Source organism: Fictibacillus sp. EA-CB0309 (assembly GCF_055814265.1).
Window position 1 is genome coordinate 1,102,780 of the sequence record NZ_CP169271.1, and the last position, 461,373, is coordinate 1,564,152.

Below are 461,373 nucleotides of genomic sequence, written 5' to 3' on the forward strand. Positions count from 1 at the left end.
AAGTGCTTGCATTTATTTCCTGCAAGCTTTATGTTTTCTATTTTTAATAAAGAAAATCATCCTTTCTTTCCCCACAAAAAAAGACTCAGCAGTCGCCGAGTCTTCCTTCAATTTAAACCATCGCTGGCATTTTTTCATTTTCTTTTATCTTAGCTGCCACATTCTGAGCGATCCAAACACCGCATGCGCTCGCTTGTGCAAGACCGCGCGTGATACCAGCACCATCTCCACCAACATATAATCCGTTGATTTCAGATTCGAATTTGTCATCAAGCTTCGGACGCGCTGAATAGAACTTTGCTTCTACGCCATAAAACAATGTATGTTCTGAAGCGATACCAGGAGTAACTTTATCTAGCGCTTCCGTCATTTCGATCAAGCTCTTCATCGTGTTATATGGAAGAACTAATCCTAAGTCACCAGGAACAGCTTCTTTTAGAGTAGGACGCAGAAAACCTTCCTTAATGCGTTTATCAGTAGAACGACGGCCTTTTAAGATATCTCCGTACTTTTGAACAACTAATCCGCCCATTGAAAGCTGGTTCGCTAGTCGAGATACTTCATGAGCGTATTCAGTCGGCTGATCAAACGGTTCAGCGAATTGATGAGAGACAAGAAGCGCAAAGTTTGTATTCTCGCTACCAAGCTTAGGATCTTTATAAGCATGACCGTTTGCAAGCATGATTCCAGAATGATTCTCTACTACAACGTGACCAGAAGGGTTTGAGCAGAATGTTCTTACTTTTGTACCTACTGAAGTATTGAACACAAACTTACCTTCGTACAGATGCTTATTGATTTCTTCCATTACAAGGTTGGATGTCTCTACACGGACACCAATATCAACCTGATTTGCTGTCATTTTAATGCGGCGTTTTTTAAGAATCTTTGTCAGCCATGAAGAACCATCACGACCAGGAACGATTACAACTTTTTCAGCAGAAAGGGAAGTTCCTTCTTTTAAGAGGATTCCTTTTGCAACGTGTCCATCAGCAGTACGTTCTGTAATAAGATCTTCAACTTCTGCTTTATATTTCATCTCAATGCGCGTTTTTAAATATTCATAGATGCTTTTAAGAATTTCAAGGTTTTGTTCTGTTCCAAGATGACGAACTTGAGCGCGCAACAGCTTCAAACCAGCTGCATATCCACGTTTCTCGATATCTTTTACTTCCGGTGTAAGCGGATCAGTAATCGAATCCGTTGCACCGTGCTCTAAGTTAATTTCGTCCACATATTTGATAAGTTCAACCACTTTTTCTTCAGAAAGATAATCAGTCATCCAACCTCCGAATTCACTCGTAATATTGAACTTCCCATCGGAATAAGCTCCTGCTCCTCCAAAGCCATTCGTTATCGAACAAGCGGGTAGGCAACCGGCAAACTCTTTTCTTCCAGCTGCAGGAGGGCATTTCTGAATCTTCTTCTCTAAAATGGGACATGAACGAGCATAGATATCGTGTCCTTTATCTATTAATAATATCTTCGCTTCAGGAAGCTGTCTTGTTAGTTCATAGCTCGTAAAAATACCTGCAGGACCTGCGCCAACAATAATTACATCATAATGGGTATTCATAATATCCCCCTTGAAATTCTTGGTAGTTTTTCTTGAACTGTTTTTTCCCTTGGTAAATATAACAATTATTCAAATGTATTTCAAGTAAAATACGAACAATTAATAAAAATTTTATATTTTTATTCGGTTTTAGAGAAAAAAGAACACCTTAAGATATGACTTTATATATCTTAAGGCGTTTAAAGTTTGATTTTTATGATTTTCCAACCATCTGTCATTGATTTTCTTTCTAATAAAAACGTGTAGGTATCAGATTGCAAACCGCTATCATCGTATTTCTTAATTTTCGCCCTTATTTCCGTTCGTACAATAGGCGGATACCTGCTGCTTGGTGTTCTAATTTCATATTGCATGCTTGTGATTCCCTTGAATAAAGCAGTGATGTTGCTGTCCTGAAGTAATGTGGTTGAAAGTACAGGTTTAGCAATTTTGAAATCTTGCTGTTTCATTCCGACTAAAAACATGGATACCGCTTGCTTAGCACTTGCACCTGAGGCGAATTTAGATAATTGACCGCCAGCTTTCAAAATCATGAATTGGTGGGAGGGATCAATATTACGGGAACGATGTGTTGAACTCCCCAAAAAATGAATGCAAAAATGACCAGGAAATCCGTTTTCTAAAGCGCCAGCTCCGTGTGGCATTCCGTGCATGCTCCCAGCTAACATTCTGCCTTTAACAGGAATGAGTATGGCCCTGCGTTTCCAGCTCCATTTACCGTTGTATAGATGCTTTAAAACAGCAGTATCATCATGAGTCAGCGGTTGTACATCTGCGTGTTTATTACCCGCCCTTCTTTGCACTTGAAAATAAAAACCCGTCTCCAAATCAACGACTTTAAACGTAGCACCTTTAGGAAGGAGTTTGTTGACTTGATCCCACTCCAAAATCTCCCCTTTTTTCGATAGGGAAATAAGTAAGGGGTTCTTTTGCTTCAGATGAGTAGGGATATAGAAAACTGATATACGCAGCAGCCAGAACACCAATTAAAACTTTATTCCGCATAATAAATCCTCAATTCCGTGTTTTCTCTTCCTTAATATGGATTGTTTTTTTCTTTTATCCTTACCAAAAGAAAAAGAGATGAATGATATTTTTTCGCTCAATCGTCTATGTAAGTAAGAGAAGGAGGAGCTAGATGAAGATCATAAAAAAACTATTACTGCAGCTATTATTAACGGTTCTTTCCATTATCCTTATAAGTGGATTACCGGAACTAATCATGAATAAAGATGTAACTGCTTATACAAATAAGATTGTTGTAGTATTTACTGAAGTACTTAAAATGAACGAGATGATCTATTTTAATCAAGGAACAGAGCGTTTATTTTTGGAAGACATATGGGGGCCTTACTTTTACTCGTTGACCATTCTTTTTGGCGCACTGTTCATTGCTTTTTGCGCTGCACAGCTTTTGACATGGGGGACGCTTATGCTTCCGATGTTCCTGAGAAGGATCATAAAAAACGTTCTAACCTTTTTAGAATCTTTACCGGATCTCCTCGTGTTTGCACTTGTACAGATGGGGATCGTTCTGGTCTATAAAAAGACAGGAATCCTTGTTTCAAATGTTGCCTCATTAGGAACGGAAAGCCGAATTTACCTAGTGCCTATTGCGTGTCTCATGATCTTGCCGTTTGTTTATTTTTACAAAATGATGATTCTTATGACTGAAGAAGAGATGGGAAAACAATACGTTGAAACCAGTTTAGCAAAGGGAATGCGCAGGATTTATGTTTTAATCGTCCATGTAACTAGAAACACAAGTGAAGGCATTTTTCATTTTTCAAAATCTGTTCTGTGGTTCATGATATCCAACTTGTTGCTCGTCGAGATCATTTTCAATATCCATGGAATTACACATTATATGTACCACGATTTTAGACCTGAAATGCTTGCGGCTTGCCTCATCTTACTTGTGATCCCATTTTTTCTTATCTTTGCCGTATTCGAATGGTTCATTATGCGTTTTACGAATAGAGGTGAGGTGGTATGATAAGAAGCTATAAATTTTGGATCGGTTTTAGCATTATCGCCGGATTGATTGTTTCAAGCCTTATCTTTTCTGTGTTTTTTGATAGCCAAGTCCGTCAAGTCCAAGTGCTATATGATGAAAATATGAGTCCGATTGAAGCAGCTCCATTTGAACCATCCTTTATGTTTCCTATGGGTACCGATCCCCTTGGTTATGATATCGCATTAAAAGTTCTGCAAGGTGCGAAATTTACGCTATTTAGCGTCATAGCAATTGGGTTATTACGAGTTCTGATCAGTCTCCTAGTCGCAATACCTTTAGCTTTTTACATGCCTGAAAAAATCAGAAAAAGTCTAGATCAATTGCTGAGTTCTTTCTATTTAATACCGCTTACAATCATAGCTGTATTTGTCCTTTCGCCAATTTTAACAGAACAATTGAAAATCCCTGAAATGGAAGGGTATTTTATATATTCGTTTGTTGAGCGAATTGGACTTGAAATCATCATTTTAACTGTACTCGTGGTTCCGCTGCTTGGTTCTATGATCAGTAACTTGATGGCTGCCATTTTAAAAGAGGATTTTATTGAGGGTACGAAGGTTTTAGGAGCTAGCAGATGGAGAATCTTCAATAAACATGTAATGCCTCATTTACTTCCCAAACTCACTATTGTGTGGTGTCAGCAATGTGTTCAAGTGTTAATTATTTTTACACATCTCGGGTATTTTAAGCTCTTTTTGGAGGAACAGATGTTGACTTTACTCCTATGGTGGGAGATCCGCCAAAATCGGTATCAAATGAGTGGTCTGGGTTAGTGGGGGATTATTATTTCATGATTCAGGGAAATCCGTATATCGCATTAGGACCCATCATTATGTTCGGCATCGCCATCTATGCGTTTCAACTTATGGGAGAAGGCTTTCAGCATCACCTTAAAATCAGACATATAAAAAAAGTTAAAAAAGAAAGATTGAAGCTAGAAAAACGCAATACATCAGCTCATTCAACCCCTTTTGAGTTTTTACAAAACAGAGGGGCATAAAAAACACCACTTTTCTCATCCTGCCATACACTATCATATCCTGTGCAGACAGGGGGAGAGAAATGATTTTTGTTAATGGGTATCCGGTAAATACAGCTCAAATCTCTGGTTTCAATTCGCTTACATCGACACAGAAACAAATAGGTGAAAAGCTAAAAAACGCTAGAGAATCGTTCTATTACACAAGTCCTCACCAATTTTTGTTTGAAGTCGTAATGCGTTCAAATATTGTTGCGGCTGCAAACGCTATGCGTGACAGCGGGGCAGGGTTTGCCACATTTGTTAATTCACGATGCAATCCTCAATATTGGAGAAGAACAGCTTATGGCGGTTTCTTGCTTCGATCAGGAGTCCGGCCTTCTGATGCCATTTCAGATATTTTTATCAATGGAAAAAGATACGGATTCGAATGTACAACAGCCATTATGATCATGTTTTATAAAGCAATTCTTGAGACAATTGGAACGAGAATGTTTGATCAATTGTTTAACGGATTGCTTCTCTACAGTACGGAACACGATGAAGACCTTCAGATCATTCAGGTGCCGTCTGGAGATTCCTTACCAGGAGATGTGAGATATGTTAAAAATCCAGAACATCATCCAAACACGCCTCAATGGCAAGGTGAAAATTTGATCGATCTTGGAAACGGGCAATTCTTCGGTCACGGAATTGGTACTGGTACTATTGGAGAGGTTATCGATGTGCTTAATAAAAAGAGAATGCCTGGTGCTACAGTCTCAGCCTTTTTAACAGCTGAAATTATAAGGCCAAACTATCGATTAATGTCCGAATACACCCGTCATCCAATTCGAAGGCTGCTTGCTGGAGTGATATAAAAAGGCTAATTCCGTAAACTTTGTTGCTCTTGAAAGTGGTTGATTTCCGCTCCAGGAGTCTCACACCTTGCACTCCAATCAACCTTGGCTAAGAAGAGAATTGAATAGATGCCTTTAAAGCAACAATCTTTTAGAGAAGAGCCTATAAAAAAGACGCAGAGAATCGTTTTCTCTGCGTCTTTTACTTTCTTATTGAAGATATGGTCTTGGATCAACCGCGTTTGATTTAGATCCGTTCCACGGTCCTTTATGCAATTCGAAATGTAGATGCTGACCTCTTGATGCACCAGTGTTTCCTTGGTAGCCTAAGAACGTCCCTTGAGAGACAGATTGACCTTGACGAACGGCTGGTGTTGTTCTCATGTGTGCATAAAGTGTTGTGTAAAGTTGTCCATTAATGTAGTGCGTAATATAAACAACGTTTCCGTAACTGTCTGAATAATAAGCTTTTGTAACTGTTCCAGATGCTGCTGCAACAATTGGAACTGCGCTTCCACCTTGTGCAATGTCCATTCCATAGTGCATTCCGGCACTTCTATAACCGAAGCCAGATGTAATCATTCCTTGAGAAGGCATGATAAAATCACGGCTTACTGGCGTTGGAGCTGGTGTTGGTGCAGGCGGTGGTGTTGATGGCGCAGTTGCAGAACTCGAATTTGACGAGCTGCTTTTCGCTCTAGCTGCCGCTGCGTCAGCTTTGGCTTTTGCCGCTGCTGCTTCAGCCGCAGCTCTAGCTTCAGCCTCTCTCTTTTTACGTTCTTCTTCCTCGCGTTTTGCACGTGCTATTTCTGCTTTTATTGCCTCTTCTTGTGCTGCAAGCAGTTCGTTCTGCTCATCTAATTGCATAAGATGACTATGAATTTCTCCTTCTTCTGTTTGCAAATGTGCAAGAAGAGAAGCCTTTTGTTTTTTCTGATCCGTTAGTTTTTGATTTAATCCTTCAAGTTCTGCTAAGTCTTTACTAAGAGATGTTAATTGACTTTCAACTTCTCCTTTTTCTTTTCAACAGAAGCTTTATCTTGTCTGTGTTCTTCTAATATCGCTTTGTCTTGTTCAGCAATTACGTTTAAAGCAAATACGCGATCAAGAAAATCACCAAAATCTTTAGCGCCTAATAAAACGTCAAGGTAGTTAACAGCCCCGCCGCTTTCATACATGGAACTTACACGTTCTTTTAAAAGAGCGTCACGTTCCTTTATTCTTTTCTCAAGCACGTCAATTTCTTTTTTTAGTTTTTCAATAGAAGCTTTTGTAGATTGAATGGAATCTTTTTTGTTTCCAATTTCTTTAACTGTCTTTTCAATTGAACTCTGTATTTGTTCGATTTGATCTACTGTGTGATCTTGTTCATTTTGATTCTGTTTTAATTCACTCTGCTTTTTATCCTGTTCAGAGCGATTTTGTTCTTTTTTCTGTTTTATAGAAGACAGAGTTTCTGCCGATACGGTATATGTACTGAATACTAGACTCAGAGACAGTGTTGCCATTACTAGCTTGCGTTTCAAAATGGGTACTCCTCCTTGTAAGTGCAAATGTTGCCAATTTCTTTACTCATGTGATTATACCATTGATTTCTAGCCAGTTATCGCGAAATAATATTACATTTATATTTCAAAATATTACACTATGAAACAGAATTCGACTTATCTCTGTAACAAATTGTCTATTAAAGGAAATAGATTAGTAGATATAGAATATTAAATGACAAATATGTGGTTAATAATACAGACACTTCATTACAAAAAAGTCAGGTAAGAGAGATTATTTAAGTTATATTCAAGGCTAAATTATTAATCTTACTATACAAAAAGAACTATTATCGGGATTCAATTAGTAAACTCTAGTGATTGCCTCATAGTAGTAGGTTTTCTAAGAGTAACAATGACTTTTAAAACAATCTTTTAATGAGTTCCTACTTTAGTAGATTGTTGCTTACAGTACATCAGTGACATGTTGAGTGGAGTGGAAGAAGCGTGCCTGCCACATGAGAAGCTTCTTGCAAGGCATGCGACGAAGAAACATAGTTCGGTAGCATATACTTGTAGACGCAGGAGCAAGAAGACTTCCTTGAATGAATACGAAGACAGCTTTAAAAAAACGAATAAAAAACAAATCCACAATCGTCTAAAGTATAGATGAACGTTAAAGGGGGATGGACTTGAAAACGAAACGAAACGTTATGTCACCAGAGTTGGGTCTACACAACCTGAGTCAGGAAGAGTGGCTGATACAGATCATGGACATGTACCAAGATAAGGTGATAAGGCTCGCTTATACATATGTAAAAGATAGAAAATTAGCGGAGGATCTGGCACAAGAAGTATTTGTGAAATGTTACATCCATAAAGACAACTTCCGAAATGAATCCTCGGTAAAAACGTGGGTTTATTCAATCACCGTTAATTTGTGCAAAGACTATTTAAGAAGCGGATGGAAGAAGTACATTCATGTAATCGATCGTTTTAGCAAGTCCAAACAAACCTCCGCTCTAACACCCGAACTTTCTATCGTGCAAAAAAGTGAACATGAGGCATTGGCTGAACAAGTCTTAAAACTTCCGCTTAAATATAGAGAGGTAATCCTTCTCTACTACTATAAAGAGTTGGCGGTTAATGAGATCAGCCAGATTTTAAATAAAAAAGAAGCGACTATCAGAACGATCCTTCAGCGAGGCAGAGAAATGCTGCGGCGTAAATTAGAGAGGGGAGGATGATATCATGGAAGATCCGTTAAAGCAGCTGCCTGAAATATTGAACAACGGCCGTATGAAAACAATAACGTTTAAAGAGGAACAAAGGCAGAGTGTTCTTCAGAAAGCACGTGATCTGAATCAACCTCCTGCACCAAAAAGCATGTGGTATCATTGGTTTCATCAAAGTTTAAGTCTTGCACTCGGTGTAGCGTTCATTTTTATTTTTATACAGTTTACAGAAAACATGCCGCTTTCCACCGACAAGAATAAAGAGGCTGAATCCATTACTGTAATTCCCTATGCAAACCAAGCAATCTTAACAAAAGCAAAGCACGATATGAGGCATCAACATAAAATATCAGGAGTTATTGCTGACCAAAAAGGTGATAAACTTACCGTTTATATAACATTTCCTAATTATTTGCCTCAAGAAAAGCGGATTTTCGTTACTGAATCTTATTTAAAGGAAGTGTCCCACCTTACGTTAAATGAGCCATATGAAGCGCAAAATTATTTGGGTGAACTATGGAACTATGTTAATGTAAAAGTCTATACAACTGTAGAAAGTAATAATGATAAGTTAGCAGGGGTATTGCAGCAGGAGCGAGATTATGAATGGTTAGGTTCAATTAACAAAAATGAAGGTATATTAAAATGGGAACGAATTACAAATAAATAAACCATATTCAAAACAGGAAAATTATAAGATTAGCTAGAAATTAGACAGGAAACAAGCAAAAGCGGTGAATAGCATGAAAAAAACACACATAAAATTTTTTACAGAAGTTGGCGCACAAAAGCCGAACAGCATCAAAAACAAAGAAACACCATGTCCATTTTGTCGTATTGATGAGCTGGAAGAAGTACTAGATAAGCGTGGATCAATCATATTAGTTAAAAATAAATATACTGTACTTGATGGAGCCTATCAAACAGTGCTAATCGAAACAGATGAATGTGAAGGAGAACTTTCTAATTACAGCAAAGAACACCTTTATGATGTACTTCGTTTCGGAATGGAAAATTGGGAACGCATGTTAAATAGTGGTCAATATCGTTCCGTAATGTTTTTCAAAAACCATGGCCCTTTATCAGGGGGACGATTCGGCACCCGCATATGCAGATTATCGGACTAAACGAAGTAGATTGTTTGCATGATTTTTCGGTTAATCAGTTTGAAGGATTCTCTATCATTGAGGAAGATGGGGTAAGGTTTACCGTTTCAACCGAACCGCGAGTAGGCTTTTATGAGCTGAATGTGATTTGGGAAAAAGACGCAGAGCTATCTCTTTTCGCTGATTTCATACAGACTGGAGCTCATTTTCTGCTGAATCATTTTCATCGAAACTGTACGAGTTACAACCTTTTCTTTTATAAAATTAACGAGACTACGTACTGCAAAATCATGCCTAGGTTTGTGTCTTCTCCTCTTTATATGGGGTACGGTGTACAGCAAGTGGCGAATAATATTGAAGGTATTGCAAAAAAAATCAAAGAACTCTATTTCACACCATAAAGAAAAACCAGATCTGACTTAGATCTGGTTTTTCGCTTTCTCAAACAGTGTTTCCATCGCAAACACGATGAGGGGATGTGTTTCATTCATCACTTTGTTGATTTCCAGACGCTCGGTCCATTGATGAGCATCTTTGCCTAACGGACCGATGTTAATGACAGGAATGTTGACCTCTCTCATATCATCAAAGGGGATGTTATATCTAGATCCCAGTAAAGGAAAGTTGCTTGTGAATGCTGAAAGATCACGAGCGTCTCCGTTGAAACCAATATAGCTTAAGTCAGATAATCCGCTAAAGTAATGAACATTAACCAGGTCACTGTTGAACTCGCTTTTCGCATGTTTCACTACCTCATCTGATGTTGCTTTAATTAATGGATGATCGCTTGAGCAGACAGCGGGATAAAATGGCGGTGTGTAGAAAAGGACGATCATCGGTGAGATGTCTCTGCATAGGCTGGCCAGTTCAAATACATATTGAATCGTTAGCTCTCTTTCATCTGCGTTTGGATTATTAGTTTGCAGCATGTTTTCTCTGCGATCTAGTTCTTCTTGTCCATATTTTGTCACCGCATGCTCATAGAGCTCGTTAAAGGTGAGTACTTTTATTTGTTCCTTTTCAGGTGTGAAAGGAACAATCTTTGAAACAGCTTTACTTCTTTCGTAAAGGCGGTCTTCTAGTTTTCTAGCTGCGTTCTGAGCACTATTCATTAGCATGGATGTAATATCTGATAGCGACCGATTAAACAGCATAAGGTTAAAAAGAGTAACCGCCGCATGCGGAATTTGCACGGAATAATGATCTTTTAAGTCTTTTTGTATCAGGTTTGTTGGCACAGGTGTAGCTTCATCTCGGAACGTTTCAACATAATCAACGTTCCATTCTAGTTCTCTCGTAATCTCTGCTGCCATCGCATTACCATTCAAACCAGCGAGCGGTTCACCAACATGCGTCTCTTTACCGTAACAAAGAAAACCTGGCAGGATCTTCCCCGTCGACCCGGTGTACATATAGGGCGATGTATCACCTGGATACTTTGTAAAACTAGGTTCTCCGTTTAAACAAGTGATGTATTTAATATCATATTCTTCCTTTAGCTGGCGTAAAACGCTGACACCTGCCAGCATTCCCTCAGAGTGAACTTCTTCATCCGGAACTGATATCATCAGGACATTTCCTTTAAAATGTCCGGTTGCCGCTTTTTCGATCATAGACATATGAAGCGCAACGCCTGCTTTCATATCCATCGTTCCTCGACCAAACAGCCAATCACCATTCCTTAAATCTTCTTGAACGAAAGGATGAAGAAGCTCTTTATTTTCAATAATCTTTTCGGTAAGTTCATCAGGCCGGAAAGCAAGGTGTTTCCATTCTCCAAAATCTTCAACAGAGACTACATCAAAGTGACTTAATAGAATAATGGTCTCTTTTACACTAGGATCATTCTGAACAAATGCGGTTATCAGTTTACGGCCATCTGGAATGGGATGATGGCGAACGTGATTTGGGTGCTTTGTGAAATAATCAAGTGAAGAAAGTGTATGGTGAAGGTGCTCTGCCATAAACATTTCTCCATCATGATGGGTGATACTTGGAATCGAAACGAGATCTTTTAGTAGTTTCGTATATCCTTCTTTTGATTGCCACTTTAACATATGTGTACCTCCTTGATGTACGTCTTTGTTACCTATACTACTCTTTCCCTTTAAATCCTTTTTTAAAGAATGTTTTCGTATTCATTGCTGTTTTTGAAAGTAGTTGATTTCCGTTCCAGCCGCTCCCTTTCCGCGGGGCAGGCGGTGAGCCACGTTCGTACGTTTCACATATAAGTGTCTCACCTGCCCGCCTGTCCCGCAGGAGTCTCGCGCCTTGCACTCCAATCAACTTGTCAAAGAAGCACATGAATAAAAACTTGAAAAAATGCTCGCTTCCTGAGGGAGTGAGGAACTTGCCTATGATGTCTAATTTCAGACTTATAGCTGAAGAAACATTCTATAAAAAACTATATTGGGACATATTGACAGATAATTACATAACGTGGTATATGTGTATTATATAAAATAGTACACTTAATACAAAAGAGGTGTAACAATGATTAACGTAACGAATTTATCGTATGCTTTTAAAATTGGAAAAAAAGAAAAAGAAAATATGGTTCCTGTTCTGCATGATGTAAATCTACGTGTAGAAGAGGGAGAAATTGTGGCGATCGTTGGAAGGAGCGGCTCTGGTAAATCAACACTATTAAACTTAATCTCTGGTTTTATTCAAGCTGAAACAGGAACGATCTCCATTAACGGAAAACAAGTTAGCGGATTTTCAGAAACAAAGTGGGCAGAATTCCGCTTAAACCACCTTGGATTTATTTTTCAAAGTTTTCAGCTGATCCCTAGCATGACAGCTTATGAAAACGTAGAGCTACCTTTGGTCTTAAAAGGAACTAACGAGAAAGATAGAAAAGAACGGACGACCGAAATGTTAAAAAGGGTCGGATTGGAACAATATAAAAGTCATTATCCAGGAGAGCTTTCAGGCGGTCAGCAGCAGCGCGTCAGTATAGCAAGAGCATTAATCTTAAACCCTCCTCTCATATTGGCCGATGAACCAACTGGAAGTTTGGATTCCGAAAACGAGAGAGAACTTTTAGCGTTTATAAAAGAATTGAATGATACCTATGGAATTACCTTCTTAATCATTACACATGATCATGAAGTAGCCTCCATCGCTCACCGTAAAGTGGAAATTATAGACGGGTACTTAAGAGAAGGGAGGATGCTTCGTGAAGTTCAAAGATAAGCACCGTTTTGTCAGAAGCAATATGAAAAGAAACAGAACACGTGTCTGGATGACTATCCTCGCTTCAACGATCGGCTGTGCCTTTTTGATCATGCTTGCATCAGTCGGGTTTGCCATCCATAAGACAGCTGTAGATGATGTGATGAGTTACCGGTTGATGAACGAAATCCAAATTCAAAAAGAGCAAGGTATGATAACCGATAAAGAAGTAAAGAAATTAGAGAATATAAAAGATGTTAAGGCGGTTACACGCAAAAAGCATACTCCTGCAAACGAATTTACGATTGGTGATTACATGATTAATACGCCTGTTTTCAGTGCACATATGCCGTCAGAAATTAAAGCAGGTTTTGAACTGGATCGCGGTCGTTTACCGGAAAGCAAGAATGAAATTGTTGTTGGCTATCACTTTGCAGAGCAATTAACAAAGAAAGCGCCTGAAGATTTTTATGAAGGGTTGAGCGATGAAGAATTTCAGGAAAAGCATAAAGAGTTAGCTTACAAAGAGGACCTAATAGGAAAGACACTCTCTTATCGTATGACCACCTCCGATACTGCTGACGATCAGAATGCAGATATCCGTTCAATAGACGTTAAAGTAGTTGGGATTGGAAAGAAACCCACCAAGAAGTGGGATATTGTTACAGATGCATATATAACGGAGGATCTTCGAAACGAGGTTGTTAAATCCCTATTTGGAAAAAACGAGGGAGATCAGATTGAAGGTCCTGTGGAACAAGGGTATGACGTGGTTAAAGTGTATACGTCAACAGCTGATGAGGTACGAGCAGTATCTGAAAAAATTGAGAAGATGAATTTATTAACGTATTCAGTTGCCAGTGAGTTAAAGGAGCTAAACCTTTATTTTACTTTGTTTAAGGCGGGGTTGATTTTTATCGGTGGAATTGCTGTGCTAATTGCATCCATAGGCATTTTTAATACGATGACGATGGCCGTTACAGAACGTTCGCAGGATATCGGCATCATGAAAGCGATTGGTGCAACTCCCAAAACGATCAAACGCATCTTCCTATTAGAAAGCGGTTATATCGGGTTATGGGGAGTGGGATTAGGTACACTTTTGGCATATGTTATCAGCTATGGTGTCAATTTTGCTCTTCCAATTATTATCGGACAGTTTACCGAGGATAAGCCACCCGAAGGTTTCATCCTATCTTACATTCCATGGAGCCTGACTGTGATTGCCGTTACAATCTGTATGGGCGTAACATTATTATCGGGATGGAGACCTGCAGCAAAAGCTACTACGGTAGATGTTTTAAAAGCATTAAGAAGAGATGTGTAAAAGTGAGCACCAGCTGATGTTTAAAGTATGCTGGTGTTTTTTTGATGAGGTGTCTTTCTGCATTGGAAAATAAACCAACAGAAACAGGAAAAAGGATTGTTATTCACGAAAACTTACATACAAGGAGTGGATAAAATCATGAAACAAATTATTGCCATGGGTGGCGGCGGTTTTTCCATGGAACCTGAAAATAAACGACTGGATCATTACATTCTTCAGCAATGTAAGGCTGAAAAACCGCGTATTTGCTTTGTTCCTACAGCAAGTGGAGATGCGGATGGATATATTGAACGTTTTTACAAAGCTTTTGAAGCTGAAAACTGCGTGCCAACACATTTATCGCTCTTTTCTCCTCCTGTAGATCTCAACGATTTCGTGAAGCAACAGGATATTTTTTATGTCGGTGGGGGCAATACAAAAAACCTACTAGCTCTGTGGAAAGAATGGGGTTTAGACGTTCTTTTAAAAAAGGCATATGAAGAAGGAAAAGTATTGGCAGGTCTTAGTGCAGGATCTCTTTGCTGGTTTGAAGAAGGTGTGACCGATTCGTTTGGTCCACTTGCAAAGCTGGACTGCCTCGGTTTTTTGCCTGGAAGTCACTGCCCACATTATGACGGTGAGGCAGAACGAAGGCACGCTTATCATAAGCTCATTGAGAAGGGGTTAAAACCAGGATTTGCAGCAGATGATGGTGCAGCGCTTCACTTTATTGATGGAAAACTGCACAAAGTTGTTAGTTCAAGAGAGAACGCGAAAGCATACTTTGTAGAACTGAAAGCAGGAAAAGTTGCAGAGAGGGAGGTCGAAACACTTTTTTAAAAATAAAGGTTTAAAGTCCTGATGATTGGGCGGAAAATGTACTATTAATCATCAGGAGGTAAATGTTTTGAAAAAATTAGTATCAATAGTTCTGTATATAATGCTTGTGATTGTCCTTGCATCATGTGGAAACAAGGATAAAGATGATGAACATAAAAATCATGACATGGAAGAATCCAAAGCTGCATCTCAGACTGCATCCAGCAAGGTGAAGGGCGGATCTTATATCGTGAATCTTATTGATTCAAAAGGTGATAAAGCGGGAGAAGCAACTTTAACACAGACTGCGGATGGAGTTAAAGTTGAGGTGAACGCAACAGGAGTAAAGCCAGGCGAACATGGCATCCACTTTCATGAAGAAGCCATTTGTACGCCGCCCGATTTCAAATCAGCAGGAGCACATTTTAATCCCACTGAAAAAAAGCATGGGTTCCTTAATCCTAAAGGTCCTCATTTAGGAGATATCCAAAATGTGAAAGCAAATAAAAGCGGGGTGGTTCAAGACGAAGTTTTATCTAATCTTGTGACACTTTCAGAAGGTAAAGATAACTCACTCTTTGCAAACGGCGGTACCGCGCTTGTAATTCATGATAAGGCCGATGATTACAAAACCGATCCTGCCGGCAACTCAGGTGATCGGGTTCTGTGTGGTGTGATTAAGAAATAAAGAAAAAGCTGGAGTTTCGTCACTTACGACGAAAACTGCCAGCTTTTATTCTTTTTACCTTAACCTTTGTTGCTCTTGGAAGTAGTTGATTTCCGCTCGAGGTGCTCGCTTTTCGCGGGGCGTGCGGTGAGCCCCTTGCCGCTTTGCGCCGTTAAGGGTCTCACCTGACCGCTCGTCCAGCAGGAGTCTCCCACCTTGCGCTCCAATCAACTAGTCAATGAAGAGGATCTAATAAAAGACCTGGAAGGCAAACTACTAATTCGCTTTTCTAGAATCATAACTCTTTTGTAAATGGGGCATTAAAAATATTAACTCCCCGTACTCGTAAAAGCTCTTAAACCTCTATTCCAAAACCAGTAAGCAACCACGCATGAAACGATAGCAACAACAGGCGTTAATAATGCAAGTTTTTCGAATCCTGATCCTTCAATAAAATAAGCAGCAGGATAGAACGCGGTAAATCCGTATGGGATGATCCATGTAAGCAAGTGACGAATGCCTTTATGGTAGATCGTTAAAGGATAGCGGGCAAAATCACTTAGATTGAAAATCGTCCACACGATCGGAAGACTGTCGACCATCCAAAAGGATAACGTTGCAAAGAAAAGATTAATCGCTACGAAAATAAAACCAGATGCAATAATCATGACAACAAGAATAAAGAACTCCAAAACTCCCCACGAAATATCCAGATGTGGCATGGCCGTACTGATTACGATAATGCCGATAAAAAGCTGTCCAAATCCGTCCTGCTGCAGTCGATCTGCGATAAAGTGGAACAACGGATTGATTGGTCGGATGAGGAGACGATCAAACTTTCCTGGTCTTATGTACTGCCACCCAAGCGTCCACAGATTATCAAAGAATATATGATGAATGGACCGGCCAGTAGCGGCAATTCCGTATATAAATAGAATTTCGTAAAACGTCCACCCGTTCAACTGATGAATATGATCGAACACAATTTTAACAAAGAAGATTCCCGCAAACTGCTGAAGCATAACCGACAAGACCCCAAGCAGAAAATCCATCCTATATTCCATCATTACTTTTAAATTTTGTTTGCAAAATAAATAATATAATTTCATGTACCTTGTCAACATGCACGTCACCTCCTAACCTCCAAAAATGGTTACCTTTTTCATTGCGATCGACCATAGAACTCTTAACAGAACAAAGAGTAAGACAGCCCAAAATACTTGCGATCCTAGAGCAAGCCATGCTTCTGTTCCCGTTAAGATGCCTGTGTAAATCGCTACCGGAACGTAGACCATTGCTTGAAACGGAAGGAATAGACTTATGGTTTGAAACCATTCAGGAAATAAAATAAGTGGAACAAGTGCTCCAGAAAAAACGAGATTACCGCTTCTTTCATCACTTCAAGCCCCCAAAGGTTAATGGTCCAAAAGCAAGAATGGCAATCAACAAATCAAAAAATGTTCCAATCCAAATGCCCATCAGTGCGCTGATTAAAAATAACAAACCGCCTTGCCACGTACTAGGCAGTGTAATATCCATAAAAAGAAACGCCAAAATGCCAAGAGGCAGTGCTCCACGTATAAAATGGATAATTTTGTCCCCCATATCCATCGCGATCAATCTGGTGATAAGGTGATAAGGACGCATAAGCTCGATGGCTACATTTCCGTCTTTTATGGTATGAGCAAGTTCTCGGCCCACACCTGAAACGAACATCTGTAAAAACATCGCGATAATGATGTACGTAATCATAGCATCAAAAGGCAGACCTTCTATTTCCGTACGGCTGCTATACACGGCTTTCCAAAAGAAATAAATAACAAGCATTCTTAAAAGAATTGAGAAGGTATTTGCCCAAAACCATGCGGAATAAGCAGCATTCACTTGCATCTGAACACGGGCAAACTCAATGTATTTCCTCATGCTGCACCTTACCTTTCATCCCTCTACGGTAGATCTCTTCAACAATTGTTTCGATTTTTGCATCGGTAATCGTCAAGTCTGCGACGGGGTAATGCTTCATCATACTGCTGATGACTTCCGCTCCTGAAATATCTTTGTTGCTGAACGAGACGGATACAACATGATGATCTTCATCTTTTCTTGGAATGATTTCAGCTAGTGATTTAATTTCTTCAGGCAATAATAGATCATTGATTGAATGCTCCAGCTCAAACTGGATAATACGCTTATCACCAAATTGCGTTTTTATGTCTTGAATGGATCCATCGTATATCACACTGCCATCGTCAATAATAATGATTCGCTGACAGATCTCCTCGATGTCTTGCATATCATGTGTGGTTAAAAGAACTGTTGTGCCGTACCTGGCGTTCATCTGTTTGATAAATGCGCGAATTCGAACCTTAACCGCAACGTCTAATCCAATTGTAGGTTCATCCAAGTACACGACTTTTGGACGATGCAAAAAAGCAGCAGCGAGTTCACAGCGCATTTTCTGTCCTAGCGATAGTTGTCTTACCGGAATTCTGAGCAATGGTTCTAAATGAAGGACATCAACGAATTCAGCTAACGTTTCTTCATATTGCTTTTGAGGGATCTCATAGATGTGTTTAAGCAGTTCGTAGCTTTCTCGAACCGGGATATCCCAGAATAATTGTGTCCGCTGACCGAAAACGGCACCTATATGGCTGGCGTTTTGTTTCCTATTTTCATAGGGAATGATTCCGTTTACTTTAACTTCGCCGGAGGTTGGTGTTAAAATGCCGGTTAGCATTTTTATCGTTGTGGATTTACCTGCTCCATTTGCCCCGATGTATCCTACCATTTCGCCTGCTTCAATGTGCATGTTGATTCCTTTTACAGCTTGTTTCGTTTCAAATTTTCTATGAAACAATGATTTTACGGCTCCTCTTAAACCAGGATCCCGTTTTGCGATTTTATAATGCTTTTCGAGTTTTTTTACAACGATCATGTGAAATCTCCTTAAAAATGAACACAAAAAAACCACAGACAAGCTCCTGCGGGTATGTGTGCATATAAAATTTTTAGCTCACGATTTGACGCGTCAGGTTTTAAAGGGATATGAAATTAGTTTGATTGTATGATGTAAATCCACATATTATCCCTCTCCTTTTGAAAACGTTTGCACGCGCATGGAATATACGCATTATACCGAAAATCATCGAATTTGTAAAATATATCCTTGTGTTTAATTTGAAAGCTTTTAGTTTAGTTGATTAAGTGTTTGGGAAAGTAGAGCTTATGTAGAGGTCAATAAATGAACCTAAAAAAGGAGGAAGAATATGTACGATTACAATGGCGTAACGGATTCGTGGATGGCTTACTTAGGAAGATTGCCAGATTTGCTTCTCGCTATTTTAGTTTTATTAATAGGCTGGCTTATCGCTTCTTTAGTGGCCAAAGCTGTCAAAAAAGCTCTTCACAAAACTGATTTTGACAATAAAGTTGCAAGGTGGATGAGACCTGATTCAGATGGGGAACACGTTGAACAAACAAGATCAAGTAAATATTCTTCTGAAGAAGTGATAAGTAAAGTCGTATTTTGGATTCTTATGGCAGTGGCGATTGTTATGTTCCTAAACATGCTTAGCCTTCCGTATGTCGCACAGCCGATCTCAAATGCTTTAGGTGTAATTGCAGCAGCGATTCCTAACCTATTAAAAGCAGCACTAATCGCAGCTGTTGCTTGGCTGATAGCATCTGGTTTATCTATTCTTGTAAAAAAATTAGGACAAAACACTGGTTTTGAAAGACTATTGCACCGCTGGAAGCTTACTCGTGATCCAAGTCAGTCTGATAAAGCCGTTATCTCAGCTTCAAAAGCAGTATTTTATCTTACCTTACTATTATTCCTGCCAGCTGTATTATCTGCTTTAGGAATTGATGCTATTTCTGAACCGTTAGAAGGCATGCTGACAGGATTCTTCGCTTTCTTACCAAAACTTCTTGGAGCAGCCATTATTCTTTTTGTTGGATGGCTTGTAGCTAAGATTGTTAAGGAAATTCTAGTAAACTTCTTACAAAGCATCGGAACCGATCGTTTAGCAGCTAAAATGGGGGCTGATCGCGCATTAGAAAAAACATCTCTTTCTCATCTAATTGGAACAATTGTATATGTATTTATCTTAATACCTGTTGTAATTTCTGCACTTGAAACACTGGACATCAACGGAATTTCTGGACCTGCAATTGGAATGTTAGGTCAAATCATGGACATGATTCCGAACATTATCGTAGCTATCATCTTAGTAGCTGTAGGATTATGGCTAGGTAAATGGGTGAAAAGAGCAGTTACTTCATTATTAGAACGAGTTGGATTCAATGGTATCTTTCACAAGATGGGACTTGGATCTCTTCATAAGTCCAATCAAACGTTCACGATCTCTGTGATCATTGGGTATGCCGCTCAGGTTGTTGTCGTATTGCTCTTTACAATTGAGGCACTGCAACTTGTAAACCTGGAAAGTTTAGTTAGTATTCTATCAGTTGTCCTCGCATATATCCCGATGGTGTTAACCGCAGTGTTGATACTAGGAATCGGATTCTATGCAGGAGACCTTGTAAAACGTGTTGTTCAAAGCATGGTAAAACAACAGGCAGAAGGAAAGCTGCTTGGTAACATTGCAAAGTATACAATTATTACGCTCGCGTTCTTCATGGCTCTGGATCAGCTTGGAGTAGCAAAAACAATCGTAAATGCTGCGTTCATTTTAATCTTAGGTGGATTCACACTTGCTTTTGGTCTTGCTTTTGGACTAGGTGGACGAGATGCCGCTGGTCGTACGCTGAATAAATGGGGACGACGAATGGAACAAACAACGATTGGAAGTCCTGACCCTGCAGAGTGGAAAGATAAGACATCTTTAAAAGATTTCCGTACAGATTCTTCAAAACAGCAAGATGTTTCAACAACTACTACGGATCTCAATAAGCCTCATACCATCGCAAAAGATAGACAGTTTAATCACTTGAACACACCAAGCGATGAGTTTGGCATCAACAAGAATGACCCAAAACGAAATGATTTTTAATCATTAATTAAATGTGAGAGAGAATGCAAATGACTCATAAAGGTGAACCTTAACCTTTGTGAGTCATTTTTCGTCGGTTAATTCATGTGTGCTGCCAAAAAATTATCGATTACAATTAACGTGAATATAATTGGAATAACGTGAAATTAAAAGAATTAACGTGAAAATAAATTGATTAACGTGAAAATAAATGAATTAACGTGAATATAATTTTATTTGTTCTATTGATACGAACAACAGTCCGTTTTTGTCTATTCCAGCAATACAATTAAGCTCTTAACTTTGAAGCTGTGGCTTGTATATTCCTTTTTGGTGCCAACATGTGTGAATAGAACTCTAAATTTACGGACAAGGTGATAAAAAACGAGAGGAGTCAGAAAAAATGCTACAGGCCGCTTTTTGGGGAGGAATAGCAGGTTCTGCTGTACTGCTAGGATGTTTTGCAGCACTCGCTTTTCATATTCCGAAAAAATGGACCGCTTGGGTCATGGCTTTTGGAACGGGCATATTAATAGGAGCTGTTTCCTTCGAACTATTAATAGAAGCAGTTGAACAGAGCAATTTACTGGTTACAGCCATTGGGTTTATTCTAGGTTCAACGATCTTTACAGTGATTAATAGTATTCTTGCAAAAAAGGTGGACACGAAAGAAAAAATCAGGAGATAAGAAAACAAAAGGGGTAGGTATGGCAATCTTCTTTGGTACTTTGCTTGATGCCATTCCTGAATCCGTTCTGATAGGAGCAAGCTTGATCGATCATAGTAAAGTAAGCTGGCTGCTCGTGGTTGCGATCTTCCTAAGCAACTTTCCTGAAGGGTTATCTAGCTCGATCGGATTATTAAAAGAAGGTTTTTCAAAACGAAAAATTATCGGCATGTGGATTTCCGTTTTTTTGATCTCTTCGCTAGCTGCTTTTCTTGGGTTTGTTTTTTAGAACAGGCATCTGTTGCTTCTTTATCGTTGATCGGTGCCTTTGCGGGAGGTGCCATCATGGCAATGGTTTCTTCTACGATGCTTCCGGAAGCACATGAGGATGCTGGTGTAGCTGTTGGTTTTATTACTTCGCTAGGTCTCTTATCCTCATTGGTCTTAACTCATTTTTCGTAAATATAGGCTTCTTGCTTAAAACTTTGTTGCTCTTGGAAGTGGTTGATCTCCGTTACAGGCCACTCGCTTTCCGCGGGGCGACCGGTGAGCCCCTTGCCGCTTTGCGCCTTAAAGGTCTCACCTGACCGTTCGTCCTAGCCTAGAGTCTCGGGCCTTTCACTACTATCAACTTTTCAATGAAGAGAACGGCAAATACTAAAGCAAAGAACGAAAGTAACAATCTATAAAAGAGCAAAATAAAAAACTTCGGCAATGCGAAGTTTTTTTATTTTTAAGGAAGATGCAGTGTTTTAATGTGCTGAATATTGATAAATACGGTCTCATTTCTCCCGATGGTTAACTGGATTTGACTATTATCCATTTTAACTAGCTTGCCGATTTTATTTGGATCGATTCCAAGATCAAAAATGACAAGCTTGTCTTCGTATTTTTTACACTGTTCCGAAAAGGTTCGGGCCAATGACATCTGAAAAGGCACCAAAGGTAATTCTTCATCGGAAAGGGTGTACGGCCTTTCGTTTACATGATAAGGTATAAGCCATTTTAGATGTTGCATAGGGACCAGCATGATTTTATAAACAGGTGAGTAAAAAATGAAGTAATCATTCATGATATTCGTGATATAGCCATGGATCGATTGATTGCTTGTAATAAAAACCTCTGAAAATAAACCTTTTGCGTTCATTAATACTTTTCTAAGAGAGTAGGATTCTTCCTCCGAACCGATAGGTAAACTTTCTGGTTTTTCTATCTCTGTTTCATAATCTGTGTTGTTTAAACGATGAATGTGCATTTTAGATACATATAAATATTGTTTACCGTCATAAATAACGATAATATCTGATCCAATATCGATCAGTATGCCGGTAATATTTTTTTACCGCTGATGGAGAGCTCGACTGTCTCTCCAATAAGTTTGTTGAAAATGCTCAATACAATCCTCCTATGAATGGAATATCCATTGTGTCTCATAAAACTATCTTTTACGATGCAAGCGAGCATCCTTTCTGTCTGTCACAAAGCATATAAAGTCCTGTTTTCCGAAGAAAACAGGACGATGCTTAAATTACAGTTTAAACCAGCCTTGTTGGCGAGGGTTCGCTAATTTTTTTGGTCCTTCACCGCAACATTTTTTTTCTTTTTCTTTTCTTCCATTGTTCACTGCTGGAAGAAGAGGATGATTCGTGTTTTTTATGTGAGGATTCTTTCTTATGAGAAGACTCTTTCTTATGAGAAGACTCTTTTTTATGAGAAGACTCTTTCTTTCCAGAAGACGAAGAAGATGAAGATGAAGAAGATTCTTTTTTGTCATCTTTATGAGAAGACTCTTTCTTATTATTAGAAGATTCCTTTTTGTGGGAACTGCTTTCCTCGTGGCATCCACCAACTTGGCTAAAGCTCTTAATATGCAAGATCGTTACGAAAATGATTTCATCGCCGCGAACTACTTCAATCGTGCTATTGTTTACTGCTACGAGGACACCTTCTACGCTGTCTGGACCTCCGCGGTTAATCTTAACTTTGTGGTTAATATAGTGTTTTAATACGTTGCAGAATGTATCTTTCGTGCATTTTTTTGAGTTATTCCAACAGCACAATTCATCTGCTTCAATAACAATTGCTTTTACATGATATAGCTGATAAAAGATTAATTCTTTATCTTTACGATCCTTGCCTTTGCCTTTACCCTTGCCTTTACCATCTTTATCAAATGATTCAATCGCTAGGAAGTCTTCGCCAACACAGACCAATCTCCCTACTCTTGATTCTGGGCCACCAGTATTAACACGGATTTTTTGACCCAATAATTTGCATAACTCTCTTGATGAAAGTTTGCTTGGACAGTTATTATTCTTCAAAAATATTTCCTCCTGATAATGATTTTGACTACTCTTGTCCATGCATTATATGTATCACCCTAGTGAAAAGGCATAGGCAACTTGTCTAAATTCTTAAAAATAGGTGCAAATTCGACCCATTTTTTCTTCTCTTTTCAAAAGACAAAATATCTTTTGCTTCACTTACCCAAGCTGGTATGTATATAATGTTGGAAGAAAAAGGAGGCGGATTATGATGGGATTCCTACAAAAAGAAATACACCTGTAATTCCACATATTCGCCGTTTACTAGTAAAGAACAGATGACGTATTGATTGTCATTTGTTCTTTTTTTGTGCATGAAGAAATGGAGGAGAAGCAGATGCGTTATAAACGAGTACTTATTAAACTAAGTGGCGGAGCCTCTGGCAGGCCAGCAGGGAACAGGATTTGATCATCTTTCTCTAAATCACATCGCAAAAGAAGTATTGTCAGTAATCGAAAAAGGCATTGAAGTTGCTATCGTGGTTGGGGGAGGGAACATATTCAGAGGTAATCTAGCAGAATATTGGGGAATTGAAAGGGTAGAAGCGGACCAGATCGGGACATTAGGAACTGTAATCAACAGCTTAATGCTTAGAGGTGTCTTGAAAAGTAAGATGGATCAAGATGTGAGAGTGATGAGTTCTGTTCCAATCAGTGCAGTAGCAGAGCCCTATATTCGCTTAAGAGCAGTTCATCACTTGAACAAAGGGTATGTTGTCATCTTTGCGGGAGGTAATGGTCAGCCTTATGTAACGACCGACTATCCAGCAGTTCAACGAGCACTGGAAATGAACTGTGACGCGATTCTTTGTGCGAAGCAAGGGGTAGATGGCGTGTATGACAGCGATCCTAATCGATTTAAGCAGGCGAGGAAGTACGCAACTTTACATTATGACGAAGCAATTCGAAATAATTTAAAAGTGATGGATCAATCTGCTCTCATTTTGGCACGTGATCATGGATTGCCGATTCATCTTTTTGATTTTAACCAAGAAGGTTCCTTCCTTAAGATTTGTACAGGTGAGGATGTTGGTACATTTATTAGTCATAATATTGAAACAGCCCTTGTTTAAAAAACGCTAAATCTGGGACTGAAACAATATCAATAGAGCTGAGTAGTAAGGCATTCCGGCGTACGTACGGAATGCTTTTTTGTATATTTCATGGGTTCTTTTCTCATATTAAGAAGTAGAAAAGAGGTGAAGGACATCATGATGAAATGGCTAAAAAAGAAGACAAAAGAGCAATCACATACGATCGATTTATCTAACAATACATACGGAAATATTCGAGAACTCATTGATAATGCTAAAGAATCTGCAGATTTTATCCATTATCCTCAAAAAACTGTCCATCACAATATTTTCATTTCCTATTATAAAGCGATGATCGATGGAGAACTTCTCCACCGTGATGTATTGCCTTATCTGATACACAACAAAGATTTTAAATCGATAAAAGACTTAAAAGATATCTTGCCGATTGAAAGTGTTACGATTACGAATGATGTAAAAGAGATTCAAAACAAACTACTTCGCGGTTTTATTGTGGTGCAATTCGGCGAATATGACGAAGAATGTGCGGTTATTCGTGCGGAAAACTTTTCAACAAATCGTCCTGTATCTGTTTCGGAAATTGAGTTTTCGGTTATCGGACCTAAAGAAGCATTTATCGAGAACTTAGACAGCAACTTGTATCTAATCAGAAGAAGACTACCCGTTCCAGAGCTGCGTTTTAAAGAGATTGTGATCGGTAAATTTTCTAAAACGCGTGTTATTATCGCTTACCTAGAAGGTGTAGCAGAAGAAGAGAATCTCAATACGGTTATGCAGAGGATTAAAGATATTGAACTAGAGATTATTCCAGACAGTTCTTATCTGGAACAGATCATATCTGATAACACCAAGTCCGTTTTTCCGCAGTTAATCACAACAGAACGACCAGACCGGGTAGTAGCCATGTTGAACTATGGACAGATCGCAATTCTTTCTGAAGGTTCTCCACAAGCTCTGTTAGGACCAACGGGTATTTCTGAATATTTTGCTTCACCAGAAGACTATTATTTATCATGGATACTGGGGTCACTTTTTCGATTCATACGCTTTATATCTGTTATTTTCTCAACGTTTGCTACGCCTCTTTATGTAGCTGTTCTAACGTTTCACTATCAGATGATTCCTAAAGATTTACTCGCTCCATTAATTTCATCTCGTGTGAATATTCCGTTTCCGCCTATATTAGAAGTTTTATTTCTAGAACTAACAATCGAATTACTACGAGAGGCTGGCGCACGGCTTCCGACAAAAGTCGGTCAAACACTCGGAATTGTCGGTGGTATTGTAATCGGTCAGGCATCTGTTGAAGCGGGATTAACGAGTAACATTTTGTTAATCATCGTTTCGTTATCGGCCCTAGCATCGTTTACAACACCAATTTATAAAATGGCAAATACAATTAGGATTCTGCGTTTTCCTTTTATCTTTTTTGCTGCATTATGGGGCGGGGTCGGTATTGTACTGGCTATGTCTTTTATCCTAGTACATCTTTTACGTTTAGAGTCATTTGGAAGACCTTATTTGCAGCCGATCTATCCACTGCGTCTGCTCGATATGACGGACACTGTCTTCAGGCTGCCTTATAATCGATTATTAAAACGCCCTATATCATTAGGAACGCAGCTTCCACCTAAAGATAAAATAAAAGAAATGAGAAAGAAGAAGGACATAGACGAATGATCACAAGGGGCAAAATACTTCTACTGTCGCTATTGTTGCTATTAGCTGGTTGCGTACCTAAACAGATCATTGACGAAGTACAGCTGATTCACTCGTTAGGTTTTGATGAGTTGCCGGATGAAAATATTAAGGGAACCATTACGTACCCCATATTTAATCCAGATGGCAATGTCCGAGTGGAAACTCTGTCAGCCGTTTCTCATACTAGCCGATTTATTCGGTCAAAATTGAATACTCAGTCACCTAAGACACTAACTACTGGCCAGCTGCGTATTGTCCTTTTTAATGACAGATTTGCCGAGAATGGCGTCTTGGAGATCGTTAATTCCCTTTACCGAGATCCTAACGTAGGAAACCGTTTATATTTAGCAGTTGTAAATGGTAGTACGAATAAACTGTTGACCTCAAATTACACGGCAGCACCTCTGCCGTCTATGTACATTACCGATATGCTTGAACAAAATATTAAAACTGAAAATTTACCAAAAACTAACCTGCATGTGTTTCTGTACAGCTATTATGGAGAAGGAATAGATCCTTTTTTACCCATCATCCGAGCCAAAAATAAAGCGATTCAATTAGAAGGTGTCGCCCTCTTTAGAGGTGATAAATATGTAGGTAAACTAAACCATAAAGAGTCATTTGCGTTTAAAGTGCTCTTGGATGGGTCCAAGACGGGACATTATGAGGTAGAGCTCAAAAAAGGAAAAAGAAAAGGGCACGCCGTTGTTCGAAACATAAAAGGAACTACAACATACAAAGTGAAAAAGTGAATGGTGTTCCTCAGTTTGACGTTAAAATGAAGATTCTTGGAGAAGTACATGAGTATCCACATTGGTTGAACCTAGAGGAAATCTCTAATCTTAAATTAATTGAGAAAACATTTAAGAATTCAGTAGATAAAGAAGCGAAGACGATTATTAAAAAATTTCAACGTTTAAAAGTTGATCCACTTGGTTTTGGAGATCAAGTTAGAAGACGTGAAAAAGGTTGGGACTATAAAGAGTTCGAAAAACAATATCCTGATATAAAGATTAATGTAACAACAAAAGTGGAAATTGTTGAATCAGGTGTCATAGAATAACGTATAAGAACAGCTGTCCCCATATGGGGACAGCTGTTTGTTTTTTGTTGGTATTCAGCGGACAAAAAAACAAATGGATGGCGAATAGTTATATGGTTATTCCTTTATTGAATAGCGAGTTTAAAGGGGGCAATTGATTTGAAAACAACAGATGAGAAAATTAAACTTCGCAATCATTGGTTCAAAATTATTTTAATCAGTCTATTTTCACTAGTATTCATGTTTAAAATTGTTGTAACAAAATTCACTTTTGATTTTTCCGATATGCTGGCATTCATTTTAGCCATTTTCGCAATCGGTATTTGCAGCTTGTTTTATGTAAAAGTGAACGAGGCTCTGCAAGCTTTTGGATCAGCAGGGAAATCTGTACTGCCGATTCCTGCTAAAATGCAGCCAGATCTAGTAGAACAAGAAGAGCACGAAGCTGAAGTTCAAGAAGAAACGTTAACTGAGAAAGAAGCAGAAGATCTTGAACGCGTATTACTATCACATGAAGAACAAGTAAAACGAATGAAACAAGTACAAAGGGAAATCACAAATCGCTTAATAACAGAAGATTTACATGAAGAGGACAAGAGAGATTACATAGACTACCTGCTTCAAAAAGAAAAAGAAATCATGTTAGCTAAGCAAGAAATCGTACGGATTACTTCATTATTAGAACATGAAGATCAACATGAGGACACAGACGAAGATTTTTACGAACAAGAGAATCCAACAGATGAATACATAGATGAAGATACGGCTCAAACGGCAAACGCAAAAGACATCGTACAACTATTAGGTAAAGAGTTTGTCTTAAACGCTAGCCTGGAGCAATTTAATCATAAAATGAGAGAGATTCAACATTCGATAACCATTGAAACAGCGAATCAACTAAAAGAGGATGGCTTAATTGATCCATATTTCAACGTTACGCGCAAAGGTTTAAAGGAATTTAGGCGTGCTGCAAGAAAATTCAGCTACGGTGACGGTGTGAAGTTTTTATCTAAAGTCGTTCAAAGGGGCAATCGTTAATTTAACAAAATTCCTTTTGGGAGTAGTTGATTTCCGTTTCAGATGCTCGCTTTACGCGGGGCAGGCGGTGAGCCACATTTGTTCGTTGCACTCTTAAGTGTCTCACCTACCCGCCTGTCCTAGCCGAGAGTCTCGCATCTTCCACTCCAATCAACTTGGCATTGCAGTCTTATAACAAACCGATCCAAAAGCAACAATCTATTGGTAAAGAGCTTTGTAACAAATGCTTATAAGCTAATTCCGTGTCGTTACAAAAAACGTCACAGGAATTAGCTTTTTCTTTTTTTGGGGAATTCGTCATATTGTCAATCTTAATTTTTTCGCCGTTTGCGTTTCCCTGCTACAATAGACATAGATTGTTGTGAAGGAGATTGTTACATGTTTATTGTTGCTAAGGCGATGCTATATTTATGTTTTGCAATTCTAATGGGAGCATTTATTCTGTATGCTGTTCCACATACAAAGCGTCCTGAGATCCGTCTTTCAAAAAAGGCGCTCTTAGTTCTCATCGCGTTAATACCGCTATTTGGTATAGGTGAACTTGTAAGGCTTACCATGTATTTAGGAGAGGATCTAGGCTATTGGGTTACTTTCCAAAACATTGTATTTAGTTTTGAAGTAGGAAAAGGATGGCTGTTTTTAACGGGAATATCCATATTGTTGTTCTTTATGGTGTTATTTAATGACATAGAAGAGGACAGATTTTTTGCAGGTTTATCTCTGTTTTTACTAGCAGGAATGGGTATTTCAGTTGGCTATTCCAGTCATGCTGCAAGTTTAGAGTCTTTAGGATTTTTAGCACACACACTTCATTTTCTTGCTGTGATTACATGGTCTGGTGTATTGCTGGTGACCGGTTTTTTCAGTAGAGGTGAAGGTCCTACATTGTCATTTTACAAATGGTTTACGCCATTGGCGCTTCTCTGTTTGTTCACCGTTATTGGCGCTGGATTATGGTTAATGTCATATATCGTGCCTGAATATGTGAACGGATATTTGCTGGATTATGGTCAAGCTTTATTAATCAAACATATTCTTTTGTTTATTATCGTATTTTATAGCTTAATTAACGGTGTTTGGTTAAAAAAGAAGATAAAAGAAGGAGCAAATGCTTTAACTTTATTAAAGTGGATTAAAGCAGAAGGTATTGTATTGTTTTTGGCTTTTGTGACGACTGCTGTTATGAGTCAGCAGACACCTCCTCACGATGTAGCAGAAACGCTCCAGATGCAGGAACCGTCCAAGTTATTTACTTTTGTTACGGGATTAATTCCTGGTGAGAACCCAGCACTATCATTTGGATTCTCATTGATGAGCATCGTCTGGCTGGCGTTTGCTGCCTTGCTTATTTCGGCTATATTTATCAGCATTAAACGAAACAGAAGTATTGCACTAGTTGTTACAGCCTCTGTTCTTGCCGCAAGCGCGATCTATTTAGCGGTTATGTCTTCTTTATCTCTATAAAAGTTTGTTAACTAAAGGTTTATACTTTTGTATCATTGAGACTGTTCATTCTCTAATCTACTTTGAAAAGTTGATTGGAGTGGTGCTAGACTCCTGCGGGACGAGCGGTCAGGTGAGACCCTTAAGGCGCAAAGCGGCAAGGGGGCTCACCGGTCGCCCCGCGGAAAGCGAGCATCTGAAACGGAAATTAACCACTTCCAAGAGCAACAAATTTTGCGAAAACAGCTTTAATCATGAGCACCGCAAAGTACAAAAATAAATATAATGAAACGAGAGCAGTCTAAAGGGCTGTTTTTTTACAGTCAAAAATATTTTTAATTTTGAAAAATCGACAATATTCGCAAAAAGAATGATATATTTAAAGCGGTTACATCATAGAAAGAATTTAACCAATCTTTTTTAATTTTTAAGGGTACTAGGGGTAATTGGATTGGAACAACTTATGCGCAATTTTTTCTTATTTCTTGCTAAAAATAAATCGTTAACAAACCTTGCGAAAAGATACGGTCTTCGTTTCGGTGCAGGTCGTTTCGTAGCAGGAGCAACACTTGAAAGCTCTATTTCTGCTATTAAGCGACTGAATGAAAAAGGAATGCCAGTAACGATCGACCATCTTGGTGAATTTGTTGACAACGAACGAGAAGCTGCAGAAATGACCGAGCATTGCATTCAAGCAATCAAAGCAATCAGCAAAGAAAAGCTTGATTCACAGCTTTCTCTAAAAATGACTTCCATGGGATTGGATATTAGTGATGAACTTGTTCTAAGCAACATGAGAAAAATTATGGATGCCGCACAAAAACATAATGTTTTCATTACGATTGATATGGAAGACTATTCTCGTTGTGAGAAGACATTAGAAATCTTTAAACTATTAAAGAGTGAATATGATAATATCTCAACGGTTATCCAGGCTTATTTGTACCGTTCTTTAGAAGATGTACAAATCTTGGATGAGTACCATCCGAACTTGCGTCTAGTTAAGGGTGCTTACAAAGAGCCGCAAACTGTCGCATACCCAGAGAAGAGTGATGTGGATAATAACTTTAAAAAGTTGATTGAAACACACCTTCTAAATGGTAACTATACAGCAATCGCAACTCATGATGACGAGATCATCCAATATACAAAAGATTTAGTTGAAAAGCACAACATTCCGTATGATCAATTCGAATTTCAAATGTTATATGGAATCCGTGTAGAGCGACAAGATCAATTGATGCAAGAAGGCTACAAAATGCGAATTTATGTGCCATACGGAAACGACTGGTACGGCTATTTCATGAGACGTCTAGCAGAACGCCCAGCGAATGTAGTGTTTGTGCTTAAAGGTGTGTTCGGTAAATAAGATAGAAACAAAAAAAGGAACCTTGATGGGGTTCTTTTTTTGTTGCCAAAAGCAGAAATAAGCTAGGGTCTGTCCCGGGACAGACCCCTAGCTAAAAATTTTACGAAATTAAAAGAAATAGTTCTCAACTATTGCTAAAATTCTGAATATATTTTATATTGGGTATAGGCTGATTAATTTTTTTATGGATAAAAAATGAATGAGTATTCATTCAATAAAGGAGGAAGACTATTTTGTCTCGTGAAATCCGAAAAGCTGCCGTTCTGGGTTCTGGTGTAATGGGATCAGGCATAGCCGCTCACCTAGCAAACGTCGGAATACCAACATTACTATTGGATATTGTACCGCCTTCTTTAAGTGAAGAGGAAAAAGCGAAGGGGATCACTGAAGATCATCCAGCTTTCCGAAACAAATTTACACTATCTGCTACACAAAAGTTATTGAAACAAAAGCCGGCTCCACTGGCAGTAAAAGAAAACTTAGAATTAATCTCCATTGGGAACTTAACGGATGATCTTGAAAAACTGAAAGATGTTGACTGGATTATCGAAGTTGTAGTGGAACGTTTAGATGTAAAACAGAAGCTTTTTGAAAAAGTAGATCAATACCGCAAGCCGGGGAGCATCATCACTTCAAATACTTCTGGTATCTCCATTCGTGCCATGGCTGAAGGACGATCAGAAGATTTCAAAGCGAATTTCTTAGGCACACATTTTTTCAATCCGCCAAGATATTTAAAGCTTCTTGAGATCATTCCTACAGAAGATACAAAACCAGAAGTTGTTCAATTTATGCGTAACTTCGGTGAGAACGTACTTGGAAAAGGTGTTGTTGAAGCAAAAGATACACCAAACTTTATCGCAAACCGCATCGGAACATACGGACTGATGGTGACGATGCAAGAAATGCTGAAACAAGGATACAGCGTCGGTGAAGTTGATTCGGTTACAGGTCCACTGATCGGCCGTCCAAAATCAGCTACGTTTAGAACGCTTGATGTTGTTGGCCTTGATACGTTCCTTCACGTAGCACGCAATGTTTACGAACAAGTCGACGGTAAAGAAAAGAAGTATTTGAGATTCCTGACTTCCTAAATGAAATGGTTGATAAAGGGTGGACAGGAAGTAAGACAGGTCAAGGGTTTTATTTAAAACAAAGAAGTAAAGCGGGCAGCGAGATTCTAGAATTGGATCCTGCAACATTGGAATACAAGCCGCGCTCTAAGATGAAAACAGCAACACTTGAAGCTGCGAAACAAATGAAAACAACGAACCAAAAAGTGAAAGCGCTTTTATACAGTGATGATCGAGCAGGGAAATTGCTTTGGGACATCATCAAACCGGTTCTCCTCTACTCAGCAGAAAAATGTTATGAGATCGCAGATGATCTTGTTGCGATTGATCAGGCGATGAAATGGGGATTCGGCTGGGAACATGGTCCATTTGAGATCTGGGATGCGATCGGACTTCCAGAATCAGTAGAACGAATGAAAGCAGAAGGGGAAACAATTCCAGTGTGGGTTGAGGAACTTCTTCAATCAGAGAAGACTTCATTTTACACAAAGACAGAAGGCGATAAATCCTATTACCATCACGGAAGATATCTCCCTGTTGAAGAAAACAAAAAAGTAGTCCACTTAAGCCGTTTAAAAGAAAAAGGAAATGTGATTACGAAGAACGGTGGAGCTACTTTAATTGATCTTGGCGATGATGTAGCAGGTCTGGAGTTCACTTCTCCAAACAATGCAATCGGACCTGAAATCATTATGATGCTTCATCAGGCGATCGATGAAGTAGAAAAGAACTACAAAGGGCTAGTGATCGGGAACCAAGGCAAGAACTTCTGTGTTGGCGCAAACTTAATGCTTATTTTAATGGAAGCACAAGATGACAACTTCTTTGAACTGGATATGATGGTCCGTCAATTCCAGCAAGCGATGGCAAGAGTTCGCTATAGTGCTAGACCTGTTGTTGCAGCTAACTTCGGAATGACACTCGGGGGTGGCGTTGAGGTATCACTTCCAGCTGCAAGACTGCAGATGTCATCTGAAACGTATATGGGTCTCGTTGAAACAGGAGTTGGCTTGATTCCAGGCGGAGGAGGAAACAAGGAATTGTACCTTCGTCTTTTAGAACAGCTGCCAGAAGGATCGAAAGGTGATCTGCAAAAAGTAGCAAATCAAGCGTTCGAAACGATTGCGATGGCTAAAGTATCAACTTCTGCTCAAGAAGCTAGAAAGTTAGGCTTTTTACGAAAAGAAGACAGCATCTCAGTGAACGGCGATCATCTTTTACATGATGCCAAAACGCAAGTACTCGCTCTAGCTGAGCTTGGATACACACCACCTGTTAAAAAGAAAATCCCTGTTGTTGGTGAAGCCGGATACGCAACACTTGCACTAGGTGCTCAAACAATGCAATTCAGTCAATACATTTCAGAGCATGATCTGAAAATCGCTAAAAAATTAGCCTTTGTTCTAGCTGGAGGAAGAGTGCCTGAAGGAACATTGGTAGATGAACAATATTTGCTTGATCTTGAAAGAGAAGCGTTCCTAAGTCTAGCTGGAGAACCGAAGAGCCAGGCAAGAATGCAACACATGCTTGTAAAAGGCAAGCCGCTAAGAAACTAAGGGGGAAGAATTCAATGTTAAAAGAGGCAGTAATTGTAGCAGGTGCTAGAACAGCGGTTGGTAAAGCGAAAAAAGGTTCTTTTGCACATATGAGACCAGACGAACTGGCTGCGGTAACGATTAAAGAAACGTTGAAGCGTGCAGGTGATTATAACGGTGAGATCGATGACTTGATCATCGGATGTGCTGTTCCTGAAGCAGAACAAGGCATGAACATGGCTCGTTTGATCGGTGCTAGAGCAGGATTGCCTGAAACGGTGCCGGCTATTACAATCAACCGTTTCTGTTCATCAGGTCTGCAAAGTATTGCATATGGCGCTGAAAAAATCATGTTAGGTGCAGCAGAAGCCATCCTTGCTGGCGGAGCTGAATCCATGAGTCTTGTTCCTGTAGTGGGGCACGTTGTAAAGCCGAACCCGTACTTAGTTGAAACGGTTCCTCAATATTATATGGGTATGGGTCATACAGCTGAAGAAGTTGCGAGACGCTTTGGCATCTCAAGACAAGATCAAGATGAATTTGCGGTACGCAGTCACCAAAAAGCAGCTGCTGCGATAAAAGATGGCAAATTTAACGATGAAATCGTTCCTGTACATGTGATGAAACGCTGGCTCGATGAGCAATCCAAGCTTGTTGAAAAAGAAATTGCTGTTTCAATCGACGAGGGTGTTCGCCCTGGAACAACGCTTGATGTTCTCGGTAAGCTGCGTCCAGCGTTTACTCCTACGGGTTCTGTAACAGCAGGTAACTCCTCACAAACAAGTGATGGAGCGGCAACGGTTCTTGTCATGAACAGAGAAAAAGCGGAGGCAGAAGGACTTACTCCACTATTGAAGTTCCGTTCTTTTGCTGTAGCTGGAGTAGCTCCTGACATTATGGGAGTCGGACCTGTAGCTGCTATCCCTAAGGCTTTGAAGATGGCGGGATTAGAGCTATCGGACATCGGATTATTCGAGTTGAATGAAGCCTTTGCTTCACAAAGCGTTCAAGTGATTCGTGAACTGAACCTTCCAGAAGACAAGGTAAACGTGAATGGTGGAGCGATTGCACTTGGTCATCCTCTTGGATGTTCAGGAACAAAACTAACGCTTACACTGTTACATGAGATGAAGCGCCGCAACGAACAGTTTGGGGTTGTAACGATGTGCATCGGCGGCGGAATGGGTGCGGCTGGCGTATTTGAACTAGTAGGATAATAAGGAGGAGAAAAACATGTCAAACACAGCGGAAAAACAAATCATTGGTGGAAGCTTTTTAATAGAAGACATTACGGCAGCAGATATTTACACACCGGAGGATTTCTCTGAAGAACACCTTATGATTGCAAAAACCACGGAAGATTTTGTTATAAAAGAAGTTGTGCCTCAGCTTGAAAAGATGGAGAATCATGACTTTGAAGTATCCAGAAAGTTATTAACGAAAGCTGGAGAGCTTGGATTATTAGGTGCAGACGTACCAGAAGAATATGGCGGTCTTGGTCTGGATAAGATTTCTTCTTCCTTAATCACGGAAAAATTCGCACGCGGTCGCGGCTTCTCGATCAGTTATGGTGCACACGTAGGAATCGGTTCGCTTCCAATCGTTCTTTTTGGAAACGAAGAGCAAAAGAAAAAGTACTTGCCTGAGCTTGCTACAGGTGAAAAAATCGCAGCTTATGCACTGACTGAGCCTGGATCTGGTTCGGATGCGCTTGGTGCAAGAACAACAGCGAAATTGAACGCTGAAGGCACTCACTATGTGCTAAATGGAGAAAAACAATGGATTACAAACTCTTCTTTTGCTGATGTGTTCGTGGTGTATGCAAAAATTGACGGTGAACAGTTCTCTGCATTTATCGTTGAGCGAGATTTCCAAGGTGTATCCACAGGGCCTGAAGAAAAGAAGATGGGGATCAAGAGCTCTTCTACACGTACACTGATTTTAGAAGATGTAGCTGTTCCAAAAGAAAACCTGTTATGGGAAGCTGGTAAAGGCCACCTTATTGCCTTTAACATTCTAAATATCGGTCGTTACAAACTTGCTTTAGGATGTGTTGGAGCTGCAAAGCGAGCATTCGAAGTATCTGTAAAATACGCGAACGAGCGTCAGCAGTTTAAACGCAAAATCAGCTCGTTCAGCTTAATTCAAGAAAAGCTTGCGAACATGGCAGTTCAAACGTATGCTGCTGAAAGCTCTGTTTACAGAACAGTTGGTTTGTTTGAAAATCGCCTTGGGGCATTGTCTGAAGAAAAGCAAAAAGATGGCCGTGAATTAGCGAAAGCGATCGCAGAGTATGCGATTGAATGTTCACTAAACAAAGTATCAGCTTCTGAAGTACTGGATTATGTGGTAGATGAAGGCGTTCAAATTCACGGTGGATACGGCTTTATGTCTGAGTATGAGATTGAAGGTGCTTACCGTGATTCTCGTATTAACCGTATCTTTGAAGGCACGAACGAAATCAACCGTTTACTAGTGCCTGGAACACTTGTTAAGAAGGCGATGAAAAATGAATTGCCGCTGATCCAAAAAGCAACACAACTTCAGCAAGAGTTAATGATGCTTATGCCTGTAGAAGTAGGTACTGAAAGCTTGGATCAAGAAAAGTACTTAGTTTCTATGGCTAAGAAAATCTTCTTGATGACTGCTGGCTTAGCAGTTCAAAAGTTCGGTCCTAAATTGGAGCAAGAGCAAGAAGTGCTTTCAAACTTAGCTGATATCATCAGTGAAGTTTACAGCATGGAATCTGTTCTTTTGCGTACGGAAAAAGCAATTGGAAGATCTGGTGCTGACAAGGCAAAACAAAAGCTTCTATATACAGAAGTTTATTGTCAGGAAGCCTTTAACCGCATTGAAGCTCATGCAAAAGAATCTATCATTGCAGTAGAAGAAGGCGACATGCTGCGCATGATGCTGTCTGCATTAAAGAAGCTGACGCGTCATACACCTATTAATGTAATTAAGAAGAAGCGCGAGCTGGCTGTGCAGCTTCTTGAGGAAGAACGCTATATCGTTTAATTGATTTTATTTACGCTAACCTTCAAAAAATCTATTCTTTCCCTCTTACTTATGTAGGAGGGCTTTTTTTAAATCTTTGTTGTAGTTAAAAGTGATGGGATATTCCAATTTTAAGAAAGAAAATGAGGTGATTCTACAAATAACTAAGCAAGCAATCCAGAAATTCAGTCAGTTTATACACGAGCCTACACAATTTCTGACCAGCCAATACCAGACATCATAATGGAACCCACCAAAAGCTCTTCACAACATGATTCATTGAAAGGATTTGAAAATCAGCTTTTCCTGCAATGTAGAAAAGATAAGATTGTCACTCTTTTATAAGGATCTATTCTAAAAGATGTTGCTTATAGTGTTTTCTTTCTTCATTGATAAGTTGATTGGAGTGTAAGGTGCGAGACTCCTGCGGGACGAGCGGTCAGGTGAGACCCTTTAGGGCGCAAAGCGGCAAGGGGCTCACCGGTCGCCCCCGGAAAGCGAGCACCTGGAACGGAAATCAACCACTTTCAAAAGCAAGAAAGTTTGCGGAAACAGCCTTTAAAAAAAGACTTAATTTAAAAATGTGCAGAATTTCTTGTTTTATTGGTGACACTAGTTTGTGGTACTATGAAAAGGGGTGATATAATGCTACTGAAAGTATACGAATATCCAAAATGCTCAACATGTCAAAAAGCCAAAAAGTGGCTGAAAGAAAATGAAGTAGCCTTTGAGCCTGTACATATTGTGGACAATCCTCCTTCACAAGAAGAGCTTAAGAATCTGATCCAATTAAGCGGCTTAGAAATCAAAAAGTTCTTTAATACGAGCGGAATGAAATATCGCGAGTTGGGTATGAAAGAGAAAATGAAAACGGCTACAGACGAAGAGCTTCTTGAAATTTTGGCAAGCGATGGCATGCTCATCAAACGACCAATCGCAACAGATGGTAAGCAAGTAACAGTAGGCTTTAAAGAAGAACAGTACGAAAACACTTGGAAAAAATAAAAACGTTGCTGACTATAATAAAACATTTATTGTAGTTACTATAAAAACAAAGAAAAGCTGGAGGGATTACACATGGAATTTCCAAAAGAATTACGCTATTCAGAAGAGCACGAGTGGACAAAAACAGAAGAAGGCAATAAAGTTCGTATCGGTATTACGGCATTTGCACAAGACGAGCTAGGAGATATCGTGTTTGTTGAACTTCCTGAAGTTGGAGATGAACTTACTGCAGACGAGCCATTCGGAAGCGTAGAATCTGTTAAAACAGTTTCTGAACTTTATGCTCCTGTATCTGGAAAAGTGGTAGAAGTGAACGCTGATCTTGATGACAGTCCAGAACTTGTGAACGAATCTCCTTACGAGAAAGCATGGATGGTTGTTGTAGAACTTTCAGATTCCTCTGAGCTTGAAAAGTTAATGACATCAGAACAATACGAAGAATTAATTAAAGAAGACTAATGAAATTATTCTCTTCAGGAAAGAATAGGCTTACTGCTATTCTTTTTTGGAGGGATTTTTTTATGAACGAAGACAGACGCGATGTAACCTCAAGAGTATTTGGGAAAATGAAGGGCGGCTCTATGTCCCTTTACTTGGATAAAGATGAAATTGGTCAAATTCGTTTTACCAATCAGGGAAACATGTATGAGATGTCTGAGGGATTTGAATTTGATGCAGACAAAATTTACAAACGTGAAAAGCCAGTGGAGCTTCCTAATCCATCTAAATATGTAGATGAGTGTGATAAAGGCTGGTGCTAGACAGCTGTCAAAAAAGAGGATGATGTCAAAAGAGTGATTTTGGCATTTATCCTCTTTTTTGAATTTCGTACTAATCAACTATTTTTGTGACGTTCAGAACTGCCGCCTTTTGCTCCGATTTTTTGATAAAAACTTTTGTCTTGATTCCTAGATGTGGTCGTCCCACCCTTTTTCCCGATCTCTTGATAAAATGTTTTGCTGTGTGTGTTGGATGTTGAGCTTCCACCTTTTCTTCCGATTTCTTGATAAAAATCGCTGCTATGTTTCTTAGCCGTCGAAGTACCTCCCTTTTTCCAATCTGTTGATAAAATTCTTTTCCGCGTGATTTGGATGTTTTTTCTCCACCTAGGCGACCTGCGTCAGCGCGACTCATTTTCGGCTCAGTTTTTGCCATGAAATGACTCCTCCAAAATTCGTTTTATGCCTCCTAATTCCCTTAAATACGAAGAAATCAAACACCTAAAACAGTAATTAGTACAAAACGCATACAACATTTACAAATTGGTAGGAAAATAGGAAAAAGGGGTATAGTAATAAAGAACATCTCTTGCAGGATTTTAATAAAATAAAGCAAATATATAACTAAGCGATGCATTCATTTTATAGGTCTTCAATGTATAGGAGAGATGAGTAATGAATGAAAGCAAAAACAAAGTGATCATTGTTGAAGGAAAGTCAGACAAAGATAAACTAGCGGCCATACTAGATGAACCAGTTGAGATTATTTGTACGAACGGAACATTAGGTTTGGATAAATTAGAAGAGCTTGCATTAGCCATAGAAGATCGAGATGTTTACATCTTGGTGGACGCTGATGATGCAGGCCACAAATTAAGAAAACAGCTGCAACGTGAACTGCCGAATGCAGAGCATTTATATATTAATAAAATGTACAGAGAAGTCGCAAAAACACCGCTGATGTATCTTGCGAAAGTATTGGTAGGTGCGCACTTTAATATTCATAAGAATTGTTTAGGCTAGCCATGAAAAAAATATCGTTGACCCTATTAACGGCTTTCTCGATATTCAGTGGCTGCAGTCCTATAAATAAAGATGAAGTAACACCGGCTACACAGAAAATGATCGTAAAAAAATTAGATATTCCGTGGCAAATTAACGGCACCCAGCACGAAATGTGGATCAGTGAACGATCAGGGGGCTTGTTTCAATAGGGCCAAAGCATAAACAAACCTCCTATTCCCCTGTGTTTTCGTCAAACTTATCTGATGAAGGGGAGGGAGGTTTTCTTGGTTTTGTTTTGGATCCGAATTTTGAAACAAACAAAAAAGCCTATGCTTATTACACCTATGAGGAAAAGGGAAAAATGTTAAACCGTGTGGTTGAAATGGAATTTGAGACAGGAAACTGGGTTGAAAATCAAATCCTTCTTGATGAAATTCCAGGTGGTTTTACACACAATGGCGGAAGGTTGGAATGGGGACCAGATAATAAGCTATATATTACAACTGGGGATAGCGGTGATGAGAACCTTTCACAAGAATTGGACAGCCTCGCAGGTAAGATATTAAGAATCAATAGTGACGGTACCATTCCAAAAGATAACCCGTTCTATCCATCTGCTGTTTATACATATGGCCATCGAAACCCTCAAGGTATGACCTGGGATGAGCAAGGTATCATGTATGCCGCTGAGCATGGTTCATCCAACTATGACGAAATAAACAAGATTGAGCCTGGCAAGAACTATGGATGGCCGGACATACGTGGAAATGAAACAAAAGACGGTATGGAAACTCCTTGGGTTCACTCAGGTAATGAAACGTGGGCGCCTTCAGGGATAGAATATAAAGATGGATTTATTTATGTAGCCTCATTACGAGGGGAAAGTGTAATGAAAGTCAGTACATCTTCCAAAAAACAAACCTTAATCGTTACCAATGAAGGACGTATTCGTGATATCCTAATTGAAGGAAATGAAATGTTTCTTGTAACGAATAACACAGATGGAAGAGGGCAGCCATCTAAAGATGACGATCGGTTGCTAAAAGTTCCGTTAAAAAAATAATGGAGTAGTTTATGAAGGAAATCACACGAAATAACTGGGATATCGTTATCGGACAATCGCTAATCCGACCATACTTTTTATATTTAGAAACGCCGCTTTGTGGAACATGTAAAATGGGAAAGAAGATGTTTGAAGTAGCGGTTGAAACCATTCGCGTTCAAAAAGACGAAAATGTTGCAGTGGGAGTAATTAATATTAATGAGATGCCTGAACTAGCTTCAAAATATGGCGTAACAAGCGTCCCTTGTTTGTTAATCTTATCGAGGGGAATAGCTATTGAACGGATTTATGCGTTGCAATCAGCAGGAAATCTTTATCAATCGATGTTAAAAATTGTTGAAAAGGAATAAATAAGGGCGAAAAAATGTGTGAAACACCCCATATTTTTTATGTTTCGTCCTAATTCTACAAAAAAATAATTTTTTCGGGGGTTTAAACCCAAGAAATAAATGGTAATTTAATGTCGCTGACACACTTCTTTGTAACAAATAGGAGTGTGTTTTTTCTTCTTGAAAAGTATGGTTTAACTCGATGAGATAGGGATTTAAGAGTTTATCGTGAAATTGTCAGTCTGTTTTGTTAATTCAGTACTTTAACGATAACGTCACAAATGTTACGAGCGTTGTAATATTGTTATAGAACTGTATCCTACAAATGTCAAAAGTCATGGTATAAATGAATAGGAGAGCTTGTTTGTATGTTTGCTCCCGTCTTAATTGTGGTAAATAAGAATGATTTTATTTTTAAAACAAAAACAAAACGATTTTTAAATAAACCGAACAAATCGCAAAGCAATTTTTCTAACAGAGGTGATTGATAATCATGGCATCTTTAAACTTAAATGCAGTATTTCCGATTGCAAAAAATAAACTAACTAGCATAGAAGATAAGGTTCTAACGATCCAAGAAAGAAACGATGAGAAACTTAGAAATGAACTTATAGGTGATTACCAACCATTTATTAAGAAAGTAACTTCTAAAGTTTGTTCTCAATATATAGATCGTACGATGGACGAGTTTAGTGTAGGTCTTTTTGCCTTCAATGAAGCGATCGACCAATATCAAGAAGGACAAGGAAGCCGCTTTTTATCGTTTGCAGATATGGTAATCAGACGCCGTGTAATTGACTATATCCGTAAAGAAGTTCGTCAAAACAGATTGATTTTTCTTCAGCCAGATGAAGAAGATGAAGAGGGACGTCTAGAAGAAAGCTATGCTGAACAAAAAGCAGCGATGGATCACTTTGAAGATCAGATTCAAGTAGAAAACCGTGTATATGAAATTGAAGAGTACCAAAAGTTGTTAAAAACATTTGGATTGAACTTTAAAGTATTAAGCAAACATTGCCCGAAGCATGTCGATGCACGTGAAAACGCGAAAGAAATCGCACGTCTATTAGCTGAAAACGAAGAACTTGCCGCATTTTTGAAAGAAAAGAAGCAATTACCAATAAAAGATTTATTAAATATGGTATCCTGTAGTCGTAAAACCATAGAGAGAAATCGAAAGTATATAATAGCAGTATCACTTATATATTTAGGCGATTTTCAAGCGCTGAAATCATACATTCAGCCATAAGGTGAGGTAAAGATGATTACTGGTAAGAGAATTTCAGCTTCTCTTACCAGTAATTTATACTGATCCTGCTACATGCGGGAGGGATATCATTGAAAAACGGCAGCGGCATTGTCATTGAAGTTCAGAACAAAAAAGCAACTCTGCTCATGAAGGATGGAACATTTGTAACTGTAAGGGTACCAGCGGGAAAACGGCCTCTTGTAGGCAATGAGTATCAGGCTTCTTATTTTTTGCAAAGAAAAAGAAGTCTTTTTGTGTTGCCATCCATTTCTTTTACTATTGCAGCATTAGTTGCTTTTCTTTTTTCTCAGGATTTATGCCTTTTACCAGTAAGCCAGCAGCTGCAGCATATGTTAGTTTTGATATTAATCCAAGCTTAGAAGTTGGCGTGGATGAAGATATGCATGTCGTGGAGATTGATGCGTTTAATGATGAAGCGAAACATATCATAAAGAAGTATAATTTTTCTACTGATGACTCTACACCGTTTGAAGTATTCGCTGATCAACTGATAAAAGCGTATGAAGCGGAAGGGTATATGGACGATAATCAATCCATGCTGATAACTTCAGTTTCAGACAAGGCAAGCGATAATAAGACAAAAAAGAATTAAATAAAGCATTGGATTCTATTGTGAAAAAGCTGTTGTTCAATATCCTGTAGCAATTACCGTTACAGAATCCAACGAAGATACACGAAAAAAGCAAAACAACTAGGCGTATCATCAGGTAAATATACAGCATTCCAAAAAGCAAATGAAAATGGAAAAATATATAAAGAAGAAAAGATCAAAGAAGTGAAATTTCAGGAACTAAAGGTTAATGCAACTTTTTCTAAGGATATCAAAGTAGTTCCGCATCCTCGTAAGATTAAGTCATCACAGCATGAGATTAAGCTTAAGCCTGAAAAACATGTTGAGAATCAAAATAAACGAGAACATGATCATGGCCAACATAACAAGGAAGCACAAAGAAACATTGTAAAAGTTCAAAAGCCCAACAAGTTAAAGTCAAATGAAAAACAAGTCGAAAAAATCAGCACCCAAATAGAAACAATAATGATGTGCAAAAGCAAAAAGATAAAAGACCTGCTGTTTCTAAGGGCGGCTCCCAATCTAAACATGCTGTAAAACCACACAAGCAAAATCACAAAGGTGATAACAAACAGCAGCAAAAACAACAAAAACAACAAAAACAGCACAAAAATGAACATAAGCACTAATTTTGAGTAAACCTGTCGTAATACCAACTACGATTCCTGGTGGCTGTCGAAGAGTTTATAAAGGTATATGAATATTCCTCTCGAATCGGTGAAGTAACAACTAATTCGGGGGATTTTTATGTTGGATATTTACTACTTTGAAAACCAGATTGCCAAAAGCCCATATCTGCCACTGTATAATATTCCTGTAAAACCCAGCTTCATATTCAAGGATGATACGACTCTCAGAATTGAATATAGAGAAGGAGAAAGGAATCGAACTGTAACATTTACGGGAAATCCGAAATATCTTTCCTTAATGCTAGAGGGTGAGATGAAGCTAAGTACGTTGCTTAGGCAAGAGATGATCGAGTTTCATGGAACACTGAGGCAGCGATTAAAATGGGAAGCCATCTTTTACTTAAGTTCGCATTGGGAGCAGATTTCAGCCGGTGTTTTAGTTAGAACTGCAAAAAATATTTGACACAAATCGACAAGGGTGATAACATTTTTCACAGTGATTCAAAACATGTAACGCTTTAACTTAATAAAGTAACACTTTTTACTTATCACGAGAGGTGGAGGGACTGGCCCTATGAAACCCGGCAACCGCTAGATCTTATGCATGGCATATGAACTAGAAAGGTGCCAATTCCTGCAAGGCTTTAAGAGTCTTGGGAGATGAGGAGAACGTGCATAGAATATTATATGCCTTTCTGCTCATATTGAAGCAGAGGGGCATTTTTTATTGGCTGTAATTAAAAGGCTCTTTTCTAAAAGGATTGTTGCTTTTTAATCTTTATTATTTCTTCTTTGAACAGTTGGTTGTAGTGGAAGGTGCGTGCCTACCACATGGAAATCTTCTCGCAAGGCATGCGACGAGGAAGCATACTACGGTAGCTTTTACTTGTAGACGCAGGAGCAAGGACCTTAATGAGGGCAGGTGAGACACTTAAAAGTGAAACTTACGAATGTAGCTCACCGCCTGCCCCGCGGAAAGCGAGTACCTGGAACGGAAATCAACTACTTTCAAAATCAGCAAGGATTTACAATAACAGCCTTAATTATAGATAAGAAATGAGGTAAGAATCTTGATTAATTTACAGTCAGTCCGTAAAGTCTTTCAAACCAAAGATGGTGAAGTAAAGGCTGTTGATACGGTGGATTTAAACATAAAACAAGGAGAAATATACGGCATTATCGGATACAGTGGTGCGGGGAAAAGTACCCTTATTCGTATCTTGAACATGTTAGAACGTCCCACTAGCGGTACCGTTACAATTGGCGGAAAAAACATGTCAGAGCTTTCTTCTAAAAAGTTAAGAGAAGCAAGACAAGAAATCTCAATGATCTTTCAGCATTTCAATCTTTTATGGTCAAGAACAGTTAGAGAGAACATTGCATTTCCACTCGAAATCGCTGGCTACCCGAAAGATAAGATCAAACAGCGTGTTGATGAACTAATCGACCTAGTTGGATTAGAAGGACGTGGCGGTTCATATCCATCACAACTAAGTGGTGGACAGAAGCAGCGTGTTGGTATCGCTCGTGCACTTGCGAATGAGCCAAAAGTTCTTTTATGTGATGAAGCCACTTCAGCACTTGATCCTAAAACAACAGACAGCATTCTAGACCTTCTCGTTGAAATCAACCAGAAGCTAGGTCTAACGATTGTTCTTATCACACATGAGATGCACGTGATTAGAAAAATCTGTCATCGTGTGGCTGTTATGGAAAAAGGGAAGGTTGTAGAAGAAGGCGATGTCCTGAATGTTTTTAAAAATCCAAAAGAAGCAATCACGAAGGATTTTGTGAAACAAGTAACAGAACCTGAAGAAACGGTTGATACGATCAAGCAATTTGTTCAAGAGTTTCCTGAAGGCCGAATTGTTCAGCTCACATTCATCGGAGGCCGAGCAGGCCAGCCACTAATTACAGAATTGATTCGTAACTACGAAGTCGATGTAAATATTCTGCAAGGTAAAATAACACAAACTCAGAATGGGCCGTATGGAACGTTGTTTATCCAGATCAAAGGTTCAGAATCTGCACTAGCTCGTGCAATGGAGTTTTTAAACAGTGTGCAGGTTGAAGTAGAGGTGATTCATAATGCTTAGTACATGGTTCCCAAATGTACAATGGGACGTTCTTTTAGAAGCGACAAAAGAAACACTATATATGTCTGCAATTTCAGTAGTGGTTACATTCATTCTAGGCCTAGCTCTCGGTCTTGCTTTGTTTTTAACATCTCCTGGAAACTTATGGGGAAATAAATTTTTAAACAGTGTGATCGCAATTATCGTTAACGTCTTTCGTTCGATCCCGTTCATTATCTTAATTATTTTATTGATTCCATTTACACGTTTTATCGTTGGTACGATGCTTGGAGCAGAGGCAGCACTTCCAGCATTGATCGTAGGAGCGGCACCATTTTATGCTCGTATGGTTGAGATCGCTTTGAGAGAGATTAATAAAGGGGTCATTGAAGCTGCAAAGTCGATGGGTGCTACAAACACTCAGATTATCTTCAAAGTACTAATTCCTGAGAGTACACCAGCTCTAGTGTCAGGAATTACGGTTACAGCCATCGCACTAGTAAGTTACACGGCAATGGCTGGAGTAGTTGGTGCGGGAGGCTTAGGTAACTTGGCTTATATGGAAGGGTATCAACGAGATAACGCGGATGTAACATTGATTTCCACAGTACTCATCTTGGTTATCGTATTTGTGATCCAATGGATTGGAGACCGCGTTACAACTGCATTAGACAAGAGATAACGTTTAGACAACAAGGAGGAATTTCACATGAAAAAAGTATTATCAGTCCTTTTATTGGCTGTTCTTGTAGCGGCGCTTGCGGCTTGCGGGAATAAAACAGAAGGCGGAATCAGCGACGAGAAAATCGTTGTTGGCGCATCTAACGTTCCACACGCTGAAATTTTAGAAGAAGCAAAACCTCTTTTAAAAGAAAAAGGCGTTGAACTTGAAATCAAAACATTCCAAGATTACGTATTACCGAATAAGTCTTTAGATGAAAAAGAAATTGGTGCTAACTATTTTCAGCACGTTCCATATCTTGAGTCACAAATGAAAGATCATGGCTATAAGTTCGAAAACGCTGGCGGAATTCACATTGAGCCGATCGGTGTTTATTCGAAAAAATACAAATCATTAGATGAATTGCCTGAAGGCGCAACAATCATTATGTCTAACTCTGTAGCTGATCACGGCCGTATGCTAGCTTTACTTGAAAAAGAAGGCTTGATCAAAGTTAAAGAGGGAGCTGGATACGAAGCGCAAGTAAAAGATATTGCTGAAAATCCAAAGAAACTTAAATTTAAAGCTGACGTTGATGCAGGAATGTTGCCAAAAGCATATAAAAATGGTGAAGGCGATGCAGTACTTATCAACACAAACTATGCAATTGATGCAGGACTAAATCCTCAAAAAGATGCTATTGCACTTGAAGGCACTGATTCTCCATTTGTAAACATCATCACAGTGCGTGAAGGTGATAAAGATAAGAAATCAGTTAAAGCATTAGTTGAAGTATTACGTTCAAAAGAAATCCAAGACTTCATTGAAAAGAAATATGAAGGCGCAGTAGTGCCGGTAACAAAATAAATCGAAAAAGTAGTAGAAGAACTGACTTCGGGCGAAGTCAGTTCTTTTTTTAGGAAAATATGGATGATAATGAGTGCCGCAAAAACTTTATAGGCCATTAACAAAATTTATAGTCCTTTAATATCATTTTATGGTCCTTCAAAATATTTTATAGTCCTTCAAATTGATTTATAGGCCTTCAAAATCAATTATAGGCTTTTCGACAAAGTTGCGATGTTTTATTACATAACACGTCATGGAATGACCCATACTAATCCTGTTTACTATTTTGTGACAGGAGTGAATGAAAATGAAACAAGAAGAGCAGCCGCTACCCGGATCGAACTCAACGCAATATCACCTTATTCGTTATAAAGAAGGCTTAGGAAAATACAATGAGAACATGCCTGAACTTACACATGCTTATAATGAATTTACACGCCATTGTTTTAAAGAAGGCGAGATCTCCGAGAAGTATAAGCAGTTGATCGCTTTAGGAATCAGCATCTATTCACAAGATGAGTATTGCATCATCTATCATACAAAAGGATGTTTAGATCAAGGGTGTTCAGAAAATGAAATCCTTGAAGCTGTTGGAGTTTCTGCTGCATTTGGTGGGGGAGCCGCTATGAGCCAAGGTGTGACCCTCGTTCAAGAGTGCATCAAAGAATTAAATAAACCGCGTCATTAAAAGAAAGTCTAAATACCACACTTACATGTTTTGAAATCATCCTAAAAGGTAATGGAAGTAATGTAGCGCATTTAGCAGGATAACACAGAACGTCACATCTGTTTTCAATAGGAATCATCATGCACGTGTATGCGGGGTGATTTCACTGGGATAACGGATTGAGCAGAATGAGTGTTGCTGATACGCTATTATTATTATTAAAACTTTAACTTTGAAAGGATTGATTCATTATCCACCCCATTAAAGTAAAACATACGTCCGAGATGGAAAAAGCAATGCACCAGTCACATGGCTGTGGTTTTGCAGAGTATGAGAGGGATTTGGAAAAACGGTTAGACGTTGAGAAGGTCCGAGATAAGGAATACAAAAAAGGATTAGAAATAGCGGCAGATGCAAATAAAAATCATACGCCGTAACATATGAACTTAAAATTACAAAAGGCTGATTCATTAGGTGGTTTACCGCCTCATGAGTCAGCCTTTTTTCAAATAGGAAGATTGATGAGCAGATAATATGACAACAATGGAAAAGTAAACAGCTCGTTCCCTTGAACATACATTTCATTTGTTATAAGATTAGAATGAGAATAAATTGAGAATGGCTATTTTGTGCCTTTTATCAAAAATCTTGAGAATGATTTCTTAATGGAGGTTGTATTATGTCAGCACCTAATTTAAAGATTGAAGATCTTCGTGTATCGATTGAAGATAAAGAGATTATTAAAGGTTTAGATCTCGAAATAAATGGTGGAGAAATCCATGCAATCATGGGACCTAACGGAACAGGAAAGTCTACTCTTTCTGCAGCGTTAATGGGACACCCTAAGTATGAAGTAACTTCAGGTAAAGTTACGTTTAATGGTGAAGACCTTCTAGAGATGGAAGTAGATGAGCGTGCACAAGCTGGTCTTTTCCTAGCTATGCAATATCCGTCTGAAGTAAGCGGTATTACGAACGCTGATTTCCTTCGTTCTGCAATCAATGCAAAACGTGAAGAAGGCGACGAAATTTCTCTAATGAAATTTATCCGTGAACTAGACAAGAAGATGGATCACCTTGAGATGGACAATGCGTTCGCTCACCGTTACTTAAACGAAGGATTCTCTGGCGGAGAAAAGAAGCGTAACGAAATCCTTCAAATGATGATGCTTGAGCCAAAATTAGCGATTCTTGACGAGATCGATTCAGGACTTGATATTGATGCTCTTAAAGTAGTAGCTAAAGGTGTTAACGAAATGCGCAGCCCTGATTTCGGTTGCTTAATCATCACTCACTACCAGCGTCTATTGAACTACATCACACCGGATAAAGTACACGTGATGATGCAAGGACGTATTGTAAAATCTGGTGGACCTGAACTAGCTCAACGTCTTGAAGCTGAAGGGTACGACTGGATTAAAGAAGAGTTAGGAATTAAAGACGAAACTGTTGGTCAAGAAGCGTAAGCATTAAGGGGGACTATACATGTCAGTTGATACGAGCCTAAGATTTGATAAGGACTACGTAACCGGTTTTTCAAGCAGCAGACAGGAACCCGCTTGGCTGCAGGAGCTTCGTTTGCAAGCATTGGAATTGGCTCAAGAGCTTCCAATGCCTAAACCGGACAAAACTAAGATCGATAAATGGAACTTTACAGAATTCAAACATGAAGCAACTGGCACACCAGTCGCTTTTAACGAACTTCCTGAAGATGTTAAGGCATTGATCGGTTCTGAAGAAGAAGCGAAAAATGTTCTTGTTATCCATAACGGAACACCTGTTTATTTTGCACTTCAGCAATCTGTTAAGGATCAAGGTGTTATTTACACAGATCTTTTAACAGCTGCAAAAGAGCATGAGGACCTAGTGAAAAAGTATTTTATGAAAGCTGTTGCGGTTGATGAGAACCGTTTACCAGCACTTCATGCCGCACTATTCGTTAATGGAGCATTTTTATATGTTCCAAAAAACGTTGAACTTTCTGCTCCAATTCAAGCGGTTTATTATCAAGATGATGAAGCAGCGATCTTTAACCATGTAATCGTTGCTGCTGAAGATAATAGCTCAGTAACGTATGTAGAAAATTACTTATCAACGAACGATTCTACAGATTCAGTAGCAAACATCGTGTCTGAAGTTTATGCAGGCAGCGGAGCAAAAGTAGTTTACGGTGCTGTAGATAATCTTGCAAAAGGAATGACAACATACGTGAACCGCAGAGGCCGTGCTGAAAAAGATGCTCGCATCGAGTGGGCGCTTGGTCAGTTCAATGATGGAAATACGGTTTCTGATAACACGACACACTTGATCGGTGATGGATCGTTTACAGACACGAAGACTGTGACAATCGGACGTGGTGATCAAAAACAAAACTTCGTTGCTCAAATCTTTAACCATGGAAAACATTCTGAAGGTTATATCTTGACTCATGGGGTAATGAAAGATAGTGCGAGCTCTATTTTTAACGGTATTACGAAAATTGAGCACGGTGCTACTAAGTCTCATGGTGAGCAGACAGAACGTGTTCTTATGCTAAGTGAAAAGGCGCGTGGTGATGCTAACCCGATCCTTTTAATCGACGAAGATGATGTTACAGCAGGTCATGCTGCTTCAGTAGGAAGAATTGATCCGCTTCAAATGTTCTATCTAATGAGTCGTGGTATTTCAAAAGCTGAAGCTGAGCGATTAATCATTCATGGATTCTTGGCACCAGTAGTTAGCCAAATGCCTTTAGAATCGGTTAAAAATCGTTTAGTCGAGGTTATTGAAAGGAAAGTGCGCTAATGAGTGCAAACGAATGGAGAAAGCTGTTTCCTATCCTGGATCAGGAAGTTAACGGCAAACCTCTCGTTTACCTTGACAGTGCAGCCACTTCCCAAAAACCAATTCAAGTTATTGAAGCACTAGATAAGTATTACAAAGAGTACAATTCGAATGTTCACCGTGGTGTTCATACGCTTGGAACTCGTGCTACTGATGGCTATGAGGGAGCACGTGAAAAGGTTCGCCGTTTTATCGGTGCAAAATCTACTCAGGAGATTATCTTTACACGTGGTACGACTACAGCGATCAATACGGTAGCACGAAGCTACGGAATGGCAAACCTTTCAGAAGGCGATGAGATTGTGATCACTCCTATGGAGCATCACAGCAATATCATTCCATGGCAGCAAGTGGCGAAAACCACCGGTGCAACTCTTAAATACATTCCTTTACAGCCAGATGGCACGATTGATCTAGGGGATGTTGAAAAAACGGTAACAGAGCATACTAAGATCGTCTCAGTTATGCAGGTATCAAACGTATTAGGAACCATTAACCCAATTAAAGAGATTGCAACGATTGCTCATAAAAACGGAGCTGTTATGGTCGTGGATGGTGCCCAAAGTGCCCCGCACATGAAAGTCGATGTTCAAGATCTTGATTGTGATTTCTTTGCCTTTTCTGCACATAAAATGTGTGGTCCTACAGGCATTGGTGTCCTTTATGGGAAAAAGCGCTTCTTAACAAAATGGAACCTGTTGAGTTCGGCGGCGAAATGATCGATTTTGTCGGACTGCAGGAATCTACTTGGAAGGAGCTGCCTTGGAAGTTTGAAGGCGGTACACCAATCATCGCTGGTGCGATCGGTTTAGGTGCAGCGATTGATTTCTTAGAGGACATTGGTTTAGATAACGTTTTGAAGCATGAACATGATCTTGCGGAATATGCGATGGAACGTCTCTCAGAACTTGATGGTGTAAAAATTTTCGGACCGAAAAAACGAGCTGGACTTGTTACGTTCAACTTAGATGACGTTCATCCACACGATGTGGCAACCGTACTTGATTCCGAGGGGATTGCCGTTCGTGCTGGCCATCACTGTGCACAGCCGCTCATGAAATGGCTAGATGTAACAGCTACAGCTCGTGCAAGTTTCTATATGTACAACACTGAAGACGACATCGATGCTTTTCTGAAAGGCTTAACAACAGCAAAGGAGTATTTCGGTCATGTCTTCTAATTTAGATCAGCTATATCGGCAAGTAATCATGGACCATTATAAAAACCCGCGCAACAAAGGGGTTATTGAAGATGGTGCATTAACCATTAATATGAACAACCCGACATGCGGCGATCGCATCCAGCTTACGTTAAAAGTGGAAGATGGAAAGATTGATTCTGCTAAGTTCGATGGAGAAGGTTGTTCGATTAGTCTTGCATCAGCTTCTATGATGACACAGGCTGTTAAAGGTCTTCCTGTCGAAGATGCTGTAAAGCTTGCAAAGATTTTTTATGATATGATGTTAGGGAACGACTACGATGATGAATCCTATGATTTAGGTGACATCGAAGCTCTTTCTGGTGTTTCAAAATTTCCGGCTCGCATCAAATGTGCCACTCTTGCGTGGAAGGCGATGGAGCAAGGAGTAGGAAAAGATGAGGAAGAGGAAGAATAAGTTCCTTTTGATAATGAGTAATAGAGTGCCAATCCAGTAAGGAGGGATTCTGTAATGGCTAAGAAAATGCCGGATATCGGCGAATATAAATATGGTTTTAGAGATAAAGACGTTTCCATTTTCAGATCGAAGCGTGGGTTAACAAAAGAGATCGTAGAAGAGATCTCCCGCATGAAGAACGAGCCTGAATGGATGCTTGAATTCCGTTTGAAGTCATTAGAGCAGTTCTATAAGATGCCAATGCCACAATGGGGCGGAGACATGAAGGACTTAAACTTTGATGATATTACGTATTATGTTAAGCCATCTGAGAAATCTGAAAAGTCTTGGGATGAAGTACCTGCTGAAATTAAAGCGACTTTTGACAAGCTTGGAATTCCAGAAGCTGAACAAAAATACCTTGCAGGTGTATCTGCACAGTACGAATCAGAAGTTGTATACCACAACATGAAAGAAGACCTTTCTGACTTAGGTATTCTTTTCACAGATACGGATACGGCTTTAAAAGAGCACGAAGAGATCTTCCGTGAGCATTTTGGAACGATCATTCCGCCATCTGATAATAAGTTCTCAGCTCTAAACTCTGCAGTATGGTCTGGTGGATCTTTCATTTACGTACCAAAAGGCGTTAAATGTGATACTCCGCTTCAAGCATACTTCCGAATCAACTCTGAAAACATGGGTCAGTTTGAGCGTACGCTGATCATTGCAGATGAAGATAGCTCTGTACACTACGTAGAAGGATGTACAGCACCCGTTTATTCTACAAACTCACTTCATAGTGCGGTTGTAGAAATCATCGTTAAGAAGAACGCTTACTGCCGTTATACAACGATTCAAAACTGGGCGAACAATATCTACAACCTTGTTACAAAGCGTGCAGTAGCTGAAGAGAACGCAACGATGGAATGGGTAGATGGAAACATCGGATCTCGTCTTACGATGAAATATCCGGCTGTTATCATGAAAGGCCGCGGAGCGAAAGGTACGATCCTTTCTATCGCGATCGCTGGTAAAGGACAGCATCAGGATGCAGGAGCGAAAGTATTGCACCTTGCACCAGATTGTTCTTCTACAATCGTTTCGAAGTCGATCTCTAAGCATGGCGGTAAAGTAACATACCGTGGTATCGCTCACTTCGGACGTAAATCTGATGGATCTAAATCCAACATCAAGTGTGATACACTGATCATGGATAACCAATCCACTTCAGATACGATTCCGTACAACGAAATCCTTAACAACAATATTACGCTTGAGCACGAAGCAACTGTATCTAAAGTTTCTGAAGATCAGTTGTTCTACCTCATGAGCCGTGGTGTTTCTGAGCAAGAAGCAACGGAAATGATCGTAATGGGCTTCATCGAGCCATTTACGAAAGAACTTCCAATGGAATATGCAGTAGAAATGAACCGTCTGATCAAGTTTGAGATGGAAGGTTCAATCGGCTAATAAAACTAAAACCCTTGGTGTAATTAATTACGCCGAGGGTTTTTTGTTGTGAGTTTAGGAATTCATAAAAACTAGGTCGCCTTTTCGCTTACTTTCTCAAAGAACAATTCTCTGTAAAATTGAATGGACAAACAGGATTATTCGCAGCGATTGTATAATTTAATAAGAATACCAAAATATTAGGGGTGAATGTATGATTAATAAAGTCGGTCAAATTATGTTGTATGTTAATAACCAAGACGAATCAGTGGATTTTTGGACGGGAAAAGTAGGGTTTAGTGTCATTTCTGAGGAAAATAACGGCCAAATGAGATGGATTGAAGTGGCTCCGACAATGGATGCAGAAACAAGCATCATTTTGCACGATAAGGAATTTGTTGAGAAAATGTCACCTGGATTACATCTTGGTACACCTTCGTTAATGTTTTTTACCGAAAATCTTAATCAGTTACATAACGAATTTTCCAGCAAAAATATCACAGTCGGGGAAATTGTAAATATGCCTACTGGCAGAGTATTTAACTTTTCAGATCATGAAGAAAATTATTTTGCTGTAATGGAAAAGAGTGAATAGATTAAACCTCGGTTTGTTAAGAACGAGGCTGTCTAAATGAGCTGCAAATGATGAATAGTTTTAAGTTTTAGATCTCTCTTTTCTAAAGAGTTGTTGCTTGTGGCTTTTCTAATTATCATTGGCTAGTTGATTGGAGTGAAGATACGAGACTCCTACGGGACGAGTGGTCAGTCCGAAAAGGGGCAGGAGGCTCACCGTACGCCCGAACAATCTGGAATGGAAATCAACTACTATCAAAAGCACCAATGTAAATTCAGTAGCATATATAGAAAAAAGACGCCCAATAGGACGTCTTTTTTGCGTATATTGCGGCGAGAGACAACACTCCACATAGTGCATTGCCTAAAAGGCGCGTCAATCTCGTCTTATGCAATTAGCTCATCGCTAGACAAGTATACCATCTTTGAGCTTGAATGAGAAGTGGATATTCTAGGACTCAAATGGTTCGCTTATTTATATCCTAAAAAGATATAATGCAATCAACTAATACTTTTAAAAGGAGCATACAAGATGAACGAAGTCATTGAAACGATACTAGCACACAGATCCATTCGCAAATTCAAGGACACAACTTTAAGTGAAGATATAATCACAACACTCGTAAAATGCGCACAGTCTGCATCTACATCAAGCTATCAACAAGTTTGTACGATTATTGGGATTGAGGACAGGGAAAAGAAAGAAAAACTGGCTGAGCTTGCTGGCAATCAGTCTTATGTAGCAGACAACGGATATTTCTTCGTCTTTTGCATGGATTACAATCGTCATAAGATTGCGGCTGAAATGAAAGAAACAGAGATTAGAGATACCATTGAATCGACAGAAGCTTTTATTGTAGGAACGGTAGATGCTGCACTCGCAGCACAAAATTTATCGGTATCTGCTGAATCACTTGGACTTGGTATAGTTTATATAGGCGGCATCCGTAACTCTCTGAAGGAAGTTTCAGATTTGTTAGGGTGTCCTGAACATGTTCTTCCGCTGTTTGGTGTAGCAGTCGGTTATCCAGACGCAGAGCCCGGGAAAAAGCCTCGTTTACCACTCTCAGCTGTTTTTCATAGAGACAGCTACCAAAGTAAAGAAGAAACAAAAAATCTGTTAACACAGTATGAGAAGGAATCATCCGAGTACTACGCTGAGCGAACAGGTGGAAAACGTACAGAAGGCTGGGTTACACAAATAACAGCATCTATGGCAACACCAAAACGTACGTATATGAAAGACTTTGTCCAATCAAAAGGATTAAATAAATTGTAACCACGTATAGGAAGGTGACTTCAAGAAATGATTAAGATCGGTGTAACAGGTTGGGGAGATCATGACTCTCTATATCCAGATGGTACTCCTACAAGAGAGAAGCTCGCTGTTTACAGTGGTCATTTTCCTGTTGTAGAAGTGGATTCTTCCTTTTATGCGGTTCAGCCTGTAAAGAACTATGAAAAATGGGTTGCGGCCACTCCAAAGGACTTTTCATTCGTTGTGAAAGCATATCAAGGCATGACGGGGCATTCAAGAGGTAAATTACCTTTTGATTCAGTTAAAGAAATGTTTGAAGCGTTCATTCAATCGATTCAGCCTGTCGTCTCGTCAGGAAAACTTGAAATGGTTCTTTTTCAATATCCGCCATGGTTTGATTGTAAGAAGGAAAATGTCCAGATGCTTCGGTATGCAAAAGAAATGATGGGAGATATCCCTGTCGCTATAGAGTTCCGCAATCAGACATGGTTTAGTGAGGAAATGACGGAGAAAACATTAGGTTTTATAAAAGAAGAGGGATGGATTCATACAGTATGTGATGAACCTCAAGCTGGGACAGGTTCGATTCCTATCGTTATGCATGCAACACCAGAAAAAACACTCGTACGTATGCACGGCAGAAACGTATATGGCTGGAATAACCAAGGTCAGCCAAACTGGAGAGAGGTCCGCTATCTTTACCGCTATAATGAGGCTGAACTAAACGAATGGAAAGAGCGGATCAAGAAACTTGCATTAGAGACGAAAGATCTAACCATTCTATTTAACAATAACTCTGGTGGGGACGCTGCTGATAACGCAAAACAGATGATCGATCTATTGGATATTCAGTATGATTTCCTTGCGCCAAGACAATTGGACTTGTTTTAACCTTTTCCTAATATTACAAATTGTTTTCAAAAGATGGTAAACGATTCAATTTTTTAAATGTACTGATATACTAATAGGGTGAATTAAATCAGTTAAGCTGGATGAAGAAAGTGGGGATCACTTTGGATTTCAAAAAATTGATTCAGATGATGTACTGCTTACAGATTGCCTTTGTCGTCAGTGGCGTTTACTTACTTTTCGTCTACATATTTACAAACAATTCGAAACGCATCCAGTTTCTGACCCTCGTGTTATGTATTAATCTAATATCGTTAAAGATCACCAGAGATCGTTTTAAGACATAAAGAAAACTGCGCAGCTTATAGCGCAGTTTTTTATCATTAAAGCATCTTTAAAAGTGCTTTTCTCCCTTGCATACCAACTTCAATACCTTTTTCTCTTGCTTCAAATGTAATAGATTCTAAAGGTGCATCCAGCAACTGTTCGATGGTTCTGACACCAACAGCGCGCCCTGCAATAATTTTACGGTCTGCTAACTTTTCATTCAACAAAGCTACATCTAGTGCTCCACACATGATATATCCATTCTCGTTAAACACAGCCATAAAATTTGTTTTTGGCAAACGAAGGAGTGACAGCGGTAAATGGATGTCCTTCTATTAAGATCGGGTTCATCTCTAACATGCTTCCACTCCTTTCTTCATTATTATTTTTATGTGTATATAAGGGAAAAAGTGTTAGGTGTTGAAGCTATTTTTATGGCTTTTTGATGAACAAAAAGGAGTCGGATATGATACGATAAAAAGAAAATGTGGAGGCGATGAGGGATGAAACAATACTTGGATTTTCTTCAAGATATCTTACATAACGGCACGAAAAAAGAAGATCGGACAGGCACTGGAACGGTTTCTGTATTTGGCCGTCAGATGAGGTTTGATTTAGAGGAAGGTTTTCCGCTTGTTACGACAAAGAAACTTCATCTGAAATCCATCATTCATGAATTGCTTTGGTTCTTAAAAGGTGATACAAATATCGCTTATTTAAAAGAAAATGGCGTACGCATTTGGGATGAGTGGGCAGATGAGGACGGAAATCTGGGACCAGTTTACGGCCACCAGTGGCGTTCTTGGGCTGCTCCAAACGGTGAGACCATTGATCAGATCTCAAATGTGATAGAAGACATTAAGAAGAATCCTGATTCAAGACGTTTGATTGTAACCGCATGGAATCCTTCAGATGTACCGAATATGGCGCTCCCGCCTTGTCACTTGCTGTTTCAGTTTTATGTAGCAAATGGCAAGCTTTCTTGTCAGCTCTATCAGCGCTCAGCTGACAGTTTTCTAGGTGTGCCGTTTAATATCGCGTCTTATGCACTACTCACGATGATGGTAGCCCAAGTAACGGGTCTTAAACCAGGTGAGTTCGTTCACACAGTTGGTGATGCACATATTTACACCAATCATTTAGAACAAGTGGAGCTGCAGTTAACTCGTGAGCCAAAGCCGCTTCCTAAAATGAAGTTGAACCCGAATGTGACCAACATTTTTGATTTTACTTATGATGACTTTGAACTTGTTGACTATGAAGCACATCCTCACATTAAAGGCGTGGTGAGTGTATGATTTCTTTTGTAGTTGCAATGGATGAGAATCGCGCAATTGGTAAAGACAATGATCTTCCGTGGTATTTGCCGAACGACCTTAAGCATTTTAAGAATGTAACGATGGGAAAACCAATCGTCATGGGTCGTAAAACATACGAATCGATCGGCAAACCTTTACCTGGCCGCGAAAATATTGTGGTGACTAGAGATGACAATTATCAAGCTGAAGGAACAACGATTGTTCATTCTGTAGACGAAGTGATGCAGAAAGATGCCGAAGAATTGTGTGTAATCGGCGGAACGGAGATCTTTAAGCTGTTTATGCCTGTAGCAGATCGCCTATATGTGACGGAGATCCACCATACCTTTGAAGCGGATACGTACTTTCCGGAAATTAAAGTAGATGAGTGGCGTGAAGTCTCACGTAAGCCAGGAATTGTTGATGAAAAAAACAAACATGCACATGATTTCGTTGTGTACGAAAAAATTAAACCATAAAGTTTGAATGAGCCCCCTCTTGTCTGCATACATATGTATATGTAGATAAAGGGGGTTACCTTTTGCTTAAACGTCGAAAAATGAAACTCCGAAAAGGGCCGCTTCCATTCCGATTTGTACTGCTGATTTCATTTATTCTTTTTACTTTTATAACCATACAAGGACTTTGGCTTGTGAACAGAGGCATTGAACCTACACTTATGCTCATCGCTCAGAAAAAGACTGAGGAAATAGCAGCACTAGCGATAAGTGAAGCGATTGATAATGAAATATTGGGACCTTCAGAGATGAGTGATATTATTGAATATAAGACCGACACGGAAGGAAATGTCGTGTTTGCGGGCATTAATCAGAGCGTAGTCAACCGGGTAGCCAATCAATCACAGAAAGTGGTTCAAAAATATCTTAAGGAAATTGAAGAAGGCAAAGCACATGAAGTTATAAGCAATGATGAATTAGGGATAACGGCTTATAAACATGAACCAGGTGTCATTATGGAAATTCCACTAGGGCAAGCAACAAGAAACTCCTTACTGGCAAACTTAGGTCCTAAAATTCCAATTAAATTTATGCTCATTGGTGAAGCAAACACAGACATTGAAGAAAAAATTGAGAATTCTGGAATCAATAATACTTGGATCAATATTGATATAGTGGTAACCGTCAAAACAAGGATTGTTATTCCGTTCGCAACGGAAACAACGGTTGTCAAAAGACCGATTAAGATTACGGCTCAGTTTATAAAAGGCGAGGTACCGGTATACTACAATCAGTCCGGAGATCCGATTCAGCCAACTGTCCCTATTACTCCTGATTTAAAGGAAAAGTCTAAAGACGATAAAGAGCTGGATATCCCTGAGGAAAGTTCATCAGAAGAAACGGGTGATGAGGAAGCGGCAGAGTAGGAGATTCCTGAATTTAACAGTATTCAATTGGGTTGACCATTTGTACAACTTTGTTATAATGAGATTTGAATTTAAAATTTTATATGTCTTTAAGCCTATCACCGATGGGGTAGAGGAGCGGATTTTAAAAGTACTTTTTCAGAGAGTGACGTCTGTGAAGAAAAAGGAAAGGAACTTCCGCCGAAGCAAAATGTAAACCGTCTGTTCACTTTTGCTGGGTTTACACTGAAAAAGTGTAAAACTGTCACTGCTTTGGAATTAAAAGCAGTGGAGGACTACTGATCGATGAGGAAAACCATAAATTACTTAAGTGATTGATAGCAGGTTATTTCCTTGTCTATTAATCGCTTTTTATTTTGTCTTTTTTTCCTCAACGTCCTGTAAACACTCCTCAATATCGATGGCTAATGAAAAGAAGGAGGAACATCATGGAATTTGAGAATTCGGTTTATTCATTAATACCACCCGTTTTGGCCATTTTAATGGTTGTTTTAACACGAAGAGTATTGATCTCTTTAGGGGCTGGAATTTTAGCGGGAGCATTATTGCTTCACGATTTTCATATTGGTGCTACATTAAAGGAAATTGGAACGATTGTAAAAGGGCATTTCATTTCTGATGGAGCACTAAATGAATGGAATGTGTATATCCTGCTCTTTCTATTGATCTTAGGAATGATGACGAGCATTATCTCTTTAGCTGGGGAAGCCGCGCTTTCGGTGAGTGGGCGATTTCCAGAGTGAAAACAAGAAGAGGTGCACAGCTTTTAACGGTTGTTTTTGGACTAGTTATTTTTATTGATGATTACTTTAATTCACTTGCGGTAGGAAATGTAAGCAGACCGATTACAGACCGCCACCGTATCTCGCGTGCGAAACTTGCTTATTATTTAGATTCGACTGCTGCTCCTGTATGTGTAATCTCGCCTGTGTCCAGTTGGGGAGCTTACATTATCGGGATTATCGGCACGATTTTTGCTACACATGAGATTACAAACATGTCTGCGTTCAGTGCTTTTATTCAAATGATCCCTATGAATTTTTATGCAGTTTTTGCACTGATTCTTGTGTTTGCCGTTGCTTATTTTCAACTTGATTTTGGACCGATGAGAAAACATGAAGAACGTGCTTTTGCAACAGGTGAAGTTATTGATCCTGAGAAAAAGCAGCTGTTGGTGAAGGAATCAAACTTGAAGAAAGCGATAAAGGAAAAGTTGGAGATCTTGTTTGGCCGATTGTTCTTTTAATTGTTTCAACAGTTGGATTTATGATCTACACGGGCATTCAAAATGTTAAAGGCCTTGAAGAACCAACGGCTGTCACTCTTTTATCTATTTTTGAAAATACAGATGTACCCAAATCGTTATTATATGGTGGTTTGATTGGATTGGCGGCAGCGATTCTGTTCTTCCTGCCTAAAAAAATGGGAGCTGCTTCACTAGGAAAAGGACTTGGACGCGGTGTTCAATCCATGATTGGTGCAGTAACGATCTTACTGTTTGCTTGGACGATTATCTCTATTATTGATAGCTTAGGAACAGGTAAGTACCTCGCTGGACTGGTAGATCAACATATGAACTTAGCCTATCTTCCATTCGTTCTTTTTGTCCTGTCAGGTCTAATGGCTTTTGCGACAGGTACGTCTTGGGGAACGTTCGGTGTGATGCTTCCGATCGCAGCAGAAATTGCAGCTTCTACAAACATCGAGCTGATGTTGCCAGTACTCGCAGCGGTTCTTGCTGGATCTGTTTTTGGAGACCACTGTTCACCAATTTCAGATACAACGATTCTTTCATCAACAGGAGCGGGAAGTCATCATATTGATCACGTCATGACACAGCTTCCTTACAGCTTAGTCGCTGCTGGAGTATCTGCTGTGGGTTATCTTGCTCTTGGATTAACTGAAAGTGTTTGGATAGGATTATTGGTATCAACAGGCGTATTTGCTATCGTTTTATTGTTTATAAAAAAATTATCTAGTAAAAATAGCATTGCTGACAATTCGATAAAAGCTTAATTTGCAAAGTGTCTGGTACTAAACCGGGCACTTTTTCTTATATTTATACGACTTCTTTCCCCTTATTCCGACAAAATAACTAAAAAATTTTGACAGCATTCTGTATTCTGTAATATACTGAACGCAGAATAGTCAGAAAAAAGTAACAATTGTAAACTTTTCGACTTCATAAAAAGGGGGACACAACAATGGAAAATAGGCAACAATGGGGAAGCCGCTACGGATTTATTTTAGCTGCTGTCGGTTCCGCTATCGGCCTAGGCAACATCTGGAGATTTCCGGCAGTTGCTTATGAAAACGGTGGAGGAGCATTTTTATCCCATATCTGGTCGCACTCTTAACGGCAGGGATTCCCTTACTGATCCTAGAGTTCACATTAGGACATAAGTACCGCGGTTCAGCTCCACTTTCTTACTTCCGTCTTCATAAGAACGCAGAGTGGCTAGGCTGGTGGCAAGTATTTGTAGCGTTTGTCATTTCCACTTACTATGCTGTTATCATCGCGTGGGCGATTAAGTACTCGATTTACTCGTTAAACCTTACTTGGGGAGACAAGCCTTCCGATTTCTTTTATGGAGAAGTTCTTCAGTTAAGTAAGACGCCTGGTGACATGGGTGGTATTGTACCAGGGATTTTAATTGCACTTTTAATTGTTTGGGTTGTAACACTTCTTGTACTGTATAAAGGTGTATCGAAAGGAATCGAGCGTTTTAATAAAATTTTTCTTCCAGCTTTAGTCATTATGTTTACATTAATCGTTATTCGTGCTGTAACGCTCGATGGTGCAGCTCAAGGTTTGAACACGTTCTTCACACCTGATTGGAGCATGATTAATAATGGTAAGGTCTGGGTAGCAGCTTATGGTCAGATTTTCTTCTCCTTATCAATTGCATTTGCGATCATGGTAACGTACTCGAGCTATCTGCCTAAGAAATCAGATATCAACAACAATGCATTTATTACAGGTTTTGCAAACTCAGGATTTGAACTACTTGCAGGGATTGGCGTATTTGCAGCTTTAGGGTTCATGGCTATGCAACAAGGTCTGCCAGTGGATGAAGTTGTAAAAGGCGGGATCGGACTAGCATTTGAAGTATTCCCGGCTATCATTAATGAGTTCCCTGGTGGTAATGCGTTCTTTGGAACAATGTTCTTCTTAACACTTGTATTTGCTGGTATGACGTCGTTGATCTCAATCGTAGAAACGTATGTCGCAGCATTACAAGACAAGTTTGGAATTTCCAGAACAAAAGCTGTATTAATGGGTGGAGGAGTTGCTTCTGTTATCTCATTACTTTTCGCAACAAAAGGCGGATTGTACATGCTTGATATCGTGGATTACTTCATCAACAACTTCGGTATCACACTAGCAGGTCTTGTAGAGGTTGTTCTAGTTGCTTGGTTCGTTAAGCAATTAGGCGGACTTCAAAAACATGCGAATGCGATCTCTGACCTAAGAACAGGATTATGGTGGAAAGTTTGTCTTGGTGTCATCACACCAATCCTTCTTGGTTACATGATGTTTGATAACATTAAGCAAAATCTTGCAGAGAATTACGGTGGGTACCCTACAGAACTTGTTGTCACTTATGGAGTTGTCGTTGCTGTTGGTGTCATTGTACTCGGTATTGCATTAGGTCTTGTTAAATGGAAATCTGAAGTGGTAGTAGAGAAAAAGGAGGTCAGCTGATATGACTAGTAGTGCAATTGCAATGATGGTAATCGGCATGGTCATCCTGTGGGGCGGGCTTCTAGCAAGTATTGCAAATGTAGTTCGTGTTTCTAGGAGAAAATAATAAGAAAGCTGATTCTTCGGTTGAAGAATCAGCTTTTTTCATGCTATGGCGTTCGTAAATCAGAGCAGAGCTCGAGATTTACGAGCGCCATACGGAAAATACGAGCGCCATACGGAAAATACGAGCGCCATACGGAAAATACGAGCGCCATACGGAAAATACGAGCGCCATACGGAAAATACGAGCGCCATACGGAAAATACGAGCGCCATACGGAAAATACGAGCGCCATACGGAAAATACGAGCGCCATACGGAAAATACGAGCGCCATACGGAAAATACGAGCGCCATACGGAAAATACGAGCGCCATACGGAAAATACGAGCGCCATACGGAAAATACGAGCGCCATACGGAAAATACGAGCGCCATACGGAAAATACGAGCGCCATACGGAAAATACGAGCGCCATACGGAAAATACGAGCGCTATACGGAAAATACGAGCGCCATTTAAGATTTAAGAGCGACTTATACGGAAAATACGAGCGCCATACGGAAAATACGAGCGCCATACGGAAAATACGAGCGCCATACGGAAAATACGAGCGCCATTTAAGATTTAAGAGCGACTTTATACTCGACTACATGGATTTACGCTCGCCAGCAATTATCCACCCATTCCTCCAAATGAAAAAAGAAGCCCTCAAGCTTCTTTTTCATCAAGACCAAATATTATCTTCGCCTATTGCTTATTCGTTCCTGACGTTCCCATGCTTTTAAATAGGGGTACGGATCAAACGCCCACTCGGTATACCCGTTATCACGGTACATCCCAAAATGAAGATGAGGCGGGAATTTGCCTGACGTTCCAGGTGGTCCATAGCCGGTACTTCCGACATAGCCTAACACCATGCCAGGTTCTACGATAGATCCTTTTTCAATCGTTTTATTAAAGCTGCCTAAATGGGCGTAATAGTGGTACACATTGTTGATATCGCGAACCCCTATTCTCCAGCCGCCGAAACGGTTCCAGCCTTTTACTTCAACAATTCCATAAGAAACAGCTTTAACTGGCACACCGTAATCTGCAAAAATATCTGTCCCTTCATGGATACGCAATCCGCCAAAACCACGGCGATCACCCCATGTGCTTCGATAGCTGTAGTTCGACCTTAAAGGCACGATAAAGCTGTGTTTATCTAAAGAAACCGTACCATATGTCTCATAGATCTTTGCATTCTCCATAATAATATCAACGGCTTTATCCCGTTGATAATAGCTCCACAGTCCGATTCTGAAATTCTCGATATCATGACCATGTTTTTGAATGATTTCCGCGAAGGTAAATAGAATATCTTCATCGTTGTTTCTGTCAGCTATTCCGTCATTGTTTCCATCTTTTCCGATACCCCCAAACATCGAAATCCGCTCAGGGTTTGTATCATCCATAGTCGGATTGATCGGACCAGACCATTGGATGGGAGAAAAGTAAATGCCGACAAGACCTTTTCTTGCAGGCAGATCTCTTCTCGCTTTTCTTACACTTCGTTCATATTGGTCAACCCCAGCAAAATAGTGCCATGGGATAAGTGTAACAGACTCCATTTTTTTATAGAGGCTAAGCCTTTCCACATCTTCTTTCGTAAATCGCTCTGCTGCCTCACTATTTCTTTCCGGGAGAAAGGTTATTAGAAGGGCTGCCAGAGTGAGGAACAGGACTGTAAATTTCCTCATACGTCCCAATCCACTCCTTTCTTTCATTTACCTATAGTTTGTTGAAGTTAGGAAAAAACATGAAGGAAAAATGTTGGAAAAAACTCTTGTTTGGAGTTTTGGCCTGTCGTATGGTAGAGTATTGATGGGACAATAATGTTTAATTAGAAACTAAATAACAAACGTTCATTATAGTTAAGACCAAGAAAATTTGGGGTGATGATGATGGCAAAGAAAGAAGAATATGTACGTAAACCCGAGTGGTTAAAAATAAAGCTAAACACAAATGAAAATTATAAAGAACTTAAGAAAATGATGCGTGAGAAAAAGCTACATACCGTTTGTGAAGAAGCGAAATGCCCGAACATTCACGAATGCTGGGCTGTTCGTAAAACCGCTACATTCATGATACTAGGTGACATCTGTACGCGAGCATGCCGTTTTTGTGCAGTAAAAACAGGATTGCCAACAGAGCTGGATTTGCAAGAACCAGAACGTGTTGCTGAATCGGTTGAACAAATGGGACTAAAACACGTAGTCATTACAGCTGTAGCACGTGATGATCTTAAAGATGGGGAGCTCATGTATTCGCTGAGACAGTACGTGCGGTACGTGCACGTAACCCATTCTGTTCCATTGAAGTTCTTCCTTCTGACATGTTAGGTGACTTTGATGCACTTAAAACGTTAATGGATGCAAAACCTGATATTATGAACCACAACATCGAAACAGTGAGAAGACTTTCTCCAAGAGTTCGTGCACGTGCAACGTACGACAGAACGATGGAGTTCTTAAGACGTGCAAAAGAAATGAACGCAAATATTCCAACCAAATCCAGCCTAATGATAGGGCTTGGCGAAACATGGGAAGAGATCATTGAAACAATGGATGATTTACGTGCTAATAACGTAGATATTATGACCATCGGACAATATTTGCAGCCTACGAAAAAACACTTAAAGGTTATCAAGTACTATACGCCGGAAGAGTTCAAAGAGCTGCGTGATATCGCATTCTCTAAAGGATTCAAGCACTGTGAGTCAGGACCGCTTGTGCGATCTTCTTACCATGCAGATGAGCAAGTTAATGCAGCCGCACAAAACAGCTAAATCAAAAAAGAAACCAGAAGCAACGATCTGCTTCTGGTTTTTATTTTCCTTCCATCTCACCGCGCATATTATTGGTTTCCCCGTTCATCTCACCATTCTCATTTTCCCCATAGTTCCATTTCTTACCTTGAGGGGCTTTTTTCATTTGTTGAATCAAACGGTCCATAATACCTTCTATTTGTTCCGTATCATTATTTAATGATTGATACTGCTCGATCTTATCGATCATACCTTTTTCATCTGATACGTACACGTGGAAGTACCGCGGTACAACCGAGAAAGCAGTCATCTTCACTTGGTCTGCAGCAGCGTTTCGGTCCTTGTTTGTTGTTTTGTAGCCGATTAGAACCTCTTCATCCGTAACTAATGTGCCGACATCTTTAACATCGGGTAATTGAAGAACCATATCTGAAATCATATCTGCAAGCTTTTGACGATTTAAGTATGGTACCCCGTTTCCTGATTTGACTTTATCCCCGGACATATGACGCATATATCCAAAATCCCCATAGTTCATGTTGTTGCCAATCCGATTCTCATCTTTTACGTTCGTTTTTGAAAATTTGTATTCCTGGCCCATTTTCTTTTGATCATCACCGCCACATCCAGAGAGCACAATGCTGATCAATAATAGCATTCCTAATTTTTTCACAGGTGTTCACCTCCTTATTCATTAGAATGACCTTAAACCCAATTACTTTACGAAGAAATTGTTGGCTGTAAAAGGTACAAACATGGTAAAATAAGTATCAGGAAATGAGGTGAAGCATTTTTGATTACAGTTGGTAATTATTCCTATGAAGTGATTGAAGATGTACGTGAAGCCTTTAATGAGGAACAATTTAAAGCGCGCTACAGTGAGATTTTACATAAATACGATTATATTGTTGGTGATCTCGGATACGAACAGCTTCGACTTCGCGGCTTTTTTGAAGATAACCACGAAAAGGCTACGTTCGATACGAAAATCAGCACATTGCCGGAATACATTTATGAATATTGCAATTTCGGTTGTCCGTATTTTGTAGTAAAAAAGTAAACCCCTGAGTTCATTCAGGGGTTTTTCTTTGTCTGAGCGATGATCTGCTACAGCAGTAAATTCAGGACAAGGCTTACTGAAGGCAGCCAAGTTTTCTTTATGACCCACGAGAATCGTCATAAGGCTGTTCTGTATGATATTCTGGGTCATCATGTGTAGGATGGGCACCAGGATCTTGTCTTTCCAGCCCAGCATGAAGGCTTTTGTTTTCATAGTTAAAGGCACTATAGTATCGCTGTTCTTCTCTCCAAGGAGTCGATTTCCCTAAAGCCCTTTTGATGGGCGAGCCATATGGACCTTCAGGTAAATCCTCGGGAAGTACATAGTTACGACCGGTCTCCACATTCGAAAAATCGGTGTATTGCCTTTTTTCTTTTTCGAACAAAAAAACCATCCTCTCATAGGCCAGTTTAGGATAAGAACATATCCTTATCTAAAGTTTGTCCCATAGAGCATGATTCTTTCTTGGTACATTTTGATTACTGCTTAAACGACATCAGCTAAAAAATCACGAAGTTCCATCGCATCTTCTTCTGTTAAATTAAACGCGTGTTCTAAATAACCTTCCTCTTCTAAATCGTCCTGGCCGATAATCGCGTAATGACTGCCAAGCATATTTAAAACGAGGGACTTCCCGTAATGACGTGTTGTTTTTACAATCGCTAGATCAAAACGTGTATTTCTTCCCATAAAGCTGACAAAACGGGTTTCCGTTGTTTCCTTATCATCGTATAAGAAAAAGTTTCTTCATTCATTCTTTGTTCCTCCTCCAATAAATACATCACCAAATTTTCATTTGAGTTAATCATGATTGCTCCTACTTTATGTTACACTTTACTTGAGAAACTTACAAAAGGTGATGACTATGTATTTTGTTGATCGAAAAAAAATCAATGAACATTTAGTGTATATGAACGATTTATTAACTGCCTTTAAGGAAATGTCCCTACCGGAAAAACAGCTGGAAGTGCTGGCATTAGAAAGAATCGGGCACTTGTTGATCGAATCCATGATGGACGTTGGAAACATGATTATCGACGGATTTATTATGCGCGACCCTGGGAGCTTTGAAGACATTCTCGATATCCTAATTGATGAAAAAGTGATTCCGAATGAAGAAGCACTTTCATTGAAGCAAGTTGTAAATCTTCGCAAGTCACTTGTACAGGAATATACTTCAGCAGATGTTAAACAAATATACGATACCATTAATAAACACAAACAAGAACTCGAGGCTTTTCCCTTCACATTAAACGTTATCTAGAAGAGGAACTCGGCCCTGTTTCAGCATTTTTGCCTGAATAAAATAGAAAATAGTTTTTATACATTTTTATATAAAAATGTACGTTTTCTAGTATTTACGGTAAAATGGTAACAAAGGATGGTGATGACCATGAAGAATCACACCTCAACCCGTGATGAAATCATCTATCTTTTAAAGAGAAATAAACGGATGACCGTTACGGAAATGGCGAAATCCCTTGGCATAACAGAAATGGCTGTTCGGCGCCATCTTAATACATTAGAGCGGGATCATGTGATCGAAACCACTCTGGTGCGGCAAGCCATGGGAAGACCAATTCATTTTTATCATCTGACGGCAAGCGGGGACGAACAATTTCCACGAAACTATTCAGGACTTACAGTAGAATTTTTACAAGATATTGAAGAAGTGAGTGGAACAGATACGGTAGATATATTATTTAAAAGACGTGAAAATCGTCTGCAGGATAAATACAAAGATCGAATGAATACACTTTCTGATTTTGAACAAAAGGTTAACGAACTTGCCAACATTCAGAATGAGGCAGGATACATGGTCGATTGGAAGCCGGGAGAAGATCCTGGTACGTATGTATTAACAGAGTACAACTGCCCAATCGCTATGGTGGCCAATGAATATCAGCAAGCCTGTTCATGTGAACTCTCTCTGTTTAAGCGCTTGCTTCAAACAGACGATGTAGAGCGGAAGACGTGTATGGCTAAAGGCGGAGATTATTGCTGTTATATCATAAAAGAAGAAAAGCAAACATCTGAAGTGTAGACCGCTTCAGGTGTGTTTTTTTTGCTGTGGGCAAAATGATAAGTGTACATAAAAGGAGAGAATGTGATGAAAGCATATAAAGGATTTTTAATTGATTTAGACGGAACGATGTATCGCGGAACTGAGAGAATTATGGAAGCCGTAGACTTTGTGAAAAAACTAAACGAACAAAATCTACCGTATTTATTTGTAACGAATAACTCCTCTAAGACGAAGAAACAAGTGGCAGATGTGCTTCAAGGATTTGATATACCAGCATCTGCTGAACATGTTTACACAACAAGCATGGCAACGGCTAACTATATTGCAGAAATAAAAGAAAATGCGACTGTTTATTGTATTGGAGAAGATGGCATTAGAGAAGCGCTGCAGGAAAAAGGGCTTCAGCTTGTTGAAGAGAATCCAGACTTTGTTGTGATCGGAATCGACCGTTCCATTACGTATGAAAAATTAGCTAAAGCTTGTCTTGCGGTTCGAAACGGAGCTACATTTATCTCTACAAATGGCGATATCGCACTTCCAACAGAAAGAGGACTTTTGCCAGGGAACGGATCTTTAACGTCTGTCATTACGGTTTCTACGCAGACAGAACCAACGTTTATTGGTAAGCCTGAGTCCATTATTATGGAGATGGCATTGGAAAAGCTCGGAACGGAAAAAGAAGATACACTTATGATAGGTGACAACTACCAAACGGATATTATGGCCGGTATTCGTGCGGGAATGGATACGCTGCTTGTACACACAGGAGTAACGACAAAAAAGCATTTAGAAGAAGTCGAAGTGCATCCAACTTATACTGTAAACGGATTGGATGAGTGGGAGATTAAATAAGCTTAATACCTATAACTCTGATCCTCTTGAAAGTAGTTGAATTCTGTTTCAGATGCTCGCTTTTCCCGGGCGTGCGGTGAGCCCCTGCCGCTTTGCGCCTTAAGGGGTCTCAACTGACCGCTCGTCCTAGGCGTAGTCTCGCATCTATCACTCCACTCAACTTGTCAATATGACTTTCAAGCAACATTTAGATTAGAACTTAAACTAAAAATGATTGCTTTCAGTTTCAGGATGTTTGCTTTCCCAAGTGTAAGAAATAGCAACATCAATTGATAGAAAATAAAAAAGGCTTAAGTCAAAAGAGAATTCCTCTTGTTCTTAAGCCTTATTTTTATTCTTCATTTGCTGCGCGATGAGCCAATCGACTGGATGCAGCCGCTGCAATAGCTCCCACGATATCATCCAAAAACGTATGAACTTTGCCTGTAGATTTATCATTTAACTTTTCTAAAATACCAGGCTTTTGCTTATCAATAAATCCGTAGTTCGTAAAACCGATTGAACCGTATATATTCACGATAGAAAGTGCAATCACTTCGTCAATTCCATAAAGACTTTCATCTCGAGCCAATATTTCTTGAAGCGGCTGTTCGAGCTTTTCTCTTCTGCTAACACATCAAGTGCAATGCCTGTAAGAATAGCATTTTGTACTTCGCGTTTAGCAATGACTCTTTCAACATTTTCTCGGCACACATCCATTTTCAGATCAGGATGATAGGGGACTTGGAGAAAATAAACGAGTTCAGCTATATCGTTTACCGTAACGCCCCGTTCGTTCAGCTGTTTACGTGCTGTTTCTTCGACTCTTTCCACTTTTTTGTTTGGCATCCCTGTACTCCTTTACTCGATTAGTCTCCTTAGCTTTGTATAGTATATGTTTTCATGATAAAGTTATGAATTTATAAAAAGTGCTAACCACTTCGCCTATATGGGCATATAATGTGGTATCCATTAATGCGGTGTTGCGCTTTTATTATGTATAGCAAATAGCCGCTGGAAAGCTGAAGGGGTGGGGGATCGCCTTTGTTTGAAAGAGATATATTTCATCACTACCAACTGGTTTGTGAAGACAGAAGATCTGAATCAGGTTATCGAACATTCTCGTGCAAGGGAAATCAATACATTGTGATTCCACAGCAGCAAATGTCTTATGAAAAACTGCAAGAAATGTCATATATCAGTGACTACCTACAGCAGCGCGGAGAAAGTCATCTGCCCGTACTGCAGCCGACCATTACGAACATGCCAAGTGCTTATGTTGATGGCGAGTCCGTAATCATTTTTAAAGTAGAGCACCAAAAAGGAGAACAGCGCAATATTGAACTAGGTTCTGAACTCGCAGAATTTCATAAACGCGGTAAAGGGCTTGAGCAATATTATCCTGTTCAGCAAATTGCATACGGCCAGTGGCCAGTGTTATGGATCAATCGTGTCGATGAGATGCATAACAGGTATGCAGAAGTATCAGCAAGAAAACAAAAGAATGACTTTGACGAACTGTTTCTCACTACTTTTCCGTATTATGAGGGAATGGCAGAAAACGCTATTCAATACATTACGGATTATCAGTTAGAAAGAGGACCAAAGGGAATCGGTTCTGCCGCCATCTGTTATGACAGGTTCACTGAACGTTCCTGGCTCAGGACGTCGAACAGTTATGTGAAATTACCTGTGGGCTGGGTGATTGACAGTCCAATGAGAGATGTTGCAGAATGCATCCGAGAAAAAATTTATCAGCCAGAGTTCAGAAGTCACGAAGTTTTACAATTGATCGATGAATATGAAAAAGTAAAGCCATTATCAAAAGGGGCTTGGCGACTTCTGTATGGAAGACTACTTTTCCCTTCACAATACTTTGACACGGTTGAAGAACATTATGCCAACGAAAGAGATATTGGAAAAGAGTTATATGTACGCCGCTTTACTGACTTAATCTCGTGTGAAAAACAAAATGAATACTTCCTAAAAAGTTTCTTTAGGTCCATCGGTTTGCCAGTTCGTGAGTTGAATATTCCGGTAGTCGACTGGCTGGTTCCGATGATTTAAAAAGAAGAGGTGACTCAAAAGTGCAATTTTGAGATCCACCTCTCTTTTTTTGTTGCGTAAGAGATGTGTCGTTCATGCAGGGCGAACAAATAAGAGGAATGTTCGTATCTGAAGAAAACTCGAAATTATTTACGTAGTAATCTCTGATATATCCGTAGATAAGCTTCATAATTACGTGTACAAGCCAAATAATTACGTACATAAAATTTTTTATCCGATTTTCGACAAAATACGATGCAGCCTTTTAGAAAAACAATTCATCGAGCTCCGATTTCTTTATTTTCTTACCACCACATGAGAAAATAACAACAAGGAGTGAAAGCGGATGCAAAAACCATATGTTTTTATTACACGAAAACTACCTGAGGAAACACTTGCTGAATTGAAGCAGATAGCAGAAATCAACATGTGGCCGCATGAAGAAGAAGCGGTTCCTCGTGATGTACTTTTAGCGGAGGCTTCACAAGCAGACGGGCTGCTCACGATGCTTTCCGACAACATCGATGCTGAATTGTTCGAACAAGCTTCATCCCTAAAAGTAGTAGCAAATCTAGCGGTCGGATATGACAACATCGATATAAAATCAGCAGGCAACCTAGACATCACAATTTGCAATACACCAGATGTACTAACGAATTCTACGGCAGATTTGGCATTTTCTCTGATTCTTGCAACAGCTCGCAGAATTGTGGAATCAGCTAATTATGTAAAAGAAGGAAAATGGAACAGCTGGGGACCGTTATTGCTCGCAGGAACAGATGTCCATCACAAGACAATCGGAATCGTTGGGATGGGCAGAATTGGTGAAGCGGTAGCAAGACGAGCGAAAGGGTTCGATATGAAAATTTTGTATCACAATCGAAACCGAAAGCCTGAAGCTGAAGTCTCACTAAATGCAGAATACAAAGATTTTCATGAGCTCTTAAAGCAATCAGATTTTGTTGTCTCTTTAGCACCATTAACCTCAGAAACTAAAGGAATGTTTAACAGAGAAGCTTTTCAGAGTATGAAGGAAAATGCGATCTTGATCAATGCCGGCAGAGGTGCATCGGTTGATGAGGAAGCCCTTGTAGAAGCACTTCAAAACAAAACGATCGCTGGCGCCGGACTGGATGTCTTTGAAAAAGAACCAATCGATCCAAAGCACCCGTTATTGTCGATGAAGCAAGTCGTAGCGCTCCCGCATATCGGCAGTGCCAGTGTAGAAACAAGAATGAAAATGGCTGAACTTGCCTGCAGAAACATAGCAAACATACTGAACGGAAAAGAGCCAGAAACACCTGTCACATAAGGAGGAACTGTATTGAATCGATCTTTAGAAGGAAAAACAGCAATCGTCACAGGGGCAAGCCGATTAAATGGCATCGGAGCATCCGTTTGTTTACAGCTTGCAAAAAAAGGAGCAAATATCTTTTTTACGACATGGGGTACATATGACAAAAATATGCACACAGGCAATCATCAAAGTGATCCCGATCGGCTTGTTGAAGAAATTCAGAGCCATGGCGTGAAGTCTGTTTATGAAGAAGTTGACTTGAGTGTTTCTAATCAAATTCCACTTCTCTTTGAAAAAGTAGAACAAAAATTAGGAGCTCCAAGTATTCTTGTCAACAACGCTTGTTTTTCAAAAAATCACAAGTGGGAAGATACAACGAGTGACGTTCTTGATTCACATTACGAGATCAACGTTCGGGCTACGACCCTTTTAAGCGTAGAATTCGCAAAGCATTTTACTGGCGAAAGAGGCAGCATTACTCATCTAACTTCAGGTCAGTCAAAGGGTCCGATGACAGGTGAGCTTGCCTATGCTGCAACAAAAGGAGCGATTGATGCGCTGACTGTCACGCTGGCAGCTGAAATCGGACATAAAGGAATTACCGTTAATGCGGTTAATCCAGGTCCAACAGATACGGGCTGGATGACTGAAGATGTGCAAAACGTTCTTCTGCCCAAGTTTCCGCTGGGGAGAATCGGGAAACCAGAAGATGCAGCACGATTGATCGCGTTTTTAGCATCGCCTGAAGCAGAATGGATAACAGGACAAATTATCCATTCAGAAGGCGGGTTTTTAAGACAATAATAAATAACATTTGAGACTGGCTTTTGTGGTTTGATTCTTGAACCAAAAGGTCAGTTTTCTTTTTATTAGAGGGCTTTTTTTTGTAAGCTCTACTCTAAAAGATTGTTGCTTTTGGCTCATTTTGTTCATTCTCTTCATTGACAAGTTAATTGGAGTGTAAGATGCGAGACTCCTCGAAAATGAAAAAGCACATTTTCTTCGTGCGATGCGACGCTGCCGAAGCCTTCCTTGCCCCGCGGAAAGCGAAGCACCTGGAACGGAAATCAACTACTCACAAAAACACCGTGTTTGACTAAACAATCAAATAAAATAAAAAATTTATAAATATACTCTTGAATTAATTTTTATACAGTCCTATAATGAACCATAACTTATTTAAGGAGTGATGTGATTTGAGAGCAGGAATTATAGGCGTAACCGGATATGGTGGTATGGAGCTATTCCGGCTATTATCTGCACATCCGGAGATTACGGACGTATTTCTCTATTCATCCTCCAAGGCAGGTCAAAAGCTTTCAGATGAAGTTCAGCATTTATACCAAATCGTTAATCATCCGCTTCGTTCATTAGAACAACTTCACATAGATGAACTAGACATATTATTTTGCTCAGCTCCAAGCGGTGTTTCATCAGAGTTGCTTCCTCCTCTAGTCAACAAGAATTTGAAGATCATTGATTTAGCAGGAGATTTTCGTATCAAGAACAGAGACACATATCGTAAATGGTATCGCAAAGAACCTCCAGCAGCATCACTTGTGAATAAAGCGGTTTACGGATTAACGGAATGGAACAGAGAAGAAGTCCAAAAAGGGGGATTGATCGCGAACCCAGGGTGTTACCCAACCGCAACATTGCTTGGACTTCTCCCGTTATTAAAGTCAGGCATGATTAAGCACACATCTCTTGTGATCGATGCTAAGAGCGGGATATCGGGAGCGGGTGCATCACCTAACAAAGGAACGCTTTTTCTCAAGTCAACGATAGTTTAAGCATTTACAAGATACATCAGCATCAGCATATTCCTGAGATTGAACAGACCATTCAAACAATCACGGGCATCGATACAAAAATTACGTTCAACACACATCTCGTTCCAATGACAAGAGGAATCATGGCTACGATGTATGCGGAATTAGAAGAGGATGTTAACTCTCAATCTGTAAAAGAAATATACGGCGAATACTACAACAAAAAACACTTTGTACGTGTTTATGACGAGAAAACAAACCTGTTTACAAAGCAAGTTTACGGGTCCAATTATTGCGATCTCACTTTTGCTGTTGATGAACGTACGAATCGAATTACGATTGTTTCTGTCATTGACAATCTGTTAAAAGGGGCAGCAGGTCAGGCCGTTCAAAATATGAACGTGATGTTTGATCTCGATGAAACAGAGGGACTAAAACATTCACCGATGTTCCCGTAAATATTAGGAGGCAGGATACATGCAGGCGACAAAGGCGGCTATTCAAAAGATAACAGGAATTAATATTGCGACTCCAAAGGGCTTTTACGCGAGCGGTCTTCATTGTGGTGTGAAACATAAAAAGCTCGACTTAGGCTTGTTATACAGCGTCACTCCAGCAAACGCAGCCGGTGTTTATACGACAAATCAAGTACAGGCAGCTCCGCTGAAAATTACGCAGAACAGCATTTCACAAGAAGGAAAGCTTCAGGCGGTTATCGTTAACTCAGGTAATGCAAATGCATGTACCGGAAAAAAGGATTAGCTGACGCACAGAACATGCAGCTTCAAACCGCTCAAAAGCTTGATATTCCTTCTCATTATGTTGGAGTAGCTTCTACAGGTGTAATCGGTGAACATCTGCCTATGGATAAAATTTCAGCAGGGATCCAAAAGCTAGTCCTAGATTCAGAGTTAAAAGGTTCAATAGATTTCTCACAGGCGATTTTAACAACAGACACCGTTTCAAAAAATACAGCGTACTCCCTGAAAATCAATGATAAAAACATCACGATTGCAGGTACAGGCAAAGGGTCTGGAATGATTCATCCAAACATGGCTACGATGCTTGGCTTTATTACAACAGATGCCGCGATCAACCAAGGTGACCTTCACGAAGCACTCAGTTATGCGGTGGAGCGAACGTTTAACTGCATTACGGTGGACGGTGACACTTCAACAAATGACATGGTGCTCATGCTGGCAAACGGAATGGGTGAGAATGAAGAGCTGAACAAAAACCATCCTGAATGGGAACTGTTCTTAGAAGCACTTGTCCTCGTTTGTGAAGATTTGGGCAAACTTATTGCGAAAGATGGAGAAGGTGCAAGCAAGCTCATTGAAGTTAATGTGTTAGGTGCGAAAACAGAAAAAGAAGCTAGAATCATAGCCAAAACCGTAGTAGGTTCACCTCTTGTTAAAACAGCTGTTTTTGGATGTGATGCGAACTGGGGCAGAATTATCGCCGCAGCAGGATACAGTGGAGTTAAATTTAATCCAGATGCCGTGAAGATTTTAATAGGCGAAAATGAAGTCGTTGTAGACGGAGAACCTGTTCCTTTTTCAGAAGAGAAAGTTCGAAACTACTTAAAAAGCCATGAAATCCACATTACCGTTATTTTATCTGAAGGAAACGGTAACGGCCGGGCGTGGGGATGCGATTTAACGTATGACTATGTTCAGATCAATGCAAGCTATCGAACGTAAAAGGATGTGAGTGTTGTGTTTCATGTTGTGAAAATTGGAGGAAGTACACTAGCTGATCTACAGCCTGCATTTTTTGATGTTCTTAAAAAAAGGCTTGAGCTAGGTGAAAAAATTGTTATCGTTCACGGAGGTGGACCTGAGATCAATAAAAAACTTAAGAAATCAGGACTTCCGTTAGAAATGAAGAACGGAATAAGAATAACAACAAAAGAAGCGCTTTCCTGCGTTAAGGTTGCTTTAAAAGACATCACCAACAAAAACCTTGTACATGTGCTTAATCAACAAGGGATCTCAGCACATGGTTTGTGCGGATCAGAGCAATTCCTCATACAATGCGATTTTTAGATGTGAAGCAATATGGATGGGTTGGAAGTGTTAAAAAGATAAATACAGAAATCATTGAAAACGTGCTGAACTCAGGTAAGGTACCTGTAATCGCATCTCTTGGTGTAACAGACAATGGTGAAACAGTGAACATCAATGCCGATACAGCGGCAGGAGAAACGGCAGCTGTTTTATCAGCTGACTCGATATGCTTTGTTACCGACACGTCAGGCATTCAAATTAACGGAAAATGGACGGCTTCACTAACTGTTTCTGAAATACTTAATGGAATCGATGAAAACCACATCCATGGAGGAATGGTACCGAAAGTGGAGGCAGCTATAAAGTGTCTGGATTTGAATATTAAAGAAGTGTTAATCACGGATCAAACACTCTCAGGTACTAAATTGCTTAAGGAGGTCATGGTTTCATGAGTTCACTCTTTCCTACGTACAAAAGAAAACAAATACAGCTTCAAAAAGGAATCGGAACAATCGTTTATGATCAAAACAACAAGCGTTATTTAGATTTCACAAGCGGAATCGCTGTAACCAGTCTAGGGCATTGTCATCCTGAAGTGGTAAAAGCATTAAGGGAACAGAGTGAGAATATCTGGCATACATCTAATCTTTTTGAAATACAGCAACAAGAGCTTCTTGCTGAAACCTTAATTAATCAAACCAATTTAGACGCTGCTTTTTTCTGTAATAGTGGGGCTGAAGCAAACGAAGCTGCCATCAAGCTTGTGAAAAAATTCACAAAACGAAATAAGATCATTACGTTTAACGATTCGTTTCATGGCCGCACATTCGGTTCTATGTCAGCAACTGGTCAAGAGAAAATAAAAGAAGGCTACGGACCGCTACTTTCAGAATTTATCCATCTTCCTTGGAACGATATTCAGGAGCTCAAAAATACGGCTGACTTTGACACAGCAGCGATTATGTTGGAAGTGATTCAAGGTGAAGGCGGGGTAAAAATAGCTGATCCATCGTTTTATAAAGAAGTGCAAGAAATGTGCAAGAAACATGACATTCTCTTAATCATAGATGAAGTTCAGACGGGGATTGGCAGAACAGGAAAAAGATATGCTTATGAACATTTTGATTTAGATCCTGATATGGTGACTCTCGCAAAAGGGTTAGGCAACGGTTTTCCAATAGGGGCTATGCTTGGTAAAAGCAAGTTAATTGAAGCATTTGGACCAGGCAGTCATGGAACAACGTTTGGAGGAAATCCGTTAGCGTGTGCAGTAAGCCAATCGGTTTTAAACATCGTTTTTAACGACATCTTTTTAAGCGAGGTAGAAAGAAAAGGTATAAATTTTAAAAAGAGATTAGAAGATACCTTAATGAAACTGCCATTTGTAAATGAAATTCGAGGAGAAGGGTTATTGATAGGTATTGAGTGTGATCATGCTAGCGAGTTAATGAAAGCCCTTGAAGAGAACGGCTTACTAACGGTTCCGGCTGGTGAGAAGGTAATTCGATTATTGCCACCTTTAACCGTAACAGATGAAGAGTTAGAAACTGCACTGCAAATCGTCACCGAAGCGTTTAACAACATGTATACAAAAGCCATTTAAGGACGAATAATCCTTATTTTTTATACGTATAAGTGAATAAAAATACAAACAAGTATATGTTTTATACAAGGAGTGGAATGCATCATGAAAGGCTGCATTACTTTATCAAATGACATTTCTTTTGAAGGTGACTGGATTGGAAACCATCATTATGGTTCAGGAGAAATTGTATTTTATACAGGAATGACAGGATATGAACAAGTATTGACAGATCCTTCTTATCAAGGACAGATCGTTGTTTTCTCTTATCCTTTCATTGGGAACTATGGTTTTGACTCTGCAAGTATGGAATCTGCAAAAATTCAAGTAGCCGGTGTTGTGATGGCTGAGTGTTATTCATTTGAGGAAAAAGGGAGCCGCCAATCACTAGCAGATTTACTCAATGAGCACGATATTCCTGCGCTTACAAATGTGGATACAAGGTCTCTTATCCAGCAGATCAGAAAGAAAGGGTCTTTACCTGCTGTTATGCACCTGCCTAATACACAGCCACAATGTTTTTCTTTAGAAGAATATTGGCCAGCAACAACCATTACGAAAGCAGGATCAGGAAATACACATATCGTTTTGATAGATTTTGGATACAAAAAGTCCATTGTTGACGCTCTAGTCAATGAGGGCTGCACCGTTACTGTTGTTCCTTTTGATCACGATTTAGCTGACATTGAGAAACTCAATCCAGATGGTTTCGTTTTTTCAAATGGTTCAGGTGACCCTATGAGGTTTTCAAACTATTTTCATCGTTATAAAAATATTGCCGTCCGCTATCCCGTGCTCGGCATCTGTCTCGGGCATCAAATTCTAGCACTAGCATTTGGCGGTGAAACACGCAAGTTGAAGTTTGGTCATCGCGGGGCGAATCATCCGGTTATGAACCTGAAGACGGGGAAGGTGTCAATGAGTTCTCAAAATCATAGTTATGTCGTAAAAAAAGAGAGTTTAGCAGCTACCGGGTTTAACGTTTGGTTTGAAAATGTGAATGATCAGAGTGTTGAGGGGCTATGGCATAGCACATATAACATTGTGAGTGTCCAATTCCACCCAGAAGCAGCACCTGGTCCAAATGAACACAAAGAAATCTTCCAAAACTTCATCCATACCGTACAACATAAAGAGAAGGTGAGAAGTTATGCCTAAACAACAAGACATTCAAAAAGTGCTCGTTATTGGTTCTGGCCCAATCGTAATCGGGCAGGCAGCTGAATTTGATTATTCCGGCACACAGGCATGCAAAGCGTTAAAAGAAGAAGGTATAGAGGTTGTTCTAATCAACAACAATCCTGCAACAATCATGACGGACAGCACTTTTGCAGACGTTATTTACTTAGAGCCGCTAACGGCAGAATACGCAGAACAGATCATTCAAAAGAGAAGCCTGACGGACTTTTAGCAACCGTTGGCGGTCAGACAGGGCTTAACTTAGCGATGGAACTTCATGATAAAGGAATCTTGAAAAAATATGGCGTTAGACTTTTAGGCACAGACATTCACTCGATTCGAAAAGCAGAAGACCGAGATGAGTTTCGTTCATTGATGAAGCTTCTTGGAGAACCGGTGCCTGAAAGTGAGGTCGTAACATCTCACCATGAGGCCATTGAATTTGCTGAAGTAACGGGCTATCCCGTTATTGTTCGTCCAGCATATACGCTTGGAGGATTTGGCGGAGGTATTGCACCAACCAAAGAGAAGCTTACGTCACTTGTTAAACAAGGTCTGTCAGCCAGTCCGATCAACCAATGCTTAATTGAAAAAAGTATTGCGGGCTACAAAGAGATCGAATATGAAGTGATGCGCGACAAAAACGGAACATGCATTACGGTTTGCAACATGGAAAACGTTGATCCTGTCGGCATACATACCGGCGATTCGGTTGTTGTAGCTCCAAGCCAAACGTTAACAGATGATGAGTATCAGTCTCTCAGAAAAGCGTCGTTAACGATTATCAACGCGCTTGAAATAGTGGGGGATGCAACATTCAGTTCGCTCTTCATCCTCATACATCTGAATATTACTTAATTGAAGTAAACCCGCGTGTGAGCAGGTCTTCCGCTCTTGCATCAAAAGCGACGGGATACCCGATCGCAAAAATAGCAGCTAAACTGGCACTCGGATATAACCTTCATGAACTGAAAAACCCGGTAACAGGAACGACTTTTGCAAGTTTTGAACCTGCATTGGATTATGTTGCTGTAAAAATGCCAAGATGGCCGTTCGATAAGTTTCATCATGCAGACCGAAATCTTGGAACACAGATGAAAGCAACGGGAGAAGTAATGGCGTTAGAGAGAAACATGGCTTCAGCTTTCAAAAAGCGATCCGTTCACTTGAACTTAAAACGAACGGTATGTATTTAAAAGAACTATCTGTTATGCATGAAGATACGTTACTTGATCTTGTTGTTTCTGCAGATGACCGCCGCTTTTTTGTCGTACTGGAACTTTTGCGACGAGGAATTTCGGCAGACAAAATTCATGAATTAACACAGATCACACCTTACTTTTTAGCCATATTTAACGAGATGGTTTCCATGGACCACTCGCTGCAAAAAACGAAACTGCATACCGTCGAGAAAGAGCAGCTGAAGAAAGCCAAAAAGTTAGGTTTTTCCGATTCATATTTGTCTGACATTTGGTCTGTAACAGAATCAGAAGTACGACAAAAGAGAGAAGAGTGGGACATCACGCCAACATACAAAATGGTGGATACGTGTGCAGCGGAGTTCGAGGCAAAAACGACATATTTTTATTCGAGTTGGAGCGGAAAAAGCGATAAAGTCCCGGAGCGAAAGAAAAAGTGGCCGTTATAGGATCAGGTCCAATTCGTATCGGGCAAGGTGTGGAATTTGACTATTGCTGTGTGCATAGTGCTATTGCTCTTAATCGTAATGGATATGAAGCCATCCTGATCAATAACAATCCCGAGACAGTCAGTACTGATTATGAAGTATCCGACTCTCTATACTTTGAGCCATTAACCTTTGAAGACATTTATCATGTATTGCAGTTTGAAGGAATTTCTGACGTGATACTGCAGTTTGGCGGTCAAACGTCCATCAATTTGGCAAAGGAATTAGAAGATGCAGGCTTCTCAGTGCTTGGAAGTCCAGCAGACACGGTTGATCAAATGGAAGACAGAGACCGTTTTTATCAATTCTTGGACTCTATACACATTCCTAAATTAGCTGGATACACCGCTCAAAATGAAGCGGAAACCAAGAGCTCTGCTAAGAGACTAGGGTTTCCGGTTCTTCTTCGCCCATCATATGTTATCGGGGGAAGCGGGATGAAAGTTCTTCATTCTGAGAGTGAACTAACAAGCTTTTTAGGAAGTGAACAGATAAGCTATCCTGTCCTAATTGATACGTTTTTACAAGGAACAGAAGCTGAAGTAGATGTGTTGACTGATGGTACAGACATCTTTGTACCGGGAATCTTTGAACACATTGAAGGGACCGGTGTTCATTCAGGTGACAGCTTAACCGTAACGCCACCACAGACGCTTTCTGAACATGTGACGAAGCAAATCTTAACGCATTCAAAAAAATAGCAGCGAATATGAACTATAAAGGTCTGTTCAACATTCAATTTGCTATTAAAGATGAAACGGTATATGTCATTGAAGTAAATCCTAGAGCATCCCGAACAGCACCGATCATGAGTAAGATTACAGATGTGAATTTGCTTCAAAAGGCAACACAATTACTGCTTGGAGCACCATTAAGCTCACTAAATCTTGAAGCGGAACATAACGGACAGCCTTTTATCACAGTGAAAGCACCTGTTTTTTCAACGATTAAACTACCTGGTGTTTCACCTGTTTTAAGTCCAATGATGATTTCAACAGGAGAAGTAATCGGTACCGATACAAAGTATGATTCAGCTTTACTTAAGGCACTAAAAGGTTCAAGTCTTCAACTCGCTGATCTTTGGAGTGCTAAAGGAAGTATTTTGCAGAAGGAGAGTCAGCTGAACTAGAAGCTAAGAAATGGTCAACATTTGGCTATTCCATCAGTACGTCAAAAGAAATTTCTTTTAATGAGTGGTTAAAAACAGAGGATAAAGCTGTTTATATGAATTTTTTCAATGATTGTGAATGCCAGAATGCCAAAAGTGCCGTTTTAGAAAGAGTTCACGTTCTGACTAGAAAGGAAACGGCAAACGCTTATTATAAAGCACTGCATGTTTTAAACAAACCGAGAAAGGAAGTGCTGATCTGATGTCTATTGTACACCCCTACGCACAACACGAACAAAGAAAGATTTTCTTACGCTTATGGATTATTCTACAACTGAAATTATCGATCTGTTGAATCTAGCTAGAGATTTGAAAAAGCAAGGTCCATCTGCACCACCATTGTTAAAAGGAAAGATTTTAGGAATGATCTTTGAAAAATCATCCACTCGTACTCGTGTTTCTTTTGAAGCTGCAATGCTGCAGCTTGGCGGTCATGCCATCCATCTTTCTACCCGTGACATACAGATGGGAAGAGGAGAATCGATATCAGATACAGCAAAAGTATTATCTGACTATTTAGATGGATTGATGATTCGTACGTTTCATCAATCGACTGTTGAAGAGCTTGCTCATAACGGCTCTATCCCAGTTATTAATGGCCTCACAGATGACTTTCACCCATGCCAAGTGCTTGCGGATCTGTTAACGATTCTCGAATACAAAGGTTCGTTTAAAGGGAAGAAGTTGGCATACATTGGAGATGGGAATAATATGGCACACTCATTGATGATCGGCGCAGCCAAAGTTGGAATGGATTGCACCATAATTGCTCCGAAAAATTATGAGCCAAAGGAAAGTATCGTTTCTTATACGAAAGAGGTCGCAAAACAAAACGGCTCAATCGTAGAAGTAACGAATGATCCGATCACGGGTATTAAAGACAGCGATGTCATCTACACAGATGTATGGGCGAGTATGGGGCAGGAGGATGAGGCACAAGAGCGTATCAATCATTTTAAAGAGTATCAAGTGAATGCTGAGCTTGTTTCACATGCGAAAAAAGATTATATTTTCATGCATTGCTTGCCTGCACATCGTGAGGAAGAGGTAACAGCTGAAATCATTGATGGGCATCATTCGGTCGTCTTCCCAGAAGCGGAGAACCGCCTTCATGCACAAAAAGCATTGCTTGTTCATTTGATGTCATAATAAAAGAAAGTTACTTTTAAGTGATCCTTTGTTGCTTGTGGAAGTGGTTGATTTCCGTTTCAGGAGCTCCCTTTCCGCGGGGCAGGCGGTGAGCCACATCCGTACGTGTCACTCTTAAGTGTCTCACCTGTCTACTTGCAGTGGCTAGCCCCTCGAGGTCAAAAGTTAAATGGTCAATAAGGCAAAGTGCGCCTTATTTGCCCATTCACCTTTTGCTTGTCGGGGCTGAACGAGCCACTTCCACTTTTCGGACTGCCCGCCTGTCCCGCAGGAGTCTCGCACCTTACACTCCAATCAACTTGTCATTGTAGTGTTTTTTTTAAAAATAAAATCAAAAACGAAAATCTTTTAGTAAGACTGTTTCAGAAGCATTGTTGTTCTTGTAATACAGGATTCTAGAGCAGAAATTAACCCCACCCTATTAGCAACTAGCTTGCAAAAACATTCAAAAAAGAAGCCGCTCTGAAAAGAGCGGCTTCTTTGTTAAAATTAGAATACTTGTTCTAATTCAACAACACCAGGTACTTCTTCAAGAAGTGCACGTTCGATACCAGCTTTTAGTGTAATTGTAGAACTTGGGCAGCTTCCGCAAGCACCCATAAGGCGTACTTTTACTACACCTTCTTCAATATCCACTAATTCCACGTCTCCTCCATCACGAAGAAGGAACGGGCGTAATTTATCAAGAACTTCTTCAACTTGTTCACGCATCTCTAAGTTTTGAGTTTCAGCCATAACTATCAAGGCTCCTTTCTTAAAAAGAACTTACTTATAGTATACGGGAAATGGAATAAAAAATCCATGAGCAAGCATCATGATATTTGTGCCTTTTTCTTTTATACAAAATAAGGTATGATGAAAGCAAATAAGCGCATACATTGAGGTGATTCTTCATGAGTAACTCACTTATCATTAAGGTATATGGTGCAGAACAAAAATGTGCCAGCTGTGTTCATCTTCCATCAGCAAAAGAAACGGCTGAATGGCTAGAAGCTGCAATCTCAAGAAAATTTCCGAACTTGTTGTTTCACGTTCTTTATATAGATATGGAGAAACCGGAAAATGAGATTGATCAGGCATTTTCAGAAAGAATTATGGAAGAAGATCTTTTTACCCAGTAGTTGTCATAGACGGCGAGGTCGTTGCGGAAGGCAACCCGAATTTAAAATCCATTTACAATATTATTGAACAAAACGGTTACGGCGCTGTAAGTTAAGCGCCTATTTTTTTATATTGGGTTTGTACACATGCTTTGCCCTTCTTAAGAGAATATGATGTATGGAAAAAAGGAGGCACATTGCATTGTTGAACCCTTTAAAAGGTAAAAGCTCTAAAGATGAGTCGTCATCGTCGTTTGCAGGACATCATCACCATCATTATCATGACCTTTGTCTCAAGTATATGGGGCAGAACGTCACGATTGAACTGAACGATGGGAATGTCTATCATGGTCAATTGCATAGCTATGATCAAGATAACATGTATATGGTCATGCCAGGTGAGACTGCAGAGCGTAATAGCCGTATTATTTTTGTCGGGCCGTTTTTCCCTGGGTTCGGGGTTTTTGGTTTTCCGTTCTACCGAATACGCCGTTTCCGTCCTTATTGGTGGTAAAAACAGCAAAAGACCCATGCAGCTGCATGGGTCTTTTCTATGCTTGATATTTCTTATACTTGATATTTATATAACCAGAGAATTCCTGATTTTAATAATCGAGGCACTCGTCCGATAAGAGCTGTGCTTCCCATCGTACCGAAACCACTCTTCTTACCGAGCGATCCCATAACACCTTTTAATTTAATCTCGTTCATCTCAGGCAGTGGCTGTTCGTTCCATCGTGCTAATAGAACTTGTGAGATTTGCTCCGCTTGTTCCTCTGCGAGCTGTGCACTAGGTGCGTAAGGAAGACTTGCGCAATCTCCTACTACATACACATGTTCATCAGAAGGGAGGTGATGATGCTCACTTAGAACCACTCGTCCTTGACTGTCTTTTTCAACATCTAAATCACGTACGATGCGGCTAGGTTGAATACCCGCAGTCCAAACGATAGCGTCACATTCAACTTTTTCATCGTGATTAAACAATGCGCCTTCTTCTACTTTTGTAACATTAGAGTTGTTAATGACCTCAACCCCATGTTCAACGAACCAGTTTTGTACATAATTACTTAGTCTTTTCTTATATGCAGATAAAATCATGTCACCGCGGTCAAAAAGCTTGATAGTAAGATCCGGACGGCTTTCGCGAAGTTCAGATGCAAGTTCTACACCAGAAAGGCCGGCACCCACAACGGCAACCACGGCGTTTGCATGCAAGTTATTTAAGACTTGATACGTATGACGTGATTTATCAATTGTCTGAATGCTTAATGTATATTGATCTGCGCCTGGAACATTGTGATACTTGTCCTCACAGCCAAGGCCAATTACTAAATCATCATACGAAACAGCATCTTGATCTTTTAGTAGTACTTTCTTTTCTTTTACATCAATTTCTGTAACTTCACCGTATTTAATATTTAAGCGTGGATGATCAGGAAACGTTACGCGAACATGATGATCTGAAATGGTTCCTGCAGCCAGCGCATAGTATTCGGTTTTCAAACAATGATAAGGTACACGGTCAATAAGCGTAAGCTGAATGTTTTCAGGGAGGTCTGAGGAATTAAGAAGTCTCTTCAACACACGCATATTTCCATATCCTCCGCCAAGTAAAACGAGGTGTTTCATTTGTCATTTCCCCTTTTCTTTCAAGACAATTCTTATCTGTTTTTGTAGTGCTTTATATAAGTAAATATCCTTAACTCGAAATAAGTAAACGATTTCACGTTTTTGACATGTTTAAGTATAGCACTTTGCAACAAATTCACAACTCTTTTATGGAAAAAACACAGGAAGAATGAGTGTTTACATTGACTAGCTCTTAAGAAAGAGTTAGGATGAATTCATCAAGAGGTGAAAGAAAAAATGAGACCGATTATAGAGTTTTGTGTAAGTAATTTAGCAAGTGGTGCACAAAAAGCGCTCGAAGAACTCGAGAAAGACTATGATCTTGATGTAATTGAGTATGGATGTCTAGGCTATTGCGGACACTGTGCCAAATCGCTTTTTGCTCTCGTGAACGGAGATATCGTGCACGGAGAAACATCAGATGAACTTGTTAAAAACATCTACAATCATATAGAAGAAAACTTTATGTTTTAAGAAGCAGCTTCTCTAAAAAGATGAGAGGCTGTTTTTTTATTGGTTAAGGCATTTTATTATGGGAAAAATATCTAGTAATGAATTTTATAAAAACGATTGCATTTTTGTCGAAATTTGTTACATTAGAAAAGGGTCAGTCATTCGATGTCTGACAACTGAACGACTAAAATTATTTAATTATGTAAAATAATTGAGTAAAGTAATAAGGGGGAACTTTTATGTCAATCTTAATAGGAATTTTGGGCATTATTGCATTAATTGCAATCGCTTTCATTATGTCCAATGACAAAAAGAACATTAATTTTAAAGCGGTTGGAATTATGTTGGTTGTACAATTATTGATAGCTTGGTTCATGCTAAATACAACAGTAGGTAAGACCGTTTTAAACAAAATTGTAAACGTTTTTAACAAGGTCCTTTCATTTGGTAATGATGGTATCGCGTTTGTATTTGGAGATTTAAGTGGAAAAGAATACTTCTTCATTAACGTATTGATGATGATCGTGTTTGTATCCGCTTTACTTTCAATTTTAACGTACACACGCATTTTACCTCTTGCCATTAAATACATTGGTGGTGCTGTTGCAAAAGTTACTGGACTGCCAAAAATTGAATCTTTCGTTGCTGTCAACTCAATGGTGTTTGGTGATACTACTGCAATTATCTCTGTTAAGTCTCAATTGCACAAACTATCGGCTAACCGATTGTTCGTAGTTGTAACATCTTCATTGGTAGCAGTAAGCTGTTCAATTCTCGGTGCTTACATGCAAATGATTCCTGCAGAATACGTTTTAGTTGCACTACCGATTAACGTATTTTCAGGACTGATCCTTTCATCAATCGTTTGTCCTGTAACTTCTGATGAAGATGAAGAAATTGATGTTAAAGAAATGGTGAAAGAAAAGTCATTGTTTGAAGCGATCGGAAACGGTGCTTTAGATGGTGGTAAAGTTGCTCTTATCGTAGGTGCGATGCTTATTACTTATATCGGATTACTTTCAATGGTCAACTTTGCATTCGATGCAGTGACTGGTTTGACATTCCAACAAATTTTGGGCTATGTGTTTGCTCCAATCGCTTTTATCATGGGTATTCCTGCTAATGAAATCGTTCAAGCAGGTTCAGTAATGGGAACTAAAGTTGCAGCCAATGAATTCGTAGCGATGCTTGACTTCATGAAAATGATTCCGGACATGGATCCTAAGACAGTAGGTATTGTCTCAGCATTCCTAATCTCATTTGCTAACTTCTCATCTATTGGAATTATCTTAGGAACTGTTCAAGCGATCAATGGAGAAAAAGCTTCTATGCTAGCTAAAGTCGGCTTAAAAGTATTGCTTGTAGCTACTATGGGTTCTGTCCTAACTGGAACAATTGTAGGATTATTCTTATAAAAACAAATTAAATTTCAAAGTGCTCGAAGCTCAAGCTTCGAGCATTTTTTGTACTGTATTTAACAGGAGTGTGCCTAACTATTTTGCACTTTACGCTAAGCTTTCCACGATTATTCAAAAAAACGTTGTGGAGCCTTCTCCACAACGTTTTTTATCATTATATTTATGCCTGCTGAGCAATCTGTTTCATCACCCATGGCTGCATTCGATTATATAGTGCTAAAAACAGTAACGTAATAATTGTTCCTTTTATCAAGTTAAACGGTGTAATACCTTTTAGAATCAGGTCCATCATCATTTGGCTAGACATCGGGTCAGCACCTAGGAACCACGTATAGGCTGGTAAGATGATCAGATAGTTAAGTAGTCCCATCATAAATGTCATCAAAACCGTTCCTAGAATTAAGCCTGTTGAAAGACGTTTAACCGTATGCTTTTTGCGGAATAAGTAGGATACTGGCAGAATGAAAAGAATCCCGGCCACAAAGTTTGCTAATTGACCAACGGGTACACCTGTAAAACTTCCTACAATTCCGTAATGAAGTACATTTTTTATTGCCTCAACCATTATTCCTGCTGCAGGTCCGAATATGATGGCAGCTAGCAGTGCAGGCACCTCACTAAAATCAATTTTTAGAAATGGAGGCAGTCCTGGAAACGGAAAGTCGAGCATCATCAGTACATATGCAATCGTACTGAGCATCGATACCGCTACCATTTGTTTGATTTTTCCCTTTTGCATTGAAATCTCTCCTCTTTTGTGTTGCGCCATCTCATGATTTCGAATGCAGCACAGCCTGTTTTACACAAAAAAACCTTAGTCGATAAAGAACGGACTAAGGGAGTTTGTATGATAAACAGCATGTAAAAGAAGCATTTTTTACAAAAATGGTAAAATGCGCACTTAAACAAAGGCTCATGTACACGAACCGCTGTACCAACATCTTCTCCCATCCAGACTATACTGTCGGCTCTGGAATTGCACCAGATCAGCAATGTGGTGACATCGATATGATGTCTAGCCTAAACGGTTGTTTCGGCATTTCCAAATCGCTCACGGGCTGATGAAGAGGGAATCTTCAATTACCGCCGGTCGGGAATTTCACCCTGCCCCGAAGATGGATCGCTATTGTATTTTGTTACATCACCTATTATACTTTAAAAAATGTAAGTTGTGAACGAATAAGCAATAACCATACCTTCCAAATAGAGGATGAACTCACATGAAATTGACCTTTGAATATACATGGCCGTATGAAAGAATGATGAATGATATCTATATTTCGGAGTGTCCGTTCTGTAAACAAGATAATGTTTTAACTTCTTTTAAAGAAGAACAGATGAATCTTGCCAAAGAAGGCATTAAACAGATTTTAATCATGCCGTGCTGTCATGGCAAGATAACGATCTTAAACGCGGATGACGATTATTTCTATACAGATGAAAAATTAAGAGGGCAATCATAAGGAGTAATTAGAAGCATGAACACTTTGAAATTCACAAAAATGCATGGACTCGGCAATAATTACATTTACGTCAATATGTTTGAAGAAAGAATCGCTGAAGCTGATTTGCCTGAACTAGCAGTAGCTGTTTCAAATCCTTATACGGGAATCGGTTCAGACGGTATGATCTTAATCTGCCCAAGTGATGTGGCACCTGTTAAGATGCGGATTTTTAACAACGATGGTTCAGAAGCCAAGAACTGTGGCAACGGTCTTCGATGTGTAGCGAAATATGCGTACGAAAACGCAATTGTGGAAGAAACAGAATTTCAGATTGAAACCCTTGGCGGAATGGTAACCGCGAAACTAACAACAGATAATAACAACACAGTATCCTTAGTGACGGTAAATATGGGGAATCCTATCCTTCAGCCTGAACAGATTCCTGTAAATGGCTTTAAAGAACGTGATCAAGTTATTAACGAGTCTGTTTCATTCGATGGTAAAGATTTAAAAATGACTGCCGTATCGATGGGTAATCCGCACGCCATCTTCTTCGTTGATAACATTAATGAAGTGCCACTGCACTCGCTTGGTCCTGTTATTGAAAAAGATCCAATGTTTCCTGATTGGGTAAATGCAGAGTTTGTTGAGATGGTCTCCGAAAATGAAATGCACTTTAGAGTTTGGGAGAGAGGTTCAGGTGTCACACAAGCATGTGGTACGGGAGCATGTGCAGCGGCTGTAGCTGCAATTCTGAACGAAAAAGCCGCACGAAACACAGATATTACGGTCCATTTAGCGGGCGGAGATCTTATCATCAATTGGCAAGATAACGGTGATGTGTTGATGACCGGCCCAGCAGAAGTAATTTGTACAGGTGAATATCATATAAAATAAACAAAAGTGCAGGCATCGATGCCTGCACTTTGCTTTTAGTATTTTTGAATAATGTTGTAAAACGTATCTCGTTCAACGGGAACTTTGTTTGCTGTTTTAATCAAGTGGACAAGTTCCTTTCGAGTGATACCTGATGAAGTTAGTGCACCAACTGCGTGTGAGATGCGCTCTTCAATTAATGTTCCGTGAATATCACTAGATCCAAACGTTAATGCCATCTGAGTAAGCTGAACACCTATGTTGATCCAATATGCTTTTACATGATCAAAGTTATCAAGCATCAAACGGCTGATCGCGATTGTTCTCATATCGTCAAAAGCAGAAGTTCTTCTCATCAGACCCATTGATTGTGTACGAGGTTGCATCGCCAGTGGAATAAATACCATGAAGCCATTCGTTGCGTCTTGCAGCTGACGAAGGCGATCCATATGAATCAGACGTTCTTCTTTCGTTTCAATCGATCCATATAACATCGTTGCATGAGTTTTTAATCCTAATCCGTGTGCAATTTCGTGAGCCTCTAACCATTGGTCGGTAGAAGCTTTATCAGGACTCATCTTTAAGCGATAACGCTCTGTAAGTATTTCGGCACCACCGCCAGGCATCGTATCTAAGCCTGCTTTAATAAGCTCTTCTAATACTTCTTTCATGGAAAGTCCAGAGATTCTTGAGAAGAACTCGATCTCAGCTCCTGTATAAGCTTTAATCGTTACTTGTGGGTAGTGCTTTTTCAACGTGCGGATCGTATCTAAATAATAATCAAACGGCACTTCATGATTATGGCCACCCACGATATGAAACTCTCGGATGTTATCGTTCCAGCGCTTTTCTACATAGCTCAACAGCTGTTCATCATTCATCGTATAAGCGCCTTCTTCACCAGGCTTGCGCTTAAATCCGCAGAAGCTGCATGTCGCTTCACATACGTTAGTCGGATTGATATACAGATTTTCAATGAAATAAACGTGGTCCCCATTCTTGCGGGTATTCACTTCATTAGCTAAAGATGCAACGCTCAAAAGATCATTCGTTTCATATAAATATAAACCGTCTTCAATTGATAGACGCTCGCCATGAGTTACTTTTTCAGCAATTGCTGCCATGTGCGTATCAAGAGTCAATATATTTGCCATTTTTTATCCCCCTAAATTTTCAAATGAAATGTTCGGATGATGTACACATTTTTTAAAGATAAGAGTACAAATCGACACTCTCTCTTTACCAATTTTATACGAATACATATGTATTATCAGAAATAAATACATGCGCCTTGAGTGCATTATCATTATAATCCTAATCAAACATTACGACAAGGGCAGCCGCTTTTGGTAAATACTTAGTAAATTTTTAATAATATCGTTTTTTTATTAAAGTGATTATTGTCTAATAATTGCAGGAAATGTAAAATAAAAGGAAGGCATATGTTTAAAATGAAGAGTGGAGTGACGAAAATGAAAGCCACATCAGCAGCTGCTAGATTAGAAAAGATTGAACAGTTAGAAACTCTGCGAAATAAAATGATACAGACGGCAAATGCATTAGGATTACATCATCCAATGGTTTTAAATTATAGTAGAAAAATTGACGAAACACATAATAAGATTATGGAAATGCAGCAAAAGGGAATTGACCGAAAGCCGATTTCTTGAGAGCAGCTTTTGAAGCCGTTATACTATACCTATAGATCCTTATTAAAGGAGTGAAAATAATGATCGTTGAAATCACAGAAAGTGCGGCAAGCAGAATTAAAGAAATGCTAGCTGACGAAGAAGACAAAAATCAATTTCTGCGTGTAGCTGTAAAGGGCGGAGGATGTACAGGTCTTTCTTATGGAATGGGCTTTGACAGTGATAAGAGTGACTCCGATCACGAAGAGAACATCGAAGGAATACAAGTGGTTGTTGATGAAGAAAGTGCTAAAGTCTTAAAAGGAACGGTTATAGACTTTAAGCAAAACATGATGGGCGGAGGATTTACGATTACAAATCCGAATGCCATCGCATCATGCGGTTGCGGTTCTTCATTTAAAACAGCAACAAATGCAGGAACACCTGAAGAATGCTAATAGGCAGAAACGTTAAAAGCTCTTACCCGATCTTTCTGGGCAAGAGCTTTTTCTATGTTTAAAATTTATTAAAGATAAATAGTACTCCGATGATATCTGCCAAAATAGAAGCAACGATAAGTATGACTTTCTTTTGCTTGTTTTGTTCTTTTAAACCAAGTGGCATTAAAAAAGTACCAAGTATGAAGAAAATAATGCCCAGAATCAAGTTGAACTTCATTTGACTATCTCCTTATCTAAAAAAGGGTAAAAGAAAACCCGGCGCGCCAACACCGGGTAAAATTGCATATCATGTCAGCGGCACTTGTCCGCCTCACAAACAATGATAACAAAGGCAGTGGTTACTTTCCACAAGCAATTTATTCCACGGTGTATCTTTCCAGTTCACTTAATAGCTCTTTTAAGCGGGGAATTTCTTTTTGGTATCCTCTAGAAATGATTCATCCGTGATATGAAGCTGATTAATGACCTTCTGAATCTCTTGCAGGCAATCAGCAGCATGCATTTCTTCTTCAGTAAATTGTCTGTTCATAATTTATTGCTCCTTTTTTAAAAAATAAAGCTGTTTTCTATAGGACTGTGGCTTTCTAATCTTTTTGTACATTCGCTTCTTTGACAAGTTGATTGGAGTGGAAGGTGTGAGACTCCTGCGAGACAGGCGGGCAGTCCGAAAAGTGGAAGTGGCTCGTTCAGCCCCGACAAGCAAAAGGTAAATGGGCAAGGAAGGCGCACTTTGCCTTTTTGACCGTTTAACTTTTGACCTCGAGGGGCTAGCCACTGTAACTAGACAGGTGAGACACTTATCCGTGAAACGTACGAATGTGGCTCACCGCCTGCCCCGTGGAAAGCGAAGCACCTGAAACGGAAATCAACTACTTTCAATAGCAACAATGAATACGAAAACAAAATGACGCCAGAGAATTACATCCGGCGTCATAATTTTTTAGAACAAGCTCGTGCTGTGCAAAGGCTGTGTTTTCGCGTTTGGATCGATGTATGATTTTGCATTGTTAATCGCGGTAGGAGCTTCGCCGAACCCTGAAGCGATTAATTTTACTTTACCATCATACGTACACACATCACCTGCAGCGTAAATGCCTTTTATATTTGTTTCCATTTTAGAATTTACGACGATTGAATTCTTCTGAATGTCTAATCCCCAAGTTTTAATAGGACCCAAAGAGGAGATGAAGCCATAGTTCACGATAACGGCATCCACCTCAACCGTTTCTTTAACATCTCCGTTCTCCAATACAACTGCAGAAATGCTCTCACCATCACCGATCAATTCAGTAATTTGGTAAGGTGTTTTAACAGCGACTTTTGAATTCATTAATTGTTCCACACTATGTTCATGAGCACGGAACTTATCACGTCTATGCGTTAACGTTACTTGTGGTGAGATTGGCTCTAGCATCAATGACCAGTCAAGAGCTGAATCACCGCCCCCACACACTAAAACGCGTTTTCCAGCGAATGCGTTTAGATCGTTTACAAAATAGTGCAGGTTCTTACCTTCATATTGTTGAGCAGTAGCGAGCTCTAATCGTCGAGGCTGAAAAGCGCCAACACCTGCCGTGATCAGAACAGCTTTACTATAATGAACGGTTTTGTCAGTTGTTAATTCAAAGATTTCTTCATTTTTTTCTACGTTTTGAACCGATTCTTCCAAAACAACAGTAGGATTAAACTGCATCGCTTGCTCTTTTAAGTTATTAACCAAGTCTTGTGCCAAAACCTTTGGAAATCCAGCAACATCATATATGTATTTTTCAGGATAAAGTGCAGATAACTGACCGCCAAGTTGAGGCATACTTTCAATGATCTTCACTTTCATCTGACGCATGCCGCCATAGAAGGCTGCAAATAAACCTGAAGGACCGCCACCAATAATGGTAATATCGTAAATTTCTTTTGCCATCACTTTCACCTCTTCTGTATTTATGACTGACGAACATGTAATATGTTCTGACCAGAACTTGCTATCTCCCATTTAGATTCTTGAGAGAAACCAAAAGTCCTCTTTTTGATTTGTATAATTTGACATTAAACGCAACACTTGCAAACGAAAAATGAAGTATGAAATTGAAACATTATCATAACGAAAAAAAGGTTGAAAAAACAAGAAAAAAGGAATAAGATGAGGGTGTATGATTAAAAAATGTCGATATTCCGAACATTTTTTGCACTCATTTATGTCTTATTACGTGAAATATATCACAATCTATTCCTTTTCTTCATATTTAATGAGTGAAAAGGTCAAACTAAAAAAATAAGAACTGGAAGTGAATTTAATGAGTAAGCCAAAAATTCTAATATTAGGCGGCGGCTATGGCGGAATTATGTCAGCTGTACGTTTACAAAAAGAACTAGGATCAGACGAAGCTGAAATTACATTGGTAAATAAGCACAACTATCATTACCAAACAACGTGGCTTCATGAAAATGCAGCAGGTACATTACACCATGACAAAACGCGTATCATGATCGATAACATCATCGATATGAACAAAGTGAACTTTGTACAAGATACAGTAAAAGAAATTAAAAAAGACGAAAAGCGCGTCATTTTAGACAATCAAGAATTAACATATGACTACTTAATTATTGCACTTGGATCTGACCCGGAAACTTTCGGTATCCAAGGACTTAAAGAGAATGCGTTCAGCATCCGCAGCATTAACTCTGTTCGTAAAATCCGTGAGCACATTGATTATTCATTCGCTCGTTACAACAATGAAGGACAGCCTGATGAACTAATTACAATCGTAGTTGGTGGTGCTGGATTTACAGGAATCGAGTTCGTTGGTGAACTTGCTGACCGCGTTCCAGAACTTTGCCGCGAATACGATATTCCTCGTGAAAAAGTTCGTATCGTAAATATTGAAGCTGCTCCTACAGTACTTCCTGGATTCGATGAAGAATTAGTTGAGTATGCGATCAACAACTTAGAGCGACGCGGAATTGAGTTCCTTGTTAACACACCGATTAAAGAGTGTAATACTGACGGCGTTGTACTCGCGAACGGTGAAGAGATCAAAGCTTCTACAATCGTTTGGACAGGTGGAGTTCGCGGAAACCACTTAGTGGAGGAAGCTGGATTCGAAACAATGCGTGGACGTGTGAAAGTTGACAAAGATCTTCGCATGCCTGGGTTTGACTATATTTTCGTTGCTGGAGACTGCGCACTTATTATTGATGAGGAAGCAAACCGCCCTTACCCTCCAACAGCTCAAATCGCAATTCAACAAGCTTACACAATCGGCCGTAACATTAAAGCATTGATGAACGGCGGCAAGCTTGAAGAATTTAAGCCAGACATCAAAGGTACAGTTGCATCACTTGGTAAAGGTGAAGCAATCGGTAAAGTAGGAAACAAAAAGCTATTTGGTGCAACAGCATCTGCAATGAAAAAGTAATTGATAACCGTTACTTATTCTTACTTGGCGGAGTGCCGATGGTTATTAAAAAAGGTAAATTAAAACTTTTCTAAATCGAATAGTGTAAACTAAGAACAGGAGCGAATGCTTCTGTTCTTTTTTATGGCTGCTTTTTCGCATACAATGTTGCTTTTGAAAGTAGATAATTTCCGCTCCAGGCTGCTCACTTTCCACGGGGCGTACGGTGAGCCTCCTGCCGCTTTGCGCCCTAGGAGTCTCCACCTGTCTAGTTGCAGGGGCTGAACGAGCCACTTCCACTTTTCGGACTGACCGCTCGTCCCGTAGGACAAGGAAGGCTTCGGCAGCGACGCATCGCACGAAGAAAATTTGAGGTTTAATTTTCGAGGAGTCTTGCACCTTACGCTCCAATTAACTTGCTTATGAAGTAAATAAAAAAGCTTCAAAAGCAACAATCCTTTAGAAAAAAGCTTTATTAAAAATTGTTAAAAAGGCGGGCATGCTGATGACAAAAAAAGACAGAGGAAATGTATGGCTAGCGGCAGCTGGTTTATTAATAGATGATGACGGCAGGTGGCTCGTTGTTAAAAAAAGTTATGGTGGCTTAAAAGGCAAATGGTCCATTCCGGCCGGTTTTGTAGACCCAGGAGAAACGGTTGATGAAGCAGCAGTGAGAGAAGTCTTTGAAGAAACAGGCATTTTAGGGGAAGTCTCATCCATTCTTGGAATACGCTCGGGTGTTATTAAAGAAACGATAAGTGATAATATGGTTGTTTTTTTATTAAGAAAAAAGAGCGGGAACCTTTCACAACATTCGAGTGAGATTGAAACGGCTACATTTATGGCACCTGAAGAACTAAGAGATGACCCTTCAACATCATTAATGATTCATTACTTTATGGACAAAAAACAGAGTTTTATAGAAGATAAAATAAATCCTGGCGACGTCTTTGGGTATACCACATATAAAATTATCGATTGCAGATAAAAATGTACGAAATATTCTGATAATTAAAGAATGCGAAAGATGTTTACGCTTACATGGGCTTATTTCACGTTAAAATCGGTTTTTCAATCCCTCAAATCCTTGTTATTATTATCTGAAAATTTAAACAAAAAAGAGGGAGTGTTACAACATGAGAAAACATGCGGTTCAGAAAAAACATGATCAATGTCCATATTGTGAAGGGAAGGGTTATTTCCAGCTCTTGCTTGGAGGTTCTGAAACGTGTGTAGAATGCTGCGGAAGCGGTAAGAAAAGAGCTTAAACACGTAACGCTCTCAAACACGATTGACGTAAATGCCCCCGTTTAGTAAACTAACCTCAGATATATGGGGGTGTCTACATCATGGATTTGCTTTTGCCACAAGTTATTATTTCAATGTTACTGTTCATGGTTCTATTCTTTGGAATCGGTTTCTTGTTTAACATGCTTCTGCGCGCTACATGGTTTATGGTTATTTTATATCCTTTAGTTGTCATTATGATTGTCGATGACATTCGATTCTTTGAGTATTTCACGAAACCATTTGCAAGTTTTCAATTGCTTTGGAGTCATCTTCTCAATTTATCGGCATCAGACATTACTATACTAACATGCGGGTTGATCGGTGCAATACTTGCTGGTTTAGCCATTAAGATGCTGCGAGTTCGCGGATATCAGATGTTCTAACAAAGTCCCTTGTATAAGGGACTTTTTTATTTTCCACTTTTCTCCTTCTTCCTTAAACGGGTATACATCTACTTAAGCCTGGGAAGGAATAGATAGGAGAGGAGTGGACAATTTTTGCTGATTTTAAGAAAAATTGTAAAGAGAACCACCATTACTATTCTTTTTGTTTGCGCGATTTTTACAACATTTCGATCGATTTCTGGTGTGCAGGCAGATGATCTGGCTACTTGGCTGGATCAAAAAAAGTCTGATAACGTGATAGTTGACGCAGCATTAACTGTACTAACGCATTCCTTAAAGACATTGCCCACAATCTACAGACCAAACATGATGCTTTCTTCTGCTGAGGTGAAGCAACCTCGGACAATTGAAGATTCGATTGATTTTTCCAAATACCCGGTTGTTCATGTAACGGCTACAGGATATACCGCTGGACAAGAGAGTACTGGCAAAACAAAAAGTCACCCTGCTTATGGAATCACAAAGTCAGGATTAAAGGTAAAGCGAGATCTTTATTCGACGATCGCAGCGGATACTTCAATTTTTCCAATCGGAACAGTTTTATGGATTCCAGGTTACGGTTATGGAGTTGTTGCAGATACGGGTTCCGCCATCAAAGGACATAAAATCGATCTTTATTACAATACAGTAGAAGAAGTGTATGAAAAATGGGGCAAAAAGAAGATTGGTGTGTATGTTGTAGAGCGTGGAGACGGAAAGATTACAGAAGCAGAATTGAACACCTTAAACGAAGATAAATCTATGCAAGTGTTTAGACAGCAATATTTATATTAATAAAAAAAGCTTCAGGTTACCGTATAACCTGAAGCTTTTTTATGTAGCTTTCTTCTTCTTGTGGTAAGAAAGGTGGGAAATCATTTGGATGTATAAGTGCGGCAAGTCGTTTTAGTCCAATAATCAATCTTGGAGAGGGTCGGCAAAAAAGGTCTTCCTCTAGTTTTACGATCTCTGTCTGATGGGCTTCTAAAACATCCCATCCCTCTCTTTTTGATGTGGGAGGGCTGCATCTTGTCTGTTTTAACACCAACCCAAACCATTCCGATCATATCGGGTTTCCGGTTCACAACATCGTCCCACGTTGTTTGTACACTAGCCAGCTTCACATCTTCAAAGATGTTTTTCCCTCCTGCAAGGTAGGCGATTTCAGTCAGCCAATTCACCTTTCCCGGTGTAAAAACGGGCTTTGGCCACCATTCGAAATATACTTTTTTCTAATTTTTATCTTTCTGCTAATCTTTTCATATGATTTTATTTCTTCTTGCATCCATTTCACCATCTGATGGGCTTCTGACATTTTATTTGTTCGTTTACCTAGATCAAGCAGATCGTTTTGAATATCTGCAAGATTTTGTGGATTATAAACGACATGTGGGATATTTCGCTTCTTTAGTTCCTCAACGTTCTTCTCCATACCGGGTACGCTTAAGCTTGCTAATACTAGGTCTGGTTCTAATGATTGGAGCTTATCCATATCGATGGATAGGTCAGGACCTAATCGCGTAAGTTTCTGGATTTCTATCGGCCAATCTGAAAAATCATCGATCCCAACTAACTCAGACGTTAATCCTAAAAAGTGCAGCAGTTCTGTATTGCTTGGACAAATTGAAATTAATCTCAAAGAGAAGAACCTCCTATGATATAAACAACCACGATAGCAGCAATGTCTGTAGAATACCAAGAAGTCCGCCAAAGAATACTTCACTTGGACGATGTCCGAGAAGTTCTTTTAATTCCTTTCTTTGTTCTTCCACTTTCTTTTGCTGAAATGTTTCTGACTCTCTAACGTGATTTCTGAACTCTTCTACTAAGTCATTCAATACGGCTGCTTGTTCTCCTGCATGCCAGCGGATACCTTTTGCATCATACATGACAATAATGGCAAACATGGCAGCGATGGCAAAAAGGGTTGAACCCAATCCATGGAGAGCTCCAACCGCAGTAGCTAATGAAGTAACAGAAGCAGAATGTGAACTTGGCATTCCGCCTGTACTAATAAATAAATCCCATCTTATTTTTTTAGTATGATAAAAATGAATAGGAATTTTTAAGAATTGTGCAGAAAATACACCTAGTAGTGCTGCGATTAATGGAAAGTTAAAAAGTATATCAGGCATTAGGAGCTTCCTTTCAATATGGTGGTTTATAGTATGGCTGTTTTAGATAGTTGTTACCCGATTTCGACACAGTTCAATCTCTGTTAACATGAAGAAAGAGGGAGGTTTGAAAAGGTGGACTTTTTTCCTCAAGAATATTACGAGTTTTTTGTTGTCTTCAACGATGGTGATTATTATACAGGTCATGATCTATTAGAGGCGATCTGGTTAACAGATCGGAGCAATCTATTTATAAAGGGGCTTCTACAGATGACAGTTGCTCTTTATCACTATGAATACGGGAACGTAAAAGGGGCTCGGGAAATGTTAAGAGTCGCGGACCACTATCTAACTCCTTATAAGCCTATGTATTGGCAATTAAACGTGGAACGCGTTACATCGTTTATTAGTCTTTGCCTTAATAAAATTCCAAAGAATATCGACAGACTGGATTTTGAACAGGTTCATCTATTACCTGTTCTTCCAAAACTCTATTTAAATTTAGAGTAATAAAGTAACGTGAATTCGAAATATTCTAAAAGAAAGAGTATAATAAAATGTAGAGTGTTAAAACGAATAAGGGGGAACTTTAACGTGTTTACGATTAAACAGCTTTGGAGTGCAAAAGAACAAGAAGAAGTCCTACTGGTCGGTTTATTTCAAGAACCGAAACTTACAGGTGTAATGGCTGATATGGATGAATCCTTAAAAGGAAACATTACTGAACTTATAAAAGACGGAGACCTTTCAAACCGTTTAAAAAGTATAAAAAAATTAAACACATTGGGGCAGCTTGGAACAAAGCGTATCTATTTTGCAGGATTAGGTAAGCGTGAGGATTTTACTTATGACAAGGCAAGAAGTACGTTTGGAAGAGCTGTACAAGAAATTACAAAAGAAAAAAGAACTCATTTTTCTATACTGCTCGATACCTTTCACACAGAAAAAGTGGCAATGGAAAAACTTGCACACGCATTTAGTGAAGCGACAGGCACGTCTGTATATCGCTTTGAAGATTATAAAAAGAAAACGAATGAACCTCAAAAACGTATAGAATCGGTTACAGTTTACACAGAAAACAGTGAAGCTGAAGCAGGACTAACGAGCGGATATGCTTATGCAAAAGGAATAAATCTTGCTCGTGACCTTGTGAATACGCCTGCCAATCTTCTTACGCCAACAGATCTAGCAGCAGAAGCGATAGACGTAGCGCTTGAATACGGCATGGAATACGAAATTCTTGAAAAAGAAGACATGGAAAAGCTCGGTATGGGCGCTATACTTGCTGTAAGTAAAGGCTCTGATCAGCTTCCTAAAATGATCACAGTAAAGTATCATGGCGGAAAAAAGAAGATCCTTATGTGGCATTAGTAGGTAAAGGCCTAACATTTGATGCAGGCGGTTATTCGATCAAACCAGCACTTAACATGCATGAAATGAAAAGCGATATGGGTGGAAGTGCAGCTGTATTAGGAGCTATGGAAGCCATTGGACGCTTAAAGCCAGAAATCAACATAATGTTTGTGATTCCTTCTTCTGAAAACTTGATCAATGGAACAGCAATGAAGCCAGGTGATGTAATTACTTCACTGAGCGGGAAGACCATTGAAGTTCGTAATACGGATGCAGAAGGACGTCTCATTCTAGCTGATGCGATTACGTACGCAAAAGAACAAGGAGCTAAATACATTGTTGACGTGGCAACGCTGACAGGAGGCGTGCTAGTGGCACTCGGTGACTGCACGACGGGCGCACTAACAAACAATGAAGATTTTTATGAGCATATTAAGCAATCTGCTGCAGATGAAGCAGAACTATTATGGCTGCTTCCAAGTTTCCAGCCATTTAAAGATATGCTAAAGTCGAGTGATGTTGCGGACCTTAACAATTCAACAGGAAGACTCGGTCACGCGATCACAGGCGGCTTGTTCGTTGGGGAATTCGCTGAAAACACGCCGTGGGTTCACTTGGATATCGCGGGTACTGCGTATTCAGGAAAATCAACAGAGCTCGGCCCTAAAGGTGCAACTGGAGTAATGGTTCGAACCTTAACTAACTTCGTACGAAACTTTAAAGCATAATAAATATGAAAAAAACTGAATCTCAGTGGAGGTTCAGTTTTTTTGTATTTGACACATTCGCACATACATGTTAATTTGTTAAAGGTTTAACAAATTAGTGATTTAGCGAAATAAAGCAATAAAGCTTTTAAGGAGGAAATAAAATGAATGCTGTAGTATTAGCCGTAGCAGTCATGCTAGTACTTAGCCTTTTACGTATACATGTTGTAGTAGCCTTGCTTATTGGCGCATTAACAGGCGGGGTTGTAGCAGGAATGGGCTTAACAGAAACGATAACGGTATTTACTGAAGGGTTAGGATCTAATGCAGTGATTGCATTAAGCTATGCGTTATTAGGAAGTTTTGCAGTAGCATTATCCCGAACGGGGCTTCCGAAATTGATGGTGAACAAAGCCATCGCTCTAGTTGGGAAAGAAGGAGAAACAAGAAAGAAATCATTGTCTAAAGTTCTTATTTTATTTGTAATTTTAATGATTTCTTCTTTTTCACAAAACTTAATTCCCGTTCATATTGCAATCATTCCAATCTTTATACCGCCGCTTTTACATGTTTTAAATGAATTGCAGCTCGACCGCAGACTGGTAGCAACAGTCATTACTTTTGGTCTGATCACACCTTACATGTGGTTCCCTGTAGGATTCGGTGGAATTTTCCACGAGATCCTTCAAACGAACATGAAGGATAGTGGTTTAACGGTAAAAATGGATCAAATCCCAACAGCGATGACGATTCCATCTTTAGGAATGATCGTGGGTCTATTGATTGCCGTATTAATTACGTATCGTAAACCACGTAAATATGAAGAAAAAACGATTGGAACTGCTAATGATGATGGAGTAAGCTATACGACTCGTTCCATCATTGTAGCTGTTCTATCCATTGCAGCAACATTGGCTGTACAGCTTCAAACAGACTCTATGATCTTTGGTGCGTTATCAGGGATAATCGTTCTGTATTTCAGCGGGCAGCTAAAATTAAATGCTTCGGATACAATTTTAACTGAAGGCATGAAAATGATGTCTTACATCGGTTTTGTCATGATCTCAGCAGCTGGTTTTGCAGCGGTAATGCGTGAAACAGGTGAAGTAGAAACATTGGTAAAAGACAGCGCTGCATTAATCGGAAACTCCACAGCACTCGGTGTTCTGCTTATGTTAGTGATTGGATTGCTCGTAACGATGGGAATTGGTTCATCGTTCTCTACGATTCCTATTATTACAACGATTTTCGTTCCCTTAGCTGGAGAATTAGGATTAAGTGTAATGGCGACTATTGCTCTGATCGGTACAGCAGCAGCATTAGGAGATGCGGGTTCTCCTGCTTCAGACAGTACGCTAGGGCCAACATCTGGTCTGAACGTAGACAATCAGCATAACCACATTTGGGATACGTGTGTTCCAACATTCTTGCATTACAACTTGCCATTAATCGCGTTCGGATTCATTGCCGCGATGGTATTATAGCTTGAGAGCATGAGGTTTGATTCAAAAGATACAGCTTTTGAATCGAACCTCTATTTTTATTAACAAATTGCATGAATCTAAGTGGAGAGCCATGATTTTTCATTGGATGTATATATGGAAAATACATCTTCTCTATAATGACCACACGGAAAGAACGCGAAAAAAATATTCACGTTAATTCGGATAATTTCACATTAAGTTAAATAATTTCACATTAATTCCAATAATTTCACGTTAAATATAATAAATTCACGTTAAGTACAATTTAGCAAATATACACATGCTATCTGTAAGGAGGGATTTGCAATGACAAAACGTAAACATTCTTGGGACGCAGCTGCAAAGAACAATTCAACACCGACAGAAAGCATGACTAACGTGGAGTTTTCTGATGAAAAATTCTCAGACGAAATTCCGAAAAGAGATACTCAAAGCCCTAGATCGAAAGGGAAATAAAATAAGCTGGCTCCTCAAACTACAAGAGGAGTCAGCATTTTTGTTTTATTCAAAGGCTGTTTTCTAAAGGGTTGTTGCTTTTTAATCTTTTTGTTTTCGCTTCTTTGACAAGTTGATTGGAGTGGAAGGTGTGAGACTCTCGGCTAGGACAGGCGAGCAGGTGAGACACTTATACGTGAAACGGACGAATGTGGCTCACCGCCTGCCCCGCGGAAAGCGAACAACCTGAAACGGAAATCAACTACTTTCAAAAGCAACAATGAATACGAAAACAGCTATTCAAAAAAGTCAATTCTGGCACCCACTGTTTCATGTGTGCTTTGATCTCATCATACGATTTTTTCATAGCAGGAAGGTCTTTCATTGGATGAATTACAAAAGGACGGTCTACATAAGTTGGCAGAAATTTAGGTTCTGTTAAATCAATGCTCGTTTCAGTCCCCTTTTGATGCTTCGTTACGGTAAGCTGAACCATTCCGCCAATGTCTTTATAATCACGTCGTTGACCAGATAAAAAGTTCCCTAAAGAATAGGCCACAAACGTTTTGCTGCCATCACTTGCTGTCTCCCATTTTACCGGTTGAAGCACGTGTGGATGGTGCCCGATAATAATGTCACCACCGGCTTCAGTTACCACTTTTACGACTTCCTTTTGAAAATCATTGGGCATTCTTTCGTACTCATTTCCAAAGTGTAAAGATACAACATTAACGTCGGATAGCTTTCTAGCCTGAGCAATATCACGTTTAATGCGCTCAACCTCTATCAAGTTTACAAGGTGATCTTTTCCTGTAGGTACGGGTATTCCGTTCGTTCCATATGTATAGCTTAAAAAAGATACCGTAATGTCATTCTTTTTTATCAGTCGAATATTTTGCCTGTCCTGATCATTCAGATAAGCCCCTGTGTAGACCACATCAATTTGGTTCCAATAGTTCAGTGCACTCACGATCACTTTTTCTCCGCGATCAAGCGTATGATTATTAGCTAGCGTAACAAGATCCACACCATTCGCTTTTAACGCGTCACCAACTTCATGTGGAGAATTAAAAGTTGGATAGGAAGAAAGACCAAGCTTTGTCCCGCCTATCATCGTCTCTTGATTAGCCATTGTAATATCAGGCTTTGATAAATAGGGCTTAACGGGCAGGAAATTACGATTAAAATCATAGCCAGAAGCCGTTTTTGCGCTATTATAAACCGTATCATGAATTAAAATGTCGCCTACTGCTCCAAGCGTTAAACTTGTCGTTTTTTCAACAGGCTCTTGCACGATCGGTTCCGTCTTTATCTTTTTTGGTAACGCAGTATTTTCTTGTTTTGGTTCCTTTTGTTCTTCAACCGTCTTTAAATCTGCGTTATGATACATATATATAAGTGCAATTGTCGAAAAGAAAACAATAACGATTCCTGTAAACCACCAAAGACGTTTCAATGGCAGCACCCCCTTTTGTCTATCATAATGGAAAAAGAGGGGATATGTATATGTCGAATTACACAGTGTTGAAAACGGTTCCAATTATGACAATCAGGAGGAAAGTGCAAAATGAGACAAATTACAGCAGAAACAGTAGAACTTTTAGATCAAAATGATGAACTAGCTACTTTTAAAAATGAGTTTTACTTAAAAGATGATTCTATTTATCTAGACGGTAACTCTTTAGGTCTTCTTTCCAAGCGTGCAGAACAATCGTTATTCGATGTTTTAAATGATTGGAAAGAACATGGAATCGACGGATGGATGGGTGGAAAATACCCTTGGTTTACATTGAGTGAGCAGTTGGCTGAAAAACTCGCTGTGCTTGTAGGAGCCGAAGCACAGGAAGTGATCGTTACAGGATCAACGACAGTAAACCTACATCAGTTAGTAGCTACCTTTTTCGAACCGAAAGAAGGGAAAACGAAAATACTCGCAGATGAACTGACATTCCCTTCAGACATCTATGGCTTGCAAAGTCAGTTAAAACTGAAAGGCTTAAATCCTGATACTGAATTGATTCAGGTTAAAAGCAAAAACGGTTTAACACTAGATGAAGAAGACATTATCGAAATGATGACAGATGATATCGCGCTGATTCTTTTACCATCTGTTCTTTATAGAAGTGGTCAATTACTTGATATGGAACGCTTAACAAAAGAGGCTCATAAACGGAATATACCGATTGGATTTGATCTATGTCACTCAATCGGAGCTCTTCCACATGAATTAAGTAAATGGAATGTTGATTTTGCCTTTTGGTGCAACTATAAATACGTAAATGCTGGACCAGGTGGAGTTGGCGGACTATATGTGAACAAAAAGCATTTTTCAAAAACTCCAGGCCTATCCGGCTGGTTCGGCAGCAAGAAAGAAACTCAATTTGATATGGATCACCATTTTGATGCGGAAAATTCTGCAGGAGGTTACCAAATCGGTACGCCTCATATGCTCAGTACAGCACCGCTGATCGGCTCTTTGTCTATTTTTGAAGAAGCGAAGATTGAAAGAATCCGCAGCAAATCTTTAAAGTTGACCACCCTTTTGATGGATTTATTGAATCAAGAACTTGAAAATGAGTTTACGATTGTAAACCCGCTTGATGATAGCAGACGCGGGGGCATGTTGCCCTTATGCACAGTGATGCAGCTCGAATCTGTAAGGCGTTAAAAGATAATGGCATTGTTCCAGACTTTAGAGCTCCGAACATTATTCGTTTAGCACCTGTAGCTCTTTATAATTCTTTTGGCGATGTATTCAAAGCGGTGGGGATTTTAAGTAAGATTATGAAAAATCGCGAATATGAAAAGTATGAAAACAAGAGGGAAGTTATTGCTTAAGGAGAGGTACAAGTGAAACTATTCGATATTTCGATGCCCCTTTATAACGGGGTTCCAGGTTGGCCGGGTGACACGCCTTATTCATTTGATCTTGCTTGGACAAAAGAAGAGTCGGGTTCTGTGAATGTTGGCAGAGTGGAAATGAGTACGCATACAGGAACACATGTAGATGCTCCGTATCATTTTGATAATGGCGGGGAAAAAATAATTGAATTGCCGCTGGAATTATATGTAGGACCGGCATTTGTCATGGATGTTACGAGTGAGAAAGAGATTACAGTTGATCATATTAAAAACAAATTGCCTAACGGTACGAAGCGTGTTCTTTTTAAAACAAAATGCTGGCAAGATCGGACAGTGTTTCCAGAACAAATCGTTCCCATTTCACCTGAAGCAGTACCCTTTTAAAAAATTGCGGTGTGGGACTCATCGGTGTTGATATGCCTTCTGTTGATCCATTAGACAGTAAAGAGTTGAGTGCGCATCACGCCCTTTATGAACATAACATTCATATCTTAGAAGGATTAGTGCTTGATGAAGTACCTGAAGGAGAGTACGAGTTAATCGCTTTGCCGCTCCCTCTTCAAGATGCTGACGGAGGTCCTGTTCGAGCCATTCTTAAGGAATTGTCCAAATAAACATTGTGAAAAACAAACACCACAAGCTGTGTTTGTTTTTTTGCGTCTTATCTAAAAGCTGTTTTCGTATTCATATTCGCGCTTTTTTGAAGGTAGTTGATTTCCGTTTCAGGTGCTTCGCTTTCCGCGGGGCAGGCGGTGAGCCACATTCGTACGTTCCACGTATAAGTGTCTCACCTGTCTAGTTGCAGTGGCTAGCCCCTCGAGGTCAAAAGCTAAATGGTCCACAAGGCAAAGTGCGCCTTGCTAGCCCATTCACCTTTTGCTTGTCGGGGCTAAACGAGCCACTTCCACATTTTGGGCTGCCCGCCTGTCCTAGCCGAGAGTCTCACACCTTCCACTGCAATCAACTGTCATAGAAGAAAATAAAAATAAACATCTGAAAGCAACAATCCTTTATAAAGACTGGTGCTTTCGTAAAATGATAGCAGCATTTTTTGAGATTTCATCTATTGTTCCTTATAATAGGTAAGAGATGTTTATTGGAGGCAAGCCATGTATAAGTATGGATTTACGAATTATTTTGAAGGAAACTTACAATTTACTGGTTATGATGTGGTGCAGGTTGGACCATGGACAAATGTATATATCTCTTTTGAAATAGAGAATGTTGAAATCTTTCCTGAAGGACTAAGCGAACCGAGTGCGTTAGCTGTTTACAACGGAGAGGGTGAACTTCAAGAGATTATTGCCCACGATGAAGGCGTTGATTGTGAATATAAGTTTACGGATAAAGAAAAGGAACAGATAACAGACTATTTGTTAAACGTTGATCTGAAACACGAAAACGAAAAGGAGTGATTGGAAGAATGAAAATTACAGGCATTGAACCAACTCCAAGCCCTAATTCAATGAAGATTAATCTGACGGAAACACTACCTGGAACAGAGCGTTACAATTATACAAAAAATGATGCCGAAAAAGCTCCTGAGTTCATCCAGGAAATCCTAAGGGTGGATGGAGTCAAAAGCATCTATCATGTTGCAGATTTTATTGCGCTTGAACGTAACCCGCGTGCCAAGTGGGAAGATGTCCTTGCAGGAATAAGAAAAGTGTTTGGTCAGGAAGAAGATTCAGAAACATTAGATCAAGAAACGCAAAAGGAAGATGAAATTACTGAAATTACGGTCCTCGTTCAAATGTTCAGAGGTCTTCCCATGCAGATCAAACTTAAAACAGAGAATGAGGAAAGGCGTGTTGGTCTACCTGAACGTTTTGCAAAAGCAGCCCTAGAGGCTCAAGATTCTTCAGATAATCTTGTAATGGAACGTCAATGGGAAGAACAAGGAGTTCGCTATGGCACGTTCGAACAAGTAGGGCATGAGGTAGCTGAAGAGCTGTCAGCCGTCTATCCTCAAGAACGTTTGGATCAATTAGTGAAACAAGCCTACAGTTCCAATGGAAATCCAGGGTGGAGATGGCTTCCGTTTCTACTTCAGAAGTGGCGGAAAAACTTCGCGACACGGACTGGCAGACGCGTTATGCGGCGTTAGAGCGAATGAACCCAACAATAGAAGACGTGATGGTACTTAAACAAGCACTAAAAGATGAAAAGCCTTCAATTCGCCGCCTGGCTGTTGTCTACTTGGGAATGATAGAAGACGAAGCTGTCCTTCCTCTTTTATACCTAGCAATTCAGGATAAAAACGTATCCGTTAGGCGAACAGCTGGGGACGCATTGTCAGACTTAGGTAATCCAAAAGCAATCCCAGTTATGTGTGATGCGTTATCAGATAAAAACAAACTGGTGAGATGGCGTGCCGCTCGTTTCCTTTTTGAAGTGGGTGACGATACTGCACTCCCGGCGTTAAAATCCGCTCAGGATGATCCGGAATTTGAAGTGGCTCTTCAAGTTAAAATCGCGATCGAACGAATTCAAAGCGGTGAAGAGGCAGCCGGTACCGTTTGGCAGCAGATGACCAAAAGCCGTGAAAAGTAAAAATATAAGACTCGCTGGATTTATTCAGCGGGTCTTGTTTTGTATCATGAAGTCTCTTTTTGATTAGCTGCTTTCTGCTCATTTTGTTCAATAAAACGCGTTATCTCGCTGCAAATTTCTTGTGGTTTTTCCTCCATTAATAAATGGCCGCATTTTTCATAGACGATTAGTTCCGCGTTAGGAAGATCGTGCTTTAAGCGGTATCCGGTTTTGACAGGCATAACTTGATCTTCTTTTCCCCATATCATGAGAACAGGCTGTTGAATATCTTTTAACTCTTGAGAACACATATCGCCTTCACGATGTCTTAATAGTCGAATTAAGGAATCGATAAAGGCAGCTTCACTGATCGGCTTTTTATAACTTTCGATCATCTCTTCTGTAACCAACTTTGTATCATGTAAAACAGATAATAAATTCTGCTTCACATCTTTCCTTTGTATCCAGCTCCTCATTCCCCATGTGAAAAGTGGTAAGTAGGAACATGCGATTAGTGACCGGCTTGCTCGCTTAACGTATGAACAGCATCCAAGCAATATCAGTTTCTCGATACGTTTAGGGGCCTTTTTTGCCGCATGCATACAAATTTGTCCACCCATTGAATGACCAATCAAGATAACATTTTGAATATTAAGCTGATCTAAAAAATCAATAATCAACTGTCCATAATTCGTCAGTTTGTAGATAAAACTAGTGGATTTTTCACTTTGCCCAAACCCAGGAAGGTCTAGAGCAATCACTTTGTACTTTTTTGTTAAGTAAGGAAGCAGCTGTCTAAAGCTGATGGTGGAGGATAAAAATCCGTGAACTAGAACAACTACTTTTGCTTCCGGATCTTCGTGATCATAGTATTCATAATAAATTTGAACGTTGTTTACATTTAAACGATATCCTGGAGAATAAATATGCTCTTCATTAACGGCCATGATTGTCCTACCTCCGTACACAGAATTCTATGGATAGTTTCACCAAAGTGGATGAAAGTTACAAGGTGCAATAATTTCCTCTTTAAACGTCTAACCATTGATTATTAGTCATTTACCCATATCTATGGAAGGTGTGATTAATAAAAACACATTTTGTCTAAAAGTGTCTCAGCATGTGTATTGTTCTTGTCCGGTTGCTACTGCTAATTCTTTAATTACTTTCGCTTCTTCTCGTTACACACAAATGATGACTTTGGAAAGAATTACAACGCTTGCATTATCTTATATACATCGTTGAAAAGTTGATTGGAGTGTAAGGTGTGAGACTACGGCTAGGACAGGCGGGCAGGTGAGACACTTAAGAGGGGAACGTACCAATGTGGCTCACCGCCTGCCCCGCGGAAAGCGAAGCACCTGAAACGGAAATCAACCGCTTCTTCGCTTTCTTTTTACGGCAAACTGTATTTCGATATTGTTTCTAAACAGTTGTCCCAGCTTTTCTAATCAAAATTTGTGCGTTTGTCTCTATTCCTCTTTACCCACTTCGTACATATTTTAATAAGGAGTAAGAACGCATAAAGATGAAGGAGGTAGCAGGATGGCATTTCCATATTATCCTTACTATTATCCGTATGCATATGGTGCATATGGTTATGGCGGCTATGGTTACGGTTGGATCTGGGCTGTAATAATAATCTTGTTTATTCTCATATTGATTTTCGGTGGCTGGTGGTGGTGGAACACTAGAGACTAAACAAAAGGGGCTTGGAGGTAGGGTCTTCAGGCCTTTTTTGCTTGAGTATGAATGAATTGTTATGCGGGGATAATGAAAGAAAAAATGGAGAGATGTTATGCATAGTCGGCAAACAGTCCGCTATATTTGTGAAGAATACGTCAGCGGCAACTGTTACTATTACAAAAGTGAAATCATTACACACGATAATTGGAAAAATCTTGACTCCTTTCCTGGTCGAGGCCCCGTCCGATATCTGAGAAGACCTTTCTGAAACAGAAGAAAGCAGGGTACAAAACAGAACATAAGTTCATAAAAAAAGAGCCTGCCGTGGTCGTTTCACTGCACAGAACAAAAACCGTCTAATTCAAAGGGCGGTTTTTGTTTTGCGAGAAACAAAAAAAGGACAGATCATTAATGACCTGTCAATAAAGGGGGAATATCTTAATGCAATTACAGTTAGCAGTATATACAGATCGTACATAAAATAAACGGATTTATTGGAAAAGGATTACATCTATTTTGAGAAGGGGATACATGGTTTATAGGGATTTTTAAAGGAGGGAACGCAAGTGGACAAATTTCGAGTGGCAAAAGATACGCTAGGTGAAATTCGAGTACCTGAAGAAGCTTATTATGGAGCTCAAACGCAAAGAGCGGTCGAAAATTTTCCGATCAGCGGAATTCGATTGCCTTTTTCTTTTATAAAAGCGCAAGCCGTTATTAAAGCAAGTGCAGCACATGCCAACAAAGAGTGCAGCGTATTGGATAACAAAAAAGCAGAGGCGATCATTGCAGCAGCTGATGAAGTAGTCAATGGAATATGGAATGCCCACTTTGTCGTAGATGCTTATCAAGCAGGAGCTGGAACATCTCAAAATATGAACATGAATGAAGTTTTAGCATCACGAGCCGCAGAAATACTTGGAGGCGTAAAAGGAGACTATTCGCTTATTCACCCCAATGATGATGTGAACATGTCTCAATCTACCAACGATACGATTCCGACTGCCATCCAATTATCTGTTGCAGCTGAACTTCAAGAAACTCTATATCCCGCACTTAATCGGTTGCTCCACGTTTTAGAAGAAAAAGAACAAGAGTTTCACAACATCATTAAGGCAGGAAGAACGCATTTGCAGGATGCTGTACCGATCCGCCTAGGCAGTGAGTTTAAAGGATATAGAGGCACTTTGGAATCAGTAAAACATGCCCTGGAACATACGGAGAAATCTTTGTACGTATTAGGTCTTGGCGGAAACGCGGTAGGGACGGGAATCAATGCTCATCCCCAATATGCAGAGCTTGCTATTCAAGAGATCGCTAAACGCACAGGTCTGCCCTTTTCCAAGAGCGAGAACACATACGCCTTTATGCAGAATACGAATGCAGCCATTTCTGTAAGTGGACATTTAAAAGAATTAGCAATCCATTTAATAAAAATCTCCAGTGATCTGAGACTTTTAAGCAGTGGCCCTCGTACAGGTTTGGCTGAAATCACGCTGCCTGCTGTCCAGCCGGGTTCGTCGATTATGCCTGGTAAGATCAATCCTGTTATCTTAGAAAATTTGTACATGATCTGTTCGCAAGTAATCGGAAACGATAGTTGTGTAACGACAGCTGCAATGGGCAGTCAGCTTGAAATAAATCCTATGATGCCGGTTATCGGCTTAAATGTGCTCCAATCGATTACGATCTTAAGCAATGGAATAACCATTTTCACAGAAAGATGCTTGAAAGACATTACAGCTAATCACGAAAATATAAAGAATTGGCTTGATCAAAGTCTTTCTCTTGTAACAGCCCTCAATCCTCATATCGGCTATGAAAAAGCTGCAGCTTTAGCAAAAGAAAGCTTTGAAACCGGCAAAACATTAAAAGAACTATTAATTGAGAAAAAGATACTCACAATAGAAGAAGCAGAACGCATTTTAGACCCGAATTCCATGATATAGCATATCGGATTGTAACATTTATATTGCTTTTCTCGACAATTATAGTACAGATTTCTTGTTTTTCATTTTATTAACAAAAATATAGTGAAGATTGGGAATTGCGGATGTATAATAGAGAAGTTCATTCACATATAAAGGGAATAAATTAATATTCTGGAAAACCAATTAAATAACTTGGTTTAATTAAATGAAAAGTGGACATTTGAACTGTTTTGGGGAGGAACTTGAAAATGTGCGGTTTTATTGGGTATATGCTAAATACACCTGAGACGGTAGAACAGAAAGAAACAGAACAATTAATAAATATGACAAATATCATTACTCATCGCGGTCCGGATGACAGTGGTCATTTTGTTGATCAGTATGTTCGCTTTGGTTTTCGCCGACTTAGCATCATAGATATAGAAAGCGGCAAACAGCCATTATCCTATGAAGATGATCGTTATTGGATTATTTTTAACGGTGAAATATATAATTATGTTGAAATAAGGAAAGAACTTGAGGAAAAAGGATTCGAATTTAAAACACATTCAGATACCGAAGTCATTTTGGCACTTTTCAGCGAAAGAAGAGAGAATGCTTTCACTGAATTGCGAGGTATGTTTGGATTTTTGATTTGGGACAAAGAAACAAAAGAACTTTTTGGAGCTAGAGATCCATTCGGTATCAAACCTTTCTTCTACCTTGAAGATGAAGAGGGTTTATACTGTGCATCTGAAAAGAAGAGTATTACCCTTGTGAAAGAAAAACAAGAAGTAGATGCAGAAGCACTTCATCATTATTTAACCTATCAGTTTGTACCTGAGCCGATGACTATTACAAAGAACATTAAAAAGCTGGAGCCGGGCCATTATTTTGTGAAAAAGCGGGTAGACCATTAGCGATAAAACCTTTTTGGACACCAAATTTCACACCAAAGAACATGCCGCTTGAAGAAGCAAAAGACATGATACGCTCTGTAATGCGTGATTCCGTAAAAGTTCATATGCGTTCTGACGTACCTGTAGGTGCTTTTCTTTCTGGAGGTATTGATTCAAGTACGATCGTAGCACTAGCCAGTGAACTTCATCCTTCTTTAAAGACATTTACAGTGGGATTTGAAAGAGAAGGTTTTAGTGAGATCGATGTCGCGGTTCAGACTGCTGCTGCATTAAACGTAGAGAATATCCATTACCTTGTTAAGCCTGATGAATTTATGAGAGAACTGCCAAAAATCATCTGGCATATGGATGATCCAGTTGCAGATCCTGCTGCTGTACCTTTATATTTTGTTGCGCGAGAAGCGGCTAAACATGTTACTGTCGTTCTTTCTGGTGAAGGAGCAGATGAGCTTTTTGGAGGCTACAATATCTACCATGAGCCCCATTCATTGAGACATCTTTCATCGTTGCCAAAAAGTCTCACAAAAGGTTTGGCAGCCATTGCAAGCATGCTTCCTGAAGGTGTTAAAGGGAAGAGTTTTATGGAACGCGGCAGCATGACCATTGAAGAACGTTATATCGGAAATGCGAAAATGTTTTCTGAAACTGAGAAGAGCAGGCTATTAAAGCAATATCGTTCTGCTTATAACTATAAAAATGTAACAAAACCTTTATACGAGCAAGCAAGTCAGTTTCATGATGTCCACAAAATGCAGTATATTGACCTGCATACGTGGATGAGAGGCGATATCCTTGTGAAAGCAGATAAGATGACGATGGCTCATTCATTGGAACTACGTGTACCATTTCTTGATAAAGAAGTGTTCTCTGTGGCTTCACAATTGCATCCTGATCTTACTGTTACAAATGGCACCACGAAATATGCATTGAGAGAATCGATGAAAGGTATTGTTCCTGATTCTGTGTTACATCGCAGGAAATTAGGATTCCCGGTTCCAATTCGCCATTGGCTTAAAAACGAGATGTATGATTGGGCTAAGCAGTTGATCCATACAAGTGCTACTGATGAATATTTGAATAAGGATATTGTTTTAGATCTTTTAGAAGGACATCGTTCTGGCCGAGGAGATTATAGCAGAAAGATTTGGACCGTGCTTATGTTCATGTTGTGGCATCAAATTAATATTGAGAAAAAGTACAGCTTTGGAGAAGATCTATTAATGAAACCTACTCAAACTCATGAAATGACGGTTACAAACCAATAAAACCCTCCTTTTATTAGTTTTGCTTGTACGATTTAGTTATGTTATACTTAACAGGTTAAAAAATAGTTAGGAGTGTTTTCATGAATTTTGAAGTAGGTAGCATTGTTGAAGGTAAAGTTACAGGCATTAAGCCTTTTGGTGCGTTCGTTGCATTAAATGATAATGTACAAGGTCTTGTACACATTTCTGAAGTTTCTCATGGTTTCGTTAAAGATATTAACGATGCACTAAGTGTTGGGGACGTTGTGTCAGTAAAAATTCTTTCTGTTGACGAAGACAGCAAGAAGATTTCGCTGTCCATCCGACAAACACAGGAAGCTCCAGCTCCTGCACCTAAAAAAGAACGCCGCCCAGGTGGGTTTAACAACAACAACAAAAAGAGCAACACAAACAATCAAGACGCTAACAAAGGTTTCAACACTCTTGAAGCGAAACTTAAAGATTGGTTGAAAGAGTCTACAGATCGTCAGGCTCAACTTAACAAGCGCCTTAAAAAATAATGTAAAAAAACCTCTCAGCTGAGAGGTTTTTTTGCTTTATTTATTAAACACGATTATGTTCGGTATGACCTTCACGGCTTAGTTCTTCAGAAGGTTTAAATAACAACGTTAGACAATACAAACCTGAAAGTCCTACAAGACCATACACGATACGGGCAAGAGCTGCGTCTTGACCGCCAAAAATAGCAGCAACTAAATCAAACTGAAAAAATCCGATAAGACCCCAGTTAATCGCTCCGATTATCACTAATGCTAAGGCAAAGCGTTGTAATCCACTCATTTTACATCCTCCTAATCAATATGAATAGAACGCACCTTTAGGGTGTCAATTTTTTACTTTATTTATACATTCCCTAAATTCATGGCATGAAACAAAGCATAAAAACACATGCTAGTATTCGGTAAGCTGATTACTTTACATTACCTTTCGTGTCCCACATAATACGTTTTAAACCATGCAAGAAGGAGAGATCATGATGAACGAATATATATATTACAACCCAACCCGATTGGTGTTTGGTAAAAATCAAATTCAAACTTTAAAAGATGAACTAGGAAAATATGGCAAGAAAGTGCTTGTTGTTTACGGTGGAGGAAGCATCAAGCGTAATGGTTTATACGATGAAGTCATGAATGAATTAAAAAAATGGATGCCGAAGTCCGTGAGCTTTCAGGGGTCGAGCCGAACCCAAGAGTTTCTACAGTCCGTAAAGGTATAGAAATCTGTAAAGAAGAAGGAATCGACGTATTGTTAGCTGTTGGTGGAGGCAGTGTTATCGACTGTACAAAAGCTATTGCAGCAGGAGCGAAATACGATGGCGACGTTTGGGATCTTATCACGCTAAAAGCTCAGCCGCAGGAAGCTCTGCCGTTTGGAACAGTTCTAACTTTAGCAGCAACAGGATCCGAAATGAATTCTGGCTCTGTAATTACCAATTGGGAAACACAGGAAAAGTATGGATGGGGCAGCCCACTCGTATTTCCTAAGTTCTCGATTTTAGATCCAAAAAATACATTCTCAGTTCCAAAAGATCAAACGATTTATGGGATCGTAGACATGATGTCTCACGTATTCGAACAATACTTCCATAACGCTAAAAATACACCATTGCAAGATCGTTTTGCTGAATCCATTTTATTAACTGTAATGGAAACTGCACCTAAGCTTTTAAATGATCTTGAAAACTATGAGCTGCGTGAAACGATTCTTTATAGTGGAACAATGGCATTAAATGGTACGCTTCAAATGGGTCTCCGCGGTGATTGGGGTAGTCATAATATTGAACATGCTGTTTCAGCTGTCTATGACATTCCGCATGCAGGCGGGTTAGCGATTCTTTTCCCAAATTGGATGAGACACAATGTGGATACTGATGTATCTCGCTTCAAGCAGCTTGCTGTTCGCGTATTTGATGTTAATCCTGAAGGCAAATCCGATAAAGAAGTTGCTCTTGAAGGAATTGACCGTCTATCCGCTTTCTGGACTTCATTAGGGGCACCGAATGCTTTGAAAGACTATGATATTGATGACTCCAAACTGGACCTAATTGCAGATAAAGCAATGGCTAGAGGCGAGTTCGGTAATTTCAACAGCCAGAATAAAGAGGATGTATTAAACATCTTAAGAATGTCATTATAAAAGGAGGGGTAAACCCCTTCTTTTTCATGTCTGCTTTTGAATATTTCGTCTTTTATGAAGAAACCGATTACATTTACATGGTTTCTTGATTTGAATGTTGTACTTGTATAAAGTGAAAGAATAATGATTGTTTTAGGAGGCTTACATATGACAAAAAAGCTAAGTTTTGATTATAGCAAGGCACTGTCTTTTATTGGTCAGCATGAAGTAGATTATCTTACAGGTGCTGTAGAAGCTGCACATAACGCGATTCATGAAAAAACGGGTGCGGGTAGTGACTTTTTAGGTTGGGTTGACCTGCCTGAGAATTACGACCGTGAAGAGTTTAGTCGAATCGTAAAAAGTGCGGAAAAGATTAAAAGTGACTCTGATGTTTTAATCGTGGTTGGAATCGGTGGCTCGTATCTAGGAGCACGCGCTGCTATTGAAATGTTAAACCATTCTTTTTACAACCTTTTGTCAAAAGAAGACCGCAAGACTCCACAAGTATTCTTTGCGGGCCAAAACATCTCATCAACTTATGTTAAAGAGCTTTTTGATGTACTAAAAGACAAAGATGTGTCCGTTAATGTCATCTCTAAATCAGGTACAACAACTGAACCTGCTATTGCGTTCCGTATTTTTAGAAAGTTCTTAGAAGAAAAATATGGCAAAGAAGAAGCTCGTAAACGCATTTATGCGACTACTGACAAAGCTCAAGGTGCACTTAAAACATTAGCGAACGAAGAAGGCTACGAGTCATTCATTATTCCTGACGATGTTGGTGGACGCTATTCTGTTCTAACGGCTGTAGGTCTTCTGCCGATTGCAGTGAGCGGAGTTAATATTGAAGAGATGATGAATGGAGCGAAAGAAGCTGCAGCAGACTTCAATAACCCTAACCTCGCAGAAAACCAAGCATATCAGTATGCTGCTGTTCGAAATGCGCTTTATAACAAAGGGAAGACGATCGAACTAATGGTAAACTACGAGCCAGGTCTGCACTATGTGTCCGAATGGTGGAAACAGCTATACGGTGAGAGTGAAGGAAAAGACTACAAAGGAATTTATCCTGCATCTGTAGACTTCACTACCGATCTTCATTCAATGGGACAATATGTTCAAGAAGGGCGACGTGACCTTTTTGAAACGGTTCTATATGTAGATCAAGCTCGTGAGGAAATCAAGATTGAAGAAGATGATCAAAACCTAGATAAGCTTAATTTCCTAGCTGGTCAAACAATGGATTTTGTAAACAAAAAAGCGTTCCAAGGAACATTGCTTGCACACACTGATGGCGGAGTGCCGAATTTAATCGTAAGTCTCCCTGAAATGACGCCGTACCACTTCGGATATATGGTTTATTTCTTTGAAAAAGCATGTGCAGTGAGCGGATACTTGTTAGGGGTTAACCCATTCAATCAGCCAGGAGTAGAAGCATATAAGAAAAATATGTTTGCTCTGCTTGGTAAGCCTGGGTTTGAAAAAGAAAAAGAAGAACTAGAAAAACGTCTATAAGATTTAAAACCTGACTCTTCATAAAAATAGAGTCAGGTTTTTTCTATGGTTTCCTTTTAAAGAAACGTTCAAATAATCTATATGTGATTTGGATACGCTAAACAATAGAATAAGTAGGAGGGACAATTATGAAACCCATAAAAAGCAGGCTTGAGAATGAATTGTGTGCATTAAACGAAGCTGAAGAAGTAATGAAAGGGATGGGCTTTTCATACGGCGGGAACTGGGATTATGATCATGGATATTTTGATTATAAACTTGATGATGAAGTCGGATATACGTTTTTAAGAATTCCTTTTAAAGCGGTAGATGGGGAATTGGACAAAAAAGATACAGTCATTCAGTTAGGTGAACCTTTTCTATTGGCTCATAAATATCAGATTGGATTGGATGATAACGCTGAAACAGGGAACATATCGGGTAGTTTTAATCAGTTTTCAGAGCCGCAAGATCCAGATGCGTCTATCGATAAAAAATGGATTGGTATTGGTAAAGACTTGGTGAAAAAAATAGAGACAGCTCTATTGAATTAATAAAACAGATAGGTGACTTGCCCTATCTGTTTTTATATGAGTTCTCTTTCAAGACTTAAGACCATCTCATGTGAAGCAAGATTTGATGTTTGAATAATATGATTGGCACCAGCACGTTTCGCATTTGTTGCCTGCTCGGTCGTTAATACTTCTGCATGAATAGGTACAGCTGCATTTAATCCGCGTGCTGTCAGAACGGAAAGAATCGTATTTCTATCCGCTTCAACTTCCTTTAAGTTGGCATCAGCTGTAATGAGAACCGTATGTGCCTTCTGGATATGAGCTTTCATCCATGTATAATCTTCACTCGGTTTGCCATTGATAAAATGGACACCTTCCATATATAAAGGATTTTCTTTTAAAGACTCATCAATTAAAACAATATGATTTGTTTTTATTTTGTCTCTGATCGCTTGAATCGTATGTTTTGAACGTTCATTCCACCCAACTACTATAAAATGATCCTTATTTCTGTACATATTTTTCCCCTCAAAAAAACGATTTTCTTTTTTAACAACAGCACTAGCAAAGTGTACCGTTAAAAAGGCTAAAAATGATCCTCCTAAAAAGACAAGAAATATAGCAAGTAGCCTTACCTCAAATGAATGTGGTGCGTAATCGCCATAACCTACTGTTCCTGCTGTTATAACAGCCCAGTAAAAGCCTTCAAAAATGGTTGGAAACGTGTCTTTTTCAAAGAGGTGAGCGAAAACAGCGCTTGAGAACAGAATAAGAAATAGAATGATACCAAGCCGAACCAGCATCGGCATTCTCAAATATGCATAATACATGGCACGCATATAAACACACTCTCCTCCTATTAACACTATTGCCAAAGAGGATAAGGATTTATACGACAGTGAAAAAACAAAAACCCCTGGCAAAAAAATTACCAGAGGTTTATCTATCATGAAGCTTGTTGAATGGGTAAATTTGTTGGAGCTGGGCTTTCCGAAGGTGCAGCGTCTGGCTGTTCTGTCACGTTTGCGATTTCTTCTTGTTTAACTTCTTGTTGTAAAGTTGAAGAAGTTTGGGAACATTGATGCTGTTTTAAAGAATTTTGATTTATAAGGGCTAAAGCTTGTTTTCTTAACTCTTCTGTTAATTCGTTTGAATCTGTCTTAATTCTTACGGTTATGACGTTTCCATCAACAATAATCTCAATATAAATCCATTGTTCTTTTGGTTCAGGATTGGTTTGAACAGGTTCAGATACAGGATTAGGAGGAGTATCGTTTTCTTTCGGCGGATCAACTTTTGGTTTTTCTTCTTTTGGTTTCTCCTCTTTCGGTTTCTCTTCTTTAGGTTTTTCTTCTTTCGGTTTTTCCGGCTTAGGCTTCTCTTCCTTTGATGTTTCTTCCTTAGGCGGTGCAACAGCAGCAGGAATATCTTTTACTGGTAGCTTTGGTGCGTCCTTTTCATGTCCACTTACAACTGCAGAAGGAGGAGGACTAGTTTTTTCATGCCCTTGTTCTTTTTTAACCGGTTCAGCTGCTGTTTTTTCTTCTTTTTGTGGAGCAGCAGGAATAGTAACATGACTGGTTTGTGCTTCTATTGGTCTTGTCTTACGAGATTCTTCAACCTTTTCCTGTACAGGTAAAGCAGGCTTCTCTTTTTAACTTTTTCCTCTTTTTCTTTTTGATCTAGAATGGGAAGCGGCGGCTCGTATACAAGGTTTTCGCTTTTTTCAGCTGAGGTACTCACAGGTTCAATATCCTCTTTTAAAAGCTCTTTAATCGGACCGACTTTTTCAGAAATCTTTTCTATCGTTTGACCTGAAATTTCACTCTTTGTAATTTTTATGCCTGATTTCTTAGCAGCTGTATAGATAGCATAATGCCCAGGTGACATGTTCATCTTTTTGGATTTTTCACGTTCTTTGGAACTTATAACAATCGTTGTCATTTCAACGGACTGCTTTTTAGCGGTCTTTGTCATGACTTCGTTTACTCGCTGCTTCATTTCTTTTTCCTTTTCAGCAGGAATTTCTTCAGACAAGGTCGTTGTAATCAAAACTTCTTCTTTTGTTTTTAAATAACCCAGTTCTTTACACGTATCAAATATGAGGTCAGTCACATATGCAATATTTCTATTTTCCCAATCATTCATACGCTCAAGCACCATTTTTCCTTGCTGATTAAAGGCAAAGATATCAAGTACTTTCATGTCCTCGTCAATTTTTAATTCCAAACTAGGATCCATGTCCATCCCAACATATGCGTAAGCTCCCGGTCCTGAGACTGGCGAAAGTATTTGAAAGAACAGCAGAAAAATGGCTAAAGCAACCGCAGTACCTGTTTTCCAATTGATTAAACCAGAAAAAATCGAACGTTTTTTCTCTTCTATAACAGGTAGCGTGATTTCCTGACCGACTGCATATGCTGCACTTGTATTTCTGACTTTCTTAAATTCGCCGCCTTCAGCCAGTACGATGAGGTGGCGCTTACTCACTTCTACAATAATCGCTTTGTTCATTAGTGTTTTCCTCCCGTGCCCGGCACATATTGCAACAACACATGATAGTTCTCAATGAAGATGAGTGTAAGTGCGGTTATGTATTCTCGCTGCCTCTTCATGGTGAGTTTCTGATGCTGAGTACTCTCGCTGTGAAGAAGGGGCAATCGTTTCCATGTTAAAAAGTAGCTTCGCATTTCTGGATCTGCCGCAATTTCCTCAGCAACTTGAATGGCTTGCTGCCTATTTTCAAGCTCCTTAGGAGTGCTGGAGACTAAGTGGCTAAAATCTATGCCAAATTCCTTCAACCGCATTTTAAAATGCGAGATTTCTTTAACAGGATCTGCTTCTCTTACGGTGTTCGTACATAAGCTCAAAGTTGAACTTGAAGACCGCGATTCTAAAGCAGGCTGCAAGGGTTTATTCTTTCTAGTAAACCACCGGCGAATCAATGGTTCCCCCTCCTTCCATTTCATATGTAAAATAATATATTTCAAGATAATAATAACCAAATTATTATAGTATACTTTTACTTGAAAAAATAGTGAAAAAAGTCACATGTGTAAATGTTTAAGGAGTTTGATAGTTCAAATAGATGGAAAAGCTGTGAATGGGTGATTAAGTTGAAATACAATAAAGAGGACCGGGAAAAATACAGCGAAGCTATAGATCGAATGCAAGAGGGATTAGACAGCATGATTGACTTGTATAATGATGCAGAAGATGATGAAGATTTAATTCAATTTGATGAAGATGTAATTGCTGCAATCCAAAAAGCCAAGGAAAGCTTTGGAGATGAATTTATCAACCAAAAGATCAACACCATCGTAAAAGAAGTGCTCTCGCTCATGCAGGGGGACAGACCCCACAAAAAGACAAATAGTCCCTTTCTGTCCATTTAGTGAGGACATTTATGTGGAATTTCACAAGAAAAGCGTCTTAGGATAATCCTAAGACGCTTTTCTTGTATAAGAATCCTTTTCTTTAGAAGATATACAATACGATGGGGAACATGTTCCAGCATAACCACAGCGTTAGGACAAAAAGTAATGATACTGGAATGGCCACTGTGTATTGAATCCATTTTGAGGTGTCCGAACTTAGATGCCAGATTTTGCGGATGACAAGAATGAAAATAGGTACGACTAGCAGCAAGAAAAATATACGTACCCAAAAGATATAAGTGGCGGTATCAGGATTTAACGTAAATAAACTGATCAAGCACACTACAGCTATTAACCCATAGACAGGCCAAATCACTTGATTCACTTTCTTTGAATCTTGTACCGTTAAAAGATAGAAAGCAATCAAGCAACTGATTGAAAAAAGTATCATAATCAGACCTCCAACTCGTTATTTTTAACCCTATTCTATGATTTCATATTTTATGAGATATAAATTGTGGTTTTACTTATATGTAATAAGAAAATTTCATAACGATAGCAGTGATATCTCTGTAGATTTCATAGAAATGAAAACATGTGAAAATGGCTCAAGAAAGTATAGTATATATTTCTTTTTACCTCAAAATATAAATAATAAATCCTATTGATGACCTGCGTCCTGCATCAGATGAGTTTATTAGGGTAGAGGATGATTACGAACAACTAATATTTAATATTATACAGAATGATGTTTTGAAGAATAAAAAAACACTGCAGAAATACACAGCATAAAAATCTGTGTGCTTTTTTTATCAGGCTAATAGCCAGCCGGTATTACTCGCCTGATTTTTATTTTTCTAATAGATTTAAATTATAAAATCCATTGAACCAGATTTAAAATTATTTAGAACATAAAATTAACTCTTGTAATTTATTGTATTTAATAGAAAAATAGAGAAAAGACAATTCTTGTAAAAATATATTAAAAAATAATGCACAAGGATGTAGCCTATGCGTGAAACTTCGTTTGAATTACAGAATAAAAAACAATTGATGCATACCTTTTATGAAGCCGTGGATAGCGGAATTATCGTAGTTGAACCATCCAGCACAATCCTTTATGCAAATACCAATGCGTATAGTATGTTAGGGCTGTCAGCTGAGGAAGTAGAAGGTATATCCCTTTATAACCTTCCATTTGTTGTGATGGATCAGCATAAAAGCAATGTCTCTTTTAAAGAAATCTATTTTCAAGTAGCAAGGCAAAAGAAAAAACTCATCAAATGGAACTCGAGGTAATGCGCAAAAATTCGGGTAAGGTCTATTGGTTATCCGTAACAATAGCTCCTATTTGGGATGCTTATAATAGACTCGAAAACCTTGTCATTACCTTAAAAGACAACCAAAAGTTAAAGCTAACAGAAAAAGAATTAAACCGCAGTCAGGAACGTTTTCACTCACTTGTTGATTCAATGGAAGACACAGTTTTTACATTAGATCAAAACTTTGTACATACCGGAATTTATGGAAGATGGATGGAGAAACATGATGTAAAGCCATCCTTTTTTATAGGCAAGACCATCCGAGAAGTATTTGGAGATGCTATCGCAGACGGTCAAGAACAAGCATGCCATCTCGTTTTAAAAGGGAAATCCCAATTTTATGAATGGAGCAATGTTCGAGATGGTGAACGCCTTTATTATCAAGCGATTCTATCTCCAATTAAAAACGATCAAGGTCAAGTTGAGGGTATTGTAGGTGTTTCAAGAGATATAACGGAAAGCAAAAGAATGGAACTCGGACTTCGAGAGAGCGAGGAAAGATTTCGTCAGTTTGCTGAAAACGCGAAAGACGTATTCTGGATGCAAGATTACGGAACACGAGAGCTTCTATACATCTCTAAAGCGTTTGAACAAATATGGGATACGGATTCAACAGCTTTTGAATCTGTGTTTACAGATGTTCACCCTGATGATCAAGAGGTTGTTCAGGGGTTTGTTCATTTAATTGCACAAGGTGAGTCACAGATCGAATATCGTATACAAAATAAGAATAAAAAAGTACGCTGGATTAGAACGAGAGCATTTCCGATAACGAATGATCAAAAAGAGGTTTATCGAATAGCTGGGATATCCGAGGATATTACGGAACTCAAAGAAAAGGAAGAACTGCTCAGAAAATCTGATAAACTAACGGTAGTGGGTGAACTTGCTGCAGGAATTGCGCATGAGATACGCAATCCGCTTACAAGTATTAAGGGGTTCGTCCAATTGATGAAACCTGATATGGAAGAATTGCATAGCGAAATCATATTATCAGAGATGGATAGAATTGAATCAATCATCACAGAATTTTTAGTATTGGCGAAACCACACCAAGAAACGCTCTTTCAGCAAAGAAACGTGAATGATTTTATAAAACAAAGTATTACGCTGCTTGATTCAGAAGCAAACCTGAACAATGTTCAGTTTGATACTCACTTCATGAATGTACCGCATATACTTTGTGAAGGAAATCAAATTAAACAAGTCATTATTAATGTCATCAAAAATGCTATAGAAGCCATGCATGACGGTGGAACGATCTTTGTAGAAACAGGTTCGTATGATGAAGGATATGTCTTTATAAAAGTTACAGACCAAGGTGTAGGCATTAGCGAGGAACGGCTTGCAAGACTTGGTGAACCTTTTTATTCAAACAAAGAAAAAGGAATAGGATTGGGATTAATGGTCTCGTTAAAGATCATTGAAAATCACCATGGCAACATTACGTTTGAAAGCATATTAGATATTGGAACAACCGTTACAATTCTGCTTCCTACTAAACTTTTACCATAATTACTTAAGCGCCTTTCAGTCTGACTGAGGGGCGTTTTTTGCTTGCTAAATAAGTGTTTATGATTTTTTTAATAAGGGTAAAAGTAGAAATGAAGCATGAAAAGTCTGAGCTTTACGACTGATTGGAATCTACATAAAATTGTGAATGTTTAAAATTCATGCTACCCTTGTTTAGTAGGGGAATTTACAAAATGGGATATTCAAGGAGGATAAGAATGAAAGATTTCAAGAAGAAAATTAGTATGTTAGCAGTTGTGTTTTCTATGTTTGTACTAGCTGCATGTGGCAGCAGTGAGTCAAGTGATGGTGGTATTGAGTTAAAAAATGATGGTGAGTTTAATTATATTGTTTCTGGAGAATTTCCTCCGTTTAGTTCAGTTGATAGCAATGGGGAACTAACAGGCTTTGATGTAGCCGTAGGAAAAGCAATAGCTGATGAACTTGGTTTAAAAGCCGTTCCTGAGAAATTCAAGTTTCATGGCGCAGTTTCCGCTATAAAGGCAGATCGTTTTGACGCAGCAGTGGCAAGCCATACAATCACTGAAGACCGAAAGCAAGCAGTGAACTTTAGCGAGCCGTATTATTATTCAGGTCCAGTTATTTTCACAAGACCAGATAGTGATATTAAAACGAAAGAAGATCTAAAAGGAAAAGAAGTTGCTGTCTCAAAAGGTTCTACCTATGAAAAATCTGCTCAAGATTTTACAGAACAAATTAAAAACTACGACAGTGATGCTACAGCACTGCGTGCGTTAAGTGAAGGTAAACATGATGCAGTAATCACAGATGCAATCACAGGAAAACAAGCAATTGAAAAAGGATTTAAGATTGTTGAACAAGAGCAGCTAGGTACGAGTGAACAGGCAATAGCTGTTAAGAAAGAGGACAAAGAATTGCTAAAAGCGATTAACGAAGCCTTGATGAAGATGAAAGAAAACGGAGAGCTCGCGAAGCTTAGTGAAGAATACATCGGTGCTGATATCACGAAAAAGCCTGAATAATGGTGTGAGCCGCCCGCATGTGCTGGATTGCAGGGCGGCTTTCTTTTTATCACACTGTATCAACCTTAAAAAAGAGAATATAAGGGGAGGACTAGGGCATGTTTGATCTCGCACACATTATAGATGTATTGATAGAAAGTTATCCGCTCTTCATAAAGGGTCTTTGGATAACATTAAAACTTACCTTTGTTTCCATTCTAATTGGTACCGGTATTGGTCTTGTGTTTGCCTTATTTAAGATTTCGGGCATTAAGATACTAAATTGGATTGCAAATATTTATATCGCACTTATTCGAGGAACACCTTTAATTGTTCAGATTTTCATCTTCTATTTTGGACTTGCTGAACTCGGTATATCAGCGTTTTGGTCTGCTGCCTTTGGACTTGCTATGCATAATGGTGCTTATATTGCAGAGATCTTTAGAGGATCCATTCAATCGGTTGATAAAGGGCAAATGGAAGCTGGTCGCTCTTTAGGTATGACATATGGATTAACGATGAGAAGAATCATTTTGCCGCAAGCCTTTAAAAGAGCACTCCCACCACTTGGGAATCAATTCATTATTGGACTAAAAGATTCTTCACTGGCATCTTTTATCGCACTAAATGAACTGTTTAGCATTGCAACAACTCAAGGATCCAGAACGTTTGACGAAATGACGTACTTAATTATTGTTGGTCTATATTATCTAATACTCGTCCTTCTTTTCACACTACTAGTAAATCTGTTGGAAAAGAAACTTTCAGCTGGGGAATAGGAGGCGTTTTTTGTGAAAAAAGAAATGATACGCATTGAAAATCTAAAGAAGAGCTTTGGTGATCTAGAAGTATTAAAAGAAGTGAACTTAGAAGTTCATGAAAGTGATGTTGTTGTATTAATCGGAGCCAGTGGTTCAGGAAAGAGTACATTGCTTCGTTGTATTAATTTCCTAGAGATCAAAAACGGCGGCAAGATTGTTATTGAAGGAGAAGAAATTGATCCTAAATCACATAACTTAAATGAAGTGCGCCAAAGAGTAGGGATGGTATTTCAGCACTTTAATTTGTTTCCGCACAAGACCGTATTGGAAAATGTTATGGAAGCTCCGGTTATGGTGAGAAATCAAAATAAAATAGAAGCTGAAAAAGAGGCAAAATCCTTACTTAGTAAAGTTGGATTATCAGATAAAGCAGATGTGTATCCAGCTAAACTATCTGGCGGACAAAAACAACGTGTAGCGATTGCAAGGGCACTTGCCATGAAACCGGATATCATGTTGTTTGATGAGCCCACTTCAGCCCTCGATCCTGAACTCGTTGGGGAAGTATTAGCGACCATGAAAGAACTAGCACAAGAAGGCATGACGATGGTTGTGGTGACACATGAGATGGGGTTTGCAAAAGAAGTAGCAGACGAAGTAGTATACATGCATGACGGCCAGATCTGGGAAAGAGGAAAGCCAGATGTACTGTTTAATGATCCAAAAGAAGATCGGACAAAAGACTTCTTAAGTTCGATTCTGTAAGAAAACAAAAGGTGCAGCTCTTATGCTGCACCTTTTTAATGCGTGTTATAAAGTGACTCTGTACCCATTGTTTTTGATTTTCGCTCTTGAATGAATAGAACCGCACCCAGTACGAGTAATATACCAACCGCTTGAATCAAAGAAACAGATTCATTGAATAGCACCAATCCCATTATGGTTGCTACAACGGGTTCAATCGTAGATACAATGGCTGCTTTACTAGCTTCCAGTTGTTTTAATCCTTGTGTATAAAACCAATAAGCTAGAACAGTAGGAAACAGCCCTAGTCCAATAATGTTTAGAATGACAGTTGTATCGAACATATTCACTTCAGCAGTTGATATATCACTGATTGGAAAAAGCGCAATCATCGCAAATAAAAAAGTGTAAAAACTGATAGTCAATGTTTCATATTTCTTACCAGCGAGCTTGCCAAAAATGCTATAAAGCGAATAGCCAAACCCCGCTCCTAACCCAATCCATAAGCTCTTCATAGAGAGTTCAAGCTCCGCTGAAAATATACCAGATACTAAAATGCATCCGATAAATGTTGCAGAAAGTGCAAAGACTTTTTGGCGTGTTAACCGCTCTTTAAACACAAAAACAGAAATCACGAGAACAAAAGCAGGAGCTGTATATAACAAAATAGCAGCAATGGCTAGTGAAGACGTTTGTATGGTGGTGAAATAGCACCAATTAAAAAAGGAAACACTCAATATCCCTGTACCTAAGAAATACCAAGTATCCCCCAGTTTAATTTTCATAAGAGCAGGTTGTTGGATTAAAACCCAAACAAGAAAAAATAGAAACGCGCTTGCCGCTCTCAAATAAACGATCTGTAAAGGCGTATAACCGTATTCCGCTAATTCTTTTACAAAAAAACCTATGATTCCCCATAGTGAAGCACCTATGGCCACATATAAAAAAGCAATCTTTGCATGGTTAGGCAAACTTGTTCATCCTTTTCTATTGGATTCTTACAACAACATAGTCGTTTAACAAAGCCTTTTTATTAATCATTCCTATTTGAACTCTAACAAAAAACACCTTTACTGTACATGACAATAAAAGTGTTTAGCATTAACTACTTATTCATTTTATCAGTGATCTTCTCTACTTCTTCTTCATCCTCTTTTATAATATCATCATCAATATCTTCTTTAAAAGCAAATGAAAGTAAAAGGGATACTAAAATGCCGCCTCCAATAAGATTTCCGATTGAGGCAGGAATTAAATTTAGAAAAATAAATTCGTACCAGCTATATTCAAATCCTTCGAGAACAGTGATGCTAAAATACCCCATGTTTGCTACTGCGTGCTGGAAATTTCCTGCTTCGAAAATAATGACAGGTAATAAGATTCCGAAAATTTTCCCCATGACATCACGGGCTGCAGTAGCTAGAACAGCTGCAATTCCGATAAGCCAGTTTGCAAGTATTCCAGAGAACAGGACCTGAAACCATCCCCAAGTTCCTCGATCTGTAAACTGCATCTTTTTCTCCATGAATTTTAAAAGTCCGTCGTAAAATTCTTTGTCTAACGATCCGGAAAGATTTAAGAGAAACCCTACAAATAAGGCTCCAAGAAAATTTCCAATGTAACAAATTCCCCAAAATCGAAGAACCTTTTTACTGATCCAAAACTTGCTTTGTAAAATATAACTTGGCAGTAGGATATTAATCTCGGTAAAAAGAATGGATCCTGACAAAAATATCATGGCATAGCCTATAGCAAATCCAACACCTGCTAGAAGGTTATACGGTCCAGGTGTATCTACATTCATCGATAAGAGCACGGAACCTAGTGCCCCAAACGCAATAAATGCTCCGGCCATGAAAGACAAAATAAATTGGGCCAAGTTTGTAATCTGTAACGAGGCTTTGCCTTCTTCAATAAAGTATTCAATAATCTGAGCTGGGAAAAAGTACTGCCGATCAGGTATATCCGCTTTTTTATTACTATTTGTATCATTATGTTTTTTCATCTGCATTCCCTCGTATTATGTCATCCCCGCCCTAATACTCTTCCCATAATTTGAACCAATCAAAACCAATTTCCACTAAAACTCAGGCAATGCACGATCTTTTGTTTTTAAATACCAAATATCTATGAGATTGGACTTATTTCTAGTAAACAAATTGAAATACTAAAGGCTACTATCCTCATGCGAAGCAATATCTTCTCTTATCTATACTATTAATATATTCAAATAATAATAGAATTTGGAAGGAGAGAATTCTTTGAAAAAGGGATTTATGTTGTTCATGGGGATGCTGCTTGTTAGCCTAACATGCTGGAATAATAAAATAGAAGCAGCAAGCTACGTTAATCCAAATCAAACGTATACATATGAAACAATGACTAGTAATATCAAAACACTCGCACAAAAATACCCAGGTCTAGTCCAATACCGCTCACTAGGGAAAACTCCATACGGCAGAGATATTTGGGCAGTAAAGCTCGGCAGAGGGGATGCTACTGTTATGTACAACGCATCACATCACGCCAGGGAATGGATCACGACGAATATCGTAATGGAGATGATCGACCAATATAGTGAAAAATACGTGTTGAATGGCACAATGGACGGCTACAATGTGGCAAATGTACTAAACAATACATCCATTTGGTTCGTACCGATGACTAATCCTGACGGTGTAACGCTTCAACAAAAGGATTATCCGCATTTCCGTCTACAGCACATGCTAACCTTATCAAGATGAATGCTGGTAGCAAAGATTTCAAACGCTGGAAGTCCAATGCACAAGGAATTGATCTGAACAGACAATATCCAGCGCGCTGGGAACAAATCAATAATAATGCGAAAGCACCTTCATACAAAGATTACAAAGGAACAGCACCTCTAGTGACGGCTGAGGCAAAAGCGGTTTCTGCTCTTACCTATTTGGTTGATCCTGAAATAACAAATTCTTATCATACAGCTGGAAGAATTCTTTACTACCACTTTAATTATGGAACAGATACATTTGAAGGAGATAAGACACTCGGGACGACGCTTAGTAATATGACAGGTTATCGACTTATTCCACCTGATACAAATTTATCAAGCGGCGGCGGATATAAAGATTGGTTCATTCAAACATTCAAGCGTCCAGGATTTACATTTGAACTTGCTCCTTATGCTGGTGAAACCAATCCACCAATCACCATTTTTCCTGAAGAATGGGCAAGGAATAAAAAAGCAGGTCTCTATATGGCAATAGAAGGAGACAAGCGCTGGGAAAAGCGTATTACACCTATAACAAAAACTATAACGCTCACACAAAAGGTTCCATTGCATGACAGACCAAATGTAAATCACAAGATGGCAGCAGCGAGTCTCTATCCTGGAACATATAAAGTGAACGCAGCGTATGGAAACTTTTATCGCATACAAACAATCCTTGGACCGAAATGGATTGTAAAATAAGTCAATGGTAAAACAAGCAGTGTAATGGCTGCTTGTTTTTTTTGTTTTTTAGCTATAAAAAAGCACTTAATACCTGTGGATTGATAAAACAGTTACCAATGTGAGGGTATACGGCTAGTTGTTGTTTGTAGAATTATGGAAACTCGCCGATATATGATCAAAACTTGCCGATATAAGTGTAAATTTTCTCGAATTAATCCCATAATTTCTCGAATTAATTGTAATTATACCCCGCTTGGTATAAGTAGACGCGCATTTTTTAAACATTAACTTCACCTTATTTCGATCTCTGAAGGTTCTCAGCGACTTTTTAGCCTGAGTATTGGCAGTTTCCCTTGTAAACAACATTATCCCAATGCCAAAAGCCCCTTTTAAAATTTTTTTACGAATAATCACGGAAGAGGAAGGAAAGATAAAGTGGTAAATATATGAAGGAGGTTCTTGTATGCAACAACAGAATCAAAATCAAACGCAGAATCAGCCCGTATTTCAAACTCCACCACAAGTAATTACAGGCAAAGATTTAAATTATGTAATGGACATGCTTTCATGGAACTTACTAGGCATGAAAAAGCACACTTCATGGCAAATCAATGTCAAGATCCAGAAATAAAAGCTGTACTCGAAAAAGCCTGCCAAATGCATGAAAGCCATTATAAACGCATCATCAACCATATTTCAGGACAACAAGCTATGATGAACCAGTCACAAACTGGATTGCAGAACTAGAAAGGAGAATGCTTATGGATCAGTCAAATAAAATTAAAAACCCAGAATCAACAGTACCAAAAACGCCTCAGATGAATGACAGAGACTATATCAATGATATTCTCTCTTACGAAAAATACATGACAGATTCTTATTCGACTGCGTTGAATGAAGCTAGTCATAACGCACTCTATCAGGACCTGCTTGCCGTTTTTAATGAAACTCAAAATATGCAGAGAGAGCTGTATAACATGATGTTTAAAAAGGGCTGGTATGCACTTGAAGCAGCTGATGCTCAAAAAATGCAGCAGACCTATCAACAGTTTTCGAACTATATGAACCAGTTTCCTCATCAAGGGCCAACCCAATAATCATATTTTTAACGACATAGCGAAAAGCTTTGACTGCATTCCAGTCGAAGCTTTTTTATGTACAACGACCTATCATCTTAATATATTGAAATACTACTTATTGGGTAGAGAAGGTAGTACATAATATGTGTTTTAAGAGATTAACTAGCTTTATATTTGTAATTTGAATATTATGATAATTAACTGAATGGCTACTCATTCATTTTTCAAGTCATACATACATTTGGAGGGAATCTAAATGAATATAGGTAAGCTGCTTTCCGTTGAGTTTGCAAAACTTGTTGCTAATAAGGCTATAATATTCTCGATTATTGCAGCATTGCTCGTTCCGGTCGTTTATGGTGGCATTCTTTTATCCGCAACTTGGGGGCCTTACGATCATCTCTCTAACTTGCCTGTTGCCGTTGTTAATAATGATAAAGGTGCCATAACAGGGAATCAAGCTGTCCATGTCGGTGATGATTTAGTTGCCAATATGAAAAAAGGGAAAGACTTGGGTTGGAAATTCGTAAATTCAACCGAAGCCATGAAAGGCCTTCAGAAAAACGATTATTATATGGCCATTATCATCCCAGAAGATTTTTCTGAAAGGGTAACAACAGTATTAGATCCTAATCCTAAAAAGCTTGAGTTAGAGTATATCCAAAACGAAGGACTTAATTTTTTAGCTTCAAAAGTGACAGAAACAGCTACCCAAAGAATGCGTGAGAAGCTTGCTGATACGATTACCCAAAAATACGTAACGAACATGTTTGCCAGTTTAGGAGAAGTCTCAGAAGGTTTTGGGAAAGCTGCGGACGGATCTTCACAGCTTTCGGACGGAACAAATAAGCTGCATAAAGGAACTAACGAGTTAGCAGCATCTGTCAATTCTAAACAATCTGATATAACAAAACTTGCAAATGGAACAAGGGAACTAAAAAGTGGTACAGGACTCTTACTTCATAATCTGAATGAAAAATCGAGTGATATTCATAAGCTGGCTCAAGGTTCACAGCAGCTTCATGAAGGAACTCTCTCACTAAAAGGTGGATCATCTCAAATTTTGGCAGGACTACAAAAAGCTGAAGCGGGGAGCCAGGAACTGAAGACGGGAGTTGCTGAGCGATTGGTACCAGGAAGCAGAAAAGTTGCAGACGGTACTGGCCGTCTTAAAGATGGATCTGCAAAACTGGCAGCTGGTGCAGAACGCCTAGTTGCAGGGTTAGAAGAATATAAAAAAGCCAATCCAACCGTTAATATTGGACCTTATTATCAGCAAATTCTAGATGGAGCGCAAGAAATTTCAAGTGGTTTGGATAATCTATCAACCAAATCAGTTGCTTTGAATGAAGGGGCTGTGTCAGTTGCAGATGGTATCGCTACAAAGGTAGCCCCTGGTACCGTGGCGTTAAATGACGGGCTAAACCAGCTCGTAGCAGGACAAACCAAACTTGATCAGGGAGCGGGAAAACTTCAAGCAGGGGCCAAACAAATTGCTGATGGAAACGCTGCTGTTGACAAGGGATGGAATGAGCTGATATCAGGCGTTACCAGATTAGATTCTGGAGCAGCAAAGATCTCAGATGGAAACAGCAAAGTAGATGAGGGGTGGCGAAAACTATCACAAGGAGCAACAAAGTTAAATGACGGTGCAGGTAAATTGAATGAGGGAAGTAAAAAACTTACGTCTGGTCTGAAGTCTGGTGCAGAGAAAACGGGGAGTTTGAACACAGAGAACGATAATATTGATATGTTCTCATCACCAGTGAAGCTGAAAAGTAAAAAAGTGAATGAATACGAACACTATCGAGATTCAACGGCTCCGTACGTTATTACACTTGGGTTATTTGTTGGAATCTTAATCATGTCACTTTTTATTAACTTTAAAAAACCACCCGCCGTATCAAGTTTCAACTGGTTCTTCGTCAAATTTATTCATTTAGTAACATTTGCTATTGTACAAGCTATACTACTGCTTATCTTAGTTTTATTTGTTTTAAAGGTGAACGTAAGTAATCCAGGCGGCTTGATTTTATTTTCACTGATCGTCAGCATTACTTTTTCCTCTATTGTATTATTTTTAGCGGCTTTCGGTGGAAACGTAGGACGATTCATCGCATTAGGTTTGGTCATCATGCAGCTCTCTATAACAGGTGCCAACCTTCCGATAGAAATGCTGCCTGAAAACTTAAGAAATATAAGCGAATATATGCCGTTTACTTATTCAATCGCAGGGTTTAAGTCAGTCATTACGTTAAATGATTTTGGTGCTGCTGTATATAATATGACAATTTTACTGACGTTCTTTATGATTTTTACAGGATTCGCTTTTGTTGTATTTAACTTTAAAAAGAATAGAGTTCAAGATACGAACAGGGAAGTGACAGCATAAAAATAAAAGAAAACTGCTCTAAAAGATAAATATTTTAGAGCAGTTTTTTTCTATGCACTGATCGTATGTGAAGAATCTACTTTCGGTTCTGGTACAAACATCAAGATTGTCATGCCAATAATAAATAGAATAACAAGACTGAACACCGCACTAGATGAGTTTCCGGTAACTTGGGCTGTCACTGCAATTAACAATGGACCCATAATGGAGGCAAACTTACCGAAAATGTTATAAAAACCAAAGAATTCATTCGAATTTTCCTTAGGCACTAATTTCGCGAAGTAAGCACGGCTTAAAGCCTGAATGCCACCTTGAGAGGTTGCAACGAGCATGGCTAATATCCAAAAGTCTAACGTTGTTTTTAGGAAATACGCATAAATACATACAATAATGTAAACAGCAATTCCAACATAAAGCATCTTTTGCCCGTGAATTTTTCTGCTAATCTTCCGTATAAAATGGCAAAAGGGGCAGCAACCACTTGGGTAGCAAAAAGGATGATCAATAGGCTGGTAGAACTAATACCTAAATCTGATCCATAAGCTGTAGACATGGTTATAATCGTTCCCACTCCATCGATATAAAAGAAATAAGCGAGTAAAAATAAAAACAAAGCACGGTATTTTCTAATTTCTTTTATTGTTTTCCCTAATCGTTTAAAGCTATTAAGAACTGGTTTTGGTTCACGTTCAATACCGTATTTTTGATAGACGTTTTTCAGCATAGGAATTGTAAAGATACCCCACCATACTGCGGTGATCAAAAATGCAATTTTACTTGCTAATGTTGTTGAGATTGGAAGCACTTCATTTTGTGATAATACAATAATAGCGATGCTGATTAAAAAAGGAATCGTACTTCCGATATATCCTAATCCGAACCCTCTTGACGAAACTCTGTTCATTCTTTCCTCAGTGGTTACATCCGTAATAAAAGCATCATAAAAGACGTTTGATCCACTAGAACCTATTGCAGTTAAGGTGTAACAGACTAATAAGAGCAGCCATTGATCACTTGGAACAAAGGCTAATGAAGCAGTAGATACAAGACCGAGTACAAAAAAGAAGGTAAAGAACTTTTTCTTAAGTCCTCTATAATCAGCAATTGTTCCGAGTACTGGACTCAGCATTGCTAGAATAAAAGTTGCGATGGCAATCGTATAACCTAGATATGCAGTTGAATCAGATGGACTTACACCTGCTTTTGTAGCAGCCGCTTTAAAGAATAATGGAAATACGGCAGTCGAGATAATAATAGAGTAAGCAGAATTTGCCCAATCATAATACATCCAGCTGTTTTCTTCTTTCGTAAACCGTTTCATAGGTTTTTTGTCCTTTCTATTGCAGATTTCAAGTGATCAAAGAGTTAAAAATGTCTTTATAACCTGTCCATCTGTTTGTCCTAAGTTAAGACCTAATAACCTTGCGAATGTAGGTCCTTCATCAATTAAACGCATAGAACGAACAACGACATCTTGCTGAATGCCTTTACCTGCTAACATAAGAATAGTCGTATAGTCTTCTTTTTTGGAGAATAGCCATGGCAGGCATGTGTGTAACGTTTTGCTCTTACATCCCGATCTGTTATTTCATTTAAAAAGGCACCTTCATATTCTTCGTTAAAATAAAAGCCTTGTCTTGCTTCTACCATAAAGGAACAATTTTCATCAGCCCCCATTGCAGCTGCTTCTTTCTGACTGTAAATCTTTTCAATGCCATTTGTTTCATCGTTTACTAAATTCTCTAGCAGCTTCTTAACTACCTCCTTTGTATGTGTATCTGAAGAATTCTTTATGTAAATATATGCTGATCCGTCGCAACTTTTGCAATAGGCTTTCCAATTTTGCACGCGACCCTTTGAATCAATATTAATTAATTGTTTCTCTCTGAATAGGACGTTGAGTTTAATGGCTCTGTACTCATCTAGAGCGCTATGATCGCCCAAGACCGCGATTGTTGTATCATCGTAAATATCAGCATCTTTTAAGGCTTGTATGATTTTTCCAAGACGATTGTCATGTCGCTTAACAGCATCCATCGCTTCCTTTGAAGAAAAGCCATGATAGTGCCTCTGTGAATCCAGATCAACGAAATGCACAAGTAACAAATGAGGTTTTTTATTTTTAATGGTATGTACAGTGGATTCTAGTACAAAATCATCGAGTTCAGGTTGGTTCAATCCGTTTCTTATATGACCAAATCGTCGGTTCATATCCAGTTGATATCGTTTGCTTCCATTTATAAGCGAAACGGGAATTTGATGATGATACTTACGGTTCGCAAATATTTCAGGCATATTGTAATCAATATTTGCTCTAGCGGTAACTGGCCATAATAAAGCGGCTGTTTTCAGCCCCGCTTTTTTAGCTTCGTCATATAAAGTTGTCCCTCGCACATGTTTACGGTGCCAAAACCAATCTGGAGAGACTCTTCCAGGTTGAAGAAACGTATTGTTAACAACACCATGGTTCTTCGGATAATTTCCAGTCACGATTGTTGTATGACATGGGTACGTGACAGAAGGGTAGATCGTCTCAACGTGTTTACAGTGTGATCCCCGCTTAAGGAAAGCATTAAAATGAGGAAGCTGCTCCAGCATAGGAAAATCAAGAGAAGACAGACAATCAAAAGAAATTACAACTAAATGATTGGTAAGACGATACATAACATTCCTCCAGAAATACTAAGATTATCCACTCTATGGTAAATCATAGCACATGCAAAGAAAACGAGTGTAAAGGCTATATGAAAATATAAAAAATGAAGACTTGTCCTTTCCAAAGTTTGTAAATTATGTTATGAATGTAGTATCTCATTATGAATGGGTGATTACGTGATTAAATGGTGGTCAGGCGTTGTTTTGATGTTTTTTATCGTTTTAGGTGTAGCAGGATATTTGTACACAGTGGATTACGCATCTGAAAAAGCAATGATTGAAATATCGAAAGAATTAACCTCAAATGAAGGTGAAATTAACAAACTTCTTGAGGATCCAGAAATTCGAAAGTACATCGAAACAGGTGAGATTCCTAAAAGAAACTTCCTTTTACAACAAAGAATGAAGCAGTAAAATTTATCTCTGATCGGTATTCCGTTCAAGAATTAGCTGCAATTAGAGAGAAAGTAAGTAAAGGTTTAAACGAACAAGAAAAGATGACTGTGTATGAAAAGCTGTTAGAAAAGGTTACTGATGACGAGCTGACAGCACTAAAGGTAGTAGCATTGAATGAGGTTAAGAAAAAAGTAATAACAAAAAAAGCCCTTAATTGGGCTTTTTTCTATACGTTAAAATGATATTTGAATGTTTCCGCCGACTTTTGAAATGTGATAGCTCTCAAATTCTCCAATCTTCACAATCGCTTCTTCTCCCGTTTCTACTACACCCTGAATCTGATCTTTTATATAAGGATGCATGTCGTATAAAATTTCAGCGTTATCCACAGATGCCGATCGGGAACCGGTGCTAAACATCACTATAGCTTCATTACTGATGTTGTCAAACATCGCAAAACAATCGCTGTATTCAATAGCATACAATGTTGCATCGTGTTTTTTAGCAATACTCACTAAATCCATTAAATTTTCATCTGCTCGATTCATTAAGTTAACATACGTGTATCCATCAATGATTTTTGTTTCAGGCATAGTTGTTTGTGCCTGAGTTTCTTCATTTTGAGTTACACTTTTATTTCCGACAGCTTGATTGGTAACAGGTTTCGTTTCAGCTTTGTTGGTCTGTGGTTTTGCGGATGACTGATCTTTTTCAATACTCTTGTTTTCATCTTCTGATTGACGTTGGCTAGAAGTATTTAAAGAAGCTGATGTTTCAGTATCATCATCTTTTTTAACTTCAGTTTGTTTCACTTGGATATATTCAGTTGATTTTTCAGGGGTTAATACTTCGTTTTTAATGGATACGTTTTGGTCAGTTGCTTTTGCCTTACTTTCAAAATCGCTATAATTTAATATTCCAACAGTTAGTAGGGTTGCTGTAGCAAAGATCACCGCATGATTTCTTTTCTTCAATTTCATTTCCCCTCATGAACATCTTGTTACTTATTAGACGAGGTAAGAAACAAAATGGTTTCATGATTATTACAAAAATATTTCATGAATGTTACAAGCTAATTTTAAATAGAAAGAAAATCCAAAAATAATAAAGGGAATTTGTTTTCTTAAAAGAAAACATAAAAATAAGGCAATGATTTCAGTGAAAGGAGGAAGAAAGGAAAAAAGATAAGGAAGTCATACATACAAATGTAAGCGCTAACAAATTATTTCATAGAATAAGCATATTTAATCCACATACTTAAAGGAGGAGATTGTTCTGCTTGGAATGGAAGATGGAGTAATAACCATTGTATGGATTGCTACTGTCATCTCTGCAATTGGCTGTGTTGTTTTCGGTGGGATCATGTGGAATAAAGGGGGCAATGATTCATAATGAATTTTGCCGTCTTAATTCCGATACTTATCGTGTATATGGGAATCATGTCATGGCTTGCGTATTATGGATACAAAAAAACTGTAACAGAATCAGATTATTTGGTAGGTGGACGAAACATCCATCCAGCAATCATGGCGCTATCCTATGGGGCAACCTTTATTAGTACTTCAGCGATTGTTGGATTTGGAGGCGTTTCGGCAGCTCATGGATTTAGTTTATTATGGCTTGCGTTTCTCAATATTGTACTTGGGATTTTCGTAGCATTTGCGATATTTGGAACGAAAATCAGGAAGCTTTCATTAGATTTAAATGCGACCACGTTTCCTACCCTTCTAGGAAAACGTTATGATTCTAAATTCATAACCGTTTTTTCAGGAAGCATGATTTTTATTTTAATGCCTGCTTATACAAGCATTGTTTTGATCGGCGGAGGGCGTTTCCTTCAAGAATCAATGTCTATGAACTTCAACCTGGCACTTATTCTTCTAGCTGCAATTATAGGTATTTACGTAGTTACAGGTGGTATTAAGGCCGTCATGTACACAGATGCTTTCGGTGCAATAGTGATGTTAATCGGTATGGCGATATTCTTATTTGTTACGTACCAAGCAGTTGGCGGTATTACAGAAGGTCACAGTGGATTAAGTGCGATGAAGGACCTCGTGCCACAGGCTCTTGTCGACCAAGGACATCAGGGGTGGACAAGCATGCCTGAATTTGGTTCTCCGCTTTGGTGGACGATTGTAAGTACAATTATTATGGGAGTTGGTGTTGGTGTTCTTACGCAGCCTCAGCTTGCCATGAGATGTATGACCGTAAAAGATGACAGAGCTTTGTATCGCTCTGTTTTGGTCGGTGGAATTTTTATCTTTTTTATGACAGGTGCTGCATTTGTCATCGGACCACTAAGCAACCTGTATTTTTATGAAAATACAGGTGAGATTGCATTAGCTGCGGCTAAAGGAAATGTGGATCTGATCATTCCTATTTTTATTAATCAGCTTATGCCTGACTGGTTTATTTACCTTTTTACTTTAACCTTATTGTCAGCGACCATTTCTACAATCAGTTCATTAATTCACGTTCAAGCAACAGCATTCGGCCAGGATATATTAAAGACTCTTGGCGTTCAAACTCTTTTCGGCTCAAAACTTAGTCCTTCAAGAATTGGAGTTCTTATTGGAGTCATTGCTGCAGTCATCTTAGCCTATTTACTTCCAGCCGGTATTATTGCCCAAGCGACTGCTTTTTGGTTTGGTATTTGTGCTGCTGGCTTTTTGCCAGCGCTCATTGGAGCACTATATTGGAAAAGAGCAACGAAAGCAGCTGCTACAGCAAGTATGATTGTAGGTTTTACAGTGAGTATCATCGGATTCTTGTTCTTACACCTTAAAGAAGCTGCAGCTATCGGTTTATCTCAATCTTTGTTCGGTAAGGCAACAATACTTCCTTTTCCATGGACTCACATCGATCCTTTGTTCTACGCACTGCCTTTATCCGCTGCTGTCTTTATCATTGTTAGTTTGCTCGATAAAAGTACAAGTGTAAAAAAACAAACAGAAAAAGGAACGGTTATTCCGGCTGTTTTCGAGTAATTTAAAAGATCCCTTGCACATTGTAAGGGATCTTCTTACAGGTGAAGTATGAACCTTCTTTTTTGTTGCAAACTAGAACAGACGAAGGAGGTTTTTTTATATGGAACAAGCAAAAGTCATTATCATGAAATTCATCGTGTGCTTAATTGCTTTTTGGATAGGTTTGGATTTGTTTTTCGACGCAACCATAAGTGATATTGTATCGTTCGCTGTAACGACAACCGTGATTACCTATATTATTGCAGATCGTATTCTTTTGCCTCGTATCGGAAAAACAAACACCTTAATGGCTGAGTTTTTATTGGCTTACACAGTGGTTTGGATCTTTGGTTCGATTTTATTAAATGGATATCTGCAAATTGCATGGGGAAGCGTGATATCAGCCGGGATCATTACAGCTACAGAAGTATTTGTTCATCAATACTTACTTAAACATATCTCTGTAAAGGGAACTGAGCGAAAACAAAGACAACATAGAAGATTCAGACCAGGTCTCCGATATGCAACGGAATTTGCAGAGGAACAAGACCCAAGAGGGAAAAAGAATAAAGATGAGTAAAAAAACAAAACCCTTGATTCCTCAAGGGTTTTGGACTGTTATGTATGGTGGAGACTAGCGGGATCGAACCGCTGACCTTTTGGCTGCCAGCCAAACGCTCTCCCAGCTGAGCTAAGCCCCCAATTGTTACTGACATAGAAAATTATAAAGCTTATCCAAAAAGTGAGCAAGCTTTTTTGGATAAATCTGCATAATAAACTTCTTTTACTCAAACAATGACATAAGATTGTTTCTCATTTTAAAAAATGTGTGTAAGCTTTGTCCAAGAATGGATGAAGCTTTTTTATATAAGTCTTTTTTACCTGAATATATACACTTTAAAACTGGTATAGACAACTAGTCCTAGAAGGCTGAAGGACTTAAGTTCTGTTTTGTCTCCTTACGACAGGAACCGCACTTTTTCTACCGAAAAGTGACAAAGAAAGAAAGCGCTACCAAAAAATAAAGGGAGGTACATATGTTGAAGGTTTTTATAAAGTTTCGTCATCTTTTATTAATTACTTTGTTAATCGTCCCAATGTTTGCAGGGTTTGGTAAATCTGATTCTGTATCAGCTGAAGAAAATGATGGAAATAATCTAATTATTGCTCAAAACATGCCTCAGCTTACTGAAGAGATCTTGGAAGATACCATCGATTTGACTGCATTATTGGCTAATGAAGATGGAACATATGTGGAAGTTACAAAAAATCTGAAATGGAGTTCATTAAACAAGACTGTTGCATCCGTTAATAATGAAGGTGTTGTAAGTCTAAGTGGAAAGAATGGCAGAACATTTATTGTCGTAACAGATGGCAAATCTTTCGACAGAATTGGAATTCATGTGAAAGATGGAGAGGCAAAGTTATTAAAACAAGAAGGTACAAAATACGACCTTATTTCAAAAGCTATTGCATCTATGTCTGTGAAAGAAAAGATCGGACAAATGTTAATGCCTGATTTTCGTACGTGGAACGGAAAAAACGTAACAGAGATGAATGATGAAATCAGAGAGCTCGTGAAAAAATATCATCTTGGCGGAGTGATCCTTTTCCGTGAGAATGTAGTGACTACAGAACAAACAACAAGACTTGTTGATGAGTATAAAAAGGCGAATGAAGACTACGGATTATTGATATCAATCGACCAAGAAGGCGGAATTGTGACACGTTTGCAGAGTGGTACCGATTTCCCAGGAAATATGGCGCTTGGTGCAACAAGATCAACAGAACTGGCGGAATCTGTCGGACATGCTATAGGCTCTGAACTTCATTCGCTTGGAATAAACATGAATCTAGCCCCTGTATTAGATGTAAACAATAATCCTGATAATCCGGTTATTGGTGTTAGATCATTTGGTGGAGATCCTCAGCTTGTTGCTGATTTAGGGATAGCTTATATCAAAGGGTTACAAAAATCTGGAATGGCAGCCACTGCAAAGCACTTTCCAGGTCATGGAGATACGTCTGTTGATTCACACTTAGGATTGCCTTCAGTTCCACATGAGAAAGAACGCCTGTTAGAAGTTGAATTATATCCTTTTCAACAAGCGATCAACAACGGAATTGATGCTATATTAACAGCTCATGTTACGTTCCCTAAGATTGATCCTACAACAGTAATTTCGAAAAAGGATGGAACGGAAATTAACTTACCTGCTACATTGTCACATGAAGTTCTAACAAACTTGGTAAGAGAAGAGATGGGTTTCAATGGTGTTATTTCAACCGATGCATTAAATATGAAAGCTATCGCAGATCATTTTGGAGCAGTTGATGCGGTAATACGAGCTGTTAATGCAGGAACAGATATCATTTTAATGCCAGTAGGTTTAGAAGAAGTTGCAAATGGATTATATAATGCTGTAGAAAAAGGTGAAATTACAGAAGAAAGAATAGATCAATCTGTTGAACGCTTGTTAACGTTAAAAGCTAAACGAGGTATTTATAAACAAGTTAGTGAATCACCAATTGATGAGAAAATTAAACACGCTGAAGAAGTAGTTGGAAACAAAGCTCATAAAGATTTAGAGAATGAAGTCGCTAGAAAATCAATAACGCTAGTTAAAAACAATGGTGTGTTGCCAGTTAACAAAGCTGAAAAGAAATCCATTGTTGTAGTAGGAAACACTTATAGCGAAAATCTTCAACAAGCTTTGTCTACTCATCATTCATCAGTTGAATTGATTAAAACGGCTAAGCCTTTAACACAAGAACAATTGCAAAAAGTACAGAATGCTGATTTAGTCATACTCGGAACATATACGTTTAACGTTTCTGGACGCTTGCCATCTTCTCCTCAAATGCAAATGGTCAATCAAGTGATTGCAGCTGTTCCAGAAAAAACAATTGCAGTGGGCATTCGAAATCCATACGATATTATGGCTTTTCCAGAAGTTTCAGCTTATATCACTCAATACAGCTTTAGAGATGTGAGCTTTAGAGCTGCAGCAGAAACGATTTTCGGCATGAATAACCCGTCAGGAAAACTGCCAATTACCATTTATAAAGATGCAGAAAGTGTTCTCTATCCGTTTGGTCATGGATTAAGCTACTAAAAAGGGAGAAGAAGATGAAAAAATGGGGAATCTTTTTAACGTTGTTGCTAATGTTTTCTTTAGTACTACCTGGTGCACAAGCTACCAATCATAATAAAAGCTTCGAGCATAGGCAAAACATTAAAACTGGTTTAGAGAGACTGTTAGAAACTGAGATGAGCGTTTTAAAAGGAAAAAAGTAGGCTTAATTACAAATCCAACAGGAATTGACCGCAACTTAAACAGCATCGTTGATGTTTTATACAATCACCCTGACATTGAGTTGAAAGCATTGTACGGTCCTGAACACGGAGTGAGAGGCAGTGCACAAGCTGGTCAGTATGTTGAGTTTTACACAGATCCAAAAACAGGTCTTCCGGTATATAGTTTATACGGAGCAACAAAAAAACCTACTGCTGAGATGCTTGAAGGAATCGATGTTCTTGTATTTGATATTCAAGACGTTGGAACTCGCTTCTACACATACATTTACACGATGGCTTATGCGATGGAAGCTGCAAAAGAGAACAACATTCCTTTTGTGGTCTTAGATCGACCGAATCCACTTGGCGGAGAGCAAGTTGAAGGTCCAGTGTTAGATCCTGCGTATTCCTCGTTTGTGGGATTATATCCGATTCCGCTAAGGCACGGAATGACTGTAGGAGAATTGGCCAACTTATTTAACGAAGAATTTGAAATTGGAGCTGATTTGAAAGTAGTTGAAATGAAAGGTTGGAAAAGATCTTGGGCATATGAAGATAGCGGACTTGAGTGGGTACTTCCTTCTCCAAATATGCCGACAAAAGACACAGCACTGGTTTATCCAGGAAGTGCGCTTATCGAAGGAACGAATGTTTCAGAGGGAAGAGGAACGACTAAACCATTTGAGTTAATTGGAGCTCCATTTATTAATGGAGATGAACTAGCGAAAAAACTAAACGATGAGGCATTACCTGGAGTGAAGTTCCGTTCAGCATCCTTTATCCCTGCATCTTCAAAACACGTTGGAAAGCTTTCACATGGTGTAGAGATTCATGTGACGGATGATCAGTTATTCCAACCGGTTCTAACTGGAATCACTTTAGTTAAAGCGATTCATGATCTATACCCAAATGATTTTCAATTCCGCGCAGTAGACAGTAGAGGAATCTCTTTCTTTGACCTTTTAGTTGGAAATGGGTGGGTAAGAGACTATATTGAATCAGGGCGCAGTGTTGATGAAATCGTCTCCCGTTACAATGATGAACTGGAGGAATTTAAAAATTTAAGAGCCCAATATTTATTGTATTAATCTTAGAGAGCTAAGGCTGTATTCTTTAGCCTTAGCTTATTTTATTTGAATTTTCTGACTGGTATAGACAACTAGTTATAACAATGATACGCTTGGCATAAAGTAGTAAGGGAGAGTGGACATGAAACACTCCATTTCATTAAGATGCAACTACTCAAAGTAAAAGCAGGTGCAAGGAATCTTTTAGGTAAGGAGAGTTGAACCATTTTTATGATCGATAAAAAATCACCAATGCCTCTTTATTTTCAGATTGAAGAAGCAATTAAACAAAAGATTGATAAGGGAGAATGGATAGCTGGAACGATGATCTCTTCCGAACGAGAGTTTGCTGAAAACTATGAAGTTAGTCGAATGACTGTCCGTCAAGCGATAAATAATCTTGTGAATGATGGATACTTAACACGTCGAAAAGGAAAAGGGACCTTTGTGTCTGCAAAAAAATCGAGCAGAAACTCCTAGGACTTACTAGTTTTACAGAAGATATGAGGTCTCGGGGATATAGGCCAGCATCAAAACTTGTATCCTTTCATACCATACAGGCCAATCAAAGGCTGGCAAACGCTTTAGAAATTGCGGAACACCAAGAAGTTTATGAGATCAAGCGGGTTCGCCTTGCAAATGATATTCCTATGGCGATTGAAACCACTTTTGTTCCTGTTCATCTTCTTTATCTACAAAAATCTCATATAAAAGAAGGCTCACTGTATTCACAGGTAGAAAGTGCGGGCTTCGAAATAGACTATGCGACACAAAGCTTAGAAGCATCGGTCGCACGTGATACGGAAAGTGAAATACTTGAAATAACAAAAGGTGCACCTGTACTTCTAATCGAAAGACAAACCTTTTTAACGAATGGAATGCCTTTGGAATTAGTACATTCAGTATATAGAGGTGACCGATACAAATTTATGATTGATATGAAACGCTAAATAGAGCGTTTTATATAAAAATGAAAGCGTTTACTAAGAGGGGGAAGGATAATGGGGAAAGAGCAGCAAATGGCTCATAGCATCATTGAAAAGCTTGGAGGTGCATCAAATATCCAGTCTTTGATGCATTGTATGACAAGAATTCGGGTGAATTTACATGACCCGACAAAAGCAGATCTAGCAGGTTTGAAAGATGTAGATGGTGTGCTGGGTGTTGTAGAAGATGATACCTTGCAGATTATTGTTGGGCCTGGGATTGTAAACCGTGTCACACTAGCTATGAGTGAAGAAACGGGTATGAACATTGAATCTGTGGATGAAACGAACCCAATGGATCTTGAACAGATGGCACGTATGAACAAAGATTCAATCAATAAGAAAAATGCTACACCTTTTAAACAATTTTTACGCAAGATTGCTAGTATCTTCATTCCGTTAATTCCTGCAATTGTTGCTTCAGGTTTGATTGCTGGGATCACAAACGTTGCGATAAGAATGGATGCGGATCCGGAATCTGCAATTATTAAAATGCTAGGCTTAATCGGTTGGGGTGTTTTTAGTTATCTGGCAGTCTTTGTAGGTATCAATACAGCAAAAGAATTTGGCGGGACTCCGGCACTAGGTGGTGCAGCCGGTATTTTAATCATTAACCCGGGTCTAGCCAACATTACACTTTTTGGTGATCCACTTGTTGTAGGGCGCGGCGGTTTGATCGGGGTAATGCTTGCTGCAGTACTCATTGCATTCTTGGAAAAAGAATTCGAAAGTTTGTTCATCCATCTATTGATATTATCGTAACACCTACACTTGCACTACTGATTACAGGTTTTGCAACGTTGTTCGTTCTTCAGCCTGTTGGCGGTTTCTTATCAGATCTCATTACAAAAGGATTATTAAACTTAATTGATATTGGCGGTATTTTCTCTGGACTTATTTTAGCAGGTACATTCTTACCATTAGTTGTGACAGGACTTCATCAAGGTTTAACACCGGTTCACATGGAGCTTATCAATACAATTGGTGACGATCCATTATTGCCAATTCTAGCAATGGGTGGAGCAGGTCAAGTAGGTGCGGCATTCGCGATCTATTTCAAAACGAAAAATCAAAGACTTCGCAAAGTTATTAAGGGCGGACTTCCTGTAGGTATGCTAGGAATTGGTGAGCCTTTAATCTTTGGTGTTACATTACCGCTCGGTCGTCCTTTCTTAACGGCGTGTTTAGGAGCTGCAGTAGGAGGAGCATTCCAAGCATTTTATGAAGTAGCAACAATCGCGATAGGTGTATCCGGTATTCCACTCGTATTCTTAGTTAATCCAAATGAAATGGTTCTATATTTAGTAGGTTTAGTCATTGCTTATGTCTTTGGATTCTTGTTTACATGGACATTTGGATTTAAAGAGAGCATGGCAAAAGACATTTAAACAGGAGTGAACGCTCTTTGTGTTATGGAATCTCAATTTATTTAAGCGAATCAGATACATTCAATAAACACTGGATGGAAAAGGCCGCTAAAAACGGTTTTCAGTACATCTTTACTTCTCTTCATATTCCAGAAGAAAAAGATGTTGATTTTATTAAACAAGTAAAATGGTTAGGTGAAACAGCTCAAGAAGTTCACATGGAAGTAATGGCTGATGTTTCTCCTGCTTCCCTTGAACGGTTAGGGTTAACGTTTGATGAGCTTCCTTCGTTAAAAGATTGGGGAATCTCAGGAATCAGGATGGATTATGGGTTTACAGCTAAGCAGATTACTTGGCTGTCCCATTCTTTAAAAATTGGACTGAACGCGAGTACTATTGATGAAGAACAGCTTAAGGAACTAGTAGACGCGGGACTTCAAGTGAATCAAACAGAAGCTTGGCACAACTTTTATCCAAAACCATACACAGGCATTTCAAGTCACTCAGTGAAAGAACGCAATGAGTTATTCCACCGTAACGGAATAAAAACAATGGGTTTTATTAAAGGTGATGATTCATTACGCGGGCCGTTGCAAGAAGGACTTCCTACGATTGAGAATCACAGATATACAACACCTGTACATGCAGCACTTGAACTCGGCGAACTGAGTACAGACAAGATTTGTGTAGGAGATTTAAATCTGACTGACCAGACTTTGAGGGCTATCGGATACTTAGTGGATGGCGCAGTTCCGCTTTATGTGGACATTAACAATGGATATGAGCACCTCTTTAACACGATTCATACGAATAGAATGGATGCCGCACAATACGTGATTCGTTCGGTTGAATCTAGAACCGTCCGTTCTCAATTTGATCAAGAGATTCATCATTTAACCTGTTTTAAAAAAGGAACAATCACGATAGATAACAAATTGTATGACAGATATGCTGGTGAGCTTCAGATCTGTTTGGAAGAATTGCCGGCCAATCCAAAAATGAATGTAGTTGGAACGGTACGGAAAGAAAGCTTGCCATTGTTAAAGTACGTGGGCAGCGGGCAGAAGTTTGTGCTTTTAAATCAACAATTTTAAAGGAGATCATGATGGACTTAACCAAATTGGCTACAGAAAAAAGGAATCCAGATACATTAAACATTGATGAACTTTCAACATTAGAAGTGGTCCGAAAAATACACGAAGCCGATCTTGGAGTAGCCAGTTGTATTACTCCTGTTTTAAGTGAAATTAGTAAGGTAGCAGAAAAAGTGGTCACAGCCTTGGAAAATGGAGGGCGGCTAATTTATATCGGGGCAGGAACGAGCGGTAGATTAGGCGTATTAGATGCGTCAGAGTGTCCGCCAACCTATGGAACCGACCCAAGCTTGGTAGTAGGTGTGATTGCAGGTGGTGATTATGCACTTCAGCATGCCATTGAAGGAGCAGAAGATGATCCAGAACTGGGTAAATCCGATCTTCAACAACTGAATCTTACGAATAAAGATGTTGTTGTTGCGATTGCAGCATCTGGTCGAACGCCTTATTGCTTGGGAGCAATAGATTATGCAAAATCACAAGGAGCACTTACGGCTGCACTCGTATGTGCTGTAGATTCACCCATGCAGAAGCTTGCAGATATAAGTATTCCTATTATAACAGGGCCAGAAGTCGTTACAGGCTCTACCCGTATGAAAGCTGGAACGGCTCAAAAGCTTGTTCTTAATATGATTAGTACAGCTAGCATGGTTAGATGGGGAAAAGTTTACAGCAATTTGATGGTGGACGTTCAGCCTACGAATGAAAAGCTGAGACAGCGTGCAAAAAATATAATCGTGGAAGCTGCGGGTGTGTCAGAAAAAGAAGCTGAAGAAGCATTGCGTGATCAGGAAGGCAATACCAAGGCAGCGATCTTTCAGCTCATAACAGGAGTAGCTCCAAATGAAGCAAAACAGTTTCTAGATCAACATAACGGCAAATTAAAAGAAGCAATACAGATGTTCACTCAAAAGTGAGAGGGGTAGATTCAGATGTTAGGATTCTTGCAGCGCATAGGCCGTGCACTTATGCTTCCGATTGCTGTTCTTCCAGCAGCGGGACTCATTCTACGTTTCGGTCAAGATGATTTACTTGGCATTCCGTTTTTGGCTGCAGCAGGTAATGCCATTTTTGGTCACCTGGCATTGATTTTTGCGATTGGGGTAGCCGTTGGTCTAGCAAGAGACGGTAGTGGAGCAGCGGGTCTTGCAGGTGCTATTGGTTATTTTGTATTAACAGAAGGTGCAAAAGCATTTGCAGTTGAGAATTTAGCGTTTGAAGGCAACTTTGATATGTCGGTACTCGGAGGGATTCTAGCCGGGGTGGTAGCAGGGCTCTTATATAATAGATTTTATAATACGAAACTCCCAGAATGGTTATCCTTTTTTGGCGGTAAACGATTTGTACCAATCGTGACTGCAGGTACGATGGTGCTGTTAGCCTTAGTTTTTGGATTCATCTGGCCATACATTCAAATGGGCTTGGAGAATGTTGGTACTTGGATTACGAGCGCAGGGGCTATTGGTGCGGGTATATTCGGTTTCTTTAACCGTTTGTTGATACCACTTGGTTTGCATCACGTACTTAACAGCTTCTTATGGTTTGTATTTGGTGAGTTTACAGGTGAAAATGGGAAGGTTGTAACGGGAGATTTATGGAGATTCTTTGCTGAAGATCCTAAAGCAGGTTTCTATATGGCTGGATTCTTCCCAGTTATGATGTTCGGGTTGCCGGCTGCTTGTTTAGCGATGATTCATACAGCAAAAAAACATCGTAAGAAGGCAGTTGCGGGGATGCTAGGAAGTATGGCACTCACATCGTTTGTAACGGGAATTACAGAACCAATCGAATTTGCATTTATGTTTTTGTCACCGCTTCTTTATGTTATCCATGCGGTATTGACTGCAGCCTCAATGTCTGTGGCGGTATTGTTTGATATTCATCATGGATTTACGTTTTCAGCTGGAGCGATTGATTATTTCTTAAATATTGGTATTGCTCAAAATGGCTGGCTTCTGCTGCCGATAGGTGCGGTGTATTTTGCACTGTACTACGGAGTATTCCGTTATTTGATCGTAAAACTAGATTTGAAGACACCAGGTAGAGAAGATGAAGAAACACTCGTATCTGAGGCAGCTGCGACCTCTACAAGTAATGAAAAGTACGAAGCAGCGGCAACAGCCTATTTAGATGCACTCGGCGGTAAAGAAAATATTGTCCTGCTTGAAAACTGTATTACTAGATTGAGAGTTCAGATTAAAGATCTTTCTAGAGTAGATGAAGATGCTCTTCGAAAAGCTGGATCTAAAGGTCTTATAAAGCTGAATAACAAAAATATACAGGTAGTGGTAGGTTCAGAGGTTGAACCCATTGCAGACAGCATGAGAGAGAAGCTATAAAAAAGAGAACACCATTTTCTTTGCAGGAAATGGTGTTCTTAGTTTTTACGCGTTCCAATAACCATTTATGGGTGCGTTTGCTGAGAATCCGTATCCATATGAGCACGGATAAGAATAAACACAGCAGTTTCCGCTATACGAAACGGCTCCGACAATAATGAGCAGCACGAATAGTACCACATAAAGCGTAAAGCTATCAGAACAGTACTTTCTCGACGACATGGTTTCACTCCTCTTCTTGCACTGTGAGAAGCCGATTTCTCTCCTCACCCCATTTTATGCAAAATGGATAAGCATAGAAACGGTGTTAAACGCCTCATTTCAAAGAGTTGCCGTCTAAAGATTTACTTGTAAGCTTCATCTAAAATGATATATAAGTAATCTACAAATTCACCTTTTGAGAACATGGTTACTTCATATACATTTCCTAGGTCGTTGTATACAAAAGCCGTATCTGTGTCTGTTGTTTCTTCCACATCTATTGGAAGTCCAGCAAGTTCAAGAGCTTTCAATTTTTCTTCATCCGTAAACAAAATTTCCTCATCAATTACGGAATAGACTAGGCGAGCAGCTTTACCTTCAACAAATGTAACCGCGTATTTGTCGTTTTGATAATAACGTACAACTGCAGGTACGAACTCTGTCGTGCCTGAGTAACGATACTGAATTTCTTCTGAACGAGCAGGTTCTCCCCATTTATCGCTTATCTGCTTTTCGGAAAGGTTCGTTAGTTCACTTGCTACAAATTGATGATGGCTGGTGAGATAGTCTTTTTCATTTGGATCTGCATTTTCTTCATCAGCATCTGCAGAGTTCTCATCTTCTGTTGTTGCTGTTTCTGTCGCTTCTTTATCTTCTTCGTCTTGACCAGCAGTGGAAGACTCGGTGGCTTTTTCATTATTGTCAGTTTTGGTTTCTGAAGCACCTTGTTCACTTTGTTTATTATCCTTTGAACAAGCAGTAATAGTAAGCAAACCAATTAAAAGAATGGATAGTAATGCTTTTTTCATTTTAATCCCTCATTATGTAATTCATATAGTTAAATAGACACTAACAATGTTAACAAAAGAATACAGAAATTGAAAATGAAAAGTATGGCAGATTAAGAAACTTATAGCTCTTTAAGAATAGACTGACATCTATGCTGATTTGATTCATAAAATAAAACAAGGCTGTTTGCGTAAAAGAAGCGAATGGCTTCTAAGCAACAATTTTTAGAGATAAGCCTAAAGAAAATCAAAGGCTATAATCGTAACACTCTTTTATGATGACATATTAAATAAAGCGCTTTGTAATATTTCATTTTATTAACAAATCATCTACAATATATGGTAGACACCCATTTGAAGACGTGAATGATGAAGGGCAGGTGTGAAAGGGATGCAATATATTGTTTATGATCTAGAAATGACAAACCGATTATCAGAAATCATTGAGATCGGTGCCATACGAATGACAGAAGTTAATGGAGAGCTTACAATACTTGATACTTTTCAATCGTTCGTCCAACCGAAGATGGATAAGCTGAATTCACGGATCACGAATTTAACAGGTATAACTAAAAAAGATTTAATATCCGCACCTGTTTATACAGAAGCTATAGAAAATTTCAGATCTTGGATTGGGCTTGAAGATTATTATCTTTGTTCTTGGGGACCAGAAGATAAATGGGCGCTTATTACGGATTCAACTTTTCACCAAACAGAAATCGAGTGGATTATTAATCATAATGATTTGCAATTTCATTTTAGTTTGCTTCACGATAGTGAGAAAGGATTTCGATATGGCTTGTCACGTGCGCTTCAAACAATGGAGCTCTCATATGAAGGTTCGAAACATAGAGCCTTGGACGATGCGATTAATACAGCCAAGATTCTTAAGAAGATTTATAAAAATATCGAGATTGTAAAAAATCCAACTTCATACTTAGAGTCGAAGCTTTTTGAACCTGAAAAACTGGTGTATAAAACAAAAGCGGAAGAAAGCATATCCCCATTTGCTTCATTATCAAAGTTATTTAACTAAAGTATTTTTGTTTTTATATGTAAACCTTTTGGGAAAGGAAGATAACGGAAATATTTAAAATAGGACTTTATTCCTGTTAATTCGATGTTTTTCGACAAAAAAGGGTAGGTATTATAGGGTAAAACCCATAAAAAGTAAGATATGTCGTCATTTGACGAATTGTTTTTGTAGGAAAATGACCTTAGTTTCGATAATAATGTTAGTGGGGGTGTTTATTGGTGGATACTACATATTATATAACCAATAAAAACAATCAATTATTGGAATTATTAAATACGATAGATTATTGCCTGACAGATGCAACACTTGAAGAAGTGGACTCTATTATCCAACTTAAAGAAGAACTATTAGCAAACGATGGTATACATATTACTCCTGAACAAATTAACAATATTATTTCTTTATTATTGTCCTTTGTCCCTGTAAAAGTTAGGAAGTGGGTTAATGCAGAATCTCTAATGAAGAGGTTCTTTTTTTATACTTTAAATTTCATTTCGAACAATAGATTCATAATAAGGGGGTAGGAGAAAAAACAGGAGCTAAAAATGGCTCCTGTCGGATTGCTTTTTTCTTTACTCTTTTTCATTTCCTCCATCTCATCTTTAAATTGTTCTTGAAGTGAATGCTGGTGGCCGTAAAGAAAAATCATATCTCCTTCTTGGATCTCTGTCGTGTAACTATCCTTCCTAAGTGTTACATCTCCACGTTTAATAAATAACACGAGTAAGTCTTTATCCTCTTGAATAACATCCTTTAACATTTTTCCAATAATAGAAGACCCTTTGTGTATGGGCAGCTCCACTACAACGTCATCTTCTTCAAAATACATCACGTCACGCAGTGGCAGATCGGATAAGTTGTAATTCTTTTGCATGTGTTTCTCAAACGATTTCTTCATAAAATTCTTAAGTTTAGGGATGCTTAAAATAAGATAAAGCCCAATCAGTACTAAAATAATGATGCCAAGCTCTATTGATTTAAACTCGTCTGATAAGATGTTGCTGATCGACGAGATAATGACGGCAAGTGAAAAGACACCGAACAAGATAAGGAAAGTACTTAATCGTCTTCGAATAGGGTGTTCTAAGATCAACTCCGATTCTCCTGTTGTGAATCCAGTAGCAGTAAACATGGAGATTACCTGAAAGCGAGCAATTTCTTTTTTAAACCGGTAAGGGTAAAGAGCAGTACATTGATTTCAATTACAATAGCGATAATTGCGAAATATAGTAATGTGAATATAAATCCCACAAAGGCACCTCCGTTTAAATTCTTCTTTTACCTTTATACCCTTAATTTCTATAAGTAATTGATAAATTATTAAATATTTCTCTGTTTCATAATCGTAAGCTCCTCCTCATATAGTTTTGTACAGGAGGGGATGAAAATGACTGGTTTCCTTATTACTTTAGTACCGGCAGCCCTATTATGCGGAGGAGTTGCACTGCTCATTCATTCTTTTGTAAAAAAAGACACGTATCAGTATGACCAAGAAAACCTTTGGGAAGACACATCTCTTACATCAGAAGATTATCGCATCAAATAGCACATTCATTACTTGATATTTTCCCTCGTTATGGTAAAAAGTAAGATAACAATAACTAGAATCGAGGATATGTTGTGCGGAAAGTATCAAAGAATTGGCTAATTGGCGGAGCAGCTCTAGCTATACTTCTATTCATCATCTTTCAGAACTTCGGTAAAACAGAAGTCGCGAGTGAGACGAAAACAATTAAGATTGTAGCTCTTGGTGACTCGTTGACTTACGGTGTTGGCGATCCTTCTAAAACAGGTTATATAGGCATCGTTAGAAGAAATATTCAAAAGCAAACAGGCCGAAATGTTATCGTTAATAATTTTGGCATTAGCGGCCAGCGTTCGGATCAACTGTTAAAACAATTAGAGAATGGTGTTGTACTAAAAGCGTTGAAGCAAGCTGATCATGTATTTGTATTCATAGGAACCAATGATTTTAGACATGCTGCAGGCTGGAACTTTCGCAAACTGCCTCAGCAGCCGCTTTTGCTTGGCAAAGAAAAATTAAGAAACAATTTAAACAAAACACTGACGGTTGTGAGAGAAAATAACTCGTTTGCCCCGGTCTACGTGCTCGGCTTATATAATCCTTATTTTGGGCAAGAGTATGATCCAACTGCTTCTGATAGCATTCAGTCTTGGAATGAAGCAATCATTGAAGCAAGTAAAGAGAGTACACTTACCAAGTACATCTCAACATATGAACTCTATGAAAATGTTCAAAAAGACATGTACTTTTCCGATACCTTGCATCCAAACCGCAGGGGATACAATAAGTTAGGGAATTGGGTTTACAACCAATGGAAACCACTAAATCAAAAATAGCCTCCAAAGAAGTGTGTGACTTCTTGGAGGTTTTTTAATTTTATTAAAAAAAGCCATTGACTTGAGAATGATTATCATTATAATTAGAATTGAAGTTGATAATCGTTTTCAATTAATTTATACATAGAGGGAGCAAGAAGAAAATGCAGAAGAAGAATTTATTCACAACATTTATTATTGTTCTACTAGCAGCTGTGATTATGGCAGGCTGCGGGAAGTCAAATGATGGTGCAAGTTCAGGCAATGATAAAGCATCTAATAAAGAAGAAAAAAGAGCGGTGAAGTAAATCTTTACACAAGCCGTCATTATGATGTTGATGATAAAATTTTTGCTGACTTTACAAAAGAGACTGGTATTAAAGTAAATGTTATAAAAGGTGAAGAAGATGAATTGATCGAGCGTCTTTCTAGAGAAGGAAAGGCTACTAAAGGAGATTTATTTTTCACATCTGATGCAGGTCGTTTACATTGGGCAAAAGATAAAGATCTACTGCAAAGCGTTGAAAGTGATACTCTAAGTAAGAACATTCCTGAGAATTTAAGAGATAAAGATAATCAATGGTATGGTTTAACGAAACGTGCACGTGTAATCGTTTATTCTAAGGATAAAGTCGATCCTTCAGAACTATCTACTTATGAAGCTCTAACAGAAGATAAATGGAAAGGGAAAGTACTTATCCGTTCTTCTGAAAATATTTACAACCAATCATTAGTGTCTTCTTTTATCTCACTAAACGGTAAAGAAGAAGCTAAGAAATGGGCAGAAGGTATCGTTAATAACATGGCTCGTGACCCTCAAGGCGGTGACCGCGATCAAGCAAAAGGTATCGTTGCTGGTGAAGGTGATGTCGCGATCATGAACTCTTACTATTTTGGACAAATGTTAAACTCTGAGGATCCTGAAGAAGTGAAAGTTGCAGAACAGCTAAAAGTGTTCTTCCCTAATCAAGAGACTACAGGAACACATATTAATATTAGCGGTATCGGTGTTACGAAACATGCTAAGAACAAAGAAAATGCAATCAAATTAATGGAATACTTATCAAGTCCAGATGTGCAAAAAGTATTTGCTGAAGCGAACTATGAGTACCCAGTGAATAAAGAAGTTGAACCTTCTGAGCTGTTAAAATCTTGGGGTGAGTTTAAGGAACAAGACCTTAACCTCTCTGAGCTTGGAGAAAATAATGCAGATGCAGTTAAGATTATGAATGAAGTAAGTTGGAAATAACCTGTAAAAAATTGCCGTATCGCATTTTGTGATACGGCTAATCGTATGTAGGAACGAACAGCTAGAGCTATGCAGATGAGTGAAGAAGAAGGTGAAAATGTTGTATTTAATTCGAAAAATGAAATCACAGTTCAATAGTTGGGCTTTGCTTAGCTTTATTTTTTCAATTTTAATCATTTTACCGGCTTTGCTCATCATGGTTCAGTTATTCGCGGAGAGCAATGAGAATTGGGAACACATTAAAGAATTTATGCTTAAGAACTATATTGTAAATTCGGTAACACTTGTAATATTCACGGGACTATTCACTGTAATCATTGGTGTAAGTGCAGCGTGGCTCGTGTCTGCCTATACGTTTCCGATGCAGCGTTTCTTTAAATGGGGATTAATTCTCCCGCTCGCAATCCCTCCTTATATAGGAGCTTACACATACCATGGCATTCTAAATTACACGGGTGTGATACAGACTGCTCTAAGAAATCAGTTTGGGATCAAGGTGGATCAAAAGTTTTTTGACATTATGAACATACCAGGTGCTATTTTTATCTTTACTTTGTTCCTCTATCCATATGTTTATATCATTACAAGAAGTTTCTTAGAAAACCAGTCTTCTTCACTAATAGAAAATGCACGTGTTTTAGGTAAAGGTTCCTTTCAAACGTTTATACAAGTGGTACTACCAATATCTCGTACAGCAATAGTAGGCGGTGTCAGCTTAGTTATTCTAGAGGTATTTAATGATTATGGTGTTGTTAAATATTTTGGAATTCAAACGTTTAGTACAGCGATTTTTCAAGCTTGGTTTGGAATGGGAGATATACATTCTGCCATTAAATTAGCCGGAACATTGATGGTAATCGTTGTCTTTATTCTAATAGCAGAAAAGGTGATAAGGGGCCGGAAACAGTTCAGCTATTCGACCTCGAAAGTACGCCCATTGCAGCCAAAGGAATTAAAGGGTTGGAAAAAGTACTCTGTTCTTAGCTTTTTCCTTGCATTGTTTGCATTAGCCTTCTTTATTCCCTTCATCCAGCTTTTACAGTGGGTGTATATGACATATGACTTAATCTTAAGCGAAGTCTTTCTCGATTTAATTTGGAACTCGGTATTTGTGGCTTCCATAGGTTCAGGTCTAATTATTATTACCGCTCTTATTATCGCTAACTTTAGTCGTCTTTCAAAAGGGTGGATCAGCAAGTTTTTTCAAAGATAACTGTTTTGGGTTATTCAATACCTGGTGCTGTTATTGCAATAGGGGTACTCACGTTATTTCTAGCACTAGACCAAAAGGTTATTACCTTGTATGAATGGATGGGGCTGGAGCCTACGCTCGTTTTAAGCTTAAGTATTAGTATGCTGATTTTTGCATATGTTGTCCGTTTTTTGGCAGTCGGGTATAACTCTATTGAATCTGGCTTTGATAAAGTGGGGACAGTTTTCACAGATGCCTCCAGGACATTAGGAATGTCTATTACACAAACCTTTTTTAAAGTGGATATAAAAATGATAAAAGGTGCGATTGCTGGTGGTTTTATTCTTGTCTTTGTTGATATCTTGAAAGAATTACCTTTAACGCTCATACTGCAGCCATTTAACTTCTACACATTGGCTACAAAAACTTTTCAATATGCAAGTGATGAACGAATTCATGAAGCGTCTGTTTCGTCTATGGTGATTATTTGTATCAGTGCACTGTCGATATTCTTTTTACACAAAGTTTTAGAAAAGGAGCCAAAATAATGTTTGTTCAAATCAAGGATTTAGCGTTTAATTATAAAAATTCCCGTAAGCCTCTATTTGAGAACCTTTCTTTAGGGTTTAAACAAGGAGAAGTTACCGTAATCTTAGGTGAAAGCGGAAGCGGGAAAAGCACATTGCTTCGTCTTATTGCGGGTTTAGAGATGCCGGCAAAAGGATCAATCTTAATTGATCGTGCAGTTATGAATGATTCTCTTCGGTTTGTACAGCCTGAAAAACGCGGAGTTGGTTTGGTATTTCAAGATTATGCCCTTTTTCCACATATGACGGTTGAGAAAAATATTAAGTTTGGCCTCCATAAAATGAGTCGTAAACAGAAGCAAAATCGCATGGAAGAACTGCTTGATTTAGTAGGAATGGAAGAGTATGCTGCTCGCTATCCTTATGAATTGAGCGGGGGACAGCAGCAGCGAGTGGCATTAGCGAGAGCCTTAGCACCAAATCCATCGTTAATTATGTTCGATGAACCTTTTAGCAATTTAGATACGAAACTTCAAGCACAAATTCGTGATGATTTAAAAGGAATCATAAAGCGTACCGGTATTACTTCTATATTTGTTACACATGACGAAGAGGATGCGCGTGCGATTGGAGATAGGATTGTTTTCATGCAAGATGGTAAGATAGAGGAAGCAGGCAGACCAGAGGCGGTATTTAAACAGAATAGAGAAAAGCTTTCACTTGCTTATGTATAAACAAAAAACCGGGGATCCCGGTTTTTTGTTTGCAGATTTTTTGCTTTTTAAAGTGGTTCCGTTCTAAGAAAACTCCAAATGCAGCAATCTTATTAATTAAAGCCTATTTTTTAAATTGAGCATCCAATTTCCCGTTCATGTCGATTAAGAATCCGATTTCACGGCCTAATAATTCTCCAAGTTCTTTTGCTTTCTTTTCGCTCTCGTTCTTTATCTGTTCAATCGTTAGCTCACCTTTTAATTTCGAAGCACCAACGATAATGCTTAAGTCGCCTTTTTCATAAAATACAATTTTCATTTACAATACCTCCCTGAAAAATAAAACCTTCTACATATTTCGCTGTTGTCCTCATACTTATGGGGTAGCAGTGAGAATATGGAAAAACATTCATGATGAAACTATTAATTGGAATAAATAAGTATATCGCGTTTTCTTGACAAATTTTTATGTATGTTGATAAAATTAGAGCATATTCATATGATTCGCTGAATTCTTCACTTCTATTCTATGGACTGAAGAGAAGAAGCGGGGAACCACAACATTGGCATTACGCCTCGGGATGAATTTGTTTAAATACAGAAGGGATAACTCTCAATTCCCTAATCCGACAGCTAACCTCGTAAGCGTTTTTGGAGAGAGAGCTTTAATACATGGGCTAAGTCTATGTGTTGCGGTGTACCCCACGGAAAATCCTCTCTATTTTCGTGGGTTTTTATATGCAGCAAACATAAAAATTTAGACATGTATTAGGACACACTCCTCATACTATAGTTACAATAGTAAGAATTTTCTAATAAAGGGGATGCGTTTATGAAATTGTCAACGAAAATTTTGATTGCGCTGGCACTAGGGGTTGTAGCAGGACTTATTCTTAATTTAGCCTTGCCAGATGCGTTCGCAACACTGGACAAATACGTATTAAAGCCAGTGGGAACATTGTTTTTAAATCTTATTAAAATGCTTGTTGTACCAATTGTTTTCTTTTCAATCGTTTTAGGAACTGCAGGATTAGGTGATCCGAAGAAATTAGGACGTGTTGGTGCAAAAACAGTCGGTTACTTCCTTGCAACAACAACAATCGCCATCATTATTGCTATGGCTTTAGCACTTATTTTTAAACCTGGCGTAGGGGATTTTAAAACGGAAGGTGCTAAGTTTGAGCAGCAAGAAGCACCGGCTGTTACAGATACACTTCTAAACATTATTCCGACGAATCCGGTTCAAGCGATGGCAGAAGGAAATATGCTTCAAATCATTGCTTTCTCAGTATTTGTTGGATTTGCATTAACAATGCTTGGAAGCAAAACAAAAGGAATTATGGATTTAATTGAACAAGGTAACGATATCATGATGTACCTTGTAAATGTAGTAATGAAATTTGCTCCATACGGTGCATTTGCTCTAATTGCTTCAGCAGTTGGAAGTCAAGGGATGGATGCAATCAAGGCAATGGGCTTGTATATGAGTGTTGTAATTCTAGCACTTTTCATTCACTCTATTGTGGCATATGGTGGCTCTATTGCTTTATTAGCAAAGAAGAGCCCAATTTGGTTCTTTAAAGGCTTCGCACCAGCAATGTCTGTAGCATTCAGTACATCAAGCTCTAATGCTACATTGCCAATCTCTATGAAAACAGCTCAAGAAAACCTTGGTGTTCGCAAATCAATCAGTGGATTTGTTCAGCCACTAGGCGCAACAATTAACATGGATGGAACAGCAATCATGCAAGGTGTAGCTACAATCTTTATTGCTCAAGTTTACAATGTAAACTTAGGCGTAACTGAAATGCTTACTGTTATCCTTACAGCGGTTCTTGCAAGTATCGGTACAGCAGGAGTTCCTGGTGTAGGACTAATCATGCTAGCGATGGTACTAAACTCAGTTGGATTACCAGTTGAAGGTATCGCTCTAATCCTTGGTGTTGACCGACTTCTTGATATGTTAAGAACGGCTGTTAACATTACAGGAGATGCTGCTTGTGCAGTTATCGTTGATAAAGGTGAAGACAAACATCTTGGTGCTCGTGATCAAGAAGTTAGTGCATAATTGATGGATTAGAAAGCTGCAGAGAAATTCTCTGCAGCTTTTTTTATATGCCGATATCCCTAGTTTAGTAAATATGAGTAAATAAATGTAAGCAAAGATAAAAAAACATGTTAAAATAGAAAGATACATAATGATACTTCGGAGTGATCTTCTTGGAAAAATGGCTAGAGATATTTATGCTTACTGGTAAGGTCATATGGGTACAAATTCAGACTGTTATCAATCCTCTTATTGAATTAATTCAAAGTGGAATGAATAACTTTTGGTTTGTTTTTGTTCTCACTATTGTCGCAGGAGCTGCGCTATTAAGCATTATTATTAATGGAATCACCTTTTATCAGGCACATAATTTTATACATCGAAAAATGGTTGTTGAATCATCTCAAGATATTGAATTTACCTTATTCTTAAAATCGCTTTGGCAGAGTGATCGATCTAAGGGTTTGATACCTAACGCAAAGTCAGCCAAAAGCCGATATCTTCAATTCAATACGCAAGAACGTTTCTATGTTCAAACCTATCTGCAGCAACGTTTGAAATTTTTACGTACAAACCAGCCTTTGTTTATATTGGCGGCCTTATTTTTAGGTTTAATCTCAAGTATTGCTGTTGACGTCCTGCCCATTGAGGCTGTCCAGCTCACTGCTGAAAATGTATTAAAAACAACTTTGTTTGTACTTGTTTGGCTTTTCATCATGCAAACTAAATATGTATCAATAAAGAAACAGACCTACTACCACCTAGCTTGGATGCAAGAAACGAACAGATCGGTAAACGTTGATTACATGCAGGATGAAGATGCTGCAGTATCGATAGAAAAAGAAAATAACCCTGCGTATTAACGGGATACGTAAGGGTTATTTTTTATCCAAAATCGATAGGGATAATGAATCGCTTCTTCTGCATAATGAATACCAATTCGAGGACCTGCGATTATTTGTTCTTCTTTTACTTCAAATCCTTCTTCAATTCTTATGTTGCTTTCATTTAGTTTTTTTCCATTATCAGATAAAGTAAATGCCATACTTTTAGAAAGCTTGCCAGGCCCGTTTGTTAGCTGAAGATCACTTTTAATTTTTGCTCTTCTTTCCCTCATTATCTCCATCCCCTTTACCGGCTGAAGCGCTCTTATTAATATCGCTTCAGGCTTATTAAATGGCCCTGAAACGATATTAAAGCATATGTGCATTCCATAAATAAAATAGGTATAAATCGTACCTGCCTCATGAAACATAACTTCTGTTCTCGGTGTTCTCCGATTTCCATATGAGTGAGCTGCTCGGTCTTCTGGCCCTAAATATGCCTCTGTTTCAACAATATAACCTGATACTAAACCATCTTTACTTTCATGGATAAGTTCCATGCCTAAAAGTTTTTTGAAAGATCAAGTGTAGGTAAACAAAATAAGTCCATTTTATTCTCCTCATATGTATGACTTTTGCTTTATGTAAGTACAATAACAATAGGATTTGTAGTATTATGTTTCCTTTTGTCGAAGTTTTACAAACGTTAAAAAAAGGAAATAAGGCATGTAACAAGAAGTTTTTATAAAGCAAATAAATAGGAGGCGTTTAATGTGGATGGTTGGGTAAATCAAACAGGGATCTATGAGAATCTCTCCAAAAGACGCTGGGAATATTGGGAAGTAAGTCAACAAGGCATTAAAACGATGGTTTCCTGGTTGTGCTGGAATGCGCCTAATTCTGTTTATGAACAATGGAGTAAATCTGTCTTGCATTAAACGCAGTTCTCGTTAAAGTTCCTTTCTTTTGAGGAACTTTTTTATTTGTCTATATGGCTTGAATCTTCTTTTATTTGGTTAAAATGATTAACAGCTAACAAAAAGGAGAAGATTTAAATGAATCATAATAAAGGTCAGCTGCGCAGAGCCGTGGAAGGACGTAAACAGCGATTGATTCAGCATCTAATTCATAAAGGTTTTTATGGATACGAAGATCACAGACATTTAACTGAGTTTACACTAAGTGAACTAGAGTTGGAATGGAAGAATGCTCAATACATTGATCAAGAAAATCATATTAGCTGATTTTTTAAAATAGTAAAAAAATAACCAGCTTTAACAGCTTATTTCTGGTATAATATCCCTATGAGTGGGAAAAACGTCTCGTCTTTACGACAAAATACGAGATGAAATGCCATAAATCGTTTGATAAAGGCAAACTCGCTGAAAAGTGAGGACGCAAAGCTATAGGGGCTTCATTCTAGAAATATGCCAGCCAGCTACCTTACGAAACTTATCCTTCGATTTATGAAATCTGATATTAGGGGGATATCAATGGATAATCACTTGTTATTAGTTTCATGGTCTGCCATTGGTTTTTATTTAGCTATCATTTTTTGTATATGCCTATTATTATTTTTTACTGGAAATATGCTGAAAAAAGATTCTCGAATCCTAGATATATTTACAAATATCCTAATCATATTAGGTGCAATTGCCTGGGTTGTCATTACGAGTTAGCTAGACCATAATAAAATTTCCAAATTTTTAGTAAGGATACGCATGAAAGCCTCACGATATAATGGTTGTATACAGGAGAGGGGCTTATCAATGAATGGAAAAGTAAAATTGAACCTTACCGACGAGGATAAAGAACTATTAGTCGAGGCATTGCTTAGTCAGGGATATGCTTATGAGGTTGTAGATTCAGAATTGAAAGACCTGGAATATGAGTTAAAGCCAGAATACGAATCAAAAGTACGAAAATTAAACAGTTTGTTAAAAAAATTACATAATTAACAATTCAAGTAGATAAAACAGAATCCGAGACAGCGGATGTCGTTCTATCAAATAAATATGCTTAACAGTCCAAAAAATAAAGCAAAAGGCCCTTCTATAAAGGTCTTTTGCTTTTTTATCTTAAGTATCAAGTAAGCCTTTTCTTCTAGCTTCCATACGCCATTCTGCTTCTTTTACAACTCTTCTAGGAAGTTTACCTCTGTTTTTTAAGAACGACCAGTACGTTAAGTATTGTTTTGGTCTAGATACGGGTGAGACATTCCTTGCATACTCCCACCAAGAGATTTCATTTGCTTCCAAGCGTATTAAAAAAAGATCGTCGCCTTTTACCATAAAACTCACTCCTGTCTTGCCTTTCGTTACCAATTAGTATGGACTCATTTCAATAAAATAATCGAAAAATATCATGGCACTTTATTTTATGCATGCTGTTTCATTCTGTTTAGGACAAAAAGTAATTTTTTAGTCAGGCAGGAAATAAGTTATGAAGCTTGAATCTTTAAGATACACAAAAGGAAGGTCGTGCAAGAAAATAGGGGGTGGTCCTGTTGGAGCAAGTACTCATGTTTTCATCACTATTAGCTCCTTTAGTGACAGCGATGATGGAGCTCTTAAAACGTACTTTCCCGATTCCGAAAAAATATATACCGATTTGCAGTTTTTTTGTTGGGTTATTTATCGGTTTACTAGCTTCCCTTTTACTAGTATGAATACAGAACTAAGGTTGTGGTCTGGAGGAATTGCAGGCTTGGCAGCAACTGGATTGTATGAAATCGGTAAGAAAAGCAAAAAATCAAGAAGAACCTGTTAGAAGTATAAAATATAGGTGTGCCTTTAGGATTTCAAAATGCTTTATGCTAAAGGATTGTTTCTTTTGAATTTTTTATTCTCTTCATTTGCAAGTTGATTGGAGCGTAAGGATGCGAGACTCCTACGGGACGAGCGAGCAGGTGGAGACTCCTAATGGCACAAAGCGGCTCACCGTACGCCCCGTGGAAAGCGAGCAGCCTGGAGTGGAAATCAACTACTTTCAGGACTAACAGTGTTGTATGTCCTTTATAAAAAAGGTTTAAAAATACGAATACAGTGAATAGATTATAGTAAGAAAACAATGTCAGGCGGTGAATTATCGTGAAAGCTTTTCTAGCCCTTTGTTTTGCTGTTATGCTATCATTTCTATTTGTCCCTAACATTACAGAGAACGTACAAGAGAAATCCGGTGCTCCGGATGAAATAATCAACCAACCAGTTAAGGCTGAGGCTAACAATAAAAGTAGTAATAGTCAACAGATTCCAGCCTTTACGGAGGATGTTGCGAAGAAAAGAGCAAGTCTTTTTATAGAAGCTCTAAAACAGGAAACAGATGAAAACTATAGAGTTTTAAATTATTCCACAAAAGAAGAATATATGACCTACCTTATGAATTTTGTGTCAAAAGACATAGCTGCTTATTATACGGATGGTTTATTTGAGGAGAGAGAAAGTTCATTGTACATTATTCCCACAGAGCTTCCACCATGGCTTGAGGAAAATGAACCTGTTAACATAAAACAGCTCTCTGATACTTCTTATCGAGTCTATCAGAAGAATACATCAGATCTCTATGGTACATATGAGATAACATTAGGATATGAATATTTGGATGGACATTGGATCATTACATTTGCATCTGTTGATTGAACATGGGGTATCCCTTCCCATGTTTTTTCACGATTAAAACAAATGGACTTTAAATGTTGTGAACTTTACAATAAAGGAAACAGTCGAGATGGAGTAGTGTGATGGATATAATAACGTTCAAAGATTTTTATAACAACACTGTACAATTGTCGTTCTCAGACCACCTCTTTTCGGAAACTCCAAAACACGTGTGGTGTTTGTGTAAGTTTAAAGATCAATGGTTGTTAACAGAGCATCCGAGGCGGGGTATTGAATTTCCGGGTGGAAAAGTAGAGCCTGGTGAGACCGCAGATGAAGCGGCGGTTCGTGAAGTGTTTGAAGAAACCGGTGGAAGAGTTTCAGATCTTAGATATATCGGCCAATATTACGTGGATGGAAAAGGCGGAAAAATTATTAAGAATATATATGTTGCGACAGTAGATAAAATTCTTCTGAAGAACCGATATTTCGAAACGAATGGACCTGTTTTAATGAGCGAGTTGCCTGAAGATGTATCTACGAATAAATCGTTTAGTTTTATGATGAAAGACCAGGTTCTGAGTGAGAGCATGAAATACGCACTCAAACATTCCCTGGCCTGATTTCTTAATTATGTGCGGTGCTTTATAAGTTTTCGTTCTAATAATTCTACTCCTTGATACATAACTGTAGCCATTACAGCAATAATCAGAAGACTCATTAATACAAGGGTAAAATTAAAGACTTGGAAACCATAGATAATCATGTAGCCTAACCCTTGTTTTGAGACTAGAAACTCGCCTACGATTACCCCTACCCATGATAACCCTACATTTACCTTTAAAGAAGATATGATATTCGGAAAACAGGCTGGAAGGATAACCTCCTTAAAGCACTGTTTTTTATTTCCGCCGAAAGATCGAACCACTTTAATATAATTAGCATCGACATTTTGAAATGCCGTGTATACAACAAGTGTTGTGATGATAATCGATATGAGAATTCCCATTGCGATAATTGATCCAAAGTTTGGACCGATTGCAACAATTAATATTGGTCCTAATGCTACTTTCGGCATAGCGTTCAAAACAACCAAATAGGGATCCAGTACTTTTGATAAAAATGGTGACCACCAGAGTAAAGCTGCGAGCATGGTACCTAACAAAGTTCCTAAGATAAATCCTAATACGGTTTCACCGAGGGTGAATATAACGTGAATATAAAGTGAACCATCACCTGCTTTTTCAAGAAAAAGAGCCCATATTTTTGTAGGTGAACTGAACAATAAAGGATTAATCCACCCTTTAATTGAAGAGAATTCCCATATTAGAAAAAAGCTAATAAACATGAGCAGTTGAACAAATCGGATGTTCCGTTTTTCTTTTTTAAAGACTGAAGATATTCTCTGTGTTTCTCATTCTTTATCGTTTTGTTCAATGTGCTCCAACTCCTCCCATATTTGCTGAAAGGTTGCAGAAAAATCTGGATGTTGTCGTGCTTCAAAAGGCAGGAGCGTTCTTAAAGTTTCTGGAATCTTAAATGTCCGGAAGATACGTCCAGGATTGCTTGATAACAAGATTACCGTGTCGCTCATTGCAATCGCTTCACCGATGTCATGCGTTACAAGAATAGCCGTTTTCCCGTGTTCTTTTAGAGTGGATGATACAAGATCCTCGAGCTTTAACTTCGTTTGGTAGTCAAGCGCGGAAAAAGGTTCATCAAGCAAAAGCATCTTAGGCTGGGTGGCTAATGTTCGAACGAGTGCGACCCTCTGCCTCATCCCTCCAGAAAGCTCTGAAGGATATTTGCTTCTTGTATGATCTAATCCAATTTCTTTTAATAATGAGAATGCTGCTTGAATGTGTTCGAATGAATGTTGATTCCTCAGTTTTAAACCAAGCGTAATATTATCCTCGATGGTTTTCCACGGAAACAAGTAATCTTGCTGCAGCATATAGCCTATTTTTGGATGTGGCTGAGTAATCTGCTGGTTGTTTACCAAGACAGAACCCACAGTCGGAAGCAACAGGCCTGCAATAATGGACAGAAGAGTAGATTTACCGCACCCGCTTGGTCCAAGTATGGAAATGAACTCACCCTCATTAACAGAAAGCGTTATATCTTCCAAGGCCGTTGTGGCAGAGGTCTTAGAAAAGTAGGTTTGACCGACTGATTTTAGTTGTAAAAAAGCCACGACGATCCCTCCTGAACTTATTTAATGGCTTCTTTTGCTAATGAAGTGTCTACAAGAACTTTATAATCCACTTTTTTCGGTAGCTCTCCAGCTTCATCCATAATCGTCTGAAGGTTATTCCATTCTTCTTCATCTAAAATAGGATTAAGCGCAAAGCTGTGCTGACTCTTATAGCGATCCACTACTGTTTCGATTAATTCAACAGGGGTATCTTCAAAATAAGGTGCGATCACTTTAGCGATTTCTTCAGCAGAATGGTTTTCAACCCATAGTTGTGCTTTATATAAACCTTTTGTAAATTTCTCTAATGTTTCTTTATTTTCTTTCATGTAGCTTTCTTTAGCCATAAAGGTTGTATAAGGAATCTTACCTGATTCGGCTCCGAAAGAAGCTACGATGTGTCCAATTCCTTCTTGTTCAAAAAGACTTGCTTGAGGCTCGAATAGCTGAACGTAATCACCTGTGCCTGATGCGAAAGCGTTAGCGATATTAGCAAAATCAATATTCTGAATCATCGTTAAGTCATTTTTGGGATCGATGCCATGTTTCTTAAGACCAAATTCACCAGCCATTTGCGGCATGCCGCCTTTACGTTGTCCTAAGAACGTACTGCCTTTTAACTGATCCCATGAAAAGAATTCTGGTTTTTTACGTGCGACTAAAAACGTACCGTCTGTTTGCGTTAGCTGTGCAAAATTGATAACGGGATCTGTAGAATCTTGAGCATGTACGTAGATCGTTGTTTCAGAACCAACAAGTGCAACATCTGCACCATCTGACAATAAAGCAGTCATCGTTTTGTCGCCGCCCCAAGTGGTTGTTAGCTCTACATCCAAACCTTCATCTTTAAAGAATCCCTTTTCAATTGCAACATATTGAGGGGCATAAAAGATGGATCGGGTTACTTCTGCAATTCGTACTTTTTCTTGTTTAGGGCTCGAAGTGTTGCACCCTGCAAGCAGCATGGAGAAGGCTAGTAAACATGTGAACAATATGCTTAATTTTCTTTTAATTAGTTTCATATCGGATCCTCCTGCAAATAGGGATGAAGTCATGACTTTTATGTAATAATGTATGTGATTGCGTTAAATGTGTGTTTGCCTACTAAAATTTCAAGGAGTGTCGGAATGAAAAAAGCAAAAAATATAGAGTGGCAGCGATTTCCTTCCCCACATCCAACAATTCGGTTGTATGTCGTCACTTATTTAAATGATGGATTAAAAATTAAAGGACTTGCAGCATTGCCAGAAGGGAAAGGTCCTTTTCCGGGGTTTCTATACCTTCGAGGCGGAATTAAATCGGTAGGGATGGTAAGGATTGCACGAATCATTCAGTTCGCTTCTCAAGGTTTTGTCGTAATGGCACCTTATTATCGAGGGAACCAAGGCGGAGAGGGGAATGAGGATTTTGCTGGAGAAGACCGAACAGATGCTTTTGCTGCATTTGAAGTATTAAAACAGTTTCCGAAAGTAGATGAAAATAACATTCATGTGTTTGGGTTTTCTAGAGGAGGACCAATGGCTCTTTTTACGGCTATAAAGTTTCCTGAAATTCGATCGGTTGTAACGTGGGGCGGTGTAACGGATATGGCTATTACGTATGAAGAGAGAAGATTTACGGAGAATGATGAAGCGGGTTATTGGAGGAACACCAGAAAAATATCCGGAAGAATTTGAGTGGAGATCACCGCTCTATTATATTGGGGAATTAGAGGCACCATTACTTTGTATTCACGGGATGAAAGATGAAAACGTAAGTGTGGAGCATACACATAAAATTGAAAAAAGGTTAAAAGAGCTGGGGAAGCCTTGTGAAACCTGGATCTATCCGGAATACACGCACTACTTTCCGCCAAAAGAAAACAGAAAAATTACATACGCGCTATGCGAATGGATGAAGGAACACGGAAAAGGAGCTGAATGATCAGCTTCTTTTTACTTTTGTTTTACGCCTAACATGTGTGCTAATTGAGATAAGAAGATGTCGATTTGTTGGTTATAATCAATATCTTGTTTCGTTACGAATACCGTTGAAATATGAATGCCGTCGTTAAACGTAATATAATATCTGGCGATCGCCTCTAGTGGATACTTTGGCTGGAATTCTCCACTTTCTATCCCTTGCTGAAACAACCAAACAAATTGTTCAATCGCAAATTTGTAACGATTCTTAAAATAAGCAGCTTTTTCTGGTACTCTTCGATTGATTAGGAAAAATTCTATTTGCACAGCAGTAAATTGATCTTGTTTGTCTTCAATCTTTTTGTAGCTTTCGAATTCGTTGGAAAGAGATTCCCAGATCGAATGGGTGTCAGCTAATTCTTTAATTCCATTACTAAATGATTCATGCATGGATTGCAATACGGATTCAAACAAATCTTCTTTATTGGAAAAGTATGAGTATACGCCACCTCTGCTTAAATCAACGGCATCTATTACATCTTGCATAACAAAAGCTTCGTATCCTTTTTTAGCAAATATCTCTTTAGCCGCATCAAGAATGCTGCGCCTCCGCTGCTCTTTGTGACTTTCTGTTACTTTCGGTGACATATTCTGCTTTTTCCTTTCCAAATGGTTTTCTTAAGAAAAAGGCTATCACACTTATTAAGCATAATCCACAAGAGGATGCCAGGAACAAAGGAACGACGCCTATATAGTTCCCTAGAATTCCACCGGCAAGAGGTCCTACCAAGCTTGAAAACATCATGATGCTTCCTATTGTTCCTAGTGTTCGTCCGCTCATCTCAGAAGGTGTTTCTTTCATAACGGTTGACTGAAACGGAATAAAGACGAACCCTGCTCCTAATGAGCCGATGCAAGCCAAGATAGACGCCCATACAAAAGGCAAGGGAGCTGGAGATAAGTAAGAAAGGCGATGCTTCCGAACCCTAATCCTAATATGAAACAACCACCTATCATACTGTTCACTGCTTTTTTTACCTCAATCTTGCTTAATAAAAGACCTGAAATAATAAACCCAGCACCTGAAGCTGCCATAACAGTTCCGATTAGGCTGGAAGACACCTCTTTAAGCTCTCGAAATAGAATGACAAACTGAGAATCTGCCATCTGCAATACAAACATCATCACGGCCATCAAAATCGTTCCGTAAAGGATAAAAGGAACAGATTTTATAAACAAAAATCCTTCTGCCAATTCTTTTGTAAAACTCTGAGCGGGCTTGTTTTCTGTCGATGTAGTTAGAGATTTGGAAGGATTAACTGGAATCTTAATTAAAAGAAGAGCAGATAGAAAGAAAGATAATGAATCAATAATAAAAATAATTTTCATATCCCAAAGCACAAGAAGAAATCCACTTAATGCGGGTCCTATAATTTTTGTGCCATTTTCAATCAATGAGCTTATAGAGGCTGCTTGCTGCATGTGGTGATTTGGAACGATCTCCTTAAGCTTTCCGTTTTTCGCTGGATTAAAAATAGAAGAACAAACACCTAGTAAAAATAATAACGTGTAGATGTGCCATAATTGATCGGCAAATATCAAACCCATAATAATGAATCCTCTTGCTATATCAGATGCGATCATGATGTGTTTTCTTTCTAAACGATCAGAGAATACCCCTGAGACAGGTCCTAATAACGTCATGGGAATAGCGAGAGATAACACGATCAAAGAAATTTCAAATGGTGTTGCATTCCACTTTAGCCCTACAAGAGTAAAGACGGCTAACATAGAGAGCCAGTCACCAAGGTTTGAAATTAGCTGAGCAGAGATTAAAAAACGATACGGTTTGTTTTGAAGCAGTTTTTCTGAAGATTGTTCCAATTCATCAGCCCCTATAATTAAATTGACATTCATGTCATTATATTAAGTGACAACGGTGTCAGTTTGCAATACAATTTATTCGACAAATACAAAAAACCTCCCATTACAAGAATGGGAGGTTGATGATTCATGTCGTTATACTAATGGTCCAGCTTGTGAAATCTCAGATGAAACGGAATTGAACTTTTCGAAGTTCGCTTTAAATTTAGCAGCAAGTTCTTTTGCTTTCACATCATATTGATCTTGGTCATCCCATGTTTTCTTTGGTTGAAGAACTTGGTCAGGCACACCAGGGCAATGTGTTGGAATATGAAGCCCAAAGATCGGATCTACAACGGTTTCAACAGAAGTTAGCTCACCTTCTAATGCTGCCTGCACCATTGCACGTGTGTGTCCTAAGTTCATACGGCTTCCAACACCGTACTCTCCGCCTGACCAGCCTGTGTTAACAAGGTATACTTGCACATTGTGCTGATCGATTTTCTTTCCAAGCATTTCAGCGTAAACTGTAGCCGGTAATGGAAGGAAAGGTGCTCCAAAGCAAGTTGAGAACGTTGCTTGTGGTGATGTTACACCTCTTTCAGTTCCAGCAAGTTTACTTGTGTATCCAGACAAGAAATGGTACATCGCTTGTTCCTTAGTTAGTTTGCTGATTGGAGGCAATACTCCGAATGCATCAGCCGTTAAGAAGATGATCGTGTTCGGATGACCTGCAACACTTGGTTGAATGATATTTGGAATAGCATCTACTGGATAGGCTGCTCGTGTATTTTCTGTTAATGTGGAGTCCTTGTAATCAGCTACTCTTGAATCTGGATCGATCATTACGTTTTCTAGTACGCTTCCAAAACGGATCGCGTTCCAGATTTGCGGTTCTTTTTCTTTAGATAGATCGATTGTTTTTGCGTAACATCCGCCTTCTATATTGAAGACTCCAGTGTTAGCCCAGCCGTGCTCATCATCCCCGATCAAACGGCGGTTTGGATCAGCGGAAAGTGTAGTTTTTCCAGTTCCAGAAAGACCGAAGAAAAGTGCAACGTCCCCTTCGTTGCCAACGTTTGCTGAACAATGCATGGAAAGAATCCCTTTTTCAGGAAGCATATAGTTCATAACAGAGAATACGGATTTTTTAATTTCACCAGCATATTCTGTTCCACCGATAAGTACGATGCGTCTTTCAAAGGATATGATGATAAATGTTTCAGAGTTTGTTCCATCTTCTGCTGGATTTGCTTGGAATCCAGGTGCTGAAACAACCGTGAACTGTGATTCGTGAGCAGCTAGCTCATCTTGGTTCGGGCGTACAAACATTTGATGAGCAAACAAGTTATGCCAAGCGTACTCGTTAATAACTTGAATTGGAAGGCGATACTCGCGGTCTGCACCAGCAAATCCTTTAAATAGGAATAATTCTTCTTTGCTGCCTAAGTATTGAAGCACTTTTTTGTATAATTTATCAAAGTTTTCAGGTGAAAAAGGTTTATTTACCTTTCCCCAGTCAATTGATTCTTTAACGGAGGCGTCTTCAACGATAAATTTATCCTCAGGGGAACGGCCTGTGTATTTCCCGTAGTAGCTTGAAGAGCTCCTGTGGATGTCAGGATGCCTTCTTTACGCTTAAGAGATTTTTCTACTAAAACCGGAACAGGTAAGTTCTGGTGAGTTGTTTCACGGGTCACAAGTTCATTTAAGGTTGTCGTAAATTCCAAAGTATTCATATCAGACAGTACCATCCTTTATCCTAGAGTGATATATTCGAAAATTAGTATAACACATTAAATTAAATAATGTATACTATTTTATGAAAGTGCATCAAAAAAGTTCGTACTTCACAAAAAAAGATCATAATTCATGAGTATTATCCGTCATATTAAAAACGCTTTCAATAATAACGTCTCAACGTCATAAACTTATTGATATTCCTAGTGTTTTCTATTGACATAGGTGTACCGTTGCGCTATCATATTCCGAGAACGGCTACTCTTATTCTGAGTAGGTGGAGGGACAGGCCCTATGAAACCCAGCAACCGACATGAAAGTGGTGAATGACGATCCACTCGAAATGAAAAGGTGCTAACCTGCAAGGTGAAAATAACCTTGGACAATAAGAGGTTGAAGGCATTTGGATTTATAAACCTTTTCCCTCGTGAATGTATGTGAAACAGGGAAGGGCTTTTTTATGCCTTTTTCAGGTTAAGAACATAAACTGTGCAAAATAGATAAGAATAAAGTACCGTATCATACTGAAAGCAGTTAAAGGGAGGATATTAACTTGTCCAAAAAAGTTAGTCGTCGTTTATTTACATCTGAATCCGTTACAGAAGGACATCCAGATAAAATCTGTGACCAGATCTCAGATGCGATTCTAGATGAAATTTTAGCTAATGATGCCAATGCTCGTGTAGCATGTGAAACATCTGTAACAACAGGTCTAGTACTTGTTGCAGGTGAGATCACAACTTCTACTTATGTAGACATCCCAAAAGTTGTACGTGAGACAATTAAAGAAATCGGTTATGACCGTGCGAAATATGGTTTCGATTCTGAAACGTGTGCAGTATTAACTTCTATCGATGAGCAATCTGCCGATATCGCAATGGGTGTTGACCAAGCTCTTGAAGCAAGAGAAGGTTCTATGACAGATGCTGAGATCGAAGCAATCGGTGCAGGGGACCAAGGTCTTATGTTCGGATTTGCTTGTAACGAAACAGAAGAGCTTATGCCTCTTCCAATCTCACTCGCTCATAAATTATCTCGTCGCCTTACGGAAGTTCGTAAGACTGAAGAGATTCCTTACTTGCGTCCAGATGGAAAAACTCAAGTTACAGTTGAATATGATGAGAACGACAAACCAGTTCGTATCGATACAATCGTAATCTCTACTCAGCATCACCCGGAAAACACGCTTGAAGAAATTCAAAGAGACGTTAAAGAAAAAGTAATCAAGCCAGTTGTTCCTGCTGAGTTAATCGATGAGAACACAAAATACTTCATCAACCCAACAGGCCGTTTCGTAATCGGTGGACCTCAAGGTGACGCTGGTCTTACGGGACGTAAGATCATCGTTGATACTTACGGTGGATATGCTCGTCACGGTGGCGGTGCATTCTCTGGTAAGGATGCTACAAAAGTTGACCGTTCTGCTGCATACGCTGCTCGTTATGTTGCGAAGAACATCGTTGCATCTGGTCTTGCTGACAAAGTTGAAGTTCAGCTTGCGTATGCAATCGGTGTTGCTCAACCAGTATCAATCGCTGTAAACACATTTGAAACAGGTAAAGTTTCTGAAGAAGTTCTTGTAGAACTAGTTCGCAACAACTTCGATCTTCGTCCGGCTGGAATCATCAAGATGCTTGATCTTCGCCGTCCGATCTACAAGCAAACTGCTGCATATGGTCATTTTGGCCGTACAGATGTTGAGCTTCCTTGGGAGAAAACAGATAAAGCAGAAGAGCTTAAGAAACAAGCTAATATTTAATGGTATGTAAAAACAGACTTCCTCTTGGGAGTCTGTTTCTTTTTAAATTAGGTGAAGCATCACGAATGTGAAATTACTAAAATTATCGTGAATATATTTAATTTAATGTGAAATTAATTGGTCCTTCCTTAATTGAAATCATTAAAAAATGGAATTTGTTCCTTAAAAAACATGGATGTTACAGGTGTTCATTTCAGGATTACAACTATTTTATAACAAACAAAAAAGGATTTACTCCGTGAAAATGAGTCAATCCTCTTCTAAAAAGCCTTCAATTATTTAAAATATCTCTGGATCTCAGTAATAAGACCAAAACTCCCCCAACCACATTCTTTTTCTTCAACATGCCGTTTTTATGCAATAATGGTTTTGCTTTTGTTCTTCTTGTATGCAACTTCCTCATAATGCATCAAAAGGTTTCCAAAAATGGCTGACCAAGATTGAGTTAACGCATAATGCCTTGCTTTTAATTTCATAGATTGTAAGAGCATGGGGTCATCCAACAAGGATACTGCATTTTGAATAAACGATTCTGCACTTCCAGCCTCGCAAATTCTACCTGTAAGGCCATCTTGAACGATTTCTTTTACCCCGCCACGATCGGATACGATTGCAGGCAATCCAGATGCCGCTGCTTCAAGAACTACATTGCCGAATGTTTCTGTTGAAGAAGGAAATACAAAAAGGTCTGCTGCAGAATATACACGTGCAAGCTCTTCTCCAGATAGATAACCTGAACAAGTTACATTAGAATATTTCTTTTCCCATTGATCTACCATGTATCTGCTTGGGCCGTCGCCAACAATGAGCCAGTGAACATTTTCTCTTAATGATTGAGGTAATTTACTTATCATTTCATATAGAATCTCTAAATCTTTTTCAGGTGCCAGCCTGCCGACATACAAAAAGATATATTTCTCTGAGATGTTATATTTTTCTCGAACGAGAGAGTCATGATTATGAGGTGTGAACATGTCACAGTCAACTCCTCTTGACCATATTTCAACATTTGTAAAACTTTTACTGTACAGAATTTGCCTCGTTTCTTTACTTGGAACAAAGATTTTTTCAAAAGGTCTATGAAACCATTGAAGGTAACGCCAAAGTAAGGGTGATAGAAATTCAAGATGATAGCATGCAAGGTAGCGGTCAAAATGTGTGTGATAAGAGGCGGCCATGGGAATGTTTTCTTTCTTGCCGTAACGCATTCCGAATAGACCGATATTAAAAGGAGTAGCAACATGAAGGAGGTCAGGGTTAAATTTATTTAGTTCACTATTCAGCGCACGCAATTGGGGAATGGCAAGCCTGCACTCGGGGTATAGAAAGAGTGGCAGGCTTTTCATTGCATAATAGTGATCACATTCCATTTTGGGGATCTCATCTAATGAGGGCATGATGACTTTATATTCAACATCATTTTTTACCAAGTAATCAGTTAATCTTTTTAAAGTCCGTGCAACACCATTAATTTGAGGATAGAACGTATCTGAAAAGAGAGCGAGCTTCATTTTCTTCATCTCCTTTTATAAGAAGTAAGGTAAGATAAAGCTTTTTACTAAAAACAAAGAAAAGAAGCTGGAACTGATGCCTAAAACCATTCCCGCAAGTACATCAGAAGGATAATGCAGACCTAAGTACATGCGAGAAATGGCTACTAAAAGGGCAGCGATCAATAAAAATATACCTATGAACGGATTTAATAAAATCAAAGGTGTAACGATCGAAAAAATAGCTGTAGTGTGACCAGACGGAAATGAATGATCCTTTAATGGGTTGTTGCCGATGTTCGTATCCGGAAGACTTAAATAGGGTCGCTTTCTAGGATACATTTTTTAGAGATGGCAACCGGAATGTGGCTGATCATCAATGAAAGCATACAAACGATGCCCCAAGATTTTAAATGCATAGGGAGAAATAACGATAACAGAATACTCGTTGATATGGTAGCTGTTGCACCACCAAGATGCGTCCACAAGTGAAAGAAATGGTCCATTGAATTCCTGTGCAGTCTTCCGTTAACGAGGCGGAAAAATGAACACTCTTTTTCATAAAGCCAATCAATTACTTTTGTCATGAATATCCCCCTAACTTTTCTATTTTGTTCGTTAATTTAATCATAAAAGGCAATTGTAAGGGGAACATGAAGACAGTATAAATATATTATTAAAATACATTTATATAGCCACCTTGAGCTTTCTCAATACAATAAAAACTAAAATTGATTTTAGGTTGTGTTAAAATTATGGGCAAATCATCAAAAAAGAAGTTGAGGTGAAAGATATATGTATTCTGGAATACACCATGTCTCTTTGTTAGTAACGGATATAAATAAATCCAAGCATTTTTACGAATCGATATTGGGTTTTGAACAAAACAAAAAACGCCCTTCGTTTGATTTTCCGGGCGTCTGGTATGATATTGGCGACACGCAGCTTCACTTAATTGTTCATTCTAAAGGGAAGGCTAGAAGAGACACTACTGAGATTGATAGCAGAGACGGTCACTTTGCGGTCAGAGTTACAGATATGGACAAGCTGTTAGAAACTTTAGATATACATAAGATTCCTTATGTAAATAAGCCAACTAATAAAACAGATTGGCACCAAGTTTTTGTGAGTGATCCTGACGGTAACTTGATTGAGTTTAACGTTTAGTCTGTAATGACTTATAATATTGGCCCTTCTCGTAATATTCACGGCGGATTCGATCCATATCCGCGATATCTTCTTCTGTTAATTCTCTAATGACCTTAGCAGGTCTTCCGAAAGCAAGTGAGTTCGGTGGGATCTTTTTACCTGGGGGCACGAGGCTTCCTGCGCCGATAAAGGCTCCTTCACCTATATGTGCACCATCTAGAACGAGTGAACCCATACCGATCAGTGCGTTTTCTTCAATCGTACAGCTGTGCAGAATGACACTATGCCCAACGGTTACCCCATCCTTTAAGTGAAGTGTTCGGTTCGGACTTTGATGAAGGACCGAGTTATCTTGAACGTTTACATAGTTTCCGATGATGGTAGGGGATACATCTCCTCGGATTGATGTGTTGAACCATATGGAAGAGTATTCACCGATTTGAACATCACCAGTTATGGTAACATAATCTGCAATAAAAGCCGTTTCAGAAATTTTAGGTTGTTTGTCACCGTATGGATAAATCATTATAAACTCACTCCTGTTTTTTAGCTGTTTCCTTAAATAGTGTATCTTTGGGCTATTGTTGTGAAGATCCTTCTTTGACAAGTTGATTGAAGTGCAAGATGCGAGACTACTGGGGATTAGCGTGACAGGTGAGACACAGCATGTGCAAAGCACTAAAGTGGCTCACCGCACGACCCCTGGAAAGCGAGCATCCTGGAACGGAAATCAACCGCTTCAAGAACCCCAAAGAAAGCGAAAACAGCCTTAATTACTTACAGTTTAACAAATCATGAACTCTTATGAATAGAGAAGAGGGTGGAGAAATTTGTGGACTTGGAAAACGGAAAAGGATGCAATAGGAACGATTGTTGTTGTTCATGGAGCAAATGAACATCATGGCAGGTACGACTGGGTAATTAAACAATTAAATGGTGCCGGTTTTCATTGTGTATCTGGCGATCTTCCTGGTCAAGGAACAACAACGAGGAGAAGAGGCCATATTGATACGTTCAACGAATATATCAACACAATAGAAAGCTGGTTTATCGAAGCAGAACAACTAGGGCTCCCCGTCTATATCTTGGGCCACAGCATGGGCGGATTAGCAGTAATTCGTACGCTGATGGAAAAAGGCTTAACGTAGAAGCTGTTATTTTATCATCTCCTTGTTTAGGTCTAGTTCATTACCCATCCAGAGGTAAAGAAGCCGTTTCTTTGCTTCTTAACAAATTGGCTCCAGGTGTAAGGCTAGCGACCAATTTACCTGAAGGAAGTGCCACACGAAACGAAGAGATCCGAATCCGTGACAAAGAAGATAAATTGATCGTTAAAAAAGTTTCTGTCAGATGGTATCGGGAATTAATTGCTTCAATAAAATATGCGTTTGATCAATACAAGCGTTTTCCAAATGTTCCGTTGTTGCTGCTGCAAGCGGGTGATGATTTAATCGTGGACAAAGAAACGGTAAAACAGTGGTTTAATGGGGTTCAATTGGATGAAAAGTGGTATAAAGAATTCCCATCTTTATATCATGAAGTGTTGAACGAGCCAGAGAGAGAGAAAGTGTTCGATTATGTAAAAAGATTTTTATTGTTGCATAGTGAGATCAATAAAGGAAAAAGGTAAAGAAAGATTAAGTAAAAGGAGCCATCTTATGAACAAAATTCCGGTTCACCCTTGGGGATTGATGTATTCCGTTTATACGCACATTTTTCCGGCTGTTGGTCAGCTGCTTAAAGACTGGCATGAAAAAGCTGAACACATTCCAAATCCTGAATTAAGGAAACAAGCAGTGAGCAGTATCTCAGATAAAATGTTTCATTGCGAAGGAGGAGCGATCCTTACACTTCTTGCTGGAAAACACCAAAGAAAAGCCATTGAATTCGTGGTAGCATATCAAACGATCAGTGATTATTTGGATAACCTTTGTGATCGAAGTACCTCACTCAATGAAAAAGATTTTAGAGCGCTTCATGAAAGCATGTTTCATGCTTTAAGTCCTGGCGCCATACCAACAAACTATTATCGATACAGAGAAGAGCAAGATGATGGCGGTTATTTAAATGAGCTTGTAGCAACTTGCCAAAATGTATTATCAGACATGAAGGCTTACCCGAATATCGCAAGTGAACTGATCGGACTTGCCCAAATTTATTGTGACCTTCAAGTACATAAGCATGTGGTCGTACAGGAAAGGAGCCACGTCTGATCAGTTGGTTTGGTGAATATCAATCTGTCTTGCCTGATATTACATGGTACGAGTTCTCAGCATGTGCAGGGTCTACGCTAGGTATTTTCTGTTTGGTCAGCTATGCTTTTCAAGGAAACTTTACAAAAGAGTCTGCAGCAGAAATTAAAAAAGGATATTTTCCATGGCTTCAAGGACTACATATTCTTTTGGATTATTTTATTGATCAAAATGAGGACAAGCTAGAGGGCGACTTAAACTTTTGTACGTATTATAAAAATGATCAGCACATGCTTGAACGCATGGTCTATTTTGCGAAAAAAGCAGATAAAAGCTGTTCTAAGCTGCCGAATTCAAAATTTCATCGATTAATTCAAAGAGGACTGCTAGGCATCTATCTTGCTGACAAAAAAGTTTCAGAGTGCCCTGGCATAAAAAAATGGCATCTAAGCTGGTGAAAGTAGGCGGAGCCACGAGCTATTTCTTTTACGTGAACCGAAAAGTGTATCAAAAATTGAAGCCTTCCCTTTCATGATGAAATATTGCTCTTGGAAGTGGTTGAGGTCAAAGAGCTTCGCATTGCGCGGGGGTATGTGAGGGTAGCAGCGAATGCGTAATTTGTCGAGGGATGTAAACTCGTGGATAAAAGGCAAAAACTTTTGAATTGAGAGGCAAATCTGGTGGATAAACAGCCAAAATTTCTGGATTGAGTGCCAAAACTTTTGGATTTGATGAGCTGAATACCCTAGCAGGTATATGTAACGACCAGTAAAAAAGGCTGATTCAACTTTGGTTAGTTGAGTCAGCCTCTTTTTTCGATCGCAACTACAAATGGCGGGTCGTTTTTTTGATTAATAAATTCATACTGTAAAACATGTGCCTGTTTTTGATCGAGCTGTTTTACATAATTCATGACAAGTTCTTTTTCTCTCTTGCCCTCTTCATGTCCATGGTAGATCACGAGTATGATTACGCCTTCTGTTTTTAATAATTGCAGGAGCTGTTCAATAGCGCCGATGGTAGATGATCCTGTTGTTGTAATTGATTTGTCACTTCCCGGCAAGTAGCCGAGGTTAAAGATAGCAGCTGATACTTTCGTTTTGAGATCACTGGGAAGCTGATCCATTAACTCATCATGTGATGCGTGATAAAAGGTAACGTTTTGATCGGCATGATGATCCATAAGCCGCTGTTTTGAATTCTCGATCGCTTGATCTTGAATATCAAAAGCAAACACATGTCCGTTCTCACCAACGAGCTTTGATAAAAATAAAGTGTCATTTCCGTTTCCGCATGTTGCATCTATAACCAAGTCCCCTGGTTTGCAGAACGAACGAAGAAGCGTTCTTGCAAACGGCAGTACACCCTCTAGTTTCATTACAAGTTCACCTCAGACGTTTTATAAAATTTACCTTGGAAGCTGTTTCGTTGTTTTAGTTCACTTTCAATTGCGTTTAATACTTTCCATTTGTTCAGGCTCCACATAGGACCTACTAAAAGATCAGATGGGCCATCGCCTGTTAATCGATGAATCATCATGTCAGGAGGAAGAATCTCTAGCTGATCACAGACGAGGTTTACATACGTTTCAAAATCAAGAAATTCCAGCATGCCTTGTTCGTATTGCTTGACCATAGGTGTCTTCTTTAGAAGATGAAGAAGATGAATCTTAAGTCCTTGAACATCGAGTTTAGCTACTTCACGGGCAGTTTCCATCATCATTTCAGGAGTCTCTAGCGGCAATCCGTTAATGATATGAGAACAAACGTTAATGTTATGCTTTCGAAGCTTCTCAACGCCTTCTACATATGTCGGATAGTCATGTGCCCTGTTAATGAGCAGTGCTGTTTTTTCATGTACGGTCTGCAATCCTAATTCAACCCAAAGGTACGTACGTTTATTTAAGTCAGCAAGATATTCTACAACATCATCCGGCAGACAATCTGGTCTTGTCGCAATGGAAAGTCCGACAACACCTTCTTGTTCGAGGACAGTTTCGTAGAGTTCCTTTAACTGTTCCACAGGGGCATAGGTGTTGGTGAACGCTTGAAAATAGCCAATGTATTTTCCTTTTTTCCATTTCGTGTGCATTCTTTCTTTTACGGTGTGGAACTGGGTGATAATATCATCACGTCGATTTCCAGCAAAATCTCCTGAACCACTTTGAGAGCAAAATGTACAGCCACCGAAAGCGGCATTTCCATCACGATTAGGGCAATCGAATCCACCATCTAATGGTACTTTTATAATTTTATCACCAAAGTGTGACTTTAAATGTTGGTTCCATGTGTAGTATCGTTTATCACCAAAATAAGGCGGTTTTTCTGTAAGGTGTGTCATCCTTTTCACTCCTTCATACGGTGATGAGCACCATATGACATTGTAGCATGTTCATGCGATGAGCGGCAAAATGAGTTGTCAGTTCTTACTCATTGTAAAGTAAAGGGAAAAGGACTAAAATACAGAAGGGATTTATGACATCTAAGTAGTAAGCGGGGAATTTATATGCCAGCGAAAGTGTGGCTGCTCATTATTGGTATGGCACTAAATGTTACTGGCTCGAGCTTTTTGTGGCCGATCAATACAATTTTCTTACATGAACATCTAGGGAAATCGTTAACTGTTGCCGGGATTGTGCTTCTTCTGAATTCTGGAGCAGGAATTATAGGTAACTTAACCGGGGGACTTTTGTTCGATAAGTTAGGTGGATATCGAACCATCATGCTCGGTGTTTCCATTTCTTTTACCACTTCATTCTTATTAATCTGGTTTCATGACTTTTGGACGTACAGCGTTCTTCTTGTCTTTATGGGATTTGGCATGGGGATTGTGTTTCCTTCTATGTATGCACTTGCCGGCACCATGTGGAAAGAAGGCGGAAGAAAGGCGTTTAACCGCATTTATATCGCACAAAATGTCGGCGTGGCGCTCGGAGCAGCTCTTGGTGGTTTCGCTGCCTCTTATTCCTTTACATTATCGTTTATCAGTTGTTCAACGCTATCATTCATCTTTTTTCTCATTGTGTTAATAGGCTTTAAAGGGATTGATGAAAAAGAGGTGCATCCGTACAAACGGTTTTTCTCAGCGAAAAAGAATTCATAATAAAGAAGCGTTTTTCGCACTATTGATTCTATGCGGAGGGTATTTGTTAGCGTGGATTGGTTATGTTCAATGGCAGTCTACCATTGCCGCTTATACGCAAACTCTTGGAGTTAGTTTAAAAATGTACAGTTTATTATGGACGGTGAACGGTTTGATTATCGTTTTGGGGCAGCCGCTCGTGAACCTTTTTCTTAAAAGATGGCTGCATTCCACGACATCGCAAATCTTGGTCGGCTATTGTATATTTGTTATTTCTTTTGTGATCGTAGGAAATGCAAAAGATTTTAGCGGGTTCATGATTGCGATGATTGTCCTTACTATTGGAGAAATGCTTGTTTGGCCAGGAGTTCCTTCTATCGCAGCAGAACTTGCTCCACAAGGCAGAGCTGGATTCTATCAAGGTATTGTGAACTCCACAGCGACAGGTGGCAGGATGCTTGGGCCGCTTTTTGGCGGAATGATCGCAGATATCTTCAATATTTCAGTCCTGTTTCAAACAATCATGGGATTGATGGTTCTGTCATTTATACTGACGATTGTTTACAGCAGAAACCGTCATTCAATTAAACAACAAGATGTTCCAAGACAAGCATCATAAATAATTTTACTCTTGTCCAAATAAAAAAAGACAGGTGATAAATGCGTCACACTGTCTTCTTTTTTGCTTTTTCTAAAGAATTGTTGCTTATTAATCTTTTTTTATGTCTTCTTTGAAAAGTTGGTTGTAGTGGAAGGTGGGAGACTCCTGCGGGACAGGCTGGCAGGTGAGACACTTAAGAGTGAAACGTAAGAATGTGGCTCACCGCTTGCCCCGCGGAAAGCGAGCAACCTGTAACGGAAATCAACTACTTTCAAAAGCGATAATGAAAATCAGCATTGTTTATTTATGCTGCTTTTGTTTCATGCTGTGGAAGAAGTTTTGCGGCTAATAGTCGTCTTCGAATCGTAATCCCTAACACAGATGCTAAAACTGCCTTAATCACTCCGACGATAAGAAAAGGATAAACACCGCCTGATAATGCTTGATCCCACGTAAGACCTGCTACAAACTTTAATTGAACAGCACCAAACACAAGGGTGATTACCATTCCGATTATGTTTGCAAAGACTGCAGGAGTTAGGCTGAAGCTCGTTTTTTCTAATATAAGACCCGTGATGTAAGCCGCAATAATAAAGCCAATGATATAACCACCAGTAGGGCCAACAAGGACAGAAAAACCGCCTTTCGCTTCTGAGAACACCGGAAGACCTACAGCGCCCATTGCAATATAAAGAGCAACAGCCATTGTTCCGTACCTTTTTCCTAAAATCGTTGCACATAACCCGATTGCTAATGTCTGTCCAGTGATGGGAACTAGCGGCAATGGGATCGTTAACTGAGCAAGAATGGCTGTTATTCCTGCCATAAGTGCTGCATAAAGCGACATTTTTAACCTTTCATTTGTTGCATGCATTCATTTTGCACCCTTTTAAAATGTAAACGTAAAATAATGAATAGTTAACATTAATGTAAACAGCAGCAGAAAGTTTGTCAAGAAGTGGAATGAGTATGTAAACTTCGTCGTTTAAAAGTGGGAAAAATAGGTTATTATACTTCTAAACAACCTTGACATTTTAGGAAAGTATTCATAAAATACAAATTAACATCTAAAATTCGTAATAACGATGATAGGGAGTAGTAAAAAAGAATGGAATGATAGAGAGTTGACGGCTGGTGCAAGTCAACCCGGACTTTTTGAACTCGCCCTTTAGTTGCAAGTGTGAATGAAGTAGTACTTGCCGTTCGCCGCGTTAAGGTCTGTTTTGAGTGAATGCGATATTTGCATTAATCAGGGTGGTACCGCGGCAGGTTTAATTATGTTAACTAACCTTTCGTCCCTAATGTTTATTAGGGGCGGGAGGTTTTTTTGTTTTTAAGTACAGTTTTCTAAGGAGGATCGGTTATGTATTATAACCACAAAACAATCGAGAAAAAGTGGCAGCAGTTCTGGGATGAGAACAAAACGTTCCAAACGAAAGAAGAATATGATAAAAAGAAATTTTACGCATTAGATATGTTTCCTTACCCATCTGGAGCAGGCCTGCACGTAGGTCATCCGGAAGGTTACACGGCGACTGATATTCTATCTAGAATGAAGCGTATGCAAGGATACAATGTACTTCATCCAATGGGGTGGGATGCATTTGGTCTTCCTGCAGAACAATACGCTCTTGATACAGGTAACGATCCAGCAGAGTTTACAGAAAAGAATATCAATACTTTCCGCAGGCAGATTAAAGAGCTCGGATTCTCATACGACTGGGACCGTGAAGTAAACACGACAGATCCATCTTATTACAAGTGGACACAATGGATCTTTATCCAGCTTTACAATAAAGGGCTTGCTTATGTGGACGAAGTACCGGTGAACTGGTGTGAGGCACTTGGAACAGTTCTTGCTAATGAAGAAGTTATCGACGGTAAGAGTGAACGTGGCGGGCATCCTGTTGTTCGAAAACCTATGAGGCAATGGATGCTAAAAATAACAGCATATGCTGACAGATTATTAGAAGACCTTGATGAGCTGGATTGGCCAGAGAGTTTAAAAGACATGCAGCGTAACTGGATCGGCCGTTCAGAAGGTGCAGAAGTTCACTTTGATGTGGATGGTCATTCTTCTAAAATTACAGTGTTTACTACTCGTCCAGATACACTTTTTGGTGCAACGTATTTAGTGCTGGCTCCAGAAAATAAACTAGTAAAAGAAATTGTTACAGAAGACCAGCTAGAGGCAGTAACGGCTTATCAAAAACAAGTTGAAACAAAGTCTGATCTTGAGAGAACAGAACTTGCCAAAGAAAAATCAGGAGTCTTTACAGGGGCTTACGCAATTCATCCAGTAACAGGTGCGAAACTTCCGATCTGGATTGCAGACTATGTACTAGCAAGCTATGGAACGGGTGCGATTATGGCAGTTCCTGCGCATGATGAACGTGATTACGAGTTCGCAGTTAAGTTTGAACTTCCGATCGCTGAAGTGGTTGCTGGCGGAAATGTGACAGAAGAAGCGTACACAGGCGATGGTGAACACGTAAATTCTGATTTCTTAAATGGTATGCAAAAAGAAGAAGCTATCACAAAGATGAACGAATGGCTTTCAGAAAACGGAAAAGGCGAGAAGAAAATTACGTACCGCCTTCGTGACTGGCTATTCTCTCGTCAGCGTTATTGGGGTGAGCCGATCCCGGTAATACATTGGGAAGATGGCACGATGTCGACGCTTTCCGAAGATCAATTGCCGCTTCTTCTTCCTGTAGTAAAAGAAATTAAACCTTCAGGTACTGGAGAGTCACCTTTGGCAAACGTAGAAGACTGGGTGAACGTGGTTGATCCTGAAACGGGCAAGAAAGGTCGCCGTGAGACAAATACAATGCCTCAATGGGCAGGAAGCTGTTGGTATTACCTTCGTTATATCGATCCGAAAAACGAAGAACAACTAGCATCACCTGAAAAATTAAAGCACTGGCTTCCAGTTGACATCTATATCGGTGGAGCAGAACATGCTGTGTTGCATCTTCTATACGCACGCTTCTGGCATAAAGTGATGTACGACCTTGGAATTGTTCCAACAAAAGAGCCTTTCCAAAAACTTTTCAACCAAGGGATGATTCTTGGTGAAAATAACGAAAAAATGAGTAAGTCAAAAGGAAATGTTGTAAATCCGGATGAGATCGTTCTAAGTCATGGTGCAGATACACTTCGTCTATATGAAATGTTCATGGGACCTCTTGATGCATCGATTGCTTGGAGCACTACAGGCTTAGATGGTTCTCGCCGTTTCCTTGATCGTGTTTGGAGATTGCTTGTTTCAGAAGATGGACAGAACCTGAACCCTGCCATTAAAAATACACAAGCAAGTGAATCCTTTAACCGTCTATATCATCTTACGGTTAAAAAAGTGACAGAGGATTATGAAGGTCTTCGTTTTAACACTGCCATCTCACAATTAATGGTTTTCGTAAACGAGGCCAACAAGCAAGATGAGCTTCCTAAAGACTTAATAGAAGGTTTCGTTAAAATGCTTTCTCCGATCGCTCCGCATATTTGTGAAGAGCTCTGGGAAATGCTAGGTGGGGAAGGCAGCATTGCATACGCTTCTTGGCCGGTTTGGGATGAAGCTCAACTTGTAGAAAATGAAGTTGAAATCGTTGTACAAGTAAATGGTAAATTAAAAGCGAAGATGACGATTGCTGCGAACATCAGCGGTTCAGATATGGAGCAAGCTGCACTTGGAGAAGAATCTGTTCAACAAAGCATTGAAGGTAAGACGATTCGCAAAGTGATTACTGTACCAGGTAAACTTGTGAATATCGTTGCCAATTAAAGGAGGACACTTTTTAATGGAAAACGAATTACGAGAGGTTACACCATCCGAAGTAAAGCAATTGTTGAAGGATGGAAAAAAGATTTCACTAATTGATGTGCGTGAAGATGAAGAAGTGGCTGAAGGGAAAATTCCAGAAGCTGCTCATATCAAAATGGGTGAAATACCTGACCGCTTAAATGAGATCGACAAAAATGAAGAACACATCATCATCTGCCGTTCAGGTCGACGCAGTGAAAATGTGGCTTACTTTTTACAAGACCAAGGCTACAAAGTAAAAAATATGACTGGCGGCATGCTGGAATATAATAAAAACTAAGTAAGACTCTCTGCTCATATTTGAGTAGGGAGTTTTTTCTTTGTTTAGAAATAAAGCGGTTTTGTATTGACTAAAGTCTGTGGGGGAGAGGGTATAAGGTTGCTTAAAGGTTGTCGAGTTATGTCGACTCGCCGCTTTACAAGCAAAACTCGCCGGAATATCTCCGAAACTTGACGGATTAAGTCTGAAATTTCTAGAATTATTCCATGAGTTTCTCGAAATAATGGTTTTAATACCCCGCTTGGTATAGGGGGAGAACTTTTTTAGAGACAAAAACCTCACCTGTTTTTGTTCTTGTTTAACGATATTGCTTATTTCTGCTTCCTTTTCAGAAACGAATTGCCAAAACACCTCGTTCGTGAAGTCAAATATTGTCTCTACAGCTAGTTTTTCTAGTCATAATGGGAATCTATACTTTATCATTGTTAAACAAGCAACATTCAGAATGAAAAGAGTAGTTATGAAACGACCTAAACGTTTTGACGGTCTAATTTTCTATGTACTTGTGAAAAATTTCAGGAACGAGCCGATAGAAAAGGTATACTTATTAGCCTTGGAGGCTCAAATGCCATTAAAACATTCAAAAACCAAAAAGTGGATTAACATAATTGCTGTTTTGTTTACCTTGCACATGGTAAGCAAAATAGGCTTGATCTACAGTCAAAACTATCTTATGTATGGGCTTGATCTTAGCATCGTTGCTCTTTTTGGAGTGTTAGTTTATAAAATGCTGAAGGTTAAAGACTCTTATGCGATTGAATTAGAGCAGGAAATATTAAAACATAAAGAAACTTTTTAGAATTAGAAGCAAACAGAATTAAACTTCAAAACATATTCGACAGCATTGATGTAGCCATTTGGTCACATAATCTTGAAACCGACAAGTTGCTCATCACATCAGGTATTGAAAAATTATATGGTTACCCGATGCAAGCTTTTTATGACGATGCAGAATTGTGGAAAAAAGTGATACATCCTGACGATGATGAGATTATTCAAAAGCGAGCTCAAGATATTCAGAGTGGGATTATTGCGACGAGTGAGTATCGAATAATGAAGCCGAATGGTGAGATACGATGGATTCATGACCGAGGTATTCCGTTCTTGAATGAAAAAAATGAATTGATTGACTTTAACTCTATACTTATTGATATAACCGAGAGAAAACGTGCAGAGATAACCATTCAGCACATGGCCTATTATGATGAGTTAACCGGTCTTCCGAATCGCAATGGATTTATGCAGACCATTGAAGATCAAATGAAAGAAGCTGATAGCAAAAATAACAACCTGGCGCTTTTATATTTAGATCTTGATCGTTTTAATGTTTTGAATGATACACTCGGTCACAGCTTTGGCGATCTATTGCTGCAAAAAGTCGCAGAGCTTCTAAAAGTTACGGTAGCTTCTAAAGGTAAGGTATTTAGAAGAAGCGGAGATGAATTTTTGATTCTTGTTGAATTTAAAGAAGTATACGAGATTAAAACGATTGCTGAAGAAATCATTTCAGCTTTTACAAAACCGTTTATGCTTAGTGGACAAGAAGTATTTACAACACCAAGTATAGGAATCAGCACATATCCTGGCAACGGTTCTGATAGTGACACACTCTTAAAACGAGCGGATTCAGCTCTTTACCAAGCAAAAGAATGCGGCAGAAATACGTATCAATTCTTTACCGAACAGCGAGACGAGAAGATGGAGAGAAGATTAAACCTCGAACATGGCTTAAGAAAAGCATTAAGCAATAATGAATTCTTTCTTGTGTATCAGCCTTTAGTGCAGATCGATACAAAAAAGATACTAGGCGTAGAAGCATTGCTGCGCTGGAACAAAGAAGATGAGGGCATCATTTCCCCTGCAGAATTTATTCCGATCACTGAAGAAACGGGAATGATCATACCAATCGGAGAATGGGTTTTAAAGAATGCTTGCTTGCAAGGGGTGAAGTGGCATCAGAATGGTTATCAGGACCTCTTAATCTCTGTAAACATTTCAGTTAGACAGCTGCTCGAGGAAACGTTTATAGAAAGAGTAGAGAGCATTCTTATTGAAACAAGTTTCCCGCGTCTTCATTAGAATTGGAGATAACAGAAAGTACGACCATGCAAAACATGAACGAAGCGCTTCCTGTTTTGACCCGATTAAGAGCGAAAGGGATTCGTATATCAGTGGATGACTTTGGAACAGGGTATTCATCATTAACGTACTTAAGGCAATTGCCTGTTGATACGTTAAAGATAGATAAGATGTTTATTGATGATATATTGACAGATTTAAAGGCAGGAGCCATTGTAAAAACAATTATTGATATGGGGCATAACCTTGATTTTTGTGTCATTGCTGAAGGGATTGAGAGCTGTAAGCAGATAGAGTTCCTTTTAGAGCAAGGGTGTATGTATGGCCAAGGTTATCATTTGTATAAGCCGCTCCACGCAGATGAATTAGAGATACATTTACAAAAAAATATGGTAATAAACTAAGATCAGGCTTAAAAAAACGTGGAAACAGCGTTTTTTTAAGCTTTTTGATTTTGTAGCTTAAGGTTGCACATACATTTTACACTTTCCTCCACAACTACATGTTTCACAACTCCTATTTCGTGAAACACTACATAAGTAGACAAATAGAAGGAGTGGATAGAAAGTGAATGTTCTCGTAATTGGAGCAAATGGAAATATTGGTAAATTAACATGCAATATACTGGCGGATCAAGGACACTCTGTGAAAGCGATGGTTAGAAAAGAAGAACAGCAAGAGCATTTTCAACATCCTAATATCGAAGCAGTCCTAGGTGACCTAGAACAAGACTTCGAACATGTATTTAAAGACATTGATACGGTCATTTTCACAGCTGGATCTGGCGGCCATACAGGTCCTGAAAAAACGGACGCTGTGGACTATGAGGGTGCTGTAAAGTCCATTAATTCCGCACAAAAACATCATGTGAACCAATTTATCATGGTAAGTTCCATCGGCGCAGATACTCCTGAAAAAGGTCCAGAAGGCTTGCAGCATTATTTAGAAGCGAAAAGAAAAGCGGATAACGTGCTGTTGGAAAGCTCATTAAATTATACGATCCTTCGCCCAGGCGCACTAACAGACGAAGATGGAATGGGCTTGATCCAAGCGAAGAAAAATTAGATGAGCGAGGTTCCATTCCACGTGCTGACGTGGCAAGAACGCTTGCTGCATGTCTCGGTAATGAAAAAGTTAGCCGCCAAGTATTTGAATTGATTGAAGGTGAAGTGCCCATTCAGACAGCTCTCGAAAATTTGTAAGACAAAACTAGTCAAATCCCAACAAAGGAAAAGCATCCGCCAAAGCCGAAAGAAAGAACAAAATCTCTAGGCTAAAGGGGGATGCTTTTTATGATTCAAGTAAAGGTCTTTGACGAAGACCATGAAGATGATTTAGAGGAAGGTGTGAACGAGTTTCTGAGTGTAATTCCTCCTGAAAACATAATAGATATTAAGTATCAAATAGCGGTTTGTGATAATGTTCACTCCGAGGATGAGACCATGTTTTCGTTTTCTGCGATGGTTATTTATAAAAAATAGAAAGTTGTTTTTATATAGCGGTCTTGGTGAGCTCTGCTGTTCTTGCAACTGGTTGATTTCCGTTTCAGATGCTCGCTTTCCGCGGGGCAGGCGGTGAGCCACCTCGGTGCTTCACACTTAGGTGTCTCAACTGTCCCGCTAATCCCCAGGAGTCTCGCAGCTTACACTCCAATCAACTTGCAATGAGGAAAACAAAAAACCTTAAAAACATAAAACCATCAAGCATTCATTCTGGGTCTGCAAATCAACCAAAGGCTCTTCATACAAAAGGACGTGACCCGAAATTGGATCACGTCCCTAGTTTTGAACAAGAATTTAGCTCAATGCATGATAAGCTGCGTTTGTTCCTGCTATATTCCCAGTCACAAAAGCAACCGTGATATTGTAACCGCCTGTGTAGCCATGCAGATCTAGAATTTCCCCACAAAAGAATAGGCCATCTTGTTTCTTGGATGCCATCGTTTGAGGAGCAATTTCTTTAACAGAAACACCGCCTCCTGTAACAAAAGCTTTTTCGATCGATAATGTTCCATTAACAGAAAAAGAAAAACTTTTCATTTGAGCAGTCAACTGCCGTAGTGCTGTTTTAGGAACTTGATCAGCTATAGAGTCACCGTCAATTTCAGCTCGCTCAATTAAAAAGTGAAGAAACTTTTCTGGGAGTAATCCTCTAAGAACGTTTTTAATGGCCTTTTTAGGTTCTGCATCAATCTTTTGCTGTAAAGTTGACAGCAGCGTTTCTTCATTTTCTTCAGGAAAAGAATCAATCCTCATCTCAATAGACGGAACATTAAACTTTTTTAAAGCTTTCACTACGTATTGGCTGCATCGTAATGCGGCAGGTCCTGAAACACCAAAATGGGTAAAAATCATGTCCATTTGATGTGCTTTAATCAGCTTTCCTTTTGGATTCCAAACAGAAAGGGCAACATTGCGTAAAGAGATACCTTGCAGTGTTTTCTGCTTAATAAACGTTTCATTCGAAGTGATAGGAACTTCGGTTGGGTACAGTTCAGTGATCGTATGCCCTGCTTTCTTTGCCCATGCATACCCATCTCCAGTAGAGCCTGTATGTGGAACAGATTTACCGCCAACAGCGATAACGATAGATTTTGTTTGCAGTGTCTCTCCGTTCTGGAGGAGGATTTCATGGTGCTTTTCTCCGTAATGTAACGTTTTTACAGGTGTGTTAGTTCGGATTTTAACACCGAGCTGCTTAATTTTTTCTAAAAGAGCAGCTACTACATCCGTAGCTTTGTTTGAGACAGGGAACATTCGACCGTGATCTTCTTCTTTAAGCTGGATGCCAAGTCCCTCGAAAAAATTGATAATATCTTCATTGTTAAAGACTGAAAATGCACTATATAAAAAACGGCCGTTACCTGGAATGTGCTTAATGATTTCTTCAACAGGAAGACGGTTCGTTACATTGCAGCGTCCACCACCAGAAATAGCAAGCTTGCGTCCCAGTTTTTCTCCCTTATCAATAAGAAGGACAGAAGCACCATTTGAAGCAGCACCAACACTGGCCATAAGACCTGAAGGCCCTCCGCCAATCACAATACAATCATAAATCATACAATCCCAACTTTCTTAAACGTTCAAGACTAAAAATCATTTCATACAATAGCATAGCTTATTTAAAAAGACTATGCTTTTCATAATCCTTACTTTTTTACAAAAAGTTAAATGAGGTTACATCCGCTTTTTATGTGATACAATATCAATAATGTTTTTTTGCATGAATTATAATCTAGGTTTAAAGTATAATTGCAATTATCCCTGACGGAAAAATTTTAAGTCAGGTAATTTTATTTAGGATCATTAGTAGGAGCTGAAAATAGTTGTCTCGATTACTTCGTGGAACATTGATCTTATCCGCTGCAACCTTTTTTCGAAATTTATCGGATTGATCTTTGTCATTCCATTTACAAATCTAGTAGATGAACAAGGCATGGCTCTTTACGGGTATGCTTATATTCCATATACCATATTACTTAGTATTTCCACAATGGGAGTTCCGCTTGCTGTTTCTAAATTTGTGTCTAAATACAATGCTTTAGGTGATTACGCAACAGGCAGAAAATTATTAAAATCCGGTTTTCTCGTTATGACCTTAACAGGAACGCTGGCATTTATCATCCTGTACATGCTAGCACCAGTACTAGCTCAACAGATCATAAGTGAAAAAGGCGGGCAAGGAAATAGCATAGATGACATTACGCTCGTTATCCGGATGGTAAGTACAGCTCTAATTATCGTACCATCGATGAGCTTGATCCGCGGCTACTTTCAAGGTTTTCAATCAATGGGACCTACAGCTGTTTCACAAGTTGTAGAGCAGATTGTAAGAATTGTTTTTATCCTTGTTGGTAGTTATGTTGTGATCAATTTATTAGACGGTGATATAACAACGGCAGTAGCACTTTCTACCTTTGCTGCAACTCTTGGTGCCGTTGCAGGTCTGATCGTTCTGATCTGGTATTGGATAAAACGAAAGCCGCATCTGAAAAAGATGTATGACCAAAGTAAGTCAGTTGCTGATATTTCATTATCAGATATTTATAAAGAAACGATTAAATATGCCATTCCATTTGTAGCGGTCGGTCTGGCGATTCCACTCTATCAGATGATTGACCAGTTCACCATCGTAAACACGTTGAAAGGTATGGATTATTCTCAAAAAGAAGCAGAATCAGTGTTCGCGATTATTACTCAGATCGCACATAAACTCGTTATGATACCTGTTTCACTAGCAACAGCATTAGCGCTAACACTAATTCCTGTTATTACGAAATCATTTACACAAAATGACGATGATGTACTTCATAAACAGATCACGCAGACGTTTCAAATGGTGTTGTTCTTAACTGCACCAGCTGCAATCGGTTTAACTGTTCTTGCTTATCCGGCATACGGTGCGCTTTTTGGGATGTCTTCCATGGAAACCGGCGGCTATTATCTTCAGTGGTACGCGCCAACTGCGTTATGGTTTGCCATGTTCACTGTAACAGCAGCAATCCTGCAAGGGCTGAACCAGCAGCGATATGCATTTATTAGTTTATCTGTCGGTTTTCTTGCAAAACTTCTTCTTAACAAGCCTTTGTTATTGCTATTTGGCGGAACAGGTTCAGTAATTGCAACAGATATTGGTTATACTCTTTCTATCTTGTTTAACCTGTATATTATAAAAAAATACAGCGGCTTTTCATTTAAATGGGTATATCGCAGAACAGTTCTAATTACTTTATTTTGCGCTGCAATGGCCGTAGTCGTAATAGTTGTATCTAATCTTTTAGGTGATTCAGATACAAGGCTTGATACGATAGTAAAGTTGACTGTTGGTATTCTAACAGGAGGAGCGGTCTATGGTTTCCTAAGTTATCGTTCAGGATTGTTAAATATTATTTTAGGAGACCGCATCCCTTTCTTGAAACGCAGAAAATAGGAAAAACAAAAAAGAAGGCTGATAGAAAGCCTTCTTTTTCATGCAGTGAGGGTTATTTCTTAACGTGATTCTGTTGGTCGTACCATTTTAGCTGATTACCAATGCTGTAGCCTTCGAGTGGAACTTCAAATTGAAACCCTGCTTTTTCTAGCTCTGGCTGCAAGAATTCACGATATACCCATCCGCCATGAATGTAGATCTTACATTGAGAAGGCTTATTATATTGCTCTAGATCTTGAATCACTTGGTGAGCCCACTCCCGTTTTTCGGATGTAGAAAAATTTTTGATAGAAACATTATACGGTTCAATGTATTGGTCTTTCGTTACAAGTCCTTCTTTTGCACTAAAAAATAAAAATCATCATAATGATTCTGTGCGTATTGAACGGACTTAACGAATAAAGGACTTATGTATAAATCTATTGCTGCCGAAGGGGTTGAAGCTTTTTTCGTGCAGTTGCTAGAAGACCTATTTTCCTTTTCATGCCAATTCCTCCTATAGTACTAAATTACCCTGTTTCTTCAAAAATCAATCAATTTTTTACAATAATATAGGAAAAATAGATCATTGCTGGAGGTTAATAATGAGAATTGATAAATGGTTATCAAATACAGGTTATGGAAGCAGAAAAGAAGTAAAACAATTATTAAAATCAGGTGCAGTTACATTGAACGGTTCCATAATAAAAGATCCTAAGACACAGGCGGATCCAGATAAAGACCACGTCCTCGTTCACGGCGAACAGGCCGTTTATAAAGAATTCATCTACTTAATGATGAACAAGCCTCAAGGTGTCATTTCTGCTACTGAAGATTCAAGGCATGAAACGGTTATAGACCTGCTTTACATGGAAGATCAAAATTTCGAACCATTTCCTGTCGGCAGGTTAGACATAGATACAGAAGGATTATTAATTCTGACCAATGATGGGCAGTTGGCGCATACTTTGCTTTCACCTAAAAAACATGTGCCTAAAACTTACTTTGCAAAAATAAACGGCTCTATCCCAGAGGATACGTTTGAAATCTTTAAAGATGGTGTCATTTTAGAGGATGGATATAAAACACAGCCTGCCTATTTGAAGGTGCTGCACAATAATGATCATGAATCAGAGATCGAACTTACGATTACAGAAGGTAAGTTTCACCAAGTGAAAAGAATGTTTGAAGCAGTCGGCAGAAAAGTTGTTTACCTGCAAAGAATTCAGATGGGTCAATTGAAACTTGATGATTCACTTGATCTAGGAACGTATCGCGAATTGTCTGAAGAGGAACTTACCTTGCTGTCTTTAAAAGAGGATGTTTTTGAATAATTTATAAGGGGTATCTTCCAATAAAAAGGAGATGTCGCTCAATGAAACTATCTGCGGAAAAATTAATGGGTGCAAAAGCTCAAAACGATACAGCTGATGTAACAGAACAGACTGAGCATAAAATTAACGATATTCTATTTAACATGTATGATCATCGTTTGTGCTATTTTACGTATACAGTCGAAAATTACAGCAATCAGCGCGAAGAACTGCCGGCTGATAAGCATATGGAAACAGTGGTTGCTGCTACGTCAGGTATCGGGACACAGAACACTCCGTTTACAGGGAGTGCTTATCCTGAAACCAATCAGAACTACACAAAAGATACGTACTTTATTCCATGGCATCAGGTAAAAGAATTTAACGAAGACAAATTAGTATTTGCTGGGATCGAACAGCAAAGGGACGAGCCTAAAGAATGCTATTCCTATATGAGGATAAAAGATTGGTCGGTTATTGATCAAGATGGTGAAAAAATTGGAAAGATTAAAGACCTCATTGTCGATACGGACCGTCAGCAAGTGATAGGTTTCTCTCTTTCAGAAGGATTTTGGAAAAACTTATTTGGTAACGACGATAAATATATGTCGGTGTCCGGAAAACCTGATTGGGAAAACCAAGAATGGAAAATCGAAAGAACACCAGATTTACTCTTGAAAAACAGTCCTGAAGAGATTTAACGTTTAATGGAGCGAGTATTCTGGAATGAAAAATTAACGACTTTCATGAACACAGAGCATAAAAAATCCCCGCTATTTTTAAATAGCGGGGTTATTATTTATGCTTATCCATATTTTTTCACATGTTCTTTTAAGAAACTTTAACTTTCTTTCCTGTTGTTTCCCACATTCCACGGGCAGGACTTGTTACTAAATTGTTGTAAGAGAGTACATTCAGATCTCTCTGGATGGTTCGCTGTGTAGTTCCAAATTCTTCAACTAGTTCTCGTGTTGTTACAGTACCTTTCTTGCGAATAAACAAATACAGGGCTTTCACACGATTCAACATTCTGTCAGTTGAAGGACTCAAAAAACCACTCCTTGTTATTTAGATAGTTGTTAACACACTATATGATACCAGTCAAAAGTTAATGAAATATGAATGTAGTATTACAATCTTTTTAATTCATAAGACCCATCCTTTTTGTATACAAAAAAGCGAAGAATCCATATTGGTTCTCCGCTGCGTAAGCCATTAGATGTTCAAAACGTTCAAAAGATGTCTGTGCGGCTATGCAGCAAAAACTCATAACGAACATATGATCCCAAGATAAAGGAAAATTGTCAGTTAAAGCAACACCACACCTCCCATTTACGCACCATTATACACGAAAGTCAACGTTTGTCAACACCTAATATATCCCAACTGTTTGAAACTGTCTAACCATTTCTATAGGGAATAAGGTACAATATAAGGGTTAAAAAAATCGTAAAAAGTTAGGAGCGATAAGGTGTATATTTTGCAAAGGTTGATGAATCGCCTGTTCGGAATAAACAAACTTGGTATATTCTCCTTTACTTTTTTTATCGTCATTTTTTCATCAATTGTTATGCATGAATTAGAACCTAAAACATTTCCGCGATGGTTTGACGCCCTATGGTATGTGATGACAACAGTAACAACAGTAGGTTATGGAGACTTTTATCCAGTTTCAGTTGCAGGCAGGATTTATGCGATGTTTATTTTTTTAGTCGGAATTGGTATTGCGGGTCTAGCTATCGGGAAACTTGTTGAAGCATTGGGAGCTCATCGAAAACGTAAGGAGGAAGGAAGGTTGAATTTTAGAGGGAAAAATCATTTCGTAATTATTGGCTGGTCTGAAAAAGCAAAATATGCTGTAAATGAGATCATTGAAACTCATCCTGAACTTGAAATCGTACTTATTGATCAACTAACGGTAACACCTATGACTCATCCCAATCTTAATTATGTTCAAGGTGATCCTTCAATGGAATCCACTTTAAACCAAGCAAATTTGAAAGAAGCAAAATCAGTACTAGTCTTTTCGGATGACTCTATTCACGACTCAGCATTAGCTGATGGTAAAACGCTTTTAATCGTAACTTCAGTTGAAAGATTGTCGCCTCATATACATAGTACAGTTGAGATAAAAAAAGAAGAGCATATTAAAAACTTTAGGCATGCTAAAGTAGACGAGTTTGTTTTGAGTCACGAAACGGTATCACGTATGGCCGTGCGTTCAGCTTTCTCAAAAGGAATTACAGACATTTACACTCAGCTTCTTTCACATAAAGAAGGCGATAATTTGTTTGAAGTACGAAAAAAGGCAGAATGGAAAACGTACAAAGATGCTTTTGACGGTTTATTAAGTCAAGGAGCAACATTAATCGCAGACGGAAATGATCTTTCGATAAACAAAAGATTAGAGGAAACAATACGGGATGATGCACGGCTATATATCATCTGCAGCAAAGACGTTTACGAAACGTTGAGATAAATCGTTTAGAAAGGATGGCTAACTATGTATCATATAAATTGGAAAGAAGAAGTTGAAAACCGAAAAGACAAATTGATGGAGGATACAAAAGGTCTTTTGCGCATTCCAAGTCTTCTTGATGAGAAAAAGCTAAAGAAGGTGCTCCTTTTGGACCGGAAATTGAACGTGCATTAACCTACTTGCTAAACCTAGGAAAAGAAAACGGTATGACCATTAAGAATGTGGACGGATATGCAGGTCACATTGAAATCGGAAGCGGTGAGGACATTGTAGGTGTTCTTTGTCATGTTGATGTTGTTCCTGCTGGTGAAGGATGGTCAGTAGACCCTTTTGGAGCAGAAGTTAAAGATGGGAAAATCTATGCAAGAGGAGCCATTGATGACAAAGGTCCTACGATGGCCGCCTTTTATGGGATGAAAATTATTCAGGAACTAAAACTACCTTTAAAGAAGAGAGTCCGAATGATCATCGGCTGTGATGAAGAAAGCAACTGGCAATGTGTAAGGCATTATTTTACGAAAGAAGAAATGCCATCAATCGGATTTGCTCCTGATGCTGACTTTCCAATCATCTCCGCTGAAAAAGGAATATTTGATGTAGAATTTCGTATAAACGGCAGTGAATCAGTAGAAAGTGAAGGATTGCAGTTAACATCCTTCAAATCTGGTGAGCGTCTAAACATGGTACCAGATTATGCAGAAGCTAAAATTCAAAGCAATGGAGTAGAAGAGCTGCAACAAGCGTTCGAAAGCTTTGGGAAGACAATGGGAATAGAATGTCAGACTTTAATTGAAAACGATGCACTCACATTGAAGGTAAAAGGGAAATCAGCGCATGGAAGTACTCCCGAAATTGGAAAGAATGCGGGTCTATTGCTTGGAGAATTTTTAAATAGCTATCCTTTTACGGGACAAGCTAAGGCGTTTCTTGCCTTGCTAGAAGATGTGACTGGTGAACATACAGGCAATAAACTAGGCATCTCGGCAGAAGATGAAGCCAGCGGCAAGTTAACGGTAAATGTGGGGATAATTGCTTTTAATGAAGCAGAAGGCGGAAAAGTAGGGATGAATATTCGCTATCCTGTTACACACGATAGTGCTGTTATCGAGAGTTCACTTAAGGAACGAGCAGAATCAGGCGATTGGTCGATGAGAGTTATTGAAAATAATCCGCCTAACTATGTTGCAGAGAACCACCCATTAATTAAAACGCTTCAAAAAGTGTACGAAGAACAAACAGGAAAAAATGGTGAATTAATGGCAATTGGCGGAGGTACTTACGCCCGTTCATTAGAAACGGGTGTAGCTTTCGGAGCATTGTTCCCTGGCAGGGAAGATGTTGCTCATCAAAAGGATGAACATATGTTTGTAGAAGACTTGCTTCTTGCTGCAGCGATCTATGCACAAGCCATTTATGAACTGGCAAAATAGCTTGTAAGAGAGGGTACATCATGAATAAAACGTTTGACCAAACCTCTATCAGTCTAAAAGGCTTTTATCTGCTTAGTTTTTTTGGTCTTGGGAGCTTATTCCCGTTATTAGGTGTTTATTTTAAAGAAGAAGTTGGACTTAGCGGGACTGAAATTGGTACGTTAATGTCGATTAGTCCAGTTGTTATGATCTTTGCTCAGCCTTTATGGGGCATTGCGACGGATTATTCGAGACGTCCGCGTTCAGTACTGGTTCTTTCATTATTGTTAACAGCGGCATTAGGGTATTGTATCTTTCTTTTGGAATCATACGTATGGCTAATCGCACTACTCGTCGTGTTTTCTTTTATGCAAAGCGCGTTAGTGCCTGTTTCAGACAGCATACTTTTAAATTATGTTCAAAAAGAAAATAAACAATATGGAAACTACAGACTGTTCGGTGCGGTTGGATTTGCAATAGCTGTTTATATGGCTGGGAGACTTGCAGAAGCCTTTGGCATACATGTTATTTTCTATATGTTTTCAACTGTTCTTGTCCTTTGTGTTTTATTTGTTGCACGAATGCCGAAAGAAAATCAATCGCTTAAAACAGACCTTAGAAAAGGAATCGATCAACTGTTCAAAATGCCTTCCTTTTTGGTCTTTCTTTCCGCCACTTTTCTAGTGTTTGGTCCAATCTTTGCAAATAACTTTTATTTTGGTTTTTACGTTCAGGAAACGGGTGGAACACTTGCCGGAGTTGGATTAGCCTTCTTGATCGCAGCTGGAAGCGAAGCGCCTTTTATGAAGTTTGCTGGACTTACGATCAAAAAGTGGGGCATGATGAACATCATGATTTTTGCAGCGACTGTTTCTGCAGTTCGCTGGACGTTTTATTTTTTGAACCGACATATCCGCTTGTCCTTATAACCACTGTTGTACAAGGATTTTCTGTTGGATTGTTCATTCCTGCGGCGATGGAATATGTTCGGACCTACACACCAATAGATGTTAGAGCTACAGCTGTATCGTTATATTCTGCTGTTGGCAATGGCTTAGGTTCCTGGTTTTGTACGTTTGTAGGCGGTGTTATTTTTGATAAGTTCAATATCTTCTACACGTATTTATTCTTTGGTGCGCTGTCTTTTGCCGGACTATTTATGGTTTTTATTCTCTCTAGGATGGAAGTGCAAGGACGTATACTTCTTCACAGATCCATATAAAAAAGAGGCATCCCGCATTGATGATTGGGATGCCTTTGTTCTTTATTCAAACTGAAACAAATCACTTGATAGATAGCGTTCTCCAGAGTCACATGTGATGCAGATGACCACATCACCCTTTTTCCGCTTTTCGGCAATTTTTAACGCGGCATAAACGGCAGCTCCTGATGATGGACCAACTAATATTCCTTCTTCTGATGCCAGGCGTCTCGTAATCGTATAAGCATCTTCATCATTGACCTGTACGATTTCGTCATAGACATTTTGATTTAAGATCGGTGGTATAAAACCAGGACTTGTACCAACAAGTTTATGCTTTCCAGGCTTTCCACCTGACAAAACAGGTGATCCTTTAGGTTCCACGACATGAACAGTCAGATCAGGAAAAAATGACTTCAGCGTTTCTCCAGTGCCTGTAATCGTACCGCCAGTTCCGGCAGGTGCAATAAAAGCAGTAAAGTGCTGATTCAGTTCTTCAATTGCTTCTTTAATTTCCACGGCAGTACTGCCTCGGTGAGCATCTGGATTTGAAGGATTCTCAAATTGCATAGGCATGTAACTGTTTGGAATTTCATCAGCAAGCTCCCGTGCTTTTTTATTGCACCTGGCATTTTTTCATCACCTGGTGTGAGAACAACTTTTGCACCATAAGCTTTTAATAGATTAATTCTTTCTTCTGTCATCGTATCTGGCATAACAATAATGGACTTATATCCTCTAGCGGCCGCATTCATGGCGAGTCCAATTCCAGTGTTGCCTGAAGTAGGTTCGATAATCGTAGATCCTTCTTTAAGGTAGCCCTTTTTTCTGCTTCAATGATCATGTTATAAGCAGCTCGGTCTTTAAGACTTCGGCTAGGGTTGTAATATTCTAATTTAACATATACATCGGCTCCGTCTTTATGAGGAAGACGATTTAACTTTACAATAGGTGTATCTCCGATTAAATCAGAGATGTTTGAAACGACTCTCATCATTTGCACTCCTTTTCGTTGCTCTTACAAGTATAACAAATAAGTGATGTGGTAAAAAAGCAGATAGACACATTAATAAATTTGATAAAATAAAACAAGGTGGTGTGATTTTTGAAAAGACATTATTTTATAGCTGTGAAGCTTCCTGCAGAAGTGAAAACAAGGCTTGCGGAATTCTGCAAGCATATTAAGAAAGATCATCATTTTAAAACATGGGTACATATAGAAGATCTTCATATCACATTAGCCTTTTTAGGTTCTGCATCAGCCGAGCAGCTGAAAACACTTCATACTTTACTAAAAGAGGAAGTAACTAAACATGATGAGTTCTCTCTAAACGTGGACCATTTTGGATTCTTCGGAAACAAACAGAGCCCTCGAATTCTTTGGGCAGGTGTAAAAGAGCAACACAGTTTATATCGTCTGCAAAAACAAGTGTCTTATGTATGTGAGAATGCTGGATTTACTTTAGAGAAAAGAGCATATTCTCCTCATATCACACTTGCACGGAAACATATTGACTCAGAAGATCGTTCGATGAACGTCGAGGATTGGTGGGATCAATATGGTGAGAATATACAGTTTGATGTTGGGAATATCGTGATTTACGAAACACATTCAGAAAAACAGCCTAAATATCAAATTACACAATCCTTTTCATTACGAGAGGTTCTTCTCTAAAAGGTTGTTTCTTCTGCGGACAGTTTTAGAACTTGCCTCTATTGGCAGGTTGTTCGGAGTGTAAGGTGCGTGCCTACCACCTGAGAAGCTTCTCACAAGGCATGTGACGAGGAAACTCACTGCGGTAGCATAACTTGTAGACGCAGGAACAAGAATACTTCCTTGAGGGCGGTCAGGTGAGACCCTTTAGGGCGCAAAGCGGCAAGGGGCTCACCGCACGCCCCGCGGAAAGCGAGCATCCTGGAACGGAGAGCAACAACTTTCAAAAACACCAAAGATTACGAAAAAAGCCTTACGAAATTTAAAAGGAGAAGAGAAATGTCACAGCTTGTAAAATTACAAGATTATGTTTCACGTTATGAAAATAACCTGTACCATTATCAGTCATTATTTACGAGGATTAAAGAAAATCGCTGGAAAGCCTTCAAGCAACACAATGTAAATCAGGATCAAAATGCTATGCATAAAGAATTCCGAAATAAATTATTTACTCATCAAATGAACTGGGCTACATCTACGGTAAAAGAAATCTCAAATTGGGACAAGCGATATGTACAGGATAGAACGCTGCAATTTCTGATTCGAGAAATCCCAGATAATTATTTATTGTTTTATGAACCTGTGCTGCAAGTGAAAAATGCTGGTGTTGAATTAGATGTTATTCTAGCAGGACCAGCAGATGTTTGGTTGATTGTGTGGATGAACGGTGAAGGGATATGGCAAGAAGCACAAGATAATAAACGGTTTTGGAAGAATGTTCATTCAGATCAAGAACAAACGATTTTAAGTCCACTCATTCGCCTCGAACGAATGAGTTCGATGGTAAGAGAATATTGGGAGCCATATCAGAATCAGCTATCCATAAAACCGTGCATTGTTGCTCCCCATGGTTTTATTGACTTTTCAAATGACTGGAAAAAGATCACCTATATAGACAAGCGAAACTTTAAAGAGTGGCACACGCAACTTCAACTGAATCCAGCACCTATTAAAAGTCAGCAATTAAAATTCGTATCTGACTTACTACGGAAAGGGGTAACAAACTCTCTTTTCAGAAAAGATCCATTGTCCAATGAGTCTGAGTTTCATTTTGAAGGTATTTAAAGAATTTTGTCGAAATTCTTTAAAAACCATAAATCGAGGACTCGCTGAATGAAAAAGTACTTTTTTATTATTAACGCAAACAATGCAAAAGCTGTAAAAACATTCAACTCTTTAAAAAAGGCGATGGATCAGGAAGAGATTCCCTATAGAACGTTCTATACAGAATATAGCGGTCATGCCATTGAAATTGCGAAAAAGATTACATACATAAACAAAGATTTAATAAAGGCTGTCATTGCTGTAGGCGGTGATGGTACAATCCATGAAGTGTTTAATGGGATTAAAGATCATGAAAGTATTCCGCTGGGGTTCATTTCTGGTGGGTCTGGAAACGACATCGTTCGTGTGCTCACTAAAGAGGTAAAAGGCGTTAAAAGACAAATCTCTTATTTAAAGCGTAATCGGATAATTAAAGCTGACTCAGGGATAATGCAATTAACAGGAAGAAGCAAGAATAGCCAAGCATTTATTAGTGCTATTGGTATTGGTCTAGACGGAGAAGTAGCAAAGTACACAAATGAGGCAATATACAAAAAGTATTTACATAAGCTAAAATTAGGAACGCTTGCTTACGTATTCACATTATTTAAAGTCTTAAGATTTTATAGACCAGGTACAATGGAAATAAAAATAGACGGAAGAGAGCACGTTTTTCATAACGTCTGGCTTGTGGCTGTTGGAAACATGCCCTATTATGGAGGGGGCATGAAAATTTGTCCTGAAGCCAAATACAACGACGGAGTTTTAGATGTTTGTGTTGTACATAATCTATCAATTTTAAAACTATTGCTGCTTTTTATATCTGTCTTTTGGGGTGGACATGTGAAAGTGCAGGGTGTTTCTCAATTTAAAGGAAAAGAAATAGCAGTTGCAACGAAACAGCCAGTGGCTATCCATGCTGATGGTGAATACAAAGGAACAACACCGGTTGAAATTGATATCCAACCAGCCTCTGTTTCTGTGAAAATATAATACTTTCTTCGTGACTATTTTTGCCCTTGAAAGTAGTTGATTTCCGCTCCAGGTTGCTCGCTTTCCGCGGGGCACGCGGTGAGCCACATTTGTACGTTTCACTCTTAAGTGTCTCACCTGCCCGCCTGTCCCGCAGGAGTCTCGCCACCTTGCACTCCAATCAACTGTCACAGAAGAAAATAAAAATGAGATTGGAAAGCAACAATCTTTTAGAAAACAGCCAAAATATAAAAATAGTTGAGTGGGGAATAAGAATGAAATGGACAGATTTTTTTAATATTGCACTTTTTACAGTTCTCTGGGTTGCTTTAATTCAAAAGAAATCCGGAGTTAAGGATTGGCTATTAAATATAACGAATGACCAGCTGATGATCGGGATTATCGTTCCAGTGATCATTTACGCTGCTCTTGTCATCACGGGCAGAATCCTAAAGAACAAATATTTAAATGCTGAGTGATTATGACGAAAAATTGTTAAAATCGTGCTATTTTTTAGAGGTGACCGAATCATAAAACCTTTATATAAAATCGATAATATACGGGATACTATATGTTCTTATTTTTTATTTTTGTAAAAATAAAAAATGCGGGGCTGCCTAAAGGGAGTTTATCTTACTTTTGGGTCAGCCCCTCTTTTTTCATATAAAGGAATAACAAAATGAAATTAAGTTCAATATGATGTAATAGCGATTTAAAGGGGTGTGACTGATGAGTTTAGATAGCATTTCGTTGGCGGCTTATATAGATGATTTTTCAAAGATAACAATTGTAGCGAATAAACCCTTTTCGATCATCCCTTCACTTTCATTGGTAGATGACAAAGGGACTGTTCAGCCATTAACGATTGATGAACAAGAACATTATCATGAACAGATGATATATAAATGCAAAACATCAATACCGTTTGATCTTAATAAGGAATATTGGGTTGCCTATAACGAGAGAAGAATCCCCTTGATGGTAGGAAGTATCGTTAGGACAGAAAAGTTTGATACCCTTTTTTATGATGATAGTGTCCTTGGAGCGAACTTTACACCTGAGTTCACTACGTTCAAGGTGTGGTCACCAGTTGCTTATGAGATTAGACTCAAGTACAAACCGGCTCACTCCAACTCTTATTTTGAGCGGAAGATGAATCGAACTGAAAAAGGATTGTGGCATATTACTTTAGAAGGCAATCATCATTTGACTGAGTATACCTATTTGGCAAAAGTAAATCATGAATGGGTAGAAACGACTGATCCGTATTCACGATCAGTTACAATAAATGGTGGGAAATCCGTTGTTATTCATCTTCCTGAAACAGATCCTGCAGACTGGAATCGGTCAGAAAAAAGATAAACCTCCGCTCAAAAACGAACAGCATTATTTATGAAGTTCATGTGCGTGATTTTACGATACATTCTGACAGCGGTATCAAAAATAAAGGCAAGTATTTAGGATTAACAGAAATACAAACTACAACATCAAAAGGCTATCCTACAGGATTGGATTATTTAAAGAGTTTAGGTGTTAGTCATGTACAGTTAATGCCCGTGGCTGACTTTGGAAGTGTTGATGAAACGAAGCCGGATAAAGAGTATAACTGGGGATATGATCCTGTCCACTTTCTGGCACCTGAAGGATCATACTCCACGAATCCACATGACCCTGTATGCAGAATTAAAGAACTCAAGATGCTCTTTCAAAGCCTTCAAAACAATGGGTTTTCTGTGATATTAGATGTTGTTTTTAACCATGTATATAAACTGGAAGAGTCATCGTTTGAAAAGCTTGTTCCTGGATATTATTTTCGTTATGATGATGGCGGTAACCCTGTAAACGGAACAGGAGTTGGGAACGATACAGCTTCAGAAAGAAAAATGATGCGAAAGTTTATTCTGGATGCTCTCACATTTTGGATGAATGAATACAAAGTTGATGGCTTTCGCTTCGACCTGATGGGAATACATGATGTTGAAACAATGAATCTGGCAGCAAAAAAGTTAAAATCGTTAAATCCCGGAGTATTTTTGTTAGGAGAAGGCTGGGACTTAAATACGTATTTAGAACCTGAGAAAAAGCCTCCCTCTTATCAGCGAAAAAGATGCCTGACTACTCTTTCTTTAATGATGCATTTCGTGATCATGTTAAAGGAAGTATCTTTACAGAAGGTCACAGCGGTTTTATAAATGGAAATCAAGAGGATCGCATTAAACACCAAATGGCACATGTTATGAGAGGGTATGCTGGAAATCACGACAAATTTTTAAACGCTGAACAAAGCATTAACTATACGGAATGTCATGATAATCATACATTGTACGACCTGCTGTCCATTCGGCATCCACACGAAAGTGAAAATATCCGAAGAAAACGTCAGCAGCTTGCTTTAGCTTTCACGATTTTTGCACGCGGTGTACCTTTTATACATGCCGGACAAGAGTTTTTCAGAACGAAAAACGGAGCTGAAAATAGCTATAATCTTCCTGATAAGATTAATGCAATCGATTGGAACAGATGTGAGTATTATCATTATGCTGTTACTTACTTTAGACATCTAATAAGAATTAGAAAAGAACAAGCTATTTTTCGAGATAATACAAGTGAAGTCATTGAATGGAAAGTTCCAGATGGCGCAATAGGATTTAAATTACAACTTCCTTTGTCCGATAAAAGGAGAGAAGACGTATTGGAATAACGTCTTGTTACTTTTTAATCAAACATTAAAGCCAATAAGCATTCCTCTTGACCAAGAAAGTTGGAGCGTAGTGATTGAAGATGAAAGGTGCAATGAAAAAGTAATAAGCTCTGATTGTTACACATTACATCCATTGTCTTTTTCGCTATTATATCGTGTATAGGTTTGTAAAGTATGAAGAATCAAGTGCTTTTCTTGTTTTTTTGTGTTAAAATAATGACTTCGCAGTAATTTATTTAGATACGGAAATGGTATACTTTGTTGAATGAACAATTTAAAAACGGATTTCTTAACTAGACAAGAAGGTGAACAATTTGGAACAGATTTTGGGAGAAGATTGGCAGGTTTCCCTGCTGGTGGAGCAACAGGAGAAGCATATATAGCTGAATATGGGAACCAAAAACTGTTTTTAAAGCGTAATTCCTCTCCGTTTTTAGCTGTTCTTTCAGCTGAAGGAATTGTCCCTAAACTTTTATGGACGAAAAGACTGGGTAATGGGGATGTAATCACAGCTCAACAATGGCTGAACGGCCGGGAATTAAAAGCAGCTGATATGAAAAGTGAAAATGTAGCTGAACTTTTAGCGAAAATTCATCGTTCGCAGGAACTCCTCGGTATGATGAATCGGCTTGAAAAGAAAAGGTTAACACCGGTTGATCTTTTAAATGATATTCAATTACAAATGCGAAAAGAAAAAGACTATCTCGAAATTATTAATGATTCTTTTGCCTATCTCATGGAAACCGCATCTGAAGTTGAGGTTGATGATTTAGTCGTGTGTCATTGTGATGTTAACCATAACAATTGGCTGTTAAGTGATTCTAACGAACTGTTCTTAATTGATTGGGACGGAGCGATGATCGCTGATCCTGCACTTGATTTAGGGATGCTGCTGTACAGCTATATACCTTATGAAAACTGGGAAGAATGGCTTGGAATCTATGGCGAGACACTAGATGATCATTTAGAGAGAAGAATGCATTGGTATGTATTGGCACAAACGATAAGCTCTTTTTTCTGGTATAAAGAAAAAGGACAGTCAAAAGAGACTGCCCAATTTGCAGAAAGTATTAAAAAACTTGCAGGTTCGATTTAAAAGCTGACAATATAGAAGTTAATCTGACACTATTTCCTAGGGAATAGTGTCTTAATATGGGTGATGTGTCTGAATCGTATTGATCCATGACTCTAAGTGTGGGCGATGGCTTGAAATATGGTCTTCCAAATGCTGATGAGTAAAGCCGGTATGACTATACTCGTTGATGTTGGTCAAAATGTTCCTTACTTCTTCATGAACTTCACCATTCTGCATTAAATGTGCAGCAAGGCGTTCTAGCTGTGCACACTCTGATGGTGAACCAGCACAATCGGTGTAATGGTCTTGAAGAAGATCTCTAATGATATGCAATTGATCGTTGTGATTTAATGGCATTTTGCTGCACATCCTTTCATTGCATAGCTTATGGATTTCAGAAAAAATATCCTTAAATGCAAGATGATTTACGGGATAAAATTAATTCACAACAAGATTATTTTAGTTTGTAAAGTGGGGAGAAAATATGCGTCAAAGATTTAAGCCATGGGCTAAAGATAAATTGATGGACTATCCAGAGTTTGTTTCAATTGAACCTGAATCAATGAAAGGGAAATGGCATTCTTTTTTCTTAATGATAACCCGATTCATATTGAAGTCGGAACAGGTAAAGGGCAATTTATAAACGGAATGGGAAAGCAGAATCCATCCATTAACTATTTAGGGATGGAGCTTTACGATAGCATTATTATCACTGCTCTCGATCGTATTCTGGAGGACGAAAAGCCGAATGTTAAACTGATTAGAGCGGATGCTACACACTTACTCGATTATTTCGAGCCAGGAGAAATCGATCGTGTTTACTTAAACTTTTCGGATCCTTGGCCAAAGAAAAAGCACGCTAAAAGGAGACTGACTCATGAAAGTTTCCTTAAACGATACGAGACCATATTAAAAAAACCAGGGGAAGTTCATTTCAAGACAGATAATCAAGGCTTATTCGAATACTCGCTTCATAGTATGTCAACATACGGCATGTTCTTTAATGAGGTGAGCCTGGATCTTCATAAAAGTGAAATGCAAGATAACGTGATGACAGAGTATGAAGAGAAGTTCTCTGAAAAAGGATACCGTATCTACAGAATGGAAGCACAATTTCGTACTTAAAAACTCAAGCCTCTGCTTGAGTTTTTTCTTTTCTTTTGTTCATTGTTACTTATGATACACTTGTAAGGAGTAAAATAGAGAAGGGAGAAAGAGCAATGGATCAGTGGAAAATCGGAACTAAAACGCTTACATGGATAGACGGTGGAGTAACACATATGGACGGCGGTGCAATGTTTGGAGTCGTTCCTAAACCATTGTGGGAAAGAAAATATCCGGTTAACGAAAGAAATCAAATTGAGTTAAGAACAGAACCTATCCTCCTGCAAGGATTTGAAGGAAAAAACATTCTGATTGAATCTGGAATAGGTGCCGGAAAATTAACAGAAAAACAAAGAAGGAACTATGGAGTCACAGAGGAATCTCAAATTGAAAAAAGTCTTGAAAAAGAGGGCTTAACGACTGCTGATATTGATATCGTACTTATGACACATATGCATTTTGATCATGCCTGCGGACTTTCTCGATGGAAAGATGACAAACTAGTGCCTGTTTTTGAAAACGCTATTATTTACACATCAGAAATTGAGTGGAACGAACTAAAGAATCCGAATATAAGGTCACAAAATACATATTGGAAAGAAAATTGGGAGCCTATTCAACATCAAGTAAAAACGTTCAAAGAAGAAATTGAAATCTTAAATGGTATAAGGATGGTTCATACAGGCGGTCATAGTGATGGTCATTCGCTTATCGAACTTACGTTAGAGAATGGGGAAAAGCTTTACCACATAGGTGATATAATGCCAACTCATGCACATCATAATCCGTTATGGGTATTAGCTTATGATGATTATCCGATGACTTCGATCTTTCAAAAACAAAAATGGATTAAGCCAGACACATGGTATTTCTTCTACCATGATTGTATTTATCGTGCTGTTAAGTGGGATGAGAATGGTGAGATGACAGAAAGAATACCGCGTTCTCCCAAAATGTGAAAAAATCGTCACATATTTTCCATTTTCAAGTGAATGTAGGAAGCGACAGGATATGTTAAAATATGAAAGGCATGAAATTATCAATTTTTGTTTATATCTTAAGAGGTAAAATGAGAGGGGATTTAAAATGAAAAAGCAGTTAGTTGCCATTTTTACCGTTCTAGCACTGTTTTTATCAATGGGTACATTAGTGTCTGCCGAAACAGCCACAGATGAAATGAAAAAGACGATTGAAAAAGGTATTGAAAGTAAACATAAGGATCTAAAAAAGGTTCTTTGACTTTATCTGACATTGAGACGTATCCGAATGAAGACTCAGAATTAGAAGCTTCAGAAGTTACTGTAGCAATCGCTAATTATGATACGGTTAGAGATAACATTTTTTATTTTGATCACACAGAAGTTGTTTTTTATGACGCTGACAACAATGAACTACTAGCAGAAGCTGCTGTTGCTAAAGCAAATCCAAAAATTCAAGACTACAAAAAATCACATGAATCAGATCTTGGAACACATATGGATTGGATTGTTGTTACCGTTTTATTGTTCATGTTAATTATCATTCCATTGTTTATCTTAACAGTTTGGGAAAAGCGTCAATACCTTACTACAAAATTTAAAATTGATAACAATCTTTACAACCAGACAAAATTATATCGTTAAATGTAAAGGCCCTTAGGATTTTTCCTAAGGGCCTTTTATCACTTTTGATCCAATTGTAAAAGAGTTCCGGTTTCAGCATCAATTAAAAATTCGAAATGGACAGCTTCACTTCCAGAGGATGAGTGAGAAAAGCCGCCTTTATATACAGAGTACGAAAGACCATGCACGTTTGTATCTTCGGGCTTAACGAGGATCCAGGCTCCTGTAATACTATAATACTCACTTGCTTTTTCTTTCAATCGTTTTAAGGCTCTCTCTGGTGTGATGGATTCTGTTTGCTTTTTTGTAACAACATACCCTATTGCAGCACCTGTCAGGCCTGCTAAAATCAGGTTTCTCCAATTCATACGTTTTCCCACCTTATGTAAGTTCTTTTTCTTTTCTACTTTTTAGTATAACAAAGAAAAGCCTTCTTTTTCTTGTCTGTTTTTGATAAGATACACATGATAAAGATGGAGGGTTCGAAATTCCCACCCCTCTTAAAACAAAACTAGGGAGCGTGAAGAATGATTTTTTACACTCTCTGCGTTAGCAGAGTTTTTTTGTTTTCGTGCTCCACTCGAAAGGATGAACAGGAATGACTTATAAAATTCCAACAGATGTTCAAGTACTGGATCGTGATATAAAACGCGACCAGTTGAAGTACCATAATAAACGCGTAGCCGTGTGCAAAGAATTTACGTTTGATGCAGCTCATCATCTGCATTGTTATGAAGGCAAATGCAAAAACCTTCATGGACATACGTACAAGCTTGTGATCACAATGAGCGGTTTTGTAAATGAAATAGGAATCGCGGTAGATTTTGGAGAGATAAAAGAAATTTTTAAAACGGCTATAGACAGCAAGCTCGATCACAGATATTTAAATGAGGTTCTTCCTCCTATGAATACAACTGCAGAGAATATGGTTGTTTGGATATGGGAACAAATCGATATGGAGCTTCAAAATCGAGGTTTATTGAAACAAGGACACCGATTGGAAGAGTTGAAATTGTTTGAAACACCTACCAGCTTTGCCATTATGAAAAGAGAGTGGATGGTGGAAAATGAAAACATTTAATCTTCCGTCAAAAGATGTGTGGAAACATTGGACAGTTCCAATGGTTGAGATTTTTGAAACCGTTGAAGGTGAAGGGCTGCAGGCAGGATATCCTACGGTTTTTGTTCGCGTGTTTCATTGTAACTTACGATGCACCTGGTGTGATACTACTTACAGCTATGCTCCTGCAAAACCAGAGTTTGAAGCGTCTATAGAAGAGATTGTGAATACGATTAAGACGTTTCGTTCACAGCGTATATGTTTTACTGGCGGTGAGCCACTGATCCACCGCGAAAAATCAGCTGCCTTGCTCATAGCGATGGCGGATTTGGACCACATTGTAGATATTCATATCGAAACAAACGGTGCTATTGATCTCCAACCGTTTGAAAATCTGCGTAACTCTCATCCTGATCTGCAAAAAAAGATGAGATTTGTGATGGATTATAAGCTCCCAGCTTCAGGCGAGATGGATAAAATGAATTTGGATAACTTTAAAGAGCTCCAAAACCAAGATGAAATTAAATTTGTAGTAGGATCCGAGGAAGATTTTGAAATTACGAAACAGGTGGTTTCTGAACACTATCGAAATGGACAGATTTGTGTAAGTCCTGTTTGGGAAAGCATGCCTCCAAGACGGCTTGTCGAACTATTATTGGAAAATCCACTTCCTAATGCGAAGCTAAGTCTACAGCTTCACAAGGTAATTTGGCATCCAGAGGAGAGAGGGGTTTAACGATGAGTAAAAAAGCGGTTATTGTTTTGAGTGGAGGACTTGATAGCACGACATGTATGGGTATTGCTAAAGCAGAAGGTTATGACCTCTACCCGATAACGTTTCATTATGGACAGCGCCATAATCGAGAAGTTGAGCAAGCGATTGAAGTTGGAAAATTTTATAACGTAGAAGATCATAGAATCGTAGATCTTACGTTTTTAAAAGACATTGGCGGAAGTGCTCTTACCGATGAAAAAGTAGATGTTCCAACTGAGGCAGAAGAAGGTATACCTGTTACCTATGTTCCTGCCAGAAATATGATATTCCTTTCACTTGCCAGTGCGTATGCCGAAGTAATTGGAGCAACTGCTGTATACACAGGAGTTTCTGCTGTCGATTATAGCGGTTATCCGGATTGCCGACCTGAATTCATTAAGAGCATGGAAGAAACGATTAATCTAGCTACAAAAGCAGGTGTAACAGGAAAGAATATCTCAGTGGAAACACCACTTATTGATTTGACTAAAAAAGAAACGATTGAAAAAGGTTTGTCTTTACATGTTCCATATGAATTAACGACATCTTGTTACAATGGAAAAGAAACAGCTTGCGGCAAATGTGACAGCTGTGTTCTGCGCTTGAAAGGCTTTAAAGAAGCAGGTTCTGCTGACCCAATTCCATACGAAGACTAGAAACTTCATAAACCTAGAAAACCCCTTCTGATTAGGTGTACAATGAACATGTATACGTGATCACTTAGAAGGGGTTGTTTTTGTATGAATAAAGAAACACTGGATTTGTTTAAAACATTGACAGAACTGCCTGGTGCACCAGGTTTTGAGCGGGACATTCGTAAATTTGTTCGTAAAGAAATAGAGCCAGTATCAGATGAGATCATCCAGGACGGACTAGGCAGTATATTTGGTGTGAAAAAGGAAACGGCCCTAAAATCATGGTGGCAGGACACATGGACGAAGTAGGTTTCATGGTAACGAAGATTACAAGAAACGGGATGCTGAAGTTTCAAGAATTAGGCGGCTGGTGGAGCCAAGTATTATTAGCGCAGCGTGTTAATATCTACACAGATAATGGAGATGTGATAACGGGTATAATTGGATCTACCCCGCCACACCTGCTATCTGAGGATCAGCGCAACAGACCAATGGGTATTAAGAATATGTACATAGATATCGGAGCAGATGATGATAAAGATGCTTTTAACATGGGGGTAAGACCAGGCCAGCAAATCGTACCGATCTGTCCATTTACACCGATGGCCAATCCTAAAAAAATTATGGCCAAAGCATGGGACAACCGTTACGGTGTGGGTCTAGCTATTGAACTGTTAAAAGAATTAAAGAATGAGACATTACCAAATGAACTATACAGTGGAGCTACTGTTCAAGAAGAAGTAGGGCTCAGAGGATCAAAAACTGCTGCTAACCTGATTCAGCCTGACCTGTTTTTCGCACTTGATGCAAGTCCAGCGAACGACATGATGGGGGATAAAAGCGAATTTGGCCAGTTGGGTAAAGGAGCACTCTTACGAATTTTAGACAGAACTATGGTTACACATAGAGGAATGAGAGAATACATCCTAGATACGGCTGAAACACATAACATACCGTATCAATACTTTATCTCTCAAGGCGGAACGGATGCTGGCAGTGTTCATGTCTCAGGTAATGGTGTACCTTCTGCTGTAATCGGCATTTGTTCTCGTTATATTCACACACATGCTTCTATGATTCATGTTGATGACTATGCTGCTGCAAAAGAACTACTCGTAAAGCTTGTGAAAACAGCTGATGAATCCACTTTGAAAACAATACTAGAAAATAGCTAAGGATGTACGTTGTATGAAAATTGGAATCGGATCAGAAAATTCTGCAAAAATAGCAGCAGTCAAGCCGTTTTTAACGTACTTTAAAGATACGGAACTTGTTTCTTATTCTTCGGATTCTTTAGTTTCTGCTCAGCCTTTTTCAGATGAGGAAACAAAGAAAGGTGCCATTAACCGAGCAAAAGATTGTGTAAATCAAGGAGCTGCAATCGGCATTGGACTCGAGGGCGGCGTGATGGAAATGGAAGATGGTATGTACTTATGCAACTGGGGAGCGGTGGTTGATTCAGAAGGAAATGTCTTCTCAGCTGCTGGAGCCAGAATCCTGCTTCCATCTGATGTTGTTCATGGTTTAAAGCAAGGGATAGAACTCGGGAAGTTGATGGGAGAACTTACGAACGACCCTGAAATTAGAAAAAAAGATGGCTCGATTGGTGTCTTCACGAGTGGAATGTTGTCTCGAAGTGAGATGTTTTTGCATATAACCACGATTCTTTTAGGGCAATATGTCTATAATCATAAGAAATAGCTTTTTTCGTGGTCAGTGTCGTTTTTGGAAGTGGTTGATTTACGTTCCAGGTGCTCGCTTTCCGCGGGGCACGCGTTGAGCCACATTTGTACGTTTCACTTTTAAGTGTCTCACCTGCCCGCCTCAAGGAAGTATACTTGCTCCTATGTCTACAAGGTAATGCTTTCGCAGAAGCTTCCTCGTCGCATGCCTTGCGAGAAGTTTTTCATGTGGTAGGCACCCACCTTGCACTCCAATCAACTGTTCAAAGAAGACAATAAAAAGATTTAAAAGCAACAATCCTCTAGAAAAAAGCCAAATAAAAAAGATGTACAAGCTGACAGAAAAGGTACCAAACCTTTTCTGTCAGCTTTTTTGAATGAACAGAACTGATCTGGGCAGATTAGAAACAAAAAGGTAGTAAGGCGGACATTCTTTTGAATACATCTTTAAAAAGCGTTTTAATCATCTTTCTCACCATTCTTATTATTTTTGTCGGATGGATTGTATATGAAGTTATGCCTGCTGAAGGAACAGCTGAAAAACCCTTTATCGTGAAAAAAGCAGTGATTTTTCATCATTATCACAGCAGTTGAAGAATGAAGGTTTCGTAAAAAATCCACTTTTGTTTAGTGCTTATAGCACAATAACTGGGAAAAACAAAAAATTGCAGCTGGAGAACATACCCTGAAGCAGGGAGCTAGTTATAAAGAGATTCTTGCTGATCTCTCAACCTTAAATAAAGAAACAGAGGCAGATGAAGTTGTTGTTCCAGAAGGCTTGACCGTAATTGAAACGGCTGATCGTCTCAGCGAAAAAGGTATTGTAGATCGAGAAGCATTTCTTAATAAAGCAAAAACGTGGAACACGCTTACGAAAGAACAGCGAGAACAATTAAAGTTAAATGATGAAAAAGCCGATCAAAAAATAAAGTATGCTGTGGAAGGACTGCTTTATCCTGACACCTATTTCTTTGAAAAGAAAATGGATGAAGGAGATGTGATTCGTCAAATGACTGACCGATTGATTGAAAAAACAGCAAATCTCACCATCACTACAGATCAAACGCCGTACGAAATGATTACGCTGGCATCTATTATTGAAGAAGAAGCTTTGTTGAATAAAGAGAAACGAACCATTGCGGGTGTTTTTATAAATAGGATACGTGACGGTAAGAAACTTCAATCATGCTCCACTGTTCAGTATTTATTGGATAAACCGAAAGCTGCGCTAAGAAGAAAAGACTTGAAAATCAAAAGTCCTTACAACACATACTTGAATAAAGGGCTTCCCCTAGTCCTATTGCAAGTCCAGATCTTACTTCTTTAAAAGCAGCGGCAGATCCAGAAAAGCATGCCTACTATTACTTTGTAGCAAAACAAGATGGGACCTGGAGTCATTACTTTTCAAAGACTTATAAACAACATAGAAAGTACACACAATTGAGTGGGAATTATTAAAACCTGATGAGAAAACTGCTTTGTAAGCGGGTACTGAAAAAAGTCCCTAAATAAAGGGGGTGGTGGGGTGATTTCCGCTCCAGGGTACATGCTTTCCGCGGAGCGGGCGGTGAGCCCCCTGACGCTATGCGCCTTTAGTGGTCTCACCTGTCCCACTCGTCCCACAGGAGTCAGTACCCTTTCGCTCCAATCACTACATGTTCACATCATAAACCACCAAAAGAAAGATCGAACCATCTCACATTGAAGAGATGGTTCGATCCTTTTTCTGTAAATATAGAAATCTAGTTTTGGTATTGAGTTATTTTTTCGATTCTTCATCCATTAAGCGATAATCATCATCTTCATTTTTTTCATTATCTGCTTCTTGAATTTGATCGTATGTTTCCACTTCTTCCGCTTCTTCAACAATATGATTCTGATCTTCTTCGTTTTCAATATCAAGATAAAATGGATCTGTTTCACTTTCATCAGTTGCTGCTGCAACTTCTTGATAAGTTTCGATAAACGCTACGTTTTCGTCGGGAACTGAAACAGCTTCTTCCCCTAGTGAGAACTGATCAACCTCTTCTTGAAGGGAAAGGGCAATTTCCTGTAACTCAGTTGCTGCCAAATTCACTTGATGAATGGCTTCTTTTTGGTGGATGCTCGATGCACTTACCTGTTCACTTGTTGCAACGGATTCTTCAGAGATCGCACTAACTTCGAATAGTTTTTCAGATAAGTTTTCATTAGCGAATTCAACTTTGTTGATTGCATTCTTCACTTGAGAGATTCTTCCATTAATCTGTGATACATTTTGTATGATGCTGCTGAATGCTTTTTCTGTTTGTTGAACAGACTCTACTTGATCAATTCGATATTGCTCAAAACGCACGGTCTCTTTTGATAACAATTCCATTTGATTAGTCATCGATTTAACGAGCTGCTGAATTCTAAGCGCTTCGTTTTTAGAACGCTCAGCAAGCTTTCTTACTTCGCTCGCAACTACAGAAAAGCCTCTTCCAGCTTCACCGGCTCTTGCAGATTCAATCGCTGCATTCAAAGCAAGAAGGTCAGTGCTTCCAGCTATTTCTTGAATGGTTTCTACAATTGAATTAATCTGTTTGGACTGTTTGCTTGCATCTTGAATTTCTGAAATAAGGCTTTGTGCCAATTCTAAGAAGTTTTCAGAATGTGTGTTTAGCTGATGCACGATATTTGTACCGGCTTTTCCATCATTTTCAGCTTTTTGAGCATCAATTGAGATCTCATCACTAATGATTGCCGTCTCTTTAATGGACTCTGTCACTCCTGATAATAAAAGGGTGCATTCTTGCAGGTGATCTGCCTGACTTTGGGCACCTGTTGCAACTTGAGAGATGGCTTCGGTTACCTCATCACTTTGAGCAGTCGTTTCCTCTGATACGGCTGCTAAGTTTTGAGAAGAACTTGTTAATTTTTCAGCTGCATATTTTACTTCGTTCATAGATTTTTGCATCTTTTCTGCCATTCTATTAAAGGTTTGTGCTAGTTCGCCCATCTCATCCTTAGAGCGAGTGTCTACACGATAGGATAAATCACCCTCACCAATAATAGCTGCTCCTTCTTTAAGGGAGGAGATTGAAGATTGGATGGAGCGCATAAGCCAAACACCGATTACACTTAGAATGGATAGAATTACAATGCTTAAACCGATTAAGCTGATCGTAAGCCAGAACTTAACGGATTTTTGCTTTTTAGTAAGTTCTGCGTTATCTTTTTGCAAACTCTTTTCTGCATCTGCAGTGGACTGATCCACAACACTTGCAATTTGTTCAAAAGTTTTTACATCATCGTCGATCTTTTTAGTAATCGTTTGTACCGTATCTGCTGAAGTTGTATACTTTAACAATTTTGATTTAAAAGTAGATAATTGCTCCGCTGGCAGATTCTTTTCATCTAACATCCGATCAAAGACAACGGCACTTTCTTTGAAATTTTCGACTGATGTGCTGTCATATTTGATGTGAACTTCTTTTTCGTACGTTTGCATTTGCAATAGATTGATTAAAAGGACTTGGTCGTTCATGCCTTTAACTGTTTCATAAAATTCGTTAGAAGTATCAGTCATCATCTGTTTTAATGAATTGAGCTGGGTAGTCAAACCTGTCGCAGAATCAAACGATGTCTGATAAGCAGATAAGTCTTTTTCAATCCCTTTTAAAGACGGATTGTCTGTGTTTTTAACGACTTTGCTAGTTTCTTTTTGCAAGTTGCTAAGTAAAGACAATACATGTTGTTTGGAATCTGGGCTAGGTTTTCTTAAGTATTCTTGTTCATGTTTACGCACTTCATTAAACGAACTTCGGATATCATTGCTAGACAGCAATGAAAGCTGAAGATTTTCTCTTTCCATCTCCATTTGGGTGTTCTGCCATAAAAATAATCCAATAAATGCAAGTAATAGTATCATTCCGGCTAAACTGATAATAAGCATCAGTTGTACTCTTTTACGAATCGACATGTTCATATGTATCCCTCCCTGCCATTTTATCGGCTTTTTTCACATAAGTTTAAGTACAAAGTAAAAAGGAAGAGCAAGTAGTTAATTCGTATTTACAGGTGTCTTTACACATGGGTGAAACAAGATATAATGTTTTAGGGACATGTATTATCAGAAATGTAAAAGGAGTAATTAACATGAGGGATTTTCTGGAGAAAAAAGGAGTAAGTTTATCTCCTAAAATATATTTCATCACAGGTTTTCAGTTTTTTGCACTTGGTCTAATGGCCTCTCTTATCGTAGGCTTAATTTTAAAAACCATTGGTGAAGAGCTTTCCATACCATTTTTTACTGAAATGGGACAGCTAGCGATGACGCTGATGGGTCCAGTCATTGGTACCGCAGTAGCATACGGATTAAAAGCCCCACCGCTTGTTATGTTCTCAAGCGGCATTGCGAGGGCAGCAGGAGCTGAATTAGGTAGTGTTGCAGGCTGTTACGTGGCGGCTGTTATCGCGGTTGAAGTAGGAAAACTAGTATCTGGAGAAACAAAATTTGATATTCTTGTTACACCAGCTATAACCATACTTACAGGGTATACGGTAGCCACTTTCATCGGACCAGGAATTGATCAGTTTATGAAAGGGTTTGGTCAGCTAGTCATGTGGTCTACGGATCAAAGACCCTTAATCATGGGTATTTTAGTAGCAGTTTTACTAGGATTCGCACTTACAGGTCCTATATCCTCAGCAGCGATAGCAATGATGCTAGGTCTGGAAGGCCTTGCAGCAGGGGCAGCGACAATAGGGTGTGCAGCGCAAATGATCGGGTTTGCTACAAGTTCTTTTAGGGAAAATGGATTTGGCGGCTGGTTAACACAAGGAATTGGTACGTCAAAGCTTCAATTTCCGAACGTGGTGAAAAATCCATTTATCTTAATTCCTCCCACCGTTGCTGGAATTCTGTTAGCACCGATCGGAACGCTTTATTTTAAAATGGAAAATATTCCGGCAGGAGCAGGTATGGGTACAAGTGGTCTTGTAGGCCAAATTATGACGCTCAGGACAATGGGCTTTACCTTTGAAACGTTTCTTGCTATATTTATTTTGCATTTTGTAGGACCTGTTATCATAAGTCTTTTGGTTTCAGAGTGGCTAAGAAAAAAGGTTATATAAAATTCGGCGATATGAAGCTGAATCAATAAGGAGTTATTTAATATGGAAAACATAAAATCAATTCAGCGATTTCACGATACTATTAAATCCGGTGTAACAGTAGCTGTCTTTTCTGCAGATTGGTGTCCAGACTGTGTAGTGATCAAGCCCATCCTTCCTGAGATTGAGGAAGAATTTTCGAGTTATCAGTTCGTTTATGTTGATCGTGATGAGTTGATCGAACTTTGTCAAGAGCTCGATATCTTTGGTATTCCAAGTTTCGTTGCTTTTAAAGATGGCGAAGAAATTGGACGTTATGTGAATAAAGAAAGAAAGACAAAAGAGCAGATTGTTGCCTTTTTAGAAGAGCTTAACATTCCTTCAAAATAGATTAAAAGAGTATGTTATAATAACAAAAAATGATTTTTTAATATGGCTGTTCTCTAAAGATTGTTGCTCTTGGTTCTGTTCATTCTCTTCATTGACAAGATGATTGGAGTGTAAGGTGCGAGACTCCTGGGGGATTAGCGGGACAGGTGAGACTTCTAAGCGCTAAGCGACGAGAAGGCTCACCGCACGCCCCCGGAAAGCGAGCATCTGCAACGGAAATCAGCTACTTTCAAGAACAACGTTTGCGAAAACAGCCTTTAATATGAAGGGAAGTTTATTAAAATGGCTAAAGTTGAAGTGAATCACAGCAAATATGAAGGAATACGTTTTGATATTCAAGATGAGAATGTAATCCTTGTTGATATATTAGAAACAATTCCTTACGAATATGTAGGAAAGGATACACTAGTTACTATTCCAACAACCGAATTCACATCCGTATGCCCTTGGTCAGGTCTTCCGGATTTTGCTGATATTATCATCAGCTATATTCCAAACGAAGATTTAGTGGAGATGAAATCATTAAAGTATTATTTAACATCTTACCGTAACGTTGGAATCTATCAAGAACATGCAACGAACCGTATTATGGAAGATCTCGCTAAACTCTTAAAACCAAAATACTTAAAGGTTACTGGAAACTGGAACGCTCGTGGCGGACTAGGAACAGAAGTAGTAGTAGAATTTAAAGAAGATAGCAGCAAGTAATTAAAAAAACCTCCGTTCGGAGGTTTTTCACGTTAGCTCAGCGTTGATTAACGAAGGGAGGATTTACTTATGAGTAGTTCAATCAAACTAAAAAAGACTTTAGAAGAAAGATTATCTAGTACTGACCGTGAGTTTGTATATGATAGAGAAGAAGAAACACTTCGAATTACAGACAAGAAATCAGGAAAAGGGGTATCTCTTTCACTAGGTGGACTTAGCGCACGCTGGTCAAAAGAAAAAGATGAGCTTCTTGATAAGCTTGTTTATTATGTTGAAGAAGGATTGAAAGCGGCACATCACCAGGCAGATGACAATCCGTTGTCAACTATTTTTCCTGTGATACGCTCTACATCTTTTCCTATAGAAACACCTGAAGGAGAAACACTCTTTTATCAAGAACATACAGCTGAGACGAGAATATATTATGCTTTAGACCTAGGCAAAACCTATAAACTTTTAACGAATGATAAAATGAGGGAGTTAAAGGTGGATGAGTCTCAAGTTCTTGATGCAGCAAGATTTAATGTGAAACGCTTATCAACAAACTTCAAAGAGGATCAGGTTGCAGGAAATACGTTTTATTTTCTAAATCATAATGATGGATATGATGCGAGCAGGATTCTAAATACAAATTACTTAGAAGATATGAAGAAGAAAATCATTGGTGAGATGGCAGTAGCCGTTCCTCATCAGGACGTTCTAATCATTGCGGATATAAGAAACAAACAAGGATATGATATTTTAGCTCAGATGGCAATGCAATTCTTTATGAACGGGCGAGTTCCTGTTACAGCATTACCGTTTATGTACGAAAACAAAGAGCTTGAACCGATCTTTATACTAGCAAAGAATAAACCAGTAGAAGATGAAACAACTGATTGATATACAATAAAAGCCGCTAGAGCCTCTAGTGGTTTTTATTTCTTATCTTTTTCACGTGCATGTGCTATAGATAAATATTTAGACTATTGTTTCTCTTCTATTTTCGCTACAATAAAGAAACAACCAACAGAAATAGGTGAGAAAATGAGTTGGATAAAAAGATTAATGAATACGTTTTTTGATGATGAAAATGAGGATGATTCCTTTTATGAGAAAGAGCAGGATCAGCAGCATCCTGTAAAAAAACAGCGTGCGACAGAAGAGGAAATGAATGCCTCTCCGAAGAAGAAGCCTACTCCTTTCGCAAATAATGGAAGAAGACCGGCACAATCGAATACACAGCATCCTGCAAAAATGCTGCACAAATATCCTGAGAACGCACCGTTCCGTTTTCCTGTCATTCCTGATGAAAAAACTGTAAAGCCATCCATTCAGCGCCATACATATCAGCCGAAAGAAACGAACGTTTACAAGGAAGCGGTTCGGGAAGAAAAATCGTATCGAGAAGAACGGCCAGTTCGTGAACAGAGGCAGCAAAAAAATGAACAGAGAAGATACCCTGCCCAATCAGGGGGAATGAGTCAAGAGCCAAAACGACAACCGTTTAAAGCAACTCATGTCCCTTCTCCTGTTTACGGTTTTGAAAGACGCAACAAGAATGCTTCTCAAGATACTCCTGTTACGAAGGATGCACAACCTGAGGTGAAATCAAGATTTACACCAACTGACGTTCCATCTCCTGTGTACGGATACGGTAAGAGAAAGCCTGAAGGTATTTTGTTCATAGGAAGAGATATTCCCGTTAAAGAATCGGTTGCTGAAGAACTATTAAAATCAGTACAAGAAACAATTCCTGCAGAAACAAAAGAAAACTTGATTGTTTCACAAGAGACTGTTCGAGAGATTCCTCCATTGCAGAATGAGTATTTGGGTGAAAACGAGCAAATTGAAGAAGAAACGCAACGTCTAAATCTAAATCAATATGAAGCAGATAAGCATGAACCTTCTGAACCAATAGAAATCCGTACAGAACCTGAAGAAGAGTATGAACTTGAGAAAGAGTCTTATGATGTTTCAGTATCAGATCAAGTCTCAGAACCAGAGCATGTTGAAAAATCTGTTACTATGAGCAATCCGTTCATTGAGATGAATGAGCCTGTAATTTCGCAGGATCAAGATCACGAGAAACATTCATTTGTGAAAGAAGCAACATTATCTGAAGAAGTAATTCCATCTGAAAATAAGGCTAAAATTGAAGAACAAAGGGCAGTATCTCAGCCGAAACGTGAGATGCAAAAGAGTGGCGGGCAATATGTTCCGTTCAATGTACTCATGCTTAAAAAAGATCGGAAAAGCCAAACCACAAAAGGCCAAGGGCAATCATTGCCGCAAAACAGACAGGCTGCAAACACAGAAAGAAGTGTACCAGTCAGAGCTATAAATGCTGAAAAACAGCTTTTCGTTCCGCTTTCGCTCTTAAATAAAGCAAAGATATCACTTGAAGATGATGATTTATGGCTAAACGAACAAAAACAAACCCTGCAGTCTACACTAGATAATTTTAATGTGAACGCAAAAGTAGTACACATGACAAAAGGTCCTGCAGTTACAAGGTTTGAAGTTCAGCCTGCTCCTGGTGTTAAAGTAAATAAGATTACGAACTTAACAGATGATATAAAACTTAGTCTGGCTGCTCGAGACATACGAATTGAGGCGCCGATACCAGGGAAGAATGCAATCGGTATTGAAGTGCCAAACCAGCATAGCAGAGCCGTGTTTCTGCGTGAGATAATAGAACATGATGTGTTCAAGGATTCAGCTTCTTCCTTAACCGTTGCGCTAGGATTAGATATTTCAGGGGCACCTGTTGTAACTGACCTGCAAAAAATGCCGCATGGATTAATCGCAGGAGCTACTGGATCAGGTAAAAGTGTTTGTATCAACTCTATTCTAGTAAGCTTGCTGTACAAATCAAAACCGGAAGATGTAAGGTTATTGCTTGTGGACCCTAAAATGGTTGAACTTGCTCCTTACAATCACATCCCGCATCTTGTAACACCTGTTATTACAGATGCAAAAGAAGCCACTGCTGCTTTAAAATGGGCGGTGGAAGAAATGGAACGCCGTTACGAAGAATTTGCAAAAACCGGTGTTCGTGAAATCAAACGTTATAATCAGAAGATGGAAGAAGAACAGCACTATAAAAACAAGATGCCTTACATTGTAGTGGTTATCGATGAGCTCGCCGATTTGATGATGGTTTCACCTCAAGAAGTCGAAGAAGCGATCTGCCGAATTGCACAAAAAGCTAGAGCTTGCGGCATTCACTTACTATTGGCTACACAGCGTCCATCTGTTGATGTAATCACTGGGCTTATAAAGGCGAACGTGCCAACCCGAACAGCATTTGCTGTATCATCTGCGATCGATTCACGTACCATACTTGATATGAGTGGTGCCGAGCGATTATTAGGACGAGGCGATATGCTATTTATGGAGAATGGATCAAACAAGGCGGTCCGCATTCAAGGAACGTTCGTGTCAGATGAAGAGATTGAAGAAGTGACTCGTTACGTTAAAGAAGAATATCAAACCGATTATCTATTTACTCGTGAAGAGCTGATTCAGCATCAGCAGACAACAGAAGTAGAAGATGAACTTTTTGAGGAAGCTTGTTATTACGTAATTGAAGTCGGTGCAGCTTCGTCTTCCAGCCTGCAGCGCAGATTTAGAATCGGTTACAACCGAGCAGCAAGGTTAGTAGACATGATGGAAGGCTTCGGATTAGTATCCGAGGCGATGGGAAGTAAACCAAGACATGTTCTTTTAACACAAGAAGAACTAGAAAACCGTTTATACAGCGGAGTTGAATAAGAAAATAGCTGGTAGAGAGGCATTAGTCTCTTTGCCAGCTATTTTATTGAGAAGCGGCGAATCCTTTTTAGGATATCGGCGAAACTCCAATTATACCGGCAGATGACAAAATCACTCGACTTATCACCTATCACAGTAGTGTCAGTCCTCCTTAGAACACTACTAAACAAATGATTTTCTTGAGTTATTGCGCCTTGTTCGCTATTATAGTGTGGGGAATAGTTCCTTCTTTTTATACCATGTAAAAAGTCATGAGGAGTAAATAGATGAAAGAAATAGAATTAAAGCTGCAAGGAAAAATCAAGCGGCTCACAAATAAAACTTTTAAATTTGATGAACGAATCAGAGAAGGCTGGTTCTCTGCCGTTTATTTTCTTAAAACATGTGAGATTGTAGAATCTTTTAAACCCGATAATATCGTAACGATGCAGTTTTTTCAAAAAAGCGAAGCGGTCTTATGCGGTTCTGACGAAGCAATTGCCCTTATCAAAACGTTTGCTAAGAACCCAGAATCGTTAGAGATCCACTCACTAAAAGACGGGGATAAAATATCTCCATTCGAAACGGTATTAACGATAAAGGGACCTTATCAGAACTTTGGTTTCTTAGAAGGAATGATTGATGGAATTCTAGCCAGAAGAACGTCAGTTGCAACGAATGTTTATAATGTCGTTAAAGCTGCAAGTAAATCTGGCGTTCAAAAGCCTGTCATCTTCATGGGCGACCGAGACGATCATTTTGCGCAGCAAGCTGGGGATGGTTATGCTTCTTACATCGGAGGATCAACTGCACAGGCTACACATGCGATGAACGAATGGTGGGGCAAAAAAGGAATGGGCACGATGCCTCATGCGTTGATTCAAATTTTCAACGGAGATATTGTGGAAGCAACAAAAGCGTATCACACGAAATACCCTGAAGACGACCTCATCTCACTCGTTGATTATAACAACGATGTAATTACAGACGCTCTAAAAGTTGCTAGAGAGTTTGGAGAAACGCTAAAAGGGGTAAGGGTTGATACTTCAAGAACAATGGTTGATCAGTACTTCTTTAGAAATCCAGATGTATTAGGTTCTTTTGATCCTAGAGGTGTGAATCCTGAACTGATATTTGCACTTCGCAAAGCACTGGATGAAGAAGGATTTCACCATGTGAAAATAGTGGTAAGCGGTGGCTTTAAGAAAGAACGAATTGAACAGTTTGAAGAGCAAAAAGTTCCTGTAGATATTTATGGAGTCGGAAGTAATCTTTTAAAGATCAACATAGGTTTTACAGGTGACAATGTAATGATGAATGAGCAGCATCAAGCTAAAGCAGGAAGAATCTATCGCCATAATCCAAGACTTGAGCTTGTAGAATAGGCGATATCGAAATCATTATTTTGGAGAAGTTGGGTAAAAATAGGTAAGTATAGATTTAAACAGTTTATTAGTTAATTATCATTTGTCTATCATGGTGATGAGACACCAACTTTGCTATAATGGTTCAAGTATTCCGAATCAAGCCTGAATGTGCATAAATAACCAATCCATACATCAGGCATATAATAATACAAATAGGCCTTTTAGAAGGTGTTCTTTTTGTGGAGGGCTATACATGACAAAATACCATTTTATTGGAATTAAAGGGACAGGAATGAGCCCGCTGGCACAAATCCTTCATGACATTGGTCATGACGTACAAGGATCTGATATTGAACAATATATCTTTACACAGGCAGCACTTGAAGAGAAAAATATTCCGGTTCTACCGTTTGACAAAAACAACATTGAAGAAGGTCAAACCATTATCGCGGGTAACGCATTTGGTGAGCAGCATGAAGAGATTCAAGCTGCGAATGAAAAGAATATTCCTATTCACAGATATCACCATTTCCTAGGAGAGTTTCTATCTAACTTCACTTCTATCGCTGTAACAGGTTCGCACGGAAAAACATCTACAACAGGATTATTAGCTCATGTTGTAGGTGCTGCAAAACCTACATCGTATTTAATTGGAGATGGAACTGGAAAAGGGAGCAAAGGCAGTGAATATTTCGTGTTTGAATCATGTGAATATCGCAGACACTTCCTTTCATATCACCCAGATTACGCGATCATAACGAACATTGATTTTGATCACCCTGATTATTTTTCTGATTTAAAAGATGTGATCAGTGCATTCCAAGCGATGGCGATGCAAGTGAAGAAGGCAATTATCGCATGTGGCGATGATGCTAACCTACAGGAAATTCATGCACAGGTTCCAGTCGTGTTCTACGGTTTTGGCGATCATAATGATTTCCAAGCTAAAAATATCAATCGCGGTGATGAAGGTACAACATTTGATGTGTTTGTTCGCAACACGTTTTATGGAACGTTCCAGATTCCAGGGTACGGCACACATAACGTATTGAATGCACTTGCAGTCATTGCAATCTGTCATTACGAAACATTACCTATGGATATCATTAAAGAGCAGCTGAAGACCTTTACTGGCGTTAAAAGACGTTTTTCTGAAAAATCTGTTGGCGATCAAATCTTAATCGATGACTATGCTCACCATCCAACAGAAATTAAAGTAACGATTGAAGCTACGAAATATAAGTACAAAAATCGTGAAGTCGTAGCAATCTTCCAGCCGCATACCTTTACAAGAACTAAAACGTTCTTAGATGAATTTGCTGCAAGCTTAAGAGAAGCAGATCATGTGTATCTGTGCGATATCTTTGGTTCTGCAAGAGAAAATGCAGGAAACCTTTCAATTGAGAACTTAAAAGAAAAGATTCCTAACGCTAAACTAATCTCTGAAGAAAACGTGGATGTGTTAAAAGAATATAATGATGGAGTTTTGTTGTTCATGGGAGCTGGAGATATCCAGAAGTTCCAAAGAGCATACGAAGAAACGCTTACTGCAACTCCATAAAGAAAAGACTTGCCGATTCCGGCAAGTCTTTTTTCACTTGAAGTAGTTGATTTCCGTTCCAGGTGCTCGCTTTCCGCGGGGCAGGCGGTGAGCCACATTTGTACGTTTCACTCTTAAGTGTCTCACCTGCCCACCTGTCCCGCAGGAGTCTCGCACCTTGCACTCCAATCAACTTGTCAAAAAAGCAAATCATCAAAAAGAGTCTATAGTAACATTCTTGTATATTAAGTAAACTCTTGGATTACTTTAAATTCTCTGGATTCAATTGCTCTAGTTCAGGTAGAACGAATACGCCATCTTTACGGATCAATACATCGTCAAAGTAGATTTCTCCGCCGCCGTAATCAGGACGCTGAATCATAACCATATCCCAGTGGATGTTGGATTCATTTCCGTTATACGCTTCTTCGTATGCTTGACCAGGAGTGAAGTGGAAGCTTCCATCGATCTTCTCATCAAATAAAATATCCTTCATTGGATGTTTGATGAACGGGTTAACACCGATTGCGAATTCCCCAACATAACGAGAACCTTCGTCTGTGTCAAAAATCTTGTTAATACGCTCGGAGTCGTTTGCAGTAGCTTTTACAATTTTTCCATTTTCAAACGTTAGCTGTACATTTTCAAAAGTAAAGCCGTTGTATGGAGATGGTGTATTGTAAGAGATCGTTCCGTTGACTGAATCTTTAACAGGAGCGGTAAATACTTCACCATCAGGAATGTTATTTTGACCCGAACATTTGATAGATGGGATATCTTTAATGGAGAATGATAGATCAGTTCCCGGTCCAGTAATACGGACTTTATCTGTTTTATCCATTAGGTCTTTTAAAGCTGTCATCGCATCATCCATTTTCCCGTAATCCAAGTTACAAACTTCAAAATAGAAGTCTTCGAAAGCTTCTGTACTCATGCTAGCTGATTGTGCCATAGATGCGTTTGGATAGCGAAGTACACACCATTTTGTCTTTTTAATACGAATCTTGCGGTGCATCGCAAAGATTGTTTTTTCGTATAGCGCCATTTTTTCGGATGGTACATCAGACATTTCATTGATGTTGTCACCTGAACGAAGACCGATGTATGCGTCCATCTGGCTCATTAAGTCACCTTCGTGCTTAGCGATCATCTCCATTTGTTCTTCAGAAGCTTGTGTATATTGCGCGCGCATCACAGAATGATCTTTTAGTAAAACGAAAGGATATCCGCCAGCTGCATATGCCTCTTGAACAAGTGCGTTTACCAATTCTTTTTGAAGGCCAAAGTTCTCGATTAGAACTTTTTCACCTTTTTGCAGATTTACAGAGTATGTAATCAAGTTTTTCGCGAGTTGTTGAATTCTTGGATCTCTCATTGTTGATGAAGCCCCCTAAATATATTTAATATCTTCTTTATTTTAACTTAATTTAAACAATTTGTAATGTTCTAGAAAAGGAATTTGACGAATGAGCAAGAATACTTAATAAAACACGTTTCCTTTGATAAAAACTCGGGAAAAAGCAATAATATACTTTCAGGAGGTGTCTCGTTTAATGGAAATCATTATTTCTATCAGTGTAGCTCTAATCGCAGTTGCATTTGTCGTACTCGTTTATTTTTTATCAAGGGCTTTGAAATCTTTACAAACCACCCTCGATCATGTCGCGGTAACGCTAGAAAGTCTAGAAAAACAATTAGATGGCGTAACGCGCGAGACAACCGATTTGTTACATAAAACAAACCAGTTAGCCGAGGATGTTCAAAAGAAATCAGATTCTCTTAATCATGTTTTTTCAGCAGTACAAGATTTCGGTCAATCTGTTCAAAAGGTGAACCAATCTGTCCGCAAAGTAACTGACCAAATAACGGTTGAAACAGAGCGACAGTCTAAGCAAATATCGCAAGCGGTTCAATGGGGTAACGCAGCATTGAATTTATGGGAGAAATACAAACTCAAAAAATCCAATGTTGAGACAGCACAAAGTCAATATTCTAGAGGAGGAGTGTAAATGAGCAACAACAACAATCAAAACATCGACAGCAAAGATTTTATTATCGGTGCTCTTGTTGGGGGTATGTTAGGGGCTGCAGCAGCGTTATTATTAGCACCTAAAGCTGGTAAGGAATTGCGTAGCGACCTGAACGAACAGGCGGTATATCTGAAGGATAAAAGTAACGAGATCTCTCATTTGGCTCGTGAAAAATCCTCAAATATTGTTCGTACGGTATCTGAGCAATCGAATCAAGTGGCTACAAAAGTGAAAGATTTAACTTCTAATCTTCGCAAAGACATTGATAAGTGGCGTACAAGGGAAGAAGACAATGCGTCTGAATTGTATGGTGAGATTACAGACGATATTCAGGACGAAGGGCAATTAGATTACGATCCTGCGAATGAACAGGAATTAGTAGAGCAAAAATATTGATAAGTAAAGTGTAAATATGAAAAGATAAGAAAAAGAACTTGTTTCTTTTTCTTTTCTTTTTATTATGGAGGTAGAAAACGATATGTCACTTATTCAATTACACAACGAACAAGACTGGAATTTAGTAAAAGAGCAAAGAAACCGTATCATAATCATGAAAAACAGCACGACATGTCCTGTGAGTCATGAAGCGTTTAAGGAATACCAAAAGTTTGCTTCTGAAAATGATAGTGAAACGTTATATTACTTGAACGTACAAGATTCAAGACCGCTTTCCAATTTGATCGCAGAACAAACAGGTGTTAAGCACGAATCGCCACAAGTGTTAATCTTTGAAGGTGATTCTGTAGTTTGGCATGATTCTCATTGGAACATCACTAATAAAAAGCTTGCTCAAGCAAACGAGAAAACAAAAGCGTAGCAGAAAACCTGCTGCGCTTTTTTCTTTGGTTTTATGAAGCGAAAATCAATTAAACGAGTACTTCAAATTTAAGGATCAAGTGATCACCCGTTTGGATTTCTGTTTGGAAACCAGCTTTTTCGTTATTTACTAAAATGATCAGACTTTCACCAGGTTGTGGCTGGATTGCTAAATCTACCTGAGTAAATACATCTTGAAAAATAAAAGGATGATGCTCTTTCTTTTTCATCATCAGTTCTTCATTTGGCATCAGAACTGAATCGGCATGTAATCTTTCGCCATCTCGATAGAATGTGTAGAGAGGTCGGATTAAGGTTATTTCTTCACCATTAAAAGTAATGGTACATGATTGAATCAAGTTAACGTCTAGAAATTCTGTGATCTTTTGTAACGTTATCTGCTGAGTATCCCCTATGTTTTTATATGTTAGGTGATCTCCGTCGCTCCATTCATGTTGATCAGTTACCGCTTGATCATTCAAAAATACTTTATTTTGCACAGAATTGGATAGCTTTACAGGGCGATCATCGATCTTGATTGAAAAACTAACATCACCCGTTTTTAATTCCCATCCTTTTAAATCAAGAACATCGGAAACCGTTGAAGAAAAATGGCTTAAACAATCATCTCTGTCTTTTAATGTAGCGTCTGGACTAACGAGCTGATGGTTTACATAATAGTGTGTTTCGATTATTTCTAGTTCTCCGTTAATATATAAGTTTTTAACAGTGTGATTTTGAAAAGCGTCTTTTACGGTGATAACAGCATCCTCACCATTTTTTCCTTCTTCAAAAGTGATTACAGCACCTTCAACAATTTCATCTGTAATTGTGCAAGATGTACCATTCATCCTTATAACAGGAGGTGACCTAATTTCCCCTTTGAACATCTTTACTTCTTGGTTTATACATACCAATAATCCCATTCCAGGTTTTCCGTAAAGTTTTGAGAGATTGGCTCCTGCTGCAATCAGTGCATCTCCAATCGTCAGCTTTTTAACTTGAAACAAACGGATTATTTTACCGTTAACCGTGACCGTGACATATTTCACGGGATTATCCTTAGCTGCGATTCCGATACCAACGGGAGTTACTAGTTCAGGACCTTCATCTTTAAGAGTTGGTATTAAGGACTGTATGGCATTAATACCGCGAATGGCTACACGTTCTAAAGGAAGATTTAGTTTTTCCGCTATTTTTTCGCGCAAGGATGGTGTTAAGCTGCCGCCGCCAACAAGCATGACAGCCTGTGGCGCTTTTGCGTTTAGCTGGAGAATCTCACGTGTAATACCATCGGCCAGGTTTTCTATTGCTTTTTCAATTGCCGATATTACTTCATCCTTACTCTTTTTAGATGGAAAACCAAGTATATCTGTATACTCGACATATTCATTTTCGATAAGAGAACGTTTCATTTGTTCAGCAATAGGAAAATCCAACAGAAATGCCGAGCTTACGGCTTCTGTTATCTCATCACCTGCTATCGGTACCATTCCATAGGCGACGACTGTTCCTTGAGCTGTTATGGCAATGTCCGATGTTCCTGCCCCGATATCTACAAGTGCAACATTCAATTTCCTCATCGAAGGAGGAATGAGCACATTGATTGCAGCAATCGGTTCTAACGTTAGTGCTTCCATTTCTAGATCGGCTTCTTGTAATGCCTTCATTAAGGAATCAACAACGACTCTTGGCAAAAAAGTAGCAATGACTTCAACACTGGCTATAGTTCCTTGTTGTCCGATAAAGCTTCCGATCTCATGCTCATCCAAGTAATAGTGCAGCACGGAATATCCTACGCAATCGTAAAGTAGATTCGACTTTTCATCTAATAGACTTGCTAACTGATATTGGGCTTGCTGAACAGCTGCAAGTTCCATATGTATAACTTCATCTTTTGAAGAAACAGCGTTTAGTGAAATATCTTTTTCAGAACGGCCTTTTACAGTTTTCAGTGCTCTTCCTGCTGCAGCCACGCAAACTTTATTTAGTGATCCCACTTCAAGTTCCAATTGATTTTTTATGTTCTTAATCACTTTTGCAACGGCAGGTATATGATGAATTTGACCATCGAGCATGGATCTTTCTTCGTGCTCAATTGTCTTCATATGCAAAACTTCATACTTTCCGTCCGTGTGCTGCCTTAAGATCATACCGACAACAGATCGTGTGCCGATATCTAGTGCAAATAAAAGATTTTTGTCCACGAAGGCACCTCTTTTTGATACGATAGACGTAATGATAGTAGTCGTAAGCAATGTAGAAGCAAACGTCCCAATTATTAGAAATGTATCATATTTCTTACAATATATAAATACTGAGGTGCACATATATGAATCATCTAGAATTGAACACGTTACGAACAGAACTTGATGATGTGAATAAGGAACTATTGGCTTTAATCAACAAACGAGGTGAGCTTGTCCAGAAAATCGGCAAGATTAAATCAGCTCAAGGGATGAAGAAATATGACCCTGTAAGAGAGAGACATATGCTGAATCTCATTTCATCAGATAATGAAGGACCTTTTGAAACGAGCACACTTCAGCATCTATTTAAAGAAATCTTTAAAGCAGGGCTTGGACTTCAAGAGGATGATCATAAAAAGGAACTTCTTGTTTCTAGAAAACAAAGACCGGAAGATACGATTGTAACTGTAAAGGGAACGCACATCGGAAACGGAAATCCTATTTTAATCGCCGGTCCTTGTGCGGTTGAAAGTTATGAGCAAACAGCAGCGGTTGCAGATTCTATTACAAAAAGTGGTCTTAAAATCCTGCGTGGAGGTGCGTTCAAACCACGTACATCGCCATACGATTTTCAAGGGTTAGGAGTGGATGGCCTTCAGATTTTAAAACGAGTTGCTGATGAATACAAATGTGCAGTGATCAGTGAGATCGTTCACCCGCAAGACCTTGAGGAGGCATGTGAATATTTAGACATCATTCAAATCGGTGCTCGAAACATGCAAAACTATGAGCTATTAAAAGCAGCAGGAAAGCTTAATAAGCCGATTCTTTTAAAACGAGGGCTAGCAGCAACGATCGAAGAGTTTATTAACTCAGCAGAGTACATTATGTCTCAAGGAAACGGACAAATCATTCTTTGTGAAAGAGGAATCCGTACGTATGAACGAGCAACCCGAAACACGTTAGATATAACAGCAGTGCCAATTTTAAAACAAGAAACGCACCTTCCTGTCTTCGTTGATGTCACCCATTCAACAGGCAGAAAAGACTTGCTTCTCCCGGCAGCAAAAGCAGCTTTAGCGATTGGAGCAGATGGGGTAATGGCAGAAGTTCATCCAGACCCAGCCGTTGCTCTATCCGATGCCGCTCAGCAAATGAACATCAATGAGTTTGAACAATTTGTAGAGAATCTTGTATCATCAGGTTTTCTGAAAATGAACCAGCTGGTTTGATGTAAATCAAATGCTCTTTTATTAAATTTTTTGCTTAAGGCTTATCTTAGTAAATACTTCATGCGAAGTTGATTGTAGTGGAAGGTGCGAGACTCCTGCGGGACAGGCGGGCGGGTGAGACACTTAAAAGTGAAACGTCCAAATGTGGCTCACAGCCTGCCCCCGGAAAAGCGAGCACCTGGAACGGAAATCAACCACTTTCATTAAACATAAACAGCCCAAAGAAATAATTAAGCCGGTCAGCTTGATAGATTAAAGCTGCCGGTTTTTTGTCTGTAAAGAAGCTATTTAAAAGAGTATGATTCTGCCTATTTTAGCCAAAAATAAGCAAAACAGGAGTATTTTCTTTATTTCCTTTTTAAATGTATGAATATATCGTGAAACATGTCCCTATTCGTTGCCTACTTTACTACTTTATCGTATGATAATAGCATTACATAGCTGTCGGATATGCAGTATATAAGGAGGATTTTTTTGAATACAACAATATATGATGTGGCTCGCGAGGCAGGCGTCTCTATGGCAACGGTTTCACGTGTTGTTAACGGAAACCCTAACGTTAAGCCATCGACTAGAAAGAAAGTACTAGAAGCCATTGAGAGACTAGGCTATCGTCCAAATGCAGTCGCAAGAGGATTAGCGAGCAAGAAAACAACAACTGTAGGTGTTATCATTCCTGATATCTCCAGCATCTTTTTTGCGGAGTTGGCTCGTGGAATTGAAGATATTGCAACCATGTATAAATACAACATTATTCTTTGTAACTCTGATCAGAACAAGGAAAAAGAAATCCATCTTTTAAACACTTTACTTGGTAAGCAAGTAGATGGAATCGTATTTATGGGCGGTAAGATAACGGAAGAACATGTAGAAGAATTCAAACGTGCAGCTGTTCCGATCGTAATGGCCGCGACAGTTGACATGAACGAAGAAGTTCCATCTGTGAACATTGACTATCAAAATGCCGTGTATGAAGCGGTATCGCATTTACTTGAAAAAGGTCATTCTTCTGTAGCGATGGTAACGGGACCACTGGAAGATCCAATCAACGGATATTATAAGTTTAACGGATACCGAAAAGCATTAGAAGAACACGGTAAGAAAGTAGATGAAAGCCAAGTTTTCGTTGGAGAATACACATACGATTCAGGTATTGAAGCTATTGAAAGTTTCTTGGATAGCGGCAATAAGCCATCAGCTGTTTTTGTAGGTACGGATGAAATGGCTTTAGGTGTTATTCATGGTGCGCAAGACCGCGGGTTGAAAGTACCTGAAGATATCGAAGTGATAGGATTTGACAATACAAGACTTGCTACGATGGTTCGTCCGACTCTATCCACAGTTGTACAGCCAATGTACGATATCGGAGCTGTAGCGATGCGTTTGCTGACTAAACTGATGAATAAGGAAACAGTAGAAGAACATACGGTTGTATTGCCTCATCGTATTCAGTTCAGAGACTCTACAAAACAATAATGAAGTGTTGAGGTGGGAGAAGTGAAGATTGGCATCATCGGTGCGATGGACGAGGAAATCGTTTATATGAAAGAAGCACTGGATATATACGGGGAAAGTGTTTTTGCACAAAATAAATTCTATGAAGGCACACATCACAACAAAGAAGTCGTGCTGTGTAAGTCTGGTGTTGGGAAAGTAAATGCAGCGATTACTACTCAAATTCTGATCGATCGATTTCAAGTTACCCATGTACTTTTTACTGGTGTAGCCGGTGCACTTGATCCCCAACTTGAAGTAGGAGACATCGTAATATCATCAAGTGCGATGCAACACGACATTGATGCATCAGCATTAAGTCCTGATTTTCCAAAAGGGACTATTCCAATGTTTGCGTTCGATTCTGAATTTAAAGCAGATGCACAACTTGTTAAATTAGCAGAGAATGCTGCTGAACGATTGCATGGACCTAAAGTTAAGGTCGGAAAAGTGTTAAGCGGTGATCAATTCATAGCCGATCGAGAGCTTGTAGAAACGTATTCTGCTCTTTTAATGGAACGTGTATTGAGATGGAAGGCTCTGCCGTTGCTCAAGCTTCGTTCCTAAACGAAGTACCATTTGTGATTATCCGTTCGATCTCAGATAAAGCAAATGGAGAAGCGCCGGCTAGCTTTGCCGAGTTTACAGCACTTGCAGCAAGACGCTCTTCTGATATGGTAGAGAGCATTATTGAATCTTTATAAAATACGATTCCGAGCTGGCTCATCATCTGATGAGTCAGTTTTTTCATTGTTGAGCTCGTGATTTTGTCGAAAATCGGATAAAATTTTTTATGCGTGAAATTAATTCGAATTACCTTGAAATTAATTCCATTTACCGTGGTTATTATTTGCGATTATCTTAAAATGATGAAAATGCACAACGAAATCAATCTCGAACAACGCATTTTAAGGCAAGAAAAGAGGACTAAACGCTTAGTCCTCTTTTCTTTATGAACTTTTTCGAATCGAATATAAACTTTTTCTAATGTTGCTCTGTTTTTTGATGTGATTTCGTCTTTTCTTGGAATCGGCTTATAGATGCCAGACTCATCTTCCCACGTTCGAGGAAGCGGGTGCTTCGCTTCATTTGTCCAGCGTTCTAGCCAGTTCTCTGCAATTTGTCCTGAAGGAGCTTGCCCATTCATCACACACCATAAATATGACCACGCCCTCGGTACCACCCGCCAAATATCATAACCGCCGCCACCAGTAGCGATCCAGCGGCCGCCGCAATACTTTTCAGCTACTTCTTTTGCGATTCTAGGGATTTCCGTATACGTCTTCATCGTAACAGACAGATGTGTTAATGGATCATAATAGTGAGCATCAACGCCATTTTGCGTAATAATGACATCTGGCTTGAAAAATTCGGCAACTTCCCACAGACTCTTCTCATAGCATTCTAAGAACGATTCATCTTCTGTAAAAGCATCCACAGGTACATTGAAAGAGTAGCCATATCCTTTTCCTGCGCCTTTTTCATGGATTGATCCTGTACCAGGAAACAGATAGCGCCCCGTTTCATGAATGGATAATGTACAAACGTCGGGATCGTCATAGAAAGCCCATTGAACACCATCACCGTGATGGGCGTCCGTATCCACATACAATACACGTGCTTTGTATTTCTGCTTCATATACTCGATCGCGATTGAGCTGTCATTATAGATGCAGAATCCAGATGCTTTTCCTCTGAATCCATGATGAAGTCCGCCACTTAGACTTAAAGCATGTTTCGCTTTTCCTTCCATCACCCAATCAACAGCCGTTAATGTAGCACCTACAATCCAACTGCTTGCTTCATGCATGTTAGGGAATATTGGTGTATCTTCTGTACCAAGCCCATAATTTAAAGCAATTTCCCGGTTAAGCTGTCCTTCTCCCGCTTTTCTTACAGCTTCTACATACCCTTTATCATGAATCAGCATGATCTCTTCATCAGTCGCTTTTCTCGGAATGACGATCTGGTCGTCATACAGGCACTCTGAATCTCTTAACAACTCGTATGCGAGCCGCACTCTAAGCTGATTAAAAGGGTGAGTTTCACTAAATTTATATCCTAAAAGATCTGGTGAATAAACAAAAACGGAATCATTTTTCATGGTGTTCTCCTGGAACAGGTGGCCATTTCACTTCATAGCCGTTATCGATTAAGTGTTCAATGACAGGAAGGGGGTTCATTGTTCCAACCCGAAAGACGATAATCTTTTCTTTTTCATTATGAGAAGGATAGACGAGAACAGAGCTGATGTTTAAGTGGAAATCTTTTAAAACACTCGCCACCCTAGCAAGTTGACCTGCTTCGTTCGGGACGGCCACCTCGAGATGAGAGCCAGGCTGATGAGTGCCGGTCAATTGTATAAACGCATGAAGCATATCACGCTCTGTAACCAGTCCAACAAGCTTCTTCTCTTCAAGTACAGGAATGCAGCTGATGTTATGTTCATAAAAAATAGTCGACAGTTCTTCTGCTATATCAAATGGATGTGCTGTAAAAGCAGCACGTTTCATAATGCTGGACACAGGCTTTTCAAAATCTTCCGGATGCTCGTTTTGGTGAAAGATAGACGGGCTGGCATCTTTCACTTCGCGGTCTGTAACAAGTCCTAATAAGCTGCCATTCGTATCAAGAACAGGCAGGTTTCTAACATCTCTTTCTAACATTAGTTTTAAAGCTGTACCGATCGTTTCGTTTTCATGAATCGTTACAACATTTTTTTGCATCATATTTTGAACGATCATTCTGTACCACTCCCACTTGGTATTCTCTATAATGTTCTAATACATAAAACGATTCTTAAATCGCAGACGGTCAAATTGCTGTACCGTGTCTAAGTCAATTCTCTTTCCGATTCGGACCATCAAGCAATTGGCTGGATGTGAACTAATTTCAGGATCATCTGTAGCCATATATTCTAGACCACCAGCGTTCATCATTTTCTCCATAACTTTTCGATAATCCCAAACGGATAGCTTTGTACCTTTCAAATCCCAGTGCCAATAATACTCTGTCGTGATAATAATATAGTCTTCCATGGCGTCATCCATCATAGAGACTTTTAAAAGTGTTTTTCCAACCTTGAAATTGCGATAATCAGGAATAACTTCAATAGCACCTAACTCTAGTAAACTTTCCATGTTGCCTTCTGACCATCTTTCAAGCGGGTCAGGATAGACGTATGTAACATAACCGATAACGGTATCTTTATTTCTTGCGATAATGATTCTTCCTTCATCAAGTCTTGCTATTTCAGTAACCGCTTTTTTTGTTCATGAGCTGGCCTGAATGCTTTTAAGTCTTCGTGAAAGGTGAGGCCTTCTAGGGTTTCGGCTGAAACCGGACCTTCAACGGTAATTGTTCCGTGACTCGTTTTAAGAGCTACACAGTTATATGTTTTGATATGTTTCATATTTACACCACCTAGGTTTGTTTCCAACTCCTATTATACATTATAAAAGACAGTTGTAAGGGTTTACATTAAGGTTTTTATAGACAGTTCTAATAAGTTAAAAAATTTTGATAATATGATATACTTGAAGAGATATTCAATAGGGAAGGGAGATTTAGCAATGAAACTGGAAGCGCTTCCGATTATAAAAGGTGATTTTAATCTACAAGATTACGAGGCAGCATACGGAGCATTTGATTGGAAAGACATTGAGAAAGAATTCTCCTGGCATAAAACAGGGCGAGTGAATATGGCATATGAAGCCATTGACCGTCATGCAGCATCCCATCGTAAAAACAAAGTAGCTCTTTACTTTTCCGATCAAAAAAGAGATGAGAAGTATACATTCAAGGACATGAAAGAAATGTCTAACAAAGCGGGTAATATGCTCCGTCAAGTAGGTGTTGAAAAAGGGGATCGTGTTTTTATTTTTATGCCGCGTTCACCTGAACTGTATTTTACTTTCCTTGGTGCGGTTAAACTAGGAGCAATCGTTGGCCCTTTATTTGAAGCGTTTATGGAAGGTGCTGTACGAGACAGACTTGAAGACAGTGAAGCTAAAGTACTTGTTACTACTCCTTCACTTCTAGAGCGTGTGCCTGTTGATGAACTGCCAAAGTTGAAGAATGTAATTTTGGTAGATGAAGATGTAAAAGAAGAAGGACCATATGTAAATTATTATGACCGTATGAAAAAAGCGTCCAAAGACCTTGATATTGAATGGGTAGACCGTGAAGACGGACTGATTCTACACTATACTTCTGGATCGACTGGTAAACCAAAAGGTGTTTTGCATGTTCATAACGCGATGCTTCAGCACTACCAAACTTCAAAATGGGTTCTCGACTTGAAGGAAGACGATGTGTATTGGTGTACCGCAGACCCGGGTTGGGTAACTGGAACATCTTATGGTATATTCGGACCTTGGTTAAACGGAGCATCAAGCGTTATCCGAGGAGGCCGTTTTTCTCCTGAAGATTGGTATGGAACAATTGAAAAGTATGGTGTGACGGTCTGGTATAGCGCACCAACTGCTTTCCGTATGCTCATGGGTGCAGGAGACGAAGTAGTTAAGAAGTTTGATATGTCATCCCTGCGTCATATCTTAAGTGTAGGTGAGCCTCTTAACCCTGAAGTTGTTAGATGGGGTATGAAAGTGTTCAATCTCCGTATCCATGACAATTGGTGGATGACAGAAACAGGCGGACAGCTGATCAGCAACTATCCTGCTATGGAAATCAAACCGGGCTCAATGGGTAAACCGTTCCCTGGTGTTGAAGCGGCTATCATTGATGATCAGGACAACATCTTGCCACCTTATCGAATGGGTAACTTAGCTATTAAAAAAGGATGGCCATCTATGATGCGTGCCATATGGAATAATCCTGAAAAATATGATTCATACTTCACTCCTGGAGGATGGTATGTTTCTGGAGATTCTGCTTATATGGATGAAGATGGCTACTTCTGGTTCCAAGGAAGAATTGATGATGTGATTATGACCTCTGGTGAACGAGTTGGTCCATTTGAGGTGGAGAGCAAGCTTGTTGAACATCCTGCTGTAGCTGAAGCAGGTGTAATTGGTAAGCCAGATCCTGTTCGCGGAGAAATCATCAAGGCATTTATAGCGCTTCGTTCTGGTTATGAAGCAAGTGATGAACTGATTGAAGAGATTCGCAGTTTCGTAAAATCAGGTCTAGCAGCACATGCAGCACCTCGTGAGATTGAGTTCCGCGATAAGCTTCCAAAGACAAGAAGCGGTAAGATCATGCGTCGCGTTCTAAAAGCGTGGGAACTGGATCTTCCAACAGGTGATCTATCTACGATGGAAGACTAAAACCAAATCAAAAGTTAAAACCCTCGAAATTAATTCGAGGGTTTTTTGTCTTTCTTTTTATTATCTTGTGTTGTTGCTGGAGGTGGATCACCAGTACCAGGGTCAGTCGGTGGCGGTGGTGGATCTTGTGGTTCTCCAGGTTTATCTCCTCCGGTTGGTGGCGGAGGAGTTGCTGGTTCAGCAGGTGGCTTCTTTTCTCCTACCTGAACTTTTGTTTGAGCAGGAGATTCTTTACCGGCGATATCAACCGCTGTTACATAAACAACGCCATTTGGAACTTTTGCAGACGTTTTATCGGCAGTTACAGAGCCGATCTTTTTAAACGAGCTGCCGTCAGCAGAATGATAGATACGATATCCGATCACATCATTCTCACCATGAGAAGACCATGAAAGGACACCATCAGACATCCTAGTTCCAGCAACAGGCGATGGAACTTTACCATTCTCTCTTAATTCTTTTTCTGGAACGATGTTATCTAAAAGATTGGTTGTCTTTGTCAATTTATTTAATGCTTCTAAGCCTAGTTCTTTTAAGAACTCTTCCTTGATCAGAACACCATCTTTCGTAAATTCTTGTGGTGTAGAAGGAAGTGCTTTATATTTAGCATCTCCTACAAGAACGTAACGACCTTTTGTGAGTGTGTCATCCACTTCTTTTGGCGTGAACTTTGCATTAAATAAGTCAGTCGTTACTAGACCTGCACTTCGGCATAAATCAGAAGGCAGTTTACCAGAGATGCCGCAGATTTCACGACGCACAATTTCTGAAGGCATCGCAAATCTTTGCTCAGGATCCATAAGCTGTGGTGAATGTTTGTAAGCTGCGTTAGCGAGTAGCGCCCATATGCGCTGATTACGTTTTCCAGTTCCACCATCACCTTTAACGAGTGAGTCTGGTGTATCATAGCCAAGCCATACTCCCAAGGATACATTTGGATTTGAACCGACAAACCATGAATCAAAATCATCATTTGTAGTACCCGATTTTCCTGCCCAATCCGAATTAAAAGCAAGATAACGGTTAATGTGGCTTCCTGTACCTCCATTTACAACATCACGCATCATATCAACTAATAAGTAGGATGTTTGTGGAGAATACACTTGAGCAGGCTCTGACTTATGTTGATAGATTAAATCGCCATCATTGGATTCGATCTTTTCAATCATATAAGCATCAACGAAGTTACCACCATTTGCAAAAGTTGCAAATGCATTCGTATTTTCTTCAACCGTGACACCGTTTGTCATTCCTCCGATAGCAAGTACAGGTGCTCCTCTATCATTCGGGCTTAAAGAGGTAACTCCCATCCTTGCTAGCCTATTTAAAGCTTCGTCTGTATTTACACGCATATAGCTTCTAATAGCTGGTGTGTTTCTAGAATACTTTAAGGAATGTCTTACAGAAACAAGACCATCATACTTTCCATCCCAGTTGCCAATCGAATGAGTACCATATTGGACTGGTGAATCAGGTACAATTGAACCGGGTTGAACTTTCCCCGTTTCAAGCGCTAGGGAATAGGCTAATAACGGTTTCATTGTAGATCCATTCTGTCTCTTCATGACTGTAGCGTGATTCGTTTGTTCACGATTAAAATCTCGTCCGGCTACAAAACTGATAATTTTCCCTGTTCTATTATCAATGAGGGTAGCCCCGACTTCCTCAGGCTCCGGTTTTTCTAACTTTTTATTTCCAACAAATTCATTTGCAGGTCCAAACAGATTATCGTTAGCTATAACTGCCTGCATCTCATCATATATCTTTTGGTTGATTGTCGTATGGATCTTAATGCCTTTTTGCCTCACTTGAACTCTGGCATTATCCCCATATTCCTTTAGTTCTTCGGGAGTTAAGTCCTCGAATTTTTTACCATCTTTTTCAGCTTGAAGTTTTGTTAAAATTTCAATCGTACGCTGCTGAACTTCAACTGTTAAAGCTGGATATTTTTCAAAAGAAGATTGTTGTTTAGTCGTTAAATTCTTTTAATATCGTATTTCATCGCTTCATCATATTCTGCTTGTGTGATGGATCCAGCAGATAACATACGGCTGAGTACCGTTTGCATACGTTTAATACCAGCTGACATATCCTCTTTCTGTTCACCGCCCTTACTGAACGGTGTATAAACAAAAGGATTCTTTGGCAAACCTGCAAGATAAGCGGATTGTGCGAGATTCAATTTCGAGGCTGGCACACCAAATATTCCTCCTGCAGCTGCTTGTATTCCAGCAACGTTTCTACCGGATGAATTACGTCCATAAGGGACGATGTTTAAGTAAGCTTCAAGGATATCGTCTTTTTTCAAAACTTTCTCAAGACGCATCGCTAGAAGAATTTCTTTTGCTTTTCGGTCAAAAGATACTTCATTTGTTAATATTTGATTCTTTATGAGCTGCTGTGTTAAAGTACTGCCGCCGGTAACGATTGGAGCACCAGAAAATTCTTCATACATGGCACGAAAAATCGCTTTTGGCACAACACCATCATGCTCATAAAAATATTGATCTTCTGTAGAAATAACAGCTTTAATGACGTTAGGAGAAACATCTTTTAATTTTACTTCCTGTCTGTCTAAATCTGATTGAAGTTTGCCCATGTATTGATTGTTATCAAAATAAACCGTACTCGTTTCTTCATAGTTGTAAATGTCTTCTTTCATAGAAGAGTAGGCGCGGACAGGTTCGTCTTTTACAAGTGAAGCGAAGAAGCCTGCTCCCACTCCTGCTGCGAAAACACCACCAAGAATCAATAGTACAGTGACAATCAAAAACATGTTCCATGTAACGTTATATGTAATTCGTGCTGTTCGAATAATTCTTTTTCTTTCAAAAAGTGGACAAATTTCTCCCATTTTTGCTTAAGTCCATCAAAATGAGACATCATTTGGTAATCCCTCCCCTTGTGTATTATAACATAAGGTCGAATTATGATAGAATACAGTTTTTGAATTGAGGAGATTGACATGAAATTCATCTCTATGGTAAAAATAAATGAAGATTAATATAGCTAAAGCGAAGATAGGAATCAGTAGCAGGTGTCTCCCTGTTTCAGAAAGCTGGTGGTTGATGCGAACCAGTGCAAAGGCATGCTGTGAATTACCTCCTGGAGCTGTCTCTGTGAACATAAGTAGCAGAGAACGGATAAAACCGTTACGGAATGAAGTGAAAAGCTATAATTAGCTTTTAATTAGGTGGTACCGCGAGATTGTCATCACGTCCCTTTCCAACTGGAGAGGGACTTTTTTATTGTTTTTAGGGGCAGAGGATCTTTTCAGGATCTTTTCTAAAAGATGTTGGTTTTAAGAAATTTTGTTCTTTCTCTTCATTGACTGGTTGATTGGAGTGTAAGGTGCGAGACTCCTGCGGGACGAGCGGTCAGGTGAGACCCTTAAGGGCGCAAAGTGGCAAGGGGCTCACCGGTCGCCCCGCGGAAAGCGAAGCATCTGAAACGGAAATCAACTACTTTCAAAAGCAACTTGTTTACGAAAACAGCCTTATTAAAAGAAAGGAAAGAAAACATGAACATTCTACAAGATTTAGAATTTAGAGGTCTGTTAAATCAGATCACAGATCGAGAAGGACTTCAAAAAGAACTTGAAAGCGGGATCGTAAAGCTATACTGCGGTTTTGATCCTACTGCAGACAGTCTTCATATTGGAAACTTATTACCGATTCTTACATTAAGAAGATTTCAGGAAGCTGGCCATCAGCCGTTTGCTCTTGTTGGCGGAGGTACAGGGTTGATTGGTGATCCAAGCGGAAGACAAACAGAACGAACGTTGAACGAAGCTGAGATTGTTGTTCAATGGACAGAGAAAATTAAAAATCAGCTGTCGAGACTTCTTGATTTTGAAAGAGAAGCTAATCCTGCAAAAACAGTAAATAACTATGAGTGGTTAAGCCAGCTTACTATGATTGAATTTTTGCGTGATGTGGGTAAGAACTTTTCAATTAATTACATGCTTGCGAAAGATTCTGTTGACTCTCGTTTAGAAGCGGGGATTTCCTTTACTGAGTTCTCATACATGATTTTACAGTCCTATGATTTTCTTAATCTTTTCCAAAAAGAGAACGTAAAGCTTCAAATTGGTGGAAGTGACCAGTGGGGTAATATTACGGCCGGAATGGAATTGATCAGACGTTCTGGTGAAGAGGAAAAAGCGTTTGGTTTAACGATTCCATTAATCACAAAAGCAGATGGTACAAAGTTTGGGAAAACAGCCTCAGGAACGATTTGGTTAGATGCAGAAAAAACGACTCCATATGAGTTTTACCAGTTCTGGGTAAACGCTGCAGATGCGGATGTAATCAATTGGCTAAAATACTTCACTTTCTTGTCAAAAGAAGAAATTGAAGTACTTGAAAAATCCTAGCGGAAGCACTGGAAAAACGTGAAGCTCAAAAAGCTTTAGGACGGGAAGTAACAACACTTGTTCATGGTGAAGAAGCATACAAGCAAGCAGTAAAGATTACAGAAGCACTCTTTAGCGGGAATCTTTCTGAACTGACTGCTGCTGAAATTGAACAAGGATTTAAGGATGTTCCTTCTTTCACGGTAGAAAACAATGAGGAATTAAACATTGTAGATCTGCTTGTTGATGCGAAAATCTCTCCTTCTAAACGCCAAGCTAGAGAAGATGTAACAAACGGAGCCGTATCTATTAACGGTGAAAAGGTTCAAGATACTGCTTATATGGTTGGAGAGAACGATCGTATTGAGAATAAATTTGTTATTGTACGACGCGGAAAGAAAAAGTACACGCTGATCAGATACTAAATGAAAACTATAGGAACCCTTTCAAAAGTGGGGTTCCTCTCTAATTTTAATAAAGGATGTGTTTGTTTTGAAAAAATTCAATTAGCTGAAGACCTTCAATTCTCACAGATCGTTCACGGACATTGGCGATTAGCAGAATGGAACCTCTCACCTGAAGAGCTTCTTTCTTTAATGGAAAGATGTATTGAAGCAGGTATAACAACGTTTGACCACGCTGATATTTATGGGAACTACATGTGTGAGGAGCTTTTTGGACAAGCATTGGCTCTTAAACCTTCCTTACGTCAAGACATTCAAATCGTGACAAAGTGTGGGATTAAACTAATTTCTGAAAATCGCCCTAACCATACAATTAAATCCTACGATACGAGCAAAGAGCATATAATCGCGTCTGCAGAAAATTCATTGCAAAAAATGAACACGGAATATGTAGATGTGCTATTGATCCACCGTCCTGATCCGTTTATGGACCCAGCTGAAACTGCAGATGCTTTCCATACATTAAGAAAAGAAGGGAAGGTTAGATACTTTGGTGTTTCTAACTTCACTCCTGCACAAATGGAAATGCTGCAGCGTGAATTTGATGGACCTCTTGTGACGAACCAGATCGAGTTGTCCGTTCTCCACGAACAGTCTTTCTTTGACGGTACGATCAATCATCTTCAAAAAGAAAAAGTTAGACCTATGGCCTGGTCTCCACTAGCTGGTGGTAGATTGTTTAAAGGGGAAGATGAAAAAGGTCTGCGAGTGAAAAAGGCTCTTGAAAAAGTTGCGAGTGAAACAGAAGCTTCTTCCATTGATGAAGTAGCATATGCGTGGCTATTAAACCACCCTGCACAAATCATGCCGATTGTTGGAAGCGGAAAAATGGAGCGTATCCAATCCGCAGTAAATGCAGCAAATATTCCTTTAACACGTGAGCAATGGTTCTACATTCTTCAAGAAAGCACAGGTAAAGAAGTAGATTAATTATGAATATATCTTGAAATCACTCACCTGCACAAAAATTAAAATTTGTGCAGGTTTTTTTATTTCCTTATTCAGAACATTAAATTAGTAATTAGTACCTTAGTAGTATAAAATTAGAAAAAACGCATAAGAAATTGGGGCAATTTATATGTCATTAATCATTGAGAAAAGTTCTGCGAAAAGCTCACAAGTTTTAAATGAAAGTGCTGTTCTTGCTGCAATTGATCGTTCTGTAGCCATGATTGAATTTAATCCTCAAGGAAAAGTATTATGGGCAAATGAAAATTTTGCGAAAACAATGGAATATCAAGTGGATGAAATGCCATTGATGCTACATAAACAATTTTGCACAGACGAATTTTTAAGAAGCAGAGAATATGAGCTTTTTTGGAGAAGTCTACGCGAAGGTAAGACGTTTCAGGAAAAAATTCAGCGTGTTACGAAAACAAAACGTTTGATTTGGTTAGAAGCAACTTATACTCCTGTTCGTGATGAAAATAATCAAGTAATAGCAGTAGTTAAAATCGCAACGGACATAACGGAAAGAGAGAACAATACAATTGTGGTAGCTTCCGATCTTCAGCAGATGTCTTCCGTTCTACTTACTCGAGCAGAAGAGGGATTAAAGAAGAGTAATGAAATCTCTTCGTCAACTGAAAAATTAGTTGCAGAATCAAAACAAAATTTAACGATTTTAGAATCTCTAAAAAAACAAGCCTCATCTATAGAGGATATCGTAAAAACAATTCGTGAAATCGCAGCGCAAACAAACTTATTAGCCCTGAACGCAGCAATTGAAGCAGCTCGTGCTGGTGATCATGGAAGAGGATTTAATGTAGTAGCTGTCGAGGTTAGAAAATTGGCTAACCGTGTACAAGACTCCATTCAAGAAGTGAATTCACATATTGCAGGAATAACGGGTGAAATAAACAAGATCAATGATGTGACACACCGCTCTCAAGACGGTATAGCGCATAACCAGCAATTGATCGAACAAGCGATGCAAGAATTTTTGGGTATTGAGACTGCCGCTCGACAACTCGAATCACAAGCAAGCAAGTTTAAGGATCTTTTATAATTCATATATAAAAATAAGAAAAAACCCCTAATTCCTTCAAAAAAGGTGTTAGGGGTTTACTCTTATTAACGAGAGTAGAATTCAACGATAAGTTGTTCTGTGATCTCAGCTGGAAGTTCAGAACGCTCTGGTAAGCGAGTGAAAGTACCTTCCAATTTGTTTTCATCAAACGTTAAGAAGTCAGGTACGAAGTTGTTTACTTCGATTGCTTCTTTAATAGCAGATGAGTTGCGAGACTTTTCACGAACTCCGACTACATCGCCAGCAGATAGACGGTAAGAAGCGATATCAACACGCTTTCCGTTTACTGTGATGTGACCGTGGTTTACTAATTGACGAGCAGCACGACGAGTACGAGCAAGACCAAGACGGTAAACTACGTTGTCTAAACGAGATTCTAAAAGAACCATGAAGTTTTCGCCGTGGATACCAGCCATTTTACCAGCATCATCGAAAATGCGGCGGAATTGACGCTCGTTTACACCGTACATGTAACGAAGCTTTTGCTTCTCTTGTAACTGTAAACCGTATTCAGAGATTTTTTACGTTGAGTAGGACCGTGTTGTCCTGGAGCGTAAGGACGCTTTGATAATTCTTTTCCTGTTCCGCTTAGAGAAATTCCAAGACGACGGGAAACTTTCCATGTTGAACCTGTATATCGAGCCATAATTGACTCCTCCTTCACGTGTTTGTTTTGTGTTAAAACAATAACAGTGACTATGGCCTTTTCATAAGCATATTTTGTATAAAAAACAACTTCACTTCAGCAGCCATGAAGCTACACGATGTTCCCAGATTACAAAAATCAGGGTACAAAATAAAAACAAATGATGGACACAGTGCCGCTTATTTTACACAAAGAACAGTATAAACTTTTTTCTCTAGCTATGTCAACTATATCACAAATACATAGAACATTTTTCGGGACAAATTGTAAATTGTCTTCAAATTATATATGATAGTATTAAGAAAGCGCTTACATTTTAAAACGCCCTAAAAGGAGAAGTAAAAATGGACACAAAACGCTTTGAAACAGAAGTGATTCACAAGGGATACAATGCTGATCAGCATAGCGGAAGCTTGTCACCTCCGATTTTTCAGACATCTACGTTTGTCTTTGATAGTGCTGAAACAGGTGCTGCACGGTTTGCTGGAGAGCAAGAAGGTTATATATATTCTAGACTTAGCAATCCGACAGTCACGATGTTAGAAGAACGGATTGCGGCTATGGAGAATGGAGAAAAAGGACTTGCGTTTGGTTCGGGAATGGCTGCAGTATCTGCCATTTTACTTGGTTTGACCAAAACGGGAGATCATATTCTATGTTCTGAAGGAGTGTATGGATGTACGTTTGGACTTCTTCAGCTTATGGAAGAAAAGTATCACATCACACATAACTTTCATCCGATGAACGATGAGGAGTCTATCCGGTCCGCCATTACAGATCATACAACAGTGATTTATATTGAATCGCCCATTAATCCAACCATGAAGCTTGTTGATTTAAAAATGGTAGCCGATATTGCAAAGGAATATGGAATACCTGTTGTAGTTGATAATACATTTTCATCTCCCTATCTTCAGCGTCCGCTTGAATTAGGATGCGATGTGGTCATACACAGTGCTACTAAATATCTATGTGGCCATGGTGATGTGATAGGGGTCTTGCGGTAGGCAAGAAAGAGTTGATGAGTCATCTCGCTATGACAACACAAAAAGATATTGGTGGTGTCATGTCACCGTTTGATGCATGGCTGCTTCTTCGCGGAATAAAAACACTTCCGGTTCGAATGGACCGTCACTGCGATAATGCAAAAAAACTGGCGAATTTATTAAAAGAACATCATGCGGTTAGCAAAGTATTGTTCCCAGGTGATTCGGATTTCCCGCAATATGAGCTTGCGACCAAGCAGATGTCAAATGCAGGCGGATTGATAAGCTTTGAGGTAAAAGGAGACAAAGCAACGGCTCAAAAGTTTATGAATTCCTTAAAACTAATTAAGATTGCTGTAAGCCTTGGTGACGTTGAGACACTTATTCAGCATCCGGCTACGATGACACATGCTGTTGTGCCTGAGGTAAACAGAGTACAGATGGGGATCAGCGATCAACTGCTGCGCTTGTCTGTAGGTCTTGAAGCATGGGAGGATATTTGGACTGATTTAGAACAGGGATTGAATCAATTGTAATCAAAAAGCACTGTGCTATTGAACTGCACAGTGCTTTTACTATGGCTATAGAATTAAATATACTGAAGTAAAATTCCACAGAATTTCTCTAAGTTTTCACGATCAACTTCATCAAACCGTGCTTTTTCTGGACTGTCTATATCTAGGACCCCTAAAATGTTTCCGTCTTTTACAAGAGGTACAACGATTTCGGATTGAGAAGCAGCATCACATGCAATGTGTCCAGGAATTCGTGAACATCCTTTACAACTAGTGTTTCCTGATTTTGAGCTGACGTTCCGCACACACCTCTGCCAAGAGGAATTCTTACACATGCAGGCAGTCCTTGGAACGGGCCTAATACTAATTGATTAGTTTTTTCTTCAAAGGTATAAAATCCTACCCAGTTTACTCTGTCTAGAAATTGGTTTAATAGTGCTGAAGCATTCGCAAGATTTGCAGTTGCATTTGTTTCACCTTCTAACAATGCAGATAGCTGTTTAAATAAGAGAGAGTAAGCTTCATTTCTGTTTGTACTATATTGTTGAACGGAAAACATCAAGATTCCTCCAAACCTGATAAATTGTTTATTCTATCCTATCAAATAATGTTGAACTATACACCCAAAAGCCCTTATTTGTCGAGCGATTAATAAAGGTTTATGTCTTCCGCCCAAGAATTTTATACATGAGAGGGAAGGACGGTGAAAGAAAATGAAGGCAGATCCAATGGAAACGAAACTGAAAATAGCGGAAGCAGCGATTGCTCTTTTACAAGCCAAGGTTTCAAGGGAACGACCGTTAGGCAAATAGCGAAAAAAGCGGGAGTAAACCTTGCATTGATTTCGTACCATTTTGGAGGAAAAAAGGGCTTCTAGAAGAATTGATCACTTCATTTTTTGAGGGCTATATTAGAAGAATTGAAATCATTTATCATACTTCGAGCTCTCCAACGGTTAAAGGAAGTTTTATCGAAGTGGTAGAAGCTTTGTTGATCTATCAACAAAGAAACCTTCCTCTAGCGCGATTTGTCTATCGTGAAATGACACTTGATTCCACTTTAGTTCGTGAACTCATGTCTACGTATTTAGTAAAGGAAAAATACTTTCTGCAAACGTTGTTTGAGAAAGGCATGAAGAAAAAGGAATTCAGAAGACAGCCTGTGGACTTTTTAACCATTCAGTTTAAAGATATGATGATGCTTCCTTTTCTACATCCTCTATATTTAGCAGAAGTGTATCAGATAAGTGCTGAAACAGAAACGTTCATCCAACCATACAAAAAATGGATGGTGAACTGGTTTGATAAGTGTGTTTGCCAGCCTGAAAGAAAAAATCCCTGCTATCTGCTGTACAGAAGCCTTTATTCGGTTCTATTCAGGAGAAGTGGGGAAGTTAATGTTGCAGATGGAACTAGCTGATCAAATCCTTGACCGAGTCCCTTAGCGCTATGGGCATCTGACCCATAAACGAGAGGGATTTTTCTTTTTTGTGCTTCCTTTACGATCCAGTCGGATGGATAGGGTTCTAGGCAGTATGGTTTAACAGCACCTGCACCGTTATAATCAAGAGACAAGTTGCGTTCAGACACGGCCGTTAAGATCTCATCTATATCCTTTTCATTGCTGAATTTAGCTGGAAAGAGTGTTTGGAATTTCTTTGCAAGTGTTATATGTCCGATTCGAGTAGGCTGAAACTTTTCAAATGAATGATGGATGGATTTTTTACTGTCTCAAAATATAAGGAATAGACACTTGATAGGGAACCCGTTTTATCAATCATTTCTTTAAAGACATTCTCGTCGTAATCCATGCAATAGTAGTTTTCTTCTATCTGCAAAAAATGAACGGAAAGAATAGCATCGTCAAGCTCAGGCCAAACTTCTTTAAGCAACTGGCCGATCTCCTCTTCATACCCATCTATAAAATCCACTTCTAACCCTGTATATATTTCAATTTCTTGTTCATAGTACTTTTTAATTCTTTGATCTGATCAAAGTAATTCCCTAATTGATTGTAAAGCATGGCACTGTCTTTAGTTGGAGCAGGATCTGTAAAAGCTTTGGGTAATGGGGCATGTTCTGTAAACGTAATGCCTTTTAAGCCAAGAGATATAGCTCTTTCGATATACAATTCTAGTGTGTCTTTTGATCCGTGTGGACAAAAGGGGTATGAACATGACCATCATAATACATCCTTTTTACTCCTCCTTTCGACAATATCTTCATTAATTTGGAAAAAAATTATCATATTATGCAATTTTTTTGCGTCAAATGTTTGTTTACATGTTATCATAAAAGCATTAAACTGCAATTTTATAGAAGTATAACCTACATGCGGTTGTTAAAAAGAAATTACATACTTATACATAATACAAGTGATGGAGAAATTTGAACAGATAGAAAGGGTGCCTCTGATGATATACATAGTCATTGCCATAGTTACATTCCTAGCATTGATCCTTTACGGTACCATGTCACGCCGGAGAATTTATAAAGAAATTGACCGACTAGAAGCATGGAAGATGCAAATTATGAATCGCCCATTAACAGAAGAGATATCAAAAGTTAAGGGTATGGCGATGATTGGTGAAACGGAAGAAAAATTCGAAATGTGGCGTCAAGAATGGGACGAGATGGTAACGACACATCTTCCGAATTTAGAAGAAGATTTATTTGATGCCGAAGAGTATACAGATAAATACCGTTTTAAAAAAGCGCGTACTATTCTATTGGGCGTTAATCAATCATTAGAAAAAATGGATACGAGAATTAAAGCCATTACTTCTGAAATTAATGAATTAGTGACGAGTGAAGAATTAAATCGAGAAGAAATTGTTGAAGCGAAAGAAAAACTTCAGGAAACGAAAAAGTATTACTTAACTCACATCCGTGCACTTGGCCAGACGGCACCTATATTTGATAAGGAACTTGATGAAATCAAATCTTTGTTTGAAACATTTGAATCTCTTACAATACAGGGGAGCCACCTTGAAGCTAGACAAAGACTCGTAGAAAGCTTAAACAGAATTTCTGTATGTAAAACAAAGATGCAAGGAGTACCAGAGCTGCTTGTAATCTTGCAATCAGATATCCCGAATTCGCTGAAAGAGCTAAGTGCTGGTTTTACTGAAATGGAGCAGCAAGGCTATGTTCTTCATCATATCGGAATTGAGAAAGAAATCGGTTCGCTAAAAGAACTAAACGAACAAGCACTAATCAAAGTGTATGAGCTTGAATTAGATTCTGCACAGAAAGACTTGGACGAAACCGTACAAAAGATGGATCAATTATATGAAATGCTCGAGAATGAAGTTCATTCTAAACAATATGTTTTGAAAGAAAGAGAAGTCTTTTTCTCCAATATAGAAGACCTTCAAGAGCGGATTGAAAATCTTAAGCATGAAACTCAAATCGTTTCTTCAACCTACTTAATCGAACAAAATGAAGCGGATATGCAAAAGAAAATAGAAAAACTTTTCCATAAGCTGCAAAGCCGATTCATGATCATTCAAGAGTCGATTGATGAAAAAAGAGAATCCTTTTCAGTCATTCGTGAGATGATGGAAGAGATGCAGAAACAGATGGAAGAGCTTCAACGTTCTCAAAAAGTTTATGAAGAGATGCTTCATAATCTTAGAAAAGACGAGTTAGATACGAAACAAAGCTTGAAAGAATTAAGGAAAAAACTTTTAGAAGCAAGAAGAATGGTACAAAAAAGCAACTTGCCTGGTTTGCCGGAACATTATTTGATTACGATTGGAAAAGCGGAAGAGTATATTATCGAGGTTTCGAAAAAACTTGATGAAAAGCCCCTGGAAATGTCTGATGTTTCCTACGTACTAAATAAAGCACATGATGCGGTAAACGAAGGTTATGAAGAAACGTCTCAGATGATTGAAAACGCATTTTTAGCGGAGAAGCTGATTCAATATGGAAACAGGTTCAGAAGCTCTTACCAATCCGTCTCGATTCGATTGATTGAAGCAGAGATTGCTTTCCGAAACTATCAATATGAAGATGCCCTTCAAATCGCGGCATCCGCAATAGAAAGTGTACAGCCGGGAATTTTGAAAGAGATGGAAATCAAATTAAAGTCACACGTATAAAAACTGTCAGGTCCTATACCTGCAGTTTTTTTGCTGTTCAAAAAGATTGAATTGTAAAGGGTTAACAAAAACTATACAAAAAGTGTAGATGCGCACCATATCTAAATTATGGTATGATAATGAAATGTGTGTTTAGAAACGGTATGGAATGGATAAATGGAGGATTCAAAAATGATTTATTTGGATAACAGTGCAACAACAAAGCCATATAAGGAAGTTCTTGATACTTTTGTCACGGTGTCTGAAAAATATTTTGCTAATCCATCTTCTCTGCATTCTAAAGGAGGAGAAGCTGATAAATTGCTTGGACAGGCAAGAAAGTCAATTGCTCAGTTACTGGAAGTCGCTCCATCAGAAGTTATTTTTACTTCTGGAGGAACAGAAGGCAACAATATCGCAATCAAAGGGATTGCTTTTCAACATCAAAATCGAGGTAAACACCTTATTACAACTTCTGTTGAGCATGCATCTTCATATGAGTCCTTTCAATATCTAGAATCAAAGGGTTTTGAAGTAACTTATCTGCCCGTCAATCATGAGGGCTTGCTATCTATAGAAGATCTAGAACGTGCGATACGACCTGATACGATACTTGTATCCGTTATTCATGTTAATAATGAAACAGGAACGATACAACCTATACAAGAGATAGGTAAGATGTTGAAACAACATCGAAAGATCTTTTTTCATGTGGACAATGTACAGGGAGTTGGTAAGGTTGACCTTCCACTAAAAGAGTGTGAAATAGACTTATGCACATTATCTGCACATAAAATTCACGGTCTAAAAGGGAATGGCGTGCTTTTTGTTAAAAATGGCGTATCTCTTTCTTCGTTATTCACAGGCGGGGAACAAGAATTAAAGAAGAGAGCAGGTACTGAAAACGTTGCTGGGATTGTTGCCATGGCTAAAGCACTGAGACTAATCTTACAAGAGATGAAGGAAAAAAAGAGGACTTACTCTCTATAAAGCAATTTATGTTTGAAGAATTAAAGAATATTGAAGGAATTGAAATAAATACTCCAGAGAAACACTCTGCTCCTCATATTATTAATTTTTCAGTAAAAGGCATTAAACCAGAAGTTCTTATTCATTCTCTGGATAAACGAGACGTTTATGTATCAACCCGTTCCGCATGTTCATCCAAACAAGGCGGAGCTAGCCGTATCCTCATAGAGATGGGATTGGGTGAACAACGGGCATCAACTGCTATTCGAATGAGTACTTCATATGAAAACACAATGGCAGAAGCAACACGTGCGCTAGAGATTTTGAAAGAAGAAATATTAAATTTTAAAAAGGTAATGAGGTAATGAAGATGATTTATGATCATTTAGTAGTGCGTTATGGAGAATTATCACTAAAAGGGAAAAACAGAAGACATTTTGAATCACAGCTTTTTGAGACAGTTAAAAGAAAGATGCGTCCATATGGCGATTTGAAAATGGCGAAACTGTTTGATCGTATTGTGATTGAATTAAATGGGCATCCATATGAACCTATTGTAAAATCACTACAGGATATCTTTGGAATCCATTCGATTAGTTTAGCTGTTAGAGCTGAAAACGATATAGAAGAAATACAAAAAGCTGCATTAGTGGCCCTTAATGAAGCAATTGAAGGTAAAAAACGTTTAAAGTAACAGGTAAACGATCTTTAAAGTCGTTTCCTGTAAACTCGATGCAACTTAATCAAGAGGTCGGAGGATATCTTTTAAGAAACACGGAAGGTCTAACTGTTGATGTTCATAATCCGGACGTAAATGTAAAAGTCGAAGTGAAAGATACTGGAACTTACATCAGCTCTAAATCGTTTGAAGGAGCTGGAGGTCTGCCAATCGGTGTTGGCGGTAAAGCGATGCTGATGCTTTCTGGCGGTATTGATAGTCCTGTGGCTGGATATTTAACGATGAAACGCGGTGTACGTATTGAAGGGGTGCATTTCCACAGCCCTCCTTTTACTAGCGAGCGTGCAAAGCAAAAGGTAGTTGATCTAACACAAGAACTTACCCGCTATAGCGGAGGTAAGATCAAGCTTCATGTTGTTCCTTTTACTAAAATTCAACAAACGATCAAAGATAAGATTCCTTCTAGCTACAGCATGACGATCATGCGACGTGTCATGCTTAGAATTACGGAGAGATTAGCAGAAAATAACCATGCGATGGCAATTGCAAACGGTGAGAACCTTGGTCAGGTTGCGAGTCAGACGATGCACAGCATGTATGCGATTAATGAAGTAACAAACTTGCCTATTTTGCGTCCGGTTATAACGATGGATAAGCTTGAGATCATGAATATCTCCCACAAGATCGGAACGTATGAGATCTCTATCCGTCCTTATGAGGATTGCTGTACGATTTTCTTGCCATCAGCTCCAAAAACAAAACCAAAGCGAGAAAAAGCTATTCAATTCGAGAAAAATATTGAAAACCTTGAAGAATTGATAGAGGAAGCAGTTAATGAAGTTGAGACGCTGATTCTTGAAGAAGGAAAATCAACTGACGAAACTTTTGATGATTTGCTTTAGAGGCTTCTTTTTTCTCTTGCCTAACTGTGAGCCCTTGGGAGCTGTTGATTTCCGTTACAGATGCTCGCTTTCCGCGGGGCAGGGCGGTGAGCCACATTTGTACGTTTCACTCTTAAGTGTCTCACCTGCCCGCCTGTCCCGCAGGAGTCTCGCATCTTCCACTGCAATCAACTTGTCAATGAAGAGAAGAAACAAAATGAATCAAAAGCAACAAATCGTTTAGATAATAGGATTTCAAAATTAGGGTTGTTACTGGTCTTCTGAAAGCAAGTCTTGATGAGAAGTTTGGGTTAAAAGCATTAAAATACAGCTATAAGGAAAAAGTCTGCACAATTGTGCAGGCTTTTTTCTTTTTGAGCTATAAACAATCAAAATGGCAATGCACACAACAATTTCCAAGAATTGAATCGGCCATTTAGACACACATTATTAGTACAAAGGAGGTGAAACAACATGGCAAACCAAAACCAATTAGTAGTACCAGGTGCACAACAAGCTGTAGACCAAATGAAGTATGAAATCGCTTCTGAATTCGGTGTAAACCTTGGACCAGACAGCACTTCTCGTGCTAACGGATCTGTAGGTGGAGAAATCACTAAGCGTCTAGTAGCTCAAGCTCTAGGTGGATACTCAAAATAAATAGTAAATGGCTAACGGAGCGGGTTGTCCCCGCTCCTTTTTATTTGCGCAAAAATGACTTAATTTTAAAAATTTTCAAAAATATATTATAATGGGAGTGATCAACACGAATATAACGAAAGAGTGAATGAGATATGAATTTGATTGCTCCAAGTGTTTATAACCTAACAGAAGAAATGGAAAAATACGCTTTAAACCCTGAAAAAAAGCTTTAATCTGGATGGATGAAGAAAATGTAACCGAGGAGATCACGTATAAAAAGCTTTTGGATCGAGCTAATCAAATTGCAAATTCATTAGAAGAGTTAGGGCTCACAAAAGGTGACCGTGTACTTATCATCATGCCTCGATTAATTGAAACGTATGCTGTTTATATTGGTTGTTTAAAAGCAGGAATTTCTGTTATACCCTGTTCTGAAATGTTAAGAGCAAAAGATTTAAGTTATCGCGTTCAGCATAGTGAAGCGAAAGCAATTATTGCAGATTATCGTTTTACAGAGCAGGTTAATGAGATCAAAGATGATCTGCCAACACTTACATATAAAATTAGCGCTAACGGAGAAACGGATAACTGGCTAAGCCTTCAAGCCATAACGAATAATGTAAGCGTTTCCTACAAGGCGCCTGAAACATCCAAAGATGATATGGCTTTCTTATCTTACACGTCAGGTACTACAGGACAGCCAAAAGGTGTCGTACATACACATGGGTGGGCTTATGCTCATATCCGTACAGCAGCTAAAAGCTGGCTAAACGCTTCAGAGAATGACAAAGTTTGGGCAACTGCGGGACCTGGCTGGCAAAAATGGATTTGGAGTCCTTTCTTATCTACGTTAGGTACTGGATCAATAGGGTTTGTATACCAAGGAAAGTTTGATCCGCAAAAATATTTAACGCTTTTGCAAGAGCAGCAAATATCTGTTTTATGCTGTACGCCTACAGAATATCGTTTGATGGCTAAAGTGGATAACTTAGATCAATATCGTCTGCCACATTTGAAAAGTGCAGTTTCTGCAGGTGAACCACTTAATAGAGAAGTGATCGATACATTCGAAAAGTATTTCCATATTAAAGTACGTGATGGATATGGACAAACTGAAAATACATTGTTAGTCGGGACAATGGAAGGCATGGAGATTAAGTCTGGATCTATGGGCAGACCAACACCAGGGAACGATGTAGAAATCATTGATGAGAATGGAAATCCTGTAGGTGCAGGAGAGGTTGGAGATATCGCTGTTCATAAAGACTGTCCTGCTCTTTTTAAAGAGTATTACAAAGATCAGGATCGCACAATGATGGCTTTTCGAGGAGACTATTATGTAACGGGAGATAAAGCGAAAAAAGATGCTGACGGCTATTTTTGGTTTGAAGGCAGAGGTGATGATATCATCATTTCATCTGGATATACAATTGGACCTTTTGAAGTAGAGGATGCCCTTGTAAAGCATCCAGCTGTGAAAGAGTGTGCTGTTGTGGCAAGTCCTGATGAAATACGAGGTCATATTGTAAAGGCATTTGTCGTACTTCGGGATAGTTCAGATAATCATGACGTTTTAACAAAAGAACTGCAAGAACATGTTAAACAACTTACAGCGCCATATAAATATCCAAGGTCCATTGAGTATGTAAGCGATCTTCCAAAAACAACGTCTGGAAAGATCCGACGTATTGAACTTCGACAGTTAGAAGCATCTAAAACAAGTTGATGTTTTATGATTGTCTATTTTATAAAGGCTAATTCTAGGGGGATTTTGCTCACTTCTCTTCTTTGACAAGTTGGTTGAAGTGGAAGATCCGAGACTCCTGCGGGACAGGCGGGCAGGTGAGACACTTAAAAGTGAAACGTACCGAATGTGGCTCACCGCCTGACCCGCGGAAAGCGAGCATCTGGAACGGAAATCAACAACTTTCAAGAACTACAAAGCTTAAAAAAGCAGATCTCCATCTGCTTTTTTGTATGGATTAAAGTTATACTTATTTTAGAAAAAGTGATTAGTAAAAGGTGGTCAAAAAACGTGGGGACTTTGTTTCATAATGGGAAGATTTGCACGATGGTAAGTGAAGGTGATTTCTGTGAAGCTGTTTATGTGGAGAACGGCTTGATCATTAAAACGGGTACAGAAAAAGAATTATCTGAAATGTATGCTGAACGCATCATCAGAAAGGTTGATTTAAAAGAGAGTGTCATGTATCCCGGCTTTGTAGATAGTCATTTGCACTTGATTGGTCATGGTGAGAAATTGATCAGATTAGATCTTTCTGAATTGAATTCTTCTGAAGAGATGGAAAGCGCACTTCGAGAGAAAGCAAACACACTTGATTCAGATGAGTGGCTGATCGGTGAAGGCTGGAATGAGAATAATTTTATCGACCGTAAAATTTTTCACAAAAAAGAGCTAGATGCGATATCAGGAGGTCGCCCAGTTTTATTATCAAGAGTTTGCCGTCATGCTTTTTAGCCAATTCTAAAGCACTTGAATTAGCAGGAATTACGAAAGATACACCTGATCCTGCTGGTGGAATTATCGTAAGAGATAGCAATGGAGAACCAACAGCTTTATTGCATGATGGTGCCGCAGAACTTGTTAAGAAAGTGGTTCCAGAAGTATCACAAGAGTATTTAAATCGTGCCCTGAAAACTTCTATTCAACATTTGCATTCTTTAGGCATCACTGGGGGCATTCGGAAGACTTAAGTTATTATGGTTATGTTGAGCGGCCATTGAGTGCCTACAAGTCTTCAATAGAAGAAGAGGGTTTAAAGTTTCGGGCACATCTTCTCGTCCATCATGAAGCGCTCAACGATTTTAAAGAAATTGAACAAGATTACCAAATTCCTTTTGTGGAATATGGAGCATTAAAAATCTTTGCAGATGGTGCTTTTGGTGGCCGTACAGCCTGGTTGTCACAGCCATACAATGATGCCCCTGAGACATCAGGAGTATCCATACATGAAGACGAGGATTTATTACAACTTGTTCAAATTGCTCGAGAAAACAACATGAATATTGCCGTACATACCATTGGGGATATGGCACTAGTACAAACGATTGATGCGATAAAAAAATGTCCACCCAAAATGGGAAGAGATCGTCTGATACATGTTGGACTCGTAAATGAGAATTTAATTGAAGAGATGAAACAACTATCTGTTATCTTAGATATACAGCCTGGTTTTGTGGCTTCTGATTTTCCATGGCTGATCGAAAGGCTTGGAACAGATCGAATTTCAAATGCTTTCCCGTTTAGAACATTGGTAGATGAAGGTTTAATTTGTGCAGGTGGTTCAGATGCTCCGATTGAACCCGTAAATCCCCTTCTTGGAATCTTTGCTGCTGTAGCACGAAGGAAACCAGGAGAGAATCACGAAGGATACGTACCTGAGCAAAAATTAACAATGTATGAAGCAATAGGTATATACACATCCGGAAGTGCAGCCGCAATCATGCAAGAGCATAACAGGGGTTTGATTAAAGAAGGATACATCGCTGATTTTACCGTTTTAGATCGAGATTTATTTCAAGTGCCAGTCGACGAAGTTTTGGATGTTAACGTTGTATATACGATAGTAGACGGTGACATTGTTTACGAGAAAACAACTTAAATGTAGGCTGTTTTTAAAAGGATTGTTGCTTTTTAATGTAATAATGCAAAAAAGCATGCGGTAAATCTGCATGCTTTTTGGCTTGTTGTTATTAGAGAAAGCTTCTTCTCACCTTATGCCAAAACGAATTATCTTTTAATTTTACCGTCTTAATTCGCTTATCTGTTAGTTCGAAACTTAATTTTTCACAGTGTTTAATACTCATCGCCTCATTATCCATTCCAATGATCGGATAATGGCTATTATCATGTTTAATCATAAGGGTCATTTTGCGGTTATCACTTAACAAGAATGAGGATCCGAGGGTTCGGTAGTGATTATTATTTAAGGAAGCGAGTTCACTGATTTGATAACAAGCGAGCATAGGGTCCACTACCGCACCGTTTACAGATTTATTGTATGCTGTACTGCCTGTTGGCGTTGAAATAATCATTCCATCACCACGGAACGTTTCAAAATACAATTCATCAATATACACGTCAATTTCAAGAGTTCGAATAATAGAAGAACGAAGAGAACATTCATTTAAGCAATAGAATGATCCTTGTCCATCAATGTTTACCGATAAAGCGGGATACTTCCGGACTTCAATCTGCTCATTTTTCATCGCTTCAATCATACCTGTTTGATCGTCAATGTGAAAGTCGCAATAGAACTCTGACTCTAATGTACTGACTCCTACGTATAGACAATCATCTCTGAACCCCGTTTTGCGGACAGCTTGTAAGAAGGAGCCATCGCCTCCGATGCTTGCAATAATATTCGCTTCTTTTTCATTTTCAACAACTTCAAATCCTTCAGATCGTGCCAGTGATTTTAAACTCTCAGTTTTTTTCAGGATCGAATCTTCCTTTTTGTAAAAAAAGAAAATCTTATTGCGAACAGTCATATCGTATTCCTCCCTTAGATCCTTCAGCTTCATTATTGTGTTCTGAGTATTACAATAGAATTCCTGTTTCTATTGTAACAGACAACAAACATAGACATGGTTTAGATTGAATAACCAGTGCCCATAATGAAGGAATAGAAGGGAAGAGCTCGTATGAACTGGATTTTGATTGTGACCGGTATTTTGCTGTTTTTATTTATCATATTTTGTGTCTCAACGATTCATATTTCTGTGTATTTTGTTCATCGAAATGACAATAGCGATATTTTAATAACATTGAGAATGTATCGTATTATCAAATACAAACTGAATGTGCCTCTCATCCACGTAGATGCACAGGATCATTCGATTAAAATTAGAGAAGAAAAACAGGCGACGATGGGACAAAAAAAGAAAAGAAGAAAAGAGTGTCTTTTCAGCAGTTAACAAATCAATATCAAACCTTTAGAAAAATGCTAAGCCATATTCATCATTTTTATAAGATTCTAGCTGCTTTCTTAAAAAAATAAAAGTGGAAAAGATAGAATGGCATAGTGCGATTGGGCTTGGAGAAGCTTCATCTTCTGCCATCGCTGCAGGTACAGTATGGGGATTTAAAGGAATTGCTCTTCAGGTACTGCATACTTTTTTTAAGCTAACAGGAAATCCGAACATATCTGTCGTTCCGGTTTTTCAAGGAATGCATAGTGAAACGCGGTTCTCTTGTATGTTTTCATTTAAAATCGGGCATGCTATTGTCGTTATGTTAAAAATCTTAAAGTCCTGGCGAATGTCAAGTCGTTCAGCTAAGGTGAATTCTGAATATATGACTGGAGGCATGTAAAAATGAGTGAACATCCAATCCAGGGTTTAATGAAAACCGCGATGGAAAATTTAAAAGAAATGATCGATGTAAATACGATTATCGGTGATCCCGTGGAGACTCCTGACGGCAGTGTAATTCTTACTGTTTCAAAGGTAGGATTTGGATTTGCTGCAGGCGGAAGTGAGTTTGGGAATCAAGAAGAATCATCTCGTGCATCATCTCAGCAAGGTACGTCAAGTCAATCGAAAGAGATGCCGTTTGGCGGAGGAAGTGGAGGAGGAGTTTCAATCACCCCAATCGCATTCCTTGTAGTCAGCAACACAGGGATTAAGACCATCCACTTAGATAATAGTACACATTTATATGAGAGAATCTTAGATCTAGCTCCGGGTGTCATTGATAAGCTGCAGCATCTTATGAATAAAAACAAAAACAATCAAGGGCCATCAAGTACACAAAATCATGAGTTTTAAAAAAGCTAACATCTCGTTAGCTTTTTCTTCTGCATTGCTTTAAGATGAAAGGGAAAGTACATATTTTATTTCTTTGAGGAGGAGTATGGATCATGAGCGTAACATTTAAAGAAAAACCAGTTACATTACTAGGAAACGAAGTAAAAGTAGGGGACCAAGCTCCCGATTTTAAAGTGTTGGCAAACGATATGTCAGAAGTTACTCTAGCTGATTCAAAAGGAAGCGTACGTTTAATTGCTGCTGTACCTTCTGTTGATACAGGTGTTTGTGATGCTGAAGTTCGTCGTTTCAATGAAGAGGCTTCTAAGCTCGATAACGTGAAAGTGTTAACCATTTCAGTGGACTTGCCTTTCGCACAAAAAAGATGGTGTGCTGCAGCTGGCATCGAAAATGTTCAAACTCTTTCCGATCACCGTGATCTTTCATTCGGTAAGGCATATGGAGTTGCGATCGAAGAACTTCGCCTTTTAGCGCGTTCTGTTTTTGTTATCGATAGCTCAGACAAGATTACTTATGTTGAATATGTGAATGAAGTAACGAGCCACCCTAACTACGAAGCAGCAATTGAAGCAGCTAAAGCTGCAAAGTAAGCAATCAGTCATCTCCGGTAGAGCTAATGCATACCGGAGATTTTTTATTTGTCCCTATTAATAATTCAGTTGTTACATGAAATTAGTCACTTGATTGCGGCAAAAGTATACGGAAATAGCCTGAAAAAGACGTTTATCATTGTATTTGTTGTGCTTGATTTGCTAAAATGTTTCCTGTGTAAACTTAGGAGGAAGCGGATATGAGTTCTTTTAAAGATGTAGAAAAGCTGTTTGTCACGATGGATAATACAGCTATGGCAATTAAGGATAAACTTGATCTGCCTTATTTAGATGCACTTGTCGAAACGGGAGAGAACCTGTTTTTTCAAGAGATACCAAAAGAATACCCAAAAGAATTAACCACGGTACTAACGGATGAATATAAAAAGATTAACTTAACTGAATTCGGCAAAGAAGAAACACGTAAAGCGTTTCAGCTAGCTGTACTAAAAGGGATGAAAGAAGCTGTTCAGCCTCATCATGCTATGACGCCAGATGCTGTTGCTTTATTTGCAGGATATCTAGTTCAAAAGTTTACGAAGAAGTCCGAAAACCTAACTCTTTTAGATCCTGTCGTAGGCTCGGGAAATTTAATAACAGCTGTCATGAATCAGCTTAAAGATAAAGAAACGGTTGCTTTTGGAGTAGAAGTGGATGAAACACTTTTACGGTTAGCGTGGGTAAATGCTAATATTCAAAAACACAAAGTAGAGCTTTTTCATCAAGACGTGATCAAGCCGCTTTATGCTGATCCGGTTGATATAGTAATTGCGGATCTGCCTGTTGGCTATTATCCGGACGATGAGGGTGCCAAAGTATTTAAGGTTCATGAAAAAGAAGGCCATACATTCGCGCACCACCTAATCATTGAGCAGGCCGTTCATCACTTGAAAGATGCCGGTATTGGAATATTTATTGTACCGAACAACATCTTTGAAAGTGATCAAGCTGAACTGCTTAAAGGGTGGATGAAAGAAACAGTAACGATATTAGGGCTTTTACAGCTTCCTGAATCATTATTTAAATCTGCTGTTCACGCGAAAAGCATCCTGATTTTGCAGAAGAATGGAGAGGGAGCGATCAAACCTAAACAAGCGATGCTTGCTCAGCTGCCGTCCTTCTCGAACAAAAATGGATTAGAAAATGTAATGGAACAGATGAATGATTGGTTTAAAACAGAATGGGAACGTGAAAAATAACAGCGTGGGTTAAATCCTATGCTGTTTTTTTATGGATTTGCAAACGGATTCAAGTCTGAATTGCATGAATATAAGGTGTAAGCGTTTTACAACCTTGATATTAACAATGGGCAGTGTTTAAATAAGGAAGGATTATAGTATCAAGTGAGACAGAAGTATGCTGACTGCATCCTTCTTACTCATTGAATATGAAGGAGATGGCTATTTTGGCTAAAATTATTGCAATTAATGCCGGAAGCTCGTCCTTAAAATTTCAGTTACTTCAAATGCCTGAAGAAGAAGTACTGACAAAAGGACTTGTAGAACGAATCGGATTAAACGACTCAGTATTTACGATCGAGGTAGATGGTGAAAAAGTAAAAGAAATTAAAGATATCCAAGATCATTCAGAAGCAGTTTCTATGCTTTTAGATAAATTAGTAAAACATAACATTATTTCTTCTCTAGATGAAATTGAAGGAATCGGACATCGTGTTGTACACGGTGGAGAAAAGTTTAATGATTCCGTTCTGATTACCGATGAAATCTTAAAAGAAATTGAAGATATTTCTTATCTTGCACCGTTGCATAACCCTGCTAACGTAGTAGGAATTAAAGCATTCAAAAATGTGCTTCCGAACGTACCTGCAGTTGCCGTTTTTGATACAGCTTTCCATCAATCAATGCCTGAAAAATCATTTTTATACAGCTTGCCATACGAGTATTATGAAGAGTATGGTATCCGTAAATATGGTTTCCACGGAACGAGCCATAAATATGTTTCTGAAAGAGCAGCTGAGCTTCTTGGTCGCCCGGTTGAACAGCTTCGTCTTCTTTCTTGTCACCTTGGAAACGGTGCAAGTATTGCAGCGATCGAAGGTGGGAAATCGATTGATACGTCAATGGGATTCACACCTTTAGCGGGTGTTACAATGGGAACGCGTTCTGGTAACATTGACCCGTCATTAATTCCTTATATCATGCAAAAGACAGGTCAAAGTGCTGAAGAAGTAATTAATGTATTGAACAATAAGAGTGGAATGCTTGGTGTATCTGGTTTCTCATCTGACCTTCGTGATATCGAAAGTGAAGCTGAGAAAGGAAATGAACGTGCTGAGCTTGCTTTAGAAGTATTTGCTAGCCGTATACACAAATATATCGGTTCTTATGCAGCGAGAATGGCTGGAATTGATGCGATCATCTTTACAGCTGGTATCGGTGAAAACAGTACTGCTGTCCGTGAGCGTGTACTTCGTGGATTAGAATTCATGGGTGTGTATTGGGACCCTGCTCTAAACCAAGTTCGCGGTAAGGAAGCATTTATCAGCTATCCTCACTCTCCAGTAAAAGTAATAGTAATTCCTACAAACGAAGAAGTTATGATTGCTCGAGATACTATGCGTATTGCGATGTAGTCTTTAAAAACAGCCTTTTCATGCTCATGCATGTCAAAAGGCTGTTTTTTTGTCTGAAAATGTTGAGTAAAGAAGGAAAACGGATTGAAATAGCGTAAACCCTTTTATGTACTTAAAATCGTCTGGACCTAATTTGAGGGAGACTTGTCTAATGTACAAAAAGGAACAATTTCTATACGCTAAAGATAAAAACGTAAAAGCAATCGTGCGTAATTATGAAAAAGAGGATTTTAATGAGCTTATCCAAATCCAGCGGGAAAGCTTTCCGCCTCCTTTTCCTTCTGAACTTTTGTGGAATGAGAAGCAGCTGCAAAATCACATCACACTTTTTCAGGATGGGGCATTATGTGTGGAGATTGATGGAGTACTGGCAGGTTCAATAACAGGACTATTAGTGAATTTTGATCCGAAACATCCCAAACATACTTGGGAAGAGAAAACAGATAGCGGTTATATCTCCAATCATAACAACAGTGGCAATACGCTTTATGTTGTTGATATATGTGTCCGCCCTGCATACAGAAAACTGAACCTTGGCAAACTCCTGATGCAGTCACTGTATGAAACCGTTGTTCATCTAAAATTAGAGCGTTTGTTAGGCGGAGGCAGAATGCCCGGGTATCGAGAGCATTCGCACAATCTGTCGCCACAAGAATACGTGGAGAGAGTAGTAGATGGAAACATGTATGATCCAGTCATTTCGTTCTTGTTGAGAAGTGGCAGAACGCCGTTAGGTTTGGTTCCTGATTATCTGGAGGATGAAGAGTCATGCAATTATGCTCTTCTTATGGAATGGAGAAATCCTTTTTATTGATGGCTCTTTTCTAAAGGATTGTTGCTTTGGAAGCATTTTGTTCAATTCTCTTCTATGATAAGTTGGTTGGAGTGGGTGGTGGGAGGCTCCTGCCCCGCGGAGAGCGAGCACCTGGAACGGAAATCAACCACTTTCAAGAGCAACAAAGTTTTGCGAAAAAAGCCTTATTAAAATAATAAGATGACCCGTTGTTTTTTTACTTCATGAAGAGATTATAATACACTATATAAAAGGTTTTAAAGGAGGAGAAGTATGCCGTTAACAGACCGTGAAGAACAAATTTGGCAGGAAATCAAAGCCTGGGAAGAAGATTTTTTTACATATGAACCAACAGATTTTGGCCGTACTTATGAAAAATGGGCAACGCGACAAATGGATCTTCTATCTGATGAGATGCAGGAGACGATCGGCGAATATGTGGATTCTGCATTGTTCCATATTCATGCTCTTATACAAAACTCTCAATTTCAGCTTGATACAAAACAAAGAATCCTTTCTGAAGCAAGAGTATTTAGAGATGATATTTTTGAGATTGAAGATTTAAAGAAGTGCTCGATCGACCAGCTTTTCTTTATGGCAGATCAACAGATCGCGCGTAACCGTCTTTTATCTTTGTCTCAAGGTGGTCTTGCTGGAACAGGTGGCCTTCTCTTTTAGGAACAGATTTTCCAGCAATGGTTGCATTAGGAATTCGTTCAGTCCAATCAATTGCCATGCATTATGGATATGACATCCAAAGACCTGCTGAAATGATGAGATCGCTAAAAGTCTACCATGCAGCTACGATGCCAAAAAGATTTCAGCAAGAGAAATGGGACGAGCTAATGGCAGAAATCAGAGAAGAAGAAGATCCCATTTTTTATGCCGGGAAAGATGTTATTGCAGATATATCATGGATGTCTCACCCTATTCAGCAAGTTGTTAAGATGATGGCCATTCTGCTCCTTAGAAAAAAGCTGACACAAGGATTGCCGATTTTCGGTATGGCTTTGGGTGCTGTCATGAACTATCAGCAATCTAGAAAAATCACGGAAATCGCACACAAGTTTTATCAAAAGAGATATCTTTTTGAAAAATATTGAGAAACAGGTGTTGTTAAAATGAGTGTCCAAGAACATAAAGCACTAGCACCGAAAGTAGTGAAGTGCATGATTGTAACGGTAAGTGATACACGAGATGAAGAGACGGATAAAAGCGGAAAGTTGATCCGGACATATTTAAAAACCAAAAATCATGTGATCACAGAATATAGAATTGTTAGCGATGTTAAAGAATGGATTCAGGATGCAGCGGAGTTTGGAATTCAAAATGAAGAGATTGATGTTGTTCTATTTAACGGTGGAACTGGAATTGCTTCTAGAGATGTAACCATTGAATCTCTCACCCCCTTATTTGATAAAGAAATCACCGGTTTCGGAGAACTGTTTCGTATGCTAAGCTACACTGAGGATATTGGATCAGGTGCCATGTTAAGCAGGGCGGTTGCTGGTGTTAAAGGTAGAACGGCCATATTTGCTCTGCCAGGTTCGTCAGGTGCTGTGAAACTTGGAATGGAAAAATTAATAATGCCAGAGCTGAATCATGTTGTTCAACAGCTTCAAAAATAAAGAGGGTGCGTATGCATCCTCTTTTTTTACCCGTGTATTTTTGATGTTATGTTTTGATTTAATCTATACCATAACCATAGATCATTGATGACGGATGCTAAACTTGCAATTTTGTAGTTCAGCTCACATGATATTTCAAAGCTTTCTTCAATGGATAACTGATCTTGAAGCTCGTTAATGTTTCTTTCAATCTGCCCGATTCGGTCTGGAATCGACCCTCTTATTTTTTCCCAATGCAACAGAATGGTTGCTTGTAAAGCTTTGTCATACGTATCCCAAGGCTTATTTAAATGCGGCACAGATATCCCGAGCCTGTCATCCCAAATAAAGTAATTTTGCATATGAAATCACCTCTAACCCTATTGTACAAAAGGGGGCAAGTTGATGCGAGATAAATGTTACATGTTATTTTTATTCATTTTTAAGAATAACCTTGCAATTTTCATTGGAAATTTGTTATAGTATGAACTATCTTAAATGGTATTTTTATAAACAATAATGTATAAAAATAAACAACTATTCATTTTAGGAATCACAGGAGGAGAGATTTCATATGGGGAAAAAGTAGTTTTAGCTTATTCTGGGGATTAGATACATCGGTTGCTATACCATGGTTGGCGGATAAAGGATACGAAGTAATTGCATTATGTTTGGATGTAGGTGAAGGGAAGGACCTGCCTTTTATACAATCCAAAGCACTCTCTATCGGAGCGTCGGAATCCATCGTATTGGATGTTCAAAAAGAATACGCTGAAGAATATGCATTAGTCGCACTTCAGTCACATGCACTATACGAAGGGAAGTATCCATTGATCTCTGCTCTAAGCCGCCCGCTAATCGCTAAAAAGTTAGTTGAAACAGCTAAAAAATATGGTGCGACAGCTGTTGCTCACGGCTGTACAGGAAAAGGGAACGACCAAGTACGTTTTGAAGTTTCTGTTGCAGCACTAGCACCAGAACTTGAAGTGCTGGCACCAGTTCGTGAATGGAGCTGGTCGCGTGAAGAGGAAATTCAATATGCAAAAGAGCATGATATTCCGGTACCTATCAAAAAAGAAAATCCGTTTTCTATTGATCAAAATCTATGGGGAAGAAGCAATGAATGCGGCATCTTAGAAGATCCTTGGGCTGCACCGCCAGAAGAAGCATACGAAATGACAGTTTCTCTTGAGAATACGCCAGATCAGCCACAAATCGTTGAGATCGGATTTGAACATGGTGTTCCTGTATCACTTAATGGTGAAAGTGTACCGCTCGATCATCTCATTCACCAGCTCAATGAATGGGGAGGCGCTCACGGAGTTGGACGAATTGATCACGTTGAGAACAGACTCGTTGGGATTAAATCACGAGAAGTTTATGAGTGTCCTGCCGCTACAACACTCATTAAGGCACATAAAGAACTAGAAGACTTAACGTTAGTTAAAGAAGTCGCTCATTTTAAGCCGATCATCGAAAAGAAGATGACAGAGTTAATCTATGAAGGTCTTTGGTTCTCACCACTTAACGCATCGTTAAAAGCCTTTTTGGATGAAACACAAAAACATGTAACCGGTACTGTGCGTGTCAAATTCTTTAAGGGTCATGCAATTGTAGAAGGAAGAAAATCACCATACTCGTTATACGATGAAAAATTAGCGACTTATACATCAGACGACGCCTTTGATCACACAGCTGCAAAAGGATTTATATCATTATGGGGGTTACCTACAAAAGTAAGCAGCATGGTTCAAAAAATGAGGTGAAAGTGTGAAAAAGTTATGGGGAGGACGTTTCTCAAAACAGCCTGAAGAATGGGTAGATGAGTTCGGAGCATCCATTTCGTTCGATCAGCAGCTGGCAAGTCAAGATTTAAAAGGAAGTCTTGCGCATGCTAAGATGCTGTATCAATGCAATATTATCGATAAAAGTGCTTATGAAAATATTAAGAATGGGTTGCTTCTCTTGTACAGGAAGAGAAAGAAGGAGAACTTTCTTACTCTGTGAAGTATGAAGATATCCATTTGAACCTTGAAAAACTGTTAACCGACAAAATCGGACCAGACGGAGGCAAACTTCATACAGCAAGAAGCAGAAATGATCAAGTTGCAACAGACTTCCATCTTTATGTGAAAGAAGAAACTCTTTTGATCATAGACCATATTGAAGAACTGCAAAAATCCCTTTTGAATCTTGCTGAAGAACATGTGGAAACCATTATACCTGGATATACCCATCTTCAGCGTGCCCAGCCGGTTTCCTTAGCGCATCATCTTTTTGCCTATTTTTGGATGCTCGATCGTGATAAGGGTAGGTTGCAAGACAGTTTGAAGCGAACGGATATTATGCCGCTTGGTGCCGGAGCTCTAGCAGGAACAACTTTCGGTATCGACAGAAACATCACAATGAACGAATTAGGGTTCTCAAATAAGTATCTTAACAGCTTGGATGCGGTTAGTGATCGAGATTTTGCGATCGAATGCTGCAGCAACGCTTCTATGATCATGATGCATCTGTCTCGTTTTTGTGAAGAATTGATTCTTTGGTCTTCGGAAGAATTCGGATTCATAGAAATCAGTGATAGCTTCACAACGGGCAGCAGTATGATGCCACAAAAAAAGAATCCAGATATGGCTGAATTAATTCGTGGTAAAAGCGGCAGAGTTTATGGATCGTTAATGTCTCTACTCACATTGATGAAGGGACTTCCACTTGCGTACAACAAAGATATGCAAGAAGACAAAGAACCCGTTTTTGACACGGTAAAAACAGTTAAAGGATGTCTTAGCATCATGACTGGCATGATGAATGAGGTTAAAATCAATGCCGATAAGATGAACAAAGCCGTTCATCAAGATTTTTCGAATGCAACTGAACTTGCTGACTATTTAGCAAAAAAAGGGATTCCGTTTCGTGAAGCCCATGAATTAGTAGGTCAGATGGTACTCCATTGTATTCAAAAAGGCTGCTATCTTCTTGATATTAGCCTTGAGGAATATCAAACATGGTGTCCACTTGTGGAAAACGACTTATTTGTTGCGCTATCTCCAAAAACCGCTGTTGAAAGAAGGAATTCAGAAGGCGGTACAGGTTTTGATGCTGTACACAAACAGATTGATGCAGCGAAATCAAAAATGCTTGTTTCCAAAAATTAATACCGTTTAACTTTCTACTCAAGACAAAAACTATGGGTAAGTTCTTGATTTTGAAGGAGGAAGTACCCATGGAAAAGGAAAAACGTCCAAATCAACAGTTAGAATACGATTCAGAAGGCGAAATGACCGTTCATCAGCAGATAACAGAAGCATACCAAAGCGGGATTATTGATAAAGTAGATCAAGGGCAGCAAAGAACAAAGCTAGACGAAGAAGAAAGTCTTTCATAAATAGGTAATAAGGATGGCTCACATAGTTGAGCTATCCTTTTTATTTTTAAACCTATTTTGTGTGAAGGGTATAAGGCTGATCGGCGATTGTCGAGTTTTGTCAACTCGCGGGTATATGAGGGAATCTCGCGGAATTATAGCCAAATCTCGCGGGAAAAATGCCAAAATTTCAGGAATTATTTCAAAAATTTCTCGAATTAGTGCTCGTGATACCCCTCCCTGTATAAGGGGAAGCTCAATATTAGACGCAAATAAACTCTATTTTGTATTAGGTTACAACGAATTGATGATCCAACAACAAAAAACTGAATTTCCTTATCTTATTTAGGGCACCTTAATGCTGTCTTACAAGTGAATCAACGAAAAAGAATTTCAACTTTTTATTTTGAATCTTTGATGGTATGGTAACTATAGAATAATGAAATAATTTCCAATAATGATCAGGAGGGAATGCAATGAAAATCGGTGTACCGACTGAAATAAAAAATAACGAAAATCGTGTAGCGATGACTCCAGCTGGTGTATTAAATCTCGTGGCGTCTGGTCATGAAGTATTTATTCAAAAAGGCGCTGGGATTGGCTCTGGTTTTACGGATGAAGAATACGAAAGTGCTGGCGGTGTGATCGTTGAGACGCCTGTTCAGGCATGGTCGATGGAAATGGTTATGAAAGTGAAAGAGCCGCTGCCCGAGGAGTATTGTTTCTTTCGGGAAGGATTAATCCTATTCACATATTTACATCTTGCACCTGAGCCTGAATTAACTAAAGCACTGACAGATAACAAGGTTATTGGAATTGCATATGAGACGGTACAGCTGCCAAATGGAACATTACCGCTGCTTACACCGATGAGCGAAGTAGCGGGCAGGATGGCTGCTCAAATCGGTGCACAATTTTTAGAAAAGCCTAAAGGCGGTCTAGGGATTTTGTTAAGTGGAATTCCTGGAGTTCGACGAGGTAAAGTAACAGTAATAGGCGGTGGGGTGGTTGGAACGAACGCTGCAAAAATAGCGATGGGTCTAGGAGCAGATGTTACGATCATTGACTTAAATCCTGAACGACTTCGTCAGCTGGATGACATTTTTGGTGTAGAGATTAATACGCTAATATCCAATCCGCTAAACATTGCGCTTGCTGTTCAAGAGTCAGCATTAGTAATCGGAGCTGTGTTGATCCCTGGAGCAAGAGCGCCTAAGCTTGTAACAGAAGAAATGATTAAAGGGATGCAGCCGGGATCTGTTATTGTAGACGTTGCAATCGATCAAGGTGGAATCTTTGAAACGGTCGACCGCATTACGACACATGATAACCCGACTTATGAAAAGTATGGTGTTCTGCATTATGCGGTAGCGAACATGCCAGGGGCCGTTCCAAGAACATCGACAATCGGGCTCACAAACGTGACTGTCCCTTATGCTCTTCAAATAGCAAATAAAGGGTATGCGAAAGCATGTTTAGATAATGAGGCATTGTTAAAAGGAATAAATACGTTAGATGGTTTTGTAACGTATAAAGCTGTTGCCGAAGCACATCAGCTCGATTATAAAGATGCTGTTTCCATATTGAATAAAAAATAAATAGGTGACACCAAAAAGTCCAACGTTCCTTTTTACTGGAATAGGGCTTTTTTTCTGTTCTATAATAGGGTATGTAAGGAAAGTAGGATGAAATCAAGCGTCCTAATTAGAGGAGGGAGTATGTTATATGAAAGTGACGTATCACGGACATTCTGTACTTGAGATTCAAACAGGGGAACATTCCGTTTGGATAGACCCTTTTATTAACGGAAACGGACAAGCTAAAATTAATGTTAACGATGTAAAAGCAGATGTAATTTTATTAACGCACGGCCATAACGATCACGTTGGGGACACAGTTGAGATTGCAAAAGCAAACAACAGCTTAGTGGTAGCGCCTTTTGAACTTGCTAATTACATGAGTTCTCAAGGAGTAGAAGCACATCCGATGCACATTGGCGGAAGCCGCACGTTTGATTTTGGAAAAGTAAAGTTTACTCAAGCTTTCCACGGATCAAGTTATGAAGAAGAAGATGGCACTGTTGTGTATACCGGGATGCCAGCAGGTATTTTATTTTCACACGGTGGAAAAACCCTCTACCATGCAGGTGATACAGCTCTTTTCTCAGATATGAAATTAATTGGAGAATTCGAGAAGCCTGACGTTGCGTTTTTGCCGATTGGTGATAATTTTACAATGGGTCCTGAAGATGCACTCATTGCTGCAGAATGGATCGGTGCAGACGTAACAGTTCCTATCCACTACAATACATTTCCTGTGATCGAACAAGATCCAGAGACTGCATTTTCATCTAAACTCGGAAAAAAGGAAAAGTGCTTCAAAGCGGTGAAAGCTTAAACGTATAATGATTCTAACCTCTCTTTCTATGCATACGAATGATAGTAAGGGAGGTTGTATTTTTTATGAGCCAAGAAAAAATAGCAAAGGTCTTAATGTTGTCTGTGCTGCTTTATGTAGCGATTCCTGTATTATCATTAGATGGTCCGCTTTTGCAAAGTGTTTTTACGATCGCATGGAGCGGGTTTGCGTGTATGCTGCTCATTGGTTTGCTGTTTAAAAAAGACACTCTAAAGAAACGAGCAGTTAAGAAACAAAGTATTTCTGCAAATCAGAAAATGAGGAAAAGAATGCACATGGAAAGTTGAGTTTCTGTTTGTATGCCTGTATAATCTGTATTAGTCAAATAAATAAAACAGATAGATACAGGTAAAAGGAACGGTGAATGTAATGCTTACTAAGCATGAACAAATATTGCAGCATATTTTGGACCTTGATGTCGGATCAAAAATCTCCGTTCGACAAATTGCAAAAGATTTAACGGTTAGTGAAGGGACAGCTTATCGAGCGATTAAAGAAGCTGAAAACCAGGGAATCGTAAGTACTATTGAACGTGTTGGTACGATACGTATCGAAAGACAAGCGAAGAGCAATATTGAAAAGCTAACGTTCGCCGAAGTCGTAAATATTGTTGAAGGACAAGTACTTGGCGGGCGCGCGGGACTTCACAAAACGCTTCATAAATTTGTTATTGGTGCCATGAAACTAGAAGCGATGATGCGTTATGTTGACGCAGGAAGTCTTTTAATTGTTGGTAACCGAGTGAACGCGCATGAACTGGGACTGAAAGCTGGAAGTGCGATTTTAGTAACAGGGGGATTCGATACGGAAGAAGAAGTGAAGAGGCTTGCAGACGAACTTGAACTTCCTGTGATTTCAACAAGTTACGATACATTTACTGTAGCGACAATGATCAATAAGGCGATACATGATCGCTTAATCAAAAAAGATATCGTATTAGCATCTGATATATTGATACCTATTGATGAAACGCATTACCTCTTTCAACATGATAAAGTTCAAAGATGGCATGAATTAAACCAAGAGACGATGCACAGCCGTTATCCTGTTGTGGATCAAGGAAATCGTGTTACAGGTGTTGTAACTTCTAAGGACATTATCGGTGTTCCTGTATCCATGCAAGTAGAAAAGGTCATGACTCGTGCTCCTTTAACGGTTACAGAAAAAACATCAGTAGCAGCATGTGCCCACATGATGATTTGGGAAGGGATTGAATTGCTGCCTGTAATCGGTTCTTCTCATAAACTCATTGGAATCCTAACAAGGCAAGATGTCTTAAAAGCGATGCAGATGATGCAGAAGCAGCCCCAAGTTGGTGCCACTTTCGATGACCTGATTACCACAGAGTTAAAAGAACAAAAGATGGATCATGAAGTTACGTTTACTTGCAGAATCACACCTCAGATGACCAACCACCTCGGCACAGTCTCATATGGTGTACTGATGACTTTAGTAACAGAGACAGCTCGTAAAGCGTTGAGGAGAATTAAAAAAGGTGACCTTGTTGTTGAGAACGTAACATTCTACTATATAAAGCCCGTTCAGATCGATAGTGATATTGAACTGATACCAAGAGTGTTGGAAGTGAGCCGGAAATTTGGGAAAGTAGATGTCGAGATTCATCATGATGGAAAGATTGTTGGAAAAGCGATGATGATGGCTCAGCTTCTCGATCACCGTTCATAAAAAGGCTGTTTTCTTATCCTTTGTTGTTCTTGTGAGTTGTTGATTTCCGTTTCAGGTCGCTCGCTATCCGCGCGGCATGCGGTGAGCCACATTCGTACGTTTTACTCTTAAGTGTCTCACCTGTCTAGTTGAAGTGGCTAGCCCCTCGAGGTTAAAAAGTTAAATGGTCCAGAAGGCAAAGGACGCCTTCCTAGCCCATTCACCTTTTGCTTGTCGGGGCTGAACGAGCCACTTCCACTTTTCAGACTGCCCGCCTGTCCCGCAGGCGTCTCGCATCTTACACTCCTATCAACAATCATATAAGACAATAATTGAAAGCAACAATCGAAGAGAAATGAGCATTTAAAAATACAAAAAAGTCCCTGTTCTAGGGACTTTTTATCCATATTTATTTAATTTTTCTGTGCTTCTTCTCGAGCAAGCGTAAGAAAGTGCTTGTACATTTTATAGTTCATGATCAACAGAACAATCCCATATGCTAAGAAGATTAGTGCGACCCAAAGCTGTACACGGCCTTCTACAGCAGTCAGCTCATTTAAACCGAATGAGGCTAAAAACGCGCCAAGAGCCATTTTTGCTTTTGTTCCTGTCCAGCGCTTTAAAAAGGGTTCTTTTGCACGTACTTCTGAGACTTTATAAAACACATAGAAAGCAAAAGAAAGTATAATAAGTATAATAAAAATCGGCATTTGAAAAATTCCTCCACATATTTACTCCACTATATTGTAAACGTTTAAAACCATAATTGCCACAACGACATCTAAAAGGAGTCTGCTATGAAAGAAGAAATCTTACAAAAAATTGAACAGTATGAAAAAATCATCATTCATCGTCATGTGAGACCAGACCCGGATGCACTCGGATCGCAAGGTGGACTTGCTGCTATTATTAAAGCGAGTTATCCCCATAAGGAAGTTTATGCAGTTGGAGAAGAAGATGCAGGATTGACTTTTTTGAACAGAATGGACGTTATTGAAGATGATGTATACCAAGGTGCTTTAGTTATTATCTGTGACACTGCAAATTCTCCGAGAATCAGTGATAACCGTTACTCGTTAGGAGATCTTGTTATTAAGATCGATCACCATCCGAACGAAGATCCTTACGGAAATTTAATCTGGGTAAATACAGAAGCAAGTTCTACTTCTGAGATGATCATGGATCTGTACCTTTCTGGGTCTGACCATGGTCTGAAGTTAGACAAAAATGCAGCAAGACTTTTATACGCAGGTATTATTGGAGATACAGGACGGTTTTTGTTTGCAAACACGACTCAGAAAACCCACCGTTATACCGCAGCATTGTTAGAGACAGGATTTTCTCCATCAGAAATACATGAGAATTTATATAAGATATCTGAAAAGCTTGTAAGGTTAAACGGCTATGTTCTGCAGAACTTTTCTATCGTGGATGATTGTGTAGGTTATATCCATTTAACGAAAGATACACTAAAGGAATTCAACACAAATGCCAGTGAGGCATCACTGTTAGTTAACTCTTTTTCTCATGTTGATGGGTTGCTTGCTTGGGTATTTTTTGTGGATGAACCGGATCAGATTAGAGTTAGGTTGCGCTCAAAAGGGCCTGTGGTAAATAAGATAGCAGCTAAATTTAACGGCGGAGGTCATCCAAGGGCTTCGGGGGCAACGGTGTATACGAAGGATGAAACGCTTTCAGTGCTTACTGAACTCAGAAACCTTTGTAAAGAATATAAAGCAAAATAAAAAAGGCCTCATCGGGGGCCTTTTTATGCTTTGAAAATAAAATAAAATAAAAGTCGTTGTTAGTTAGCTTTGTCAGGGATAAACCAAGAGCCAACATCAGTTACATCTTCATGCACTTTCAAGTTTAATTTTGCAAGCTCTCTTTTGATTAGGTCTGCTACTTCTTTCGTTTCAGCAAAAGCAGAAAAGCCATTCTGTAATTCCTTTACCTTTTCACGGGCAAGTTCTTTTCGATTGATAATCATGTAGTTCCCCCCAATATTCACTTCTTTACTCATATTTTATACAAATTAAGGAGGTATTGCTATTTCTTTGCCCAAAGATTCATAAAAACGTAATATTTCGACCATTATTTATACATAATCATTCATCTGGTTTAGCAGATATATAGATTCGAAGGACGCCTGTATATAAATAAAGATGGTCAATCTTAACTCGATAAGCTTGTTCATCATCATCGAGGCGATAAGGTTTATTTTCTATCGCTTGGAAAAGCAGCGTATTGCTTTTTGCGATTGTTTCTGTATCTTCACCCATAAGATGTTCCAAATCATCTTCAACTGCTTTTATTAAATGCATCCTTGTCAGGTTTGATAATTTCTCAGAGTCTGAATCTGAAAACCTTACATTGATCTCATGAAGTTTGAATTTTTTTGCGAGTTCTTCATTTGCTCTTTTATCATCAGAGGTTAGAATTTCATTTTTTTCTTATAATCTTCTATCTTCAATTTTTGTTTTTCTAATTTATGAATAAGCCTTTCATGAGCTAATCCGCCTTGAATTAAGAAAAACGCCCAGCCGATAATAAATCCAATCGCCATTCCAGCAAAAAACGCTGGTAGCCTTTTCGTTGATACAGCGGGGGATCCTCATCAGTTGATGTTCTCCTGGCTGAGCCACTGAATTAACTGCATAGCCGTATTTGCTCCAGCAATCGCAACAAATATATAGGTTAATTGCTTAAAAATCTCTATCGTAGCTCCATTTTCAAAACTGCGCTCAAAGTTCGTGATGGTATCAAACGTTCCTCCAATCGCAGCGACGATGGCCCATATTTTAAGTCTCTTTGCCAGCTCCATCATCTCATATATAGGAGCTTTACCAACTAGAAATGCTGCAAGTCCACCGATTAATGCTCCGCCTAATAAAACGCCAAAAGCAATGGCGAAGTCTAAGATCATGTTTGAAAAAAATCTCTTACCATGAGACATCCTCCTCTCTACTCAATGTATGGACAACTTGAGAAGTGTATGCTCGTTTCATATTTGAAATAGGCTTTTTATTAGGCATTTTTCGAAAAGACTGTTGCTTTCAAACCTCATTTTTATTTTCTTCTGTGACAGTTGATTGGAGTGCAAGGTGGGTGCCTACCACTTGAGAAGCATCTCGCAAGGCATGCGACGAGGAAGCTCGCTCCGGTAACATTAACTTGTAGACGCAGGAGCAAGGATACTTCTTTGAGGTGGGCAGTCCGAAAAGTGGAAGTGGCTCGTTCAGCCCCGACCAGCAAAAGGTGAATGGGCAAGGAAGGCGCACTTTGCCTTTTTGACCGTTTAACTTTTGACCTCGAGGGGCTAGCCACTGGAACTAGACAGGTGAGACACTTAAAAGTGAAACGTTACGAATGTGGCTCACCGCCTGCCCCGCGGAAAGCGAGCACCTGAAACGGAAGTCAACCACTTCCCATTTTTTAGAAAACATCCTAGAAATAATAAACTCCTCCGATGAAAACAGTTTCATTAACACATGCGAACTTCTGTACTATAATGAAGTGCAAAGAGGTGCGAAAGGAAGTGAAGAGGATGGGATTTGTCCCTCTGCATATACATAGTGAATATTCGCTTCTAGAAAGCTCTTGCCGCATTGAAGAGCTTGTTCAACGTGCAAAAGATATGGGCTATACGGCGCTCGCCATAACAGATAAATCAAATATGTATGGTGCCTTAAAGTTCTATACGACATGTGTAAAAGCTGGAATTCAGCCCATTATAGGGTTAGAAGCTGAAATAGGAATAGAGCACCAAAACAACAAGGAAAAAATACGCTCATCACATAAAATTCTGTTATATGCCATGAACAACGAAGGCTATGAAAATTTATTGAAACTTACTACGCTTATGCAAACGAAGCAAGACGGAGAAGTTTCACCGCTTACCCATAAAGAGCTATCGAAACATGCATCTGGGTTGATTGCTATTTCCTCTGGTTCAGAAGGGGAGATTCAGAAATACATTGTTAATGAGAATCGTGAAGACGATAAACTGAACAGATTGCTTGAATTTTATAAGCATTGGTTCCCTGATCGTTTTTATCTAGGACTTGAAGACCATGATACGGGATTTGAAAAAACGTTAAACATGCAATTGCCATCTCTCTCTAGAAAGTTTCACATACCGTTAATTTGTATGCATGAAACGTATTATGTGAAAAAGGAAGATGCTAACGCACATGACATTTTGTTATGCATCAAGCAAGGTGAAAAGATTAATAGCCGTGATCGTATTAAACTTCCAACGAGTGAGTTTTATTTGAAATCACAGCATGAGATGGAAAATTTATTTTCACATGCACCAGAAACCTTGTCCGAAACAGTTAAACTTGCAGAGAGATGCTCTTTGGAGCTTGATCTAGGTAACATTGCCTTGCCTAAATATCCCGTTCCGGCTAATCGGGACAGCTATGAATATTTGACTCAACTGTGTGAAGAGGGCCTTTTAAATAGATATGAAACCATAACGCCTGATATTAAGAATCGCCTTTCGTATGAACTTACTATCATTAAAAATATGAATTTTGAAGACTATTTTCTGATCGTATGGGATTTCATGAAGTTTGCTCATGATGAAAAGATGATTACTGGCCCAGGAAGGGGTTCGGCCGCAGGTTCTTTAGTGGCTTATGTGCTTCAGATTACAAACGTTGACCCTATCCATCATCAATTGATTTTTGAACGCTTCTTAAATCCAGAACGGGTGACGATGCCAGATATTGATATCGATTTTCCTGATAACCGCCGTGACGAAGTCTTAAAATATGTGGCGAACAAATATGGGACAGACTATGTCGCTCAGATTATAACCTTTGGTACATTGGCTGCCAGAGCAGCGATTAGAGACGCTGGTAGGGTAATGGATTTTGCTCCATCGCTTATTGATCTTACGGCTAAAAATATTCCATCAAGACCTGGGATCACTTTAGAAAATGCGCTAAAAGAATCCGCTGGTCTTCAGCAAGCGTACACAACAGACGCAGATGTGAAAAAACTTGTAAAAATAGCCATGACACTAGAGGGATTGCCAAGACATGCCTCTACTCATGCAGCAGGTGTCGTTTTATCTGGTTCTCCGCTTGTACAAAAAGTTCCATTGCAGAGTGGACATGATGGGATTCCGCTCACACAATACAGCATGGATTGGCTTGAAGCTGCAGGTCTATTAAAGATGGATTTTTTGGGGTTGCGCAATTTATCACTCATTGAAAATATTTTGTTCGCGATTGAAAAGAATGAGAACGTAAAGATCAATCTTAATGAAATTCCTTTTACAGACGCCAAAACGTTTGAGCTTCTTGCAAAAGGAGATACGACAGGCGTGTTTCAGCTTGAGTCGGATGGAATGAGAAAAGTACTGCAGCAGCTTAAACCAACAGAGTTTGAAGACATTGTAGCGGTCAACGCACTCTATCGACCAGGTCCGATGCAAAACATCCCTGATTATATAGCAGGTAAACACGGTCAAAAAACGGTTGAATATATGCACCCGGACCTTGAGCCAATACTAAAATCTACTTACGGTGTTATCGTCTACCAAGAACAGATCATGCAGATTGCAACAAAAGCTGCTGGGTTTACACTTGGAGAAGCAGATTTGTTAAGAAGAGCTGTTGGTAAGAAGAAACGAGATATTTTGCTGCGTGAGCGTCAGCATTTTGTGGCAGGGTGTTTAAAACAAGGCTATGATCAAAAGTCTGCTGATGCCTTATATGACTTGATCGTTCGTTTTGCCGATTATGGTTTCCCAAGGAGCCATGCAGTTGCATACAGTGTTATTGCCTATCAGCTGGCTTACTTAAAAGCAAATTACCCAGCATATTTTATGGCTGCACTACTTTCAAGCGTTATTGGCAATCATGATAAAGTGTATCAATATATAAAAGAGTCTGAGCAAAAAGGAGTTCCTATCCTGCCTCCTTCCATAAAAAAGAGCTCAGCTGTTTTTACATCTGAAGGATCAGCCATTGCATTCGGTCTTTTAGCTATAAAAAATGTTGGTCTTCAAGCAGTAAAAAGCCTTATGGAAGAAAACGATAAAGAACCGTTTCAAGATCTGTTTGATATTTGTGCACGCTGTCCTCAAAAAACAGTAAATAAACGAACCCTTGAATCGTTAATTTTTGCAGGCGCACTGGATGATCTTGGAGAAGACAGAGCTGTGCTGTTAGCTTCCTAGAAACAGCCATCGAATATGGAGAAGAGTTTCAGGAAATCTCACGGAAAAATCAAATGTATTTATTTGATGATGACATTAATCTTCCTAAGCCTTCTTACGTATCCGTTCAGCCGTTTCAAGGCAGTGAGAAACTTAAGTTTGAAAAAGAAGCCCTTGGCTTTTTCTTTTCCTCTCACCCATTAGAACGATATCGTTCCATCTTAGGTAGCTGGAAAGCGGCAGATATTAAGGATTTAAACGAAAAAAATCCTCTGTCCGTCTTGGTGTTTTAGTGGACAAAGTACGTGTCATTAAAACAAAAAAGGAGAGCTAATGGCTTTTCTTACAATCAGCGATGAGAGCGGAGAGATCGAAGCTGTTGCCTTTCCGAAAGTGTACGAGGCGAATCACAGTATTCTCCAAAAAGGAGAACAATTATTTTTAGAAGGAAGTGTTGAACAGCGTAACGAAACATTACAGATACTTATTAATAAATGCAAGTTGCTGCAAGAATTAAAACCCAATGACCAACCGACAGTATTTATCAAGATTGATAAAGAACATCAGTCACCTGAACATTTAAATGCAGTGAAGACGATTTTGGAACAATCTAAAGGCAGTGTACCTGTTGTGCTCATATATGAAGAAAACAGACAGAAGGTTCAAATCTCACAAAAAATAAATGCTATGGAGAACGTATTGTTAGAGTTGCAATCTGTTATTGGTGAAGGTAATGTCGTGTTAAGAAGAAATTAAAAAACTTTACAGCTTGTTAACTTTTGTTATAATGAATGAGTCAATAATAGTGGTCTGACCACCTCCTAATTTGACTCATCGACCATAAATTTTAAAATCATTAGGAGATGAAGAGATGTCTACATTACGAGAAGAAGCACTACACATGCACCGCACACATCAAGGGAAATTAGAATCAAAATCAAAGGTACCTGTTCGCAATGCAAAGGATTTGAGCCTTGCCTATTCTCCAGGTGTCGCAGAGCCTTGTAAGGATATTTATGATGATAAATCAAAAGTCTATGACTATACAATGAAAGGTAACACAGTAGCTGTTGTTTCTGACGGAACAGCTGTTTTAGGTCTAGGTAATATCGGGCCTGAAGCTGCTCTGCCAGTTATGGAAGGAAAAGCAGTGCTGTTTAAGAGTTTTGCCGGAGTTGATGCATTTCCGATCTGTTTAAACACCACAGATGTGGACAAGATTGTTGAAACTGTAAAACTGCTTGAGCCGACTTTCGGTGGTGTGAATCTTGAAGATATTGCTGCACCCAATTGTTTCGTAGTCGAAGAACGATTGAAGAAAGAAACGAATATTCCAATTTTTCATGATGATCAGCATGGAACAGCAATTGTTACTTTAGCGGGTCTAGTAAACGCACTTAAATTAACTGGGCGTGAAATGTCAAAAATTAAAGTTGTTGTAAATGGTGCTGGTGCTGCTGGTATCGCAATTATTAAATTGCTAGATCGTTTCGGCGTAAAAGATATCATCATGTGTGATACAAAAGGTGCGATCTACGAAGGCCGTCCATTTGGAATGAATAGTGTCAAAAAAGAAGTGGCAAGCTTTACAAACCGAACAAAACAAGAAGGTACACTAGCTGATGTAATTAGCGGTACTGATGTTTTTGTAGGTGTTTCTGTAGAAGGTGCCCTTACTAAAGCAATGGTAGAATCGATGAACCCTGAACCGATTATTTTTGCTATGGCAAACCCTAATCCTGAAATTATGCCTCATGAAGCTCGTGAAGCAGGTGCGATGGTTATTGGGACAGGACGTTCAGATTTCCCGAACCAAGTCAACAACGTACTCGCATTCCCAGGTATTTTCCGAGGTGCTCTTGATGTAAGAGCGACTCATATCAATGAGGAAATGAAGATCGCGGCTGTACATGCCATTGCAAATCTTGTAAATCCTGTAGAATTAACTGCAGAATACGTTATTCCAGCGCCGTTTGACCCGCGTGTTGCTCCAGCAGTTGCAGCAGCTGTTGCGACTGCTGCTATGGAAACAGGTGTTGCAAGAATTCGTATGAATCCAGAAGACATCGCTGAAAAGACAAAGAGACTTGCAATTATCGGAAAAGATGAATGAAACCGGTAAAGGAGAGAGGAATGTCTGTCCAGCCTACCGAAAAAGTATATATTGAAATTTTAAAGCAAATAAAATCTATTATTGTAGAAGATGGCCTTCAAGCAGGTGACAAGCTTCCATCTGAAAGGGAGCTAAGTGAACGCTTAAAAGCAGGAAGGTCGTCTGTACGTGAAGCGTTAAGGTCTCTCGAACTGCTCGGTTTAATCGAAACCAGAAGAGGAGAAGGGACTTTTATACGTGAAGCAACCGGCCATCGTCTTGTAGAAGTGCTTGCGTCGTTCATTTTAAACGATAAAAAAGCAAGACAAGATCTTCAGGAAACTAGGCATATCGTGATTAAGGATTGTGCAGAGCTTGCTGTTTTAAGATGTGATTCATCCACGATCAGCAAACTGAAGAGATTCATTCAACAGATGGATAAAGACGGCCATGGGAAACTAAATGAAGTCTGTAAACAATTTGAAAAAACAGTGATTCAATCATGCGGCAATCATCTTCTTTATCGTTTATATGTGGAACTTACGGGTTATGGGTCATCATTGCAAAGAGAAAATACCTATTGGCCTCCGTTGCTGTGTGAAGAAGTTCTAGAACTTCTTCAACAGAAAAATGCTGTGAAGCTAACGAATCTGTTATCAAAACAAAACGATGCCCTAAACGCAATCGAATAGGTGGTGTTATTCATTCATGATTAAAGGATTGTTTGTTAAAAAGAAAAAATATGCCACAATACCAACTGGTAAAGTAAAACAAGATGTACCTGAAGGCATTATGAGTAAATGTCCAGAGTGCAAGCACATCATGGTAACAAAAGAGTTAAGGAAAAATCTGCTTGTATGTCAAGGCTGTCAGTATCATTATCCGATGTCATCTCAAGAAAGAATTGCGGCTCTGATTGATGAAGGAACCTTTACGGAATATGATGCGGATATGATTTCAGGAAACCCTCTAGAATTTCCTGATTATGTGGAAAAGCTTGAAGGTGACCGAAAGAAAACAAAAATAAACGAGGCAGTTGTTACGGGTGCAGGTCAGATGAATGGACTGGATGTAACACTTGCTGTAATGGACTCCCGGTTTAGGATGGGCAGCATGGGTTCTGTTGTTGGGGAGAAGATTACACGTGCGATCGAACACGCCGTTGATAATGAAACCCCGTTTATTATTTTTACGGCATCAGGCGGTGCTCGTATGCAAGAAGGCGTTCTAAGTCTGATGCAGATGGCCAAAACGAGTGTTGCTCTTAGAAGACTAAGTGACAGAGGGTTATTATTTATCTCTGTTATGACACACCCAACAACTGGAGGAGTATCTGCTAGTTTTGCCTCTGTTGGAGACTACAACTTTGCAGAACCAAAAGCTCTAATCGGATTTGCCGGAAGACGAATTATTGAACAAACGATTCGTCAAGAATTGCCTGAAGATTTCCAGACGGCTGAGTTTTTATTAAAACACGGACAGCTTGACAGCGTTATTCATCGTAGTGACATGAAAAAAACATTGAGTACACTATTAAAGATGCATACAGAAGGGAGGCGTTAAAGCATGGCGGCAGAACTAGAATTCGAAAGACCCATACACGAACTTGAAAAAAGATAGCAGAGTTAAAATCTTTTATGGACGAAAAGGATATTGACTTAACAGATGAGATCAATAGGCTGGAAGGAAAATTGTCTAATCTTGAAAAAAGTACGTATTCAGAAATGAAACCTTGGGATCGTGTTCAAATTGCCCGACATGCTGAACGCCCGACCACCCTTGACTATATTCGTTATCTTTTTACCGATTTCATTGAATTACATGGAGACCGGCTTTTTGGTGATGATGAAGCGATTGTTGGGGGAGTAGCTTTTTATAAAGACCTTCCTATTACCGTTATCGGCCATCAAAGAGGAAAAGATACGAAAGAAAACCTTCGACGTAACTTTGGTATGCCTCATCCTGAAGGATATCGCAAAGCACTGCGTTTAATGAAGCAGGCAGAGAAGTTTAATAGACCTATTATTTGCTTTATCGATACGAAAGGAGCTTACCCTGGGAAAGCAGCAGAAGAAAGAGGACAGAGTGAAGCCATTGCACGAAATCTCGTTGAGATGGCTGGCTTAACGGTTCCTGTTATTTGTGTTGTTATCGGGGAAGGCGGAAGCGGCGGAGCCCTTGCACTGGGTGTTGGTAATTATGTACACATGCTGGAAAACTCAACCTATTCGGTTATTTCACCAGAAGGTGCTGCTGCCATTCTTTGGAAAGATGCATCGCTTGCGAAAAAGCTGCAGAGTCTATGAGAATTACTGCTCCAGACTTAAAAGAAATGGGAATTATCGATGAAATTATAGAAGAAGTTAAGGGCGGGGCGCATAAAGATGCAAAGCACCAAGCTGAATTAATTGACCACATTTTGGAAGCATCCTTAAATAACTTGCTATCAATGACCGAAGAAGAGCTTATTAATCAGCGTTATGAAAAATATAAAAAAATCGGACAATTTGGGTTTGTAAACGATTCCATTGTTGTTAAATAGGGAATGTGCCTTTCTGCTTAGGGAAAGGCGCATTTTTTTGTCTATTGTTGTCTATTGTGTTCAACATTTGAACATGATATTTTAATAAGACGAGAGAACTAGAGAGGTGAAATGTTTCATGAAACGGATAGGAGTTCTAACTAGTGGTGGAGATTCACCCGGCATGAATGCTGCGATTCGAGCGGTTGTTCGAAAAGGAATCTACCACGATTTAGAAGTTTATGGCATATACAATGGTTATGCAGGACTAATTTCAGGGAATATTAAGAAACTGGAATTAGGTTCTGTTGGAGATATTATACATCGTGGTGGAACAATGCTGCATTCAGCACGTTGTTTAGAGTTTAAAACACCAGAAGGTCAGCAAAAAGGTATTGAGCAGCTTAAGAAATTCGGTATTGAAGGCCTAGTCGTAATCGGTGGCGACGGATCTTTCCAAGGAGCAAAGAAGTTATCTGAACAAGGATATCCTACGATTGGAGTTCCTGGTACGATCGATAACGACATTCCTGGAACTGATTTCACAATTGGTTTTGATACAGCATTAAATACGATTATCGATGCTATTGACAAGATTCGTGATACAGCTACTTCTCATGAACGCACGTACATCATCGAAGTTATGGGACGAGATGCAGGTGACCTTGCATTATGGGCTGGACTAGCTGATGGAGCAGAAACCATTCTTATTCCAGAAGAAGATCACAAGATGGAACAAGTGGTTCAAAAGCTTCAAAGAGGACACGAGCGCGGAAAGAAACACAGTATTATCATTGTTGCTGAAGGCTGTGGAAGCGGTGTTGATGTTGCAAAAGAAATCGAAACACTTACAGGATTTGAAACAAGGGTTACGGTTTTAGGACATATCCAGCGTGGCGGATCCCCTACTGCTTTTGACCGTGTATTAGCAAGCCGACTAGGTGCGCAAGCGGTTGAACTGTTATTAGAGGGTAAAGCTGGACGTACGGTAGGTATTGAAAATAACAAACTTGTTGATTATGACATTACAGAGGTTTTATCAAGAAAACATACCATTGATAAACAAATGTACCGATTATCTCAGGAATTATCCATATAATCCGCAAAATAGCATCGTACGGCTGCAGGAATCTGTATTTAGTCCGTACGATGCCTTCTTGCGAAAAAAGAAAATCAGGAGGCCATTTACATGATGCGCAAAACTAAAATCGTTTGTACGATAGGTCCTGCAAGCGAAAGCATTGATAAATTAAAAGATTTGATGAATGCTGGGATGAACGTTTCCCGTCTAAACTTCTCACACGGTGACTTTGAAGAACACGGTCAACGCATTATAAACATCCGTGAAGCTTCAAAAGAACTTGGTAAAACGGTTGCGATTCTTTTAGACACAAAAGGTCCTGAAATCCGTACTCAAACACTTGAAGGCGGAGTGGCTGAACTTGTAGCTGGAAATGAACTGATCGTTTCTATGGAAGAAGTTATCGGAAATGATAAGAAGATCTCTGTAACATACCCTGGTCTTGTAGAAGATGTTGAAGTGGGTTCAAGAATTTTACTTGATGATGGATTGATTGAGCTTGAAGTAATCGCAATTGGTCAGAATGAACTTACTACAAAAATCTTAAACTCAGGTACATTGAAAAACAAAAAAGGCGTTAACGTACCGAACGTAAGCGTAAAGCTTCCTGGGATTACAGACAAAGATGCAAAAGATATCGAGTTCGGTATTGAACAAGGTGTTGATTTTATTGCTGCATCTTTCGTACGACGTGCAACTGATGTACTTGAAATTCGTGAAATTTTAGACAAACACAATGCAAATCATATTCAAATCATACCTAAGATCGAGAACCAAGAAGGTGTAGATAATATTGATGAGATTCTTGCTGTATCTGACGGATTAATGGTTGCTCGTGGTGACCTAGGTGTTGAGATCCCTGCTGAAGAAGTACCTCTTGTACAAAAGATGCTTATCAAGAAGTGTAACGAGCTCGGAAAACCAGTTATTACGGCAACACAAATGTTAGATTCTATGCAGCGTAACCCGCGTCCTACACGTGCTGAAGCGAGTGACGTAGCTAACGCTATCTTCGATGGTACAGACGCTATCATGTTATCTGGAGAAACAGCTGCTGGTAACTATCCAGTTGAAGCAGTTCTAACGATGCACAAGATCGCTAGCCGTGCAGAAAGCTCATTAAACTACAAGACACTTTTATCTTCAAAAAGCAAAGAAAGCAAAACAACAATCACAGATGCGATTTCTCAATCGGTTTCCTTTACTGCGCTTAACTTAGATGCAGATGCAGTTATTACGGCAACTGAAAAAGGGCAAACAGCTCGAATGATTTCGAAGTATCGTCCTAAAGCGCCAATCATCGCTGTAACAAGCAATGAAGATGTTTGCCGCAAGCTTGCTCTTGTTTGGGGTGTAACACCTGTTAAAGGAGAAAAAGCAGGAACTACGGATGAAATGTTCCAAATCGCTATCGACTCTGCTTTAAAAGCGGATGCAGTTCAACACGGTAACCTTGTAGTGATTACTGCGGGTGTTCCTGTTGGTGAATCAGGGTCTACGAACTTGATGAAAGTACACATTATTGGTGATGTGCTTGCAAAAGCTCAAGGGATTGGACAATCATCTGCTTCAGGTAAAGTAGTTGTAGCCAAAACAGCTCAAGAAGCGATGGAGAAGATGACAGAAGGAGCGATCCTTGTAACGGTTGGCACAGACCGTGATATGATGCCTGCATTCGAAAAAGCTGCAGCTGTTATTACAGAAGAAGGTGGCTTAACTAGCCATGCTGCTGTTTGTGGAGTTTCTCTAAGCATTCCAGTAATTGTTGGACTACAAAATGCAACTGACATCTTCAAAGATGGTCAAGAGATTACAATTGATGCTTCTGTAGGATATATTTACGATGGAAGAAAGAGTGTTATCTAAATTATGAAAAGAGAAGGGTGAAACCTTCTCTTTTTTATTACGTAAAACTCCATATATCCTACAAATGAGCAGCTTATTATTTGTTTAACGAAAGCGGTGGTTTAATTTGTTCCGAGTATTATTACCAATTTTTATCTTAGTTCCAACAATAGAAGTAATTCTGTTTATTTTGGCAGGTCAATACATAGGTATCCCTGCCACGATTGCATGCATACTCTTCACTGGCATATTAGGAGCTTATTTGGCTAAAAAAGAAGGAACAGAAACGCTGCAGCGTGCAAAAAGGCAGCTAGAAAGCGGACAGATGCCGGGTGATGCTGTTTTAGATGGAGCGTGTATTCTAGTTGGAGGAGCACTTCTGTTAACTCCAGGATTTCTAACCGATTTTTTAGGTTTTTCTTTACTCTTTCCTCCATTAAGAAAGCCCGTAAAATTTTGGCTAAAAGCCAAGATCTTTCAAAAGATGAAATCAGGTCAATTTTATTTTATAAAAAGAAGATAGGTAAAAGTTTACGAAAACAGCCTTAAAAAAGAACGCTGCTTATCTTAAGCAGTCGTTCTTTTTATTTGTGTATAGGCTTCATAACGAACTGGTAGATTTCGTGGAAAAACTTCGCTTCATAAAGTGCTCGGATGATAACAAGAATAACGGGACCAATGATCAGGCCTACAAAACCAAATAGCTGGAAGCCTGCAAATAGGGCAACTAATGTTGCAAGAGGGTCCAGTCCGATTGTTGTGGATAAAAGCTTTGGCTCCATGATCTGCCTTTGAACAACTACGATCCCATAAAGTATTGAGAGCCCTATCGTCAGCGTATAGTTTCCAGTTAAGAAACAATAAGCGATCCAGGGTAAAAAGACTGCGCCTGTACCGAGGTATGGAAGCAAATCGATGGCTCCGATTAAGACGGAAATTGTAACTGCATAATCGATTTGCAAAATAAGCAAGCCAACTAATACGATACATGCTGTTATAGAGATTAAAGTTAATTGTGCTTTTAAAAACCAAATAATGCTTTTCGCAATTCTATATATACGGTATGGACGGTCAGCGTTAACTTTTCAGGAAAAGTAGAAGTGAGAAAACCAGTCAGTCTGTACCAGTCTTTACTAATAAAGAATGCTGCTAATAATGAAAAAATGAATACCGTTAAAAAAGTGGGAAGGCTTACAATCATGAGAGAGATGCTGTTAATAATAGCTTGCGTAATACTTGTAGCAGTCGTAGTAATTCCTGTTCCGATCTTCTCTATATTATCCATGACTGTTTCTTGTTGGTCTGTACCTAATTGGCTGTAAATAGAGAGCATATCTTGATATAGTGGCAGGATGTTTGTTTTAAAAGATTTTTCAAAATAAAACACCAGCTCTTGAATATAAGCAGGTAGTTCATGAGCAATATAAGCAAATCCGGTCATCATTTCTTGAATAAGCAGTGTTAAAAATAAGACAAGAACACCAAGAAGGGCTAATATGGAAAGAATGACAGCAAATGCTCTATTCATTTTAAATCTGGCAGTTAAAAATGCAACAAATGGATTGATGATCAGCGCAATAATAGCACCTGCAATAAACGGATACAAAATGCCAGAAACATAATAACTGGTATAAATAAGAACTGCTGCAAAAAATAAAATAGAGATTAAGCGAATTAATCGATGTGTCAGATCTGTATACACTTGTTTCACCCGCCTTCTTCAAATAAATCATTTAATTAGAAAGGATTTTATTCATGGAACCTATTCTTTTTTTGATAGGATTATTAATCATTGGTGTGATCGCCAAGAACCAATCTTTAATGATCGCAGTCGCTTTTTTACTAGTGTTAAAATTTACTGGTTTCGGTGAAAAATGGTTTTCTCTTGTTCAGCAAAAGGGAATTAATTGGGGAGTAACGATTATTACGATTGCCGTTTTAGTACCCATAGCATCTGGTGAAATCGGCTTTAAACAACTGTCAGAATCACTTCGCTCATCTTATGCTTGGATCGCCTTATTATCGGGGATTTTTGTTGCTGTTATTGCGAGCAGAGGACTTCACTTGCTGCAAAATGACCCTCATATAACAGCTGCTTTAGTGTTTGGAACGATTCTTGCAGTCGCTCTATTTAAAGGGGTAGCAGTTGGACCTTTAATTGGTGCAGGGATCGCCTACCTGGCAATGAAATTAGTTGGGATGTTCACGGGTTCATGACGCTTTTGCCACGAAATAAGTGTTATCCGTTCACAAATATCAGATTATTGTTTATAATTGATGTGTATGTCCCATTTCCTTTAAATAGTCTTTCATTTTTCAATTCTCAGTTTTGAGATTAAAAAGCCGGAAACGCGATAGGTAATCCATCTTTTTATCAAAGAAAAATGTAAGCTCTTTCTATTTTTTAAAAAATGAAATAATTAAAGGAGAAGAGAGAATAACAGAAAAAAAGGAGAGATAGCCATGACAGCTACAAGAGGATTAGAAGGAATTGTTGCAACAACATCTTCTGTCAGCTCTATCATTGACGATGTATTAACCTATAGAGGATATAGCATTGATGACTTAGCTGAACATGCAACTTTTGAGGAAGTTGTATACTTGCTATGGAATGGTAAACTGCCTAACCAATCTGAATTAGATCAATTTAAATCAGAACTGGCTGAGGCAAGTGAGCTGCCTGCAGAATTGTTGGAACAAATGAAATCGCTTCCTTTGAAGAATGCACATTCTATGACTGCATTACGTACGATCGTCTCAACACTTGCGATGTATGATGCAGATGCAGAGGATATGTCTACGGAAGGAAATTATAAAAAGGCCATCCGTCTTCAGGCACAGATGTCTTCCCTTGTGACGGCATTTGCGCGCATTAGAGAAGGAAAAGATCCGATCGCTCCTAAAAAAGAACTTAGCTATGCGGCTAACTTCCTATATATGCTAACAGGCAAAGAGCCTGATGAAATTTCTGAAACAGCTTTTAACAAAGCACTAGTATTGCATGCAGACCATGAGTTGAACGCTTCTACATTTACTGCACGTGTATGTGTGGCTACGCTTTCTGATATCTATTCAGGAATCACAGCAGCAATCGGTGCACTCAAAGGGCCTCTTCACGGGGAGCAAATGAACAAGTAATGAAGATGCTTTCTGAGATTGGCGAAGAAGCAAATGTTGAATCTTACTTGGAGAATGCAATCGAGAACAAGCAAAAGATCATGGGCTTTGGTCACCGTGTATACAAGAATGGTGATCCGCGCGCAAAACATTTGCGTGAAATGTCCAAACAGCTTACATCCATTACTGGGGAAGAAAAATGGTATACGATGAGCGTAAAAATTGAAGATACGTTAAAGCAGAAAAAAGGATTGCTTCCTAATGTAGATTTCTATTCTGCTAGTGTTTACCACAGCTTAGGAATCGATCATGATTTATTTACACCAATCTTTGCAATCAGCCGTGTTTCTGGATGGATTGCACACATTTTAGAACAATACGAAAACAACCGCTTAATTCGCCCTCGTGCTGAATATATCGGACCAGACAAGCAGCAGTATGTTGCTTTAGAACAAAGATAATATAAAAAACAATAGTGATATCATTAAAAGAGAAGGGATTCTTCTTCTCTTTCCCTATGTTTTTTAGTAGACTAGTAAAGTACATGCAATTGAAGAATTAGGAGGAATTTAGAAATGTCTAACGGAGAACGTATTACAGTCGACAATGGTGTATTAAACGTACCAAATCAACCGGTTATCCCTTTTATTGAAGGTGACGGTACTGGACCAGATATTTGGGCTGCTGCTTCACGTGTATTAGAAGCTGCTGTTGAAAAAGCATATAATGGTGAGAAAAAGATCGTATGGAAAGAAGTTCTTGCGGGAGAAAAAGCATTTAACCAAACGGGTGAATGGCTGCCTGCAGAAACACTTGATGTGATTCGCGATTACATAATTGCGATTAAAGGACCATTAACCACTCCAGTAGGAGGAGGAATTCGTTCTTTAAACGTAGCATTAAGACAAGAGTTGGACCTATTCACTTGCTTGCGTCCAGTTCAATACTTTAAAGGTGTTCCTTCACCAGTAAAACGCCCTGAAGATACAAACATGGTTATTTTCCGTGAAAACACAGAAGACATCTATGCTGGTATCGAGTATGCGAGCGGTTCTGATGAAGTGAAAAAATTGATTCAATTCCTTCAAGAAGAGATGGGTGCTAACAAAATCCGTTTCCCTGAAACTTCAGGTATCGGAATCAAGCCAGTTTCTTCAGAAGGAACTCAGCGTCTAGTGCGTGCTGCGATTCAATACGCAATCAACGAAGGCCGTAAGAGTGTAACGCTTGTTCACAAAGGAAACATCATGAAATATACAGAAGGTGCTTTCAAGAACTGGGGTTATGAGCTAGCTGAAGCTGAATTTGGCGACAAAGTATTCACATGGGCTCAATACGACCGTATCGCTGAAGAAAGTGGAAAAGATGCTGCAAACAAAGCTCAAGCAGATGCTGAAGCTGCAGGGAAGATTATCGTTAAAGATTCAATCGCTGATATCTTCTTACAGCAAATCTTAACTCGTCCAGCTGAATTTGATGTAGTTGCAACAATGAACTTGAACGGTGACTACATTTCTGATGCACTTGCTGCACAAGTTGGTGGAATTGGTATTGCTCCAGGAGCAAACATCAACTACGAAACAGGACATGCAATCTTTGAAGCAACTCATGGTACTGCTCCAAAATACGCGGGTCTTGATAAAGTAAACCCATCTTCTGTTATCCTCTCAGGAGTATTGATGCTTGAGCATTTAGGATGGGGAGAAGCTGCTAAGCTTGTACTTTCTTCAATGGAAAATACGATTGCAAGTAAAGTTGTAACATATGACTTTGCTCGTCTTATGGACGGTGCAACTGAAGTTAAATGTTCTGAGTTTGCAGACGAACTAATTAAAAATATGTAAGCTTTGTTGACCCCTTTCACGAGGGGTCTTCTCAAAAGACGATGAAATTATAACGTTTTCTATAATGTTTCTGGAGGGAAAGACATGGCTAACAAACGTAAAAAGATTTCAGTCATTGGCGGCGGATTTACCGGAGCAACAACGGCATTCATTCTAGGGCAAAAAGAAGTTGGGGACGTAGTATTAGTTGATATTCCACAAATGGAAAACCCAACGAAGGGAAAAGCACTAGACATGATGGAAGCGAGCCCGATTCAAGGGTTTGATGCTGCGATTACAGGAACGAGTGATTATGCAGATACAGCGGGTTCTGATGTAGTCGTTATTACTGCTGGTATTGCTCGTAAGCCTGGTATGAGCCGTGATGACTTAGTGAATACGAATGCGGGGATCATGAAGAGCGTAACGAAAGAGATCGTGAAACATTCTCCTGAATGTACGATCATCGTTCTAACAAACCCAGTTGATGCTATGACTTATACGGTTTTAAAAGAGTCAGGTTTTCCTAAGAGCCGTGTAATCGGACAATCTGGAATTCTGGATACAGCTCGTTTCCGCACATTTGTTGCAATGGAATTGAATCTTTCTGTAAAAGACGTTACTGGATTTGTTCTTGGCGGACACGGAGACGATATGGTTCCGTTAGTACGCTATTCCTATGCAGGTGGAATCCCGCTAGAGAAATTAATTTCTAAAGATCGTCTTGATGCTATTGTTGAGCGTACACGTAAAGGCGGCGGTGAAATCGTTAACCTATTAGGTAACGGATCCGCTTATTATGCGCCAGCTGTTTCATTAGTTGAGATGGTAGAAGCGATCGTTAAAGACCAACGCAGAGTTCTTCCTTCAATCGCTTATTTAGAAGGTGAATACGGTTATGATGGTATTTGTCTAGGAGTACCGACTATCCTTGGCGGAAATGGTCTGGAAGAAATTATTGAACTTGAACTTACAGCTGAAGAGAAATCAGCTCTTGATCAATCTGCAGAGTCAGTAAAATCAGTGATGAAAGTTTTAGCATAATCATGTAAAAGATTCGGGCATCCCCGGATCTTTTCTCCTATAAAGAATGAAAGCGCTACCATGATAAGGGGGTCTTTAAATGCTGATCGGAAAGAAACGAAAACTGGGGAGAAAAATAGACGAAATCCAAGCAGGAGAGAAGCTGGAGATGCAGGAAACGATTGAAGATAAAGATCTTCTTCTTTATTTAGGATTAACCAATGATAATAACCCATTATTCATACAGCATGACTATGCAACACTTACACCTTTTAAAAAGCCTGTTGTACCTCAAATCATGCTTATGGGAATGGTAACTTCTGCTGTCTCAAAATATTTACCGGGGCCAGGAAGCTCTATCGTAGAATCTCAATTTTCATTTGTTAAACCCGTCTTTCATTACTCGAAACTTACCTTTCTATTTGAGATAACAGAGGTAGATCGTGAAAAGCATCTTGCACATATGAAAGTTTCAGCGAAAAATGAAGATGGCATTGAAGTTCTAAAGAGCAATTTACAAGTATGTCCGCCATATGCTCCAAAATCCATCACATCAAATACAATGGAGAATTTTTAAACCTTTCATCTGAAGGGTTTATTTTTTTGCTCTTGTTTAAAGGGTGTTAGATGATTTTGAATGCTCTTGAAAGCCAATGATTTCCGTTTCAGGTTGCTCGCTTTCCGGGGTGTGCGGTGAGCCTCCCTACCGCTTTGCGCTGGTGGGGTCTCACCTGTCACACTGATCCCCAGGAGTCTCGCACCTTACACTGTAATCAACTAGTCAATGAAGAAACCCTATAGTTATGTTTTGATAGCCGTTGATTTCCATTTCAGGATGCTCGCTTTTTTGTGATGAACATAGTTGTAAATAGTAAGTATACTCAGCACTACAATAACGAAAAAATAGAACAACAATGTAAAGGAAATGTTAAGGGTATGTAAAGTCGGTATGAAAATTTTGCGATTTTTGTACACACTAATAAAAAAATAGTATGATAAATTTGTACAAGTCGTAAAAAGGTGGGAATTTGAATGAGCCAAAAGTTACTCGTTGTAGAAGATGAAGTTTCGATCTCAACATTGTTGCAATTTAACTTAGAACAAGCAGGGTTTCAAGTAGTAACGGCAATGGATGGCAAGAGCGGATTAGAGAAAGCGGAGAGCGAAGGCCCCAATCTGATCATACTAGATCTCATGCTGCCAGAAATGGACGGGCTGGAAGTTTGTAAGGAGCTGCGCCTGAAAAAATTAAATATTCCTATTCTCATGCTAACGGCTAAAGATGATGAGTTCGATAAAGTTTTAGGCCTTGAGCTCGGTGCTGATGATTATATGACTAAACCATTCAGTCCAAGAGAAGTAGTAGCTAGAGTGAAAGCAATTCTCCGCAGGACTGCATCAGTGAATATTGATTCTGAAAAACAAAAAGAAGAAGTTGAACATCTCAGAATTGGTGAAGTTGATATTTACCCTGAGAACTATGAAGCTTACTTTAAAGAAAAAGCACTAGAACTAACACCAAAAGAATTTGAACTGCTCGTTTATTTAGCTCGACACAAGAGCCGTGTTCTTTCGAGAGAGCAGCTTCTATCAGCGGTTTGGAACTATGATTTTGTAGGAGATACGAGAATCGTTGATGTGCATATCAGTCATCTTCGTGAAAAAATTGAAAGCAATACACGTAAGCCTGTTTATATCAAAACGATTAGAGGATTAGGTTATAAGTTAGAGGAGCCTCAATAATGCATGACTTTAAAAACCGGGTGCTCACCTTTTTTTGCTCGGTATTTTACTTGTTTTTATTCTATTAGCACTTATTATGGGAAACATCGTTCATCATAGTGTTAAAGAGAAACGAATGGAATTCTATACGGGAGAATTAAGCCTGATTGAAGAAGTCCTAAAAACAGAGGAACGAAAAATAATCATAACCAATTTATTGAGAACAGCCTCTAAAGACCTAAAAGGTGAGATCTATGTTCTGGATTCAGACTGGAATGTAAAGTATACATCTGACGGTGACAGTCCAAGGAATATGTCATCCTATTATCCCGGTGATACTCAAGAAACGAATGAGAGTCTCGTACAAAAGAACGAGAATGGCAAATTGTATTATACGCTAAAAAAGAAAGATGAATCAGGGTATATACAGTTTGCCATCCCAGAAGGTTCCGCGGAATCTGATGAGAGATCCATATGGATTATGATGTCAATCGGTTTTCTAGTTTGCTTTATTATCATTCTTTACGTATCGATTAAGGTGATTCATAAGATTGTTCGGCCTGTTGAAGAGGCAACCCAAACCGCTAAAGAACTTGCAAAAGGAAACTTTAAAGCAAGAACATATGAGTACTTCGGGGAGGATATTGGGGAGTTAAACTTTTCATTGAACGTATTGGCTCGAAATTTGGAAAAGATGACAAAGTCACAGGAATCACAGCATGATCGCTTAATCACTTTAATAGAAAATATGGGTAGCGGACTGATTCTGATTGATGCAAATGGCTATATTAATTTAGTGAATAAAGCATTTAAAGAACTATTTAAGGAACATGCTGATTTTTGGACAGGCCATCTATTTTACGAAGTATTTCCACACACCGCTATTAAAGAGATCGTTAAAGAAACCTATTTAACAGAAAAGAATGTAAGGAAAAATACAGTCATTCCGATTCATATTGAAAGAAAGCATTTTGATGTATATAGTGCACCCGTTTTAAATGCTAAAGGCAAACTGAAAGGTATCGTACTTGTTTTCCACGATATAACGGAGTTGAAAAAACTAGAGCAGGTAAGAAAAGATTTTGTAGCCAATGTGTCTCATGAACTCAAAACACCTATTACCTCTTTAAAAGGATTTGCTGAAACACTTTTAGATGGTGCTGGAGAAAATGCAGAGTTCCGGAATAAGTTCTTAACCATTATTTTGAATGAAAGTGACAGACTGCAAGCGTTGATACAAGACCTGCTTGATTTATCAAAAAGTGAGCAAAGCTTTCAATTAGATACACAACAGATTAATCTAGAATCATTAGTTAACGAAACGGTAGAAATCTTACTTCCAAAGGCCGATAAGAAAGAGATCTCACTTTCTGTCGACGTTAAAGGCAATACACTGATGGATGGAGATCCTCCACGGCTGAAACAGATTATCATCAACCTTGTATCAAACAGCTTAACGTATACGCCTGTCGGTGGCAGTGTATCTGTTATCGTCGAAGAGCTGAAAGAGCATGTTAAGCTAGTCGTTAAGGATACAGGAATCGGTATTAATGAAAGTGAGATTCCTCGTATTTTCGAGCGTTTTTATCGAGTAGATAAAGCAAGAAGCAGAAATTCAGGTGGAACTGGACTTGGGCTTGCAATTGTTAAACATCTAGTAGAAGCTCATCATGGGACCATCAACGTTCAAAGTAAGCCTGGTGAAGGATCGCTATTTACGATTTTATTTCCGAAAAAGATAGAGATTTAAGATTTACAAATCCTTAACACCCCTGTTTTCTTTAATTAATAGTGAGACCTTATTATAAAAGTATCCTTTTTCAGTACCCCTTAGCGAGAGTCCTTTGGATTCTCGCCTTTTTTTGTGGTGAAAATAGACTGTTTTCTTAAACTTTGATGTTATTGGAAGAGGTTGATTTCCGTTACAGGTGCTCGCTTTCCGCGGGGCAGGCGGTGAGCCACATTCGTACGTTTCACTCTTAAGTGTCTCACCTGTCCGCCTCAAGGAAGTTCTTTTGCTCCTGCGTCTACAAGTTAATGCTTACGCAGTGAGCTTCCTCGTCGCATGCCTTGCGAGAAGATTCTCAGGTGGTAGGCACGCACCTTCCACTCCAATCAACTGTCACAGAAGAAAATAAAAATGAGGTTTGAAAGCAATAATCTATAGAATATAGCCTGAAAAAAGCGGAACTTTTGGCTGCTATTAATAATCAGCACCTTTTGATATCCGCAGTATCTTTTGGTCTGCGGTGCACGCACTTCTGCGCGAACGTTAATAAACAAAAAGAACACGTACCGTAACTACAAAATCAATTTAGGATGAAATCTGTTTTTTACTTATTGGCTGTCCCTTTTGTCCTTCTTTTTTGTTTCTGTTAGCCGTCATGATACAATAGATTATAGAGAATTGTCCTCAGGAGGTTACGGACTTGGGAAAAACAAATAAATTAGTGCTGATTGACGGAAATAGTATTGCTTATCGAGCTTTTTTTGCTCTGCCCCTTTTAAACAACGACAAAGGCGTTTATACAAACGCTGTGTATGGGTTTACGCAAATGCTGCTAAAGATTTTGGAAGATGAAAAGCCGACTCATATTCTTGTTGCTTTTGATGCTGGAAAAACGACTTTCCGCCATAAGACGTTTGGTGAATACAAAGGCGGCCGTCAGAAAACGCCACCGGAATTATCTGAACAGTTTCCATTTATCAGGCAGTTATTAGATGCTTTTCAAATTAAACGTTATGAACTAGAGAATTATGAAGCCGATGACATTATCGGAACACTTGCTTCACATGCGGCAGATGGCGAGTGGGATGTCAAAGTGTTCACTGGCGATAAAGACTTGCTTCAGCTAGTAACGAAGGATGTTGAAGTTGTTTTAACGAGAAAAGGTATAACAGAGGTAGAAGCATATACAGTCGAACAAGTAAATGAACGATACGGTATCACGCCAGATCAGATCATTGATATGAAAGGTCTGATGGGAGACCCGTCAGACAACATTCCAGGCGTGCCTGGAGTTGGAGAAAAGACGGCAATCAAGCTGATCAAGCAATACGGAACGATTGAAAAGGTATTGAATTCGATTGATGAGATCTCAGGAGCTAAGTTGAAAGAGCGTTTAACAGAGAATAAGGAACAAGCTTTAATGAGTAAAGAGCTTGCTACTATAACAAAGGAAGCTCCTGTTGAGATAGGTTTAGAAGATACAAACTACGAAGGCTATGATAATTCTTCTGTTTTCCCTCTTTTCAAAGAACTTGGTTTTAACTCACTGCTTGAACGATTAGGTGGTGACGAAGAAGTCCTTCAAGATGCAGAAAAAGAAGAGCTTAGCTTTCAGACTGTTACGAAAATAGAGCCTGACATGTTAAAAAGTCCTTCAGCCCTTGTTGTGGAGACTCTTACAGAAGATTATCATAAAGCGAAAATTCATGGTTTTGCGCTCAGTAATGAAAGTGGAACGTTTTACATTTCTTCCAACCTTGCAGAAGAATCTGATGAATTTAAGAATTGGCTTCAAGATGACGACCAAAAAAGGTAATGTTTGATGCCAAAAGAGCTCATGTAGCATTACATGGTCAAGGAATAACGTTGAATGGGATTGAATTTGATATCCAGCTTGCTTCATACCTGCTTAATCCTGCTGAATCTTTAGATGAGGTGGCTGATGTTGCTAAGCAGTATGGAAAGTCAAATGTAGACGTGAATGAAGCAGTATACGGAAAAGGTGCTAAGAAAAAGCTGCCGGAAGAAGAAGGAATTTTAGCTGAACACCTTTGCAGAAAAGCACATACCATCTTTCAATTGAGTGAAATACTAGATGAAAAGTTAAAAGAGAACGAACAGAATGATCTATTCTATCATCTAGAGATGCCATTAGCTCTCGTACTAGCAAAAATGGAAGAGTTCGGGGTAAAGGTTAAGGCAGATACACTGCAAAAGATGGGGGCTGAATTAGATCTGCAGTTAACGTCATTAGAAAAAGAAATTCACGAGCTTGCGGGTGTTTCATTTAATATTAACTCACCAAAACAGCTCGGTGAAATTCTGTTTGAGAAATTGAATCTTCCTCCTGTAAAAAAGACCAAGACGGGTTACTCTACTTCAGTTGATGTTTTAGAGAAATTAGAAGGAAAGCATGAGATCATTCATAAAATTCTTATCTATCGTCAGCTTGGTAAGTTAAGATCAACTTACATCGAAGGCCTTTTAAAGGTTGTGAAAGAAGATACAGGGAAAATTCATACTCGCTTTAACCAGGTGCTTGCTCAGACAGGAAGACTTAGTTCGATCGATCCTAACCTGCAAAATATCCCTATTCGATTAGAGGCAGGCAGGAAGATCAGACATGCCTTTGTCGCTTCTCAGCCAGGATGGAAGATTCTTGCAGCTGATTATTCACAAATTGAACTGCGTGTATTGGCACACATCTCTCAAGATGAAAACTTGATGGAAGCTTTCAAAAAGGAGATGGATGTTCATACTAAAACAGCCATGGACGTTTTTCATGTTGGAGAAGACGAAGTAACATCTGAAATGAGACGACATGCAAAGGCCGTTAACTTTGGAATTGTTTATGGAATTAGTGATTATGGGTTATCTCAAAGTCTAGGAATCACAAGAAAAGAAGCAGGAGAATTTATTGCGTCTTACTTAGAAAGTTTTCCAGGTGTACAGCAATACATGAAGGATAGCGTTACAGAAGCAAAGCAAAGTGGATATGTTTCAACTCTGCTTCATAGACGACGTTATTTACCGGAAATCAACAGCAGAAACTTTAACCTTCGTAGTTTTGCAGAGCGTACAGCAATGAACACTCCGATCCAGGGAACAGCAGCTGATATTATTAAAAAAGCGATGGTGGATATGGATCAGCGTTTAAGTGAAGAAAAACTTGAAGCGAAGATGCTCCTAACCGTTCACGATGAGCTTATTTTTGAAGTACCTGAGAATGAATTACAAAAGCTAGAACAAATTGTTTGTGAAGTAATGGAACAGGCTGTTGAGCTTGATGTACCATTAAAGGTAGATGTGAACTGGGGAGATTCCTGGTTTGAAGCAAAATAAATAAAAAAACAGCATCCTCATTAAAGTGGGGTGCTGTTTTTCTTAATAAAGTAGGTGGAAAAGATGCCTGAATTACCTGAAGTAGAAAACGTCAAAAATACGCTAAATCAATTTTTACCTGGAAAAGTGATTAAAGATGTAAAGATTCATTGGGAAAATATTATCAAACATCCAGGTACGGAAGAATTCGCCATGAAGCTTACAGGCCAAACCTTTGAGAAGGTGTACAGAAGAGGGAAATTTTTAATTTTCCATCTGAATGAAGATTCATTAGTTTCTCATCTGCGAATGGAAGGCAAGTATGGTTTGTTTGAATCGGATGAACCTGCTGATAAGCACACACATGTGGTCTTTGCGTTTACGGATGGAACGGAGCTTCGTTATCGTGATGTAAGAAAGTTTGGGACGATGCACTTATATCCAAAAGGGACAGAAGAAAGTAATGCCCCGTTGAAAACGTTAGGAGTAGAACCCCTATCTGACACGTTAACAGCGGCTCTTATGAAAAAGTTATTCTCTAACAGAAAGCGAAATATAAAAGCAGTACTGTTAGATCAGACGCTTCTAGCTGGATTAGGGAATATCTATGTGGATGAAGTATTGTTTCAAGCGGGGATTCATCCGGAGACACCTGCGAATGAATTATCACTCCACCGGTTAAAGAAATTAAAAACGGCAATAACGGATATATTGTCTGAATCCGTTAAAAATGGTGGAAGCTCCATTCGTTCTTATACAAATGCGATGGGTGAAACAGGAGGATTTCAACTGAAATTATTTGTGTATGGCAGGAAAAATGAAGCGTGCCGGGTATGTGGCACCGAGATCGAAAGGTTAGTAATAGCCGGAAGAGGAACTCATATTTGTAAGACTTGTCAAAGATAAACCATTTTAATGCTCCTTTCATATACTACGTTTACCGTTAACTGAAAGGAGTACAGGAACATGGTGGCTTACTCATTTGTTTTACTGGCACTAGCCGTCAGCCTGGACAGTTTTGGAGCCGGATTAACGTATGGAATGAAATCCATTAAAATTCCTTTTCGCTCCATTATGATCATTGCAATTTGTTCAGCTGTTACCTTTTTACTTTCAATGTTGCTCGGTTTTGCGTTAGAACAATTTATTTCGCCAAAAACCGGTGAGATATTGGGAGGCGTGATTCTTTTAGGAATCGGAATCTACTCTCTATGGCAGGTTTTTTACCGGAGAAAGAGAACATTGAGAGCATTGAAAAAGAACCTAAGAACATTGTGCTATTTGAAATCAAGTCTTTAGGCATTGTGATACACATTTTGAAGAAACCAGTTATGGCTGATATTGATAAGTCTGGTTCCATAACAGGCTGGGAAGCTGTTCTGCTAGGAATAGCATTATCGCTTGATGCGTTTGGAGCAGGGATCGGAGCGGCACTTATCGATCTTTCACCTTTTTTAACGACTTTTGCGATTGCTATAATGAGTGCGTTATTTTTGTGGGGTGGAATGGCATTAGGTTTATATTTTTTTAATAAAACAAATTGGATGAAGAGTTTATCCATTCTACCAGGTGTATTATTAATTGTGATGGGTTTACTAAAAATGTAACAGGAGGAAAAAACGATTGATAATCGGATTAACAGGAGGCATTGCAACAGGGAAATCGACAGTCAGTCAGATTTTAAGAAATCAAGGAATTCCTGTAGTCGACGCTGACATCATTTCCAGAGAAGTTGTTATACCAGGAAAAGAAGCTTATAAAAAAATCGTCTCTAGTTTTGGCGCTGATATCTTGCATGACGATAAGACGATAAATCGAGCAAAATTAGGAGAAATTATTTTTAACGATGCTGAAAAAAGAAACGTGCTAAACGACATTGTTCATCCTGCTGTTCGGCAAGAGATGCGGCAACAAGCTGATTCCTACCTCAGATCAGGTCAATCTTTAGTGATAATGGATATTCCTCTATTATTTGAGAGTAAACTTACTCATATGGTGGATCGAACCTGGCTCGTTTATGCCAAACCTGAAATACAGTTAAAGCGTCTTATGTTGAGAGATGATTTTACAGAACAGCAAGCATTATCTAGAATTCAATCACAAATGCCAATCGACGAGAAAAAGAAACTAGCAGATCTAGTGATTGAGAATAACGGATCTCTTACAGAATTAGAGAGTAATGTTCTACAGCTGCTAAATGAAACAAAAAACAGACCTTAAGATTTTATAAGGTCTGTTTTTTTATGTATATAAGCCCCTTTTTAGCCTATTTTAAATAAAAGTATGTTCTTTTTAGGATTCATTATGATATACTAATTACAGATAGATACCATAAAGAGTATAACACATTGGAAGGAGCAGCTTCATGAAAGCAAAAATTGCAATTAATGGCTTGGGGAGAATCGGAAGAATGGTCTTCCGTAAAATGATGGAGAACGATGAATTCGAGGTTGTAGCTGTTAATGCCAGCTATCCAGCAGAAACACTTGCTCACATGGTCAAGTACGATTCTATACATGGAACGTATCCTGGAGACGTTATCGCTGGAGAAGATGCCCTTTTTGTTAACGGAAAAAAGTTCTTTTAGTAAATTCCCGTGATCCTCGCGAACTTCCTTGGGGAACATTAGGTATTGATATTGTTATAGAAGCTACAGGCAAATTTGTTTCTCAAGAATCGGCAGGTCTTCATATTGAAGCGGGTGCTAAAAAAGTAATCATTACTGCACCTGGGAAAAATGAAGATATTACAATTGTTATGGGTGTAAATGATAGCGATTACATTTCGTCTGAGCATCATATTATTTCAAATGCATCTTGTACAACAAATTGTTTAGCACCAGTGATCAAAGTTCTAGATGATCAGTTTGGTGTACAATCTGGTATGATGACAACAGTTCATGCTTATACAAATGACCAAAAGAATATTGATAATCCACATAAAGATTTAAGACGTGCCCGTGCATGCGGAACTTCTATTATTCCGACATCAACAGGAGCAGCAAAAGCGATAGCAAAAGTACTTCCGCATTTAGAAGGAAAGCTAAACGGAATGGCACTTCGCGTTCCAACTCCAAATGTTTCTTTGGTGGATGTTGTTGTGGAACTTAAAACGCCAGTTTCGAAGGACCAAGTAAACCATGCGTTTCAATCTGCAGCTGAAGGATCAATGCAAGGAATCCTTAGTTACAGCGACCTTCCTTTAGTTTCAATTGACTATAACGGAAATGAAAACTCTTCGATCGTAGATGGATTGTCGACTATGGTGATGGATGGAAATAAGGTTAAAGTTCTTGCTTGGTATGATAATGAATGGGGTTATTCTTGCCGAGTGGTAGACCTGGCTAAACTCGTAGGTCTTTCTTTAAGTGCACCGGTTCAAGAAAAAAATGTATCAGTATCGTAAAAATTAGTAATCAAAAAATAAAAAATGATAACACGGAGTCGGGGGGATTTTCCCGGCTCTTTCTTTAGTTTTTGATAAGAAGTTGCTGATCAGAACGTGTGGTGCGAGGCGGAGAGAGGGCTTACCGCTTGCCCTGTGAAAAGCGAACATCATGGAGTGTTTACAGAAAAAGCAGATTAAAGATTCCATTTTAAAATTGATACAAAAAAATTTGCTCTTACTTATTGCAAATCAATTTTAAAAGAAGTATACTATGTTTCGTGAACTTCAAATAAAGCAAACAAAGGCATTGAATGCTACTTAAAGGGTTAGGACCTCTTTGGACTAACTTGCCCCCGTGGTAGATGTTCGATACCGCATGCTTGAAGGCATGATTATTTTTAAAAGGGGGACTATGCTAATGGATACAATGGGAAGACACGTAATTGCTGAGTTATGGGGTTGTGATTCTGAAAAACTAAATGACATGAAATTTATCGAAGAGACATTCGTTGACGCTGCATTGAAAGCAGGTGCAGAAATTCGTGAGGTTGCTTTTCATAAATTTGCTCCACATGGTGTAAGTGGGGTTGTTATTATTTCTGAATCTCATCTAACTATTCACAGTTTTCCTGAGCATGGTTATGCAAGTATTGATGTTTATACGTGTGGAGATCGAATCGATCCTAACGTAGCTGCTGATTACATTTCAGAAGCACTAGGCGCTAAGAAACGCGAAAACTTGGAAGTTCCTCGTGGAATGGGTCCAATTTCCGTTGCCAAATCAAAAGTTACTGCTCAATAATTAAAAACAGAATGTAAGCGAGGTGTGAGATTTCACACCTCTTTTTTATTTCACTCAAAATAGGGAATAATACGATACAAATTATGTTGCTTTGGAGGACTACTATGTTTAGAAAACTTCAAAATTTAATGGAAAGTCATGCGGAAACGAGTGAACAGCATGTGGACGAAAGGCTTAGAACGCATTATTTTAAAGCTAATAAGCTGGAAGTAATGAGAGTGATTAAACAAACCTTAGATGAGGACACCAATTTTCAGGAGCTGGGGTTTTCAGAAGAAAGGGGAGAGGTGACATTTGAGGTTAGACAGCCGAAGAGTGCATTTGTTGTTGTAAGTGTAGTAACAGTAAAGGCAAATCGTACAGCTGTAGATCTTAATGTTTCTACAGAATCTGCTCTTCCCTTCAATTTCGGCAATAACCAGAGACTTATCATGAGCATTTACGAAATCTTAAAACAAAAGCTTACGTTTATTGGCACGTCTATGGCTGAAAAATTGTAGGAATAGCTTGTCACATTCCTCCCTTTTCTTTAAGATAGATATAGAATAGAAAATTTTTTGGGGATGATTACAATGAGGTGTCCTACTTGCCAGCACAACGGAACAAAAGTGCTTGATTCAAGACCTGTACATAGCGGAAGGTCCATTCGCCGCCGAAGGGAATGTGAATCTTGCAGTTATAGATTTACTACATTTGAAACGGTAGAACAAACACCGCTTATCATTGTTAAAAAGGGCGGGGAACGTGAAGAGTTCAGCCGCGAAAAGATTCTTCGAGGGCTTATTAAAGCATGTGAAAAGAGACCTGTCCCCTTGGAAACACTTGAAAATATAGTTGATAGTATTGAAAAAGAATTGCGAAACTCAGGCGCATCTGAGATTTCAAGCACCGCTGTTGGTGAACAGGTTATGGAACACTTGTCTAAAACGGATGAAGTGGCTTATGTAAGATTCGCTTCGGTTTATCGCCAATTTAAAGATATTAACGTTTTTATACAGGAACTTAAGGAACTCATTAAAAAAGAGGAGCGTTAAAGCGTCTGGTTTACTGCTGTAACGCTCTTTTTGTTCCTTTATCATAAACAGTAAGAACAAAGACTATAAAATTCACTGTAATCATGGCTGACGATAAAAACCATCCGTCGGCCAAATTACTTTTAACTTTAATATATAAAGGGTGAAAACGATGACGGTACATTTTCAGGAAGTCGTGCCCGTTGATGCGTATTCCGTCCAGTGCAAGGGTGTATTGCATGAAGTAGACCACAAAGTTCTCACCATGCTTTATCAGCCATTGATTGGCGCTTTTGCACATAGTTTATACATGACATTATGGTGCGAAGCAAATATGGATCGACAGACACAAAAACACCAGCACCTTATGAACGTAACTCAGTTCTCATTAAAAGATATTTTATCCGGCAGAAAGAAATTAGAAGCGATCGGACTGTTAAAAACATATAAGAAAGATGGAGAGAGCTCAAGGGAATATATATATGAGCTTCAACTCCCACTATCTCCAAATGCTTTTTTTACTGATGGTTTTTTAAGTATTTATTTATTCAATCGCCTTGGAAAAGCGAAATTCACGGAAGTAAGAGAATCGTTCTATATTCCTCAATTAAATGTTTCCGGTTTTAAGGATGTGACCGCCTCGTTTAGCGATGTGTTTACTTCGCTGCATCCATCTGAGATGTCTTCAAAGAGTTATGCTGAGATTACAGAAAATGTGCTTCCAGAAGATGCCGCTTTACATGAAAAAGGGATTCATGGGAAAGTTGTACTAGGTGAGTCAACTTTTGATTTTGAGGCGATGGTGAATCAGATTTCGGCTTTTATCGTACCTAAAGAGATTCTTGCTCCTAAATTGAAGGAAGCAATCTATAAACTTGCTTATATCTACCAGCTACAGCCAATGGATATGAGCAAACAAATTCAAAACGTTTATTACTCAACCGGTGAGATTTCTGCAGAAAATTTAAGAAGAGAAATTCAAAAGTGGTACCGTTTTGAACATGAAGAAGGACTTCCTGTTTTGGCTTTAAAAACACAACCAGTTCCTTTAAAGGCGCTTCATGGGATGCAGCCTCAATCTAAAGAAGAAGAGCTTATTAAATATTTTGAAGAAGTGTCACCATACCGTCTTTTAGAAGACTACTCTGGTGCAACACCTTCCGAAGTTGATCTGAAACTAGTTGCGTATTGCATGCTCGATCAAAACTTAACGCCGGGTGTTACAAATGTTCTTTTGGATTACGTGTTATCTGAAAATGACATGAAGCTTGCTAAAGGACTGATTGAACGGATCGCTTCACATTGGGCTCGAAAAAAGCGCAAACCGTAACGGAAGCTATGGCGCTTGCTCGTGATGAAAAACGTAAATATAAAGAATGGCAAGAAAAGAAATCAAATTCTAGATCTTATAGAGATAATAAAAAACCGAACGTTACTGTACCAGATTGGCTGAAGCAAGATAAAGCTCCAACTAGTCAGCCAGACGAGACGAGTTCAAGTTCTACAGAAGATGAAAATCGGAAATGGCTTGAGAGCTTGTTAAATAGTTCGAAATAAAGGGGGAACAACATGGAATCCATAAAGGAATCTGTTAAACATATGCCGGGTTTTGATAAGTTTCAGGAGAGATATGAGCAAATGAAACAACAAGTACTATCTGACCCGGGTGTCATGCGTTTTTTAAGAGAAAACCCTGACATATCAGATGTCCACGCGGAAAAATTATTGTCCAGTTTTTACACCTTTAAGAACGAACAACATGCCTGCCGCAATTGCCCAGGTTTAGAGAAATGTCCTAATCTTATGCAAGGATACCGTTCTGAGCTGACGAAAGTTAGACAAACTGTAGAACTACGATACAAACCGTGCGAGCTGAAAATTCTTGATGAACAAAAGAAGACAATGACTTCTTTAATTAAAAGCTACTTTATACCAAAAGAGATTTTAGAAGCCAAGTTCGATCGTTTGTATAAACATAGTATTGATGAAACAAGACGAAATGCTATTTCAAAAGCGTACGAATTTGTTCAAATGGCTGGTACGGACCAACAGGTAAAGGGCATCTATTTTTATGGAAAGTTCGGTGTGGGTAAAACCTATCTACTCGGTGCTATTGCAAATGGATTAGCTGAGAAAGGGATTCATTCATTGATCATCCATACACCAGAGTTTCTGCGAGAGATGAAATCTTCACTTTCTGACGGCAGTTTTGATTCGAAAATGGAACTATTGAAAACGGTCCCTGTATTAATGCTGGACGATATTGGTGCTGAAAATATGACCAATTGGGTACGAGATGAGATTATCGGAGTTATCCTTCAATATCGAATGATGGAGAGGCTACCCACTTTATATACTTCCAATTGTGACTATGACATGCTGCAGCAGCATCTTTCATATTCGCAAAAAGGCGGTCTCGATGAAGTAAAAGCTCTAAGAATCATGGAGCGTATCAAGCATTTAAGTTCGCCGGTATTCATGGGTGGCAATAAAAATTTCAGAGAAGACTATTAATATCAGCTTCTGCTCTTTCTAGGGCAGAAGCTTTTTTTATGTTGTTTTGATTTACTAAAGTACTGTTTTAGTAAGCTTTGTTGCTTTTGAAGGTAGTTGATTTCCGTTTCAGATGCTCGCTTTCCGGGGGGGCAGGCGGTGAGCCACATTCGTACGTTTTACTCTTAAGTGTCTCACCTGCCCGCCTGTCCCGCAGGAGTCTCGCATCCTTACGCTTCAATCAACATGCTAATGGGAGCAAGTTTCATACTGTTCCAAGAAGCATCACTTTTTTAAGAAGAGCTAACTTTAAAACCCAAAGCTGTCTCTTCTGCTAAAATATGATAGGATAAGAACAGATGAAATCTTAAGAAATTGTATTCGGAGGTTACCGATGAGTATAGAATCTATTTTACAAAAAGCTTTGGATGGCGAACGTTTATCGGTAGAAGACGCCGTTAAACTTTATGAAAGTGATGAAGTAGAACGCATGGGAGAAGTTGCGGACATTATTATGAAAAGGTGGCACCCAGAACCGATCACCACTTTCGTAATAGGACGCAACGTAAATTATACAAACTTTTGTGATACATATTGCAGATTCTGTGCCTTCTATAGAGCACCGGGAAGTGAAGAAGGGTATGTATTGGACGATGAAGTGATCTTCCAAAAAATACAGGAAACCGTTGATGTTGGCGGTACCGAAATCTTAATGCAGGGTGGAACAAACCCAAATCTGCCATTTAGTTATTATACGGACTTATTGCGTGAAATAAAGAAGCGGTTTGATATTACGATGCATTCTTTCTCGCCGGCTGAAGTGTGGAAGATGGTCGAAGTATCCGGGTTATCACTTGAAGAAGTGCTCCGTGAACTGAAAGAAGCTGGTCTTGACTCTTTGCCTGGAGGTGGAGCGGAGATTCTGGATGACCGCACACGTAAGAAGATCAGTAGATTAAAAGGGTCATGGACCGAGTGGATCGAGTGCATGAAGACTGCTAAAAAAGTTGGCCTTCATTCTACGGCTACGATGGTAATTGGATTTGGGGAAACATTTGAAGAGAGAGCTCTTCATTTAAAACGAGTCCGCGATGCACAAGATGAAACGGATTGCTTCCTTGCTTTTATTTCGTGGACGTTCCAACCGGACAATACAAATATGAAGGCTGAGAAGACAACGCCAAGAGAATACTTGAAAAACGTTGCCATCTCTCGTATCTTCTTAGATAACATTCCAAACTTCCAATCATCTTGGGTAACAATGGGTCCTGAAGTTGGGAAAAAATCGCTTCATTATGGCTGCAACGATTTTGGAAGCACGATGATGGAAGAGAACGTTGTTTCAGCAGCTGGAACGACACACAAAGTAAACACGAACTTAACGCTTCGCTTGATTCGTGAAGCAGGTAAGATTCCTGCACAGCGAAATACGAAATATGAAACGCTTCGTGTTTTTGAAGATGAAGAAAAGGCAGAAAAAGATTTTGTTATGCAAAACTAATTGTGAACACCTGACATGAATTCGTGTCGGGTGTTTTTTTGTGGACTGAGACCGGTATGACTTTTGTCACAGCGGCATTCTTGTTAAGGAATTATTCTGTAGATGTAAGACGTGAGGAGGAATGATGATGCCGCAGCTTCAAAGAAATGTAAAGAAAGAAGTAACAGTAAAAAAAGAAAGAGAGTTGTTAGGCACACTTTTATCAGTAATGGGTGTAGGGTTATTTATCGTTTTATCATGGGCGGCAATATATTTGCTGTATCTTTCACGTTAGGGGTTGAAACATGCATATTCATAGATATGAAAAGATTTGGCTCTGGTCGGGGGCAGTATGTTTAACGCTTTTTCTATTAATTGTAGGTGTATCAGCATTTGCTATGGGGAACCAGCCCCTAGTCATATGGAAACAATCGATCCAGAAAAAGCTGTAATGACACCTCCTTTTGATAATCCAGGTTTTACAAAGGTTGGAGAAAAGGAATATGAGGCGGTTATGCTTGCGCAAGCTTTTACGTACACGTCCTCTAAAATGTCTGTACCTAAAGGCTCTACTGTACATTTTAAAGTAACAAGCACAGATGTGGTTCACGGTTTTGAAATTCCAGCAACGAATGTAAACATGATGATTACACCAGGATATGTGAGTGAGATCTCTTATACGTTTACAAAACCCGGCAAGTATCTCATTTTATGCAATGAATATTGTGGAGCAGGTCACCAAGTCATGGCAGTAACCTTGGAGGTGACAGCATGATTGATAAAAGAGATGCTCACTTAAGTTTAGCTTTTTTGACTGTTAGTTTCATTGCTCTTTTTATTGGTGCTTTAGCAGGATTACTGCAGACATTTGTAAGAAGTGGTGCAATTGAACTTCCGCTTTCTATTGGATATTATCAGTTGTTAACGGCTCATGGGGTATTGTTGGCACTTATTTTTACGACTTTTTTTATCTTAGGATTTTTATACGCTGGAATTAGTAAAACGATGGGAACGCTGTACGACGTACCAAGACGAACAGGCTGGCTTGGGTTTGTGATGATGACATTTGGTACAGGTTTAGCAACCGTATTCATTCTTTTAAACAAAGCAACGGTTCTTTACACATTCTATGCTCCACTCCAGGCATCTCCTTGGTTTTACATTGCACTTGTTCACGTTGTTGTGGGCAGTTGGTTATGTGCTTTTTCTATGTGGAACCAATATTACATTTGGAAAAGCAAAACGAAAAATAAACTTTCTCCTCTTTTTAGTTACATGGCAGTAATGACTATGGCTTTATGGTTTGTGGCAACTCTTGGTCTAGCAGCAACGGTTCTTCTTCAATTTATTCCATGGTCGATTGGCTGGGTTGATAAGATTGATATTTTAATTAGCAGGACCCTCTTTTGGTATTTCGGACATCCGCTTGTGTACTTTTGGTTGTTGCCTGCTTATATGTGCTGGTATGTTGTCATTCCAAAGATAATTGGCGGAAAAATATTCAGTGATGCATTAGCGAGACTTTCATTTGTGCTGTTTTTATTATTTAGTATTCCGGTAGGATTTCACCATCAATTACTAGAACCTGGAATCTCGCATGCGTGGAAGTTTTTCCAAGTAGTCTTAACGTTCATGGTTATTGTTCCGTCTTTAATGACTGCCTTTTCTATGTTTGCTGTATTTGAAACAGCAGGTAGAAAGAAGGAGCAAAGGGTTTGTTTGGCTGGATTAAAGTATTGCCATGGAGAGATGTCCGGTTTTTGCCCCTATGATGGGCATGCTGATTTTTATCCCAGCAGGAGCTGGAGGAATCATCAATGCTAGCCATCAGTTAAACCAAGTCATTCATAACACACTGTGGGTAACAGGACATTTTCATTTAACGGTAGCATCAACTGTTGCACTCACTTTCTTTGGCATCTGTTATTGGCTCATTCCTTATCTTACAGGAAGGACGTTAACACCTAGAATGAATAAACTAGGAATCATTCAAACCATCATGTGGACAGTAGGGATGGCGATTATGTCAGGTGCGATGCATATAGTCGGTTTGTTCGGGGCACCGCGAAGAACTTCTTATACGACTTATGCTGGTCATTCACAAGCTGTTGATTGGATACCTTATCAGGTCGCCATGGCAGTTGGAGGAACCATCCTCTTTCTAGCTATCATACTATTGATGTATATTGCTTGGTTTCTCGCTTTCAAAGCTCCTAGAGGTGTGATGGACTTCCCAGTGGGAGAGGTAGAAGAAAGTGCAGTATCCACTCCTGTCATCCTAGAAAACTGGAAGCTTTGGGTGGGCATTTGTGCAGCGTTGATTCTAATCGCGTATACCGTTCCTTTTTGGCACATGATTGAGCATGCACCCCCAGGATCACCGGGTTATAAGTTCTGGTAAAAAACGCTTGTAGACATAATCGTCTACAAGCGTTTCTTTTGTTTCTTGAAAAAGAACATAATTGATTTGGTGCAAAAATTGTTCTGTATCTTTATTGTTCTTGCTTAATTGTTCTTGAAGTACACTCAAAACACTTTTATCAAACAAACTATTAATAAAGCAGGTCTTAATATCCTTTTGAATGAGAACTCCTTGGGTATGAAAGTATTTCTTAGCCTTTTTCATTTCATTGAAAATATGGATACCAGGAAAATCTTTGGATTCGTGAAGCAGCCAAACCTCGTCTGAAACAGCCAAAGATAATGAAGTATGAAGAGATGATAATGGATCTGCCCATTCGAAGTATGGTGTAAGAATGCGTGCTTGATCTTTAACATACGGCAAATATAGTGAAGGTTGATGGGTGATCAAGATTTTCTCCTCAAAAAAAGGTTCAAGTTCTTTCAATATGTTTTGTATAGAATTCCTTTTGTGGGTTGTATGGAATTCCGTTAAAATAACTGCGGCAGTCATTCATATTACCTCCTTCTAACAAAAGGATAATTCAAATACTTATTAGGAGATGTATCAAAAATCACACAATGTTCACAGTCGGTGTGATAAAAATCACACTAGCAATTCGATTGGTGGATTATAATGGAAATAAGTAAAGCGGGGAGGTTTTGATGATGGGTGCCTGCACGCAACAGTCAAATTTTTGTTCGTATCAAAATACCGATGTATTTTCAAAGAACACATTTCAATATTTAGAGAACCTCATGTATTCAAAAAAAGTAGAAAAAGATCATTATCTATTTGTTGATAACGATCCTGCCGATCGTTTGTATTACTTAAAACAAGGTCAGATTAAAATCACTAAAATGAATGAAGAGGGAAAAGAGCTCGTCTTATATATTTTTCAAGAAGGCGATCTTATTGGAGAACTAGGCATTTCCTCTGATTCACGCTACAGATACAGTGCAAAAGCAACTAGAACGTGTGAAGTGGGAATCATTCAGCAGAAGGATCTAGAAACAATCATCTGGCAGCATGGAGAAGTGGCAGTAGAATTTATGAGATGGATGAGTAATATGCATGCGATTACTCGCTCCAAGTTTAGAGATTTAATGCTATACGGAAAAAAAGGGGCGCTATGTTCAACTTTAATAAGACTAGCTAATTCATATGGAGTGATGACACCTGAAGGGATTGTTCTCACGCAGCGTTTTACGAATACTGATCTAGCAGAACTGATCGGCACATCACGGGAAACGGTGAACAGAATGTTAAGCCAGTTAAAAAAAGAGGGTGCTGTTGTTTTTACAGAAGGAACGATTAAAATCACCTCTTTGGAGTATTTGAAAACAGCCTGCAGCTGTGAAGATTGTCCAATCGAGATTTGCAGAATATAGATGATTAATAAAGAGACCCCTAAATGGGGTCTTTTTATCTTTTTATTGGCTCTTTTCTATAGTCTATTTTTCTAAAAAATGTTGCTATAGACTTGTTTAGTTTTTCTTTCATTTTCTTCACTGATAAGTTGATTGGAGTGGAAGGTGGGAGACTCTCGGCTAGGACAGGCGGGCAGGTGAGACACTTATACGTGAAACGTACGAATGTGGCTCACCGCCTGCCCCGCGGAAAGCGAGCATCTGGAACGGAAATCAACTACTTCCAATAACAACAGATTTACGAAAACAGCAGTTTTTTAAAAAAATTATCGTAATTTTCCTTATATTTAAAATTTTGTGTATAATATAAGAATATTTAGAATAAAGGGGAAAACAAATAATGAACATGAAACGAAGATTTAAAATGGGACTCATCGGTTTATCTGCTGCATTCCTGGTAGCCTGCTCGTCTGGTTCGGGAGATAAATTAACGATTGGAACAGATGCGGCATACGCCCTTTTGAATCCTTGGATGGGGAAAAGATCGTCGGGTTTGATGTGGATTTGCTTGATGCTGTTATGAAAGAAGCGGGATTAGAATACGAAATCAAGAACACAGGGTGGGAACCTCTGTTTATTGCTTTAAAAAATGAAGAAGTATCTGCAGGTATTTCTGCCATTACGATTAATGACAAAAGAAAAAAACGTACGATTTTTCTTCACCGTACTTTGAATCAGTAAATATGATCCTAACAAAAGAAGGAACATCTATTAAGAGTGCAAAAGACCTTGAAGGAAAGAAAGTAAGTGTTCAAAATGGGACAACCGGTCAAGATGCTTTGGAAAAAATGTTTGGGAAAAATGAGAACATTAAAAAGTTTGATAACAATACTCTCGCTATTCAAGCTTTATTGAACGGGGAAGTAGAAGCGGTTGTTGCGGATAATGCAGTGGTTCAAGAGTATGAAAAGAATAATCCCGATAAAAATCTAGTGACAATCAGCGATAAAGATAGTTTTGAAAGCGAATTTTACGGAATCATCTTCCCTAAAGACGGTGATCATCAAGATGAGATTAACAAAGCTTTGAAAAAGGTGATTGATAATGGTAAGTACGCTGAAATCTATAAAAAATGGTTTGGTGAAGAGCCGAATGTAGATGTACTGAAACAATAAACTAGCCCAGGAGGTCTACATGGAATTCTCTTTACAGATTATTGGAGAGTATATGCCTTTGTTCTTAAAAGGGACTTGGATTACGATCCAGCTTTCATTGTTAGCCATTCTTTTTGGCACCATTCTAGGATTATTTATTGGACTCGGAAAAATGATGAAACAGTCTTACATAAGTCTTCCTTGTGTCTGGTACATCAGCTTTTTTCGAGGAACTCCATTATTAGTTCAAATCTTATTGATTCATTCAGCACTAATGCCGATTTTTATGAAGCCGCCCAATGTATTTGTATCCAGTGTTCTAGCTCTGTCACTGAATGCGGCGGCATATATAGCGGAGATCTTCAGAGCGGGTATTCAATCGATCGATAAAGGGCAGATGGAAGCTGCTCGTTCTCTAGGAATGAATCATGTACAAGCGATGAAACATGTTATCCTGCCGCAAGCTTCAAGAAGGATGATTCCTCCGCTTGGGAATGAATTTATTGTTCTGATTAAGGATTCATCACTGGTTTCCATTATTGCTACGCCTGAATTAATGTATTATGCGAGGGCAATGATGGGGGAATACTACCGGCCGTGGGAACCCTATATGACTGCAGCGTTGATGTATTTAATCTTGACCCTTGGAATGGCATTTATATTATCAAAAATTGAACGGAAATTTGTTTATGATTAAACAACCCTATGTACAGGGTTGTTTTTTCATGAGTAAGTAACATGTTTTAGGACCTCGTCCCATATAGTGTATTATTGAGGATTTTATATGGGGGGACTTATTTGGTCGCGATTGCTTTTTCACACCCATCAGACGGAATAGCTGTCTTGAAAAATATGATCAGGATGGCAGCAAAACATAAAATAAACCCTTCCTTTGCCAAATTATCTGAAACTTCTTCAAAAATTCTTGAACTGCACATACATGAGAAAAAATCGTTCATATTGGATGTGTTAACAGAATTTACACGGAATAAGGTAGAAGATATTTGTTTAAAGGAAATGATTGAACATGCTTTTTTTACACCGATACCGCTGAACAAAAGGAGATATTCTCTATAACAAAAAGTATCGTATTAGGAGAGATCGAAGGAATTCCTGATGTGAAGCATCTACCAAGCTTAAATGATTTAATTCGAAAGCAGTGGGACTCCATACTAGAGGCAAAGACCGAATTCTTAGAGTTTGAATCATTTATTAAATTTAGATTGAAAGAATACTTAGCTACCTTGCTAAAAATTGTTGAGTGTGCGATCGATGAATACAAATTGGAACTTGAATACCAGATGTTCGTGGAGCAATTACGGACGTGCTTAACAAAACAAAGATCTTTCTCTAAATCTGATATCATCATTATTTTTGAGAAAGAGCATGTATTTCTTTTTGATGAACAACAAAAACAGTTGTCACACACAGAATTAATGATGTTCCATGAAAAAGCTTTGCGGTTAACAAATGTCACGAATTTGGACGAAAGGCTTCTAGGTCCATTAATCGGATTGTCACCATCTTCTGCTAGAATCTATGCTTATGACATCGATCATCCTCTGCTTCAAACAGTGAAAAATATATTTCAAGAAAAGGTGACAATTAGCTCTATTGAGAAGATGCCTTATAAGGAACAGCGGTACTATCGCAAAAAAAATCATAAACATACAGAGCACTCTTGCTTTTTGAAGAGTGACTGCATATAATAAATGTATAATTTTATCACTTAATCTGTATTGAAAAGGACACGAAGCAAATTTTTACGGTTCAAAGAGAGGAAGTCTTGGCTGAAAACTTCCTAACACGGAAAATTGCTTTACCACCTTGGAACTTCAACGGTGAAATGCTTTTAGAGTAATCGTTGACGGCCGCAGTCCGTTACACTGTCCGAGTGCCGCAGCATATTTATTGTTGTGGAACAAGGGTGGAACCACGAGATAATCACTCGTCCCTTCTTTTAGGGACGGGTGTTTTTTGTTTTAGATCTAAAAGATTGTTGCTGTAACGGAAATCAATGACTTTCAAGGGCAACAATGTATGTGCCTAAATTAAAAAAGGAGATGTTTTATATGTCGTCAATTTCAATCAAGTTCCCAGACGGATCAGTCAAGGAATTTCCAAAAGGCGTTACTTCTGAACAAGTGGCAGAAAGTATCAGTCCAAGTTTAAAGAAAAAAGCAGTTGCAGGAAAAGTAAACGGACAATTATATGATTTTTCTCGTCCGATTGAAGAAGATGCTTCCATTGAAATCGTGATGCAGGATTCTAAAGAAGGTCTTGAGATGACAAGACACTCGAATGCCCACTTGCTTGCTCAAGCTCTTAAGCGTCTTTACCCAGACGTGAAGCTAGGAATCGGACCAGTTATCGATAACGGCTTCTACTACGATGTAGATATGTCTCACAATTTAACGCCAGAAGATCTTCCAGCGATTGAAAAAGAAATGAAGAAAATCGTTAACGAAAACCTTCCTATTGTGCGTAAAGAAGTAAGTCGCGAAGAAGCTCTTGAAATTTATGAGAAATTGAATGATCACTTAAAGCTTGAACTGATACGTGACCTTCCTGAAGGTGAAAAGATCACAATCTATGAGCAAGGTGAGTTTTTTGACCTTTGCCGCGGGCCGCACGTTCCTTCGACTGGAAAGATCAAAGCATATAAATTAATGAGCATCTCTGGAGCTTACTGGCGTGGTGACAGTGACAACCAAATGCTTCAGCGTATTTATGGTTCTGCATTCTTAAGCCAAAAAGATCTTGATGAGTATCTCCACTTTATTGAAGAAGCTCAAAAACGTGATCACCGTAAATTAGGAAAAGAATTAGAGCTATTCATGTTCTCTGAAGAGGCGCCAGGTATGCCTTTCTATCTTCCGAACGGCCAGACAATCCGTACTGAACTTGAGAACTTCTCTCGCGAACTTCAGCGTCAAGTGGATTATGATGAAGTGCGTACTCCATTTATGATGAATCAGCGTTTATGGGAGCAATCAGGACACTGGGATCACTACCACGAAAATATGTATTTCTCAGAAGTGGATGATACTAAGTTTGCGATGAAACCGATGAACTGCCCGGGACACATGCTCATCTTTAAAAATAAGCTTCATTCTTACAGAGATCTTCCTGTTCGTATGGCTGAGTTCGGTCAAGTTCACCGTCATGAATATAGCGGTGCTCTAAACGGTATGATTCGTGTTCGTACATTCTGTCAAGATGATGCACATATCTTCGTAACACCTGGGCAGATTGAAAGTGAGATCAAAAATGTATTCAAACTTGTAGACAAAATCTACAGCACTTTTGGTTTTGAATATTCAGTGGAACTTTCTACTCGTCCAGAAGATTCTATGGGTGATGACCGTTTATGGGAACAAGCCGAGGGCGCGTTGAAAAACGTTTTAGAAGATCTTGGAATGAACTACCACCTAAATGAAGGAGATGGAGCGTTCTACGGACCGAAGATTGACTTCCACATTAAAGATGCTTTGAAGAGAAGTCATCAGTGTGCAACAATCCAGCTGGACTTCCAGATGCCAGAAAAGTTCGATCTTACTTATGTAGATGAAAACAATCAAAAGGTACGTCCGGTCGTTATTCACCGTGCGATCTACGGATCAATCGACCGTTTCTTAGGAATCTTGGTTGAACACTTTGCTGGAGCATTCCCAACATGGTTAGCACCAGTTCAAGTGAAACTTATCCCTGTATCCGATGTTCATAACGAGTATGCTCATAAGCTTCAAGAAGATCTGAAGGAACATGCAATTCGTGTGGACATTGATACTAGAAATGAAAAGATGGGCTACAAGATTCGTGAAGCCCAAATGAAGAAGATTCCTTACATGCTTGTTCTAGGTGATAAAGAGATCGAAGACAATGCTGTAAACGTTCGTAAGTATGGCGAGCAAAAATCAGAGACTGTTTCTTATGAAGATTTCAGAGACAAAATTTTAGCTCAAATTAACGAAAAGAGATAAATGTTTTTAAAGAGAGCGGCCAATGCTAAAGTTGGCCGTCTTTTTTTATAAGAAAATGAAAAGTGGACAGTAAAATGCCCAAAGTGGACAGTAAATTACTGAAAGTGAACAGTAAAACAGAAAGAGTGGACAGTAAATACCCTAAAGTGGACAAAAAAACAGGAAAAGCGGACAGTAAATTACCCAAAGTTCAAAGGGAAAAACAAGAATTGTGACCACCGCTCTTAAATCGCTCAAAAAAACTCTTGCATTCTATCTGCAAACGAAGTAAAATTAATTTCGTTGCTTGTTATTACATTCGTTGTTTGACACGTATGTCTCCAATATGTTATAGTATGTAAGGTTAATAAAATAAGCAAAAGCATCAAACAAGCAGAAGCACCCGCTTCTCACCTGATTCGACGTCACTAGTGACTGTTGATGGGTAGATGGATATTCAGGCATGTCAAAGTGTACATAGCCGGTTTACTATGTGTGGGTGATCGTTGCGCCGACGCTTTTTTATTTGCAGAAATAACAAGTCGAGTGTATTTGCACTCACTGAAAAAATTTGGAGGTGACTTACTATTAGTAAGGACATGTCTGTCAATGAAGGTATTCGTGCCCGTGAGGTTCGCTTAATCGGTCCTGATGGAAGCCAGCTTGGCATTAAAACAAGACAGGAAGCTTTAGACCTTGCTGCAAACGCAAATCTTGACCTTGTACTCGTTGCTGCAACTGCTAAACCACCAGTATGTCGTATCATGGACTACGGTAAGTTTAAATACGAGCAACAGCGTAAAGATCGTGAAGCACGAAAAAATCAAAAGGTCATTACGACTAAAGAGATTCGTCTAAGTCCAACAATTGAGGAAAACGACTTTAATACAAAGCTTAGAAATGCCCGTAAGTTCCTTGAAAAAGGCGACAAAGTAAAGGCAAGTATTCGTTTCCGTGGACGTGCAATCACTCATTCTCAAATCGGAAAAACGGTATTGGAGAAGTTAGCGAAAGAATGTGAAGATCTTTCTACGGTTGAAACAAAACCGAAGATGGAAGGTCGTAGCATGTTCCTTATCCTTGCACCTAAAGCCGAAAAATAATTTTTACCAGGGAGGATAACCATTATGCCTAAAATGAAAACTCATAAAGGTGCTGCGAAGCGCTTTAGAAAAACTGGATCAGGTAAATTAAAGCGTGCTCGCGCTTATACTAGTCACTTGTTTGCTAACAAGTCTACAAAAGCTAAGCGTAAGCTTCGTAAAGCAAAACTTGTTCACAGCGGTGATTACAAGCGTATCCGCACATTGTTAACTTACAAAAAACGTTAATCGTTTATCAATCGATTTAAAAATAGGAGGTTTTTAATATGCCAAGAGTAAAAGGTGGCTATGTAACACGTCGTCGTCGTAAAAAAGTTCTTAAGTTAGCTAAAGGCTATTTCGGTTCTAAACATAAATTATTTAAAGTAGCACAACAACAAGTATTCAAATCTTTAATGTACGCTTACCGTGACCGTCGTCAGAAGAAGCGTGACTTCCGTAAGCTTTGGATCACTCGTATTAACGCTGCTGCACGTACAAACGGTCTTTCTTACAGCCGTTTAATGCACGGTCTTAAACTTGCGGGTATCGACATCAACCGTAAGATGCTTTCTGAAATCGCAATCACAGACGAAAAAGCTTTCGCTGAATTGGCTTCAAAAGCTAAAGAAAGCCTAAAAGCTTAATTAGAAAAAAGAAAAGATCATTTCCTCATTTGATGGAGATGATCTTTTTTCATTCTGAAGGGAAAAACAACAAGGTGCTAATCATATATCTAATCATTTTAAACGCTGCCGCCTATTATGTTATGAAAAGAGACAAAGCATCCGCAAAAGAAGGGAAATGGCGTACACCTGAAGCGCGATTATGGCTAATCGCATTTGTAGGTGGGGCACCCGGAATGTGGCTTGCTATGAAAAAGTTCCGTCATAAAACGAAACATTCATCTTTTCGATACGGTATTCCTATTTTAAGTATCATGATAACGGTTTTGGCGGGCTGGTTTTTATAGAAAGCTAATCCTGTTGAAGGTATCGTTTGTCTTTTAAGAATAGCCTCCAGAATATATAAAATCCTGGTGCCAAGATGGCAAGACCTACGATATACATAATCATTAAGGAATAAAAGGTTTCTTTAGCTGTAAATGCTTCATAAATCGTTAAATCAGGGAATACGATATAAGGCAGATGAGCTAAACCATAGCCAACACTAGCTAGACCGTATTGTAATACAGTTGCCAATAATGTAAAACGCGGCCGTCCAATTCCTGGGCGGTTTTGTTTTGGCCACCAAAGGGCCGCGTACGCCATTAGAAACGAAAGTAAAGATAGAATAAACCATATTTTTTGATCCATTAGGTTGTCTACCAGCCAACGGGATTCTGGTGCCATAAACAATAGCGTAAAAAGCGCAGAAAGCAAAGTAAGCGGCCCTAACATGATGGCATTGCTGCGATACAGTCTGTAAGCATCCTCTCTATTCGAAACCCGTGCGTAATCTGCTAAAAATAGCGATGACAGATAAAGTTCAGAAGTTAAACCGAAAAGTACATAAAGGTATAGCGTTGGGCTTGTAAACAATTTTCCTAACAAAAGGCTTTGAGTGTCTCCATCAACTGCGATAAATCCACCTTGAGAAATGGGCAGAACAGCTATGAGTAAGGAAGGAATCAATAATCCAGAAATTCCTGAGATGATAAACATCGTCCTTCTATACCCTTGTACAGAGTAAGAGAACACCATAAAAGCACTTCGAATGGCCAGCAAAAAGAGAATTAATGAAACAGGTACTAGCATAACGGTTCCAAGTGTGTAGGCTCCTTTTGGGAAGAAGCCTACAAACGCTACCACTAGAAGAACGAGAAACGTGTTGGTAATTTCCCATGTTGGGGATAAGAAACGATTGGCGATCCTGCCTGCCATCGTTCTATGATTGTTGTAGATCATCGCCCAAAACCCAGCTCCGAAATCGATGGAACCAAAAATGCTATAAATAAAAATAAAGGTCCACATCATCAGGATCGCTAAAACTTCTTCGCTCATCCTTTATTCCTCCTTCCTAACCTTGAATTTTTTCCATATCTTTTGAAACCGGATTTCGTTTGAAATAGGCCGTTAAAATAAGAACGGTTAATACGCTAAGAAGCGCATATAAAAATAAGAATAAAAGGAAGAGCATGCCAAGATCTTCATTTTTTGTAGCAGCTTCTGCTGTCGTCTGGACTCTATAAATCGTCCAGGGCTGTCTCCCGCTACAGCTGAACACCCATCCGAATTCAATGCCTAGCATGGATAGAGGTCCAGAAAATACAAGCGACCAAAGCAGCCACTTTGGAAATGGCTTTCCTCGCTTTTTAACAAAGAACCACCAATAAAATAAGGCGAATGCGGCCAGTCCCAATAAAAGAGTACCGATTCCTACCATTAAATTAAAGAGAGTGTGGACATAGAAAGGTGGCCACGTTTCACGAGGAAATTCGTATAGTCCCTTAACTTCCGTATCAAACTTTCCGGCAGCCAGCCAGCTGAGTGCCCATGGAATTTCTATGCCGTATTTAACTTCTTCTGTCTTAGGATCTGTATAACCACCTATTGCAAGCGGTGCATATCTTTGTGTTTCAAACAACCCTTCAGCTGCAGCTAGTTTTTCAGGCGAATGCTGATGCAGAATCTGTGCTGAATGATGCCCAGAAGTTGCCGAGACAAAACTCATCACAAGCGCGACAGCAAGAGACATGAATAAGCCTTTTAAGTGATAAGCACGTTCACGTTCTGGACGTTTTTTTAATAGTTTAAATGCCGCAACTGCTGCAACGGCAAAGGCACCTGTCATATATGCGGTAACCGCAACATGAAACGAGGAAGACAAAAAGCTAGGATTAAAAAAGGCATCCCAAGGATTTACATCATAGATCGTTCCATCAGGCTTGATCTTAAAACCAGCAGGTGTATTCATCCACGTGTTAACCGCAGAGATTAAGATCGCAGACGCAACGGCGCCTAGTGCAACAAAGAATACCGAGATCAAGCGAAAGTACCTTGGTAATCTGTCAGCCGCATAAACGTAAATAGACATAAACAGGGCTTCTAAAAAGAAAGCAAAGATCTCAATCTGAAAGGGAAGGGAGATGACCTTTCCTACGATTTCCATAAAACCTGGCCATAACAAAGATAATTGGACGCCGACAATCGTTCCCGATGGAATGGCAACACCTAAAAGAACAGCGAAGGCTTTCGTCCAACGCTTTGCCATAATAGCGTAGTCGTTGTCTCCCTTAACTTGATGAATGATTTCCGCGATGACGATCATTAAAGGAATACCAACGCCAAGCGTCGCAAAAATAATATGAAAACCTAGTGATGTTCCAAAAAAGGCTCTCGCGAGTACAACTGTATCCATGCCCGATTCCTCCTAAAAACTAAGAACTTTGTAAGTAAACAATCTATCTTTAAGGTGTCAAAAAATAGAGAGGATTATGCACACGAACATTTTGTCATACAGAGCTCGTCTTCTGTCATATGCTGACTTAAAGGGGGTGAGTGCGTGTTAGACAATACAAGTGTATACATCGAGGTACTCAAGTTTAGTGGAATCTTTGCCCCTTTGCTGTTTATTCTTTTACAGGCATTCAGACAATTCTTTTTCCTGCCTGTCGGTCTCATCTGTCTTACAGGTGGAATTTTGTTCGGAGCAGTTGCGGGCACTTTTTATTCCATCATCGGTATTACCTTGTCGAGTGTTCTTTTTTACTGGGGCATGAAAAGCATGCCGAAACTGATGAAAAAGTAAAAAAACTGCAAAAAAAGTGGATCGGAAAAAGAATGCCATTTTCGGTAGGTCAGATTGCTATTTTAAAAATGATTCCATTCATGCATTTTCATCTTTTAAGTCTTTGTCTGATTGAAATCTCGGCAAATTTTAGAGAGTATACGAAGGCTAGTATTATTTCAAACATACCGATCGCTATTTTTTATTCCTCGTTTGGATCCGTACTGCTTTCTCTGTCATTAGTAACATCTGCTGCAATCATAATCGTATTATCCGTTTTGTTTTATCTATTAAGAAGAAAAGAATTGGTCATAAAGTGGAGTGAATTTTTTGAGGCAGACCACGTAAAACGTGAAAAACAGCGCATGCCTGCATAGGGTATGCTTTTTTTGTTCAAACATAACAAAACTTCCACGAATAAAGTGCCAGATAAGTTATAATAGCTATTGAAATAGGTAGAGATAGTATGTACAAAATGGAGGACTTATATGGAGTACGAAATTAAAATAAAATTAAACAATGATAACGCGATATTACCTTACCAAGCCCATCAAGGCGATGCAGGATTGGATTTGTTTTCTATAGAGGAAATGATTATTAAACCAGGAGAGACAGGGTTGATTTCAACTGGGATACAAATCGAGTTACCTAAATTTACTGAAGCGCAAATTAGACCGAGAAGTGGATTAGCTCTTAAACATTCAGTTACTGTTTTGAATAGCCCGGGTACAATTGACGAAGGATATAGAGGAGAAATAAAAATAATATTAATAAATCATGGGAAAGTAGATTTTAAAGTTGAGAAGCACATGAAAATTGCACAAATGGTATTAGCACCGGTACTAAAGGTTCGTATTAAAGAAACACAAATATTAACAGAATCCGAAAGAGGCAATCATGGCTTTGGATCTACTGGAACTAAATAAAATAAAACTAGCCCATCATTTAATGTTGGGCTAAAACAACTTTTATTAAAATGTTATGAAATTCTCTTATCAATATCACCAACTCCTGGTATAAGCATACCGTCAGCATTTAATTTATCTGGTTCACCAACTACAAAGATTACCGGCATTGGATAAATGTCCATCATTAATTCTTCTATTCCCCTGTTAGAGTAAAAAACTGAGGCAACGATTATATTCCTTGGTTTATAGGTTTCAATTGCTTTTTGTGCTAAAGATATTGCTGTACATCCAGTAGCAAGAACTGACTTTGCAATTATTACATTTTCGATGTATCTTCCTTTAGGGATTTTAGGTAGCTCAACGGCAGCAATCTCGCTTTGTAAAGTTGAAGGACCTCGTAACCCTGCAAAATCCATATACCCACGTAATCCACCATCAAAATGTGAAGCAATTCCTTTACCGAAATAATTATAATCATCTCTAGTACTTAAGACTACAGTAGTTGGAATTGAAAATCGCATACCTTCAAATGGTAAATCCATAGGGGTCTGAATTTTAGTGGATGTTGTAAACATTTCACCAACTATTTCTTCTCCTATTTTCTCTCCTAGTTTATTCAGAGTAGTTCTTAGTAGCTGATTCTGTGCTGATTGATCTCGTATTTGAGTAGTTAAAGCTAATAAAAAATTTGATTTTAATACATTAACATTTGCCATTACTTATTAACTTCCGTAGAGGATAGTGTCCAAGTAGCAAATTGACCTTGTAATTTTGATAAACAGCCCCAAAAATCACTAAATAAATCCTGTTTATGAAAAATCACAATATGTTTTTTTCGAAGTAATCGTAAGTAATTTCTACCTTGTCCTCTGTTACGTTATAATATACGCGGGCACTTGATTCAGGTTTATTTTCTTTAGCAAGTCTAATAAAATGATCTACATAATCAGTACTACTATTCAAACTTGCTCTGTTTTTTAGCCAGTTAATAAATGACTTTTGAACAATTTCTCCTAATTCATGCGTATAAGTGAAAGAGCTCCTCCAATATCCTGAGTAATAATCACAAACTCTACTAATAAATTCTTGCTGTTTAGGATCAATTTTTTTATTGCTTTCTTTCATAAAAAGTAAAACTTTCGTGGGATCTGCATGGAGAGCCTGATCAAACTCAATCTCAGTAGCTGACTTTGAAAGTCCATTCACTTCCATTCCATATTTTGAACCCAAGATTAATATGTATAAATCACATTCTCTAGCCATTTTTAATGTTTCATGCATAGAACTACCAGAAAACGACTGGTCATTTAAATTACCTGCACCGATTAATTCTACAAAATCTGTAGAGGAAAAGGCTTTTTTAACTGCGTCTCTTTCACCAAGTAAATCTTTAATTGTGGAACTAATCATAATAGTAATAGGAACCATGAACATTCACCCCATTAAATTTTTTTTTTTGGTTGAAAATTGAAAAAATAAACTTATATTAATTATAAGTAATTAATTCCATTTATGTAACTTTTATATAAAACCGTAATAGAAATAAAATTTTTCGATAAAATTCGGTATTGTATAAGTTTAAGGAATAAGTGTATATTATAAAATTAGACATATTAAAATGCTAAAAAATAAAATTATATCTATGTGAAAAATAAAAAAACCCGGAAATCCCGGGTTTTACTTTAAGCCATCAGATAGAGTTGTTAAAATTTCTTCCTTCTTTTGCTGATCTGAATTTTTCCAGATCACTTCAAAAAGTACGCCAAGACCAGGAAGCATTTTTCTTCTCCACTTTCGATTGCATCAACAATCGTATCTTGTAATTGCTCTTTATTGTTTCCAGTAACGTTATGCAATACAGCTTTTCTTAAATCAAGATTCATGGGATAAGCACCTCTATTAATTTTTTCTTTTTTATTGTGTACGTTATGAGTAAGTTTTATGAGGAAAAATATTAAATATTTATGATTTAAAGGAGTACACCTTATAATGAAGCACATCGAATCAGAATCCAACGCTTCTTTAAAGCAATGGAAGAAGCTGCATACAAAAAAAGAGCGAGAAAGATCAGGCACATATTTGATTGAAGGCCCACATCTTATTGAAGAGGCAATAAAATCTGGTGCAAAGCTGCAGCATGTCATTATTGAAGAAAATTTTGAAATAAATGAAGCCTGGCTAAAAGAAAAGTTTACGCTATGGTCGGTTCCGGCTAAATTGATGAAACAGCTTTCTGAAACAGAAAAACCACAAGGGATTGTGGCTGTATGTGAAATGATGGATCAGTCAGCCGAACTTATAATAGAAAATGGCCGTTACTTATTGATAGACGGTGTACAAGACCCAGGTAATCTCGGAACAATCATTCGTACAGCGGATAGTGCTGGACTTGATGGAGTCTTCTTAGGTGAGGGTACCGCAGACCTTTATAATGGCAAAACAGTTAGGTCTACTCAAGGTTCTCTTTTTCATCTGCCGATTGTAAAAGCAGATCTTTTAGAGATTATCGAGCAATGTAAGGAGCGGAATATCACTGTTCTTTCAACTTCTTTGCAAAAAGCTGTTGATATGCGGAAAGCACCAGAAGTTGAAGGTTTCGCCTTAATCGTTGGAAACGAAGGAGCTGGTGTGCAGGAAGTTTTGCAAAAAGAATCGACGATGAATGTGAAGATACCCATTTTCGGTGAAGCTGAATCTTTAAATGTATCGGTCGCAACAGGCATTCTGTTGTATGAATTGCAGCGAAATCGAACGTAATTTGTTATGAGACGTTGCAATTGCTGATTTTTTTCATATATAATGAAAAAGATGAAAGGAATAGTGTGAAAAGCAAAGATGGAGAAAAGTAGATAATGATTCCGCCAAAAAGGGAGGAAATGTCCTGGACTGCGAGCATTTCTTTGGTAGGTATTATTGAATTCACTCCTGAGTTGTCACCTGAACGATTAAGTAGGGCTGACCGGTGAAGAGCCGTTATTTTAAATGAAGTGAACAGTGTATTTTTCATTGTTAAATTGGGTGGTACCGCGAACTCCTCGTCCCTTATTGGATGAGGAGTTTTTATATTTTTTAAGGAGGGGTTGCACGGTGAAAGACCGTTTAGAAGCTCTAAAAGTAGAAGCGATTGGCCAAATCAAAGAAAGCCAAGATTTAAAAGATCTGCAAGCAGTGAAAGTTGCTTATTTAGGAAAGAAAGGACCCATTACTGAAGTATTAAAAGGAATGGGTAAATTATCTGCAGAAGAACGACCTGTTATCGGAGCATATGCCAACGAAGTGCGTGACAGCATTCAGCAGGAGCTTGATAAAAAACAGACTGAGTTGGAAAATGCGGCAATCTCAGAAAAACTGGCGAAAGAAACGATCGATGTTTCATTACCAGGAAGACCTGTTAAACAAGGAAATTCGCATCCGTTAACAGCGGTTGTGACAGAGATTGAAGATTTGTTTCTAAGCATGGGCTTTACTATTGCGGAAGGGCCAGAAGTGGAAACAGACTATTACAACTTTGAAGCATTGAACTTGCCAAAGGGTCATCCGGCACGCGACATGCAGGATTCGTTCTTTATTACTGAAGACATCTTGCTTCGTACTCAAACGTCTCCAGTTCAGGCTCGTACGATGGAAAAGCACGAAGGTCAAGGACCTGTGAAAATCATCTCTCCAGGGAAGGTTTACCGCAGAGATAACGACGATGCAACACATTCCCATCAGTTCATGCAGATCGAAGGACTTGTGGTTGATCAAAACGTTCGATTAAGTGACTTAAAAGGTGTCCTTGAAACGTTTGCTAAGAAAATGTTTGGCGAAGATCGTAAAATTCGTCTGCGTCCAAGCTTTTTCCTTTTACAGAACCATCTGTCGAAATGGATATCTCTTGCTTTAAGTGTAGCGGAAAAGGCTGTTCGATCTGTAAGCAAACAGGTTGGATTGAAATCTTAGGAGCGGGTATGGTTCATCCGAACGTTCTTGAGATGGCTGGGTTTGATTCAAAGAAATACACAGGTTTTGCATTTGGTATGGGACCTGAGCGTATCGCGATGCTTAAATATGGAATTGATGATATTCGTCATTTCTATGCGAACGATATCCGGTTTTTAAAACAATTCAAAAATGCATAACTTGAGGAGGGGAATTACATGCTAATCTCTTATAACTGGCTAAAAGAATATGTAAACATAGAAATTACACCGTCTGAATTAGCAGATAGAATCACAAAAAGCGGTATCGAAGTTGAAATGGTCGAGTCGTTAAATAAAGGAATCAGCGGAGTTGTTGTAGGATATGTTCAAGAATGTATCCAGCATCCTAATGCTGACAAACTTAGAGTATGTAAAGTAGATGTAGGCCAAGGGGAAGTTTCTCAAATCGTTTGCGGTGCACCTAACGTGGCGCAAGGTCAAAAGGTTGCTGTAGCCGTGCCAGGTGCAGTTCTTCCAGGTAACTTTAAAATCAAAAAAGCAAAACTTCGCGGAGAAGAATCACACGGTATGATTTGTTCTCTTCAAGAGTTAGGCGTAGACACAAAACTTGTACCAAAGGAATATTCAACAGGAATCTTTGTGATGCCTTCTGATGCAGAGCCAGGAAGTGATGCATTAGAATACTTAAATCTGCATGACCACGTGCTTGAGCTTGGCCTGACGCCAAACCGTGCTGATTGCTTAAATGTGATTGGTGTTGCTTATGAAGTTGCAGCAATCCTTGAGCAAGAAGTAAAGCTTCCAAATTTAGCGATTGCAACTACAGAAGAAAAAGCGGAAGACTTTATTTCCGTTCATATTGATTCATTAGAAGATAATCCGTATTACGGAGCGATGATGATCCGTGATGTTAAGATTGGTCCTTCACCCCTTTGGATGCAGAATCGATTAATGGCTTCAGGAATTCGTCCGATCAATAACATTGTTGATATTACAAATTATGTATTGCTGGAATACGGTCAGCCGCTTCATGCTTTCGACTATAACCGATTAGGATCTAAAGAGATTGTTGTTCGTCGTGCAGCAGAAGGTGAGAAAATTCTTACTCTCGATGATCAAGAACGTACACTTAAAGACACACACTTAGTGATTACAAACGGTAAAGACCCGATTGCTGTTGCTGGTGTGATGGGCGGAGCAACAAGTGAAGTGCAAAATGATACAACAAACGTTCTTTTAGAAGCAGCTTACTTTGCCTCTGCACGTGTAAGAGCAGCTTCTAAAGATCTAGGTTTACGCAGTGAAGCAAGTTCCAGATATGAAAAAGGCATTGATCGTAACCGTGTATACGCAGCAGCTATGAGAGCAGCTGGATTGATGGCTGAACTTGCTGGAGGGAAAGTAGCTGAAGGAATTGTTGAAGCTGGAAAGCGCGAAGTAAACACATACAGTGTGAAGATGGACGTTTCTAGAATGAATGCTCTACTTGGAACAGAGATTTCGCCTGAACAAACAGCAGCAATCTTTGACAGACTAGGGTTTTCATATAAAGAAACGGATGGGCAGTTCGAAGTGGTTGTTCCTTCAAGAAGACCAGATATTACGATTGAAGCTGATCTGATCGAAGAAGTAGGACGTATTTACGGATATGACCGCATTCCAACGACGTATCTTTTATCAGAAGCACGTCCTGGCGGGTTAACGAAGAACCAAGCACAACGTCGTGACATCCGAACGTATCTTGAAGGTGCGGGACTTTATCAAGCTGTAACGTATGCGTTGACAACTCCAGCTAAGTCCACTCATTTTTCTTTTAGTGGTGAGACAGTTTATCCGATTTCCGTTGCTCATCCGATGAGTGAAGAGCGCAGTACGCTAAGAATGAGCTTGCTGCCACAACTTCTTGAAGTGCTTCAATATAACAGAAACCGTTCAATGGAAGATCTCGCTATTTATGAGATGGGCTCTGTATTCATCAATCGTCAGGAAGAGTTGACAGAACTTCCAGAGGAGTACGTATTTGTTTCTGGAGCAGTAACCGGTGTATTTAACGAACATTTGTGGCAAGGTGAAAGAAAGACAGTCGACTTTTACGTTCTAAAAGGAATTCTAGAAGGGCTAATGGGTGAACTGAATCTTTCAGAGCGCATCACGTACGAAGCAGGAGAAATTGAGAACATGCATCCAGGAAGAACAGCTATTGTGAAACTCGATGGTATTTCCGTAGGGTTTGTTGGTCAGCTTCACCCTGCTCTACAAAAAGAGTTAGATCTTAAAGATACGTATGTGTTCGAGTTGAGTGCAACAAATCTTTTAGAGAAGGAAACAAATGAGATGGTATATCAGACTCTGCCTCGTTATCCTTCTATTACCCGGGATATTGCTTTAGTAGTTGATCAAGAACTTCCAGCAGGTGATCTGACAACTGTGATACAAGCGGCGGGTGGAGAGTTATTAAAAGAAGTAAACCTTTTTGATCTGTATGAAGGAGAAAAGATGGAAGAAGGTAAGAAGTCACTTGCTTTCTCATTAAAATACTTCGATCCAGAACGTACACTTACAGATGAAGAGGTAGTAACAGCGCATGACCGCGTATTAAAGAGTTTAGAAGAACGCTTTGGCGCTCAATTAAGAAAATAAGCAGCAAAAAACCGGCTTATCAGATGATGAGCCGGTTTTTTTATAAAGGAAAATGTATTCCTACAGGAGCGTTACTTCCTCTTTTTACTCAACAGATTTAGTGCTTTTTGGGTGTTTGCAAAATGCTTCTTGGTTGCAGTATCAAAAACAGACTGTCCAAACTTCTCAACGAGCTCTGCCGCTTTAACATCGACATGAGGCCCTGCTCCCTTTGGGATTACCGTATTGAAACGTGCGCCTAGTTTATCCATCTCTTTTAAGAAGCTATATCTTGCCAAAATAGAGGCAGCTGCCACAGCAAGGTGAATAGACTCACCTTTTGTCGCAAAATAGAGCCCTTCTTTTAAAAGGTTTTTCTCTTTCGTTAAGTAGTTAAAATAAACACCAGGTTCGCAAAACTGATCCACTAATATACCTTCTATCTCTTTCCCTTCAATTTTAGCTTTTACATTTTGAAGAGCGCGGTTATGAAGAATTGCCTTGATTTTCCCTTGACTCATTCCTTTTTGCTGCAGCTCATTGTATTTTTCATTATTTAAAACAAGAAGAGAGTAAGGGACGGTGTGAATAAGTTCTTTAGCGATTTGAATGATCTGTTTATCGTTTAAGTGCTTCGAATCTTTAACGCCAAGTTCCCTTACTAGATCTAGCTGATCCCGTGATACATACGCTGCAGCAACAGTCATTGGGCCAAAATAATCACCTGTGCCAACTTCATCGCTTCCGATCATTGATAACTCTGCAGCATTTTGTGGCGGAGCATAGTGATGTGGTGGTTTAACGACTTTGCTTTTATCCTTAGATGGTGCGACTTGACCTGAAAATTTTTGAGACGCTTCTTCAGCGCCTTTTCCTTGAAACAGCACTTTCCCTGAATGATAGGCCGTTACAGTACAATCTGAAAGTTTAGCTGAAAAACGGCACCAGGTGGCGTTTTAGGTGAAAGGACTTGTGAAAGTTCTTTTTTCATTTCGAGTATTTCCGAGTTCGTCATTTTTTTTACAATATGTGCCATGCCTATTTTCCTCCTATGAATGAAGAGATTTCCAAATATATCAAAAAAGCGCTACAATAGAACAGAAATATTTTCAACTATGTACGATATTTGATAAGATAAAGATTAGAGTATTCATTAAATGAATGATCCTTTTTACAATAAGGAGGTTATTTTGTGGCGGAAGACAAAAATAAAAACCGTACTACGGTCGAGATATATGGACAACGTTATGTAATTGCAGGGACCGAAACTTCCAGCCACATTCATTTAGTAGCTGATAAAGTAGATTTGAAAATGAGAGAAATTCAATCTCATAATCGGTTTCTCGATACGAAACAACTTGCTGTACTAACAGCAGTAAATACAATGAGTGAATATTTAAAGATTAAAGAAGAGCTGAAAAAATTGCAACAGCGAATTGGAAAAGAGGAAAGATAGCATGCTGGATTTAATTTTATTTATCGTATTAATAGGCGGTTTTTTAATTGGATTAAAACGCGGTTTCATTATGCAGCTGGTACACTTGATCGGGTTTATAGCCGCTTACATTGTTGCTTACTTGTATTATGATGATTTAGCTCCAAAGCTGGAGTTATGGATTCCGTACCCTTCGTCAAATGAAAGTTCCGTATCATTCCTGTTGAACAGTATATCGCTTGAACAGGCTTACTATAATGCCATAGCTTTTGCTTTTCTGTTCTTTGCGACTAAGATTATTTTGCAGATTCTTGGTTCAATGCTAGATTTTCTTGCCAATCTGCCAATCCTGCATACGTTTAATAGATGGCTTGGCGGCTTATTAGGGTTTGTGGAAGTATACTTGATCGTGTTTATTTTGTTGTATATCGCAACGTTAGTACCGATTGAAGCCTTTCAAGCTCATTACGAAAATTCATGGATCGCACAGGGAATGGTCAAAAACACCCCCGTATTTTCTGAGTCAGTGAAGGAAATGTGGATGAAACATATGGCATAACTTCTCCCAAAGCGGAGAAGTTTTTTTGTCTTTGCTGTTTACGTTTAAACTCTGTTGTTCTTGAAAGTGGTTGATTTCCGCTCCAGGTTGCTCGCTTTCCGCGGGGGAGGCGGTGAGCCACATTCGTACGTTTCCGTATAAGTGTCTCACCTGCCCGCCTGTCCCGCAGGAGTCGGCAACCTTACGCTACAATCAACTTGCAAATGAAGAGGAAAGAATTCGAATGCAAGAATTCTTTAGAATAGAACCATTTAAAAAAACAACAAACAAAAAAAGCCATTGTTTTTCCAGCCATACAATTAATAATAGAGGTGAGCTCATTATGGTTAATAAAAAGAGGTAGTACGCGTACTTGAACAGATTGCTTTGTACCTTGAAATCTTAGGTGAGAATTCTTTTAAAGTTTCCGCTTATCGTAAAGCAGCGAACGCTCTTGAAAGTGATGAGCGAACGATGGATGAGATTGGTGATGTATCGAAACTGAAAGGAATCGGTAAAGGGACAGCTACGGTTATTTTCGAAATGATAGAAAAAGGGAAGTCGGACCTTTTAGTTGAACTTCAGGAAAGAGTACCGTCTGAATTGATTACTTTATTACAAGTTCCTAATCTAGGCGGAAAAAGATTGCTAAACTTTATTCAGAGTTAGGTATAACGAATATTGAATCTCTAAAAGAAGCATGTGAAAATGGTAAAGTAAGAGAACTGGCAGGCTTTGGTGCAAAAACAGAAGAAAAGATCCTATCTTCTTTAAAGGATCTAGGTAAACGCCCTGAAAGATTGCCGATTGCCTATATGCTGCCTATCGCCGAAAAGATAGAATTGCAGCTGGAAAAAATGAGGCACATTGAAAGGTTCTCTAGGGCGGGTAGCCTTAGACGTTACCGTGAAACGATAAAGGATCTGGACTTTATTATCTCTAGTAAAAATCCAGATAAAGTGAAGGAACAGCTTTTAAATTTAGAGGGCGTCATAGATGTTATTGCAAGCGGTGATACAAAAGTTTCTGTTGTATTAGATGAAAAGATGGCAGTATCCGTTGATTTTCGAATCGTTGAACCGCAGCAATTTGCTACGACTCTGCATCATTTTACAGGTTCGATGGAACATAATGTGAAAATGAGACAGCTCGCGAAGGCTAGAGGGAAAAAATCAGTGAGTATGGTGTTGAAAATACAGAGACAGGTGAAGTTCAAACGTTTGAGAGCGAAGAAGAATTTTATTCCCATTTCGATTTGAATTGGATACCACCTGAAGCTAGAGAAACTGGAGATGAAATAGAGCTTTTTAAAGAAAGTCATGATCTTATTCAATTGTCGGATATTAAGGGCGATCTGCATCTTCACTCAACCTGGAGTGATGGAGCCTTCTCTATTGAGGAAATGGCTGAAGAAGCTAGAAGCAGAGGCTATGAGTTCATGGCGATTACAGATCATTCTCAATATTTGCGTGTAGCGAATGGTCTTACTCCTGAGAGAGTTAGGATGCAGCGTCAAGAGATTAAAAAATTGAATGAAAAATACTCGGATTTTAAAATTTTTGCGGGAATTGAAATGGATATACTTCCCGATGGCACTTTGGATTATGATGATGAATTATTAGATGAAATGGATTTTGTTATAGCAAGTATTCATTCTGCTTTTTCACAAGACCAAAGCAAAATCATGAAACGGTTTAAAACAGCTCTAGAGCATAAGAAAGTAGACCTTATCGCTCATCCAACAGGACGCTTAATCGGCCGCAGAGATGGGTATGACGTGGACATAGAGTTGCTACTGAAGCTTGCCTCTGAAACCGGTACAGCTATTGAGTTAAATGCGAATCCTAATCGGCTAGATCTTGCACCTGAATGGTTACAAAAAGCACAAGAGCTCGATGTAAAGATATCAATAAATACAGATGCACATTTTAAAGATACGATGAAACATATGGAGATTGGAGCAGCGGTTGCACGAAAAGGTTTAATTAGAAAAAGCAGCGTGATCAACACGATGACTTTAAAAGAATTTGAAACCTATCTAAACCGTAAAAGATAGCTCTATATCCTCGAATCAGGAGGAAAGAATATGCAAGAAAAAATGCTGCGTGTTTTAGAATTGAGAAAAGTGATAGATCGGCTAAAAAAGCATGCAAGCTGTTCACTTGGACTGAATAAAATTGATTCCCTTATGCCTTTCACAACACTTGAAGAAGTGAACGAAGCACAAGAAGCAACAGATGAAGGTGTGAAAGTCCTGAGATTAAAAGGACAAGTTCCATTTGGCGGAATCTTTGATATTTCTTCAAACGTAAAGCGTTCTAAAATAGGTAGTCTTTTAAACGAAGAAGACCTAATGGATATCGCTTCAACTCTTTATGGGGGAAGACGGTTTAAAAGATTTATCGAGGGATTAACCGAGGATGGAATTGAACTGCGTATTCTAAGTTATGCGGCAGATCAAATCGTCCCTCTTCATGAACTAGAACAATCAATAAAAAATTGTATCGATGACAATGGACACATGATGGATAGTGCCAGTCCGGAACTGCGCGCGATTCGTCAGCAGCTTCGTACGTTTGAAGCAAGAGTAAGAGAAAAGCTTGAATCAATCGTAAGGTCATCGAGCTATCAAAAGATGTTATCAGACTCGATCATCACTATTCGTAATGATCGATTTGTTATCCCAGTTAAACAAGAGTACAGAGGGAATTTTGGCGGAATGGTGCATGATCAATCTGCTAGTGGAGCGACTTTGTTCATTGAACCACAATCTGTTGTAACGGTTAACAATCAGGTGAAAGAAGCTAAAGCGAAAGAAGCACGTGAGATTGAAAAGATTTTAAGAGAGCTCACTTCACAGGTTGCTGAGAATGCAGACGATATTTTAGTAAACGTAGACATACTAGCTGAAATGGATTTCATATTAGCGAAAGCCAGATTTGCTCATGAGTTAAAATGTACCCGTCCAATTATGAATGATAAAGGATTTATTTCCTTAAACAGCGGAAGACATCCTCTTCTTGATCAAGAAACCGTTGTTCCGACAAGCGTTATGTTAGGCGGGGAATATCAATCACTTGTCATTACAGGTCCTAATACTGGTGGTAAAACAGTTACACTCAAAACAATAGGTCTCCTTACATTGATGGCACAATGCGGACTTCAGATTCCTGCTCAGGAAGAATCTGAAATGGCAGTGTTTAAGAGTATTTATGCTGATATAGGTGATGAGCAATCTATTGAACAATCATTGAGTACGTTTTCTTCACATATGGTGAATATTGTAGATATTTTAAACAAGATTGATTTTGAATCACTTGTACTTTTTGATGAATTAGGTGCAGGGACAGATCCACAGGAAGGGGCAGCACTTGCCATTTCTATCCTGGACTTTGTTTTTGCTAGAGGAGCACGGGTTGTAGCAACTACACATTACAGTGAACTAAAAGCATATGCTTATAATCGTCCTGGAGTAATGAATGCATCCGTTGAATTTGATGTGCAAACGCTTAGACCGACATACAGGTTATTGGTCGGAGTACCAGGGCGAAGCAACGCATTTGAAATCTCGAAAAGATTAGGACTCCGCCAAGATATTATTGATTCAGCTCGTTCGCAGATTAGTGAAGATGAAAACAAGATTGATAATATGATTAAGTCTCTTGAAGATAATCGCAAACAAGCAGAAAAAGAAATGGAAGAAGCGGAACAGAGAAGAAAAGAAGCTGAGTCCATCAAAGCAGACTTAGCACGTGAGCTCGAGCTTTTCCAAAATGAAAAAGAACGATTGTATGAAAAAGCGAAGCAAGAAGCTGAGCAAGCTGTTGTAAAAGCGCGTGAGACGGCCGAGGAAATTATTCATGAAATTCGCGAACTCCAAAAAACTGGCGGACAAATTAAAGAACATAAACTGATTGAAGCGAAAAAGAGATTGGAAGAAGCCGTTCCTCAATCGAAAGCCAAAAGCAAGAAGCCAAAAGCTGTATCAACCAAGAAAGAATATGTTCCTGGAGATGAAGTAAGAGTACTCAGCGTTGGGCAAAAAGGACATATTGTTGACAAGGTAAGCAGCACCGAATACCAAGTTCAGATTGGCATCTTAAAAATGAATGTTTCAGAGAAAGATTTGGAATGGGTAAAACAAAGTAAACCGAAACCTGAACCGCGCTCATTCGTAAAAGTAACAGGAAACTCAGATTCTTCTCGTCCTGAGCTGGATCTTAGAGGAAACGGTACGAAGATGCGATGCTCGAAGTGGACCGTTATTTGGATGAAGCACTTTTGGCAGGCTTTAACCAAGTGTATATCATACATGGTAAAGGTACGGGTGCATTAAGAAAGGGCGTTCAGGATCTTTTGAAGACTCATCGAAATGTTAAATCCACTCGAATGGGTGCCGCTGGTGAAGGCGGAGGCGGTGTAACCGTAGCTGTGTTAAAGTAAGAGGAGATTTCTCTAGGGTTCATTCGAGGGGAAATGAGCCTTATCTCCAGCACAAAACCAAGCCATTTACAAAGGGGTATTGCTGAATGGATTTTATGAGTAACGCGTTTGTTAAAACAGCCGCAAACTACAGCGTTGTTGTGCTATGTCTTGTCGTCTTTTTAGCTGTATTTGAACTTGTTACCCGTTATAAAAACTGGGTGGAGATCAAAAACGGCAATTTTTCCGTTGCAATGGCTACAGGCGGTAAAATTTTTGGGATCGCCAATATATTCCGCTACTCTATTGCTCAGAATGATTCCTTGATCATGATGATTACATGGGGGATCTATGGGTTTGTGCTGCTTTTGATCGGTTATTTTATCTTTGAGTTTCTGACTCCGAAATTTCAGATTGATAAAGAAATTGAGAATGATAATCGAGCGGTTGGTTTTATTTCAATGGTCATTTCAATTGGTTTATCGTTTGTAATCGGTGAAGGAATCGAATAGCTGAAGGGAAAAAATATGGAAACATTATTTAAAGTCTTGTTTGTATTAAGTGGAGTATTTATCGCCGCAGGTCTTATATACTTATTTTTCTTTGCATAAGCGAAACCCGGGACTCATTATTGGTCCTGGGTTTTTTATTCCTCATTTAACCGATTATTTTTAATTTTTAAAAAAGTATATAAAATTGTATCCGTTTTCAATATAATAGGAATAAAGATATAGAAATTTTGAAGGAAGGCGTGAATTAAAGGAGGAGATGCAAGTGGAAAGACGGTGGCTTAACAGTTACCCAAGTGAAATTCCGGGACATCTTGATTACGACAGCAAACCTTTATTCGCGTATTTAGAATTAGCAGCAGAAGAAAAAGAGACAATACTGCTGTACATTTTTTAGGTAAAACATTAACGTTTGGTGAGCTTCACGAAAGCAGTTTGCGTTTCGCACATGCTCTATCAACACTTGGAGTGAAAAAAGGAGATCGGGTCGCTATCATGCTGCCTAACTGCCCTCAGGCAGTAATTGCGTACTACGGAAGCCTTTTCTTAGGTGCGATTGTTGTTCAAACCAATCCGCTCTACACGGAAAGAGAACTGCGCCATCAACTCTCTGATAGCGGTGCGAAAGTCATCGTTGGATTAGATTTGTTGTTCGGCAGAATCTCAGCAGTTCGTGGGGATACAAACATTGAGCACATTGTCATGACATCGGTTAAGGATTATCTGCCATTTCCAAAGAATTTACTTTATCCTTTTGTTCAAAAAAGGCAGAATCCAACAGTTGTAGTCGATATTTCTTACAATCACGAAGTTCATTCGTTTCGTGATCTGCTTAAACGCTCACAGGCGATTAAGCCTCAAATAGAAATCGTACCGGATGAAGATCTTGCACTGCTGCAATACACCGGAGGTACTACAGGGCCTGCAAAAGGTGTAATGCTTACTCACAAGAATCTAGTGACAAATGCGCTTCAATGCAATGCATGGATGTACAGAAACAAAGACGGTAAGGAAAAGATCCTAGGTGCTTTGCCTTTTTTCCATGTGTACGGCATGACGTGTGTAATGAATCTGGGCATCATTACAAAAGCAGAGATGATTATACTGCCTCGCTTTGACCCTGCACAAGTTCTTAAAACGATTCACAAGGAGCGACCAACACTTTTTCCAGGTGCTCCAACCATGTATATTGCATTGCTTAATCATCCAGATCTAAAGAAATATGATCTATCTTCAATACAAGCCTGTATCAGTGGTTCAGCAGCACTTCCACTAGAAGTTCAAGAAAAGTTTCAGGCTGTCATATCTGGCTCGCTTGTTGAAGGATATGGACTTACTGAAGCTTCACCTGTTACACATGCCAACCTCATATACGGAAAACAGGTAAGAGGAAGCATTGGCTTACCATGGCCGAATACTGAGGCAGCTATTATCTCTGCGGAAACAGGTGAATGGGCAGAACCTGGCGAGATTGGAGAATTGGCTGTTCGAGGACCTCAAGTTATGAAAGGCTATTGGAATCAGCCCGAGGAAACCGCATCGGTTTTCAGGGAAGATTGGCTGATTACAGGAGATATGGGTTACATGGATGATAATGGATACTTTTATATCGTGGACCGTAAGAAGGATCTGATCATCGCTGGCGGATTTAACATTTATCCACGTGAAGTTGAAGAAGTTCTCTATGAACACGAGAAAGTGCAAGAGGCTGTAGTTGTTGGTGTTCCAGATGAATACCGAGGCGAAACAGTAAAAGCCTTTGTTGTGTTAAAAGAAGGTGCTGAATGTTCAGAAGAAGAATTAAACAAATTCTGCCGAGAACATCTTGCATCCTTTAAAGTTCCAAGACTTTATGAGTTTAGGAATGAACTTCCAAAAACGATGGTAGGAAAAATATTAAGAAGAGTTCTTTTAGAAGAAGAACGAGAAAAAGCTAAGCAACAAACGTAAAAAGCTGCCTATAGGCGGCTTTTTTTATTCGGCTATCCTTCATTTTAAAAGTTCGTTTTAACTTAAACTTGTAAAATGTATTTAAAAAGTGACATAATGAAATTGACAGAAAAAGAAAGATTTGTTTTACAATTATGAATGAACAATCATTCATTTTTCAAAAAGTGATTGTGTTATACAAAAAGAGGCGATGGCAATGAAACGTAAAGGTCCAAAATACGAAAAAATAATCGATGCTGCCGTAAATGTGATTGCAGAAAACGGTTATCATCAATCCCAGGTTTCAAAGATAGCGAAAGAAGCGGGTGTCGCTGATGGCACCATCTATCTATATTTTAAAAATAAAGAAGATCTGCTTGTTTCTGTTTTTAATGAGAAGATGGGGACCTTTATCGAAAAGACAGAAAATGAGCTTAAAAGCAATGATTCAGCAATTGAGAAGCTTAGAATTCTTGTTGAAATGCACTTTAAGCAACTAACTGCTGATTATGAACTATCAATCGTTACACAGTTGGAGCTCCGGCAAACAAACAGACAGCTTCGTGCAAAAATCGGAGAAGTATTAAAGCGTTATTTAAATTTAATCGACTCTATTTTAAAAGACGGCATGAATGAAGGTGTGTTTGTAAAAAACATGGATTACCGGTTGGCTCGCCAAATGATTTTCGGAACGATCGACGAAACAGCTACAAACTGGGTAATGAATGATCATCGATATGATCTTCCTGCTCTTGCAGGGCCAGTGCATCAAATGCTTGTTAACGGTCTGTCAGTCAGGTCTGTTCATTCAGATTGATATGAATAAGGAGGGGTTGCACAATTGGAATTTCTACAAATCGAAAAACAAAATAAAGTGGCAACGATTAAACTTAATCGCGCACCTGCTAATGCGTTGTCCACTGGAGTTATAGAAGAGATCGATCGAGCGCTCGATCAGGTTGAAAACGATAGCTCCATAAAAGCCATTGTCATTCTTGGAGAAGGCCGATTCTTTTCAGCAGGAGCTGACATTAAAGAATTTACAGAAGTACCTGATGAAAAAGGGTTTGCTCAGTTAGGTAAAAAAGGGCAGGATGTTTTTAACCGAATTGAACAATTTTCAAAACCGGTAATAGCTGCTATTCATGGCGCGGCTCTTGGTGGAGGTTTGGAACTTGCGATGAGCTGCCACGTAAGACTTGTGGCGGAAGATGCTAAACTAGGACTTCCAGAACTTACTTTAGGCCTGATACCTGGTTTCGCTGGAACGCAAAGGCTTCCTCAACTTGTTGGAGTACCGAAAGCTTGTGAGATGCTCCTCTCGAGTAAGCCGATCTCAGGAAAAGAAGCTGTCACATATGGTTTAGCGAATGACGCTTTTCCAGCTGAAGAACTTTTTGAAAAGGCTTACAAAATGGCAGGAGACTTTTCAGAAAAGAGTGCCGTGTCCATCAAGTACACGTTAGAGCTATTGAATTATGCAAAACACGGCCTTTATGAAAAAGGGGCAGAGAAAGAGCAGGAACTGTTTGGCAAAGCATTTAAAAGCTTCGACGGACAAGAAGGAATCGCAGCATTTATTGAAAAAAGAAAGCCTGAATTTCAGGACCGATAACTAGGAGGGTAACGATGAACATTTATGTAATTTTAAAACGTACTTTTGATACAGAAGAAAAAATTTCTGTTTCAAACAATAAGATTTCTGAAGACAGCGCAGAATTTATTATTAACCCTTATGACGAGTATGCAATTGAAGAAGCGATCACGTTAAAGGATGCTCATGGCGGTACCGTAACGGTTGTAACGGTTGGAGATGAAGACTCCGAAAAAGAACTCCGTACAGCATTAGCGATGGGCGCTGATCAAGCAGTTCTTATTTCGAACGAAGACTTAGACAGCCAAGATCAATTTACGACTTCATCTGTTTTAGCTGCTTATTTTAAAGACAAAGAATACGACATTATCCTAGGTGGAAACGTTGCAATCGATAACGGAACAGGTCAAGTAGGTCCTAGACTTGCAGAACTCCTAGATATTCCGCACGTAACGACGATTACAAAAATTGAAGTGAATGGAACAACCGTTAACATTGAACGAGACGTTGAAGGAGATCTTGAGAAAATTGAAACGTCTCTTCCATTATTAGTAACGGCGCAACAAGGATTGAATGAACCTCGTTATCCTTCTCTTCCGGGAATCATGAAAGCGAAGAAAAAGCCGCTTGAAACGTTAGAGTTAGATGATCTCGATATTGATGAAGAAGACGTAGAAGCAAAAACAAAAACAGTAGAAGTTTATCTTCCTCCTAAAAAGGAAGCTGGAAAAATCCTATCAGGTGAAACAGCAGACCAAGTAAAAGAGCTTGTATCTCTGTTAAGAAACGAAGCGAAGGTAATATAAGGAGGAGACATCATGGCAAAAAAAGTTTTAGTACTTGCAGAATCCCGTGACGGTGCATTACGTAATGTTTCATTTGAGGCAATTGCAGCAGCAAAAGAAATTTCCGGCGGTGGAGAAGTTTTCGCAGTATTATGCGGTGAATCTGTTCAATCACTTGCAGCAGAATTGATTCACTATGGTGCTGACCGTGTTCTTGTGGCTGAAGATGAGAAACTAGCAAACTATACCCCTGACGGATACTTTCAAACAATAAAGCAGATTATTGATGAGGAAAATCCTGAAGCAATCGTATTTGGACATACGTCTCTAGGGAAAGACTTGTCGCCAAGACTTGCAGCCCGTTTAGAATCAGGACTTATCTCTGACGTTACTGGACTTGAACAAGCTGGAGAAAACACGGTATTCACTCGTCCGGTATATTCAGGAAAAGCTTTTGAGAAAAAATTAATTTCTGATGGTCTTGTGTTCGTGACGATTCGTCCAAACAACATCACGCCTTTAGAAAAGGATGAGTCTAGATCTGGTGATGTTAAGTCCGTTTCTGTTGAAATCAAGGACTTAAGAACAATTGTAAAAGAAGTTGTTCGTAAAGCATCAACAGGTGTTGATCTTTCAGAAGCGAAGATTATCGTAGCTGGCGGCCGCGGTGTGAAATCTGAAGATGGATTTAAACCTCTTCAAGAGCTTGCAGATGTGCTTGGAGCAGCTGTTGGTGCTTCTCGTGGTGCATGTGACGCTGATTATTGTGATTATTCACTTCAAATTGGCCAAACAGGTAAAGTAGTTACTCCAGATTTGTATATTGCTTGTGGAATCTCAGGAGCAATTCAGCATCTAGCTGGTATGTCCAACTCTAAAGTAATTGTAGCAATCAATAAAGATCCAGAGGCAAGCATCTTCTCCGTAGCAGATTATGGAATCGTAGGAGATCTGTTTGAAGTAGTACCTTTGTTAACAGAAGAGTTTAAGAAAGTGTTAGTATAGGAGTAGAAAAACGATTAAAACGTCCGGTACGCTGGACGTTTTTTTCAATCGTAAAAAGGAGGGTGTACAATGACTACTATCGCATTTATCCGTCATGGTGAAACAGATTGGAACACGGAGAGAAGAGCGCAAGGCTGCAAGGATATTCCGCTCAATGAAAACGGAATACATCAGGCTGATCGGCTAGCTGAAAGATTTATTGATCAAAAATGGGATGCTATTTATGCTAGTCCCCTTAAAAGAGCATATAAGACAGCTGAGGCTTTGAGTGGAGTTACAGGGTTACATGTAATGGCCGATGAAAGACTACGTGAAATTTCCTTTGGTGAGACAGAAGGGACAACGGAATCTGAACGGGTTGAACGCTGGGGAGAGGATTGGATGAATCTTGATCTCGGCAGGGAAACGAATGAAGAGGCTGATCTTCGCTGGAAAGCGGCGCTAAAAGAAATTACTGAAAACCATAAAAATCAAAAAGTGTTGATTGTGACCCACGGTGCGCTTCTTGTAAGAATATTTAAGGATCTTCTTCAAGACAAGACTGACCGATGGTATGGACTGAACAACACCTCGTTCTCTGTCTTTCAACTAACACCTGAGAACAGTTGGAGATGTGATTTGTTTAACTGCCAAAAGCACCTTGAAGAGACAGCGACTATTTAACGTTTGTTCAATTGAAAACTTGGGTACCATAAGGTTGAGCAAACTATTAGCAACTGAGTTATTTGTGGGATATACTTTGTTTACACTTTGTTATTTAAAAGGAGGGCCAAATAAATGGCTATTGTTAATGCATCAGATCAAACATTTAATACAGAAACGAATGAAGGTTTAGTACTTGCTGACTTTTGGGCACCATGGTGCGGACCTTGTAAAATGATTGCTCCAGTACTTGAAGAAGTAGATCAAGAAATGGAAGAAGTAAAAGTAGTTAAGCTGGACGTTGATGAAAATCAAGAAACAGCTGGTAAATATGGTGTAATGAGCATTCCTACTTTACTAGTATTTAAAGATGGTCAAGTGGTTGACCAAGTTGTAGGTTTCCAGCCTAAAGAAGCTTTAGTAGAGCTTTTAAACAAACATAAGTAAGCGATCTACAAAAAAGCCCGAACTTCGGGCTTTTTTTTGTGGAATAGATTTTTTTAGAAAGGCTATTCTATGTAGTTTTGAAAGTAGCTGATTTCCGCTCTAGGCTGCTCGCTTTCCGCGAGGCAGGCGGTGAGCCTCCTGCCGCTAGGGGCTAATAGATGTCTCCACCTGACCGGTTCGAGGAAGTATCCTTGCTCCTGCGTCTACTAGTAAATGCTATCGAAGTGAGCTTCCTCGTCGCATGCCTCGCGAGATGCTTCTCAGGTGGTAGGCACGCATCCTTACGCTTCAATTAACATGCAAATGAAGAGTAAATATAGATTCAATAGCAACAATTCTTTTGAAAGCCGCTTTAAGAGTTCCGCCTTACAAACCGCTGCAAGCAAGCATCTTAAATAGGAGCTAATATTTCTAAAAGAGAAAACATCCTTAGCTTTTGTAATATTTTCTAGGAAATATTGTCGATAAATGAATGTATATGGTAATTTAATCACGAAAGTATATTGATTTAGTACATACATGATATGATAAACGAAAAGACTGCAATGAAGTTAAGGGGGATGACATGACCTCTATATCGGTAAAACAAAAATTAATGCTGCTTCCTGATCAGCCTGGATGCTATCTCATGAAAAATGAGTTCGGTAAAGTAATCTATGTAGGTAAAGCAAAGGTCTTAAAAAATCGAGTGAAATCTTACTTTTCAGGAACGCATGATGGCAAAACACAACGGCTCGTCAGTGAGATCAGAGACTTTGAATATATTGTCACCTCTACGGAGATGGAAGCCTTAGTTCTCGAGATGAACCTTATAAAAAAGCATGACCCTCGGTATAATGTCATGCTGAAAGATGATAAAAGCTATCCATATTTAAAAGTTACTTCTGAAAAACAGCCAAGACTATTATACACAAGGAAAATAAAAAAAGATGGCGGCAAATATTTTGGACCGTTTGTGAATGCGTATGCGGCCCAAGAAACGAAAAAACTGTTAGACCGTATTTTTCCACTAAGAAAATGTGACACGATGCCTAAACGAGTGTGTTTGTACTATCACATCGGTCAATGTTTAGGACCGTGTGTTTACGATATTACAGAACAAGAAAACAAGCAGATGGTAGAAGGCATCGTGAAATTTCTGAATGGCGGATATCAAGATGTTAAGAGCCAGTTATCTGAAAAGATGCTTGAAGCGTCTGAGGCCTTAAACTTTGAAAGGGCAAAAGAACTTCGCGATCAGATTCAACATATTGAAGCTGTTATGGAAAAGCAGAAAATGATGACTGCCGATCTAGTGGATCGAGATGTGTTTGGCTATCATTTTGATAAAGGTTGGATGTGTGTCCAAGTTTTCTTTATCCGTCAAGGTAAAGTGATCGCTAGAGATATTTCTGTTTTTCCTTTTTACGGAGAGGCTCATGAAGATCTACTTACATTTATCGGTCAGTTCTATTTGCAAAAGAATCATCTGATGCCTAAAGAAATTCTCCTTCCGCAAGAAGTGGACGCTGAACTCATTTCAGAACTTCTTCAAGTAAAAGTGCTGCAGCCAAAAAAAGGACAGAAGAAAGAGCTGGTTGAATTAGCGACTAAAAATGCGACCCTTGCTCTTAACGAAAAATTTGCATTGATTGAACAGGATGAAGCTAGAACGATAAAAGCAGTAGAGAACCTTGGTGAAAGAATGGGTGTAGCTCCACCATATCGAATTGAAGCGTTTGATAACTCTAATATTCACGGAACAGATCCTGTTTCAGCGATGGTGGTTTTTGTAGATGGCAAACCATATAAGAAGGATTACAGAAAATATAAGATCAAATCGGTTGAAGGTCCTGATGATTATGCTTCCATGAAAGAAGTCGTCAGAAGAAGATACACAAGAGTGCTAAGAGAAGAAGGGGAACTTCCAAGTCTGATCCTTATTGATGGTGGTAAAGGTCAGATATCAGCCGCTCAGGATGTTTTAGAAAATGAGCTCAATCTTTTTATACCTGTCGCAGGGCTATCGAAGGATGAAAAACATAGAACGTCACAACTTTGGCTTGGTGATCCTCCAGAGATGATCCACTTGCCGAGAAACAGCCAAGAATTTTATCTTTTGCAACGGATTCAGGATGAAGTGCATCGTTTTGCGATCTCGTTTCACCGTAAGGTACGTTCTAAAAGTATGTTTGAATCCACGTTAGATAACATAGCAGGGATTGGAGATAAAAGAAAGAAGATGCTACTTCGCCATTTTGGTTCGCTGAAGAAGCTGAAGGAAGCGTCGGTTGAAGAAATACAAGAAGCTGGAGTACCTAAACCTGTTGCTGAACTCATTACGAAAGCATTTTTATCGAATGAGTAGTTGCAGTTGAAAGATAACTTTGTTAAAATGAAGCCAACTTTATAAAAATGCCATGCTTCGAATGAAGTGATGGTAGAGGAGCAGGAACCAATAGTAGACCATCTGAAGAGAAGAAGCTCTTGTGATGATGGAAGAAAGGGGATTCTTGCCGAAGTGTAAAAGGACTTCTAGCCTTTTATGCTGGACCTGTATTGAATAAATACAGAGCTGTCACACAAGTCCCCCAGGATTTGTGTGGAGGACTATCTCACTAAGGGAAACAAACTTGGCTTGCTACGGATAATAGCAACAATAGGGTTTTTTCCTTATTGTTGCTTTTTTATTCGTTTCTACTTTCAGAATAATATAACTTTTCTGGATGATAAAAATCCTGCTTGCGAAAAAGTTATTGTTGAAAGTATAAGTGCAACAAATTAGACGTAAAAATTTGAGCGTCAACAAAGTTTTCTAATAAAAGAGATAGAATATTACAACAAGAAGGGAATTGGAGAATCATGGGGAGAATCGTTCAAAAATTTGGCGGCACAAGTGTTGGTTCTGTTGAGCGGATACAGAATGTTGCAAAACGAATTATCAATGAAGTAGATGCTGGTAATGAAGTCGTTGTTGTCGTATCTGCAATGGGTAAAACAACAGATGAGCTTGTAAGGCTAGCTGGAGAAATCAATCAAAATCCTTCCAAACGTGAAATGGATATGCTCCTCACTACAGGAGAACAAGTTACGATTGCACTGTTGACGATGGCTCTTCATCAAGAAGGGTACAAAGCTCAATCCTTAACAGGCTGGCAAGCTGGAATTCAAACAGAAAATGCGTTTTCGAATGCTAGGATACTAGACATAGATTCCGAAAGAATTAACGGTTTGCTTAAGGAAGGAAACATTGTTGTTGTTGCTGGTTTTCAAGGTCTGATTCCTGAGACAAAAGATATTGCTACCCTTGGTAGAGGCGGGTCGGATACAACAGCCGTGGCATTAGCGGCAGCATTAAAAGCTGACCGATGCGATATCTATACAGACGTTACAGGAGTCTATACGACTGACCCTCGCGTTGTAAAATCGGCAAGAAAAATACCTTCTATCTCTTATGATGAGATGCTGGAAATGGCGAACCTTGGAGCAGGGGTCCTACACCCTAGAGCTGTAGAGTTTGCTAAAAACTATTCTATTACATTAGAAGTAAGATCGAGTATGAGTGAAGAACGCGGAACGTTAGTAGAGGAGGAACCATCAATGGAACAAAACTTAATGGTAAGAGGATTAGCATTTGAAGGGAATATAACAAAAATCACAGTTTCAGCGATTCCCAATGAGATCCATGCATTAGCGGAACTGTTTACAATACTTGCTTCAAATGGAATTAATGTAGATATCATCATTCAAAATGTATTAAATGAAGAAAAAACGAATATTTCATTTTCGATAGAATCAAACTCTTTGTCAGAAACACAAGAAGTACTTGCTGCTCATCAAGAACAATTAGGGTTTGAGTCAATCAGCTATGAAGGGGATCTTGCCAAGGTTTCGATCGTTGGATCAGGAATGATTTCTAATCCTGGTGTAGCTGCTAAAATGTTTAAAGCTTTGTCAGATCAAGATATTATGATTAAGATGGTAAGTACATCAGAAATTAAGGTTTCAACTGTTGTTAAACAACAAGATATGATCAAGTCTATTGAAACGTTGCATGATGCATTTGAACTGGATGCACGTGTTCCAGTACAGAACACGTAATGAACAAACATTCAAAAAGCCGGCATATGCCGGCTTTTGTGTTATTCGATCGTATCTTTTTTATCCCATTGAACGGTGATGGAAACTTTGTTCCGTTTAACGGATTCTAATGCTTCAGTTGTACATTTTTTTGCAGCTGGACTTGTTCGGCTAGAAAACCTGCTTCTAAGCTGAACGTTTGGTGATTGAAATTCTCGATACGCTGCTCAATAAGAACGGAGTGTAAAGAGAACAACATCTCTGTTTTTGATGCTTCGATCATTTCAAGATTACCCCAGCCTGCTTCATTAAAAAATGCATGTACTTCTTCCATCGTATGTAAAGGATATTTTCTGGCTAAGTGTCTACCTGCCCAATAGAGAATATTTCGTTCTTGTTTACCGAGAAGTTCAGGCAACAAATCGCTTCTAAGGATTTCATACCCAAAAGCTGAAACAGAAAGCTGTTCTACAGGGTGTTATCATCCTTTGTTTTTTGTTTAAACATTCTGCATCCCTTCTTTCTATTTTTATTATAACGGGAATGCTGTTCAAACTCTATAGCAACTATCGGTATTTGTCGAAAATCTTAACAGGAAAAAAACGTTGATGTATCAATAAAAATTACCTATTAAGTTGTTAGCGTTTTCTTGACGGTGTCAAACGATGGGAGTAAAATGGACATGTTGCTAGTTAATTAAACTAATTGTTTAACACTCATCCTCTAAATGAGGAAACTTAAAACGCTTACATGTGGAGAGGAACAAAGATTAGCAGCCAGAGAGAGGCTAAATTTGAAGGGGGCAAGAAAATGGCTGGCAGTAGAGATTTTATTAACAGAAGAATTCATTCATTATTAGGAGTAATTCCGATCGGGCTTTTTCTCGTTCAGCATTTAGTTGTAAACCATTTTGCAACAAGGGATGCTGAAGCATTTAACACCGCAGCACATTTTATGGAAAGTTTACCGTTTCGTATTTTCCTAGAAATGTTTGTTATCTATTTACCACTTTTGTTTCATGCGGTGTTTGGTCTATATATTACGTTCCAAGCAAAAAACAACGTTAGTCGTTATGGCTATTTCCGCAATGCGATGTTCCTCGTTCAGCGTGTAACAGGCGTAATTACATTAATTTTTATCGCTTGGCACGTTTGGGAAACACGTGTACAAGCTGCATTAGGACAAGAAGTTAACTTCAATATGATGGCAGATATTTTAAGTTCTCCATTCATGGTTGTCTTCTATCTTGTAGGTGTATTATCTGCAGTATTTCATTTTGCTAACGGATTATGGTCGTTCTTTGTCAGCTGGGGCCTTACAGTTTCGCCTCGTTCACAGAAAATTTCAACATACGTAACAATGGCTGTATTCGTGGCACTTGCTATTGTTAGCGTTAGAACAATCTTTGCATTTATTTAAAAGGGGTGAGACAAATTGAGTAATCAAAAAATTATTGTTGTTGGCGGAGGTCTCGCCGGATTAATGGCTACAATTAAAGCAGCTGAGGCTGGTGTAAATGTTGACCTCTTTTCAGTAGTTCCAGTAAAACGTTCGCATTCTGTTTGTGCTCAAGGTGGTATAAACGGTGCTGTAAATACTAAAGGTGAAGGAGATTCACCATGGGAGCATTTTGATGACTCTGTTTACGGCGGGGACTTTTTAGCGAACCAACCGCCTGTAAAAGCAATGTGTGATGCCGCACCAGGGATCATTCACTTAATGGACCGTATGGGCGTAATGTTCAACAGAACACCTGAAGGATTGCTTGATTTCCGACGTTTCGGTGGAACTCAGCATCACCGTACAGCATTTGCTGGTGCTACGACTGGTCAGCAGTTGTTATATGCACTTGATGAGCAAGTTCGCCGTCATGAAGTTGCAGGTCTTGTAACGAAATATGAGGGCTGGGAATTCTTATCTGCAATTGTTGATAACGAAGGTCAATGCCGAGGGATCACAGCTCAAAACTTAAAGACAATGGAGATCGTAAGCTTTCCAGCTGATGCTGTTATTATGGCAACCGGTGGCCCTGGTATTATCTTTGGTAAGTCAACGAACTCCGTAATTAACACAGGTGGTGCTGCATCTTCTCTCTATCAGCAAGGTGTTTATTACGCAAATGGTGAGTTTATTCAAATCCACCCAACTGCCATTCCTGGTGATGACAAGCTTCGTCTAATGAGTGAGTCAGCACGTGGTGAAGGTGGACGTGTTTGGACATATAAAGATGGGAAACCTTGGTACTTCCTTGAAGAGAAATATCCAGCGTACGGTAACCTTGTTCCACGTGATATTGCAACTCGTGAAATCTTCCACGTATGTGTAGATTTAAAGTTAGGAATTAATGGCGAGAACATGGTATACCTTGATCTTTCTCACAAAGATCCTAAGGAATTAGATATTAAGCTTGGTGGAATCATTGAAATCTACGAGAAATTTATGGGTGATGATCCACGTAAAGTTCCAATGAAAATCTTCCCTGCTGTTCACTATTCAATGGGTGGTATGTGGGTAGATTACGACCAAATGACAAACATTCCGGGTCTGTTTGCTGCAGGTGAATGTGAGTATCAATATCACGGTGCTAATAGATTAGGAGCAAACTCATTGCTTTCTGCTATTTTCGGAGGTATGGTGGCAGGTCCATCTGCTGTTAAGTATATTAAAGGATTGGAAAAAACGGTTGAAGATGTTTCTTCTTCTGTATTCGACAACCAAGTTAAGAAAGATCAAGAAGTATACAACAACATCCTTTCTATGGATGGAACTGAAAATGCATACGTGATCCATAAAGAGCTTGGTGAATGGATGACGGACAATGTAACAGTAGTTCGTTACAACGATAAGTTAAAGCAAACGGATGAAAAAATTCAAGAGTTGATGCAACGTTACAAGAACATCAATATTAACGATACGTCTAAGTGGAGCAACCAAGGTGCGTCGTTTACTCGTCAGCTTTGGCACATGCTGCAGCTTGCTCGTGTTATTACTCTCGGTGCACTTAATCGTGATGAGAGCCGTGGAGCGCATTACAAGCCTGACTTCCTGAACGTAATGACGAGCAATGGTTAAAAACAACAAAAGCGAAATTCAATCCTGCGACAAACGGACCAGAATTTGAATATGAAGAAGTAGACGTTTCGCTTATCCAGCCACGTAAACGTGACTATTCTAAGAAGAAGGCAGGGGTGTAAGTATGAGCACAAAAATGGTGAAATTCATCATCTCAAGACAGGATAACCCAGAAACTGCCCCATATTTAGAAGAGTTTGAGATTCCTCATCGTCCGAATATGAATGTAATATCTGCTCTTATGGAAATTCGTAGAAACCCAGTAAATTCAAAAGGGGAAGCTACGACTCCTGTAACCTGGGAGATGGGATGTTTAGAAGAAGTTTGTGGTGCTTGTTCAATGGTAATCAACGGAAAGCCTAGACAATCATGTACGGCTCTAGTTGATCAATTAGAACAGCCGATTCGTCTTGAGCCAATGAAAACTTTTCCAGTTGTCCGTGACTTGGCAATTGACAGAAGCAGAATGTTCGATGCGCTTAAGCGAGTTAAAGCATGGATTCCAATTGATGGTACGTACGATCTTGGACCTGGTCCTCGTATGCCCGAAACGAAACGTCAATGGGCTTATGAACTATCAAAATGTATGACTTGCGGTGTATGTTTAGAGGCATGTCCGAACGTTAACTCGAAGTCAGACTTTATCGGTCCTGCCCCACTATCACAAGTTCGTCTGTTCAATGCACACCCAACAGGTGAAATGAACAAAGAAGAACGCTTGAATGCAATCATGGATGACGGAGGACTGGCATCTTGCGGTAACTCTCAAAACTGTGTACAGTCTTGTCCAAAAGGAATTCCTTTGACTACTTCTATCGCAGCATTAAACCGTGATACGAGTTTCCAAGCATTTAAGAACTTCTTTGGCAGCGATCGTTAAGCATTTGTTATAAGAATTAAACAAGGCTTCTCTCTTTTAGGGGAAGCTTTTTTACAATCAGTATTTCCTTGAGTTAGGAGTGGCTTCAATCAAGTTTTCTATCTAAGAGAGGCGGTAAGAGATGGCTAGACAAGATTACATATCAAATATGGATGAATGGAGTAATGAATTTTCTTTTTATCATGAACTGCAAGTCAGGTTTGGTGAGATCGATGGATTTGGACATGTGAATAATACGAATATCTTTACCTATATGGAAGAAGCGAGAATAGCGCTGTTTAAGGAATTGGGATTAATGACTGACTGGGGAGCTCCGAATTCGGCAGAGATTCCAGTTGTCGCAGACCTTCAATGTGATTATCTGGCTCAGATCATGTACGACGAAAAAATAAGAGTACATGTGAAAATCAATGATGTAGGATCATCTTCCATCGACATTCATTACTTGGGTATAAACGAAAAACAAGTTCCTGTATTTACAGGAAGAGGTGCGATCGTACAGATTTCAAGAAAAAATGGACGTCCTGTAAAGTGGAAGGAAGAGCTAAAAAAACAACTACATAATTTTTCTAAAGAAGCCCGTGTTTAAAAATGGGCTTCTTTTTATGTTTAATCTGTAATATTATAAATACTTTTTAAATGAACCAAGTCACTCACATCTGTCTTGTTACATACTATATGTTGACTAAATACTTCCAATATTCGTTGGCGGTTCCTAAACCCTAGCAAGGAGGGGTGAATTCATTGAAAGATAAACACTACCGACCGAAGCCTCTACTTACAAAAAGAGAGAGAGAAGTTTTCGAACTATTAGTCCAAGATAAGACCACAAAAGAGATTGCGGAACAGCTATTCATTAGTGAGAAAACAGTTCGAAACCATATTTCGAATACCATGCAAAAGCTTGGGGTTAAAGGACGCTCTCAAGCCGTTGTAGAGTTATTGAGGCTTGGAGAACTCGAGATTTAGTCAGAAAGCGGCTTTCATGTGAAAGCCGTTTTCAGTTTGCACGAATAGAAAGTTTTTATCATGATTATGGATACGTATAGCAAGTTGAAGTCGATATATAGCTGTAACAAGGCTGACGTAAAGAGATTTCGTCAGCCTCGTTTTCTATGCAGGCAAAAAGTGTAATTGATTTTTCTGCACTTTTTCAGCTATGATGAAAGTTATGATGTTAATGGTTTATGGACCTAAATGAAAAAGGTGAAAATTCATGAACAAAAGCCTGCAAGTAAAAAAGTACTTAACAATAATGTAGTTATTGTGACCGATTCTTCCAGCGAAGAACGAATCGTAATTGGAAAAGGGATCGGCTTTGGAAAAAGCAAGGCGAACCGATTCTGCCTAACCAAATAGACAAGCTATTTGTTTTAAAAGATGAAAGCGAGCAAGAGCAATATAAAACTCTTTTGACTCACATAGATGAAAAGATCGTTGAACTGATTAATGATGTAATTGTTCATATAAGAACAAGATTTGAAAACGACTTGAATGAACATATTTATGTAGCATTAACAGATCACATCACATTTGCCATCAAACGATTGGAGCAAGGTCTGGATATTAAAAACCCTTTCCTTACAGAGACTCAAACACTATACCCTAAAGAATATACGGTTGCAGAAGAAGTTATTGAAATAATCAATAAATCATTACGAATCCATCTTCCAGAAGGCGAAATTGGATTTGTTGCTCTTCATATTCATAGTGCGATTACGAATAAAAGCGTAACGGACATCAAAAAACACTCTCAATTGATCAATACACTGATGCAGATGGTTCAGCATTCATTAGAACTGACCATCGATACAAAAAGCATCAATTATTTGCGTCTTGTTCGCCATCTGCGGCATGCGATCGAACGAATATCTATGGGAGATATTATGGAAGAACAAGAAAAGTTAGCAAAAGTGTTGAAAGAAGAATATCCGGTATGCTACAATTTGGCGTGGAAGTTGATAAAGGTGATGCAAAACACCTTAAACAAACCCGTGCCACATGCAGAAGCTGTCTATTTAACGATGCATTTGCAAAGGCTTTCGCGTTATGACAATTAAGACAAACTGTAATAAGTAAATGAATATACAATACATCGTTTTTACGTGTTACTGATTCGATCAGGCATAAGTAAGAAACAAAAGTGTAGCAGACACCTAATTAGGATATATTAATATCTGATTAGGCAATTTGCTCATGTTTCTTATTTATGTCTTTTTTTGTTTTATGCGGAAGTAAATGGAAGGGTTATCATATTAAAAGGAGGACTTCCTATGTGGAAAAAACTTTTGGTGTTCTACAACGCGTAGGTAAAGCACTAATGCTGCCGGTAGCAATCCTGCCAGCTGCAGGTCTGTTGCTTGCCTTTGGTAATGCGTTTAAAAACCCAGCATTGATTGAAAGAATACCTGCATTAGATGCAGCATGGTTCCAGCTTGTAGCTGATGTAATGGAGAAATCTGGTGACATTGTTTTTGCCAATTTATCTTTATTATTTGCAGTTGGTGTTGCCGTTGGTCTTGCTGGCGGTGAAGGTGTAGCAGGATTAGCTGCAATCATCGGATACTTAATTATGAACGTGACGATGAGTGTTATTGAAGGGGTTACACCTGATATGATCGGAAAAGATCCTTCTTTTGCGAACGTACTAGGTATCCCAACACTTCAAACAGGTGTGTTTGGAGGTATCATCGTTGGTATTTTAGCTTCCTATCTATACAAGCGTTTTTACAATATTGAACTTCCTCAATACTTAGGGTTCTTTGCTGGTAAACGTTTCGTTCCAATCATTACTGCTGTATCTGCTTTAGCACTTGGTATTGTAATGACGTTCATCTGGCCTCCGGTTCAGCATGGATTAAATACGTTCTCTGAAAGTATGATCAATTCAAACTTAACGATTGCAGCATTTATTTTTGGTGTGATTGAGAGATCATTGATTCCATTCGGCTTGCATCACATTTTCTACTCGCCGTTCTGGTTTGAATTTGGCTCTTACAAATCCGCTGCTGAAGGACTTGTTCGCGGTGACCAAGCTATTTTCTTTGCGCAGTTAAAAGATAACGTCGAATTAACAGCAGGTACTTTCATGACTGGTAAATTCCCGTTCATGATGTTTGGACTTCCGGCTGCGGCACTTGCTATGTATCACGAAGCACGTCCTGAGCAAAAGAAAGTGGTAGCAGGTATCATGGGTTCAGCTGCTCTTACATCTTTCTTAACAGGGATTACTGAACCGCTTGAGTTTACGTTCCTATTTGTTGCTCCAGTTCTTTTTGGAATTCATGCTATTTTTGCAGGACTTTCCTTTATGGTTATGCACCTGTTAAATGTTAAAATCGGTATGACATTCTCTGGTGGTGTAATTGACTACTTGCTGTTCGGAGTACTACCTAACCGTACGGACTGGTGGCTCGTTATTCCTGTAGGTTTAGTCTTTGCTGTTATTTACTACTTCGGTTTCCGTTTTGCGATTCGCAAATGGAACTTGAAGACACCAGGACGAGAAATCGTTGATGATGAAGTTGAAACGAATGTTGGTGCGTCCAATAAAGATTCATTGGCAGCGAATATTTTAGAAGGTCTAGGCGGAGAATCTAATATCTCTAACCTTGATGCTTGTATAACGCGTTTAAGGGTTTCTGTTAATGACCCTAAGGAAGTTGACAAAGATCGTTTGAAAAAACTTGGAGCTTCTGGTGTCCTTGAAATGGGTAACAACATTCAAGCCATCTTCGGAACGCGTTCTGATACAATTAAGAGTGAAATTCAGGATATCATTAACGGTAAGACAGTAGCTAAGCCGAAGAATATCGAGAAAACGCCCGAACAAGGAAAAGTTGTAGTCACAAAAGAGACAGAAGTTGTTAATCCAACATCTTCAATTTCTACAGATGATCGTTTCGTTTCACCGATTAAAGGGAAAATACTTCCGATCACAGAAGTGCCGGATCAAGTATTCTCAGGAAAAATGATGGGTGACGGATTTGCGATCGAACCAGCAGAAGGCTTGGTGGTTTCACCGGTTAATGGTAAGATAATCAATATCTTCCCGACAAAACACGCTATCGGTATTGAGTCAGATGCAGGCAAAGAAATCTTAATCCACTTTGGTATCGACACAGTTAAACTAAAAGGTGAAGGATTTGAGAGCTTTGTTTCTGAAGGTGACAAAGTAAAAATTGGTCAGAAGATCTTAAAGGTCGATCTAAACTTTGTTAAAGAAAATGCTCCATCTATCATCACGCCGATTGTGTTTACGAACTTATCGGGTGAAACGGTTTCCGTTGAAAAAACAGGAACTGTCGCTATAGAAGAAGAAAATATTATTACATTTAAAAAATAAAGGGGTAATTATCATGGCAGAAAAAACATTCAAAGTAACTAGCGAATCAGGAATTCACGCACGTCCAGCAACAACATTAGTTAACCAAGCAGGTCAATTCAGCTCAGATATTACACTTGATTACAACGGGAAAAGCGTTAACTTAAAATCAATCATGGGTGTTATGAGCCTTGGAATCCAACAAGGATCTTCAATCGTGATTAAAGCAGAAGGTTCAGATGCAGAAGAAGCAATTGCAGCATTAGAAGATGTAATGAAAAAGGAAGGGCTTGGTGAGTAATGTCTGAAAAAATTTCAGGTATTGCAGCATCAGCCGGCATCGCAATCGCAAAAGCGTTCGTCCTTCAAAACCCTGAATTAACAATTGAAAGAAAATCAATTTCAGATTCAGCGAGTGAAATCGAGCGTTTCGATGCGGCGCTTTCTGTGTCAAAAGATGAACTTTCTGTTATTAAAGAAAAAGCGAACAAGGAACTAGGAGAAGATAAGGCAGCTATATTTGCTGCCCATCTTCTTGTATTAAGCGATCCAGAACTAGTTGATGCTGTAAAACAAAAGATTGAAAATGAAAAAGTAAATGCTGAAGCAGCTATGGACGATGTGTCATCGATGTTCATTAATATGTTTGAATCTATGGATAACGAATATATGAAAGAACGTGCAGCAGATATCCGTGACGTTTCAAAGCGTGTTTTAGCACACTTGCTAAATGTAACGTTCACTACACCTGCCAGCATTTCTGAAGAAGTTGTCATCCTTGCTGAAGATCTGACTCCTTCAGATACTGCTCAATTAAATCGTAATTTCGTTAAAGGTTTTGCAACAGACATTGGAGGGAGAACTTCTCACTCTGCCATTATGTCTCGTTCTATGGAAATACCTGCAGTAGTTGGGACTAAAACAATTACTGAAAAAGTTGAGAACGGTGTAATGGTAATCATCGATGGTTTAGATGGACATGTTATTGTAAATCCTTCTGAAGATGAAATTGCAACCTATGAAGAAAAACAAAAACAATATCAAAAGCAAAAAGAAGAATGGGCGAAGCTAGTGAATGAAAAAACATTCTCAAGCGACTCTGTTCAAGTAGAACTTGCTGCAAATATTGGAACACCTGCAGATGTAAAAGGTGTATTGGAAAACGGAGCGGAAGGTGTAGGATTATACCGTACAGAATTCTTGTACATGGGCCGTGACCAGCTTCCTACAGAAGAAGAGCAGTTCAAGGCTTATAGTGAAGTACTAGAGAAAATGGAAGGGAAACCTGTTGTTATCCGTACACTTGATATCGGTGGTGACAAAGAACTTCCTTATCTAAATCTTCCAAAAGAATTGAACCCGTTCTTAGGATTCCGTGCGATTCGTCTTTGCTTAGAAGAACAAGATATCTTCCGTACACAGCTAAGAGCACTTCTTCGCGCTAGCCGTTATGGAAACTTGAAAATTATGTTCCCTATGATCGCGACACTTGGAGAATTCCGAGCAGCAAAAGGAATCTTAATTGAAGAAAAAGAAAAACTTGTTGGAGAAGGAATTGAAGTTTCTGATTCGATCGAAGTTGGTATCATGGTTGAGATTCCATCAACTGCTGTGATGGCTGACACATTTGCTAAAGAAGTAGACTTCTTCAGCATCGGAACGAACGACTTGATTCAATACACGATGGCGGCGGACCGTATGAATGAACAGGTATCTTATCTGTATCAGCCATACAACCCTGCGATTTTGAGACTAGTCAAAATGGTTATCGACGCGGCCCACAAAGAAGGCAAGTGGGCTGGAATGTGCGGTGAGATGGCTGGAGATCCAATCGCGATCCCTATTCTGTTAGGATTAGGACTCGACGAATTCTCAATGAGCGCGACTTCTGTACTCCCAGCACGCAGTCAGATCTTAGGCTTATCTAAAGAAAAGATCAGCTCTCACATCGATCAGATTTTACAAATGGATACGATGGAAGATGTCGTGAAATTTGCAGAAGAGAACTTTTAAATAAGAAGAGACTATGGGGAGATTCCATAGTCTTTTTCTTTAGGTTGCTACTTTTGGAAGTGGTTGATTTCCGTTACAGGTGCTCGCTTTACATGTGAACAAGTGATTGAAAGAATAGAGCGTTGTCGTTGCTTCAGTTTTTTTAAAATGGCCCTTTTTAAATCTTCTAAGACAAAAATAAATTTTTTAACGAATGTTATTGCAATTTCATAAAATTATTAGCAGAATAGAAAACAATGATTAACGCCAGTATGGTATATAGAGATGAGGCGATGTTTTTGAACAAACCGATCGGAGTCATTGATTCTGGAGTGGGAGGCTTAACTGTAGCAAGAGAGATCATGAAGCAGCTCCCGAAAGAAAAGATTATTTATTTAGGGGATACAAAAAGGTGTCCGTACGGTCCAAGACCATTTGAAGAGGTTAGGACATATACATGGGAAATGATTAACTTCCTGCTAAAACAAGAAATTAAAATGCTAGTTATAGCATGTAATACAGCAACGGCTGCAGTCTTGGCAGAAGCGAAAAAAGCTGGATATTCCTGTTCTCGGTGTCATACATCCAGGTGCGCGTTCTGCTTTGAAAGCAACTCGAAATAATCATGTAGGCGTAATAGGGACAATCGGTACAATTAATAGCGGTGCATACAAGCAGGCTCTTAAGCAGATTCGTAACGATGTTATTGTTGAAAGTTTAGCTTGTCCGCTATTTGTACCTCTTGTGGAACAAGGAAAACTATCAGGTGAAGAAACATTAAACGCAGTCTCAGAAACTCTTTATCCTCTAAAAGATGTTTCCATTGATACGTTAATCCTTGGCTGTACACATTACCCGCTACTAAGACCTGTAATACAGCAGGTGATGGGGGAGCACATTAAGCTGATATGTTCTGGTGCAGAAACAGCACGGGAGGTTTCTGTCATTCTGGATCATAGCGGTCTTTTGAATACAGAAGATTCAAGACCTAACCACCGTTTCATAGCTACAGCAGAAAGCAGTCATTTTCTTCAAATCGCGAACCACTGGCTTGACCGTAAAATTGATAAAGTAGAGTGCATATCATTATAAATCCAAAGTTTTATCTAAAGGAGAGCAGAATCCATCATAGGTTCTGTTCTCTTTTATTTTTGTACAAGTGGTCTAATAGATGCATATAGCTCGTATACATAATAGTACAACCACTTGAGGAGGGAAAGTATGCGCAAAATGATGAAATCAGGGGCTCCGCTGCTTTTGTTGTCAGTGTCTTTACTGGTATCGGGTTGCGGAATTGGGGGAGAGAAAGCAAGAAACGAGCTTGATCCCCCAAAAGTGAACTATGTGAAAGAAGGGCAGTCGCTTGATAAGAAAGATAAAGCGGCAAGCGCTGAGCAAACACAAAAAAGACAGTTATTTTTATTCGACAGCAATGGAATGGTTGTACCGCAAGTTCTGGCTCTTCCAAAACATGATGAAACAGCAAAGCAGGTTTTGCAATATCTTGTTAAAGATGGTCCCGTAAGCAATATTCTGCCAAATGGATTTCAAGCAGTGTTACCGGCAGATACAGAGGTTTTATCTGTAAACATTAAAAAGGGGACAGCAACTGCAAACTTCTCTAAAGAATTTACTGAATATAACGCTACAGATGAGATGAAAATTCTCCAAGCTATTACATTTACACTTACTCAGTTTGATAATATTAAAAAGGTAAAAATTCAGATCGACGGAAAGAACCAAAATTCAATGCCTGTAAACAACACCCCTGTTGGCGACGGTGTAAGTAGGGTAGACGGAATTAACCTCGAAAACGGCAGCGTTGCTGATATTACAAGCAGTGAGCTCGTAACTCTATATTTCTTAGCTCAGACTCAAGACCAGACATATTATGTTCCGGTTACACGTCGAGTAGCGAAGGAAGGAACAGATAAAGTTACTGCGACGATTAAACATTTGATTGATGGACCTTCTGCAGAAAGCAGTCTTCTTACTGACTTTAGAACAGATGTGAAGTTATTGAGCACACCTGTAGTTAAAGATGGTGTAGTTACACTTAACTTTAACGGAGCTTTGTTAGATAATAAAGAAGAGAGCATGATCGCTGATGAAGTATTGAATTCTATCGTTCTTTCTTTAACCGAACTATCAGAAGTAAAGAAAGTAGCGATTAAAGTAGATGGTAAATCGAAAATCTTTAATGAAAAAGGCAAGGAACTTACAGCACCGGTTTCAAGACCAAAAGAAGTAAATACAGGTGAATTTTAAAATTAAATAGGTTGTGATACAGTAAAGAGACGAGAGAATCGTCTCTTTTTTTAATGAAAGGTTGTTTTCATTCATTGTAGCTTTTGAAAGCAGTTGATTTCCGTTTCAGGTTGCTCGCTTTCCGCGGGGCAGGCGGTGAGCCACATTCGTACGTTTCACTCTTAAGTGTCTCACCTGCCCGCCTGTCCCGCAGGAGTCTCGCACCTTACACTACAACTAACTGTTCAAAGAAGACAAAAGATTAAATAGCAACAATTCTAGAAAACAGCCTTTAAAAAAGAACTTTTTACAAAACGGAGGCTTACATAATGAAGATCTTAATAGCTACAAAAAACATAGGAAAAGTAAAAGAATTTCAATCCATGTTTGAGAATCTTGGATGTGAAATCCTTTCTTTATCAGATATTGAAGGTAGTCCAGATGTTGAGGAAACGGGAAAGACGTTTGAAGAAAATGCTATCTTAAAAGCGGAGACTATTTCTAACCAGTTGAACATACCTGTTATTGCTGATGACTCAGGCCTAGAGATCGATGCTTTGGAAGGAAGACCTGGTGTTTATTCAGCGAGATATGCAGGTATACAGAAAAGTGATGAAGATAACATGAACAAAGTTTTAGCTGAACTTGAAAATGTACCTGCAACACAAAGAAGTGCTCGATTTGTATGTGCGTTGGCTTTTGCAAGACCGCATAAAGAGACAATTGTTGTAAAAGGTGAATGTGAAGGTGAGATTTTAGGAGAAAAAAGAGGATCTGAAGGGTTCGGGTATGATCCTATATTCTTTGTTCCTCAACTACATCGTTCTATGGCCGAATTAGCAAAAGAAGAAAAAATAAAATCAGCCACAGAGCTGTCGCTTTAAAGAGACTAAAGAATCTGATCAATGAGGAGGATCTGCTATGGGAAAAGCCTTAATCGTAAGTGATAGTCATGGATTAACAGATGAACTAGTAACGTTAAAGAAGCGTTATGAGGGCGAAGTTGACTTAATGATACATTGCGGTGATTCCGAATTATCGACAAGTTCAGAGGAACTGTCTGGATTTGTAACTGTAAAAGGAAATATGGATTATTTAGGCCGTGATTTCCCTAATGAAGCGATCGAGTTGTTAGGACAAACTTGTATATATATAACACACGGTCATCTTTACGATGTGAAGATGTCGTATCTTTCTCTTGCTTACCGAGCAGAGGAAACAGGAGCAACAATAGCTTGTTTTGGACACTCACATGTTGCAGAAGCCTTTGAACGAGAGGGAATGATTTTTATCAATCCTGGGAGTATTAGACTGCCAAGAGGAACAATCGAAAAGACGTATGCTATGCTCGAGGTTGAAGAAGGGGATGTTTCAGTAAGTTTTTATTCATTAGACGGTATACGTATAGATCAGTTAAGTAAGACCTTTGTGAAAAGATAAACAACACGAAATAAAAAAGTTTTAAAAAATGGTTGACTCTTTTTTAGATATCATGTATATTTAGTTATGTCGTCGCGACAAGATCTAAATTGTCTGCGGGTGTAGTTTAGTGGTAAAACAAGAGCCTTCCAAGCTCTGGTCGTGAGTTCGATTCTCATCACCCGCTCCATTTGTTTTTCTCACGTTCAAATGGCACATGAAAAGTACATCTAAAGTTTAACGGATCTTACATTTAAAATGCATGTTATAAAAAACATATTTGTATCCACGGTCGACAGGTGGAACAAATCACTGTGTGCCCGCAGCGCATGGTAATTGCGGAAAGCGCATTGCTATGCGGAAGGGGCTCCAATACATATGTCCCAGTAGCTCAGCCGGATAGAGCATACGCCTTCTAAGCGTACGGTCGGGAGTTCGAATCTCTCCTGGGACGCCATAATACTTACATACAACAATTATCGACACACCTGATGTCCTCCATTAAAGGACGTTAAGGTGTGTTTTTTTTGTTTGATTTTGTCAAAAAGATATTTGATTCTTGGGTATTTTCTAATCTTGCCTCCGTTGGCAAGTTAATCGAAGTGTAAGGTGCAAGACTCCTGCCAGGTGAGACCCCACAGGAGTATATGAGGAATTGTCGAAAATCGGATAAATAGTTTTATCTACGGAATTATGAGTGCTATACACGTATATATCTTGGATTACCTCGTAAAAAAATGAATTACCTCGTAATTAGTGGTAACAACTAAGGCAAAAAGGGCTGACAAGACCCCGAAATTGTGACAGATGTGAGGATTCTTGGCAGGTCGGTCTCGGAAAAGGCGTTAATTCACATAAAAAGGACCTTCACCATGCAAATACATTGGCTCAACTCCCTTCAATCTATTCTTTAATTCTATTTCCTCCTGTAGATTTTTCAGGCTCATTCATTATCTTGATACCGACTCCCGTTTACTGAAGAACTTCCCTACAACAACAAAGCTTATGAAAGCAGATTTTTTTATCAACATAATTGTAAGCGCTTTAAAAATGTTTACAATGCGGATTTAAATTGCTCACAATCCTTATGCCCATGGGAATGTAAGCGTGTGCAAAATAACTGAAAAGTCAGAATTCAATAAAAAAACTCTAAATTCATGGTTGACCCTTACGGAATATGGGCGTAATATTGTCAACAATTATTACCTTATATTTAAAAAATTCTAATAATTCGAAATGTAAAGAAAAGGAGGATCACGATGCAGGAGCAATGGGTTTACGTTAATGGTGAGCACGTATTGAAGGACGACGCCAAAGTCTCAGTTTATGATCATGGATTTTTATATGGAGATGGGGTGTTTGAAGGTATTCGCGTTTACAACGGCAATGTATATCGCTTAGACGAACATCTTCAGCGTTTATACGAATCTGCTCAATCCATTATGCTGCAAATTCCACACACTAAAGAAGAGTTAACAGACATCATTGTCGAAACGCTCCAGAAAAATAAATATCGTGATGCTTATATTCGATTAGTAATTTCACGAGGAAAAGGGAATTTAGGACTGGATCCTTTCACTTGCGGCCATCCGGGTGTCATCGTAATCGCAGAGCAACTTGCTCTATTTCCTAAGAAACTTTATGAGACTGGCTTAGAAATCATCACGGTAGCAAGCAGAAGAAATCGTCCGGATGTATTAAGTCCTAAAGTAAAATCATTAAATTACTTAAACAATATTTTAGTTAAGATCGAAGCGAGTCTTGCTGGTGTAAGTGAAGCGCTTATGCTAAACGATCAAGGCTATGTGGCGGAAGGTTCAGCTGACAATGTATTTATTATAAAAGGCAATACGATTAAGACACCTCCAGGTTACTTAGGAGCTCTTGAAGGGATCACGCGGAACGCGATTGTCGAGATTGCACGCGAACAAGGATACAACATGGTGGAAGAGCCTTTTACGAGACACGATGTTTATGTAGCTGATGAAGTATTCTTAACCGGTACGGCTGCTGAAGTCATCGCAGTTGTAAAAGTAGATGGTAGAGTTATCGGAAACGGTACACCAGGTGAGCATACAAACAAACTTTTAGAATCCTTTAGAAAAAAGTAGTTGAAGAAGGTGTGAAAGTTTATTCAAATCAAGCCGTTCAAGCGGGATAAAAGAAGTATAGGAGTGTTACAGATATGCGCAGTAATATGATCAAGCAAGGAATCGATCGAGCCCCGCACAGAAGTCTTCTCCACGCAGCGGGAGTTGCACCAGAGGATATGGATAAACCATTTATCGGTGTTTGTAATTCCTATGTTGATATTATTCCGGGGCATATGCACCTAAACAAAGTAGGAGAATGGGTAAAAGAAGCGATAAGAGAAGCGGGCGGAATACCTTTTGAATTTAATACGATCGGCGTAGATGACGGTATTGCGATGGGGCATATTGGAATGAGGTATTCGCTTCCGAGCAGAGAAGTCATTGCAGACGCAGCAGAAACCGTGATTAACGCCCACTGGTTTGACGGTGTGTTTTATATACCGAACTGCGATAAGATCACCCCTGGCATGCTGATGGCAGCTGTTCGAACGAATGTACCAGCCGTATTTGTTTCAGGCGGTCCGATGGAAGCAGGGAAATCAATGGCAGGAAAATCGCTTTCTCTTGCCTCGGTCTTTGAAGGGGTAGGATCTCACCTTGCTGGAAAGATGACTCGCGAAGAACTATTGGAACTTGAGACGAGTGCCTGTCCGACTTGCGGATCATGCTCTGGTATGTTTACCGCTAACAGTATGAATTCCATTATGGAGATGCTCGGAATTACATTACCCGGCAACGGTACACTCGTAGCTACATCAGACGAAAGAAAAGCACTGTATAAAGAAGCTGCAGTATCACTTATGGATCTTGTGAAAAAAGACATTAAACCTAGAGATATTATCACTAAAGAGGCGATTGATGACGCTTTTGCATTAGATATGGCGATGGGTGGCTCAACTAACACCGTACTCCATATGCTTGCGATAGCGAATGAAGCAGAGATTGAGTACGATTTATCTCGAATCAATGAAATTGCAGAAAGAATTCCTTATCTTTCAAAGATCAGTCCCGCCTCTGATTATTCCATGCAGGATGTTCATAGGGCTGGTGGTGTCAGCGCTATCATCAATCAACTTTGCAAAATGGAAGGAGCTATTCATAACGATCGATTAACGATAACTGGAAAAACGCTCGAGGAACGAGTGCGTCACGCTGAAATTTTAGATGATGATGTTATCCGAAGAAAAGAAAACGCTTATTCACCAGTCGGCGGCTTATCTATTCTTTACGGAAACATTGCACCAGACGGCTGTGTCATCAAGGTAGGAGCTGTTGATCCTTCCATAAAAACATTCCAGGGTGAGGCGATCGTCTATGAATCTCAGGAAGAGGCGATTCAAGGAATCAATAATGGAGAAGTTAGAGAAGGTCATGTCGTGGTCATTCGATATGAAGGACCAAAGGGCGGCCCGGAATGCCAGAAATGCTTTCTCCTACATCAGCGATAGCTGGAAGAGGATTAAGCACTAAAGTAGCGTTAATAACGGATGGTAGATTTTCCGGAGCTTCCAGAGGAATCTCTATCGGTCATATATCACCTGAAGCCGCTCAAGGCGGACCAATCGCTTTTGTAAACAATGGAGATCCGATCCTGATCAATCTTGTAAATAGAACCATTCAAGTTTTATTAACGGAAGAAGATTGGATCGAACGAAAAGAAAACTGGGTAAAACCTGAGCCGAAGATCAAAAAAGGCTATCTAGCTCGTTATGCAGCACTCGTAACATCTGCAAACACTGGAGGAATCTTAAAAATTTAAAACCATAAAACGATGACGGAGAACAATGGTAGATGTGGAATACACAGAGAGCCGGTGGTTGCTGTGAACCGGTTATTCCTAATACCAGGACATCCCTCCTGAGTGCCCTTTTGAAAGAATCTTAAGTAGGAAGGGCCAAGCGATACTCCATTTTTTATCGCTTGTTATCAAATGACGGCTCGTCCGTCTTAAGGCGGTACTTGTCTGGAACTACGACAAGTACCGTGAAAAAGGGTGGTACCGTGGAAAAAATTAAACTTTTTCACCCCTTTGGATAGGATTAACCTGTCCATTTGGGTGGGGAAGTTTTTTTATTAAATAAAAGGTTCAAAGTTAAAGGAGGAATGAAAATGAAGGCCAGTTGGGTGGCTGAAAAAAATTCAGTTGAAACTTCATTAGTCTCTGGTGCTGAACTATTTATACAAGGATTGCAGAATGAAGAAGTGGACGTCTTGTTTGGTTATCCGGGAGGAGCAGTACTTCCAATCTATGATGCGCTATACAAAGCTGAAATGAAGCATGTACTAACAAGACATGAGCAAGGAGCCATTCATGCAGCTCAAGGATATGCGAGAGTGACAGGAAAACCAGGAGTTGTCCTTGCTACATCAGGGCCAGGTGCTACCAACTTAGTTACAGGTATCGCTGATGCAATGATTGATTCGATTCCTCTTGTTATCTTCACAGGCCAGGTAGCAACGAACGTAATTGGAACTGACGCTTTTCAAGAAGCTGATATTGTCGGAATTACGATGCCGATCACAAAGCATAATTATCAAGTCCAACGAGCGGAAGACTTACCAAGAATCATAAAAGAAGCATTTCATATCGCAAATACAGGAAGGAAAGGTCCTGTATTAATCGACATACCGAAAGATGTTGCGGTAAAAACAGCTGAAGTAAAAGAAACCGCGGGGATTCATCTCCCAGGATACCAGCCGACTTTAAAGCCCAATATCCTTCAAGTAAAAAGGTTAAATGAAGCGCTTCAACAAGCCAAAAAACCTGTTCTTTTAACAGGAGCTGGGGTTTTGGCAGCAAAAGCAGAAAAAGAATTAGTAGCATTCGCTGAATATCATCAGATTCCAGTTGCTCAAACACTTTTAGGGTTGGGAGGCTTTGCGGCAGAACATCCACTGTGTTTAGGTATGGCAGGGATGCATGGCACATATGCCGCAAATATGGCCCTTTACGATTGTGATCTATTAATAGGCGTCGGTGCTAGGTTTGATGATAGGTTAACGGGAAATCTTGATCATTTTGCTAAAAAAGCGCTGATTGCACATATCGATATTGACCCAGCTGAAATCGGAAAGAATGTTCCGACTGAGATTCCGATTGTAGGTTGTGCAAAAGAAACGCTGTCAGCACTAAATCAGATCGCAGACGAAAAAGGAGACTATAACGAGTGGATCTTACAGCTTTCACAATTTAAGAATGAATACCCGCTAACTTATAAAACAAATGAGTCAGAACTGAAACCACAGAAATTAATGCAAATTCTTCACGAAGTTACACAAGGAGGAGCAATCGTTGCAACGGATGTAGGTCAGCACCAAATGTGGGCCGCACAATATTATAGGTTTTCAGACCCGAACAGATGGATTACGTCAGGTGGTTTAGGAACCATGGGCTTCGGTTTTCCGGCAGCAATCGGTGCAAAAGTAGGGAAACCAGAACTGCCTGTCATCGCGGTTGTAGGTGACGGGGATTTCAGATGACACTCCAGGAACTAGGTGTACTACAAGATTGGGAGCTGCCTGTGATTGTCGTGATCGTTAATAATAAATCACTCGGAATGGTTAGACAGTGGCAGGAGATCTTTTATGAAAAACGATTTTCTCATTCTCTTCTTGATATTCAGCCTGACTTTGTAAAGTTAGCTTCTGCTTACGGAATTGATGGAAAACTTGCTGAAACTGAAGATGAAGTAAGAGAAGCTCTGACGGCTGCTCTTGCATCAAAGAAACCATTTGTTCTCGATTGTGTCGTTACCGCAGACGAGAATGTGTATCCGATGATTGCTCCAGGAAAAGGACTTCATGAAATGATTGGAGTGAGAGGATGAGACGCATCATTTCAGCAACGGTACTAAACGAAAGCGGTGTGTTAAACCGTTTAACCGGGTTGCTGACAAAACGCCAATTTAACATTGAAAACATTACGGTAGGGCATACAGAAGACCCAGCTGTCTCAAAAGTGACTCTGACTGTTTGGGTAGAAGATGACCGAAAAGCTGAACAGCTTGTCAAACAGCTTCATAAGCAAATAAATATATTAAAAGTTCGAGACTTAACAAACATGGCTCTTGTTTCAAGGGAGCTGGCACTTATCAAAGTATTAACGACTCCTGATACCAGAAGTGAAATAAAAATGCTGATTGAACCTTTCAGGGCAACAGTTCTCGATGTTTCATTAGAGAACGTAACTTTAGAAGTAACAGGTGATAGTGAAAAAATAGACGCACTGATCGAGCTGCTGCGCCCTTATGGCATCAAAGAAATTTCAAGAACAGGTGTCACTGCTATCCCTCGTGGAACACAAAAGAAAGTACTTGAACTTCACCCTATTCTATTATGTAAAGGAGACTCATTAAAATGGCTAAAGTATATTACGAAAACGAACTTTCAAACGACGTATTAAAGAATAAGAAGGTAGCAGTAGTGGGCTACGGATCACAAGGTCATGCACACGCATTGAACTTAAAAGACAGCGGGTATGATGTGGTTGTCGGTGTACGTGAAGGAAGATCGTTTAATGAAGCAGTTAAAGATGGTTTTGACGTATATTCAGTTCGCGAAGCAGCAAGGCTTGCAGACGTTGTTATGGTTTTGCTTCCTGATGAAAGGCAGCCAGAAGTCTATAAAAATGAAATTCTTCCAGAACTATCAGCAGGTAATGCACTTGTATTTGCTCATGGATTCAATGTTCATTATCACCAAGTGGTACCGCCTGAAGATGTAGATGTTTTCTTAGTTGCTCCAAAGGGCCCAGGACATCTAGTTCGACGTACATTCGAAGCAGGAGAAGGGGTTCCGGCACTTTTTGCGGTATACCAAGATGCTACAGGTACAGCTCGAGAAACAGCTCTTAGCTATGCAAAAGGAATTGGATCGGCTAGAGCAGGTGTACTTGAAACGAGCTTTCAAGAAGAAACAGAAACAGACCTTTTCGGTGAACAGGCTGTACTATGCGGCGGGTTATCTTCTCTTGTAAAAGCTGGATTCGAAACACTTACAGAAGCGGGTTATCAGCCTGAAGTTGCTTACTTTGAATGTTTACATGAACTAAAACTGATCGTTGACCTGATGTACGAAGGCGGATTAGAGGGTATGAGATACTCCATTTCAGATACGGCACAGTGGGGTGACTTCCAATCAGGTCCGCGCGTAATTGATGAGAGAGTAAAAGAGTCTATGAAAGAAGTGTTAAAAGACGTTCAATCCGGTGAGTTTGCTAAAGGCTGGATTTTAGAGAACCAAGCTAACCGACCTGTATTCCATGTTGTGAACAACCAGGAGAAAAACCACCCTATTGAAAAGGTAGGGAGGGAATTAAGAGCAATGATGCCATTCGTGAAAGCCAAACAAAAGAAGGAGGCAGTTGCTAGTGCGAAAAATTGAAATCTTTGACACAACATTGCGGGATGGGGAGCAAACAGCAGGGGTCAATCTGAATACAGCTGAAAAACTTGAGATTGCCAAAAGGCTTGAACGACTAGGTGTTGATGTTATGGAGGCAGGATTTCCTGCTGCATCTAAAGGAGATCTAGAAGCTGTACAAAAAATAGCTTCTACCGTAAAAAACTCAACGGTTACAGCTTTAGCAAGATCGAACACTGCTGATATTGATTATGCATGGGAAGCTCTAAAAAACTCTGCCGAACCAAGGCTCCATGTTTTTCTTGCAACATCACCTATCCATATGACCTATAAATTAAAGAAAACACCTGACCAAGTAGTAGAGACGGCAGTTGGAGCTGTAAAATACGCTAGGCAAAAATTCCCGGTAGTTCAATGGTCAGCTGAAGATGCTTGTCGATCAGATCTCGTGTTTCTAGCTCGTATCGTAGAAAAGGTAATTGATGCAGGTGCAACGGTTATTAATATACCGGATACTGTTGGTTTTACGAATCCTGAAGAATACGGTAAGATCTTCCGTTTTCTCTTAAACAACGTTCCAAATATAGATAACGCCATTTTATCAGCTCATTGTCATGACGATTTAGGAATGGCGGTAGCTAACTCCTTATCAGCTATCGAGAATGGCGCTAACCAGGTTGAATGTACGATTAACGGAATCGGTGAGAGAGCAGGTAATGCTTCGCTAGAGGAGATCGCGGTAGCATTAGCTATTCGTGAAGACTTTTATCAAGCAAAAACGAACCTTAAATTGAATGAGATCAGCCGCACGAGCCAGCTTGTGAGCCGATTGACTGGAATTGCGGTTCCGCCGAATAAAGCAGTTGTTGGAAAGAACGCTTTTGCTCATGAGTCAGGCATTCATCAAGATGGTGTATTAAAGGAAAAATCAACGTATGAGATTATTACGCCAGAGCTTGTGGGAGTTCCATCAAACCAGCTCGTGCTCGGTAAACATTCAGGAAGACATGCTTTTAAGGATTACCTGCACAAACTAGGGTTTCATCCCGATGACAGCAAACTAAAAGTTCTTTTTGAGGATTTTAAACAGTTAGCAGATCGAAAAAAGAAATGACAGAAGAAGATATCTTCGCCTTGTTGATCGACCATAAAATTCAGCCGGAAGTACCGCTGTATCAGTTAAAAGATATTCAAGTGAACTACGGAACGAATCAAATTCCAACAGCTACATTAAGATTGCTGACTCCAGATGGCACATTAATTCAAGACGCCGCTACAGGCTCAGGAAGTGTTGAAGCAATCTACAATACGCTTAGCAAGATGCTGCCTTCATCACTCAAACTAACAGATTATAGAATTCAATCTGTCGGTGCTGGAAGAGATGCGCTTGCACAAGTTTTTGTTCAGATTGTTAGTGACGGTTATGAAATCAATGGCAGCGGTACAGCTCAAGATGTTTTGGAAGCTTCAGCGAAAGCCTATGTGCATGCTTTTAATAAACTGCAGCTTCATTCTGAGAAGAAGAGTTACGAACGGATTAGTATTTAAAATTTAGGAGGGATGTTAGATGAAAAAGAAGATAGCAGTTTTACCTGGTGACGGCATCGGACCAGAAGTGGTCAAGGGTGCCCTGCAAGTGCTGGATGGAGTAGCAACACGGTTCGGTCATCAATTCGAAACAACTGAAAAAGTATTTGGAGGTGCTGCTATTGACCAGGAAGGCACTCCCTTGCCGGATGACACATTAGAATTCTGTAAAGGAAGTGATGCTGTACTGCTTGGAGCAGTCGGCGGTCCGAAATGGGATAAAGGAAACGTCCGGCCAGAACAGGGGTTATTAGCATTAAGAAAAGCATTAAATGTTTTTGCGAACGTAAGACCTGTTCAAGTCTTTCCGGGTCTTGAACATCTATCTCCTCTTAAATCAAGCAGGGTAAAAGGAGCGGATTTTGTTTTTGTTAGGGAACTAACGGGCGGAATCTATTTTTCGGAACCAAAGACAAGGAACGTGGACGGGGCAGTTGATACGTTGTCTTATACGAGAGAAGAGATTACGAGGATCGTAGAAAAAGCGTATGAACTGGCTGCTGCAAGAAGAAGGAAAGTAACATCTGTCGATAAGGCAAACGTGCTTGAAACAAGTAAGTTGTGGAGAGAGATTGTTGAAGAGACGGCTAAAAAATATAGAAATATAGAGACAGAGCACGTGTTGGTAGACTATGCCGCTATGAGAATGATCAGTGATCCTTCAAGTTTTGATGTGATCGTAACGGAAAACATGTTCGGAGATATTTTGTCTGATGAAGCTTCTGTTATTACCGGATCCCTTGGCATGATGCCTTCAGCTTCTCTTAGTGAGAGCGGTCCAGGTCTTTATGAACCAATCCACGGATCAGCACCTGATATTGCAGGAACCGGAAAAGCAAATCCGATCGGTATGATCCTGAGTGTGGGGATGATGCTTCGCCATTCCTTTGGACTTGAAAAAGAAGCTGCTGCTGTTGAATTGGCTGTTTTTGAAACACTTCAAGCAGGCTATCGCACACAGGATATTTATGATGGAACGGGTACTCTTGTAACGACAAAAGAAATGGTTAATCAAATTCATTTTAGAATGCTAGAGGATTCAACAAGCGCAACACTTTTAGAGGTTTATGTGTAAGGAGGAAGCTCTGTGAGTAAAACAATAATAGATAAACTTTGGGACCGTCATGTTGTCGTAAAAGAAGAAAATAAACCAGACCTTCTATACATTGATCTGCACTTAATTCATGAAGTGACATCACCTCAAGCATTTGCGGGATTGAGAGAAAAAACAGAACAGTAAGAAGGCCGGATCTGTGTTTTGCCACGATGGATCATAACATCCCTACGGTAGACCGTTTCAATATAAAAGATGAGACTTCTCGCTTGCAGGTGGAAACGCTTGAAAAAACTGTGAAGAGTTTGGCATTCAGCTGGAAGGATTAAATTCTGAACAGCAAGGAATCGTTCATGTTATCGGACCTGAACTGGGGTTAACTCTGCCAGGTAAAACGATCGTTTGTGGAGATAGCCACACATCCACACACGGGGCATTTGGGGCACTCGCATTTGGAATTGGCACGAGTGAGGTGGAACATGTACTTGCTACTCAAACACTATGGCAGAACAAACCGAAACAGATGAACGTCAAGATTGAAGGTAATTTAGGTTTTGGCGTCACAGCAAAAGATGTGATTTTATGGTTCATTGCGAAATTTGGAACCAATGTTGGCACAGGATATATCATTGAGTTTTCTGGCAGTACAGTCAAAGCTTTCTCGATGGAAGAAAGAATGACACTATGTAATATGTCGATTGAGGCAGGTGCTAAAGCATCGGTTATCTCTCCTGATGAGACTACTTTTGAATATATTGCCGGTAAGCGCTATGCCCCGAAAAATCAAGATTTTAAACAGAAATGTGAGGACTGGAGTAAGCTTGCGAGTGATCCAGAAGCAAAGTTTGATCAAATTATAGAAATCAATGCTTCAGAGATCGAACCGATGGTCACGTGGGGGACGACGCCATCTATGTGTCTCCCAGTCAGTGGACAGATACCAGCAGTGGATTCGTCATCTTCAAGTGAAGAAAAACAATCTTTGCATAATGCTCTTACTTACATGGGCTTTAAAGGCAATGAAAAAATAGAAGAGATCTCTGTCCAGCATGTGTTTATCGGGTCTTGTACAAACTCCAGACTCAGTGATTTAATCGAAGCTTCAAAAGTTGTAGAGGGTTCGAAAGTACATCCTGATGTACGTGCAATCGTTGTACCCGGTTCACAGTCGGTTAAAAGAGAAGCAGAGAAACTCGGGTTGCATAACATCTTTTTGGATGCAGGATTTCAATGGCGAGAATCAGGCTGTTCGATGTGTCTAGGGATGAATGATGATATCGTTCCAGAAGGAGAAAGATGTGCATCCACTTCAAACCGGAATTTTGCCGGCAGGCAGGGGAAAGGGGCCAGAACGCACTTAGTTAGTCCGATTATGGCCGCTGCCGCAGCTTTGAAAGGTAGATTTACAGATGTTCGTTCTGTCCTGCCTGATAAGGAATTGGAGGTGAACCGTTATGCCGGGGTTTAAGTCACATTCTGGTAGTGCGGCAGTCCTTGATCGCAATCATGTAGATACGGATCAAATCATCCCAAAGCAATTTTTGAAAAAATTGATAAAGCAGGATACGGTGAATTTTTGTTTTATGACTGGAGATACCTCTATGACGGGGGTGAGAACGCAGCTTTCGAATTAAATCAAGAAGAAACAAAAGGAGCTTCCATTTTAGTTACAGGTAAAAACTTCGGTTGCGGTTCATCGAGAGAGCATGCGCCATGGGCACTTAAGGACTATGGTTTTCAAGTAATTATCGCAGAAAGTTTTGCTGATATATTTTTTAATAACTGTGTAAAAAATGGAATATTGCCTATTAGGCTTTCGCAGAAAGATATTCAACAGCTTCGTAAAGATTCTTCAAAACAGGTTATTAAAGATCTGAAAGTAGATTTGGAAGAACAGTATGTGGCGGATGCGAACGGAGACGTTTTCCATTTTGATTTTGATCCGTATTGGAAAAAGATGCTTCTGAACGGATGGGATGAAATTTCTGTCACCCTTCAACAGGAAGCGAACATAAAAAAATATGAAGATGAGAGGATTGTGAACTGACAATGGGAATTTAACAATCACAGGGGAACGTTTATTTCACGCAATGGAGGAAGTGTCAAAGATTGCCCACCGTACACCACTCAAACAATCTACAACGTTAAACAAGTGGACGGGTGGAAATGTGTATATGAAGCTTGAGAACATGCAGAAAACTGGCTCTTTCAAACTAAGAGGAGCTTATTATAAGGTTTCAACACTGAATGAATTAGAATGTGCTAGAGGTGTCATTGCTGCTTCAGCAGGCAACCATGCACAAGGTTTGGCGCTTTCCTGTTCATTGCGTGGCATCAAATCAAAAATCTTTATGCCGGAAAATGCACCACTTTCCAAGATCGAAGCAGTAAAATCATATGGCGCAGATATTGTCTTAGAAGGCGACAATTATCAAGCTGCATATGAAGCAGCTAAAAGAGAAGAAATGGCAAACGGCGGTGTTTTTGTTCATCCATTTGACGATTATGACGTGATTGCAGGGCAAAGTACTGTTGCACTTGAAATGCTTCAGCAAAACCCAGAACTAAAAACGATTGTCGTACCTGTCGGAGGAGGAGGGCTATTAGCAGGCATCGCTTTGGCAGTGAAATCAGTCAGACCAGATGTGCGGGTAGTCGGTGTGCAATCTGTTAACGCCAGTGCGGTTTATCAAGCCTTCACAGGTACTTCTAAAAAGACATTATCTCGCTGTACTTCGATTGCGGATGGGATCGCGGTTGTTAAACCCGGAGAGATTACCGTTCCTGTGATTTCAAAATATGTAGATGAAATGGTCACTGTTACAGAAGAACAAATCGCTTACGCTATGATGTTTATGCTCGAACGGGAAAAAGTGGTCGTGGAGGGAGCGGGCGCTGCAAGCCTTGCGGCAGTCCTGTTTCATAGTCACCTTGCACTTGATCAGAAAGTTGGGCTCATCATAAGCGGCGGGAATGTAGATCCGGTAAAATGGTCCTTGTACAAAGGTATGGCCGATAAGCTGAATATGAAGAGAATAAGTTAGTTAATTGCAAAACCCTTAAAGATGAAATAAATCTTCTTTAAGGGTTTTTTTGTGCTAATTTGCCCTTTAGACATTTGGCTTTTTTGTAAAGCTGTTTTCGTATTCATTGTTGTTTTTGAATGTAGTTGATTTCCGTTTCAGGTTGCTCGCTTTCCACGGGGCAGGCGGTGAGCCACATTCGTACGTTTCACTCTTAAGTGTCTCACCTGTCTAGTTGCAGTGGCTAGCCCCTCGAGGTCAAAGTTAAATGGTCAAGAAGGCAAAGTGCGCCTTCCAGCCCATCCACCTTTTGCTTGTCGGGGCTGAACGAGTGACATCCACTTTTCGGACTGCCCGCCTGTCCTAGCCGAGAGTCTCGCACCTTACACTCCAATCAACTGTTCAAAGAAGACAATATAGAAAATTGAAAAGCAACAATCCTTTAGAAAACAGCCTTTCTAAAAGGTTATTAATTTTTTTATTCAGGAAAAATTTTAATATGGAAATAAATAAAGCTAGCTGAGCGAGTGAGGGAGGGAGTAGGTTTTTACTAACGCGAGCGAGCCCGTCATTGCTCGTTGTTGAGGATATGTGCTTGTTCAGCGGCATTTAAGTGCGCTGGACGAGCGATTCCCAAGTTTTTTGAACGCCAGCCGATTCGCTTGAAAGTGCTGATACATACATAGCTGTCTTGAGTTCCCCTCACGAAACTGCTATTCTTTAGTCAAACATTAACGGAAGCGGAGAGTTGTGATGACAAACGATAAGAACAACAATAATAAAATCATTCGGTTTCCTAATTTAAATGGACGGCTATTGGAAAAAGGCATGGACTCATTAAAAAACAAAAAATACGATGAAGCCCTCTCTTGTTTTGAACAATTGCTTCATACTGATCCTATGCATTCACAAGGCAACCTTGGTCTCGTATTGAGTTTAGTGGAGTTAGGAAGATTACATGAAGCAAAAATGAGATGCGACCGAATGCTTAAAGAAGGAATCGGTGAATATTACGATGTTCTTCAGATTTATCTAAGCATTTTAGTGCAGCTATCTGAATACATAACCGTCGTCTCCGTAATCGAAGCAGTCTTAGAAGAGCAGAAGATTCCAGCTGACAAAGCTGAAACGTTTTACCAGCTCCTTCAATTCAGCAGAAAAGTAATCGAACAAGAAGGGGTTCCAGAAGTTAAAAAAGATCCAGAAGCAACTGCAAATCCTAATCCGGATTTTCTTGCGTTAAAAGAAATGCTGTCCAGTGAGAGAGCAGACTCCCAGTGGATTGCCGTTCAGCAATTAAAACGGCTTGGACCTGAAATAACCGTTCCAATGTTTGAATCTTTTTTAGTGGATGAGAAAAAACATCCGGCTGTAAAAAGTTTGATCCTTCAATATTTGAAAGAAAACCAAATTAATAAAATGGTAAAAATCGAAAAATACGGTCAAACCGATGAAATTGACATAGCCAAACTTACAGAATTAAACGAACATCCCTTTTATAAGGAAGTAAAAACATTAATTCAAGATGAACTTGAACAAGAAAACCCATCATTACTAGACATTGCGCTTGCTGTATGGAAGGATTACACGCTGGCTCTTTATCCTTTTTCGCCAAAGCCTGAAAATAAACTTCTATGGTATGAAGCTTCCGTATTAGCGGCTTCCATTCTATGTGGAATTGAAGAAGAAATGGAAAATGAAGAGGAAGAATTGCAAAATGCAGTAAAGCTTCTCGTCGAATTGGAAAGATTTTATATGCAGACTTAATGAGAAAGTGATGTAACTTGTTGAAATACAGAACGTCTATGCTATAATGGAATGGTTGTAATCTATATGATAGTTATGGAAATACCGATGTTGGAGGGAACATTTAATGACTGCTAAATGGGAAAAGTTAGAAGGCAATCAAGGTGTCTTAACGGTTGAAGTTGAGGCTACTGAAGTAGATACAGCGCTTGATCAAGCGTTCAAAAAAGTTGTAAAGCAAGTTAACGTACCAGGATTCCGTAAAGGGAAAATGCCGCGTCGACTTTTTGAACAACGTTTTGGAGTAGAGTCTCTTTATCAAGACGCACTAGATATCCTATTGCCAAAAGCATATGGAGACGCTGTACAAGAAACAGGTATCGAGCCTGTTGATCGTCCAGAAGTTGACATCGAAAAAATGGAGCAAGGAAGCAACCTTGTATTCACAGCGAAAGTAATCGTTAAGCCTGAAGTAAAATTAGGTGATTACAAAGGTCTTGAAGTAGAAAAGACTGAAACTGAAGTTACAGATGAAGATGTTCAAAACGAACTAACTTCTTTACAAGAACAACAAGCAGAACTAGTTGTTAAAGAAGAAGGTACTGTTGAGAACGGTGACACTGTAAACATCGATTTTGAAGGATTCGTAGATGGAGAAGCTTTCGAAGGCGGAAAAGCTGAGAACTATTCACTTGAAATCGGATCTGGTTCATTCATCCCAGGCTTTGAAGAGCAACTAGTTGGTGAAAAAGCTGGAACAGAAAAAGACGTTAACGTTAATTTCCTGAAGAATATCATGCTGAAGAGCTAGCTGGTAAGCCTGCTGTATTCAAAGTGAAAATTCATGATATCAAAGCTAAACAACTTCCAGAACTAAACGATGAGTTCGCTAAAGAAGCTGAAGGCGATGCTGAAACATTAGAAGATCTTAAAAAGAACTTCGCACGAAGCTTGAAGAAAGCAAAAAGCAAGAAGCTGAAAACCAAACACGTGAAACGGTTATCGAAAAAGCTTCTGAAAACGCAGAAATCGAAATTCCTGAAGCAATGGTAAACACAGAGCTTGACCGTATGGTTCAAGAATTTGGCCAACGTCTTCAAATGCAAGGTATGAACCTTGACCTTTACTACCAGTTCTCTGGTACTAGCGAAGAAGCTCTTCGTGAACAAATGAAAGAAGATGCTGGAAAGCGCGTTCGTACAAACCTTGTACTAGAAGCAATCGTTGAAGCTGAGAACATCGAAGTTTCTGAAGAAGAAATTGATGCTGAACTTAGCAAGATGGCTGAAATGTACAAGATGGAAGTAGAACAAATCAAGCAAATGCTTGCTATGCAAGGTGGAAATGATGCAGTTGCTGCTGACTTGAAAGTTCGTAAAGCGATTGATTTCCTTGTTGAAAACAGCAAGACAGCTTAATAATTAAATCAGTTTTCAAATGAAACAAGGCGCGATTCCTTATTTATCGTGCCTTGTTTTGCAATACATAACAAAATTTAGGTAATTACTACCCCTATTTGAAAAAATAGGTTTTAAAACTCGCAGGATTGTTCATACTTATATAGAGCCACACCATACATATTTATTAAGCGTTATTATTTCCGTTTTAATATGGAAGTGTGATACAATCCATTATAATCAACGGAATGCTTAAGCGGTCGAAATAAATAAAACAGACTTTCCTTCAGAAAACGTCTGAACTAGGGTCAAGCGTTTCATCCATATTCTTGTTTTAGGGGTGATATCATTGTTTAAATTTAATGATGAAAAAGGGCAATTGAAGTGTTCTTTCTGTGGTAAAACACAAGATCAAGTAAGAAAACTGGTTGCTGGACCAGGTGTATATATTTGTGATGAGTGTATCGAACTCTGTACGGAAATCGTAGAAGAAGAATTAGGTACAGAAGAGGATGTAGAACTAAAAGAAGTACCGAAACCAGTAGAAATCCGTAAGATTCTTGATGAGTATGTAATCGGACAGGATCAGGCGAAGAAATCCCTTTCTGTAGCCGTTTACAATCATTATAAGCGTATTAATTCCACGCAAAAATCGGATGAAGTTGAACTTGCAAAAAGTAATATTGCGATGATCGGACCAACGGGTAGCGGTAAAACGCTTCTTGCTCAAACATTGGCTCGTATCTTAAATGTACCTTTTGCCATTGCAGATGCTACATCTTTAACAGAAGCTGGATATGTAGGTGAGGACGTAGAAAACATCCTTCTTAAATTGATTCAGTCCGCTGATTACGATGTGGAAAAAGCAGAAAAAGGAATCATTTATATTGATGAGATTGATAAGATTGCACGTAAATCAGAAAATCCTTCCATTACAAGAGATGTTTCTGGTGAAGGTGTTCAACAAGCGCTTCTTAAAATTCTTGAAGGTACGGTAGCGAGTGTACCGCCTCAAGGAGGAAGAAAGCATCCTCATCAAGAATTTATTCAAATCGATACAACGAACATTCTATTCATTTGCGGTGGTGCATTTGATGGAATTGAACAAATTATCAAACGCCGTCTTGGGAAAAAAGTAATCGGTTTTAGTTCTGATTCAAAACAAGCAGACTTAAAAGCAGGAGAATACTTATCAAAAGTTCTTCCTGAAGACTTGCTTCGTTTTGGTCTAATACCTGAATTTATCGGGCGTTTACCAGTTATTTCAAACTTGAACCCTCTAGATGAGGACGCATTGATTGAAATCTTAACAAAGCCTAAGAATGCACTTGTAAAACAATATCAAAAACTATTGGATATTGATGGTGTAGAATTAGAATTTACTGATGAAGCTCTTCGAGAGATCTCTGCACAAGCAATCGAACGTAAAACGGGTGCCCGTGGACTTCGTTCAATTATTGAAGGGGTAATGCTTGACGTTATGTTCGAGCTGCCATCCAGAGAAGACGTTGTCAAATGTATCGTAACGAAAGAAACGATCTCTGACAAAGTACCTCCTACATTAGAGCTTGAAGATGGTACTGTTATTGAACAATCAAAAGAAACTCCAAAAGAGAGTGCTTAATTTGAGGCCAGCAAATGCTGGCCTCTTTCTTTGTTTTGAAAAGCTCTATTTTGGGAAACTCACTTTATGCCAAACCACATATCATATACATTTTGCCACTACTATCGCCGCCGGAAAACTACTAACGTGAAATTATTGAGATTAATGTGAAATTATTTAAATTAATGTGAAAATAAATGAAATAACGTGAAATTATTGAAATTAACGTGAATATAATTTTGGGTGTTTCTTCCAAACACGCAATACTAGATTAATGTCCTTTTGAGGAATACCTTTTACTCCCACGGCATTTGTTCTCTGCAGATATTTTCTCTTTAGAGTCATAAGAGACTTCCTTCAAATCAAATAATGAACAGTTTTGTACTAATTCTGCTCGTTTTATTTAAAACTTCCCTCAGTTCACACTGTTAAAATGCCATTTTTCATCACTCCCTTCTTTTTAACAGGATTACCGTTTAGTTAACCACCTCCTCGGAGATACTATGATTATCACTACATAGGTATCGGGAGGAAAACAATGAACTGGACTGGCATAGCATTACTTATTCAATTATTCTTTGGAATCATAATCGGACTGTATTTTTGGAACCTGCTTAGAAATCAGCGTTCTCAAAAAGTAAGCGTGGATAAAGAATCAAGAAAAGAGATGGAACAGCTTAGAAGAATGCGTTCAATCTCTTTATCAGAACCGTTGTCTGAAAGAGTACGTCCTGGAAAATTTGAAGATATCATTGGGCAAGAAGATGGAATAAAAGCATTGGAGGCGGCTTTATGCGGACCTAATCCACAACATGTTATTGTCTATGGGCCACCAGGAGTAGGGAAAACAGCAGCTGCTCGTTTAGTGTTAGAAGAAGCAAAACGAAATAAGACATCACCTTTTCGTTCAACAGCCGTTTTTGTGGAATTAGATGCCACTACAGCACGTTTTGATGAACGTGGAATTGCAGATCCTTTGATTGGTTCTGTTCATGATCCGATTTACCAAGGTGCGGGGGCAATGGGACAGGCGGGAATACCACAGCCTAAACAAGGTGCGGTTACAAATGCACATGGGGAGTTCTATTTATTGATGAGATCGGTGAACTGCACCCTATTCAAATGAACAAACTCTTAAAAGTATTAGAAGATCGAAAGGTTTTTTAGAAAGTGCTTATTATTCTGAGGAGAACGCAAACATCCCTCAGCACATTCATGACATTTTCCAAAACGGTCTGCCCGCGGATTTTCGTATGATCGGAGCAACAACACGTATGCCGGAAGAAATTCCTCCTGCGATCCGTTCGAGATGTTTGGAAGTGTTTTTAGAGAATTACAGCCAGCTGAAATCGAACAAATCGCAAAGAGGGCTGCAGATAAAATTCAGTTGGGAATTGATGAAGAGTCTTTAAAATACATGGCTCAATATGCAAGAAATGGGCGTGAAGCTGTCAACATGATTCAGATAGCTGCGGGTATAGCTATAACGGAAGAACGTAAAAGTATTACAAAAAGCGATGTAGAATGGGTTACACATTCAAGCAGGATGGCTCCAAGACCAGAAAGAAAGATCGGAGCGAAACCTAAGATTGGTTTAGTGAATGGTCTTGCTGTGTATGGACCTACAAGCGGAGCGTTGTTAGAGATTGAAACTACCGTTCTTCCTGCTAAGAAACAGGGAACGATTACAATAACGGGAATCGCTGAAGAAGAAAGTATCGGCAATCAATCAAAGTCCATAAGAAGAAAAAGTATGGCTAAAGGATCTGTAGAAAACGTAATTACCGTTCTTCGATACATGGGAGTTGATGCATCCATGTATGATATACACGTTAACTTTCCAGGCGGCGGTCCAGTAGATGGTCCTTCAGCAGGAATTGCAATTGCATCTTCCATCTATTCTGCGATTCATAATATAAAAATTGATCATGAGATCGCGATGACAGGCGAAATTAGTATCCACGGAAAAGTAAAGCCGGTCGGAGGGGTAATGGCCAAAATATTGGCTGCCAAAGACGCGGGTGCTAAGCGCGTGCTCATTCCGTTTGAAAATAACCAAAAGATTTTTGACAGCATTGAAGATGTGGAAATTATCCCGGTTAAAAAACTATCAGAAGTCTTTCAACATGCCTTTTTAGATGAGAGTGAAGAGCAATCCGTTCCTGCATCAGCAGCATTAAACTCCCTCCTTCTTCTGTTTAAGGAGAAGAAGGGGTTTCTTTTTATTCCGCTTATAGAGTTGAAGCAGACAAGGTTTCTAGAAAACCATAGCTTACATTAGACAAAGTTAAGCATTATCGGTAGAATTGTACAAAGACTATGCATATAATTAATGATTACATAGCAGTTTTCGGAGGTGTTTTTAATGGGGAAAAACGAGTTCTTCCGCTCCTCCTCTACGCGGATTGTTGGTCTATCCAACGATGGTGCTTCATTTAGATGTAGGAAGAGAAAAATCCATTCAAGCGCTTGAAAAAGTTATGCTTGATGACCAGATGATTTTTCTATCTACACAAAAAGAGGTATCTATTGAAGATCCAGCTGAAGAGGAAATTTATAATGTAGGAACGTTATCAAAAGTAAATCAGATGCTCAAATTGCCAAACGGCACGATAAGAGTACTAGTTGAAGGTATTAAACGCGGGAAAATTACATCTTTTATTGATGAAAAAACCCATACGCAAGTAGAAGTTGAACTAACAGATGATGTTGAAGTGAAAGAAGCCGAAACAGAAGCGCTAATGAGAGCTGTTCTGGCACAATTCGAACAATACATAAATCTATCAAAGAAAGTGACTCCTGAAACTCTTGCATCTGTTCAAGATATTACAGAGCCTGGGCGAATGGCGGACGTCATATCTTCACACCTTTCTCTTAAGATTAAAGAAAAACAAAAAATCCTTGAGATCTTTGATGTGAAAGAAAGACTCGAACACTTACTTGCTTTGTTAAACAATGAAAAAGAAGTGCTTGGTCTTGAAAAGAAGATCGGTCAGCGTGTTAAAAAAGCGATGGAAAAAACGCAAAAGGAATACTATTTGCGTGAACAGATGAAAGCCATCCAAAAAGAGCTTGGTGACAAAGAAGGTAAGGTTGGTGAAGTAAGCACGCTAAAAGAACGTATTGAAGCGTCTGATATGCCTGAACATGTCATAGAGCTAGCCAAGAAAGAACTTGATCGATACGAAAAAATGCCAAACTCTTCTGCAGAAAGTTCAGTTATAAGAACGTATATCGAGTGGCTCGTCAATCTTCCTTGGAAGCAAGAAACAATAGATAACCTTGATATTCCGCATGCAGAAACGGTATTGAACGAAGATCATTACGGACTAGAAAAAGTGAAGGACAGAGTTTTAGAATATCTCGCTGTTCAAAAACTGACGAACTCACTGAAAGGACCTATCCTTTGTTTAGTCGGACCTCCCGGTGTTGGTAAAACGTCATTAGCAAGGTCGATCGCACGTGCCATCGGCAGAAATTTTGTGAGAATTTCCCTTGGTGGTGTTCGGGATGAAGCTGAGATCAGAGGTCACCGAAGAACGTATGTAGGGGCAATGCCTGGAAGATTAATTCAAGGTATGAAAAAAGCAGGAACGATAAATCCTGTGTTTTTACTTGATGAAATCGATAAGATGTCAAGTGACTTTAGAGGCGATCCGTCCTCTGCGATGCTTGAAGTTTTGGATCCTGAACAGAATAGCACGTTTAGCGATCATTATATTGAAGAGCCGTATGATCTATCTAAAGTTATGTTCGTGACGACGGCAAACTCTCTTTCGACAATTCCAGGTCCGCTTTTAGATAGAATGGAAGTTATTTCGATTGCTGGTTATACAGAAGTAGAAAAGCTTCACATTTCTAAGAATCACTTAATTCCAAAACAGCTTAAAGAACATGGTTTAAAGAAGAGCCAGATTCAGTTTAAGGATGATAGTATTTTAAAGCTAGTCCGTAACTATACGCGGGAAGCTGGCGTGCGTAATCTTGAACGTCAGATTGCAGGGTTATGCAGAAAAGCAGCGAAGCAGATCGTATCAGCTGAAAAGAAGAAGGTTGTGCTTTCGGCTAAAAACCTTGAAGATTATTTAGGTAAGCCTCGTTTCCGATATGGGCAGGCGGAACTAGAAGACCAAATTGGTGCAGCGACTGGTTTAGCTTATACGACAGCAGGCGGAGATACTCTTTCTATAGAAGTGGCACTTTCACCGGGTAAAGGAAAGTTAATCCTTACAGGTAAACTAGGCGATGTAATGAAAGAATCAGCACAGGCTGCACTAAGCTATGTTCGAACTAAAGTAGAAGATCTCGGAATTGATGCAGACTTTTACGAAAAAACGGATATCCATATTCATGTACCTGAAGGCGCAACACCAAAAGATGGGCCGTCTGCGGGTATTACTATTGCTACAGCGCTCGTATCTGCTTTAACGAAAAAGCCGGTAAGAAAAGATGTAGGAATGACAGGTGAAATTACATTAAGAGGCCGTGTGCTGCCAATAGGTGGTTTAAAAGAAAAATCGCTGAGTGCACATCGAGCAGGAATTAAGACCATTATTCTTCCGAAAGAGAACGAGAAAGATATAGAAGATATTCCGGATACGGTAAAAGAAGGGTTATCATTTATAACGGTGTCTCATTTGGATGAAGTATTAAAAGTTGCATTAGCAGGTGATGGAAAGTGAAAGTAAATACAGCAGAAATCGTAATTTCGGCAGTCGGACCAAAACAATATCCGGAAGGCAATCTTCCGGAAATTGCACTGGCAGGGCGATCGAATGTAGGAAAATCATCTTTTATTAATAAGATGATTCATCGTAAAAATTTAGCAAGAACGTCTTCTAGACCAGGAAAAACACAAACATTGAACTTTTATATCTTGAATGAGAGCTTTTATTTTGTGGATGTACCTGGCTATGGATTCGCGAAAGTTTCAAAAACAGAAAGAGAAGCGTGGGGAAAAATGATCGAGCAATATCTGGTTGAACGTGATCAGTTAAAAGCGGTCGTTCAGCTTGTTGATCTGAGACATCCTCCATCAAAAGATGATGTGTTAATGTATGATTGGCTCAAATATCACGAATTGCCTGTTATTGTTGTGGCAACAAAAAGTGATAAGATTCCAAAAGGGAAATGGGACAAACATAAAAAAGTAGTAAAAGAAACGTTAAACTTGGACCCGAGCGATAGAATCATCCTCTTCTCATCTGAAACCGGACACGGAAAAGATGAGGCATGGGGAGTCCTTAATTCTTATTTAACTAAATAATCTTACGAAATATACGGTTGTTCAAGTAAGGAAATACACTAATAAGCAGTCAAGCTTCTTTATCTTCATTGGCTTTCTACAAAAAATTATTGCTTTTGATTCTCTGTTTATTTTCTTCATTGACAAGTTTATTGGAGCGCAAGGTGCGAGACTCCTGGGGATTAGCGGGACAGGTGAGACTTCTAACGGTGCAAAGCGCAGAGGAGGCTCACCGCACGCCCCCGGAAAGCGAAGCAACCTGGAGCGGAAATAAACTACTTTCAAGAGCAGCAAAGTAAGCGGAAGCAGCCAATATTAAATAAACCCCCTGTGTTCACTTTATACACAAGGGGTTTTTGCTATTTCTTCTTTTTAAAAAACATAAGGTAAGCACCTAGAACCATTAAGATAATTGGCCAAAAATCTTCTGCTTTTACAAATATATTTTCTACAGAAGGGGTATTACTCTTAAAGAACAGTAACCATAGGGATAAAAGAGTTAAAATCAGCCCAGGTATAAGTCCTTCTTTTGTTTTTCGGTACTGAATTAAAAATGATAATCCTGCTAGCAGAATAATCATCTGTAGCGGTTCAGGCCATGTAGCTACTTTTGCTGCAGCATGAAAATGTAAACCCAGTCCTGTCAAGAAAACACCTGAAAACAGGCTTGACGAGTCTTTGCCCGAACTAGCTTGCAGGATTAGTGCTATGCCAATAATCACGATTAAAGTGGGCCAGGTCATATAAGGCTGAAGAAGTTCGATGTTCATTCTCATAGCGAAATAGAATAATCCGATCCCGAGTAAAATGATACCGCTGAAAGTGTTTCTTTGTTTCATAATGCCTCCATCTTAAACGTAAACCTTTGCTAAATTGGTCGAAATTTGTTATTTTTATTATTGGTGCTAAGTTTTAGTGAATATGGTTATCCTAAAACTGCTGAACACACATTAAAATGTGATAAATACATCATAGCATAAACGTTTAAATTCTGTTCACAATATTGGATATTCCGTATTTTAGGACATGTTATAATAAGGATAGAACATACATAATTAAGGGAGGTGAGCGCATGCATATTCTAGTGGTTGGACTTAATTATAAAACGGCACCCGTAGAAATTCGGGAAAAAGTTTCATTTCAGCCCGCAGAATTATCTGATGCGATCTCTACACTCCGAAAACAAAAAAGTATACTTGAATGTGTAATCGTTTCAACGTGCAACCGTACTGAAATCTATGCCGTTGCCGATCAGCTTCATACCGGAAGATACTACATCAAATCTTTTTTGGCGGACTGGTTTTCAATAGATAAAGAAGAACTCTCACCATTTTTGAACATTAGAGACGGAGAAGCAGCTGTTGAGCACCTTTTCAGAGTTACAGCCGGCTTGGACTCTATGGTTATTGGTGAAACACAAATACTTGGTCAAGTAAAAGACGGTTTCTTAGAATCGCAAAAGCTTGATGCTACAGGCACCATTTTCAATAAGCTTATGAAGCAAGCGATTACGTTTGCAAAAAAGTGCCACTCTGAAACTGATATCGGTGAAAATGCTGTTTCAGTCAGCTATGCGGCTGTTGAACTTGCGAAGAAGATTTTTGGCGGATTGCAAAATAAAACGATCTTAATCGTTGGAGCCGGCAAGATGGGTGAACTTACTGCGAAACATCTGCATGCAAGCGGTGGAAATGAAGTTCTGGTCATAAATCGTACATTTGAAAAAGCGCAAGAAGTAGCTGAGAAGTTTCATGGTACTGCTCATCCGTTCGAGAATCTCGAAAGCTTGCTCGTAAAAGCAGATATTGTAATCTCTTCAACAGGTGCAAGCAAGTTTGTTATCACGAAAGAAACAGCTGCACCGGCTGTTAAGAAACGTAAAGGTCTCCCATTGTTTATGGTGGATATCGCTGTTCCACGGGACTTAGATCCGGCTTTGCATGATTTGGAAAGCGTTTTTCTCTATGATATTGATGACTTAGAGGGTATCGTAGAATCAAATCTGGCGGAGCGTATGAAAGAGGCAGAAAAGATTGAGATTATGATTGAAGCCGAAATTGTTGCTTTTCAGTCTTGGATTTCTATGCTTGGCGTAGTACCATTAATCTCTGCTCTTCGTGAAAAGGCATTAAACATTCAAGCAGAAACGATGCAGAGCATTGAACGCAAGCTGCCAGATCTTACAGATCGCGAAAGAAAGATTTTAAGCAAACATACAAAGAGTATCGTGAATCAATTGCTTCGTGAACCTGTAACAAGAGCTAAAGAAATGGCAGGCGAGCCAGGAGCAGAAGAACAATTACAGTTATTCACTGAAATTTTTGGGTTAGAAGAATATTTGGATAAACAGAAGCAGTTGGAAACTGGACTTGCTGCAAACAGAAAAGAAAAGACTTCTCTTACAGACGAAGTGATTCATTCTTCCGCAGTAAGAACTTAATTTTTCGTTTCCCTCGGGCTCATGGAGTGTGAGCAAAATGAATTGGATATATGATCTGACTATTGTTCTATATGCGCTTAGCATTATAGGCTATTTTATAGATTTTCTTCAAAACAACCGGAAAGCGAACCAGTTTGCTTTCTGGTTGCTTTCTATTGTCTGGATACTTCAAACGGTCTTTTTTGTGTTAAGGATGCTGAAAGATCAGCGGTTCCCCATATTAACACCTTCTGAAGGCCTGTTTTTTTATGCCTGGATCCTTGTGACTTTTTCAGTGGTCATGAGCAGGTTTTTCCGGGTTGATTTTCTAGTGTTCTTTACAAACGTACTAGGGTTCCTGCTCGTGTCGATTCATTTGTTCGCACCTACAGGACAAGCTAGTGCGGTACTTGAGAAACAGCTTATATCAGAACTATTAATTATTCATGTTACAATGGCTTTTATTTCATACGGAGCATTCTCGCTTTCGTTTATCTTTTCATTCATGTACTTGCTGCAGCATGGAATGTTAAAACGCAAAAAATGGAGCAAAAGACTTCAGCGGTTTGGAAGCCTTTCATACTTAGAAAAACTATCTTTTCGATTGAATACAATCGGGGTGCCGCTCCTCCTTCTCAGTTTAATATTGGGAGTCGTATGGGCATTCTGGAAAATAAATGACTTTACACTTCTTGATGCAAAAGTCATCTCATCGTTTATCGTTCTTTTGGTTTATAGTACTTATTTATATCAAAAGGTAGGAAGAGGCGTTCAAGGTAAAACGTTAGCTCTTTGGAATGCTGCCGCTTTCTTGGTAGTGTTGATCAACTACTTTCTAGCGACTACGTTTACAGAATTCCATCTATGGTATAAGTAAAGAGATAGGAGATTCATATAATGAGAAAAATTATAGTAGGTTCAAGAAGAAGTAAATTAGCTCTTACACAAACAAATTGGGTGATCGAGCAATTAAAAAAAGCAGGTCTGCCCTTTGAATTTGAAGTAAAAGAAATCGTGACGAAGGGTGACGTTATTCTAAATGTCACGCTATCTAAAGTAGGCGGAAAAGGCCTTTTTGTTAAAGAGATCGAACAAGCAATGTTAGATAAAGAGATTGACATAGCGGTCCACAGCATGAAAGATATGCCATCTGAATTGCCTGAAGGACTAGAAATAGGATGTACACCTAAGCGGGTCGATCCAAGAGATGCTCTTATTTCAGAAAAGTATGCTTCATTAAGAGAATTGCCTGCAGGCGCAGTTGTAGGAACAAGTTCTTTAAGAAGAGCAGCACAGTTATTGAACAGACGCCCTGACTTATCGATTAAGTCGATTCGAGGTAACATTGATACACGGATTGAGAAGCTGAAATCTGGAGAATTTGATGCGATCATTCTAGCTGCAGCTGGCTTAGAAAGAATGGGATGGTCAAAAGATGTCGTTACTGAATTTTTGGATATTGATCTTTGTTTGCCTGCTGTAGGTCAAGGTTCATTAGCGATTGAATGCAGAAGTGATGATTCTGAAGTAAAAGAACTTTTAGCGACACTCAATGACGCTTATACGTATGAGACGGTTCAGGCAGAACGCTCTTTCCTTAACACGTTAGAAGGCGGCTGCCAGGTGCCAATCGCTGCATTTGCAACGATGGCAGATGATCATGAAGTTACGTTAACTGGATTGGTTGCAGATCCAGAAGGGAAAAAAGTGTTAAAAGAAATGAGAACAGGAAAAGATCCACACCGTGTAGGAGTAGAGCTTGCTGAAGAGTTAAAGACTTTAGGAGCAAAGATAATACTTGATGCTGTGAAAAAGGATTTAAATGCTTAATGAATACGTCAGGTGGACCATTAGCAGGTAAAAAGATACTTGTTACCCGGCCGAAGAGCCAGGCTAAGTCACTGATCAAGCTTATTGAAAAGAATGGGGGAACACCACTTTCTTTTCCCGTCGTGTCTATTAAAGGTATAAAGAATGAGGCAGCAGCGGTCCACGTAAATCAGTTATCCTCTTTTCAATGGATCGTTTGCACGAGCAAGAATGCTGTTGACTATTTTTTTCGGATGGTTAATGAGTTAGGGGTTTCGTTAGGAGACCATAAGTTTGCTGCTGTAGGTGAAAAAACAGCCGATGCATTAAGGGAATATGGTGTGACATCTATACTTGTTCCGGAACGTTTTGATGCGGCAGACTTAGCTGAAACGTTAAAAAAACATGTTTCAGAGGGTGAAAGAATTTTGTTTCCTAAAGGTAACCTAGCCCCTTCTTATCTAAAAGAAGAACTTAAGAGTACAGCTGTTGTGGAAGAACTGGTTGTTTATGAAACAGAGCCCGAAGATAATTTGGACTGGTCGTTAATCAATCAAGCGGATTGTTTCTTTTTTATGAGTCCTTCTGCTGTTTCATTTATGGTAAAAGGTTTATCTGATAGTAATAACAACATGAACTACAATACACCTGTTATTTGTGTAGGCCCTACAACAAAAACAGCTGCTGAAAAATGCGGATATAAGCATGTTTATATGCCTAGTCATTTTACTGCAGAAGATATGGTGAACTGTGCCATCTCTTATTTTCAAGGAGGAAGATAATATGAATTTTCAGCGTCATCGCCGTTTAAGAAAATCTGCATCCATGCGTTCATTAGTACGTGAAACGCATCTTTATGTGTCAGACTTTATTTATCCGTTATTTTTTGTTGAAGGTGAGAATGTAAAAAAAGAAGTGCCTTCAATGCCAGGTGTTTACCACCTATCATTAGATTTGCTGGAAAAGGAAGTAAAGGAGATCGAAAGTTTAGGCATTCAGTCTATTATTGTGTTTGGAGTGCCGAACGAAAAAGATGACTGCGGAAGCTCAGCTTATGACCATAATGGAATTGTACAAAGAGCGATTTCTCAAATTAAAGAGATCGCACCGTCTTTAACTGTCATTGCCGATACTTGTTTATGTCAATTTACTGACCATGGTCATTGCGGTGTGATTGAAAACGGTGAAGTGCTAAACGATGAAACGCTGACACTGCTCGCCAAAACAGCTGTTTCCCAAGCAAAAGCTGGAGCGGATGTTATTGCACCTTCAAACATGATGGATGGTTTTGTTGCAGCCATCAGACAAGGATTGGATGAGGCAGGATACTACGATGTGCCCATCATGTCTTACGCTGTTAAATATGCATCATCTTTTTATGGCCCGTTTCGTGATGCTGCCCATAGCACGCCTCAATTCGGTGACAGAAAAACATATCAAATGGACCCGGCAAACCGTTTAGAAGCACTGCGTGAAGCTGAATCAGATATTGCTGAAGGTGCTGACTTTTTAATGGTGAAACCAGCACTTTCTTACCTAGATATTTTAAGGGAACTAAAAGACAGATATCCTCTTCCACTGGTTGCTTACAACGTCAGCGGAGAATATTCCATGATAAAAGCAGCTGCAATTAATGGATGGGTAGATGAAAAGAGCATCGTGCTTGAGAAATTGATTTCAATGAAAAGAGCAGGAGCAGATTTGATCATTACGTACTTTGCTAAAGATGCTGCAAGATGGCTGAATGAAAAATAAGAGAAAGGGTGTTGGTATGAGAAGCTTTGAACGATCGATAGCAGCTTTTAACGAAGCAAAGGAAGTAATGCCAGGGGGCGTTAACAGTCCTGTTCGAGCATTTAAATCAGTAAAAATGGACCCTGTTTTTATGGAACGCGGAAAAGGATCGAAAATTTATGACATCGATGGAAATGAGTATATCGATTACGTTTTGTCGTGGGGACCATTAATTTTAGGACATGCCGATGACCAGGTAGTAAGAGCACTTAAAGAAACAGCTGAACTTGGAACAAGCTTTGGTGCTCCAAATGAAATGGAAACAAAATTAGCCAAGCTTGTGATTGACCGTGTGCCGTCCATTGAAGTTGTTCGTATGGTGAATTCAGGGACAGAAGCAACGATGAGCGCCCTGCGTTTAGCTCGTGGATACACAGGAAGAAGCAAGATCGTTAAATTTGAAGGATGTTATCATGGGCATGGAGATTCTTTATTGATTAAAGCAGGTTCTGGTGTTGCAACACTGGGTCTCCCAGATTCTCCAGGTGTTCCCGAAGGTATAGCAAAAAATACAATAACTGTTCCATACAATGATCTCGAAAGTCTTCAAGTAGCTTTTGATCAATTTGGAGAAGACATTGCTTGTGTTATTGTTGAGCCTGTTGCAGGAAACATGGGTGTTGTTCCGCCACAAAAAGGGTTCCTTGAAGGCGTTCGCAAAATGACTGAACAACACGGCTCTCTATTAATCTTTGATGAAGTGATGACAGGATTCCGAGTGGATTATGAATGTGCACAAGGTTACTTTGGCGTAACTCCTGATCTAACGTGTTTAGGAAAAGTAATCGGAGGCGGTCTTCCAGTTGGTGCGTATGGCGGGAAACGTGAAATTATGGAACAAATCGCGCCGAGTGGTCCAATTTATCAAGCGGGAACGTTATCAGGTAATCCGCTTGCTATGGCAGCCGGGTATGCTACACTTTCGCAACTTACAAAAGAAAGCTATGTTTATTTTCAAAAGCTGGGTGATCTGTTAGCAACAGGAATCTCTGAAGCTGCAGAACATTATGGTGTGGAACATACAATCAACCGTGCGGGAAGTATGATTGGATTCTTCTTTACTAATAAAGATGTCATCAATTATGAAACAGCTAAGTTATCGAATTTGGAACATTTTAATTCTGTTTTCCGAACGATGCTTCAGGAGGGAATTTCGTTGCCTCCTTCACAATTTGAAGGATTGTTCTTATCTACTGCTCATACGGAAGAAGATATTAACAAGACGGTAGCTGCGTTTAGAAAAGCTTTTTCTCAATTAAAATAATGAGAACCGATAGCGTTCGCTTTTAGAAGCGGGCGCTATTTTTATTATAATCATATTTCGTCCTCTTCTCTCATACACCTATATTGTATAACTATATGCAAACCGAAAGGAGGAGAAGGGCATGAGTCAATCGAAGCTGCGTTTCTCCATTGAGGAGTCTGTTTGGCTTAAGAAAGGACAGGAAGTAGCTGAAGTTTTGTCGATGTCACTTGATCCTGAAATTCGTATTACAGAGGAAGCCGGACAGGTTTATATCAAGGGAGCCCTTATTTTAAACGGCAGATATCGTGCGGAGAATCAAGATCAGAATGCGAGTGATTCAGAATTAAATCCGCTGGCTGAGAGCGTTTCTTACCGTTCTCTTACACAGTTAAGTGTTGCGGAAGATGGAGTAACTGACATCACTCATCGTTTTCCGGTGGACATTACAATACCGTCCTATCGCGTAGAAGATGCAAATGAGGTAAAAGTGGAAGTTGAATCATTCGAATACGAGCTTCCAAATTCTACTTGCTTTGAACTTTCTGCATCTATCTGTATATACGGCATAAAAGATGAGAAGCAGCGACAGGAAAGTCAAACGTATGATTCTCCAAAAGAGGAGGTACGTACGGTAATCGCTGAAGAGCGGTCGGCACAAAAAGAAGAGAAACAAGAAAAAGATATTTTTGCACCTTTCCAATTTGAAGCACGGCAAAGCGGTGGAGTACCGTCACAGCCTCAGCCAAACGAGTTTTTAGCTCGATTTAATGAGATTAATGCTGAAGTTCGTGATGAAAAGAAAACAGCTTTTGAGTTTAAACCGCATTTTGAAGTATCAGATGACAGGACAATGGAGGCTACTTTTGATTCGTTAAAATCCATTGCCTTTTCAAGTGAAGATACTCGCCATGCTGACTCATCTTCTGCATCTTCTAACGATGAACCTGAAGTTCACTATGAAGAAGATAATGAAGTTTACGGTGAAGTAGAAGCTACAGATCAAGCTGATTACTCAGACGCCTACGATCATGAAGAAGAAGAGGCTTATGAAAGCTATCAAGCTCAGCAAACACCAGACTATGAAGCACAAACGTACCAAGATCAAACAAACAGCTATCAAAGTCAGTCACCTTATCAAGATACGAATCGCCCATATTCTTATAATCCTTATCAGCAGCAAGAAGCATATCAGCAGCAGCCTAATCACTATGCAAACTATCAATATCAACAAAATCATTCAGAACGTCCTTCTTATTCCAATCAATATGAGTATGGTGAACAATCTTATGAGACAGAACAAGAATACGAGGGTTCAAGCTATCAACAGATGGAGGAAGATCAGGATTCATCTTATGCATATGAAGATAATAGCTATGCAGAAGCAGAATCTGCATCACAGCCAGTGGCTGAACAGGAAGATCGTGATGAGCCTAGAGATGAAAATGCACTTTATTTAACGAAGATGCTCTCTGCTAAAGAAGACCGTTTTTCTAAGATGAAAATGTACATTCTTCAGCGAGGAGACTCTTTAGAGCACATATGTGAGAGATATGATATCTCATTAAATACGCTGATGCGCATGAATCGATTACAGCAAGGTGAAGTATCTGAGGGGCAGATTATATATATCCCAGTAAGTTCACGTTAAGATGAGGTGCTGTTATGGGGCTTATTAACACCTTGGAAAATGAATATGAACTGTACGGGATAAGATGGAAAGAAAAACCTCATATCATTATGACCGACTTTGGGGAGAAACGTATTCGCTATTGGACGGAGGAAGAACGGTTAAAATGGCATGTTAAGTGGCGCGATGAGTCTTCAAAAGGCTCGGGCGCTGTGCCAGACCGTATGATTCGTACTAAAAGTGGGAAATTTGCAATACAATATGGTGAACAATGGATTTCCATACATGATCATGCAGAAGCTTTATTCGGCTGTGATGAGGTAGAACGATGGGGACAGTTCATCGGTATGTTATTAAATTCTGCCGTTAAATCTGATATGAAGGAGAACCCAGTCCTTCAAACAGAACTTCCGGTATTTGATATGAATCACTGTTTGCGCATGACTCAAAAATACATGGAAGCTAATTTCCACGTTATAACAACGAGTATTCATGAAGCAAAAGAGCGTCTTCTGCTTTCTGAGGCAATCAGGAGTAGGGTGAAGAAAAGTACATTGCCTGTTCTAGAAAGAGAGATAAGTTTAAAAAATGGAAAAAAATCTTTCATTTCTTATTTTACCAGGGTGGTGATGCTTGGCCGGTTAGAGGATACCTGCCTCTTCGAACGTTCTTTTTAGAGTGGTTGGAACATTCTTCAGCTCTTTCGTTAAAATTGCTGTTAACAGAGGTAAATAAGTACTTCTCTTTGGACCAGGAACAAGGATTACTCCTTTTAGCTGAGATTGTTACACCCTGGGAAATCTATGATTGCCTAAACCAATTGGATAACAGCTCATTAGAAAGAATGGTAGAGGGACTTAAGAAGTATGAAGAATGTTGGAGTGCAAACCGAACACTTGTAAAGACTGTAACAGAATGGTTTGATGAAAAAAGAAGGAAGGTGGCCCTATGACAACGGAAAAGGAAACATTAAATTACGGGCCCGTCCTTTTTCATTATGATCTATTTCCTGAAAAATTGGAGCAGCATGGGAAAGTGAAGAAGGTCATAACGAAAAGGGGTACATTTGCATTAAAAGAAGCAGAGATGACTGAGGATGAAAGAAGCTGGTTTACGCATGTGATCCAGCGTCTTTCAGAAATAGGCTTTCACCAGGTTGTACCTCTGTATCCGACAAAGTTTGGTGATTACACTGTACAACTAGGTTCAAGAACGTACTATTTGATGCCTTGGTTTGCTTCAGATGAGAGAAACGAAAGAGCAAAAGATGAAGTGCTTCTCGATCACTTAGGAAAAGTTCATGCATTAACGCTAAAAGAACAAGACTTTTCTAATGAAGTAGTTGAACATTCTTATCAGTACCTCATGAACCGATGGGAAAATAGACAATATGAGATGGAACGGTTTACAGAAGAAGCAGAACAGAAAACGTATATGTCCCCATTTGAATTAACCTATTTAAGCCATTTTCATCAAATCATGAGAATGACTGAAGAAGCAAAAAGAAGATTAAAAGATTGGTACGATACGTGTCAAAGGGAAAAACGTTACCGGAGCGTCCTTTGTCACGGGAAAGTTTCAAGAAATCACTTAATTTTTAACCCGACAGGTGAAGGTCATCTCCTTAACTTTGAAAAAGCAGTACTTGATACGCCAGTTAGGGACTTAGCGGTCTATTTCAGGAGAGCTGCACATCAAAGAGAATGGACAGTGGAAGAAGGAAAGTTTTTATTAGATCTTTACGAGAAACATGTACCATTGTTGAATGAGGAAAGAGGATTATTAATTAGTTATTTATCTTATCCTGAACCCGTTTTTAATGCAGTGGATCTATACTGCAGCAGACGAAACGATTATTCTCAAATTGAAATGGTGCATCGACTGGAGAGCAGAATAAGAGCAATGAAAAAATCCGGGATTTTTGCGATGCGATTATGCTAGCACCTCCTCCTGCGCCTTTAGATAATTCGGATTCTGTTCCGACGAAAATTCACATAAATGACGAAGGAGATCACATATAACACGTATATGTGATCTTTTTTTATTTCCTATTATCGCAATAAAATCAATGATTTTCTCTAAAACAACATTATGGATATTTTTTATAGAATATCGTAAGCGAAACAAAAATGGAGGATTACTAAGGTTAAAAGAATAATAAAATCTACAGCAGATGGAAATAGTATCGTCCTCAAAAGCTGAAAGATAATAAGTGGTGCAGTCAATTGTCCGATCGTTTGTTTAAGTGTTACAAACCAGCCAGCAGGAAAACGTGCTTTTCGAAAATACTTTCTAGCCAAGAAAAGCCCCCATTCGCCCATTTTAAATAATTTATGCAAAAACACGATTAATGTGAAAGACAGGCTTTCACTAAAATGAGTTGTGGTGAATAGAATAACTTTTACAAGTTAAGGTTATGCTATTGACTAAAAACAGATATGTTGTATAAAATATACTCAGATTCTATATTGAAGCGTAGATAGGGAATAGTACAAATGTAACGCCTTTTAGAGAGAGGATTCATCTGCTGAAAGAATCCTTAAGGAAAGTTCGTTGGAAGTCGCCCTTGAGCATCTTCTTTGAAACGTAGTAGGAGAAGACGGTCCATCCGTTATGAATGAAGTGTACAGCAAGTTTATTTAGACTTGCCGTAAAATAAGGTGGTACCGCGGAGTCCTTTCGTCCTTTATGACGAAAGGGCTTTTTTGTTTTTGGAAATAAAGGAGGAGAATAGAATGACGAACGAACAGAAAGAACTGACGATGCCAACAAAGTATGATCCGAAGGCAACCGAAGAAAACCGTTATGATTTTTGGCTGAAAGGTAAGTTTTTTGAGGCGAAAGGCGAGGAAGGGAAACAGCCTTATACGATTGTAATCCCACCTCCAAACGTTACAGGAAACTACATCTTGGGCATGCATGGGACACAACCCTTCAAGATATCTTAACACGTACAAAACGCATGCAAGGGTATGATGTATTATGGCTGCCAGGTATGGACCATGCGGGAATCGCAACACAGGCAAAGGTAGAAGGAAGCTGCGTGAAGAGGGTATTTCACGTTACGATCTAGGACGCGAAAAGTTTTAGAAAAATCGTGGGAATGGAAAGAAGAGTACGCTAAGTTTATCCGTCAGCAATGGGCAAAACTCGGGCTGGGTCTAGACTATTCTCGAGAGCGTTTTACGCTGGATGAAGGACTCTCAGATGCGGTTAAAGATGTATTCGTTACGCTTTATGAAAAAGGATTAATCTACCGTGGTGAATATATTATCAACTGGGATCCGCAAACAAAAACAGCACTTTCCGATATTGAGGTTATTCACCAAGATGTTCAAGGTGCTTTCTATCATATGAAATACCCGCTTGCTGATGGATCAGGTCACATTGAAGTAGCGACAACTCGTCCTGAAACGATGCTCGGTGATACAGCGATTGCCGTACATCCGAAAGATGAGCGCTATCAGCACTTGATTGGTAAAAAAGCAATCCTCCCGATCGTTGGGCGTGAGATCGAAATTGTTGGTGATGATTATGTTGATATGGAATTTGGTTCTGGTGCTGTAAAGATTACACCTGCACATGATCCTAACGATTTTGAGATTGGAAACAGACACAACCTTGAGCGTATCCTTGTTATGGATGAAGGCGGCAAGATGAACGAAAACGCTGGAAAGTATCAAGGCTTGGATCGCTTTGAATGCCGTAAACAGATTGTTAAAGATCTTCAGGAGCAAGGCGTATTATTTAAAATCGAAGAACATATGCACTCAGTTGGACACTCTGAGCGAAGCGGAGCGGTTGTTGAGCCATACTTATCAACACAATGGTTTGTTAAAATGCAGCCATTAGCAGAAGAAGCGATCAAGCTTCAACAAGGTGAAGATAAAGTAAATTTTGTTCCTGATCGCTTCGAGAACACGTATATGAGGTGGATTGAAAATATCCGTGATTGGTGTATCTCTCGTCAGCTTTGGTGGGGTCACCGTATCCCTGCTTGGTTCCATAAAGAAACAGGAGAAATTTACGTTGGTAAAACAGAACCAAAAGATCCGGAAAATTGGGAGCAGGATACGGATGTTCTTGATACGTGGTTCTCGTCTGCATTATGGCCATTCTCCACTATGGGGTGGCCTGATGAAGAAGCTGCTGACTTCAAACGCTACTTCCCTGGAAATGTTCTTGTAACAGGATATGATATCATTTCTTTCTGGGTTTCAAGAATGATCTTTCAATCGTTAGAGTTTACGGATCAAAAGCCGTTTAACGACGTATTAATTCATGGACTCGTTCGTGACTCTGAAGGCAGAAAGATGAGTAAGTCACTTGGCAACGGTGTAGATCCGATGGATGTGATCGAGAAGTATGGTGCCGATGCATTACGTTTCTTCTTATCTACAGGGAGCTCGCCAGGAAACGACCTTCGTTTTTATTGGGAAAAAGTAGAGTCTACTTGGAACTTTGCTAATAAGATCTGGAACGCATCTCGTTTCGCTTTAATGAACATGGATGGCATGCAGTATGATGAGATTGATTTAAGAGGAAAGAAATCACTCGCTGATCAATGGATTCTTACTCGATTGAACGAAACATCAGAAGACATCACTCGTCTGATTGATGCTTACGAATTTGGAGAAGTTGGACGTCTTCTTTATAACTTTATCTGGGATGACTTGTGTGACTGGTACATTGAAATGGCGAAGCTTCCTTTATACGGAGAAGATGAAGAAGCGAAGAAAACAACACGTTCGGTACTCGCCTATGTGTTAGACAATACACTTAGATTGCTTCATCCGTTCATGCCGTTTATTACAGAAGAAATCTGGCAGCATCTTCCTCATGAAGGGGAGTCAATCACGGTTGCATCATGGCCAGAAAAGAAAGAGGACCTTCATTTCCCTGAAGCAGCTAAAGAATTTGCTCTTATTACAGAAGTGATTCGTTCAGTTCGTAACATCCGGTCAGAGATGAACGTTGCACCAAGTAAACCAATCGAGCTTCAAATCAAGCCGAAGAATAAAGAAATTCTTGCTGCTCTAGAAAAGAATCGTCAATATTTAGTTCGTTTCTGTAATCCGAGTGAACTTGTGATCTCAGATGAAATCTCTGCACCTGAAAAAAGCATGAGCACCGTATTAACAGGTTTAGAAATGTACCTTCCTCTTGAAGGACTGCTTAACATTGATGAAGAGATTAAGCGACTAGAAAAAGAAGCAGAAAAGTATGCGAAAGAAGTAGAGCGTGTACAGAAAAAACTAAGCAATGAAGGCTTCATGAAAAAAGCACCTGAAAAGGTTATCGATGAAGAACGTGCAAAACAAGCAGATTATCAGGAAAAATATGATAACGTATTAGCGCGTATTAAAGAACTTCAAAGCTAAAAAATGTATAAATTGAGGCGGATCCTTATTACAGCAGGGATTCGCCTTCTTTTCGGTTAAGAAAGGCGGGAATTACGTGAATTCTTACGATGAAGCACTAGAATGGATTCATAGCTTATTAAAATTTGGAATAAAGCCAGGGCTAAAAAGAGTGGAATGGCTGTTAGAAAGAACAGGAAATCCTGAAAAGAAGTTAACCCTCATACATATTGCAGGAACGAATGGTAAGGGATCAACTTTAGAGTATTTAAGAAGTATTTTCTATGAAGCGAACTATTCTGTAGGTACTTTTACATCTCCATATCTGATTACGTTTAATGAAAGAGTCTCGTTAAATGGTCTGCCAATTGCTGATGAAGAACTTCTTCATTATTCGAGAATGTTAAAGCCACTTGTGGATGAGGTGTCTACCACATCACTTGGAAGTCCTACTGAGTTTGAAGTAATCACCGTTATTTCCCTTTTGTATTTTGCAGACAAGAAACCAGATGTTGTTCTGTATGAAACAGGGCTTGGCGGTCTTTACGATTCTACAAATGTAATTACACCAATCTTAAGTCTTATAACCAACATTGGCTTTGACCACATGGGTATACTCGGTGACACACTTGAGGACATTGCGTTTCAAAAGGCAGGAATTATAAAACCGAACGTCCCAGTTATTTCTACAGTTGAACAAGATAGTGCTATCAGTGTGATAAAACAAAAAGCAAAAGAAACAAAATCAGAATCATACTTTCTAGATCGTGACTTTTCTGTGCTTCATCTTAAAAGTATGGATCAGGGTGAGCGGTTTATTTTTAAAGATTTTGATAAGACGGAACATGAATACCTTATATCGATGAAAGGAACTCATCAAATAAAGAATGCAGGACTCGCTGCTGCAGCTATTATGCACTTAGTGAAGTCAGGTGAATTTAACATCTCCACTTCCGAAATTAAAGTAGGCCTAAATAAAGCAAATTGGGCTGGAAGATTTGAAAAAGTATCACAATCACCCGATATAATAATTGACGGTGCGCACAATCAGCAAGGAGTTCATGCACTTAAACAAACATTGATTAATCACTATCAGTCAAAAAGAATTTTTTACTTTTTGCGGCATTGCAGGATAAAGAGTATGGAAACATGATGAAAGACTTAGAAAGTGTTGTGTACGAGGCGTACTTCACGACATTTAATTTTCCGCGAGCTGCGTCTGCTGAGCAATTACTAGCAGAAAGTCCTTTTAAAAGGTCTATTGCTATTTCATCATGGGAAGAAGCTTTAAACCATGCTAAAGGACAATTAAAAGAAGAAGATGTCCTAATTATCACAGGTTCGCTGTACTTTATTTCTGAAGTAAGAAAAACTTTTCAAAATTTGGAATAACATTTATTGTAATTTTTTGAACTTTTGATAAAATTAAAGATAATGAATTTGTCCTAGTAAAAAAGATGTGTTTTTAAAGATCACATAAAGCAAGAGAGGGGACAAGGTGTTGACTACACGGATGGCAAATAGAAAAAAACGTATGTTTCTTGTAATTGCATGGATATGTTTATTCCCGCTTGCCATTTGGACGGCTACGCAGATGACAAGCAACCAGCCTGAAATCAACTTTATTGATTTAGGCATTATCTCCCTATTAGCAATTGTTGTTTCTAGTTTTCCTATTAAAGTTCTAAATTCAAACATCTCTTTTATGTCAGGAATTAATCTAGCTGTATTTTTGTACTTTGGATTAACTGTAGCACTTTTTATAACGCTTGTAGCCGTAGTCGCAATGTTCTTGTCCCTAAAAATACATATAATCAAAGAATATTATAGATATATGGCAAATACGCTTATGTTTACATGGATTATTATCTGCGAAAGCGCCGTATTCCATCTTTTTGGAGGGAAGTCGGTGCGTTTGAAGTAAACGAATCTATCAACTTAATACCTGTTATTGCATATGTGGGAACAGGCTTAGTTTTAAACCATGTAGCCATATACTTGCTTGTTAAATTTCTCTACGAAGAAGAAGTCGCTTTTTTTGAACGTGATGCAGTGTGGGACCTTGTTTCAGAAGTTTTAGCAATTCCAGTGGGTCTAATGTTATTTGTTCTTTATTCGCAATTAGGACGCCCAGGAATCTTTTACGTAGGACTTCCTTTTCTATCGCTCTCTATCATTATTAATCTGTACCATTCGAGCCAGCAGATTAACGATGCTCTTCAAAAAGCGAGTGAGATCGGCCAACAGCTTTCTGAGCATTTAAAAGTGAACCATATCTTAGATGTTTTTATTGAAAAATTAATCGGTTTTATGAATGTGGATTTTGCATTTATCTATGATGCTGATGCAGGTGAACATTTGAAAATCATACGCCAATATGCAAGTGAAGAAGGAATATTAACAGCTGTTCCTATAAAAAAACATGAAGCGATCAGCGGGAGAGTATGGGCGACGGGTAAGAGTATTCGTTACAGTAAACTGAAAGCTTGGCGGAACATTTCAGAGCTATTCTTTCATGGGAAAGCTCAATCCGTACTATCTGTACCAATGATCCGAAATCAAAGAATTGTTGGAATCATTACTTTTGCTTCCAAAGATAAGCATGCGTTTCATAAACATCATTTGATTATTTTAGAGATCTTAGCCAACTATTTAGCTGTTGCTATCGATAATGCTAGAAACTATGAGTCTACAAAATTAAAAAGTGAACAATGTCCACTAACGGGTTTGTATAATTATCGCTATTTTGAAGATCTTTTGACGGATATGTATCAAAATTATGAGTATTTCAGAAAGCAATTTTCAGTTATCCTTTTGGATATCGATCATTTCAAAAAAGTGAATGATACATATGGACACCAAAGTGGTAATGAAGTGCTGATCTTATTAGCCAGAAGACTGGAGAAATTTATTGGTGATCTGGGCACGGTTGCTCGCTACGGCGGTGAGGAATTTATTATAGTCTTGCCTGAATCTGGTGAAAGAGAATGTTTAGTACTCGCTGAACAGCTTCGTTCTGTCATTTCGGAAAAAGGATTTGAAATCCACAACGATCTCACGGATCAATGCAGACATCACATTTACATAACAGCAAGTATTGGTGTTGCAACTGCACCACACCAGGGAGAAGATGCGCTTACTCTAGTCAGAAATGCAGACCGCGCGATGTATACAGGAGCCAAACAGCAAGGGCGAAATAAAGTAGCAGCATATGTAGGTTAGAGAAAACTTTAGGCTAATTTCCTAAAGTTTTTTTATTTACTCAACTTCTTATTCTCGGATTTCCCTCTCATTTTCAAGTTCTATTAAAACGTAAATAGCATATGTTTTAGTAGATGATAGAGAGGAGCGGATACGGTTGAAACAAGAGATATCAATTTTAATAAACGGGAAAGAAAAGAATTTTAGTGAAGATAAAAAAGCACCAAAACAAGAGGATGCTCAAAGTGAGGTTGCGGCTGCAATTGAGTCAGTGAACAGGGAAGGTTATACGATTCTTGCAGCGCCTGTAAAGAAATCCGATCTTTCCTTTAAGAAAAGGAACTGGCATGTATTTTCACATAAGAAGACAAGCTTTCCTATGCCTCAAAAAAATAAAACACTTTCAAAGCAAATTCTAGCAGCCGTAATGGGCGCGGTAGTGACTGGAACGATCTTAGGGTTATTCGTATTGATGGTATTTTCTTCAGATATAACAGAAGCTGGTGATAAACAGATGGAAGCACCAGTTGTAAAAACAGAACAACCGGCTAACAACGAAAAATCAGTAGCGTTAACCCCTATCAAACTAGAGTTTTCGGCTCTTCAAGCAGGTGTCTTTTCATCAAAAGAACGTGCAGAAGGAGTAGTTAAGTCTATCGAAGAAAATGGGTTCTCGGCAGTTATTATAAAAGCAGATGAAGAGAAGTACTCGGTAATCGTTGGCATGGGCAATGAAAAACATCAATTAGATAAATATAATGAAGCTTATCAAAAGAAAATGGATAAACCGCTTCCGAAGACACTTTCATTTACATTTGAAAATTTAAAAACGCCAAATAATTTGGATGAAACCTACTTTAAGAATGGGCAGATTCTTCTGCAAAATGTGCTTACCCTTTCTCAGATGCCAGAAACGAAAGACTCAGGTCTTGATCGAACGTTAAACGACTTTAATAAGTGGAAAGAGTATGGCAATAACCAAAAAGATAAATGGAAAGAAAGTACAGCAAAAGCATCATCTGATTTTGAAAAACAGCTGGAAGGTGCTTTTTAGCACTAAAGGATTCTAAGAAAGGGATTTAAATTGGGCCTTCCAGCAAAAAGTAATGGATAGTTTCCAAGCTTATACAAATCTTCTTTCAACACTAAAATAAAGTTTGTTTAAAGTGTGGCTCAAATCAGTAACTTATGAGTCATACTTTTTTGTTATTTTACAGAGGAAATGTAGATTTACATTTAGTTTTTTGTAATTTGTACTTTTTAGCATTTTGTAGCAAACCGTATTAGAATTTTGTAATTTGCCCACATAAAATGCTGAATATTATCGAAAAAGTAATAGAAGTATGTTTTTTGGCGTGGTTTGTCTAATTTTTACAAGTTTGTTATTGTAAAACTGTACAAAAATTAACATCAATGAATTAGATGAAAGGTGATTTAAATGAAACGCCTCATATTAGCCTCTGCTTCACCTCGAAGATATGAACTTCTGTCATTAACGCTTCTTCCATTTGAAACGTATCCAAGTACACTTGAAGAAAAAATGGATCTTTCCCTTACTCCAAGTCAATTGGTAGAATCACTCGCTGAGCAAAAAGCTGCAGATGTCTTTACGTATAAACCAGATTGTGTGGTCCTTGGTGCAGATACGATTGTTTCTTTTCGTAACAATCGCCTTGGTAAGCCAAAGAATGCTGACGAAGCGGCTGACATGTTAAGAATGCTTTCTGGACAAACTCACGAAGTGTACACTGGTGTTTGCTTATTAGACCAAGAAAAGAAAGTGGTTTTTTCAGTTAAAACAGATGTGACTTTTTACACATTAGACGAAAAAACAATTTCTTGGTATATAAATACAGGTGAGCCATTTGATAAGGCTGGGAGTTATGGGATTCAAGGACATGGATCTTTACTAGTAGAAAAAATTCAAGGTGATTACTTTAATGTTGTAGGTCTACCGATTTCAAAAGTGGTTCGTTCATTAAAAGATTTCGCATTTTCATTCACCGAGTCAGTCACGCAGACTGAAAAATAAGGGGGAACGTAAGTGGTGACAAAACCGCTTATGATAAAAGATTACCCAGTACAGGAGAGGCCGCGAGAAAGACTGTTGAATGATGGTCCTGATGCGCTCTCCAACTATGAATTGTTAGCTATTCTTTTAAGAACGGGCACGAAAAAAATGTCAGCTATTCAACTTGCTCACCATATCATTCAGCAATTTGAAGGATTAAGGCATCTTAAAGAAGCAACAATAGGTGAATTGAAAGAAATCAACGGTATCGGATCAGCAAAAGCAGTCGAACTAATGGCTGCAATTGAAATTGGGAAACGTATCAGCCGTCTTCAGTTTGAAGAAAAGTATACGATAAGGTCTCCAGAAGATGGAGCGAGGTATTTAATGGATGAATTGCGCTTTTTGCAGCAAGAACACTTTGTTTGTCTATATTTAAACACAAAGAACCAAGTGTTGCATAAAAAGACAATATTCATAGGAAGCTTAAACACTTCTATTGTTCATCCAAGAGAAGTGTTTAAAGAAGGATTCAAACGCTCTAGTGCTTCGATCATCTGTTTTCACAATCATCCAAGCGGTGATCCTGCCCCTAGCAGGGAAGACATCGAAGTTACTAAAAGATTAGTAGAGTGCGGAAAAATGCTGGGAATTGAAGTGTTAGATCACATCATAATAGGTGATCAAAGATACGTTAGTTTAAAAGAAAAAGGATATGTTTAACATTGTCTTTTGTTTCTTTTTTAGCGTATAATCAAACGTATGAGTTTTGCTTGATGAAAGGAGTCTACATAAATGTTTGGTGGATTTTCAAGAGATTTAGGAATTGATTTAGGAACTGCAAACACACTTGTTTACGTGAAGGGCAAGGGTGTTGTTGTGCGTGAACCTTCCGTTGTTGCTTTGCGTACTGACACTGGTTCAATTGAAGCAGTAGGTAATGCTGCTAAAAATATGATTGGACGTACTCCAGGTAATATTGTTGCTGTAAGACCTATGAAAGATGGGGTTATTGCTGATTTTGAAACAACGGCAACTATGATGAAATATTTTATTCAGCAAGCCCAAAAGAATCGTTCTGTTTTTGCACGTAAACCATACGTAATGGTATGTGTACCTTCAGGAATCACAGCTGTAGAAAAACGTGCTGTAGAAGATGCAACAAAACAAGCAGGAGCGCGTGAAGCGTATACGATTGAAGAGCCATTTGCAGCTGCAATCGGTGCAGACCTTCCTGTTTGGGAACCAACGGGAAGTATGGTTGTTGATATCGGTGGAGGAACAACGGAAGTAGCTATCATTTCTCTAGGTGGTATCGTTACTAGCCAGTCCATCCGTATTGCTGGAGATGAAATGGACGATGCAATCATCGCTTACATTAAAAAGACTTATAATCTAATGATCGGTGAAAGAACGGCTGAAACGCTCAAACTTGAGATTGGATCAGCTGGAACGCCTGAAGGTATCGAAGACATGGACATCCGTGGTAGAGATTTGTTGACAGGCCTTCCAAAAACGATTACGATTACGGCGGAAGAAGTTTCCAGCGCGTTGCGTGATACTGTAAACAGCATTATGGACGCTGTAAAAGTAACTCTTGAAAAGACACCTCCAGAACTTGCTGCTGACATTATGGATCGCGGTATTGTACTAACAGGTGGTGGTGCTTTATTAAGAAACTTGGATAAAGTAATCAGCGAAGAGACAAAAATGCCTGTTATCGTGGCGGAAAATGCATTGGATTGTGTAGCAGTTGGAACTGGCCGTGCGCTTGAAAACCTGCACCTTTTTAAATCCAAAGCTGGTATAACTTCTAGATCTAAATCCAAGTAAGTAGGTGTATTTTCATGCCACATTTTTTTCGAATAAACGTCTTATCATCCTGCTAGTCAGTATTATCATTCTAGTAGCATTGATTGGTTTTTCGATGAAAAAAGGGAAAGCCTAACCTTACCTGAACAGTTTTTAAAAGATTCTGCAGGACTAACACAAACGATTTTCTATAAACCCGCTAATACAATAGCGGGTTTCTTTGAGAATTTAGCTGAAATGAAACAGCTTTATAAAGAGAATCAAATGTTAAAAGCTAGGTTAGATGAGTACGCAAAACTTTATGTACAGTATGAGGAAGTTAAAAAAACGAATGAAACACTAAAAGCACAGTTGGACAAGGAAGAAGATCTCACCGATTTTAAAGTGAGAGAAGCAACGGTTATCGGCCGTTCCCCGGATCAATGGAACCAATTTATCTACATTAATAAAGGGGAAAAGGACGGCATCAAACCGAAGATGGCTGTTATATCCCCTCAAGGATTTATCGGGAAAGTAACAAATGTTTCCTTGTTTCAATCAACAGTTCAGTTAATTAGTGACAATGACCGTACGAATCGTTTCTCTGCCATTGTTCAAGGTGAGAAGAACATTTTTGGGACGATTGAAGGTTATGATGCGAAAAAGCAAGCTTTGCTGTTTAAAAAGATTCCTGTAGACGCAAAGATTAAGAAAGGCCAAAAGGTCATTACTTCTGGTCTTGGGGATGTCTTTCCTCCTAACCTTCTAATTGGAGAAGTTGTAGATATCGAGCCGGATGAAGTGGGTTTGACACAGACTGCTTATCTGAAACCTTCTGCAGATTTATATGATTTAGATCATGTAATGGTGCTCGAACGAGAAATGCCTGCAGTGGATGAAAGTTTAAGAGAAAAGGAGGAAGAATGATGAAAAAAATCCTTCTTCCTTTTCTTATCTATTTAGCTTTTATTAGTGAAAGCTCTTTAGTTCAAGCTTTCTTGCCTCACGAAAACAGTATGGACTGGCAACTGATCCCCCGTTTTTCAATGGTTATGATCTTATTTGTTGCTATCTATTTAAATACTACATATGGACTTCTGTACGGACTGGCTTTGGGTCTCTTGACGGACCTTCTCTATACAGACATCATTGGTGTTTATCTATTCTCAATGGCTGCTACTGCCTATATTACGTCTATTTTTTCTAGATACTTATTTGGGAATTTAATTGTGACACTGCTTCTGTCCATTGTAGGAGTATCTATCTTAGAGTTTTTTGTATACGGTTTGAACAGTCTTATAGGAATCAGCAATCAAATGATTGATGTGTTTCTTTATAAAAGATTGTTGCCTACCCTCATCTTAAACGGTTTATTTGCGATACTCATTTATTATCCGTATGTAAAGCAGCTGAACCAAATAAAGGATACCCTAAAAGAAAACTAACTTCTGCAAAGAGGAATTTAGACCTAGCTGTCGAATGTTAGTACGTTGAGGTGAACAATGGCAATGGTACAAAAACTCCAGCACAACGTAACAATAAAAGGTACAAAAGACGGCCTCATTTTATTGTTGGATGATAAGTGTTCCTTCGAGAGATTAATCGAGGAGCTTAATGATAAATTAACCGCGGGAAGCGGCCAGTTGTTAAACGGACCTGTTATTTCTGTAAAAGTAAAAGCGGGTAATCGTTATGTAACAGCTGAGCAAGAGGAAAGATTACGGGAAGCACTAAAGCAAAAAGAAAATCTGATTTTAGAGCATATTGAGTCAAATGTTATAACAAAGGCAGAAGCCGAAGAAATGAGGAAAGATGCCCAAGTTGTAACGGTTTCAAAGATCGTCAGGTCAGGGCAGGTTCTTGATATTCAAGGAGATCTGCTCCTGATTGGCGATGTTAATCCAGGCGGTACTGTTATGGCGACGGGAAATATTTATATTCTTGGTTCGCTTAAGGGAATCGCTCACTGCGGAACGAAGGGCAACGAAGAAGCGATCATTGCAGCATCCGTAATGAAACCTTCTCAACTTAGGATTGCTCACCATATTAATAGAGCACCAGACTCTTATCCGGAACTAGGAAATGAGATGGAGTTTGCTTACATATCCAATGAAGAACAACAGATTCGTATTGATCGAATCAGTGCTGTTCACCGATTAAGACCGATGTTGAACAGTTTGGTATAGAAAGGGGAATGAAGCATGGGAGAAGCGATAGTCATTACGTCTGGGAAAGGTGGAGTCGGTAAAACAACGACTTCTGCCAATATAGGGACTGCTCTAGCTCTTTCTGGAAAAAAGTATGCCTTGTTGATACAGATATCGGTTTGCGTAACCTTGATGTATTAATGGGACTCGAGAATCGGATCATCTATGATCTCGTGGATGTGGCAGAGGAACGCTGTAAGCTAAACCAAGCTTTAATAAAAGATAAGCGCTTTGAGTGTTTGTACCTGCTCCCGGCAGCTCAAACAAAAGATAAAACTTCCATTACACCTGAACAAGTTAAGAAAATCGTTCAGGAGTTAAAACAAGACTATGACTATGTAATTATCGACTGTCCTGCTGGTATTGAACAAGGTTTCAAAAATGCTGTAGCAGGCGCAGATAAGTCAATAGTTGTAACAAACCCTGAAATCTCATCTGTGCGTGATGCTGATCGCATCATTGGACTTTTAGAACAAGAAGATGTAGAAGCTCCTAAGTTAATTGTAAATCGTCTTCGTAATCATCTTGCTAAAAGTGGAGATATGTTAGATGTAGATGAGATCGTTTCTGTTCTCTCGATTGAGCTATTAGGAGTCGTTATTGACGATGAAAATGTGATAAAAGCAGCGAACAAAGGTGAACCGGTTGCGATGCAGCCTGACTCAAAAGCTTCAATCGCGTACAGAAATATTGCGAGAAGAATTTTAGGTGAGTCTGTTCCACTACTTTCTCTTGAAGAAGAAAAAGGGTTCTTTGGAAAGATTAAAACGTTATTAGGGATGAAATAAAGCATCAGCTTTTCGCTGATGCTTTTTTTGAGCTGTTTCTCATTGTTGTTTTTGAAAGTAGCTGATTTCCGTTCCAGGAGCTCTGGAGCGGAAATCAACTACTAACAAAGCGCCAATGTATAAACGAAAACAGTTTTTCTGAAAAGTTGATGCTCCTCTTTCAAAAGCAACATAATCATCCAAACCATTTTACTCATATCTCTTCCGGACAAGTCATAGGATGTACATATATGATAAAAATGGAGGAACGGTTATGAAAAATAGAGCAGATGAAATCCGAAAGAAATACGGAAATATTTCTAAAAATGGCAGTTCAAAAGAGAGTGGCTCGGTTATCTCATCGAGGGAAGAACCAGAGAAATCTCATCCTCTATTTAACCGTCACGCCATGTTGATGCAGATCATGTTTTCCATCATCTTATTTTTAATAGTAGGGATTATCTTTAAAAATGGAGAACACACGGCTAAAGCGCAAAACTTTATTAAACATGTTTATGAAGATGAGTTTCAGTTTGCTGCTGCAAAAGATTGGTATGAAGATAAGTTTGGGAAGCCATTAGCATTACTACCTAAAGATAAGCTGCAAAAAGAACAAAAAAATACTGAAGAAGTAAGTGAAGTATTTGCGGTTCCTGCTGATGGAAAAGTATATGAAACATTTAGTACAAATGGAAAAGGGATCGTAATTGAAACGGGAAAAGAAGAATACGTTGAAACGGCAAAAGAGGGCTATGTGGTTTATGCTGGAAAAAAGGATAATTTAGGGCTAACCGTTATTATACAGCACTCGGACGAGCAAGAATCTTGGTATGGAGATCTTAAGGAAATCGATAAGTCTATAAAGCTTTATAATTATGTAGAAAGCGGTACTCGCCTCGGTAAAGTATCAGAAAATGAGGATGGGAAATCTGGTAAATTTTATTTTGCGATCAAAAAAGACAAGAGTTTTATCGATCCGAGCAAGGTGATTGATATTGATTAACTTAATAATTGAATTTATACGAAAAATAAAGATTAACCCCTTTTTTGGATTGTTATTTTTGGAGCCGTCTATACAGGACACTTCAGGAAATTATCATCTGGTTTTTCGTTGTTCTTATTCACGAGATGGGTCATTTTGCTGGGGCCCGTCTTTTTAAATGGAGAATTTCTAGAATAGATCTTCTTCCCTTTGGAGGTGCAGCTGTCGTTGAAGAGCACGGTACTAGACCCTTTCATGAAGAAGTATGGGTGGCCGTTCTTGGTCCGCTGCAGCATATATGGCTGACAGGAGTTGCATTTCTTTTAAGTCAGTGGGAATTCATTTCTGCTGATGACTTTTATTGGTTTTTTCTTCTAAACGTAACATTGTTCATTTTTAATCTTCTTCCGATATGGCCATTGGATGGAGGGAAAGTGGCATTTGCTCTTTTCACAAAATTCATTCCTTTTAAAGAGGCTCAGCGCATATTTTTACTAGTATCGGGAGGCATATTATTTATAGGGAGTGCTTGGCAGTTATCCATACAGCCGACACATTTGAATCTATGGGTGATTTGCTTATTCTTAGGATTAGCTCATGTCCTCGAATGGAGAAGCAGGCATTATGTTTTTATGCGATTCTTATTAAGCAGGGTGCAGCATAATTCACCAAGACCGACTTCAACAATTATTGTTCCGCCTACATGGTCACTTTCAAAAGTCACTCACCAACTTATGAAAGGGTTACACATTATATCGTCATTAAGAACCTCAAACCCATTAAGATAAAAGAAGCTGAGCTTTTAGATGCCTATTTTCATAAACATCCTCCTGAATGTGCAATTGGGAAAGTTTTTCGTTAGAATAATAAGAAGATGCGAAAACAGGGAGATGTGAGTTGAAAGATGCAGCGAGTGGTAATCAATGCAGCAGGAATGGAAAAACGTACTGCACTTCTAGATAACGACAAGCTTATAGAATGTGCTGTGCATAGACCAACTGAAAAGCCGTTAACGGGAAACATATACAAAGGGAAAGTTCAAAAAGTATTGCCAGGCATGCAGGCAGTGTTTGTAGACATTGGAACAGATAAGAATGGTTTTCTGCACAAAGATGACCTTCCTGCTTATCAACAGCTTTCTAGTGAGGATAAGAAAAAGGTATCTGTCTCGAATCTTATAAGAGAAGGAGAATCCATTCTCGTTCAAATAGCAAAAGAAGAGACTGGAGATAAAGGAGCAAAGTTAACAGCACTTATTTCTTTTACAGGTCACCTTCTCGTATATTTCCCATTCACCCCGCACATTGGGATCTCGAAAAAAATAAATGAATCCGAACGGAATGCACTTCAAACATGGGGCACTTCTGTATTAACTGATGGGGAAGGACTAATTATCCGAACTGGATGTGAGGACTTTCCGGAACAGGAAATGAACCAAGAGCTTGAGAACTTGAGAGGGCAGTTAAAAGAGGTTGTGAATAATTCAGCTGACAAAAAGCTCCAGCTTTAATCGTGCAGCCCCTTTTTTCTATCCTTTATTAGAAAGATGGCTAAACCCAAATGTAGAAGAAATCGTTGTCGATGATTATGACACATATAACCGTATAAAAGAGTATGCGGCTTCCTATCGTAATCCTTATTCAGTAAAGTTGTACAATGAAAAAGAACCCCTTTTTCGCAAGTTTGGAATCGACATAGACATTGAAAAAACACTATCTCCGCTTGTTTGGTTAAAGAATGGTTCCTTTCTGTACTTCAATGTGACAGAGGCATTAACGGTAATCGATGTGAATACCGGAAAATTCACAGGAAAAAAAGACCGTTCTAAGACAGTTGTTGAGACGAACTTAAACGCTGCCAAAGAAGTAATGAAACAGCTTCGCTTACGCAATATAGCAGGAATGATTATTATCGATTTTATTACGATGCAATCGAATGAAGACAAAGAACAAATAATTAAGGCGATGCGGGATGAAATAAAAAAAGATTCTTCCACCATGGTTCTGCATGGCTTCACAAAAATGGGCTTGTTTGAGATGACCAGGAAAAAGAACGTCCATCGCTGCTCGAAACGCTTGCGGAAAAACACGGCCGTCATATGATGGATGGGTATATACTTCGTGCCGAAACACTGTATTACGAGATCGAACGTTTGGCTAGAGAATACACATATGAAGATGTAGAAGCGATATGGATGGAAGTGCCTCATCACTTTTCAGAATGGATGCAAAAAAATCCAGATAAGCTGAAAGTAATTGAGGAACAAACCGGAGTCATTTTGTTTCTATCAGCAGGCTCTTCTACTCGTGAAATTATCGTGAGACAAACAGGTAAAGAAAACGCAGTAAAAAGCAGAATGCTAAAAGATTCAGATTGACACAAGGGTGCCAAACATGGTATCCTTTTTTCGTTAGTGTTTGGAGCACCCGCTCCAACCGCACAGACTAGGTTTTAAGTATTTTTATACGCCTAGGATGGCGAGTCTGAGTATAAGAGGAGGTGCACGTTGATGTACGCAATTATTCAAACTGGTGGTAAGCAAGTTCGAGTTGAAGAAGGTCAAGCAATCTATGTTGAAAAACTAGATGTTGAAGCTGGTGAAACAGTAACATTCGAAGATGTATTGATGGTCGGTGGAGACAGCTTGAAAGTAGGAGCTCCTTTAGTTGAAGGTGCTACAGTTACGGCAAAAGTTGAAAAACATGGCCGTGGCGAAAAAATCGTTGTCTACAAGTTTAAGGCGAAGAAGAACTATCGTCGTAAGCAAGGACACCGTCAACCATACACAAAAGTTGTGATTGACAAGATTAACGGGTAATTCTCATGATTAAAGTTTCTATTTACAGAAACCACGATCAAAACATACTTTCGTTTGCGATGGAAGGACATGCTGATTTTGCTCCACATGGCCAAGATTTGGTTTGTGCAGCCGCAACAGCTGTGTCGTTCGGTACAATTAATGCTATAGAAAAGCTTTGCGGCTATGAGCCGGAAGTGACCACGCATGATGATGGTGGGTTTCTAACGTGTAAAGTACCGAATAATCTTGATGATTCTACTTATCAAAAAACGCAATGGCTTTTGGAAGGCATGATTGTATCTCTTGCTTCAATTGAAGAAGGGTACAGCGAGTATATAAAATTGACTGAACATGAAGGAGGTGCAACGAATGCTTAAATTAAACCTTCAATACTTTGCCTCTAAAAAAGGGGTAGGTAGCACAAAGAATGGTCGTGATTCACAGTCTAAGCGTCTTGGCGCTAAGCGTGCTGACGGACAATTCGTTTCTGGTGGTTCAATTCTTTATCGTCAACGTGGTACTAAGATTTATCCTGGTACAAACGTAGGTAAAGGCGGAGATGACACACTATTTGCTAAGGTAGACGGAATCGTTCGTTTCGAGCGTTATGGTCGTGACCGCAAAAAGGTAAGTGTTTACCCAATCGCGCAAGAAGCGTAAGAGGGAGATGAAAACTCTAACCAGATTGGTTAGAGTTTTTTCTTTGCTTTGTTGAATTAAGTACTGCGCTAAATTTGTTGGTGTAAGGTATAGCCATATTAAAAGGAAAGGCTAGGAGTGCGATAATGTCAAACAAATGGACAACTGTCGATCTTTTGCGCCACGCCAGGCATGACTGGCTAAACCAGCTACAGCTTATTAAAGCAAACCTATCACTTGACCGCACAGAGCGGGCAAAAGAGATTATGAATGAAGTAATTGAACTATCCGGGAAGAATCAAGAATCTCTAACCTGAAAACCCCGAATTTATCGGAGTACTTATTAACATATAATTGGTTGAAACATCCGGTGAAATTGTATGGAAAAGTAAATGGGGAAAGCGGGGATTTCAGCTTATTTGAAGATGAATTGTTACATACAACGAAAGAAATATGCGATGTGTTGAACAATTCGATTTCGGGTTATGATGAATACTCACTTACTGTTACATTTGATCCTGCAGCTCTTCGAGTTTGTTATGCCTTTCAAGGGGCGCTGACAGACGAGGAGAGTACATTCGAAAACATGAAGAATATTTTTTCAACACATAAAAGCATGTTACTCATCGAAAGCTATAACCAGGAAAATAAGTGTTATTTTGATATTCAGTTAACTACTTAAAGGAAGGAGGAGAATTAAATGTTTGTCGATCAGGTCAAAATTTATTTAAAAGCAGGTGACGGTGGAAACGGAATGGTAGCGTTTCGCCGTGAAAAATATGTTCCAGATGGTGGTCCTGCAGGTGGTGACGGAGGAAAAGGAGCAAACGTTATCTTCGAAGTAGAAGAAGGATTGCGAACGCTTATGGATTTTCGCTACAACCGTCATTTTAAAGCACCACGGGGCGAGCATGGTATGTCCAAGGGCATGCATGGAAAAAAGCGAATGATATGATCGTAAAAGTTCCTCCAGGGACTGTGGTGACAGATGCAAATACAGGTGAAACGATTGCTGACCTTGTTCATCACCAGCAGCAAGCAATTGTTGCAAAAGGTGGTCGTGGAGGACGTGGAAACACTCGTTTTGCAACTCCGGCGAATCCGGCTCCTGAAATCGCGGAAAATGGTGAGCCAGGAGAAGAGCGTGAAGTTACACTAGAATTAAAAGTGTTAGCGGATGTAGGGTTAGTTGGTTTCCCTAGTGTAGGAAAGTCAACGTTCTTATCGATTGTGTCTGCAGCTAAGCCGAAAATTGCGGAATATCATTTTACAACAATCACTCCGAATTTAGGGGTAGTTGCAGTAGAAGATGGTCGCAGCTTTGTTATGGCTGACTTGCCAGGATTGATTGAAGGGGCTCATGAGGGTGTTGGACTAGGACATCAGTTCTTAAGACACATCGAAAGAACACGTGTTATTCTTCACGTTATCGATATGTCTGGGATGGAAGGCCGAGATCCTTACGATGATTTTGTAAAAATCAACGAGGAGCTTAATCAGTACAACATGCGATTAATGGAACGTCCTCAAATTGTTCTTGCTAACAAGATGGACATTCCGGGTGCAGAAGAAAACCTTGCAGAGTTCAAAGAAAAAGTCGGAGAAGAAGTTCAAGTCTTTCCGATTTCTGCGATTTCTCGTCAAGGAATTCGCGAAGTATTATTTACGACCGCTGATATTCTAGAAGTGACGCCTGAGTTCCCGCTTATCCATGATGATGGCGTGGAGCAGCAAAGGGTTCTTTATAAGCACGAAAAAGAAGATGCAGGTTTTTATATCACTCGTGATCCTGCAGGAACTTTTGTTATTAATGGTCCGAAGATTGAAAAGCTATTCAAGATGACAGACTTTTCTCGAGAAGAAGCGACGAAACGTTTTGCGCGTCAGATGCGTACACTTGGTGTTGACCAGGCGCTGCGTGATCGTGGGGCAGAGCACGGAGATGTCGTTCGTATCTTGAAATATGAATTCGAGTTTATTGATTAATAGCAGGCAGCCTATCCATTAGGCTGTCTTTTTTGTATACAAATGTCCGTGTGGAATAGACATTTTCCGTTTGATTGATTATAATATAGGTAAGATTGACGCCGGAGGAAAGTAATATGAAAAATGATCAGCAATACTATATGGTTAGAGAAGATGTACTATCAGAATCCATGCAAAAAGCTTTGGAAGCTAAATCTCTCTTAGATAGAGGAAAAGTAAAGACGGTGGCAGAAGCTGCTGAAAAAGTGGGCTTGAGCAGAAGCGCATTTTACAAATACCGTGATGGAATCTTTCCGTTTCATACAATGGTAAAAGAGAAAATTATTACGCTTTCTATTCATCTTGAAGACAGATCCGGTGCCCTGTCGAGCCTTTTAACAGTAGTTGCTTCTCAAGGATGCAACGTATTAACGATTAATCAGACGATTCCCTTACAAGGACGAGCACATATTACATTAACGATTGAAACCAACATGCTTCAAGGTGATCTGAAGGATCTGTTAAGCACACTTAATAGAATGGAAACCGTTGAACGAGTAGAAGTTGTAGGAACAGGTGCATAAGAAAATATATCAAGGTTTATGAATGAAGAATTGAAAAAGCTGGCTCCATTTGATGTTGGAGTCAGCTTTTTATGGTCTTTTGGTCAGTATGAACGCGTCAAATGCTCGTTCATGGGGTTTTATGCTCGTCCACGAAGATTTAATGCTCGCTCATGGAGTTTTGCGCTCGTTCAGCGAGCCTTTAGGCTTGCTGAACGAGCGCCATCCGAGAAATACGAGCGCCATCCGAGAAATACGAGCGCCATCCGAGAAATACGAGCGCCATCCGAGAAATACGAGCGCCATCCGAGAAATACGAGCGCCATCCGAGAAATACGAGCGCCATCCGAGAAATACGAGCGCCATCCGAGAAATACGAGCGCCATCCGAGAAATACGAGCGCCATCCGAGAAATACGAGCGCCATCCGAGAAATACGAGCGCCATCCGAGAAATACGAGCGCCATCCGAGAAATACGAGCGCCATCCGAGAAATACGAGCGCCATCCGAGAAATACGAGCGCCGTCCGAGAAATACGAGCGCCATCCGAGAAATACGAGCGCCATCCGAGAAATACGAGCGCCATCCAAGAAATACGAGCACCATCCTAAAACGGAAAGCAACTACTTTCGAAAACATTCTTGCTACAATAAAAATCCTTTTTCTTGTAACGCATCACAAACCCTATCTAACTTTTCCTGTGAGTCTGATGAGAGTGTATGCATATGAATACCTTCTGTTAACTCACTTAACAGAGTAGCGTTCGTTTCTTTAAGCCGCTTAATCAAATTTTCTACATCTTTTCGCGTGGAAAGCTTGAGTGAAGCTTTAATATCTCCATAAACAGGGTGTTCAACAGTTACATCTTCAATGGTTACACCGTAATCCACGATAGTATTAAGTTCGTCGATTGTTTCTTCAGGATGATGGTTTGCAGCAATAACGCACGTGAAAGAGTTTTTAGTATCAGGCTTTAAATAAACATAGCCTTGTGCAGTTGCCATAATGGGCTCGCCGCTCGCTTTAAGAAGCGACATGTCCCCAACGATAACTTGTCTGCTGACGTTTGTTTTGGCGGCGAGTATTGAACCGCTAAGGGGCTCTTCAGCTTCTATGAGCCACGATATAAGCTGAGACCTTCTATCATCACCTTTTAATTTATCAGGTTTGTTCATCTGGATAATACCTCGCTAACAGATCTGAATTTATTTGAAATCTCATTAAGAGCTTTTCCTAACATAGCCATATCTTCTATCGTTGTTTGATGACTAAGTGAGATCCGCACTAAACCGTGGGCTTCACTGTCAGTTCTTCCTACTGCAAGTAATGCTTTAGATGGTTCTTGCTGACCATTTTTACAGGCAGAGCCAGTGGAAACAGCTATCTTCCTTCTATTAAGTTCCTGCATGACAATTTGCCCTTCCATTCCCATTATTCTTATTGGAATAATGAAAGGAGAGCTATCCGCTTTTCCTTCAAAGATAATATCTTTATTTTTTAGTATAAGCGATAAGAACTGTTTTCGCATTTCTTCAGCATGTTGAAAATTAGCAGGTTGCTTTCTCATATACTCATCTGCCGCAGTAACAAAAGCTACAATGGATGGCATATCAACCGTACCAGGCCGGAATCCCCGCTCATGTGTTACATCAGAAAGAAGTGGTTTTATATGAACTGCCGGTGAGATGTAAACGGCTCCTGTTCCCTTTGGTCCATGAATCTTATGTGCAGAGACTGTAAAAGAATCTATGGAAACTGTGCTGAAATGGTCAGCGCTATATTTTCCGAATGATTGAACACAGTCACTGTGAAACAATACACCTTTATCCGCTAAAAAAGTTCCAATTTGCTTGATGTCTTGAACCATTCCTGTCTCACTGTTTACATGCTGAATAGTAACCAGTATGGTATCTTCTCGGATGGTAGATCGCAATTGATCTAATGAAATTTTCCCGTTATGGTTTACGGGAATTCTCGAAACTTCATATCCATTCTTCTCTAAAAAGGTAAGGGCGTATTCAACAGAAGGGTGTTCAATGTTTGATGTGATAATGTGTCTCCCTTTTTCTGTGCCCCAAACGCTAACGAAGTAATAGCTAGAAAATTCCCATCAGAACCTCCGCCAGTAAAATAGATTCCGTCTTTCTCTAATCCCAATAAATTCGCTATTGAAGTTCTTGCATGTTCTAATAAATCTTTTGCGTCTAAACCGCCATCATGAAGACTTTCCGTATTGTGAAAAAAACTTTCGATGTATGGATGAAAGCCTGAAGTGCTGTTTCTGACATAGGAGTTGTTGCAGCAAAATCGAGATATATCAAGGTTTTCACCTCTGTTTAAATAAAATAGTTGTATCTAGTTTAAATCTATGTAAATATAGGTGTCAAGACACGTGTAAAGTTGAGGTGTTTTATTAAATGAATCATATTGAAGCAGATGTATTGATTGTCGGTGGAGGAATCGCTGGCTTGATGGCTGCTGAATATTTAAGTTCGCATAAGAATGTGATAGTTATCACAAAGTTATCTGCAGAGAAATCAAATTCCTATTTAGCACAAGGCGGAATCTCTGCAGCCATTGATAAAGAAGACTCCTGGGTGGAGCATCTTCTAGACACCATTAAAGCAGGTCATCATCATAACGATCAAGAGAAGGTAAAACACCTTGTTCAAGAAGGGATAAACGTCATTCATACTCTTGCAGAGTGGGGAGTGAGATTTGACAGAAAAGAAAACGGTTCCTTTATGCTTGGAAAAGAAGGTGGGCATCACCGTAATCGAATCGTTCACGCAGGTGGAGATCAAACCGGCAAAAAGGTTATGGAAGCACTTATTCTTCGAGTAAAAGATAAAGTCAAGGTGTATACCCATCAATATGCTGTAGATTTAATAACACAGAATAACCGATGTTTCGGTGTGTATTGTAAAGATGAAGCAGGTAATCCAACCTTCTTTCATGCAAAGAATACGATTTTAGCCGGTGGAGGCTATGCAGGAATCTATGCGACTACTTCTAACGCTTTTGGATCGGATGGAAGCGTTTTATGTATGGCATACCGAGCAGGTGTTGAACTTTCTGACTTGGAATTTGTTCAATTTCATCCAACGTTACTATCAGGAAGAGATACAGTTGGATTGATTACAGAAGCAGTAAGAGGTCAAGGCGGTATCCTTGTAAATTCTAAAGGGATTGCTTTTATGGAAGGTGTTCATCCTCTAAAAGACTTGGCACCAAGAGATATTGTTTCAAAAAGAATATTTCAAGAGATTCATAATCATGGTGAAAGCGTTTATCTCGATATTAGAGGAATTAATGATTTTGAAAAAACTTCCCTGGCGTAAGTGAGTTGTGCAAAAAAGCAGGGGTTTCGTTAAAAGAAGGATTGATTCCCGTGGCGCCTGGTGCTCATTTTACGATGGGTGGTATTACTTCAGATCATAACGGCAAAACATCGATGGCAGGACTATATGCGATCGGTGAATGCGCGAATACGGGAGTACATGGAGCTAATCGATTAGCGAGTAACTCCCTCTTGGAAGGAGCCGTTTTTGCTAAGGCGGCAGCACAGAGTATCCTATTAACAGACGACAGCAATACGAATGCATTACCTTTAACCAGATTAGAACCGTTCACTCAGAATAATGGGCTAGCATCGGAACTACTTGGTGAAGAGCAGATTCGATTCATAATGGATAAGCATGCTGGAATCTGCAGGCATCAGCAAGGATTAACTGAAGCGGCAGAGATGCTGCAGTTAACAACCTGGAAACCTCAACTAATCGATGAACCATTATCTGTGATTCAAAGGTTAAATATGCAAACGATGGCTTGGTTAACCTTAACAAGCGCTCTTAAGCGTGAAGAAAGCAGGGGCAGTCATTATCGAAAGGACTATCCATTTCAACAAAGTGGGTGGGAACAAAAAAAGATTATAAGGAGTTTATGGCATGATGAATCCATTATTGCTAAAAAAGCAGCTACAGGAGTTCTTAATTGAAGATATTGGATCAGGAGACTTGTCAGCTTCACTGTTTGAAGGAAACACAGAAGTTACAGCAACGATTATCGCAAAAGATCAAGGAGTATTTGCAGGTGGACAGATTCTTTCAACGGGCTATGAACTGATAGATACGACTGTTCAAACAAACATTTATGTGGGTGATGGAGAGTGGTTTGAAGCAGGTACAAAACTTGCAGAAATCACCGGTAAAAGACAAAGTGTCTTATCTGGAGAAAGAGTGTTATTAAACTTGCTGCAACGACTATCTGGCATAGCCACGATCACTTCAAAAGCTGTTTCAAATTGCAATGGTGAAACACGCATTTGTGATACAAGAAAAACGACACCAGGACTTAGGATGCTTGAAAAATATGCTGTAAGATGCGGAGGGGGATATAACCACCGATTTGGACTATACGATACCGTGATGTTGAAAGAAAACCATCTTGCTGGATTTCAATCTATTCAAGCAGCAGTTGAAGCAGCAAGACAAAAGTTTGGACATACGGTAAAAATTGAAGTTGAAACCGAAACGGAAGAGCAAGTGATTGGAGCGGTTTTAGCTGGGGCAGATATTATTATGTTCGATAACTGTACGCCAGAAGAAATCAGACAGAGGATGAAACATGTACCTCCAAACATTATTACAGAAGCTTCCGGTGGCATTACCCTTGAGATGATCCCAGAGTATAGCCGAACGGGAGTCCATTATATTTCATTAGGTTACTTAACTCATTCTTATAAAGCACTCGATATCAGTATGAACGTTAAAGGAGTTGTAAAACATGACTATACTCGAAACCTTTCCTAAGTATAAAACATTGCCAGCTCGTTATTACGATATGTCATCAATAGAGATGGAACAAAGGATTAAGGAAATAAAGAAACAGTTAGGGAATAAGCTTTATCTTCCCGCGCATCATTATCAAAAAGATGAAGTAGTACAATTTGCAGATGTTACGGGTGATTCTCTTCAACTTGCCAAAATTTCTGCTCAAAACAAAGAAGCAGATTATATCGTTTTCTGTGGTGTGCATTTTATGGCGGAAACAGCTGATATGCTGAGCAGCGCAAATCAGATCGTCGTACTTCCTGATTTAAAAGCAGGTTGTTCAATGGCAGATATGGCTAATATTCATCAAACTGAAAGAGCCTGGTTCGAACTGAACAAATTATTGGGTGACACCATTCTTCCCCTGACTTATGTGAATTCTACAGCTGATATTAAAGCATTCTGCGGTAAGAATGGAGGAGCAACGGTTACTTCTTCAAATGCTAAAGAAATGGTAAGCTGGGCATTTGAGCAAAAGGAAAGACTACTTTTCTTACCCGATCAGCACCTGGGAAGAAATACTGCATTTGATCTGGGAATCCCACTAGAGGATATGGCGATTTGGGACCCGATTAAAAATGAGTTAGTCTTTGAAGGATCTGACATCGAGCGCATTAAAGTGATTCTTTGGAAAGGTCATTGTTCGGTTCATGAAAAGTTTACAGTCAATCAAATTGAGGACTTTAGACAGAACCATTCAGATTATAAAATTATCGTTCATCCTGAATGTACGCATGAGGTGGTAAGAGCTAGCGATCTAAACGGTTCAACACACTACATCATTGAAACAATCAAACATGCAGAACCAGGAACAAAATGGGCAGTCGGTACAGAGATGAATTTAGTTAATCGCTTAGCTCAACAGTTTCCAGATAAGAAAATCGTTTCATTAAACCCTAATCTTTGTCCATGTTTAACCATGAATCGCATAGATCTGCCACACTTACTATGGTCTTTAGAAAATATTATAGAAGGAAATCCGGAGAATATTATTACAATAGATGATAAAACAAAAAGATATGCCATAATGGCATTAAATCGAATGATGTAGCTCTAACTCCCCCTCTGTCATATCCTTCTTTTATCAGGCATAAATTGATAAAGGAATAATGACACTTCATTAAGATGTAGCAATATGCCCAAATGTTCATATACTGTAAGGAAATTTGGCAGGAGGGAGTTTTGCAGCGTGAGAATTCACATTGTGCAAAAAGGGGACACACTTGACAAAATAGCTGAAAAATACGATGTGCCAGTTAATGAACTAAGGAAAGCAAATCCTGGTTTCTCCAAAACAGATGTAATCGAGCGGGGGAAAAGATTAAAATCCCAATCAAGATGCCTGGAATGAAAAAAGAGCAGCCTATAGTACCGGTGAAAGAAAAACCGGTAGCACCCGTACAGGAAGCTCCAAAACCAGCACCGGTTAAGCCTGCACCAATGAAACCAGCACCTATAAAGCAAGAAATGAAGCCAGCGCCAATGAAACCGGCACCAATGAAACCAGCTCCAATGAAACCAGCTCCGACTAAGATGGACAAAAAAGACGTTCCGATGAAAAAAGATGTACCAATGAAAAAAGATGTTGTTCCAATGAAAAAAGATGTACCAATGAAAAAAGATGCTCCTATGCAAAAAGATGTACCGATGAAAGCACCTATGAAGCAGCCGATGGCACCCTGCACGACAAAGATTTTGCCGGTATGATGGAATCTTCGAACTTAGGTCATTATGTTCCGATGGGTTATCCTAATCAGCAGTCAAACATAGCGAACATGCCTAATATGGCAAATCAGCCAAACATAGCAAACCAGCCAAATATGGCAAATCAGCCTAATATGGCGAACCAGCCAAATGTGGCCAGTAAGCATGGGTTGTATCCAGGAAAAGATGGTTACGCACCTAATAAACATCCATTCTTAATGGAAGAATCTTCAGGTATGATGCAAAATATGTATGGCTCTATGCCACCAATGTTCCCAAAACCGCAAACATATTCGCAGATGCCTCAAGGGTACGGGATGATGCCTCCTCAAGGTTTTAGTGGTATGCCGCAACTTTACGGAGGAGGGTATCCACAAGGTGGTCAACAAGCTGGCGCCGGAATGCAGCAGGGGGCTCCATGCCATTCGGTGAATATCCTGATTCAGAGATGGATCAAATGCCAGCAGGAGAATATACACCTGGTGGTCAACAAGGCATGCAAGGAATGCAGATTGGTATGCAACAATCGGGTGATATGGGTATGATGCCAATGGGCATGTCTGGAATGCCCCAAATGGGCCAAATGAGCATGATGCCGATGGGAATGCCAGGAATGCCGCAGATAGGTCAAATGGGCATGATGCCACAAGGCGGAGGAATGCCAGGAATGCCGCAAATGGGTCAGATGGGTATGATGCCGATGGGAATGCCAGGAATGCCACAGATGGGTCAGATGGGCATGATGCCACAAGGTGGAGGAATGCCAGGAATGCCGCAGATGGGTCAGATGGGCATGATGCCACAAGGTGGAGGAATGCCAGGAATGCCGCAGATGGGTCAGATGGGTATGATGCCACAAGGTGGAGGAATGCCAGGAATGCCGCAGATGGGTCAGATGGGCGTGATGCCACAAGGCGGAGGAATGCCAGGAATGCCGCAAATGGGTCAGATGGGTATGATGCCACAGGGCGGAGGAATGCCCCAAATGATGCCACAAGATCAAGGAATATATAACATGCCTAATCCATATTCACAAGCGCAGTCTCGTGATCTTCAGGAAGATTTTGTGGAAGAACCGGAAGACGATGAATAGGGATGGTAGGGACGGTTTCCAAGGAGATCGTCTTTTTTTAAAAAAGATGAAAGAAATGGGTCTTGAAATACTTGATTACGGGTTCTTTCGTGATAATGTAATTTGGATTAATACTAGGCAAGGCAAGTATGTTCTAAAGGGTTTTAGCCGAGCGGAAACATGCAAAAAACAATTAAAGTTATCTAAACTTTATCATGGGCAAAAACCTAGAATCATGGGAACTTATACCGTTTATCCCAATCAAAAGAAGACGATGGAGTTTGGAGAATATATTTGGGCAATCATGCCTTTTTATAAGGGAGAAGGACTTCATTTTGGCAATCAATCCGATGTAAGTGCAGGAATGGATGCAATTAGTCGGTTTCATTCTTTTTCAAAAAACATTCCTTCCTCTATTTATGATCAGTTGTCTTCTTATTCACTTTACAAAAAGTGGAGTGATAGGTTTGATACGTTTAAATATCATGCTCGATCAGCAAAATGGAGTCATCAAATGCAGCCTCTGATTGCTGACATACTAATGTGGGGAAATTGGAGCCTAAAGAATTTTGATCATGATGCAGTTGAAGCACTTGAGAAAAAGCGCATAAAAGAAAAGAAATCACCCATGGAGATGTGGCTCCGCATAACTTTGTGATCAATAAAGAAAAATCTAAAGAAGCATATCTGATTGACTTTGATCTGTTTGCAGCAGTTCCTCAAGCCTTTGACTGGCTGCAATACGCTAATCGAATCTTACCGTTTTGGTATTGGTCTTATGCAAAAATAGAAGTAATGGGTAATGAAGATTTTTTATACTGGTTTACGAAAAGATGGTTTGTTAGCTGTTTAGTATTTCCTACGGATCTTTACAGGGAATGGAATAGAGCCTTGAAATATGAGGATCAAGACATGATTGAGGACGTTACGAGATTTACTTTGCGTGATTATTCTCACAGAAAAAAATTTGTTGAGAAAATCATAAAAAAATGAATTAAATAACATCCTACATTTAACAGATTATTTAGAGCCTTCTCTTGCCAAGCTAATGGTGAAAGGAGGTTTTTCCATTGAAGGTTTTGATAAAGACACTTACCGTAACAATCCTTGCTGGTGGTCTTGTAGGCTGTAACGGTGTAAATGAATCACAGGACAGGAATGACAACGATACTCGCCCAATCGGATATTATTCGAATGAGGGAGATAATCGTGGTGATCTTGACCGTGGAAGTGGATTTATTTCTGATATGGCTGACCGAGATGTAAACGATCATACCTCAACTTACCACGAAGATTACGATGGTAAGCTCGCTGAACGTATCGCCAATAAAGTAAACGACATCCGGGGTGTAGACGATGCTCACGTTATTCTTGAGGATAACAACGTCATTGTAGGAGTAGACACGGATGAAAGTAAAAAGGAAGAACTAACTAAAAAGTTAGGGAAACCACTGCTAACTTGGCGCCAAATCGTGATGTGAAGGTTGTATCTGATCAAAAAATGGTGAATCGCATTGAGAATGTTGACAATGACCTGCGTGATGGCCGTGCTTACACGGAAGTGGAATCAGATGTACGCGGAATCAGTAAAGACATCGTAAATGCAGGAAGCGATCTTGGAAATGCAATAAAACGTCCTTTCGAAAACAACCGCTAGATTTTAAAGAACTGTCAAAAGTTATTACAACTTTTGCGCAGTTCTTTTTTTCGCTAACTAAATTAAAATGAAGTGAAAACAGTGAGTAATCAGGTTGTTATAAAATAAAATTGAGCAATTATTAAGGCAAATTAAGCCATGATTGAAAAATATAGGCGATTCGAGAAAATCGACAGTTTTACTTGGTCTTCATCCAAAGGTCACAATGAAATCAAATTCACTTTTTATAAGGAATTAGAGGGTGGGCTATGTTACAATGGAGAATAGAAACATACGCTCGGTTTTAGCGTTAGGAGAGAAAAAGTTGATAGAAAGTATTTCTGGAAATGTAGATTACATAACAGCAGAATATATAGTACTGAACAATAACGGGATCGGCTATAAAGTGTTATGTCCTAACCCTTTTATTTATAAGATAAATGATCAAAAAACAGTGTATACGTATCAATACGTGCGTGAAGATATTCTTGCATTATACGGTTTTAAGAATCGAAAAGAGCGGGATCTGTTTTTAAAATTATTAAATGTATCAGGTATTGGTCCTAAAGGAGCATTGGCTATCGTAGCTTTCGGTCAGCCTGAACAAGTAGTAAATGCAATCGAACATGAAGATGAAAAGTTTCTAACCAAGTTTCCTGGTGTAGGCAAGAAAACAGCACGTCAAATGATTCTTGATCTAAAAGGCAAGCTGTCCATCTTTGCAGATGTTGAAATTACAGAGGGTCTTTTTGCGGAAGTTGAAACAGCTGGTGATGAACTTGATGAAGCGCTTGAGGCACTGGCTGTTTTAGGATACGGAAGAAAAGAAATTCAAAAGATTCTTCCTGAGTTAAAGAAAGAAAAGATGTCTGCTAATGAGTATGTAAAAGCGGCATTAAAGAAGTTAATGAATGCATAAGGACGTGAGGATGTATGGAAGAGAGAATTGTTTCTTCAGAGGAACGTCAAGATGAAGCAAACTTTGAGTTAAGCCTGCGCCCTGAAGTATTAGATGAATATATTGGACAAACTTCCGTTAAAGATAACTTGCGGGTATTTATTAAAGCTGCAAAGCTCCGCAACGAGCCGCTTGATCATGTGTTGCTTTATGGCCCTCCTGGTCTTGGTAAAACGACGTTGGCTTCAATTATTGCAAATGAGATGGAAGTTAATTTGAGGACAACGAGTGGTCCGGCGATCGAACGCCCTGGAGATTTAGCAGCCATCCTAACTTCATTAGAACCTGGTGACGTGTTATTTATTGACGAGATACATAGACTTTCACGTGCCATTGAAGAGATTCTATATTCGGCGATGGAAGACTTTTGCTTAGACATCGTGATCGGAAAAGGTGAGGTGGCAAGGTCTGTTCGACTGGATCTTCCCCTTTTACGCTTATTGGAGCGACTACAAGAGCCGGATCCTTATCCGCGCCGCTTAGAGATCGTTTTGGAGTGCTAGCAAGGCTAGAATATTATAAACCAGACGAACTTGGTGAAATCGTAAGACGTACCGGTGATGTGTTTGGTGTAAAAGTTGATGACTTGTCTGCCGAGGAAATAGCAAGAAGATCAAGAGGGACACCGAGGATTGCAAATCGTCTTTTAAGGCGGGTTCGAGATTTTGTGCAAGTGGAAGGCAAAGATACCATTTCGCTGCCCATCTGCCAAAAAGCACTTGAGCTTCTGCAAGTAGACCGTTTAGGTTTGGATCATATTGACCATAAATTATTACTAGGGATCATTCACACGTATAAGGGCGGTCCTGTCGGGCTAGAGACCATTTCGGCTACAATAGGAGAAGAGTCCATGACGATTGAAGATGTGTATGAACCGTATCTTTTGCAGATTGGTTTCTTACAGCGTACACCTCGTGGACGGATGGTTACAGAACAAGCCTATCATTATTTTGGACTGGAGGCGTCCACGGATTGAATCGGCTTTTAATCATTGCAGGAATCGTTCTGATTATAATAGGATTAGTAGGTACGTATATTGGCAAACTTCCTGGTGATATGGTTTGGAAAAAAGGAAACACTACTGTTTATTTTCCGATCATGACTTCCATTATCATCAGTGTTGTTCTTTCCTTGATCTTTATGATCATAGGTCGATTTAAATAGAAAGCAGGAATAAATGAAATGAACGTAAATGATTTTGATTTCCATCTGCCTGAAGAACTAATCGCTCAGACTCCTTTGGAAAACAGAACTTCTTCTAGGTTGATGGTGCTAGATAGATCACAAGAAAAGATTGAACATAAACATTTTTATGATTTGAAGCATTCCTTAAAAGAAGGCGACTGCCTTGTTTTAAATGACACACGTGTTCTGCCAGCAAGACTTTTTGGACAAAAGTCGGATACAGGTGCAAAAGTGGAAGTACTTCTTTAAAAGAAGAAGGAAACGATAAGTGGGAGACACTGGTTAAACCAGCTAAACGCATAAAACCTGGAACGGAAATCACGTTTGGAGACGGGCGCTTAAAAGCGGTTTGTAAGGGTGAGAGCGAGCATGGCGGAAGACAGTTGCAGTTTATCTATTCTGGGATTTTCTATGAACTTCTCGATGACCTTGGGCAGATGCCGCTCCCTCCTTATATTAAAGAACAGCTTGAAGAGAAAGACCGCTATCAAACGGTTTATGCTGTGCATCAAGGATCAGCAGCTGCACCGACAGCTGGGTTGCATTTTACAACTGAGATGATTGAAGAAATTAAAGCGATGGGTGTGCATGTTACGTTTATAACACTTCACGTTGGACTAGGCACGTTTCGTCCTGTGAGTGTAGAAAACATTCTAGAACATGACATGCATGCAGAGTTTTATCAGATTACAAAAGGTACAGCTGAACTGTTAAATGGAGTTAAAGCGGCTGGCGGAAGAATCATTACCGTTGGAACTACGAGTACCCGTACACTTGAAACGGTAGCAAACAAATTTGATGGAGAGTTTAGGGAAGACTCGGGTTGGACAGATATCTTTATTTATCCGGGATATACGTTTAAAGCGATCGATGGTCTGATCACAAACTTTCATCTGCCGAAATCAACGTTAATTATGTTGGTGAGCGCATTCGCAACGAAAGATTTCGTTTTAAGAGCATATCATGAAGCCGTTGAAGAAAAGTATCGTTTTTTCAGTTTCGGTGACGCGATGCTTATACTTTAAGGGGATTTATTTTACGATGAAACCAGCAGTAACCTATGAACTAATTAAAACGTGTAAACAGTCAGGAGCTAGACTCGGGAAAGTCCATACCCCGCATGGATCGTTTGAGACTCCTATCTTTATGCCTGTTGGTACGTTAGCTACGGTAAAAACGATGAGTCCTGAAGAATTAAAAGAGCTCGGTGCAGAGATTATCCTGAGCAATACGTATCACCTTTGGCTAAGACCTGGCCATGATATCGTAAAAGAAGCAGGTGGCCTGCATAAATTTATGAATTGGGATCGTCCGATTCTTACAGATTCAGGCGGCTTCCAAGTATTTTCTTTGAGTGATCTTAGAGAAATTAAGGAAGAAGGCGTTCACTTCAGAAACCACCTTAGCGGTGAAAAGCTTTTCTTAAGTCCTGAGGGGGCTATGGAGATCCAAAACGCGCTAGGCTCTGACATCATGATGGCATTTGATGAGTGTCCGCCATATCCAGCTGAATATGAGTATATGAAGGCATCTGTAGAGCGTACGAGCCGCTGGGCTGAGCGTTGCTTAAAAGGGCATGCTAGACCCCAAGATCAAGCTCTGTTCGGTATCGTTCAAGGGGAGAGTACGAAGAGCTGAGAAAACAAAGTGCAAGAGACCTTGTATCACTTGATTTTCCAGGCTATGCGGTTGGAGGTCTCTCTGTTGGAGAACCAAAAGATGTGATGAACCGAGTGTTGGATTTCACGACTCCGCATCTTCCGGAAAACAAACCTCGTTATTTGATGGGTGTTGGGTCTCCAGATTCACTTATTGACGGTGCGATCAGAGGAATAGATATGTTCGACTGTGTTCTGCCTACTCGTATCGCAAGAAATGGGACATGTATGACAAGCGAAGGAAGACTCGTGGTCCGAAACGCAAAATACGCCCGTGATTTCCGTCCAATTGATGAAAATTGTGATTGCCACGTATGCCGAACGTATTCCAGAGCGTATATTCGTCATCTTGTAAAAGCAAACGAAACATTCGGATTCAGATTAACAAGTTACCACAATCTATATTTTTTGGTAAACTTAATGAAGCAGGTAAGACAAGCTATTATGGAAGACAGGCTTCTTGACTTTAGAAATGAATTTTTCGAAATGTACGGCTTTAATAAACCAAACGCTCGTAACTTTTAAATAAGATTAGGCCCTTCTGCAAAGCATGCAACCTTTCTTTCAGGAAGCAATGATGTATTCGAAAACAGTCTTTAACTTATAGAAAGGGGTGAATAAGTATGGGAAATCTTGGAGGAATATTACCGATAATTTTAATGTTTGCGATTTTTTATTTTCTGTTGATCCGACCGCAGCAAAAAAGACAAAAAGCGGTGCGTGAAATGCAGTCTAATCTAAAAAAGGCGACAAAGTAGTAACGATCGGTGGATTACACGGAACACTGGATAGCATTGATGACAATGTTGCAGTTATTCGTTCGAATGATGGTGCAAAACTAACATTTGACCGCAATGCGATTCGTGAAGTAAAAGAAGAAGCAGCTCTATAGCAAAAGATAAGACCCGTTATGTAACGGGTCTTATTTATATGTTTGTTTATGACTGCTCAAGTTCACACCCATAATACCACCAATCATCGCTAAAAGAAGAAAAAGGGCATGATACATATACTGAGAAGTGTTGAACGTGCTTTGGTATCCTAGATATTGAATGAGAAATACAAGAAAAGAGAACAGAAGACTTGTACCGCCACCTAAAAGCCAACCTTTACTTTGCCCTTTTTTCCGGAAATCAACCCGCCAATAAATAATGATAAAAAAGATAAGCCGATCGTTACCCATTTAAGTGATGATTCTGTCAGTCCGGTAAATCGTAAAATTAGCGAGAGCACCAAACTGCATACCATAATCATAAGAAGAACTGCTATCAAACCCCGTCCCATAGAAGAAAACATATGTTTAATCCCCATCTTTTGATCCTCCTTATCCCTACAAGCTTTCTATATACTTTATTCACTCTTTTTCAAAATTAGAAGTACAAGCAAGGTATTTTCCCTTCAGTTCCCATTTCTTTGTTATTGGCAAAACCTTCGTATCATGTTTTTTCATTTCTGTGCCACACTAACAAATGGAATGTGATGAGAAAGTTAATGGAAGGAGGGGGATTATGGAGCTTTATACGATTATTTTTAGAACGCTTTTTATATATTTTTTAATCATGATTATCTTTCGTATGATGGGTAAACGTGAAATGGGTAAATTATCCATAATTGATTTTGTCGTCTCGATCATGATTGCTGAGTTAGCTGTCATTTCAATTGAAGATCCCACGATTCCAATGTTGAATTCCCTCGTATCCATTTTTGTGTTGCTCGGCATTCAGCTCTTATTAGCTTTAGTCTCTTTAAAGAGCAGAAAAATGAGAGAGATTGTTGATGGAAAACCTTCTTTAATCATTCGAGAAGGTGAAGTAGATGAAGATGAAATGAAAAAACAACGATATAATTTTGATGACCTCCTTACACAATTAAGAGAGAACAACATAAAAAGTTTAAATGAAGTCGAATTTGGTATATTGGAAACAACAGGAAAATTATCTGTTATTAAGAAAAATGAAGATTCAAACAGTACCCCATTCCAGATGATCTTACCACTTGTATTGGACGGAAAAATTTTAGAAGACAACCTTGAAAAAATGGATAAGACTTCTTTTGGCTGAGACAAGAGCTGAAAAAAGTCGGTTTTAAAGAAATTAAAAATATATCCTTTTGTACTCTTAACGATGATGGATCACTTTATGTTGACGAAATGAATAACAAAAAATAAAACAGCCCAACGGCTGTTTTATACCCATTTTTTTATGAATGGTATATGCTTTAGCTCTTCTTTAACTAAAAGTTTGAAGAAGATAAGTGTAAACAGATAAATGCCGCATGTTGCAGTAACACATATGATTAAACCTTGCAGCGGCGGGAATTGTGGCATCATATAGCGGTACAGGTAAACTGCACCTCCACCTGTAATAATTACTGCTAGCAGACAGAAAATAAAATCTTTTACAACGATCGTATAGCTGATCGCTTTAATTACTGTCGCAAAGTGTAGCAATGTTACGACAACAATACTAATCACAATACCGAGAGCTGCGCCCATAATCCCGAATTCTGGGCGTGTAGCAAGTGCGAAGATCGCCGTTAATTTAACTAGAGCACCAATCAGGCTATTGATCATCGCAGACCGAGCCAAGTCAAGCGCTTGAAGCACGGCTTGAAGAGGTCCTTGAAAATAGAGAAAAAAGAAAAAGGAGTCATGATTTTCACATAAGAAGCGGATGCTGGTGAATCATACATCAAGTCCATGATGGGAACCGCAAAAACATACATTACTACTGCTGCAATACCACCGGATAGCATTGAGAGTTTTAGTGCTTGATTAAGCCGATGCTCAATAAGATGGTATTTTTTTGTGCGTTCGCTTCACTTATAGCAGGGACCAAAGACACAGAAAGCGAATAGGTTATGAACGTTGGCAAAAACAATAAAGGAATAACATAGCCTGCGAGTTCCCCATATTGAGCCGTGGCTACAGCAGTGGTAATTCCAGCTAGCGCTAAACTTTTTGCAACAACGATTGGTTCAAAAAAGTACGAAACCGAACCGATCAATTGACTTCCTGTTGTAGGAAGTGCGATATTCAAAAGGTCTTTCAGTGTTTCATGTCCTTGTTTTAACTGTTTGAAGAAGCCTTTTCGTATGCGCATTTTCTTTTTTACTTTAAACATAGAAAACATGTATAAAAGAGATGCGAGTTCACCGATAATCACGGAGATCATCGCCCCAGCCGCTGCATATTCAACACCGTATGGCAGGAATAGACCGGTTAATAAAGCGACGAGTGCAATCCTGACAACCTGCTCAATCACTTGTGAATACGCGGAAGGTCTCATGTTCTGAAGACCTTGAAAGTATCCTCGCAATACAGAGGACACAGCGATAACAGGAACAACAGGCGCTATCGCGAGCAACGGCCATATGGTTCTTTTATCTGTAAAAAAGTATTGTGCTAACAACGGAGCTGCAATAAACAAAGCAATCGTGATTACAATACTAAGAACACCAGTGATGGCCAGTGACACGATTAAGATTTTTTTAACTTTCGATCTGTCACCCGTAGCATCAGCTTCCGCTACTAGTTTTGAAATAGCGATTGGAAGGCCAAGCCTAGTGAGCGTGACGGCTAATAAGAATGTTGGAACTGCCATCATATAGAGTCCAACACCTTCAGGTCCCATAACGCGTGCCATTACAATTCGGTTAATAAAACCGAGTATCCGAGTTACAAGACCTGCTAAAATAAGCAGTATCGTTCCTTGTACAAGTGTTTGTTTTGTCATATTAACCTGTCCTTTCTTGGACAATCTGATATATAACTATATGCACGATGTGTGAAAGGTCATGACAGCTTGTTTCATATTGAAAGGAGAGAAGACTGATGGAGGATACTCATTTTACTCATTGGAAAAAAGAAGTGAAGCCAGCCGTACAGAGTAAAAAGGAAGAATTTCATTATATGGGGTATGAAAGTGTTACAGAAGAGGAAATATGGGAATGTGTACAGGCTAGGTTAAAGAAAAAGAAAATTGAGCCTCGCCTATATGCGTTAGTCGATCAAATTTTAGCACTTTCACTGAATGATTTTATGACGTGGCTTACGATTCGATCTTATAAAGAGCAATAATATCAAAAGTGAAGCATACGCTTCACTTTGTTTATGTTTTATTTATGAATATTCCCATGACAAATTGACAGAAAAAAACAACAATCGCTATAATGGGAAGGATTAGTATTCGTACTTATACATAGTGTTGTCTTTTTGGTGCAGCATGAAGGAGGTTTCTTGAAGTGGTAAAAAGAAGTAAGATCGTCATCTTTTTTGTTGTACTTCTAATGTTTGCCGCACTTATTGGGCTTACGACAGAAAAGATCGTAAAAGAAACAAAGCTTGGACTTGATCTCCAAGGCGGTTTTGAAGTGCTTTATGAAGTTGAACCCGTAAAAAAGGTCAAAAAATAACACAAGAAACGTTAAAGAGTACGGTTGAAGCTTTAAACAGCCGTATCAACGTATTAGGTGTTTCTGAACCTGAGATTCAAATCGAAGGCAATAACCGTATACGTGTTCAGCTTGCGGGAGTATCTGATCAAAACAAAGCGCGTGAACTTTTATCTACACAAGCAGAGCTTACTTTCCGTGATGTTGATGATAAAGTGCTGCTTGATGGATCAGATTTAGAGGGAAATGGTGCAAAACAAACGTTTGAATCGAATAACAATAAGCCCATTGTATCTCTAAAGCTAAAAGACGCTAAAAAGTTTCAACAAGTAACAGAAGAAGTTCTTAAGCGTCAGCCACAAGGTGAAAACAATTTAGTCATCTGGCTAGATTATGAAAAAGGCGACTCTTTTAAAGAAGAACAAAAGAAGGAACTCGCAGGAAAAGAACCTAAATATATTTCAGCTCCTTTTGTAAATGAAGTGCTTACGCAAAAAGATGTAACGATTACGGGTCAATTCTCTGTGGAAGAAGCACAAAGTCTTGCAAGCATTCTAAATGCAGGAGCTTTGCCAGTGAAGCTTGATGAAGTTTATTCCACGTCTGTTGGAGCGAAATTCGGAGAAAAAGCATTAAATGAAACAGTGCTTGCAGGCTTTATTGGTATTGCAGCGATCTTTTTATTCATGCTGATCTTCTACCGAGTTCCGGGAATTATTGCTGTATTAACTTTATCCATCTACATTTGGTTGATTTTAGCCATTTTCTATTTGATGAACGGCGTTTTAACATTGCCTGGTATCGCCGCACTTATACTAGGTGTTGGTATGGCAGTTGATGCAAACATTATCACGTATGAGCGTATAAAAGAAGAATTAAGAAGCGGAAAATCCGTTTTAAGTGCTTTTAAAGCAGGGAACCGCCGTTCATTTACAACGATCTTTGATGCAAACATTACAACGATCCTTGCTGCAGCTGTTTTATTCGCATATGGGACGAGCTCGGTAAAAGGATTTGCATTGGTTTTAATCATTTCGGTACTGGCAAGTTTTATCACAGCCGTTTTCGGAACAAGACTATTCCTTGGATTATGGGTTCAGTCTCGTGTGATGGATAAAAAGCCAGGGTTGTTTGGTGTAAAGGAGAGTGACATCCGTGAGCTTTAATTACGACTTTGTAAAAAACAGAAACCTCTATTTCATCATCTCCATTCTCCTTACGATTGTTGGAATTGTATTTTTGCTTACAATCGGTCTGAAACTTGGTATTGATTTTGATAGTGGTTCACGTGTTCATATACAAGCGACTGAAACGTTAACAAATGAGGGTGTTGAAGAAGAGTTTAAGTCACTTGGTTTTGAACCAGAATCGGTAGTACTCGCTGGAAATAATGATCAAGCAAATGTTGCCTTTAAAGGAGCATTATCAAAAGACGAAGTGGCAAAAATAAACACGCATTTTGAAGATAAATACGGTGAAACACCAAGTGTAAGTACTGTTACACCGACTGTTGGCCGTGAGCTTGCACAAAACGCACTATTTGCAGTTCTTATTGCTTCAATTGGTATCATTATCTATGTAGCGTTCCGTTTCGAGTGGTCCATGGCTGTTGCCTCAGTTGTTGCATTACTGCACGATGCGTTTATGATTATTACGATCTTCAGTATCTTCAGAATAGAAGTTGATCTGCCGTTTATCGCAGCTGTTTTGACCATTGTTGGTTATTCCATCAACGATACGATTGTTACATTTGACCGTATTCGCGAAAACATGAAACTTGAAAAAGTAAAAACACAAGAAAAGCTAGCTGAGATTGTTAATAGAAGTATTCACGAAACGTTAGGTCGTTCCATCAATACTGTATTGACGGTTGTCATCGCAGCAGTTGCTCTTTTAATTTTTGGAGCAGATTCAATCAGAAACTTCTCCATCGCATTGTTAATCGGTCTTACTTTTGGTGCGTATTCGTCGATCTTTATCGCCTCTCAGTTGTGGTACGTAATGAAATCACGGCAGATGAAATCGAAAAGAACACGACCAGTAGAACCAGAACCAGAAATCTAAAGATAAATTTCATTCATAAATTGTCACCTCTTATCCTGTTTTGTATAATGAATAGGTTAAGAGGTGATTTTTATGCTGGAGCCTAGAACGAGGTGGGAAATCCAAGAACCTTCGGAAGAAAAGGCAAAATGGTTGTCCCAAGAATTAGACGTACCTCTGCTTATTGCGAATCTGTTAATCGTAAGAGGGATTGAGACAATAGAAGAAGCACAGGCATTTTTAAAAATAGATGTAAATCAATTTCACGATCCGTTCTTGATGGATGGCATGAAAGAAAGTGTTGAGCGGATACATAAAGCGGTAGAATCTGAGGAAAAGATTTTAATTTTTGGAGACTATGACGCAGATGGTGTTAGCAGTACAACGGTTATGTACTATGCGCTGAAAGAATTAGGCGCACAGTTCGACTATTACATTCCGAATCGATTCACAGAAGGATACGGACCTAATGAACCTGCACTCAGAAAAGCAAAGGAAGACGGTTACTCACTTGTAGTAACCGTAGATACGGGAATCTCTGCTGTACATGAAGCAGCTGTTGCAAAAGAGATCGGACTTGATTTTATAATCACCGATCATCACGAAGCGCCCCCTGTATTACCAGATGCATATAGCATCATTAATCCTAAGAAACCTGGCTGCACATATCCTTTTTCCGGTCTTGCTGGTGTAGGAGTAGCTTTTAAAGTAGCACATGCGCTCCATGGAAAACCTTTGCTGCACTTGCTTGATTTTGCGTGTATTGGAACGATTGCAGACCTTGTACCACTCGTAGATGAAAATAGAGTGATCGCGAAACTGGGAATAGAAGCACTCTCCAAAACAGATAAAATAGGGTTGCAAGAACTGTTAAAAGTAGCTGGACTCAACGATAAGGAACTTTCAGCAGAAGATGTAGGATTTGCGATCGGGCCGCGAGTAAATGCAGCGGGAAGACTTGGTTCGGCCATGCCTGTTGTGGAACTCTTTACTTCAAGCGACCGTGAAGAATCTGCCATGCTGTCAGAAGAGATCGATTTAGTTAACAAAGAGCGTCAAGGAATCGTTAATGAGATCACGAAAGAAGCAATTGCAATGGTTGAAGAGAGTTTTCCGCCTGAGGAAAATGAAGTGTTAGTTCTTGCGAAAGAGGGTTGGAACCCTGGGGTTATCGGAATTGTTGCCTCACGATTGGTAGAAAAATTTTATCGGCCAACGATTGTGCTTTGTTTAGATCCTGAGAAGGAAACGGCAAAAGGATCAGCCCGAAGCATTAAAGGGTTCGATATGTTTGAGAACCTGTCGGAATCAAGAGACATCCTTCCTCATTTCGGAGGACATCCAATGGCAGCAGGCATGACGTTGTCGATGCATGATGTGGATGAGCTAAGAAACAGGCTCATTAAGCAAGCGAAGATTTGTTTACAGCCAGAAGACTATCTTCCTGTAACATCTATTGATCTTAGTGCTACTCTAGGTGAGATTTCGCTGGAAACAGTTGAAATGCTAAGTACGTTAGCTCCATTTGGTGTAGGAAATCCATCACCTCGCGTATTGATTGAAGAAGTGCCAATTCGGGAGATGAAAAGGATCGGCAGTCAGTCCAATCATTTAAAGTTACAAGTAGGAAACAGTGAGATGTCAGTATTGGATTGTATAGGTTTTCAAAAAGGAAGTTTACTTGATGAGATGACTCCTTACTCCTTGCTTTCATTAGTTGGTCAGATTCAATTAAACGAATGGAACGGTTATCGAAAACCACAATTGATGCTCGAAGACCTCTCCGTTGCTCACTTTCAGCTTTTTGATTACCGAGGTCTAAAAGATGTGAGTAAAAGACTGATCGGGCTGCCGTATAGTAAAACTTGTTTTATCGCGTTTGATCAGCAGCAAACATTAAAGCATCTTGGCATGGAGGAAATGTCTGCAGATGTGATCGGAGAAGATGAACTTTTCACTCTCCCGAAAGATCATTTCACAGGCAAATACTTGGTGTTTTTAGATGTTCCATCATCCCTATCTCGCTTTTCTGAATGGCTCGAAATGATCGGAGAACCATCTAGAATCTATGCGGTGTTCCACCAAAACACCGAACATTTTTTCACCACATTACCAACAAGAGAACATTTTAAATGGTTTTATGGTTTTTAGCCAAACGAAAAACATTTAATGTTCGTAAAGATGGAGCAGAACTGGCAAAATGGAAGGGCTGGTCGAAAGAAACAATAGATTTTATGTCAAAGGTGTTTTTTGAGCTGGATTTTGTTACAATAGACGATGGTGTTATTTTCATTAACAAAGAACCTAGCAAACGAGAATTAGAAAGTTCTGATACATATCAGAAAAAGTTTGAACAAGCAGACATTGAGAATCAGCTCGTTTATTCTTCTTATCATTCTTTAAAAAGCTGGTTTGCAGAACAAACACGGCCAAAAGCCAGTTTGTAATTTTCAGGAGGCAAAGATTCATGGATTATAAGCCGTTTATTTCAGTAGTAGAAGATTTCCCAATCGAAGGCATTCGTTTCAAAGATATCACTTCACTTATGTCTGATGGTGCAGTATATAAACAAGCGATGGATGACATTGCTGTGTACGCAAAAGAAAAACAGGTTGATGTAATCGTAGGACCTGAAGCACGTGGATTTATCGTAGGCTGCCCAGTAGCTTACACACTCGGACTTGGATTCGTACCAGTTCGAAAAGAAGGAAAACTTCCTCGTGAAGTAATTAAAGTCGATTATGGTCTTGAATATGGTAAAGATGTTTTAACGATGCATAAAGACGCGATCAAACCAGGACAAAAAGTTTTGATCACAGACGATTTACTTGCAACGGGCGGAACAATTGAAGCAACGATCAAACTTGTTGAAGAACTTGGTGGAGTAGTTGCCGGAATTGCTTTCATGATTGAACTTACTTACTTAGATGGCCGTAAGAAGCTATCAGGTTATGATATTTTCACTTTAACTCAATACTAAACAGATGAGAGAGTTCCTTTTAATGGAACTCTTTTTTAGTTCTCTTCTAAAAAGCTGTATTTTAAAGGCACTTTTCTAAAGGATTGTTGTCATCTTTGAACAGTTGATTGGAGTGCAAGGTGCGGGCCTACCACTTGAGAATCTTCTCGCAAGGCATGCGACGAGGAAGCTCACTGCGGTAGCTTTACTTGTAGGCGCAGGAGCAAGAATACTTCCTTGAAGTGGGCAGGCGAGACACTTAAAAGTAAAACGTACGAATGTGGCTCACCGCCTGCCCCGCGGAAAGCGAGCGAACTGAAACGGAAATCAACTATTTTCAAAAACAAAAAGTGAGAAAACAGCTTTTTTTACAATCCTGTCACAAAAATTGCCCATTCATTCGACAAATTTCGTTTTTCGCTTTACATGAGGGTTCAATTTAACGATAATAGAAGCAATATACAATGACAACGTAAGGTGATTCCATGACGATTGAGCAAGTATTGCAAAAAGCGGAAAGTTATCTGTCTAAAGACGATATCGGCTTTATTACGAAGGCTTATGAATACGCAAAAAGTGCACATGAGGGACAATTCCGTAAATCGGGAGAGCCCTATATTCATCATCCTGTTGAAGTAGCAGCTATCCTTGTAAACCTGCAAATGGATCCTGTAACTGTAGCTGCAGGGTTTCTTCATGATGTAGTTGAAGATACGTCTATAACTTTAAAGGATATCTCTAACCAGTTTAATGAAGAAGTGGCTATGCTTGTTGACGGTGTTACAAAACTGAAGAAGATTAAGTTTAAGTCAAAAGAAGAACAGCAGGCAGAGAATCACCGGAAGATGTTTGTTGCGATGGCACAAGATATTAGATGTATTCTGATCAAGCTTGCCGACCGCCTTCACAACATGCGTACGCTTAAACATATGCCAAAAGAAAAACAGATTCAAAAAGCGAATGAAACGCTGGAAATCTTCGCCCCGCTTGCCCATCGTCTTGGGATCTCAACCATTAAGTGGGAGCTTGAAGATGTTTCTTTAAGGTACCTAAATCCACAGCAATACTACAGAATCGTTAACTTAATGCAGCAAAAACGCGCTGAACGGGAAGAGTATGTTCATCTAGTGATGGATGAAATGAAGAGCAAGTTAAAAGAAGTTAACATTCAGGTAGATATTTCTGGGAGACCGAAACATATATACAGCATCTATCGTAAAATGGCTAAACAAGGCAAGCAGTTTAACGAGATTTATGATTTGCTTGCCGTTCGAATTATCGTTCAAAACATCAAAGATTGCTATGCGGCATTAGGGATTATTCACACTGCATATAAACCGATGCCAGGGCGCTTCAAAGATTATATTGCCATGCCTAAAGCAAATATGTACCAGTCACTCCATACGACCGTTATCGGTCCAAAAGGAGATCCTCTTGAAGTTCAGATCAGGACTTCAGATATGCACCGTGTAGCGGAATACGGGATTGCTGCACACTGGGCTTACAAAGAAGGTGCGTCAAAAGCACCTGTAAGTACTTTTGAAAATAAACTGACGTGGTTCCGTGAAATTCTTGAGTGGCAAAATGATGTTGTAGATGCCGAAGAATTTATGGAATCATTAAAAGTCGATCTTTTCTCTGATATGGTGTTTGTTTTCACGCCAAAAGGAGATGTATATGAACTACCGTCAGGTTCTGTTCCAATCGATTTTGCCTACCGTATTCATACAGAAATCGGTAACAGATGCATTGGAGCAAAGGTGAACGGGAAGATGGTCACATTAGATTATCGTTTAAAAACGGGGGATATCATTGAGATCTTAACGAGTAAGCACTCTTATGGACCAAGTCAAGATTGGCTGAAGATCACGCAAAGTTCTCATGCGAAAAATAAAATTCGTCAATGGTTTAAGCGTGAAAGAAGAGAAGAGAACGTTGCAAAAGGTAAAGAGCTCGTTGAAAAAGAGATTAAAAATCGTGGTTACGAGCTTAAAGATATATTCACAACTGAAAATCTACAATATGTTGCTCAAAAGTATAATTTTGCAGGCGAAGAAGATATGTATGCAGCAGTTGGGTATAACGGTATCACCGCAGCTCAAATCGCTACACGTCTAACAGATAAAGTACGCCGTAAAAAAGAGCAGGATCCGGATAATTCTGAGCTTCTCGACGCGATCAGGGATTCTGCTGAAAAGCCGGAGCCAAAACGACGAACAGATTCTGGTATCGTAGTAAAAGGTATTGATAACATGTTGATTCGTTTATCTAAGTGCTGTAACCCAGTACCTGGAGATGACATTGTCGGTTACATTACAAAAGGCCGTGGTGTCTCTGTTCACCGAGAAGACTGTGTGAATGTTCATAACGAAGATGCGCAAGTTCGTTTGTTGCCTGTTGAGTGGGAAGGTAATTTGGAACAGCCTAAAAATTACAATGTGGACATTGAGATTAACGGATTCGACCGACGTGGTCTTCTTAATGAGGTACTGCATGCAGTTGCCGAAACAAAGACAAACATCACAGCGGTTAGCGGTAAATCCGATCGAAATAAAATGGCAACGATTAGTATGTCTATTTCAATCCACAATGTTAGCCATCTTCAAAAAGTTGTAGAGCGAATTAAACGCATTCCTGATATTTATGCAGTAAGACGTCTTATGCAATAGGTTTTAAGGGAAGTGAGATTGTAATGAAAGTAGTATTGCAACGTGCTAGAAATGCAGAGGTTTCTGTTGATTCGGAAGTGAAGGGCAAAATTGACAGCGGCCTTGTGCTATTAGTTGGTGTTACCCATGACGATACAGAGAAAGATGCTGATTATTTAGCAGAAAAAATCGTAAACCTTCGTATTTTTGAGGATGAGAATGAAAAAATGAACCTGTCACTGAAGGATATGGGGCGAAGCATTCTTTCTATTTCTCAATTCACTCTGTATGGTGATACGAAAAAGGGAAGACGGCCGAATTTCATGGAAGCCGCTAAACCTGATCATGCTATCACGATGTATGAATATTTTAACGACAAGCTTAGAAATTTAGGTGTTCATGTGGAAACAGGTGTTTTTGGAGCGATGATGGATGTATCGTTCACGAATGACGGACCTGTAACATTGATTTTAGATTCTAAATTGTAAATAGAAATGAATGAAACCTTCGCCTTGTTGGAAAGACTAAAGCAAAAAAGGCGGAGGAGTTTTTTTATGAGGCAGAATCGAAAAGGTATGGAAGGGGTTCCAGGTTGGAAGAATCTCAGTTTTCATGATTTTCTTTCTCTTGAAAAATCATCGAACAATATGGAACTCGCTGAAGAATTTGGATTGGATTTGTATCAAGTCAACCAATTAAAGAAAAAATAAAACGAGAAAACTATTGACATCATACCCTATTGAAAAGTATGATAGTCTACAATTCCAAAATGAAAAACTGATGACGAAGAAAAGTACCTTTACCCCACAGGGTTAGAGAGGAAATACCTTGGCTGGAAGTATTTCTCCCTGATGATAAAGTGAAAGACACTTCATAGGTTTTAATTCGAACGGTTAGTATAAACCTCAGTAGAGTTACACGTGTGCAATCGTTACTTGCATAATGAGGAAGCTTTTTAGCTTCGAAGCAGGGTGGCACCGCGGAAATCCCGTCCCTTATGAAATGGCACATTTCATAAGGGACGGGATTTTTTTGATTTTAACGAATAACCAACAAACGGGAGGATGAAAGAAAATGAGTATTAACATTCCAAGGGGAACGAAAGATATACTCCCAGGAGAAGTAGAAAAGTGGCAGCTGATCGAACAAAAAGCAAAAGAAGTATCAGCGCGTTTTAATTATAAAGAGATCCGCACACCGATCTTTGAGCATACTGATTTGTTTCAGCGAGGTGTTGGAGACTCAACAGATATCGTACAAAAAGAAATGTACACATTTAATGATCGCGGTGACCGCAGCTTAACCCTTCGTCCAGAAGGCACAGCACCTGTAACTCGATCTTATGTAGAAAATAAAATGTTCGGTCTACCAGGGCAGCCAGTAAAACTATTTTACATTCAGCCTATGTTCCGTTATGAAAGGCCGCAAGCAGGGCGTTATCGTCAATTTGTACAGTTTGGTATCGAAGCGATGGGTTCAGCAGATCCTGCCATTGATGCTGAAGTAATCTCACTTGCTATGACAGTATATAGAGAGCTTGGCTTGAAAAAGCTTCGTCTTGTTTTGAATACATTAGGCGATGCTGAAAGCCGCAAGTCTCATAAAGAAGCACTGATTGCACATTTTGAACCTAGAATTGATGAATTCTGTTCAGATTGTCAGAACCGATTATCGAAGAATCCACTACGAATTCTAGATTGTAAAAAAGACCGTGATCACGAGCTCATGAAGAATGCTCCTTCAATCTTGGAACATTTAAACGAAGACTCAAAAGCGTACTTTGAAGACGTAAAGTCAAGTTTAGATGCGATGAACATTGAGTATGTGATTGACCCAACGCTAGTTAGAGGATTAGATTACTACAACCACACTGCGTTTGAGATCATGAGTGAAGCAGATGGCTTTGGTGCCATTACAACACTTAGCGGTGGCGGCAGATATAACGGCCTAGTTGAAGACTTGGGCGGTCCTGCTACTCCAAGTATCGGATTTGCGATGAGCTTAGAACGGCTTTTGCTAGCGCTGGAAGCAGAGGGCGTCACGCTAGAAACAGAAGAAGAGCTGGATTGTTATGTTGTTGCGCTCGGTGATGAAGCAAAGAAAAAATCGGTTTCAATCTTAAGTAAGCTTCGTCAGAACGGTATTAAGAGTGACAAAGACTACTTAGATAAAAAGATGAAAGCACAGTTTAAAGCCGCTGACCGATTGAAGGCAAAATATGTTGCAATACTAGGTGAAGAAGAACTGTCAAAAGGAATCATTAACGTTAAAAATATGGATTCTGGCAATCAACAAGAAGTAGTGATCGAAGAATTGAGTACATTTATCAAGCAAGGAAATTAAGGAGGACACATCTTATGGAATATCGCACACATCAATGTGGAAAGATTACTGAACAATTTATCGGTGAAAAAGTAACGATTACGGGTTGGGTACAAAAAAGACGTGACTTAGGCGGATTGATCTTCATCGATCTTCGTGACCGTTCAGGAGTTGTACAGATCGTCTTTTCACCTGAAGTATCAGCTGAAGCTCTAGAAACGGCTGAAAAAGTAAGAAGTGAGTATGTTCTTACTGTAACTGGAAACGTAATTGAACGTGATCCAAGTACTGTAAATCCTGTAATGGCTACGGGTAAGATTGAAATCTCAGGTGAAGACATTAAGATTTTAAACAGTGCGAAAACACCTCCTTTCTCTATCTCTGAAGATGCAGATATTACAGAAGACATTCGATTAAAATATCGTTACCTAGACTTGCGTCGTCCGGTTATGCAAGAAACGATGAAGATGAGACATGAGGTAACTCGCTATATCCGTAATTTCTTAGAAACAGAAGAATTTATGGAGATGGAAACACCGATGCTTACGAAGAGCACACCTGAAGGAGCACGTGATTATCTTGTGCCGAGTCGAGTACATCCAGGAGAATTTTATGCACTTCCGCAATCTCCGCAATTATTTAAGCAGCTTCTAATGGTCTCTGGGTTTGAAAAATACTATCAAATCGTTCGCTGTTTTAGAGACGAAGACTTGCGTGCAGACCGTCAGCCGGAATTCACACAAGTCGATATCGAAACCTCTTTTATGGGCCAGGAACCACTTTTATCTATGATGGAAGAGATGATGACTGGGCTATTGGAAAAAGTAAAAGGTGTTGAGATTCCAAAGCCATTCCCAAGAATGACTTACAAAGAAGCTATGGACCGCTATGGTTCAGATAAGCCCGATACTCGTTTTGGTCTAGAGCTCATTAACGTTTCTGAAATTGTGAAGGAATCAGGGTTTAAAGTATTTGCTGCAGCAGTTGAGAACGGTGGGCAAGTTAAAGCGATCAACGTTAAAGGAAAAGCAGCCAACTATTCCAGAAAAGACATCGATGGACTTACTGAATTCACAGCTCGTTACGGAGCAAAGGGTCTTGCTTGGATGAAAGTTGAGGCAGAAGGCTTAAAAGGGCCGATCTCCAAATTCTTTAATGAAGAAGATGCAGCAAACCTTTCAAGTGCCCTTCAAGCAGAAGAAGGAGATTTGCTTTTATTCGTGGCAGATAAGTCTTCAGTAGTAGCGGACAGCTTAGGTGCTCTAAGACAAAAATTAGGGAAAGACCTGGATCTGATCGATCAATCAAAATTCAATTTCTTATGGGTCGTGGACTTCCCGCTTGTGGAGTACGATGAAGATGCTGATCGCTTTGTTGCTCTTCACCATCCATTTACAATGCCTAAGACAGAAGATCTTCATTTAATGGATTCAAATCCTGCTGAAGTAAGAGCACAAGCATATGATTTAGTTCTTAACGGATATGAGTTAGGTGGCGGATCGCAGCGTATTTACCAGCGTGACGTGCAAGAAAAAATGTTTAAAACATTAGGGTTCACTGAGGAAGCAGCACGTGAAGAGTTTGGATTCCTTTTAGAAGCATTTGAGTATGGAACACCACCGCATGGCGGGATTGCTCTAGGGCTGGATCGTATGGTAATGCTATTAGCTGGCAGAACCAACTTAAGAGATACGATTGCTTTCCCGAAAACCGCTTCAGCTTCATGCTTGCTGACAAACGCACCATCACAGGTTAATGAAAAGCAATTAGATGAACTGCACTTGTCTGTAAAAGTAAAGCAAAAGACCAAGTGAGTGAATATTTAGAAAAATACGAATCGTTTATTACAGAGACACATTTTGTCTTGTATTTGATATCTTCGTATGATAGTATGAATTTAAGCGATGGGTCCTATGGTGACCGTTAACAACCCGAAAGTTTTGAGCCAACATTAAGTACTAGGGAGTTTGTGTTTTCTCACAGCGTCCATGCCCTGAGAGATAGGGGACGGACAAAATGCGAAACAGGACACCCACCTGCGAGAGCAGGTTCAAAACTAAGGGAAGACGGCATTTTTGGGGCTCATTTTTTTGTGCGGAAAAAAACCAAGTAAGCATATTGATTTTGTTTTCAAAAGTGGATATGCTGATAAAGATGCATTTTCTTTATTTATGTGCACGTTGAAAGGAGATTTCGTTAGTATGCTTTATCAATTTTCAAGAAATGAACTTGCGATCGGAAAAGATGGTATCAACGTTCTGAAAAATTCAACCGTTGCTGTGCTGGGTATCGGCGGAGTAGGGTCTTTTTCAGCTGAAGCTCTTGCTCGTTCAGGAGTTGGCCGTCTGATCCTTATCGATAAAGATGACGTGGATATTACAAATGTGAATCGTCAAATACATGCTCTGGTCACTACTGTTGGACAACCGAAAGTAGACCTTATGAAAGAAAGAATTGCTCTGATCAATCCGGAATGTGAAGTAATCGCACTTAAGATGTTCTATACGGAAGAAACATATGAGCAAATTTTTGAATATGGTTTAGATTTTGTAGTTGATGCATCTGATACGATCTCCTATAAAATACATCTCATGAAGGAATGCTTGAACCGCAACATTCCTATCATCTCAAGCATGGGTGTTGCGAACAAACTAGATCCGACCCGCCTTCAAATTGTTGATATTTCTAAGACAAGCTATGACCCAATCGCTAAGGTTATCCGTCAGCGTCTAAGAAAAGAAGGGATCACAAAAGGCATTCCGGTTGTTTTCTCAGATGAAAAACCAGTACAAATCCGTGAAGAAATCCGCAAAGAAATTGTTCCTGAGAACGCGCCTGGCATCCGTAAAGCTAAAATGCCGCCTTCTTCCAACGCGTTTGTTCCGTCCGTATCAGGACTGTATATGGCTGGCTATGTAATCAATAAAATTATTGAGAAAAACAATATAAAGATTGAAAGAATTCGATAAATATTAGGGGAAAAGGTTCTGGCTGGTTCTGGTCAGGACCTTTCTTATATTTTTTGGATGGTTAGATAAATTTAATTGCTCGAAGATAGATTATTTTTATCCGATTTTCGACGACATTCAGCAAACGCACATAAAAAAAGACTCACTTGGGCTTAGTTTCACCCTTATGAGTCATCTAACTTTATTTTGCTAGTTTCTCTAGATTTCCGTTCTTATCCATACGGAAGCTTACGTTTGGATTTGTTTCCTCATCTTGAAACAGCACCATTTTTCTTGCTCGATCCATTATTTGAATAAGAGCTTGATAATCTTCCTGAACCGTTTGATGCTCTTTTTCAAGAACGGCAAGCTGTTCTTTCATCACTTTATTTTGCTGCAGCAATTCGTTCATCTGTAGTCGCAATTCCATATTTTCCTGAACGAGTTTACCGCTGGCCATTCCGTTTCGTTTTAATCCATTTAGGAAATCTATCACTTCGTCAAGTGTAATTCCATCTACGTTACTAGCTTGTGGCTGACGGTTAGTGAATGAAACTGGCGATGCTGCTGTTGTTCTTGAAACATCAGAAACTGCCGGTGCTTCAACTGCAGCCTGCTGAACATAACTCGGTGGAGTTTGAGTAGCAGGTGTTGAAGCTGCATTGTTACTATCATACGTAAATGGTGTTTTAAAGAACTCTTCAGGATGATAGGTTTCATCATCATGCATCTGAGGTGTTTGGACCTGCTGAATTGGCTTAACAGGCTTTGCTGCAGGCTTAGGCTGCTGTTGCTGAGATCTTGCCAAAGCGCGCTGACGCTCTTTTCTTTGCTTTTTAGCAATCTTTAAAGCTTGTTCGTATTTTTTCTAACGATCGCATTCCATCGAAAGCCAACAGCTGCACTCGTTCGTTCTAATTTATCTCCAACCTCTTCAAAAGCATGCAACTGTGTACTGCCTTCACGGACATGGCGCAAAACCGTTTCGGCCAGCAATAGATCGTCTTCTTCTGACCATGCGTCCTGTCTGATTTTTGACACGGTAATCCTCTCCTTAGCTACAAAAATATTCATTTACTTTTTTCATGTTTACCAATGAGAGAGAATCCTATACACAGAGGTAGAGAAATTTTGCTAGTTTGATAAGTTAGAAAAGCTTATAAAGCTGTCAGAACAAGAAATCCGTTAAAAGTCTCATAGATTTACTGTCCTTTTTTCTTTCGTTCATTAAAGTAGTCGAGTCGTTTTTTTATATTTTTTTCAAACCCGCGTTCCGTCGGCTCATAAAAAGTCTTGCCTTGCAGATGACGAGGCAAATAATCTTGCGGTACATACCCATCTTCATAATGATGTGGATACTTATAGTCTTCACCGTGTTTTAATTCTTTTGCTCCTTTATAATGAGCGTCACGCAGGTGGATGGGAACAAGGCCTGTTTTTTCTTTCTTTACAGCGTCGAGTGCTTTATCTATTCCCGTAATCACTTTATTGCTTTTTGGAGCCGTTGCTAAATAAAGTGTTGCTTCCGCAAGAGGGATACGCGCTTCAGGCATCCCTGTAAAATCAGCTGCATAGCTTGCAGCGTGGGCAACTAACAATGCGTTGGGATCAGCTAATCCGATATCTTCAGCAGCATGTACAAGCAGACGGCGTGCAATAAATCGCGGATCTTCTCCGGCGTAAATCATTTTAGCAAGCCAGTAAAGAGCGGCATCTGGATCAGAACCGCGAATGCTTTTGATAAAAGCAGAGACTGTATCATAATGGTTGTCTCCTTTTTTGTCATATTGAAGCACTCTTTGCTGTATGGATTCTTCTGCAATCTCAAGTGTGATATTGATGTTGCCATCCTTATCTGGTTTCGTGGTCAACACAGCAAGTTCCACCGCATTAAGAGCTGTTCTTGCATCACCGTTCGCTATAGAAACAATATGATCTTGAGCATCTTTTTCCATGTTGACCGGATGCTTACCGTATCCTCTTTCTTTATCGGTAAGTGCTTGCTCGATAACTTTCGAGATATGCACGTCAGTTAGAGGTTCAAAGCGAAACAATCGTGATCTCGATAAGAGAGCCGGATTAATCTCGAACATCGGACTTTCTGTCGTGGCGCCTATTAAGATAACACTGCCGTCTTCTACATAAGGGAGAAGGGCGTCCTGCTGACTTTTGTTGAAGCGGTGGATTTCATCGATAAAGAGCACCGTCTTCTTTTCCTCTAACAAAAGCCTTTCTCTCGCAGCTCCCATAATTACTTTTAAGTCGGCCACTCCGGAAGTAACAGCATTTAACTGTTCAAACCATGCAGAAGTGGAGTTAGCGATGATTTTAGCTAAAGTGGTCTTTCCGGTTCCAGGAGGACCGAAAAAGATCATTGGGGTAAGCTGATCCGCTTCGATCGCACGTCTTAATAGCTTACCTTCTCCTGCAATATGTTCTTGGCCGATAAACTCCCCAATCTTCCTTGGACGCATGCGGTTAGCAAGAGGTCTTTTTAAAGAGTGAGAGCTTTCGTCTTTATAAGAAAACAAGTCCATTGATTTTTCATCCTTCCGTACACTTGTTCTAGTCGTCATATGACAATACTATACATCAGTACGTCATGCAAGGTGAAATGATTTCATGCTATAATAAGCTTTAGATTTATGAAAAGTGGTAGAATCAGACAACTTAATAGGGAAGGATTTTGCATCGTGAAAGACCAAAAACATTCAAGATGGAACAAATTTTTGTTTCAGTGGTCTGTATTTTTTGTAGGACTATTTATTATGGCCTTCGGGATTGCTCTTATGATCAAGGCAGACTTAGGAAGCGCTCCATGGGATGTCCTTCATATCGGTTTGTTTGCACAGTTCGGATTATCGATTGGAACATGGTCGATCATTATGGGCTTTTTTGTAATTTTAGCAACATCATTATTAACCAAAAAGATGCCTCAATCAGGTGCTTTTTTAAATATGGTGTCTGTTGGCTTGTTTATCGATTTTTATTTATGGCTGCCATTTTTCCATGATCCCTTAACTTGGGTTGGGAAATGGCTGTTCCTTATAATTGGAATTCTGATTTTAGGTTTTGGCATCGGACTGTATATTTCATCAGAGTGCGGAGCAGGACCAAGAGACAGCTTAATGCTCGCTCTTACAGAAAAATCAGGTATGAAAGTTTCAAACATTCGTCTTTTTATGGAAATAATCGTTCTATTCTTTGGGTGGATGTTAAAAGGACCGGTTTCATTCGGAACCATTCTTTTTTGTGTAACAATAGGTGCAATCGTAGGAAGAACCCTTCCGTATTGCCAGAAGTTAGTGAAGTTTGTATTAGAACGGAGTGAACAATATGAAAATATCAACAAAGGGTCGATACGGATTAACCATCATGATGGCATTAGCGAAGAGATCAGGTGAAGGTCCAATCGCTTTGAAATTAATCGCAAAAGAATATAGTCTATCTGAGCATTACTTAGAGCAGCTTATCGCACCGCTTAGGAATGCAGGGCTTGTTAAAAGTATAAGAGGTGCTTACGGAGGTTATATTTTAGCTAAAGAAGCTTCGACGATTACAGCCGGAGATATAATCCGTGTTCTAGAAGGGCCGATTTCTCCTGTAGAAGTGATGGACGATGAAGAACCGGCTAAACGCAACTTATGGATTAAGATTCGTGATGCGGTAAAAGACGTATTGGATTCTACAACTCTTGAAGATTTAGCTAATTATGAAGATGAGGGCGGACAGGACGCTTACATGTTTTATATATAGGAAGGAATGGAGTAATGAAAAACGTTTATTTAGATCACGCTGCAACATCTCCTGTACATCCTGAAGTGGTTGAAGAGATGATTCCGTATCTTACCGAACATTTTGGAAATCCTTCAAGTATTCATCAATTCGGCAGACGAGTTCGAAAAGTACTGGATGATGCGAGAGCGGCAATTGCGGAATCAATTGGTGCGTCCCGAAATGAAATCATTTTTACAAGCGGCGGTACGGAAAGTGATAACCTTGCAATATTAGGTGTCGCTTCTGCTTTGCAAGGTAAAGGAAAACATCTTATTACAACTCATATCGAACATCATGCGGTTCTTCATACTTTTCATGAACTTGAGAAGAGAGGCTTTGAAGTGACCTACTTATCGGTTGATGAAAACGGAAGAATCTCACTTGAGGAGCTGCAGCAAGAAATAAGAAATGATACGATTTTAGCTTCCATTATGTTTTGTAACAATGAAACAGGAACAGTTCAGGATATTGAAGCGATTGGCAACATATTAAAAGAAAATGAAATCATTTTTCATACAGACGCTGTTCAGGCATATGGACTTGTTTCAATTGAAGTTAATGAGTTGAACATTGACCTGTTCAGTGCTTCTGGCCATAAGATTAACAGCCCGAAAGGAACAGGTTTTCTTTATGTAAAAGAAGGCACTCCATTTATTCCACAAGGTTTCGGAGGAGAGCAAGAGCGAAAACGCCGTGCAGGAACCGAAAACGTAGCGGGAATCCGAGCACTTCATAAAGCGGCCGTTCTTGCTGAAAGTGAGCGCAAAGATCGTTACGCGGAATACCAAGAATATAGAGAAACTATGAAAAAGATCTGGGATCAAGAGGGCATTACTTATGTTGTAAACGGAAGTGAGGAATATACACTTCCTCATATACTAAACGTCAGTTTTTCTGGGGTTAAAACGGAAGTTCTTTTAGTTAATCTAGATCTAGCAGGAATTGCAGCGTCAAGCGGATCGGCTTGTACAGCAGGTTCGCATGAGCCTTCGCATGTATTGGCAGCGATGTTTGGAGAAGATGAGCGGACAAAGTCATCGGTTCGATTCAGCTTCGGATACGGTAATAATTTGGAAGATATTGAGTATGCGGCAATCGAGACAGCAAAAATCGTGAAACGTTTAACAAAATAAGTTACAATGTTTGTCATATGAAAGAAATGAGGTGGACAGTATGCAAATGGAATCAAACAAAAAGGCACCTCAAGATACACGAGTAGTCATTGGAATGAGCGGTGGTGTGGATTCTTCAGTTGCCGCACTTTTATTAAAAGAGCAAGGCTATGACGTTATCGGCATCTTTATGAAAAACTGGGATGATACCGATGAAAACGGCGTCTGCACAGCAACAGAAGATTACAACGATGTGATAGCGGTCTGTAACCAGATCGGCATTCCATATTACGCGGTGAATTTTGAAAAAGAATACTGGGATAAAGTGTTCACGTACTTTTTGGAAGAATATAAAGCAGGAAGAACACCTAATCCTGATGTAATGTGCAACAAGGAGATTAAATTCAAAGCTTTCCTTGAGCACGCCATGAATTTAGGTGCGGATTATGTAGCGACAGGCCATTACGCACGTGTGGCTGAAATAGATGGTGAAGTTAAAATGCTTCGCGGTGTTGATGAAAATAAGGACCAAACGTATTTCCTTAACCAGCTTTCCCAAGAACAATTACGGCGCGTATTGTTTCCGATCGGTGAGTTGAAGAAACCTGAGATCCGCAAGATTGCGGAGGCAGCAGGACTTGCTACCGCAAAGAAAAAGATTCTACAGGCATTTGCTTTATTGGAGAAAGAGACTTCAAAGAATTCTTAAGTCAGTATCTGCCTGCAAAGCCTGGTGAGATGCAAACGTTCGAAGGCGAAGTTAAGGGCAAGCACGATGGATTGATGTACCATACGATCGGTCAGCGTCACGGCCTCGGTATTGGTGGAAGCGGAGATCCATGGTTTGTTGTCGGTAAGAATTTAAAAGACAACGTATTATATGTGGAGCAAGGTTTTCATAATGAAAAGCTTTATTCTGATAGTTTAAAAGCGGTTAAAATGAGCTTTGTTTCTGACAAGCCTTTGTCTGCTACTTTTAAGTGTACGGCAAAGTTCAGATATCGCCAGCCTGACATGGGCGTTACCGTACATGTAATGGAAGACGAAACCCTTCATGTCGTTTTTGATGAACCACAACGCGCGATTACTCCTGGACAAGCTGTCGTGTTTTACGATGGAGATGTTTGTCTAGGCGGCGCAACGATCGATACTGTATACAAAAACGATGAACCGATTACGTATCTATAAGAATGATAAAAAACTGGCTAAATGCAGATTGCAAACTGTAAACAGCCAGTTTTTTTGCGTTTTTGAGGATTTAAGGGGTTTTAGACTTTATAGATATAAGCCAAGGTATAGTGGTGCTCATGCAGCGGCATGTCTATGCTCGCTGCATGAGCGATTCCAGAGATTTATGAGCGATTCCAGAGATTTATGAGCGATTCCAGAGATTTATGAGCGATTCCAGAGATTTATGAGCGATTCCAGAGATTTATGAGCGATTCCAGAGATTTATGAGCGATTCCAGAGATTTATGAGCGATTCCAGAGATTTATGAGCGATTCCAGAGATTTATGAGCGATTCCAGAGATTTATGAGCGATTCCAGAGATTTATGAGCGATTCCACCCATCACGCCAAAGCATTCAGAAAAACTATGCGTCAGCCAGCACGATTTGTTATACTTTTGAAGGAAATCAAAAGTGGGGGAATACAGATGGAACCTTCAAAAGGTCTTGAATATCTAAAAAAGGGAAGTTTGAGGAAGCGGCAAAAAGTCTGGAATCTATGATTGAGGCGGATCCTCAAAATCCCGTTCATTATATTAACTTTGGAAATTTACTTTCTGCTGTTCATGAACATGAAAAAGCGATTCAATTTTTTGATAAAGCCCTATCGCTTGACGAGAATGCAATAGCGGCACTATATGGTGCTGGCATCGCTTGCTACCATTTAGAGGAATTCGCCAAAGCGGCAAAACTTTTTCAAGAGGCCATTAAAGGTGGTTTGCAAGATAGCGACACTCACTTCATGACAGGTATGTCATTCGTTTCGCTCTGTGAGAATAGGCTAGCGTTTCCATACTTGATGAGAGCAACTGAACTTAACGCTGAGGATCAAGAGGCACTGTTTCAGTTTGGTCTGTGTCTAGCGAGAACTGGAGATATACAATCAGCTTTAAACACATTTGAAAAAGTTGTACAAAACGATGAAAACCATGCGGATGCATGGTACAACTTAGGTGTGACACTTAGTTATTTTGACCGAAACGATGAAGCGCTTGAAGCATTCGAAAAAGCGCTAGACATTCAACCTGACCATTATTTAGCAGGGAACGGGAAAAGAAATATCGAAAGTAAGAATACAAACCATTAAAGGGGTGCTTTATGGCACAGCAGCCTTCCTTTCATTTAGACGATGAAACGCCAGAAACGTCCCGATTTATAAAAGGTACGTTGATTGCTACTGTCTATCATCAGTCGGAAAGCCTCTACACCGTTGCGCGAATAAGGGTGAAAGAGACAAGTGAAAATTACAATGAAAAAGAAGTCATGGTTACGGGATTCTTCCGCCATTACGAGAAGATGAACTGTACTTATTTTATGGCAAATTTAAAGATCATCCCAAATACGGCAAGCAATATGAAGTCGAATTCTTTCAAAAAGAGATGCCACAATCAAAAGAGGCAATGATTCAATATCTCTCCAGTGACCTGTTTAAAGGAATAGGAAAGAAGACGGCAGAACATATCGTTGAAGTAATGGGGAATGATGCGATAACCAAACTGTTGGAATCCCTGAATACATACGCCAGATTCCGAAGTTAACAGAAGATCAGGCTAAAAGCTTGCACGAATCTCTTTTACAGAACAGAGGATTAGACCAAGTGATGATGGCGGTTCAGCCCTATGGAATTGGACCACAGCTTGCGATGAAGATCTTTCAAACGTATCAGGATGAAGCTGTTACGGTTATTAAAAACGAACCTTATCGACTTATTGAAGATGTTGCCGGAATTGGATTTCATCGTGCAGATGAGATCGCAAAAGGAAATGGCATGCAAGTGAATCATCCAAACCGAATACAAGCAGCTTGTCAATTCGTACTGCGTGATCAGGGAACAGATCTCGGGCACTCTTATCTGCCGATGGAAGATCTGCTAGAAGGTGTGAGAAAGCTTTTAGCAGATGGAAAGAACACGGTCGATGAGATGAGTATTTTTAGAGAGATTCAAGACATGGAGGCGGAACAGCGTTTAATTATTAAAGAGAACGTTGTGTATTTGCCCTCTCTATATTTTGCAGAACGTGGATTTGCGCAAAAGATGAATCAATTATTACAAAGTCAGCAAAACGATTATCACATTGATGTTGAAAAATTGGAAAGTGAACTATCAGCGCTTGAAAAAAGACTTAACATGAAATATGCGAACAGTCAAAAAGAGGCGATAAAAAAGCTTTAACATCGTCACTAATGGTATTGACTGGGGGACCAGGAACAGGAAAAACCACTGTAATAAAAGGGATTGTTGAACTTTATAGCGAGATTCATGGTGTGAGTCTGAACCCAGATGATTACAGAGGAAAAAAGAACCATTTCCTGTACTACTTGTTGCACCAACTGGTCGTGCTGCGAAAAGAATGACTGAATCGACAGGGATACCGGCACACACGATCCATCGTTTGTTAGGATGGAAAGGTGGGGGAACTTTTGAAAAGAACGAAGATGAGCCCATTGAGGGGAAGCTGTTAATTGTTGATGAAATGTCAATGGTTGATATTTGGCTCGCGCACTCTCTATCGAAAGCACTGCCGAAGCATATTCAGATTATTTTTGTAGGTGATGAAGATCAGCTACCATCTGTTGGACCAGGCCAAGTGCTAAAAGACTTGCTTCAATCCGAACATATTCCACAGACACGATTAGTGGATATTTACAGGCAAGCAGAGGGGTCATCCATCATACGATTAGCTCATGAAATGAAAAACGGCAACGTACCCGATGATCTACTTAATCCTCAAAGCGACAGACGTTTTTTTCATGTTCAGGCGAACAAGTTTTTCAAGCGATTCTTCAAGTTTGTGAAAATGCAATAAAAAAAGGATACACTTCTAGGGATATTCAAGTACTAGCTCCTATGTATAAAGGTTCAGTGGGAATCGACCGATTGAATGTTGAGCTTCAGCGTCTTTTAATCCTGAGAAACAAAAACAGCGTCAACTGCAAGTTGCCAATGTTTTTTACCGAAAAGGAGATAAAGTACTTCAGCTCGTCAATCAACCAGAGGATCAAGTGTTCAATGGTGATATTGGTGAGATTGTTGCTGTAATTTATGCCAGGGAGAATACGGATAAAGAAGACCAAATCGTAATCAGCTTTGACGAAATCGAAGTAACGTATAAAAGAAGTGAATTTCATCATTTCACACATGCTTTTTGCTGTTCGATACATAAGTCACAAGGCAGTGAATATCCAATCGTAATTCTTCCAGTTTTAAAAAGCTATTATAGGATGTTAAAACGGAACTTGCTTTATACAGCAATAACGAGAAGTAAAGAATATTTAATTCTATGTGGTGAACAAGAAGCTTTTACTTGGGCAGTTCAGCGCTCAGACGAATTGGAACGATTCTCGGGATTGAAACTTCGTCTTCAAGAAACGCAGCTGGAAAAAGATTTAACGAATGAGACCCTTCTAAACGAAACAAACTAGAAATGTTCGGGAGATGTAAGATGTCATCTCGTCGGACATTTCTTTTTTATTTCTAGAAGTCAAGATTCTTCAAAACCAATAATTGCGTATATTTTTTCTGGTTTCAGGACACCCTTGTAAAAGTAAAATTTAAAGGAGCGAGAGCAAGTGGAATGTCCGAACTGCAGTAGAAAAGATATTGGGAAAATCGGTGTGAACCAGTATTATTGCTGGAACTGTTTTATTGAGCTTTCCATTGTTAAAGGAAGACTGTCCCTTCATCAAGTGGAAGAAGACGGCTCTCTAACTTCACTCGATGATTTATTTGAAGATCAAGATCTGACTTATAGAGAAAGCACGTCATAAGTACAAAACTCTAATGTCGAGGTGATACAGCATGAGCAGGACGATGAGTTCTCTTTTCGCACTTGGTATTGGAGCGGCAACATATGCGATGAGAAACAAAAAGGATGTCAAGAATGTCCAAAATGAATTACAATTTTTCGGATATCTCTGATCTTTGGACTTCAAGACGGGTAAAAAGAATCCGAAAAAAGTCGCAAAAGCCATTTATTAAAAGTACGCAAGCCCCGTCTCAAAAAAGGACGGGGTTTTTTAAAGAAAAGGTGAAAATATGACAAGAGACAATCGAATGAAGTGGGTTTACAGGCTGACACTCTCTTTATTATTGTTTTTATGTTTGTTTCTTTTGATGAAACTTTACCCTCTATACGAACCATTATGGAGCGCCATTAAAGGGGTATTCCTGCCTTTTTTTCTTGCTGCTCTTATTACATATCTGCTGCATCCAGTCGTTGAATACGTGCATGAAAAAGGGCTGCCGCGATTTGTTGCGATTTTAAGTATCTACCTCCTGTTCTTTGGCGGATTAGGGTATGCTGCTGTCAAAGGGTTTCCTTACTTTGTTGTGCAGATGAAACAACTGTTAGTAAATGTGCCCGCCCTTGCCGAAGATTACAAAGATCTTTTATACAAAGTCGATAAAGGAACTTCAGCACTTCCGTATTCGGTTCATTCAAAAATTGAAAATTACATCGTGAAAATGGAAACCAATGCACAGAATATCTTAACTAATGCCATTTTTTCATTACGAAAGATCGTGGATTATTTCTTTGTAATCATTGTTGTTCCGTTTTTAGTATTCTATTTTCTGAATGATTTTGAGAAACTAAAAAAGCACTTTGGTTTGTAACGCCAAGAAGATACCGAAACGAAGGTAAGCACCTGATAAAAGATATCGATCAATCTCTTGGAGGTTATATAAGAGGGCAGTTATTTGTAGGAGCGATTTTAGGGGCTGCAGCGATGATCGCTCTATGGCTCGTAGGTATGCCGTACCCCATCCTGTTAGGGCTTGTTATCGCGATAACCGATGTCATTCCGTATTTTGGTCCGATCTTAGGGGCGATTCCAGTGATACTAATCGCTTTAACGATCTCTTGGAAGATGGTCTGGATTACGGTTGGTATTATGCTCGTATTACAGTTCATTGAAGGCAACATTTTAGGACCTTTTATCGTAGGACGAAATCTTCATATCCATCCCGTATTTATTATCTTTTCTCTATTGCTTGGAGGAGAGCTAGCTGGAGTGCCTGGTATGATTCTAGCCGTACCCATTTTTAGTGTGATTAAAGTGATTGTCATTCACATTAGGGAACATCGGCTGAAGACAGATTGACAAGTAAGAATAAATAAACGTATACTAACGCTAGAAGATAAAAAATCGCTGAAAGAGATAAGTACGTTTCAGACCTTCCAAAAGAGAGAAACATCCATCGGCTGAAAGATGTTTTAGGAAGAAGGAAACCGAAAGCTACTCTGGAGTGCAGAAGGAAAATCTGCCGTTATGCCGCGTTAAGGCTTAATCAAGGTGATATGCTTTCAATTGCATATAACCAGGGTGGTACCGCGTGAATTCAAAACTCTCGTCCCTGTTTTATACAGGGATTGGAGTTTTTTTGTTTTTATCTAACTCTTTTCGTAAACTCTGTTGCTATTAAAAGTAGTTGATTTTCCGCTCCAAAGCAACGTTTTTTAGAAAAGTACCTATCTGAAAAAGTAAAAGGAGAATGAAAACGATGAAATATTTGACTTCAGCTCAAGTTAGACAAATGTTCCTTGATTTTTCCAAGAAAAAGGCCATGGTGTAGAACCTAGTGCTTCCTTAGTTCCGCATGAAGATCCTACTCTTTTATGGATCAATAGTGGTGTTGCAACACTGAAAAAATATTTTGACGGCCGAGTGATTCCTGAGAACCCTCGTATCACAAATGCACAAAAATCGATTCGTACGAACGATATCGAGAATGTTGGTATTACAACTAGACACCACACGTTCTTCGAGATGCTAGGAAACTTTTCGATCGGTGATTACTTTAAAGTGGAAGCGATTCTTTGGGCATGGGAATTCTTAACGAGTGAAAAATGGATCGGCTTTGATCCTTCAAAACTTTCTGTGACGATCCACCCAGAAGACGATGAGGCATTTGAAATTTGGACAAAACAAGTAGGGTTACCTGAAGAGCGTATCATTCGTTTGGAAGGAAACTTCTGGGATATCGGCGAGGGACCGAGCGGGCCTAATACAGAGATTTTCTATGACCGCGGTGAAGCTTTCGGCAGCGATCTATCTGACCCTGAACTATATCCAGGTGGAGAGAACGATAGATATCTTGAAGTATGGAACCTTGTGTTCTCTCAGTTCAACCATAATCCGGATGGCACATATACACCACTTCCTAAGAAGAACATCGATACAGGTATGGGGCTTGAGAGAATGGTTTGTGTAATCCAAGACACGAAGACGAACTTTGAAACAGATCTATTCATGCCGATCATCAAAGCAACAGAAAAGCTTTCTGACACGTCTTATGGCTTAAGTACAGAGACAGACACTGCGTTTAAAGTAATCGCTGACCATGTTCGTACGGTAAGTTTTGCGATTGGTGACAGTGCTCTACCATCAAATGAAGGAAGAGGATATATTCTTCGACGTTTGATCAGAAGAGCGATTCGTTTTGCGAAAAAGATCAACATCAACAAGCCTTTCATGTATGAACTAGTACCAACTGTTGCAGACATCATGGTAGACTTCTACCCAGAAGTAAAAGAAAAAGTTCCGTTCATTCAAAAAGTCATTAAGACGGAAGAAGAACGTTTCCATGAAACAATCAACGAAGGTCTTGCAATCTTAGAAGATGTGATGGCAAAAGAAAAAGAAGAGGGAAGAACTGTTATCTCTGGAAAAGACGCATTCAAGCTTTACGATACGTTTGGTTTCCCATTCGAGCTTACCCAAGAATATGCGGCTGAAAATGGAATGGATGTCGATCTAGAGGGCTTTGAAAATGAGATGAAGGCACAGCGTGAACGTGCTCGTGCTGCAAGACAAGAAGTGGACAGCAT

General features: G+C 39.2%; 396 protein-coding genes, 3 tRNA genes, 1 other RNA gene, 105 pseudogenes, 7 riboswitches and 9 other annotated features (1 of these 521 only partly in view). Of the genes and pseudogenes, 398 read left to right on the forward strand and 107 right to left on the reverse strand.

The annotated features are described in order from the left end of the window. Positions 1–112: 112 nt before the first annotated feature. The gene (locus tag ACEWFH_RS06095; protein WP_473726522.1) at positions 113–1,576 is read right to left on the reverse strand and encodes an NAD(P)/FAD-dependent oxidoreductase; all 1,464 of its coding nucleotides are present in this window, start codon (positions 1,574–1,576) and stop codon (positions 113–115) included. 179 nt (positions 1,577–1,755) lie between these two features. Continuing rightward, positions 1,756–2,463 (reverse strand): hypothetical protein, encoded by a 708-nt coding sequence (locus ACEWFH_RS06100; RefSeq protein ID WP_473726523.1) that lies wholly within the window; start codon positions 2,461–2,463, stop codon positions 1,756–1,758. A gap of 251 nt (positions 2,464–2,714) precedes the next feature. On the opposite strand from ACEWFH_RS06100, the gene ACEWFH_RS06105 reads away from it, so the two are divergent. From ACEWFH_RS06105 to ACEWFH_RS06120, 4 genes are all read left to right on the forward strand, one after another. Next, on the forward strand, positions 2,715–3,572 hold the full coding sequence (locus tag ACEWFH_RS06105; protein ID WP_473726524.1) for an ABC transporter permease subunit: 858 nt from the start codon (positions 2,715–2,717) through the stop codon (positions 3,570–3,572). Continuing rightward, positions 3,569–4,366: an ABC transporter permease subunit gene (locus ACEWFH_RS06110; RefSeq protein WP_473726525.1), complete on the forward strand. Its 798-nt coding sequence runs from the start codon at positions 3,569–3,571 to the stop codon at positions 4,364–4,366. Before ACEWFH_RS06105 ends, ACEWFH_RS06110 begins: the two co-directional genes overlap by 4 nt. Positions 4,367–4,383: 17 nt before the next feature. Beyond that, on the forward strand, positions 4,384–4,593 hold the full coding sequence (locus ACEWFH_RS06115) for a hypothetical protein (protein ID WP_473726526.1): 210 nt from the start codon (positions 4,384–4,386) through the stop codon (positions 4,591–4,593). Positions 4,594–4,655: 62 nt separating this feature from the next. Continuing rightward, positions 4,656–5,432, forward strand: coding sequence for a protein-glutamine gamma-glutamyltransferase (locus ACEWFH_RS06120; RefSeq protein ID WP_473726527.1), 777 nt, complete (start codon positions 4,656–4,658; stop codon positions 5,430–5,432). A gap of 189 nt (positions 5,433–5,621) precedes the next feature. On the opposite strand, the gene ACEWFH_RS06125 is transcribed toward ACEWFH_RS06120, so the two are convergent. Both ACEWFH_RS06125 and ACEWFH_RS06130 read right to left on the reverse strand, forming a co-directional pair. After that, on the reverse strand, positions 5,622–6,314 hold the full coding sequence (locus tag ACEWFH_RS06125) for a M23 family metallopeptidase (RefSeq protein WP_473726528.1): 693 nt from the start codon (positions 6,312–6,314) through the stop codon (positions 5,622–5,624). Between the two features lie 89 nt (positions 6,315–6,403). Further along, the gene (locus ACEWFH_RS06130) at positions 6,404–6,937 is read right to left on the reverse strand and encodes a coiled-coil domain-containing protein (RefSeq protein ID WP_473726529.1); all 534 of its coding nucleotides are present in this window, start codon (positions 6,935–6,937) and stop codon (positions 6,404–6,406) included. Between the two features lie 653 nt (positions 6,938–7,590). Here ACEWFH_RS06130 and ACEWFH_RS06135 point away from each other — a divergent pair. The 4 genes from ACEWFH_RS06135 (at position 7,591) to ACEWFH_RS06150 (ending at position 9,640) form a co-directional block, all read left to right on the forward strand. Beyond that, positions 7,591–8,145: a sigma-70 family RNA polymerase sigma factor gene (locus tag ACEWFH_RS06135; protein ID WP_473726530.1), complete on the forward strand. Its 555-nt coding sequence runs from the start codon at positions 7,591–7,593 to the stop codon at positions 8,143–8,145. A gap of 4 nt (positions 8,146–8,149) precedes the next feature. Further along, entirely contained in the window at positions 8,150–8,803 is a 654-nt protein-coding gene (locus ACEWFH_RS06140) for a hypothetical protein (RefSeq protein ID WP_473726531.1), read from the forward strand. 73 nt (positions 8,804–8,876) lie between these two features. Beyond that, a complete protein-coding gene (locus ACEWFH_RS06145) occupies positions 8,877–9,260 on the forward strand; it encodes a DUF4931 domain-containing protein (protein ID WP_473726532.1) in 384 nt (127 codons plus the stop codon). Beyond that, positions 9,242–9,640: a DUF4931 family protein gene (locus ACEWFH_RS06150; RefSeq protein WP_473726533.1), complete on the forward strand. Its 399-nt coding sequence runs from the start codon at positions 9,242–9,244 to the stop codon at positions 9,638–9,640. Before ACEWFH_RS06145 ends, ACEWFH_RS06150 begins: the two co-directional genes overlap by 19 nt. 18 nt (positions 9,641–9,658) lie before the next feature. On the opposite strand, the gene ACEWFH_RS06155 is transcribed toward ACEWFH_RS06150, so the two are convergent. Continuing rightward, complete coding sequence (locus tag ACEWFH_RS06155) at positions 9,659–11,296, reverse strand: M20/M25/M40 family metallo-hydrolase (RefSeq protein WP_473726534.1); 1,638 nt, start codon at positions 11,294–11,296, stop codon at positions 9,659–9,661. A 436-nt stretch (positions 11,297–11,732) separates the two neighbouring features. On the opposite strand from ACEWFH_RS06155, the gene ACEWFH_RS06160 reads away from it, so the two are divergent. From ACEWFH_RS06160 to ACEWFH_RS06175, 4 genes are all read left to right on the forward strand, one after another. Further along, a complete protein-coding gene (locus ACEWFH_RS06160) occupies positions 11,733–12,437 on the forward strand; it encodes an ABC transporter ATP-binding protein (RefSeq protein ID WP_473726535.1) in 705 nt (234 codons plus the stop codon). Next, the gene (locus tag ACEWFH_RS06165) at positions 12,421–13,743 is read left to right on the forward strand and encodes an ABC transporter permease (RefSeq protein WP_473726536.1); all 1,323 of its coding nucleotides are present in this window, start codon (positions 12,421–12,423) and stop codon (positions 13,741–13,743) included. Before ACEWFH_RS06160 ends, ACEWFH_RS06165 begins: the two co-directional genes overlap by 17 nt. 138 nt (positions 13,744–13,881) lie before the next feature. Next, the gene (locus ACEWFH_RS06170) at positions 13,882–14,562 is read left to right on the forward strand and encodes a Type 1 glutamine amidotransferase-like domain-containing protein (RefSeq protein WP_473726537.1); all 681 of its coding nucleotides are present in this window, start codon (positions 13,882–13,884) and stop codon (positions 14,560–14,562) included. A gap of 67 nt (positions 14,563–14,629) precedes the next feature. Next, positions 14,630–15,229 (forward strand): superoxide dismutase family protein, encoded by a 600-nt coding sequence (locus ACEWFH_RS06175; protein WP_473726538.1) that lies wholly within the window; start codon positions 14,630–14,632, stop codon positions 15,227–15,229. Positions 15,230–15,288: 59 nt separating this feature from the next. Here the strand turns inward: ACEWFH_RS06175 and ACEWFH_RS06180 are convergent, their stop codons facing one another. The 5 genes from ACEWFH_RS06180 to ACEWFH_RS06200 form a co-directional block, all read right to left on the reverse strand. After that, positions 15,289–15,423, reverse strand: coding sequence for a hypothetical protein (locus ACEWFH_RS06180; protein WP_473726539.1), 135 nt, complete (start codon positions 15,421–15,423; stop codon positions 15,289–15,291). A 114-nt stretch (positions 15,424–15,537) separates the two neighbouring features. Then, positions 15,538–16,332 (reverse strand): ABC transporter permease, encoded by a 795-nt coding sequence (locus tag ACEWFH_RS06185; protein ID WP_473726540.1) that lies wholly within the window; start codon positions 16,330–16,332, stop codon positions 15,538–15,540. A gap of 12 nt (positions 16,333–16,344) precedes the next feature. Then, positions 16,345–16,557, reverse strand: a complete 213-nt coding sequence (locus ACEWFH_RS06190) for an ABC-2 family transporter protein (protein WP_473727229.1) — start codon at positions 16,555–16,557, stop codon at positions 16,345–16,347. Between the two features lie 46 nt (positions 16,558–16,603). Beyond that, positions 16,604–17,131, reverse strand: coding sequence for an ABC transporter permease (locus ACEWFH_RS06195; protein ID WP_473726541.1), 528 nt, complete (start codon positions 17,129–17,131; stop codon positions 16,604–16,606). After that, positions 17,115–18,143 (reverse strand): ABC transporter ATP-binding protein, encoded by a 1,029-nt coding sequence (locus ACEWFH_RS06200; protein WP_473726542.1) that lies wholly within the window; start codon positions 18,141–18,143, stop codon positions 17,115–17,117. Before ACEWFH_RS06200 ends, ACEWFH_RS06195 begins: the two co-directional genes overlap by 17 nt. 331 nt (positions 18,144–18,474) lie before the next feature. Here ACEWFH_RS06200 and ACEWFH_RS06205 point away from each other — a divergent pair, with 331 nt between their 5' ends. The 3 genes from ACEWFH_RS06205 to ACEWFH_RS06215 all read left to right on the forward strand — a co-directional run bounded on the left by ACEWFH_RS06205 (position 18,475) and on the right by ACEWFH_RS06215 (position 21,158). Then, positions 18,475–20,223, forward strand: coding sequence for a mechanosensitive ion channel (locus ACEWFH_RS06205; RefSeq protein WP_473726543.1), 1,749 nt, complete (start codon positions 18,475–18,477; stop codon positions 20,221–20,223). A 382-nt stretch (positions 20,224–20,605) separates the two neighbouring features. Continuing rightward, positions 20,606–20,890: a hypothetical protein gene (locus tag ACEWFH_RS06210; RefSeq protein WP_473726544.1), complete on the forward strand. Its 285-nt coding sequence runs from the start codon at positions 20,606–20,608 to the stop codon at positions 20,888–20,890. 19 nt (positions 20,891–20,909) lie between these two features. Next, entirely contained in the window at positions 20,910–21,158 is a 249-nt protein-coding gene (locus ACEWFH_RS06215; RefSeq protein ID WP_473726545.1) for a hypothetical protein, read from the forward strand. Positions 21,159–21,602: 444 nt separating this feature from the next. Here the strand turns inward: ACEWFH_RS06215 and ACEWFH_RS06220 are convergent, their stop codons facing one another. Both ACEWFH_RS06220 and ACEWFH_RS06225 read right to left on the reverse strand, forming a co-directional pair. Then, complete coding sequence (locus ACEWFH_RS06220) at positions 21,603–22,124, reverse strand: DUF2642 domain-containing protein (protein ID WP_473726546.1); 522 nt, start codon at positions 22,122–22,124, stop codon at positions 21,603–21,605. 325 nt (positions 22,125–22,449) lie between these two features. Beyond that, entirely contained in the window at positions 22,450–23,190 is a 741-nt protein-coding gene (locus tag ACEWFH_RS06225; RefSeq protein WP_473726547.1) for a hypothetical protein, read from the reverse strand. A 340-nt stretch (positions 23,191–23,530) separates the two neighbouring features. Here ACEWFH_RS06225 and pyrH point away from each other — a divergent pair. The 14 genes and pseudogenes from pyrH (at position 23,531) to ACEWFH_RS06295 (ending at position 38,212) form a co-directional block, all read left to right on the forward strand. Beyond that, positions 23,531–24,266: pseudogene (gene pyrH / locus ACEWFH_RS06230) on the forward strand (UMP kinase). Between the two features lie 138 nt (positions 24,267–24,404). Then, positions 24,405–25,928 carry a spore germination protein gene (locus tag ACEWFH_RS06235; RefSeq protein WP_473726548.1) on the forward strand — a complete coding sequence of 508 codons (1,524 nt, stop codon included), beginning with the start codon at positions 24,405–24,407 and terminating at the stop codon, positions 25,926–25,928. Further along, a complete protein-coding gene (locus ACEWFH_RS06240; RefSeq protein ID WP_473726549.1) occupies positions 25,925–26,701 on the forward strand; it encodes a Ger(x)C family spore germination protein in 777 nt (258 codons plus the stop codon). The genes ACEWFH_RS06235 and ACEWFH_RS06240 overlap by 4 nt, the downstream gene beginning before the upstream one ends. After that, positions 26,698–27,012 carry a Ger(x)C family spore germination C-terminal domain-containing protein gene (locus ACEWFH_RS06245; protein ID WP_473726550.1) on the forward strand — a complete coding sequence of 105 codons (315 nt, stop codon included), beginning with the start codon at positions 26,698–26,700 and terminating at the stop codon, positions 27,010–27,012. Before ACEWFH_RS06240 ends, ACEWFH_RS06245 begins: the two co-directional genes overlap by 4 nt. A gap of 138 nt (positions 27,013–27,150) precedes the next feature. After that, positions 27,151–28,029 carry a hypothetical protein gene (locus ACEWFH_RS06250; protein WP_473726551.1) on the forward strand — a complete coding sequence of 293 codons (879 nt, stop codon included), beginning with the start codon at positions 27,151–27,153 and terminating at the stop codon, positions 28,027–28,029. A gap of 378 nt (positions 28,030–28,407) precedes the next feature. Next, entirely contained in the window at positions 28,408–29,493 is a 1,086-nt protein-coding gene (locus ACEWFH_RS06255; protein ID WP_473726552.1) for a copper resistance D family protein, read from the forward strand. 430 nt (positions 29,494–29,923) lie between these two features. Further along, positions 29,924–30,841, forward strand: a complete 918-nt coding sequence (locus ACEWFH_RS06260) for a proline dehydrogenase family protein (protein WP_473726553.1) — start codon at positions 29,924–29,926, stop codon at positions 30,839–30,841. A 278-nt stretch (positions 30,842–31,119) separates the two neighbouring features. After that, a pseudogene (locus ACEWFH_RS06265) lies at positions 31,120–33,470 on the forward strand (3-hydroxyacyl-CoA dehydrogenase/enoyl-CoA hydratase family protein). 14 nt (positions 33,471–33,484) lie between these two features. After that, positions 33,485–34,666 carry an acetyl-CoA C-acetyltransferase gene (locus ACEWFH_RS06270; protein ID WP_473726554.1) on the forward strand — a complete coding sequence of 394 codons (1,182 nt, stop codon included), beginning with the start codon at positions 33,485–33,487 and terminating at the stop codon, positions 34,664–34,666. A gap of 16 nt (positions 34,667–34,682) precedes the next feature. After that, positions 34,683–36,467 (forward strand): acyl-CoA dehydrogenase family protein, encoded by a 1,785-nt coding sequence (locus tag ACEWFH_RS06275; protein ID WP_473726555.1) that lies wholly within the window; start codon positions 34,683–34,685, stop codon positions 36,465–36,467. A gap of 392 nt (positions 36,468–36,859) precedes the next feature. Further along, positions 36,860–37,087: a hypothetical protein gene (locus ACEWFH_RS06280; protein WP_473726556.1), complete on the forward strand. Its 228-nt coding sequence runs from the start codon at positions 36,860–36,862 to the stop codon at positions 37,085–37,087. 4 nt (positions 37,088–37,091) lie between these two features. Beyond that, complete coding sequence (locus tag ACEWFH_RS06285; protein WP_473726557.1) at positions 37,092–37,451, forward strand: arsenate reductase family protein; 360 nt, start codon at positions 37,092–37,094, stop codon at positions 37,449–37,451. A 72-nt stretch (positions 37,452–37,523) separates the two neighbouring features. Then, positions 37,524–37,910: a glycine cleavage system protein GcvH gene (gene gcvH, locus ACEWFH_RS06290; protein WP_473726558.1), complete on the forward strand. Its 387-nt coding sequence runs from the start codon at positions 37,524–37,526 to the stop codon at positions 37,908–37,910. Positions 37,911–37,972: 62 nt separating this feature from the next. Beyond that, positions 37,973–38,212, forward strand: coding sequence for a YusG family protein (locus tag ACEWFH_RS06295; RefSeq protein ID WP_289494602.1), 240 nt, complete (start codon positions 37,973–37,975; stop codon positions 38,210–38,212). 74 nt (positions 38,213–38,286) lie between these two features. Here ACEWFH_RS06295 and ACEWFH_RS06300 read toward each other — a convergent pair. Continuing rightward, positions 38,287–38,606: pseudogene (locus ACEWFH_RS06300) on the reverse strand (general stress protein). Between the two features lie 239 nt (positions 38,607–38,845). On the opposite strand from ACEWFH_RS06300, the gene ACEWFH_RS06305 reads away from it, so the two are divergent. The 22 genes and pseudogenes from ACEWFH_RS06305 to ACEWFH_RS06410 all read left to right on the forward strand — a co-directional run bounded on the left by ACEWFH_RS06305 (position 38,846) and on the right by ACEWFH_RS06410 (position 55,880). Then, positions 38,846–39,193, forward strand: a complete 348-nt coding sequence (locus tag ACEWFH_RS06305) for a toprim domain-containing protein (RefSeq protein ID WP_289494604.1) — start codon at positions 38,846–38,848, stop codon at positions 39,191–39,193. A gap of 223 nt (positions 39,194–39,416) precedes the next feature. Then, positions 39,417–40,238, forward strand: a complete 822-nt coding sequence (locus ACEWFH_RS06310) for a PQQ-dependent sugar dehydrogenase (RefSeq protein WP_473726559.1) — start codon at positions 39,417–39,419, stop codon at positions 40,236–40,238. An 11-nt stretch (positions 40,239–40,249) separates the two neighbouring features. After that, positions 40,250–40,588, forward strand: a complete 339-nt coding sequence (locus tag ACEWFH_RS06315) for a thioredoxin family protein (protein ID WP_473726560.1) — start codon at positions 40,250–40,252, stop codon at positions 40,586–40,588. 472 nt (positions 40,589–41,060) lie between these two features. Beyond that, the gene (gene sigI / locus ACEWFH_RS06320) at positions 41,061–41,816 is read left to right on the forward strand and encodes an RNA polymerase sigma-I factor (RefSeq protein ID WP_473726561.1); all 756 of its coding nucleotides are present in this window, start codon (positions 41,061–41,063) and stop codon (positions 41,814–41,816) included. Between the two features lie 89 nt (positions 41,817–41,905). After that, positions 41,906–42,196: an anti-sigma factor domain-containing protein gene (locus tag ACEWFH_RS06325; protein WP_473726562.1), complete on the forward strand. Its 291-nt coding sequence runs from the start codon at positions 41,906–41,908 to the stop codon at positions 42,194–42,196. Then, a complete protein-coding gene (locus ACEWFH_RS06330) occupies positions 42,133–42,429 on the forward strand; it encodes an anti-sigma-I factor RsgI family protein (RefSeq protein ID WP_473726563.1) in 297 nt (98 codons plus the stop codon). Before ACEWFH_RS06325 ends, ACEWFH_RS06330 begins: the two co-directional genes overlap by 64 nt. A 183-nt stretch (positions 42,430–42,612) precedes the next feature. Continuing rightward, entirely contained in the window at positions 42,613–42,945 is a 333-nt protein-coding gene (locus ACEWFH_RS06335; RefSeq protein ID WP_473726564.1) for a hypothetical protein, read from the forward strand. A 210-nt stretch (positions 42,946–43,155) separates the two neighbouring features. Beyond that, on the forward strand, positions 43,156–43,500 hold the full coding sequence (locus tag ACEWFH_RS06340; protein ID WP_473726565.1) for a hypothetical protein: 345 nt from the start codon (positions 43,156–43,158) through the stop codon (positions 43,498–43,500). A gap of 79 nt (positions 43,501–43,579) precedes the next feature. Next, a riboswitch (SAM riboswitch) is annotated at positions 43,580–43,704 on the forward strand. A gap of 255 nt (positions 43,705–43,959) precedes the next feature. Then, positions 43,960–44,097, forward strand: coding sequence for a hypothetical protein (locus ACEWFH_RS06345; RefSeq protein WP_473726566.1), 138 nt, complete (start codon positions 43,960–43,962; stop codon positions 44,095–44,097). 10 nt (positions 44,098–44,107) lie between these two features. Further along, positions 44,108–45,133, forward strand: coding sequence for a methionine ABC transporter ATP-binding protein (locus tag ACEWFH_RS06350; RefSeq protein WP_473726567.1), 1,026 nt, complete (start codon positions 44,108–44,110; stop codon positions 45,131–45,133). Continuing rightward, positions 45,126–45,794: a methionine ABC transporter permease gene (locus ACEWFH_RS06355; RefSeq protein WP_473726568.1), complete on the forward strand. Its 669-nt coding sequence runs from the start codon at positions 45,126–45,128 to the stop codon at positions 45,792–45,794. The genes ACEWFH_RS06350 and ACEWFH_RS06355 overlap by 8 nt, the downstream gene beginning before the upstream one ends. Before the next feature lie 27 nt (positions 45,795–45,821). Beyond that, a complete protein-coding gene (locus tag ACEWFH_RS06360; RefSeq protein ID WP_473726569.1) occupies positions 45,822–46,640 on the forward strand; it encodes a MetQ/NlpA family ABC transporter substrate-binding protein in 819 nt (272 codons plus the stop codon). Positions 46,641–46,929: 289 nt separating this feature from the next. Further along, a complete protein-coding gene (locus ACEWFH_RS06365) occupies positions 46,930–47,310 on the forward strand; it encodes a carboxymuconolactone decarboxylase family protein (protein ID WP_066397348.1) in 381 nt (126 codons plus the stop codon). Between the two features lie 275 nt (positions 47,311–47,585). Continuing rightward, complete coding sequence (locus tag ACEWFH_RS06370) at positions 47,586–47,726, forward strand: YuzK family famiily protein (protein WP_473726570.1); 141 nt, start codon at positions 47,586–47,588, stop codon at positions 47,724–47,726. A 242-nt stretch (positions 47,727–47,968) separates the two neighbouring features. Continuing rightward, complete coding sequence (gene sufC, locus ACEWFH_RS06375; protein WP_077359600.1) at positions 47,969–48,754, forward strand: Fe-S cluster assembly ATPase SufC; 786 nt, start codon at positions 47,969–47,971, stop codon at positions 48,752–48,754. 19 nt (positions 48,755–48,773) lie between these two features. Continuing rightward, on the forward strand, positions 48,774–50,072 hold the full coding sequence (gene sufD, locus ACEWFH_RS06380) for a Fe-S cluster assembly protein SufD (RefSeq protein WP_473726571.1): 1,299 nt from the start codon (positions 48,774–48,776) through the stop codon (positions 50,070–50,072). Continuing rightward, positions 50,072–51,291: pseudogene (locus ACEWFH_RS06385) on the forward strand (cysteine desulfurase). Before sufD ends, ACEWFH_RS06385 begins: the two are co-directional and overlap by 1 nt. Then, positions 51,281–51,727 carry a Fe-S cluster assembly sulfur transfer protein SufU gene (sufU, locus tag ACEWFH_RS06390; RefSeq protein ID WP_473726572.1) on the forward strand — a complete coding sequence of 149 codons (447 nt, stop codon included), beginning with the start codon at positions 51,281–51,283 and terminating at the stop codon, positions 51,725–51,727. The pseudogene ACEWFH_RS06385 and the gene sufU overlap by 11 nt, the downstream one beginning before the upstream one ends. Before the next feature lie 54 nt (positions 51,728–51,781). Next, a complete protein-coding gene (sufB, locus tag ACEWFH_RS06395) occupies positions 51,782–53,179 on the forward strand; it encodes a Fe-S cluster assembly protein SufB (RefSeq protein ID WP_066397332.1) in 1,398 nt (465 codons plus the stop codon). A gap of 193 nt (positions 53,180–53,372) precedes the next feature. After that, entirely contained in the window at positions 53,373–53,753 is a 381-nt protein-coding gene (locus ACEWFH_RS06400; RefSeq protein ID WP_473726573.1) for a VOC family protein, read from the forward strand. A gap of 510 nt (positions 53,754–54,263) precedes the next feature. After that, the gene (gene nfsA / locus ACEWFH_RS06405; protein WP_473726574.1) at positions 54,264–55,010 is read left to right on the forward strand and encodes an oxygen-insensitive NADPH nitroreductase; all 747 of its coding nucleotides are present in this window, start codon (positions 54,264–54,266) and stop codon (positions 55,008–55,010) included. Positions 55,011–55,037: 27 nt separating this feature from the next. Further along, positions 55,038–55,880, forward strand: a complete 843-nt coding sequence (locus ACEWFH_RS06410; protein WP_473726575.1) for a DUF72 domain-containing protein — start codon at positions 55,038–55,040, stop codon at positions 55,878–55,880. A gap of 341 nt (positions 55,881–56,221) precedes the next feature. On the opposite strand, the pseudogene ACEWFH_RS06415 reads toward ACEWFH_RS06410, so the two are convergent. After that, a pseudogene (locus ACEWFH_RS06415) lies at positions 56,222–56,525 on the reverse strand (YunC family protein). A 143-nt stretch (positions 56,526–56,668) separates the two neighbouring features. On the opposite strand from ACEWFH_RS06415, the gene ACEWFH_RS06420 reads away from it, so the two are divergent. The 6 genes and pseudogenes from ACEWFH_RS06420 to ACEWFH_RS06445 all read left to right on the forward strand — a co-directional run bounded on the left by ACEWFH_RS06420 (position 56,669) and on the right by ACEWFH_RS06445 (position 62,659). Then, positions 56,669–57,463: a thymidylate synthase gene (locus tag ACEWFH_RS06420; RefSeq protein WP_473726576.1), complete on the forward strand. Its 795-nt coding sequence runs from the start codon at positions 56,669–56,671 to the stop codon at positions 57,461–57,463. Beyond that, entirely contained in the window at positions 57,460–57,942 is a 483-nt protein-coding gene (locus ACEWFH_RS06425) for a dihydrofolate reductase (RefSeq protein WP_473726577.1), read from the forward strand. Before ACEWFH_RS06420 ends, ACEWFH_RS06425 begins: the two co-directional genes overlap by 4 nt. A 62-nt stretch (positions 57,943–58,004) precedes the next feature. After that, on the forward strand, positions 58,005–58,847 hold the full coding sequence (gene yunB / locus ACEWFH_RS06430) for a sporulation protein YunB (protein ID WP_473726578.1): 843 nt from the start codon (positions 58,005–58,007) through the stop codon (positions 58,845–58,847). 102 nt (positions 58,848–58,949) lie between these two features. Continuing rightward, a riboswitch (Lysine riboswitch) is annotated at positions 58,950–59,133 on the forward strand. A 142-nt stretch (positions 59,134–59,275) separates the two neighbouring features. After that, positions 59,276–60,863: pseudogene (locus ACEWFH_RS06435) on the forward strand (Na+/H+ antiporter NhaC family protein). Between the two features lie 188 nt (positions 60,864–61,051). Continuing rightward, positions 61,052–62,553 (forward strand): annotated as a pseudogene (locus ACEWFH_RS06440) (sodium-dependent transporter). A 1-nt stretch (position 62,554) separates the two neighbouring features. Next, positions 62,555–62,659, forward strand: a complete 105-nt coding sequence (locus ACEWFH_RS06445) for a methionine/alanine import family NSS transporter small subunit (RefSeq protein WP_473726579.1) — start codon at positions 62,555–62,557, stop codon at positions 62,657–62,659. 78 nt (positions 62,660–62,737) lie between these two features. On the opposite strand, the gene ACEWFH_RS06450 is transcribed toward ACEWFH_RS06445, so the two are convergent. Both ACEWFH_RS06450 and ACEWFH_RS06455 read right to left on the reverse strand, forming a co-directional pair. After that, a complete protein-coding gene (locus tag ACEWFH_RS06450; RefSeq protein ID WP_473726580.1) occupies positions 62,738–63,172 on the reverse strand; it encodes a hypothetical protein in 435 nt (144 codons plus the stop codon). Between the two features lie 160 nt (positions 63,173–63,332). Beyond that, positions 63,333–64,334, reverse strand: a complete 1,002-nt coding sequence (locus ACEWFH_RS06455; RefSeq protein WP_473726581.1) for a M23 family metallopeptidase — start codon at positions 64,332–64,334, stop codon at positions 63,333–63,335. Positions 64,335–64,538: 204 nt separating this feature from the next. On the opposite strand from ACEWFH_RS06455, the pseudogene lipA reads away from it, so the two are divergent. Beyond that, positions 64,539–65,422: pseudogene (gene lipA / locus ACEWFH_RS06460) on the forward strand (lipoyl synthase). Between the two features lie 40 nt (positions 65,423–65,462). Here lipA and ACEWFH_RS06465 read toward each other — a convergent pair. Beyond that, the gene (locus ACEWFH_RS06465; RefSeq protein ID WP_473726582.1) at positions 65,463–66,074 is read right to left on the reverse strand and encodes a YhcN/YlaJ family sporulation lipoprotein; all 612 of its coding nucleotides are present in this window, start codon (positions 66,072–66,074) and stop codon (positions 65,463–65,465) included. Between the two features lie 120 nt (positions 66,075–66,194). On the opposite strand from ACEWFH_RS06465, the gene ACEWFH_RS06470 reads away from it, so the two are divergent. Further along, on the forward strand, positions 66,195–66,461 hold the full coding sequence (locus tag ACEWFH_RS06470; protein WP_473726583.1) for a YutD family protein: 267 nt from the start codon (positions 66,195–66,197) through the stop codon (positions 66,459–66,461). A gap of 97 nt (positions 66,462–66,558) precedes the next feature. On the opposite strand, the gene ACEWFH_RS06475 is transcribed toward ACEWFH_RS06470, so the two are convergent. Both ACEWFH_RS06475 and ACEWFH_RS06480 read right to left on the reverse strand, forming a co-directional pair. Further along, positions 66,559–66,855 (reverse strand): hypothetical protein, encoded by a 297-nt coding sequence (locus ACEWFH_RS06475; protein WP_289494634.1) that lies wholly within the window; start codon positions 66,853–66,855, stop codon positions 66,559–66,561. A gap of 92 nt (positions 66,856–66,947) precedes the next feature. Beyond that, a pseudogene (locus ACEWFH_RS06480) lies at positions 66,948–67,202 on the reverse strand (DUF3055 domain-containing protein); the annotation flags it as partial. Between the two features lie 124 nt (positions 67,203–67,326). On the opposite strand from ACEWFH_RS06480, the pseudogene ACEWFH_RS06485 reads away from it, so the two are divergent. The 3 genes and pseudogenes from ACEWFH_RS06485 to ACEWFH_RS06495 all read left to right on the forward strand — a co-directional run bounded on the left by ACEWFH_RS06485 (position 67,327) and on the right by ACEWFH_RS06495 (position 69,339). Next, positions 67,327–67,766, forward strand: a pseudogene (locus ACEWFH_RS06485) (DUF86 domain-containing protein). A gap of 82 nt (positions 67,767–67,848) precedes the next feature. Next, positions 67,849–68,505 (forward strand): helix-turn-helix transcriptional regulator, encoded by a 657-nt coding sequence (locus ACEWFH_RS06490; protein WP_473726584.1) that lies wholly within the window; start codon positions 67,849–67,851, stop codon positions 68,503–68,505. Positions 68,506–68,571: 66 nt separating this feature from the next. Then, the gene (locus ACEWFH_RS06495) at positions 68,572–69,339 is read left to right on the forward strand and encodes a TIGR01457 family HAD-type hydrolase (protein WP_473726585.1); all 768 of its coding nucleotides are present in this window, start codon (positions 68,572–68,574) and stop codon (positions 69,337–69,339) included. Between the two features lie 331 nt (positions 69,340–69,670). Here the strand turns inward: ACEWFH_RS06495 and ACEWFH_RS06500 are convergent. Next, a pseudogene (locus tag ACEWFH_RS06500) lies at positions 69,671–70,167 on the reverse strand (phosphatidylglycerophosphatase A family protein). 195 nt (positions 70,168–70,362) lie between these two features. Between ACEWFH_RS06500 and yutH the strand changes: the two are divergent. The 13 genes and pseudogenes from yutH (at position 70,363) to argF (ending at position 83,207) form a co-directional block, all read left to right on the forward strand. Then, positions 70,363–71,385 carry a spore coat putative kinase YutH gene (gene yutH / locus ACEWFH_RS06505; protein WP_473726586.1) on the forward strand — a complete coding sequence of 341 codons (1,023 nt, stop codon included), beginning with the start codon at positions 70,363–70,365 and terminating at the stop codon, positions 71,383–71,385. Between the two features lie 325 nt (positions 71,386–71,710). Further along, the gene (locus ACEWFH_RS06510; RefSeq protein WP_473726587.1) at positions 71,711–72,676 is read left to right on the forward strand and encodes a 2-hydroxyacid dehydrogenase; all 966 of its coding nucleotides are present in this window, start codon (positions 71,711–71,713) and stop codon (positions 72,674–72,676) included. A gap of 12 nt (positions 72,677–72,688) precedes the next feature. After that, a complete protein-coding gene (locus ACEWFH_RS06515; protein ID WP_473726588.1) occupies positions 72,689–73,465 on the forward strand; it encodes an SDR family oxidoreductase in 777 nt (258 codons plus the stop codon). A gap of 161 nt (positions 73,466–73,626) precedes the next feature. Beyond that, positions 73,627–73,761 carry a hypothetical protein gene (locus ACEWFH_RS06520; RefSeq protein ID WP_473726589.1) on the forward strand — a complete coding sequence of 45 codons (135 nt, stop codon included), beginning with the start codon at positions 73,627–73,629 and terminating at the stop codon, positions 73,759–73,761. A 96-nt stretch (positions 73,762–73,857) separates the two neighbouring features. Continuing rightward, positions 73,858–74,891: pseudogene (argC, locus tag ACEWFH_RS06525) on the forward strand (N-acetyl-gamma-glutamyl-phosphate reductase). 19 nt (positions 74,892–74,910) lie between these two features. Next, a pseudogene (gene argJ, locus ACEWFH_RS06530) lies at positions 74,911–76,136 on the forward strand (bifunctional ornithine acetyltransferase/N-acetylglutamate synthase). A gap of 15 nt (positions 76,137–76,151) precedes the next feature. Beyond that, a complete protein-coding gene (locus ACEWFH_RS06535; RefSeq protein ID WP_473726590.1) occupies positions 76,152–76,481 on the forward strand; it encodes an amino acid kinase family protein in 330 nt (109 codons plus the stop codon). After that, positions 76,469–76,894 (forward strand): amino acid kinase family protein, encoded by a 426-nt coding sequence (locus ACEWFH_RS06540; protein ID WP_473726591.1) that lies wholly within the window; start codon positions 76,469–76,471, stop codon positions 76,892–76,894. The genes ACEWFH_RS06535 and ACEWFH_RS06540 overlap by 13 nt, the downstream gene beginning before the upstream one ends. Then, complete coding sequence (locus ACEWFH_RS06545) at positions 76,891–78,045, forward strand: acetylornithine transaminase (protein WP_473726592.1); 1,155 nt, start codon at positions 76,891–76,893, stop codon at positions 78,043–78,045. Before ACEWFH_RS06540 ends, ACEWFH_RS06545 begins: the two co-directional genes overlap by 4 nt. Positions 78,046–78,129: 84 nt before the next feature. After that, positions 78,130–79,182, forward strand: coding sequence for a carbamoyl phosphate synthase small subunit (locus ACEWFH_RS06550; RefSeq protein WP_473726593.1), 1,053 nt, complete (start codon positions 78,130–78,132; stop codon positions 79,180–79,182). Further along, positions 79,175–80,647, forward strand: a pseudogene (locus ACEWFH_RS06555) (carbamoyl phosphate synthase large subunit); the annotation flags it as partial. The gene ACEWFH_RS06550 and the pseudogene ACEWFH_RS06555, both read left to right, overlap by 8 nt. A gap of 233 nt (positions 80,648–80,880) precedes the next feature. Further along, positions 80,881–82,019: pseudogene (locus tag ACEWFH_RS06560) on the forward strand (carbamoyl phosphate synthase preATP-grasp domain-containing protein). Between the two features lie 297 nt (positions 82,020–82,316). Beyond that, entirely contained in the window at positions 82,317–83,207 is an 891-nt protein-coding gene (gene argF / locus ACEWFH_RS06565) for an ornithine carbamoyltransferase (RefSeq protein ID WP_473726594.1), read from the forward strand. A gap of 489 nt (positions 83,208–83,696) precedes the next feature. Here the strand turns inward: argF and ACEWFH_RS06570 are convergent, their stop codons facing one another. Further along, entirely contained in the window at positions 83,697–83,942 is a 246-nt protein-coding gene (locus ACEWFH_RS06570; RefSeq protein ID WP_066238880.1) for a NifU family protein, read from the reverse strand. Between the two features lie 158 nt (positions 83,943–84,100). Here ACEWFH_RS06570 and ACEWFH_RS06575 point away from each other — a divergent pair. Both ACEWFH_RS06575 and ACEWFH_RS06580 read left to right on the forward strand, forming a co-directional pair. Beyond that, a pseudogene (locus ACEWFH_RS06575) lies at positions 84,101–84,423 on the forward strand (YuzD family protein). A gap of 86 nt (positions 84,424–84,509) precedes the next feature. Beyond that, positions 84,510–84,821 carry an LSM domain-containing protein gene (locus ACEWFH_RS06580; RefSeq protein ID WP_473726595.1) on the forward strand — a complete coding sequence of 104 codons (312 nt, stop codon included), beginning with the start codon at positions 84,510–84,512 and terminating at the stop codon, positions 84,819–84,821. Positions 84,822–84,874: 53 nt separating this feature from the next. On the opposite strand, the gene ACEWFH_RS06585 is transcribed toward ACEWFH_RS06580, so the two are convergent. Continuing rightward, positions 84,875–85,939 carry an NAD(P)/FAD-dependent oxidoreductase gene (locus ACEWFH_RS06585; protein WP_473726596.1) on the reverse strand — a complete coding sequence of 355 codons (1,065 nt, stop codon included), beginning with the start codon at positions 85,937–85,939 and terminating at the stop codon, positions 84,875–84,877. Positions 85,940–86,176: 237 nt separating this feature from the next. Between ACEWFH_RS06585 and ACEWFH_RS06590 the strand changes: the two genes are divergently transcribed. Both ACEWFH_RS06590 and ACEWFH_RS06595 read left to right on the forward strand, forming a co-directional pair. After that, the gene (locus ACEWFH_RS06590; protein ID WP_473726597.1) at positions 86,177–86,413 is read left to right on the forward strand and encodes a YuzB family protein; all 237 of its coding nucleotides are present in this window, start codon (positions 86,177–86,179) and stop codon (positions 86,411–86,413) included. 218 nt (positions 86,414–86,631) lie between these two features. Then, positions 86,632–87,807, forward strand: coding sequence for a NupC/NupG family nucleoside CNT transporter (locus ACEWFH_RS06595; RefSeq protein WP_473726598.1), 1,176 nt, complete (start codon positions 86,632–86,634; stop codon positions 87,805–87,807). A 163-nt stretch (positions 87,808–87,970) separates the two neighbouring features. Here the strand turns inward: ACEWFH_RS06595 and ACEWFH_RS06600 are convergent, their stop codons facing one another. Then, the gene (locus ACEWFH_RS06600) at positions 87,971–88,549 is read right to left on the reverse strand and encodes an ECF transporter S component (protein ID WP_289494657.1); all 579 of its coding nucleotides are present in this window, start codon (positions 88,547–88,549) and stop codon (positions 87,971–87,973) included. 196 nt (positions 88,550–88,745) lie between these two features. Beyond that, positions 88,746–88,931: riboswitch (FMN riboswitch) on the reverse strand. Between the two features lie 99 nt (positions 88,932–89,030). Here ACEWFH_RS06600 and ACEWFH_RS06605 point away from each other — a divergent pair. Further along, a complete protein-coding gene (locus ACEWFH_RS06605) occupies positions 89,031–89,273 on the forward strand; it encodes a hypothetical protein (RefSeq protein ID WP_473726599.1) in 243 nt (80 codons plus the stop codon). 15 nt (positions 89,274–89,288) lie between these two features. Next, the gene (gene dapF / locus ACEWFH_RS06610; RefSeq protein WP_473726600.1) at positions 89,289–90,152 is read left to right on the forward strand and encodes a diaminopimelate epimerase; all 864 of its coding nucleotides are present in this window, start codon (positions 89,289–89,291) and stop codon (positions 90,150–90,152) included. 35 nt (positions 90,153–90,187) lie between these two features. Here dapF and mqnE read toward each other — a convergent pair whose 3' ends face one another. Beyond that, positions 90,188–91,285 (reverse strand): aminofutalosine synthase MqnE, encoded by a 1,098-nt coding sequence (gene mqnE, locus ACEWFH_RS06615; protein ID WP_473726601.1) that lies wholly within the window; start codon positions 91,283–91,285, stop codon positions 90,188–90,190. 318 nt (positions 91,286–91,603) lie between these two features. Between mqnE and ACEWFH_RS06620 the strand changes: the two genes are divergently transcribed. Continuing rightward, positions 91,604–91,801: an aspartyl-phosphate phosphatase Spo0E family protein gene (locus tag ACEWFH_RS06620; protein ID WP_473726602.1), complete on the forward strand. Its 198-nt coding sequence runs from the start codon at positions 91,604–91,606 to the stop codon at positions 91,799–91,801. 59 nt (positions 91,802–91,860) lie between these two features. Further along, positions 91,861–92,217, forward strand: coding sequence for a HesB/IscA family protein (locus tag ACEWFH_RS06625; protein ID WP_289494662.1), 357 nt, complete (start codon positions 91,861–91,863; stop codon positions 92,215–92,217). Between the two features lie 58 nt (positions 92,218–92,275). On the opposite strand, the gene ACEWFH_RS06630 is transcribed toward ACEWFH_RS06625, so the two are convergent. Together ACEWFH_RS06630 and ACEWFH_RS06635 are read right to left on the reverse strand one after the other, a co-directional pair. Continuing rightward, a complete protein-coding gene (locus ACEWFH_RS06630; RefSeq protein WP_473726603.1) occupies positions 92,276–92,437 on the reverse strand; it encodes a hypothetical protein in 162 nt (53 codons plus the stop codon). A gap of 180 nt (positions 92,438–92,617) precedes the next feature. Beyond that, the gene (locus tag ACEWFH_RS06635; RefSeq protein WP_473726604.1) at positions 92,618–92,749 is read right to left on the reverse strand and encodes a hypothetical protein; all 132 of its coding nucleotides are present in this window, start codon (positions 92,747–92,749) and stop codon (positions 92,618–92,620) included. Positions 92,750–92,930: 181 nt separating this feature from the next. On the opposite strand from ACEWFH_RS06635, the gene ACEWFH_RS06640 reads away from it, so the two are divergent. Beyond that, entirely contained in the window at positions 92,931–93,077 is a 147-nt protein-coding gene (locus ACEWFH_RS06640) for a hypothetical protein (RefSeq protein ID WP_473726605.1), read from the forward strand. Positions 93,078–93,160: 83 nt separating this feature from the next. On the opposite strand, the gene ACEWFH_RS06645 is transcribed toward ACEWFH_RS06640, so the two are convergent. Next, a complete protein-coding gene (locus tag ACEWFH_RS06645) occupies positions 93,161–94,138 on the reverse strand; it encodes an NAD(P)/FAD-dependent oxidoreductase (protein ID WP_473726606.1) in 978 nt (325 codons plus the stop codon). A gap of 373 nt (positions 94,139–94,511) precedes the next feature. On the opposite strand from ACEWFH_RS06645, the pseudogene ACEWFH_RS06650 reads away from it, so the two are divergent. From ACEWFH_RS06650 to ACEWFH_RS06670, 5 genes and pseudogenes are all read left to right on the forward strand, one after another. Then, positions 94,512–95,710 (forward strand): annotated as a pseudogene (locus ACEWFH_RS06650) (NAD(P)/FAD-dependent oxidoreductase). Positions 95,711–96,120: 410 nt separating this feature from the next. Then, positions 96,121–96,603, forward strand: a complete 483-nt coding sequence (locus ACEWFH_RS06655; protein WP_473726607.1) for an NUDIX hydrolase — start codon at positions 96,121–96,123, stop codon at positions 96,601–96,603. Between the two features lie 148 nt (positions 96,604–96,751). Next, a complete protein-coding gene (locus ACEWFH_RS06660; RefSeq protein ID WP_473726608.1) occupies positions 96,752–96,883 on the forward strand; it encodes a YuiA family protein in 132 nt (43 codons plus the stop codon). Between the two features lie 81 nt (positions 96,884–96,964). Further along, complete coding sequence (locus ACEWFH_RS06665) at positions 96,965–97,288, forward strand: YuiB family protein (protein ID WP_473726609.1); 324 nt, start codon at positions 96,965–96,967, stop codon at positions 97,286–97,288. A gap of 114 nt (positions 97,289–97,402) precedes the next feature. Beyond that, positions 97,403–98,083 (forward strand): 3D domain-containing protein, encoded by a 681-nt coding sequence (locus ACEWFH_RS06670; protein ID WP_473726610.1) that lies wholly within the window; start codon positions 97,403–97,405, stop codon positions 98,081–98,083. 16 nt (positions 98,084–98,099) lie between these two features. Here the strand turns inward: ACEWFH_RS06670 and ACEWFH_RS06675 are convergent. Together ACEWFH_RS06675 and ACEWFH_RS06680 are read right to left on the reverse strand one after the other, a co-directional pair. Next, a pseudogene (locus tag ACEWFH_RS06675) lies at positions 98,100–98,927 on the reverse strand (cobalamin-binding protein). Between the two features lie 13 nt (positions 98,928–98,940). Further along, complete coding sequence (locus ACEWFH_RS06680) at positions 98,941–99,423, reverse strand: divergent PAP2 family protein (RefSeq protein ID WP_473726611.1); 483 nt, start codon at positions 99,421–99,423, stop codon at positions 98,941–98,943. Positions 99,424–99,537: 114 nt separating this feature from the next. Here ACEWFH_RS06680 and ACEWFH_RS06685 point away from each other — a divergent pair, with 114 nt between their 5' ends. The 4 genes and pseudogenes from ACEWFH_RS06685 (at position 99,538) to ACEWFH_RS06700 (ending at position 103,402) form a co-directional block, all read left to right on the forward strand. Next, a complete protein-coding gene (locus ACEWFH_RS06685) occupies positions 99,538–99,912 on the forward strand; it encodes a DUF309 domain-containing protein (RefSeq protein WP_473726612.1) in 375 nt (124 codons plus the stop codon). A gap of 84 nt (positions 99,913–99,996) precedes the next feature. Beyond that, positions 99,997–101,483 (forward strand): annotated as a pseudogene (locus ACEWFH_RS06690) (leucyl aminopeptidase). A gap of 143 nt (positions 101,484–101,626) precedes the next feature. Then, positions 101,627–102,946, forward strand: a complete 1,320-nt coding sequence (locus ACEWFH_RS06695; RefSeq protein ID WP_473726613.1) for a Na+/H+ antiporter family protein — start codon at positions 101,627–101,629, stop codon at positions 102,944–102,946. Between the two features lie 306 nt (positions 102,947–103,252). Next, positions 103,253–103,402 (forward strand): hypothetical protein, encoded by a 150-nt coding sequence (locus ACEWFH_RS06700; protein ID WP_473726614.1) that lies wholly within the window; start codon positions 103,253–103,255, stop codon positions 103,400–103,402. Positions 103,403–103,649: 247 nt separating this feature from the next. Here ACEWFH_RS06700 and ACEWFH_RS06705 read toward each other — a convergent pair whose 3' ends face one another. After that, on the reverse strand, positions 103,650–104,846 hold the full coding sequence (locus ACEWFH_RS06705; protein WP_473726615.1) for a CapA family protein: 1,197 nt from the start codon (positions 104,844–104,846) through the stop codon (positions 103,650–103,652). A 102-nt stretch (positions 104,847–104,948) separates the two neighbouring features. Here ACEWFH_RS06705 and kynU point away from each other — a divergent pair. The 4 genes and pseudogenes from kynU (at position 104,949) to ACEWFH_RS06725 (ending at position 108,796) form a co-directional block, all read left to right on the forward strand. After that, positions 104,949–106,219, forward strand: a pseudogene (kynU, locus tag ACEWFH_RS06710) (kynureninase). Positions 106,220–106,252: 33 nt separating this feature from the next. Next, a pseudogene (gene kynB / locus ACEWFH_RS06715) lies at positions 106,253–106,857 on the forward strand (arylformamidase). 495 nt (positions 106,858–107,352) lie between these two features. Beyond that, positions 107,353–107,658 (forward strand): hypothetical protein, encoded by a 306-nt coding sequence (locus ACEWFH_RS06720; RefSeq protein WP_473726616.1) that lies wholly within the window; start codon positions 107,353–107,355, stop codon positions 107,656–107,658. 8 nt (positions 107,659–107,666) lie between these two features. After that, positions 107,667–108,796, forward strand: a pseudogene (locus ACEWFH_RS06725) (conserved virulence factor C family protein). A gap of 44 nt (positions 108,797–108,840) precedes the next feature. Here ACEWFH_RS06725 and ACEWFH_RS06730 read toward each other — a convergent pair. Then, a complete protein-coding gene (locus tag ACEWFH_RS06730) occupies positions 108,841–109,722 on the reverse strand; it encodes an alpha/beta fold hydrolase (protein WP_473726617.1) in 882 nt (293 codons plus the stop codon). A gap of 598 nt (positions 109,723–110,320) precedes the next feature. Here ACEWFH_RS06730 and ACEWFH_RS06735 point away from each other — a divergent pair. The 4 genes and pseudogenes from ACEWFH_RS06735 to yugI all read left to right on the forward strand — a co-directional run bounded on the left by ACEWFH_RS06735 (position 110,321) and on the right by yugI (position 115,056). After that, the gene (locus ACEWFH_RS06735; protein WP_473726618.1) at positions 110,321–110,476 is read left to right on the forward strand and encodes a sporulation protein YjcZ; all 156 of its coding nucleotides are present in this window, start codon (positions 110,321–110,323) and stop codon (positions 110,474–110,476) included. A gap of 551 nt (positions 110,477–111,027) precedes the next feature. Further along, a complete protein-coding gene (locus ACEWFH_RS06740) occupies positions 111,028–112,410 on the forward strand; it encodes a class II fumarate hydratase (RefSeq protein ID WP_473726619.1) in 1,383 nt (460 codons plus the stop codon). 230 nt (positions 112,411–112,640) lie between these two features. Further along, positions 112,641–114,556: pseudogene (gene asnB, locus ACEWFH_RS06745) on the forward strand (asparagine synthase (glutamine-hydrolyzing)). A gap of 80 nt (positions 114,557–114,636) precedes the next feature. Continuing rightward, on the forward strand, positions 114,637–115,056 hold the full coding sequence (gene yugI, locus ACEWFH_RS06750; RefSeq protein ID WP_473726620.1) for a S1 domain-containing post-transcriptional regulator GSP13: 420 nt from the start codon (positions 114,637–114,639) through the stop codon (positions 115,054–115,056). Between the two features lie 43 nt (positions 115,057–115,099). Here the strand turns inward: yugI and ACEWFH_RS06755 are convergent, their stop codons facing one another. After that, positions 115,100–115,336: a DUF378 domain-containing protein gene (locus ACEWFH_RS06755; RefSeq protein WP_289494687.1), complete on the reverse strand. Its 237-nt coding sequence runs from the start codon at positions 115,334–115,336 to the stop codon at positions 115,100–115,102. Positions 115,337–115,532: 196 nt separating this feature from the next. Here ACEWFH_RS06755 and ACEWFH_RS06760 point away from each other — a divergent pair. The 3 genes and pseudogenes from ACEWFH_RS06760 (at position 115,533) to ACEWFH_RS06770 (ending at position 118,725) form a co-directional block, all read left to right on the forward strand. After that, positions 115,533–116,695 (forward strand): annotated as a pseudogene (locus ACEWFH_RS06760) (iron-containing alcohol dehydrogenase). Positions 116,696–116,842: 147 nt separating this feature from the next. Next, a complete protein-coding gene (locus tag ACEWFH_RS06765; RefSeq protein WP_473726621.1) occupies positions 116,843–118,192 on the forward strand; it encodes a glucose-6-phosphate isomerase in 1,350 nt (449 codons plus the stop codon). 128 nt (positions 118,193–118,320) lie between these two features. Beyond that, positions 118,321–118,725 (forward strand): YugN-like family protein, encoded by a 405-nt coding sequence (locus ACEWFH_RS06770; RefSeq protein WP_473726622.1) that lies wholly within the window; start codon positions 118,321–118,323, stop codon positions 118,723–118,725. A 32-nt stretch (positions 118,726–118,757) separates the two neighbouring features. Here the strand turns inward: ACEWFH_RS06770 and ACEWFH_RS06775 are convergent, their stop codons facing one another. The 3 genes from ACEWFH_RS06775 to ACEWFH_RS06785 form a co-directional block, all read right to left on the reverse strand. Beyond that, positions 118,758–119,525: an NAD-binding protein gene (locus tag ACEWFH_RS06775; protein WP_473726623.1), complete on the reverse strand. Its 768-nt coding sequence runs from the start codon at positions 119,523–119,525 to the stop codon at positions 118,758–118,760. 751 nt (positions 119,526–120,276) lie between these two features. Beyond that, positions 120,277–121,200, reverse strand: coding sequence for an anti-sigma factor domain-containing protein (locus ACEWFH_RS06780; protein ID WP_473726624.1), 924 nt, complete (start codon positions 121,198–121,200; stop codon positions 120,277–120,279). Then, positions 121,200–121,631, reverse strand: coding sequence for a hypothetical protein (locus tag ACEWFH_RS06785; protein ID WP_473726625.1), 432 nt, complete (start codon positions 121,629–121,631; stop codon positions 121,200–121,202). The genes ACEWFH_RS06780 and ACEWFH_RS06785 overlap by 1 nt, the downstream gene beginning before the upstream one ends. Before the next feature lie 171 nt (positions 121,632–121,802). On the opposite strand from ACEWFH_RS06785, the gene ACEWFH_RS06790 reads away from it, so the two are divergent. Continuing rightward, the gene (locus tag ACEWFH_RS06790) at positions 121,803–122,081 is read left to right on the forward strand and encodes an atypical membrane-integrating protein (Mistic protein) (protein WP_473726626.1); all 279 of its coding nucleotides are present in this window, start codon (positions 121,803–121,805) and stop codon (positions 122,079–122,081) included. Between the two features lie 82 nt (positions 122,082–122,163). On the opposite strand, the gene ACEWFH_RS06795 is transcribed toward ACEWFH_RS06790, so the two are convergent. Further along, on the reverse strand, positions 122,164–122,514 hold the full coding sequence (locus ACEWFH_RS06795; protein ID WP_473726627.1) for a hypothetical protein: 351 nt from the start codon (positions 122,512–122,514) through the stop codon (positions 122,164–122,166). Positions 122,515–123,074: 560 nt separating this feature from the next. Between ACEWFH_RS06795 and ACEWFH_RS06800 the strand changes: the two genes are divergently transcribed. From ACEWFH_RS06800 to ACEWFH_RS06820, 5 genes are all read left to right on the forward strand, one after another. Continuing rightward, the gene (locus ACEWFH_RS06800; RefSeq protein WP_473726628.1) at positions 123,075–123,362 is read left to right on the forward strand and encodes a PAS domain-containing protein; all 288 of its coding nucleotides are present in this window, start codon (positions 123,075–123,077) and stop codon (positions 123,360–123,362) included. After that, entirely contained in the window at positions 123,362–124,900 is a 1,539-nt protein-coding gene (locus tag ACEWFH_RS06805; protein ID WP_473726629.1) for a PAS domain-containing sensor histidine kinase, read from the forward strand. Before ACEWFH_RS06800 ends, ACEWFH_RS06805 begins: the two co-directional genes overlap by 1 nt. A 215-nt stretch (positions 124,901–125,115) precedes the next feature. Further along, on the forward strand, positions 125,116–125,901 hold the full coding sequence (locus ACEWFH_RS06810) for a transporter substrate-binding domain-containing protein (protein ID WP_473726630.1): 786 nt from the start codon (positions 125,116–125,118) through the stop codon (positions 125,899–125,901). 98 nt (positions 125,902–125,999) lie between these two features. Beyond that, entirely contained in the window at positions 126,000–126,659 is a 660-nt protein-coding gene (locus ACEWFH_RS06815; protein ID WP_473726631.1) for an amino acid ABC transporter permease, read from the forward strand. A gap of 24 nt (positions 126,660–126,683) precedes the next feature. Continuing rightward, entirely contained in the window at positions 126,684–127,406 is a 723-nt protein-coding gene (locus ACEWFH_RS06820) for an amino acid ABC transporter ATP-binding protein (protein WP_473727230.1), read from the forward strand. A gap of 35 nt (positions 127,407–127,441) precedes the next feature. On the opposite strand, the gene ACEWFH_RS06825 is transcribed toward ACEWFH_RS06820, so the two are convergent. Then, positions 127,442–128,356 carry a DMT family transporter gene (locus ACEWFH_RS06825; RefSeq protein WP_473726632.1) on the reverse strand — a complete coding sequence of 305 codons (915 nt, stop codon included), beginning with the start codon at positions 128,354–128,356 and terminating at the stop codon, positions 127,442–127,444. Between the two features lie 134 nt (positions 128,357–128,490). Next, the gene (locus ACEWFH_RS06830; protein ID WP_473726633.1) at positions 128,491–129,390 is read right to left on the reverse strand and encodes a formate/nitrite transporter family protein; all 900 of its coding nucleotides are present in this window, start codon (positions 129,388–129,390) and stop codon (positions 128,491–128,493) included. Between the two features lie 256 nt (positions 129,391–129,646). Here ACEWFH_RS06830 and ACEWFH_RS06835 point away from each other — a divergent pair, with 256 nt between their 5' ends. The 5 genes from ACEWFH_RS06835 to ACEWFH_RS06855 all read left to right on the forward strand — a co-directional run bounded on the left by ACEWFH_RS06835 (position 129,647) and on the right by ACEWFH_RS06855 (position 134,289). Then, a complete protein-coding gene (locus tag ACEWFH_RS06835) occupies positions 129,647–130,129 on the forward strand; it encodes a M14 family zinc carboxypeptidase (protein ID WP_473726634.1) in 483 nt (160 codons plus the stop codon). Then, positions 130,126–130,836 carry a M14 family zinc carboxypeptidase gene (locus tag ACEWFH_RS06840; RefSeq protein ID WP_473726635.1) on the forward strand — a complete coding sequence of 237 codons (711 nt, stop codon included), beginning with the start codon at positions 130,126–130,128 and terminating at the stop codon, positions 130,834–130,836. The genes ACEWFH_RS06835 and ACEWFH_RS06840 overlap by 4 nt, the downstream gene beginning before the upstream one ends. Positions 130,837–131,277: 441 nt before the next feature. Continuing rightward, positions 131,278–131,565: a hypothetical protein gene (locus tag ACEWFH_RS06845; RefSeq protein WP_473726636.1), complete on the forward strand. Its 288-nt coding sequence runs from the start codon at positions 131,278–131,280 to the stop codon at positions 131,563–131,565. An 8-nt stretch (positions 131,566–131,573) separates the two neighbouring features. Continuing rightward, on the forward strand, positions 131,574–131,915 hold the full coding sequence (locus ACEWFH_RS06850) for a spore coat protein (protein ID WP_473726637.1): 342 nt from the start codon (positions 131,574–131,576) through the stop codon (positions 131,913–131,915). Between the two features lie 238 nt (positions 131,916–132,153). Next, positions 132,154–134,289, forward strand: coding sequence for a YhgE/Pip family protein (locus ACEWFH_RS06855; RefSeq protein ID WP_473726638.1), 2,136 nt, complete (start codon positions 132,154–132,156; stop codon positions 134,287–134,289). Positions 134,290–134,339: 50 nt separating this feature from the next. Here ACEWFH_RS06855 and ACEWFH_RS06860 read toward each other — a convergent pair. After that, positions 134,340–135,610: pseudogene (locus ACEWFH_RS06860) on the reverse strand (MFS transporter). A 36-nt stretch (positions 135,611–135,646) separates the two neighbouring features. After that, positions 135,647–136,953, reverse strand: a pseudogene (locus ACEWFH_RS06865) (alkaline phosphatase family protein). Between the two features lie 168 nt (positions 136,954–137,121). On the opposite strand from ACEWFH_RS06865, the gene ACEWFH_RS06870 reads away from it, so the two are divergent. Further along, the gene (locus ACEWFH_RS06870; RefSeq protein ID WP_473726639.1) at positions 137,122–137,358 is read left to right on the forward strand and encodes a hypothetical protein; all 237 of its coding nucleotides are present in this window, start codon (positions 137,122–137,124) and stop codon (positions 137,356–137,358) included. A gap of 215 nt (positions 137,359–137,573) precedes the next feature. On the opposite strand, the gene ACEWFH_RS06875 is transcribed toward ACEWFH_RS06870, so the two are convergent. Further along, positions 137,574–138,314, reverse strand: coding sequence for a hypothetical protein (locus ACEWFH_RS06875; RefSeq protein ID WP_473726640.1), 741 nt, complete (start codon positions 138,312–138,314; stop codon positions 137,574–137,576). Between the two features lie 417 nt (positions 138,315–138,731). On the opposite strand from ACEWFH_RS06875, the gene ACEWFH_RS06880 reads away from it, so the two are divergent. Together ACEWFH_RS06880 and ACEWFH_RS06885 are read left to right on the forward strand one after the other, a co-directional pair. Further along, a complete protein-coding gene (locus tag ACEWFH_RS06880) occupies positions 138,732–140,330 on the forward strand; it encodes a sodium:solute symporter family protein (protein WP_473726641.1) in 1,599 nt (532 codons plus the stop codon). A gap of 100 nt (positions 140,331–140,430) precedes the next feature. Continuing rightward, positions 140,431–140,889, forward strand: a complete 459-nt coding sequence (locus ACEWFH_RS06885) for a YndM family protein (protein WP_473726642.1) — start codon at positions 140,431–140,433, stop codon at positions 140,887–140,889. Positions 140,890–140,934: 45 nt separating this feature from the next. Here ACEWFH_RS06885 and ACEWFH_RS06890 read toward each other — a convergent pair. After that, a tRNA-Ala gene (locus ACEWFH_RS06890) sits at positions 140,935–141,010 on the reverse strand. Between the two features lie 336 nt (positions 141,011–141,346). On the opposite strand from ACEWFH_RS06890, the gene nagZ reads away from it, so the two are divergent. The 7 genes and pseudogenes from nagZ to nagE all read left to right on the forward strand — a co-directional run bounded on the left by nagZ (position 141,347) and on the right by nagE (position 150,460). Further along, positions 141,347–143,425, forward strand: coding sequence for a beta-N-acetylhexosaminidase (nagZ, locus tag ACEWFH_RS06895; RefSeq protein ID WP_473726643.1), 2,079 nt, complete (start codon positions 141,347–141,349; stop codon positions 143,423–143,425). Positions 143,426–143,439: 14 nt separating this feature from the next. Next, positions 143,440–144,695, forward strand: a pseudogene (locus tag ACEWFH_RS06900) (exo-beta-N-acetylmuramidase NamZ family protein). A gap of 210 nt (positions 144,696–144,905) precedes the next feature. Further along, positions 144,906–145,624, forward strand: a pseudogene (locus tag ACEWFH_RS06905) (GntR family transcriptional regulator). A 51-nt stretch (positions 145,625–145,675) separates the two neighbouring features. Beyond that, positions 145,676–147,048, forward strand: a pseudogene (locus ACEWFH_RS06910) (PTS transporter subunit EIIC). Between the two features lie 17 nt (positions 147,049–147,065). Next, entirely contained in the window at positions 147,066–148,121 is a 1,056-nt protein-coding gene (locus ACEWFH_RS06915) for a DUF871 domain-containing protein (RefSeq protein WP_473726644.1), read from the forward strand. A gap of 11 nt (positions 148,122–148,132) precedes the next feature. Beyond that, the gene (gene murQ / locus ACEWFH_RS06920; RefSeq protein ID WP_473727231.1) at positions 148,133–149,038 is read left to right on the forward strand and encodes an N-acetylmuramic acid 6-phosphate etherase; all 906 of its coding nucleotides are present in this window, start codon (positions 148,133–148,135) and stop codon (positions 149,036–149,038) included. 15 nt (positions 149,039–149,053) lie between these two features. After that, positions 149,054–150,460: an N-acetylglucosamine-specific PTS transporter subunit IIBC gene (nagE, locus tag ACEWFH_RS06925; protein ID WP_473726645.1), complete on the forward strand. Its 1,407-nt coding sequence runs from the start codon at positions 149,054–149,056 to the stop codon at positions 150,458–150,460. 45 nt (positions 150,461–150,505) lie between these two features. Here the strand turns inward: nagE and ACEWFH_RS06930 are convergent, their stop codons facing one another. Further along, positions 150,506–150,682, reverse strand: a complete 177-nt coding sequence (locus ACEWFH_RS06930; RefSeq protein WP_473726646.1) for a YjcZ family sporulation protein — start codon at positions 150,680–150,682, stop codon at positions 150,506–150,508. 122 nt (positions 150,683–150,804) lie between these two features. After that, positions 150,805–151,470 (reverse strand): hypothetical protein, encoded by a 666-nt coding sequence (locus ACEWFH_RS06935; protein ID WP_473726647.1) that lies wholly within the window; start codon positions 151,468–151,470, stop codon positions 150,805–150,807. A gap of 370 nt (positions 151,471–151,840) precedes the next feature. Between ACEWFH_RS06935 and ACEWFH_RS06940 the strand changes: the two genes are divergently transcribed. Then, positions 151,841–152,485 carry a 3'-5' exonuclease gene (locus ACEWFH_RS06940; RefSeq protein WP_473726648.1) on the forward strand — a complete coding sequence of 215 codons (645 nt, stop codon included), beginning with the start codon at positions 151,841–151,843 and terminating at the stop codon, positions 152,483–152,485. Between the two features lie 475 nt (positions 152,486–152,960). Here ACEWFH_RS06940 and ACEWFH_RS06945 read toward each other — a convergent pair whose 3' ends face one another. Then, positions 152,961–153,617, reverse strand: coding sequence for a TrkA C-terminal domain-containing protein (locus ACEWFH_RS06945; RefSeq protein WP_473726649.1), 657 nt, complete (start codon positions 153,615–153,617; stop codon positions 152,961–152,963). 255 nt (positions 153,618–153,872) lie between these two features. On the opposite strand from ACEWFH_RS06945, the gene ACEWFH_RS06950 reads away from it, so the two are divergent. The 6 genes and pseudogenes from ACEWFH_RS06950 (at position 153,873) to ACEWFH_RS06975 (ending at position 158,527) form a co-directional block, all read left to right on the forward strand. Then, positions 153,873–154,031, forward strand: a complete 159-nt coding sequence (locus ACEWFH_RS06950) for a hypothetical protein (RefSeq protein WP_473726650.1) — start codon at positions 153,873–153,875, stop codon at positions 154,029–154,031. A 74-nt stretch (positions 154,032–154,105) separates the two neighbouring features. Further along, positions 154,106–154,846: a GDSL-type esterase/lipase family protein gene (locus tag ACEWFH_RS06955; protein WP_473726651.1), complete on the forward strand. Its 741-nt coding sequence runs from the start codon at positions 154,106–154,108 to the stop codon at positions 154,844–154,846. Between the two features lie 143 nt (positions 154,847–154,989). Then, positions 154,990–155,133, forward strand: coding sequence for a hypothetical protein (locus tag ACEWFH_RS06960; RefSeq protein ID WP_473726652.1), 144 nt, complete (start codon positions 154,990–154,992; stop codon positions 155,131–155,133). Positions 155,134–155,216: 83 nt separating this feature from the next. Next, positions 155,217–156,074, forward strand: a complete 858-nt coding sequence (locus ACEWFH_RS06965) for a Fe(3+) ABC transporter substrate-binding protein (RefSeq protein ID WP_473727232.1) — start codon at positions 155,217–155,219, stop codon at positions 156,072–156,074. Between the two features lie 97 nt (positions 156,075–156,171). Continuing rightward, positions 156,172–157,814: pseudogene (locus tag ACEWFH_RS06970) on the forward strand (ABC transporter permease). Further along, positions 157,814–158,527, forward strand: coding sequence for an ABC transporter ATP-binding protein (locus ACEWFH_RS06975; protein ID WP_473726653.1), 714 nt, complete (start codon positions 157,814–157,816; stop codon positions 158,525–158,527). The pseudogene ACEWFH_RS06970 and the gene ACEWFH_RS06975 overlap by 1 nt, the downstream one beginning before the upstream one ends. A 103-nt stretch (positions 158,528–158,630) precedes the next feature. Here the strand turns inward: ACEWFH_RS06975 and ACEWFH_RS06980 are convergent, their stop codons facing one another. After that, positions 158,631–158,825: a hypothetical protein gene (locus ACEWFH_RS06980; protein ID WP_077359415.1), complete on the reverse strand. Its 195-nt coding sequence runs from the start codon at positions 158,823–158,825 to the stop codon at positions 158,631–158,633. A gap of 176 nt (positions 158,826–159,001) precedes the next feature. Then, a riboswitch (cyclic di-AMP (ydaO/yuaA leader) is annotated at positions 159,002–159,169 on the forward strand. A 169-nt stretch (positions 159,170–159,338) separates the two neighbouring features. On the opposite strand from ACEWFH_RS06980, the gene ACEWFH_RS06985 reads away from it, so the two are divergent. Then, positions 159,339–160,574 carry a dicarboxylate/amino acid:cation symporter gene (locus ACEWFH_RS06985; RefSeq protein WP_473726654.1) on the forward strand — a complete coding sequence of 412 codons (1,236 nt, stop codon included), beginning with the start codon at positions 159,339–159,341 and terminating at the stop codon, positions 160,572–160,574. Positions 160,575–160,726: 152 nt separating this feature from the next. After that, a complete protein-coding gene (locus ACEWFH_RS06990) occupies positions 160,727–161,416 on the forward strand; it encodes a hypothetical protein (protein WP_473726655.1) in 690 nt (229 codons plus the stop codon). Here ACEWFH_RS06990 and ACEWFH_RS06995 read toward each other — a convergent pair. Beyond that, positions 161,413–161,987, reverse strand: a pseudogene (locus ACEWFH_RS06995) (DNA-3-methyladenine glycosylase). The gene ACEWFH_RS06990 and the pseudogene ACEWFH_RS06995 overlap by 4 nt on opposite strands. Before the next feature lie 163 nt (positions 161,988–162,150). On the opposite strand from ACEWFH_RS06995, the gene ACEWFH_RS07000 reads away from it, so the two are divergent. From ACEWFH_RS07000 to abbA, 3 genes are all read left to right on the forward strand, one after another. Next, on the forward strand, positions 162,151–162,315 hold the full coding sequence (locus tag ACEWFH_RS07000) for a hypothetical protein (RefSeq protein ID WP_473726656.1): 165 nt from the start codon (positions 162,151–162,153) through the stop codon (positions 162,313–162,315). Between the two features lie 117 nt (positions 162,316–162,432). Beyond that, complete coding sequence (locus tag ACEWFH_RS07005) at positions 162,433–162,621, forward strand: Fur-regulated basic protein FbpA (protein WP_473726657.1); 189 nt, start codon at positions 162,433–162,435, stop codon at positions 162,619–162,621. A gap of 118 nt (positions 162,622–162,739) precedes the next feature. Beyond that, a riboswitch (cyclic di-GMP riboswitch) is annotated at positions 162,740–162,823 on the forward strand. A gap of 323 nt (positions 162,824–163,146) precedes the next feature. After that, entirely contained in the window at positions 163,147–163,335 is a 189-nt protein-coding gene (gene abbA / locus ACEWFH_RS07010; RefSeq protein ID WP_473726658.1) for an antirepressor AbbA, read from the forward strand. 120 nt (positions 163,336–163,455) lie between these two features. Here the strand turns inward: abbA and ACEWFH_RS07015 are convergent, their stop codons facing one another. Then, positions 163,456–163,668 carry a hypothetical protein gene (locus tag ACEWFH_RS07015; RefSeq protein WP_289494745.1) on the reverse strand — a complete coding sequence of 71 codons (213 nt, stop codon included), beginning with the start codon at positions 163,666–163,668 and terminating at the stop codon, positions 163,456–163,458. Between the two features lie 215 nt (positions 163,669–163,883). On the opposite strand from ACEWFH_RS07015, the gene ACEWFH_RS07020 reads away from it, so the two are divergent. The 3 genes from ACEWFH_RS07020 (at position 163,884) to ytkD (ending at position 165,596) form a co-directional block, all read left to right on the forward strand. After that, positions 163,884–164,045, forward strand: a complete 162-nt coding sequence (locus ACEWFH_RS07020) for a hypothetical protein (protein WP_473726659.1) — start codon at positions 163,884–163,886, stop codon at positions 164,043–164,045. 421 nt (positions 164,046–164,466) lie between these two features. Beyond that, the gene (locus tag ACEWFH_RS07025) at positions 164,467–165,015 is read left to right on the forward strand and encodes a hypothetical protein (RefSeq protein WP_473726660.1); all 549 of its coding nucleotides are present in this window, start codon (positions 164,467–164,469) and stop codon (positions 165,013–165,015) included. Between the two features lie 101 nt (positions 165,016–165,116). Next, positions 165,117–165,596 carry an RNA deprotection pyrophosphohydrolase gene (ytkD, locus tag ACEWFH_RS07030; RefSeq protein ID WP_473726661.1) on the forward strand — a complete coding sequence of 160 codons (480 nt, stop codon included), beginning with the start codon at positions 165,117–165,119 and terminating at the stop codon, positions 165,594–165,596. A gap of 8 nt (positions 165,597–165,604) precedes the next feature. On the opposite strand, the pseudogene ACEWFH_RS07035 reads toward ytkD, so the two are convergent. From ACEWFH_RS07035 to ACEWFH_RS07045, 3 genes and pseudogenes are all read right to left on the reverse strand, one after another. Further along, positions 165,605–166,410: pseudogene (locus ACEWFH_RS07035) on the reverse strand (ABC transporter permease). After that, complete coding sequence (locus ACEWFH_RS07040; RefSeq protein ID WP_473726662.1) at positions 166,388–167,167, reverse strand: ABC transporter ATP-binding protein; 780 nt, start codon at positions 167,165–167,167, stop codon at positions 166,388–166,390. Before ACEWFH_RS07040 ends, ACEWFH_RS07035 begins: the two are co-directional and overlap by 23 nt. 17 nt (positions 167,168–167,184) lie before the next feature. Continuing rightward, a complete protein-coding gene (locus tag ACEWFH_RS07045) occupies positions 167,185–168,132 on the reverse strand; it encodes an ABC transporter substrate-binding protein (RefSeq protein WP_473727233.1) in 948 nt (315 codons plus the stop codon). A gap of 162 nt (positions 168,133–168,294) precedes the next feature. Between ACEWFH_RS07045 and ACEWFH_RS07050 the strand changes: the two are divergent. After that, positions 168,295–169,090, forward strand: a pseudogene (locus ACEWFH_RS07050) (alpha/beta hydrolase family protein). An 11-nt stretch (positions 169,091–169,101) separates the two neighbouring features. Here ACEWFH_RS07050 and ACEWFH_RS07055 read toward each other — a convergent pair. The 4 genes and pseudogenes from ACEWFH_RS07055 to pckA all read right to left on the reverse strand — a co-directional run bounded on the left by ACEWFH_RS07055 (position 169,102) and on the right by pckA (position 172,670). Further along, positions 169,102–169,716 carry a TetR/AcrR family transcriptional regulator gene (locus ACEWFH_RS07055; protein WP_473726663.1) on the reverse strand — a complete coding sequence of 205 codons (615 nt, stop codon included), beginning with the start codon at positions 169,714–169,716 and terminating at the stop codon, positions 169,102–169,104. After that, positions 169,661–169,990, reverse strand: coding sequence for an MFS transporter (locus ACEWFH_RS07060; RefSeq protein ID WP_473726664.1), 330 nt, complete (start codon positions 169,988–169,990; stop codon positions 169,661–169,663). The genes ACEWFH_RS07055 and ACEWFH_RS07060 overlap by 56 nt, the downstream gene beginning before the upstream one ends. Further along, positions 169,969–170,952: an MFS transporter gene (locus ACEWFH_RS07065; RefSeq protein ID WP_473726665.1), complete on the reverse strand. Its 984-nt coding sequence runs from the start codon at positions 170,950–170,952 to the stop codon at positions 169,969–169,971. The genes ACEWFH_RS07060 and ACEWFH_RS07065 overlap by 22 nt, the downstream gene beginning before the upstream one ends. 135 nt (positions 170,953–171,087) lie before the next feature. Then, positions 171,088–172,670: pseudogene (gene pckA / locus ACEWFH_RS07070) on the reverse strand (phosphoenolpyruvate carboxykinase (ATP)). A 262-nt stretch (positions 172,671–172,932) separates the two neighbouring features. Further along, positions 172,933–173,063: riboswitch (SAM riboswitch) on the forward strand. Positions 173,064–173,224: 161 nt separating this feature from the next. On the opposite strand from pckA, the gene metK reads away from it, so the two are divergent. Further along, positions 173,225–174,430 carry a methionine adenosyltransferase gene (metK, locus tag ACEWFH_RS07075; RefSeq protein WP_473726666.1) on the forward strand — a complete coding sequence of 402 codons (1,206 nt, stop codon included), beginning with the start codon at positions 173,225–173,227 and terminating at the stop codon, positions 174,428–174,430. Between the two features lie 353 nt (positions 174,431–174,783). On the opposite strand, the gene ACEWFH_RS07080 is transcribed toward metK, so the two are convergent. Genes ACEWFH_RS07080 through ACEWFH_RS07090 form a run of 3 tightly spaced genes read right to left on the reverse strand, consistent with a single transcriptional unit; the run spans position 174,784 to position 176,507 of the window. Then, positions 174,784–175,941, reverse strand: coding sequence for a glycosyltransferase family 4 protein (locus tag ACEWFH_RS07080; protein WP_473726667.1), 1,158 nt, complete (start codon positions 175,939–175,941; stop codon positions 174,784–174,786). A 15-nt stretch (positions 175,942–175,956) separates the two neighbouring features. Next, entirely contained in the window at positions 175,957–176,262 is a 306-nt protein-coding gene (locus tag ACEWFH_RS07085; protein WP_473726668.1) for a phosphatase PAP2 family protein, read from the reverse strand. Then, a complete protein-coding gene (locus tag ACEWFH_RS07090) occupies positions 176,235–176,507 on the reverse strand; it encodes a hypothetical protein (protein ID WP_473726669.1) in 273 nt (90 codons plus the stop codon). The genes ACEWFH_RS07085 and ACEWFH_RS07090 overlap by 28 nt, the downstream gene beginning before the upstream one ends. A gap of 208 nt (positions 176,508–176,715) precedes the next feature. On the opposite strand from ACEWFH_RS07090, the gene ACEWFH_RS07095 reads away from it, so the two are divergent. Next, positions 176,716–177,087, forward strand: coding sequence for a VOC family protein (locus ACEWFH_RS07095; RefSeq protein WP_473726670.1), 372 nt, complete (start codon positions 176,716–176,718; stop codon positions 177,085–177,087). Here the strand turns inward: ACEWFH_RS07095 and ACEWFH_RS07100 are convergent. Continuing rightward, the gene (locus ACEWFH_RS07100; protein WP_473726671.1) at positions 177,077–177,595 is read right to left on the reverse strand and encodes a gamma carbonic anhydrase; all 519 of its coding nucleotides are present in this window, start codon (positions 177,593–177,595) and stop codon (positions 177,077–177,079) included. The genes ACEWFH_RS07095 and ACEWFH_RS07100 overlap by 11 nt on opposite strands. Before the next feature lie 121 nt (positions 177,596–177,716). On the opposite strand from ACEWFH_RS07100, the gene ACEWFH_RS07105 reads away from it, so the two are divergent. The 4 genes and pseudogenes from ACEWFH_RS07105 to ACEWFH_RS07120 all read left to right on the forward strand — a co-directional run bounded on the left by ACEWFH_RS07105 (position 177,717) and on the right by ACEWFH_RS07120 (position 179,796). Beyond that, the gene (locus ACEWFH_RS07105) at positions 177,717–177,842 is read left to right on the forward strand and encodes a hypothetical protein (protein WP_473726672.1); all 126 of its coding nucleotides are present in this window, start codon (positions 177,717–177,719) and stop codon (positions 177,840–177,842) included. 57 nt (positions 177,843–177,899) lie between these two features. Further along, positions 177,900–178,217 (forward strand): alpha/beta hydrolase, encoded by a 318-nt coding sequence (locus tag ACEWFH_RS07110; protein ID WP_473726673.1) that lies wholly within the window; start codon positions 177,900–177,902, stop codon positions 178,215–178,217. 71 nt (positions 178,218–178,288) lie between these two features. Further along, positions 178,289–178,699, forward strand: a complete 411-nt coding sequence (locus ACEWFH_RS07115) for a serine aminopeptidase domain-containing protein (protein ID WP_473726674.1) — start codon at positions 178,289–178,291, stop codon at positions 178,697–178,699. A gap of 61 nt (positions 178,700–178,760) precedes the next feature. Next, positions 178,761–179,796 (forward strand): annotated as a pseudogene (locus tag ACEWFH_RS07120) (tetraprenyl-beta-curcumene synthase family protein). 267 nt (positions 179,797–180,063) lie between these two features. On the opposite strand, the gene mnmM reads toward ACEWFH_RS07120, so the two are convergent. Together mnmM and mnmL are read right to left on the reverse strand one after the other, a co-directional pair. Continuing rightward, positions 180,064–180,639 carry a tRNA 5-(aminomethyl)-2-thiouridylate-methyltransferase MnmM gene (mnmM, locus tag ACEWFH_RS07125; RefSeq protein ID WP_473726675.1) on the reverse strand — a complete coding sequence of 192 codons (576 nt, stop codon included), beginning with the start codon at positions 180,637–180,639 and terminating at the stop codon, positions 180,064–180,066. Continuing rightward, the gene (gene mnmL, locus ACEWFH_RS07130) at positions 180,639–181,601 is read right to left on the reverse strand and encodes a tRNA modification radical SAM protein MnmL/YtqA (RefSeq protein ID WP_473726676.1); all 963 of its coding nucleotides are present in this window, start codon (positions 181,599–181,601) and stop codon (positions 180,639–180,641) included. Before mnmL ends, mnmM begins: the two co-directional genes overlap by 1 nt. 165 nt (positions 181,602–181,766) lie before the next feature. On the opposite strand from mnmL, the pseudogene ACEWFH_RS07135 reads away from it, so the two are divergent. Further along, a pseudogene (locus tag ACEWFH_RS07135) lies at positions 181,767–182,961 on the forward strand (MDR family MFS transporter). A gap of 136 nt (positions 182,962–183,097) precedes the next feature. Continuing rightward, on the forward strand, positions 183,098–183,292 hold the full coding sequence (locus tag ACEWFH_RS07140; RefSeq protein ID WP_473726677.1) for a hypothetical protein: 195 nt from the start codon (positions 183,098–183,100) through the stop codon (positions 183,290–183,292). Here the strand turns inward: ACEWFH_RS07140 and ACEWFH_RS07145 are convergent. After that, entirely contained in the window at positions 183,248–183,817 is a 570-nt protein-coding gene (locus tag ACEWFH_RS07145; RefSeq protein ID WP_473726678.1) for a biotin transporter BioY, read from the reverse strand. The two genes, ACEWFH_RS07140 and ACEWFH_RS07145, sit on opposite strands and share 45 nt — an antisense overlap. 202 nt (positions 183,818–184,019) lie before the next feature. Next, positions 184,020–184,246: a binding site (T-box leader), on the forward strand. Between the two features lie 60 nt (positions 184,247–184,306). On the opposite strand from ACEWFH_RS07145, the gene leuS reads away from it, so the two are divergent. The 7 genes from leuS to ACEWFH_RS07180 all read left to right on the forward strand — a co-directional run bounded on the left by leuS (position 184,307) and on the right by ACEWFH_RS07180 (position 190,606). After that, entirely contained in the window at positions 184,307–186,727 is a 2,421-nt protein-coding gene (gene leuS / locus ACEWFH_RS07150) for a leucine--tRNA ligase (RefSeq protein WP_473726679.1), read from the forward strand. Between the two features lie 16 nt (positions 186,728–186,743). Beyond that, complete coding sequence (locus tag ACEWFH_RS07155) at positions 186,744–187,046, forward strand: rhodanese-like domain-containing protein (protein ID WP_473726680.1); 303 nt, start codon at positions 186,744–186,746, stop codon at positions 187,044–187,046. Positions 187,047–187,611: 565 nt separating this feature from the next. Further along, on the forward strand, positions 187,612–187,845 hold the full coding sequence (locus tag ACEWFH_RS07160; RefSeq protein ID WP_473726681.1) for a hypothetical protein: 234 nt from the start codon (positions 187,612–187,614) through the stop codon (positions 187,843–187,845). A 32-nt stretch (positions 187,846–187,877) separates the two neighbouring features. Next, the gene (locus tag ACEWFH_RS07165) at positions 187,878–189,125 is read left to right on the forward strand and encodes a putative bifunctional diguanylate cyclase/phosphodiesterase (protein WP_473727234.1); all 1,248 of its coding nucleotides are present in this window, start codon (positions 187,878–187,880) and stop codon (positions 189,123–189,125) included. Between the two features lie 26 nt (positions 189,126–189,151). Next, complete coding sequence (locus tag ACEWFH_RS07170) at positions 189,152–189,529, forward strand: EAL domain-containing protein (protein WP_473726682.1); 378 nt, start codon at positions 189,152–189,154, stop codon at positions 189,527–189,529. Between the two features lie 163 nt (positions 189,530–189,692). Next, the gene (locus tag ACEWFH_RS07175; RefSeq protein WP_473726683.1) at positions 189,693–190,190 is read left to right on the forward strand and encodes an SDR family oxidoreductase; all 498 of its coding nucleotides are present in this window, start codon (positions 189,693–189,695) and stop codon (positions 190,188–190,190) included. Positions 190,191–190,417: 227 nt separating this feature from the next. Continuing rightward, entirely contained in the window at positions 190,418–190,606 is a 189-nt protein-coding gene (locus ACEWFH_RS07180) for a sporulation protein Cse60 (protein WP_473726684.1), read from the forward strand. A 315-nt stretch (positions 190,607–190,921) separates the two neighbouring features. On the opposite strand, the gene ACEWFH_RS07185 is transcribed toward ACEWFH_RS07180, so the two are convergent. Beyond that, positions 190,922–192,184: a BaiN/RdsA family NAD(P)/FAD-dependent oxidoreductase gene (locus ACEWFH_RS07185; protein WP_473726685.1), complete on the reverse strand. Its 1,263-nt coding sequence runs from the start codon at positions 192,182–192,184 to the stop codon at positions 190,922–190,924. Between the two features lie 331 nt (positions 192,185–192,515). On the opposite strand from ACEWFH_RS07185, the gene ACEWFH_RS07190 reads away from it, so the two are divergent. After that, a complete protein-coding gene (locus tag ACEWFH_RS07190; protein ID WP_473726686.1) occupies positions 192,516–194,054 on the forward strand; it encodes a putative polysaccharide biosynthesis protein in 1,539 nt (512 codons plus the stop codon). A gap of 52 nt (positions 194,055–194,106) precedes the next feature. On the opposite strand, the pseudogene ACEWFH_RS07195 reads toward ACEWFH_RS07190, so the two are convergent. Next, positions 194,107–194,477, reverse strand: a pseudogene (locus tag ACEWFH_RS07195) (DUF6884 domain-containing protein). A gap of 161 nt (positions 194,478–194,638) precedes the next feature. On the opposite strand from ACEWFH_RS07195, the gene ACEWFH_RS07200 reads away from it, so the two are divergent. Together ACEWFH_RS07200 and ACEWFH_RS07205 are read left to right on the forward strand one after the other, a co-directional pair. Then, entirely contained in the window at positions 194,639–195,367 is a 729-nt protein-coding gene (locus ACEWFH_RS07200; RefSeq protein ID WP_473726687.1) for a pseudouridine synthase, read from the forward strand. Between the two features lie 41 nt (positions 195,368–195,408). Continuing rightward, a complete protein-coding gene (locus ACEWFH_RS07205) occupies positions 195,409–196,047 on the forward strand; it encodes a PRC-barrel domain-containing protein (protein ID WP_473726688.1) in 639 nt (212 codons plus the stop codon). Positions 196,048–196,177: 130 nt separating this feature from the next. On the opposite strand, the gene ACEWFH_RS07210 is transcribed toward ACEWFH_RS07205, so the two are convergent. Beyond that, entirely contained in the window at positions 196,178–196,396 is a 219-nt protein-coding gene (locus ACEWFH_RS07210; protein ID WP_066243921.1) for a DeoR family transcriptional regulator, read from the reverse strand. 421 nt (positions 196,397–196,817) lie between these two features. Here ACEWFH_RS07210 and ACEWFH_RS07215 point away from each other — a divergent pair, with 421 nt between their 5' ends. The 4 genes and pseudogenes from ACEWFH_RS07215 to ACEWFH_RS07230 all read left to right on the forward strand — a co-directional run bounded on the left by ACEWFH_RS07215 (position 196,818) and on the right by ACEWFH_RS07230 (position 200,456). Beyond that, positions 196,818–197,825 (forward strand): potassium channel family protein, encoded by a 1,008-nt coding sequence (locus ACEWFH_RS07215; RefSeq protein WP_473726689.1) that lies wholly within the window; start codon positions 196,818–196,820, stop codon positions 197,823–197,825. A 24-nt stretch (positions 197,826–197,849) separates the two neighbouring features. Then, positions 197,850–199,255 (forward strand): annotated as a pseudogene (gene pepV / locus ACEWFH_RS07220) (dipeptidase PepV). A 20-nt stretch (positions 199,256–199,275) separates the two neighbouring features. After that, positions 199,276–200,163: an MFS transporter gene (locus ACEWFH_RS07225; protein ID WP_473726690.1), complete on the forward strand. Its 888-nt coding sequence runs from the start codon at positions 199,276–199,278 to the stop codon at positions 200,161–200,163. Next, positions 200,067–200,456: an MFS transporter gene (locus tag ACEWFH_RS07230; RefSeq protein WP_473726691.1), complete on the forward strand. Its 390-nt coding sequence runs from the start codon at positions 200,067–200,069 to the stop codon at positions 200,454–200,456. Before ACEWFH_RS07225 ends, ACEWFH_RS07230 begins: the two co-directional genes overlap by 97 nt. A gap of 42 nt (positions 200,457–200,498) precedes the next feature. On the opposite strand, the pseudogene cysK reads toward ACEWFH_RS07230, so the two are convergent. Next, positions 200,499–201,429, reverse strand: a pseudogene (gene cysK, locus ACEWFH_RS07235) (cysteine synthase A). Between the two features lie 111 nt (positions 201,430–201,540). Between cysK and thpR the strand changes: the two are divergent. From thpR to ACEWFH_RS07275, 8 genes and pseudogenes are all read left to right on the forward strand, one after another. Continuing rightward, entirely contained in the window at positions 201,541–202,110 is a 570-nt protein-coding gene (thpR, locus tag ACEWFH_RS07240) for an RNA 2',3'-cyclic phosphodiesterase (RefSeq protein ID WP_473726692.1), read from the forward strand. A 318-nt stretch (positions 202,111–202,428) separates the two neighbouring features. Then, entirely contained in the window at positions 202,429–203,214 is a 786-nt protein-coding gene (locus tag ACEWFH_RS07245; protein ID WP_473726693.1) for a hypothetical protein, read from the forward strand. A gap of 48 nt (positions 203,215–203,262) precedes the next feature. Then, positions 203,263–204,186 carry a diacylglycerol/lipid kinase family protein gene (locus ACEWFH_RS07250; RefSeq protein ID WP_473726694.1) on the forward strand — a complete coding sequence of 308 codons (924 nt, stop codon included), beginning with the start codon at positions 203,263–203,265 and terminating at the stop codon, positions 204,184–204,186. Positions 204,187–204,440: 254 nt separating this feature from the next. Further along, on the forward strand, positions 204,441–204,644 hold the full coding sequence (locus tag ACEWFH_RS07255) for a hypothetical protein (RefSeq protein WP_473726695.1): 204 nt from the start codon (positions 204,441–204,443) through the stop codon (positions 204,642–204,644). A gap of 250 nt (positions 204,645–204,894) precedes the next feature. Beyond that, positions 204,895–205,527, forward strand: coding sequence for a hypothetical protein (locus ACEWFH_RS07260; protein WP_473726696.1), 633 nt, complete (start codon positions 204,895–204,897; stop codon positions 205,525–205,527). 41 nt (positions 205,528–205,568) lie between these two features. Beyond that, entirely contained in the window at positions 205,569–206,357 is a 789-nt protein-coding gene (locus ACEWFH_RS07265; RefSeq protein ID WP_473726697.1) for an alpha-amylase family glycosyl hydrolase, read from the forward strand. A 32-nt stretch (positions 206,358–206,389) separates the two neighbouring features. Further along, a complete protein-coding gene (locus ACEWFH_RS07270; protein WP_473726698.1) occupies positions 206,390–206,866 on the forward strand; it encodes a hypothetical protein in 477 nt (158 codons plus the stop codon). 314 nt (positions 206,867–207,180) lie between these two features. Continuing rightward, positions 207,181–207,962, forward strand: a pseudogene (locus ACEWFH_RS07275) (phosphotransferase). A gap of 51 nt (positions 207,963–208,013) precedes the next feature. Here the strand turns inward: ACEWFH_RS07275 and ACEWFH_RS07280 are convergent. After that, on the reverse strand, positions 208,014–208,298 hold the full coding sequence (locus ACEWFH_RS07280) for a YtzH-like family protein (RefSeq protein WP_473726699.1): 285 nt from the start codon (positions 208,296–208,298) through the stop codon (positions 208,014–208,016). A 127-nt stretch (positions 208,299–208,425) separates the two neighbouring features. Here ACEWFH_RS07280 and trmB point away from each other — a divergent pair. The 4 genes and pseudogenes from trmB to ACEWFH_RS07300 all read left to right on the forward strand — a co-directional run bounded on the left by trmB (position 208,426) and on the right by ACEWFH_RS07300 (position 210,667). Further along, positions 208,426–209,066, forward strand: a pseudogene (gene trmB / locus ACEWFH_RS07285) (tRNA (guanosine(46)-N7)-methyltransferase TrmB). Positions 209,067–209,161: 95 nt separating this feature from the next. Beyond that, complete coding sequence (locus tag ACEWFH_RS07290; RefSeq protein WP_473726700.1) at positions 209,162–210,004, forward strand: YtnP family quorum-quenching lactonase; 843 nt, start codon at positions 209,162–209,164, stop codon at positions 210,002–210,004. 127 nt (positions 210,005–210,131) lie between these two features. Beyond that, entirely contained in the window at positions 210,132–210,284 is a 153-nt protein-coding gene (locus ACEWFH_RS07295) for a hypothetical protein (protein WP_473726701.1), read from the forward strand. Next, positions 210,281–210,667, forward strand: coding sequence for a hypothetical protein (locus ACEWFH_RS07300; protein WP_473726702.1), 387 nt, complete (start codon positions 210,281–210,283; stop codon positions 210,665–210,667). Before ACEWFH_RS07295 ends, ACEWFH_RS07300 begins: the two co-directional genes overlap by 4 nt. Before the next feature lie 38 nt (positions 210,668–210,705). Here ACEWFH_RS07300 and ACEWFH_RS07305 read toward each other — a convergent pair whose 3' ends face one another. After that, entirely contained in the window at positions 210,706–211,014 is a 309-nt protein-coding gene (locus ACEWFH_RS07305; RefSeq protein WP_473726703.1) for a PepSY domain-containing protein, read from the reverse strand. 230 nt (positions 211,015–211,244) lie between these two features. On the opposite strand from ACEWFH_RS07305, the gene queD reads away from it, so the two are divergent. The 7 genes and pseudogenes from queD to mltG all read left to right on the forward strand — a co-directional run bounded on the left by queD (position 211,245) and on the right by mltG (position 216,235). Then, the gene (gene queD / locus ACEWFH_RS07310) at positions 211,245–211,727 is read left to right on the forward strand and encodes a 6-carboxytetrahydropterin synthase QueD (RefSeq protein WP_473726704.1); all 483 of its coding nucleotides are present in this window, start codon (positions 211,245–211,247) and stop codon (positions 211,725–211,727) included. Then, the gene (locus ACEWFH_RS07315; RefSeq protein WP_473726705.1) at positions 211,714–212,442 is read left to right on the forward strand and encodes a 7-carboxy-7-deazaguanine synthase QueE; all 729 of its coding nucleotides are present in this window, start codon (positions 211,714–211,716) and stop codon (positions 212,440–212,442) included. Before queD ends, ACEWFH_RS07315 begins: the two co-directional genes overlap by 14 nt. A gap of 2 nt (positions 212,443–212,444) precedes the next feature. Then, the gene (queC, locus tag ACEWFH_RS07320; protein WP_473726706.1) at positions 212,445–213,116 is read left to right on the forward strand and encodes a 7-cyano-7-deazaguanine synthase QueC; all 672 of its coding nucleotides are present in this window, start codon (positions 212,445–212,447) and stop codon (positions 213,114–213,116) included. Between the two features lie 84 nt (positions 213,117–213,200). Continuing rightward, positions 213,201–214,270: pseudogene (locus tag ACEWFH_RS07325) on the forward strand (M42 family metallopeptidase). A gap of 13 nt (positions 214,271–214,283) precedes the next feature. After that, positions 214,284–214,796, forward strand: coding sequence for a DUF84 family protein (locus tag ACEWFH_RS07330; RefSeq protein WP_473726707.1), 513 nt, complete (start codon positions 214,284–214,286; stop codon positions 214,794–214,796). Positions 214,797–215,212: 416 nt separating this feature from the next. Then, a complete protein-coding gene (locus ACEWFH_RS07335) occupies positions 215,213–215,371 on the forward strand; it encodes a hypothetical protein (protein WP_473726708.1) in 159 nt (52 codons plus the stop codon). A 70-nt stretch (positions 215,372–215,441) separates the two neighbouring features. Beyond that, positions 215,442–216,235, forward strand: a pseudogene (gene mltG, locus ACEWFH_RS07340) (endolytic transglycosylase MltG). Between the two features lie 301 nt (positions 216,236–216,536). Here mltG and ACEWFH_RS07345 read toward each other — a convergent pair. Further along, complete coding sequence (locus tag ACEWFH_RS07345; protein WP_473726709.1) at positions 216,537–218,726, reverse strand: methyl-accepting chemotaxis protein; 2,190 nt, start codon at positions 218,724–218,726, stop codon at positions 216,537–216,539. A 170-nt stretch (positions 218,727–218,896) separates the two neighbouring features. On the opposite strand from ACEWFH_RS07345, the pseudogene ACEWFH_RS07350 reads away from it, so the two are divergent. The 7 genes and pseudogenes from ACEWFH_RS07350 to murC all read left to right on the forward strand — a co-directional run bounded on the left by ACEWFH_RS07350 (position 218,897) and on the right by murC (position 227,614). Further along, positions 218,897–219,903: pseudogene (locus tag ACEWFH_RS07350) on the forward strand (PTS sugar transporter subunit IIC). A 13-nt stretch (positions 219,904–219,916) separates the two neighbouring features. Further along, positions 219,917–220,243, forward strand: a complete 327-nt coding sequence (locus ACEWFH_RS07355; RefSeq protein WP_473726710.1) for a thioredoxin family protein — start codon at positions 219,917–219,919, stop codon at positions 220,241–220,243. A gap of 282 nt (positions 220,244–220,525) precedes the next feature. Next, complete coding sequence (gene queF, locus ACEWFH_RS07360; RefSeq protein WP_473726711.1) at positions 220,526–220,951, forward strand: preQ(1) synthase; 426 nt, start codon at positions 220,526–220,528, stop codon at positions 220,949–220,951. Positions 220,952–221,020: 69 nt separating this feature from the next. Further along, positions 221,021–221,833: a DUF1444 family protein gene (locus ACEWFH_RS07365; RefSeq protein ID WP_473726712.1), complete on the forward strand. Its 813-nt coding sequence runs from the start codon at positions 221,021–221,023 to the stop codon at positions 221,831–221,833. A gap of 144 nt (positions 221,834–221,977) precedes the next feature. Further along, positions 221,978–224,707, forward strand: a complete 2,730-nt coding sequence (locus ACEWFH_RS07370; RefSeq protein ID WP_473726713.1) for a DNA translocase FtsK — start codon at positions 221,978–221,980, stop codon at positions 224,705–224,707. Between the two features lie 266 nt (positions 224,708–224,973). Then, positions 224,974–226,071 carry a nicotinate phosphoribosyltransferase gene (locus ACEWFH_RS07375; RefSeq protein WP_473726714.1) on the forward strand — a complete coding sequence of 366 codons (1,098 nt, stop codon included), beginning with the start codon at positions 224,974–224,976 and terminating at the stop codon, positions 226,069–226,071. Between the two features lie 235 nt (positions 226,072–226,306). Further along, on the forward strand, positions 226,307–227,614 hold the full coding sequence (gene murC / locus ACEWFH_RS07380) for a UDP-N-acetylmuramate--L-alanine ligase (protein ID WP_473726715.1): 1,308 nt from the start codon (positions 226,307–226,309) through the stop codon (positions 227,612–227,614). Positions 227,615–227,647: 33 nt separating this feature from the next. Here the strand turns inward: murC and ACEWFH_RS07385 are convergent, their stop codons facing one another. Next, the gene (locus ACEWFH_RS07385; RefSeq protein WP_473726716.1) at positions 227,648–227,770 is read right to left on the reverse strand and encodes a hypothetical protein; all 123 of its coding nucleotides are present in this window, start codon (positions 227,768–227,770) and stop codon (positions 227,648–227,650) included. 85 nt (positions 227,771–227,855) lie between these two features. After that, positions 227,856–228,968, reverse strand: a complete 1,113-nt coding sequence (locus ACEWFH_RS07390; RefSeq protein ID WP_289494807.1) for an aminopeptidase — start codon at positions 228,966–228,968, stop codon at positions 227,856–227,858. A gap of 178 nt (positions 228,969–229,146) precedes the next feature. Here ACEWFH_RS07390 and ACEWFH_RS07395 point away from each other — a divergent pair, with 178 nt between their 5' ends. From ACEWFH_RS07395 to ytxJ, 3 genes are all read left to right on the forward strand, one after another. Then, positions 229,147–229,602, forward strand: coding sequence for a DUF948 domain-containing protein (locus tag ACEWFH_RS07395; protein ID WP_473726717.1), 456 nt, complete (start codon positions 229,147–229,149; stop codon positions 229,600–229,602). After that, positions 229,603–230,019 (forward strand): YtxH domain-containing protein, encoded by a 417-nt coding sequence (locus ACEWFH_RS07400; RefSeq protein WP_473726718.1) that lies wholly within the window; start codon positions 229,603–229,605, stop codon positions 230,017–230,019. It begins immediately after the preceding gene. Positions 230,020–230,101: 82 nt separating this feature from the next. After that, positions 230,102–230,440 carry a bacillithiol system redox-active protein YtxJ gene (gene ytxJ, locus ACEWFH_RS07405; RefSeq protein WP_473726719.1) on the forward strand — a complete coding sequence of 113 codons (339 nt, stop codon included), beginning with the start codon at positions 230,102–230,104 and terminating at the stop codon, positions 230,438–230,440. Between the two features lie 49 nt (positions 230,441–230,489). Here the strand turns inward: ytxJ and ACEWFH_RS07410 are convergent, their stop codons facing one another. After that, entirely contained in the window at positions 230,490–232,646 is a 2,157-nt protein-coding gene (locus ACEWFH_RS07410) for a cell division protein FtsA (protein ID WP_473726720.1), read from the reverse strand. 125 nt (positions 232,647–232,771) lie between these two features. On the opposite strand from ACEWFH_RS07410, the gene ACEWFH_RS07415 reads away from it, so the two are divergent. From ACEWFH_RS07415 to ACEWFH_RS07430, 4 genes and pseudogenes are all read left to right on the forward strand, one after another. Then, positions 232,772–233,860 (forward strand): bifunctional 3-deoxy-7-phosphoheptulonate synthase/chorismate mutase, encoded by a 1,089-nt coding sequence (locus tag ACEWFH_RS07415; RefSeq protein WP_473726721.1) that lies wholly within the window; start codon positions 232,772–232,774, stop codon positions 233,858–233,860. An 84-nt stretch (positions 233,861–233,944) separates the two neighbouring features. Further along, entirely contained in the window at positions 233,945–234,067 is a 123-nt protein-coding gene (locus ACEWFH_RS07420) for a hypothetical protein (RefSeq protein WP_473726722.1), read from the forward strand. 267 nt (positions 234,068–234,334) lie between these two features. Further along, positions 234,335–235,336 carry a catabolite control protein A gene (gene ccpA / locus ACEWFH_RS07425; protein ID WP_473726723.1) on the forward strand — a complete coding sequence of 334 codons (1,002 nt, stop codon included), beginning with the start codon at positions 234,335–234,337 and terminating at the stop codon, positions 235,334–235,336. A gap of 66 nt (positions 235,337–235,402) precedes the next feature. Further along, positions 235,403–236,058 (forward strand): annotated as a pseudogene (locus ACEWFH_RS07430) (5'-methylthioadenosine/adenosylhomocysteine nucleosidase). A gap of 152 nt (positions 236,059–236,210) precedes the next feature. Here ACEWFH_RS07430 and ACEWFH_RS07435 read toward each other — a convergent pair. From ACEWFH_RS07435 to ACEWFH_RS07445, 3 genes and pseudogenes are all read right to left on the reverse strand, one after another. Beyond that, positions 236,211–237,458 (reverse strand): acetoin utilization protein AcuC, encoded by a 1,248-nt coding sequence (locus ACEWFH_RS07435; RefSeq protein ID WP_473726724.1) that lies wholly within the window; start codon positions 237,456–237,458, stop codon positions 236,211–236,213. Next, positions 237,448–238,098, reverse strand: a complete 651-nt coding sequence (locus ACEWFH_RS07440; RefSeq protein ID WP_473726725.1) for an acetoin utilization AcuB family protein — start codon at positions 238,096–238,098, stop codon at positions 237,448–237,450. The genes ACEWFH_RS07435 and ACEWFH_RS07440 overlap by 11 nt, the downstream gene beginning before the upstream one ends. Positions 238,099–238,134: 36 nt before the next feature. Continuing rightward, positions 238,135–238,766, reverse strand: a pseudogene (locus tag ACEWFH_RS07445) (GNAT family N-acetyltransferase). A gap of 160 nt (positions 238,767–238,926) precedes the next feature. On the opposite strand from ACEWFH_RS07445, the gene acsA reads away from it, so the two are divergent. Next, on the forward strand, positions 238,927–240,642 hold the full coding sequence (acsA, locus tag ACEWFH_RS07450; RefSeq protein WP_473726726.1) for an acetate--CoA ligase: 1,716 nt from the start codon (positions 238,927–238,929) through the stop codon (positions 240,640–240,642). 29 nt (positions 240,643–240,671) lie between these two features. On the opposite strand, the gene ACEWFH_RS07455 is transcribed toward acsA, so the two are convergent. Next, positions 240,672–242,450, reverse strand: a complete 1,779-nt coding sequence (locus ACEWFH_RS07455) for a transglycosylase domain-containing protein (RefSeq protein ID WP_473726727.1) — start codon at positions 242,448–242,450, stop codon at positions 240,672–240,674. 167 nt (positions 242,451–242,617) lie between these two features. After that, positions 242,618–243,496, reverse strand: a complete 879-nt coding sequence (locus ACEWFH_RS07460) for a transglycosylase domain-containing protein (protein WP_473726728.1) — start codon at positions 243,494–243,496, stop codon at positions 242,618–242,620. 154 nt (positions 243,497–243,650) lie between these two features. Further along, positions 243,651–243,868, forward strand: a binding site (T-box leader). Between the two features lie 125 nt (positions 243,869–243,993). On the opposite strand from ACEWFH_RS07460, the gene ACEWFH_RS07465 reads away from it, so the two are divergent. The 4 genes and pseudogenes from ACEWFH_RS07465 (at position 243,994) to ACEWFH_RS07480 (ending at position 247,468) form a co-directional block, all read left to right on the forward strand. After that, positions 243,994–244,191, forward strand: a complete 198-nt coding sequence (locus tag ACEWFH_RS07465; RefSeq protein WP_473726729.1) for a hypothetical protein — start codon at positions 243,994–243,996, stop codon at positions 244,189–244,191. Then, positions 244,163–245,421, forward strand: a pseudogene (tyrS, locus tag ACEWFH_RS07470) (tyrosine--tRNA ligase). Before ACEWFH_RS07465 ends, tyrS begins: the two are co-directional and overlap by 29 nt. After that, positions 245,422–246,390, forward strand: a complete 969-nt coding sequence (locus ACEWFH_RS07475) for an aldo/keto reductase (protein ID WP_473726730.1) — start codon at positions 245,422–245,424, stop codon at positions 246,388–246,390. A 148-nt stretch (positions 246,391–246,538) separates the two neighbouring features. Next, positions 246,539–247,468: a methyl-accepting chemotaxis protein gene (locus ACEWFH_RS07480; protein ID WP_473726731.1), complete on the forward strand. Its 930-nt coding sequence runs from the start codon at positions 246,539–246,541 to the stop codon at positions 247,466–247,468. 65 nt (positions 247,469–247,533) lie between these two features. Here the strand turns inward: ACEWFH_RS07480 and rpsD are convergent. Next, a pseudogene (rpsD, locus tag ACEWFH_RS07485) lies at positions 247,534–248,135 on the reverse strand (30S ribosomal protein S4). A gap of 344 nt (positions 248,136–248,479) precedes the next feature. Here rpsD and megL point away from each other — a divergent pair. Next, positions 248,480–249,657: pseudogene (gene megL, locus ACEWFH_RS07490) on the forward strand (methionine gamma-lyase). 53 nt (positions 249,658–249,710) lie between these two features. Here megL and ACEWFH_RS07495 read toward each other — a convergent pair. Further along, positions 249,711–249,971 carry a GAF domain-containing protein gene (locus ACEWFH_RS07495; protein ID WP_473726732.1) on the reverse strand — a complete coding sequence of 87 codons (261 nt, stop codon included), beginning with the start codon at positions 249,969–249,971 and terminating at the stop codon, positions 249,711–249,713. 473 nt (positions 249,972–250,444) lie between these two features. Between ACEWFH_RS07495 and ACEWFH_RS07500 the strand changes: the two genes are divergently transcribed. Beyond that, entirely contained in the window at positions 250,445–250,513 is a 69-nt protein-coding gene (locus ACEWFH_RS07500; protein WP_473727235.1) for a hypothetical protein, read from the forward strand. Between the two features lie 5 nt (positions 250,514–250,518). Continuing rightward, positions 250,519–251,055: a TetR family transcriptional regulator gene (locus ACEWFH_RS07505; protein WP_473726733.1), complete on the forward strand. Its 537-nt coding sequence runs from the start codon at positions 250,519–250,521 to the stop codon at positions 251,053–251,055. Here ACEWFH_RS07505 and hisJ read toward each other — a convergent pair. Continuing rightward, a pseudogene (gene hisJ / locus ACEWFH_RS07510) lies at positions 250,998–251,828 on the reverse strand (histidinol-phosphatase HisJ). The gene ACEWFH_RS07505 and the pseudogene hisJ overlap by 58 nt on opposite strands. A 221-nt stretch (positions 251,829–252,049) precedes the next feature. On the opposite strand from hisJ, the gene ezrA reads away from it, so the two are divergent. The 3 genes and pseudogenes from ezrA to thiI all read left to right on the forward strand — a co-directional run bounded on the left by ezrA (position 252,050) and on the right by thiI (position 256,270). Further along, positions 252,050–253,741: a septation ring formation regulator EzrA gene (gene ezrA, locus ACEWFH_RS07515; protein WP_473726734.1), complete on the forward strand. Its 1,692-nt coding sequence runs from the start codon at positions 252,050–252,052 to the stop codon at positions 253,739–253,741. A gap of 171 nt (positions 253,742–253,912) precedes the next feature. Then, positions 253,913–255,054, forward strand: a pseudogene (locus ACEWFH_RS07520) (cysteine desulfurase family protein). Positions 255,055–255,059: 5 nt separating this feature from the next. Further along, positions 255,060–256,270: pseudogene (thiI, locus tag ACEWFH_RS07525) on the forward strand (tRNA uracil 4-sulfurtransferase ThiI). Positions 256,271–256,290: 20 nt separating this feature from the next. Here the strand turns inward: thiI and ACEWFH_RS07530 are convergent. After that, the gene (locus tag ACEWFH_RS07530) at positions 256,291–256,425 is read right to left on the reverse strand and encodes a hypothetical protein (protein ID WP_473726735.1); all 135 of its coding nucleotides are present in this window, start codon (positions 256,423–256,425) and stop codon (positions 256,291–256,293) included. Between the two features lie 298 nt (positions 256,426–256,723). Here ACEWFH_RS07530 and ACEWFH_RS07535 point away from each other — a divergent pair, with 298 nt between their 5' ends. The 5 genes and pseudogenes from ACEWFH_RS07535 to ACEWFH_RS07555 all read left to right on the forward strand — a co-directional run bounded on the left by ACEWFH_RS07535 (position 256,724) and on the right by ACEWFH_RS07555 (position 260,514). After that, positions 256,724–256,909 (forward strand): alpha/beta-type small acid-soluble spore protein, encoded by a 186-nt coding sequence (locus ACEWFH_RS07535; protein WP_066243771.1) that lies wholly within the window; start codon positions 256,724–256,726, stop codon positions 256,907–256,909. 220 nt (positions 256,910–257,129) lie between these two features. Then, the gene (gene mbcS / locus ACEWFH_RS07540; protein WP_473726736.1) at positions 257,130–258,617 is read left to right on the forward strand and encodes an acyl-CoA synthetase MbcS; all 1,488 of its coding nucleotides are present in this window, start codon (positions 257,130–257,132) and stop codon (positions 258,615–258,617) included. A gap of 74 nt (positions 258,618–258,691) precedes the next feature. After that, positions 258,692–258,877, forward strand: coding sequence for a hypothetical protein (locus ACEWFH_RS07545; protein ID WP_473726737.1), 186 nt, complete (start codon positions 258,692–258,694; stop codon positions 258,875–258,877). Between the two features lie 220 nt (positions 258,878–259,097). Continuing rightward, positions 259,098–259,606 (forward strand): annotated as a pseudogene (locus ACEWFH_RS07550) (amidohydrolase family protein). Between the two features lie 26 nt (positions 259,607–259,632). Then, positions 259,633–260,514 carry an amidohydrolase gene (locus ACEWFH_RS07555; RefSeq protein WP_473726738.1) on the forward strand — a complete coding sequence of 294 codons (882 nt, stop codon included), beginning with the start codon at positions 259,633–259,635 and terminating at the stop codon, positions 260,512–260,514. Positions 260,515–260,605: 91 nt separating this feature from the next. Here ACEWFH_RS07555 and ACEWFH_RS07560 read toward each other — a convergent pair whose 3' ends face one another. Continuing rightward, positions 260,606–261,403, reverse strand: a complete 798-nt coding sequence (locus ACEWFH_RS07560) for an NAD kinase (protein ID WP_473726739.1) — start codon at positions 261,401–261,403, stop codon at positions 260,606–260,608. Between the two features lie 153 nt (positions 261,404–261,556). Between ACEWFH_RS07560 and ACEWFH_RS07565 the strand changes: the two genes are divergently transcribed. The 10 genes and pseudogenes from ACEWFH_RS07565 (at position 261,557) to ACEWFH_RS07610 (ending at position 268,285) form a co-directional block, all read left to right on the forward strand. Further along, complete coding sequence (locus tag ACEWFH_RS07565; protein WP_473726740.1) at positions 261,557–261,829, forward strand: hypothetical protein; 273 nt, start codon at positions 261,557–261,559, stop codon at positions 261,827–261,829. Between the two features lie 85 nt (positions 261,830–261,914). Next, positions 261,915–262,226, forward strand: a complete 312-nt coding sequence (locus tag ACEWFH_RS07570; protein ID WP_473726741.1) for a DUF2953 domain-containing protein — start codon at positions 261,915–261,917, stop codon at positions 262,224–262,226. 2 nt (positions 262,227–262,228) lie between these two features. Further along, positions 262,229–262,681: a GerW family sporulation protein gene (ytfJ, locus tag ACEWFH_RS07575; RefSeq protein ID WP_473726742.1), complete on the forward strand. Its 453-nt coding sequence runs from the start codon at positions 262,229–262,231 to the stop codon at positions 262,679–262,681. An 89-nt stretch (positions 262,682–262,770) separates the two neighbouring features. Then, a complete protein-coding gene (gene tpx / locus ACEWFH_RS07580; protein ID WP_473727236.1) occupies positions 262,771–263,271 on the forward strand; it encodes a thiol peroxidase in 501 nt (166 codons plus the stop codon). Between the two features lie 200 nt (positions 263,272–263,471). Further along, entirely contained in the window at positions 263,472–264,470 is a 999-nt protein-coding gene (locus ACEWFH_RS07585; RefSeq protein WP_473726743.1) for a class I SAM-dependent methyltransferase, read from the forward strand. Between the two features lie 206 nt (positions 264,471–264,676). Beyond that, positions 264,677–265,864, forward strand: coding sequence for an acetate kinase (locus tag ACEWFH_RS07590; RefSeq protein ID WP_473726744.1), 1,188 nt, complete (start codon positions 264,677–264,679; stop codon positions 265,862–265,864). Positions 265,865–266,015: 151 nt separating this feature from the next. Beyond that, on the forward strand, positions 266,016–266,678 hold the full coding sequence (locus ACEWFH_RS07595; protein WP_473726745.1) for a GNAT family N-acetyltransferase: 663 nt from the start codon (positions 266,016–266,018) through the stop codon (positions 266,676–266,678). Between the two features lie 26 nt (positions 266,679–266,704). Then, positions 266,705–266,854, forward strand: a complete 150-nt coding sequence (locus tag ACEWFH_RS07600; RefSeq protein WP_473726746.1) for a hypothetical protein — start codon at positions 266,705–266,707, stop codon at positions 266,852–266,854. A 76-nt stretch (positions 266,855–266,930) separates the two neighbouring features. After that, positions 266,931–267,760 (forward strand): annotated as a pseudogene (locus ACEWFH_RS07605) (EcsC family protein). A gap of 18 nt (positions 267,761–267,778) precedes the next feature. Further along, positions 267,779–268,285 (forward strand): MogA/MoaB family molybdenum cofactor biosynthesis protein, encoded by a 507-nt coding sequence (locus tag ACEWFH_RS07610; RefSeq protein ID WP_473726747.1) that lies wholly within the window; start codon positions 267,779–267,781, stop codon positions 268,283–268,285. A 26-nt stretch (positions 268,286–268,311) separates the two neighbouring features. Here the strand turns inward: ACEWFH_RS07610 and ACEWFH_RS07615 are convergent, their stop codons facing one another. Then, a complete protein-coding gene (locus ACEWFH_RS07615; protein WP_473726748.1) occupies positions 268,312–268,626 on the reverse strand; it encodes a hypothetical protein in 315 nt (104 codons plus the stop codon). A 157-nt stretch (positions 268,627–268,783) separates the two neighbouring features. On the opposite strand from ACEWFH_RS07615, the pseudogene ACEWFH_RS07620 reads away from it, so the two are divergent. From ACEWFH_RS07620 to ACEWFH_RS07650, 7 genes and pseudogenes are all read left to right on the forward strand, one after another. After that, positions 268,784–270,030 (forward strand): annotated as a pseudogene (locus ACEWFH_RS07620) (argininosuccinate synthase). 4 nt (positions 270,031–270,034) lie between these two features. Then, positions 270,035–271,419, forward strand: a pseudogene (gene argH / locus ACEWFH_RS07625) (argininosuccinate lyase). Positions 271,420–271,487: 68 nt separating this feature from the next. Next, positions 271,488–271,649 carry a hypothetical protein gene (locus tag ACEWFH_RS07630; protein WP_473726749.1) on the forward strand — a complete coding sequence of 54 codons (162 nt, stop codon included), beginning with the start codon at positions 271,488–271,490 and terminating at the stop codon, positions 271,647–271,649. Between the two features lie 455 nt (positions 271,650–272,104). Then, positions 272,105–273,226, forward strand: a complete 1,122-nt coding sequence (gene ald / locus ACEWFH_RS07635) for an alanine dehydrogenase (protein ID WP_473726750.1) — start codon at positions 272,105–272,107, stop codon at positions 273,224–273,226. A 127-nt stretch (positions 273,227–273,353) separates the two neighbouring features. Continuing rightward, positions 273,354–274,033, forward strand: a pseudogene (locus ACEWFH_RS07640) (metal-dependent hydrolase). Positions 274,034–274,090: 57 nt separating this feature from the next. Then, positions 274,091–274,333 (forward strand): hypothetical protein, encoded by a 243-nt coding sequence (locus ACEWFH_RS07645; protein ID WP_473726751.1) that lies wholly within the window; start codon positions 274,091–274,093, stop codon positions 274,331–274,333. Positions 274,334–274,415: 82 nt separating this feature from the next. After that, a complete protein-coding gene (locus ACEWFH_RS07650) occupies positions 274,416–275,732 on the forward strand; it encodes a DRTGG domain-containing protein (protein WP_473726752.1) in 1,317 nt (438 codons plus the stop codon). A 392-nt stretch (positions 275,733–276,124) separates the two neighbouring features. Here ACEWFH_RS07650 and ACEWFH_RS07655 read toward each other — a convergent pair whose 3' ends face one another. Next, complete coding sequence (locus ACEWFH_RS07655) at positions 276,125–276,421, reverse strand: YtpI family protein (RefSeq protein WP_473726753.1); 297 nt, start codon at positions 276,419–276,421, stop codon at positions 276,125–276,127. An 87-nt stretch (positions 276,422–276,508) separates the two neighbouring features. Here ACEWFH_RS07655 and ACEWFH_RS07660 point away from each other — a divergent pair, with 87 nt between their 5' ends. Next, positions 276,509–277,456, forward strand: a complete 948-nt coding sequence (locus ACEWFH_RS07660) for a DHH family phosphoesterase (RefSeq protein WP_473726754.1) — start codon at positions 276,509–276,511, stop codon at positions 277,454–277,456. Positions 277,457–277,515: 59 nt separating this feature from the next. On the opposite strand, the gene ACEWFH_RS07665 is transcribed toward ACEWFH_RS07660, so the two are convergent. The 4 genes from ACEWFH_RS07665 to ACEWFH_RS07680 form a co-directional block, all read right to left on the reverse strand. After that, positions 277,516–277,701: a YtzJ family protein gene (locus ACEWFH_RS07665; RefSeq protein ID WP_473726755.1), complete on the reverse strand. Its 186-nt coding sequence runs from the start codon at positions 277,699–277,701 to the stop codon at positions 277,516–277,518. Positions 277,702–277,819: 118 nt separating this feature from the next. Then, a complete protein-coding gene (locus tag ACEWFH_RS07670; RefSeq protein WP_473727237.1) occupies positions 277,820–278,152 on the reverse strand; it encodes a sporulation membrane protein YtrI in 333 nt (110 codons plus the stop codon). Beyond that, a complete protein-coding gene (locus tag ACEWFH_RS07675) occupies positions 278,146–278,277 on the reverse strand; it encodes a hypothetical protein (RefSeq protein ID WP_473726756.1) in 132 nt (43 codons plus the stop codon). The genes ACEWFH_RS07670 and ACEWFH_RS07675 overlap by 7 nt, the downstream gene beginning before the upstream one ends. Before the next feature lie 51 nt (positions 278,278–278,328). Further along, positions 278,329–278,667 (reverse strand): YtrH family sporulation protein, encoded by a 339-nt coding sequence (locus ACEWFH_RS07680; protein ID WP_473726757.1) that lies wholly within the window; start codon positions 278,665–278,667, stop codon positions 278,329–278,331. A gap of 306 nt (positions 278,668–278,973) precedes the next feature. Between ACEWFH_RS07680 and ACEWFH_RS07685 the strand changes: the two genes are divergently transcribed. The 11 genes and pseudogenes from ACEWFH_RS07685 (at position 278,974) to ACEWFH_RS07735 (ending at position 289,945) form a co-directional block, all read left to right on the forward strand. Continuing rightward, the gene (locus ACEWFH_RS07685; RefSeq protein ID WP_473726758.1) at positions 278,974–279,120 is read left to right on the forward strand and encodes a hypothetical protein; all 147 of its coding nucleotides are present in this window, start codon (positions 278,974–278,976) and stop codon (positions 279,118–279,120) included. Positions 279,121–279,258: 138 nt separating this feature from the next. Continuing rightward, positions 279,259–281,904 (forward strand): DNA polymerase III subunit alpha, encoded by a 2,646-nt coding sequence (gene dnaE, locus ACEWFH_RS07690; RefSeq protein ID WP_473726759.1) that lies wholly within the window; start codon positions 279,259–279,261, stop codon positions 281,902–281,904. A 53-nt stretch (positions 281,905–281,957) separates the two neighbouring features. Further along, the gene (locus tag ACEWFH_RS07695) at positions 281,958–282,176 is read left to right on the forward strand and encodes a hypothetical protein (protein ID WP_473726760.1); all 219 of its coding nucleotides are present in this window, start codon (positions 281,958–281,960) and stop codon (positions 282,174–282,176) included. A gap of 40 nt (positions 282,177–282,216) precedes the next feature. Continuing rightward, positions 282,217–282,639 (forward strand): OB-fold nucleic acid binding domain-containing protein, encoded by a 423-nt coding sequence (locus ACEWFH_RS07700; RefSeq protein ID WP_473726761.1) that lies wholly within the window; start codon positions 282,217–282,219, stop codon positions 282,637–282,639. A gap of 115 nt (positions 282,640–282,754) precedes the next feature. Continuing rightward, positions 282,755–283,996, forward strand: coding sequence for an NADP-dependent malic enzyme (gene ystJ / locus ACEWFH_RS07705; protein ID WP_473726762.1), 1,242 nt, complete (start codon positions 282,755–282,757; stop codon positions 283,994–283,996). A gap of 20 nt (positions 283,997–284,016) precedes the next feature. Then, the gene (locus ACEWFH_RS07710) at positions 284,017–284,667 is read left to right on the forward strand and encodes a FadR/GntR family transcriptional regulator (protein WP_473726763.1); all 651 of its coding nucleotides are present in this window, start codon (positions 284,017–284,019) and stop codon (positions 284,665–284,667) included. A 16-nt stretch (positions 284,668–284,683) separates the two neighbouring features. Beyond that, positions 284,684–285,557, forward strand: a pseudogene (gene accD / locus ACEWFH_RS07715) (acetyl-CoA carboxylase, carboxyltransferase subunit beta). Beyond that, positions 285,542–286,517 (forward strand): annotated as a pseudogene (accA, locus tag ACEWFH_RS07720) (acetyl-CoA carboxylase carboxyl transferase subunit alpha). The pseudogenes accD and accA overlap by 16 nt, the downstream one beginning before the upstream one ends. Before the next feature lie 118 nt (positions 286,518–286,635). Continuing rightward, a complete protein-coding gene (pfkA, locus tag ACEWFH_RS07725) occupies positions 286,636–287,595 on the forward strand; it encodes a 6-phosphofructokinase (protein ID WP_473726764.1) in 960 nt (319 codons plus the stop codon). Between the two features lie 93 nt (positions 287,596–287,688). Next, entirely contained in the window at positions 287,689–289,443 is a 1,755-nt protein-coding gene (pyk, locus tag ACEWFH_RS07730; RefSeq protein ID WP_473727238.1) for a pyruvate kinase, read from the forward strand. Positions 289,444–289,549: 106 nt separating this feature from the next. Next, a complete protein-coding gene (locus tag ACEWFH_RS07735) occupies positions 289,550–289,945 on the forward strand; it encodes an FxsA family protein (RefSeq protein WP_473726765.1) in 396 nt (131 codons plus the stop codon). A gap of 61 nt (positions 289,946–290,006) precedes the next feature. Here ACEWFH_RS07735 and ACEWFH_RS07740 read toward each other — a convergent pair whose 3' ends face one another. After that, entirely contained in the window at positions 290,007–290,480 is a 474-nt protein-coding gene (locus ACEWFH_RS07740) for an AI-2E family transporter (protein ID WP_473727239.1), read from the reverse strand. Beyond that, entirely contained in the window at positions 290,444–291,133 is a 690-nt protein-coding gene (locus ACEWFH_RS07745) for an AI-2E family transporter (RefSeq protein ID WP_473726766.1), read from the reverse strand. Before ACEWFH_RS07745 ends, ACEWFH_RS07740 begins: the two co-directional genes overlap by 37 nt. A 44-nt stretch (positions 291,134–291,177) precedes the next feature. On the opposite strand from ACEWFH_RS07745, the gene ACEWFH_RS07750 reads away from it, so the two are divergent. The 23 genes and pseudogenes from ACEWFH_RS07750 (at position 291,178) to ACEWFH_RS07860 (ending at position 313,733) form a co-directional block, all read left to right on the forward strand. Then, a complete protein-coding gene (locus tag ACEWFH_RS07750; protein WP_473726767.1) occupies positions 291,178–291,639 on the forward strand; it encodes a DUF441 domain-containing protein in 462 nt (153 codons plus the stop codon). Positions 291,640–291,885: 246 nt separating this feature from the next. Next, positions 291,886–293,000: pseudogene (citZ, locus tag ACEWFH_RS07755) on the forward strand (citrate synthase). Between the two features lie 114 nt (positions 293,001–293,114). Next, positions 293,115–294,383 (forward strand): NADP-dependent isocitrate dehydrogenase, encoded by a 1,269-nt coding sequence (gene icd, locus ACEWFH_RS07760; protein WP_473726768.1) that lies wholly within the window; start codon positions 293,115–293,117, stop codon positions 294,381–294,383. Positions 294,384–294,467: 84 nt separating this feature from the next. Continuing rightward, on the forward strand, positions 294,468–295,406 hold the full coding sequence (gene mdh / locus ACEWFH_RS07765; protein WP_473726769.1) for a malate dehydrogenase: 939 nt from the start codon (positions 294,468–294,470) through the stop codon (positions 295,404–295,406). 79 nt (positions 295,407–295,485) lie between these two features. After that, complete coding sequence (locus ACEWFH_RS07770; RefSeq protein WP_473726770.1) at positions 295,486–295,962, forward strand: MaoC family dehydratase; 477 nt, start codon at positions 295,486–295,488, stop codon at positions 295,960–295,962. Positions 295,963–296,417: 455 nt separating this feature from the next. Continuing rightward, positions 296,418–297,128: a winged helix-turn-helix domain-containing protein gene (locus ACEWFH_RS07775; protein ID WP_473726771.1), complete on the forward strand. Its 711-nt coding sequence runs from the start codon at positions 296,418–296,420 to the stop codon at positions 297,126–297,128. Positions 297,129–297,591: 463 nt separating this feature from the next. Then, complete coding sequence (gene pnpS / locus ACEWFH_RS07780; protein ID WP_473727240.1) at positions 297,592–298,857, forward strand: two-component system histidine kinase PnpS; 1,266 nt, start codon at positions 297,592–297,594, stop codon at positions 298,855–298,857. A 679-nt stretch (positions 298,858–299,536) separates the two neighbouring features. Beyond that, positions 299,537–302,178, forward strand: a pseudogene (polA, locus tag ACEWFH_RS07785) (DNA polymerase I). A 63-nt stretch (positions 302,179–302,241) separates the two neighbouring features. Further along, complete coding sequence (mutM, locus tag ACEWFH_RS07790; RefSeq protein WP_473726772.1) at positions 302,242–303,063, forward strand: DNA-formamidopyrimidine glycosylase; 822 nt, start codon at positions 302,242–302,244, stop codon at positions 303,061–303,063. A gap of 60 nt (positions 303,064–303,123) precedes the next feature. Beyond that, positions 303,124–303,456: a manganese efflux pump gene (locus ACEWFH_RS07795; protein ID WP_473726773.1), complete on the forward strand. Its 333-nt coding sequence runs from the start codon at positions 303,124–303,126 to the stop codon at positions 303,454–303,456. Then, the gene (locus ACEWFH_RS07800; protein WP_473726774.1) at positions 303,369–303,764 is read left to right on the forward strand and encodes a manganese efflux pump; all 396 of its coding nucleotides are present in this window, start codon (positions 303,369–303,371) and stop codon (positions 303,762–303,764) included. Before ACEWFH_RS07795 ends, ACEWFH_RS07800 begins: the two co-directional genes overlap by 88 nt. A 16-nt stretch (positions 303,765–303,780) precedes the next feature. Beyond that, complete coding sequence (coaE, locus tag ACEWFH_RS07805) at positions 303,781–304,377, forward strand: dephospho-CoA kinase (RefSeq protein ID WP_473726775.1); 597 nt, start codon at positions 303,781–303,783, stop codon at positions 304,375–304,377. Between the two features lie 145 nt (positions 304,378–304,522). Then, positions 304,523–305,562 (forward strand): annotated as a pseudogene (locus ACEWFH_RS07810) (glyceraldehyde-3-phosphate dehydrogenase). Between the two features lie 400 nt (positions 305,563–305,962). Next, positions 305,963–306,346, forward strand: a complete 384-nt coding sequence (speD, locus tag ACEWFH_RS07815; RefSeq protein WP_066396744.1) for an adenosylmethionine decarboxylase — start codon at positions 305,963–305,965, stop codon at positions 306,344–306,346. A 104-nt stretch (positions 306,347–306,450) separates the two neighbouring features. Beyond that, on the forward strand, positions 306,451–306,846 hold the full coding sequence (locus tag ACEWFH_RS07820; protein ID WP_473726776.1) for a cytosolic protein: 396 nt from the start codon (positions 306,451–306,453) through the stop codon (positions 306,844–306,846). Between the two features lie 72 nt (positions 306,847–306,918). Next, positions 306,919–307,380, forward strand: coding sequence for a transcriptional regulator NrdR (nrdR, locus tag ACEWFH_RS07825; protein WP_473726777.1), 462 nt, complete (start codon positions 306,919–306,921; stop codon positions 307,378–307,380). A 151-nt stretch (positions 307,381–307,531) separates the two neighbouring features. After that, entirely contained in the window at positions 307,532–308,689 is a 1,158-nt protein-coding gene (locus ACEWFH_RS07830) for a replication initiation and membrane attachment family protein (RefSeq protein ID WP_473726778.1), read from the forward strand. Continuing rightward, complete coding sequence (locus ACEWFH_RS07835) at positions 308,662–308,916, forward strand: hypothetical protein (RefSeq protein WP_473726779.1); 255 nt, start codon at positions 308,662–308,664, stop codon at positions 308,914–308,916. Before ACEWFH_RS07830 ends, ACEWFH_RS07835 begins: the two co-directional genes overlap by 28 nt. Before the next feature lie 12 nt (positions 308,917–308,928). Next, a complete protein-coding gene (gene dnaI / locus ACEWFH_RS07840; RefSeq protein WP_473726780.1) occupies positions 308,929–309,873 on the forward strand; it encodes a primosomal protein DnaI in 945 nt (314 codons plus the stop codon). Positions 309,874–310,246: 373 nt separating this feature from the next. Then, the gene (gene mqnC, locus ACEWFH_RS07845) at positions 310,247–311,353 is read left to right on the forward strand and encodes a cyclic dehypoxanthinyl futalosine synthase (protein ID WP_473726781.1); all 1,107 of its coding nucleotides are present in this window, start codon (positions 310,247–310,249) and stop codon (positions 311,351–311,353) included. A 121-nt stretch (positions 311,354–311,474) separates the two neighbouring features. Beyond that, on the forward strand, positions 311,475–311,627 hold the full coding sequence (locus ACEWFH_RS07850) for a cytochrome c oxidase subunit 2A (protein ID WP_473726782.1): 153 nt from the start codon (positions 311,475–311,477) through the stop codon (positions 311,625–311,627). Positions 311,628–311,637: 10 nt separating this feature from the next. After that, positions 311,638–312,107 (forward strand): annotated as a pseudogene (locus tag ACEWFH_RS07855) (cytochrome c oxidase subunit II). Next, a pseudogene (locus ACEWFH_RS07860) lies at positions 312,104–313,733 on the forward strand (b(o/a)3-type cytochrome-c oxidase subunit 1). Before ACEWFH_RS07855 ends, ACEWFH_RS07860 begins: the two co-directional pseudogenes overlap by 4 nt. Here ACEWFH_RS07860 and ACEWFH_RS07865 read toward each other — a convergent pair. Further along, entirely contained in the window at positions 313,710–314,246 is a 537-nt protein-coding gene (locus ACEWFH_RS07865) for a hypothetical protein (RefSeq protein ID WP_473726783.1), read from the reverse strand. The pseudogene ACEWFH_RS07860 and the gene ACEWFH_RS07865 overlap by 24 nt on opposite strands. Positions 314,247–314,398: 152 nt before the next feature. On the opposite strand from ACEWFH_RS07865, the gene ACEWFH_RS07870 reads away from it, so the two are divergent. The 11 genes and pseudogenes from ACEWFH_RS07870 (at position 314,399) to ACEWFH_RS07920 (ending at position 322,274) form a co-directional block, all read left to right on the forward strand. Then, a complete protein-coding gene (locus tag ACEWFH_RS07870) occupies positions 314,399–315,124 on the forward strand; it encodes a Crp/Fnr family transcriptional regulator (protein WP_473726784.1) in 726 nt (241 codons plus the stop codon). A gap of 137 nt (positions 315,125–315,261) precedes the next feature. After that, positions 315,262–315,393, forward strand: coding sequence for a hypothetical protein (locus ACEWFH_RS07875; protein ID WP_473726785.1), 132 nt, complete (start codon positions 315,262–315,264; stop codon positions 315,391–315,393). A gap of 116 nt (positions 315,394–315,509) precedes the next feature. Further along, positions 315,510–316,278 (forward strand): annotated as a pseudogene (locus ACEWFH_RS07880) (basic amino acid ABC transporter substrate-binding protein). Positions 316,279–316,297: 19 nt separating this feature from the next. Beyond that, a complete protein-coding gene (locus ACEWFH_RS07885) occupies positions 316,298–316,954 on the forward strand; it encodes an amino acid ABC transporter permease (RefSeq protein ID WP_473726786.1) in 657 nt (218 codons plus the stop codon). Positions 316,955–317,055: 101 nt separating this feature from the next. Then, positions 317,056–317,334, forward strand: a complete 279-nt coding sequence (locus ACEWFH_RS07890) for a hypothetical protein (RefSeq protein ID WP_473726787.1) — start codon at positions 317,056–317,058, stop codon at positions 317,332–317,334. Between the two features lie 8 nt (positions 317,335–317,342). Next, positions 317,343–317,966: a sporulation protein YtxC gene (gene ytxC / locus ACEWFH_RS07895; RefSeq protein WP_473727241.1), complete on the forward strand. Its 624-nt coding sequence runs from the start codon at positions 317,343–317,345 to the stop codon at positions 317,964–317,966. A gap of 21 nt (positions 317,967–317,987) precedes the next feature. After that, positions 317,988–318,216, forward strand: a binding site (T-box leader). Positions 318,217–318,329: 113 nt separating this feature from the next. Then, positions 318,330–320,240, forward strand: a complete 1,911-nt coding sequence (gene thrS / locus ACEWFH_RS07900) for a threonine--tRNA ligase (protein WP_473726788.1) — start codon at positions 318,330–318,332, stop codon at positions 320,238–320,240. A gap of 578 nt (positions 320,241–320,818) precedes the next feature. After that, positions 320,819–321,322, forward strand: coding sequence for a translation initiation factor IF-3 (gene infC, locus ACEWFH_RS07905; RefSeq protein ID WP_473726789.1), 504 nt, complete (start codon positions 320,819–320,821; stop codon positions 321,320–321,322). Between the two features lie 24 nt (positions 321,323–321,346). After that, a complete protein-coding gene (gene rpmI, locus ACEWFH_RS07910) occupies positions 321,347–321,550 on the forward strand; it encodes a 50S ribosomal protein L35 (RefSeq protein WP_066243622.1) in 204 nt (67 codons plus the stop codon). A 38-nt stretch (positions 321,551–321,588) separates the two neighbouring features. Further along, positions 321,589–321,948 (forward strand): 50S ribosomal protein L20, encoded by a 360-nt coding sequence (gene rplT / locus ACEWFH_RS07915; RefSeq protein ID WP_251311360.1) that lies wholly within the window; start codon positions 321,589–321,591, stop codon positions 321,946–321,948. A 74-nt stretch (positions 321,949–322,022) separates the two neighbouring features. After that, a complete protein-coding gene (locus tag ACEWFH_RS07920) occupies positions 322,023–322,274 on the forward strand; it encodes a DUF1294 domain-containing protein (RefSeq protein WP_473726790.1) in 252 nt (83 codons plus the stop codon). A 4-nt stretch (positions 322,275–322,278) separates the two neighbouring features. Here the strand turns inward: ACEWFH_RS07920 and ACEWFH_RS07925 are convergent, their stop codons facing one another. Together ACEWFH_RS07925 and ACEWFH_RS07930 are read right to left on the reverse strand one after the other, a co-directional pair. Then, positions 322,279–323,304 (reverse strand): cytochrome d ubiquinol oxidase subunit II, encoded by a 1,026-nt coding sequence (locus tag ACEWFH_RS07925; RefSeq protein ID WP_473726791.1) that lies wholly within the window; start codon positions 323,302–323,304, stop codon positions 322,279–322,281. Between the two features lie 16 nt (positions 323,305–323,320). After that, positions 323,321–324,661: a cytochrome ubiquinol oxidase subunit I gene (locus ACEWFH_RS07930; RefSeq protein ID WP_473726792.1), complete on the reverse strand. Its 1,341-nt coding sequence runs from the start codon at positions 324,659–324,661 to the stop codon at positions 323,321–323,323. A gap of 144 nt (positions 324,662–324,805) precedes the next feature. Between ACEWFH_RS07930 and ACEWFH_RS07935 the strand changes: the two genes are divergently transcribed. The 3 genes from ACEWFH_RS07935 to dut all read left to right on the forward strand — a co-directional run bounded on the left by ACEWFH_RS07935 (position 324,806) and on the right by dut (position 325,956). Next, positions 324,806–325,051: a hypothetical protein gene (locus tag ACEWFH_RS07935; protein ID WP_473726793.1), complete on the forward strand. Its 246-nt coding sequence runs from the start codon at positions 324,806–324,808 to the stop codon at positions 325,049–325,051. A gap of 32 nt (positions 325,052–325,083) precedes the next feature. Then, positions 325,084–325,407, forward strand: coding sequence for a hypothetical protein (locus ACEWFH_RS07940; protein ID WP_473726794.1), 324 nt, complete (start codon positions 325,084–325,086; stop codon positions 325,405–325,407). Positions 325,408–325,518: 111 nt separating this feature from the next. Continuing rightward, entirely contained in the window at positions 325,519–325,956 is a 438-nt protein-coding gene (gene dut / locus ACEWFH_RS07945; RefSeq protein WP_473726795.1) for a dUTP diphosphatase, read from the forward strand. A gap of 53 nt (positions 325,957–326,009) precedes the next feature. Here the strand turns inward: dut and ACEWFH_RS07950 are convergent, their stop codons facing one another. From ACEWFH_RS07950 to sspI, 3 genes and pseudogenes are all read right to left on the reverse strand, one after another. Next, complete coding sequence (locus tag ACEWFH_RS07950) at positions 326,010–326,654, reverse strand: uracil phosphoribosyltransferase (RefSeq protein ID WP_473726796.1); 645 nt, start codon at positions 326,652–326,654, stop codon at positions 326,010–326,012. A 103-nt stretch (positions 326,655–326,757) separates the two neighbouring features. Next, entirely contained in the window at positions 326,758–327,366 is a 609-nt protein-coding gene (locus ACEWFH_RS07955) for a DUF4062 domain-containing protein (RefSeq protein ID WP_473726797.1), read from the reverse strand. A gap of 249 nt (positions 327,367–327,615) precedes the next feature. Then, positions 327,616–327,821, reverse strand: a pseudogene (gene sspI / locus ACEWFH_RS07960) (small acid-soluble spore protein SspI). A 106-nt stretch (positions 327,822–327,927) separates the two neighbouring features. Between sspI and ACEWFH_RS07965 the strand changes: the two are divergent. The 3 genes and pseudogenes from ACEWFH_RS07965 (at position 327,928) to pheT (ending at position 332,501) form a co-directional block, all read left to right on the forward strand. Further along, positions 327,928–328,695, forward strand: a complete 768-nt coding sequence (locus tag ACEWFH_RS07965) for a TrmH family RNA methyltransferase (protein ID WP_473726798.1) — start codon at positions 327,928–327,930, stop codon at positions 328,693–328,695. A gap of 66 nt (positions 328,696–328,761) precedes the next feature. After that, positions 328,762–328,984: a binding site (T-box leader), on the forward strand. Positions 328,985–329,025: 41 nt separating this feature from the next. Then, positions 329,026–330,059 (forward strand): annotated as a pseudogene (gene pheS, locus ACEWFH_RS07970) (phenylalanine--tRNA ligase subunit alpha). An 18-nt stretch (positions 330,060–330,077) separates the two neighbouring features. Further along, positions 330,078–332,501: a phenylalanine--tRNA ligase subunit beta gene (pheT, locus tag ACEWFH_RS07975; RefSeq protein ID WP_473726799.1), complete on the forward strand. Its 2,424-nt coding sequence runs from the start codon at positions 330,078–330,080 to the stop codon at positions 332,499–332,501. A 71-nt stretch (positions 332,502–332,572) separates the two neighbouring features. Here the strand turns inward: pheT and rnhC are convergent. Then, positions 332,573–333,516 (reverse strand): annotated as a pseudogene (rnhC, locus tag ACEWFH_RS07980) (ribonuclease HIII). A 156-nt stretch (positions 333,517–333,672) separates the two neighbouring features. Here rnhC and zapA point away from each other — a divergent pair. The 14 genes and pseudogenes from zapA (at position 333,673) to ACEWFH_RS08050 (ending at position 349,866) form a co-directional block, all read left to right on the forward strand. Then, a complete protein-coding gene (gene zapA, locus ACEWFH_RS07985) occupies positions 333,673–333,936 on the forward strand; it encodes a cell division protein ZapA (RefSeq protein WP_289494904.1) in 264 nt (87 codons plus the stop codon). A gap of 1 nt (position 333,937) precedes the next feature. Further along, a complete protein-coding gene (locus ACEWFH_RS07990) occupies positions 333,938–334,474 on the forward strand; it encodes a CvpA family protein (RefSeq protein ID WP_473726800.1) in 537 nt (178 codons plus the stop codon). Between the two features lie 360 nt (positions 334,475–334,834). Next, positions 334,835–336,509: pseudogene (gene polX, locus ACEWFH_RS07995) on the forward strand (DNA polymerase/3'-5' exonuclease PolX). Between the two features lie 30 nt (positions 336,510–336,539). After that, positions 336,540–338,896: pseudogene (locus tag ACEWFH_RS08000) on the forward strand (endonuclease MutS2). 86 nt (positions 338,897–338,982) lie between these two features. Then, positions 338,983–339,387 (forward strand): DUF350 domain-containing protein, encoded by a 405-nt coding sequence (locus tag ACEWFH_RS08005; protein ID WP_289494909.1) that lies wholly within the window; start codon positions 338,983–338,985, stop codon positions 339,385–339,387. A 256-nt stretch (positions 339,388–339,643) separates the two neighbouring features. Beyond that, positions 339,644–341,334 (forward strand): annotated as a pseudogene (locus ACEWFH_RS08010) (long-chain-fatty-acid--CoA ligase). 196 nt (positions 341,335–341,530) lie between these two features. Further along, positions 341,531–342,130: a TetR/AcrR family transcriptional regulator gene (locus ACEWFH_RS08015; RefSeq protein WP_473726801.1), complete on the forward strand. Its 600-nt coding sequence runs from the start codon at positions 341,531–341,533 to the stop codon at positions 342,128–342,130. A 24-nt stretch (positions 342,131–342,154) separates the two neighbouring features. Next, the gene (locus ACEWFH_RS08020; protein WP_473726802.1) at positions 342,155–342,928 is read left to right on the forward strand and encodes an enoyl-CoA hydratase; all 774 of its coding nucleotides are present in this window, start codon (positions 342,155–342,157) and stop codon (positions 342,926–342,928) included. Positions 342,929–342,942: 14 nt separating this feature from the next. Further along, the gene (locus tag ACEWFH_RS08025; RefSeq protein ID WP_473726803.1) at positions 342,943–343,713 is read left to right on the forward strand and encodes an electron transfer flavoprotein subunit beta/FixA family protein; all 771 of its coding nucleotides are present in this window, start codon (positions 342,943–342,945) and stop codon (positions 343,711–343,713) included. A 12-nt stretch (positions 343,714–343,725) separates the two neighbouring features. Next, entirely contained in the window at positions 343,726–344,697 is a 972-nt protein-coding gene (locus ACEWFH_RS08030) for an electron transfer flavoprotein subunit alpha/FixB family protein (protein WP_473726804.1), read from the forward strand. A 69-nt stretch (positions 344,698–344,766) separates the two neighbouring features. Beyond that, positions 344,767–345,360 (forward strand): histidine phosphatase family protein, encoded by a 594-nt coding sequence (locus tag ACEWFH_RS08035; protein ID WP_473726805.1) that lies wholly within the window; start codon positions 344,767–344,769, stop codon positions 345,358–345,360. A 114-nt stretch (positions 345,361–345,474) separates the two neighbouring features. Further along, positions 345,475–345,786: a thioredoxin gene (gene trxA / locus ACEWFH_RS08040; RefSeq protein WP_066396676.1), complete on the forward strand. Its 312-nt coding sequence runs from the start codon at positions 345,475–345,477 to the stop codon at positions 345,784–345,786. Positions 345,787–346,351: 565 nt separating this feature from the next. After that, positions 346,352–348,133 (forward strand): excinuclease ABC subunit UvrC, encoded by a 1,782-nt coding sequence (gene uvrC / locus ACEWFH_RS08045; protein WP_473726806.1) that lies wholly within the window; start codon positions 346,352–346,354, stop codon positions 348,131–348,133. A gap of 65 nt (positions 348,134–348,198) precedes the next feature. Beyond that, a riboswitch (Lysine riboswitch) is annotated at positions 348,199–348,386 on the forward strand. Between the two features lie 241 nt (positions 348,387–348,627). Beyond that, positions 348,628–349,866 carry an aspartate kinase gene (locus tag ACEWFH_RS08050; protein WP_473726807.1) on the forward strand — a complete coding sequence of 413 codons (1,239 nt, stop codon included), beginning with the start codon at positions 348,628–348,630 and terminating at the stop codon, positions 349,864–349,866. 41 nt (positions 349,867–349,907) lie between these two features. Here ACEWFH_RS08050 and ACEWFH_RS08055 read toward each other — a convergent pair. Then, positions 349,908–350,281: pseudogene (locus ACEWFH_RS08055) on the reverse strand (YslB family protein). A gap of 374 nt (positions 350,282–350,655) precedes the next feature. On the opposite strand from ACEWFH_RS08055, the gene ACEWFH_RS08060 reads away from it, so the two are divergent. From ACEWFH_RS08060 to ACEWFH_RS08215, 32 genes and pseudogenes are all read left to right on the forward strand, one after another. After that, positions 350,656–351,264: a succinate dehydrogenase cytochrome b558 subunit gene (locus ACEWFH_RS08060; protein WP_473726808.1), complete on the forward strand. Its 609-nt coding sequence runs from the start codon at positions 350,656–350,658 to the stop codon at positions 351,262–351,264. Between the two features lie 15 nt (positions 351,265–351,279). After that, positions 351,280–353,039 (forward strand): annotated as a pseudogene (sdhA, locus tag ACEWFH_RS08065) (succinate dehydrogenase flavoprotein subunit). Positions 353,040–353,041: 2 nt separating this feature from the next. Further along, on the forward strand, positions 353,042–353,797 hold the full coding sequence (gene sdhB, locus ACEWFH_RS08070; protein ID WP_066243540.1) for a succinate dehydrogenase iron-sulfur subunit: 756 nt from the start codon (positions 353,042–353,044) through the stop codon (positions 353,795–353,797). A gap of 121 nt (positions 353,798–353,918) precedes the next feature. After that, positions 353,919–354,386 (forward strand): acyl-CoA thioesterase, encoded by a 468-nt coding sequence (locus ACEWFH_RS08075; RefSeq protein WP_473726809.1) that lies wholly within the window; start codon positions 353,919–353,921, stop codon positions 354,384–354,386. Positions 354,387–354,541: 155 nt separating this feature from the next. After that, positions 354,542–354,766 (forward strand): helix-turn-helix domain-containing protein, encoded by a 225-nt coding sequence (locus ACEWFH_RS08080; protein ID WP_066243534.1) that lies wholly within the window; start codon positions 354,542–354,544, stop codon positions 354,764–354,766. A gap of 228 nt (positions 354,767–354,994) precedes the next feature. Next, positions 354,995–355,857, forward strand: a pseudogene (gene glcT, locus ACEWFH_RS08085) (glucose PTS transporter transcription antiterminator GlcT). Positions 355,858–356,117: 260 nt separating this feature from the next. After that, a complete protein-coding gene (ptsG, locus tag ACEWFH_RS08090) occupies positions 356,118–358,142 on the forward strand; it encodes a glucose-specific PTS transporter subunit IIBC (RefSeq protein WP_473727242.1) in 2,025 nt (674 codons plus the stop codon). Between the two features lie 13 nt (positions 358,143–358,155). Further along, on the forward strand, positions 358,156–358,422 hold the full coding sequence (locus tag ACEWFH_RS08095; protein WP_289494925.1) for a phosphocarrier protein HPr: 267 nt from the start codon (positions 358,156–358,158) through the stop codon (positions 358,420–358,422). Continuing rightward, a complete protein-coding gene (gene ptsP, locus ACEWFH_RS08100) occupies positions 358,422–360,134 on the forward strand; it encodes a phosphoenolpyruvate--protein phosphotransferase (protein WP_473726810.1) in 1,713 nt (570 codons plus the stop codon). The genes ACEWFH_RS08095 and ptsP overlap by 1 nt, the downstream gene beginning before the upstream one ends. Before the next feature lie 278 nt (positions 360,135–360,412). Then, positions 360,413–361,205 (forward strand): annotated as a pseudogene (gene racE, locus ACEWFH_RS08105) (glutamate racemase). Between the two features lie 129 nt (positions 361,206–361,334). Beyond that, entirely contained in the window at positions 361,335–362,381 is a 1,047-nt protein-coding gene (locus tag ACEWFH_RS08110; RefSeq protein WP_473726811.1) for a GerMN domain-containing protein, read from the forward strand. Positions 362,382–362,689: 308 nt separating this feature from the next. After that, complete coding sequence (locus ACEWFH_RS08115; RefSeq protein WP_473726812.1) at positions 362,690–363,244, forward strand: XTP/dITP diphosphatase; 555 nt, start codon at positions 362,690–362,692, stop codon at positions 363,242–363,244. A 37-nt stretch (positions 363,245–363,281) separates the two neighbouring features. Beyond that, positions 363,282–363,800, forward strand: a complete 519-nt coding sequence (locus tag ACEWFH_RS08120) for a metallophosphoesterase family protein (protein WP_473726813.1) — start codon at positions 363,282–363,284, stop codon at positions 363,798–363,800. A 95-nt stretch (positions 363,801–363,895) separates the two neighbouring features. Continuing rightward, positions 363,896–363,969: transfer RNA gene (locus tag ACEWFH_RS08125), tRNA-Gly, on the forward strand. Between the two features lie 190 nt (positions 363,970–364,159). Further along, positions 364,160–364,236, forward strand: a tRNA-Arg gene (locus ACEWFH_RS08130). An 802-nt stretch (positions 364,237–365,038) separates the two neighbouring features. Next, a pseudogene (gene ilvE, locus ACEWFH_RS08135) lies at positions 365,039–365,940 on the forward strand (branched-chain-amino-acid transaminase). A 24-nt stretch (positions 365,941–365,964) separates the two neighbouring features. After that, positions 365,965–367,631: pseudogene (gene ilvD, locus ACEWFH_RS08140) on the forward strand (dihydroxy-acid dehydratase). 3 nt (positions 367,632–367,634) lie between these two features. Next, positions 367,635–367,904 (forward strand) — a binding site (T-box leader). A gap of 77 nt (positions 367,905–367,981) precedes the next feature. Next, positions 367,982–369,699: pseudogene (ilvB, locus tag ACEWFH_RS08145) on the forward strand (acetolactate synthase large subunit). After that, positions 369,696–370,181 (forward strand): annotated as a pseudogene (gene ilvN / locus ACEWFH_RS08150) (acetolactate synthase small subunit); the annotation flags it as partial. The pseudogenes ilvB and ilvN, both read left to right, overlap by 4 nt. Positions 370,182–370,228: 47 nt before the next feature. Further along, the gene (gene ilvC / locus ACEWFH_RS08155; protein ID WP_473726814.1) at positions 370,229–371,254 is read left to right on the forward strand and encodes a ketol-acid reductoisomerase; all 1,026 of its coding nucleotides are present in this window, start codon (positions 370,229–370,231) and stop codon (positions 371,252–371,254) included. Continuing rightward, positions 371,241–372,781 (forward strand): annotated as a pseudogene (locus ACEWFH_RS08160) (2-isopropylmalate synthase). Before ilvC ends, ACEWFH_RS08160 begins: the two are co-directional and overlap by 14 nt. Before the next feature lie 19 nt (positions 372,782–372,800). Continuing rightward, a complete protein-coding gene (gene leuB / locus ACEWFH_RS08165; protein ID WP_473726815.1) occupies positions 372,801–373,895 on the forward strand; it encodes a 3-isopropylmalate dehydrogenase in 1,095 nt (364 codons plus the stop codon). Positions 373,896–373,907: 12 nt separating this feature from the next. After that, positions 373,908–375,342, forward strand: a pseudogene (gene leuC / locus ACEWFH_RS08170) (3-isopropylmalate dehydratase large subunit). Next, positions 375,329–375,921, forward strand: a pseudogene (gene leuD / locus ACEWFH_RS08175) (3-isopropylmalate dehydratase small subunit). The pseudogenes leuC and leuD overlap by 14 nt, the downstream one beginning before the upstream one ends. Positions 375,922–375,964: 43 nt before the next feature. Next, positions 375,965–376,918: a threonine ammonia-lyase gene (gene ilvA / locus ACEWFH_RS08180; RefSeq protein ID WP_473726816.1), complete on the forward strand. Its 954-nt coding sequence runs from the start codon at positions 375,965–375,967 to the stop codon at positions 376,916–376,918. Between the two features lie 732 nt (positions 376,919–377,650). Further along, a complete protein-coding gene (locus tag ACEWFH_RS08185) occupies positions 377,651–378,664 on the forward strand; it encodes a hypothetical protein (RefSeq protein ID WP_473726817.1) in 1,014 nt (337 codons plus the stop codon). A 106-nt stretch (positions 378,665–378,770) separates the two neighbouring features. After that, a pseudogene (tig, locus tag ACEWFH_RS08190) lies at positions 378,771–380,061 on the forward strand (trigger factor). 328 nt (positions 380,062–380,389) lie between these two features. Then, a complete protein-coding gene (gene clpX, locus ACEWFH_RS08195; protein ID WP_289494942.1) occupies positions 380,390–381,664 on the forward strand; it encodes an ATP-dependent protease ATP-binding subunit ClpX in 1,275 nt (424 codons plus the stop codon). Between the two features lie 517 nt (positions 381,665–382,181). Continuing rightward, a pseudogene (gene lonB, locus ACEWFH_RS08200) lies at positions 382,182–383,845 on the forward strand (ATP-dependent protease LonB). Between the two features lie 221 nt (positions 383,846–384,066). Then, positions 384,067–386,325, forward strand: coding sequence for an endopeptidase La (gene lon / locus ACEWFH_RS08205; RefSeq protein ID WP_473726818.1), 2,259 nt, complete (start codon positions 384,067–384,069; stop codon positions 386,323–386,325). Continuing rightward, the gene (gene yihA / locus ACEWFH_RS08210) at positions 386,322–386,909 is read left to right on the forward strand and encodes a ribosome biogenesis GTP-binding protein YihA/YsxC (protein WP_473726819.1); all 588 of its coding nucleotides are present in this window, start codon (positions 386,322–386,324) and stop codon (positions 386,907–386,909) included. The genes lon and yihA overlap by 4 nt, the downstream gene beginning before the upstream one ends. Positions 386,910–387,052: 143 nt before the next feature. Then, positions 387,053–387,187 (forward strand): hypothetical protein, encoded by a 135-nt coding sequence (locus ACEWFH_RS08215; protein ID WP_473726820.1) that lies wholly within the window; start codon positions 387,053–387,055, stop codon positions 387,185–387,187. A 60-nt stretch (positions 387,188–387,247) separates the two neighbouring features. Here ACEWFH_RS08215 and ACEWFH_RS08220 read toward each other — a convergent pair whose 3' ends face one another. Continuing rightward, entirely contained in the window at positions 387,248–387,727 is a 480-nt protein-coding gene (locus tag ACEWFH_RS08220; RefSeq protein WP_473726821.1) for a LiaI-LiaF-like domain-containing protein, read from the reverse strand. Between the two features lie 233 nt (positions 387,728–387,960). On the opposite strand from ACEWFH_RS08220, the gene hemA reads away from it, so the two are divergent. The 10 genes from hemA (at position 387,961) to ysxE (ending at position 397,724) form a co-directional block, all read left to right on the forward strand. Beyond that, positions 387,961–389,328: a glutamyl-tRNA reductase gene (gene hemA, locus ACEWFH_RS08225; protein WP_473726822.1), complete on the forward strand. Its 1,368-nt coding sequence runs from the start codon at positions 387,961–387,963 to the stop codon at positions 389,326–389,328. 37 nt (positions 389,329–389,365) lie between these two features. Further along, positions 389,366–390,184 (forward strand): cytochrome C assembly family protein, encoded by an 819-nt coding sequence (locus tag ACEWFH_RS08230; RefSeq protein ID WP_473726823.1) that lies wholly within the window; start codon positions 389,366–389,368, stop codon positions 390,182–390,184. A 20-nt stretch (positions 390,185–390,204) separates the two neighbouring features. Next, positions 390,205–391,137 carry a hydroxymethylbilane synthase gene (gene hemC / locus ACEWFH_RS08235; protein WP_473726824.1) on the forward strand — a complete coding sequence of 311 codons (933 nt, stop codon included), beginning with the start codon at positions 390,205–390,207 and terminating at the stop codon, positions 391,135–391,137. After that, a complete protein-coding gene (locus ACEWFH_RS08240; RefSeq protein ID WP_473726825.1) occupies positions 391,137–391,898 on the forward strand; it encodes a uroporphyrinogen-III synthase in 762 nt (253 codons plus the stop codon). Before hemC ends, ACEWFH_RS08240 begins: the two co-directional genes overlap by 1 nt. A gap of 1 nt (position 391,899) precedes the next feature. Beyond that, entirely contained in the window at positions 391,900–392,871 is a 972-nt protein-coding gene (hemB, locus tag ACEWFH_RS08245; protein WP_473726826.1) for a porphobilinogen synthase, read from the forward strand. Between the two features lie 16 nt (positions 392,872–392,887). Then, positions 392,888–394,174 (forward strand): glutamate-1-semialdehyde 2,1-aminomutase, encoded by a 1,287-nt coding sequence (hemL, locus tag ACEWFH_RS08250; protein ID WP_473727243.1) that lies wholly within the window; start codon positions 392,888–392,890, stop codon positions 394,172–394,174. A 121-nt stretch (positions 394,175–394,295) separates the two neighbouring features. Then, complete coding sequence (locus tag ACEWFH_RS08255) at positions 394,296–395,804, forward strand: LysM peptidoglycan-binding domain-containing protein (protein ID WP_473726827.1); 1,509 nt, start codon at positions 394,296–394,298, stop codon at positions 395,802–395,804. Between the two features lie 32 nt (positions 395,805–395,836). Then, positions 395,837–396,460: a hypothetical protein gene (locus ACEWFH_RS08260; protein ID WP_473726828.1), complete on the forward strand. Its 624-nt coding sequence runs from the start codon at positions 395,837–395,839 to the stop codon at positions 396,458–396,460. A gap of 5 nt (positions 396,461–396,465) precedes the next feature. After that, positions 396,466–396,735: a hypothetical protein gene (locus ACEWFH_RS08265; RefSeq protein WP_473726829.1), complete on the forward strand. Its 270-nt coding sequence runs from the start codon at positions 396,466–396,468 to the stop codon at positions 396,733–396,735. Continuing rightward, positions 396,732–397,724: a spore coat protein YsxE gene (gene ysxE, locus ACEWFH_RS08270; protein ID WP_473726830.1), complete on the forward strand. Its 993-nt coding sequence runs from the start codon at positions 396,732–396,734 to the stop codon at positions 397,722–397,724. The genes ACEWFH_RS08265 and ysxE overlap by 4 nt, the downstream gene beginning before the upstream one ends. A 161-nt stretch (positions 397,725–397,885) precedes the next feature. Here ysxE and ACEWFH_RS08275 read toward each other — a convergent pair whose 3' ends face one another. Beyond that, positions 397,886–398,083, reverse strand: coding sequence for a hypothetical protein (locus ACEWFH_RS08275; protein WP_473726831.1), 198 nt, complete (start codon positions 398,081–398,083; stop codon positions 397,886–397,888). Between the two features lie 167 nt (positions 398,084–398,250). Beyond that, positions 398,251–398,473: a binding site (T-box leader), on the forward strand. 45 nt (positions 398,474–398,518) lie between these two features. Here ACEWFH_RS08275 and ACEWFH_RS08280 point away from each other — a divergent pair. The 24 genes and pseudogenes from ACEWFH_RS08280 to ACEWFH_RS08395 all read left to right on the forward strand — a co-directional run bounded on the left by ACEWFH_RS08280 (position 398,519) and on the right by ACEWFH_RS08395 (position 418,090). Further along, a pseudogene (locus tag ACEWFH_RS08280) lies at positions 398,519–401,164 on the forward strand (valine--tRNA ligase). A gap of 76 nt (positions 401,165–401,240) precedes the next feature. Continuing rightward, positions 401,241–402,535, forward strand: a pseudogene (locus ACEWFH_RS08285) (bifunctional folylpolyglutamate synthase/dihydrofolate synthase). A 121-nt stretch (positions 402,536–402,656) separates the two neighbouring features. Further along, positions 402,657–403,067, forward strand: coding sequence for a hypothetical protein (locus ACEWFH_RS08290; protein WP_473726832.1), 411 nt, complete (start codon positions 402,657–402,659; stop codon positions 403,065–403,067). Continuing rightward, positions 403,001–404,365, forward strand: coding sequence for a GGDEF domain-containing protein (locus ACEWFH_RS08295; protein WP_473726833.1), 1,365 nt, complete (start codon positions 403,001–403,003; stop codon positions 404,363–404,365). Before ACEWFH_RS08290 ends, ACEWFH_RS08295 begins: the two co-directional genes overlap by 67 nt. A gap of 136 nt (positions 404,366–404,501) precedes the next feature. Further along, entirely contained in the window at positions 404,502–405,398 is an 897-nt protein-coding gene (locus tag ACEWFH_RS08300) for a hypothetical protein (RefSeq protein ID WP_473726834.1), read from the forward strand. 384 nt (positions 405,399–405,782) lie between these two features. Further along, on the forward strand, positions 405,783–406,376 hold the full coding sequence (locus tag ACEWFH_RS08305) for a Maf family protein (protein WP_473726835.1): 594 nt from the start codon (positions 405,783–405,785) through the stop codon (positions 406,374–406,376). A 30-nt stretch (positions 406,377–406,406) separates the two neighbouring features. After that, a complete protein-coding gene (gene radC / locus ACEWFH_RS08310; protein WP_473727244.1) occupies positions 406,407–407,078 on the forward strand; it encodes a RadC family protein in 672 nt (223 codons plus the stop codon). Positions 407,079–407,150: 72 nt separating this feature from the next. Continuing rightward, positions 407,151–408,188: a rod shape-determining protein gene (locus ACEWFH_RS08315; protein ID WP_066291366.1), complete on the forward strand. Its 1,038-nt coding sequence runs from the start codon at positions 407,151–407,153 to the stop codon at positions 408,186–408,188. 79 nt (positions 408,189–408,267) lie between these two features. Beyond that, positions 408,268–409,073, forward strand: a pseudogene (mreC, locus tag ACEWFH_RS08320) (rod shape-determining protein MreC). After that, positions 409,070–409,591: a rod shape-determining protein MreD gene (gene mreD, locus ACEWFH_RS08325; protein WP_473726836.1), complete on the forward strand. Its 522-nt coding sequence runs from the start codon at positions 409,070–409,072 to the stop codon at positions 409,589–409,591. The pseudogene mreC and the gene mreD overlap by 4 nt, the downstream one beginning before the upstream one ends. 63 nt (positions 409,592–409,654) lie before the next feature. Next, the gene (minC, locus tag ACEWFH_RS08330) at positions 409,655–410,332 is read left to right on the forward strand and encodes a septum site-determining protein MinC (RefSeq protein WP_473727245.1); all 678 of its coding nucleotides are present in this window, start codon (positions 409,655–409,657) and stop codon (positions 410,330–410,332) included. A gap of 15 nt (positions 410,333–410,347) precedes the next feature. Further along, a pseudogene (minD, locus tag ACEWFH_RS08335) lies at positions 410,348–411,141 on the forward strand (septum site-determining protein MinD). A gap of 253 nt (positions 411,142–411,394) precedes the next feature. Further along, complete coding sequence (locus ACEWFH_RS08340) at positions 411,395–412,123, forward strand: peptidoglycan DD-metalloendopeptidase family protein (protein ID WP_473726837.1); 729 nt, start codon at positions 411,395–411,397, stop codon at positions 412,121–412,123. Positions 412,124–412,167: 44 nt separating this feature from the next. Next, on the forward strand, positions 412,168–412,890 hold the full coding sequence (locus ACEWFH_RS08345) for a site-2 protease family protein (RefSeq protein WP_473726838.1): 723 nt from the start codon (positions 412,168–412,170) through the stop codon (positions 412,888–412,890). Between the two features lie 116 nt (positions 412,891–413,006). Continuing rightward, positions 413,007–413,612 (forward strand): ribonuclease E/G, encoded by a 606-nt coding sequence (locus tag ACEWFH_RS08350; RefSeq protein ID WP_473726839.1) that lies wholly within the window; start codon positions 413,007–413,009, stop codon positions 413,610–413,612. Continuing rightward, on the forward strand, positions 413,590–414,204 hold the full coding sequence (locus ACEWFH_RS08355) for a ribonuclease E/G (protein ID WP_473727246.1): 615 nt from the start codon (positions 413,590–413,592) through the stop codon (positions 414,202–414,204). Before ACEWFH_RS08350 ends, ACEWFH_RS08355 begins: the two co-directional genes overlap by 23 nt. Next, positions 414,201–414,479, forward strand: coding sequence for a hypothetical protein (locus ACEWFH_RS08360; protein WP_473726840.1), 279 nt, complete (start codon positions 414,201–414,203; stop codon positions 414,477–414,479). The genes ACEWFH_RS08355 and ACEWFH_RS08360 overlap by 4 nt, the downstream gene beginning before the upstream one ends. 46 nt (positions 414,480–414,525) lie before the next feature. Then, positions 414,526–414,597: a sequence feature (ribosomal protein L21 leader region), on the forward strand. A 14-nt stretch (positions 414,598–414,611) separates the two neighbouring features. After that, positions 414,612–414,920: a 50S ribosomal protein L21 gene (rplU, locus tag ACEWFH_RS08365; protein ID WP_289494975.1), complete on the forward strand. Its 309-nt coding sequence runs from the start codon at positions 414,612–414,614 to the stop codon at positions 414,918–414,920. 5 nt (positions 414,921–414,925) lie between these two features. Continuing rightward, complete coding sequence (locus tag ACEWFH_RS08370) at positions 414,926–415,279, forward strand: ribosomal-processing cysteine protease Prp (RefSeq protein ID WP_473726841.1); 354 nt, start codon at positions 414,926–414,928, stop codon at positions 415,277–415,279. Then, positions 415,272–415,562, forward strand: coding sequence for a 50S ribosomal protein L27 (gene rpmA / locus ACEWFH_RS08375; RefSeq protein ID WP_066291343.1), 291 nt, complete (start codon positions 415,272–415,274; stop codon positions 415,560–415,562). Before ACEWFH_RS08370 ends, rpmA begins: the two co-directional genes overlap by 8 nt. Before the next feature lie 125 nt (positions 415,563–415,687). After that, the gene (locus ACEWFH_RS08380; RefSeq protein ID WP_473726842.1) at positions 415,688–415,858 is read left to right on the forward strand and encodes a Spo0B domain-containing protein; all 171 of its coding nucleotides are present in this window, start codon (positions 415,688–415,690) and stop codon (positions 415,856–415,858) included. Continuing rightward, complete coding sequence (locus ACEWFH_RS08385; protein ID WP_473727247.1) at positions 415,855–416,223, forward strand: Spo0B C-terminal domain-containing protein; 369 nt, start codon at positions 415,855–415,857, stop codon at positions 416,221–416,223. Before ACEWFH_RS08380 ends, ACEWFH_RS08385 begins: the two co-directional genes overlap by 4 nt. Positions 416,224–416,241: 18 nt before the next feature. Then, positions 416,242–417,527, forward strand: a pseudogene (gene obgE, locus ACEWFH_RS08390) (GTPase ObgE). 116 nt (positions 417,528–417,643) lie between these two features. Then, the gene (locus tag ACEWFH_RS08395; protein ID WP_066239516.1) at positions 417,644–418,090 is read left to right on the forward strand and encodes an ACT domain-containing protein; all 447 of its coding nucleotides are present in this window, start codon (positions 417,644–417,646) and stop codon (positions 418,088–418,090) included. Positions 418,091–418,271: 181 nt separating this feature from the next. On the opposite strand, the gene ACEWFH_RS08400 is transcribed toward ACEWFH_RS08395, so the two are convergent. From ACEWFH_RS08400 to ACEWFH_RS08410, 3 genes and pseudogenes are all read right to left on the reverse strand, one after another. Then, positions 418,272–418,415 carry a hypothetical protein gene (locus ACEWFH_RS08400; protein WP_473726843.1) on the reverse strand — a complete coding sequence of 48 codons (144 nt, stop codon included), beginning with the start codon at positions 418,413–418,415 and terminating at the stop codon, positions 418,272–418,274. A 298-nt stretch (positions 418,416–418,713) separates the two neighbouring features. Next, on the reverse strand, positions 418,714–419,250 hold the full coding sequence (locus tag ACEWFH_RS08405; protein ID WP_473727248.1) for a 3H domain-containing protein: 537 nt from the start codon (positions 419,248–419,250) through the stop codon (positions 418,714–418,716). After that, positions 419,241–420,424 (reverse strand): annotated as a pseudogene (locus tag ACEWFH_RS08410) (cysteine desulfurase family protein). The gene ACEWFH_RS08405 and the pseudogene ACEWFH_RS08410 overlap by 10 nt, the downstream one beginning before the upstream one ends. Before the next feature lie 62 nt (positions 420,425–420,486). Here ACEWFH_RS08410 and ACEWFH_RS08415 point away from each other — a divergent pair. From ACEWFH_RS08415 to yajC, 15 genes and pseudogenes are all read left to right on the forward strand, one after another. Next, the gene (locus ACEWFH_RS08415) at positions 420,487–421,410 is read left to right on the forward strand and encodes an L-aspartate oxidase (RefSeq protein ID WP_473726844.1); all 924 of its coding nucleotides are present in this window, start codon (positions 420,487–420,489) and stop codon (positions 421,408–421,410) included. A gap of 5 nt (positions 421,411–421,415) precedes the next feature. Next, a complete protein-coding gene (locus ACEWFH_RS08420; RefSeq protein ID WP_473726845.1) occupies positions 421,416–422,066 on the forward strand; it encodes an FAD-binding protein in 651 nt (216 codons plus the stop codon). Beyond that, on the forward strand, positions 422,020–422,880 hold the full coding sequence (nadC, locus tag ACEWFH_RS08425) for a carboxylating nicotinate-nucleotide diphosphorylase (RefSeq protein WP_473727249.1): 861 nt from the start codon (positions 422,020–422,022) through the stop codon (positions 422,878–422,880). The genes ACEWFH_RS08420 and nadC overlap by 47 nt, the downstream gene beginning before the upstream one ends. Beyond that, positions 422,855–423,952, forward strand: coding sequence for a quinolinate synthase NadA (gene nadA, locus ACEWFH_RS08430; RefSeq protein WP_473726846.1), 1,098 nt, complete (start codon positions 422,855–422,857; stop codon positions 423,950–423,952). Before nadC ends, nadA begins: the two co-directional genes overlap by 26 nt. A gap of 296 nt (positions 423,953–424,248) precedes the next feature. Then, positions 424,249–424,608: a hypothetical protein gene (locus ACEWFH_RS08435; protein WP_473726847.1), complete on the forward strand. Its 360-nt coding sequence runs from the start codon at positions 424,249–424,251 to the stop codon at positions 424,606–424,608. A gap of 415 nt (positions 424,609–425,023) precedes the next feature. After that, positions 425,024–425,698 (forward strand): hypothetical protein, encoded by a 675-nt coding sequence (locus ACEWFH_RS08440; protein WP_473726848.1) that lies wholly within the window; start codon positions 425,024–425,026, stop codon positions 425,696–425,698. Further along, the gene (locus ACEWFH_RS08445) at positions 425,691–426,335 is read left to right on the forward strand and encodes a hypothetical protein (RefSeq protein WP_473726849.1); all 645 of its coding nucleotides are present in this window, start codon (positions 425,691–425,693) and stop codon (positions 426,333–426,335) included. The genes ACEWFH_RS08440 and ACEWFH_RS08445 overlap by 8 nt, the downstream gene beginning before the upstream one ends. Next, positions 426,314–426,670, forward strand: a complete 357-nt coding sequence (locus ACEWFH_RS08450; RefSeq protein WP_473726850.1) for a hypothetical protein — start codon at positions 426,314–426,316, stop codon at positions 426,668–426,670. The genes ACEWFH_RS08445 and ACEWFH_RS08450 overlap by 22 nt, the downstream gene beginning before the upstream one ends. Before the next feature lie 86 nt (positions 426,671–426,756). After that, positions 426,757–427,334, forward strand: a pseudogene (locus ACEWFH_RS08455) (YhcN/YlaJ family sporulation lipoprotein). A 304-nt stretch (positions 427,335–427,638) separates the two neighbouring features. Then, positions 427,639–428,232 (forward strand): Holliday junction branch migration protein RuvA, encoded by a 594-nt coding sequence (gene ruvA, locus ACEWFH_RS08460; RefSeq protein ID WP_473726851.1) that lies wholly within the window; start codon positions 427,639–427,641, stop codon positions 428,230–428,232. A 14-nt stretch (positions 428,233–428,246) separates the two neighbouring features. Further along, positions 428,247–429,247 (forward strand): annotated as a pseudogene (ruvB, locus tag ACEWFH_RS08465) (Holliday junction branch migration DNA helicase RuvB). After that, complete coding sequence (locus ACEWFH_RS08470; protein ID WP_066239545.1) at positions 429,244–429,435, forward strand: DUF2905 domain-containing protein; 192 nt, start codon at positions 429,244–429,246, stop codon at positions 429,433–429,435. Before ruvB ends, ACEWFH_RS08470 begins: the two are co-directional and overlap by 4 nt. 18 nt (positions 429,436–429,453) lie before the next feature. Next, a pseudogene (queA, locus tag ACEWFH_RS08475) lies at positions 429,454–430,481 on the forward strand (tRNA preQ1(34) S-adenosylmethionine ribosyltransferase-isomerase QueA). Positions 430,482–430,497: 16 nt separating this feature from the next. Beyond that, a pseudogene (tgt, locus tag ACEWFH_RS08480) lies at positions 430,498–431,639 on the forward strand (tRNA guanosine(34) transglycosylase Tgt). Between the two features lie 98 nt (positions 431,640–431,737). Then, positions 431,738–432,006: pseudogene (gene yajC, locus ACEWFH_RS08485) on the forward strand (preprotein translocase subunit YajC). A 30-nt stretch (positions 432,007–432,036) separates the two neighbouring features. Here the strand turns inward: yajC and ACEWFH_RS08490 are convergent. Continuing rightward, positions 432,037–432,425 (reverse strand): annotated as a pseudogene (locus ACEWFH_RS08490) (TIGR04086 family membrane protein). Between the two features lie 197 nt (positions 432,426–432,622). On the opposite strand from ACEWFH_RS08490, the pseudogene ACEWFH_RS08495 reads away from it, so the two are divergent. Next, positions 432,623–433,281: pseudogene (locus ACEWFH_RS08495) on the forward strand (DUF421 domain-containing protein). 18 nt (positions 433,282–433,299) lie between these two features. Here ACEWFH_RS08495 and spoVB read toward each other — a convergent pair. Next, positions 433,300–434,848: pseudogene (gene spoVB / locus ACEWFH_RS08500) on the reverse strand (stage V sporulation protein B). A gap of 98 nt (positions 434,849–434,946) precedes the next feature. Here spoVB and ACEWFH_RS08505 point away from each other — a divergent pair. From ACEWFH_RS08505 to ACEWFH_RS08555, 11 genes and pseudogenes are all read left to right on the forward strand, one after another. Continuing rightward, entirely contained in the window at positions 434,947–435,192 is a 246-nt protein-coding gene (locus ACEWFH_RS08505; RefSeq protein WP_473726852.1) for a post-transcriptional regulator, read from the forward strand. A gap of 164 nt (positions 435,193–435,356) precedes the next feature. After that, positions 435,357–437,570, forward strand: a pseudogene (gene secDF, locus ACEWFH_RS08510) (protein translocase subunit SecDF). Between the two features lie 72 nt (positions 437,571–437,642). Continuing rightward, positions 437,643–439,996: pseudogene (gene recJ, locus ACEWFH_RS08515) on the forward strand (single-stranded-DNA-specific exonuclease RecJ). A gap of 20 nt (positions 439,997–440,016) precedes the next feature. Then, positions 440,017–440,529: an adenine phosphoribosyltransferase gene (locus ACEWFH_RS08520; protein WP_473726853.1), complete on the forward strand. Its 513-nt coding sequence runs from the start codon at positions 440,017–440,019 to the stop codon at positions 440,527–440,529. Positions 440,530–440,993: 464 nt separating this feature from the next. Further along, complete coding sequence (locus ACEWFH_RS08525) at positions 440,994–443,177, forward strand: RelA/SpoT family protein (protein WP_473726854.1); 2,184 nt, start codon at positions 440,994–440,996, stop codon at positions 443,175–443,177. A gap of 23 nt (positions 443,178–443,200) precedes the next feature. Then, positions 443,201–443,644, forward strand: a complete 444-nt coding sequence (gene dtd, locus ACEWFH_RS08530; RefSeq protein WP_473726855.1) for a D-aminoacyl-tRNA deacylase — start codon at positions 443,201–443,203, stop codon at positions 443,642–443,644. A gap of 66 nt (positions 443,645–443,710) precedes the next feature. Continuing rightward, a complete protein-coding gene (locus tag ACEWFH_RS08535) occupies positions 443,711–443,866 on the forward strand; it encodes a hypothetical protein (RefSeq protein ID WP_473726856.1) in 156 nt (51 codons plus the stop codon). Positions 443,867–443,927: 61 nt separating this feature from the next. Next, positions 443,928–444,155, forward strand: a binding site (T-box leader). 75 nt (positions 444,156–444,230) lie between these two features. Next, entirely contained in the window at positions 444,231–445,499 is a 1,269-nt protein-coding gene (hisS, locus tag ACEWFH_RS08540; protein WP_473726857.1) for a histidine--tRNA ligase, read from the forward strand. Positions 445,500–445,513: 14 nt separating this feature from the next. Beyond that, a complete protein-coding gene (gene aspS, locus ACEWFH_RS08545) occupies positions 445,514–447,292 on the forward strand; it encodes an aspartate--tRNA ligase (protein ID WP_473726858.1) in 1,779 nt (592 codons plus the stop codon). A gap of 91 nt (positions 447,293–447,383) precedes the next feature. After that, positions 447,384–447,564, forward strand: a non-coding RNA gene (ssrS, locus tag ACEWFH_RS08550) — 6S RNA. 115 nt (positions 447,565–447,679) lie between these two features. Continuing rightward, a complete protein-coding gene (locus ACEWFH_RS08555) occupies positions 447,680–448,447 on the forward strand; it encodes a tRNA threonylcarbamoyladenosine dehydratase (RefSeq protein ID WP_473726859.1) in 768 nt (255 codons plus the stop codon). 181 nt (positions 448,448–448,628) lie between these two features. On the opposite strand, the pseudogene ACEWFH_RS08560 reads toward ACEWFH_RS08555, so the two are convergent. Further along, positions 448,629–449,500: pseudogene (locus ACEWFH_RS08560) on the reverse strand (RsfA family transcriptional regulator). 128 nt (positions 449,501–449,628) lie between these two features. Then, a complete protein-coding gene (locus ACEWFH_RS08565) occupies positions 449,629–450,963 on the reverse strand; it encodes an AAA family ATPase (protein WP_473726860.1) in 1,335 nt (444 codons plus the stop codon). Between the two features lie 156 nt (positions 450,964–451,119). Here ACEWFH_RS08565 and ACEWFH_RS08570 point away from each other — a divergent pair, with 156 nt between their 5' ends. The 10 genes and pseudogenes from ACEWFH_RS08570 to alaS all read left to right on the forward strand — a co-directional run. Beyond that, positions 451,120–451,830, forward strand: a complete 711-nt coding sequence (locus ACEWFH_RS08570; RefSeq protein WP_473726861.1) for a YczE/YyaS/YitT family protein — start codon at positions 451,120–451,122, stop codon at positions 451,828–451,830. After that, the gene (gene cymR / locus ACEWFH_RS08575; RefSeq protein WP_066239593.1) at positions 451,763–452,182 is read left to right on the forward strand and encodes a cysteine metabolism transcriptional regulator CymR; all 420 of its coding nucleotides are present in this window, start codon (positions 451,763–451,765) and stop codon (positions 452,180–452,182) included. The genes ACEWFH_RS08570 and cymR overlap by 68 nt, the downstream gene beginning before the upstream one ends. Positions 452,183–452,196: 14 nt before the next feature. Beyond that, positions 452,197–453,336 (forward strand): cysteine desulfurase family protein, encoded by a 1,140-nt coding sequence (locus ACEWFH_RS08580; RefSeq protein WP_473726862.1) that lies wholly within the window; start codon positions 452,197–452,199, stop codon positions 453,334–453,336. A gap of 46 nt (positions 453,337–453,382) precedes the next feature. Continuing rightward, a pseudogene (mnmA, locus tag ACEWFH_RS08585) lies at positions 453,383–454,503 on the forward strand (tRNA 2-thiouridine(34) synthase MnmA). A gap of 539 nt (positions 454,504–455,042) precedes the next feature. Then, positions 455,043–455,630 carry a tetratricopeptide repeat protein gene (locus ACEWFH_RS08590; RefSeq protein ID WP_473726863.1) on the forward strand — a complete coding sequence of 196 codons (588 nt, stop codon included), beginning with the start codon at positions 455,043–455,045 and terminating at the stop codon, positions 455,628–455,630. A gap of 11 nt (positions 455,631–455,641) precedes the next feature. Further along, positions 455,642–457,966: pseudogene (recD2, locus tag ACEWFH_RS08595) on the forward strand (SF1B family DNA helicase RecD2). Between the two features lie 147 nt (positions 457,967–458,113). After that, positions 458,114–458,311 (forward strand): hypothetical protein, encoded by a 198-nt coding sequence (locus ACEWFH_RS08600; protein WP_066240196.1) that lies wholly within the window; start codon positions 458,114–458,116, stop codon positions 458,309–458,311. Between the two features lie 43 nt (positions 458,312–458,354). After that, complete coding sequence (locus tag ACEWFH_RS08605; protein ID WP_473727250.1) at positions 458,355–458,462, forward strand: DUF3918 family protein; 108 nt, start codon at positions 458,355–458,357, stop codon at positions 458,460–458,462. A gap of 195 nt (positions 458,463–458,657) precedes the next feature. Further along, positions 458,658–459,646, forward strand: a pseudogene (locus ACEWFH_RS08610) (AI-2E family transporter). Positions 459,647–459,685: 39 nt separating this feature from the next. Next, positions 459,686–459,904 (forward strand) — a binding site (T-box leader). A gap of 142 nt (positions 459,905–460,046) precedes the next feature. Further along, positions 460,047–461,373: pseudogene (gene alaS, locus ACEWFH_RS08615) on the forward strand (alanine--tRNA ligase); it runs 1,308 nt beyond the window's last position.

What these genes read in the sequence shown, in the direction of transcription:
- ACEWFH_RS06095 (WP_473726522.1), bottom strand. Translation starts at nt 1,576, where the DNA reads ATGAATACCCATTATGATGTAATTATTGTTGGCGCAGGTCCTGCAGGT.
- ACEWFH_RS06105 (WP_473726524.1), top strand. Translation starts at nt 2,715, where the DNA reads ATGAAGATCATAAAAAAACTATTACTGCAGCTATTATTAACGGTTCTT.
- ACEWFH_RS06110 (WP_473726525.1), top strand. Translation starts at nt 3,569, where the DNA reads ATGATAAGAAGCTATAAATTTTGGATCGGTTTTAGCATTATCGCCGGA.
- ACEWFH_RS06115 (WP_473726526.1), top strand. Translation starts at nt 4,384, where the DNA reads ATGATTCAGGGAAATCCGTATATCGCATTAGGACCCATCATTATGTTC.
- ACEWFH_RS06120 (WP_473726527.1), top strand. Translation starts at nt 4,656, where the DNA reads ATGATTTTTGTTAATGGGTATCCGGTAAATACAGCTCAAATCTCTGGT.
- ACEWFH_RS06140 (WP_473726531.1), top strand. Translation starts at nt 8,150, where the DNA reads ATGGAAGATCCGTTAAAGCAGCTGCCTGAAATATTGAACAACGGCCGT.
- ACEWFH_RS06145 (WP_473726532.1), top strand. Translation starts at nt 8,877, where the DNA reads ATGAAAAAAACACACATAAAATTTTTTACAGAAGTTGGCGCACAAAAG.
- ACEWFH_RS06150 (WP_473726533.1), top strand. Translation starts at nt 9,242, where the DNA reads ATGCAGATTATCGGACTAAACGAAGTAGATTGTTTGCATGATTTTTCG.
- ACEWFH_RS06155 (WP_473726534.1), bottom strand. Translation starts at nt 11,296, where the DNA reads ATGTTAAAGTGGCAATCAAAAGAAGGATATACGAAACTACTAAAAGAT.
- ACEWFH_RS06160 (WP_473726535.1), top strand. Translation starts at nt 11,733, where the DNA reads ATGATTAACGTAACGAATTTATCGTATGCTTTTAAAATTGGAAAAAAA.
- ACEWFH_RS06170 (WP_473726537.1), top strand. Translation starts at nt 13,882, where the DNA reads ATGAAACAAATTATTGCCATGGGTGGCGGCGGTTTTTCCATGGAACCT.
- ACEWFH_RS06185 (WP_473726540.1), bottom strand. Translation starts at nt 16,332, where the DNA reads ATGTTGACAAGGTACATGAAATTATATTATTTATTTTGCAAACAAAAT.
- ACEWFH_RS06195 (WP_473726541.1), bottom strand. Translation starts at nt 17,131, where the DNA reads ATGAGGAAATACATTGAGTTTGCCCGTGTTCAGATGCAAGTGAATGCT.
- ACEWFH_RS06200 (WP_473726542.1), bottom strand. Translation starts at nt 18,143, where the DNA reads ATGATCGTTGTAAAAAAACTCGAAAAGCATTATAAAATCGCAAAACGG.
- ACEWFH_RS06205 (WP_473726543.1), top strand. Translation starts at nt 18,475, where the DNA reads ATGTACGATTACAATGGCGTAACGGATTCGTGGATGGCTTACTTAGGA.
- ACEWFH_RS06210 (WP_473726544.1), top strand. Translation starts at nt 20,606, where the DNA reads ATGCTACAGGCCGCTTTTTGGGGAGGAATAGCAGGTTCTGCTGTACTG.
- ACEWFH_RS06215 (WP_473726545.1), top strand. Translation starts at nt 20,910, where the DNA reads ATGGCAATCTTCTTTGGTACTTTGCTTGATGCCATTCCTGAATCCGTT.
- ACEWFH_RS06220 (WP_473726546.1), bottom strand. Translation starts at nt 22,124, where the DNA reads ATGCACATTCATCGTTTAAACAACACAGATTATGAAACAGAGATAGAA.
- ACEWFH_RS06235 (WP_473726548.1), top strand. Translation starts at nt 24,405, where the DNA reads ATGATGAAATGGCTAAAAAAGAAGACAAAAGAGCAATCACATACGATC.
- ACEWFH_RS06240 (WP_473726549.1), top strand. Translation starts at nt 25,925, where the DNA reads ATGATCACAAGGGGCAAAATACTTCTACTGTCGCTATTGTTGCTATTA.
- ACEWFH_RS06255 (WP_473726552.1), top strand. Translation starts at nt 28,408, where the DNA reads ATGTTTATTGTTGCTAAGGCGATGCTATATTTATGTTTTGCAATTCTA.
- ACEWFH_RS06270 (WP_473726554.1), top strand. Translation starts at nt 33,485, where the DNA reads ATGTTAAAAGAGGCAGTAATTGTAGCAGGTGCTAGAACAGCGGTTGGT.
- ACEWFH_RS06275 (WP_473726555.1), top strand. Translation starts at nt 34,683, where the DNA reads ATGTCAAACACAGCGGAAAAACAAATCATTGGTGGAAGCTTTTTAATA.
- ACEWFH_RS06285 (WP_473726557.1), top strand. Translation starts at nt 37,092, where the DNA reads ATGCTACTGAAAGTATACGAATATCCAAAATGCTCAACATGTCAAAAA.
- gcvH (WP_473726558.1), top strand. Translation starts at nt 37,524, where the DNA reads ATGGAATTTCCAAAAGAATTACGCTATTCAGAAGAGCACGAGTGGACA.
- ACEWFH_RS06295 (WP_289494602.1), top strand. Translation starts at nt 37,973, where the DNA reads ATGAACGAAGACAGACGCGATGTAACCTCAAGAGTATTTGGGAAAATG.
- ACEWFH_RS06305 (WP_289494604.1), top strand. Translation starts at nt 38,846, where the DNA reads ATGAATGAAAGCAAAAACAAAGTGATCATTGTTGAAGGAAAGTCAGAC.
- ACEWFH_RS06315 (WP_473726560.1), top strand. Translation starts at nt 40,250, where the DNA reads ATGAAGGAAATCACACGAAATAACTGGGATATCGTTATCGGACAATCG.
- sigI (WP_473726561.1), top strand. Translation starts at nt 41,061, where the DNA reads ATGGCATCTTTAAACTTAAATGCAGTATTTCCGATTGCAAAAAATAAA.
- ACEWFH_RS06330 (WP_473726563.1), top strand. Translation starts at nt 42,133, where the DNA reads ATGCCTTTTACCAGTAAGCCAGCAGCTGCAGCATATGTTAGTTTTGAT.
- ACEWFH_RS06340 (WP_473726565.1), top strand. Translation starts at nt 43,156, where the DNA reads ATGTTGGATATTTACTACTTTGAAAACCAGATTGCCAAAAGCCCATAT.
- ACEWFH_RS06355 (WP_473726568.1), top strand. Translation starts at nt 45,126, where the DNA reads ATGCTTAGTACATGGTTCCCAAATGTACAATGGGACGTTCTTTTAGAA.
- ACEWFH_RS06360 (WP_473726569.1), top strand. Translation starts at nt 45,822, where the DNA reads ATGAAAAAAGTATTATCAGTCCTTTTATTGGCTGTTCTTGTAGCGGCG.
- ACEWFH_RS06365 (WP_066397348.1), top strand. Translation starts at nt 46,930, where the DNA reads ATGAAACAAGAAGAGCAGCCGCTACCCGGATCGAACTCAACGCAATAT.
- ACEWFH_RS06370 (WP_473726570.1), top strand. Translation starts at nt 47,586, where the DNA reads ATGCACCAGTCACATGGCTGTGGTTTTGCAGAGTATGAGAGGGATTTG.
- sufC (WP_077359600.1), top strand. Translation starts at nt 47,969, where the DNA reads ATGTCAGCACCTAATTTAAAGATTGAAGATCTTCGTGTATCGATTGAA.
- sufD (WP_473726571.1), top strand. Translation starts at nt 48,774, where the DNA reads ATGTCAGTTGATACGAGCCTAAGATTTGATAAGGACTACGTAACCGGT.
- sufU (WP_473726572.1), top strand. Translation starts at nt 51,281, where the DNA reads ATGTCTTCTAATTTAGATCAGCTATATCGGCAAGTAATCATGGACCAT.
- sufB (WP_066397332.1), top strand. Translation starts at nt 51,782, where the DNA reads ATGGCTAAGAAAATGCCGGATATCGGCGAATATAAATATGGTTTTAGA.
- ACEWFH_RS06400 (WP_473726573.1), top strand. Translation starts at nt 53,373, where the DNA reads ATGATTAATAAAGTCGGTCAAATTATGTTGTATGTTAATAACCAAGAC.
- nfsA (WP_473726574.1), top strand. Translation starts at nt 54,264, where the DNA reads ATGAACGAAGTCATTGAAACGATACTAGCACACAGATCCATTCGCAAA.
- ACEWFH_RS06410 (WP_473726575.1), top strand. Translation starts at nt 55,038, where the DNA reads ATGATTAAGATCGGTGTAACAGGTTGGGGAGATCATGACTCTCTATAT.
- ACEWFH_RS06420 (WP_473726576.1), top strand. Translation starts at nt 56,669, where the DNA reads ATGAAACAATACTTGGATTTTCTTCAAGATATCTTACATAACGGCACG.
- ACEWFH_RS06425 (WP_473726577.1), top strand. Translation starts at nt 57,460, where the DNA reads ATGATTTCTTTTGTAGTTGCAATGGATGAGAATCGCGCAATTGGTAAA.
- ACEWFH_RS06445 (WP_473726579.1), top strand. Translation starts at nt 62,555, where the DNA reads ATGACTAGTAGTGCAATTGCAATGATGGTAATCGGCATGGTCATCCTG.
- ACEWFH_RS06450 (WP_473726580.1), bottom strand. Translation starts at nt 63,172, where the DNA reads ATGGCGCTCGTATTTTCCGTATGGCGCTCGTATTTTCCGTATAAGTCG.
- ACEWFH_RS06455 (WP_473726581.1), bottom strand. Translation starts at nt 64,334, where the DNA reads ATGAGGAAATTTACAGTCCTGTTCCTCACTCTGGCAGCCCTTCTAATA.
- ACEWFH_RS06475 (WP_289494634.1), bottom strand. Translation starts at nt 66,855, where the DNA reads ATGGTTTTTTTGTTCGAAAAAGAAAAAAGGCAATACACCGATTTTTCG.
- ACEWFH_RS06490 (WP_473726584.1), top strand. Translation starts at nt 67,849, where the DNA reads ATGACCATGAAGAATCACACCTCAACCCGTGATGAAATCATCTATCTT.
- ACEWFH_RS06495 (WP_473726585.1), top strand. Translation starts at nt 68,572, where the DNA reads ATGAAAGCATATAAAGGATTTTTAATTGATTTAGACGGAACGATGTAT.
- ACEWFH_RS06510 (WP_473726587.1), top strand. Translation starts at nt 71,711, where the DNA reads ATGCAAAAACCATATGTTTTTATTACACGAAAACTACCTGAGGAAACA.
- ACEWFH_RS06520 (WP_473726589.1), top strand. Translation starts at nt 73,627, where the DNA reads ATGCGAGACTCCTCGAAAATGAAAAAGCACATTTTCTTCGTGCGATGC.
- ACEWFH_RS06540 (WP_473726591.1), top strand. Translation starts at nt 76,469, where the DNA reads ATGCGATTTTTAGATGTGAAGCAATATGGATGGGTTGGAAGTGTTAAA.
- ACEWFH_RS06545 (WP_473726592.1), top strand. Translation starts at nt 76,891, where the DNA reads ATGAGTTCACTCTTTCCTACGTACAAAAGAAAACAAATACAGCTTCAA.
- ACEWFH_RS06550 (WP_473726593.1), top strand. Translation starts at nt 78,130, where the DNA reads ATGAAAGGCTGCATTACTTTATCAAATGACATTTCTTTTGAAGGTGAC.
- argF (WP_473726594.1), top strand. Translation starts at nt 82,317, where the DNA reads ATGGATTATTCTACAACTGAAATTATCGATCTGTTGAATCTAGCTAGA.
- ACEWFH_RS06570 (WP_066238880.1), bottom strand. Translation starts at nt 83,942, where the DNA reads ATGGCTGAAACTCAAAACTTAGAGATGCGTGAACAAGTTGAAGAAGTT.
- ACEWFH_RS06585 (WP_473726596.1), bottom strand. Translation starts at nt 85,939, where the DNA reads ATGAAACACCTCGTTTTACTTGGCGGAGGATATGGAAATATGCGTGTG.
- ACEWFH_RS06590 (WP_473726597.1), top strand. Translation starts at nt 86,177, where the DNA reads ATGAGACCGATTATAGAGTTTTGTGTAAGTAATTTAGCAAGTGGTGCA.
- ACEWFH_RS06595 (WP_473726598.1), top strand. Translation starts at nt 86,632, where the DNA reads ATGTCAATCTTAATAGGAATTTTGGGCATTATTGCATTAATTGCAATC.
- ACEWFH_RS06600 (WP_289494657.1), bottom strand. Translation starts at nt 88,549, where the DNA reads ATGCAAAAGGGAAAAATCAAACAAATGGTAGCGGTATCGATGCTCAGT.
- ACEWFH_RS06605 (WP_473726599.1), top strand. Translation starts at nt 89,031, where the DNA reads ATGAAATTGACCTTTGAATATACATGGCCGTATGAAAGAATGATGAAT.
- dapF (WP_473726600.1), top strand. Translation starts at nt 89,289, where the DNA reads ATGAACACTTTGAAATTCACAAAAATGCATGGACTCGGCAATAATTAC.
- mqnE (WP_473726601.1), bottom strand. Translation starts at nt 91,285, where the DNA reads ATGGCAAATATATTGACTCTTGATACGCACATGGCAGCAATTGCTGAA.
- ACEWFH_RS06620 (WP_473726602.1), top strand. Translation starts at nt 91,604, where the DNA reads ATGAAAGCCACATCAGCAGCTGCTAGATTAGAAAAGATTGAACAGTTA.
- ACEWFH_RS06625 (WP_289494662.1), top strand. Translation starts at nt 91,861, where the DNA reads ATGATCGTTGAAATCACAGAAAGTGCGGCAAGCAGAATTAAAGAAATG.
- ACEWFH_RS06630 (WP_473726603.1), bottom strand. Translation starts at nt 92,437, where the DNA reads ATGAAGTTCAACTTGATTCTGGGCATTATTTTCTTCATACTTGGTACT.
- ACEWFH_RS06635 (WP_473726604.1), bottom strand. Translation starts at nt 92,749, where the DNA reads ATGAACAGACAATTTACTGAAGAAGAAATGCATGCTGCTGATTGCCTG.
- ACEWFH_RS06640 (WP_473726605.1), top strand. Translation starts at nt 92,931, where the DNA reads ATGGGCAAGGAAGGCGCACTTTGCCTTTTTGACCGTTTAACTTTTGAC.
- ACEWFH_RS06645 (WP_473726606.1), bottom strand. Translation starts at nt 94,138, where the DNA reads ATGGCAAAAGAAATTTACGATATTACCATTATTGGTGGCGGTCCTTCA.
- ACEWFH_RS06655 (WP_473726607.1), top strand. Translation starts at nt 96,121, where the DNA reads ATGACAAAAAAAGACAGAGGAAATGTATGGCTAGCGGCAGCTGGTTTA.
- ACEWFH_RS06660 (WP_473726608.1), top strand. Translation starts at nt 96,752, where the DNA reads ATGAGAAAACATGCGGTTCAGAAAAAACATGATCAATGTCCATATTGT.
- ACEWFH_RS06665 (WP_473726609.1), top strand. Translation starts at nt 96,965, where the DNA reads ATGGATTTGCTTTTGCCACAAGTTATTATTTCAATGTTACTGTTCATG.
- ACEWFH_RS06680 (WP_473726611.1), bottom strand. Translation starts at nt 99,423, where the DNA reads ATGCCTGATATACTTTTTAACTTTCCATTAATCGCAGCACTACTAGGT.
- ACEWFH_RS06695 (WP_473726613.1), top strand. Translation starts at nt 101,627, where the DNA reads ATGAATGCTGTAGTATTAGCCGTAGCAGTCATGCTAGTACTTAGCCTT.
- ACEWFH_RS06700 (WP_473726614.1), top strand. Translation starts at nt 103,253, where the DNA reads ATGACAAAACGTAAACATTCTTGGGACGCAGCTGCAAAGAACAATTCA.
- ACEWFH_RS06720 (WP_473726616.1), top strand. Translation starts at nt 107,353, where the DNA reads ATGTATAAGTATGGATTTACGAATTATTTTGAAGGAAACTTACAATTT.
- ACEWFH_RS06730 (WP_473726617.1), bottom strand. Translation starts at nt 109,722, where the DNA reads ATGGCCGTTAATGAAGAGCATATTTATTCTCCAGGATATCGTTTAAAT.
- ACEWFH_RS06735 (WP_473726618.1), top strand. Translation starts at nt 110,321, where the DNA reads ATGGCATTTCCATATTATCCTTACTATTATCCGTATGCATATGGTGCA.
- yugI (WP_473726620.1), top strand. Translation starts at nt 114,637, where the DNA reads ATGAATTTTGAAGTAGGTAGCATTGTTGAAGGTAAAGTTACAGGCATT.
- ACEWFH_RS06755 (WP_289494687.1), bottom strand. Translation starts at nt 115,336, where the DNA reads ATGAGTGGATTACAACGCTTTGCCTTAGCATTAGTGATAATCGGAGCG.
- ACEWFH_RS06765 (WP_473726621.1), top strand. Translation starts at nt 116,843, where the DNA reads ATGACAAAAAAGCTAAGTTTTGATTATAGCAAGGCACTGTCTTTTATT.
- ACEWFH_RS06770 (WP_473726622.1), top strand. Translation starts at nt 118,321, where the DNA reads ATGAAACCCATAAAAAGCAGGCTTGAGAATGAATTGTGTGCATTAAAC.
- ACEWFH_RS06775 (WP_473726623.1), bottom strand. Translation starts at nt 119,525, where the DNA reads ATGCGTGCCATGTATTATGCATATTTGAGAATGCCGATGCTGGTTCGG.
- ACEWFH_RS06780 (WP_473726624.1), bottom strand. Translation starts at nt 121,200, where the DNA reads ATGAACAAAGCGATTATTGTAGAAGTGAGTAAGCGCCACCTCATCGTA.
- ACEWFH_RS06795 (WP_473726627.1), bottom strand. Translation starts at nt 122,514, where the DNA reads ATGATACTTTTTTCAATCAGTTGCTTGATTGCTTTCTATCTTTTAACG.
- ACEWFH_RS06800 (WP_473726628.1), top strand. Translation starts at nt 123,075, where the DNA reads ATGCGTGAAACTTCGTTTGAATTACAGAATAAAAAACAATTGATGCAT.
- ACEWFH_RS06805 (WP_473726629.1), top strand. Translation starts at nt 123,362, where the DNA reads ATGCGCAAAAATTCGGGTAAGGTCTATTGGTTATCCGTAACAATAGCT.
- ACEWFH_RS06810 (WP_473726630.1), top strand. Translation starts at nt 125,116, where the DNA reads ATGAAAGATTTCAAGAAGAAAATTAGTATGTTAGCAGTTGTGTTTTCT.
- ACEWFH_RS06815 (WP_473726631.1), top strand. Translation starts at nt 126,000, where the DNA reads ATGTTTGATCTCGCACACATTATAGATGTATTGATAGAAAGTTATCCG.
- ACEWFH_RS06820 (WP_473727230.1), top strand. Translation starts at nt 126,684, where the DNA reads ATGATACGCATTGAAAATCTAAAGAAGAGCTTTGGTGATCTAGAAGTA.
- ACEWFH_RS06830 (WP_473726633.1), bottom strand. Translation starts at nt 129,390, where the DNA reads ATGAAAAAACATAATGATACAAATAGTAATAAAAAAGCGGATATACCT.
- ACEWFH_RS06840 (WP_473726635.1), top strand. Translation starts at nt 130,126, where the DNA reads ATGAATGCTGGTAGCAAAGATTTCAAACGCTGGAAGTCCAATGCACAA.
- ACEWFH_RS06850 (WP_473726637.1), top strand. Translation starts at nt 131,574, where the DNA reads ATGCTTATGGATCAGTCAAATAAAATTAAAAACCCAGAATCAACAGTA.
- ACEWFH_RS06855 (WP_473726638.1), top strand. Translation starts at nt 132,154, where the DNA reads ATGAATATAGGTAAGCTGCTTTCCGTTGAGTTTGCAAAACTTGTTGCT.
- ACEWFH_RS06880 (WP_473726641.1), top strand. Translation starts at nt 138,732, where the DNA reads ATGAATTTTGCCGTCTTAATTCCGATACTTATCGTGTATATGGGAATC.
- ACEWFH_RS06885 (WP_473726642.1), top strand. Translation starts at nt 140,431, where the DNA reads ATGGAACAAGCAAAAGTCATTATCATGAAATTCATCGTGTGCTTAATT.
- nagZ (WP_473726643.1), top strand. Translation starts at nt 141,347, where the DNA reads ATGTTGAAGGTTTTTATAAAGTTTCGTCATCTTTTATTAATTACTTTG.
- murQ (WP_473727231.1), top strand. Translation starts at nt 148,133, where the DNA reads ATGGACTTAACCAAATTGGCTACAGAAAAAAGGAATCCAGATACATTA.
- nagE (WP_473726645.1), top strand. Translation starts at nt 149,054, where the DNA reads ATGTTAGGATTCTTGCAGCGCATAGGCCGTGCACTTATGCTTCCGATT.
- ACEWFH_RS06930 (WP_473726646.1), bottom strand. Translation starts at nt 150,682, where the DNA reads ATGTCGTCGAGAAAGTACTGTTCTGATAGCTTTACGCTTTATGTGGTA.
- ACEWFH_RS06935 (WP_473726647.1), bottom strand. Translation starts at nt 151,470, where the DNA reads ATGAAAAAAGCATTACTATCCATTCTTTTAATTGGTTTGCTTACTATT.
- ACEWFH_RS06940 (WP_473726648.1), top strand. Translation starts at nt 151,841, where the DNA reads ATGCAATATATTGTTTATGATCTAGAAATGACAAACCGATTATCAGAA.
- ACEWFH_RS06945 (WP_473726649.1), bottom strand. Translation starts at nt 153,617, where the DNA reads ATGTTTACTGCTACTGGATTCACAACAGGAGAATCGGAGTTGATCTTA.
- ACEWFH_RS06950 (WP_473726650.1), top strand. Translation starts at nt 153,873, where the DNA reads ATGACTGGTTTCCTTATTACTTTAGTACCGGCAGCCCTATTATGCGGA.
- ACEWFH_RS06960 (WP_473726652.1), top strand. Translation starts at nt 154,990, where the DNA reads ATGCAGAAGAAGAATTTATTCACAACATTTATTATTGTTCTACTAGCA.
- ACEWFH_RS06975 (WP_473726653.1), top strand. Translation starts at nt 157,814, where the DNA reads ATGTTTGTTCAAATCAAGGATTTAGCGTTTAATTATAAAAATTCCCGT.
- ACEWFH_RS06980 (WP_077359415.1), bottom strand. Translation starts at nt 158,825, where the DNA reads ATGAAAATTGTATTTTATGAAAAAGGCGACTTAAGCATTATCGTTGGT.
- ACEWFH_RS06985 (WP_473726654.1), top strand. Translation starts at nt 159,339, where the DNA reads ATGAAATTGTCAACGAAAATTTTGATTGCGCTGGCACTAGGGGTTGTA.
- ACEWFH_RS07005 (WP_473726657.1), top strand. Translation starts at nt 162,433, where the DNA reads ATGAATCATAATAAAGGTCAGCTGCGCAGAGCCGTGGAAGGACGTAAA.
- abbA (WP_473726658.1), top strand. Translation starts at nt 163,147, where the DNA reads ATGAATGGAAAAGTAAAATTGAACCTTACCGACGAGGATAAAGAACTA.
- ACEWFH_RS07015 (WP_289494745.1), bottom strand. Translation starts at nt 163,668, where the DNA reads ATGGTAAAAGGCGACGATCTTTTTTTAATACGCTTGGAAGCAAATGAA.
- ytkD (WP_473726661.1), top strand. Translation starts at nt 165,117, where the DNA reads ATGGATATAATAACGTTCAAAGATTTTTATAACAACACTGTACAATTG.
- ACEWFH_RS07045 (WP_473727233.1), bottom strand. Translation starts at nt 168,132, where the DNA reads ATGCTGCTTGCAGGGTGCAACACTTCGAGCCCTAAACAAGAAAAAGTA.
- ACEWFH_RS07055 (WP_473726663.1), bottom strand. Translation starts at nt 169,716, where the DNA reads ATGTCACCGAAAGTAACAGAAAGTCACAAAGAGCAGCGGAGGCGCAGC.
- ACEWFH_RS07080 (WP_473726667.1), bottom strand. Translation starts at nt 175,941, where the DNA reads ATGAAGCTCGCTCTCTTTTCAGATACGTTCTATCCTCAAATTAATGGT.
- ACEWFH_RS07085 (WP_473726668.1), bottom strand. Translation starts at nt 176,262, where the DNA reads ATGTATCCTAGAAAGCGACCCTATTTAAGTCTTCCGGATACGAACATC.
- ACEWFH_RS07090 (WP_473726669.1), bottom strand. Translation starts at nt 176,507, where the DNA reads ATGACAAAAGTAATTGATTGGCTTTATGAAAAAGAGTGTTCATTTTTC.
- ACEWFH_RS07095 (WP_473726670.1), top strand. Translation starts at nt 176,716, where the DNA reads ATGTATTCTGGAATACACCATGTCTCTTTGTTAGTAACGGATATAAAT.
- ACEWFH_RS07100 (WP_473726671.1), bottom strand. Translation starts at nt 177,595, where the DNA reads ATGATTTATCCATACGGTGACAAACAACCTAAAATTTCTGAAACGGCT.
- mnmM (WP_473726675.1), bottom strand. Translation starts at nt 180,639, where the DNA reads ATGAAACTAGAGGGTGTACTGCCGTTTGCAAGAACGCTTCTTCGTTCG.
- mnmL (WP_473726676.1), bottom strand. Translation starts at nt 181,601, where the DNA reads ATGACACACCTTACAGAAAAACCGCCTTATTTTGGTGATAAACGATAC.
- ACEWFH_RS07145 (WP_473726678.1), bottom strand. Translation starts at nt 183,817, where the DNA reads ATGCATGCAACAAATGAAAGGTTAAAAATGTCGCTTTATGCAGCACTT.
- leuS (WP_473726679.1), top strand. Translation starts at nt 184,307, where the DNA reads ATGTATTATAACCACAAAACAATCGAGAAAAAGTGGCAGCAGTTCTGG.
- ACEWFH_RS07155 (WP_473726680.1), top strand. Translation starts at nt 186,744, where the DNA reads ATGGAAAACGAATTACGAGAGGTTACACCATCCGAAGTAAAGCAATTG.
- ACEWFH_RS07160 (WP_473726681.1), top strand. Translation starts at nt 187,612, where the DNA reads ATGCCATTAAAACATTCAAAAACCAAAAAGTGGATTAACATAATTGCT.
- ACEWFH_RS07170 (WP_473726682.1), top strand. Translation starts at nt 189,152, where the DNA reads ATGCAAAACATGAACGAAGCGCTTCCTGTTTTGACCCGATTAAGAGCG.
- ACEWFH_RS07180 (WP_473726684.1), top strand. Translation starts at nt 190,418, where the DNA reads ATGATTCAAGTAAAGGTCTTTGACGAAGACCATGAAGATGATTTAGAG.
- ACEWFH_RS07185 (WP_473726685.1), bottom strand. Translation starts at nt 192,184, where the DNA reads ATGATTTATGATTGTATTGTGATTGGCGGAGGGCCTTCAGGTCTTATG.
- ACEWFH_RS07200 (WP_473726687.1), top strand. Translation starts at nt 194,639, where the DNA reads ATGAGAATTGATAAATGGTTATCAAATACAGGTTATGGAAGCAGAAAA.
- ACEWFH_RS07205 (WP_473726688.1), top strand. Translation starts at nt 195,409, where the DNA reads ATGAAACTATCTGCGGAAAAATTAATGGGTGCAAAAGCTCAAAACGAT.
- ACEWFH_RS07225 (WP_473726690.1), top strand. Translation starts at nt 199,276, where the DNA reads ATGAATAAAACGTTTGACCAAACCTCTATCAGTCTAAAAGGCTTTTAT.
- ACEWFH_RS07245 (WP_473726693.1), top strand. Translation starts at nt 202,429, where the DNA reads ATGTCACAGCTTGTAAAATTACAAGATTATGTTTCACGTTATGAAAAT.
- ACEWFH_RS07250 (WP_473726694.1), top strand. Translation starts at nt 203,263, where the DNA reads ATGAAAAAGTACTTTTTTATTATTAACGCAAACAATGCAAAAGCTGTA.
- ACEWFH_RS07255 (WP_473726695.1), top strand. Translation starts at nt 204,441, where the DNA reads ATGAAATGGACAGATTTTTTTAATATTGCACTTTTTACAGTTCTCTGG.
- ACEWFH_RS07260 (WP_473726696.1), top strand. Translation starts at nt 204,895, where the DNA reads ATGAGTTTAGATAGCATTTCGTTGGCGGCTTATATAGATGATTTTTCA.
- ACEWFH_RS07270 (WP_473726698.1), top strand. Translation starts at nt 206,390, where the DNA reads ATGGCACATGTTATGAGAGGGTATGCTGGAAATCACGACAAATTTTTA.
- ACEWFH_RS07280 (WP_473726699.1), bottom strand. Translation starts at nt 208,298, where the DNA reads ATGCCATTAAATCACAACGATCAATTGCATATCATTAGAGATCTTCTT.
- ACEWFH_RS07290 (WP_473726700.1), top strand. Translation starts at nt 209,162, where the DNA reads ATGGATCAGTGGAAAATCGGAACTAAAACGCTTACATGGATAGACGGT.
- ACEWFH_RS07295 (WP_473726701.1), top strand. Translation starts at nt 210,132, where the DNA reads ATGAAAAAGCAGTTAGTTGCCATTTTTACCGTTCTAGCACTGTTTTTA.
- ACEWFH_RS07305 (WP_473726703.1), bottom strand. Translation starts at nt 211,014, where the DNA reads ATGAATTGGAGAAACCTGATTTTAGCAGGCCTGACAGGTGCTGCAATA.
- queD (WP_473726704.1), top strand. Translation starts at nt 211,245, where the DNA reads ATGACTTATAAAATTCCAACAGATGTTCAAGTACTGGATCGTGATATA.
- ACEWFH_RS07315 (WP_473726705.1), top strand. Translation starts at nt 211,714, where the DNA reads ATGAAAACATTTAATCTTCCGTCAAAAGATGTGTGGAAACATTGGACA.
- queC (WP_473726706.1), top strand. Translation starts at nt 212,445, where the DNA reads ATGAGTAAAAAAGCGGTTATTGTTTTGAGTGGAGGACTTGATAGCACG.
- ACEWFH_RS07330 (WP_473726707.1), top strand. Translation starts at nt 214,284, where the DNA reads ATGAAAATTGGAATCGGATCAGAAAATTCTGCAAAAATAGCAGCAGTC.
- ACEWFH_RS07345 (WP_473726709.1), bottom strand. Translation starts at nt 218,726, where the DNA reads ATGAACATGTCGATTCGTAAAAGAGTACAACTGATGCTTATTATCAGT.
- ACEWFH_RS07355 (WP_473726710.1), top strand. Translation starts at nt 219,917, where the DNA reads ATGGAAAACATAAAATCAATTCAGCGATTTCACGATACTATTAAATCC.
- queF (WP_473726711.1), top strand. Translation starts at nt 220,526, where the DNA reads ATGGCTAAAGTTGAAGTGAATCACAGCAAATATGAAGGAATACGTTTT.
- ACEWFH_RS07365 (WP_473726712.1), top strand. Translation starts at nt 221,021, where the DNA reads ATGAGTAGTTCAATCAAACTAAAAAAGACTTTAGAAGAAAGATTATCT.
- ACEWFH_RS07370 (WP_473726713.1), top strand. Translation starts at nt 221,978, where the DNA reads ATGAGTTGGATAAAAAGATTAATGAATACGTTTTTTGATGATGAAAAT.
- ACEWFH_RS07375 (WP_473726714.1), top strand. Translation starts at nt 224,974, where the DNA reads ATGAAAGAAATAGAATTAAAGCTGCAAGGAAAAATCAAGCGGCTCACA.
- murC (WP_473726715.1), top strand. Translation starts at nt 226,307, where the DNA reads ATGACAAAATACCATTTTATTGGAATTAAAGGGACAGGAATGAGCCCG.
- ACEWFH_RS07390 (WP_289494807.1), bottom strand. Translation starts at nt 228,968, where the DNA reads ATGAGAGATCCAAGAATTCAACAACTCGCGAAAAACTTGATTACATAC.
- ACEWFH_RS07395 (WP_473726717.1), top strand. Translation starts at nt 229,147, where the DNA reads ATGGAAATCATTATTTCTATCAGTGTAGCTCTAATCGCAGTTGCATTT.
- ACEWFH_RS07400 (WP_473726718.1), top strand. Translation starts at nt 229,603, where the DNA reads ATGAGCAACAACAACAATCAAAACATCGACAGCAAAGATTTTATTATC.
- ytxJ (WP_473726719.1), top strand. Translation starts at nt 230,102, where the DNA reads ATGTCACTTATTCAATTACACAACGAACAAGACTGGAATTTAGTAAAA.
- ACEWFH_RS07415 (WP_473726721.1), top strand. Translation starts at nt 232,772, where the DNA reads ATGAATCATCTAGAATTGAACACGTTACGAACAGAACTTGATGATGTG.
- ACEWFH_RS07435 (WP_473726724.1), bottom strand. Translation starts at nt 237,458, where the DNA reads ATGAAAAATGATTCCGTTTTTGTTTATTCACCAGATCTTTTAGGATAT.
- ACEWFH_RS07440 (WP_473726725.1), bottom strand. Translation starts at nt 238,098, where the DNA reads ATGATCGTTCAAAATATGATGCAAAAAAATGTTGTAACGATTCATGAA.
- acsA (WP_473726726.1), top strand. Translation starts at nt 238,927, where the DNA reads ATGAAACTGGAAGCGCTTCCGATTATAAAAGGTGATTTTAATCTACAA.
- ACEWFH_RS07460 (WP_473726728.1), bottom strand. Translation starts at nt 243,496, where the DNA reads ATGGGAGAAATTTGTCCACTTTTTGAAAGAAAAAGAATTATTCGAACA.
- ACEWFH_RS07475 (WP_473726730.1), top strand. Translation starts at nt 245,422, where the DNA reads ATGAAAACTATAGGAACCCTTTCAAAAGTGGGGTTCCTCTCTAATTTT.
- ACEWFH_RS07480 (WP_473726731.1), top strand. Translation starts at nt 246,539, where the DNA reads ATGTCATTAATCATTGAGAAAAGTTCTGCGAAAAGCTCACAAGTTTTA.
- ACEWFH_RS07495 (WP_473726732.1), bottom strand. Translation starts at nt 249,971, where the DNA reads ATGTGTAAGAATTCCTCTTGGCAGAGGTGTGTGCGGAACGTCAGCTCA.
- ezrA (WP_473726734.1), top strand. Translation starts at nt 252,050, where the DNA reads ATGATATACATAGTCATTGCCATAGTTACATTCCTAGCATTGATCCTT.
- ACEWFH_RS07530 (WP_473726735.1), bottom strand. Translation starts at nt 256,425, where the DNA reads ATGCGAGACTCCTGCGGGACAGGCGGGCAGGTGAGACACTTAAGAGTG.
- ACEWFH_RS07535 (WP_066243771.1), top strand. Translation starts at nt 256,724, where the DNA reads ATGGCAAACCAAAACCAATTAGTAGTACCAGGTGCACAACAAGCTGTA.
- mbcS (WP_473726736.1), top strand. Translation starts at nt 257,130, where the DNA reads ATGGATGAAGAAAATGTAACCGAGGAGATCACGTATAAAAAGCTTTTG.
- ACEWFH_RS07560 (WP_473726739.1), bottom strand. Translation starts at nt 261,403, where the DNA reads ATGACTGTTCGCAATAAGATTTTCTTTTTTTACAAAAAGGAAGATTCG.
- ACEWFH_RS07565 (WP_473726740.1), top strand. Translation starts at nt 261,557, where the DNA reads ATGAACTGGATTTTGATTGTGACCGGTATTTTGCTGTTTTTATTTATC.
- ytfJ (WP_473726742.1), top strand. Translation starts at nt 262,229, where the DNA reads ATGAGTGAACATCCAATCCAGGGTTTAATGAAAACCGCGATGGAAAAT.
- ACEWFH_RS07585 (WP_473726743.1), top strand. Translation starts at nt 263,472, where the DNA reads ATGAGTTCTTTTAAAGATGTAGAAAAGCTGTTTGTCACGATGGATAAT.
- ACEWFH_RS07595 (WP_473726745.1), top strand. Translation starts at nt 266,016, where the DNA reads ATGTACAAAAAGGAACAATTTCTATACGCTAAAGATAAAAACGTAAAA.
- ACEWFH_RS07610 (WP_473726747.1), top strand. Translation starts at nt 267,779, where the DNA reads ATGAGTGTCCAAGAACATAAAGCACTAGCACCGAAAGTAGTGAAGTGC.
- ACEWFH_RS07615 (WP_473726748.1), bottom strand. Translation starts at nt 268,626, where the DNA reads ATGCAAAATTACTTTATTTGGGATGACAGGCTCGGGATATCTGTGCCG.
- ACEWFH_RS07630 (WP_473726749.1), top strand. Translation starts at nt 271,488, where the DNA reads ATGGAAAAGGAAAAACGTCCAAATCAACAGTTAGAATACGATTCAGAA.
- ald (WP_473726750.1), top strand. Translation starts at nt 272,105, where the DNA reads ATGAAAATCGGTGTACCGACTGAAATAAAAAATAACGAAAATCGTGTA.
- ACEWFH_RS07645 (WP_473726751.1), top strand. Translation starts at nt 274,091, where the DNA reads ATGAGCCAAGAAAAAATAGCAAAGGTCTTAATGTTGTCTGTGCTGCTT.
- ACEWFH_RS07650 (WP_473726752.1), top strand. Translation starts at nt 274,416, where the DNA reads ATGCTTACTAAGCATGAACAAATATTGCAGCATATTTTGGACCTTGAT.
- ACEWFH_RS07655 (WP_473726753.1), bottom strand. Translation starts at nt 276,421, where the DNA reads ATGCCGATTTTTATTATACTTATTATACTTTCTTTTGCTTTCTATGTG.
- ACEWFH_RS07660 (WP_473726754.1), top strand. Translation starts at nt 276,509, where the DNA reads ATGAAAGAAGAAATCTTACAAAAAATTGAACAGTATGAAAAAATCATC.
- ACEWFH_RS07665 (WP_473726755.1), bottom strand. Translation starts at nt 277,701, where the DNA reads ATGATTATCAATCGAAAAGAACTTGCCCGTGAAAAGGTAAAGGAATTA.
- ACEWFH_RS07675 (WP_473726756.1), bottom strand. Translation starts at nt 278,277, where the DNA reads ATGGCGATTGGATTTATTATCGGCTGGGCGTTTTTCTTAATTCAAGGC.
- ACEWFH_RS07680 (WP_473726757.1), bottom strand. Translation starts at nt 278,667, where the DNA reads ATGTCTCATGGTAAGAGATTTTTTTCAAACATGATCTTAGACTTCGCC.
- ACEWFH_RS07685 (WP_473726758.1), top strand. Translation starts at nt 278,974, where the DNA reads ATGGGCAAGGAAGGCGCACTTTGCCTTTTTGACCGTTTAACTTTTGAC.
- dnaE (WP_473726759.1), top strand. Translation starts at nt 279,259, where the DNA reads ATGGGATTTGTCCCTCTGCATATACATAGTGAATATTCGCTTCTAGAA.
- ACEWFH_RS07695 (WP_473726760.1), top strand. Translation starts at nt 281,958, where the DNA reads ATGTATTTATTTGATGATGACATTAATCTTCCTAAGCCTTCTTACGTA.
- ACEWFH_RS07700 (WP_473726761.1), top strand. Translation starts at nt 282,217, where the DNA reads ATGGCTTTTCTTACAATCAGCGATGAGAGCGGAGAGATCGAAGCTGTT.
- ystJ (WP_473726762.1), top strand. Translation starts at nt 282,755, where the DNA reads ATGTCTACATTACGAGAAGAAGCACTACACATGCACCGCACACATCAA.
- ACEWFH_RS07710 (WP_473726763.1), top strand. Translation starts at nt 284,017, where the DNA reads ATGTCTGTCCAGCCTACCGAAAAAGTATATATTGAAATTTTAAAGCAA.
- pfkA (WP_473726764.1), top strand. Translation starts at nt 286,636, where the DNA reads ATGAAACGGATAGGAGTTCTAACTAGTGGTGGAGATTCACCCGGCATG.
- pyk (WP_473727238.1), top strand. Translation starts at nt 287,689, where the DNA reads ATGCGCAAAACTAAAATCGTTTGTACGATAGGTCCTGCAAGCGAAAGC.
- ACEWFH_RS07750 (WP_473726767.1), top strand. Translation starts at nt 291,178, where the DNA reads ATGGAACCTATTCTTTTTTTGATAGGATTATTAATCATTGGTGTGATC.
- icd (WP_473726768.1), top strand. Translation starts at nt 293,115, where the DNA reads ATGTCTAACGGAGAACGTATTACAGTCGACAATGGTGTATTAAACGTA.
- mdh (WP_473726769.1), top strand. Translation starts at nt 294,468, where the DNA reads ATGGCTAACAAACGTAAAAAGATTTCAGTCATTGGCGGCGGATTTACC.
- ACEWFH_RS07770 (WP_473726770.1), top strand. Translation starts at nt 295,486, where the DNA reads ATGCTGATCGGAAAGAAACGAAAACTGGGGAGAAAAATAGACGAAATC.
- ACEWFH_RS07775 (WP_473726771.1), top strand. Translation starts at nt 296,418, where the DNA reads ATGAGCCAAAAGTTACTCGTTGTAGAAGATGAAGTTTCGATCTCAACA.
- pnpS (WP_473727240.1), top strand. Translation starts at nt 297,592, where the DNA reads ATGTCAATCGGTTTTCTAGTTTGCTTTATTATCATTCTTTACGTATCG.
- mutM (WP_473726772.1), top strand. Translation starts at nt 302,242, where the DNA reads ATGCCTGAATTACCTGAAGTAGAAAACGTCAAAAATACGCTAAATCAA.
- ACEWFH_RS07795 (WP_473726773.1), top strand. Translation starts at nt 303,124, where the DNA reads ATGGTGGCTTACTCATTTGTTTTACTGGCACTAGCCGTCAGCCTGGAC.
- ACEWFH_RS07800 (WP_473726774.1), top strand. Translation starts at nt 303,369, where the DNA reads ATGGCAGGTTTTTTACCGGAGAAAGAGAACATTGAGAGCATTGAAAAA.
- speD (WP_066396744.1), top strand. Translation starts at nt 305,963, where the DNA reads ATGGATACAATGGGAAGACACGTAATTGCTGAGTTATGGGGTTGTGAT.
- ACEWFH_RS07820 (WP_473726776.1), top strand. Translation starts at nt 306,451, where the DNA reads ATGTTTAGAAAACTTCAAAATTTAATGGAAAGTCATGCGGAAACGAGT.
- nrdR (WP_473726777.1), top strand. Translation starts at nt 306,919, where the DNA reads ATGAGGTGTCCTACTTGCCAGCACAACGGAACAAAAGTGCTTGATTCA.
- ACEWFH_RS07830 (WP_473726778.1), top strand. Translation starts at nt 307,532, where the DNA reads ATGACGGTACATTTTCAGGAAGTCGTGCCCGTTGATGCGTATTCCGTC.
- dnaI (WP_473726780.1), top strand. Translation starts at nt 308,929, where the DNA reads ATGGAATCCATAAAGGAATCTGTTAAACATATGCCGGGTTTTGATAAG.
- mqnC (WP_473726781.1), top strand. Translation starts at nt 310,247, where the DNA reads ATGAGTATAGAATCTATTTTACAAAAAGCTTTGGATGGCGAACGTTTA.
- ACEWFH_RS07850 (WP_473726782.1), top strand. Translation starts at nt 311,475, where the DNA reads ATGATGATGCCGCAGCTTCAAAGAAATGTAAAGAAAGAAGTAACAGTA.
- ACEWFH_RS07865 (WP_473726783.1), bottom strand. Translation starts at nt 314,246, where the DNA reads ATGACTGCCGCAGTTATTTTAACGGAATTCCATACAACCCACAAAAGG.
- ACEWFH_RS07870 (WP_473726784.1), top strand. Translation starts at nt 314,399, where the DNA reads ATGATGGGTGCCTGCACGCAACAGTCAAATTTTTGTTCGTATCAAAAT.
- ACEWFH_RS07885 (WP_473726786.1), top strand. Translation starts at nt 316,298, where the DNA reads ATGGAATTCTCTTTACAGATTATTGGAGAGTATATGCCTTTGTTCTTA.
- thrS (WP_473726788.1), top strand. Translation starts at nt 318,330, where the DNA reads ATGTCGTCAATTTCAATCAAGTTCCCAGACGGATCAGTCAAGGAATTT.
- infC (WP_473726789.1), top strand. Translation starts at nt 320,819, where the DNA reads ATGTCTGTCAATGAAGGTATTCGTGCCCGTGAGGTTCGCTTAATCGGT.
- rpmI (WP_066243622.1), top strand. Translation starts at nt 321,347, where the DNA reads ATGCCTAAAATGAAAACTCATAAAGGTGCTGCGAAGCGCTTTAGAAAA.
- rplT (WP_251311360.1), top strand. Translation starts at nt 321,589, where the DNA reads ATGCCAAGAGTAAAAGGTGGCTATGTAACACGTCGTCGTCGTAAAAAA.
- ACEWFH_RS07925 (WP_473726791.1), bottom strand. Translation starts at nt 323,304, where the DNA reads ATGAGCGAAGAAGTTTTAGCGATCCTGATGATGTGGACCTTTATTTTT.
- ACEWFH_RS07930 (WP_473726792.1), bottom strand. Translation starts at nt 324,661, where the DNA reads ATGGATACAGTTGTACTCGCGAGAGCCTTTTTTGGAACATCACTAGGT.
- ACEWFH_RS07940 (WP_473726794.1), top strand. Translation starts at nt 325,084, where the DNA reads ATGCCATTTTCGGTAGGTCAGATTGCTATTTTAAAAATGATTCCATTC.
- dut (WP_473726795.1), top strand. Translation starts at nt 325,519, where the DNA reads ATGGAGTACGAAATTAAAATAAAATTAAACAATGATAACGCGATATTA.
- ACEWFH_RS07950 (WP_473726796.1), bottom strand. Translation starts at nt 326,654, where the DNA reads ATGGCAAATGTTAATGTATTAAAATCAAATTTTTTATTAGCTTTAACT.
- ACEWFH_RS07955 (WP_473726797.1), bottom strand. Translation starts at nt 327,366, where the DNA reads ATGGTTCCTATTACTATTATGATTAGTTCCACAATTAAAGATTTACTT.
- ACEWFH_RS07965 (WP_473726798.1), top strand. Translation starts at nt 327,928, where the DNA reads ATGAAGCACATCGAATCAGAATCCAACGCTTCTTTAAAGCAATGGAAG.
- pheT (WP_473726799.1), top strand. Translation starts at nt 330,078, where the DNA reads ATGCTAATCTCTTATAACTGGCTAAAAGAATATGTAAACATAGAAATT.
- ACEWFH_RS07990 (WP_473726800.1), top strand. Translation starts at nt 333,938, where the DNA reads ATGCTGGATTTAATTTTATTTATCGTATTAATAGGCGGTTTTTTAATT.
- ACEWFH_RS08005 (WP_289494909.1), top strand. Translation starts at nt 338,983, where the DNA reads ATGGATTTTATGAGTAACGCGTTTGTTAAAACAGCCGCAAACTACAGC.
- ACEWFH_RS08015 (WP_473726801.1), top strand. Translation starts at nt 341,531, where the DNA reads ATGAAACGTAAAGGTCCAAAATACGAAAAAATAATCGATGCTGCCGTA.
- ACEWFH_RS08025 (WP_473726803.1), top strand. Translation starts at nt 342,943, where the DNA reads ATGAACATTTATGTAATTTTAAAACGTACTTTTGATACAGAAGAAAAA.
- ACEWFH_RS08030 (WP_473726804.1), top strand. Translation starts at nt 343,726, where the DNA reads ATGGCAAAAAAAGTTTTAGTACTTGCAGAATCCCGTGACGGTGCATTA.
- ACEWFH_RS08035 (WP_473726805.1), top strand. Translation starts at nt 344,767, where the DNA reads ATGACTACTATCGCATTTATCCGTCATGGTGAAACAGATTGGAACACG.
- trxA (WP_066396676.1), top strand. Translation starts at nt 345,475, where the DNA reads ATGGCTATTGTTAATGCATCAGATCAAACATTTAATACAGAAACGAAT.
- uvrC (WP_473726806.1), top strand. Translation starts at nt 346,352, where the DNA reads ATGACCTCTATATCGGTAAAACAAAAATTAATGCTGCTTCCTGATCAG.
- ACEWFH_RS08050 (WP_473726807.1), top strand. Translation starts at nt 348,628, where the DNA reads ATGGGGAGAATCGTTCAAAAATTTGGCGGCACAAGTGTTGGTTCTGTT.
- ACEWFH_RS08060 (WP_473726808.1), top strand. Translation starts at nt 350,656, where the DNA reads ATGGCTGGCAGTAGAGATTTTATTAACAGAAGAATTCATTCATTATTA.
- sdhB (WP_066243540.1), top strand. Translation starts at nt 353,042, where the DNA reads ATGAGCACAAAAATGGTGAAATTCATCATCTCAAGACAGGATAACCCA.
- ACEWFH_RS08075 (WP_473726809.1), top strand. Translation starts at nt 353,919, where the DNA reads ATGGCTAGACAAGATTACATATCAAATATGGATGAATGGAGTAATGAA.
- ptsG (WP_473727242.1), top strand. Translation starts at nt 356,118, where the DNA reads ATGCTGCCGGTAGCAATCCTGCCAGCTGCAGGTCTGTTGCTTGCCTTT.
- ACEWFH_RS08095 (WP_289494925.1), top strand. Translation starts at nt 358,156, where the DNA reads ATGGCAGAAAAAACATTCAAAGTAACTAGCGAATCAGGAATTCACGCA.
- ptsP (WP_473726810.1), top strand. Translation starts at nt 358,422, where the DNA reads ATGTCTGAAAAAATTTCAGGTATTGCAGCATCAGCCGGCATCGCAATC.
- ACEWFH_RS08110 (WP_473726811.1), top strand. Translation starts at nt 361,335, where the DNA reads ATGCGCAAAATGATGAAATCAGGGGCTCCGCTGCTTTTGTTGTCAGTG.
- ACEWFH_RS08115 (WP_473726812.1), top strand. Translation starts at nt 362,690, where the DNA reads ATGAAGATCTTAATAGCTACAAAAAACATAGGAAAAGTAAAAGAATTT.
- ACEWFH_RS08120 (WP_473726813.1), top strand. Translation starts at nt 363,282, where the DNA reads ATGGGAAAAGCCTTAATCGTAAGTGATAGTCATGGATTAACAGATGAA.
- ilvC (WP_473726814.1), top strand. Translation starts at nt 370,229, where the DNA reads ATGGCTAAAGTATATTACGAAAACGAACTTTCAAACGACGTATTAAAG.
- leuB (WP_473726815.1), top strand. Translation starts at nt 372,801, where the DNA reads ATGAAAAAGAAGATAGCAGTTTTACCTGGTGACGGCATCGGACCAGAA.
- ilvA (WP_473726816.1), top strand. Translation starts at nt 375,965, where the DNA reads ATGGAGGAAGTGTCAAAGATTGCCCACCGTACACCACTCAAACAATCT.
- ACEWFH_RS08185 (WP_473726817.1), top strand. Translation starts at nt 377,651, where the DNA reads ATGACAAACGATAAGAACAACAATAATAAAATCATTCGGTTTCCTAAT.
- lon (WP_473726818.1), top strand. Translation starts at nt 384,067, where the DNA reads ATGGTGCTTCATTTAGATGTAGGAAGAGAAAAATCCATTCAAGCGCTT.
- ACEWFH_RS08220 (WP_473726821.1), bottom strand. Translation starts at nt 387,727, where the DNA reads ATGAAACAAAGAAACACTTTCAGCGGTATCATTTTACTCGGGATCGGA.
- hemA (WP_473726822.1), top strand. Translation starts at nt 387,961, where the DNA reads ATGCATATTCTAGTGGTTGGACTTAATTATAAAACGGCACCCGTAGAA.
- ACEWFH_RS08230 (WP_473726823.1), top strand. Translation starts at nt 389,366, where the DNA reads ATGAATTGGATATATGATCTGACTATTGTTCTATATGCGCTTAGCATT.
- hemC (WP_473726824.1), top strand. Translation starts at nt 390,205, where the DNA reads ATGAGAAAAATTATAGTAGGTTCAAGAAGAAGTAAATTAGCTCTTACA.
- ACEWFH_RS08240 (WP_473726825.1), top strand. Translation starts at nt 391,137, where the DNA reads ATGAATACGTCAGGTGGACCATTAGCAGGTAAAAAGATACTTGTTACC.
- hemB (WP_473726826.1), top strand. Translation starts at nt 391,900, where the DNA reads ATGAATTTTCAGCGTCATCGCCGTTTAAGAAAATCTGCATCCATGCGT.
- hemL (WP_473727243.1), top strand. Translation starts at nt 392,888, where the DNA reads ATGAGAAGCTTTGAACGATCGATAGCAGCTTTTAACGAAGCAAAGGAA.
- ACEWFH_RS08255 (WP_473726827.1), top strand. Translation starts at nt 394,296, where the DNA reads ATGAGTCAATCGAAGCTGCGTTTCTCCATTGAGGAGTCTGTTTGGCTT.
- ysxE (WP_473726830.1), top strand. Translation starts at nt 396,732, where the DNA reads ATGACAACGGAAAAGGAAACATTAAATTACGGGCCCGTCCTTTTTCAT.
- ACEWFH_RS08290 (WP_473726832.1), top strand. Translation starts at nt 402,657, where the DNA reads ATGGCAAATAGAAAAAAACGTATGTTTCTTGTAATTGCATGGATATGT.
- ACEWFH_RS08295 (WP_473726833.1), top strand. Translation starts at nt 403,001, where the DNA reads ATGGATTATTATCTGCGAAAGCGCCGTATTCCATCTTTTTGGAGGGAA.
- ACEWFH_RS08305 (WP_473726835.1), top strand. Translation starts at nt 405,783, where the DNA reads ATGAAACGCCTCATATTAGCCTCTGCTTCACCTCGAAGATATGAACTT.
- radC (WP_473727244.1), top strand. Translation starts at nt 406,407, where the DNA reads ATGATAAAAGATTACCCAGTACAGGAGAGGCCGCGAGAAAGACTGTTG.
- ACEWFH_RS08315 (WP_066291366.1), top strand. Translation starts at nt 407,151, where the DNA reads ATGTTTGGTGGATTTTCAAGAGATTTAGGAATTGATTTAGGAACTGCA.
- mreD (WP_473726836.1), top strand. Translation starts at nt 409,070, where the DNA reads ATGATGAAAAAAATCCTTCTTCCTTTTCTTATCTATTTAGCTTTTATT.
- minC (WP_473727245.1), top strand. Translation starts at nt 409,655, where the DNA reads ATGGTACAAAAACTCCAGCACAACGTAACAATAAAAGGTACAAAAGAC.
- ACEWFH_RS08340 (WP_473726837.1), top strand. Translation starts at nt 411,395, where the DNA reads ATGAAAAATAGAGCAGATGAAATCCGAAAGAAATACGGAAATATTTCT.
- ACEWFH_RS08350 (WP_473726839.1), top strand. Translation starts at nt 413,007, where the DNA reads ATGCAGCGAGTGGTAATCAATGCAGCAGGAATGGAAAAACGTACTGCA.
- ACEWFH_RS08360 (WP_473726840.1), top strand. Translation starts at nt 414,201, where the DNA reads ATGATGGATGGGTATATACTTCGTGCCGAAACACTGTATTACGAGATC.
- rplU (WP_289494975.1), top strand. Translation starts at nt 414,612, where the DNA reads ATGTACGCAATTATTCAAACTGGTGGTAAGCAAGTTCGAGTTGAAGAA.
- ACEWFH_RS08370 (WP_473726841.1), top strand. Translation starts at nt 414,926, where the DNA reads ATGATTAAAGTTTCTATTTACAGAAACCACGATCAAAACATACTTTCG.
- rpmA (WP_066291343.1), top strand. Translation starts at nt 415,272, where the DNA reads ATGCTTAAATTAAACCTTCAATACTTTGCCTCTAAAAAAGGGGTAGGT.
- ACEWFH_RS08380 (WP_473726842.1), top strand. Translation starts at nt 415,688, where the DNA reads ATGTCAAACAAATGGACAACTGTCGATCTTTTGCGCCACGCCAGGCAT.
- ACEWFH_RS08395 (WP_066239516.1), top strand. Translation starts at nt 417,644, where the DNA reads ATGAAAAATGATCAGCAATACTATATGGTTAGAGAAGATGTACTATCA.
- ACEWFH_RS08400 (WP_473726843.1), bottom strand. Translation starts at nt 418,415, where the DNA reads ATGGCGCTCGTATTTCTCGGATGGCGCTCGTATTTCTCGGATGGCGCT.
- ACEWFH_RS08415 (WP_473726844.1), top strand. Translation starts at nt 420,487, where the DNA reads ATGAATCATATTGAAGCAGATGTATTGATTGTCGGTGGAGGAATCGCT.
- nadC (WP_473727249.1), top strand. Translation starts at nt 422,020, where the DNA reads ATGAATCCATTATTGCTAAAAAAGCAGCTACAGGAGTTCTTAATTGAA.
- nadA (WP_473726846.1), top strand. Translation starts at nt 422,855, where the DNA reads ATGACTATACTCGAAACCTTTCCTAAGTATAAAACATTGCCAGCTCGT.
- ACEWFH_RS08435 (WP_473726847.1), top strand. Translation starts at nt 424,249, where the DNA reads ATGAAAAAAGAGCAGCCTATAGTACCGGTGAAAGAAAAACCGGTAGCA.
- ACEWFH_RS08440 (WP_473726848.1), top strand. Translation starts at nt 425,024, where the DNA reads ATGCCATTCGGTGAATATCCTGATTCAGAGATGGATCAAATGCCAGCA.
- ACEWFH_RS08445 (WP_473726849.1), top strand. Translation starts at nt 425,691, where the DNA reads ATGAATAGGGATGGTAGGGACGGTTTCCAAGGAGATCGTCTTTTTTTA.
- ACEWFH_RS08505 (WP_473726852.1), top strand. Translation starts at nt 434,947, where the DNA reads ATGGAGGATACTCATTTTACTCATTGGAAAAAAGAAGTGAAGCCAGCC.
- ACEWFH_RS08520 (WP_473726853.1), top strand. Translation starts at nt 440,017, where the DNA reads ATGGATTATAAGCCGTTTATTTCAGTAGTAGAAGATTTCCCAATCGAA.
- ACEWFH_RS08525 (WP_473726854.1), top strand. Translation starts at nt 440,994, where the DNA reads ATGACGATTGAGCAAGTATTGCAAAAAGCGGAAAGTTATCTGTCTAAA.
- dtd (WP_473726855.1), top strand. Translation starts at nt 443,201, where the DNA reads ATGAAAGTAGTATTGCAACGTGCTAGAAATGCAGAGGTTTCTGTTGAT.
- ACEWFH_RS08535 (WP_473726856.1), top strand. Translation starts at nt 443,711, where the DNA reads ATGAGGCAGAATCGAAAAGGTATGGAAGGGGTTCCAGGTTGGAAGAAT.
- hisS (WP_473726857.1), top strand. Translation starts at nt 444,231, where the DNA reads ATGAGTATTAACATTCCAAGGGGAACGAAAGATATACTCCCAGGAGAA.
- aspS (WP_473726858.1), top strand. Translation starts at nt 445,514, where the DNA reads ATGGAATATCGCACACATCAATGTGGAAAGATTACTGAACAATTTATC.
- ACEWFH_RS08555 (WP_473726859.1), top strand. Translation starts at nt 447,680, where the DNA reads ATGCTTTATCAATTTTCAAGAAATGAACTTGCGATCGGAAAAGATGGT.
- ACEWFH_RS08565 (WP_473726860.1), bottom strand. Translation starts at nt 450,963, where the DNA reads ATGGACTTGTTTTCTTATAAAGACGAAAGCTCTCACTCTTTAAAAAGA.
- cymR (WP_066239593.1), top strand. Translation starts at nt 451,763, where the DNA reads ATGAAAATATCAACAAAGGGTCGATACGGATTAACCATCATGATGGCA.
- ACEWFH_RS08580 (WP_473726862.1), top strand. Translation starts at nt 452,197, where the DNA reads ATGAAAAACGTTTATTTAGATCACGCTGCAACATCTCCTGTACATCCT.
- ACEWFH_RS08590 (WP_473726863.1), top strand. Translation starts at nt 455,043, where the DNA reads ATGATTGAGGCGGATCCTCAAAATCCCGTTCATTATATTAACTTTGGA.
- ACEWFH_RS08605 (WP_473727250.1), top strand. Translation starts at nt 458,355, where the DNA reads ATGAGTTCTCTTTTCGCACTTGGTATTGGAGCGGCAACATATGCGATG.